Origin of the sequence: Streptomyces coffeae (assembly GCF_016741875.1) — a bacterium.
Taxonomy (GTDB): domain Bacteria; phylum Actinomycetota; class Actinomycetes; order Streptomycetales; family Streptomycetaceae; genus Streptomyces; species Streptomyces coffeae.
This window is the reverse complement of record NZ_JAERRF010000002.1, coordinates 1-461,373: the sequence shown is the minus strand read 5'-3', so window position 1 is coordinate 461,373 and position 461,373 is coordinate 1. Positions and strand designations below refer to the sequence as shown.

General features: G+C 71.0%; 374 protein-coding genes, 3 tRNA genes, 8 pseudogenes and 2 riboswitches (1 of these 387 only partly in view). Of the genes and pseudogenes, 218 read left to right on the top strand and 167 right to left on the bottom strand.

Annotation, left to right across the window (positions count from 1 at the left end; all coding sequences use genetic code 11):
* From mshB to JK363_RS04340, 3 genes are all read left to right on the top strand, one after another.
* Positions 1-106: the 3' portion of an N-acetyl-1-D-myo-inositol-2-amino-2-deoxy-alpha-D-glucopyranoside deacetylase gene (gene mshB, locus JK363_RS04350; RefSeq protein WP_201871531.1), read on the top strand. It extends 779 nt beyond the left edge of the window; 106 of the gene's 885 nt are visible here — the last part of the coding sequence; its start codon lies beyond the left edge, outside the window; its stop codon occupies positions 104-106.
* Positions 103-471, top strand: a complete 369-nt coding sequence (locus JK363_RS04345) for a DUF6113 family protein (protein WP_201871529.1) — start codon at positions 103-105, stop codon at positions 469-471. The genes mshB and JK363_RS04345 overlap by 4 nt, the downstream gene beginning before the upstream one ends.
* 197 nt (positions 472-668) lie before the next feature.
* Positions 669-2,891 carry a peptidoglycan binding domain-containing protein gene (locus JK363_RS04340; RefSeq protein WP_201871528.1) on the top strand — a complete coding sequence of 741 codons (2,223 nt, stop codon included), beginning with the start codon at positions 669-671 and terminating at the stop codon, positions 2,889-2,891.
* A gap of 102 nt (positions 2,892-2,993) precedes the next feature.
* On the opposite strand, the gene JK363_RS04335 is transcribed toward JK363_RS04340, so the two are convergent.
* The gene (locus tag JK363_RS04335; protein ID WP_201871526.1) at positions 2,994-3,833 is read right to left on the bottom strand and encodes a transglutaminase-like and tetratricopeptide repeat-containing protein; all 840 of its coding nucleotides are present in this window, start codon (positions 3,831-3,833) and stop codon (positions 2,994-2,996) included.
* A gap of 17 nt (positions 3,834-3,850) precedes the next feature.
* Positions 3,851-4,867, bottom strand: coding sequence for a GNAT family N-acetyltransferase (locus JK363_RS04330; protein WP_201871524.1), 1,017 nt, complete (start codon positions 4,865-4,867; stop codon positions 3,851-3,853).
* Positions 4,868-4,981: 114 nt separating this feature from the next.
* Here JK363_RS04330 and fdxA point away from each other — a divergent pair, with 114 nt between their 5' ends.
* A complete protein-coding gene (gene fdxA / locus JK363_RS04325) occupies positions 4,982-5,308 on the top strand; it encodes a ferredoxin (protein ID WP_014054705.1) in 327 nt (108 codons plus the stop codon).
* Positions 5,309-5,461: 153 nt separating this feature from the next.
* On the top strand, positions 5,462-6,583 hold the full coding sequence (gene dapC / locus JK363_RS04320; protein WP_201871523.1) for a succinyldiaminopimelate transaminase: 1,122 nt from the start codon (positions 5,462-5,464) through the stop codon (positions 6,581-6,583).
* A gap of 99 nt (positions 6,584-6,682) precedes the next feature.
* Here dapC and JK363_RS42115 read toward each other — a convergent pair whose 3' ends face one another.
* Positions 6,683-7,237: an ATP-binding protein gene (locus JK363_RS42115; RefSeq protein WP_236075535.1), complete on the bottom strand. Its 555-nt coding sequence runs from the start codon at positions 7,235-7,237 to the stop codon at positions 6,683-6,685.
* Between the two features lie 215 nt (positions 7,238-7,452).
* Positions 7,453-8,370 (bottom strand): VldE C-terminal domain-containing protein, encoded by a 918-nt coding sequence (locus JK363_RS04310; RefSeq protein ID WP_201871520.1) that lies wholly within the window; start codon positions 8,368-8,370, stop codon positions 7,453-7,455.
* A gap of 99 nt (positions 8,371-8,469) precedes the next feature.
* Here JK363_RS04310 and dapE point away from each other — a divergent pair, with 99 nt between their 5' ends.
* Complete coding sequence (gene dapE / locus JK363_RS04305; RefSeq protein WP_201871519.1) at positions 8,470-9,540, top strand: succinyl-diaminopimelate desuccinylase; 1,071 nt, start codon at positions 8,470-8,472, stop codon at positions 9,538-9,540.
* A gap of 168 nt (positions 9,541-9,708) precedes the next feature.
* Positions 9,709-10,458, top strand: a complete 750-nt coding sequence (locus JK363_RS04300) for an LOG family protein (protein WP_201871518.1) — start codon at positions 9,709-9,711, stop codon at positions 10,456-10,458.
* Between the two features lie 13 nt (positions 10,459-10,471).
* Here JK363_RS04300 and folP read toward each other — a convergent pair whose 3' ends face one another.
* The gene (folP, locus tag JK363_RS04295) at positions 10,472-11,332 is read right to left on the bottom strand and encodes a dihydropteroate synthase (protein WP_201871517.1); all 861 of its coding nucleotides are present in this window, start codon (positions 11,330-11,332) and stop codon (positions 10,472-10,474) included.
* A gap of 155 nt (positions 11,333-11,487) precedes the next feature.
* Here folP and JK363_RS04290 point away from each other — a divergent pair, with 155 nt between their 5' ends.
* Complete coding sequence (locus JK363_RS04290) at positions 11,488-11,964, top strand: DivIVA domain-containing protein (RefSeq protein ID WP_201871515.1); 477 nt, start codon at positions 11,488-11,490, stop codon at positions 11,962-11,964.
* Positions 11,961-12,551, top strand: a complete 591-nt coding sequence (locus JK363_RS04285) for a DNA-3-methyladenine glycosylase I (protein WP_201871513.1) — start codon at positions 11,961-11,963, stop codon at positions 12,549-12,551. The genes JK363_RS04290 and JK363_RS04285 overlap by 4 nt, the downstream gene beginning before the upstream one ends.
* A 45-nt stretch (positions 12,552-12,596) precedes the next feature.
* On the opposite strand, the gene chcB is transcribed toward JK363_RS04285, so the two are convergent.
* Complete coding sequence (chcB, locus tag JK363_RS04280; RefSeq protein WP_201871511.1) at positions 12,597-13,418, bottom strand: 2-cyclohexenylcarbonyl CoA isomerase; 822 nt, start codon at positions 13,416-13,418, stop codon at positions 12,597-12,599.
* 292 nt (positions 13,419-13,710) lie between these two features.
* Between chcB and JK363_RS04275 the strand changes: the two genes are divergently transcribed.
* On the top strand, positions 13,711-13,878 hold the full coding sequence (locus JK363_RS04275; protein ID WP_003966491.1) for a DUF3117 domain-containing protein: 168 nt from the start codon (positions 13,711-13,713) through the stop codon (positions 13,876-13,878).
* Between the two features lie 128 nt (positions 13,879-14,006).
* On the opposite strand, the gene JK363_RS04270 is transcribed toward JK363_RS04275, so the two are convergent.
* Complete coding sequence (locus tag JK363_RS04270; protein ID WP_201871509.1) at positions 14,007-14,672, bottom strand: O-methyltransferase; 666 nt, start codon at positions 14,670-14,672, stop codon at positions 14,007-14,009.
* Positions 14,673-14,833: 161 nt separating this feature from the next.
* Here JK363_RS04270 and sigE point away from each other — a divergent pair, with 161 nt between their 5' ends.
* The 5 genes from sigE to JK363_RS04245 all read left to right on the top strand — a co-directional run bounded on the left by sigE (position 14,834) and on the right by JK363_RS04245 (position 19,953).
* A complete protein-coding gene (sigE, locus tag JK363_RS04265; protein ID WP_236075534.1) occupies positions 14,834-15,619 on the top strand; it encodes an RNA polymerase sigma factor SigE in 786 nt (261 codons plus the stop codon).
* The gene (locus tag JK363_RS04260) at positions 15,616-16,542 is read left to right on the top strand and encodes an anti-sigma factor family protein (RefSeq protein ID WP_201871507.1); all 927 of its coding nucleotides are present in this window, start codon (positions 15,616-15,618) and stop codon (positions 16,540-16,542) included. The genes sigE and JK363_RS04260 overlap by 4 nt, the downstream gene beginning before the upstream one ends.
* Before the next feature lie 170 nt (positions 16,543-16,712).
* Positions 16,713-18,599 (top strand): S1C family serine protease, encoded by a 1,887-nt coding sequence (locus JK363_RS04255; RefSeq protein ID WP_201871505.1) that lies wholly within the window; start codon positions 16,713-16,715, stop codon positions 18,597-18,599.
* A 101-nt stretch (positions 18,600-18,700) separates the two neighbouring features.
* On the top strand, positions 18,701-19,171 hold the full coding sequence (locus tag JK363_RS04250; protein ID WP_201871503.1) for a sec-independent translocase: 471 nt from the start codon (positions 18,701-18,703) through the stop codon (positions 19,169-19,171).
* Between the two features lie 116 nt (positions 19,172-19,287).
* Positions 19,288-19,953, top strand: a complete 666-nt coding sequence (locus tag JK363_RS04245) for a hypothetical protein (RefSeq protein ID WP_201871501.1) — start codon at positions 19,288-19,290, stop codon at positions 19,951-19,953.
* 124 nt (positions 19,954-20,077) lie between these two features.
* Here JK363_RS04245 and JK363_RS04240 read toward each other — a convergent pair whose 3' ends face one another.
* The 3 genes from JK363_RS04240 to JK363_RS04230 are packed head-to-tail and all read right to left on the bottom strand — an operon-like array spanning position 20,078 to position 23,054.
* Complete coding sequence (locus tag JK363_RS04240) at positions 20,078-21,232, bottom strand: Mrp/NBP35 family ATP-binding protein (RefSeq protein WP_201871499.1); 1,155 nt, start codon at positions 21,230-21,232, stop codon at positions 20,078-20,080.
* 42 nt (positions 21,233-21,274) lie between these two features.
* On the bottom strand, positions 21,275-21,781 hold the full coding sequence (locus JK363_RS04235) for a DUF1003 domain-containing protein (RefSeq protein WP_201871497.1): 507 nt from the start codon (positions 21,779-21,781) through the stop codon (positions 21,275-21,277).
* The gene (locus JK363_RS04230; protein WP_201871495.1) at positions 21,771-23,054 is read right to left on the bottom strand and encodes a magnesium transporter MgtE N-terminal domain-containing protein; all 1,284 of its coding nucleotides are present in this window, start codon (positions 23,052-23,054) and stop codon (positions 21,771-21,773) included. Before JK363_RS04230 ends, JK363_RS04235 begins: the two co-directional genes overlap by 11 nt.
* Before the next feature lie 194 nt (positions 23,055-23,248).
* Between JK363_RS04230 and JK363_RS04225 the strand changes: the two genes are divergently transcribed.
* A complete protein-coding gene (locus JK363_RS04225; RefSeq protein ID WP_307821601.1) occupies positions 23,249-24,004 on the top strand; it encodes a hypothetical protein in 756 nt (251 codons plus the stop codon).
* Positions 24,005-24,175: 171 nt separating this feature from the next.
* On the opposite strand, the gene JK363_RS04220 is transcribed toward JK363_RS04225, so the two are convergent.
* Complete coding sequence (locus tag JK363_RS04220; RefSeq protein ID WP_201871494.1) at positions 24,176-24,703, bottom strand: hypothetical protein; 528 nt, start codon at positions 24,701-24,703, stop codon at positions 24,176-24,178.
* A 107-nt stretch (positions 24,704-24,810) separates the two neighbouring features.
* Between JK363_RS04220 and JK363_RS44580 the strand changes: the two are divergent.
* Positions 24,811-25,749, top strand: a pseudogene (locus JK363_RS44580) (DMT family transporter); the annotation flags it as partial.
* A gap of 9 nt (positions 25,750-25,758) precedes the next feature.
* On the opposite strand, the gene JK363_RS04210 reads toward JK363_RS44580, so the two are convergent.
* Positions 25,759-26,859 (bottom strand): magnesium and cobalt transport protein CorA, encoded by a 1,101-nt coding sequence (locus tag JK363_RS04210; RefSeq protein WP_201871491.1) that lies wholly within the window; start codon positions 26,857-26,859, stop codon positions 25,759-25,761.
* A 456-nt stretch (positions 26,860-27,315) separates the two neighbouring features.
* On the opposite strand from JK363_RS04210, the gene JK363_RS04205 reads away from it, so the two are divergent.
* The 4 genes from JK363_RS04205 (at position 27,316) to JK363_RS04190 (ending at position 30,390) form a co-directional block, all read left to right on the top strand.
* Positions 27,316-27,921 carry a suppressor of fused domain protein gene (locus tag JK363_RS04205; RefSeq protein WP_201871490.1) on the top strand — a complete coding sequence of 202 codons (606 nt, stop codon included), beginning with the start codon at positions 27,316-27,318 and terminating at the stop codon, positions 27,919-27,921.
* Between the two features lie 154 nt (positions 27,922-28,075).
* Positions 28,076-28,714 carry a DUF6758 family protein gene (locus tag JK363_RS04200; RefSeq protein WP_176180782.1) on the top strand — a complete coding sequence of 213 codons (639 nt, stop codon included), beginning with the start codon at positions 28,076-28,078 and terminating at the stop codon, positions 28,712-28,714.
* Between the two features lie 108 nt (positions 28,715-28,822).
* Positions 28,823-29,677: a PHP domain-containing protein gene (locus JK363_RS04195; protein ID WP_201871489.1), complete on the top strand. Its 855-nt coding sequence runs from the start codon at positions 28,823-28,825 to the stop codon at positions 29,675-29,677.
* Between the two features lie 107 nt (positions 29,678-29,784).
* The gene (locus JK363_RS04190; protein WP_201871488.1) at positions 29,785-30,390 is read left to right on the top strand and encodes a MarC family protein; all 606 of its coding nucleotides are present in this window, start codon (positions 29,785-29,787) and stop codon (positions 30,388-30,390) included.
* 91 nt (positions 30,391-30,481) lie between these two features.
* Here the strand turns inward: JK363_RS04190 and JK363_RS04185 are convergent, their stop codons facing one another.
* Positions 30,482-30,634, bottom strand: coding sequence for a DUF8834 family protein (locus JK363_RS04185; RefSeq protein WP_201871487.1), 153 nt, complete (start codon positions 30,632-30,634; stop codon positions 30,482-30,484).
* A 212-nt stretch (positions 30,635-30,846) separates the two neighbouring features.
* Here JK363_RS04185 and JK363_RS04180 point away from each other — a divergent pair, with 212 nt between their 5' ends.
* Positions 30,847-31,776 (top strand): NYN domain-containing protein, encoded by a 930-nt coding sequence (locus JK363_RS04180; RefSeq protein WP_201871485.1) that lies wholly within the window; start codon positions 30,847-30,849, stop codon positions 31,774-31,776.
* A gap of 39 nt (positions 31,777-31,815) precedes the next feature.
* Here the strand turns inward: JK363_RS04180 and JK363_RS04175 are convergent, their stop codons facing one another.
* Positions 31,816-32,682 (bottom strand): alpha/beta fold hydrolase, encoded by an 867-nt coding sequence (locus tag JK363_RS04175; RefSeq protein WP_201871483.1) that lies wholly within the window; start codon positions 32,680-32,682, stop codon positions 31,816-31,818.
* Positions 32,683-32,787: 105 nt separating this feature from the next.
* Positions 32,788-34,795 (bottom strand): annotated as a pseudogene (locus JK363_RS04170) (DEAD/DEAH box helicase).
* 304 nt (positions 34,796-35,099) lie between these two features.
* Here JK363_RS04170 and JK363_RS04165 point away from each other — a divergent pair.
* Complete coding sequence (locus tag JK363_RS04165) at positions 35,100-35,894, top strand: ferritin-like fold-containing protein (protein ID WP_215910478.1); 795 nt, start codon at positions 35,100-35,102, stop codon at positions 35,892-35,894.
* A gap of 130 nt (positions 35,895-36,024) precedes the next feature.
* Here JK363_RS04165 and JK363_RS04160 read toward each other — a convergent pair whose 3' ends face one another.
* The 4 genes from JK363_RS04160 to JK363_RS04145 all read right to left on the bottom strand — a co-directional run bounded on the left by JK363_RS04160 (position 36,025) and on the right by JK363_RS04145 (position 37,970).
* The gene (locus JK363_RS04160; RefSeq protein WP_201871481.1) at positions 36,025-36,300 is read right to left on the bottom strand and encodes a hypothetical protein; all 276 of its coding nucleotides are present in this window, start codon (positions 36,298-36,300) and stop codon (positions 36,025-36,027) included.
* A 275-nt stretch (positions 36,301-36,575) separates the two neighbouring features.
* Positions 36,576-36,803, bottom strand: a complete 228-nt coding sequence (locus JK363_RS42110) for a DUF3107 domain-containing protein (protein ID WP_201871479.1) — start codon at positions 36,801-36,803, stop codon at positions 36,576-36,578.
* A 166-nt stretch (positions 36,804-36,969) separates the two neighbouring features.
* Complete coding sequence (locus JK363_RS04150) at positions 36,970-37,614, bottom strand: TetR/AcrR family transcriptional regulator (RefSeq protein WP_201871477.1); 645 nt, start codon at positions 37,612-37,614, stop codon at positions 36,970-36,972.
* A gap of 137 nt (positions 37,615-37,751) precedes the next feature.
* Positions 37,752-37,970, bottom strand: coding sequence for an Rv3202a family protein (locus JK363_RS04145; protein ID WP_201871476.1), 219 nt, complete (start codon positions 37,968-37,970; stop codon positions 37,752-37,754).
* Between the two features lie 131 nt (positions 37,971-38,101).
* On the opposite strand from JK363_RS04145, the gene JK363_RS04140 reads away from it, so the two are divergent.
* The 7 genes from JK363_RS04140 (at position 38,102) to moeZ (ending at position 47,293) form a co-directional block, all read left to right on the top strand.
* Positions 38,102-39,136, top strand: coding sequence for an alpha/beta fold hydrolase (locus JK363_RS04140; RefSeq protein ID WP_201871475.1), 1,035 nt, complete (start codon positions 38,102-38,104; stop codon positions 39,134-39,136).
* Positions 39,137-39,212: 76 nt separating this feature from the next.
* Positions 39,213-40,559, top strand: a complete 1,347-nt coding sequence (locus tag JK363_RS04135; RefSeq protein WP_307821599.1) for a DUF3152 domain-containing protein — start codon at positions 39,213-39,215, stop codon at positions 40,557-40,559.
* A gap of 227 nt (positions 40,560-40,786) precedes the next feature.
* Entirely contained in the window at positions 40,787-42,625 is a 1,839-nt protein-coding gene (locus JK363_RS04130; RefSeq protein WP_201871473.1) for a DUF3492 domain-containing protein, read from the top strand.
* Entirely contained in the window at positions 42,622-44,133 is a 1,512-nt protein-coding gene (locus tag JK363_RS04125) for a hypothetical protein (protein WP_236075533.1), read from the top strand. The genes JK363_RS04130 and JK363_RS04125 overlap by 4 nt, the downstream gene beginning before the upstream one ends.
* A 106-nt stretch (positions 44,134-44,239) precedes the next feature.
* Positions 44,240-45,271 (top strand): SDR family oxidoreductase, encoded by a 1,032-nt coding sequence (locus JK363_RS04120; RefSeq protein WP_201871472.1) that lies wholly within the window; start codon positions 44,240-44,242, stop codon positions 45,269-45,271.
* Complete coding sequence (locus JK363_RS04115; RefSeq protein WP_201871471.1) at positions 45,259-46,026, top strand: spherulation-specific family 4 protein; 768 nt, start codon at positions 45,259-45,261, stop codon at positions 46,024-46,026. The genes JK363_RS04120 and JK363_RS04115 overlap by 13 nt, the downstream gene beginning before the upstream one ends.
* An 88-nt stretch (positions 46,027-46,114) precedes the next feature.
* The gene (gene moeZ / locus JK363_RS04110; RefSeq protein WP_201871470.1) at positions 46,115-47,293 is read left to right on the top strand and encodes an adenylyltransferase/sulfurtransferase MoeZ; all 1,179 of its coding nucleotides are present in this window, start codon (positions 46,115-46,117) and stop codon (positions 47,291-47,293) included.
* Between the two features lie 79 nt (positions 47,294-47,372).
* Here moeZ and JK363_RS04105 read toward each other — a convergent pair whose 3' ends face one another.
* The 3 genes from JK363_RS04105 to JK363_RS04095 form a co-directional block, all read right to left on the bottom strand.
* Entirely contained in the window at positions 47,373-48,974 is a 1,602-nt protein-coding gene (locus tag JK363_RS04105) for an alpha/beta hydrolase (RefSeq protein WP_201871468.1), read from the bottom strand.
* 94 nt (positions 48,975-49,068) lie between these two features.
* Entirely contained in the window at positions 49,069-50,595 is a 1,527-nt protein-coding gene (locus JK363_RS04100; RefSeq protein WP_201871464.1) for an alpha/beta hydrolase, read from the bottom strand.
* Between the two features lie 197 nt (positions 50,596-50,792).
* Positions 50,793-53,558: a flippase-like domain-containing protein gene (locus JK363_RS04095; protein ID WP_201871461.1), complete on the bottom strand. Its 2,766-nt coding sequence runs from the start codon at positions 53,556-53,558 to the stop codon at positions 50,793-50,795.
* A 203-nt stretch (positions 53,559-53,761) separates the two neighbouring features.
* Between JK363_RS04095 and JK363_RS04090 the strand changes: the two genes are divergently transcribed.
* The 5 genes from JK363_RS04090 (at position 53,762) to nudC (ending at position 64,387) form a co-directional block, all read left to right on the top strand.
* Positions 53,762-54,148 carry an MGMT family protein gene (locus JK363_RS04090; RefSeq protein ID WP_307821598.1) on the top strand — a complete coding sequence of 129 codons (387 nt, stop codon included), beginning with the start codon at positions 53,762-53,764 and terminating at the stop codon, positions 54,146-54,148.
* Positions 54,149-54,722: 574 nt separating this feature from the next.
* The gene (locus JK363_RS04085) at positions 54,723-58,076 is read left to right on the top strand and encodes an ATP-dependent helicase (RefSeq protein WP_201871453.1); all 3,354 of its coding nucleotides are present in this window, start codon (positions 54,723-54,725) and stop codon (positions 58,074-58,076) included.
* Positions 58,077-58,243: 167 nt separating this feature from the next.
* The gene (locus JK363_RS04080) at positions 58,244-61,933 is read left to right on the top strand and encodes an ATP-dependent helicase (protein WP_201871449.1); all 3,690 of its coding nucleotides are present in this window, start codon (positions 58,244-58,246) and stop codon (positions 61,931-61,933) included.
* Positions 61,934-61,987: 54 nt separating this feature from the next.
* On the top strand, positions 61,988-63,391 hold the full coding sequence (locus JK363_RS04075; RefSeq protein ID WP_201871447.1) for a dipeptidase: 1,404 nt from the start codon (positions 61,988-61,990) through the stop codon (positions 63,389-63,391).
* 51 nt (positions 63,392-63,442) lie between these two features.
* Positions 63,443-64,387, top strand: a complete 945-nt coding sequence (gene nudC, locus JK363_RS04070; protein WP_201871445.1) for an NAD(+) diphosphatase — start codon at positions 63,443-63,445, stop codon at positions 64,385-64,387.
* A 61-nt stretch (positions 64,388-64,448) separates the two neighbouring features.
* On the opposite strand, the gene JK363_RS04065 is transcribed toward nudC, so the two are convergent.
* Positions 64,449-64,691 carry a mycoredoxin gene (locus JK363_RS04065; RefSeq protein WP_176180757.1) on the bottom strand — a complete coding sequence of 81 codons (243 nt, stop codon included), beginning with the start codon at positions 64,689-64,691 and terminating at the stop codon, positions 64,449-64,451.
* Positions 64,692-64,901: 210 nt separating this feature from the next.
* Here JK363_RS04065 and JK363_RS04060 point away from each other — a divergent pair, with 210 nt between their 5' ends.
* The 5 genes from JK363_RS04060 to JK363_RS04040 all read left to right on the top strand — a co-directional run bounded on the left by JK363_RS04060 (position 64,902) and on the right by JK363_RS04040 (position 68,734).
* Entirely contained in the window at positions 64,902-67,169 is a 2,268-nt protein-coding gene (locus JK363_RS04060; RefSeq protein WP_307821596.1) for an ATP-dependent DNA helicase UvrD2, read from the top strand.
* 170 nt (positions 67,170-67,339) lie between these two features.
* A complete protein-coding gene (locus JK363_RS04055) occupies positions 67,340-67,621 on the top strand; it encodes a hypothetical protein (RefSeq protein ID WP_201871442.1) in 282 nt (93 codons plus the stop codon).
* Between the two features lie 115 nt (positions 67,622-67,736).
* Positions 67,737-68,099, top strand: coding sequence for a WhiB family transcriptional regulator (locus JK363_RS04050; protein WP_201871441.1), 363 nt, complete (start codon positions 67,737-67,739; stop codon positions 68,097-68,099).
* Positions 68,096-68,407 (top strand): putative WhiB-interacting protein, encoded by a 312-nt coding sequence (locus JK363_RS04045; protein WP_201871440.1) that lies wholly within the window; start codon positions 68,096-68,098, stop codon positions 68,405-68,407. Before JK363_RS04050 ends, JK363_RS04045 begins: the two co-directional genes overlap by 4 nt.
* Positions 68,408-68,536: 129 nt before the next feature.
* Positions 68,537-68,734 carry a hypothetical protein gene (locus tag JK363_RS04040; RefSeq protein WP_201871721.1) on the top strand — a complete coding sequence of 66 codons (198 nt, stop codon included), beginning with the start codon at positions 68,537-68,539 and terminating at the stop codon, positions 68,732-68,734.
* A gap of 18 nt (positions 68,735-68,752) precedes the next feature.
* On the opposite strand, the gene JK363_RS04035 is transcribed toward JK363_RS04040, so the two are convergent.
* Both JK363_RS04035 and JK363_RS04030 read right to left on the bottom strand, forming a co-directional pair.
* Positions 68,753-70,228, bottom strand: a complete 1,476-nt coding sequence (locus tag JK363_RS04035) for an ABC1 kinase family protein (protein ID WP_201871439.1) — start codon at positions 70,226-70,228, stop codon at positions 68,753-68,755.
* A 74-nt stretch (positions 70,229-70,302) separates the two neighbouring features.
* On the bottom strand, positions 70,303-71,433 hold the full coding sequence (locus JK363_RS04030; RefSeq protein WP_236075532.1) for a TOMM precursor leader peptide-binding protein: 1,131 nt from the start codon (positions 71,431-71,433) through the stop codon (positions 70,303-70,305).
* Between the two features lie 232 nt (positions 71,434-71,665).
* Here JK363_RS04030 and JK363_RS04025 point away from each other — a divergent pair, with 232 nt between their 5' ends.
* From JK363_RS04025 to JK363_RS04010, 4 genes are all read left to right on the top strand, one after another.
* Complete coding sequence (locus tag JK363_RS04025; RefSeq protein ID WP_201871432.1) at positions 71,666-72,295, top strand: M48 metallopeptidase family protein; 630 nt, start codon at positions 71,666-71,668, stop codon at positions 72,293-72,295.
* Positions 72,296-72,466: 171 nt separating this feature from the next.
* Positions 72,467-74,239 (top strand): TerD family protein, encoded by a 1,773-nt coding sequence (locus JK363_RS04020; protein ID WP_201871430.1) that lies wholly within the window; start codon positions 72,467-72,469, stop codon positions 74,237-74,239.
* Between the two features lie 11 nt (positions 74,240-74,250).
* On the top strand, positions 74,251-74,934 hold the full coding sequence (locus JK363_RS04015; protein WP_201871427.1) for an AIM24 family protein: 684 nt from the start codon (positions 74,251-74,253) through the stop codon (positions 74,932-74,934).
* A 16-nt stretch (positions 74,935-74,950) separates the two neighbouring features.
* Positions 74,951-75,706, top strand: coding sequence for an AIM24 family protein (locus tag JK363_RS04010; protein ID WP_201871426.1), 756 nt, complete (start codon positions 74,951-74,953; stop codon positions 75,704-75,706).
* 101 nt (positions 75,707-75,807) lie between these two features.
* Here the strand turns inward: JK363_RS04010 and JK363_RS04005 are convergent, their stop codons facing one another.
* Together JK363_RS04005 and JK363_RS04000 are read right to left on the bottom strand one after the other, a co-directional pair.
* Positions 75,808-76,335 (bottom strand): NUDIX hydrolase, encoded by a 528-nt coding sequence (locus JK363_RS04005; RefSeq protein WP_201871424.1) that lies wholly within the window; start codon positions 76,333-76,335, stop codon positions 75,808-75,810.
* Complete coding sequence (locus JK363_RS04000; RefSeq protein WP_201871419.1) at positions 76,332-77,780, bottom strand: zinc-dependent metalloprotease; 1,449 nt, start codon at positions 77,778-77,780, stop codon at positions 76,332-76,334. Before JK363_RS04000 ends, JK363_RS04005 begins: the two co-directional genes overlap by 4 nt.
* Before the next feature lie 191 nt (positions 77,781-77,971).
* Here JK363_RS04000 and JK363_RS03995 point away from each other — a divergent pair, with 191 nt between their 5' ends.
* The 4 genes from JK363_RS03995 to JK363_RS03985 all read left to right on the top strand — a co-directional run bounded on the left by JK363_RS03995 (position 77,972) and on the right by JK363_RS03985 (position 81,217).
* Positions 77,972-79,081 (top strand): SDR family oxidoreductase, encoded by a 1,110-nt coding sequence (locus JK363_RS03995; RefSeq protein ID WP_201871417.1) that lies wholly within the window; start codon positions 77,972-77,974, stop codon positions 79,079-79,081.
* Positions 79,082-79,205: 124 nt separating this feature from the next.
* Positions 79,206-79,667, top strand: a complete 462-nt coding sequence (locus JK363_RS03990; protein ID WP_201871415.1) for a molybdenum cofactor biosynthesis protein MoaE — start codon at positions 79,206-79,208, stop codon at positions 79,665-79,667.
* Positions 79,668-79,886: 219 nt separating this feature from the next.
* Complete coding sequence (locus JK363_RS42105) at positions 79,887-80,066, top strand: hypothetical protein (protein ID WP_307821594.1); 180 nt, start codon at positions 79,887-79,889, stop codon at positions 80,064-80,066.
* A gap of 62 nt (positions 80,067-80,128) precedes the next feature.
* Positions 80,129-81,217, top strand: a complete 1,089-nt coding sequence (locus JK363_RS03985) for a YlbL family protein (protein ID WP_201871414.1) — start codon at positions 80,129-80,131, stop codon at positions 81,215-81,217.
* A gap of 94 nt (positions 81,218-81,311) precedes the next feature.
* Here JK363_RS03985 and JK363_RS03980 read toward each other — a convergent pair whose 3' ends face one another.
* Complete coding sequence (locus JK363_RS03980) at positions 81,312-81,875, bottom strand: PPA1309 family protein (protein WP_201871413.1); 564 nt, start codon at positions 81,873-81,875, stop codon at positions 81,312-81,314.
* A gap of 137 nt (positions 81,876-82,012) precedes the next feature.
* Here JK363_RS03980 and JK363_RS03975 point away from each other — a divergent pair, with 137 nt between their 5' ends.
* The 4 genes from JK363_RS03975 to JK363_RS03960 all read left to right on the top strand — a co-directional run bounded on the left by JK363_RS03975 (position 82,013) and on the right by JK363_RS03960 (position 87,319).
* A complete protein-coding gene (locus JK363_RS03975) occupies positions 82,013-84,970 on the top strand; it encodes a UPF0182 family membrane protein (protein WP_201871689.1) in 2,958 nt (985 codons plus the stop codon).
* Positions 84,971-85,038: 68 nt separating this feature from the next.
* Positions 85,039-85,112 (top strand) — tRNA-Met (locus JK363_RS03970).
* 181 nt (positions 85,113-85,293) lie between these two features.
* Complete coding sequence (locus JK363_RS03965; protein WP_201871412.1) at positions 85,294-87,132, top strand: tetratricopeptide repeat protein; 1,839 nt, start codon at positions 85,294-85,296, stop codon at positions 87,130-87,132.
* Between the two features lie 113 nt (positions 87,133-87,245).
* Positions 87,246-87,319: transfer RNA gene (locus JK363_RS03960), tRNA-Met, on the top strand.
* Positions 87,320-87,415: 96 nt separating this feature from the next.
* On the opposite strand, the gene JK363_RS03955 is transcribed toward JK363_RS03960, so the two are convergent.
* Positions 87,416-87,832: a Fur family transcriptional regulator gene (locus JK363_RS03955; protein ID WP_201871408.1), complete on the bottom strand. Its 417-nt coding sequence runs from the start codon at positions 87,830-87,832 to the stop codon at positions 87,416-87,418.
* 161 nt (positions 87,833-87,993) lie between these two features.
* On the opposite strand from JK363_RS03955, the gene JK363_RS03950 reads away from it, so the two are divergent.
* Complete coding sequence (locus JK363_RS03950) at positions 87,994-89,460, top strand: catalase (RefSeq protein ID WP_201871407.1); 1,467 nt, start codon at positions 87,994-87,996, stop codon at positions 89,458-89,460.
* Positions 89,461-89,538: 78 nt separating this feature from the next.
* On the opposite strand, the gene JK363_RS03945 is transcribed toward JK363_RS03950, so the two are convergent.
* Complete coding sequence (locus tag JK363_RS03945) at positions 89,539-89,931, bottom strand: CBS domain-containing protein (RefSeq protein ID WP_201871688.1); 393 nt, start codon at positions 89,929-89,931, stop codon at positions 89,539-89,541.
* A gap of 191 nt (positions 89,932-90,122) precedes the next feature.
* Positions 90,123-90,917: a histidinol-phosphatase gene (gene hisN / locus JK363_RS03940; RefSeq protein WP_201871406.1), complete on the bottom strand. Its 795-nt coding sequence runs from the start codon at positions 90,915-90,917 to the stop codon at positions 90,123-90,125.
* A 136-nt stretch (positions 90,918-91,053) separates the two neighbouring features.
* On the opposite strand from hisN, the gene JK363_RS03935 reads away from it, so the two are divergent.
* On the top strand, positions 91,054-91,737 hold the full coding sequence (locus tag JK363_RS03935) for a TetR/AcrR family transcriptional regulator (RefSeq protein WP_201871403.1): 684 nt from the start codon (positions 91,054-91,056) through the stop codon (positions 91,735-91,737).
* Here the strand turns inward: JK363_RS03935 and JK363_RS03930 are convergent.
* The 4 genes from JK363_RS03930 to JK363_RS03915 all read right to left on the bottom strand — a co-directional run bounded on the left by JK363_RS03930 (position 91,682) and on the right by JK363_RS03915 (position 95,314).
* Positions 91,682-92,005 (bottom strand): DMT family transporter, encoded by a 324-nt coding sequence (locus JK363_RS03930; RefSeq protein WP_201871401.1) that lies wholly within the window; start codon positions 92,003-92,005, stop codon positions 91,682-91,684. The genes JK363_RS03935 and JK363_RS03930 overlap by 56 nt on opposite strands.
* A gap of 106 nt (positions 92,006-92,111) precedes the next feature.
* The gene (gene rsgA, locus JK363_RS03925) at positions 92,112-93,119 is read right to left on the bottom strand and encodes a ribosome small subunit-dependent GTPase A (RefSeq protein WP_201871399.1); all 1,008 of its coding nucleotides are present in this window, start codon (positions 93,117-93,119) and stop codon (positions 92,112-92,114) included.
* A gap of 12 nt (positions 93,120-93,131) precedes the next feature.
* Positions 93,132-94,484: a 3-phosphoshikimate 1-carboxyvinyltransferase gene (gene aroA / locus JK363_RS03920; protein WP_201871396.1), complete on the bottom strand. Its 1,353-nt coding sequence runs from the start codon at positions 94,482-94,484 to the stop codon at positions 93,132-93,134.
* A gap of 116 nt (positions 94,485-94,600) precedes the next feature.
* Complete coding sequence (locus JK363_RS03915; protein WP_201871395.1) at positions 94,601-95,314, bottom strand: M50 family metallopeptidase; 714 nt, start codon at positions 95,312-95,314, stop codon at positions 94,601-94,603.
* A gap of 110 nt (positions 95,315-95,424) precedes the next feature.
* Here JK363_RS03915 and JK363_RS03910 point away from each other — a divergent pair, with 110 nt between their 5' ends.
* From JK363_RS03910 to def, 8 genes are all read left to right on the top strand, one after another.
* Positions 95,425-96,255, top strand: a complete 831-nt coding sequence (locus JK363_RS03910; RefSeq protein ID WP_201871392.1) for an SOS response-associated peptidase — start codon at positions 95,425-95,427, stop codon at positions 96,253-96,255.
* Positions 96,256-96,330: 75 nt separating this feature from the next.
* Complete coding sequence (locus tag JK363_RS03905; protein ID WP_201871391.1) at positions 96,331-96,978, top strand: alpha/beta hydrolase family protein; 648 nt, start codon at positions 96,331-96,333, stop codon at positions 96,976-96,978.
* A 294-nt stretch (positions 96,979-97,272) separates the two neighbouring features.
* Complete coding sequence (locus JK363_RS03900) at positions 97,273-97,962, top strand: sigma-70 family RNA polymerase sigma factor (protein ID WP_372444707.1); 690 nt, start codon at positions 97,273-97,275, stop codon at positions 97,960-97,962.
* Positions 97,959-98,288, top strand: coding sequence for a mycothiol system anti-sigma-R factor (gene rsrA, locus JK363_RS03895; RefSeq protein WP_201871390.1), 330 nt, complete (start codon positions 97,959-97,961; stop codon positions 98,286-98,288). Before JK363_RS03900 ends, rsrA begins: the two co-directional genes overlap by 4 nt.
* 177 nt (positions 98,289-98,465) lie before the next feature.
* Entirely contained in the window at positions 98,466-99,863 is a 1,398-nt protein-coding gene (locus JK363_RS03890; RefSeq protein WP_201871388.1) for an HD-GYP domain-containing protein, read from the top strand.
* A gap of 335 nt (positions 99,864-100,198) precedes the next feature.
* Positions 100,199-101,512: an HD-GYP domain-containing protein gene (locus JK363_RS03885; protein WP_307821610.1), complete on the top strand. Its 1,314-nt coding sequence runs from the start codon at positions 100,199-100,201 to the stop codon at positions 101,510-101,512.
* Between the two features lie 218 nt (positions 101,513-101,730).
* Positions 101,731-102,717 carry a tetratricopeptide repeat protein gene (locus tag JK363_RS03880; protein WP_201871384.1) on the top strand — a complete coding sequence of 329 codons (987 nt, stop codon included), beginning with the start codon at positions 101,731-101,733 and terminating at the stop codon, positions 102,715-102,717.
* A 131-nt stretch (positions 102,718-102,848) separates the two neighbouring features.
* Entirely contained in the window at positions 102,849-103,478 is a 630-nt protein-coding gene (gene def / locus JK363_RS03875; RefSeq protein ID WP_201871383.1) for a peptide deformylase, read from the top strand.
* Between the two features lie 83 nt (positions 103,479-103,561).
* Here the strand turns inward: def and JK363_RS03870 are convergent, their stop codons facing one another.
* The 4 genes and pseudogenes from JK363_RS03870 to JK363_RS03860 form a co-directional block, all read right to left on the bottom strand.
* On the bottom strand, positions 103,562-104,590 hold the full coding sequence (locus JK363_RS03870) for a ribonucleotide-diphosphate reductase subunit beta (RefSeq protein WP_201871382.1): 1,029 nt from the start codon (positions 104,588-104,590) through the stop codon (positions 103,562-103,564).
* The gene (locus JK363_RS03865) at positions 104,587-106,986 is read right to left on the bottom strand and encodes a ribonucleoside-diphosphate reductase subunit alpha (RefSeq protein ID WP_201871380.1); all 2,400 of its coding nucleotides are present in this window, start codon (positions 106,984-106,986) and stop codon (positions 104,587-104,589) included. The genes JK363_RS03870 and JK363_RS03865 overlap by 4 nt, the downstream gene beginning before the upstream one ends.
* A 132-nt stretch (positions 106,987-107,118) precedes the next feature.
* A riboswitch (cobalamin riboswitch) is annotated at positions 107,119-107,254 on the bottom strand.
* A gap of 220 nt (positions 107,255-107,474) precedes the next feature.
* Positions 107,475-107,771: pseudogene (locus tag JK363_RS42100) on the bottom strand (carbohydrate kinase); the annotation flags it as partial.
* Positions 107,772-107,778: 7 nt separating this feature from the next.
* A pseudogene (locus JK363_RS03860) lies at positions 107,779-108,333 on the bottom strand (NAD(P)-dependent oxidoreductase); the annotation flags it as partial.
* 79 nt (positions 108,334-108,412) lie between these two features.
* Here JK363_RS03860 and JK363_RS03855 point away from each other — a divergent pair.
* Genes JK363_RS03855 through JK363_RS03845 form a run of 3 tightly spaced genes read left to right on the top strand, consistent with a single transcriptional unit; the run spans position 108,413 to position 111,351 of the window.
* A complete protein-coding gene (locus JK363_RS03855) occupies positions 108,413-109,057 on the top strand; it encodes a histidine phosphatase family protein (RefSeq protein ID WP_201871378.1) in 645 nt (214 codons plus the stop codon).
* Complete coding sequence (locus JK363_RS03850; protein WP_201871376.1) at positions 109,054-109,854, top strand: DeoR/GlpR family DNA-binding transcription regulator; 801 nt, start codon at positions 109,054-109,056, stop codon at positions 109,852-109,854. The genes JK363_RS03855 and JK363_RS03850 overlap by 4 nt, the downstream gene beginning before the upstream one ends.
* A 39-nt stretch (positions 109,855-109,893) precedes the next feature.
* Entirely contained in the window at positions 109,894-111,351 is a 1,458-nt protein-coding gene (locus tag JK363_RS03845) for an FGGY-family carbohydrate kinase (RefSeq protein WP_201871374.1), read from the top strand.
* A 9-nt stretch (positions 111,352-111,360) separates the two neighbouring features.
* Here the strand turns inward: JK363_RS03845 and JK363_RS03840 are convergent, their stop codons facing one another.
* Complete coding sequence (locus JK363_RS03840; protein WP_201871367.1) at positions 111,361-111,861, bottom strand: GNAT family N-acetyltransferase; 501 nt, start codon at positions 111,859-111,861, stop codon at positions 111,361-111,363.
* Positions 111,862-111,918: 57 nt separating this feature from the next.
* Positions 111,919-111,982, top strand: a riboswitch (guanidine-III (ykkC-III) riboswitch).
* A 31-nt stretch (positions 111,983-112,013) separates the two neighbouring features.
* Here JK363_RS03840 and JK363_RS03835 point away from each other — a divergent pair.
* On the top strand, positions 112,014-112,328 hold the full coding sequence (locus tag JK363_RS03835; protein ID WP_201871365.1) for a DMT family transporter: 315 nt from the start codon (positions 112,014-112,016) through the stop codon (positions 112,326-112,328).
* Positions 112,329-112,440: 112 nt separating this feature from the next.
* On the opposite strand, the gene mctP is transcribed toward JK363_RS03835, so the two are convergent.
* The 3 genes from mctP to JK363_RS03820 form a co-directional block, all read right to left on the bottom strand.
* A complete protein-coding gene (mctP, locus tag JK363_RS03830; protein WP_201871363.1) occupies positions 112,441-114,084 on the bottom strand; it encodes a monocarboxylate uptake permease MctP in 1,644 nt (547 codons plus the stop codon).
* On the bottom strand, positions 114,081-114,341 hold the full coding sequence (locus JK363_RS03825) for a DUF3311 domain-containing protein (RefSeq protein WP_201871362.1): 261 nt from the start codon (positions 114,339-114,341) through the stop codon (positions 114,081-114,083). Before JK363_RS03825 ends, mctP begins: the two co-directional genes overlap by 4 nt.
* Positions 114,342-114,590: 249 nt before the next feature.
* Entirely contained in the window at positions 114,591-115,379 is a 789-nt protein-coding gene (locus JK363_RS03820; RefSeq protein ID WP_201871682.1) for a GntR family transcriptional regulator, read from the bottom strand.
* A 239-nt stretch (positions 115,380-115,618) separates the two neighbouring features.
* On the opposite strand from JK363_RS03820, the gene JK363_RS03815 reads away from it, so the two are divergent.
* The 6 genes from JK363_RS03815 to JK363_RS03790 all read left to right on the top strand — a co-directional run bounded on the left by JK363_RS03815 (position 115,619) and on the right by JK363_RS03790 (position 123,202).
* Positions 115,619-116,887 carry an extracellular solute-binding protein gene (locus tag JK363_RS03815; RefSeq protein ID WP_201871361.1) on the top strand — a complete coding sequence of 423 codons (1,269 nt, stop codon included), beginning with the start codon at positions 115,619-115,621 and terminating at the stop codon, positions 116,885-116,887.
* Positions 116,888-116,891: 4 nt separating this feature from the next.
* Entirely contained in the window at positions 116,892-117,893 is a 1,002-nt protein-coding gene (locus JK363_RS03810; RefSeq protein WP_201871358.1) for a carbohydrate ABC transporter permease, read from the top strand.
* Positions 117,890-118,720, top strand: coding sequence for a carbohydrate ABC transporter permease (locus JK363_RS03805; protein ID WP_201871357.1), 831 nt, complete (start codon positions 117,890-117,892; stop codon positions 118,718-118,720). The genes JK363_RS03810 and JK363_RS03805 overlap by 4 nt, the downstream gene beginning before the upstream one ends.
* Before the next feature lie 9 nt (positions 118,721-118,729).
* Positions 118,730-120,277, top strand: coding sequence for a glycoside hydrolase family 3 protein (locus JK363_RS03800; protein WP_201871355.1), 1,548 nt, complete (start codon positions 118,730-118,732; stop codon positions 120,275-120,277).
* Positions 120,278-120,320: 43 nt separating this feature from the next.
* Positions 120,321-121,391: an SIS domain-containing protein gene (locus tag JK363_RS03795; protein ID WP_201871353.1), complete on the top strand. Its 1,071-nt coding sequence runs from the start codon at positions 120,321-120,323 to the stop codon at positions 121,389-121,391.
* Between the two features lie 341 nt (positions 121,392-121,732).
* Positions 121,733-123,202, top strand: a complete 1,470-nt coding sequence (locus JK363_RS03790) for a sensor histidine kinase (RefSeq protein ID WP_201871351.1) — start codon at positions 121,733-121,735, stop codon at positions 123,200-123,202.
* A 146-nt stretch (positions 123,203-123,348) separates the two neighbouring features.
* Here JK363_RS03790 and JK363_RS03785 read toward each other — a convergent pair whose 3' ends face one another.
* Positions 123,349-123,606: a WhiB family transcriptional regulator gene (locus JK363_RS03785; protein ID WP_201871350.1), complete on the bottom strand. Its 258-nt coding sequence runs from the start codon at positions 123,604-123,606 to the stop codon at positions 123,349-123,351.
* Between the two features lie 318 nt (positions 123,607-123,924).
* Positions 123,925-124,893, bottom strand: a complete 969-nt coding sequence (locus tag JK363_RS03780; RefSeq protein WP_201871349.1) for a diacylglycerol/lipid kinase family protein — start codon at positions 124,891-124,893, stop codon at positions 123,925-123,927.
* Positions 124,894-124,976: 83 nt separating this feature from the next.
* Here JK363_RS03780 and JK363_RS03775 point away from each other — a divergent pair, with 83 nt between their 5' ends.
* Entirely contained in the window at positions 124,977-125,501 is a 525-nt protein-coding gene (locus JK363_RS03775) for a hypothetical protein (protein WP_201871348.1), read from the top strand.
* 38 nt (positions 125,502-125,539) lie between these two features.
* Here JK363_RS03775 and JK363_RS03770 read toward each other — a convergent pair whose 3' ends face one another.
* From JK363_RS03770 to JK363_RS03755, 4 genes are all read right to left on the bottom strand, one after another.
* Positions 125,540-126,448, bottom strand: a complete 909-nt coding sequence (locus JK363_RS03770) for an RNA polymerase sigma factor SigF (protein ID WP_372444706.1) — start codon at positions 126,446-126,448, stop codon at positions 125,540-125,542.
* Positions 126,449-126,465: 17 nt separating this feature from the next.
* The gene (locus JK363_RS03765) at positions 126,466-126,879 is read right to left on the bottom strand and encodes an ATP-binding protein (RefSeq protein WP_201871347.1); all 414 of its coding nucleotides are present in this window, start codon (positions 126,877-126,879) and stop codon (positions 126,466-126,468) included.
* A gap of 245 nt (positions 126,880-127,124) precedes the next feature.
* Positions 127,125-127,664 (bottom strand): GNAT family N-acetyltransferase, encoded by a 540-nt coding sequence (locus tag JK363_RS03760; RefSeq protein ID WP_201871346.1) that lies wholly within the window; start codon positions 127,662-127,664, stop codon positions 127,125-127,127.
* Positions 127,665-127,711: 47 nt separating this feature from the next.
* Complete coding sequence (locus JK363_RS03755) at positions 127,712-127,972, bottom strand: UBP-type zinc finger domain-containing protein (protein WP_201871345.1); 261 nt, start codon at positions 127,970-127,972, stop codon at positions 127,712-127,714.
* Between the two features lie 44 nt (positions 127,973-128,016).
* On the opposite strand from JK363_RS03755, the gene JK363_RS03750 reads away from it, so the two are divergent.
* Positions 128,017-129,627: a Na+/H+ antiporter gene (locus JK363_RS03750; protein WP_201871344.1), complete on the top strand. Its 1,611-nt coding sequence runs from the start codon at positions 128,017-128,019 to the stop codon at positions 129,625-129,627.
* A 40-nt stretch (positions 129,628-129,667) separates the two neighbouring features.
* Here the strand turns inward: JK363_RS03750 and JK363_RS03745 are convergent, their stop codons facing one another.
* Positions 129,668-130,258: an N-acetylmuramoyl-L-alanine amidase gene (locus JK363_RS03745; RefSeq protein ID WP_201871343.1), complete on the bottom strand. Its 591-nt coding sequence runs from the start codon at positions 130,256-130,258 to the stop codon at positions 129,668-129,670.
* A gap of 165 nt (positions 130,259-130,423) precedes the next feature.
* On the opposite strand from JK363_RS03745, the gene JK363_RS03740 reads away from it, so the two are divergent.
* From JK363_RS03740 to JK363_RS03730, 3 genes are all read left to right on the top strand, one after another.
* Positions 130,424-131,335 (top strand): glutaminase, encoded by a 912-nt coding sequence (locus JK363_RS03740; protein ID WP_201871678.1) that lies wholly within the window; start codon positions 130,424-130,426, stop codon positions 131,333-131,335.
* A gap of 95 nt (positions 131,336-131,430) precedes the next feature.
* Positions 131,431-131,655 carry a hypothetical protein gene (locus JK363_RS03735; protein ID WP_201871342.1) on the top strand — a complete coding sequence of 75 codons (225 nt, stop codon included), beginning with the start codon at positions 131,431-131,433 and terminating at the stop codon, positions 131,653-131,655.
* Positions 131,652-132,407 (top strand): DUF6597 domain-containing transcriptional factor, encoded by a 756-nt coding sequence (locus JK363_RS03730; protein WP_201871340.1) that lies wholly within the window; start codon positions 131,652-131,654, stop codon positions 132,405-132,407. Before JK363_RS03735 ends, JK363_RS03730 begins: the two co-directional genes overlap by 4 nt.
* Before the next feature lie 54 nt (positions 132,408-132,461).
* Here the strand turns inward: JK363_RS03730 and JK363_RS03725 are convergent, their stop codons facing one another.
* Together JK363_RS03725 and JK363_RS03720 are read right to left on the bottom strand one after the other, a co-directional pair.
* Positions 132,462-132,857 (bottom strand): VOC family protein, encoded by a 396-nt coding sequence (locus tag JK363_RS03725; RefSeq protein WP_201871338.1) that lies wholly within the window; start codon positions 132,855-132,857, stop codon positions 132,462-132,464.
* A 62-nt stretch (positions 132,858-132,919) separates the two neighbouring features.
* The gene (locus JK363_RS03720) at positions 132,920-133,882 is read right to left on the bottom strand and encodes a beta-ketoacyl-ACP synthase III (protein ID WP_201871336.1); all 963 of its coding nucleotides are present in this window, start codon (positions 133,880-133,882) and stop codon (positions 132,920-132,922) included.
* A 286-nt stretch (positions 133,883-134,168) separates the two neighbouring features.
* Here JK363_RS03720 and JK363_RS03715 point away from each other — a divergent pair, with 286 nt between their 5' ends.
* Positions 134,169-135,389 carry a DUF2330 domain-containing protein gene (locus tag JK363_RS03715; protein WP_372444710.1) on the top strand — a complete coding sequence of 407 codons (1,221 nt, stop codon included), beginning with the start codon at positions 134,169-134,171 and terminating at the stop codon, positions 135,387-135,389.
* Here the strand turns inward: JK363_RS03715 and JK363_RS03710 are convergent.
* Both JK363_RS03710 and JK363_RS03705 read right to left on the bottom strand, forming a co-directional pair.
* Entirely contained in the window at positions 135,368-136,018 is a 651-nt protein-coding gene (locus JK363_RS03710) for an HAD family acid phosphatase (protein ID WP_201871334.1), read from the bottom strand. The two genes, JK363_RS03715 and JK363_RS03710, sit on opposite strands and share 22 nt — an antisense overlap.
* 79 nt (positions 136,019-136,097) lie before the next feature.
* Positions 136,098-137,090, bottom strand: a complete 993-nt coding sequence (locus JK363_RS03705; RefSeq protein ID WP_201871333.1) for a helix-turn-helix transcriptional regulator — start codon at positions 137,088-137,090, stop codon at positions 136,098-136,100.
* A 210-nt stretch (positions 137,091-137,300) separates the two neighbouring features.
* On the opposite strand from JK363_RS03705, the gene JK363_RS03700 reads away from it, so the two are divergent.
* Complete coding sequence (locus tag JK363_RS03700) at positions 137,301-137,678, top strand: STAS domain-containing protein (protein WP_201871332.1); 378 nt, start codon at positions 137,301-137,303, stop codon at positions 137,676-137,678.
* Between the two features lie 251 nt (positions 137,679-137,929).
* Entirely contained in the window at positions 137,930-138,484 is a 555-nt protein-coding gene (locus JK363_RS03695) for an STAS domain-containing protein (RefSeq protein ID WP_201871331.1), read from the top strand.
* On the opposite strand, the gene JK363_RS03690 is transcribed toward JK363_RS03695, so the two are convergent.
* Positions 138,456-138,674 carry a hypothetical protein gene (locus tag JK363_RS03690; RefSeq protein WP_201871330.1) on the bottom strand — a complete coding sequence of 73 codons (219 nt, stop codon included), beginning with the start codon at positions 138,672-138,674 and terminating at the stop codon, positions 138,456-138,458. The genes JK363_RS03695 and JK363_RS03690 overlap by 29 nt on opposite strands.
* Positions 138,675-138,950: 276 nt before the next feature.
* Entirely contained in the window at positions 138,951-139,613 is a 663-nt protein-coding gene (gene snpA / locus JK363_RS03685) for a snapalysin (protein WP_201871329.1), read from the bottom strand.
* Between the two features lie 291 nt (positions 139,614-139,904).
* On the opposite strand from snpA, the gene JK363_RS03680 reads away from it, so the two are divergent.
* The gene (locus tag JK363_RS03680; RefSeq protein ID WP_201871327.1) at positions 139,905-140,996 is read left to right on the top strand and encodes a LysR family transcriptional regulator; all 1,092 of its coding nucleotides are present in this window, start codon (positions 139,905-139,907) and stop codon (positions 140,994-140,996) included.
* A 19-nt stretch (positions 140,997-141,015) separates the two neighbouring features.
* On the opposite strand, the gene JK363_RS03675 is transcribed toward JK363_RS03680, so the two are convergent.
* Positions 141,016-142,224, bottom strand: a complete 1,209-nt coding sequence (locus tag JK363_RS03675; protein ID WP_201871325.1) for a serine hydrolase domain-containing protein — start codon at positions 142,222-142,224, stop codon at positions 141,016-141,018.
* A gap of 66 nt (positions 142,225-142,290) precedes the next feature.
* Here JK363_RS03675 and JK363_RS03670 point away from each other — a divergent pair, with 66 nt between their 5' ends.
* On the top strand, positions 142,291-142,827 hold the full coding sequence (locus JK363_RS03670) for a pyridoxamine 5'-phosphate oxidase family protein (RefSeq protein WP_372444705.1): 537 nt from the start codon (positions 142,291-142,293) through the stop codon (positions 142,825-142,827).
* 363 nt (positions 142,828-143,190) lie between these two features.
* Here JK363_RS03670 and JK363_RS03665 read toward each other — a convergent pair whose 3' ends face one another.
* A complete protein-coding gene (locus JK363_RS03665) occupies positions 143,191-144,138 on the bottom strand; it encodes a quinone oxidoreductase family protein (RefSeq protein ID WP_201871324.1) in 948 nt (315 codons plus the stop codon).
* A 106-nt stretch (positions 144,139-144,244) separates the two neighbouring features.
* Between JK363_RS03665 and JK363_RS03660 the strand changes: the two genes are divergently transcribed.
* Together JK363_RS03660 and JK363_RS03655 are read left to right on the top strand one after the other, a co-directional pair.
* A complete protein-coding gene (locus JK363_RS03660; protein WP_201871322.1) occupies positions 144,245-144,706 on the top strand; it encodes a MarR family winged helix-turn-helix transcriptional regulator in 462 nt (153 codons plus the stop codon).
* A 73-nt stretch (positions 144,707-144,779) separates the two neighbouring features.
* Positions 144,780-145,346 (top strand): helix-turn-helix domain-containing protein, encoded by a 567-nt coding sequence (locus JK363_RS03655; RefSeq protein ID WP_307821590.1) that lies wholly within the window; start codon positions 144,780-144,782, stop codon positions 145,344-145,346.
* 261 nt (positions 145,347-145,607) lie between these two features.
* On the opposite strand, the gene JK363_RS03650 is transcribed toward JK363_RS03655, so the two are convergent.
* From JK363_RS03650 to JK363_RS03640, 3 genes are read right to left on the bottom strand one after another with little or no spacing between them, the layout of a single operon-like run.
* Positions 145,608-145,976 carry an ASCH domain-containing protein gene (locus JK363_RS03650; protein WP_201871320.1) on the bottom strand — a complete coding sequence of 123 codons (369 nt, stop codon included), beginning with the start codon at positions 145,974-145,976 and terminating at the stop codon, positions 145,608-145,610.
* Complete coding sequence (locus JK363_RS03645; protein WP_201871318.1) at positions 145,973-147,097, bottom strand: hypothetical protein; 1,125 nt, start codon at positions 147,095-147,097, stop codon at positions 145,973-145,975. The genes JK363_RS03650 and JK363_RS03645 overlap by 4 nt, the downstream gene beginning before the upstream one ends.
* 28 nt (positions 147,098-147,125) lie before the next feature.
* Complete coding sequence (locus JK363_RS03640) at positions 147,126-147,533, bottom strand: ATP-binding protein (protein ID WP_236075530.1); 408 nt, start codon at positions 147,531-147,533, stop codon at positions 147,126-147,128.
* 153 nt (positions 147,534-147,686) lie between these two features.
* Between JK363_RS03640 and JK363_RS03635 the strand changes: the two genes are divergently transcribed.
* Positions 147,687-149,006 carry an NsdA family TPR-like regulatory protein gene (locus JK363_RS03635; protein WP_201871314.1) on the top strand — a complete coding sequence of 440 codons (1,320 nt, stop codon included), beginning with the start codon at positions 147,687-147,689 and terminating at the stop codon, positions 149,004-149,006.
* Complete coding sequence (locus tag JK363_RS03630; protein WP_201871312.1) at positions 149,003-149,821, top strand: class I SAM-dependent methyltransferase; 819 nt, start codon at positions 149,003-149,005, stop codon at positions 149,819-149,821. The genes JK363_RS03635 and JK363_RS03630 overlap by 4 nt, the downstream gene beginning before the upstream one ends.
* 84 nt (positions 149,822-149,905) lie before the next feature.
* Here the strand turns inward: JK363_RS03630 and sodN are convergent, their stop codons facing one another.
* Positions 149,906-150,301, bottom strand: coding sequence for a superoxide dismutase, Ni (sodN, locus tag JK363_RS03625; protein WP_201871310.1), 396 nt, complete (start codon positions 150,299-150,301; stop codon positions 149,906-149,908).
* 158 nt (positions 150,302-150,459) lie between these two features.
* Here sodN and sodX point away from each other — a divergent pair, with 158 nt between their 5' ends.
* Positions 150,460-150,969, top strand: coding sequence for a nickel-type superoxide dismutase maturation protease (sodX, locus tag JK363_RS42095; RefSeq protein WP_236075529.1), 510 nt, complete (start codon positions 150,460-150,462; stop codon positions 150,967-150,969).
* Positions 150,970-151,013: 44 nt separating this feature from the next.
* On the opposite strand, the pseudogene JK363_RS42090 reads toward sodX, so the two are convergent.
* Positions 151,014-151,502 (bottom strand): annotated as a pseudogene (locus JK363_RS42090) (CGNR zinc finger domain-containing protein); the annotation flags it as partial.
* Between the two features lie 93 nt (positions 151,503-151,595).
* Here JK363_RS42090 and JK363_RS03615 point away from each other — a divergent pair.
* Positions 151,596-152,372 (top strand): class I SAM-dependent methyltransferase, encoded by a 777-nt coding sequence (locus tag JK363_RS03615; RefSeq protein ID WP_201871306.1) that lies wholly within the window; start codon positions 151,596-151,598, stop codon positions 152,370-152,372.
* Between the two features lie 120 nt (positions 152,373-152,492).
* Here JK363_RS03615 and JK363_RS03610 read toward each other — a convergent pair whose 3' ends face one another.
* The 3 genes from JK363_RS03610 to JK363_RS03600 are packed head-to-tail and all read right to left on the bottom strand — an operon-like array spanning position 152,493 to position 155,188.
* The gene (locus JK363_RS03610; protein ID WP_201871674.1) at positions 152,493-153,245 is read right to left on the bottom strand and encodes an amino acid ABC transporter ATP-binding protein; all 753 of its coding nucleotides are present in this window, start codon (positions 153,243-153,245) and stop codon (positions 152,493-152,495) included.
* A gap of 5 nt (positions 153,246-153,250) precedes the next feature.
* The gene (locus tag JK363_RS03605) at positions 153,251-154,189 is read right to left on the bottom strand and encodes an amino acid ABC transporter permease (RefSeq protein ID WP_201871304.1); all 939 of its coding nucleotides are present in this window, start codon (positions 154,187-154,189) and stop codon (positions 153,251-153,253) included.
* 45 nt (positions 154,190-154,234) lie between these two features.
* Positions 154,235-155,188 (bottom strand): ABC transporter substrate-binding protein, encoded by a 954-nt coding sequence (locus tag JK363_RS03600; protein ID WP_201871303.1) that lies wholly within the window; start codon positions 155,186-155,188, stop codon positions 154,235-154,237.
* Between the two features lie 517 nt (positions 155,189-155,705).
* Between JK363_RS03600 and JK363_RS03595 the strand changes: the two genes are divergently transcribed.
* The 3 genes from JK363_RS03595 (at position 155,706) to JK363_RS03585 (ending at position 161,018) form a co-directional block, all read left to right on the top strand.
* Complete coding sequence (locus JK363_RS03595; protein WP_201871301.1) at positions 155,706-156,932, top strand: NAD(P)-dependent malic enzyme; 1,227 nt, start codon at positions 155,706-155,708, stop codon at positions 156,930-156,932.
* A gap of 178 nt (positions 156,933-157,110) precedes the next feature.
* Positions 157,111-158,073 carry a zinc-binding dehydrogenase gene (locus JK363_RS03590; RefSeq protein ID WP_201871299.1) on the top strand — a complete coding sequence of 321 codons (963 nt, stop codon included), beginning with the start codon at positions 157,111-157,113 and terminating at the stop codon, positions 158,071-158,073.
* Positions 158,074-158,264: 191 nt separating this feature from the next.
* Entirely contained in the window at positions 158,265-161,018 is a 2,754-nt protein-coding gene (locus tag JK363_RS03585; RefSeq protein ID WP_236075528.1) for a type 1 periplasmic-binding domain-containing protein, read from the top strand.
* Here the strand turns inward: JK363_RS03585 and JK363_RS03580 are convergent, their stop codons facing one another.
* The 5 genes from JK363_RS03580 to JK363_RS03560 form a co-directional block, all read right to left on the bottom strand.
* A complete protein-coding gene (locus JK363_RS03580; RefSeq protein ID WP_201871294.1) occupies positions 161,019-161,477 on the bottom strand; it encodes a TIGR03668 family PPOX class F420-dependent oxidoreductase in 459 nt (152 codons plus the stop codon). It abuts the gene before it with no gap.
* A 9-nt stretch (positions 161,478-161,486) separates the two neighbouring features.
* Positions 161,487-162,236, bottom strand: coding sequence for an antibiotic biosynthesis monooxygenase (locus tag JK363_RS03575; protein ID WP_201871293.1), 750 nt, complete (start codon positions 162,234-162,236; stop codon positions 161,487-161,489).
* A 120-nt stretch (positions 162,237-162,356) separates the two neighbouring features.
* Complete coding sequence (locus tag JK363_RS03570) at positions 162,357-163,238, bottom strand: SCO6745 family protein (protein ID WP_307821587.1); 882 nt, start codon at positions 163,236-163,238, stop codon at positions 162,357-162,359.
* Between the two features lie 67 nt (positions 163,239-163,305).
* The gene (locus JK363_RS03565) at positions 163,306-164,379 is read right to left on the bottom strand and encodes a PadR family transcriptional regulator (protein WP_201871292.1); all 1,074 of its coding nucleotides are present in this window, start codon (positions 164,377-164,379) and stop codon (positions 163,306-163,308) included.
* Positions 164,379-165,233 carry a DUF4097 family beta strand repeat-containing protein gene (locus JK363_RS03560; RefSeq protein WP_201871291.1) on the bottom strand — a complete coding sequence of 285 codons (855 nt, stop codon included), beginning with the start codon at positions 165,231-165,233 and terminating at the stop codon, positions 164,379-164,381. The genes JK363_RS03565 and JK363_RS03560 overlap by 1 nt, the downstream gene beginning before the upstream one ends.
* Before the next feature lie 380 nt (positions 165,234-165,613).
* Here JK363_RS03560 and JK363_RS03555 point away from each other — a divergent pair, with 380 nt between their 5' ends.
* Entirely contained in the window at positions 165,614-166,270 is a 657-nt protein-coding gene (locus JK363_RS03555) for a TetR/AcrR family transcriptional regulator (protein WP_201871290.1), read from the top strand.
* A gap of 27 nt (positions 166,271-166,297) precedes the next feature.
* Here JK363_RS03555 and JK363_RS03550 read toward each other — a convergent pair whose 3' ends face one another.
* The gene (locus JK363_RS03550) at positions 166,298-167,293 is read right to left on the bottom strand and encodes a GlxA family transcriptional regulator (RefSeq protein ID WP_443726298.1); all 996 of its coding nucleotides are present in this window, start codon (positions 167,291-167,293) and stop codon (positions 166,298-166,300) included.
* A gap of 168 nt (positions 167,294-167,461) precedes the next feature.
* Between JK363_RS03550 and JK363_RS03545 the strand changes: the two genes are divergently transcribed.
* Positions 167,462-168,343 carry an NAD(P)-dependent oxidoreductase gene (locus tag JK363_RS03545; RefSeq protein WP_201871288.1) on the top strand — a complete coding sequence of 294 codons (882 nt, stop codon included), beginning with the start codon at positions 167,462-167,464 and terminating at the stop codon, positions 168,341-168,343.
* 40 nt (positions 168,344-168,383) lie between these two features.
* On the opposite strand, the gene JK363_RS03540 is transcribed toward JK363_RS03545, so the two are convergent.
* The 5 genes from JK363_RS03540 to JK363_RS03520 form a co-directional block, all read right to left on the bottom strand.
* Positions 168,384-168,566: a DUF6104 family protein gene (locus JK363_RS03540; RefSeq protein WP_201871287.1), complete on the bottom strand. Its 183-nt coding sequence runs from the start codon at positions 168,564-168,566 to the stop codon at positions 168,384-168,386.
* A 141-nt stretch (positions 168,567-168,707) separates the two neighbouring features.
* Positions 168,708-172,544, bottom strand: a complete 3,837-nt coding sequence (locus tag JK363_RS03535; RefSeq protein ID WP_201871286.1) for a multifunctional oxoglutarate decarboxylase/oxoglutarate dehydrogenase thiamine pyrophosphate-binding subunit/dihydrolipoyllysine-residue succinyltransferase subunit — start codon at positions 172,542-172,544, stop codon at positions 168,708-168,710.
* 239 nt (positions 172,545-172,783) lie between these two features.
* Positions 172,784-174,046 (bottom strand): HAMP domain-containing sensor histidine kinase, encoded by a 1,263-nt coding sequence (locus tag JK363_RS03530; protein WP_236075527.1) that lies wholly within the window; start codon positions 174,044-174,046, stop codon positions 172,784-172,786.
* Positions 174,043-174,783, bottom strand: coding sequence for a response regulator transcription factor (locus JK363_RS03525; RefSeq protein WP_201871285.1), 741 nt, complete (start codon positions 174,781-174,783; stop codon positions 174,043-174,045). The genes JK363_RS03530 and JK363_RS03525 overlap by 4 nt, the downstream gene beginning before the upstream one ends.
* 104 nt (positions 174,784-174,887) lie before the next feature.
* Positions 174,888-175,601 (bottom strand): spermidine synthase family protein, encoded by a 714-nt coding sequence (locus JK363_RS03520; protein ID WP_201871284.1) that lies wholly within the window; start codon positions 175,599-175,601, stop codon positions 174,888-174,890.
* Positions 175,602-175,828: 227 nt separating this feature from the next.
* Between JK363_RS03520 and JK363_RS03515 the strand changes: the two genes are divergently transcribed.
* The 3 genes from JK363_RS03515 to JK363_RS03505 all read left to right on the top strand — a co-directional run bounded on the left by JK363_RS03515 (position 175,829) and on the right by JK363_RS03505 (position 180,072).
* Positions 175,829-176,785 carry a rhomboid-like protein gene (locus JK363_RS03515; RefSeq protein WP_307821586.1) on the top strand — a complete coding sequence of 319 codons (957 nt, stop codon included), beginning with the start codon at positions 175,829-175,831 and terminating at the stop codon, positions 176,783-176,785.
* Between the two features lie 89 nt (positions 176,786-176,874).
* Positions 176,875-179,289 carry an endopeptidase La gene (lon, locus tag JK363_RS03510; RefSeq protein ID WP_201871283.1) on the top strand — a complete coding sequence of 805 codons (2,415 nt, stop codon included), beginning with the start codon at positions 176,875-176,877 and terminating at the stop codon, positions 179,287-179,289.
* 231 nt (positions 179,290-179,520) lie between these two features.
* A complete protein-coding gene (locus JK363_RS03505) occupies positions 179,521-180,072 on the top strand; it encodes an NAD(P)H-dependent oxidoreductase (protein WP_201871282.1) in 552 nt (183 codons plus the stop codon).
* Between the two features lie 67 nt (positions 180,073-180,139).
* Here the strand turns inward: JK363_RS03505 and JK363_RS03500 are convergent, their stop codons facing one another.
* Both JK363_RS03500 and JK363_RS03495 read right to left on the bottom strand, forming a co-directional pair.
* Positions 180,140-180,718 (bottom strand): TetR/AcrR family transcriptional regulator, encoded by a 579-nt coding sequence (locus JK363_RS03500; RefSeq protein WP_201871281.1) that lies wholly within the window; start codon positions 180,716-180,718, stop codon positions 180,140-180,142.
* A gap of 113 nt (positions 180,719-180,831) precedes the next feature.
* Positions 180,832-181,674, bottom strand: a complete 843-nt coding sequence (locus JK363_RS03495) for a lysozyme (protein WP_201871280.1) — start codon at positions 181,672-181,674, stop codon at positions 180,832-180,834.
* Between the two features lie 263 nt (positions 181,675-181,937).
* On the opposite strand from JK363_RS03495, the gene JK363_RS03490 reads away from it, so the two are divergent.
* Positions 181,938-182,420 carry a MarR family winged helix-turn-helix transcriptional regulator gene (locus JK363_RS03490; protein ID WP_201871279.1) on the top strand — a complete coding sequence of 161 codons (483 nt, stop codon included), beginning with the start codon at positions 181,938-181,940 and terminating at the stop codon, positions 182,418-182,420.
* 120 nt (positions 182,421-182,540) lie between these two features.
* Here JK363_RS03490 and JK363_RS03485 read toward each other — a convergent pair whose 3' ends face one another.
* Positions 182,541-183,311, bottom strand: coding sequence for a protein phosphatase 2C domain-containing protein (locus JK363_RS03485; RefSeq protein ID WP_201871278.1), 771 nt, complete (start codon positions 183,309-183,311; stop codon positions 182,541-182,543).
* Positions 183,312-183,690: 379 nt separating this feature from the next.
* Here JK363_RS03485 and JK363_RS03480 point away from each other — a divergent pair, with 379 nt between their 5' ends.
* The 5 genes from JK363_RS03480 (at position 183,691) to JK363_RS03460 (ending at position 189,292) form a co-directional block, all read left to right on the top strand.
* Positions 183,691-186,438: a sensor histidine kinase gene (locus JK363_RS03480; RefSeq protein WP_201871277.1), complete on the top strand. Its 2,748-nt coding sequence runs from the start codon at positions 183,691-183,693 to the stop codon at positions 186,436-186,438.
* Positions 186,435-186,926, top strand: coding sequence for a roadblock/LC7 domain-containing protein (locus JK363_RS03475; RefSeq protein ID WP_201871276.1), 492 nt, complete (start codon positions 186,435-186,437; stop codon positions 186,924-186,926). The genes JK363_RS03480 and JK363_RS03475 overlap by 4 nt, the downstream gene beginning before the upstream one ends.
* Positions 186,923-187,303 carry a DUF742 domain-containing protein gene (locus tag JK363_RS03470; protein ID WP_201871275.1) on the top strand — a complete coding sequence of 127 codons (381 nt, stop codon included), beginning with the start codon at positions 186,923-186,925 and terminating at the stop codon, positions 187,301-187,303. The genes JK363_RS03475 and JK363_RS03470 overlap by 4 nt, the downstream gene beginning before the upstream one ends.
* Positions 187,284-187,961, top strand: a complete 678-nt coding sequence (locus tag JK363_RS03465; protein ID WP_201871274.1) for a GTP-binding protein — start codon at positions 187,284-187,286, stop codon at positions 187,959-187,961. Before JK363_RS03470 ends, JK363_RS03465 begins: the two co-directional genes overlap by 20 nt.
* 77 nt (positions 187,962-188,038) lie before the next feature.
* Positions 188,039-189,292: a styrene monooxygenase/indole monooxygenase family protein gene (locus tag JK363_RS03460; protein WP_201871273.1), complete on the top strand. Its 1,254-nt coding sequence runs from the start codon at positions 188,039-188,041 to the stop codon at positions 189,290-189,292.
* On the opposite strand, the gene JK363_RS03455 is transcribed toward JK363_RS03460, so the two are convergent.
* The 4 genes from JK363_RS03455 to JK363_RS03440 form a co-directional block, all read right to left on the bottom strand.
* Positions 189,273-190,496 carry a C40 family peptidase gene (locus JK363_RS03455; RefSeq protein WP_201871272.1) on the bottom strand — a complete coding sequence of 408 codons (1,224 nt, stop codon included), beginning with the start codon at positions 190,494-190,496 and terminating at the stop codon, positions 189,273-189,275. The genes JK363_RS03460 and JK363_RS03455 overlap by 20 nt on opposite strands.
* A gap of 236 nt (positions 190,497-190,732) precedes the next feature.
* The gene (locus tag JK363_RS03450; RefSeq protein ID WP_201871271.1) at positions 190,733-190,999 is read right to left on the bottom strand and encodes a DUF8847 domain-containing protein; all 267 of its coding nucleotides are present in this window, start codon (positions 190,997-190,999) and stop codon (positions 190,733-190,735) included.
* A gap of 22 nt (positions 191,000-191,021) precedes the next feature.
* Entirely contained in the window at positions 191,022-191,807 is a 786-nt protein-coding gene (locus JK363_RS03445) for a TetR/AcrR family transcriptional regulator (protein ID WP_201871270.1), read from the bottom strand.
* A gap of 60 nt (positions 191,808-191,867) precedes the next feature.
* Entirely contained in the window at positions 191,868-192,797 is a 930-nt protein-coding gene (locus JK363_RS03440) for an AurF N-oxygenase family protein (RefSeq protein WP_201871269.1), read from the bottom strand.
* 216 nt (positions 192,798-193,013) lie between these two features.
* On the opposite strand from JK363_RS03440, the gene JK363_RS03435 reads away from it, so the two are divergent.
* A complete protein-coding gene (locus tag JK363_RS03435) occupies positions 193,014-194,099 on the top strand; it encodes a ferritin-like domain-containing protein (RefSeq protein ID WP_215910509.1) in 1,086 nt (361 codons plus the stop codon).
* Positions 194,100-194,378: 279 nt separating this feature from the next.
* Positions 194,379-194,924: a GNAT family N-acetyltransferase gene (locus JK363_RS03430; RefSeq protein ID WP_201871267.1), complete on the top strand. Its 546-nt coding sequence runs from the start codon at positions 194,379-194,381 to the stop codon at positions 194,922-194,924.
* Positions 194,925-195,150: 226 nt separating this feature from the next.
* Here the strand turns inward: JK363_RS03430 and JK363_RS03425 are convergent, their stop codons facing one another.
* Positions 195,151-195,924, bottom strand: a complete 774-nt coding sequence (locus JK363_RS03425) for a thioesterase II family protein (RefSeq protein WP_201871266.1) — start codon at positions 195,922-195,924, stop codon at positions 195,151-195,153.
* A 185-nt stretch (positions 195,925-196,109) separates the two neighbouring features.
* Between JK363_RS03425 and JK363_RS03420 the strand changes: the two genes are divergently transcribed.
* Positions 196,110-196,352, top strand: a complete 243-nt coding sequence (locus JK363_RS03420; protein WP_201871265.1) for a hypothetical protein — start codon at positions 196,110-196,112, stop codon at positions 196,350-196,352.
* An 83-nt stretch (positions 196,353-196,435) separates the two neighbouring features.
* Here JK363_RS03420 and JK363_RS03415 read toward each other — a convergent pair whose 3' ends face one another.
* Positions 196,436-198,793 (bottom strand): MFS transporter, encoded by a 2,358-nt coding sequence (locus tag JK363_RS03415; protein ID WP_201871264.1) that lies wholly within the window; start codon positions 198,791-198,793, stop codon positions 196,436-196,438.
* 112 nt (positions 198,794-198,905) lie between these two features.
* On the opposite strand from JK363_RS03415, the gene JK363_RS03410 reads away from it, so the two are divergent.
* From JK363_RS03410 to JK363_RS03400, 3 genes are all read left to right on the top strand, one after another.
* Complete coding sequence (locus tag JK363_RS03410; RefSeq protein ID WP_307821583.1) at positions 198,906-199,454, top strand: MarR family winged helix-turn-helix transcriptional regulator; 549 nt, start codon at positions 198,906-198,908, stop codon at positions 199,452-199,454.
* 155 nt (positions 199,455-199,609) lie between these two features.
* The gene (locus JK363_RS03405; protein ID WP_201871263.1) at positions 199,610-200,005 is read left to right on the top strand and encodes a DUF427 domain-containing protein; all 396 of its coding nucleotides are present in this window, start codon (positions 199,610-199,612) and stop codon (positions 200,003-200,005) included.
* A gap of 69 nt (positions 200,006-200,074) precedes the next feature.
* A complete protein-coding gene (locus JK363_RS03400; protein WP_201871262.1) occupies positions 200,075-200,566 on the top strand; it encodes a hypothetical protein in 492 nt (163 codons plus the stop codon).
* Here JK363_RS03400 and JK363_RS03395 read toward each other — a convergent pair.
* From JK363_RS03395 to JK363_RS03385, 3 genes are read right to left on the bottom strand one after another with little or no spacing between them, the layout of a single operon-like run.
* Positions 200,544-201,185, bottom strand: a complete 642-nt coding sequence (locus JK363_RS03395; protein WP_201871261.1) for a hypothetical protein — start codon at positions 201,183-201,185, stop codon at positions 200,544-200,546. The genes JK363_RS03400 and JK363_RS03395 overlap by 23 nt on opposite strands.
* A 25-nt stretch (positions 201,186-201,210) precedes the next feature.
* On the bottom strand, positions 201,211-203,487 hold the full coding sequence (locus tag JK363_RS03390) for a DUF6571 family protein (RefSeq protein ID WP_201871260.1): 2,277 nt from the start codon (positions 203,485-203,487) through the stop codon (positions 201,211-201,213).
* 15 nt (positions 203,488-203,502) lie between these two features.
* Positions 203,503-203,958: a hypothetical protein gene (locus JK363_RS03385; protein ID WP_201871259.1), complete on the bottom strand. Its 456-nt coding sequence runs from the start codon at positions 203,956-203,958 to the stop codon at positions 203,503-203,505.
* Between the two features lie 491 nt (positions 203,959-204,449).
* Between JK363_RS03385 and JK363_RS03380 the strand changes: the two genes are divergently transcribed.
* A complete protein-coding gene (locus tag JK363_RS03380) occupies positions 204,450-207,089 on the top strand; it encodes a tetratricopeptide repeat protein (protein WP_201871258.1) in 2,640 nt (879 codons plus the stop codon).
* Between the two features lie 94 nt (positions 207,090-207,183).
* A complete protein-coding gene (locus JK363_RS03375) occupies positions 207,184-208,146 on the top strand; it encodes a Gfo/Idh/MocA family protein (protein ID WP_201871257.1) in 963 nt (320 codons plus the stop codon).
* Between the two features lie 64 nt (positions 208,147-208,210).
* On the opposite strand, the gene JK363_RS03370 is transcribed toward JK363_RS03375, so the two are convergent.
* The 4 genes from JK363_RS03370 to JK363_RS03355 form a co-directional block, all read right to left on the bottom strand.
* Positions 208,211-209,170: a hypothetical protein gene (locus tag JK363_RS03370; RefSeq protein WP_307821582.1), complete on the bottom strand. Its 960-nt coding sequence runs from the start codon at positions 209,168-209,170 to the stop codon at positions 208,211-208,213.
* Positions 209,171-209,302: 132 nt separating this feature from the next.
* Positions 209,303-210,835, bottom strand: a complete 1,533-nt coding sequence (locus JK363_RS03365) for an APC family permease (protein ID WP_372444703.1) — start codon at positions 210,833-210,835, stop codon at positions 209,303-209,305.
* 291 nt (positions 210,836-211,126) lie between these two features.
* On the bottom strand, positions 211,127-213,757 hold the full coding sequence (locus JK363_RS03360; RefSeq protein WP_201871256.1) for a penicillin-binding transpeptidase domain-containing protein: 2,631 nt from the start codon (positions 213,755-213,757) through the stop codon (positions 211,127-211,129).
* Between the two features lie 71 nt (positions 213,758-213,828).
* Positions 213,829-214,374, bottom strand: a complete 546-nt coding sequence (locus JK363_RS03355; RefSeq protein WP_201871255.1) for a P-loop nucleotide/nucleoside kinase family protein — start codon at positions 214,372-214,374, stop codon at positions 213,829-213,831.
* 580 nt (positions 214,375-214,954) lie between these two features.
* Between JK363_RS03355 and JK363_RS03350 the strand changes: the two genes are divergently transcribed.
* Both JK363_RS03350 and JK363_RS03345 read left to right on the top strand, forming a co-directional pair.
* On the top strand, positions 214,955-216,631 hold the full coding sequence (locus tag JK363_RS03350) for an SWIM zinc finger family protein (protein ID WP_201871254.1): 1,677 nt from the start codon (positions 214,955-214,957) through the stop codon (positions 216,629-216,631).
* A gap of 318 nt (positions 216,632-216,949) precedes the next feature.
* Complete coding sequence (locus JK363_RS03345) at positions 216,950-219,502, top strand: GmrSD restriction endonuclease domain-containing protein (protein WP_201871253.1); 2,553 nt, start codon at positions 216,950-216,952, stop codon at positions 219,500-219,502.
* Between the two features lie 63 nt (positions 219,503-219,565).
* Here JK363_RS03345 and JK363_RS03340 read toward each other — a convergent pair whose 3' ends face one another.
* The 4 genes from JK363_RS03340 to JK363_RS03325 form a co-directional block, all read right to left on the bottom strand.
* A complete protein-coding gene (locus JK363_RS03340) occupies positions 219,566-221,842 on the bottom strand; it encodes a UvrD-helicase domain-containing protein (RefSeq protein WP_201871252.1) in 2,277 nt (758 codons plus the stop codon).
* Positions 221,839-228,783: a DEAD/DEAH box helicase gene (locus tag JK363_RS03335; RefSeq protein WP_201871251.1), complete on the bottom strand. Its 6,945-nt coding sequence runs from the start codon at positions 228,781-228,783 to the stop codon at positions 221,839-221,841. The genes JK363_RS03340 and JK363_RS03335 overlap by 4 nt, the downstream gene beginning before the upstream one ends.
* 95 nt (positions 228,784-228,878) lie before the next feature.
* Positions 228,879-229,394, bottom strand: a complete 516-nt coding sequence (locus JK363_RS03330; RefSeq protein WP_236075554.1) for a hypothetical protein — start codon at positions 229,392-229,394, stop codon at positions 228,879-228,881.
* A 128-nt stretch (positions 229,395-229,522) separates the two neighbouring features.
* On the bottom strand, positions 229,523-230,734 hold the full coding sequence (locus JK363_RS03325) for an AAA family ATPase (protein ID WP_201871249.1): 1,212 nt from the start codon (positions 230,732-230,734) through the stop codon (positions 229,523-229,525).
* Positions 230,735-231,005: 271 nt separating this feature from the next.
* Between JK363_RS03325 and JK363_RS03320 the strand changes: the two genes are divergently transcribed.
* Positions 231,006-232,064 carry a beta family protein gene (locus JK363_RS03320; RefSeq protein ID WP_201871248.1) on the top strand — a complete coding sequence of 353 codons (1,059 nt, stop codon included), beginning with the start codon at positions 231,006-231,008 and terminating at the stop codon, positions 232,062-232,064.
* 22 nt (positions 232,065-232,086) lie between these two features.
* Here the strand turns inward: JK363_RS03320 and JK363_RS03315 are convergent, their stop codons facing one another.
* The 3 genes from JK363_RS03315 to JK363_RS03305 form a co-directional block, all read right to left on the bottom strand.
* Positions 232,087-236,007 (bottom strand): caspase, EACC1-associated type, encoded by a 3,921-nt coding sequence (locus tag JK363_RS03315; protein ID WP_201871247.1) that lies wholly within the window; start codon positions 236,005-236,007, stop codon positions 232,087-232,089.
* A gap of 6 nt (positions 236,008-236,013) precedes the next feature.
* The gene (locus JK363_RS03310) at positions 236,014-236,424 is read right to left on the bottom strand and encodes a hypothetical protein (protein ID WP_201871656.1); all 411 of its coding nucleotides are present in this window, start codon (positions 236,422-236,424) and stop codon (positions 236,014-236,016) included.
* 171 nt (positions 236,425-236,595) lie between these two features.
* Positions 236,596-237,099 (bottom strand): ATP-binding protein, encoded by a 504-nt coding sequence (locus JK363_RS03305; RefSeq protein ID WP_201871246.1) that lies wholly within the window; start codon positions 237,097-237,099, stop codon positions 236,596-236,598.
* 147 nt (positions 237,100-237,246) lie between these two features.
* On the opposite strand from JK363_RS03305, the gene JK363_RS03300 reads away from it, so the two are divergent.
* Together JK363_RS03300 and JK363_RS03295 are read left to right on the top strand one after the other, a co-directional pair.
* The gene (locus JK363_RS03300; protein ID WP_201871655.1) at positions 237,247-238,128 is read left to right on the top strand and encodes a helix-turn-helix domain-containing protein; all 882 of its coding nucleotides are present in this window, start codon (positions 237,247-237,249) and stop codon (positions 238,126-238,128) included.
* Positions 238,125-238,388 carry a DUF397 domain-containing protein gene (locus JK363_RS03295; protein WP_201871245.1) on the top strand — a complete coding sequence of 88 codons (264 nt, stop codon included), beginning with the start codon at positions 238,125-238,127 and terminating at the stop codon, positions 238,386-238,388. The genes JK363_RS03300 and JK363_RS03295 overlap by 4 nt, the downstream gene beginning before the upstream one ends.
* A gap of 82 nt (positions 238,389-238,470) precedes the next feature.
* Here the strand turns inward: JK363_RS03295 and JK363_RS03290 are convergent, their stop codons facing one another.
* From JK363_RS03290 to JK363_RS42085, 6 genes and pseudogenes are all read right to left on the bottom strand, one after another.
* A complete protein-coding gene (locus tag JK363_RS03290) occupies positions 238,471-243,636 on the bottom strand; it encodes an Eco57I restriction-modification methylase domain-containing protein (protein WP_201871244.1) in 5,166 nt (1,721 codons plus the stop codon).
* 11 nt (positions 243,637-243,647) lie between these two features.
* Positions 243,648-246,671 (bottom strand): DEAD/DEAH box helicase, encoded by a 3,024-nt coding sequence (locus JK363_RS03285; protein ID WP_201871243.1) that lies wholly within the window; start codon positions 246,669-246,671, stop codon positions 243,648-243,650.
* Positions 246,672-246,758: 87 nt separating this feature from the next.
* Positions 246,759-247,922, bottom strand: coding sequence for a serine/threonine-protein kinase (locus tag JK363_RS03280; protein ID WP_201871242.1), 1,164 nt, complete (start codon positions 247,920-247,922; stop codon positions 246,759-246,761).
* Between the two features lie 166 nt (positions 247,923-248,088).
* Positions 248,089-248,721: a hypothetical protein gene (locus JK363_RS03275; protein WP_307821581.1), complete on the bottom strand. Its 633-nt coding sequence runs from the start codon at positions 248,719-248,721 to the stop codon at positions 248,089-248,091.
* A 98-nt stretch (positions 248,722-248,819) separates the two neighbouring features.
* Positions 248,820-250,250, bottom strand: a complete 1,431-nt coding sequence (locus JK363_RS03270) for a hypothetical protein (RefSeq protein WP_201871240.1) — start codon at positions 250,248-250,250, stop codon at positions 248,820-248,822.
* Between the two features lie 49 nt (positions 250,251-250,299).
* Positions 250,300-250,716: pseudogene (locus JK363_RS42085) on the bottom strand (DNA-binding protein).
* Between the two features lie 615 nt (positions 250,717-251,331).
* Here JK363_RS42085 and JK363_RS03265 point away from each other — a divergent pair.
* The 6 genes from JK363_RS03265 (at position 251,332) to JK363_RS03245 (ending at position 257,099) form a co-directional block, all read left to right on the top strand.
* Positions 251,332-252,765 (top strand): ATP-binding protein, encoded by a 1,434-nt coding sequence (locus tag JK363_RS03265; protein ID WP_201871239.1) that lies wholly within the window; start codon positions 251,332-251,334, stop codon positions 252,763-252,765.
* Between the two features lie 74 nt (positions 252,766-252,839).
* Positions 252,840-253,277: an SWIM zinc finger family protein gene (locus JK363_RS45005; protein WP_443726297.1), complete on the top strand. Its 438-nt coding sequence runs from the start codon at positions 252,840-252,842 to the stop codon at positions 253,275-253,277.
* The gene (locus JK363_RS45000) at positions 253,274-253,612 is read left to right on the top strand and encodes a hypothetical protein (RefSeq protein ID WP_443726296.1); all 339 of its coding nucleotides are present in this window, start codon (positions 253,274-253,276) and stop codon (positions 253,610-253,612) included. Before JK363_RS45005 ends, JK363_RS45000 begins: the two co-directional genes overlap by 4 nt.
* A 441-nt stretch (positions 253,613-254,053) precedes the next feature.
* The gene (locus JK363_RS03255) at positions 254,054-254,239 is read left to right on the top strand and encodes a hypothetical protein (RefSeq protein WP_201871238.1); all 186 of its coding nucleotides are present in this window, start codon (positions 254,054-254,056) and stop codon (positions 254,237-254,239) included.
* 119 nt (positions 254,240-254,358) lie between these two features.
* The gene (locus tag JK363_RS03250; RefSeq protein WP_236075525.1) at positions 254,359-255,741 is read left to right on the top strand and encodes an N-6 DNA methylase; all 1,383 of its coding nucleotides are present in this window, start codon (positions 254,359-254,361) and stop codon (positions 255,739-255,741) included.
* 59 nt (positions 255,742-255,800) lie between these two features.
* Complete coding sequence (locus JK363_RS03245) at positions 255,801-257,099, top strand: restriction endonuclease subunit S domain-containing protein (RefSeq protein WP_201871236.1); 1,299 nt, start codon at positions 255,801-255,803, stop codon at positions 257,097-257,099.
* A gap of 304 nt (positions 257,100-257,403) precedes the next feature.
* Here JK363_RS03245 and JK363_RS03240 read toward each other — a convergent pair whose 3' ends face one another.
* The 5 genes and pseudogenes from JK363_RS03240 to JK363_RS42080 all read right to left on the bottom strand — a co-directional run.
* Positions 257,404-258,651, bottom strand: a complete 1,248-nt coding sequence (locus tag JK363_RS03240; RefSeq protein WP_201871235.1) for a TIGR02679 family protein — start codon at positions 258,649-258,651, stop codon at positions 257,404-257,406.
* A 46-nt stretch (positions 258,652-258,697) separates the two neighbouring features.
* Entirely contained in the window at positions 258,698-262,843 is a 4,146-nt protein-coding gene (locus JK363_RS03235; protein ID WP_201871234.1) for a TIGR02680 family protein, read from the bottom strand.
* A complete protein-coding gene (locus JK363_RS03230) occupies positions 262,840-264,105 on the bottom strand; it encodes a TIGR02678 family protein (RefSeq protein ID WP_201871233.1) in 1,266 nt (421 codons plus the stop codon). Before JK363_RS03230 ends, JK363_RS03235 begins: the two co-directional genes overlap by 4 nt.
* 19 nt (positions 264,106-264,124) lie before the next feature.
* The gene (locus tag JK363_RS03225) at positions 264,125-265,705 is read right to left on the bottom strand and encodes a TIGR02677 family protein (RefSeq protein WP_201871232.1); all 1,581 of its coding nucleotides are present in this window, start codon (positions 265,703-265,705) and stop codon (positions 264,125-264,127) included.
* 303 nt (positions 265,706-266,008) lie between these two features.
* A pseudogene (locus JK363_RS42080) lies at positions 266,009-266,190 on the bottom strand (DNA-binding protein); the annotation flags it as partial.
* A gap of 471 nt (positions 266,191-266,661) precedes the next feature.
* Between JK363_RS42080 and JK363_RS03220 the strand changes: the two are divergent.
* The 3 genes from JK363_RS03220 (at position 266,662) to JK363_RS03210 (ending at position 269,981) form a co-directional block, all read left to right on the top strand.
* Positions 266,662-266,931, top strand: coding sequence for a hypothetical protein (locus JK363_RS03220; protein ID WP_069866880.1), 270 nt, complete (start codon positions 266,662-266,664; stop codon positions 266,929-266,931).
* Entirely contained in the window at positions 266,924-267,559 is a 636-nt protein-coding gene (locus tag JK363_RS03215; RefSeq protein ID WP_201871231.1) for a DUF6879 family protein, read from the top strand. The genes JK363_RS03220 and JK363_RS03215 overlap by 8 nt, the downstream gene beginning before the upstream one ends.
* A 502-nt stretch (positions 267,560-268,061) precedes the next feature.
* Complete coding sequence (locus tag JK363_RS03210) at positions 268,062-269,981, top strand: ATP-binding protein (RefSeq protein WP_201871654.1); 1,920 nt, start codon at positions 268,062-268,064, stop codon at positions 269,979-269,981.
* 39 nt (positions 269,982-270,020) lie between these two features.
* On the opposite strand, the gene JK363_RS03205 is transcribed toward JK363_RS03210, so the two are convergent.
* The gene (locus JK363_RS03205) at positions 270,021-270,494 is read right to left on the bottom strand and encodes an ATP-binding protein (RefSeq protein WP_201871230.1); all 474 of its coding nucleotides are present in this window, start codon (positions 270,492-270,494) and stop codon (positions 270,021-270,023) included.
* 226 nt (positions 270,495-270,720) lie between these two features.
* Here JK363_RS03205 and JK363_RS03200 point away from each other — a divergent pair, with 226 nt between their 5' ends.
* The 4 genes from JK363_RS03200 (at position 270,721) to JK363_RS03185 (ending at position 272,957) form a co-directional block, all read left to right on the top strand.
* Positions 270,721-271,512 (top strand): helix-turn-helix domain-containing protein, encoded by a 792-nt coding sequence (locus JK363_RS03200; protein ID WP_307821578.1) that lies wholly within the window; start codon positions 270,721-270,723, stop codon positions 271,510-271,512.
* Complete coding sequence (locus tag JK363_RS03195) at positions 271,509-271,703, top strand: DUF397 domain-containing protein (protein WP_201871228.1); 195 nt, start codon at positions 271,509-271,511, stop codon at positions 271,701-271,703. Before JK363_RS03200 ends, JK363_RS03195 begins: the two co-directional genes overlap by 4 nt.
* Positions 271,704-272,048: 345 nt before the next feature.
* Entirely contained in the window at positions 272,049-272,189 is a 141-nt protein-coding gene (locus JK363_RS44575) for a hypothetical protein (RefSeq protein ID WP_372444701.1), read from the top strand.
* Positions 272,190-272,456: 267 nt separating this feature from the next.
* Positions 272,457-272,957 carry a hypothetical protein gene (locus tag JK363_RS03185; RefSeq protein ID WP_201871653.1) on the top strand — a complete coding sequence of 167 codons (501 nt, stop codon included), beginning with the start codon at positions 272,457-272,459 and terminating at the stop codon, positions 272,955-272,957.
* Between the two features lie 408 nt (positions 272,958-273,365).
* On the opposite strand, the gene JK363_RS03180 is transcribed toward JK363_RS03185, so the two are convergent.
* From JK363_RS03180 to JK363_RS03145, 8 genes are all read right to left on the bottom strand, one after another.
* A complete protein-coding gene (locus JK363_RS03180) occupies positions 273,366-276,461 on the bottom strand; it encodes a restriction endonuclease (RefSeq protein ID WP_201871227.1) in 3,096 nt (1,031 codons plus the stop codon).
* Entirely contained in the window at positions 276,462-278,456 is a 1,995-nt protein-coding gene (locus JK363_RS03175) for a site-specific DNA-methyltransferase (protein WP_201871226.1), read from the bottom strand.
* Between the two features lie 45 nt (positions 278,457-278,501).
* The gene (locus JK363_RS03170) at positions 278,502-279,263 is read right to left on the bottom strand and encodes a DUF4391 domain-containing protein (RefSeq protein ID WP_201871225.1); all 762 of its coding nucleotides are present in this window, start codon (positions 279,261-279,263) and stop codon (positions 278,502-278,504) included.
* 5 nt (positions 279,264-279,268) lie between these two features.
* A complete protein-coding gene (locus JK363_RS03165; RefSeq protein WP_201871224.1) occupies positions 279,269-282,445 on the bottom strand; it encodes a helicase-related protein in 3,177 nt (1,058 codons plus the stop codon).
* Positions 282,446-282,722: 277 nt separating this feature from the next.
* Positions 282,723-284,087 carry an AAA family ATPase gene (locus JK363_RS03160; protein WP_201871223.1) on the bottom strand — a complete coding sequence of 455 codons (1,365 nt, stop codon included), beginning with the start codon at positions 284,085-284,087 and terminating at the stop codon, positions 282,723-282,725.
* Positions 284,084-285,595, bottom strand: a complete 1,512-nt coding sequence (locus JK363_RS03155) for a hypothetical protein (protein WP_201871222.1) — start codon at positions 285,593-285,595, stop codon at positions 284,084-284,086. The genes JK363_RS03160 and JK363_RS03155 overlap by 4 nt, the downstream gene beginning before the upstream one ends.
* Positions 285,592-286,710, bottom strand: coding sequence for a hypothetical protein (locus JK363_RS03150; protein ID WP_201871221.1), 1,119 nt, complete (start codon positions 286,708-286,710; stop codon positions 285,592-285,594). Before JK363_RS03150 ends, JK363_RS03155 begins: the two co-directional genes overlap by 4 nt.
* Positions 286,711-286,788: 78 nt before the next feature.
* Positions 286,789-287,664 (bottom strand): hypothetical protein, encoded by an 876-nt coding sequence (locus JK363_RS03145; RefSeq protein WP_201871220.1) that lies wholly within the window; start codon positions 287,662-287,664, stop codon positions 286,789-286,791.
* A 147-nt stretch (positions 287,665-287,811) separates the two neighbouring features.
* Here JK363_RS03145 and JK363_RS03140 point away from each other — a divergent pair, with 147 nt between their 5' ends.
* The 7 genes and pseudogenes from JK363_RS03140 to JK363_RS44570 all read left to right on the top strand — a co-directional run.
* Entirely contained in the window at positions 287,812-289,440 is a 1,629-nt protein-coding gene (locus JK363_RS03140; RefSeq protein WP_236075523.1) for a PD-(D/E)XK nuclease family protein, read from the top strand.
* Positions 289,437-290,612: a pPIWI_RE_Y domain-containing protein gene (locus JK363_RS03135; protein WP_201871218.1), complete on the top strand. Its 1,176-nt coding sequence runs from the start codon at positions 289,437-289,439 to the stop codon at positions 290,610-290,612. Before JK363_RS03140 ends, JK363_RS03135 begins: the two co-directional genes overlap by 4 nt.
* Positions 290,605-294,042, top strand: a complete 3,438-nt coding sequence (locus tag JK363_RS03130) for a pPIWI_RE_Z domain-containing protein (protein WP_201871217.1) — start codon at positions 290,605-290,607, stop codon at positions 294,040-294,042. The genes JK363_RS03135 and JK363_RS03130 overlap by 8 nt, the downstream gene beginning before the upstream one ends.
* A gap of 88 nt (positions 294,043-294,130) precedes the next feature.
* The gene (locus tag JK363_RS03125) at positions 294,131-297,001 is read left to right on the top strand and encodes a pPIWI_RE module domain-containing protein (RefSeq protein ID WP_201871216.1); all 2,871 of its coding nucleotides are present in this window, start codon (positions 294,131-294,133) and stop codon (positions 296,999-297,001) included.
* Between the two features lie 1,058 nt (positions 297,002-298,059).
* A complete protein-coding gene (locus JK363_RS03120) occupies positions 298,060-298,557 on the top strand; it encodes an ATP-binding protein (RefSeq protein WP_201871215.1) in 498 nt (165 codons plus the stop codon).
* Between the two features lie 946 nt (positions 298,558-299,503).
* Complete coding sequence (locus tag JK363_RS03115) at positions 299,504-299,764, top strand: hypothetical protein (protein ID WP_201871214.1); 261 nt, start codon at positions 299,504-299,506, stop codon at positions 299,762-299,764.
* Between the two features lie 35 nt (positions 299,765-299,799).
* Positions 299,800-300,798: pseudogene (locus JK363_RS44570) on the top strand (recombinase family protein); the annotation flags it as partial.
* Between the two features lie 69 nt (positions 300,799-300,867).
* Here JK363_RS44570 and JK363_RS03105 read toward each other — a convergent pair.
* Together JK363_RS03105 and JK363_RS03100 are read right to left on the bottom strand one after the other, a co-directional pair.
* Positions 300,868-301,449: a hypothetical protein gene (locus JK363_RS03105; protein ID WP_201871213.1), complete on the bottom strand. Its 582-nt coding sequence runs from the start codon at positions 301,447-301,449 to the stop codon at positions 300,868-300,870.
* Between the two features lie 272 nt (positions 301,450-301,721).
* Positions 301,722-301,793 (bottom strand) — tRNA-Arg (locus tag JK363_RS03100).
* A 225-nt stretch (positions 301,794-302,018) separates the two neighbouring features.
* Between JK363_RS03100 and JK363_RS03095 the strand changes: the two genes are divergently transcribed.
* The 25 genes from JK363_RS03095 to JK363_RS02975 all read left to right on the top strand — a co-directional run bounded on the left by JK363_RS03095 (position 302,019) and on the right by JK363_RS02975 (position 328,462).
* A complete protein-coding gene (locus tag JK363_RS03095; RefSeq protein ID WP_307821576.1) occupies positions 302,019-302,450 on the top strand; it encodes a response regulator in 432 nt (143 codons plus the stop codon).
* 305 nt (positions 302,451-302,755) lie between these two features.
* Positions 302,756-303,775: an ArgS-related anticodon-binding protein NrtL gene (gene nrtL, locus JK363_RS03090; protein ID WP_201871212.1), complete on the top strand. Its 1,020-nt coding sequence runs from the start codon at positions 302,756-302,758 to the stop codon at positions 303,773-303,775.
* A gap of 19 nt (positions 303,776-303,794) precedes the next feature.
* A complete protein-coding gene (gene lysA / locus JK363_RS03085; RefSeq protein ID WP_201871211.1) occupies positions 303,795-305,186 on the top strand; it encodes a diaminopimelate decarboxylase in 1,392 nt (463 codons plus the stop codon).
* A gap of 94 nt (positions 305,187-305,280) precedes the next feature.
* Positions 305,281-306,573 (top strand): homoserine dehydrogenase, encoded by a 1,293-nt coding sequence (locus JK363_RS03080; protein WP_201871210.1) that lies wholly within the window; start codon positions 305,281-305,283, stop codon positions 306,571-306,573.
* A gap of 104 nt (positions 306,574-306,677) precedes the next feature.
* Positions 306,678-307,766, top strand: a complete 1,089-nt coding sequence (gene thrC / locus JK363_RS03075; protein WP_201871651.1) for a threonine synthase — start codon at positions 306,678-306,680, stop codon at positions 307,764-307,766.
* A 359-nt stretch (positions 307,767-308,125) separates the two neighbouring features.
* Positions 308,126-309,040, top strand: a complete 915-nt coding sequence (gene thrB / locus JK363_RS03070; RefSeq protein ID WP_201871209.1) for a homoserine kinase — start codon at positions 308,126-308,128, stop codon at positions 309,038-309,040.
* Positions 309,041-309,443: 403 nt separating this feature from the next.
* Positions 309,444-311,600, top strand: coding sequence for a transcription termination factor Rho (gene rho, locus JK363_RS03065; RefSeq protein ID WP_201871208.1), 2,157 nt, complete (start codon positions 309,444-309,446; stop codon positions 311,598-311,600).
* 381 nt (positions 311,601-311,981) lie between these two features.
* Complete coding sequence (locus JK363_RS03060; RefSeq protein WP_201871207.1) at positions 311,982-313,097, top strand: LCP family protein; 1,116 nt, start codon at positions 311,982-311,984, stop codon at positions 313,095-313,097.
* A gap of 168 nt (positions 313,098-313,265) precedes the next feature.
* Entirely contained in the window at positions 313,266-313,490 is a 225-nt protein-coding gene (gene rpmE / locus JK363_RS03055; RefSeq protein ID WP_176180627.1) for a 50S ribosomal protein L31, read from the top strand.
* 123 nt (positions 313,491-313,613) lie between these two features.
* A complete protein-coding gene (gene prfA / locus JK363_RS03050; protein WP_201871206.1) occupies positions 313,614-314,684 on the top strand; it encodes a peptide chain release factor 1 in 1,071 nt (356 codons plus the stop codon).
* Positions 314,685-314,735: 51 nt separating this feature from the next.
* A complete protein-coding gene (prmC, locus tag JK363_RS03045) occupies positions 314,736-315,581 on the top strand; it encodes a peptide chain release factor N(5)-glutamine methyltransferase (protein WP_201871205.1) in 846 nt (281 codons plus the stop codon).
* Between the two features lie 46 nt (positions 315,582-315,627).
* Entirely contained in the window at positions 315,628-316,275 is a 648-nt protein-coding gene (locus JK363_RS03040) for an L-threonylcarbamoyladenylate synthase (protein WP_201871204.1), read from the top strand.
* Entirely contained in the window at positions 316,272-316,934 is a 663-nt protein-coding gene (locus JK363_RS03035) for an arsenate reductase/protein-tyrosine-phosphatase family protein (protein ID WP_215910466.1), read from the top strand. The genes JK363_RS03040 and JK363_RS03035 overlap by 4 nt, the downstream gene beginning before the upstream one ends.
* A 108-nt stretch (positions 316,935-317,042) precedes the next feature.
* On the top strand, positions 317,043-318,389 hold the full coding sequence (gene glyA, locus JK363_RS03030; protein ID WP_201871203.1) for a serine hydroxymethyltransferase: 1,347 nt from the start codon (positions 317,043-317,045) through the stop codon (positions 318,387-318,389).
* A 63-nt stretch (positions 318,390-318,452) separates the two neighbouring features.
* The gene (locus JK363_RS03025) at positions 318,453-319,808 is read left to right on the top strand and encodes an MraY family glycosyltransferase (protein WP_201871647.1); all 1,356 of its coding nucleotides are present in this window, start codon (positions 318,453-318,455) and stop codon (positions 319,806-319,808) included.
* A 298-nt stretch (positions 319,809-320,106) separates the two neighbouring features.
* Positions 320,107-320,562 (top strand): Cg1360 family ATP-synthase-associated protein, encoded by a 456-nt coding sequence (locus tag JK363_RS03020; protein WP_201871202.1) that lies wholly within the window; start codon positions 320,107-320,109, stop codon positions 320,560-320,562.
* A gap of 264 nt (positions 320,563-320,826) precedes the next feature.
* Positions 320,827-321,636 (top strand): F0F1 ATP synthase subunit A, encoded by an 810-nt coding sequence (atpB, locus tag JK363_RS03015; RefSeq protein ID WP_201871201.1) that lies wholly within the window; start codon positions 320,827-320,829, stop codon positions 321,634-321,636.
* 75 nt (positions 321,637-321,711) lie between these two features.
* Positions 321,712-321,954 carry an ATP synthase F0 subunit C gene (atpE, locus tag JK363_RS03010; protein ID WP_020868408.1) on the top strand — a complete coding sequence of 81 codons (243 nt, stop codon included), beginning with the start codon at positions 321,712-321,714 and terminating at the stop codon, positions 321,952-321,954.
* Between the two features lie 37 nt (positions 321,955-321,991).
* Positions 321,992-322,552 (top strand): F0F1 ATP synthase subunit B, encoded by a 561-nt coding sequence (locus JK363_RS03005; protein ID WP_201871200.1) that lies wholly within the window; start codon positions 321,992-321,994, stop codon positions 322,550-322,552.
* Entirely contained in the window at positions 322,549-323,364 is an 816-nt protein-coding gene (locus tag JK363_RS03000; protein ID WP_201871199.1) for a F0F1 ATP synthase subunit delta, read from the top strand. The genes JK363_RS03005 and JK363_RS03000 overlap by 4 nt, the downstream gene beginning before the upstream one ends.
* A gap of 89 nt (positions 323,365-323,453) precedes the next feature.
* On the top strand, positions 323,454-325,025 hold the full coding sequence (gene atpA / locus JK363_RS02995) for a F0F1 ATP synthase subunit alpha (protein ID WP_201871198.1): 1,572 nt from the start codon (positions 323,454-323,456) through the stop codon (positions 325,023-325,025).
* 2 nt (positions 325,026-325,027) lie between these two features.
* On the top strand, positions 325,028-325,942 hold the full coding sequence (locus tag JK363_RS02990; RefSeq protein WP_201871197.1) for a F0F1 ATP synthase subunit gamma: 915 nt from the start codon (positions 325,028-325,030) through the stop codon (positions 325,940-325,942).
* A 5-nt stretch (positions 325,943-325,947) separates the two neighbouring features.
* On the top strand, positions 325,948-327,402 hold the full coding sequence (gene atpD / locus JK363_RS02985) for a F0F1 ATP synthase subunit beta (RefSeq protein ID WP_201871196.1): 1,455 nt from the start codon (positions 325,948-325,950) through the stop codon (positions 327,400-327,402).
* Positions 327,403-327,510: 108 nt separating this feature from the next.
* Positions 327,511-327,888 carry a F0F1 ATP synthase subunit epsilon gene (locus tag JK363_RS02980; RefSeq protein WP_176180613.1) on the top strand — a complete coding sequence of 126 codons (378 nt, stop codon included), beginning with the start codon at positions 327,511-327,513 and terminating at the stop codon, positions 327,886-327,888.
* A 118-nt stretch (positions 327,889-328,006) separates the two neighbouring features.
* Positions 328,007-328,462: a DUF2550 domain-containing protein gene (locus JK363_RS02975; protein ID WP_201871195.1), complete on the top strand. Its 456-nt coding sequence runs from the start codon at positions 328,007-328,009 to the stop codon at positions 328,460-328,462.
* 18 nt (positions 328,463-328,480) lie between these two features.
* Here the strand turns inward: JK363_RS02975 and JK363_RS02970 are convergent, their stop codons facing one another.
* Both JK363_RS02970 and JK363_RS02965 read right to left on the bottom strand, forming a co-directional pair.
* Positions 328,481-329,170: a response regulator gene (locus JK363_RS02970; RefSeq protein WP_201871194.1), complete on the bottom strand. Its 690-nt coding sequence runs from the start codon at positions 329,168-329,170 to the stop codon at positions 328,481-328,483.
* Positions 329,167-330,429: a sensor histidine kinase gene (locus JK363_RS02965; protein WP_201871193.1), complete on the bottom strand. Its 1,263-nt coding sequence runs from the start codon at positions 330,427-330,429 to the stop codon at positions 329,167-329,169. The genes JK363_RS02970 and JK363_RS02965 overlap by 4 nt, the downstream gene beginning before the upstream one ends.
* Before the next feature lie 164 nt (positions 330,430-330,593).
* On the opposite strand from JK363_RS02965, the gene JK363_RS02960 reads away from it, so the two are divergent.
* A complete protein-coding gene (locus JK363_RS02960) occupies positions 330,594-331,154 on the top strand; it encodes a hypothetical protein (RefSeq protein ID WP_201871191.1) in 561 nt (186 codons plus the stop codon).
* 72 nt (positions 331,155-331,226) lie between these two features.
* Here the strand turns inward: JK363_RS02960 and JK363_RS02955 are convergent, their stop codons facing one another.
* The 3 genes from JK363_RS02955 to JK363_RS02945 are packed head-to-tail and all read right to left on the bottom strand — an operon-like array spanning position 331,227 to position 333,421.
* Positions 331,227-331,799 (bottom strand): cob(I)yrinic acid a,c-diamide adenosyltransferase, encoded by a 573-nt coding sequence (locus JK363_RS02955; protein WP_201871184.1) that lies wholly within the window; start codon positions 331,797-331,799, stop codon positions 331,227-331,229.
* 23 nt (positions 331,800-331,822) lie between these two features.
* Positions 331,823-332,578, bottom strand: coding sequence for an ABC transporter permease (locus JK363_RS02950; RefSeq protein ID WP_201871183.1), 756 nt, complete (start codon positions 332,576-332,578; stop codon positions 331,823-331,825).
* 60 nt (positions 332,579-332,638) lie between these two features.
* A complete protein-coding gene (locus JK363_RS02945) occupies positions 332,639-333,421 on the bottom strand; it encodes an ABC transporter ATP-binding protein (protein WP_201871181.1) in 783 nt (260 codons plus the stop codon).
* 81 nt (positions 333,422-333,502) lie between these two features.
* On the opposite strand from JK363_RS02945, the gene JK363_RS02940 reads away from it, so the two are divergent.
* From JK363_RS02940 to JK363_RS02925, 4 genes are all read left to right on the top strand, one after another.
* Positions 333,503-334,141: a TetR/AcrR family transcriptional regulator gene (locus tag JK363_RS02940; RefSeq protein WP_201871174.1), complete on the top strand. Its 639-nt coding sequence runs from the start codon at positions 333,503-333,505 to the stop codon at positions 334,139-334,141.
* Between the two features lie 80 nt (positions 334,142-334,221).
* The gene (locus JK363_RS02935) at positions 334,222-335,070 is read left to right on the top strand and encodes a 3-hydroxyacyl-CoA dehydrogenase family protein (protein ID WP_201871172.1); all 849 of its coding nucleotides are present in this window, start codon (positions 334,222-334,224) and stop codon (positions 335,068-335,070) included.
* A gap of 155 nt (positions 335,071-335,225) precedes the next feature.
* Positions 335,226-335,549, top strand: a complete 324-nt coding sequence (locus JK363_RS02930) for an STAS domain-containing protein (RefSeq protein WP_201871170.1) — start codon at positions 335,226-335,228, stop codon at positions 335,547-335,549.
* A gap of 230 nt (positions 335,550-335,779) precedes the next feature.
* Positions 335,780-338,392 (top strand): ATP-binding protein, encoded by a 2,613-nt coding sequence (locus JK363_RS02925; RefSeq protein ID WP_201871168.1) that lies wholly within the window; start codon positions 335,780-335,782, stop codon positions 338,390-338,392.
* Here the strand turns inward: JK363_RS02925 and JK363_RS02920 are convergent.
* The gene (locus tag JK363_RS02920) at positions 338,389-339,342 is read right to left on the bottom strand and encodes an IS481 family transposase (RefSeq protein WP_201871166.1); all 954 of its coding nucleotides are present in this window, start codon (positions 339,340-339,342) and stop codon (positions 338,389-338,391) included. The two genes, JK363_RS02925 and JK363_RS02920, sit on opposite strands and share 4 nt — an antisense overlap.
* Before the next feature lie 127 nt (positions 339,343-339,469).
* On the bottom strand, positions 339,470-340,525 hold the full coding sequence (locus JK363_RS02915) for a LacI family DNA-binding transcriptional regulator (RefSeq protein ID WP_201871164.1): 1,056 nt from the start codon (positions 340,523-340,525) through the stop codon (positions 339,470-339,472).
* Positions 340,526-340,714: 189 nt separating this feature from the next.
* Between JK363_RS02915 and JK363_RS02910 the strand changes: the two genes are divergently transcribed.
* From JK363_RS02910 to JK363_RS02880, 7 genes are all read left to right on the top strand, one after another.
* Positions 340,715-342,010 carry an ABC transporter substrate-binding protein gene (locus tag JK363_RS02910; RefSeq protein WP_201871162.1) on the top strand — a complete coding sequence of 432 codons (1,296 nt, stop codon included), beginning with the start codon at positions 340,715-340,717 and terminating at the stop codon, positions 342,008-342,010.
* 8 nt (positions 342,011-342,018) lie between these two features.
* The gene (locus JK363_RS02905; protein WP_201871161.1) at positions 342,019-342,918 is read left to right on the top strand and encodes a carbohydrate ABC transporter permease; all 900 of its coding nucleotides are present in this window, start codon (positions 342,019-342,021) and stop codon (positions 342,916-342,918) included.
* Positions 342,919-342,923: 5 nt separating this feature from the next.
* Positions 342,924-343,745, top strand: a complete 822-nt coding sequence (locus tag JK363_RS02900) for a carbohydrate ABC transporter permease (RefSeq protein WP_201871645.1) — start codon at positions 342,924-342,926, stop codon at positions 343,743-343,745.
* A gap of 15 nt (positions 343,746-343,760) precedes the next feature.
* Entirely contained in the window at positions 343,761-344,990 is a 1,230-nt protein-coding gene (locus tag JK363_RS02895; RefSeq protein ID WP_201871159.1) for a glycoside hydrolase 5 family protein, read from the top strand.
* 41 nt (positions 344,991-345,031) lie between these two features.
* Complete coding sequence (locus JK363_RS02890; RefSeq protein WP_372444700.1) at positions 345,032-347,146, top strand: endo-beta-N-acetylglucosaminidase; 2,115 nt, start codon at positions 345,032-345,034, stop codon at positions 347,144-347,146.
* Between the two features lie 39 nt (positions 347,147-347,185).
* Positions 347,186-350,185 carry an alpha-mannosidase gene (locus tag JK363_RS02885; RefSeq protein ID WP_201871155.1) on the top strand — a complete coding sequence of 1,000 codons (3,000 nt, stop codon included), beginning with the start codon at positions 347,186-347,188 and terminating at the stop codon, positions 350,183-350,185.
* Positions 350,186-350,343: 158 nt separating this feature from the next.
* Positions 350,344-351,564 carry a transglycosylase family protein gene (locus tag JK363_RS02880; protein ID WP_201871153.1) on the top strand — a complete coding sequence of 407 codons (1,221 nt, stop codon included), beginning with the start codon at positions 350,344-350,346 and terminating at the stop codon, positions 351,562-351,564.
* A 124-nt stretch (positions 351,565-351,688) separates the two neighbouring features.
* Here JK363_RS02880 and JK363_RS02875 read toward each other — a convergent pair whose 3' ends face one another.
* Both JK363_RS02875 and JK363_RS02870 read right to left on the bottom strand, forming a co-directional pair.
* Positions 351,689-352,603 (bottom strand): SDR family oxidoreductase, encoded by a 915-nt coding sequence (locus JK363_RS02875; RefSeq protein WP_201871151.1) that lies wholly within the window; start codon positions 352,601-352,603, stop codon positions 351,689-351,691.
* On the bottom strand, positions 352,600-353,433 hold the full coding sequence (locus JK363_RS02870) for an SDR family oxidoreductase (RefSeq protein WP_201871149.1): 834 nt from the start codon (positions 353,431-353,433) through the stop codon (positions 352,600-352,602). Before JK363_RS02870 ends, JK363_RS02875 begins: the two co-directional genes overlap by 4 nt.
* Positions 353,434-353,519: 86 nt before the next feature.
* Between JK363_RS02870 and JK363_RS02865 the strand changes: the two genes are divergently transcribed.
* The 6 genes from JK363_RS02865 (at position 353,520) to JK363_RS02840 (ending at position 359,715) form a co-directional block, all read left to right on the top strand.
* On the top strand, positions 353,520-354,275 hold the full coding sequence (locus JK363_RS02865; protein ID WP_201871147.1) for an enoyl-CoA hydratase family protein: 756 nt from the start codon (positions 353,520-353,522) through the stop codon (positions 354,273-354,275).
* An 8-nt stretch (positions 354,276-354,283) separates the two neighbouring features.
* A complete protein-coding gene (locus tag JK363_RS02860; RefSeq protein WP_236075521.1) occupies positions 354,284-355,144 on the top strand; it encodes a CoA transferase subunit A in 861 nt (286 codons plus the stop codon).
* A complete protein-coding gene (locus JK363_RS02855) occupies positions 355,141-355,881 on the top strand; it encodes a CoA-transferase subunit beta (protein WP_201871146.1) in 741 nt (246 codons plus the stop codon). The genes JK363_RS02860 and JK363_RS02855 overlap by 4 nt, the downstream gene beginning before the upstream one ends.
* A complete protein-coding gene (locus tag JK363_RS02850; protein ID WP_201871145.1) occupies positions 355,881-356,927 on the top strand; it encodes an NAD(P)H-dependent flavin oxidoreductase in 1,047 nt (348 codons plus the stop codon). The genes JK363_RS02855 and JK363_RS02850 overlap by 1 nt, the downstream gene beginning before the upstream one ends.
* A 196-nt stretch (positions 356,928-357,123) precedes the next feature.
* Complete coding sequence (locus tag JK363_RS02845; RefSeq protein WP_201871140.1) at positions 357,124-358,623, top strand: glutamate synthase subunit beta; 1,500 nt, start codon at positions 357,124-357,126, stop codon at positions 358,621-358,623.
* Positions 358,624-358,722: 99 nt separating this feature from the next.
* Positions 358,723-359,715, top strand: coding sequence for an MBL fold metallo-hydrolase (locus JK363_RS02840; RefSeq protein WP_201871138.1), 993 nt, complete (start codon positions 358,723-358,725; stop codon positions 359,713-359,715).
* Between the two features lie 39 nt (positions 359,716-359,754).
* Here the strand turns inward: JK363_RS02840 and JK363_RS02835 are convergent, their stop codons facing one another.
* Together JK363_RS02835 and JK363_RS02830 are read right to left on the bottom strand one after the other, a co-directional pair.
* Positions 359,755-360,063, bottom strand: coding sequence for a DUF7677 family protein (locus JK363_RS02835; protein WP_307821574.1), 309 nt, complete (start codon positions 360,061-360,063; stop codon positions 359,755-359,757).
* Between the two features lie 7 nt (positions 360,064-360,070).
* Complete coding sequence (locus JK363_RS02830; RefSeq protein WP_201871134.1) at positions 360,071-360,460, bottom strand: MerR family transcriptional regulator; 390 nt, start codon at positions 360,458-360,460, stop codon at positions 360,071-360,073.
* A 66-nt stretch (positions 360,461-360,526) separates the two neighbouring features.
* On the opposite strand from JK363_RS02830, the gene JK363_RS02825 reads away from it, so the two are divergent.
* From JK363_RS02825 to JK363_RS02805, 5 genes are all read left to right on the top strand, one after another.
* Positions 360,527-361,630, top strand: a complete 1,104-nt coding sequence (locus JK363_RS02825; protein ID WP_201871132.1) for an alkene reductase — start codon at positions 360,527-360,529, stop codon at positions 361,628-361,630.
* Positions 361,631-361,942: 312 nt separating this feature from the next.
* Positions 361,943-364,531 (top strand): hypothetical protein, encoded by a 2,589-nt coding sequence (locus tag JK363_RS02820; protein WP_201871130.1) that lies wholly within the window; start codon positions 361,943-361,945, stop codon positions 364,529-364,531.
* The gene (locus JK363_RS02815) at positions 364,528-365,988 is read left to right on the top strand and encodes a DUF2201 family putative metallopeptidase (RefSeq protein WP_201871128.1); all 1,461 of its coding nucleotides are present in this window, start codon (positions 364,528-364,530) and stop codon (positions 365,986-365,988) included. The genes JK363_RS02820 and JK363_RS02815 overlap by 4 nt, the downstream gene beginning before the upstream one ends.
* A gap of 356 nt (positions 365,989-366,344) precedes the next feature.
* Positions 366,345-368,102 (top strand): ATP-binding protein, encoded by a 1,758-nt coding sequence (locus JK363_RS02810; RefSeq protein WP_201871642.1) that lies wholly within the window; start codon positions 366,345-366,347, stop codon positions 368,100-368,102.
* A gap of 72 nt (positions 368,103-368,174) precedes the next feature.
* The gene (locus JK363_RS02805; RefSeq protein WP_201871126.1) at positions 368,175-370,556 is read left to right on the top strand and encodes a hypothetical protein; all 2,382 of its coding nucleotides are present in this window, start codon (positions 368,175-368,177) and stop codon (positions 370,554-370,556) included.
* A 121-nt stretch (positions 370,557-370,677) separates the two neighbouring features.
* Here JK363_RS02805 and lpdA read toward each other — a convergent pair whose 3' ends face one another.
* Positions 370,678-372,078, bottom strand: a complete 1,401-nt coding sequence (gene lpdA, locus JK363_RS02800; RefSeq protein WP_201871124.1) for a dihydrolipoyl dehydrogenase — start codon at positions 372,076-372,078, stop codon at positions 370,678-370,680.
* Between the two features lie 30 nt (positions 372,079-372,108).
* Between lpdA and JK363_RS02795 the strand changes: the two genes are divergently transcribed.
* Positions 372,109-372,483, top strand: a complete 375-nt coding sequence (locus JK363_RS02795) for an RNA-binding S4 domain-containing protein (protein ID WP_201871122.1) — start codon at positions 372,109-372,111, stop codon at positions 372,481-372,483.
* Positions 372,484-372,542: 59 nt separating this feature from the next.
* Here the strand turns inward: JK363_RS02795 and JK363_RS02790 are convergent, their stop codons facing one another.
* The 3 genes from JK363_RS02790 to JK363_RS02780 all read right to left on the bottom strand — a co-directional run bounded on the left by JK363_RS02790 (position 372,543) and on the right by JK363_RS02780 (position 376,820).
* Complete coding sequence (locus JK363_RS02790) at positions 372,543-373,820, bottom strand: NAD(P)/FAD-dependent oxidoreductase (RefSeq protein ID WP_201871120.1); 1,278 nt, start codon at positions 373,818-373,820, stop codon at positions 372,543-372,545.
* Positions 373,817-375,265 (bottom strand): NAD(P)/FAD-dependent oxidoreductase, encoded by a 1,449-nt coding sequence (locus JK363_RS02785; RefSeq protein ID WP_201871118.1) that lies wholly within the window; start codon positions 375,263-375,265, stop codon positions 373,817-373,819. Before JK363_RS02785 ends, JK363_RS02790 begins: the two co-directional genes overlap by 4 nt.
* Before the next feature lie 64 nt (positions 375,266-375,329).
* Complete coding sequence (locus JK363_RS02780) at positions 375,330-376,820, bottom strand: FGGY family carbohydrate kinase (protein WP_201871116.1); 1,491 nt, start codon at positions 376,818-376,820, stop codon at positions 375,330-375,332.
* A 350-nt stretch (positions 376,821-377,170) separates the two neighbouring features.
* On the opposite strand from JK363_RS02780, the gene JK363_RS02775 reads away from it, so the two are divergent.
* Positions 377,171-378,178 carry a hypothetical protein gene (locus tag JK363_RS02775; protein WP_201871115.1) on the top strand — a complete coding sequence of 336 codons (1,008 nt, stop codon included), beginning with the start codon at positions 377,171-377,173 and terminating at the stop codon, positions 378,176-378,178.
* Between the two features lie 84 nt (positions 378,179-378,262).
* On the top strand, positions 378,263-379,783 hold the full coding sequence (locus JK363_RS02770; protein ID WP_201871112.1) for an amino acid permease: 1,521 nt from the start codon (positions 378,263-378,265) through the stop codon (positions 379,781-379,783).
* A gap of 51 nt (positions 379,784-379,834) precedes the next feature.
* Here the strand turns inward: JK363_RS02770 and JK363_RS02765 are convergent, their stop codons facing one another.
* Positions 379,835-381,082 carry an FAD-dependent oxidoreductase gene (locus tag JK363_RS02765; RefSeq protein ID WP_201871110.1) on the bottom strand — a complete coding sequence of 416 codons (1,248 nt, stop codon included), beginning with the start codon at positions 381,080-381,082 and terminating at the stop codon, positions 379,835-379,837.
* Positions 381,083-381,289: 207 nt separating this feature from the next.
* Here JK363_RS02765 and JK363_RS42070 point away from each other — a divergent pair, with 207 nt between their 5' ends.
* The gene (locus tag JK363_RS42070; RefSeq protein WP_236075520.1) at positions 381,290-382,066 is read left to right on the top strand and encodes a peptidoglycan-binding domain-containing protein; all 777 of its coding nucleotides are present in this window, start codon (positions 381,290-381,292) and stop codon (positions 382,064-382,066) included.
* Positions 382,067-382,082: 16 nt separating this feature from the next.
* Here JK363_RS42070 and JK363_RS02755 read toward each other — a convergent pair whose 3' ends face one another.
* The 3 genes from JK363_RS02755 to JK363_RS02745 all read right to left on the bottom strand — a co-directional run bounded on the left by JK363_RS02755 (position 382,083) and on the right by JK363_RS02745 (position 386,448).
* Positions 382,083-383,396 (bottom strand): CAP domain-containing protein, encoded by a 1,314-nt coding sequence (locus tag JK363_RS02755; RefSeq protein WP_201871108.1) that lies wholly within the window; start codon positions 383,394-383,396, stop codon positions 382,083-382,085.
* 124 nt (positions 383,397-383,520) lie between these two features.
* Positions 383,521-384,993 carry an NAD-dependent succinate-semialdehyde dehydrogenase gene (locus tag JK363_RS02750; RefSeq protein WP_201871106.1) on the bottom strand — a complete coding sequence of 491 codons (1,473 nt, stop codon included), beginning with the start codon at positions 384,991-384,993 and terminating at the stop codon, positions 383,521-383,523.
* A 195-nt stretch (positions 384,994-385,188) separates the two neighbouring features.
* Complete coding sequence (locus JK363_RS02745; RefSeq protein ID WP_201871104.1) at positions 385,189-386,448, bottom strand: aspartate aminotransferase family protein; 1,260 nt, start codon at positions 386,446-386,448, stop codon at positions 385,189-385,191.
* A 190-nt stretch (positions 386,449-386,638) separates the two neighbouring features.
* Here JK363_RS02745 and JK363_RS02740 point away from each other — a divergent pair, with 190 nt between their 5' ends.
* Complete coding sequence (locus JK363_RS02740) at positions 386,639-388,288, top strand: PucR family transcriptional regulator (RefSeq protein WP_201871102.1); 1,650 nt, start codon at positions 386,639-386,641, stop codon at positions 388,286-388,288.
* 71 nt (positions 388,289-388,359) lie between these two features.
* Here JK363_RS02740 and JK363_RS02735 read toward each other — a convergent pair whose 3' ends face one another.
* From JK363_RS02735 to JK363_RS02710, 6 genes are all read right to left on the bottom strand, one after another.
* On the bottom strand, positions 388,360-389,037 hold the full coding sequence (locus JK363_RS02735) for a helix-turn-helix transcriptional regulator (protein ID WP_201871100.1): 678 nt from the start codon (positions 389,035-389,037) through the stop codon (positions 388,360-388,362).
* Positions 389,038-389,291: 254 nt separating this feature from the next.
* Positions 389,292-392,111: an ATP-binding protein gene (locus JK363_RS02730; RefSeq protein WP_201871094.1), complete on the bottom strand. Its 2,820-nt coding sequence runs from the start codon at positions 392,109-392,111 to the stop codon at positions 389,292-389,294.
* On the bottom strand, positions 392,101-394,857 hold the full coding sequence (locus tag JK363_RS02725; RefSeq protein WP_201871092.1) for an ATP-binding protein: 2,757 nt from the start codon (positions 394,855-394,857) through the stop codon (positions 392,101-392,103). Before JK363_RS02725 ends, JK363_RS02730 begins: the two co-directional genes overlap by 11 nt.
* Before the next feature lie 58 nt (positions 394,858-394,915).
* Positions 394,916-397,819 carry a helix-turn-helix transcriptional regulator gene (locus JK363_RS02720; protein ID WP_201871091.1) on the bottom strand — a complete coding sequence of 968 codons (2,904 nt, stop codon included), beginning with the start codon at positions 397,817-397,819 and terminating at the stop codon, positions 394,916-394,918.
* A 364-nt stretch (positions 397,820-398,183) separates the two neighbouring features.
* On the bottom strand, positions 398,184-398,672 hold the full coding sequence (locus JK363_RS02715; protein WP_201871089.1) for an ATP-binding protein: 489 nt from the start codon (positions 398,670-398,672) through the stop codon (positions 398,184-398,186).
* Positions 398,669-398,863 (bottom strand): DUF5999 family protein, encoded by a 195-nt coding sequence (locus JK363_RS02710; protein WP_201871087.1) that lies wholly within the window; start codon positions 398,861-398,863, stop codon positions 398,669-398,671. Before JK363_RS02710 ends, JK363_RS02715 begins: the two co-directional genes overlap by 4 nt.
* A 393-nt stretch (positions 398,864-399,256) precedes the next feature.
* Between JK363_RS02710 and JK363_RS02705 the strand changes: the two genes are divergently transcribed.
* A complete protein-coding gene (locus tag JK363_RS02705; RefSeq protein ID WP_307821572.1) occupies positions 399,257-401,560 on the top strand; it encodes an ATP-binding protein in 2,304 nt (767 codons plus the stop codon).
* Between the two features lie 235 nt (positions 401,561-401,795).
* On the top strand, positions 401,796-403,688 hold the full coding sequence (locus JK363_RS02700; protein ID WP_307821571.1) for an aminotransferase class I/II-fold pyridoxal phosphate-dependent enzyme: 1,893 nt from the start codon (positions 401,796-401,798) through the stop codon (positions 403,686-403,688).
* A 39-nt stretch (positions 403,689-403,727) separates the two neighbouring features.
* Here the strand turns inward: JK363_RS02700 and JK363_RS02695 are convergent, their stop codons facing one another.
* The gene (locus tag JK363_RS02695) at positions 403,728-404,192 is read right to left on the bottom strand and encodes a hypothetical protein (RefSeq protein ID WP_201871082.1); all 465 of its coding nucleotides are present in this window, start codon (positions 404,190-404,192) and stop codon (positions 403,728-403,730) included.
* A 248-nt stretch (positions 404,193-404,440) separates the two neighbouring features.
* Between JK363_RS02695 and JK363_RS02690 the strand changes: the two genes are divergently transcribed.
* Genes JK363_RS02690 through JK363_RS02680 form a run of 3 tightly spaced genes read left to right on the top strand, consistent with a single transcriptional unit; the run spans position 404,441 to position 406,412 of the window.
* Entirely contained in the window at positions 404,441-405,301 is an 861-nt protein-coding gene (locus JK363_RS02690) for a Sco1979 family transcriptional regulator (RefSeq protein ID WP_201871080.1), read from the top strand.
* Positions 405,302-405,306: 5 nt separating this feature from the next.
* Positions 405,307-405,543, top strand: a complete 237-nt coding sequence (locus JK363_RS02685; protein WP_201871079.1) for a DUF397 domain-containing protein — start codon at positions 405,307-405,309, stop codon at positions 405,541-405,543.
* 59 nt (positions 405,544-405,602) lie between these two features.
* Positions 405,603-406,412: an SAM-dependent methyltransferase gene (locus JK363_RS02680; protein ID WP_201871076.1), complete on the top strand. Its 810-nt coding sequence runs from the start codon at positions 405,603-405,605 to the stop codon at positions 406,410-406,412.
* 121 nt (positions 406,413-406,533) lie between these two features.
* Here JK363_RS02680 and JK363_RS02675 read toward each other — a convergent pair whose 3' ends face one another.
* Entirely contained in the window at positions 406,534-407,697 is a 1,164-nt protein-coding gene (locus JK363_RS02675; RefSeq protein WP_201871074.1) for a M20 family metallopeptidase, read from the bottom strand.
* A gap of 220 nt (positions 407,698-407,917) precedes the next feature.
* Positions 407,918-408,754 (bottom strand): MOSC domain-containing protein, encoded by an 837-nt coding sequence (locus tag JK363_RS02670; protein WP_201871072.1) that lies wholly within the window; start codon positions 408,752-408,754, stop codon positions 407,918-407,920.
* Between the two features lie 1,593 nt (positions 408,755-410,347).
* On the opposite strand from JK363_RS02670, the gene JK363_RS02665 reads away from it, so the two are divergent.
* Positions 410,348-411,583 carry a transglycosylase family protein gene (locus JK363_RS02665; protein ID WP_201871071.1) on the top strand — a complete coding sequence of 412 codons (1,236 nt, stop codon included), beginning with the start codon at positions 410,348-410,350 and terminating at the stop codon, positions 411,581-411,583.
* A gap of 118 nt (positions 411,584-411,701) precedes the next feature.
* Here JK363_RS02665 and JK363_RS02660 read toward each other — a convergent pair whose 3' ends face one another.
* A complete protein-coding gene (locus JK363_RS02660) occupies positions 411,702-412,436 on the bottom strand; it encodes a DUF429 domain-containing protein (RefSeq protein WP_201871069.1) in 735 nt (244 codons plus the stop codon).
* A gap of 114 nt (positions 412,437-412,550) precedes the next feature.
* On the opposite strand from JK363_RS02660, the gene JK363_RS02655 reads away from it, so the two are divergent.
* Positions 412,551-413,183 carry a DUF4291 domain-containing protein gene (locus JK363_RS02655; RefSeq protein WP_201871067.1) on the top strand — a complete coding sequence of 211 codons (633 nt, stop codon included), beginning with the start codon at positions 412,551-412,553 and terminating at the stop codon, positions 413,181-413,183.
* On the opposite strand, the gene JK363_RS02650 is transcribed toward JK363_RS02655, so the two are convergent.
* Complete coding sequence (locus JK363_RS02650; protein ID WP_201871065.1) at positions 413,180-414,160, bottom strand: ArsR/SmtB family transcription factor; 981 nt, start codon at positions 414,158-414,160, stop codon at positions 413,180-413,182. The genes JK363_RS02655 and JK363_RS02650 overlap by 4 nt on opposite strands.
* Before the next feature lie 152 nt (positions 414,161-414,312).
* On the opposite strand from JK363_RS02650, the gene JK363_RS02645 reads away from it, so the two are divergent.
* The 3 genes from JK363_RS02645 (at position 414,313) to JK363_RS02635 (ending at position 419,799) form a co-directional block, all read left to right on the top strand.
* Positions 414,313-415,578 carry an alpha/beta hydrolase family protein gene (locus JK363_RS02645; RefSeq protein WP_201871063.1) on the top strand — a complete coding sequence of 422 codons (1,266 nt, stop codon included), beginning with the start codon at positions 414,313-414,315 and terminating at the stop codon, positions 415,576-415,578.
* 110 nt (positions 415,579-415,688) lie between these two features.
* The gene (locus tag JK363_RS02640) at positions 415,689-416,114 is read left to right on the top strand and encodes a YchJ family protein (RefSeq protein WP_201871061.1); all 426 of its coding nucleotides are present in this window, start codon (positions 415,689-415,691) and stop codon (positions 416,112-416,114) included.
* 148 nt (positions 416,115-416,262) lie between these two features.
* On the top strand, positions 416,263-419,799 hold the full coding sequence (locus tag JK363_RS02635) for a phosphodiester glycosidase family protein (RefSeq protein ID WP_201871056.1): 3,537 nt from the start codon (positions 416,263-416,265) through the stop codon (positions 419,797-419,799).
* A gap of 54 nt (positions 419,800-419,853) precedes the next feature.
* On the opposite strand, the gene JK363_RS02630 is transcribed toward JK363_RS02635, so the two are convergent.
* A complete protein-coding gene (locus tag JK363_RS02630; RefSeq protein ID WP_201871050.1) occupies positions 419,854-420,393 on the bottom strand; it encodes a tyrosine-type recombinase/integrase in 540 nt (179 codons plus the stop codon).
* 105 nt (positions 420,394-420,498) lie between these two features.
* Between JK363_RS02630 and JK363_RS02625 the strand changes: the two genes are divergently transcribed.
* The 4 genes from JK363_RS02625 (at position 420,499) to gnd (ending at position 424,185) form a co-directional block, all read left to right on the top strand.
* Positions 420,499-421,005: a metallophosphoesterase family protein gene (locus JK363_RS02625; RefSeq protein ID WP_201871042.1), complete on the top strand. Its 507-nt coding sequence runs from the start codon at positions 420,499-420,501 to the stop codon at positions 421,003-421,005.
* Positions 421,006-421,388: 383 nt separating this feature from the next.
* Positions 421,389-421,958 carry a DoxX family protein gene (locus tag JK363_RS02620; protein ID WP_201871040.1) on the top strand — a complete coding sequence of 190 codons (570 nt, stop codon included), beginning with the start codon at positions 421,389-421,391 and terminating at the stop codon, positions 421,956-421,958.
* A 116-nt stretch (positions 421,959-422,074) separates the two neighbouring features.
* A complete protein-coding gene (locus tag JK363_RS02615; RefSeq protein WP_201871038.1) occupies positions 422,075-422,557 on the top strand; it encodes a hypothetical protein in 483 nt (160 codons plus the stop codon).
* 191 nt (positions 422,558-422,748) lie between these two features.
* Positions 422,749-424,185: an NADP-dependent phosphogluconate dehydrogenase gene (gnd, locus tag JK363_RS02610; protein ID WP_201871036.1), complete on the top strand. Its 1,437-nt coding sequence runs from the start codon at positions 422,749-422,751 to the stop codon at positions 424,183-424,185.
* A 94-nt stretch (positions 424,186-424,279) separates the two neighbouring features.
* On the opposite strand, the gene JK363_RS02605 is transcribed toward gnd, so the two are convergent.
* Both JK363_RS02605 and JK363_RS02600 read right to left on the bottom strand, forming a co-directional pair.
* Positions 424,280-425,644, bottom strand: coding sequence for an MFS transporter (locus JK363_RS02605; protein WP_201871034.1), 1,365 nt, complete (start codon positions 425,642-425,644; stop codon positions 424,280-424,282).
* 56 nt (positions 425,645-425,700) lie between these two features.
* A complete protein-coding gene (locus tag JK363_RS02600; RefSeq protein WP_201871032.1) occupies positions 425,701-426,852 on the bottom strand; it encodes an XdhC family protein in 1,152 nt (383 codons plus the stop codon).
* A 50-nt stretch (positions 426,853-426,902) separates the two neighbouring features.
* On the opposite strand from JK363_RS02600, the gene JK363_RS02595 reads away from it, so the two are divergent.
* The 5 genes from JK363_RS02595 to JK363_RS02575 all read left to right on the top strand — a co-directional run bounded on the left by JK363_RS02595 (position 426,903) and on the right by JK363_RS02575 (position 432,456).
* The gene (locus tag JK363_RS02595) at positions 426,903-427,496 is read left to right on the top strand and encodes a 2Fe-2S iron-sulfur cluster-binding protein (RefSeq protein ID WP_201871030.1); all 594 of its coding nucleotides are present in this window, start codon (positions 426,903-426,905) and stop codon (positions 427,494-427,496) included.
* Positions 427,493-428,494 carry an FAD binding domain-containing protein gene (locus tag JK363_RS02590; RefSeq protein ID WP_201871028.1) on the top strand — a complete coding sequence of 334 codons (1,002 nt, stop codon included), beginning with the start codon at positions 427,493-427,495 and terminating at the stop codon, positions 428,492-428,494. Before JK363_RS02595 ends, JK363_RS02590 begins: the two co-directional genes overlap by 4 nt.
* Entirely contained in the window at positions 428,491-430,656 is a 2,166-nt protein-coding gene (locus JK363_RS02585) for a xanthine dehydrogenase family protein molybdopterin-binding subunit (protein WP_201871026.1), read from the top strand. The genes JK363_RS02590 and JK363_RS02585 overlap by 4 nt, the downstream gene beginning before the upstream one ends.
* 10 nt (positions 430,657-430,666) lie before the next feature.
* Positions 430,667-431,314 (top strand): TetR/AcrR family transcriptional regulator, encoded by a 648-nt coding sequence (locus JK363_RS02580; RefSeq protein ID WP_201871024.1) that lies wholly within the window; start codon positions 430,667-430,669, stop codon positions 431,312-431,314.
* A 248-nt stretch (positions 431,315-431,562) separates the two neighbouring features.
* Complete coding sequence (locus tag JK363_RS02575; RefSeq protein ID WP_201871023.1) at positions 431,563-432,456, top strand: lysozyme; 894 nt, start codon at positions 431,563-431,565, stop codon at positions 432,454-432,456.
* 29 nt (positions 432,457-432,485) lie between these two features.
* On the opposite strand, the gene JK363_RS02570 is transcribed toward JK363_RS02575, so the two are convergent.
* The 3 genes from JK363_RS02570 to JK363_RS02560 form a co-directional block, all read right to left on the bottom strand.
* Positions 432,486-433,094 (bottom strand): extensin, encoded by a 609-nt coding sequence (locus JK363_RS02570; RefSeq protein ID WP_201871021.1) that lies wholly within the window; start codon positions 433,092-433,094, stop codon positions 432,486-432,488.
* Between the two features lie 227 nt (positions 433,095-433,321).
* Positions 433,322-434,566 carry an acyltransferase family protein gene (locus JK363_RS02565; protein ID WP_201871019.1) on the bottom strand — a complete coding sequence of 415 codons (1,245 nt, stop codon included), beginning with the start codon at positions 434,564-434,566 and terminating at the stop codon, positions 433,322-433,324.
* Positions 434,563-436,857 carry a glycosyltransferase gene (locus JK363_RS02560; RefSeq protein WP_307821567.1) on the bottom strand — a complete coding sequence of 765 codons (2,295 nt, stop codon included), beginning with the start codon at positions 436,855-436,857 and terminating at the stop codon, positions 434,563-434,565. Before JK363_RS02560 ends, JK363_RS02565 begins: the two co-directional genes overlap by 4 nt.
* A gap of 776 nt (positions 436,858-437,633) precedes the next feature.
* On the opposite strand from JK363_RS02560, the gene JK363_RS02555 reads away from it, so the two are divergent.
* Complete coding sequence (locus tag JK363_RS02555; protein WP_201871010.1) at positions 437,634-438,818, top strand: FAD-dependent monooxygenase; 1,185 nt, start codon at positions 437,634-437,636, stop codon at positions 438,816-438,818.
* Positions 438,819-438,896: 78 nt separating this feature from the next.
* Here the strand turns inward: JK363_RS02555 and JK363_RS02550 are convergent, their stop codons facing one another.
* Both JK363_RS02550 and JK363_RS02545 read right to left on the bottom strand, forming a co-directional pair.
* Positions 438,897-439,751 (bottom strand): ABC transporter permease, encoded by an 855-nt coding sequence (locus tag JK363_RS02550; RefSeq protein ID WP_201871009.1) that lies wholly within the window; start codon positions 439,749-439,751, stop codon positions 438,897-438,899.
* A complete protein-coding gene (locus JK363_RS02545) occupies positions 439,748-442,531 on the bottom strand; it encodes an alpha/beta fold hydrolase (RefSeq protein WP_201871008.1) in 2,784 nt (927 codons plus the stop codon). The genes JK363_RS02550 and JK363_RS02545 overlap by 4 nt, the downstream gene beginning before the upstream one ends.
* Before the next feature lie 175 nt (positions 442,532-442,706).
* Here JK363_RS02545 and JK363_RS02540 point away from each other — a divergent pair, with 175 nt between their 5' ends.
* Positions 442,707-443,975, top strand: coding sequence for a VWA domain-containing protein (locus tag JK363_RS02540; RefSeq protein WP_201871001.1), 1,269 nt, complete (start codon positions 442,707-442,709; stop codon positions 443,973-443,975).
* Entirely contained in the window at positions 443,975-444,859 is an 885-nt protein-coding gene (locus JK363_RS02535; RefSeq protein WP_201870999.1) for a hypothetical protein, read from the top strand. Before JK363_RS02540 ends, JK363_RS02535 begins: the two co-directional genes overlap by 1 nt.
* Positions 444,860-445,069: 210 nt before the next feature.
* Here JK363_RS02535 and JK363_RS02530 read toward each other — a convergent pair whose 3' ends face one another.
* Complete coding sequence (locus JK363_RS02530; protein ID WP_201871639.1) at positions 445,070-445,600, bottom strand: TerD family protein; 531 nt, start codon at positions 445,598-445,600, stop codon at positions 445,070-445,072.
* A 160-nt stretch (positions 445,601-445,760) separates the two neighbouring features.
* Between JK363_RS02530 and JK363_RS02525 the strand changes: the two genes are divergently transcribed.
* Positions 445,761-446,129 (top strand): BlaI/MecI/CopY family transcriptional regulator, encoded by a 369-nt coding sequence (locus tag JK363_RS02525; RefSeq protein ID WP_201870997.1) that lies wholly within the window; start codon positions 445,761-445,763, stop codon positions 446,127-446,129.
* A gap of 224 nt (positions 446,130-446,353) precedes the next feature.
* Positions 446,354-447,031 (top strand): M56 family metallopeptidase, encoded by a 678-nt coding sequence (locus JK363_RS02520; protein WP_307821564.1) that lies wholly within the window; start codon positions 446,354-446,356, stop codon positions 447,029-447,031.
* 68 nt (positions 447,032-447,099) lie between these two features.
* On the opposite strand, the gene JK363_RS02515 is transcribed toward JK363_RS02520, so the two are convergent.
* The 3 genes from JK363_RS02515 to JK363_RS02505 form a co-directional block, all read right to left on the bottom strand.
* On the bottom strand, positions 447,100-447,756 hold the full coding sequence (locus tag JK363_RS02515) for a DUF305 domain-containing protein (protein WP_201870993.1): 657 nt from the start codon (positions 447,754-447,756) through the stop codon (positions 447,100-447,102).
* A 69-nt stretch (positions 447,757-447,825) separates the two neighbouring features.
* A complete protein-coding gene (locus JK363_RS02510; protein ID WP_307821563.1) occupies positions 447,826-448,308 on the bottom strand; it encodes a hypothetical protein in 483 nt (160 codons plus the stop codon).
* Positions 448,309-448,411: 103 nt separating this feature from the next.
* Positions 448,412-448,891, bottom strand: coding sequence for a YflT domain-containing protein (locus JK363_RS02505; protein WP_201870990.1), 480 nt, complete (start codon positions 448,889-448,891; stop codon positions 448,412-448,414).
* Positions 448,892-449,268: 377 nt separating this feature from the next.
* On the opposite strand from JK363_RS02505, the gene murJ reads away from it, so the two are divergent.
* Complete coding sequence (murJ, locus tag JK363_RS02500; protein WP_236075541.1) at positions 449,269-450,837, top strand: murein biosynthesis integral membrane protein MurJ; 1,569 nt, start codon at positions 449,269-449,271, stop codon at positions 450,835-450,837.
* A gap of 62 nt (positions 450,838-450,899) precedes the next feature.
* Here murJ and JK363_RS02495 read toward each other — a convergent pair whose 3' ends face one another.
* Entirely contained in the window at positions 450,900-451,178 is a 279-nt protein-coding gene (locus JK363_RS02495) for a hypothetical protein (RefSeq protein WP_201870980.1), read from the bottom strand.
* Positions 451,179-451,297: 119 nt separating this feature from the next.
* Here JK363_RS02495 and JK363_RS02490 point away from each other — a divergent pair, with 119 nt between their 5' ends.
* On the top strand, positions 451,298-451,666 hold the full coding sequence (locus JK363_RS02490; RefSeq protein WP_201870978.1) for an arsenate reductase family protein: 369 nt from the start codon (positions 451,298-451,300) through the stop codon (positions 451,664-451,666).
* An 87-nt stretch (positions 451,667-451,753) separates the two neighbouring features.
* Here the strand turns inward: JK363_RS02490 and JK363_RS02485 are convergent, their stop codons facing one another.
* Positions 451,754-453,391, bottom strand: coding sequence for an AMP-binding protein (locus JK363_RS02485; RefSeq protein WP_201870977.1), 1,638 nt, complete (start codon positions 453,389-453,391; stop codon positions 451,754-451,756).
* A gap of 328 nt (positions 453,392-453,719) precedes the next feature.
* On the opposite strand from JK363_RS02485, the gene JK363_RS02480 reads away from it, so the two are divergent.
* Both JK363_RS02480 and JK363_RS02475 read left to right on the top strand, forming a co-directional pair.
* Positions 453,720-454,541 (top strand): hypothetical protein, encoded by an 822-nt coding sequence (locus tag JK363_RS02480; RefSeq protein WP_201870969.1) that lies wholly within the window; start codon positions 453,720-453,722, stop codon positions 454,539-454,541.
* Positions 454,542-454,683: 142 nt separating this feature from the next.
* Positions 454,684-456,729: a M6 family metalloprotease domain-containing protein gene (locus JK363_RS02475; RefSeq protein WP_201870967.1), complete on the top strand. Its 2,046-nt coding sequence runs from the start codon at positions 454,684-454,686 to the stop codon at positions 456,727-456,729.
* Between the two features lie 63 nt (positions 456,730-456,792).
* On the opposite strand, the gene JK363_RS02470 is transcribed toward JK363_RS02475, so the two are convergent.
* On the bottom strand, positions 456,793-458,253 hold the full coding sequence (locus tag JK363_RS02470) for a M28 family peptidase (protein WP_201870966.1): 1,461 nt from the start codon (positions 458,251-458,253) through the stop codon (positions 456,793-456,795).
* Positions 458,254-458,545: 292 nt separating this feature from the next.
* Between JK363_RS02470 and JK363_RS02465 the strand changes: the two genes are divergently transcribed.
* Positions 458,546-459,097 (top strand): hypothetical protein, encoded by a 552-nt coding sequence (locus tag JK363_RS02465; protein WP_307821561.1) that lies wholly within the window; start codon positions 458,546-458,548, stop codon positions 459,095-459,097.
* A gap of 198 nt (positions 459,098-459,295) precedes the next feature.
* Positions 459,296-461,373, top strand: a 2,078-nt coding sequence (locus JK363_RS02460; RefSeq protein WP_201870958.1) for a type I polyketide synthase, incomplete at its 3' end; no start/stop codon positions are given.

The following is a 461,373-nucleotide window of genomic DNA, read 5'->3' as shown; positions in this document are numbered from 1 at the left end:
CAACGACCTCGGCCAGCCGCTCTTCGTCCACGAGCACTACCGGCTCGTCCGGGGTGAGGCCGCCGCGGACCGCGAGGGCGACCTCTTCGCGGAGGTGACCGTATGAGTGCCGCACGTCTGGGGGCATACGCACTGCTCGCCGTGGTGGGGGTGCTGGTGGGCACCGCCGGCGCACTGATCCAAGCCGCCTGGTTCCCCGGCGGTTTGCTGCTGGCGCTGCTCGGCGTCGTGGCGCTGTGCTACGGCGGTGTCAAGGCCACCGGCACCCGGATGGGCGGCGGAGTGCCCGCGGGGGCCTGGACGGTCACCGTGCTGCTGCTCACCTCCACCCGCCCGGAGGGCGACTTCCTCTTCGGCGCGGGTCTGGGGTCGTATCTCTTCCTGCTGGGCGGGATGTTCGCGGGTGTGATCTGTGCCACGTTGCCGCTGGTCCCGCAACCGGCCGCGCGCTCCGCCCGACTTGGTAAGTGACGTGACGTTTCCGTCGCGTAAGTCCCCCTGGGTGCCGTGACGCATCCACGCCGCCGGACGCTGTCCCCAGCAGTGTGTGACGGCAGCGATATGGCGGCCGTCAAGTGCGCCACCGCGGCGCCCAGTAAGGTGGTGCGCGCCGCCGAGCCGCCCGCGCGAGGTCTGACGGGCGGCGGAGCTAACTGGGAGAACCTGCTTTGAGCCGTGAATCTGACAGTTCGTCCTCCGGGCCCCGGGGGGGAAGCGGTGGTGCCGCCTACCCGTCGGGAACCCCGCCGTACGGATCGCGCCAGTCCCCGTCGCTGAACCGCACGCAGGAGGCCCCGCAGGGCGCCTCCGGCGACGGCGACGCGCGTGCCGCGGCAAAGCCGGAGGAACCGAAGACCGAGACCACGCTGACCACCCGGATCCGGATCAACATCCCGGGTTCCCGGCCGATCCCGCCGGTGGTCATGCGCAAGCCCGTCGGGGAGGAGGGCGTTCCGGCCCCCCGCTCCGGCGAGGACGACAGCCCCAACGAGCGCACCGGCGCCACACCGCGGCCCGAGGCCGCCGCCGTGCCGGAAGCCGCTCCGGCCGAGACCGGTGCCGAGGGCCCGGATGGCAAGGGCGCGAAGGGTGACGGCGAGCGCACCAGCGACTGGTTCGCGCCCCGTAAGCCGAAGGGCAACGCGTCGACCGCGAACACCCCGCGGCCGCCCGCGCCCTCGTCGCCCGAGACCACTCAGGCGTTCCCCGCGCCTCCGGGGCCGGAGACCACGCAGGGTTTCCCCATGCCCATGGGGCCGGAGACCACGCAGGGTTTCCCCGCGCCTACGGGGCCGGAGACGACCCAGGGTTTCCCCGCGCCTACGGGGCCGGAGACGACCCAGGGTTTCCCCGCGCCCGCGATGGGCGGTGACCCCACCGCCGATCTGCCGTACTTCACCGACGCCCCAGCGGGCGGTGGCGGTCTCCCGGGCGACCCGGAGCCGAACGGCGTGACCACCGGCCCGGCCACCGGCGACATGCTGATGCCGCCCGGCCTCGGCGGCGGACCGCACGACGACGAGCTGCCGCCCCCGCCGGGCGCCCCCGTCCCGGGTCCGTTCGACACGCCCCCCGGCGGCGTGGGCCCGCTCGGCGCCGGTCCGGCCGCGCAGCCCCCGACCCCGCCGGGCGGCTCGCCGATGTCCGGCAGCCTGGGCGCCACCACCGGCACCGGCCCGCTGAGCGGGTTCGGCGGGGGGCCCGGAGCGGAGGCGGGCACCGACCGTCCGCTGTTCCGCGACCCCGACCCCACTCCGGGCGGCGGGGTGCCGCCCGAGCAGATCTCCAGCGACACGCTGGTCAGCGGGGTGCCCGTGGTGCCCCCGGCGGAGAATCTGCCGCCGTCCCCGCCCGCCGGAGGCGGCCCCGCCGTGCCCGCCGGGGACAACCTCCCGCCGAGCAACACGGCACCGTCCGCCCCGGCGGCCGGGAAGCCGAAGAAGAAGGGCCGCTCCAGGCTGGTCATGGTGGGCGCCCTGCTGGTCGTGGTCGTCGGCGGTGCCTACAGCGCGGGCCTGGTGATGAACCACGCCGATGTCCCCAACGGCACCACCGTGCTCGGTGTCGACATCGGCGGCACCTCCAAGGAGGCCGCCGTCGACAAGCTGGACTCCGAGCTCGGCAAGCGCACCACCGCCCCGCTGAAGGTGTCGGTGGACGGTGAGCAGAAGGAGATCAAGCCGTCCGTCGCGGGCCTGGCCGTGGACACCGAGACCACCGTCCGCAATGTCGCCGGCCGCGACTACAACCCGGTCACGGTCATCGGCTCGCTCTTCGGCGGTACCCACGAGGCCGACCCCGAGGTGACGGTCGACGAGGAGAAGCTCCGGGACGCCCTGGAGCGGCTCGCGGGCACCTCGGGCACCGCCCGCGAGGGCACCATCACCTTCACCTCCGGCCGGGCCGTCCCGGTGTACGGCAAGGCGGGCAAGGCGCTGGATGTCGACCAGGCGGTCACGGCCGTCTCCGACGCCTACCGGGAGCGCGCCGAGACCGGCAAGGAAAAGGTCATCGAGCTGCCGGTCAGCGTCAAGCAGCCGACGGTGAGCAAGGCCGAGGTCGACAACAAGCTGAAGACCTTCGCCAAGCCCGCGATGTCCGACCTGGTGACGGTGCAGACCGACCCCCAGCACTCGCTGCCGCTCAGCCCCGCGAAGTCGCTGCCGAAGATCCTCTCGATGCGGGTGGTCAACGGCAAGCTGGTGGAGCACTACGACCTCGCCGTCCTCAAGCAGCTCTACGGCTCGACCTTCGACGGGGTGCTGATCGAGCGCGGCAACGGCAGCAAGAAGCCCGTCAGCCCGCAGGACGTGGTCGTGGCGCTCAGCAAGGCGCTGGCCGGCAAGACGGCCTCCGAGCGCGTCGGGGTCATCAACACCACCCCCAACTGAGCCCCTGCGGCAGGCTCCGCAACGGCCCCCGCCCGGCACCGGGCGGGGGCCGTGTCATGCTCCGTCCGCGTCGTTACCCGGCCGCGCCGGCCGGGGTCCGCGTCAGTTGAGCATCGCGCGGGCCGCGCGCGCCTGTCGCCGTACCGCCTCCGCCGCCTCGGCGTCCACCGCGGCCACCACCTCCGCGTATGTCTCCAGCTCCTTCGCCCCGGCGATGAACTCGCCGCGCTCCACCAGCAGTTGGGCCCGCTCATAACGCAGCCGCGCCGGGTGGCTGGGCAGCAGCAGCGACAACTCGATCGCCCACAGCTGGACATCGGTGCGCTCGGGGCGGGCGGCGGCCCAGGCGCGGATGTTGTTCAGGATCCGCAGCACGATCTCCAGCGGTGTGGAGGGGGTGAGCATCGACGGCGCCAGCGGGGTGCCCGTGGCGCCCGCCACCAGCATCGCCGCGTCCTCGTCCGACAGCGTCCGGCCCCCGTCGTACGGATCGACCAGCACATGCTGTCCGTACGGGTCGCCGAAGCCCACCACGAAGTGGCCCGGCAGCCCCACCCCGTACACCGGCGCCCCCGCCCGCCGCGCGACCTCGATCCACACCACCGACAGCAGGATCGGCAGCCCGCGGCGGCGCCGCAGCACCTCGTGCAGCAGGGAGGACTCCAGCCGCCGGTAGTCGGCCGCGGAGCCCCGGAAGTCATGTCCCTCGCCGAGCACCCGGGCCAGCGCGGCGGCCCAGCCCTCGGGTCCGCCGGGGGAGAAGGGCAGCAGCCCGGCCAGCCGGTCCAGCTCGATCTGCGCCCGGTCCACGCCGTCCTCGTCGAGTCCGGTGTCCGCCTCCATGCCCACCAGCAGGCACAGCAGCGCCAGGTCGGGGCGCTCCTCGCGGGCCGCCTCGGCGAATCTCCGGCGTCGGGAGGTGGTGTCGTTCCTACGCGGCATGGTGGTCTGGTACCCGCTCAGCGGGCGTCGCCGTGCGGGGCGCGCCAGTGGTGGTAGCTGTGGTGGACGGTGAAGCCCATGCCCTCGTACAGCGCGTGGGCACCGCCATTGTCCGTCTCGACCTGGAGGTACGCGGCCGAGGCGCCCTCGTCCAGCGCCGTGCGGGCCAGCGCGGTCATCACGGCCCCGGCCAGCCCCTGCCGCCGCCGTTCCGGGGCGACCTCCACCGCCGCGAACCCGGCCCAGCGGCCGTCCACCACCACCCGCCCGATCGCGGCCGGGGTCTCGTCCCCGGCCGCGCCGCCTATCGTCGCGAACCACACCGAGGGGCCGCCGGAGAGTACCGCCCGCACCTCGGGGGAGGGGGCGGCGGAGCGCTGGTAGCGGGCCAGCCAGGCGTCGTCGATCCGGCGGGAGAGTGCCACGGCCGAAATGTCGGCGTCCCGGTCGGCGACCGGGGCCAGGCCCGCGATCCGCACCTGTGCGGAGACCTCCTTGGTCCAGCCGCGCGCGGCCAGCTCCCCGGCCAGTAGCTCCTGGGTGTCCTCGGCGCCGGTGCTGAGCTGGAGGTACGCGGGCAGTCCGCGCTCGGCGTACCAGCCGGTCACCCGGTCCAGCGCGGCGTCCAGCGGCAGCCCCGGATCGCCCAGGGCCAGCACCGAGTTGGCTCGCCGGGTGAAGCCGCCGGACGCCCGCAGCTCCCACTCGCCCAGGGGTTCGCTCTCCACCGCGGGCCAGCCGCGCGCGGCGACCCGGTCCAGCTCCCGCGCGCTCGCGGCCGGGCCGCGGCGGCGGGCCGGTGCGGCGGGTACCACCTTGCCCGCCACCAGCGAGGACCGTGCGATCCGCACCGTCTCACCGGTGCGCCGAGTGACACACAGCACATCGCCGGTCCACGATGTGAGAACCCCGACCACGTCGGTGAATCTCATGTGCGGGTCGGGCTCCCCGGTCAAAAGCCGCACCGAAACGCGTTTGCCCACGTCAGCCGGGGTGATACGGACCTCGAGACGTCCGCCGGTGGTGAAATCCACAGCTGTGTCAGCCCCTCATGTGCGTCTGGTGCCCTGGAACGGCGATACTAGGTGCGGGCATCGACGACGCCGCGCTCCCGCGCGATAGCAGCCCTAACGAGGAGGAACGACAGCGTGACCTACGTCATCGCGCAGCCTTGTGTCGACCTGAAGGACAAGGCGTGCATCGAGGAGTGCCCCGTCGACTGTATCTACGAGGGCCAGCGGTCCTTGTACATCCACCCGGACGAATGCGTCGACTGCGGGGCCTGTGAGCCGGTCTGCCCGGTCGAGGCCATCTTCTACGAGGATGACACTCCGGAGGAGTGGAAGGATTACTACAAGGCGAATGTCGAGTTCTTCGACGAGCTGGGCTCGCCCGGTGGCGCGAGCAAGCTCGGTCTGATCGAGCGCGACCACCCCTTCATCGCCGCGCTGCCCCCGCAGGAGCACGACGAGTGACCCTGCGGCGCTAGGGTCCCCTCCGCGCGGGCCCTGGGCGCAGCCCTCGGTCCCGTACGGCCTGTGGCCTGCGGGACCGGTCTGTTTTCCCGGGCGGCCGCCGGGTTTCCCGGCCGGCCGGCCGGGCTGCTCCGATACGAAAGCGAGCCACCCGTGCCACCCGTCTCCGCCCGCCTCCCGGTCTTCCCCTGGGACCGGCTCGAACCGTACAAGGCGACCGCCGCGGCCCATCCCGACGGCATCGTCGACCTCTCGGTGGGTACGCCGGTCGATCCGGTCCCCGAGCCGATCCAGCGGGCGCTGGCCGGTGCCGCCGACAGCCCGGGCTATCCCACCGTGTGGGGCACCACCGCGCTGCGGGACGCGCTCACCGGCTGGGTGGAGCGGCGCCTGGGTGCCACCGGGGTCCGGCACACCGAGGTGCTGCCGCTGGTCGGTTCCAAGGAGCTGGTGGCCTCGCTCCCCACTCAGCTGGGGCTCGGTCCCGGGGACCGGGTCGCGTTCCCGCGGCTGGCGTACCCGACCTACGAGGTGGGCGTGCGGCTGGCGGGTGCCGAGCCGGTGCCGTACGACGTGGAGGTGTTCGTGCGCGGCGCCGAGGGTGTCGCGCTGGACCCGGCCGGGCTCAAGCTGCTGTGGCTGAACTCCCCGTCCAACCCCACCGGCCGGGTGCTTGACGCCGACGAACTGCGCACGGCCGTCGCCTGGGCCCGGGAGCACGATGTGCTGCTGGTCAGCGACGAGTGCTATCTCGAACTGGGCTGGGAGGCCGATCCGCGGTCCGTACTGCACCCGGAGATCTCCGGCGGCGGCTTCGAGGGGCTGGTCTCGGTCCACTCGCTGTCCAAGCGGTCCAATCTGGCGGGCTACCGCGCGGCGTTCCTCGCCGGGGACGAGACCGTGCTCGGCGAACTGCTGAAGATCCGCAAGCACGGCGGGATGATCGTGCCCGCGCCGGTGCAGGCCGCCACGATCGCGGCGCTCGCCGACGACAAGCACGTGGCCGAGCAGCGCGAGCGCTACGAGCGGCGCCGCACCGCGCTCCGCTCGGCGCTGGAGGGCTTCGGCTTCCGGATCGAGCACAGCGAGGCGTCGCTGTATCTGTGGGCCACCCGGGACGAGCCGTGCTGGGAGACCGTCGGCGCCCTCGCCGACCTGGGCATCCTGGTGGCGCCCGGCGACTTCTACGGCCCGGCGGGCGAGCGGAACGTCCGGGTCGCGTTCACCGCGACCGACGAGCGGGTGGCCGCCGCGGTCCGTCGTCTGAGGGACTAGGGTCCGTCGTCTGACGACGGACCCTAGCCGCACCGCGTACGGGACATGCGCAGGGGTCCGGGGAGTGGCGCTCCCCGGACCCCGAGCTGTGTGGTGCGGTCAGCCGCCGAGGACCGGCAGACCGCCGATCGGAAGGCCCTTGATCGGCAGGTCCTGACCCTGCGGGCCCGGCGCGGCCTGCTGCGGGGCCGTGGGGGCCGTGGGGGCCTGCGGGGTGGCCTTGCCGCCCTTGCCCTTGGCGTGCGCACCGCCCTTGCCCTTGGCGTGGGCGCCCTTGACCGCCTTGCCCTTGGCCGGGGTGGCCTTGGCGGCGGTGCCCTTGGCGGCGGTGCCCTTGGCGTGCGTGCCCTTGGCCTTGGCCGGGAGGGTCTTGGCCGGCTGGGCGGGCTTGGCCGGAGCCTTGCCCGGCAGCACCTCCGTGACGGTCCGTCCGGCCTTGCCGCTGACGTCACCCGCCGCGCTCCCGACCTGCTGCGAGGCGGCGTCCGCGACCTGGCCGACGGAGGCGGTGTCCAGGGCGCTCAGTCCGCCCAGCTTGGACTGCGGCAGGGCTTCCGCCGCACTCGCGGCGCCGGCGGTGGCGACCACGGGAGCGGCGCCGGCGGCGACCAGCAGCGCGGCCCGAGCGATCCGACGCGTGAGAGGGAGGGACATGATGCTCCTTTGACGGAGGGACAATTGGCGTGCAGCATCCGGTGATCGGACGTTGTGCATACCGATGTGGGCCGTGCGAAGGTTGCGGTGCCTCAAGGCAAAGAATTGGCAATGCGTCGCATAATCCGTTTCCCCGCGTGTTCCTGGTGCGCGCGGTGCCGCGGATCGGTCACAGGTGCCCGGCCGGCCGGAATGAGCTGCGGCGATCCGCCGCGCTAACGGGTGAGGACGAGGGTGACGTCCGGCCCGGAACTCTCCTCGGAGGTGCGCCAGCCGTTGTCGGAATTCCCGGCGCTCCAGACGCGCTTGCCATAAGAGACGCGTTCGATGCGCAACTCGTCCGAGTGGGCCACGGCCCAGTGCGCCAGTTCCCAGCCGCGCTCCGTCGTCCCGCCCCGGGCGGTCGCGGGCCGGACCGGCACCAGGACCCGGCGCGCGGAGGCGGCGTGCTTGCCGCCGCCCTGCCCGGCGGTGTCGAGCCGGGGCCGCACCTCCCGGCCGAACTCCCGCGCCAGCGCCGAGCGGACCCGCTCCGGATCGCCCACGGTGCCGTCGTCCGGCGGCCCGGGGCAGCTGAACGCGGCCTTCGCCCGGCCGGTGAGCGCGGCGGTCAGTACCACCGCTTCGGTCTCGTGCTTGGCGTACGCCTGGGGAAAACCGCTGAACTGCACCCGCTGCGCGGCCACCGTGAGGGGCAGCCGGGAGTAGCCGGGCACCTTCACCAGGTGGTCGTAGAACTTGCCCGCCGCGTAGACCGGATCCCGGATCTGCTCCGTGGTGCCCCAGCCCTGGGAGGGCCGCTGCTGGAACAGGCCGAGGGAATCCCGGTCGCCGTGGCGGATGTTGCGCAGCCCCGACTCCTGGAACGCGGTGGCCAGCGCGATGGTGACCGCGCGCTCCGGCAGCCCGCGGGAGGCGGCCACGGCCTCGACGGTGGCGGCGTTCACCGCCTGTTCCGGAACGATCAGTACCTCCTCGCCGCCCGCGCGCACGGTGCAGCGCGGCGGGCCGCCGCCACCGGTCAGCAGGTGTGCCGTCACATACCCGGCCAGGCCCAGCAGCACGGCACAGGCGACCGCGGCCCGGAGCAGACGGGCGCGGCTGGAGAAGACGGACAGGGGCACGCGGCACACGTTACTGGAGGGCCCCGGGCCCCTGCCGGGGAAGCGGCGAGGGGTGGGGAAGACCACGCGCGCTGGGGCCGGGAGGACCCGCGGGTTAGGGTCCCGGGTATGGACTACCCTGCACTCGACCTGTCCCTGGACGCGGCCCGGCTCACCGCCCGGCTCGTCGACTTCCCCTCGGTCAGCGGGGACGAGAAGGCCCTCGCCGACGCCGTCGAGCAGGTGCTGCGGGCCCTTCCGCACCTGACCGTCGACCGCGACGGGGACGCCGTCGTCGCCCGGACGAACCTGGGGCGCGCGGAGCGGGTCGTGCTGGCCGGGCATCTGGACACCGTGCCGATCGCCGACAACGTGCCCTCCCGGCTCGACGAGAACGGCGTGCTGTGGGGCTGCGGCACCTCCGACATGAAGTCCGGCGTCGCGGTCCAGCTGCGCGTCGCGGCGACCGTGCCGGAGCCCAATCGCGACCTGACCTTCGTCTTCTACGACCACGAGGAGGTCGCCGCCGAGCTCAACGGACTGGGGCGGCTGGTCAGGAACCACCCCGAGTGGCTGGCCGGTGACTTCGCCGTGCTGCTGGAGGGCACCGAGGGCCAGGTCGAGGCAGGCTGCCAGGGCACGCTGCGGGTCCGGGTGAGCACCCAGGGGCACCGCGCGCACTCCGCGCGTAGCTGGCTGGGCCGGAACGCCATCCACGAGGCCGCCCCGGTCCTCGAGCGGCTGGCCGCGTACACCGCGCGGCAGGTGGACATCGACGGGCTCGTCTACCGCGAGGGGCTCAACGCGGTGGGGATCGAGGGCGGTCACGCCACCAACGTCATCCCGGACTCCTGCGCGGTGACCGTGAACTACCGCTTCGCGCCCGACCGTTCCGAGGAGGAGGCACTCGCCCACGTCCGCGAGGTCTTCGACGGCTTCGCGGTCGAGGTCACCGACAGCGCGCCCGGCGCCCTCCCCGGGCTGAGCCACCCCTCGGCCGCCGCCTTCGTGGACACCCTCGGGGTGGCGGTGGCCCCCAAGTTCGGCTGGACCGATGTCGCCCGCTTCTCGGCGCTCGGCGTGCCCGCGGTGAACTACGGCCCCGGTGACCCGAAGCTGGCGCACACCCGCGAGGAGCATGTGTCGACCGCGGCCATCCTGCTGGCCGAGGAGCGGCTGCGGGCCTGGCTGACCCGCTGACGCCGCGCGCCTGCCGTTGACCGGACACCGCCCGGCCCCGGAGCGCGGTGATCAACGGCTGCTCAGCGGACCGCCGGGTGCGTGTGGCCCCGATGTCGGCTGTTCGCCGCCCCGGGGGCCTACGCTGAACGACAGATCTGTGGCAGATCTTGGCGAAGGGAGCACACAGTGGGCAACGCCGAGGAAGAGCGAGCGCTGCACGAGCAGCGTCTGGGCCCGGTCGTGCGCCGTCGCCACCAGATGCGACCCGGTACCACCGACCAGCGGCTGCTGGACACCCAGGGCGCCACGCACTGGGTGCACGAGGACCCGTTCCGTGTGCTGCGCATCCAGTCCGAGTTCGTCGAGGGCTTCGGCACCCTCGCGGAGCTCGGCAAGGCGGTCAGTGTCTTCGGATCCGCCCGGACCCCCGTGGGCACGCCGGAGTACGAGGCCGGGGTGCGGATCGGGCGGGCCCTCGCCGAAGCGGGGTTCGGAGTGATCACCGGCGGCGGTCCCGGTGCCATGGAGGCCGCCAACCGCGGCGCGAGCGAGGCGGGCGGCGTCTCCGTCGGCCTCGGGATCGAGCTGCCGTACGAGCAGGGGCTCAATCCGTACGTCGACATCGGGGTCAACTTCCGCTACTTCTTCGTCCGCAAGACGATGTTCGTGAAGTACGCGCAGGGCTTCGTGGTGCTCCCCGGCGGGCTCGGCACCCTCGACGAATGCTTCGAGGCGCTGACTCTGGTGCAGACCAAGAAGGTGACCCGCTTCCCGATCGTGCTCTTCGGCAGCTCCTACTGGCGGGGGCTGGTCGACTGGCTGGAGGGCACACTGATCGCCCAGGGCAAGGCGTCCGCGCAGGACCTGGAGCTGTTTCACCTCACCGACGACATCGACGAGGTGGTCGACCTGGTGACCAAGGAGTCCGGCAGCTGACCGCCCGCGGCCCTCAGGCCAGTCCCCGGCGGGCGACCGCCGGGGGCCGGTGGCCCGCGATGGACGACACCATGTCCAGCACCTGACGGGTCTCCGCCACCTCGTGCACCCGGTAGACCTGCGCGCCGAGCCAGGCCGACACCGCGGTGGTGGCCAGGGTGCCCAGCACCCGCTCCTTGACCGGGCGGTCCAGCGTCTCGCCCACGAAGTCCTTGTTGGACAGCGACACCAGCACCGGCCAGCCGGTCTCGGCCAGCTCACCGAGCCGCCGCGTCGCCTCCAGCGAGTGCCGGGTGTTCTTCCCGAAGTCATGGCCCGGGTCGATCAGGATCCCGTCCCGCCGCACCCCCAGCTCCGCGGCGCGGCCGGCCAGCCCCAGGGTGACCCGCAGGATGTCCGCCACCACGTCGTCGTAGGCGATCCGGTGCGGCCGGGTGCGCGGCTCGGCCCCGCCCGCGTGGGTGCACACCAGCCCGGCCCCGTACCGGGCGGCGACCTCGGCCAGCCGGGGATCGACCCCGCCCCACGCGTCGTTGAGCAGATCGGCGCCCGCCTCGCAGACCGCTTCGCCGACCTCGTGCCGCCAGGTGTCCACGCTGATCACCACATCCGGATGGCGCCTGCGGACCTCGGCCACGAAGCCGACGGTGCGCCGCGCCTCCTCCTCGGCGCTCACCTCGTCGCCGGGACCCGCCTTGACCCCGCCGATGTCGATGATGGCCGCGCCGTCGGCGACCGCCTGCTCGACGCGGGCGAGCGCGGGCTCGTCGTGGAAGGTCGCCCCCTGGTCGTAGAAGGAGTCGGGCGTCCGGTTCACGATCGCCATGATCACCCGCTCATCGGCGCCGAACTCACGTCGTCCCAGCCGCAGCATGCTTCTTCCTCGCGTTCTTCGCGTTCTCCGCGCTCTTCCGTCCGGGGGGCGCGCAGCGACGATAACTGTCGTGGGGTCATGGCACGATCGAGTCAGACAGATATCGAGGCCGTCGGGCACAGACTCAACCATGCATCCCCGGGGAGACGATCACCGTGTTCTTGTTCTTGCTGATCGCGCTGGTCGTAGTGGTCGGCGGGGTCACGCTCGCCGTCGTCGGGGGCGGTCAGGGCGGGACGCTGAGCGAGGCACCTCCGGACCGGCTGGACGACCGGCTGCCCGCCGACCGCCCCCTGGCGCGCGCGGATGTGGAGGCCCTGCGGCTTCCGATGACCCTGCGCGGCTACCGGATGGCCGACGTCGACGACGCTCTCGGCCGGCTCGGCGCCGAGCTCGCCGAGCGTGACGCCCGGATCGCCGAGCTGGAGGAGGCGCTCGCCGGGGCGCGGGGCGCCGGTCGCGGCGGGCCCGCACCGCTGGCCGGGCCGGCCCGGGAGGATCACCCCGCGCTGCCCGGTGGCTTCGGCGACCTGGAGTCCGACGAGGACGAGCGTGACCACGACATGTTCCGGCCCCCTCGGCGCCCCGGCGAGCACGGGGACCGCGGCGGCCGTGACGGGTTCGGCGCATGAGCGGCCAGGGCCCGGTCACGGGGCCGGACGGGCTGCCGCGCTGCCCCTGGGGGCTGGAGTCCGCCGACCGGGCGGACTACCGCGCCTACCACGACACCGAATGGGGCAGCCCGGTCCACGGCGACGACGCGCTCTACGAGCGGATCTGTCTGGAGGCGTTCCAGTCCGGGCTGTCCTGGCTGACGATCCTCCGCCGCCGTGAGGGCTTCCGCGCCGCCTTCGCCGACTTCCGGATCGCGAAGGTCGCGGCGTTCACCGAGGCCGACGAGCAGCGGCTGCTCGCCGACCCCGGCATCATCCGCAACCGGGCCAAGATCGAGGCCACGATCGCCAACGCCAGCGCCGCGGCGGAGCTGGACCCCGGCGAGCTGGACGAGCTGATCTGGTCCTACGCCCCCGACGGCCGTCCGGCGCCGCGGACCACCGCCGATGTCCCGGCGATCACCGAGGAGTCGACGGCGCTCAGCCGCGCCCTCAAAAAGCGCGGCTTCCGCTTCGTCGGGCCCACTACGGCCTATGCCCTGATGCAGGCGTGCGGCCTGGTCAACGACCATCTCGCGGGCTGCCATCTGCGCCGCGCGGGCTGAGGCACCCGGGCCGTGCGGGCTCGGGCACCGGGCGGCGCGGGCGGCTCAGCGGCCGGTGAACCGTGGCTGCTCCTTCTTCACGAAGGCGTCGACGGCGGCGAGATGGTCATCCGAGGCGCCCAGCCGCCGCTGCAACTCGTCCTCCTTGGCCAGCGCGTCGGTCAGGGTGTGCCCGGCCGCGTAGGCCAGTGACTCCTTCATCGCCGCATAGGCCGCGGTGGGGCCCTGGGCCAGCGCGCGGACGACCGCCGTCGCCTCGGCCGGCAACTCCGCGGCCGGTACCACCCGGTTGGCGATGCCCAGCTCCAGCGCCTCCTGGGCGCCGACGTTACGGGGGAAGAGCAGCAGATCGGCCGCGCGGCCGTGGCCGACCAGCCGCTGGAGGGTCCAGGAGATCCCGGAGTCGCCGGTGAGCGCCACCGCGGCGAACGAGGTGTTGAAGCTCGCGGTGTCGGCGACGATCCGGTAGTCGGCGGCCATGGCGAAGCCCGCCCCGGCACCGGCCGCGACCCCGTTGACCGCGGCGACCACCGGCTTGGGCATCCCGGCGATCGTGGTCACGATCGGGTTGTAGTGCAGCGCGACCGTGCTCATGGTCGAGCCCTCGGCGGCCGCCTCGCCCCGGGCGTGGGACTCGCGGTCCGCCGCCAGCAGTCCGATGTGCTCCTTGAGGTCCTGGCCGACACAGAAGGCGCGGCCGGAGCCGGTGAGCAGCACGGCCCGTACGGCCGGATCCTCGGCGGCCTGGAGCAGCGCGTCACGCAGCGCGACCTTGATGCCGAGGTTGAGCGCGTTCATGGCGTCGGGACGATTCAGGGTGATCGTCGCGAGCCCGTCGGTCAGCTCGTAGAGCACGGTGTCGGCCATGGGCGGTCCTCCGGGATGGGGCTGGTCGCGGCTGAGGGCGGTGCCGCGCGGCCGGGCCGCGGAACGGGGCCGCTGCGGCGGTCAGCGCTCAGCATGCCGGAGATCATGACCCGGCGACATGCCCCCTCCCCGAATTGAGTGGATTTGGGGGAGTGGCTCCCGCAGGGGTTGCCGACCGATGTTGGTCATCGGGTCGTGCCATGCGGGATAATGGCAGAGAAGCAACGTGTTCGATGCCGGTGACACCTGGGTTGTCGGCTGCGATGAGCTGGTTTCAGGAAGGGGAACGAGCATGGCGGCCATGAAGCCGCGGACGGGCGACGGCCCGCTCGAGGTGACCAAGGAGGGGCGGGGCATCGTCATGCGCGTTCCGCTCGAAGGCGGCGGTCGGCTCGTCGTCGAGCTGACACCCGACGAGGCCGACGCCCTCGGCGACGCCCTGAAGAAGGTTGTCGGCTGAAGGATCGGCCCCCACGATCACCCGAGTGCTGCCCCGGCGTCCGGTACACAGGTACCGGCCGCCGGGGCAGTGCTGTACCCGGGGCCGTGCCGGGGACGCGATCCGGCCGTGCCGGGGCCGCGCGGCGGTCAGCCGCGTTTGACGGCGCAGAGCAGCCCGTCGCCCACCGGCAGCAGGGAGGACTGGAGCACCGTGGACTCCCGTACGGTGCGCAGCAGCTCCCGCAGCCGCAGCACCTCCTGCGGCTGGGCGGCGGAGTCCACGGTCCGGCCGCCCGCGAAGACCCCCTCGAAGCAGACCAGGCCCCCCGGCCGCAGCAGCCGCATGGCCTCACCGAGGTAGTCCAGGCACTCCAGCCGGTCGCCGTCGCAGAAGACGAGATCGTATCCGCCGTCGGCGAGCCGGGGCAGGACGTCGAGGGCGTGGCCGGGGATGAAGCGCGCCCGGTTCCCCGCGAACCCGGCCGCCCGGAACGCCTGCCGGGCGAACTGCTGCATCTCCGGTTCGATGTCCACGGTGGTCAGCACCCCGTCCGGGCGCATCCCGTGCAGCAGATGGATACCGGAGACACCGGTCCCGGTGCCGATCTCGGCGACGGCCTTGGCGTCCGCGGCGGCGGCGAGCAGCCGCAGCGCCGCGCCGGTACCCGCCGACACCGAGCGCAGCCCTGCCTCCCGGGCCCGGTCACGGGCCCAGTGCAGGGCTTCGTCCTCGGCGACGAACGCGTCGGCGAACGCCCAGCTCGTCTGCCGGTTGCCGGTAATGGCCCTCTCCTGTCCCCGTAGTTCGCGCAACCGTGACTGTATCCGCTGCGCACGGGAACCCGCAGATGGGACCAGGCGTTGATCAGGAACCCGCAGATGGGACCAGGCGTTGATCAGGGAGGGGGGATCGTATGGATCACGACCAAATGCAGGTCAAAAATGCTTATCCGGAGCTAACGGGCGAGGTGGATATGGTAGGGGCTCTACTGGACACCACCAGAGCCGACAGGGGAGGTGCGGCTGCGGCCGGTGACCGGAGAGTGCTGAGGCGCTTTCGCAGGTCGGCGGGCGAGCCGAAATCCGTGACCAACACCGCTGACCGTTCCCGTTCCGCCGACTCCGCCATGACCGCGACCTTCGCCAGTGATGCGGACGCCTCGGCGTGGACGCCTCCCACCTGGGAGGAGATCGTCAGCACTCACAGTGCACGGGTCTACCGCCTTGCGTACCGGCTCACCGGCAATCAGCACGACGCCGAAGACCTCACCCAGGAGGTCTTCGTCCGGGTCTTCCGCTCGCTGTCGACGTACACCCCGGGCACTTTCGAGGGCTGGCTGCACCGCATCACCACCAATCTCTTCCTCGACATGGTCCGGCGTCGTCAGCGCATCCGCTTCGACGCCCTTGCCGAGGACGCGGCGGAGCGGCTGCCCAGCCGTGAGCCCTCCCCCCAGCAGCACTTCAACGACACCCACTTCGACGCCGATGTGCAGCAGGCGCTCGACACCCTCGCGCCGGAGTTCCGTGCGGCGGTGGTGCTCTGTGACATCGAGGGGCTGTCGTACGAGGAGATCGCCGCGACGCTCGGTGTGAAGCTCGGCACGGTGCGCAGCCGCATTCACCGCGGCCGCTCGCATCTGCGCAAGGCGCTGCGCCACCGCGCCCCCGCGGCACGGGCCGAGCAGCAGCACGAGGTGACCGCCGTCGCCCCGCGCGTCGCCGGTCCCCGGGTGAGCGGGGAGGTAGGAATCGCGTGACCCGATCAGGCGGTCCGTCCCCCGCCGAGCAGCATCTCGGCGACCGCCTTGCGGCTCTCGTCGATGGCGAGCTCGGGCATGACGCCCGGGAGCGCGTTCTCGCGCATCTCGCCACGTGCTGCAAGTGCAAGGCGGAGGCCGACGCGCAGCGTCGGCTCAAACGTGTGTTCGCCCAGACGGCGCCCCCGGCCCCGTCCGAGGGCTTTTTGGCGCGTCTCCAGGGGCTGCCCGGCAGTTCCGGTGACGACAGCGGCGGTTCCCCCTTCGGCGGTTCCGACGTCTTCGGCATGCGGGGCATGCCCGGCGGCGCCCGGGACGCTCGGGAGGTGCCGGACCCGCGGGAAAGACGCGAGCGGGCGTTCGCGTTGCTGCCCCCGGTGGCACCGGGCACCGCGATCGCCCCGGCGGCCTCCGCCGCGGCCTCCCGGGAGCGCGGTTTCCGTATCCATGAGGTCGAGCGGTCCGCGCCGCGCCGCCGGTTCGCCTTCGCGGCCGCGGGCGCGGTGTCGCTGGCGGCCTTCGCGCTCGGCGCCGCCCTTCCGCTGGACGCCGCGGTCGACCCCCCGAGCCGGATGGCCGAGGGGCCGGACACGACCGTCACCCCGGCCCGCGCCGACAGCGCCGATGCCACGGTCGCGGGGGTGCGTGAGCGCACCCGCCGTGAGGTGGGTCTGCGGTCCGCCGGGGACTCCCGCGCGGAGGTCCCGTTCCCGGCCGCCACACCCCATCCGCAGGCCCTGCGCCAGGCCGCCGGAGTGGCGGCGCTGAACCCGCTGATACAGCCGCTGCTGTCGGCCACCGAGCTGCTGCGTGCCCGGTCCTCCGCCGCCCCGCCGGCCCCCGCGCCGACGCTGATGGAGGGCCCGACCCAGCCCGCGACGCACACCTCCCCCTCGCTCGGGGTCAGCGCGTCGCCGGACTAGGCCGGACCACCGGGAGCCGGGTGCGCGCACCTGACACCGTCCATCCGTCCGCGCTGCGCCGGCATCGGCGGACCTGATTGAATCGCCTCCGGGCAGTGCGCCCCGGCGGCGGTGATGTTTGCCCTCGCGGCGACGCTGTTCGTGCCGTGTCGCGGGAACTTGGGGAGATCATGGACGAGCGGAAGGCCCCCGGGCCCAAGCCGAAACCGAAGTGGTGGAGCCGTCCGGCCGCACGACCCGGAGACGACCGGTCGACGGCCGGGGCGGAGGAGACTCCGGCCGCGGCCGAGGAGACCACCGGAGCGGCGGACGAGGCCGCCGGGCAGGACAACGCGCGGCGGGACGGCCGTCCGGCCGCGGAGCGGGCCTCCGGGACCGCTGAGACCGCCGGAGCCGCCGGACCGGGTGGTGAGCCCGAGGACGCCGCGCCGTCCGCGGAGCCGACCCCCCGCCCGCTGCACGAGCCCGACCCGTACAGCACCCCGCCCTACGGCGGCCCGGGGCCCTGGGCCCCCGCACCACCGGTCCAGCACCCCGTGGCCACCCCGGCCCATGGCACCCCGGTCCCGCCGGGGGCGACCCCGGGTCATGGCACCTCCGTTCCGCCGGGAGCCACGCCAGGTCATGGCACCCCGGTCCCGCCGGGAGCTACGCCAGGTCATGGCACCCCGGTCCCGCCGGGAGCTACGCCAGGTCATGGCACCCCGGTCCCGCCGGGAGCCACGCCAGGCCATGGCACCCCGCTGCCGCCGGGCGCCGCGGCCGTACCGCCGCAGGCGGCGCCCGCGCCCCTGGCGCACCCCGGGATGACCCCGCCCCACGGCACTCAGCTTCCGCCGTCCCCCGCCGAGGCCATGGCCCCGCCTTCCCCCGGCGGCCCCGTGGCGGCCCAGTGGCGGCAGTACGACCCCTGGGGCGCGCCCCGGCCGCCCGCCGGGCCCCGGATGGTCACCCGCCGCCGCGCCTGGATCGCGGTGCTGCTGATCGCGCTGATCGCCGGATGCCTCGGCGGCGCCATAGGCGGCTATCTGGCGCACGACAGCGCCAACGGCGGCGGCGACGTCAAGCTGCCGCAGGCGCCGGTGGACACCGGGTCGCGGGCCCCGGGCTCCATCGCGGGCATCGCCGCCCGCGCGCTGCCGGGCGTGGTGACCATCCATGTCCGCGGCGGTTCGGCCGAGGGCACCGGCACCGGCTTTGTGCTCGACGAGCGCGGCCACATCCTCACCAACAACCACGTCGTGGAGCCCGCGGGCGAGGGCGGCGACATAACGGTGACGTTCAACGGCGGCCAGACCGCCGACGCCGAGGTGATCGGCCGGGACGCCGGTTACGACCTTGCCGTGATCAAGGTCGAGGGGGTCAGCGGGCTCCGCCCGCTGCCGCTGGGCAACTCCGACTCGGTGCGGGTCGGTGACCCCGTCGTGGCCATCGGTGCCCCGTTCGACCTCGAGGGCACCGTCACCTCCGGCATCATCAGCGCCAAGGAGCGCCCCATCACCGCGGGCGGGGAGAAGGGCGACGGCAGCGACATCAGCTATGTCGACGCGCTCCAGACCGACGCCCCGATCAACCCGGGCAACTCCGGCGGTCCGCTGATGGACGGCAAGGCCCGCGTCATCGGCATCAACAGCGCGATCCGCGCCGCCGACGACGGTTCCGAGCTCGGCGGCCAGGGCGGCAGCATCGGCCTGGGCTTCGCGATCCCGATCAACCAGGGCAAGCGGGTGGCCGAGGAGCTGATCAACACCGGCAAGGCCACCCACCCCGTGATCGGCGTCACGCTGGACATGGAGTACCGGGGTGACGGCGCACGGGTGAACACCAAGGGTGTCGGCGGCCCGCCGGTGAAGCCGGGTGGACCGGGCGACGAGGCCGGGATCGAGGCCGGTGATGTGATCACCGCGGTGGACGGGGTGCGGGTGCACAGCGCCCAGGAGCTGATCGTCAAGATCCGCAGCCACCGCCCCGGTGACCGGCTGAAGCTCACCGTGGAGCGGGACGGCGACAAGCGCTCGGTGGAGCTGTCCCTGGGCTCGGCGAGCAGCGAGGGCTGACCCCGGATGTTGGCTCTGCCGTCTCCCACGCCGCTCCCGCCGACAGGTACCGTGTGGAGTGGCCTGGACCGTGGCCACGGGACACCTCTAGGAGCTGCACGGTGTTGGACATAGGACCTCTCGAGTTCGTCGCGCTCGTTGTCCTTGCGGTGCTCGTCTTCGGCCCGGACAAGCTGCCGAAGGTGGTCCGGGATGTGTCGCAGTTCATCCGTAAGATCCGGGAGTTCTCCGACAGCGCCAAGGAGGACATCCGCACCGAGCTGGGGCCGGAGTTCAAGGACTTCGAGTTCGAGGACCTCAATCCCAAGACGTTCGTCCGCAAGCATGTGATGGACTCGGACGAGCTGGGCCTGAAGGAGATCCGTAACGGATTCGACCTGCGCAAGGAGATGGCGGAGGTCGCCGATGCGGTGCACGGCCGGGAGAGTGAGCCCGCCCAGGGCTCTTCAGGCGCTTCCGGCTCCTCCTCGCAGTCGGCTCCTTCGTCTGGTTCCGGCACCCCTGACCTGCTGCGCAAGCGGGAAGAGCCGCGTCGTGAGGACCGTCCGCCTTTCGACTCCGACGCCACTTGAACCCACCTATGCCCGGCGTGGTTGACCCGTATGGCTATCCTCCCTTTGTCCGGGGTGAGGTCGCCTGAGGGGGGCGGGCCGCCCACGACGCAGGGCAACAAGGAGGCCGCGCGCACATGGAGACGACGAGTCGGCTAGGGGTGCAGGGAGTGGGCGCAGCCGCGCAGGGAATGCCCGCCGACGCCCGGCGGAGCGTCGATGGCTATCTGATGGCCGCTTTCCCCTGGTACGGACTTGACGAGGCGTTCAGCGGCCCCCGCTGGCTGATGCAGGTGGGTGCGGCGGCGGACGGCACCGTCGAATACGGCTCCACCGGCCATGGCGAGGAGCCGTCGCTGCGGGTCGAGACCGATATGGATCAGCAGCGCTTCACCGTGGTGGTCACCATCGCCAGCCGCCCGGTGCGGGACAGCGCGGACGGCACGGGCGTCCTGGAGGCCACCTCGGTCTCCTCGGCCGCCTGGCTGGCGGGCTCGGGCCTGCTGTCGTGCACCTGGCCGACCCGGATGGAGCGGGCGCTGCGCCAGGACTGGCTGGACCAGCAGACCGCGATCGCCTGGGAGCTGGCGGACGACCTCGAGGGCGAGAGCTGGACCGCGCTGTCGCTCCCGGTGGACGGGGTGCCGACCGACTTCCACTACCGCGAGTCCGAGTACGGCTGGGTGCTGGCCGGATCGGCCCGCGACGGGGTGCACATCGGGGCGTACGGACGCGGGATGAGCGCCTATGGGCTCGGCTTCTCGGTGATCAAGGACATCACCGCGTACGACACCGACGGGTGAGCGGCCCGGCCGCTGAGGCCGGCAGACGCGAGCGGCGGGGGCGGCCGGTCTTCTCGGGAAGACCGGCCGCCCCCGCCGCGTGACGTGGTGGCGAGCTCGCCCACGGAAACCGCGGGCCCAGGGCTCAGAACTTGTTGCGCGGCGTCACACCCAGCGACATGCCCGCGAGCCCGCGCTGCCGGCCACCGATCTTGCCCGCGATCGCCTTGAGCGCGGCGCCCGCCGGGGAGTCGGGGTCGGTCAGCACGACCGGCTTGCCCTCGTCGCCGCCCTCGCGCAGCCGGACGTCGATCGGGATGGCGCCGAGGACCGGCACCGTGGTGCCGGTGGTCCGGCTGAGCCCGTCCGCGACCACCTGGCCGCCGCCGGTGCCGAAGACGTCGACCATCTCGTCGCAGTGCGGACAGGGCAGCCCGGACATGTTCTCCACCACGCCGACGATCTTCTGATGGGTCTGCACGGCGATCGCCCCGGCCCGCTCGGCGACCTCGGCGGCGGCCTGCTGCGGCGTGGTCACCACCAGGATCTCGGCGTTGGGCACCAGCTGGGCCACGGAGATGGCGATATCGCCGGTGCCCGGGGGGAGGTCCAGCAGCAGGACGTCGAGGTCGCCCCAGTAGACATCGGCCAGGAACTGCTGGAGCGCGCGGTGCAGCATCGGACCGCGCCACACCACCGGGGCGTTGCCCGGCGTGAACATCCCGATCGAGATCACCTTCACACCGTTCGCGGACGGCGGCATGATCATGTTCTCGACCTGGGTGGGCCGTCCGTCGGCGCCCAGCATGCGCGGCACGGAGTGGCCGTAGATGTCGGCGTCCACCACGCCGACCTTCAGACCGTCGGCGGCCATCGCCGCGGCCAGGTTCACCGTGACCGACGACTTGCCGACGCCGCCCTTGCCGGAGGCCACCGCGTAGACCCGGGTGAGCGAACCGGGCTGGGCGAAGGGCACCTCGCGCTCGGCCTGCCCGCCGCGCAGCGAGGCGGCCAGCTCACGGCGCTGCTCATCGCTCATCACCTCGAGTTCGACCGTGACCGAGGTCACACCGTCGACCCGGGCGACCGCGTCCCGCACATTGGTGGTGATCGTCTCCCGCATCGGACAGCCGGAGACCGTGAGGTAGACCACCACCGCGACGGCGCCGTCGGCGGCGATGTCCACGGATTTGACCATGCCGAGGTCGGTGATCGGCTTGTGGATCTCCGGGTCGTTGACCGTGGCGAGCGCGGTGCGGACCGCGTCCTCGCTCGGCGATGGGGGAGTGTCGGTAGCCATATGGAGATGGTACGGCGCCATGGGCGAGCCACGGAAAGGCCGTCAGCGGTCGCGTTCCTCACTCCGGGCGGGGGTGGCCCGCCCCTCGTCCAGCTCTCTGATCAGGTCCTCGAACTCCGAGCGGATCCAGTCCCGGGTGGCGACCTCGCCCAGACCCGCGCGCAGCGCCGCGATCTCCCGGGTCAGGAACTCGGTGTCGGCGATGGACCGTTCGTTCTGCTTGCGGTCCCGTTCGAGGTTGACGCGGTCGCGGTCGGCCTGCCGGTACTGGGAGAGCAGGATCAGCGGCGCCGAGTACGACGCCTGGAGCGACAGCATCAGCGTCAGCAAGATGAACGGGAACGGGTCGAACCGCAGACGGTCCGGGGCCAGGGTGTTCCAGGCCACCCAGAGGACGACGAAGCCCGTCATCCAGGCGATGAAGCGGCCGGTGCCCAGGAAGCGCGCGATCCGCTCCGACGCCTTCCCGAACGCCTCGGGGTCCCAGGCCGGCAGCGGACTGCGGCGGCGCGGCTTGGGCCGGTCCAGCCGGCTTCCCTCACCGTCCATCGGCGACCTCCGGCATGGTCACCCCGGTGTGCAGCTCCCGCTCCCGCCAGTCGGACGGCAGCAGATGGTCCAGTACGTCGTCGACGGTCACCGCGCCGAGCAGCGATCCGCTCTCGTCCACCACCGGCGCCGCCAGCAGGTTGTAGACCGCCAGATGACTGGCGACCACGGGCAGCTGGGTGTCCGGCGGCAGCGGCGGCAGATCGGTGTCGACGATCGAGGCGACGAGGGTGAACGGCGGGTCGCGCAGCAGCCGTTGGAAGTGGATGGTGCCCAGATACCGCCCGGTGGGGGTCTCGTCCGGCGGGCGGCACACATAGACCTGGGCGGCCAGCGCCGGGGTCAGGTCCTGGTTGCGCACCCGGGACAGCGCGTCCGCCACCGTGGCGTCCGGCCGCAGCACGATCGGCTCGGTGGTCATCAGACCGCCGGCCGAGCCCTCCTCGTACGACATCAGCCGCCGCATGTCGGCGGCGTCGCGCGGGCGCATCAGGGCCAGCAGCCGTTCCTTGTCCTCCTCGGGCAGCTCGGAGAGCAGATCGGCGGCGTCGTCGGGGTCCATGGCCTCCAGGACATCGGCCGCGCGCTCCTCCTTGAGCTTGCCGAGGATCTCCACCTGGTCGTCATCGGGCAGTTCCTCCAGGACGTCCGCGAGCCGGTCGTCGTCCAGCGCCGCCGCCACCTCGCCGCGCCGCTTGGCGGAGAGGTGGTGCAGCACATTGGCGAGGTCGGCGGGGCGCAGTTGCTCGAAGGTGGCGAGCAGGTTCTCCGCGCCCTGGCCGTGCTCCTCCAGCGAGAAGCCGGTGACGGCCGACCACTCGACGGTCAGCGTCTCGCCGCGGCGGCGCAGCGCACCGGCCTTGCCGCGCCGGACATGGACCTTGTCGATCTCCCAGTCGCGGCGGGCGGGCAGCTGGGTCATCGCCACGTCCAGGACCGTGACCTCTTCGCCCGTCTCCACCACCCGCACCCGGCGGTCGAGCAGCTCACCGAGGACGAGGGTCTCGGTGGGGCGCTGTTCGAAGCGCCGCATGTTGATCACGCCGGTGGTGATGACCTGGCCGGACTCGACCCCGGTCACCCGGGTCATGGGCAGGAAGATCCGGCGGCGGCCGACCACCTCGACCACCAGACCGAGCACCCGCGGCGGCCGTCCGGCCAGTCGCAGCATCGCCACCAGATCGCGGAACCGCCCCACCTGGTCGCCGTTCGGATCGAAGACGGCGACGCCCGCGAGGTGCGAGACAAAGACCCTGGGGGAGCCTGCCGGCATGTCATGCCTCTCCTCGTCCGTGGCCCTTCCCGGGCTTACTGCTTTTGTCACCTTTCATGCTGGTTCGCCTGGTTCAGGCTAACGTGCCCTGACTCGCCGTGCGCAGGACGAGGGGCCGTCCGGCACCCTGCGGACACCCGTGGACGGCACCGGTACGCTGCCCTACTGCACCGGCATCAGGAGGCAGAGCGGACGTGCGCACCCGGAAGAGCGCTCTCGTCGTAGCGATGTGCGCGGGGTTGGCCGCGACGCTCACGGCGTGCGGCGGCGAGGGGGGCAAGGACCCCGACGCGGGCACCAACGGTGTGGGCAAACTGCCCGCGGCCAAGATCGAGAGCAAGGCCCGTACGGTCGCCGGGAGCGCGGCAGCGGTACGGCTGTCCGGCAAGCTCGTCACCAAGGGGCGCACCTACACCCTGGACATGCGGCTCAAGGAGGACGGCGGCACCGGCCAGGTCTCCACCCAGGGCAGCACCTTCGAGCTGCTGCGCGTCGGCAAGGACCTCTACCTCAAGGCGGACGCGGGCTTCTGGGCGCACGAGGGCAACGAGGCCGGCAAGGGGAGCCAGGGCGCCTCCGGGGGCGCCGCGCACAAGCTGGACGACAAATATGTGAAGGTCCCCTCCGGCGACCCCTCCTACCGGCGGCTCACCGGCTTCACCGACAAGAAGGTGCTGCTCGACGGGTTGCTCGGACTGCACGGCGAGATCGCCGCCGGGGACCGCGGCGAGGTGGGCGGCGTGCGCACCATCCGTGTCCTCGGCGGCAAGGGCGGCGAGGGCGGCTCACTGGACGTCTCCCTGGAGGGCCGTCCGTACCCCCTGCGGTTGCAGCGCGCCGGACGCGCCGGGGTGATCCGGCTCGCCGACTGGAACAAGGACTTCACGCTGACCGCGCCGGACAAGGACCACGTCCTCGACTACGGCCGGCAGATCCCCGAGGGGCCCTGACGCTCCGCGTCCTGCCCCGGGCCCTGGCGCGCCCCGGGCGGCCTCGCTGAAGTCCGGTGCGGTTCGATTGCGCCCCGAAGGGGTGCGGGGCTGTGTCGATGTGCGGCTCCGCCGCGTGGGCGCGGCCGGCCACGACGCAGCCGCAGACGCATGACGGCACCTGCGGCGCGCTCAGCGCCTCCGGGCCCGCCGGCCGCGCGCCAGCAGCTTGGGCAGTGCCTCGGGCATCGGGCGGCGGGTGACCGCCGAGGCCGGCAGCGGGGCCGCCGCCAGCGAGCCGGTGGGCTGTTCGGCGAGCGCCCCGGGCGCGGGCTCCAGCCGCAGCACCCGGCTGCCGCTCGCCCACCGCTCGGCGATCCGCTCGGCGTCCACCGCGTTCAGCCGCTTGCCCTTGAGCTCGTCGACCGCCGCGGTCCACGCCTCGCTGCCCGGGGCCAGCTCCACCACCCGCGCGGGAAAGCCGACCAGCCGCCCGCCCTTGTCCTTGCTGCGCACGGTCACCGTGGCGGTGCCGCCGTGGTCGAGGCCGAGCCCGGTGAGAGGCTGTTCGTCGGGGCCGTCCCCGACCAGGCAGACGGCGCCCTCGTGCCAGATGTGCCACAGGGGGCGGGCGGGGCCCTCGCTGCCCTGCACCCAGATGAGGGCGGACTTCTTGGCCGCCTCCTCGACAAGGGCACGGTCCATCGGCGTCTGCGTCATAGGCACAGCCTAGGACGTGTGCGCGGCACCGCCGCCGGGCGGCCGGGGCCGTCCCAGCCCTCGGGACGACAGGTGTCTGACCCGCCCAAGCGCCTTACGCTGAGGGGGTGGTCACTGCCCGCCCAGCCCGTAGCTCCGCCGCCACCGGCACGCCGGCCGGGACCGGCGGTGACGGCTCCCGTACCCCGCTGCCGCTGGACGCCGTGCTGCTCACGGTGGCCGTGACCGGGGTCTCGTTCTCCGCGCCGCTCGCCGCCGTCACGGCCGCGCCCGCCCTCGCCATCGCCTTCTGGCGGAACGCCATGGGGGTCGGCGCGCTGGCCCCGTTCGCGCTCTGGCGCCACCGGAGTGAGCTGCGCGGGATGGGACGCCGGGCAGTGCTGCTGTCGGCCGCGTCCGGGGCGCTGCTCGCGGTGCACTTCGGCACCTGGCTGCCGAGTCTGCGGATGACCTCCGTCGCCTCGTCCACCGCGCTGGTCACCACCACCCCGATCTGGACCGCGCTGCTGCTGCGGCTGCGCGGCCACCGCCAGTCCGCCCGGGTCTGGCTGGGCATGGCCCTGGCCCTGCTCGGTGTGGTGATCCTCACCGGTGTCGATCTGTCGGCCTCGCCCCGCGCACTGCTGGGCGACGCGCTGGCGCTGGTGGGCGGGGTGGCCGGGGCCGGGTACGTGGTGCTCGGGGCGGAGGTGCGCCGTTCGGTGAGCACCACCGCGTACACCCTCGTCTGCTACGCCACCACCAGCGCGCTGCTGCTGGCCGTCTGTCTGGGCTCGGGCGCCGCGCTCGGCGGCTACCAGGGCGTCACCTGGCTCCAGCTGGCGGCGCTGACGGTCACCGCCCAGCTGCTGGGGCACACCCTGATCAACCGGGTGGTGCGGGGCCTCGGCCCGTCCGTCACCTCCACCGCGGTGCTGCTGGAGACGCCGGGGGCGGCCCTGATCGCGGCGCTCTGGCTCGGCCAGACCCCGCCGGTGGCCGCCTACCCGGCGCTCGCGGTGATCCTCGGCGGGCTCACCCTGGTGATCCTGGCGGACCGCCGGAAGGCCGACGGGCTACAGCCAGCCGTTGCGCTTGAAGCCGCGGTGGATGGCGAAGCAGATCCCGACGGTGACCAGCAGCACGGTCGGGTAGCCGAACTTCCACCGCAGCTCCGGCATGTAGTCGAAGTTCATGCCGTAGATCCCCGCGATCATCGTGGGGACGGCGAAGATCGCCGCCCATGATGTGATCTTGCGCATGTCCTCGTTCTGCGCGACGGTCGCCTGCGCCAGATTGGCCTGGAGGATCGAGTTCAGCAGGTCGTCGAAGGACAGCACCTGCTCATTGACCCGCGCCAGGTGGTCGGCGACATCCCGGAAGTACTTCTGGATGTCCGGGTCCACCAGCCGCATCGGACGCTCGCTCAGCAGCTGCATCGGCCGCAGCAGCGGCGAGACCGCCCGCTTGAACTCCAGTACCTCACGCTTGAGCTGGTAGATCCGGCCCGCGTCACCGCCGCGCCGGGAGGTCACCGCCGAGAAGACGTCGATCTCCACCTCGTCGATGTCGTCCTGGACGGCGTCGGCAACCGCGAGATAGCCGTCCACCACCTGGTCGGCGATGGCGTGCAGCACCGCCGAGGGGCCCTTGGCCAGCAGCTCCGGGTCCTGCTGGAGACGGTGGCGCAGCGCGCGCAGCGAGCCCTGGCCGCCGTGCCGGACGGTCACGATGAAGTTGCGGCCGGTGAAGCACATCACCTCGCCGGTCTCCACCACCTCGCTGGTCGCGGTGAGTTGGGCGTGCTCGACGTAGTGGATGGTCTTGAAGACGGTGAAGAGGGTGTCGTCGTACCGCTCCAGCTTGGGCCGCTGATGGGCCTGGACCGCGTCCTCGACGGCCAGCGGGTGCAGCCCGAACTCCCGCGCGATACCGGCGAACTCGCGCTCGTTCGGCTCGTGCAGACCGATCCAGGCGAACCCTCCCTCGGCGCGCACCCGCTCCATCGCCTCCACCGGGCTGACATGGTCACTGACCCGGTGTCCGTCCCGGTAGACCGCGCAGTCGACCACGGCGCTGGTGGCCGACGGGTCACGCGTGGCGTCGTAGTTGTGGGCGGCGCGGGTCCGGCGCAGAGCGGGGCGGACGGCTGCGCGCAGGTCACGGATCATCGACATGACGGGCTCCTTCACGGGCCGGCCGTCAGCGGCGGGCGCGGGGCGCAGCGCGGCACCCGGAAGGTGGACGTACGGCGGGGTGGGCCCCGGATACGTCCGCAAAGCGGGCGGCGCTCCGTGCGATGGCGCTGACGGAAGTTCGCGTAAGAAAACTGAACAAAGCGGGACGAAGGCGCTCTGCCGTCACATGCCCTGGATGCGAACCGACTTCACGTGTTTCACCGCGGTGCGGTGGGGTACGGAAGGCGTCAGATCATGCGTGCGCATTCCCAAGGGAATCGACGGGAGAACTGTCGGTACTGCACGGTCGACTCGGATCCACCGCAGCCCCACCTCCTCCGGCCGGTCCCCCGTGGGGGACGATGTGTAACTCCCTGGGCAGAGATAAAGGCTATCAGTCAGCAGAAGCGTTACGTCGCCGCTTTGCCTGTTCGATACGCGATCTATGCTCACCGCATGTCAGACGTTCTTCAGCTGGTCGAGGCCCGGTTGATCACCACGCTGGGTGAGCCCGACGGCCGCGCGGCCGTCACCTTCGTCGGCACGAACCGCATCGAGGTGCTGCGGTTCCGGGGGGAGGAGGACGTCGTCCGCTACGCCACCCTCGGCATGTCGGAGACCCCGATGACCGATCCCACCGCCCCCGTCGCCGACTCCCTGCGCGGTCCGCGCGCCGAGCTGGTGCTCACCGTGCGCAGCGGCGGTGCGGGACCCGGTATCGGCGTTCTGGACGAGGTGCTGCGCCCGCTCGCTGTGCTGGCCGCCTCACCCCAGGTCGAGGGCCTGGTGGTGGCGCCGGGCGCCTCGCTGGACATCGGTGCGCCGCTGTGGACCGGCGCGCCCTTCACCTCGGTGCTGGTCGCCGAACCGGGCGGACTGGTGGAGGACTTGGAGCTCCTGGAGCCGATGGAACCGGTGCGCTTCCTTCCGCTGCTGCCGATGACGGGGAACGAGGCGGCGTGGAAGCGGGTCCACGGCGCGGGCGCGCTCCAGGACCGCTGGCTGCGGCACGGCACGGATCTGCGCGACCCGATGCGCGCCGCGGTTCCGTTGGACGGCTGACCGCACAGCCGCCCCCGGCGGTCGGCCCGGTGCGTGCAACGCCGGATCACGGCGTACCGCACATGCCGTACGGGCGGAAACTCTTCGACCGTACGACCTCCGGACGGGTGATCGTCCTTGACGCGAGGACGGCCGGGGAGGACCGTGGGGCCCTATGAGGGGCGAACCCAGTTGCCCGAAGTGCGGTGGCCGGGTGCGAGCGCCCGGTCTCTTCGCCGACACGTGGCAGTGCGGCATGCACGGCACCGTGCATCCGCTCCAGCCTGTCGTCCCGCCGAGCGTCGAAGCACTCGTGGTGGTCACCAACCGCGCCCGGGTCCCGGTCTGGATGCCGTGGCCGCTGCCCGTGGGCTGGCTGTTCACCGGTGTGGCGTGCGCGGGCGACGACCGCAGCGGCGGCCGCGCCACCGCCGTGGCCTGCTCCGGGCCGGGCCCGCTGGGTGGCCCCGGTGAGCTGCTGCTGGTGGCCGAGGAGCTCGGCGTCGGTCTCGGCGCGCGCTACGCGGGCATTCCGGGGCCCGACCCCGGTCCGGGGATGCGGGTGGACAAACCGCCGCATGTGAAGGTGCTGGCCGCCGGGCGGCCGACCCCGCTGTGGCATGTCGAGGGCACCCCCGACGACCGGGCGGTCTTCGCGGGCGAGGCATGCGGACTCTGGCTGTGGGCGATCGTCTGGCCCGAGCAGACCGGGCTGCTGATGTACGACGAGATGGTGCTCACCGATCTGCGGGACGCCGGGGCCGAGGTGGACCTGGTGCCCTGCGGCGCGCTCTCGCCGCGGATCCTGTCCTGACGCCGCGCTCCCGCCGCTGGATCGTTGCCCCTGACCCGGGCATGCCCGGGGCGCCGGTTATCCTGAAGCGTCCCCTCCGTTCCTTCCCTCGCAGCTTGGAGCCGTGTCGTGCGCATCGACCTGCACACCCACTCCACTGCCTCGGACGGTACGGACACCCCCGCCGAGCTGGTGCGGAACGCCGCCGCGGCCGGGCTGGACGTCGTCGCGCTGACCGACCACGACACCGTCGGCGGCCACCAGGAGGCGATACGGGCGCTACCGGAGGGCCTCACCCTGGTCACCGGCGCCGAACTGTCCTGCCGGCTGAACGGTGTGAGCCTGCACATGCTGGCGTACCTCTTCGACCCGGCCGAGCCGGCGTTCGCGCGCGAACGCGAGCTGGTGCGCGACGACCGGGTACCCCGTGCTCAGGGGATGGTCGCCAAGCTGCGGGAGCTGGGGGTGCCGGTCACCTGGGAGCGGGTGGCGGAGATCGCCGGGGACGGGGCCGTCGGGCGGCCTCATGTGGCCACCGCCCTCGTCGAGCTGGGCGTCGTGGACAGCGTCTCGGACGCCTTCACCCCCGCATGGCTGGCCAATGGCGGCCGTGCCTACGTCGAGAAGCACGAGCTGGACCCCTTCGAGGCGATCCGGCTGGTCAAGGCGGCGGGCGGGGTCACCGTCTTCGCGCATCCCCTGGCCCTCAAGCGCGGCCAGTGCGTACCGGAGAGCGCGATCGGCGAGCTGGCCGCCGCGGGCCTGGACGGTATCGAGGTCGACCACATGGACCACGACGGGCCCACCCGCGCCCGGCTGCGCGGCCTCGCCGCCGAGCACGGTCTGCTCACCACCGGCTCCAGCGACTACCACGGCAGCCGTAAGAGCTGCAGTCTGGGCGAGTACACCACCGACCCCGAGATCTACGGCGAGATCGTGCGCCGGGCCGCCGGTGCGTTCCCGGTGCCGGGCGCGGGCGGCTGAGCCCACCCCGCCCCGCCGTTCCTTCACACCTCACCTCACCTCACCTCCTCCCTCCCCGTCCCCTTCGCGAGCCGTCGCTCGCCCACGTCTGCGCAAGGCCCTTCACCGTGTTCGACACCGCTGTCTTCGGATCCCTTTTTCTCACCCTCTTCGTGATCATGGACCCTCCGGGGATCACGCCGATCTTCCTGGCGCTGACCTCCGGCCGCCCCGTCAAGGTCCAGCGCCGGATGGCGGGCCAGGCCGCCACCGTCGCCTTTGGAGTCATCGCCGTCTTCGGCGTCGCGGGTCAGCAGATCCTCGACTATCTGCATGTCTCGGTCCCCGCGCTGATGATCGCGGGCGGGTTGCTTCTGCTGCTGATCGCGCTCGCTCTGCTCACCGGCAAGAACGACGAGCCGACCCAGACCAAGGACGTCAATGTGGCGCTGGTCCCGCTCGGGATGCCGCTGCTGGCCGGGCCGGGGGCGATCGTCTCGGTGATCCTCGCGGTGCAGCACGCGAAGGGCGTCGCTGACCAGATCTCGGTGTGGGCCGCCATCGTGGCCATGCATATCGTGCTGTGGCTCACGATGCGCTACTCGCTGCTGATCATCCGTGTGATCAAGGAAGGCGGAGTGGTACTGGTCACCCGACTGGCCGGAATGATGCTCTCCGCCCTGGCGGTGCAGCAGATCATCAACGGTGTCATCCAGGTGATCCACAACGCCTGACGCTCCTGAACGCGAAGGCGCCCCCGTACATCCGTGTACGGGGGCGCCTTCGCGTTCGGCGTCAGTCGTGCGTCAGGAGCTCCTTACGGCGCTACCGGGCAACGGTTTCAGCTGGGCGGATGTAGATGCGCTGGCCGATCGCGGCGGCCTGCTGCACGATCCGGTTGACGGAGGCGGCGTCCACGACAGTGCTGTCCACGGCGTTGCCGTCGATGTCGTCAAGGCGCATGATCTCGAAGCGCAAGGCTTCTCCCTTCGTCTGATCCTCCTGAGGAGAACTGATGTGTACGGAGGCGGCGCGGCCTCGCTGCCGCACGCTCCTGTACGTGTCAACGAGAGTGTGCCCTGAAAACATTCCCTACGCTAATGAAATTTTTCGCCAGACTAAGTATCTGCTGGTAGCGGGGGAGGGTCCGGTTGTGATCCCCGAGCGCCCGCCCGGAGAATGAACCGCGTATGAGTGACCTGCCGCCTCCGGGCCAACCAGACCTCGCCTCGATCGTCGCGGGCATCGAGCGCACCAATGAGCTGCTGCAACGCGTACTCGCCGAGGTCGCCACCACCCCGTCCACCCACGCGATCTTCGTGGACGCGGGGTATGTGTACGCGGCCGCGGGACGGCTGGTCGCGGGCACGGAGGACCGCAGGGCCTTCGAGCTGGATGCCGAGGGGCTGATCGAGGCGTTCATCGACAAGGCCCGCACGATCTTCCCGGACAGCAGGCTGCTGCGGGTCTACTGGTTCGACGGCGCCCGGCGCCGGATCCACACCCCCGAGCAGCAGAGCATCGCGGAGCTGCCCGACGTCAAGGTCCGGCTGGGCAACCTCAACGCGAACAACCAGCAGAAGGGCGTCGACTCCCTCATCCGCTCCGACCTCGAGTCCCTCGCCCGGCACCGCGCCATCGGCGACGCCGTGCTGATCGGCGGCGACGAGGACCTGGTCTCCGCTGTCGAGGCGGCCCAGGGCTACGGGGCACGGGTCCACCTGTGGGGCATCGAGGCCGTGGACGGGCGCAATCAGGCCGAACCGCTGCTGTGGGAGGTCGACAGTCAGCGCACCTTCGACCTCGACTTCTGCAAGCCGTACGTCACCCGCCGGGCCACCGGCTATGAGCTGAACGGCGAGATGGCGCTGTCCGGGCCCGCCCCGAGCCGGGACGAGGTGCGCTTCGTCGGAGCGCAGATCGCCGCCCAGTGGCTGTCCTCACGCGGCCGGGAGACACTTGCCGAGCTGCTGCCGGGCCACCCCTATCTCCCCGGCTCGGTCGACCAGGAGCTGCTGATCGACGCGGAGGGGCTGCTGCGGCTGTCGCTGCGCGCCCACGCGGATCTGCGGCGGGCCCTGCGGGACGGCTTCTGGGAGCACCTCCAGGCCCAGTACTGAGCGCCCCTGAGGCGCCCGAGCGCCCGTAGGCGGCGTGGCTCAGCCCAGGCTCCGCCAGAACGCGACCAGTGCCTCGACCGTGGCCCGCGGCCGCTCGGCGTTGGGGGAGTGCTCGGCGCCCTCGATCACGGTCCGGCGCGCCGACAGCCGCTCGGCCATCTCATCCATCAGCGGCACCGGCCAGGCGTAGTCGAACTCGCCGGACAGCACATGCGTGGGCACCCCGGACGCCGCCAGTTCGCCGACCCGGTCCGGCTCGGTGTTCAGCTGCCGCCCGGTCGCGATCAGCTGCTCCGGCACGGTGTCCAGCCAGCGCCGGTGGAGGAACTCCCGTACGCCGGGCGGGGTCGCCGCGTCGGCCGCCTCGGGCGGATCCAGTTCGCGCATCGCCTGCCAGACGGACTCCATATCCATCACGGTCAGCGCGTCGATGAGCAGCTTGGTGCGGGCCTGCTGCGCGGCCGAGATGGCCGCGGGACCGGAACTCATGATCGTCAACGAGCTGAACGCGCCCGGGTCCCGCAGCACGGCGGCGCGCGCGATCAGCCCGCCCAGTGAATGCCCGAGCAGATGGACGGGGTCCTCGGTGGCGGCGCTGACCGCCGTGGCCTGCGCGAGGACGTCGAGCACCAACTCGGCCTGGGTGTACGCGTCCTGGTCCCGGGGCCCGGGGCTCTCGTACTGGCCGCGGCCGTCGACCGCGACGGCCCGGAAGCCCGCCGCGGCCAGCGGCTCCAGCAGTGCGATGAAGTCTTCTTTGCTGCCCGTGAATCCCGGCACCAGCAGCACCGTGCCGCGTGCGGCCGAGCCGGGCCGCGCGTCGTGCACGGCGAACTCCCCGCGTGCGGTCCCCAGTCGGTATGCGCGGACGCCCGCGGGCAGGGTGAGAAACGGCGGCCTGCTCATGGGGATGAGGCTATACAGGGCATGGGAAACGGACCATGAACACCGGGCCCCGTTCCGCGGTGTCGCGAAACGGGGCCCAGTGGTGCTCGGTTGTGCCGGGTGCCATCAGCTCTCGGCCACGGCCTCGGGCTGGGCCGCCGCACGGGTGCGGCGACGGCGGCGGACCGGCTTGGCTTCACCGTCGGCGGTCTGCTCCGCGGTCGCATCGACTTCCACGGCCTCGGCGGCCTTGGTGCGGGTGCGGCGGCGGGTGGGCTTGGCGTCCGCGGTGTCGGTGCCCTCGGCGGTCGCGACGGCCGTCTCGGCGGGGGCGTCGGCCTTGGCGCGGGTGCGACGGCGGCGCGGCTTGGCCTCGGCCTCCTCGCTCTCGGCGGTCTGCTCCGCGGTCGCACCGGTTTCCACGGCCTCGGCGGCCTTGGCGCGGGTGCGACGGCGGCGCGGCTTGGCCTCGGCCTCCTCGGCCGGAGCCTCAGCCGCCGCCGGGGCGGCCTCGGCGGTCTCCGGCGCGTCGACCGCCGCGGTGGCCGCCTCGCCCGTGCTCGCCGCACCACCGCGCGTACGGCGGCGGCGACGGGGCTGACGCGGCTCGGTGGCGCCCTCGGCGGTGTCGGCGGCGGCCTCGGCAGCTGGAGTCCCCTCCGCCGCGCTCGAGCCCTCCATGGACACACCGCCGCGGGTGCGGCGCCGGACCCGCGGGTTGCGGGTGCGCGCCGGGCGCTCCTCCGGGGCACCGGCGGACCGGCGGCCACGGCCGCCCCGGCCGCCGGTCTCACCGAGGTCCTCGATCTCCTCGGCGGCCAGTCCGGCCCGGGTGCGCTCGGCACGCGGCAGGACACCGGTGGTGCCCTCCGGGATACTCAGCAGCTCGTAGAGGTGCCCGGAGGTGGAGTAGGTCTCCTCCGGGTCGTTGAACGGCAGGTCCAGCGCCTTGTTGATCAGCTGCCAGCGCGGGATGTCGTCCCAGTCGACGAGAGTGACAGCGGTACCCGACGCACCCGCCCGGCCGGTGCGGCCGATGCGGTGCAGATAGGTCTTCTCGTCCTCCGGCGACTGGTAATTGATCACATGGGTGACGCCCTCGACATCGATACCGCGCGCGGCGACATCGGTGCAGACCAGTACATCGACCTTGCCGTTGCGGAAGGCGCGCAGCGCCTGCTCGCGCGCCCCCTGGCCGAGGTCGCCGTGGACCGCGCCGGAGGCGAAACCGCGCCGGGCGAGCTGGTCGGCGATGTCGGCGGCGGTCCGCTTGGTGCGGCAGAAGATCATCGCGAGACCGCGGCCCTCGGCCTGGAGCACCCGCGCCACGACCTCCGGCTTGTCCAGCGAGTGAGCGCGGAAGACATGCTGGGTGATGTTGGCCACGGTCGCGCCCTCGTCATCCGGCGCGGTGGCGCGGATGTGGGTGGGCTGCGACATGTAGCGCCGGGCCAGGGAGATGACCTGCCCCGGCATGGTCGCCGAGAACAGCATGGTCTGGCGCTTGGCGGGCAGCAGCTGGATGATCTTCTCGACATCGGGCAGGAAGCCCAGGTCGAGCATCTCGTCGGCCTCGTCGAGGACGAGCACCTTGACGGCGGAGAGCCGCAGCTTCTTCTGGCCCGCCAGGTCCAGCAGCCGGCCGGGGGTGCCGACGACCACGTCGACGCCCTTCTTCAACGCCTCGACCTGTGGTTCGTAGGCGCGGCCGCCGTAGATCGACACAACGCGGACGTCGCGGACCTTGCCGGCGGTGAGCAGATCGTTGGTGACCTGCTGGCAGAGCTCGCGGGTGGGGACGACCACAAGCGCCTGCGGGGCTTCGGTGAGCTGCTCGGGCTTGGCCCGGCCGGCCTCGACGTCCACGGGGACGACGACGCGCTCCAGCAGCGGGAGGCCGAAGCCCAGCGTCTTGCCGGTGCCGGTCTTGGCCTGGCCGATGACGTCGGTGCCGGAGAGGGCGACCGGAAGCGTCATTTCCTGGATGGGGAACGGGGACGTGATGCCGACGGCTTCCAGGGCCTCGGCTGTCTCGGGGAGGATCCCGAGTTCTCGGAAGGTGGTCAGGATGTTTGCCTCTTCTGTGAGACGCGGCGGGAGGCGGCGAAGGGGATCGCACGGCGCCCGGGTGCACCGGCCTTGGGGCGGCCGGTTCGGCGCGGGACCACTGCCCTCGCTCGAGCGCTCTCGCCGCGAGCGGGTCCCTCCTGCCGTGCGCATGAACGCTGCGCGCCGCGCGGAGGGCGGTCGGTTTGGAGCCGATCGGGCCACCGACCGGGCATCCGCATTCGTGGAACGACCCGCCGGTATGCGACGGGTGCAAATACCACTGTACCCCGGAAGCGCGCATCTGTGACCGGGGAACCGGACGCGCGGGGCCGCAGGTCATGGCTGACCAGGGCCTTCCCCATGGCGCTGAGCGGGCTATTGTGCGCTCCATGGAGACGCCTGACACGCCTGAGAACGCCGCAGCCACCGCCGAGGACCGCGCCGGGGAGAGCGCGGCGGACCATCCCGAGGAGCCCGGCGCCGAAGCCACCGGGATCGCCGCCCAGGACTGGGACACGGCCGCCGCCGATCCGCAGTACCGGGCCGCGGTGGTGGATCTGCTCGGCGCCCTCGCCTATGGCGAGCTGGCCGCCTTCGAGCGGCTGGCCGAGGACGCCAAGCTGGCGCCCACGCTGGAGGACAAGGCCGAGCTGGCGAAGATGGCGTCCGCCGAGTTCCACCACTTCGAGCGGCTGCGGGACCGGCTGGCGGCGGTCGGTGAGCGGCCGACGGAGGCGATGGAGCCGTTCGCCGCCGCACTGGACGGCTTCCACCGCCAGACCGCGCCGTCGGACTGGCTGGAGGGCCTGGTCAAGGCGTATGTGGGCGATTCGATCGCCAGCGACTTCTACCGCGAGGTTGCCATCCGGCTCGACGCGGACACCCGCCAACTGGTGCTCCAGGTGCTCGACGACACCGGCCACGCCAGCTTCGCGGTGGAGAAGGTGCGCGCCGCCATCGAGGCCGATCCGCGGGTCGGCGGACGGCTGGCGCTGTGGGCGCGGCGGCTGATGGGCGAGGCGCTGTCGCAGGCGCAGCGAGTGGTCGCGGACCGCGACGCGCTCTCCACGATGCTGGTGGGCGGCATGGCCGACGGCTTCGACCTGGCGGAGGTGGGCCGGATGTTCTCCCGGATCACCGAGGCGCACACCAAGCGGATGGCGGCGCTGGGCCTGGCGGCCTAGCGAAGAGCGGCCTCGCGCGGCTTTCGGCCTCGCGCGGCTTGGCGAAGAGCCGCCTTGCGGAGAACGGCCTCGCGGAGAGCGGCCGGGCCCGGTCCGGGGTCCGGCCGCCCCGGGCCGGTCGTGGGCGGCCTCAGGCCGTGACCGAGCGCCTGCGGCGGGTACGGCCCGCGGGGCGGATGAGCAGCGACAGCAGCGCCGCCGTGAACCCGAGCGCGACGATCAGCACCGCCGCGGACTGGCCCGAGCCCAGCACCGTATGGGCGAGCAGGGCGCCGAAGAGCGCGGCGCCGGGGCCGGTGGACAGCACCAGGGGGCGTGCGGGCAGCCTTCGGGGGCGCCAGCGGCTCGCCCCGTACGCGACGGCGAAACCGATCAGTACCGAGCCGAGCGCTTCCCAGAGGATCATGGCGCGTCCTTCCCGTGAGCGGACCGGGACCGACACGCGATCGCGCGTCGGTCGTGCCCGTCCTACCCCTGCCGGAGAGCGGGCAACCCTGTGACCCGGCAGTGCCGGAAGGAGACGGTGGAGTGCGCGGCGGGCGGGCGCACACGGCACGCGGGGGAGACACGGGGGAGGACAGGCCCAGGGGCGCGCACCACGGGGCGCAGCAGCGCGTACAACGGCGGCGGGGCCCGGTGGATGGATCTCCACCGGGCCCCGCCGCCGTTGCTTGCGACCGCTCAGAGCGCGCCGAATCCGACCTTGCGGGCGGTCGGCTCACCGATCTCGACATACGCGAGCCGGTCGGCCGGGACCAGGATCTTGCGGCCGTGCTCGTCCACCAGGGTCAGCACCTGAGCCTTGCCACCGAGCGCGTCGGCCACCGCGCGCTCGACCTCCTCGGCAGACTGCCCGCTCTCCAAGGTGATCTCGCGGGGCGCGTGCTGCACGCCGATCTTGACCTCCACGGCTTTGTCCCTCCGACGGTCAGTTTGGGGTGCGCGGCCATCCGCGCCGTACGCAGCACACATTAGCCGGGGAGGGCGACCTGCCGGGCGGCCCGGGCACATGCCCGCAGCGAACACGCCCGCCCACGCGAACGCGCGGTCGCGCGGCCGGAGATGGCGGAGCGGCTCAGTGCTGCCCGCCGTCGGCCCCGTGCAGCGGGAACCCCGCGATGCCCCGCCAGGCGAGCGAGGTGAGCAACTGCACCGCGGTATCCCGCGGCACCGCGCTTCCGCTGGAGAGCCAGTAGCGCGCGACGACCTGCGAGACCCCGCCGAGGCCGACGGCCAGGAGCATCGACTCGTCCTTGGACAGGCCGGTGTCCTCGGCGATCACCTCACTGATCGCCTCGGCGCACTGGAGCGAGACCCGGTCCACACGCTCGCGCACGGCCGGCTCGTTGGTCAGGTCGGACTCGAAGACGAGACGGAAGGCGCCGCCCTCCTCCTCGACGTACGCGAAGTACGCGTCCATGGTCGCGGCGACGCGCTGCTTGTTCTCGGTCGTCGAGGCGAGCGCGGTGCGCACCGCCTGGAGCAGTGCCTCGCAGTGCTGGTCGAGCAGGGCGAGATAGAGCTCCAGCTTGCCCGGGAAGTGCTGGTAGAGCACGGGCTTGCTGACCCCCGCGCGCTCGGCGATGTCATCCATCGCCGCCGCGTGGTAGCCCTGTGCGACGAAGACCTCCTGGGCAGCCCCCAGGAGCTGATTGCGTCGGGCTCGGCGCGGCAGGCGCGTACCTCGCGGGCGCGCCTCGGTCTGCTCGATGGCTGTCACGCCGCCTCCCAATTTGAATGTTCTGTGCACGATGTCCACCGCGCCCGCCATCGTACTTTTGGGTAACAGGGCAGCGCGCGGTTCGTGCGGAGAATTTCACGGACCGGACACTATGAAAAGCCCACCATCGGCGCTGGTCACCGGTAGTCCTCCTCACTCACCTCGACGACACGGGCCTGCTCCGCCCGGTCGGCCTCGTTCGCTTCGAGGAGCTCACCGGAGGACGGCTGGTCGTCGCGGTGGGGGACCAGGTCATGGTGTTGTTCGGCGGCGTCCGCCTCGGGGGCCTCGACGTCGAACTCCACGGAGTTGTTGTTGTTCTCGAAGGTCTCGGGGTCGCTCGGGTCGATGGACATGTACTCCCCATTCCCGGAGGCAGCGGAGCACCTCCGTAGTAACGAGCCTAGGAGAGGTCACTTTCGGACGCTACGTCGCCTGTGAGTGCGAACACACGGCCAGCGGCGTGATCGTCTCGTAACATTGCCGCATGTCTGCGACCGAGCCGCCGGAAGCCCGCATTATCGCGGCCGTCCCACCCGCGCGGCCCGCGCGCGTCGGCGCCGGGGAGGAACTGCGCACCGCCCGGCTGCCCGGACTCACCCTGACCGTGCGCTCCCGCCCCCCGGTCGCCTCCGGTCTGCCGCCCGCGCTCTTCGTCCACGGCCTCGGCGGCTCCTCGCTGAACTGGTCCGCGCTGATGGAGGGGCTCGCCGACCGGGTGGACGGTGAGGCGATCGACCTCCCCGGCTTCGGGGACTCCCCGCCGCCGGACGACGGCGACTACTCGATCACCGGCCACGCCCGCGCCGTGATCCGCCATCTCGACGCCGGTGACCGCGGCCCGGTCCATCTGGTGGGCAACTCGATGGGCGGCGCGATCACCACCCGCGTCGCCGCGCTGCGGCCCGATCTGGTGCGCACCCTCACCCTCGTCTCGCCCGCCCTGCCCGAGCTGCGGCCGCCGCGCACCGCGCTGCCCACCGGACTGCTCGCGATACCCGGGGTGACCCGGCTGTTCACTCGGCTGACCCGGGACTGGGACGCCGAGCGGCGCACCCGCGAGGTGATGATGCTCACCTACGGCGATCCGGGGCGGGTCGGCCCGGAGGACTTCGCGCTGGCGGTGGAGGAGTTCCAGCGCCGCCTCGACCTCCCGTATTTCTGGGACGCGCTCGCGCGTTCGGCGCGCGGTGTCGTCGACTCGTACACGCTGGGCGGCCAGCACTCCCTGTGGCGGCAGGCCGAGCGGGTGCTCGCGCCCACGCTCCTCGTCTACGGTATGCGCGACCAACTGGTGTCCATCCGGATGGCACGGCGGGCGAACGCCACCTTCCGTGACTCCCGTCTGTTGACACTGTTGGACGCCGGACACGTCGCGATGATGGAGTATCCGGAAGCAGTGGCTCACGCCATGCGCGAGCTGCTCGATGACGTTGACGGACAAGAATGCCGGGAGAGCCGGGCGGTACGGGGCGCCGTACCGGCACCCGGCGCGGACGGGAGCGGTGCGGCGCGTGGGTAAACACAGCGCACGTGGCAGCCAGGAGGGACGGGGTCACCGGCCCTCCGGCGCGGGTTCCGGTTCCGGCCCCGGGTTCGTGGAGCACAATGCCCCCGGCGCGGCCGGTGCGCCCTCGGGGGCGCCGGGCACCGGGCGCCGCAGGCGCGCCGCACCGGGCGCGGCCGACCCGGCGATGACACCCCCGCAGGGCGTACCGCGGGCGGCGTACGGACCGCAGCCTCCGCCGCCGCGCGCCCGGGGCGGCCATCCGGAGCACCATGAGCCCGGCGGCGGCTGGGGCGCCCTCGGCGGCCCTCGCGCCTCCGCGGGCGCCACGACGATGAACCCGCCGTCGCGCCCCACGGTCTCCGGTGCGGGCGGACTGATGCCCGGCCCGCGCAAGGAGTACCTCGACGCGTTCGGCGCACCGGGCGCGATGGACGACGGCGAGGACGTCTTCGCCGCCGGAGCGCCGGGAGCGGTCCCGACGCCGCGCCGTGCGCGGGAGGCGGCCGGTGCCGGTGCGGACGGCGGAAGCAGTGATGAGTACTTCCCCGGCAACGACGCAGACCACGACGCCGACGGCCCCGGGGACGACGACCCCGAGGACGGCGCGCGGGGCGGCACCAAGGGCGGCAGGGGCCGGACCTTCACCGGTGTCGCCGCGGCTGCCGTGACCACCGTTCTGGCGGTCGTGGTGGCCGGGCAGGTGGCCGGTGGGTCACTGGAGGACAAGAAGCAGCCGCGCGCCCAGGGCGGCGCGGAGCGCGGCCGCTCCGACAACGTCTCGCGCGGTGACGACCGGCCCGCGCCGGCCCAGTCCGCCGGTGCGAGGGCCCACCTGTCGTACAGCGAGAAGATGGCGGCCGTCTTTCCGCTCGACCCGAAGCTGCGCGGCCCCGGTGCGTTCACGACCGTCGGCGGGCACGACAAGGCGCCCGGCCGGGGCGAGGTGCTGCGTTACCGGGTGGACGTGGAGAAGGGGCTGCCCCTCGACGGCGAGCTGTTCGCCGAAGCCGTCCACAAGACGCTCAATGACGACCGGAGTTGGGGCCACGGCGGCAGGTATGCCTTCGAGCGGGTCTCCTCCGGGCCCGCCAAGTTCGTGATCACCCTCGCGAGCCCCGGGACCACCGCGGCCTGGTGCGCCAAGTCCGGACTCGACGTCGCTGAGCTCAACGTCTCCTGTGACTCGGCGCAGACCTCGCGCGTCATGATCAATGCCTATCGGTGGGCGCGGGGCGCCGAGACCTTCGGCGACGACAAGATGCACAGCTACCGGCAGATGCTCATCAACCACGAGGTCGGCCACCGGCTCGGGCACAACCACGAGGTGTGCGGGCGGGACGGCGCGCTCGCCCCGGTGATGATGCAGCAGACGAAGTTCCTGTCGACCGACGGCGCCACCTGCCGCCCCAACGCCTGGCCGTTCCCCAAGCGATAGCCCAACCGTTCCTGCGCGGGCGGCACTCCGCCGGTGGCCCGGAAACGAGCCTTCCGGCCGCTATAGCGCCCAACAACGCCTGAGCGCAGGGAAGGTCACGGGCGTTCACCCCTTTTGGTGGTGCGACGGACAACCGTCCGTCGCGCTGCCGTCATGCGCGCATAACGTGCTCACGCCGCACGACGGCGGCATCACGGCTTGCCCACAGGAAGATCGGGGGTGCGCTCATGCGCGTGGCATTGCTTACGGAGGGTGGCTATCCGTATGCGAACGGTGAGGCGCGGGTGTGGTGCGACCGGCTCGTCCGGGGCCTGGACCAGCATGAGTTCGAGGTCTACGCGCTGAGCCGCAGCGCCCGCCAGGACGCCGAGGGCTGGGCCGAACTCCCCGCCCAGGTGCGGCGGGTGCGCACCGCCCCGCTGTGGGGCGCCCCGCCCGTGCGGCGCGGGGGCCGCAGGCAGCGGCGGCGGTTCGCCGAGCACTTCGGTGAACTGGCCGCAGCGATCGCCTCGCCAGGCGGCCCGGAGCCGGGCACCGGACATCAGGCGGACCGTTTCGCCAACGGTCTCCACGGGCTCGCCGAACTCGCCCTCGAGCACGGCGGACTCCCCGCCGCGCTCCGCTCCGAGGACGCCGTCCGCCTGCTGGAGCGCGCCTGTCACCTCCCCGGTGCCGCGCGCGGCGCCCAGCAGGCGCGGGTCGCCGATCTGCTGACGGTCACCGCGGCGCTGGAGCGCGCGCTGCGGCCCCTGTCGCTGGACTGGTACGGCCCCGGCGGCCTGGCCGGGGCCGATCTGTGTCATGCCACCTCCGGCGGCGCGGCCGCCCTTCCGGGGCTGGTGGCCAAGCGTTTCTTCGGTACCCCGCTGCTGGTCACCGAGTACGGCGTACGGGTGCGCGAGCACTACCTCGAGGGCTGTCCGGTCGGTCCGGCGGACGCGGTGCGGCCCGCCGCCGTCCGCTCCGCGCCCGTCCGTACCCTGCTCTCCGCGTTCCAGGGCCGCCTGGCCGCGGAGGTGTATGCCCGGGCCGCGCTGATCACCCCCGGCAACACCCACGCCCGCCGCTGGCAGGAGCGGTGCGGTGCCGCCCCGGAGCGGTTGCGCACCGTCTACCCCGGTATGGACGCCGCCCGCTTCGCGGAGGTCGGCGAAGGCGGTCAGGGCGTCTCCGGCGGCGACGGCGGTGCGGTCTCCGGTGGCGACGACCGGACGCTGGTGTGGGTGGGCCGTATCGAGCCGCCCAAGGACGTCGTCGCCCTGCTGCACGCGTTCGCGGAGGTGCGGCGCCGGAGGCCGGACGCGCGGCTGCGCATCATCGAGACCCGGCGCGCGGACGCTTCCACGGAACCGGCGGGGAGTGCGCCGGGGGAGGACTACGTCGCCCACTGCCGCGCCCTCGCCGCGCATCTCTTCCCCGACGAGGCCGCGGACGCCCACACCGTCGGCGACAACCCGGTCTCCTTCGAACGGCTCGGCGAGCCCGGTGTGCCCACCCTCCCTCAGGCGTACGCGGCAGGCGGGGTCGTGGTGCTCTCCAGCGTGGTCGAGGGTTTTCCGGTGGGGCTGGTCGAGGCGATGTTCTGCGGGCGGGCCACGGTGTCGACGGATGTGGGCGCGGTATGCGAGGCCATCGGCGGCACCGGGTTGGTGGTGCCCCCGCGCAACCCCCGGGCGCTCGCGGACGCCTGTCTCGCGCTGCTGGGCGACCCCGCCCGCCGCGCGCGCCTGGGCGCCGCGGCACGCGCCCGTGCGCTGGAGCTGTTCACCATCGAGCAGAACGTGGCGGCGTTCCGCGGTATCTACCTGGAGCTGATGTCGCACTGCCCGGTGCGGCGCGAGGAGGTCGGCGAGGGCGGTGCGCCGCTGCCGTTCGCCCTCCCGGCGGAGGCCCATATCCCGGGCCGCTGGACCGCGGGCCGGGACGGCGACCGCTTCGGCCACTGGCTCGCGGCACCCGGCGCGTCCCGCGGCCCGCAGGACCACACCCCCACCTGGGCCGCCCCGCCGCCCCGTGAGCCCCTGAGCGTGGGCCCGCAGGGCAGCGCGACCGAGGAGGGCGCATGACCACGCCCCACGACCCCACCCCGGACGCCCCCACCACCCCTACCTCCCCCGGCGGCTGGAACCGCCCCTCCCGCGCCCTGATCGCCTCCGAGAGGGCTGCACCGGGGGCCGCGGCCCGGACGCCGTACGCGGCGGCGGGGGAGTCCGGCAGGGGCGGCGAACCGCTGTGGCCGGACGCCGCCGCGGGCCGTACGGGCGCGGGGCGGCCGGATACGGCGCGTGACCCGGGAGCCCACGCCCCCTCGGGGGATCCGGCCGGGCCCGAGGCCGGGGCTGCGCCCGGGGACGACAGCGGGGCGCGGCCGACCGGCGCGCCGGGGCGGCGGGGTCCCGCTGATCCGGTGCGCGAGCTGATGCACCGGCATCACGATCTCTGCGCTCGCGCCGTCGATCCGCTGGAGATCGCCGCCGGTCTTGAGGCCCACGGGGTGACGGACCGTACCGCCGCCCGCTTCCGGCATCGTGATGTCTTCGCCCTCGCCGAGGAGCTGTACGCCCGGGTACCCCGCGCCGAGGACCGGGCCGAGGAGCCCGCCGACGCCCCCGCCCCGCGCCCCGAGCGCGGCTCCTGGGCGCTGTGGCCGCTGCCCGGGGCGCTCTGCGCGGTGACCGCCTGGGCGGTCCTCCGGCCCGACATCGCGCCGCCCGCCGTCCGGGCCGCCCTCGGCGTGGCCGGCGCCGTCCTGGTGGGTGTCGCGCTGTGGCTCTGCCTGAGCAGGGGCCCGCTGCGGATCGCCGGACGCGGGCGCGCCGGGCGGCTCGCGGACCTCGCGGGACCGCTCTGCCTCGGCTGGCTCCTGGGCTACGCCGCCTGCGGGGACTGGCTGCTGACCGGGCTGGTGACCGGGGAGCGCGGCGCGTACGACACGGCGCGCGCCGCGGAGACCGCCGTGGTCCTCGCGCTGGCCACGGCGCCCGCGGCCGGGTGCGCCCGCTGGTTCGCGGTACGGGCGCGCCGGAGGCTGACCGGCAGCCGCGGGCTCGAGGAGTTCGCGGCCGGAGTCCGGCCGCTGTTCGTGCTCACCGCCCTCGGCTTCCTGGCCGCGCTGGCGCCCTTGGTGCTCGCGGCCCGGCTCGTCCTCCGCCTGTCGCCGTCCGGCACCGGCTCCGTCACCGCCGCCGAGGCGGCCGCCGCCGCGCTGGCCGCGCTGCTGTTCGCGGCCCGGCTGCTCGCCGTCCACGGCTTCCGCGCGGCGGCGATCAGCGGGCTGGCCGCGGCCGGTGCGGCCGAGGCGGCGGTGGAGGTCACCGCGCTGGCCGCCCGGCTGCCCGGTGGCGCGCCGCTCGGTGCACCCGTGGCGCGGCTGATCGCCGCCCATGGCGCGGCCGTCGTGCCCGCGGCCGCCTGCGCCGCCGCCGCGCTCGGGCTGCTCGGGTACGCCCGCGCCGTCCTGTCCCGCGCCTCGGCCCACAACGCCACCCCGGGCGCCCCCGACGGCCACACCCCCCGCCGCGGCCCGCACCGCGGCGACAGCACCCACCCCGCGCGCTGCGAGGCGCCCCAGTGAACCCGCCACCCCCCGCACGACCGCACCACCCTGCCACCCTTACGAGGAGCGACCACATGAGCGACGACCTGTCCCGTCCACGCGCCCGCGCGGGGAGGCGTGACCGATGAGAGTCCTGCTGCTCGGCTCCGGCGGATACCTCGGCCGCTATGTCGCGGAGCATCTGCTCGCCGACCCGGCCGTCCAGCTCACCGCGCTCGGCCGCGGCGACGACGCCGATGTGCGCTTCGACCTCTCCAGCGGCAGCCCTGGCGCGCTCACCCGCTTCCTCAACGCCGTCCACCCCGGTGTGGTGATCAACTGCGCGGGGGCCACCCGCGGCGGGGCCCGGGAGCTCACCCGGCACAACACGGTGGCCGTGGCGACGGTCTGCGAATCGCTGCGGCGCAGCGGCTGCGGCGCCCGGCTGGTGCAGATCGGCTGCTCCTCGGAGTACGGGCCCTCGCAGCCCGGTTCGTCGACCGCCGAGGACGCCGTGCCGCGCCCCGGCGGCCCGTACGGCGTGAGCAAGCTGGCCGCCACCGAGCTGGTGCTCGGCTCGGGTCTGGACGCGGTGGTGCTGCGGGTGTTCTCCCCGGTCGGGCCCGGCACCCCGGCCGGTTCGCCGCTGGGCAGGCTCGCCGAGGCGATGCGCCGGGCGATGCAGTCGGGGGAGAGCGAGTTGAAGCTGAGCGGGCTCGGCGTCCAGCGGGACTTCGTGGACGTCCGGGATGTGGCGCGCGCGGTGCACGCCGCCTCGCTGTCGGCCGCGCAGGGGGTGGTCAACATCGGCACCGGGCGCGCGGTGCGGCTGCGCGAGGCGGCCGCCGTGCTGGCCCGGGTGGCGGGCTTCGGCGGCTCCCTGCACGAGATCGACGCCCCGTCGGGGCGCGGGCTGGTGCACCACGGGCCCGGCGGCGGGGCCCATGTCCCGGCGCCCGGCCACGGCCCGGGGCACGGCCTCGGCCATCACCCCCACCCGGTGGCGGAGGCGCATTCCACCGGTGGCGGCGCGGCCGCCTTCCCCTACCCGGACGGCTGCGGCAGCTGGCAGCAGGCGGATGTGCGCACCGCCCGCGACCGGCTCGGCTGGCGCTCCAGGATCCCTCTGGAGGAGTCGCTCGCCGACATCTGGATGGAGGCGGCATGTCGCATCTGACCTCCCCGGGTCCGCTGCGCGACATCCCCGCCGCCGATCATGCGCTCGGCCTGGGCGTCCCGGGATATGCGCATCCGCTGGTGGCGCCCACCGAGTGGGCGGAGCTCGCCCGGCCGGGCACCCCGGTGGACTGGGCGGTGCTGTCGGTGGGGCGCGGCCCCGGCTCGCGCCGGGATCCGCACTGGCTCACCGCGGTGGCCCGGCTGCGTGCCGCGGGCGTGCGGGTGCTGGGGCATCTGGACGCCCGCTGCGGCACCCGCCCGTTCGGGGAGCTGGTCTCCGACGCCGACCACTTCCTGGACTGGTACCGGGTCGACGGCTTCCTCCTGGACCGCTGCCCCGCCGACCGCCCCGGCCTCGCGGAGGTCCGCCGTACGGTCACCATGCTGCGCGCGCTGCTCGGCGGGGGACATGTGGTGCTCGGCCAGGGCACCCATCCGTACCCGGAGTACATGGAGATCGCCGAGCAACTGGTGACCTTCCGCGGCGCCTGGCCGGACTACCGTTGGTCCCAGGTCGCGGAGTGGACGGCGGGATATCCGCCCGAACGCTTCTGCCATCTGGTGCACGGCGTCCCCCGGCCGCATCTGGAGGAGGCGCTGCGGATCGCCCGTTGGCAGGGCGCGGGGACGATCTATTTCACCGACCGTACGCACCATCCGGGGCAGCGGATCTCCGCCACCGCCCCCTGGGAAGCCCTGCCCGGCTACTGGGACGACATCGTCTCGCGCATCGGACCGCGTGTCATGGAATGAGATGGGGCGTGGCAGTGTTACGAGAAGAAAACCTCCCCGCTCACGCGGGGGTGCATGTCCGTCTGCTCCCTCCCCTTACGGAGTCCCCGTGTCGCTGCCACCCCTGGTCGAGCCGGCTGCCGAGCTCACCGTCGACGAGGTCCGCAGGTACTCGCGCCATCTGATCATCCCCGATGTCGGGATGGACGGGCAGAAGCGGCTGAAGAACGCCAAGGTCCTCTGTGTGGGCGCGGGCGGCCTCGGCTCCCCGGCCCTGATGTACCTCGCGGCGGCCGGTGTCGGCACCCTCGGCATCGTGGAGTTCGACGAGGTCGACGAGTCCAACCTGCAGCGCCAGATCATCCACAGCCAGTCGGACATCGGTCGCTCCAAGGCCGCGTCGGCGCGTGACTCGGTGCTGGGCATCAACCCGTATGTGAACGTTGTTCTCCATGAGGAGCGCCTCGAGGCGGACAACGTCATGGAGATGTTCTCCCAGTACGACCTGATCGTGGACGGCACGGACAACTTCGCCACCCGCTATCTGGTCAACGACGCGTGCGTGCTGCTGAACAAGCCGTACGTCTGGGGTTCGATCTACCGCTTCGACGGCCAGGCGTCGGTCTTCTGGTCCGAGCACGGCCCCTGCTACCGCTGCCTGTACCCGGAGCCCCCGCCGCCCGGCATGGTGCCGTCCTGCGCCGAGGGCGGTGTGCTGGGCGTGCTGTGCGCCTCCATCGGCTCGATCCAGGTCACCGAGGCGATCAAGGTCCTCACCGGCACCGGCGACCCGCTGGTCGGCCGGCTGATGATCTACGACGCCCTGGAGATGACCTACCGCCAGGTCAAGGTCCGCAAGGACCCGGACTGCGCGGTCTGCGGTCCGAACGCGACGGTCACCGAGCTGATCGACTACGAGGCGTTCTGCGGTGTGGTCTCGGAGGAGGCCCAGGAGGCCGCCGCCGGGTCCACCATCACGCCCAAGCAGCTCAAGGAGTGGATCGACGACGGCGAGAACATCGACATCATCGATGTCCGCGAGCCGAACGAGTACGAGATCGTCTCGATCCCCGGCGCCCGGCTGATCCCGAAGAACGAGTTCCTGATGGGCGGCGCCCTCCAGGAGCTTCCGCAGGACAAGAAGATCGTCTTGCATTGCAAGACGGGTGTCCGCTCCGCGGAGGTCCTGGCCGTGCTGAAGTCCGCGGGCTTCGCGGACGCCGTGCACGTGGGTGGCGGTGTGATCGGCTGGGTCAACCAGATCGAGCCCGAGAAGCCCGTCTACTGAGGCGCGCGCCCGCTGTCGGGACACCGAACGCCCGCGGGGCCCGGACCGGTGACGGTCCGGGCCCCGCGGGCATATCCGGCTAGGAACAGGTGGTGCCGCTTGAGGGCACCTTCCCGTTCAGCAGATAGGCGTTCACCGTCTTGGTCATACAGGCGTTGCCGCTGTTGTACGCGCCGTGGCCCTGGCCCTTGTAGGTGACCTCGACCCCCACGCCCGGGCCGAGTTCCCCGACCATCCTGCGCGCCCCGGCGTACGGGGTGGCCGGGTCACCGGTGTTGCCGACCACGAGGATCGGCGCCGAGCCCTTGGCGCTCACCTCCGGGCCGTCCGCCGTGCCGTCCACGGGCCAGTTGGTGCAGCCGAGCATGCCCCAGGCCAGATACTCACCGAAGACCGGCGCGGCCTTGCGGAACCGGGGCAGCTGGGTCTTCACATCGTCGACCGTGTAGCGCTGCTTGTCGTCCACGCAGTTGATGGCCGTATTGGCGGCGTTGATATTGCTGTAGCGGCCGTTTTCATCACGCCCGGCCAGGGAATCCGACATCGCCAGCAGCATGTTGCCCTTGCCGAAGTGCATCGCTTCCTGAAGGGCGGTCGTCAGGATGTTCCAGCTTTCCCGGTCGTACAGCGCGGCGGCGATTCCGCCCAGCGCGCCGTCCTGGGTGAGCTTGCGGCCGCTCGCGGTGGCCAGCGGCTTTTTGTCCAGCTTTTTCAGAAACGCGGCGATCTTGGCGTCACCCGCTTCGGCATCGCCACCGGTCGGGCAGGCAACGCCCTTCTTGGCACAGTCCTTCAGATAGTTGTCGAGGGCCAGTTGAAATCCCTTGGCCTGGCCGTAGGCACTCTCTTCGGGGTCCTCGGTCGGGTCGACGACGGCGTCGAGCACCGCACGTCCCACATGCCGGGGGAAGAGATGGGCGTAGACGCCGCCGAGTTCGGTGCCGTACGAGATACCGAAGTACGAGAGTTTCTTGTCGCCGAGCACCTGGCGCATGAGATCCATGTCCCGGGCGGCGCTGACGGTGTCCACATGGGGCAGCACCCGGCCGGACTTCTTCTTGCACGCGGCGCCGAATTTCCGGGAGTCCGCCAGCGCGGCCTTGAGCTCGTCCTCGTCGTCCGGTGTGCCGTCGATGGCGTCGGCCGCGTCCATCTCCTTGTCGCTCAGACAGGTCACACCCGCGCTCTCGCCGACTCCACGCGGATCAAAGCTCACCAGGTCATAGCGGGTGCGCAGCTCCGCGTAGTCGTCGGCGAAGCTGGGCAGCGAGGAGACACCGGAACCGCCGGGGCCGCCGAAATTGAACACCAGGGAGCCGATCCGCCGGTCCTTGTCGGTGGCCTTGGCCCGGATCATGGCGAGATCGATCGTTTCGCCGTCCGGCTTTCCGTAATCGAGCGGAGCCTTGAGCGTGGCGCATTCCCACTCGCTCCCCGGAGCCGCACCGGTGCCCTGGATCGGCGACGGCGGAGGGCAGGATTCCCACTTCGGCTTCTGGCCGGTGAGCGAATCCGGCAGGGAGCTGTCCGATGCGGGCGGAGCCTGGGCGGACGGAGTGGACTGCCCGTTGCCCTGGTCGTTTCCGCCGTCGCCATTGCAGCCGGCGACAGCGGCGAGAGCGACCACGACGGCCGCGGAGACCAGTGCCCTGGTCCGTATGGTGCGTAGGGAACTCGACATAACCGGTGATCCTAGGAGGTGGTGGAAGCGTGCGTGTTCGCGCCTCTTCTCAATACCGTCACGGTGGGTGCCGTGGTCGGTGCCACCGCATTTCCTACGTACAGACCTTGCCCTTTTCAGGCACTTTGCCCTGGAGGAGATAGGCGTTGGCGATCCGGCGGACACAGCCGCTGCCGCTGTCGTACGCCCCGTGGCCCTGTCCCTTGTAGGTGAGTTCGACGCCGACGCCGGGACCGAGTTCCTGTGCCATCTTCCGCGTCCCGGAGTAGGGCGTGGCCGGGTCGCCGGTGTTTCCGACGACCAGGATGGGCGCGGCGCCGGGGGCGCTGACGTCCGGTGTGGTCCAGGTGCCGGGCACCGGCCAACCGGTGCACTGGGTGAGGCTCCAGGCCAGGAAGTCGCCGAAGACCGGGGACGCCTTGCGGAAGGCGGGCAGTTTCCGCTCGATGTCGCCGACCGTGTAGCGCTGTTTGTAGTCGGCGCAGGTGATGGCGGTCAGGGATGCCTGGAGGGTGCTGTAGTCGCCGTCCTGGTCCCGTCCGTTCATGGCGTCGCCCAGGGCGAGCAGGATCCTGCCGTCGCCCTGCCGGGCGGCGGCGAGCCCCTGGGTGAGGTACTGCCAGAACTGCTCCGAGTACAGGGACTGCGCGATACCGCCCGAGGCCAGCGACTCGGTCAGCTTCCGGCCCTGGCCGGTGGGCAGCGGACGGGTGTCAAGCCGCTTCAGGAAGGCGCGGATCTGCGCCGCGGTGGGGCAGCTCGTGGCGCCGCCCATCCCGCCGCTCCGGTCGCAGTCCTTCACGTAGTTGTTCAGCGCGAGCTGGAACCCCTTGGCCTGACCGAGCGCCCCCTGCTCCGGTGTCTGCGCGGGGTCCACGACCCCGTCGAAGAGCGCGCGGCCCACCGTGCGCGGGTACAGGTGGGCGTAGACACCGCCGAGTTCGGTGCCGTACGAGATGCCGAAGTAGTGCAGCTTGCGGTCGCCGAGGACACGGCGCATCAGGTCCATGTCGCGGGCGGCGTTGGTGGTGCCGACATGGGGCAGCACCTTTCCGGAGTTCTTCTCGCACGCGGCCGCGTACCCCTTGACCCGCCGGACCAGGCCCTTCACCTCGGTGGGGGTGTCCGGGGTGGCATCGGCGGCGTAGTAGGCGTCGAGCTGTTCACCGTCGAGACAGCGCACCCCGCTGCTGCGGCCGACGCCGCGCGGGTCGAAGCTCACCAGGTCGTAGCGGGTGCGCAGTTGGCGGTAGCTGTCGGCCAGGGCCGGGAGGGTGGCGACGCCGGAGCCGCCGGGGCCGCCGAAGTTGAAGATGAGCGAACCGATCCGGTGGCGGCGGTCGGTGGCCTTGGCGCGGATCATGGCGATGCCGATGGTGTCGCCGTCCGGCTTCCGGTAGTCCAGCGGCACATGGAGCGTCGCGCACTCCCACTCCTTGCCCGGGGCTTCGGTGGCGCTGCCGTCCTGGCTGTCCGAGGGGGCCGGGCAGGGCGCCCAGTCCAGCTTCTGCCCCGCGGAGGTGTCCGGCCGCTCCCCGCCGCCACCGCCGCATCCGGCCGTGAGGGCGGTCAGCAGCAGGACGGCGGCGGACAGCGCACCGGTGCGCAGGGGTCGGGACACGGCGGCTCTCCCAGGGGTGGGCGGCGTACCGCCATCCTCGGGCGCCCGCAGCCGGGCCGCGCGCACAGCTCGGACGCACGGGTGAGGAGGGCCCGCCGGAGGGGCCGTACGGCGGCGTCCCGGGGCGCGGACCCCGGGCGGCAGTGGTACGGGCCGGAACGGCCTCCGGAAGGCGCCCTGTCGTGGCCGCTGCGCCCCTACAGCGCCTCTTTGCGGGTGAGGTGGGTGAAGGCCAGCCAGCCGGGCAGCACCGGCAGCCAGAAGACCATCAGCCGGAAGAGCAGCACCGCGGGCGCGGCGGTCTCGTACGGCAGCCCGGCGAAGGTCAGACCGGCGATCAGCGCGGCCTCGACCGCCCCGACACCGCCCGGGGTGGGGGCCGCCGACCCCAGGGCGTTGCCCGCGAGGAAGACGACCGCGATGCTCGCGTAGCTCAGCTCACCGCCGAACGCCCGGATCGAGGCGTCGAGGCACAGCACGTTCGCGAGGGTCAGCAGCAGCATCCCGCCGATGCCCGCGACCAGCTTCCTGGGCCGCTGGAGGACGTCCAGCATGCGCGGGACGACACCCGCGAACAGGGAACGCACCCGGGTGGAGACGAACTTCCGCAGGACGGGAATCGCGGTCACCACCAGGACCAGCACCGCGGCCGTCAGCAGCCCGGCGATCACGGTCCGGGACGGTGAGAGGGTCGGGGTGCGCTCGGTCCCGGTGATGTAGCCGAAGGTCAGCAGCAGCACGATATGGCTGGCGAGACCGAACAGCTGGGAGGCCCCGACACTGGCCACCGCGAGCCCCGGCCGCACCCCCGCGCGCTGGAGGAAGCGGGTGTTGAGGGCGACGCCGCCGACTGCCGCGGGCGCCACCAGCTTCACGAACGAGGCGGCCACCTGCGCCAGCACCGTCCGCCCGAAGGGCACCTTCTCGGGGACGAAGCCCAGCAGGCTCATGGCCGCGGCCACATACGTCAGCGCGGAGAACAGGAGCGCGAAGACCACCCAGATCCAGTTGGCCTCGCCGACCAGTGCGCCCAGCTTGATGTGGGTGAACTGGGAGAGCAGGAAGTACGCGGCGAAGGCGCCCGCGCAGAAGCTGACCAGGGTGCGCGGTTTGATGCGCTCCAGCCGGACCGGCTCTATGGGCGCCTGCGGCCGCACCAGCAGTACCTGCTGACGGATCTGGGCGAGCAGATCTTCTTCGCGCGCGCCCTCCAGGGCCTCCTCGATCGCCCGCTTCTCCGCCTGCTTCTCGGCCTTCTGGGCCTTGCGGTCGCTGGTGGGCGTCTCGTCCTCGCGGGCCTCCCGCGTCTCCTTGGCCTCCTTGGCCGCGCGCGACGCCTCCAGCACCGCTTCGCGCTGTCGCTGGGCCCGCTCCCGCGCCAGCTGGCGCAGGGTCGCGCGGGTGCCGCGGCCCAGCGCCAGCGGCTGGAGCAGCGGGAGGCTGTCGGCGACCGCGTCCGGGCCGAGGACCTCGACCGCCGCCGCCACCGAGCGCTCGGCGCCGACCCGCAGCCCGAGGGTGGCGAGCAGCTGGGCGATGTCCATCCGCAGCACCACATCACCGGCCGCGATCTCGCCGCCCCGCAGATCGGTGAGGACCACCCGGCCGTCGCGGTCGACCATCAGTGCGTCGCTGTCCAGCCGCCGGTGGGCGATCCGCCGCGACTGGAGCGCCTGCACCTGATGCCAGGCCCCGGCCAGCAGCTCATCGGTGAGCTCCTCGTCCGGCAGGGCGTGCAGTGGACGGCCGCCGATGTGCTCGTAGACCAGCATCACCGCGTCCGGGCCCAGCTCGGAGGTGGCGATCAGCTTGGGCGCGTTGGCCCCCGCGGCGATGGCCGCGTACGCGAGCAGCGCCTCCTGCTCCAGGGCCTGGCGCAGCGACTGGAGGCTGCGGGGCGGGGTGATGGTGCGCAGGGTCAGCCGCTGCCAGACGCTGTAGAAGAACCCCTGGGCCTGCTGTTCGCGGTCGACGACGGTGACGTCCAAGGGCGGGCCGTCCTCCAGGGTGACCAGATAGCGGCGGCCCCGGTCCCCGTGGTTGGCCTGGTCGCCCTCCGCGGGCTCCTCGGCGCGCATCGCGCTGACCGGGTGGAAGCCCACCCGGCGCAGCCCGGCGAGCAGGTTCTGCCCGGTGGGCCGGACGTTGGGGGAGCCGACGGCGTAGAGCGTGCCGTAGGCGACGGTCCAGCCGATCAGCACGGTGATGATGATCGAGAACGGGGTGGTGTAGCCGCCCACGAGCACCGCGAAGGCGTCGAGCAGCAGCACGCACCACATGGCGACCCGCCAGCGCGGGCGGCGGGCCATGCCGACGGCCGTCATATAGGCGATGACGGGGGCGAGATAGCCGTGGACGGGGTCGCTGAAGGTGCCGCCGGGGGCGGGCTGGGTGAGCGCCTCGCGGATCGACTGCGGGGCGCCGTCCGCGACCCACAGGTCCGTGGTGAGCGACACCCCGTGGGCGAGCACCGCCGCCAGGACGCCGTCGGCGATCCGCAGTCCGTCCCGTTTGATCAGCCGCTCGATGGCGAAGGCCACCGGGAGGACGAGGACGGCGACGCTGGCCGTCAGCCCGGCGAAGTCGATCAGCAGCGGGGGCGCCTGTTTGGTGCCGTGGCCGATGTCCTTCTCCAGGCCCGCCGTGGTGCCGTGCGCGAAGGCCGCGATGGCGAGCACGATGGCCATGCCCAGCACGCCGAGCAGCAGCCGCATGAGATCGGAGGGGCGGTGGACCCGGGCGGGCAGCAGCGGCTCGTCCCCGGAGACCCGGTCGACATGCGGCTCGGGGCAGTCGTCGCCCTGGGGGCCGTCGGGGTCCGGGTCGGGGTCGGGGTGGCGGCCGTCGTGGCTCTCGGGGACGCCGGGCCGGGGGTCGGGACGCGACAACGCCTCAGAGGTGCGGGCCTCCTCCTCAGGAGGCTGCGCACCCTGCTTCGCCGTCTCTTCTTGATCTCGTATCACCAGTCACCGCCCGGAAGATGGTGGCATGCCCGGGAGGCGGATGAGGGCATCAGGGTGCATTTCGGGGGCGTGAACCTCGGATCGTACGCCGTGTAAAAGATTCCCGCACACTGAGTGATCACACCGCGACGGGGGAGGTTCGGCCTGAAATGGGGGTGCGCGCGCCCCGGGGGCTGTCGGTGGTGTGCGGCAGGATGGGCCCGATGAGCCGGGAGAACGAGGGGCCGGGGGCCGACGAGCTGCCCGAGTACGCGGAGCGGGTGCTGGAGGTCGCCGAGCTGATCCCGCCGGGCCGCGTGATGACCTACGGGGATATCGCCGAGTGGCTCGGGGAGGGCGGGCCCCGCCAGGTCGGCCGGGTGATGGCGCTCTACGGGGGCGCCGTGCCGTGGTGGCGGGTGGTCCGCGCGGACGGTGCGCTGCTGCCCGGCCACGAGCTGCGCGCGCTCGCCCACTACCGCGAGGAGGGCACCCCGCTGCGCCAGGCCCCGCGGTCGGCCGAGGGCCATCTGCCCCGGCTCGACATGACCAGGGCCCGCTGGGACGGCGATCACCCCGGGAGCGGAAGCGGGCCGCCGCGCCCGGCGTAGCGCGGGTGCGGTGAACGCGGTGCCCGGGAACCGGGCCCGGCCGGGCATGGGCCGTACGGCCGCGGTGCGCGAGGTTCCGAACGGCGCGGGGCGCCCCGGCGCGGCTTCGGGGCGCGCGCGTTCGCCCGCCGTGCCCCGCGCCGGAGCGGGCCAGGGGCGCGCGGGCCGCGTTCGGGGCGGCGCGGGGTGGCCCGGCACGACCCCGGTCGGTCCCTGGCCGGGCCGTGCGCCTTCCGGTGACGCGGGCCGGCTCACCGCGCGGCCCTCGGCCGCGAGCCCGGCCGGCGCGGGCCGGAGCTGTGCGCTCCGCGGGTGACCGGACCGTCCAGGTCCGGTACGCGGGGTTCCGGGCAGCACGGGCCGGTCCACCGCGCGCCCGGACCGTACGCACCTCCGCGCCGCGCGCCCGGGTCCCACGAACTCCCGCGCACACCTCCTCGCACCCCCCCCGCACAGGGGCCGCCGCCGGTGTCGCGGTGGGGCCGTGGAGATATCCACAGCCCTCCCGGTGACGTTCCGCGTCACATGAGAGGCTGTCCCGCACCCAGCCAACCCACCAGGACCGGCGATCCACGTGAGCTCCTCCTCCTCGTCCCTTCCGCGGCAGCGGCAGGGACGGCGGCCTTCCTCGCGGCCGCCGTCCGCGGGCAGGTACCGCCTGGTCCGTCACCGGCCGGATCCCGTTGCCCCGCCTGTCCTGGACGCACGGCAGCGCGCTGTGGTTCAGCATCCCGGCGGCCCTTTGCTCGTGCTCGCCGGACCGGGCACCGGCAAGACCACGACGCTCGTGGAGGCTGTCGCCCGCCGGACGCGGGACGGCGCGGACCCGGAGCGGATCCTCGTCCTCACTTTCAGCCGTAAGGCCGCCGTCGAGCTGCGCGACCGGATGGCCGCGCGCATGGGCGGTGCCACCGCTCCGCAGGCCACCACCTTCCACTCCTTCTGCTACGCCCTGGTCCGCGCCCATCAGGACGCCGATCTGTTCGCCGATCCGCTGCGGCTGCTCTCCGGACCCGAACAGGACGTCGCCGTCAGGGAGCTGCTCGCGGGCCAGGCCGAGCTGGCGCGCGAAGGGCGGGCGTTCGCCCGCTGGCCCGACGAGCTGCGCGCCTGCCTGACCACCCGGGGCTTCGCCGACGAGGTGCGCGCCGTGCTCGCCCGCAGCCGGGAGCTGGGTCTGGGGCCGCGCGCCCTGGGGGACTTCGCGGAGCGCACCGGTCGCCCCGACTGGGGCGCCGCGGCGGACTTCCTCGCCGAGTACCTGGACGTCCTGGACGCCCAGGGGGTGCTGGACTACGCGGAGCTGGTGCACCGCGCGGTGCTGCTGGCCGAACGGCCGGGCGTCGCGGCCGGGCTGGCCGCGCGCTACGACGCGGTGTTCGTCGACGAGTACCAGGACACCGACGCCGCCCAGGGGCGGCTGCTGCGCGCGCTCGCGGGCGTCCACGGAGGCGGGCGCACCGCGGCGTCCCGGGGCGGGCGCCGGATGGCGGTGGGGCGCACCCTGGTCGCCTTCGGCGACCCCGACCAGTCCATCTACGCGTTCCGGGGCGCCGATGTGGGCGGCATCCTCGGCTTCCCGGACGCCTTCCGGCGTTCCGACGGCAGACCCGCGGACGTGGCGGTGCTCACCACCTCCCGCCGCTCCGGCGCCGCGCTCCTCGAAGCCACCCGGCTGATCACCCGCCGGATGCCGCTCACCCGGCTGCCCGCCGAGGCGGTGCGCGCCCACCGCGAGCTGACCGCTACCCGCGACGGCGGCCGGGTCGAGGCGTTCACGTATCCCACCGCGGGCGCCGAGCTCGACAACGTGGCCGACATCCTGCGCCGCGCCCATCTCGAGGACGGTGTGCCCTGGAGCAAGATGGCCGTCCTGGTGCGCGCCGGGGGGCGCTCGATCCCCGGGGTGCGCCGCGCGCTCACCTCCGCCGGGGTCCCGGTCGAGGTGGACGGCGACGACATCCCGTTGCGCCACGAACCCGCGGTGGCCCCGCTGCTGACGGCGCTGCGGGCCGCCGCCACGGCCGCGCTGCCGGACGCGGGCGGACTCACCGCGGCCCTCGACGTGGAGACCGCCCTCACCCTGCTGGCCTCGCCGCTCGGCGGGATGGACGCGGCGGACCTCCGCCGTCTGGGCCGGGCGCTGCGCGAGGAGGAGCGGGCGGCGGGCAAGGCCGTACCGCGCCCCTCGGACATCCTGCTGGCCGAGGCGCTCGCCGAGCCCGAGCGGCTGGCCGTCCACGACCCGGCGTACGCCCGCGGCGCCCAGCAGCTCGGGCGGCTGCTGCACACCGCGCGGGAGACGCTGGCCCGGGGCGGCACCGCCGAGGAGGCACTGTGGCGGTTGTGGGACGGCACCTCCTGGCCCGGACGGCTCGAGCGCGCCGCCCAGCGCGGCGGGGCCGCCGGGCGGAACGCTGACCGCGATCTGGACGCGGTGTGCGCGCTGTTCGAGACCGCCGCGCGTGCGGAGGAGCGCACCGGCGGCCGTGGCGCGCTCAACTTCCTGGAAGAGATCGACGCCCAGGACATCGCCGCCGACACCCTTTCGCGTCGGATGGCCCGCCCCGACGCCGTACGGCTGATGACCGCCCATCGCTCCAAGGGCCTGGAATGGCGGCTGGTGGTCGTGGCGGGCGTGCAGGAGGGGCTGTGGCCCGATCTGCGGCGCCGCGGCTCGCTCCTGGAGGCGGACCGGATCGGCCGCGACGGGCTGGCCGAGCCGCTGCCGCCCGGCGCGCTGCTGGCCGAGGAGCGGCGGCTGTTCTACGTGGCGGCCACCCGTGCCCGGGACCGGCTGGTGGTCACCGCCGTCAAGGCCGCCTCCGACGACGGCGACCAGCCCTCCCGCTTCCTGGCCGAGCTGGGCGTCACCCCCGTGGACATCACCCAGCGCCCGCGCCGTCCGCTGGCGGTGGCCGCGCTCGTCGCCGAGCTGCGCGCCGTCACCGTCGACCCGGACGCCTCCGAGGCGCTGCGGGACGCCGCCGCGCGGCGGCTGGCCCGGCTGGCGGCGATGCGCGACGAGGAGGGCCAGCCGCTGGTCCCGGCGGCCCACCCCTACGGCTGGTGGGGGCTGTACGAGCCGACCCACAGCGAGGCCCCGCTGCGCGACCGCGACCGTCCCGTGGCACTGTCCGGCAGCGCGCTGGACCAACTCGTCAACACCTGCTCGCTCCAGTGGTTCCTGGGGCGCGAGGTCAAGGCGGACGCCCCCTCGACCGCCGCCCAGGGCTTCGGCAATGTCGTCCATGTCCTGGCCGATGAGGTGGCCTCCGGCCGCACCCCGGCCGATCTCGCCGTCCTGATGGAGCGGCTGGACTCGGTCTGGGACGCGCTGTCCTTCGACGCCCCCTGGAAGTCACGGCAGGAGAAGGAGAACGCGCGGGCCGCCCTGGAGCGCTTCCTGCGCTGGCATGTGATGGAGCGCGGCGGCCGGGCGCCGGTCGCCTCGGAGCACAGGTTCGACGTGACCCTGGAGGCGGACGCCTACCAGGTGCGCATCCGCGGCAGCATGGACCGCGTCGAGGCGGACACCGAGGGCCGGGCGTACGTCGTCGACTTCAAAACCGGCAAACAGGCCGTGACGCGCGGCGCGGTCGAACGCCACCCCCAGCTGGCGGTCTATCAGCTGGCGGTGCGCGAGGGCGCCGTCGACGGCCTGTTCGGCGGCGACCGTCCGGAGCCGGGCGGCGCGGAGCTGGTGCAGCTCCGTCAGGGCGCGGCGAAGAAGGACGGCGGTGAGAGCGTCCCCAAGGTCCAGGGGCAGGAGCCGCCGGACGGGGAGTGGGTGGGCGATCTGCTCGCCACGGCGGCCGGGCGGGTCCTGGACGAGCGGTTCGCCCCGAGTGCGGGGGACCACTGCACCCGCTGTGCCTTCCGCGCCTCGTGCAGCGCCCGCGCGGAGGGCCGTCACGTGGTGGACTGAGCGCCCTCCCCGGCCCCCGGGCGCGCGCTGTCCGCGGTGTCGGTGCTTGGACCCTTCCGTGACGGACACTCCACTCCCGTACCGTCATGTCCGTTTCCGTCCCGGCTTGTTCAGGGCCGTCCCGGGTTGGCGTCCGGCTGTCGGAGGGGACCGATAGCCTCACTGGAGTGTCAGCCCGCATCACCGATCCCGAGGAGCTCAAGGAGCTGCTCGGGATCCCGTTCACCCCGGAGCAGACGGCCTGCATCACCGCGCCGCCCGCCCCGCAGGTGATCGTTGCCGGAGCGGGCTCCGGCAAGACCACGGTGATGGCCGCGCGGGTGGTCTGGCTGGTGGGCACCGGACAGGTCGCGCCGGAGCGGGTGCTCGGCCTCACCTTCACCAACAAGGCCGCGGGCGAGCTGGCGGAGCGCGTGCGCACCGCGCTCGTCAAGGCGGGCGTGGTCGACCTCGACCCGGACCCGGCCGCCGTCGACGAGGCCGCGGGCGAGCCCGCCATCTCCACGTACCACGCCTTCGCCGGACAGCTCCTCAAGGAGCACGGGCTGCGCATCGGGCTGGAGCCGACCGCCCGGCTGCTCGCCGACGCCACCCGCTTCCAGCTCGCCGCGCGGGTGCTGCGTTCCGCCCCCGGTCCGTACCCGGCGCTCACCCGCCCGTTCGCCGACCTGGTCACCGATCTGCTCGCGCTCGACGCCGAGCTGGCCGAACACCTCGTCCCCGCCGAGCGGCTGCGCGCCCACGACACCGAGTTGCTGCGGACCCTGGACGGGGTGCGGCTGACCAACGAGGCCCTGCGCAAGGTGCCCGAAACCGCGCGCGCCCGGCTGGAGCTGCTGGGCCTGGTCGAGGCGTACCGCGCGGAGAAGGGCCGCCGCGATCTGCTGGACTTCGGCGACCAGATCGCCCACTCGGCCACCCTCGCCCGCACCCGTGCGGAGGTCGGCCGGATCCTGCGCGAGAGTTACGCGGTGGTGCTGCTCGACGAGTACCAGGACACCTCGGTCGCCCAGCGGCTGCTGCTCTCCGGGCTCTTCGGCGGCGGCACCGGCCATCCGGTCACCGCCGTCGGCGACCCCTGTCAGGCCATCTACGGCTGGCGCGGTGCCTCGGTGGCCAACCTCGACGACTTCCCCCGGCACTTCCCGCACGCCGACGGCCGCCCGGCCCGCCGGTTCGCGCTCAGCGAGAACCGGCGCAGCGGCGGCCGGCTGCTGGACCTCGCCAATGGGCTCGCGGCGCCCCTGCGGGCGATGCACGAGGGCGTGGAGGCGCTGCGCCCCGCCCCCGGGGCCGAGCGGGACGGCGTGGTGCGCTGCGCCCTGCTGCCCACCCACGCCGAGGAGCTGCGCTGGCTCGCCGACTCGCTTGCCCATCTGGTGCGCACCGGTACCCCGCCCGGTGAGATCGCGGTGCTCTGCCGTACGGCGGGGGACTTCGCCGAGATCCAGGGCGCGTTGGTGGAGCGGGACATCCCGGTGGAGGTCGTGGGGCTGTCCGGGCTGCTGCATCTGCCGGAGATCGCCGATCTGGTGGCCGTCTGCGAGGTCCTCCAGGACCCGGGCGCCAACGCGGCCCTGGTCCGGCTGCTCACCGGTCCGCGCTGGCGGATCGGCCCCCGCGATCTGGCGCTGCTGGGGCGGCGGGCCCGTGCGCTGGTCGCCTCCGGCGTCCGGGGCGGCGCGGAGGACGACCCGGATCGCAGGCTCGCCGAGGCCGTCGAAGGCGTCGACCCCGCCGAGGTGATCTCGCTCGCCGACGCCCTCGACACCTTCCTGGAGCCCGGCTTCCCGGAATCCGGCGGCGAAGGGGAAGGACCGGACGGCGGACTGCCCTTCTCGGCCGAGGCCCGGGTCCGCTTCGCCCGCCTGGCCGCCGAACTCCGCGATCTGCGCCGCTCGCTGGGCGATCCGCTGATGGACGTCCTCCACCGGGTGCTGACGGCCACCGGACTGGAGGTCGAGCTGTCCGCCTCGCCGCACGCCCTGGCCGCCCGCCGCCGCGAGACGCTGGGCAACTTCCTGGACATCGCCGCCTCCTTCGCCGGGCGCCAGGGCGAGACCCCGGTGGAGGGCGAGGCCACCCTCCAGGGCTTCCTGGCCTTCCTGCGGACGGCCGCGCAGTACGAGAAGGGGCTCGACAACTCCCTCCCCGGTGGCGAGAACACCGTCAAGGTGCTCACCGCGCACAAGTCCAAGGGGCTGGAGTGGGACGTGGTGGCCGTGCCGGGCCTGGTCACCAAGCACTTCCCGAGCGAGCAGGCGCGCGAGTCCTGGACCTCCGCCGCGAAGGTCCTGCCGCATGAGCTGCGCGGCGACGCGGCCACCCTGCCGGACGTCATGGACTGGGACAGCAAGGGGCTGGCCGCCTTCAAGGAGGCCATGAGGGAGCATCAGCGGACCGAGGAGTTGCGGCTCGGCTATGTGACCTTCACGCGGCCCCGCTCCCTGCTGCTCGGCTCGGGGCACTGGTGGGGCCCGAGCCAGAAGCGGCCGCGCGGTCCGTCCGCCTTCCTGGAGGCGCTGCGCGAGCACTGCGAATCCGGCCACGGCGAGGTGGAGGCGTGGGCCACGGAGCCGGAGGAGGGCGCGGAGAACCCGGCCCTGAAGGAGGCCACGGCCGACCGCGCGTGGCCGCTTCCGCTCGACCCCGGCGCCCTGGACCGCCGCCGCCGCGCGGCGGACATCGTCCTCGGCCACCTGACGCGGATGGAGGCGGCGGCGGAGGAGCCGGATCCCGGGGAGGGCGCGGAGGACCCGGCCGAGGACCCCGGGTTCTGGCCCGAGCCGCCGCCGGAGGACGCGTACGAGGAGGAGGCGTACGGCGACCCGTACGAGGACGCCGGGGACGCCTCGGGTCCGTACGCCGAGGCGCCCGAGGACGTCGTGGAGGCCGGTGCGTACGACGAGGCCGGTGCGTACGCCGAGGCGCCCGGTGAGCCGTACGACCACGACACGTCCCCGGATCCGTACGCCGGTCCGTACGCCGAGGCGAGCCCGCCCCCCGCGCCCGCCCCGGAGCCGGAGGGCCAGGCCCTGCCGCCCGAGGAGGCACGGCTGATCGCCTCCTGGGACCGCGATCTCGACGCGCTCGCCGGGGAGCTGCGCCGGGCCCGTACGACCGTGCGCGAGGTGGCCGTACCGCTGTCGCTGAGCGCCTCCCAGCTGCTGCGGCTGGCCGCGGACCCGGACGGCTTCGCGCGGGAGCTGGCCCGCCCCATGCCGCGGCCGCCCCAGCCCGCCGCGCGCCGCGGCACCCGCTTCCACGCGTGGGTCGAGTCCCGCTTCGAGGAGCTGCCGCTGCCCTTCCTCGGCCCGGACGAGCTGCCGGGATCCGACGACGACCTGACCGAGGCGCAGGACGGGTCCGGGATCGTGGACGAACGGGACCTGGCCGAGCTCAAGGAGGCGTTCGCGCGCACGCCGTACGCCCGGCGCACCCCGCACCGCGTCGAGGTGCCGTTCCAGCTGACCCTGGCGGGCCGGACCGTCCGCGGCCGGATCGACGCGGTGTACCGCGAGCCCGCGCGGGGCGGCGGATACGAGATCGTCGACTGGAAGACCGGCCGTTCCCGCGACGCCGATCCGCTCCAGCTCGCGATCTACCGGCTGGCCTGGGCCGAGCAGCACGGGCTTCCGCTGTCGGCGGTCTCGGCGGCGTTCCTGTACGTGCGTAGTGGCGAGGTGGTGCGCCCGGCCGCCCTGCCCGGGCGGGCGGAGCTGGAACGGATCCTGCTGGGCGAGACCGACGACCCGGCCGGGGCCGACGACCCCGGCGGGCGCGGTGGCCCGGCCGAGGGCGTGATCGAAAACGACAGCGTCGGCGCCCGTTCCGTGACGGAGAGCGAGCACACGTGAGCGGCCCGGAGGCCGCGCGGTTTTCGTCCCGATGGGGCCGATAGGCTCATGGCCATGAGCGACACTCCGGACACGGACAACGCGGTCCGCGCCTTTGTGGATGGTCATGGCCCAGCCTTCCTCGACGATCTCTCCGAGTGGCTGCGCATACCGTCCGTCTCGGCCGACCCCGCCCACGCCGATGACGTCCGCCGCAGCGCCCAGTGGCTCGTGGCGCACCTGACCGCGACGGGCTTTCCGGTGGCCGAGATCTGGGAGACCCCCGGCGCCCCCGCGGTGTTCGCCCAGTGGCCGTCCGGCGATCCCGACGCACCCACCGTGCTCGTCTACGGTCATCACGACGTCCAGCCCGCGGCCCGTGCGGATGGCTGGCGTACCGACCCCTTCGACCCCGTCATCGCGGACGGCAGGCTGCACGCCCGGGGCGCCGCCGATGACAAGGGGCAGGTGCTGTTCCACACCCTGGGGGTCCGCGCCCATCTGGCGGCGACCGACCGCGGCGCACCCGCCGTCAACCTCAAGCTGCTGATCGAGGGCGAGGAGGAGTCCGGCTCCCCGCACTTCCCCGAGCTGATCCAGGACCGTGCCGACCGGCTCGCCTGCGACACCGTGATCGTCTCCGACACCGGGATGTGGTCCGAGGACACCCCGACCGTCTGCACCGGTATGCGGGGGCTCACCGACTGCCAGATCGATCTCCACGGCCCCGACCAGGACATCCACTCCGGCTCCTTCGGCGGCGCGGTGCCCAACCCGGCCACCGAGGCCGCCCGGCTGGCCGCCGCCCTGCACGACGCGGACCGCCGGGTGGCGATCCCCGGCTTCTACGACGGTGTCGTGGAGCTGACCGACCGCGAGCGCGAACTCTTCGCCGAGCTGCCCTTCGACGAGGCCGCCTGGCTGCGCACCGCGCATTCGCACGGCGCGCTGGGCGAGGCCGGATACTCCACCCTGGAGCGGATCTGGGCCCGTCCGACCGCCGAGGTCAACGGAATCGCCGGGGGCTACCAGGGCCCTGGCGGCAAGACCATCGTGCCGTCCACCGCGCAACTGAAGCTGTCGTTCCGGCTGGTGGCCGGGCAGGACGGGGAGAAGGTCCAGGCGGCCGTGCGGGACTGGGTCGCGGCCCGGCTCCCGGCCGGGATCCGCCATGAGATCACCTTCTGGGGAGCCACCCGCCCCTGTCTGACCCCGCTGGACCACCCCGCACTCCAGTCGGTCGTCCGCGCCATGGGGCGGGCCTTCGGGCAGAAGGTCCGCTTCACCCGCGAGGGCGGCTCCGGGCCCGCCGCCGACCTCCAGGACGTCCTGAGGGCGCCGGTGCTCTTCCTGGGCATCTCGGTGCCGTCCGATGGCTGGCACGCGCCGAACGAGAAGGTCGAGCTGGACCTGTTGATGAAGGGCGCCGAGACCGCCGCGTACCTCTGGGGCGATCTCGCGGAGAATGGACGGGCATAGCTCGCCGATGTTTGGAAACCACCCGTTGCGCAGGGGGAGTTGGAAGCAGCCGTGACCACCTGGACCGACCGTACCGCCATCCGGCCGATCGCGCTCAGCGCCGCGAGCGGGATCGACCGCGCGGCGCATCACCGCCTGGACGAGGCGTGGCTGGCCGCGGCGTGGAGTCACCCGACGACGCGGGTCTTCGTGGTCTCCGGTGGCCAGGCGCTGGTCGACGACACCCCGGACGGCCGCACCGAGCTGGTCATGACGCCGGCCTTCGAGGCCCCGCCGACCGAGACGCACCGCTACTTCCTGGGTGTCGACGAGGACGGGGTGCGCTACTTCGCGCTCCAGAAGGACTCGCTGCCGGGGCGTATGGACCAGTCGGCACGGCCCGCGGGGCTGCGCGAGGCGGGCGCGCTGCTGTCCGAGCGGGACGCGGGACTGCTGGTGCACGCCGTGGCGCTGGAGAACTGGCAGCGGCTGCACCGCTTCTGCTCACGCTGCGGTGAGCGCACGGTGATCGCGGCGGCGGGCCATATCCGCCGCTGCCCGGCGTGCGGCGCCGAGCACTATCCGCGCACCGACCCGGCCGTGATCATGCTGGTGACGGACGAGCTGGACCGGGCGCTGTTGGGCCGCCAGGTGCACTGGCCCGAGGGGCGCTTCTCGACGCTGGCCGGGTTCGTGGAGCCGGGCGAGTCGATCGAGCAGGCGGTGGTCCGCGAGGTGGCGGAGGAGGTGGGGGTCCGGGTCGGCGACGTGGAGTACCTGGCCAGCCAGCCGTGGCCGTTCCCCTCCAGCCTGATGCTGGGCTTCATGGCGCGGGCGACGTCCTCCCGGATCCGGGTGGACGGAGAGGAGATCCACGAGGCGCGCTGGTTCTCCCGGGACGATCTGCGGACCGCGATCGAGAGCGGAGAGGTGCTGCCCCCGTCCGGGATCTCGATCGCGGCCCGGCTGATCGAGCTCTGGTACGGCGAGCCGCTGCCGCGGGGCCCGCGGGGCTGACCCCGGCGTCCCCGGGCCTATCCGGCCCGGGGCACGGGGATGGGCTCGTCGAGGTCCGGGATCAGGCCCCGACCTTCGCCTTGACCTGGGCGAGCGAGGGGTTGGTGAGTGTCGAGCCGTCCGGGAAGAGGACGGTGGGCACGGTCTGGTTGCCGCCGTTCGCCTTCTCGACGAAGGCCGCCGACTCCGGGTCCTGCTCGATGTTGATCTCGGTGTACGTGATGCCCTCGCGGTCCATCTGGCCCTTCAGGCGGCGGCAGTAGCCGCACCAGGTGGTGCTGTACATCGTCACAGTGCCGGACATCGGTTTCGCTCTCCTCGACGGTCGGTGGGGTGGGCATGGAGAGAACGTTCGACATCCTCGGGTCATTCCCGTGGACTCCTGGGATTCCTGGGGCCCCCGGGGATTCCCCCGGGATAAGCCCCGGGGTAAGGGCTGGGATAAGTACGACCGCGGCCCCACAGCTGTGGACAACCGGCACGGGGGCCTCAGGGGAACTGGCAGCATGGCGGGGTGACAGCAGCAACGTCCTCCACTCTCTTCCCGCAGGGCCCCACGCCGAGCGCCTACGCGGCCACACCGCGTGATGCCGACGCGGTGCTCGAGGGGCTCGACCCCGAGCAGCGCGAGGTGGCGACGGCCCTGCACGGCGCGGTGTGCGTGCTGGCCGGGGCCGGCACCGGCAAGACCCGGGCGATCACCCACCGGATCGCCTATGGCGTCCGGGCGGGCATCCTCCAGCCCGCCAGTGTGCTCGCCGTCACCTTCACCAACCGGGCGGCGGGGGAGATGCGCGGCCGGCTGCGCCAGCTCGGCGCGGGTGGGGTGCAGGCGCGCACCTTCCACTCCGCGGCCCTGCGCCAGCTCCAGTACTTCTGGCCCAAGGCGGTGGGCGGTGAGGTGCCGCGGCTGCTCGAGCGCAAGGTGCAGTTGGTCGCCGAGGCCGCCGCGCGCTGCCGGGTCCGGCTGGACCGCAATGAGCTGCGGGATGTGACCGGCGAGATCGAATGGTCCAAGGTCACCCAGACGGTGCCCGAGGACTATCCGGCCACGGCCGCCAAGTCCGGCCGGGAGGCCCCGCGCGATCCCGCCGAGATCGCCCGGATCTACGCCGCCTATGAGCAGTTGAAGCGCGACCGCAGTGTGATCGACTTCGAGGATGTGCTGCTGCTCACGGTCGGGGTGCTCCAGGAGCGGTCGGACATCGCCGATCAGGTGCGCCGTCAGTACCAGCACTTCGTGGTCGACGAGTACCAGGACGTCAGCCCCTTGCAGCAGCGGCTGCTCGAGCTGTGGCTCGGCGACCGCCAGAGCCTGTGCGTGGTCGGCGACGCCAGCCAGACCATCTACTCCTTCACCGGCGCCTCCCCGGACCATCTGCTGAACTTCCGCACCCGCCACCCCGGTGCCACCGTGGTCAAGCTGGTCCGTGACTACCGCTCCACCCCGCAGGTGGTCCACCTGGCCAATGGGCTGCTCACCCAGGCCCGCGGGCGGGCGGCCGAGCACCGGCTGGAGCTGGTCTCCCAGCGCGACCCCGGCCCCGAGCCGGTCTATGCCGCCCATGCGGACGAGCCCGCCGAGGCCGAGGCCACCGCCCGCCGGATCCGTGAGCTGATGAAGCCGGTGGCGGAGGGTGGCGGTGGGGTCCCGGCGAGCGAGATCGCGGTGCTCTACCGGGTCAACGCCCAGTCCGAGCTGTATGAGCAGGCGCTGGCCGATGCCCAGGTGCCCTACCAGATGCGCGGCGCCGAGCGGTTCTTCGAGCGGCCCGAGGTGCGCGAGGCCGGGCTGCTGCTGCGCGGCGCCGCCCGGGCCGGAAGCGCCGACCCGGCGCTCACCGACGAGGATGTGCCGTCCCAGGTGCGCGCGGTGCTGGGCACTCGAGGCTGGAGCCCGGAGCCCCCGGCGGGCTCCGGCGCGGTGCGCGACCGCTGGGAGTCGCTGGCCGCCCTGGTCCGGCTCGCCGAGGACTTCGTCCGGGCCAGGCCCGGGGCCACACTGGCCGATCTGGTGGCGGAGCTGGACGAGCGGGCCGCCGCCCAGCACGCGCCCACGGTCGAGGGTGTGACTCTCGCCTCACTTCATGCCGCCAAGGGCCTGGAGTGGGACGCCGTGTTCCTGGTCGGTCTCACCGAAGGCATGATGCCGATCACCTACGCCAAGACCGATGAGCAGATCGAGGAGGAGCGCCGGCTCCTCTATGTGGGCGTCACCCGGGCCCGCCGCCATCTGAGCCTGTCCTGGGCGCTCTCCCGCACTCCGGGAGGCCGCGCCTCCCGCCGCCCCACCCGCTTCCTGAACGGACTGCGGCCGGGCTCCGGAGCCGCCTCCGGGCGGCTGCCGGGTGGAGGCGGCGGAGTCGAGCGCGGCGCGGGCAGCGCGGCCGTCGGCGGTGCGGCGCGCCGCCGTCGTGGCCCGGTGCACTGCCGGGTCTGCGGCCGCACCCTCACCGACGCGGGCGAGATGAAGCTGATGCGCTGCGAGGGCTGCCCCTGTGAGCTGGACGAGGCGCTCTACGAGCGGCTGCGCGACTGGCGGGCCGAGCAGGCCGGGCTGCTGGGGCAGCCGGCCTATTGCGTCTTCACCGACAAGACACTGCTCGCGATTGCCGAGGCGGTTCCGGGAACCGAATCGGAGCTCTCCGGCATCTCTGGTGTCGGAAGACGGAAGCTCGACAGGTTCGGCGCCGATGTTCTCGCGCTGTGCGCGGGCCAGGAACTCCCCTTGGCACGCGACGGCGAGGGGGATGACGGGGCCGTGGGGAACCCAACCGGGTGACCCACCGCGGAACTCGACGGAAAAATAGTTTGCGCGCGCGGAGCAGGTACCCATAGCCTTCCGAGCACGGAGACAACGGCCCTTCCGGGAACCGAGGAATCCGTGTTGTACTGAACAAGCCCGGACTGGTCCAGACCGGTCCCTGAGACGCCGAGAGGAGGCGGAGACCAATGATCAGCTTCATGAACACCATCAAAATGACCGATCGCTCGGTCGTCGCCACCTGCCTGCTCGGCTCCGCCCTGCCTGGCACCGGTCTGTCCGGAGCCAAGGCCGCGCGTCTCAGTGAGCGACCGATCGAGGCACCTGCGGTAGCGGCAGCGGCAGCGGCGAATGCCTATGCCATTGCGGCCGAAGCAGCCAATGGTGCCGGATCCCGGACGAAGCAGCAGCACCAGCAGCACAAGAAGTGGGCCCTCCGCAGGCTCGAACCCTGGAGTTATCCAGCCTGATCCAGGATCAGGTCGGCACCTTCCAGGGCCGCGGAACCCACACCGGGATCCGCGGCCCTTTTGATTTGCCAGAGCCCGGCCACCAGCCGGACGAAGAGACGAGGAACACACCACCGTGCAACTCAACGCGCACGCCCCGTCCGCAGCCACCGACCTGAACCGCCCGCCTGACTCTCCGGAGGACTCCTTGACCCCGCTCAGCGCCCTCACCGAACTCGATGAGGCCATCGAGAACCTGGGTGTCGCCGTACCGTGCCGCTCCTACGACCCGGAGGTCTTCTTCGCCGAGTCCCCGGCCGACGTCGAGTACGCGAAGTCCCTGTGCCAGACCTGTCCGCTGCGTGAGGCCTGCCTCGCCGGGGCGAAAGACCGCCGTGAGCCCTGGGGCGTCTGGGGCGGCGAGCTCTTCGTCCAGGGCGTAGTGGTAGCCCGCAAGCGGCCGCGTGGCCGTCCGCGTAAGAACCCGGTCACAGCATGAGCACCATCGGCACCATCGATCGCCCAGCGACGCACGACCCCAAGAATCAGGTCCCGACGATGACCCCACCGGTCTCCGAAACCCCCGCACCCCGTACTTCGGGCGCGCCTGAGTCGCGCCAGACAAGGAACCGAGAGATGCAACTCATCCCAGAAGCCCTGGCTCGTGCGCATATGCACGAGCGGCTGCACGAGGCCGAGTCCGAACGCAGGGCCCTCCGCCTCGTCGCCGCCCGCCGGATGCAGCGCAAGGCCGAGCGTGCCTCGCTCCGTGCCCGCCGTGCTCTGGCCATGGCGGTCATGCACTGAGGAACGCAACGCAGTGAAACACCAGGGGCCGGTCCGATCGGACCGGCCCCTCGGCTTTTCCCCCCCCCGGACGGGGGTGAGAGGGCGCGCTTGCCCGCCGCGCCGGGGCGGCGGAGTTATCGTCACCGGGTGGACCAGAAGACATCGGAACCGGTGCGATCGGACACCATGACTCTCGTCTGCGCCCACTGCGGCGCTCATGCCGACGGTACGCCGCCGACCTGGACCTGCTCCGTCGAGAACGGCGCCCGCCGCTACTTCTGCGACGACTGTGCCCGCGCCAATCTCAGAGCGATCGAAGGACGGCTCGACTCCCCCTGGTGGTGACGGCGCGGGCCCGGAGTCTCAGGCCGAGGTCTCCGCGGCCTCGGTCTCCGCCGCCGTCTCGCTCTCGGCTTCGGCCTCCACCGCGTCCTCGGCCGCACCTTCGGCCACCTCCTCGGCCGTCCCCTCAGCCACGTCCTCGGCCGCGTCGTCCTCCGGGTCGGTGGCGAAGCCGGGTACCCATGCCTCCAGTTCATCCCGCATCCGCACGGTGGCGCCCAGCTGGCAGAGCACCCCGATCGTGCTCAGCGTGACCCGGTGGATGAGCAGATAGGACGGCGGCAGATTGAGCTGATTGCCCAGCTCGTAGACGGGCGAACGGCGGTCGGCCACCCGCGCCGCCTGGCCGCGTATCCACTTCCGGTCGAAGAGGAAGCTGTCGGCCTGCGCCGGTTCGAGCATCGGCAGCAGGAACTCCAGCAGATCGTCCGGGTCGACATCGATGGTGGGCTTGAAGAACCCCTCCTCGCGCATCAGCGCATAGACGGCCTTGGCGTCACCCTCCAGCGCCATGCGCAGGGCGACACCGATGGGAGTGGGCAGCCCCTCCGGCAGCCGGTTCACCGAGCCGAAGTCCAGCACCCCCAGCTTCCACTGCTCCGGCGGCCCATCCGGGGTGTCACCGGGCAGTAGCCGGAAGTTGCCCGGATGCGGATCGGCGTGCAGCAGCCCGGTACGGGACGCCCCCGAGAACAGGAAGCGCGCCAGCAACTGCCCGGCGCGGTCCCGCTGCTCGGGCTCGCCCTCGGATATCACCTCGGAGAGCGGTATCCCCTCCATCCACTCGGTGATCAGCACCTGGTTGCACTGGTGCACCACCTCGGGCACCACGATCTCCGAGTCCTCCGTGTACTCGGCGGCATGGGCCCGCTGGGACTCGGCCTCCAGCTCGTAGTCCAGCTCCTCGGCCACCCGGTCCCGCAACTCCGCGATCAGCGGCTTGAGGTCGAGCCCCGGCACCAGAGGCCCCAGCACCCGGGCGAACCGGCTCAGTTGGTTGAGGTCCGACAGCAGCGCCTCGCCCGCCCCCGGGTACTGCACCTTGACCGCCACCGCACGCCCGTCGTGCCAGACCGCGCGGTGCACCTGGCCGATCGAGGCCGCCGCCGAGGGCTTGTCCTCGAACTCCTGGAACAGCTCCCGCCAGTCCGCCCCCAGCCGCTCCGACAGCTGGGCGTGGATGGTGTGTGTGGGCATGGGCGGCGCCGCGTCCTGGAGCTTGGTCAGGGCCGCCCGGTACGGCCTGGCGATCTCCTCGGGAAGCGCCGATTCGAAGACCGACATCGCCTGCCCCAGCTTCATGGCTCCGCCCTTGAGCTCGCCGAGCACCTTGAACATCTGCTCGGCGGTTCGCTGCTGGACCTCACGCGCGACCCGCTCCGCCGGTCGCCCCCCTATTCGCTTCCCGAGCCCCCATGTGGCGCGCCCCGCGAATCCCAAAGGCAGCGCCGCGAGTTTGGCGGTTCGGGTGATCGCCTTACGCGGCAGATCGGACATGCGCCCCTCCAACTACAGCTGAGCCATTCCGGGGGAGGCCCCCCGGACCCCCGTCGCCCACTCGTGGACGTCGGTCACCCGGACATTGTCGCGTGCGGTGCCTCTGTGGCCGAGACATATTCCGCATCCTGCCGTGCGGCCGCTCCGCACGCGCACCCGGGTTGCGCTTCGACCGCCCGCAGCTCCCCGGTGAGCGAGGGCAGCGCCAACTCCCAGCGGGCGCCCGCGACCGGGGAGGCCCGCCCGTCGAGGAACGCCAGCGCCTGCGCCGCCGCGACCCCGGCGACCATCACGGCCAGCGCCGTGTCACAGGCAGGCGCGGACCGGCGGCGGCCGGACCGCCACTGCGCGAGCATCCGGGGCCAGGCGGGCTCCCGCTCCGCGCGGCCCACCGCGAGACATCCCGCACATGAGGTGGAACCCGGCACCACGAGCGGCCCCACCACCCCCGTGGCCTCGAGCACCCCGGCATACAGATGCGGGATGCCCGCCGCCGACAGCGGCTCGGCGGGTGCCGGGTCCGGGGCGTAGGCGGCGAGGCCGTCCCGCGGGGCGATCACCACCAGCGCCAGCCCCGGTTCACTCGACGGGACCGGGGCCCCCGCCGGACGCCGCGGCCTGGGCCCCGGCGCACAGCGCCGCACCAGACGCCGGGCGGCCACCTCCCGCCGCTCTCCGATCTGCTCGGCCGACAGTCCGCCGGGTGCCACGTCCCACGGCTCGACACAGCCGTCGTCCACCACGTCGACCAGCCCGACGCCCGAGGCGGACAGCCCGGCCGCGACCGCCGCACCCACCCGCCCCGCACCCCTCACCTGCACCCGGGTGGCACGCCGCGCCGCGAGCAGCCGAGCCGCCGCCCCCGGCTGCCGGTGCAGCACCGACAGCGCTGCCGCGTCCGGCCGCAGCCGGTCCAGGGTCGCGGCCGGCTCCCCGCCGTCCCTCGGCTCGTCCAGCAGACCGGCCGCCGTCAGCCGCTCCACCAGTGCGTCGGCCCGCCCTTCCGGCAGCCCGAGGATCTGGGCCTCCTGCCGCAACAGGGGCAACCCCCGGGTGCCGTCGAGCAGATCAAGAAAACTGCCCGTCGCGGTGTCCAGCGGGCCCAGCACCACCGCATGGGCCCGCGCCACCCCGAACTGCACCGTGTCCCGGCTCCGCCAGCCGCGCCGCAGCGCGGGCTTGAGCATCGGATGTGCGCAACGCATGGTCGTCCCCCCGTCGGTCCGTCGTTCCCCGCCGAGGGCCGTGCGTGCCGGTGCGCGGCCCTCGGACTGCCCCCAGCATGCGACCGGTGCCACCCTCCACGCCCAGCGTTGTCCACAGGCGGCGGCAATAGTCGTACAAGCCGTGCACACGCTGGAGTGGTTCGTTCCGCCACCGGGTGAGGACCGGGTGAGGGGTGGGACTTCCCCGCACGCCAGCGGGTAACGTCGGGGCGTGCCCGCCGACCCTTCCCCTCGCTTCGCTGGGGAGCCCCCCGCGTACAGCGCCGCCGGAGCCCCGCGCACCGCCCCGAGCCCGCAGGACCGCGGCTCGGGCGCGAGCGCGGTCGAGGTCCGCCGGAGCACCCGGCGGCGCAGGACGGTCTCCGCGTACCGCGAGGGTGACCGCACCGTAGTCCTCATCCCCGCCCGGATGTCGGAGGCGGAGGAGCGGCGCTGGGTGACGGTGATGCTCGACAAGCTGGCGGCGCAGGAGAGCAAGAGGATGCTGGGCGACGCCGAGCTGGCAGCCCGCGCCGAGTGGCTGTCCGAGCAGTACCTCGACGGCCGGGCCCGGCCCGCCACCGTCCGCTGGGTCACCAACCAGAACACCCGGTGGGGTTCGTGCACTCCGGCCGAGGGCAGCATCCGGCTCTCCCACCGGCTCCAGGGCATGCCCGAGTACGTCGTGGACTACGTCCTCCTCCACGAACTGGCCCATCTTCTGGTGCCCGGTCACGGTCCGCGCTTCTGGCGGCTGCTGGAGTCCTATCCGCGGACCGAGCGGGCGCGCGGCTATCTCGAGGGCGTGGTGGCCGCCGGACGGCTGCCGCATCTGTCCGGATCGGGCAACGAACGCACCTGAATCCGGCAACAGTCCGCGCCGGAGACCGGCAGCGAGCCGGACCCGAAACCGGGAATGATCAGCACAAAGGAACCGGACCTCGCCTCCCCGGCGTGGCTCATAGTCGGCGGCAGCGGCTAGCCTGGCGCGCAATGCACTCACCGGTTTCGGGATGGGGGACGGTCGTTACGTATGGCCAGGGAATTCCAGCGCGGCCACAAGGCCAAGATCAGTGATCTGACGGCCGGGAGGGATCTGTACATCGGTGTGCAGGTCGCCGGGCCCGGCCTGACGTTCGACATCAGCTGCTTCGGCCTCGACGCGGACGAGCGGCTGTCGGACGACCGCTACTTCATCTTCTTCAACCAGCCCAAATCTCCTGAAGAAGCGATACAGCAACTCGGTGCCCAGGCTGGTGACACCGAGTCGTTCCGCGTCACCCTCGACTCCATCCCGTCCTCCATCCACAAGCTCTCCTTCACCGCGACCCTCGACGGCGCGGGCCAGATGTCGCAGATCGGATCCGGCTACATCCGGATCGTGGCGGGCGGCGAGGAGGTGGCCCGGTACGCCTTCTCCGGCGCCGAGTTCAGCACCGAGCGGGCGGTGATGCTGGGCGACTTCTACCTGAAGGACGTCTGGCGGTTCGCCGCCGTCGGCCAGGGCTTCGACGGCGGACTCGAGGCGCTGCTCAAGAACTTCGGCGGGCAGGTCGCCGAAGAGGAGCCCGCACCCGCGCCCGCCCAGGGCGGCGCGCCCGGTTTCGCGCCTCCCGGCCAGGCGGCCGCGGCCCCGGGCTTTTCGCCCCCGGCCGGTGGCCCGTCCGCCGCGCAGCAGCCGCAGCCCGCCCCCGCGTTCGGCGCACCCCAGGGAACGCCCTCCCAGGGAACGCCACCCCAGGCGACGCCCCCGCAGCCGGCGTCCCAGGCGCCGCCGCAGCACACTTCTCCGCAGCCCGCGCCCGCGGCACAGCACACCCCGCCGCAGCCCGCGCCCGGTTCGCCGCAGATGCACGGGGCGCCCACCATCGCCGCGCCGATCGCGCCCCCCGGCCAGGTGCCGCCGCCCGGCCAGACACCGCCTCCGGGCCAGGTGCCCCCGCCGGGTCCGCCGGGACAGTTCCCCGGCCAGCAGCCGCAGTTCGGCGGCCAGCCGCCCGGCCAGGCACCGCCCGCGCCCGCCCCGTACGGCCAGCCTCCCGCGCAGCCGTACCCCGGCCAGCCGGGCCCGGGCCAGCCCGCCCCGTACGGCCAGCCGCAGGGCGCTCCCCAGGGCGTTCCACAGGGCCAGGGCCAGGGCGGCGCTCCGGGTGTACAGGCTGCGCTCGCCCAGTACCGCGAGGCGCCCACCGGGCAGCGCTGGACCCCGCAGAACCCGCGGCTGATGCGGGTCGACCTCGGCGTCGGCGGTCAGCCGGTGCTGGCCCGTCAGGGCACCATGGTGCTCTACCAGGGCAAGGTCGACTTCAGCTACAAGGGCGCCGGGTTCCGCGGCCGGATCGTCGGCAACGCGACCGGCCAGGAGATGCAGCTGATGCGCTGCACCGGCCAGGGGCAGGTCTTCCTCGCCGAGAACGCGGCCGAGCTCCACCCGATCGAGCTTCAGGGCGACGCGATCTGTGTCTCCGCCGAGAGCGTGCTCGCCTTCGACGAGTCGCTCCAGCACGAGGTCCGCCGGATCGAGGGCCACGGCATTCCCGGTGGTGCGTTGTTCACCATGCAGTTCCAGGGCACCGGCACCGTCATCGTGAAGACCGAGGGCACCCCGGTCGTCCTCCCGGTCACCCCGACGACGTTCGCCGACAGCAACGCCATCGTGGCGTGGTCCGCGGGTTCGCAGGTGATCATCTCCAGCCAGGTGCGGCTGCGTCGGGCCGCCTACCCCGGCCACAGCGGGGAGACCGTGAACCTCCAATTCCGCGGTGCGCCCGGGAACTTCATCGTCGTCCAGCCCTACGAGGTCTGAAGGCAACCGTCATGGACCAGCAACTGATCACGGGCTACGCCCCCGCGCCGGTCGCCGCCCGTATGGAGAACCACGGCGCCAGCATGCTCAAGGTCGCCATGCAGAGCGGCCAGGACCTCTTCGCCCGCACCGGCTCGATGGTGGCCTACGAGGGCTTCGTCCAGTACGAGCCGAACCCGCCCGCCGTGCGCCAGATGGCCTCCCAGTGGCTGACCGGCGAGGGCGCCCCGCTCATGCGGTGCAGCGGTGACGGACTGCTCTACCTCGCCGACTACGGGGCCAATGTCGTCTGCATCAACCTCAACGGCGACTCGCTCTCGGTCAACGGCACCAATCTGCTCGCCTTCGACGCCCATCTCCAGTGGGGTGTCGAACGGGTCAAGGGCATCGCCAAGTTCGCCGGGCAGGGCCTGTTCAACGTGGGCGTCTCCGGCACCGGCTGGGTCGCCCTGACCTCCCGCGGCACACCCATCGTTGTCGACTGCGGACGCGGCGAGGACGAGACCTATGTGGACCCGGACGCGCTCGTCGCCTGGTCGACCGGTCTCAAGGTCAAGGGGAAGCGCAGCTTCAAGGCGTCCTCCCTGATCGGCCGGGGCAGCGGCGAGGCATACCAGCTCGGCTTCTCCGGACAGGGCTTCGTCGTCGTCCAGCCCAGTGAGGACAGCACCGACCGGCTCCGGGCACGGGGCTGAGGGGGAGAGAGACACTATGCAGAGCCCGCTCTTCGCCTTCACCGAGGCCCAGACCCAGGACCGCTACGCGCTCCAGAACCCGCAGCTGCTGCGGGTCGCCCTGAGTGGCCATGAGGATGTGCTCGCCCGTAAGGGCAGCATGGTCGCCTACCAGGGGCTGATCGAGTTCGACGGCGAGTACCAGACGCCGGGACAGCGGCGTTCCCGCGCCGTCGGTGAGGGCCTGGACCTGATGCGCTGCTCCGGGCAGGGCACGGTCTACCTCGCCAACCTCGCCCAGTACGTCCATGTGGTGGACGTGGAGGGCGAGGGGCTGACCGTCGACAGCGCCTATGTCCTCGCGCTGGACTCCACCCTGCACTGGGAGACGATCGCGGTCGACAGCCAGTACGGGATCTCCGGCTCCGGCAAGTACAACCTCAACATCTCCGGACGGGGCAAGGTCGCGCTGATGACCTCCGGCCAGCCGCTGATGCTCCAGGTCACGCCGGACAAGTACGTCAACGTCGATGCGGACGCCATCGTCGCCTGGTCCAGTTCGCTGCGCGTCCAGATGCAGGCGCAGACGCACTCTTCGGGTGTGTGGCGGCGGCGCGGCAACACGGGGGAGGGCTGGGAGCTCAGCTTCCTCGGCCAGGGTTACGCCCTCGTCCAGCCCAGCGAGCTGCTGCCGCCGCAGAACGCGGTGGTCGGCGGCGGTGTGGCCGCCCAGTTCGGGATGGGCCAGCAGGGCGCCCGGGGACAGAACCAGGGCAACATCTTCGGCAACTGACGGCGGTCACCGACCACACGCGGCCGCGGACCTCCCGGGTCCGCGGCCGCTTTGTCGCGTCGCCGCCTTTGTCTCGTAGGCCGTCGTCGTACGCCTGGTGGTCAGACCAGCACGCGGGCGCGGTCCACCAGCCGGCGCACCGACTCGTCGGCCACGTCCGCCACCTCGTCGTAGCCGAACCAGCGCAGATCCAGCGACTCATCGCTGATCGCCGCCGTGGCGCCCGGCGGGGCCAGTGCCGCGTACTGCACGTCCAGATGCCAGGCGCACGGGGTGTGATGCCGGTCCAGCCGCACCGGCCCGCCCGGCAGCAGTGTCAGCCCGGCGATCCCGGACTCCTCCGTGGCCTCGCGCAGCGCCGCGTCCGCCAGGGTGGCGTCCCGCGGTTCGCAATGGCCGCCCATTTGCAGCCACATCCGCAACTTCCGGTGCAGGGTGAGGAGTACGCGCTCGCGGGGCGGGTCGATCACCAGGGTGCTCGCGGTGATGTGCCCGTCCCGGCACGCCTTCCACATACCGTCCGGATGGGCGGCCAGATGATCGCCGTAGGCCAGCCGCAGCCGCTCCTGGGCGGCGTCCGGCGCGGACCACGCTTCGAGGACCCGCGCCGCGTCCTTGTGGAGATTCAACGGCCGCTGTCGTCCCGTCGCTCGTCCGGGCCCTCCTGAGGGCCCTCGTCCGGACCACGGTCACCGCTCGCGCCGCCGGGCCGCTCGCCGCCGCCCGCCGCCTCGCCGAGCATCTTGTCCAGCTCGGAGAAGTCCAGCTGCTCGCGGTGGACGAAGCCGTCGGGGTCGTCGAGGTCCTGGGCGGTCGGCAGCATGTCGGGGTGCTCCCACAGCCCGTCGCGCCCCTCCATACCGCGGGCGTCGGTGAGCGAGGCCCACAGTCGGGAGGCGTCCCGCAGCCGGCGCGGGCGCAGCTCCAGACCGATCAGGGTGGCGAAGGTCTGCTCGGCCGGCCCGCCGCTCGCCCGGCGCCGCCGCAGCGTCTCGCGCAGCGCGTCGGCCGACGGCAGATGGGGTGCGGCGGCGGCGTGCACCACCGCGTCCACCCAGCCCTCCACGAGCGCCAGAGCCGTCTCCAGACGGGCCAGGGCGGCCTTCTGCTCGGGGGTGTCCTCCGGCTGGAACATGCCCTGCTGGAGCGCTTCCTGGAGCTGCTCGGGGTGGGTCGGGTCGAGCTGGCCGACCGCGTCCTCCAGCTTGGCGGTGTCGACCTTGATGCCGCGGGCGTAGCCCTCGACGGCACCGAACAGATGCGAGCGCAGCCACGGCACATGCGAGAACAGCCGCTGATGGGCGGCCTCGCGCAGGGCCAGGTAGAGCCGCACCTCCTCCTTGGGGACGCCGAGGCCGGAGCCGAGCGCCGCGATGTTCACCGGGAGGAGCGCGGCCTTGCCCGCCGGGCCCAGCGGCAGCCCGACATCGGTCGAGCCGACCACCTCACCGGCCAGCACACCCAGCGCCTGGCCGATCTGGGTGCCGAACATGGCGCCGCCCATGGAGCGCATCATCCCCAGCAGCGGGCCGGCCATGGCCTGCATCTCCTCGGGGAGCACATCGCCCATGGCGGCGCCGACCCGCTCGGCGACCGGATCGACGAGATCGCGCCAAACTGGAAGGGTCGCCTCGACCCACTCCGCGCGGCTCCACGCCACGGCGGTGCCGGAGCCCGAGGGCAGCGAGGTGACGCCGTCCAGCCACAGGTCGGCCAGCCGCACCGCCTCCTGCACCGCCTCGCGGTCGGCCGGGCCCACGCTCTCGTCCTTGGTGCCGTCGGCGGTGCCGCGGGCGACGGTCTGCCGCGCGATGTCCTTGGCCATGTCCCAGTTCACCGGGCCGCCCTCGTAGGAGAGCATCTGCCCGAGCTGCTGGAAGGCGGCGCCCAGGTCATTGGGGTTCAGCGAGCCGAACATCGCGGCGAACGGATTCTCCGCGCCGCCCGTGCCGCCGCCGAACCCGAAGGGATTCGCGGGGCCCTGATCGCCGCCCTGGCCGCCCTTCTTCTTGCCGTCGTCGCCGTCCTCCGGCTCCTCCGGCGGAAGGCCGAATCCGAATGGGGTGTCACTCACGGGTTTCCTCGGCTCGTTGGGCCACCGGCCCCGGGCCGGCGGCGGATGCCCGACATCACCACCCAGCCTAGACACCTCGCCGGTTTACGGGCTCGGTGCTTCGCTGATCGCCGCCCTGCGGCAGGATGGACGTCACCTGGTACGTACGCGTGACCGCGCTGCGTACTGAAGACAACCGCTGGAGACGCCCGGTGAGTTCCCCAGACCGAGAAGTTCGCGCTGCGCGAAACGATACGGCCCGTACCGCACGACGCCCCGTCGTGGCGGTCACCGGAGCCGCGTCGGGACCCGGCGCCCTGCTCACGCAGCGGCTCACGGAGTCCGACGAGATCAAGCAGGTGCTCGCCATCGACGAGCGCCGCGGAGAGGTGAGCGAGGCGCACTGGCATGTGCTGGACGTCCGTGATCCGGCCATCGCCGACAAGCTGCGCGGCGCGGATGTCGTGGTCCACCTCGCGGTCGATCTCGATCTGGGCACCGACCCCGCCGCCCGCACCGCGTACAACGTGCGGGGCACCCAGACCGTGCTGACGGCCGCCGCGGCCGCCGGGGTGCACCGGGTGGTGCTGTGCACCTCCGCGATGGTCTACGGGGCCCTGGCCGACAACGACGTACCGCTGGCCGAGGACGCGGAACTGCGCGCCACCGCCGAGGCCACCGGCGTCGGCGACCTGCTGGAGATCGAACGGCTCGGGGAGCGCGCGCCCCGGGCGCACCCGGGGTTGAACGTCACGGTGGTGCGCCCCGCGATCCTGGTCGGCGGCACGGACACGGCGCTCACCCGCTACTTCGAGTCGCCACGGCTGCTGGTGGTCGCCGGATCCCGTCCGACCTGGCAGTTCTGCCATGTGGAGGACCTGGTCAGCGCGCTGGAGTACGCCGCCCTGGAGAAGGTCGAGGGCGAGCTCGCGGTCGGCTGCGACGGCTGGCTGGAGCAGGAGGAGGTCGAGGAGCTGTCCGGCATCCGGCGCATGGAGCTGCCGTCGGCGGTCGCCCTGGGCGCCGCCTCCCGGCTGCACCGGCTGGGCCTGACCCCGTCCCCGGCCGGTGATCTCGCGTACACCATGCACCCCTGGGCGGTCAGCGGCAGCAGGCTGCACGCGGCGGGCTGGCGGCCGCGGTGGACCAACGAGGAGGTCCTCGCCGAGCTGCTGGAGGAGGTCGCCGGACGCCATACGGTCGCCGGGCGGCGGCTGGGCCGCAAGGACGCCACGACGCTCGGCGCCGCGGGCGCGACGGTGGCCCTGGTGGGTACCGCCGCGATCGTGCGCCGCGCCCGCAAGGCGCGCCGCCGGGCCTGACCGGAAGCCCATCGGCGAGCCCGGCGAGCCCGGCGAGCCCGACGAGCCCAGAGGGTGTCTTCGGAAATCGCTTTCCGCCATCCGGTATTCCGCGACGACGGGACGGTGCGGCACGATGGACGGCATGGCACCTACGTACGATCACCCCGGCGCATGCGCGGCCGCCGACCCCATCCGCCTGCTCGCCGTCCGTGACACCCCGCTGTCGGTGGACGAGGTGTTCGGAGCCGTCGGCGACGCCGCGGCGGGCGGCACGGCCCTCTTCGTGGGCACCGTGCGCAATCACGACGGAGGTGCGGAGGTCGGTGCCCTGGGCTACTCCGCCCATCCGACCGCCGAGGCCGAGCTGCGCCGCGTGGCCGAGAAGGTCGTGGCCGACTTCCCGGTGCGCGCGCTGGCCGCCGTGCACCGGGTCGGCGATCTCGTGATCGGTGATCTGGCCGTGGTCGTGGCCGTCTCCTGCCCCCATCGCGCGGAGGCGTTCGCCGCCTGCCGCCGTCTGATCGACGACCTCAAGAGCGAGGTCCCGATCTGGAAGCACCAGACCTTCGCGGATGGCACCGAGGAGTGGGTCGGGGCCGAGTGACCCCACGGACCCGGACGCGGTGACGCGGGGGTGTCCCGGCGGGGCATGAGGGGCGCATGAGCGGGCACACGCGCTTCTGATGCGCGATGGACACGGAAGGGTGTACTCCACTTGCGTAACCCCCACCCTGCCCTGAGCGTTGACGGAGCGGAGGATTAATCTGCTCATCTGTCAGTCGCGGTTCCGGTCGCGGGTCTTACGAGGGGACGGGAGGCCGCTGTGGGCGTACTGCTCTGGCTGCTCATTCCGGTACTCGCGGCGATAGTCGCGGCGATATACGCCGGCATAGCCGCTCGCGCCGCGAAGCGGACAAGCGGGGGAGACGTCGAAGAACTGGCCGGGTACGCGAGATTCCGCGAAGCCATGGAGCGGCAGCATTCCCCTTCGGACGCCGCCTGAAGCCGCACTCGTACGGACGGCCCCAGGGGTGGACTGACACACGCGTCCCGTACTGTCGTTCCATGCCACGCCGCACCGCGACGATGCTCGCCTCCCTCCTGATGCTGATCGCGCTGATGTGCACCGGTCTGCTGCTCCCGGTGCCCTACGCGGAGATGTCACCGGGACCCACGTACAACACCCTGGGGGAGCACAAAGGCGAGTGCGTGTTGCAGATCTCCGGCCACAAGGGCTGTGAGACCACCGGCGGTCACCTCAATATGACCACCGTCCGCGTGACCGGCTCCGAGTACAAGATGAACCTCGTGGAGGCGGTGTACGGCTGGCTGGCCCACGACGACGTGGTGGTCCCGCACGACACCCTCTACCCGGACGACAAGACGCCGGACGAGGTGAACCAGCAGAACGCCGAGGAGTTCACCGAGTCCCAGGAGGCCGCCAAGGTCGCCGCCCTCAGGGCACTGAAGAAGCCCGTCTCCTCGCAGGTGATCGTCGGTACTGTCGGCAAGGGCAGCCCCTCCCAGGGCAGGCTGCACGCGGGCGATGTGATCAAGTCGGTGGACGGCACCGCGGTGCGCGGCCCCGAGGACATCGCCAAGCTGGTCACCAAGCACAAGCCCGGTCAGAAGGTCGTCTTCTCGGTGATCCCGGCCAAGGCGGCCGCCGCGGCGGAGAAGCGCGGCGAGAAGCCCTCCGGTGAGAAGCGCGTCACCGTGACCACCACGAAGGCCAAGGGCGGCCGGGCCATCGTGGGCATCACGGCCGGGAACGACTACACCTTCCCGTTCCGGATCGACATCAAGCTGGCCGACGTGGGCGGGCCGAGCGCGGGTCTGATGTTCGCGCTGGGCATCGTGGACCGGCTCTCGTCCGGCGATCTGACCGGCGGCAAGTTCATCGCGGGCACCGGCACCATCACCGAGAAGGGCGTGGTCGGCCCCATCGGCGGGATCCAGATGAAGACCATCGGCGCCCGCGAGGCCGGAGCGCGCTACTTCCTCACGCCCAAGGAGAACTGCGCGACCGCGGCCAAGGACGTCCCCAGCGGTCTGCGGCTGGTGAAGGTGCACACCATCGATGACGCGCAGAAGGCCCTCAAGAAGATCCGCCAGGGCGACACCGACGGTCTGCCGGCGTGCACGACGAGCTGAACGGCGGCGGACCGGGCCGGAGCGCGCCGGGAGCGAGCTGAGACGGCGCTCCGAGGGCGCCGCCCGGCGCGCTGTCCCGGCGCCGGGGGTCCCGTCAGTCGGTGGCGAAGGTGGCGCTCAGCGCCTCCGCGAGTCCTGGCACCAGACCGGCGCCGGTCAGCACCTCGGTGGGGGAGTCCTTCTCGCGCAGCCGTACGGCCGACTCGCGCTCCCCGTCCCGCAGCACCGCGACCGTCATCCGGACCTCCTGGCGGCCCGGGTGACCGGCGACCCACGAGGCCAGCTGGGCCTCGTCCATGCCCTCCGGCACGGCGTTCTCGGCGGACGGCGGCAGCATCAGCCGCTCCACGGTCATGGCGCAGCCGATCACCGCGTCGGGCCAGGCGATGGTGGCGAGGAACTCGTCGAGCGGGGTCTGCGCGGGCAGTTCGTCCTGCTCGATGGGGGTGAGCGAGGTGGTCTCGCCGCTCTGCTCGTCAAGGCCGAGCTGGGTGGCCAGACCGGGCTCCTGGGCGCGCAGCCGGGCGGTGTCGACGAGGGCGAAAAGCCGGGCGGGCTGGTTCCAGCCGAGCCCGGAGGCGTACTCGTCGATCTCGAGGACGGCTCGGGTCAGCGGATTGGCGGCCATCGGGGCGCTTCCGGGGGTTGCGTTGGACATGGTGCATATCGTGCCCTGATCGGACCCGGAAACGGGAACTGAGTAAAGCCTGAGTAAGTTGCATCAGGTGGGCCCTCCTGTATCCGGGCCCGTACACACCGACAGCGAACTTCGAGGTGCGCACCTTGGCTTTCCAGATGCCGGACCGCGGCGGGGGCCCGACGGGACCGCGGATCAGAGTCGGCCGACCGTCCCGGCGGGTCCGGACCCTGCTCATGACCCTGGGCGTGCTGGCCGTGCTTGCCATGCTCTTTGTCATGTTTGCCGGGTTTTGGACGGATTGGCTCTGGTATCGCTCACTTCATTACTCCTCCGTCTTCAGCACCACACTGAAGACCAAGATCGGGCTGTTCGCCGTCTTCGGCGCGCTGATGGCCGTGGCCGTGGGGCTCAACATCTGGCTGGCGCACCGGCTGCGGCCGCCGCTCAGCGCGATGTCCCTGGAGCAGCAGAGCCTCGACCGCTACCGGATGGGCATCGCCCCGTTCAAGAAGTGGGTGCTGCTGGCGGTCACCGCGCTGGTCGGTCTGATCGCGGGCGCCTCGGCGGCCGGTCAGTGGCGGATCTGGCTGCTGTGGGTCAACGGGGTGCCGTTCGGCCAGAAGGACCCGCAGTTCCACAAGGACGTCGCGTTCTACGCCTTCGATCTGCCCTGGTACCGCTTTCTGCTGAGCTTCGGCTTCGCGGCCACGGTGCTCTCCCTGATCGCCGCCGCCGTGGTGCACTACCTCTACGGGGGTCTGCGGATCACCAGCCCGGGCGCCCGCGCGACGGGTGCGGCCACCGGCCATCTGTCGGTGCTGATGGGGGTGTTCGTCGCCCTCAAGGCCGTCGCGTACTGGCTGGACCGGTACGCCCTGGCGGTGAAGTCCAGCGACTTCAAGGCGACGGACAACTGGACCGGGCTGCGCTATGTCGACGCCCAGGCGTATTTGCCCGCCAAGACCATCCTGTTCTGCATCGCGGCCATCTGCGCGGTGCTTTTCTTCGCCACCCTGTGGCGGCGCACCTGGCAGCTGCCGGTGATCGGCTTCGGGCTGATGGTGCTCTCGGCGGTCCTGATCGGCGGGCTCTACCCGGCGATCGTGCAGAAGTTCCAGGTCCAGCCGAACGAGCAGGCCAAAGAAGCGCCGTACATCAAGAAGAACATCGACGCCACGCGCAAGGCGTACGGCATCGGTGACTCCGAGGTGGCGGACTACTCGGGGAGGACCGACGACAAGGGCGGCGCGAAGGGCGCCAAGCTGCGGCAGGTCGCGGACTCCACCGCCAGCTACCGGCTGATCGACCCGAGCGTCGTCTCGCCGACGTTCCAGCAGCTGGAACAGAAGCGCAAGTACTACCAGTTCCCCTCCACCTTGGACGTCGACCGCTACAAGGGTCCCGACGGCAAGGACCAGGACACCGTCGTCGGTGTGCGCGAGCTCAACCTCGACGGCGTCCCCAAGCGGAACTGGATCAACGACCACTTCACCTACACCCATGGCTACGGTGTGGTGGCGGCCAAGGGGACCAACCCCGACCCCCAGGCGGACCAGGAGGGCGCCCCGGCGTTCACCGAGGCCGGACTGCCGACCAAGGGCCGGCTCCCCACCTATCGCCAGCAGGTCTACTACGGCGAGAAGACCGACCAGTACTCGATCGTCGGCGGGCCCCAGAAGGAGCTCGACTACGAGGACGACGGCGAGAAGACCACCAGCTACCGCGGCAAGAGCGGGGTCAGTCTCTCCAACCCGGTCAACCGCGCGGCCTACGCGTTGGCGTTCGGCGAGCCGCAGATCCTGTACTCGGGAGCCATCGGCGAGGGCTCGCGGATCCTGTACAACCGCACGCCCAAGGAGCGCGTCGAGAAGGTCGCGCCCTGGCTCACCATCGACGGTGACGCCTATCCGGCGGTGGTCGACGGCCGGATCAAGTGGATAGTGGACGCCTACACCACGACCAACGGCTATCCGTACGCCTCGCGCACGACCCTGGGCGACAGCACGGCCGACTCGCTGAGCGACGGCGACCGTTCGGTGGTCGCCCAGCAGAACAAGGTCAACTACATCCGGAACTCGGTGAAGGCGACCGTCGACGCCTACGACGGTTCGGTCGACCTGTACGAGTGGGACCGCAAGGACCCGGTGCTCAAGACCTGGGAGAAGGCGTTCCCGGGCACGGTCAAGCCGAAGAGCGAGATCAGCGGCGAGCTGATGGAGCATCTGCGGTATCCGCAGGACCTGTTCAAGGTTCAGCGCGAGCTGCTGACCCGCTATCACGTCACCGACCCCAAGCAGTTCTACAGCGGCAGTGACGCCTGGCAGGTCCCGGACGACCCGACCCAGCGCGAGGAGGGCAACGCGGTCCCGCCGTACTACCTGAGCATGAAGATGCCCGGTCAGCAGGACCAGACGTTCTCGCTGACCACCACCTTCACGCCCAGCGGCCGGCCCAACCTCGGTGCCTTCATGTCGGTCGACGCCGATGCCAACAGCAAGGACTACGGCACGATAAGACTGCTGAAGGTCACCAGCGATGTGCCGGGGCCGCAACAGGTGCAGAGCAAGCTCAACGGCAATGCGGAAGTGGCCGAGTTCGTCCGCAACCTGCGGGGCACCGACTCCGACATCGAGTACGGCAATCTGCTCACGGTCCCGCTCAACGGCGGCTTCCTGTACATCGAGCCGGTGTACGCCCGGGGCGGCAGCGCCAACTACCCGCTGCTGAAGAAGGTGGGTGTCTCGTACAACGGCAAGGAGCCCGTCTTCAAGGACACTCTGGGCGAGGCGCTGGACGCGGTGTTCGGTGCGTCGTCCGGCGACGGCGGGGAGAAACCGCCTTCCGGCGACGACGGCGAGGAGAAGCCGCCGTCGAGCTCCAACCCGACGCTCCAGCAGGCCCTGAAGGACGCCGACAAGGCGTGGGAAGCCGGTCAGAAGGCGCTCCAGGAGTCGCCGCAGGACTGGGAGGCCTACGGCCGGGCCCAGGACGATCTGAAGGACGCGCTGGACCGGGCCGCCAAGGCCCAGGAGAAGGCAGGGAAGAACCAGCAGCCGGACGATGGGAAGCAGAACGAGCCGAAGAGTCAGAGCGCCGGGAGCAAGGGCGGCTGACCCGCGCCGACCTGGGAGAACGGATGAGCGGCCGACCCCCGCGCCGTGGTACGGTAGCCGCACAACGGCGCGGGGTGGAGCAGCTCGGTAGCTCGCTGGGCTCATAACCCAGAGGTCGCAGGTTCAAATCCTGTCCCCGCTACTGACACACGAGGCCCGGATCCGCAAGGATCCGGGCCTCGTTGTGTGTTCGGTGAGTGTCCACTCGGGGAACACGGATACAAGCGTTTGGGTTGTCTCTCTGTGGGCAAGTCGACAAAACGCTGAAGTGACCTCCTCGGCTGCGGTATACCAGGTGTACGCCGGATACGAGTGATGTCACGATGGGATATATGGGGGACAGGGTCAGTCTGTTGGAGACAGGGCGTTTTGCGCACACGCATGACGATGCCGAGGAAGAGACCCGGCACCGCCGTGCCGCCGAAGCGGGCGACCCCGCCGCGATGAGCGCACTGGGTGCGCTGCTGCTGCGCCGGGGCGATCTCGATGGCGCCGAGCCGTATCTGCGGGGTGCCACCGCCGAGGGCGACCGCGCGGCTGCCAACAATCTCGGCGTCCTCCTCCACCAGCGCGGCTACGCCGACGAGGCGGCCGGCTGGTGGCGGATCGCCGCCGTCGCCGGGTCGGCGGCGGCCGCCCACGCCCTGGGCCGCCACCACCGCGAGCGGGGCGATGAGCCCGCCGCCGAGTACTGGCTGCGCCAGTCCGCCGAGTCCGGCCACACGCTGGGCGCGTACGCCCTCGCCGATCTGCTCGAGCACCGCAGCGACATCGGCGCCGAGCGCTGGTTCCGTACGGCCGCCGAGCGCGGCCACCGCGAGGCCGCCTACCGGCTCGCCCGCATCCTCGACCACCACCAGGACGAGGCGGCGGCCGAGGGCGAGCCGCGCCGGGGCGGCGCCGAGGCCGAACCGGAGGAGGCCGAGCAGTGGTACCGGCAGGCCGCCGCGCGCGGCCACCGGCGCGCCGCCCTGCACCTGGGCACGCTGCTGGAGAAGCGCGGTGAGGCCCAGGAGGCCGGGCGCTGGTATCTGACGGCGGCCAAGGACGGCGAGGCCCGTGCCGCCTGTGCGCTGGGCTTCCTGCTGCGGGACGCGGGTGACACCGACAGCGCCGCCGTCTGGTGGCACCGTGCCGCCCAGGACGGCGACGGCAACGCGGCGAACGCCCTCGGCGCGCTGCACGCCGACCGCGGGGAGACCCAGACCGCCGAGCGCTGGTACCGCGCCGCCCTCGACGCGGGCGACATCAACGGCGCGTACAACCTCGGTCTGCTCTGCGCGGAGCAGGGCCGCACCGCCCAGGCCGAGCAGTGGTACCGCCGCGCGGCCTACGCCGGGCACCGCGAGGCCGCCAACGCGGTCGCCGTCCTGCTGCTGCAACGGGGCGACGCGGCGGGCGCCGAGCCGTGGTTCTCCAAGGCGGCCGAGGCGGGCAGCGTGGACGCCGCGTTCAACCTGGGGATCCTCCACACGGGCCGGGACGAGGAGCACGCGGCCCGGCAGTGGTACGAGCGGGCCGCCGCGGCCGGGCACACCGAGGCGGCGCTCCAGGTCGGCATCGCGCAGCTGCGGGACGGCGACGGCCAGGCCGCCGAGCGCCATCTGCGCTGCGCCGCGGGCGGCGGCAGCGCCGAGGCCGCATTCCAGCTGGCCGCGCTGCTCGACCGCTCGGCGGTCGGCGGTGACCCCACGGCCACCGGCACCGCTCTGGGCACCTCGTCCGGGACGCGGTTCCCCGCCCCGGCGGCCGACGACGGCACCGTCCCCGAGTACGAGGAGTGGTACGAGCGCGCGGCGCGCCAGGGCCACCGCCGCGCCCAGGTGCGGGTGGGCATGCTCGCCGCCGCCCGGGGCGATGTGGTCGAGGCCGCGCGCTGGTACCGGATGGCCGCCGAGGCGGGCAGCAGCAACGGCGCGTTCAACCTCGGGCTGCTGCTGGCCCGCGAGGGCAGCGAGCCGGAGGCCGCCCTGTGGTGGACGCGCGCGGCCGGGGCCGGACACGGCCGCGCCGCGCTGCGGCTCGCGCTGCTGGCGGCCCGCCGCGGTGCGCTGACCGAGGGACAGCGGTGGTGTGCGCGGGCGGTCGAGCTGGGGCCCGCGGAGGTCACCGAGCGGGCTGCCCGGCTGCGGGAAGCGCTGCAACAGGAGCTCACGGCGTAGCCGTCCGGCTACGCCGTAGGGCAGGTCCGGGGCCGTCCCGTTGCGCGCGGGTGGCGCGGGGGTAACCGGTTTGCTCCGAGAGTCGGCCGCGGGTTAAGGTTGGTCCACACCGACGCGGGGTGGAGCAGCTCGGTAGCTCGCTGGGCTCATAACCCAGAGGTCGCAGGTTCAAATCCTGTCCCCGCTACGAGAGCGAAGGGCCCGGATCCTCAGGATCCGGGCCCTTCGTCATGCTCGGGGACGGCTCGGGGATGTCCGCGACGCACGGGGCACCCCCAGGGCGTCAGGCGGCCACGCAGTCGGGGCAGAGCCCGCGGTAGGTCACCTCGACCTCGGAGACCGCGAAGCCGAAGCGCTCCCGCGCGGGCAGGTCGGCCAGTGGGTCGCCGGTGGGGTGGACATCACGGATCGTGCCGCACCGCGCGCACACCAGGTGCTGGTGGGCGTGGTGGGCGTTCGGGTCGTAGCGCTTGGCCCGTCCGTCGGTGCTGACCTCGATCACCTCGCCGAGCGAGACGAGCTCACCGAGCGTGTTGTACACCGTGGCGCGCGAGATTTCGGGCAGGCGGCCGGCCGCCAGTGCATGAACCTCGTCGGCGGTGTAGTGCACATGGTCCCCGTCGAGGACCTCGGCGACGACACGTCGCTGCGCGGTCAGTCGCCAGCCGCGTCCCCGGAGCCGTTCCAGCAGGTCACTCATGCCATTCACCTATCAGTCAGATAAGGACAAGGGTAGCAGCGGGTGAGTCCATGGCCGGATCCGGTATCAGTCTCCATGCGTTCTTGACTTAGACAAAGTCCAATGTAGGGTGGTGCTCACTCCAGACCGAGGGTCACCACACGAGTACGCGGGAGGCGCACGTGACGGTCCAGGGCAACATCGGCGGTCCACTGACCACGGAGTCCGGCGCTCCGGTGGCGGACAACCAGAACAGCGAGACGGCGGGTAGCGGCGGTCCGGGTCTGATCCAGGACCAGCACCTGATCGAGAAGCTGGCCCACTTCAACCGCGAGCGCATCCCGGAGCGGATCGTCCACGCGCGCGGGGCCGGTGCGTACGGCACCTTCACGGTGACCGCGGATGTGACGCGTTACACCCGCGCGACGTTCCTCTCCGAGGTCGGCAAGCAGACCGAGACGTTCCTGCGCTTCTCCACGGTGGCGGGCAGTCTCGGCTCGGCGGACGCGGTGCGCGACCCGCGCGGTTTCGCGCTGAAGTTCTACACCGAGGAGGGCAACTACGACCTCGTCGGGAACAACACCCCGGTGTTCTTCATCAAGGACGCCATCAAGTTCCCCGACTTCATCCACACCCAGAAGCGCGATCCGTACACCGGCTCCCAGGAGGCGGACAACGTCTGGGACTTCTGGGGACTGTCGCCCGAGTCCACCCACCAGGTGACCTGGCTGTTCGGCGACCGCGGTATCCCCGCCTCGTACCGCCACATGAACGGCTACGGCTCGCACACCTTCCAGTGGAACAACGACGCCGGTGAGGTCTTCTGGGTCAAGTACCACTTCAAGACCGACCAGGGCATCAAGAACCTCACCTCGGAAGAGGCCGAGGTGATCGCGGGCAAGGACCCCGACAGCCACCAGCGCGATCTGCGCGAGGCCATCGAGCGCGGGGACTTCCCGAGCTGGACCGTCCAGGTGCAGATCATGCCCGCGGCGGACGCGGCGGACTACCGCTTCAACCCCTTCGACCTGACCAAGGTCTGGCCGCACGAGGACTACCCGCCGATCGAGATCGGCAAGCTCGAACTCAACCGCAACCCGCGGAACATCTTCGCCGAAGTCGAGCAGTCGATCTTCTCGCCGGCCCATCTGGTGCCGGGCATCGGCCCGTCCCCGGACAAGATGCTCCAGGGCCGGCTGTTCGCCTACGGCGACGCCCACCGCTACCGCGTCGGCATCAACGCCGACCACCTGCCGGTGAACCGTCCGCACGCCACCGAGGCGCGTACCCACGGCCGGGACGGCTTCCTCTACGACGGCCGTCACGCGGGCGCCAAGAACTACGAGCCGAACAGCTTCGGCGGTCCGGCGCAGCTGGGCAGGCCGCTGTGGCAGCCGGTCGCGGTCTCCGGCCACACCGGTGACCATGCGGCTCCCACGCACGCCGAGGACGACGACTTCGTCCAGGCGGGCACCCTCTACCGGCTGATGTCGGACGAGGAGAAGGAGCGTCTGATCGCCAACCTGGCGGGTTTCATCGCGCAGGTGTCGCGCGACGACATCGCGCTGCGGGCGATCGAGAACTTCCGCAGGGCGGATGCCGACTACGGCAAGCGGCTGGAGGCCGCGGTCCAGGCCCTGCGCGGCTGAGGGGCGCTTGCCGTACCGAACCGGAGAGGCCGGACGCCAGTGGGCTCCGGCCTCTCCGCGTGCCTCGGGCCGGGTGCCTCAGGCCATCGCGGGCTGCTGGACCGGAGCCCAGCAGCGGATGATGTCGCGCACCGAGACCACCCCGACGGGGTCGCCCGCCTCGAGCACGATGAGATGGCGGAAGCCGCCGTGGGTCATCGTGCGGGCGGCCTCGTCCAGCGTCCACCCGGGGGCGGCGAAGACGACGTCGGCGGTGGTGTGGGAGTGCGCGGTCTCGAGGTCCGGATCCTGGCCCTCGCCCAGGGAGTTGAGGATGTCGCGCTCGGTGAGAATGCCGAGTCCGCTGGTGTCGGGGTCGAGCACGACGGCCGATCCGACCCGGCGGGCCGACATCAGCCGGGCGGCCTGGCGGAGCGTATGTGCGGGGCCGATGGTGAGGACCACCGAGCTCATGGCGTCACGGACGTACATGGGCATGGATGGAGCCACCTCCTTGGTGAATCCATGAGTGTGAATGGATTCACAAATTCACAAGGTCCTGGATTCTCATGTTCACATGCCGTGGCGGACTCAACAAGGGCGCGCGGAAGTGGAACTGCCACTTCCTGGCTCCTGCGCGCCGGTTGAGGGTCTGAGCGGGCCCCGAAGCGCCCCCGGGGACGTCAGGACCGGAGGTGATCCAGCAGCGGGCCGTGGAGCAGTCCGTTGGACGCCGCCGCGTCACCGCTGTTCGGCCCCGGCACCCCGTCCAGCCCGGTGAAGCGGCCGCCCGCCTCCTGGACGATCACCGCGTTCGCCGCCATGTCCCACAGCGACAGCTCCGGCTCGGCGCAGATGTCCACCGAACCCTCGGCGACCATCATGTACGGCCAGAAGTCGCCGTAGCCGCGGGTGCGCCAGCAGGCGCGGGTCAACTCCAGGAAGCCGTCCAGCTTCCCGCGCTCCTCCCAGCCGCTGAGCGAGGAGTACGCGAACGAGGCGTCGGCGAGCCGGGTCACCTGGGAGACCCGCAGCCGGCTGGCGGACGACAGACTCCGTCCGGTGTACGCCCCGAGCCCCTCGGCGGCCCACCAGCGGCGGCTCAGCGCCGGAGCCGAGACCACCCCGACCACCGGTCGGTCGCCGCCCTCGCCGCGCTCCATCAGCGCGATCAGGGTGGCCCAGACCGGGACTCCGCGGACGTAGTTCTTGGTGCCGTCGATCGGGTCGATCACCCAGCGGCGGGGTCCGCTGCCCTCGCTGCCGAACTCCTCGCCGAGCACCGCGTCACGTGGCCGGGCACGTTGCAGCTGGCTGCGGATCAGCTCCTCGGCCGCCTTGTCGGCCTCGCTCACCGGGGTCATGTCGGGTTTGGTCTCGACCTGGAGGTCGAGGGCCTTGAACCGCTCCATGGTCGTGGCATCGGCGGCGTCGGCCAGGACATGGGCGAGACGCAGGTCATCGTGGTAGTCGGGCATGGCCGAACAGTATCGACAGGGAATGAGCCGAATCCACAGGGGCGCGGGCGCGTCCCGGTGCGTCGGAGCGCACGGGATCCCTTGACTATGTGTGTCGATCCGTCAATTCTGTCCGCACCCGGCCGGGGAGGTGGCGGTGCCCGCAGCGCGCGAATCCTTGTTGGACGCGGCCTACACCGCGCTCGCGGGAGGCTCGTGGGCGGCGGTCCGGATGGTCGATGTGGCGACCGCGGCCGGGGTCTCGCGGCAGACCCTCTACAACGAGTTCGGCGGCAAGGACGGACTGGCCCGCGCCCTGGTACGGCGCGAGGCGGACGCGTATCTGAGCGGGGTGGAACAGGCGCTCACCCAGCCGCCCGGCCCCGCGGACCCGGGGGAGCGGCTGGCCGCCGCGGCCGTCTGGACGGTCCGTGCCGCGACCGAGAATCCGCTGGTCCGGGCGGTGCTCACGGGCTGCTGGGAAGACCGGCTGCCCGCGCCCTTACGGCTCGACCCGGCGCCCCCGCGGCCGTCGCGCTCCCTGCGGCCCCGGGCCGCGGAGCGGGCGGAGACCATGGCGCCGCTGCCCTCGCCGGTCGAGCTGCTGGGCCAGGTGCGGGAGCGGTCGGTGCGGTTGCTGGCAAGCCAGTGGCCGTGGGGCGGGCCGGGGGAGCTGGTCCGCGCCTGCGACACGGCCGCGCGGCTGGCACTGGCCTATGTGGTCGCCCCCGCCCCGGCGGCGGACGTGGCGACGGTGGTGCGCGGCGCGCTGGCCTCGGCGGCGCTCAGTGCCCCGAGCCGGAGAGCTGGAGCCCTATTACCCCGACGATCACCAGAGTGATGGAGACGATCTTGAGGGTGGAGACCAGATCGCCGAGGAAGACCATGCCGTAGATCGCGGTGCCGGCCGCCCCGATCCCCGTCCACACCGCGTACGCCGGGCCCACGTCCAGCTTTTTCAGCGACAGTGTCAGCAGCCCGAAGCTGCCGAGGGCGAACACGCAGAAGGCGATCGTGGGCCAGATGCGGGTGAAGCCGTGCGAGAGCTTGAGACAGACGGCGAACCCGGTCTCGAGGAGCCCGGCGACCACGACCAGCAGCCACGCCATACAGACTCCTCCCGTACCGCTGACGGCCGCCATCGCCGGAGTGCGCCTTGATGCGATTATCCATTTACCTCCCGTGGTGGGTGGCAAACGTGGCCGGGGGCCCGGGTCAGTCCCCCTCGCGCCGCTCCCGGGTGGCGAGCAGCCGCCGCAGCGAGTACAGCCGGGCGGGGCCGGCGTGGCCGTCGGCCACCCACTGGTCCAGCGCGCAGTCCGGCTCGTCATGGCTGCATGCGCGCGGACAGTCCGCCGTGCCCGGCTCGAGGTCGGGGAAGGCGTGGATGACCCGCGCCGGATCCACATGGTGCAGTCCGAAGGAGCGCACCCCCGGGGTGTCGATCACCCATCCCTTGTCGTCCGGCAGGGGGAGGGCGAGCGCCGAGGTAGTGGTGTGGCGGCCGCGGCCGGTGACCGCGTTCACCCGGCCGGTGGCCCGTTTACGGTCCGGTACCAGTGCGTTGACCAGGGTCGTCTTGCCCACGCCGGAGTGGCCGACGAAGACCGTGATCCGGTCCGCGAGCCGCTCCCGCACCCGGTCGGCGGCCTGGCCGTCGGTCAGTTCCTCCCGGTTGGTGACGACATAGGGCACGCCGAGCGCCTCGTACGTCCCGAGCAGGGTGTCGGCCGGGGCCAGATCGGACTTGGTGAGGACGAGCAGCGGCTCCAGACCCGCGTCGAAGGCGGCCACCAGACAGCGGTCGATCAGCCGCGGCCGGGGTTCGGGGTCGGCGAGCGCGGTGACGATGGCCAGCTGCTCGGCGTTGGCGACCACCACCCGCTCGTACGGGTCGTCGTCATCGGCGGTCCGGCGCAGCACCGAGGACCGCTCCTCGACCCGGACGATCCGGGCCAGGGTGTCCTTGTCGCCGGACAGATCGCCGACGATCGCGACCCGGTCGCCCACCACCACACCCTTGCGGCCCAGTTCACGGGCCTTCATGGCGATGATGGTGCGGTCCTCGACCAGGACGGTGAGCCGTCCGCGGTCGATCGTCAGCACAAAGCCCTCGGCGGCGTCCTCGTGCTTGGGGCGGATGTTGGTGCGCGGACGGTTGCCCTTGCGGTTGGGGCGGACCCGTACGTCGTCCTCGTCGGTGTGCTTGCCGTAGCGGCGCATGGCGGCAGGCTCTCAGGCTCTCCGCGCCGAGGGTGTCGTCGCGTCGAGCATGCCGGTCCACAGGCCGGGGAAGTCGGGCAGGGTCTTGGCGGTGGTCGCCACGTTCTCGATCTGGACACCCTCGACGGCCAGGCCGATGACGGCGGCGGCGGTGGCCAGCCGGTGGTCCTCATAGGTGTGGAAGATCCCGCCGCGCAGCGGCGCCGGCACGATGCGCAGGCTGTCCTCGGTCTCGGTGACATCGCCGCCCAGACCGTTGATCTCCTTGGCGAGGGCGGCGAGCCGGTCGGTCTCGTGCAGCCGCAGATGGCCGATGCCGCGCAGCACCGACTCGGAGTCGGCGAGCGCCGCGACCGCGGCGATCACCGGGGTGAGCTCGCCCACCTCGTGCAGATCGGCGTCGATACCGGTGATCCGGCCGGTGCCGGTGAAGGTCAGACCGGTCTCGGTCAGCTCGCAGGAGCCGCCCATCTCGGTGAAGATCCGGCGCAGCTCGTCCCCGGGCTGGGTGGTGTGCTCGGGCCAGTCGGGGATGGTCACCCGGCCCCCGGTGACCAGGGCGGCCGCCAGGAACGGAGCCGCGTTGGACAGATCCGGCTCGACGACCAGGTCGCGGCCGAGCAGCGCGCTCGGCGCCACCCGCCAGACGCCCCGCTCACCGCCCGCCTCGGCGGTGTCCACCCGGGCGCCCGCGGCGCGCAGCATGTCGACGGTCATCCGGATGTGCGGCAGGGAGGGGAGCGCGGCGCCGACATGGCGCACCTCGACCCCCTGGTTGAAGCGCGGCGCGGACAGCAGCAGCGCGCTGACGAACTGGGACGAGGACGAGGCGTCGATCCGCACCGGGCCGCCGTCCAGCGCTCCGCCGCCGTGGACGGTCATCGGCAGCGCGCCGCGGCCGTCGTCGTCGATCCGGGCACCGAGCGCGCGCAGCGCGTCGATCACCCCGTGCAGCGGCCGCTCGTGGGAGCGCGGGTCGCCGTCGAACCGGACCGGGCCGTCGGCCAGGGCGGCGACCGGCGGCAGGAAGCGCATCACGGTGCCCGCGTTGCCGACGTCGACGGTGGCCGGGCCGTGCAGACCGGCCGGGATGACCCGCCACACCTCGCCGCCGCCGTCGGGACCCACGCCCTCCTCGATGCCCACGCCCATCGCCCGCAGCGCCTCGGCCATCAGCAGGGTGTCGCGGGAGCGGAGCGGGCGGCGCAGCCAGCCGGGTTCGGCGGCGAGCGCGGCGAGGATCAGACCGCGGTTGGTAACCGACTTCGATCCGGGCACGGTGACGGTCGCGTCAACCGCTCCGTCGGCGGTCGGAGCGGGCCAGAGGGCGGGGTGCGTACCCGGGGAGGTCTCAATGCCGGTCATGGGTCTCACTTTAGTGGTTCGCTGAGAGTGCGATTCTTGATCAAAAGTGGCGAAACCCAGTCGAAACACAGCTCTGCGCCAGCTGGCGCACGGGGTGCGCCGGGGGCTTGTGCGGCTCACATCCCCATCAGCCAGCGGCCGCCCGCGAGCAGCGAGCACAGCGAGACGGTGTGGAACATCAGCAGCCAGGCACCGGCCGGAATGCCGGTCAGCCGGGCCAGTTGGTCGGGATCGGAGTCATAGGCGCCCCCGCCGCGGCGCTTGCTCTGGAGCTCGAAGGGCGGGCGGACGCCGCCCAGCAGCAGGAACCACACCACCGCGTAGGCGAAGGCCGCCTGCACCTCCGGTCCGGTCAGCCAGGAGACGAGGAGGAAGGCGCCCCCGGTGACCACGACGGTGAGCACCCCGTAGGCGTTGCGGATCATCACCAGCATCACGACGAGCAGCGCCGTGGCCCCCCACAGCAGAGCGGTGATGTGGTTCGAGGCCAGCAGCCAGGCACCGGCCACGCCGAGCAGCGAGGGGGCGGTGTATCCGGCGGCGGCGGTGAGGATCATGCCGAGGCCCGTGGGCTTGCCGCGGGAGACGGTCAGCCCCGAGGTGTCCGAGTGCAGACGTATGCCGTCCAGCCGCCGCCCGCTGAGCAGCGCGACCAGCCCGTGGCCGCCCTCGTGGGCGATGGTGATGGCGTTGCGTGAGATCCGCCAGGTGGTCCGGAAGACCACCACCGCCAGTGCGATGAGCCCGGTGGAGGCGACCAGCCAGCTGGTGGGGTCCGGCTGGGTCCCGACGACGCGGTCCCACAGCTCGGCGGCGTTCGTGGCGTCCATGGGCGGGCGGCTCCTCGCGGCAGGCGTTGCGGTCGGCCGTCCGGCGGCCGTCGGGCTCTCTTCCCGGCTCGGTGGTCACCGGGCGCGGGCGTCGTGGCAGTGTGGCACCTATGTGCGGTCGATACGCAGCGAGCCGGAGGCCGGAGGATCTCGCCGGCCTCTTCGGAGTGGAGAAGTGGGAGCCGGCGGAGACCCTGGCGCCCGACTGGAACGTCGCGCCCACCAAGGACGTGTACGCGGTACTCGAACGCCCCCTGAAGGACGCCGCGGAGCCGCGTGCGGTGCGCCAGCTCAGGGCGCTGAAGTGGGGACTGGTGCCGTCCTGGGCGAAGTCGCCCGAGGGCGGGGTGAAGATGATCAATGCCCGGGCGGAGACGGTGCACGAGAAGCCCTCGTACCGGCGGCCGTTCGCCTCGCGCCGGTGCATCCTGCCCGCCGACGGCTATTTCGAGTGGGTGACCGGGTCCGCGGAGCGGCAGCTGGAGGAGAAGGGGAAGCGGAAGCGACCGCGCAAGCAGCCGTACTTCGTGACCCCGGTGGACGGCGCGGTGATGGCGATGGCCGGGCTGTACGAGTTCTGGCGGGACCGGACGCTGCCGGACGAGCATCCGCGGGCGTGGTGGGTGACCTGCACGGTGATCACCACGGAGGCGGAGCAGGAGCCGTTCGCCGAGGTGCGCGGCGGGGCGGGCGAGGGCGCCGGACCGCGCTCACTGGCCGATATCCATCCCCGGATGCCGCTGGTGCTGACCGAGGACCGCTGGGCGGAGTGGCTGGATCCCGTCCGTACCGATCCGGACGATCTGCGTCCGCTGCTGGCTCCGCCGCCCGCGGGTCTGCTGCGCGCCTATCCGGTCGGGACCGGGGTCAGTGATGTTCGCAACAACGGGCCGGAGCTGGTGACGGAGCTGGAGGCGCCGGAGGAGGCCACCCTCTTCTGACCGCGGTGGCCGGGAAGAAGGCCGCGCCCGGGTCGCTCCCCGCCGTCCGGCCCCGTCGCAGGGCAGGATGGCCGGGTGAGTACGAAGACGACCGAAACCGTGCCGACCCCGGTCGGTGACGCCCGCATCACCTGGCATCGCGCCCCCGGCGCCCACGCGGTGCTCGCCGTGAGCCATGGCGCGGGCGGCGGGATCGAGGCGCGGGACCTGCGCGCCCTGGCCGCCGCGCTGCCCGGGCACGGGGTGAGCGTCGCCCTGGTCGAGCAGCCGTGGCGGGTGGCCGGGAAGAAGGTCGCGCCCGCGCCCAAGACCCTCGACACCGGCTGGCGCGCCCTGTGGCCCGCCGTGGCGAAGGCCGGGCTGCCGATCGTCGCGGGCGGCCGCAGCGCGGGTGCCCGGGTGGCCTGCCGGACCGCCCGTGAGCTGGGCGCCGCCGCCGTACTGGCGCTGTCCTTTCCGCTGCACCCGCCGGGCAAGCCGGAGAAGTCGCGGGCCGAGGAGCTGCTGGGGGCGGGGGTGCCGACACTGGTCGTCCAGGGTGGCCGGGATCCGTTCGGACGCCCTGAGGAGTTCCCGGAGCTGCCCGCCGGTACCGAACTGGTCGAGGTGCCCCACGGTGACCACGGTTTCGCGGTGCCGAAGTCGGCCGGGGTGGACGAACCGGAGACGCTCGCGCTGATCACCGGGGCCGTCAGCGGATGGCTGCCCCGGGCCCTGGGCTGAGCCCGCCGGGTCCCGGACCGCGCCGCCGGGCCCGGAACGCCGCGGGAATGCCATGGCCGGGTCCGGTGTTGTAGCGGTCATCGGTATTCACCGCGCGATGGCACCGCACGAGGAAAGGGAGTTCCCCGCATGGGTTCGCTTGCTTGCCCGGCCCGTCCGCACGCCGCTGACCTGGAGTGGACGGAAGCGGAAGCGGCGCAGACCGCAAAAATTGAAGCGGCGGGCGGACCGGATCGTCGTCTATCCTCCGATTCGAGCGGGTCCGCATCCGGCCCCGCCCCGAAGCTGGAGGAGGTGGGTCAGGTCACTGGGCCCGACGCAGAGACCGACGGCGTCAACGAGGGAGTGCCGGCCGAGCGGCCGCAGGAGACGGCTGCCGAGCGCAATGCGCGCTTCGAGCGGGACGCCCTCACCTTCCTCGACCAGATGTACTCCGCCGCGCTGCGCATGACGCGCAATCCGGCCGATGCCGAGGACCTCGTGCAGGAGACCTACGCCAAGGCGTACGGCTCCTTCCACCAGTTCCGTGAGGGCACCAACCTCAAGGCGTGGTTGTACCGCATCCTCACCAACACCTTCATCAACTCGTACCGCAAGAAGCAGCGCGAACCGCAGCGCAGCGCGGCCGAGGAGATCGAGGACTGGCAGCTTGCGCGCGCCGAGTCGCATATGTCGACCGGGCTGCGCTCCGCCGAGTCACAGGCCCTCGACCACCTGCCGGATTCGGATGTCAAGGAGGCCCTTCAGGCCATTCCCGAGGAGTTCCGCATCGCGGTGTACCTCGCGGATGTCGAGGGGTTTGCCTACAAGGAGATCGCGGACATCATGGGTACACCCATCGGTACGGTGATGTCCCGTCTGCACCGGGGGCGCCGTCAGCTGCGTGGACTGCTGGAGGACTACGCGCGTGGGCGCGGGCTGGTCCCGGCGGGCGCGACCGCCGCGGCGGACGAGTCGCACGATCGGAAAGGCGCGGACTCATGAGCTGCGGAGAGCCGCACGAGACGGATTGCTCCGAGGTCCTCGACCACCTCTACGAGTTCCTCGACCACGAGATGCCGGACGGCGACTGCGCCAAGTTCGAGGTGCACTTCGACGAGTGCTCCCCGTGCCTGGAGAAGTACGGCCTGGAGAAGGCCGTGAAGAAGCTGGTCAAGCGGTGCTGCGGCCATGACGACGTGCCCAGCGACCTCCGGTCGAAGGTCATGGGCCGGATCGAGCTGATCCGGGCCGGAGAGGTGGTCCCCGAGCGGGAGATCACCGTGGAGACCCTGGCTCCGGAGAGCACCCCCAGCACCGCCCAGGAGTGACCCGCGGCGGAGTGTGATCGCCGCGCGGCGTGCCCCAGCGGTCCGATCATCACCCGAAGGTGTGCAATAGGGCGGCTCGCCCGGTCGTCCCCGCCGTTCGCGGCTCTATTCTCCCGAGTCTGACCCGCCCCGCCCGTCAGGGGCGCCAGGGCGGATATGGACCGGGAGGAGGGCGCCGTGCGGGCACTTCCTCTCGGGGCGCGCGTCTATGTTCTGTGCGCCGTGCTCGCCGCCGCGCTGTGTGCCGCCCCGCTGCTCCGGTGCCAGGCCGCCGTCCCCTGGGCCACCGTTGTCCTCCTCTCCGCGGTCTACGCGGCGGGGGCCCGTGGGACCCGGGCCCCCTGGCCGGAGTGGTACAGCCCCGTGCTTCTGGCCGGGGCTTTTCTGCTGCCGCCCGCCGCCGCGTCGCTGGTCGCCGTGCCCGGCGCGCTGCTCGCGCCCGTCGAACGGCGCCCGGCCGGGGTACGCCGGATCTGGCACGCGGGGCAGCTCGCCGTGGCCGTCTGGGCCGCCGGACAGACCTTCGCCGCGCTCGGCGGGCGGGCGGCGCTCGACTCCGTCCGGGCCCCCGGCGCACCCGGCTTCCCGTCCGCCCTGGCCGCCGCGACGGCCACCGCGCTCGTGCTCTGCCTGGCCGTGATCGCCCTGGAGTGCGGGGTGCTGGTCACCGCCGAGCGCCACTCCCCGCGCGCCGCCTGGCACGGCCGGGTCCTCGGCTCACTCGCCCCGCATCTGGTGCACGGGCCCGCGGGGCTGGCCATGGCGGTGCTCTGGCACAGCCCCTACGGACCGGCGGCGGCTCTACTGGTGCTGCTGCCGATCTACGTCTCCGCGTGCGTCTTCGCGCTGTACCACCGGGAGCGCACCGCCCACCAGGCCACCATCCGTGCCCTGGTCCAGGCCGTCGACATCAAGGACCGCTACACCCGGGGCCACAGCGAACGGGTCGGCCGTGCCTCGGCGATGATCGCCCGCGAGCTGGGGGTGAGCGGCGACCGGCTCGAGGCGCTGCGGATCGCGGGCATCCTCCACGACGTGGGCAAGCTGGGCGTCCCCACCCGGATCCTGCGCAAGAACGGGCCGCTGACCCCCGACGAGCGCCGGATCATCGAACTGCACCCCGAGTACGGCCACGAGATGGTGCGCGGCATCGGCTTCCTGGGCGAGGCGCGCGCGGCCATCCTGCACCACCACGAGCGGCTGGACGGCACCGGCTATCCGTACGGGCTCGCCGGGACGCAGATCCCGGAGTTCGCCCGGGTGGTCGCGGTCGCCGACGCCTTCGACGCGATGACCTCGACGCGTACGTACCGGCGGGCGCGGCCGGTGCCCACGGCGGTCGAGGAGCTCAAGCGGTGCGCGGGCTCGCATTTCGACCCCCGGATGGTGCGGGCTCTGGCCCGCGCCCTGGACCGCCACGGCTGGCACGCGGCCGTCACCTCGGACGCCGCCGGTGAGGAGCGAGGAAACGCTCCGGCAGACGCGCCGCGGGCCCTCCCCGAACCCGTCGCCGCGACGGCCCCCGGCCCGTCCGCCCCGGCGGCGCGCCCGGACACGGCGGACGGTGCGCCATGACGGGCGACCGCGACCCCGCCGACGAGTGCCGCGCGCGGGACGAGAGTGCCGCCGAACGCATCGCGCGCGGGCGGCCGGGCCGCGCGGACGACCCGGAGGGCCAGGCGGACCGGCGGGGCGCCCCCGGTGGCGTGCCCGCGTCGCCGGACCCGGCGGGACGGGCGGGACGGGCGGACGAACGGCCCGGCCCGTCCGGACCGTCCGGAGCGGCACCCTGGCTCACCGACCCCCTCGACCGGCTCGCCGGGCGGCACGGCCGGGCGGTGAGCCGGGTGCGGCGGGGCCGGGTACGAGGTGCGGCGGATCGGCGGACGGGGTCGCTCACCGTGGCCGGGGTGTACGGCGCCGCCGGGGCGCTCGCCGTTGTCGCGCTCGGCTGGACCGAGTGGCACGGGGTGCGCGAGCCGGAGGCGGCGCTGGCCTTCGGGGTGCTCATCGCCGTCGGGGAGGCCATCCGGTGCGCCGATGTTCCGCCCGCGCTCCCGCGTGCGAGCGGCGCGAGCGGGGCGCACGAACAGCGAGGTGAGCCCGCGCCCGTGGCCGCCGCGGGCGCCCTCGGCTACGCCCTGCTGGGGAACCTCGGCGGGGAGCCGACCACACACGGCGTCCTCCAAGTGGTCACCGTCGTCGTGGCCGCTTCCCTGGCGGGCATGGTGCCGCGGCTGGCGTTCGGCTGCCCGGCCGACCCCGAGCACACCGCCCGCCGGGTGCTCACCGTCGCGTTCGCCGCCACCTGCTTCCAACCGCTGCACCACACCGGCCGGTTGTCCTCCTGGTTCGGCCAGGGGCCGCAGGTGGTCGGCTACTTGCTCGCGCTGCCGGCCCTGACCGCGCTGTGCGACGCCGTGCTGGCGGCTGCCCTGGCCCGGGCCCGTACCGGCTGGCCGTACGTCCCGCTGCTGCGCGACGAACTGCGGGCGCTGCCCGGGGTGGGGTCGGCGATCTGCGCGACCGGGGTGGTGATGGCGCTCGCGGTCGCCGTCGCCGGACTGTGGGCGCTTCCGGTGCTGTCGGTGCCGCTGCTGCTGATCCAGTACGCGTTCCGCCGTTACGCGGGCATACGGGCCACCTACCGCCAGACCATCGCCTCACTGGCCCGCTCGACCGAGATAGCCGGGTACACCCCCGCGGGCCACGCCCGCCGGGTCGCCGAACTCAGCCGGGCCGTCGGCCGTGAGCTGGGACTTTCCGAACCGGCGCTGACCGTGCTGGAGTACGCGGCGCTGATGCACGACATCGGGCAGCTCTCGCTGCTTGACCCGGTGCCCGCGGGGGCCACCGAACCGCTGCCCGGGGCGGAACAGCGCAGAATCGCGCTGCTGGGAGGTGCTGTGGTACGCCAGACCGGGGTACCCGCGGAGGTGGCGGTGATCGTGGAGCGCCAGGCCGACCCGTACCGGGACCAGCCGCTCACCGCGCGTATCGTGCGCGCGGTGAACGCGTACACCGAGCTGGCGGCCGGACCGGCGGCCGGGCCGGCGGCAGGGGCAGCGGGCCCGGCGGGCACCGCGGGAGCGGCCCCGCTGCACGCCCTGGAGCGGCTGCGGCTGGCCACGGCCCGTGACTTCGACCCGGCGGTGGTCGAGGCGCTCGCCACGGTGCTGTCCCGCCCGGTGTACGGCCGGTCCCCGTTGAGAACTCATGGGTAATGAGCGGGTCTCCCAAGAGGCATGGTTGGATGCGAGGAGAGGGGTGTCGGGCCGATGGCCGGTGGCAAGGAGGTGTGGTGGGCGTCGTGTCCCGGCCGAAGCGAGAGGGGCCGGGCTGAGATGTCCGCGAATGTGTGGCAGGTTGTCCTCCAGGGAGGGCGACGCCGTCCGCGAAGGCATCTGGTGCGGGACTACTTCGATACCGGCAGGCGGGAATCGTGAAGATCTTCGGCAAGGTACGGCACCGGCCGTCCGCCTCATGGCGGCAGGCCACGGACCGTGCGTTCACGCTCATCGGCGACGGCCGGTACGAGGACGCGGGCGCGCTGCTGACCCGCGCCGCCGACCTGGAGCCGTGGCTGTCGGAGTCCTGGTTCAACCTGGCCCTGCTGCACAAGTTCCGGCACGACTGGGAGCAGGCCCGCGCCGCCGGGCTGCGCGCGGTCGCCCTGCTGGACCGTGAGACCGGCGCCCCCGACTGGTGGAACGTGGGCATCGCCGCCACCGCCCTCCAGGACTGGCCGCTGGCCCGCCGCGCCTGGCAGGCGTACGGACTGAAGGTGCCCGGTGAGGCATCCGCGTCCGGTGAGCCGCTGGGCATGGAGCTGGGCAGCGCGGCGGTGCGGCTGTCGCCGGAGGGCGAGGCCGAGGTGGTCTGGGGCCGCAGGCTGGACCCGGCCCGGATCGAGGTGCTGTCCATCCCGCTGCCGTCCTCCGGGCGGCGCTGGGGCGAGGTGGTGCTGCACGACGGCGTTCCGCACGGTGAGCGGGTGACCTCCGCGGGCCCGGCCTACCCCGTCTTCGACGAGATCGAGCTGTGGGCGCCGTCCCCGGTGCCGACCTGGGTGGTGCTGCTGGAGGCCGCCACCGAGGCCGACCGGGACGCCCTGGAGCGGCTCGCGGCGGACGCGGGCTTCGCCGCGGAGGACTGGTCGTCCTCGGTGCGGCTGCTGTGCCGCTCCTGCTCGGAGAGCCGGATGCCCAGTGACGAGGGCGAGGGCGAGCACCTGGATCCGCACGACCACAGTGAGCCGGGCCACCCCGGGCCGCTGGGGCACCGTACGGCGGGCTCGGGCTCGCTGTGGGTCGCCGAGCGCGAATGCGGGATCGCCGCCCCGAGCGGGCTGGTGCGGGGGCTGCTGGACGGCTGGGTCGCCGACAGCCCGGACACCCGTGAGTGGCGGGATCTGGAAGAGGTCTGCTGACCCCGGGCGGCCCGAGGGCCGGTATGCCCCGCCGATGGCCGGTATGGGCTCTGCTGACGTCCATGTCACTCCGGGCGGGCCGTACTCTGTAGGGCGACGCATCAGGGTTCACGGAAGGCGTACGGCGGACGATGTCGCAGCAAGGCACTGAACAGCAGGTGGACGGCGAGTTCGTCGTGGACACGGAGAACTGCGAGGAGCGCGAGCGGGCCCACCGCGAGCGCGGCACCGCCCGCCCGATCACCGTCGTCGGCAATCCGGTACTGCACCGCGAGTGCAAGGATGTGACCGAGTTCGGCGACGACCTGGCGCGGCTCGTCGACGACATGTTCGCCAGCCAGCGGGCGGCGGAGGGCGTGGGCCTGGCCGCCAACCAGATCGGCGTCGACCTGAAGGTCTTCGTCTACGACTGCATGGATGACGAGGGCGTCCGGCACGTGGGCGTGGTCTGCAACCCGGTGCTGGACGAGCTGCCCGCCGAGAGCCGGGTGCTGGACGACTCCAACGAGGGCTGTCTGTCCGTCCCCGCCGCCTACGCCGAGCTGCCCCGCCCGGACGTCGCCGTGGTGCGCGGCCAGGACGCCGAGGGCAAGCCGGTCGCGGTGCGCGGCACCGGCTACTTCGCACGCTGCCTCCAGCACGAGACCGACCATCTCTACGGCCGCCTCTACATCGACCGGCTCTCCAAGCGCGACCGCAAGGACGTGCTGCGGCAGATGGCCGAGGGCACCCCGCGCTACGAGACGGTGCCCAACGACTGAGCGCCCCTTCACCCGACGCCGCGGGCCGGACCCCTCAAGGGAGTCCGGCCCGCGGTGTGTTGCGCCGGTGAACGGCCGGGCGATCAGAAGTCGTCGTCGAAGGAGACCGAGCCCTCGACGGCGACCTGGTACGCCGAGGCGCGCCGCTCGAAGAAGTTGGTCAGCTCCTGGACGTTCTGGAGCTCCATGAAGGAGAACGGGTTCTCCGAGCCGAAGACGGTGGGGAAGCCGAGGCGCATCAGGCGCTGGTCGGCCACGCACTGGAGGTACTCCTGCATCGAGGCGGTGTTCATGCCCGGCAGCCCGTCACCGCACAGATCGCGGGCGAACTGGAGCTCCGCCTCGACGGCCTCCTTCAGCATCTCGGTGACCTGGTCCTCGAGCTCGTCGTCGAAGAGGTCGGGCTCCTCCTGGCGGACGGTGTCCACCACCGAGAACGCGAACTCCATGTGCATCGACTCGTCGCGGAACACCCAGTTGGTGCCGGTCGCCAGGCCGTGCAGCAGCCCGCGGGAGCGGAACCAGTAGACATAGGCGAAGGCGCCGTAGAAGAACAGCCCCTCGATGCACGCCGCGAAGCAGATCAGGTTGAGCAGGAAGCGGCGCCGGTCGGCCTTGGTCTCCAACTGGTCCAGCTTCTCCACCGAGTCCATCCAGCGGAAGCAGAATTCCGCCTTCTCCCGGATGGAGGGGATGTTCTCCACGGCCGCGAACGCCGCCGCGCGGTCGTCCGGATCGGGGAGATAGGTGTCCAGCAGCGTCAGATAGAACTGGACGTGCACGGCCTCCTCGAAGAGCTGCCGCGACAGGTACAGCCGCGCCTCGGGGGAGTTGATGTGCTTGTAGAGCGTCAGCACCAGGTTGTTGGCCACGATCGAGTCGCCGGTCGCGAAGAAGGCGACCAGACGGCCGATCAGATGCTGCTCGCCCGGGGAGAGCTTGGCGAGGTCGGCCACGTCCGAGTGGAGATCGACCTCCTCCACGGTCCAGGTGTTCTTGATCGCGTCGCGGTAGCGGTCGTAGAACTCCGGGTACCGCATCGGCCGCAGGGTGAGCTCGAAGCCGGGGTCGAGCAGGTTCTTCACACGGTCGGGCGACGGGCGGGATGTCACTGGCAGGCCTCGCAGGACTCGGGGTTTTCCAGGGAGCAGGCGATGGCGTCCTCGTCGGCGGGCGCCTGCTGGACGGGGATGGTGGCGGCGGCAGCGCCACCGCCGCGCGCCGACTGAGCGATCCGGGTCGCCGGGCGCGAACGCAGGTAGTACGTCGTCTTGATGCCCTGCTTCCAGGCGTACGCGTACATCGAGCTGAGCTTGCCGATGGTCGGCGAGGCCATGAACAGGTTCAGCGACTGGCTCTGGTCGAGGTACGGCGTGCGGGCCGCGGCCATGTCGATCAGGGCGCGCTGCGGAACCTCCCACGCGGTGCGGTACAGCGCCCGGACGTCCGCGGGCACCCAGGAGAAGTCCTGGACCGAGCCGTTGGACTCGCGCAGCGCCTCGCGGGTCTGGGTGTCCCAGACGCCGAGCTTCTTCAGGTCGTCCACCAGGTAGGAGTTGACCTGGAGGAACTCACCGCTGAGCGTCTCGCGCTTGAAGAGGTTGGAGACCTGCGGCTCGATGCACTCGTAGACACCGGCGATCGAGGCGATGGTCGCGGTGGGCGCGATCGCCAGCAGCAGCGAGTTCCGCATCCCGGACTTCGCCATCCGCTGCCGCAGCGCCTCCCAGCGCTCCGGCCAGCCGGCCACCGCGTCCGTGTAGTGGTCCGGGTGCAGCACACCGCGTGCGGTGCGGGTCGCGGACCAGGCCGGATGCGGGCCGTGGCGCTCGGCGAGATCACAGGACGCCTCGTACGCGGCCAGCATGATGCGCTCGGAGATCCGGGTGGAGAGCTCCTTCGCCTCGGGGGAGTCGAAGGGCAGCCGCAACCGGAAGAAGACGTCCTGGAGGCCCATCAGCCCCAGACCCACCGGCCGCCAGCGGGAGTTGGAGGCACCGGCCTCTTCCGTGGGGTAGAAGTTGATGTCCACCACGCGGTCGAGGAACGTCACGGCGGTACGGACGGTCGCGTCCAGGCGCTCCCAGTCCATCTGACCGTTCTCGCCCAGGTGCGCGGCGAGGTTGACCGACCCCAGATTGCACACGGCGGTCTCGCCGTCGTCGGTGACCTCCAGGATCTCGGTGCAGAGGTTGGAGGAGTGGACGACCTTGCCGGGCTCGGCGGTCTGGTTGGCGGTGCGGTTGGCGGCGTCCTTGAACGTCATCCAGCCGTTGCCGGTCTGCGCCAGGGTGCGCATCATCCGGGCGTAGAGCTGGCGTGCCGGGACCTGCTTGACCGCGCGGCCCTCGGCCTCGGCCTTGCGGTAGGCGGCGTCGAACTCCTCGCCCCACAGGTCCACCAGCTGGGGCGCGTCGGCCGGGGAGAACAGCGACCAGGAGGCATCCGCCTCGACCCGGCGCATGAACTCGTCCGGGATCCAGTGGGCGATGTTGAGGTTGTGGGTGCGGCGGGCTTCCTCACCGGTGTTGTCCCGCAGCTCCAGGAACTCCTCGATGTCCGCGTGCCAGGTCTCCAGGTAGACACAGGCCGCGCCCTTGCGCCGGCCGCCCTGGTTGACGGCGGCCACCGAGGCGTCCAGCGTGCGCAGGAACGGCACGATGCCGTTGGAGTGCCCGTTGGTGCCCCGGATCAGCGAACCGCGGGCGCGGATGCGGGAGTACGAGAGCCCGATGCCGCCCGCGTGCTTCGACAGCCGCGCGACCTGGTGGTAGCGGTTGTAGATGGAGTCCAGCTCGTCCAGCGGGGAGTCCAGCAGATAGCACGAGGACATCTGCGGATGGCGGGTGCCGGAGTTGAACAGCGTGGGGGAGCTGGGCAGGTACGACAGGGTGCTGGTGAGCCGGTACAACTCGGCGACCTCGTCCACGGCCCGCTCGCTGAGGTCCTCGGCCAGTCCGCAGGCGACCCGGAGCAGGAAGTGCTGCGGGGTCTCGATCACCTGACGGGTGGTCGGGTGGCGCAGCAGATAGCGGCTGTGCAGGGTGCGCAGTCCGAAGTAGCCGAAGCGGTTGTCGGCGCCGTCCGCGAGCGCCCGCTCCACCAGTGCGTCCAGCCGCGCGGCGTGGGCGGTGACGAACTCCAGGGTGGAGTCGGCGATCAGGCCCTCGCGGTGGCCCACCGCGACCGAGGCCGAGAAGGAGACCGCGCCCTGCCCGGCCGCCTCCTCGGTGATCGCCAGGGCCAGCAGCCGCGCGGCCAGCCGGGAGTACTCCGGCTCCTCCGCGATCAGCCCGGCCGCCGCCTCGGTCGCCAGGGTGCGCAACTCCGCCTCGTCCGAGCCGGGATGGCGGCCGCGCAGGGCGGCGGCCGCAACCTTGCCGGGATCGGTGGCGGGCAGATCGGCGGTGAGCCCGGTGAGGGTCCGCAGCAGCGCGGTCCCGGGCGCGTCGGCCTCTGCCCGGGAAGCCGCTGCCTCTGAAACCGGGTCGGCGGGCGCGATGGTCACTGAAGTGTTCTCCCTCGCTCGGCTGGGGGCCAGGAGGGAGGGGCGATGGCCGCGTACGGGCATGACGAATCCGCACTACCGTACGAACGCACACCGCACAGCGTCCAACGGCCCAACCCGCGAGGCCCGGACGTGTTCAGACGGCCGTCGGCAGGTCATCGGACTCGCGGGTACGCATATGCGCACACGTACACCGTTGCGGGACAGTTCCGGATTCCCACCGGATTCCCCTGCGTCGACAGCGAGGACGAGCATACATCTTGTGTTGACCGACGCACGCGCCCCCACATCTTGTGTCGCCCGCGGGGGAGTTTCCCACGTATGTGCTATTGCGGGGCGGCCTCAGGCCCGCTGTTCCGGGGCCTTCTCCCGCGATTCGGTACGGGCCCGGGCGAGCCGGGAACGGTAGTCGGCGTAGCCGCGTTCGAAGGTCTCACGGCGGTCCGGATCCGGTACGACGGTCCGCGCGTCGGCCTGCCGGCGCTCCGCATCCCGGCCGGTTCGGCGGCCGGATCGATCCGCGCGTCGTCGGTGAGCACCTGACAGGCCAGGGTGGTGCCGACGATCAGCAGACCGTCGCCCCGCTCCCGCGCCCCGCTGCCGATGGCGCAGGCGGGGAGGTCGTACGGGCCCGCGCTGACCGGCGGTCCGGCCGGCAGCCCGAGCGGCCGGGCGCCCTCCTCGTGCAGCGGGGCGACCGCGCCGGGCGCCGCGGGCTCCGGCAACAGTCGTGCGTACGCGGCGATTCCGCACATCTCCAGCGCGTCCGGCACATAGCGGCGGGTGGTGACGGCCGGGTTTCATCCGCGCGATCCGCGCGGTGTCCAGCAGATGGCGGGTCTCGGGGGTCGGCCGGGCGTGCAGGCTCACCACCTCGCTGCGGTCGAGGAGTTCGTCCAGGCCGACCGGTTCGACGCCGTCCGCGCGGGCGGTCTCCGGGTCCGTGTAGGGGTCCGCGACCAGCACCCGGGCGCCGAAGGCGCGCAGCACCCGGGCGACGATCCGGCCGATGGCACCGTAGCCCACCAGCCCGACGGTCGCGCCGTCCAGCTCGGTCCCGGCCGCCTCGTACGCGTAGAAGTCACCGCGCCAGTGCCCGGCCCGCAACTCGGCGTCGGCCGTGGGGATCCGGCGCATCGCGGCGAGCATCATCCCGATCGCGAACTCGGCGGCGGCAGCGGCGTTGCGGCCCAGGGCGAAGCTGACGGCGACCCCCGCGCGGGTGGCGGCGGCCAGGTCGACATTGACCGGGCCGCCGCGGGAGACGGCGACCAGACGCAGTCCGGGGCGGGCGGCGAAGACCTTCCCGGTGAAGGGCGCCATCTGCGTCACACAGACCTCGGCGCCGCGCTACATCACATGAACGATGCTAGATTTAACATCCCAGGCTTGAACAGGCAATGGCCGATGCGTGGGAGGCGCCCGGATGACCACCCGACTGCTGCTGGTACGCCACGGGGAGACCGTCTGGCACGCGGAGAACCGCTATGCCGGAATCTCGGACGTGGCCCTGACGGGGCGGGGCCACCGCCAGGCCGAGGCACTCGCCCGCTGGGCCGCGGAGCGCGGGGTGGACGCGGTGGCCTGCTCCCCGCTGAGCCGCGCCCGGCTCACCGCGGCCCCCGCGGCGCAGGCGCTGGGCCTGGTGCCCGAGGTCGTCGAGGAGCTGCGCGAGGTCGACTTCGGCTGGGGCGAGGGCCGCACCATCGCCGAGATGGAGGCCGAAGACCCGGCCGCGGTACGGGCGTTCCGGCAGGACGGCGAGAGCGGCGCCTTCCCCGGCTCGGAACCGCCCGGCGCGGCAGGGCGGCGCGCCGCCGCCGCGCTGCGCGCCCTCGCCGCCGCGCACCCGGGGCGCACGGTGCTCGTCGTCGCCCACAACACCCTGCTGCGCACCGCGCTGTGCGCACTGCTCGGCATCCGCCCCGGCCGCTACCGCGAGGTCTTCCCCCGGCTGGACAACGCGGCGGTCACCGAGATCGAGCTGACCGGGGGCCGTACGGCGATGCGCTCCCTGAACGTCCCCACCGGGCACGGCCCCGCGGGCGGTACGGAAGGATCTCCGGCATGACCTCCACCGGCAACCCCGGCGGCTCCGCCCGCTCCCAGGACGCCCGCAGACAGACCATCACCGAGTACGTGCTCGAACGCTCCACCGCCACCGCCGCGGAGCTGGCCGAGCTGACGGGCGTCAGTCTGATGACGGTCCACCGGGACCTCGACGAACTGGCCCGGCTCGGGGTGGTGCGGAAGTTCCGGGGCGGGGTCTCGGCGCTGCCCTCGTCGGTCTTCGAGTCCAGCCTGGACTACCGGATGGGCGTCAACCGGGCCGAGAAGGAGGCGGTCGCGGCCGCCGCCGCGGAGCTGGTCGAGCCCGGGATGTCGGTGATGCTGGACGACTCCACCACCGCCCTCGCGCTGGCCCGGCTGCTGGTGGCGTCCGCCCCGCTGACCGTGGTGACCAACGCGCGGCGGGTGGTGGAGGTCTTCGCCGGGGTGCCGCAGACGCGGCTGATCGGGCTGGGCGGGGAGTACTCGCACACCCATGACTCCTTCCTCGGGGTGCCGTGCGCGGAGGCCATCGAGGCGCTGTCGGTGGACATGGTGCTGGTGTCCACCTCGGCCATGGACGCGGCCACCACCTACCACCAGGAGCAGGACGTGGTGATGGTCAAGCGGGCGATGCTGGCCGCCGGGCACCGCAAGGTGCTGCTGATGGATGCCTCCAAGACCAAGCGGACCGCGCTCCACCGGCTGTGCCCGGTGGACGACTTCGACCATCTGGTGGTGGACGACGCGGTGGAACCGTCGCTGCTCACGGAGTTGCGGGAGCGCACCGACGTCCGGGTGGCGGGAACGGGCGCCTGACCCAGGCCGAGATCACATCCAGCATGTTAATTTAACGGCATGCGTGATGTTCAGGGTCAGGTCGTTGCCGGGATCGATATCGCCACGGCGGCGGTACGGGTGCTGTGCGTCGACGCGGACGGCCGGGTGCGGGCCGAGGGCCGCACCGACCTGCCGCGACCGCACCGCGGCCCCGGCGGCCACAGCGAACAGCCGGCCGGGTCCTGGTGGCCCGCGGTCGCCGCGGCCCTGCGGCAGGCCACCGGAGCGCTCCCCGCGGGCGGCCGGGAAGTGGTGGCGGTCGCCACCTCCGCCACCTCCGGCACGATCGTCCCCGTGGACGGCGCGGGGGAGCCGACCGGTCCGGCCCTGATGTACGACGACCGCCGCGGGGCCGCGTTCAACGCCCGCGCCCAGGAGCTCGGCGCCGCCCGTTGGCGGGCCCTCGGCCTCTCCGTCGGCCCGACCGCCGCGCTCGGCCGGATCGCCTGGCTGACCGGTGACTCCGGCCCGGGAACCGGCCGTGCGCGAGGGGTCCTTCACACCCCCGACCTCATCGGCCACCGGCTGACCGGCGCGCCCGTGGCCACCGACTGGAGCCATGCGCTCAAAAGCGGTTACGACCCGCGCGAGGAGGCGTGGCCGGAGGAGGTTCTGGCCGCCCTCGGCATCCCCGAAGGCCGGCTGCCACCGGTCCAGGCACCCGCCACCGCCGTCGGCACCGTGTGCCCCGAGGCCGCGGCGGAGACCGGACTGCCCACCGGATGCGCGGTCCGCCTCGGCATGACCGACGGCTGCGCCGGCCAGCTCGCCACCGGCGCGGTGCGGCCGGGCCAGTTCGCCGGGATCCTGGGCACCACCTACGTCCTCAAGGGCGTCACCCGCGAACTGGTCACCGACCCGTCCGGAGCGCTCTACAGCCACCGCCACCCCGACGGCTGGTGGCTGCCCGGCGGCGCCTCCAACACGGGCGGCGAGGCGCTCGCCGCCATCCCGGCCGACCGGCTGCCCGCGCTCGACCGGGCCGCCGCCGACCGCGGACCGGCCTCGGTGATCGCCTATCCGCTGCGCCGCGAGGGGGAGCGCTTCCCGTTCATCAGCGGCGCGGCCCGCGGGTTCACCGACGGCACCCCGGACGACGATGCCGACCGCCACCGCGCCGCGCTGGAGGGCGTCGCCTTCCTGGAGCGCCTGGCGCTGGACCGGGTGCGGGAGCTGGGCGTGGTGGTCGAGGGGCCGCTGTGGGCGGCGGGCGGCGGCAGCCGCAGCCCGCTGTGGACCCGGATCCGGGCCACCGTCCTCGGCCGCCCGCTGCGGGTGGCCGACCACGCCGAGACCGCCTTCGGCGCCGCCCTGCTGGCCGCCTCCGGCACCCTCCACCCCGACCTCACGACGGCCGCCGCCGCGATGGTCCGCACCGGGCGGGACATCGAGCCGGACGAGACGGAGCGCGCGGCGCTGGAGGACTCCTACGCCGCCTTCACCGCCGCCCTGCGCGACCGCGGCTGGCTGGGCTGACCCACGGGCCTACAGCGCCACCGTGAACGCCCAGATCGCCACCCCCGGCACCGGCTCCCAGTCCCGCTCCGGGGCGCGGACGAAGCCCAGCCGTCCGTAGAGCCGGTGGGCGGTGGTCATCCTGGGGTGGCTGGAGATCACGATCCCCCGGAGACCCAGCTCCCGCGCCTTGTCCATACAGGCCCGCACCAGCGCCTCCGCCACCCCGCGCCGCCGGGCCTCGTGCCGCACCGCGAGCATCCGGAACTCGCCCTCACCGGGCCGGGCCCGCTGGGCGTACGGAGCGCCGTACGCGGCGAAGGCCAGCGTCCCCAGCACCGTGCCGCCGCGGGAGTCCGTTGCGACCAGCACCTCGGACTCCGCGCTCCGCCGCCGGGCGTCCCGCAGATCGTTCAGATAGGGGTCCTCGGCCCCGAAGTCGAGCAGGTCGTCGTCGAGATACACCGCCGCGGTCATCTCCCCGACCTCGTCCAGCTCTTCGTCCCGGGCCCGCCGCACCGTGATGTCCATGTCCGCAGTGTGCCCGACCTCACCGCCGCCCGGCTCCCCGGTCGTGTTCAATGGACGGCGGATGCCCTTGCGGGCGCCCCGGACGAGCGCGTCGTACCCGGTGAGGACAAGACGGCGCAGTCAGCGAAGTCTGCTACTGCGTGAGGTCTGTCATGGCATGGGTCGTTCTGGTGCTGTCCGGTCTTCTGGAGACGGTCTGGGCGGCGGCGCTCGCCGCGTCGCACGGATTCAGCCGTGCGCGCCCCAGTGCGCTGTTCGCGGTCGCCGCCGTGCTGAGCATGGCCGGTCTGTCGTACGCGATGCGCTCGGTGCCCCTCGGCACCGGCTATGCGGTGTGGGTCGCGATCGGGGCGGTGGGGACGGCCGGTTACGGCATGGCCGCGCTGGGCGACCCGGTGAGCGCGGCTCGTATCGTCTGTCTGCTGCTGATCGTCGCCGGTGTGGTGGGTCTGAAGCTGCTCCACTGACCGGCCTTCCCGGCCCGTACCCCGCACCAGGGCCGCCCACGGCACACCACGGCAAAAGGACCGCCGCCTCCCGCGAAGGGGAGGCGGCGGCCCGTGGGGACGGGGGCGAGGGTCAGTGTCCGCCGGGGGTGCCCGCCGTCGCCGGGGGCAGTTCGGCCTGCACGCCCGGCTCGCCCGCGTCCGCGGTGTAGTCGGACGGGGAGGTCTCGTCCACGCCGTCCGGCGCCTTCACCGCCCGCAGGATCGCCGTCAGAGCCACGGTGACCACCACGTTGAGGACGAACGCGGTGAGACCGATGTAGCCGATCTCGCCGATGCCCGGGATCTCGTCCGCGGAGCCGCCGAAGTGCTTCTGGCTCGGGTTGGTGGGGCTGGGCACGCCGTACGCCACGGCCGTGCCGTAGATCATGCCGACCGCCCAGCCCGCCAGCAGCGCCCAGCGGTGGAACCAGCGGGTGAACAGACCGCCCACCAGGGCCGGGAAGGTCTGGAGGATCCAGATGCCGCCCAGCAGCTGGAAGTTGATCGCGACCGTCTTGTCCATGGCCAGGACGAAGATCAGCGCACCGACCTTCACCATCAGCGAGACCAGCTTGGAGACCTTGGTCTCCTGTGCGGGTGTGGCGTCCGGCTTGAGGAAGTCCTTGTAGATATTGCGGGTGAACAGGTTCGCCGCGGCGATCGACATGATGGCCGCCGGGACCAGCGCGCCGATGCCGATGGCGGCGAAGGCCACACCCGCGAACCAGTCGGGGAACATGTTCTCGAACAGCTGCGGAATGGCCAGCTGGCCGTTCTCCACCTTCACTCCGGCCGCGATGGCCATGAAGCCCAGCAGTGCCAGCAGGCCGAGCATCAGCGAGTACAGCGGCAGGATGGTGGTGTTGCGGCGGATCACCTCACGGCTGCGGCTGGAGAGCGTCGCGGTGATCGAGTGCGGATACATGAACAGCGCGAGGGCCGAGCCCAGCGCCAGCGTGGCGTACGCCCATTGCTGTTTCTCACCGCTGGCCAGCGCGCCGCGTGGCTGTCCGGTGGTCGGGTTCTTCTGCGAGAGGGCGTCGCCCGCCTTCGCGAAGATGTCGTCGAAACCGCCCAGTTTGATCGGGATGTAGATGATCGCCACCGCGATGACGATGTAGATCAGGGTGTCCTTGACGAAGGCGATCAGCGCGGGAGCGCGCAGTCCGGAGGAGTAGGTGTACGCCGCGAGCACACCGAAGGCGATCAGCAGCGGCAGGTCCTTGATGAACCAGTTGGTGTTCTCGCCGCCGCCGATGCCCATCACGTCCAGCACCGCCTGGATGCCGACGAGTTGAAGGGCGATGTACGGCATGGTGGCGAGGATGCCGGTGACCGCGACGGCCAGCGACAGCCCCTTGGAGCCGAACCGGCCGCGGACGAAGTCCGAGGTGGTGACGTAGCCGTGCTTGTGCGACACCGACCACAGCCGGGGCAGGAAGGTGAAGATCAGCGGGTAGACGAGGATGGTGTACGGCACCGCGAAGAACCCGGAGGCGCCGGCCGCGTAGATGGCCGCCGGGACGGCCACGAAGGTGTACGCGGTATAGAGGTCGCCGCCGAGCAGGAACCAGGTGATCCAGGTGCCGAAGCTGCGGCCGCCGAGACCCCATTCGTCGAGGTTGTCCGCGTTCTCCGCGGCCCGCCAGCGCGCGGCCAGGAACCCCATGACCGTGACGGCCACGAAGAAGAGCAGGAAGACGGCGAGGGCGACGCCGTTCACACCGTCTTTCATGCCGATCCGCCTTCCTTGCGCGCCCGCCGCTCACGCCGGACGAGCACATAGGCCACCGACGTCAGCGCGGTCGAGACCGGCACCCAGAGCATCTGGTACCAGTAGAAGAACGGGATGCCGATGAGCTTGGGATCGACCTTGGCGTACGAGCCGACCCAGAGCATGGCCACGAAGGGCACGATCAGGCAGAAGGCGATCACCACGCGGGCCGGCGTGACCACCGGTCTCCTGACGGGTGAAGCGGACGTGTCGGACATGGTGGCTGGCTCCCGTCCCTCGGCTCATCACCTGCGTCTACGACTGATCGCTCTCACGGCTGATCTTGTACGTGATGATCAGGAAATCTAAGCCCGCGGCCCGGTGGTCGTCACTACCCGGCCCCATATCGGTATGAGAAAGAAGTGGCCTCGTCCACGACTCGGCCGCCCGCCGGGGCGTCCGGGGCCGCCCGTACGGCGCCCGGAGGCCGCCCCGGACCGTGCCCGGGGCGCGGGGCGCGGGACGTCTCAGTCGTGGGGGCGCTGGAGCCGGGCCACGAACTTGTAGCGGTCCCCGCGGTAGACCGACCGCACCCACTCCACCGGTTCGCCGGAGGCGTCCAGGGAGTGTCGCGAGAGCATCAGCATCGGCAGCCCGACATCGGTGCCCAGCAGCCCGGCCTCCCGCGGGGTGGCGAGCGAGGTCTCGATGGTCTCCTCGGCCTCGGCCAGGTGGACGTCGTAGACCTCGGCCAGGGCCGTGTACAGCGAGGTGTACTTCACCAGGCTGCGGCGCAGCGCCGGGAAGCGCTTGGCCGACAGATGGGTGGTCTCGATCGCCATCGGCTCACCGCTGGCCAGCCGCAGCCGTTCGATGCGCAGCACCCGGCCGCCGGTGGCGATGTCCAGCAGCCCGGCGAGCCGGTCGTCGGCGGTGACATAGCCGATGTCCAGCAGTTGAGAGGTGGGCTCCAGGCCCTGGGCCTTCATGTCCTCGGTGTAGGAGGTCAGTTGCAGGGCCTGGGAGACCTTGGGCTTGGCCACGAAGGTGCCCTTGCCCTGGATCCGCTCCAGCCGCCCTTCGACCACCAGTTCCTGGAGCGCCTGGCGCACGGTGGTGCGGGAGGTGTCGAACTCGGCGGCCAGGGTCCGCTCCGGGGGGACCGGGGTGCCCGGTGGCAGCGTCTCGGTCATCTCCAGCAGATGCCGCTTGAGCCGGTAGTACTTCGGGACCCGCGCGGTGCGGGTCCCCCCGGAGTTGTTGCCGCTCTCGGCCGCGGGTGTGGTGGCCGTGGCCGTAACTCCCTCGGTCTCCATGGCGCGCCCTTCCGACTCCTGGTCTGCTGCCGTCACCGGCTCCTCCGAATTCAGCGGCTCACATCGTGGCACGGTCCCGCACGCGGGCGGCGGCTCGGGCCGGATGTCGACAGATGTCGGTCCGGTAACGGAGCCGTTGGCGACCTTATACACCCTTGACACCCCCAAAGGTCTAGGCCAAGCTGCGGGCGCTGGTCTAAACCATTAAACCTCTCATCCGGTCCTTTGAGGAGAGTGCTGTGAAGCGTGGGCTCATAGCGGCGGCGGGTGTCGCGGCAATGCTGGTGAGCGTCGCGGCCTGTGGGTCCGGCGACGACGACAAGGCCGGAGCGGACGGTTTCCAGGGCGAGACGCTGACCGTCTGGGCGATGGACGGATCCACCCCGGACGGCTGGACGAAGGATGTCAAGGCCGCTTTCGAGAAGAAGACCGGCGCCACGCTGAAGCTGGAGATCCAGCAGTGGAACGGCATCCAGCAGAAGGTGACCACCGCGCTGTCCGAGTCCGACCCGCCGGACGTCCTGGAGATCGGCAACACCCAGACCCCCTCCTACGCCCGCACCGGGGGCCTCGCCGAACTGGACGACCTCAAGAAGTCGATCGGCGCCGACTGGTCCCCGTCGCTCAACAAGTCCGCGGTGTACGACGGCAAGCAGTACGCCGCCCCCTGGTACGCGGCCAACCGCGTCGTCCTCTACAACAAGAAGATCTGGGCGCAGGCGGGGCTCAAGGGCACCCCGAAGACCCGCGCCGCATTCTTCCGGGACCTGGACACCATCCGTCGGAAGACCGATGCCGAACCGCTCTATCTCCCCGGCCAGAACTGGTACTTCTTCGACGGACTGACCATCGGCACCGGCGCCGACCTGGTGAAGAAGGAAGGCGGCCGCTGGGTCTCCAACCTCTCCGACGCCAAGGTCGCCAAGGCCATGGACATCTACCAGCAGTACCAGTCCTTCAGCAAGGCGCCCAAGAACAAGGACGAGGCCACCCCGCAGCAGGGCGAGGTGTTCGCCAAAGGCAGGACCGGCGCCTTCATCGGCATGGGCTGGGAGGCGGCCATCGCCATCAAGGCCAACCCGAAGATCGAGAAGGACATCGGCTACTTCACCATCCCCGGTGAGACCGCGGACAAGCCGGAGGGCGTCTTCCTCGGCGGCTCCAACCTGGCCGTCGCCGCGGGCAGCGAGAAGCAGGAACTCGCCAAAGAATTCCTGAAGATTGCGCTGAACGACACCTTCGAGGGACAGCTCGCCCAGGAGGGCGGGGTGATCCCCAACAAGGAGTCCCTCCAGGACCGGCTGAAGGGCAACGCCGCCGCCCAGGCCGCCGCCCCCGCCGTCGCGACCGGCGGTACCACCCCGCTGATCCCCGAATGGGCCGCGGTGGAGAACGCCCCCAACCCGGTCAAGTCCTATATGACCGCCGTACTCAAGGGGAAGGCCCCCGCGGAGGCCGCCGCGTCGGTCCAGGACGAGATGAACAAGCGCCTCAGCCAGGAGAGCTGAGCGGATGGCCGTCGCGACCGACCACAAGGGCCCCGGACCGGCCGCGGCCGGGGTCCCCCGGGGAGCGGCACCGCCGTTCCGGACCGCCCCTCCGGCGGGGCGGTCCGGACGCGGGCGGCTCACCGCCGTCGCGCCCTATCTGCTGCTCCTGCCCGCGCTGGCCGCCACCGCGGCGCTGCTGGGCTGGCCGCTGGTGAAGAACGGCATGCTGTCGTTCCAGAACCTGAACATGCGGCAGCTGATCCAGCACCTCACCGAGTGGAACGGCGTCGACAACTACCGCGAGGCGCTGGGCAGCGAGGACTTCTGGCGGGTCACCGGGCGGTCGGTGGCCTTCACCGGGGTCAACGTCGTACTGATCATGGTGCTGGGCACCCTGATCGGACTGCTGCTCGCCCGGCTCGGCACCCGGATGCGGCTGCTGCTCTCGGTCGGTCTGGTGCTCGCCTGGGCGATGCCGCCCATCGCCGGCACCACCGTCTTCCAGTGGCTCTTCGCGGCCCGCTTCGGAGTGGTCAACTGGGTGCTGGACCGGCTCGGTTGGCACTCCATGGCCGACTACAACTGGACCGGCGGCCAGTTCTCCACCTTCTTCGTCATCACCGTGCTGATCGTCTGGCAGTCGATCCCGTTCGTGGCGCTCAACCTCTACGCGGCCACCACCACGATCCCCAGGGAGCTCTACGAGGCGGCCGCGCTCGACGGCGCGGGGGCCTGGCGCGGCTTCACCTCGGTGACCCTGCCCTTCCTCAAGCCGTTCCTGCTCGCCACGGTCTTCCTCGAAGTCATCTGGGTCTTCAAGGCGTTTCCGCAGGTGTTCGCCATCAATGAGGGCGGTCCCGACCGGCTCACCGAAACCCTTCCCGTGTACGCCTTCATCGAGGGCGTCGGCAACCAGCACTACGGGATGGGCGCCGCGATCTCGCTGCTCACCATCCTGATCCTGCTGGTCCTGACCTCCTCCTACCTCCGCATCGCCCTCAGGAAGGAGGAGGACGAGCTGTGAAGCGCTCGCCACTGGCCCGGCTGTGGCCGAACGCGGCCGCCGTCGTGCTCTTCGCCGGCTTCGCGTTCCCCGTCTACTGGATGTTCTGCACGGCCCTCAAGCCGACCTCGGACATCGTCTCCGAGGACCCGGTGTGGTTCCCGGCCTCCGCCACCTTCGAGCACTTCGGCACGGCCGTCGGCGCCGAGCACTTCTGGACGCTGGTGGGGAACTCGCTCACCGTCACCGTCTCGGCGGTCGCGCTCTCCCTGGTGATCGCGCTGCTGGCGTCCTTCGCGCTGGCCCGGCTGCGGTTCCGGGGGCGGCGCGGCTTCCTGGTGACGTTCATGATCGCGCAGATGGCGCCCTGGGAAGTCATGGTGATCGCCATCTATATGCTCGTCCGCGACGGCGACATGCTGAACAGCCTGCTTCCCCTCACCCTGTTCTACATGGTGATGGTGCTGCCGTTCACGGTGCTCACGCTCCGCTCCTACATCGCCGCCGTACCCAGGGAGCTGGAGGAGTCGGCGATGGTCGACGGCTGCACCCGGCGCCAGGCGTTCAGCAAGGTGATCTTCCCGCTGCTGGCGCCCGGTCTGATGGCCACCTCGCTCTTCGGCTTCATCACCGCCTGGAACGAATTCCCGCTGGTGCTCATCCTCAACAAGGACGCCGAGGCCCAGACCCTGCCGCTGTGGCTGTCCAGCTTCCAGACCCAGTTCGGCGACGACTGGGGCGCCACCATGGCGGCCGCCTCGCTGTTCGCCGTTCCGGTTCTGCTGCTCTTCCTGTTCCTGCAACGCAAGGCGGTCGGTGGGCTCACTTCCGGCGCTGTGAAGGGATGATCCCCGGCCATGACCACCCTCGCGCACACCCCGGCCACCCTCACCCGTGACGCCCTGACCGTCCTCCAGCCCGGCTTCACCGGCACCACCGCCCCCGACTGGCTGCTCCGCAGACTCGGCGAGGGGCTCGCCTCCGTCGGGCTGTTCGGCCGGAACATCACCTCGCCCGAACAGCTCGCCGCGCTCACCGCCCAGCTGCGCTCCGAACGGGACGACGTGCTGGTGGCCATCGACGAGGAGGGCGGCGATGTCACCCGGCTGGAGGTGCGCGGCGGTTCCTCCTTCCCCGGCAATCTGGCCCTCGGTGCCGTCGACGACCCGGAACTGACCCGCGCGGTCGCCCGGGAGCTGGGCCGCCGGCTCGCCGCCTGCGGGGTCACCCTCAACTGGGCGCCCTCCGCCGACGTCAACTCCAACCCGGACAACCCGGTCATCGGCGTCCGCTCCTTCGGCGCCGACCCCCGGCTCGTCGCCCGCCACACCACCGCCTGGATCGAGGGCCTCCAGAGCGCCGGTGTCGCCGCCTGCACCAAGCACTTCCCCGGCCACGGCGACACCGCCGTCGACTCCCACCACGCGCTGCCGCGGATCGACGCCGGACTCGACACCCTGGCCGAGCGCGAACTGGTGCCCTTCCGTGCCGCCGTGGCCGCCGGGACCAAGGCCGTGATGAGCGCCCACATCCTGCTGCCCGCGCTCGACGCGGAGCACCCCGCCACCCTCAGCCCCGCCGCCCTCCACGGACTGCTGCGCGGCCCCGTCGCCGACGGCGGCCTCGGCTTCGACGGCCTGATCGTCACCGACGGCATGGAGATGCGGGCCATCTCCGCCGCCTACGGCATCGAGCGCGGCAGCGTGCTGGCCATCGCCGCGGGCGCCGACGCCATCTGTGTGGGCGGCGGCCTCGCCGACGAGGACACCGTGCTCCGGCTGCGTGACGCGCTGGTGGCCGCGGTACGCGAGGGGCGGCTGCCCGAAGCGCGGCTTGCCGAGGCGGCCGCGCGGGTACGGGCGCTGGGGGAGTGGACCCGGCGGCACGGCGGGCCGGGCGCGGCGGAGGGGATCGCGCCCGCCCCCGAGGTCGGGCTCTCCGCGGCCCGGCGGGCGCTGCGGGTCACCCCCGGCGGTGCGGGGTACGCACCGCTGACCCGCCCCGCGCATGTCGCCGCCCTCACCCCGATGGCCAACATCGCCGTCGGCGACGAGACGCCCTGGGGTGTGGCCGCCGAACTCACCCGGATGCTGCCCGGCACCACCACCGCCGCCTACGGACGCCAGGACGCCGAGACCGGCGGTGTCCCCGCCCTGCTCGAGAACCTGCTCGACCAGGCCGCGGACCGTACGATCGTCGCAGTGGTCCGCGATGTCCACCGCCACCCCTGGATGGCCGGCACCCTGGACGCCCTGCTCACCGCCCGGCCCGACACGGTCGTCGTCGAGATGGGGGTGCCCCAGGCGCCGCCCGGCGGGGGGCTGCACATCGCGACCTACGGCGCCGCCCGGGTCTGCGGACGGGCGGCCGCGGACATCATCACCGGCGGCGCGGCCGGGGTATGACATCAGCGAGTACCAGCGGCCCCGTCACCTGGAGGCACCCAGCATGTCCGCCACGACAACGGCCCAGCACAGCGAGCAGCCGGGCCGGATCATGTCCGGCGAGATGGCCGAGCAGCCCGCGGTCCTGCGCCGGATCCTGGACGAGGGCGCGCCGAGGATCCGGGAGACCGCCGCGCGGATCGCCGCCCGCAATCCGCGCTTTGTGCTCCTGACCGCGCGGGGCACCTCCGACAACGCCGCGCTGTACGCCAAGTACCTGCTGGAGGTACTGCTGGGGAAGCCCTGCGGTCTCACCTCCATGTCCACCACCACCGCGTACGGCGCCCGGCAGGACCTCACCGACGTCCTGGTGATCACGGTCAGCCAGTCGGGCGGCTCCCCGGACCTGGTCGCCTCCACCGAGGCCGCCCGCGCGGCCGGTGCCATCACCCTGGCGGTGACCAACAACGCCGACTCGGCCCTGGCCGCCGTCTCCGAGTTCCATATCGATGTTCTGGCCGGACCGGAGAAGGCGCTGCCCGCCACCAAGACCTACACCGCCGAACTGCTCGCGCTGTACCTGTTTGTCGAGGGGCTGCGCGGGGGTGACGGCTCGGCCGCCAAGGCGCTGCCCGACCTCGCCCGGCAGATCCTGGACCGGCAGGGTGAGATCAAGCAGCTGGCCGCCCGCTACCGGTTCGCCGAGCGTATGGTCCTCACCTCGCGCGGCTACGGCTATCCCACCGCCAAGGAAGCGGCGCTGAAGCTCATGGAGACCAGCTATATCCCGGCGCTCTCCTACTCCGGCGCCGATCTGCTGCACGGCCCGCTGGCCATGGTCGACAACATCTCGCCGGTGATCGCGATCGTCACCGAGGGGAAGGGCGGCGAGGCGCTCCAGCCGGTGCTGGAGCGGCTCCGCGGCCGGGGCGCGGACCTGGTGGTCATCGGCGCACAGACCGAGGTGGACCGCGCCTCCGCCGGATTCGCCCTGCCCACCGGCGGGGTGGCCGAGGAGGTCCAGCCGATCCTGGAGATCCTGCCGCTCCAGATGCTGGCGTACGAGGTGACCATCGCCCGGGGCCAGGACCCGGACGCCCCCCGGGCGCTGGCGAAGGTGACCGAGACCCGCTGAGCGGGGGCCGCGCACATACGGGGCCGCGGCACACCAAAAGGCTCCCGTCGCCGTGTGGTGAGGCGCGGGAGCCGTGATGTGCCACCCGCGGGCCGCGGCGCCAGAGCGGGACCCTCAACCCGCCCGGCACCGCAGCCCGGGTTGCGCCGGCCGAGCGGCCGGCCACGAGGCGCCCGGTGCGGTCAGGGCAGAGCGCGCCGGGTACCCGATCCGCCCTCCTGTGCGGGGAGTGCGGAAGATCGCAGTGCTCGATTATTCTGGACTAGACCACTAACGTCTGTCCATGCTTGTGCGCGGATAGGCTAATCCAACCAGGCGGGTAGGCTCACACCGTGCCCTCCATGAACGACCTCGTCCACCAGCACACCGCCCTCGGCGATGCCGATCTCGAATGGCTTCACCTGCTGGTATCGGAGTGGCAGCTGCTCTCCGACCTGTCCTTCGCGGATCTTGTGCTCTGGGTGCCGACCAGCGATGGCACGCGGTATGTCTCGGTGGCGCAGATGCGGCCCAACACCGGCCCCACCTCGTATCAGGACGACATGGTCGGCCATCTCGTACCCCGCGGCCGCCGTCCCATGCTCGACGCCGCCCTCGACGAGGGACGGATCGTCCGCGAGGGCGACCCCGAGTGGCGCGAGGAGGTTCCGGTCCGGGTGGAGTCCATCCCGGTCTGCCGGGAGGGCCGGGTGCTCGGCGTCATCGCCCGCAACACCAATCTGCTGACCGTGCGGACCCCCAGCCGGCTGGAGCTCACCTACCTCCAGAGCGCCTCCGACCTCGCCCAGATGATCTCCGTCGGGGCCTTCCCCTTCCCCGGCCAGCAGGTCGACATGGACGCCTCGCCGCGCGCGGGCGACGGGCTGATCCGGATGGACGCCGACGGGGTGGTCCAGTACGCCAGCCCCAACGCGCTGTCCGCCTACCACCGGCTCGGCCTGGCCGCCGATCTGGTCGGCCACCACTTGGGCCGGACCACCGCCGAACTCGCGCCGGTGCGCGGTCCGGTGGACGAGGCGCTGGTCAAACTGGCCAGCGGCTGGGCGCCCCGGGAGTTCGAAGTCGAGGGCGGCGACGGAGTGATCCAGCTCCGGGCCATTCCGCTCAAGCCCAAGGGACTGCACATCGGCTCGCTGGTGCTGCTGCGGGATGTCACCGAACTGCGGCGGCGTGAACGCGAGTTGATCACCAAGGACGCCACCATCCGGGAGATCCACCACCGGGTGAAGAACAATCTCCAGACGGTGGCCGCGCTGCTGCGGCTCCAGGCCCGCCGGATGGACTCCGCACAGGGCCGGGAGGCGCTGAACGAGGCGGTGCGCAGGGTCGGTTCGATCGCGATCGTCCATGAGACGCTGTCCCAGAACCTGGACGAGCGCGTCGAGTTCGACGACATAGCCGACCGGGTGCTGGCCATGGTGGCCGAGATCTCACCGGGCAAGGTGACCGGGCAGCGCGCCGGGCGCTTCGGCATTCTGGACGCGGAGGTCGCCACCCCGCTGTCCATGGTCCTCACCGAGGTGTTGCAGAACGCGCTGGAGCACGGCTTTGGACCGGGGGAGCACGGCACGGTCGAGGTCGCGGCGGTGCGCAGTGGCAGCGGAGAGGACAGCAGGCTGCGGGTCACCGTGCAGGACGACGGGCGCGGGCTGCCGGAGGGCTTCGATCCGCAGCGCGCCGGGAACCTCGGGCTCCAGATCGTCCGCACCCTGGTGGAGGGGGAGCTCGGCGGCACCTTCGACATGCTGCCCGCTCCGGAGCGCGGCACCCGGGTGGTCCTGGACTTCCCGGTGCCCGCCGAGAAGCGCTGACCCCGCTCTTCCTCCGACGCCGCTCTTCTGTTTCTTCCGGACAGCACTGAGCCCCCGGACCGGATGGTCCAGGGGCTCAAAGCTCACGTTGCTGTGCGCATCGGGGTTACTGCGCGCTGCGGCTCGGGGGCCACGGGGCGATCAGGTCAGGCGCTGGCGTGCCGCGCCCGGTTCCGAGCGGCACGGCGCTTCATCGCGCGGCGCTCGTCCTCGCTGAGTCCACCCCAGACGCCGGAGTCCTGGCCGGACTCAAGCGCCCACTGCAGGCACTGCTCCATGACGGGGCAGCGGCGGCAGACGGCCTTGGCTTCCTCGATCTGCAGCAGCGCAGGACCAGTGTTGCCGATGGGGAAGAACAGCTCGGGGTCTTCCTCGCGGCAAACGGCGTTATGACGCCAGTCCATGGCTGCTCCATCTCCTCGCGATTGCGGGTTCGTTGCTTGTGAATGTGAACGCTTTCACGAATCCCCCCACAAGGGTAGGGACGTCAACCAGTTGGGGCTGGTGCGGTCCCGTGGGATGAAGAGGGGGTTCGGGCTCTCAAGGGGGCCGTTTGTTGGCCGTCCCGATCGCCAAGAAGAGATTCGCAAACCTCGGCGGCGGATACAACCCCTTCCGGAAAGTTTTTTTTGATTCCTTGGTGTCGACTAGGTCACAGCCGTACTTCCGTTGGGTGGAGGCCAGGCTAAACGTTCGACTGGAAGGACTTTTGGGGGTCTCACTCACACAATCACACGCAGTGCACGGCGTACACCTGTGAACGTCACACTCGTACGCAGTCCCAGATGGTCACCGTCCATCTGGAACGGCAGTGGCGCCTGGGAATGCAAGGTGAAGTCGGTCTCGTCATGGAGCGAGATCGCGTGCTTGCCGTGGGGCCCCCGCTCGGGGGTCGACATCAGCAGCTGGGTGGCGTAGCGGGTCATCGCCGGGGCCGACAGCTTGGTGAGCCCCCACACGTCAAGGGCGGTATCGAAGGAGGCCCGGGGGGCCGCGTAGACCGGGCGGTTGCCCAGAAAGGTCCAGGGCGCGGTGTTGCAGACTATCGCCAGGGCCAGATCCTTGATCGTGTCCTGGTCGGGCCGCTCCAGGCCGATGGTGCCGTGGCGCCGGTGCGGTTCCCCGAGGAACTGCCGGAGCGCCTGCCGTATGTAGAGGGCGTGGGTCGACCGCTTGCCGCGTTCGCGCTGCTGTTCGACCCGGCCGAGCACGCTCGCGTCGAAACCGAAGCCGGCGCAGAAGGTGAACCAGCGGGCGGGTACCGCCTCGTCCGGGGTGCCCGGGGTGCCGCTCGCGAGCCCGAGGCCCACGGTCCGCTCGGTGCCGTCGCGCAGCGCGTCCAGCAGGGCGCCGGTGGCCTCGACGGCGTCATTGGGCAGTCCCAGGGCGCGGGCGAAGACATTGGTGGAGCCACCGGGGACCACGGCGAGCCGGGGCAGCTCCTCCGGGGCGGGGCCGTGCTCCAGCAGCCCGTTGACCACCTCGTTGACGGTGCCGTCCCCGCCCAGCGCGACCACCAGTTCATGGGTGCCGCCGTCAACCGCGCGGCGGGTCAGGTCGCGTGCGTGCCCCCGGTACTCCGTGGTCGCCACGTCCAGCTTCAGATCGCTGGCGAGCGCATGGATCAGTACGTCACGGGTGCGGGCACTGGTGGTGGTTGCTGCCGGATTGACCACAAGGAGTGCGCGCATGCGCAAAAGCCTACCCATCCGTGGTGAACGCCCGTACCCCCCGGGTGCCCCCCAACGGCCCGTGCGGCGGCTAGGCTGCTGGGGTGAGCAGTAAGAAGTCCGCCCCCGCCAAGAAGGCCCGCGCCGCCGGGACGGCGCCGCAGGGGAAGAAGGCGCCGCAGGGGAAGAAGGCACAGCGGGCCGCCGCGCCCGCCGCTGCCGACACCACCCCCGACGGACCGCGCCCGGCGCGGATCACCGCTGCCGCGGTGCTCGCCGCCGTCGAGGGTGTGGTGCTCGTGGGCTTCGGTGTCTATGTGCTGATCATGGGGCTGACCGGAGATCCCGAGAGCCCGCAGCAGGCGGAGATGCTCGGAGTCACCGTGCTGGCGCTGGCCGCGCTGCCGCTGGTGGCCGCCCGCGGGCTGTTGCTGCTCCGTCGCTGGAGCCGCGGCCCCGCGATGATCACCCAGCTGATGGCGCTGCCGGTGGCCTGGACCCTGGTGCAGAACGGCGGCGGGCTGATCGCCGCCGGAGCGGCGACCGGGGCCGCGGCCCTCGCCGTGCTCGCGCTGCTGATCAACCCCACCGCGACCGAGGCGCTGGGGATCGGGCCGCGCGACGCCTGACCGGTTGCGTCGCCCAGGCCCTTCCGCGCCGCCGCTCGCTACTCCTCCACCAACAGCCGGTCCCGCAGCTGGGCGAGGGTACGCGCCAGCAGCCGCGAGACATGCATCTGCGAGATGCCGACCTCCTGTGCGATCTGCGACTGGGTCATATTGCCGAAGAAGCGCAGCAGCAGGATCTTCTTCTCCCGCGGCGGCAGATCCTCCAGCAGAGGTTTGAGCGACTCGCGGTACTCCACGCCCTCCAGCGCCTCGTCCTCGGCGCCGAGGGTGTCGGCGACAGCCGGGGACTCGTCGTCGGTGTCCGGTACGTCCAGGGAGAGGGTGCTGTAGGCATTGGCCGACTCCAGCCCCTCCAGCACCTCTTCCTCGGAGATGGACAGATGCTGGGCCAGCTCGTGGACGGTCGGGGCGCGGCCGTGCCGCTGGGAGAGCTCCGCGGTGGCCGTGGTCAGCGACAGCCGCAGCTCCTGGAGACGGCGCGGCACCCGCACCGCCCAGCCCTTGTCCCGGAAGTGGCGCTTGATCTCGCCGACGACCGTGGGGGTCGCATAGGTCGAGAACTCCACCCCGCGATCCGGGTCGAACCGGTCCACGGATTTGATCAGCCCGATGGTGGCGACCTGGGTGAGGTCGTCCAGCGGCTCTCCGCGGTTGCGGAAGCGCCGGGCCAGGTGCTCCACCAGCGGGAGGTGCATACGCACGAGGTGGTTGCGCAGCTCGGCCCGCTCGGAGGAGCCCTCCGGGAGCTGACGCAGCTCGATGAACATCGCCCGCGCGCCGCTCCGGTCATGCGGATCGTGGTGATGCGTCTGCTCGTGGTCGTGCTGATCCATGTGGTCCGCCCGCTCTGGTCGGTCTCCCGCCGCCTCCGAGTCCGCGGGATGCGGCCGAGCCGGCGGGTGCGGGATGGCCGGGGTACCCACTCCCCGCGATGATGCAGTGTTCACGGAGCCCCCTCGTTCCGTCACGGCTGTCCGGGGCCGGCGCCGCGCTCCTTGTACAGGCTGATGGTGACCGTACGGTCCTCGGCCACGGTCGAGTCCACCTTGCCCGCCAGTGCGGAGAGCACCGTCCAGGCGAAGGTGTCGCGCTCGGGCGCGCGGCCATCGGTGGTGGGAGCCGAGACGGTCACCTGCAATGCGTCGTCGATCAAGCGGAAGACGCAGCTCAGCACACTGCCGGGGACGGCTTGCTGAAGCAGGATCGCGCAGGCCTCGTCAACGGCGATACGCAGATCCTCGATCTCGTCAAGGGTGAAGTCCAACCGGGCTGCGAGACCGGCCGTGGCCGTACGCAGCACCGACAGATACGCCCCCGCAGCGGGCAGCCGGACTTCGACGAAGTCCTGGGTCCCGGGCTCGCCTGCGATCTGGGACACCCTCACCTCCAAGGTGACACAAGCTGGTTGAGCTGAGCTGATTGGAGCGCCGCCCGTATGCCCTTATGGTGGAGGGAGGACAGTCGGCGCGATGTGTGGTTCGGCTGCGACGCTATCGCGATCTGCGGTTCGGTGTCGCCCGGACGAAGCACGGCCCCCGTCACGGGTGAACCCCCGACCCGAAGGTTCGCGATATCACTCATAGTAAGCACATGAGTACGCAGCGTGGCTAGGGGTCTGCGGTCTCAATTCGAAAGAGATATCGCCCCACCCAACGAATCGCTGGTCGAAGAGGTGCCCGGGGCCTGGGCGGCCAATGCGCGCAGCGGCTCCCCGGTCAGCCGGCGGACCGTCCACTCGTCCATCGGCTCGGCGCCCAGGGCGGCGTAGAAGTCGATCGCCGGAGCGTTCCAGTCGAGCACCGACCACTCGAAGCGGGAGTAGCCCCGCTCCACGCAGATCCGCGCGAGCTCGGCGAGCAGCGCCTTGCCGTGGCCGCCGCCGCGCGCCCGCGGAGTGACGTACAGATCCTCCAGGTACACCCCGTGGGTGCCGGTCCAGGTGGAGAAGTTGCGGAACCACAGGGCGAACCCCACCGTCTCCGCGCCCTCTCCGGTGATCTCCTCGGCGATCAGTGCGAAGACCGCCGGGTCCGGCCCGAAGAGCGCCTTGCGCAGCTGCTCCTCGGTGGCCTTCGCCTCCTGCGGCGCCTTCTCGTACGCCGCCAGTTCCCGGATCATCGCGAGGATGGCCGGGACGTCGGACGGCTTCGCTGGTCTGATCATGTGATGAAGGCTAACCGGAAGCACCGGTGCCGCGGCAGCCGTCCGCACTAGACGATCAGCAGATCCACATAGCACCAGCGCCACTCCTCGCCTGGTTCGAAGCTGCGCATCACCGGATGGCCGGTCTCCTCGAAGTGCCGGGTGGCATGGCGGTAGGGGGAGGAGTCGCAGCAGCCCACATGGCCACACTCCAGACACATCCGCAGCTGCACCGGATGGCATCCGGCGGCCAGGCACTCCGGGCAGGTGTCGGCCAGCGGCTGGGGGCCGGGGCGCGGCAGGTCGGGAACATGAGTGCACTCGCTCATGATTGCCAGGTTAGACGCCAACCGATGGGGACGGACCGGGGCCGATGGACGTATTGCCGTTGTTGATGCTGGTCGCGGGCAGCGCCGCGATCGCGGGAGCGGCCCGGCGCACACCCGTGCCCGCGCCGCTGCTGCTGGTGGCGGCCGGGCTGGTGCTCTCCTTCGTACCGGGGGTGCCGGACTACACCCTGGACCCGGACGTGGTGCTGCCGCTGGTGCTGCCGCCACTGCTGCACACCGCCGCGCTGGACAGCTCCTATCTGGATCTGCGGGCCAATCTGCGCCCGATCGGGCTGCTGTCGGTCGGATACGTGCTGTTCGCGACCGTCTCGGTCGGCTGGATCGCCTATCTGCTGGTGCCCGAACTGTCGCTGGCCGCCGCCCTGGTGCTGGGCGCGGTGATCGCACCGCCGGACGCGGTGGCGGCCACCGCCATTGCCCGGCGGCTCGGACTGCCGGCCCGGATGACCACGATCCTCCAGGGCGAGTCCCTGGTGAACGACGCCACGGCGATCACCGCCTACCGGGTGGCGGTCGCCGCCGTGGTGGGGGAGGGGGTCTCCCTCGTACACGGCGCGGGTGAGTTCCTGCTCGCGGCCGTCGGCGGGGTCGGCGTCGGTCTGGTGCTGATGGTGCCGCTGCACTGGCTGCGCCGACGGCTGCGCGATCCGCTGCTCCAGAACACCCTCTCGCTGCTCATCCCGTTCGTCGCCTACGCCGCCGCCGAGCAGGTCGAGGCGTCCGGGGTGCTGGCCGTGGTGGTCGTCGGCCTCTACCTCGGACACCACGCCTGGCAGGTCGACTTCGCCACCCGGCTCCAGGAGGCGGCGGTGTGGCGGATGATCGCCTTCATCCTGGAGTCGGCCGTGTTCGCCCTGATCGGGCTGCAACTGCGGGTGGTGCTCCAGGGCCTGGGGCCGTACGGCTCGGGTGAGGCCGCCGGGTATGCGCTCGTCGTCTTCCTGGCCGTGGTCCTCATGCGCTTCGCCTGGGTCTTCCCGGCGACTTTCCTCCCCCGGGCGCTCTCCCCCCGGATCCGCGAACGCGAACCGGGTGTCACCTGGAAGACCCCCCTCATCGTCGGCTGGGCCGGGATGCGCGGAGTGGTCTCGCTGGCCATCGCCTTCTCGATCCCGCCGACCATGCATGGCGGGGAGGACTTCCCGGCCCGCAATCTGATCCTCTTCCTGACCTTCACCACCGTGATCGGCACCCTGGTCGTCCAGGGGCTCACCCTGCCCGCCCTGATCCGGCGCCTGGGGGTGTCCGGCCGTGATCCCCAGACTGAGACGCTGATGGAGGCACAGGCGCAGGCCGAGGCGTCCCGGGCCGCCGAGGCCCGCCTGGAGGAGCTCCTCGCCGATGAGCGCAACGCGCTGCCACCGCCCCTGGTCGACCGGTTGCGCCATGTGCTGGAACGGCGGCGCAACGCGGTGTGGGAACGGCTCGGCGCGGTCAACGAGGTGACCGGGGAGTCGGTGGACGACACCTACCGCAGACTCACCCGCGAGATCATCGAGGCCGAGCGGAGCGTCTTCGTCGAACTGCGCAACCAGCGCCGGATCGACGACGAGATGCTGCGCCGGCTGCTGCGCCGACTGGATCTGGAGGAGGCCGCCGCCTTCCGTGAGGAGGCCGCGGAGGGCGGGCTCTGAGCCGACCGCCCCCGGGCCCCTCCACGGAAGGAACGCGTGGTCAGGCCAGCCGTTCGCGGATCCGCGCCCGCATCGCGTCCATGGTGAAACCGCGCGGATCCACCTTGCCCGGCTGCCATTCCAGGTGGCCTATCACCGAGCGCTGATTCCAGCCGTGATGGCGGCAGATCGCGGCCGAGGCCCGCTCGATCGCCTCCAACTGGGCCTCGGGCCACGGATCTTCGCCGTCCCCGAGGTTTTCGCATTCGAAGCCGTAGAAATGGCGATTGCCGTCCGTATTCGCCTCGTTGTCCGCGGGCAGCACCCGCTCGGCGATCACCGCCCGCAGCACATCGTCATCACCGAGACCGGCGTGGTTGGCCCGGCCGTAGCCGACCAGATGCACGGTGCCGTCCTTGGCGATCACGCCATGGCACAGCGGACCGGGCAGGGACTCATAGCCGTCCCGGCAGATCTCCACGGTCTGCGCGGTGCCGGAGGTGACGGTGTGGTGGATCATCACTCCATGCACGGGCCCCCAGGGGCCCTTGTGGTTTCGGTTGTGATGGCGCCAGTCCCCGACCTGCACCACGCGCAGGCCCTCGCGTTTCAACGCCGACAGGAAGTCCCCCGCGGACATGGGTGAGGCCATGACCGCCTCCGTTCTGCTCATGCGGCGGGCGCGCCGGCCGCGGCCCGCTCGTTCATCTGCTTGCTTACCCACTGCGTTCTCATAAACACATGGGGTGATTGGTTGGTGCGGGTGGCTATCGTGCGTTCTGATCCGCCCGACGACGCGCAGGAGAACCACGGCACCATGGACTACCAGGCAGTACTCGACGAGGTCGCGGCCCATGTGGAGCCACAGATCGGCCGGGGGCAGGTGGCCCAGTACATCCCCGCGCTCGCCGAAGTGGACGCCCATCGCTTCGGAATGGCCGTCGCCGACGTCGACGGCCGGGTCACCGGAGTTGGCGACTGGGAGATGCCGTTCTCCGTCCAGAGCATCTCCAAGGCGTTCGGACTCGCGCTCGTCCTCGCCCAGGACGGCGAGAAGATCTGGCGGCGGGTCGGCCGGGAGCCGTCGGGCAACCCCTTCAACTCCCTGGTGCAGCTGGAGTACGAGAACGGCATTCCGCGCAATCCGTTCATCAACGCCGGTGCCCTCGTCGTCACCGACCGGCTGCACAGTCTGACCGGCGACGCCAGCACCACCATGCTCGACTTCCTGCGCGCCGAGAGCGGCAACTCCGAGCTGGCCTTCGATCCGGCCGTGGCCGCCTCCGAGTCCGACCACGGCGACCGCAATGCCGCCCTCGCGCACTTCATGGCCGGCTACGGCAACCTCGACAACCCCGTCCCGACCGTCCTGGAGCACTACTTCTGGCAGTGCTCGATCGAGATGAGCTGCCGCGATCTGGCGCTCGCGGGCACCTTCCTGGCCCGCCACGGACTGCGCGCGGACGGCTCCCGGCTGCTGTCGCGGCGCGAGGCGAAGCGAGTCAACGCGGTCATGCTCACCTGCGGTACGTACGACGCGGCGGGCGACTTCGCCTACCGGGTCGGGCTGCCCGGCAAGAGCGGTGTCGGCGGCGGCATCATCGCGGTGATCCCGGGCCGCTGCACCCTGTGCGTCTGGAGCCCCGGCCTGGACGCGCGCGGCAATTCGGTCGCCGGGGTGGCCGCGCTGGACCACTTCACGACGCTGACCGGCTGGTCGGTGTTCTGAGCGGTATGCGGCGGACCGGGGGCCGCTCAGGGTGGCGTCCGGCCCGGCCGGGCGGGAGCATGGAAGCAGTGGTGGTGAGCAGGAGGTGTACCGCCATGCAGCACGAGATGCGCGCCGAGTACGAGGAGGGCAGCTCCGGACGGGTGGCCGGTGCGCCGGTCAAGATCTGGCACATGGTCCGGGCCAACGGCACCACCGCCATGTGCGGCCGTGAGCTGGCCGCGGACGCGGAGACCCAGGCGGCCGATCTGTGGGCCACAGGCGACAGCGGTCCGTTCTGCCACTCCTGCGGTGCGATGTATCTGCGCGAGGTGCCGTGAGCGCATACCGCGAGCGGGGGTCGCGGCTCGGCGGCGGCGCTGTGGTGTGGACCCGTACGACCGGAGACGGGCCGCAGCGGGTGCTGCCCGACGGCTGTACCGATCTGATCTGGACCGACGCGGGCGGTGACGCCCCGGACGGGGAACTCTTCGTGGCCGGGCCGGACACCCGGGCCCAGCTGGCCGCCGCCCCGCGGGGCACCCGCTATGTCGGTCTGCGGTTCGCGCCCGGCACGGGTCCGGCCGTGCTCGGCGTGCCCGCGCATGAACTGCGGGATCTGCGGGTGCCGTTGGCCGCGGTGTGGCCCGGGGCGCAGGTGCGGCGGCTGACCGGTCTGGTGGCCGGGCGGGCCGCGGCCGGGGGTACGGGACCCGAGGAGACGGCGGCCGTCGTGGGCCGTGCGCTGGAGGACGTCGCCCTCGGACGGCTGCGCGAGGCGCCGCCCCCCGATCCGGCCATGGTGGCCGTGGTCGCCGGGCTCGCGCGCGGGCGCAGCGTGGCCGAGGTGGCCCGGGGGACCGGGCTCGGGGAGCGGCGGCTCCACCGGCGCTCGCTGGCGGCCTTCGGCTATGGCCCCAAGACCCTCGGGCGGGTGCTGCGGCTGAACCGGGCGCTCGACCTGGCGCGTGGCGGTGTCCCGTTCGCGGAGGTCGCGGTGGTGGCCGGGTACGCCGACCAGGCCCATCTGGCCCGGGAGGTACGGGCGATGGCGGGCGTACCGCTGGGGCGGCTGCTGACGGAGTCCCGCTGAGCCGCCTTCCCGTGGGCGGCGCACGGCCTCCCCCGCCCGCGTAGCGCCGATGCGTCAGCCGGGCAGCGGTGCGAAGAGGTCCACGCCGTTGCCGTCCGGGTCCAGCACCACGGCGTAGCGCTGCCCCCAGAAGGCGTCCCAGGGTTCCTTGTGCCCCGGCACGCCCGACCGCACCAGCTCCGCGTAGACCGTGTCCACCTCGGCCGGGCTGTCGCAGAGGAAGGCCAGCGAGGAGCGGCCGGAACCGCTCGGCGCCGTCCAGTCCGGGTCGAAGGAGCGGACCGTCTCGACGGTGTCCCAGAGCAGCCGGGTGCCGCCGGGCAGGGTTGCCTCGGCGTGCGGCTGGGTGTCGGCCTCGGCGGGGATGTCCAGGCCGAGGCGGCGGTAGAAGGCGAGGGACGCCGCCATGTCCGCGACGACCATGCTGATCGCGTCGAATCGTGGTGTCATGCGGGCAGCGTAGGCAGCCCGTGGACGGCCGGTCTTGAACGAATCGGACGTGTTCCGCTCACTCAGGGGCAGCGGATGACCTGGCCCGCGTAGGACAGGTTGCCGCCGAAGCCGAAGAGCAGCACCGGATCGCCCGAGCCGACCTCGCCGCGTTCGACCAGCTTGGACAGGGCGAGCGGAATGCTGGCCGCCGAGGTGTTGCCGGACTCCACCACATCGCGGGCGATCACCGCGTTGACCGCGCCCAGCTTCCGGGCCACCGGCTCGATGATCCGCAGATTGGCCTGGTGCAGCACCACTCCGGCGAGGTCCTCGGGGCGGATCCCGGCCCGTTCGCACACCTCCCGCGCGATGGGCGGCAGCTGGGTGGTGGCCCAGCGGTAGACGGACTGGCCCTCCTGGGAGAAACGGATCGGGGTGCCCTCGATCCGGACCGCACCGCCCATCGTGGGCACCGAGCCCCACACCACCGGGCCGATCCCCGGGACCGTCTCCGGCCCGGCGCCCGGCTGGTCGTCGGGCACCACCACGGCCGCCCCCGCGCCGTCGCCGAGCAGCACACAGGTGGAGCGGTCGGTCCAGTCCGCGGCCTCGGTGAACTTGTCCGCGCCGATGACCAGCGCGGCGGTGGCCGCCCCGGCGCGCAGTGTGTGGTCGGCGGTGGCCAGGGTGTGGGTGAACCCGGCGCACACCACGTTCATGTCCATGGTGGCCGGGTGGTCGAGACCGAGCCGCTCGGCGACCCTGGCCGCCATGTTGGGGCTGCGGTCGATGGCGGTGGATGTGGCCACCAGGACCAGATCAATGTCGGAGGGCGACAGTCCGCTGTGCGCCAGGGCCTTGGCGGCCGCCGCCGCGGCCATCTCGTCCACCGTCTCGTCGGGGCGCGCGATGCGCCGGGTGCGGATGCCCACGCGGCTGCGGATCCACTCGTCGCTGGTGTCGACCATGGCCGCGAGATCGTCGTTGGTCAGGACCTTCGCGGGCTGATAGTGGCCGAGCGCCAGTATCCGTGATCCGGTCATCGGGCATCCCTTCGCGCGGGGGACGGGCGGTGAGGTATCCGTGTCCTTTGCGGGGGTGTGGACGCACCGTCCGCGTGTGTCCAGTCTTGGTGCCCACCGGGCGCGCGGGCGCGGCGGTACCCACCAATCTTGCGCGCCGAGATCTGGAGCTTCCGGCCTTTCCAGAAGTGGAACCAGAACCCCCGCCCGTTCCGTCTGAGGCCGTGTCCACGACAACAGCGGACGCGGAAACACGCACAAACAGAGCGAACAGCGCGAACAATGGGGAATCGGGGGAGCAGTGTACATCGGGGGATTCGGGGGGCGGCTGTCGCCGGGGCGGCGGCGGGCCCTGGTCGTGGTGCTGGCGCTGGTGCTGGTCCAGCTCGGATCGCTGGTACGGCCCGCGTGGGCGTGCGGCTGCGGGGGCATGGTGCCGGGGCGGAACACCACGATCGCGGTGCAGCGCGAGACCTCGGTGGTGCGCTGGGACGGCACCTCCGAGGAGATCGTCATGAGCCTCACGGTGGGCGGCAACGCGCCGGAGGCCGCGTGGATCATGCCGGTGCCGCACCGGGCCACGGTCACACTCGGCGATCAGGATCTCTTCGACGAGGTCAGCGAGGTGATCGCCCCGGTGGACAAGGACCGTCACTACTTCTGGCCGCGCGACGGCGACTGGCCCTTCGACGGTGGCGGCGGGGACGGTGCCGTGGGGGCCTCGCCCGGGGACAGTGCCAAGGGGGGCGCAGCGCCGGTGGGCGTCGTCGGCCGTGAGCGGCTGGGTCCGTTCGACGTCGCCCGGCTGACCGCGACCGACCCGGACGCGCTGCGCGACTGGCTGGAGCGCAACGGCTTCGAACTGCCCGACCGGCTGGCGGACGGACTGAAGCCCTATGTGCGGGCGAAGTGGGAGTACGTGGCCGTCCGGCTGGCGCCCGCCGAGGACGCCTCGGACGACACCGGTGGCACGGGCGGCGTCGGCGGCACCGGCGGCCGGTCGGTCCTGGGCGGAACCCTGGAACCGCTGCGGCTGCGCTTCGCCTCCGAGCGGCTGGTCTACCCGATGCGGCTGTCCCGGCTGGCCCCGACACCGCAGGGGCTGGATCTGTACGTCCTGGCCCCGCACCGGATGGAGCCGCGTGGTGACATCGGCGGCCGGCAGCCCGAGGTGGTGTACGCGGGGCCGGTCGATCCCGGGCGCGCGCCGCGGGGCGAGCTGGAGAAGCTGGCGGGGCGGCGGATGTTCCTCACCGCGTTCCGGCAGGAGTTCCCCCGGCCGGAACTGATCTCAGGCGACCACGAGTTGCGGCGCGCCGCCCATGACAGCGCGTACCAGCGGGTCGTCTACCACGACACCCTGCTGACCGTGGGCGGCGTTCCGGTGTGGCTGCTCACCGTGGGCGGCGGCCTGCTCATCACGGCCGGTGTGCTCGTGGCCGTGATCCGCGGGCGCCGCCGCCGGACGGTGCGCTGGGGGCCGGGCTCGGGCTACCCGGCCCCGGCTCAGGACAACTGGCCGTTGTAGTCCGGGAGCTTGAAGTGCCGCTCGGCGTGGCCACCGACCAGGTCGGTCGGGGTGTTGCCGATGTTCGCGATGATCGTGTAGCCCTTCTCCTCGATCTTCGCGCGCTGGGCGGCCTTGTACTCGCCCACATCCTTGAAGAGGTCCGGGAGGAAGCGGACGTACAGGTCCTTCACCGCGTAGCCGACGTGCTCCAGGTTGCACTTGGTGACGGGGTAGATGATCCCGGGCCGGGCGGTGACGAAGAAGATGTCCACGCCGCGCTGGTGGGCATACTGAGTGAGCTTCAGCACCGGATCGACGGCGTGCTGGGGGAGGGTGAAGCCGAGGTCCGTCTCCAGCGAGGTGTTGTCGATGTCGAGGACGATGGCCTGCTTCTGGCCGCCGGGGTTCGCGGTGCGCTCCTCGACGTAGGGCCGGGCCTGGTTGTCGATGATCTCCTTCACATCGCGCTGCCAGGTTTCGTAGTCGACCTTCTCGGCGCTCGCGGCGGTTGTGGCACTGGCGGCAGCCGGTGCGGCGGCCGGAGCCGCCGCGTTCGCCGTCGTGGCGGTTCCGCCGACGCCGAAGGCGATGGCCACCGCCACCGCCGTCGCGCCGAACCGTCGCGAACGCGTACGTGCTGCTGTCATCGGTCACATCCTCAGTCGTTGGGTCTGCCCCCTGGGTGGCATGTTCACGGCTTCTGGTGGACGGAAAGAGGCTATTGCATTACTGCTCAGTAACGGTCGGCCTTGCGCGCTCAGTTGGGGCATCGGCCGCCCGCAGCACCCGGGCGCCCAGGGTGCGCAGATACGCGATCAGCTCGGGCGGCTCATGGACCTCGAAGTCGGCGTCGAGCAGCACCAGCCGGAAGGCCAGCCACTCCAGGGACTCGGTGCCGGTGCGCACACGGCACGTGTGCTCGTCGAGGGGCTCCAGTTCGGCGCCCGGCATCAGCCGGGCCACGGCCTCGTGCGGCAGCCGCACGGTGGCCACCGCCCGGTGGCCGGGTGCGAGGCCCTGGAGGGAGCGGGTGACGAAGGCGGCCGCGTCCTCGGCGGGCAGCGCGCGCGGTGGGGTGCGTACCCCGGTGGGGCGGGGGTCGTGGACCCGGTCCACCCGGAAGGTGCGCCAGTCCTCACGGTCGTTGTCGTACGCCACCAGATACCAGCGGCGGCCCGCGGCCACCAGGCGGTGCGGCTCCGCCAGCCGCCGGGTCTCGGTGCCGTCACCCGCGCGGTAGGCGAAGCGCAGCCGCTCGTGCGCGGCCACCGCCGCGGCCAGCGCGGTCAGTTGGCCGGGGTCCACGGTGGGAACGGCCATGGCGGGCGGCAGCGGGACGGTGGCGGAGCCGAGGGCGCCGACCCGGTGGCGGAGCCGGGACGGCAGCACCTGTTCCAGTTTGGCCAGCGCTCGGACGGATGCCTCCTCGATGCCCTCGACGGTGTGGCCCGCGGCCGTGCGCAGCCCCACCGCGATGGCCACCGCCTCGTCGTCGTCCAGCAGCAGCGGGGGCATGGCGGTGCCCGCCACCAGGCGGTAGCCACCGGTGGCGCCTTTGCTCGCGGCCACCGGATAGCCCAGGTCGCGCAGCCGCTCGATATCGCGCCGGATGGTGCGGTGGCTGACGCCGAGCCGCTCGGCCAACTCACTGCCCGGCCACTCGCGTGGGGTCTGGAGGAGTGACAGCAGGGTCAGCAGCCGGGCGGGGGTGTCGGTCATGGCGTCAGCCTAAATAGGCCAACGTCACGTGCCGTGACGTGCGTTGACTGGTCAGCCGGTAGATGGGTATGTCATGTACTGAAGGGCCGGCCTGGGCCCCGGTGGTGACCGGCGCGGCGGTGTGTGGTGTCCGCGCACCCCTGATCGGACGGTGTGTCATCCCCGGGCGCTGCGGTGTCGCGCGCCTCCCACCATGCCGAGGAGGCTTGCATGTTCGATGATCGGCCCGCCTTCGGAGTCCGTGTACGTGTGCTCGGTGGCGTCACGGTGGCCGAAGTGGCGGGAGAGCTGGACATCTTCGCCGCGGGGCGGATCGCGGCACGGCTGGAGTCGCTCGCCCAGGTCAGGTGCCCGGATCTGGTGCTGGACCTCCGCCCGGTCACCTTCCTGGACTGCGCGGGGCTGTCCCTGATGTGCCGGCTGCGCAATCGTGCGCTGGAGCGCGAGGGCCGGCTGCGGCTGGTCATCGACGATCCGCGGTTTCTGCGGCTGCTGCGTATGGTCCGGCTCGACGACGCCTTCGAGGTGCTGGAGGATCTGACTCCGGCGGTCGCGGGGGCGGCGGCTCCGGCTTCTGAGCATGCCTGAGTGTCCGAAGGGTCTGACGGTCTGAATTCGATCTGACCAAGCGTCAATAGTAAGAGCGGAAATTCACCCGGAAGAACGCTTTTTGGTGGCGGAATATCGCGCCCCGCCCCCTGTAACCGGCGGTCACCCCTTTACGCTCGCCGCACGCCACCCAGGGACCGGCGGATCTGCACCAGCTGCCCGAGGTGCCCGCGCGCGGGACCCTGGCGGGGGTGAGAGGGGGCAGTATGCCGTTCCGAGGGGATATCGCGATGACGCAGCCAGGCGCTCCCCGCCGCGCGCCGGTGCCGTCGGACGCCGGGGTGCGCCCCGATCCCTTCCCCGATACCGCCGCCGGTGGCTTATGCCCCTTGCCGGAGCGCCCCGCGGCACCGGAGCCCGAGCCGTGGGCCGTGACCTACAGGGTCGGCCGGTGCACCGTGGTCGAGCTCCACGGCGAGATCGATATCGCCGGGCTGGCGAGTGTGGGTCCCCAGCTGGATGCCGCCACGGCCACGCCCGCCGTGGTGATCGATCTGACGCCCACCACCTTCTTCGACTGCTCCGGGCTGGGGCTGCTGTGCCGGGCCCGGCGCCGGGTCGTGGAGCGCGGTGGCCGGATGCGCCTGGTCTGTGCCCATCCGTTGATCCTCCGCACCCTGCGGGTGGGCGGTCTGTCCGAGGTGTTCCAGCCGGTGCCCACGCTGGAGGAGGCGCTCCGGGAGGAGGAGGCCGCGTCCGGCGGCGGTACGGGGCCTGCGTCCGGCGGTACGGGAGCCGCGCCCGGCGGTACGGGGTCTACGCCCGGCGGTCCCGCGGAGGGGTGACCCCGTGCTCGGGGTGTGTCCGTCCCCGGCCCGGACCGCGGTGGCGGTGGTGATGGCGGCGACCGCCGCGGATGTCGTCGTGACGCTCGGCGGAGATGTGGTAGCCCTGCTGGACATTGAGCCGGTGGATCAGCAGAACGCCGATGGCGATCAGCCCGAGGATCACGACCACGGTGACGACGGTCTGCATGGTACTCACTCCCTGGGGCCGGGCCCCAGCCCTGGAGGGAATCCGGCCGGTTTGTGCGACATGCTCGGTGTCTACACGGTACCTCCGGCCGGGAGTGGCGTCTCCCGCCGAACGCCCCCGTCGACCGCCCGCACCCGGCATCGGGTGACCGGGTGCGGGCGGCGGGGGCCCTGGTCCATGGGCCCTGAAACCATGGAGCGAGGGGATCGGCGTCACCGGTGGGGCCGACCGGGACCGCTGGGATCGCCGGCCGGGCCGGTCAGCCCCGGTGCCGGATCAGCGGGTCCCGGCGAGCTTCTTCTCGAGGGAGGCCAGGCCGTTCGCCCACAGCTCGTTGACCTTGGCGGTCTCGTTCTGGTCGGGCTGCGAGTTGGTGCAGGACGGGCCGGGGCCGCCGCCGGACATCAGCTCGCTGCACGGACCCTCGTAGTGGTCCGGCAGACCGAGCGCATGGCCGGTCTCGTGGGCGGTGACGCGGGTCGAGTCGTACTCCTCGTTCTGTGCGTAGTCCAGGAAGATGTAGCCCTTGCCGTGCCCGTCGGTGTCCGCGTACGAGCCCTGGGGGTCATTGCCCTCGCGGTAGCTGAGGTCGGCGTTGCCACCTTCCTTGAGCTGCACATTGCTCACCGAGGAGTTCCAGATCTCGGCGCTGCGGGCTATCTGGTCCTTGAACTTGGGGGCCGCGCTGGCGTCGTAGGTGACCGTGACGGCCGCCGACTTGTTGTGCGCCTTCGCCTTCTTGGCCAGCGCGGACTTCATGACCGCCTTGATGAAGGCGTCGGTGTCGCCGTGCTCCTCGCCGCTCGCGGTGTACGCGGCGGCCGCGGAGCTCCGCTGGGCCGGGCTGTGGTCGGTGGTGGCCGCGGACGCGGGCAGGGCCAGGGAGGCCGCCAGGCCGATCCCGAGGGTCGCGGTCAGCGCCAACTTGGGCAGAGTCATGTGGGGGGCTCCTCATCGTCCTCGGGCCCACGGCCGCCTGAAGTGGGGTGGCGGCCTTGAGCCGTGGGATGAACGCTTGGTGCCGCAGAGTCTTGAGGAGAATGGGCCTGCCGTAGAGATATCAATGGGTGATAGGGCCAACGCATCACCGCACTCCCGACCGGGAGGTGTGTCAGGGCCGGTTGACACCTGATCGATCGGCGTTTGGCTACCAATTGGCCAAACATGAGGCAAATTTGGTGGGGCGTTCGAGGCTGGTGTGACCCCCGAGAGCGCCGTTATGCTCCCGTTATGGAGCTCGAGGTGAGGCACCTCCGCGCACTATGCGCCATAGCCGACACCGGCAGCCTGCGGAAGGCGGCGCGTCAACTGGGCATGACCCAGCCCTCGTTGACGACCCAGCTCCGGCGGATCGAGGACACCATCGGCGGCCGGCTGTTCTCGCGGGAGGTCACCGGCAGCCGGCCGACCCCGCTGGGGCGGTCCGTGCTGTGCCGCGCCCGGCCGATCGTGGCCGAGATGAGCGCCCTGCTCACCGAGGTCCGGCTGGAGGCCGGGCAGGCCGCGGGCGCCCGGCTGCGTATCGGCAGCACCGGGAGCCGGGCCGTGGCCGGCTGGCTGCGCAGGCTCCGCGTCCGCTACCCCGACACGGACACCACGATCCACATCGATGTGTCCGCGAACGCCCTGTTACAGATGGTCGCGGCCAACCAGCTGGACGTCGCCTTCGTCCACGAGGTCGAGGGCGTCCCGCTGCGGGTCCCCGAAGAGGTCCGGCGCCGCGTCCTGGTGGCGCGCGAACCGCAGTTCGTCGCCCTGGCCGACACCCATCCGGCGGCCGCCCGGCACACGGTGCACCTGGCCGACCTCGCCACCGACCAGTGGATGGTCGACCCCAGCGTGGACGGCGAGGGCCCCGGGCTGCGGCGGGTGCTGGCCGCGGCCGGAGTGAGTCCCCGGGTGGTCTACGGCGACTACCTCACCGCCGCCGAGCTGGTGGCCTCCGGTGAAGTGGTCACCCCCTGCCAGCCCACCGCCCGCTCCCGCCAGGGCATGGCCGTCCGCCCCCTGAGCGGGGACCCGCTGACCGTCCGGCTGTTCCTGGCCTCGCGGGCGATGACGGCGGCGGGCGCGAGGAGTTCCGGGGCCGGTCCCTCCGAGGGATCCCTCGATGTCGACGCACTCTTCGGCGACCTCGCGGACGCCTACTTCGAGATCGCATGGGCCAGCGACGCGTACCGCAAGTGGCTGGTGCGCAACGAGAGCCCCCTGCTGCGCCTCCATGACGCCCGGCTGCCCGATCCGCTGACCGACCCGCTGCCGGACCCGCTGCCCGACCCGCTGCTCGGTGTCGGGCTCGCGGGTCCCGCCGACGGCTCGTAGCCCACCGCGCGACGGCCGCTCAGTCGTCGATCGCCCGGTAGACCAGCGTCCAGAAGTCGAGGTGGACGGGCGAGAACCGGGGGAACTGCGCCCGCTGCGTCATCAGCACGGCGACCAGGTCCTCGGCCGGGTCCGAGGCCCATGACGTCCCGAGCCCGCCGTCCCAGCCGAACCGTCCGGGCACCGCCTCGATCGCGTCCCGCCCGGTCACCACCTGGACGCCGAAGCCCCAGCCGCGGTGGTCCCAGGACCCGGGCGCCGCCCCGGAGGCGGCCTTCTGGGCGGGGGTGAGCTGATCGGTCGTCATCAGCTCGACCGCCGGACGGGACAGCAGCCGCTCACCGGCGCCGTACCGCCCCTTGGCGAGCAGCATCCGGCCGAAGGCGAGAAAGTCGTCGGCCGTGGAGACCAGGCCCGCGCCGCCGTCGGGGAACACTGGCGGGCGGCTCCACCGGCCGTCCTCGGCCGCGTCGTACAACTCGGGCCTCCCGGTGGTGACATCCGCCAGATAGGACGCGGCGAACCGGTCCCGTTCGGTGGGCGGCACATGGAAGCCGGTGTCCTTCATACCCAGCGGTTGGAAGATCCGGGTCCGCAGGAAGTCCTCCAGCGGACGCCCCGAGGCGCGGGCGATCAGCACCCCCAGCACCTGGGACCCGGTGTGGTACAACCATGCCTCGCCCGGCTGGCGCATCAGCGGCAGTGTGCCGAACCGCCGCAGCCACTCGTCGGGGCCGTGCGGGGTGGCGGGCTTCGGCGGCCCCATGGCCAGGCCCAGTTCCTCCGCGCGGGCCAGCGCCGGATGGCCGCCGGGCGAGCCGGGCACCAGGCCGAACCCCATCCGGAAGGTCAGCAGATCGCGTACGGTGATGGGTCGTTCGGCCGGAACGGTCTCCTCCAGCGGCCCGTCCGGGCGCCTCAGCACCCTGCGGTCGGCCAGTTCCGGCAGCAGCCCGTCCACCGGGTCGTCCAGCCGCAGCGCACACTCCTCCACCAGGATCATCGTGGCGACCGCGATCACCGGCTTGGTCATCGAGGAGATCCGGAAGATGGTGTCCCGGCGCATCGGCGCACCGTCGAACGCCTGCGCCCCGATCACCTCGGCATGGGTCTCACCGCGTCTGCTGACCAGCGTCACCAGGCCCGGCGCCGCTCCCTCCGCGATATGACGGGCCAGGACATCACGCATCCGGCCCAGCCGAGCGGTGGACCATCCTCCGGCACTCATCGCGTGTCCCTTTCGTCCGGTGCGGGGTGTTCCTTGAGACTCCTTCCGGAGCCGCGGCGGTGAGCGATGAATTCCGGTCCGCCGCGCGGTCCCAGACGACAGAGGCGACGGGAGCGCGCCGACCGGACCGCCCTGCCGCCACGGCATCGCAGTGAGGAGCGAGCACATGACGGAGAACGAGCCGCGGACCGCCCTGGACACCCGTTTCAGCAGCCCCGACGCCACCGCCACCCCCTGGTCCGAAGGACGGGAGCGGCTGGCGGCGGCCGAGCTGGCGCCCTCTACTTCTGCACCGGCCCCGGCGAACAGAAGGCCAAGAACCTCGCGCACAACCCCCACTGCACCCTCACCACCGGCGCCAACACCCTGCGCGAGGGCCTGGACCTGGTGGTCGAGGGCGAGGCTGCCGCGGTCCGCGACGACGCCGTGCTGCGGCGGGTGGCCGAGGCGTATGTGACGAAGTACGGCGAGGAGTGGACCTTCGAGGTGCGCGACGGCTCCTTCCACCACGAAGGCGGTCAGGCCCTGGTCTACGAGGTCGCCCCGGCCACGGCGTTCGGCTTCCGCAAGGGCGTCTACGGTCAGACGCGCTGGGGCTTCTGACCCACTTCTGACCCCGAAAACGGTGTGGCCCGGCCGCCACGTCGGCTGGCATCGTCGGCGCCCATGACCGAGCGAGGATTTCTGGCGGTGGCACCGGGCCGCAGCCCCACCCGCGACCTGCTCACGGCCGCCGCCCGGCGGCGCGGTATGGACGTGGTCGAACTTTCCACCCCGGCCCCCCACCTCGAACAGTCACCTCGGCACCTTAGTGGTCAACTCCGAAAGTCCTTCGGGGTGCCAAGGCCGCTGCCCAGCGCTGATGAGGGGTCACATGGGGTCGCTCCCGCGTCCAAGGTGATCCGTTGCCGTCCTGGCGGGGTTCATCGCGGGAGCCGCCTCGTGGCCGGCACTTTCTGCGTGTAGTCAGGCGACGCGGAGGATGCTCTTGCCATGGGTTGTGCCCTCGGCGAGGCGCTGCACGGCCATGGCCAGGTCCCCGAGGGCGTACTCGGTGGTGATATCCACGCGGACCTTGCCGTCGGCGACGAGGCCGAGTGCGCGGCGGGCGCTGTCGGCGAGCCGCTCGGGGTGGGTCTGGCTGAGCAGGTTGCTGTTGTAGGTCAGGAGTGACGTGCCGTGCATGAGGAGGTCGTTGGCGTCGGCGAGGACGGGTTCGTACGTGGCGAGGTTGCCGTATGCCACCAGTCGGCCGTGTACGGCGAGCTGCTCGAGGCCGGCAGTGCGGGTCGAGCCTCCGACCGGGTCGAGGATGACGTCGGGCTTCTCGTCGCCGAGCTTGGCCGGAAACTCCTCGCGGAGCAGGAGCTGGTCGTACCCGAACTGCGCGGCGTAGTCGGCCCTGTCGGCAGTGCCGACCACACCGACGATCCGGCCTGCTCCGGCCAGTCGGGCGAATTGGGCGGCGAGCGTGCCGACTGAGCCGGCGGCGGCGTGGATCAGCACGCTTTCGCCGGGCCGCACGTGCGCGGCGGTGTTGATCAGGTCGTAGGCGGTCGGTGCGCCCCACCCGAGACCTGCGGCTGTCCTCAGCGGCATGCTGCCGATGTCGAACGTGAGCGTGGCGGGTGCCAGGACCACCTCGGCGTAGGCGCCTGAGGTGGTCAGCGCGGTGACGGCCGCACCGACACGGCGTGCGTCGATGCCCGCGCCGACCGCGACGATGTGCCCGGATGCCTCGAACCCCGGGACGAAGGGACGAGGTACGGCGAAGTGGCCGTCCCTGACCATGGTGTCGCCCCACTGGATCCCGGCGTAGGCCACACGGATCGCCACTTGGCCGGGGCCGGGGGTGGGCTCATCGAGTTCGGTGACCCGGTAGTGGTCATCGGTGTCGAGAACGACAGCCTTCATGGTTACAGCCCCCTGTGTTGACTCAGTATCCTTACAGTCGAGAACGGTAGGTATATAAGGTTCCTGAGTCAACCCATGAACCTGTCAATGGAGTGGGGAGTACGCGGTGGAAGCCCCGATCGATAACGACCTCTGCACCCGGATCAGGCGGTCGGAGCAGGCGTTGATGGCGCACCACGAGGCAGTACTGCGTGCCTACGGGCTGACCATGACGCAGTACACCGTCCTGTTGATCCTCTCGCGCGAAGGCGGCATGTCCGGTGCCCAACTGGCCCGCTCCTGCGGGGTGACGCAGCAGAGCATGAGCAGCGTGCTGACCAACATGGAGACCAAGGAACTCATCCGCCGCGAGACGTCCCCGGTGCACGCCAAGGTGCAGATCGCCACCCTCACCGATGAGGGCCAGGTGCTGCTGGACCGCGCCTACCAGGAGGTGATCATCCTTGAGCGCGCGCTCACCGACGCGTTCACGCCCTCCGAACACGCCTCACTCTGCGAACTTCTGGAACGCGCCACCACCGTCCTGATCCAGCAGACGCGCCACGCTACAGCCCCGCCCGCCACCTGAGCCCGCGGCCGCCACACCCGCGGAACCCCATAACTGCGCACCCGCTCTGGAAGATTCGGTCACCCCGCCTGCGATGCCTGCCGGTACTGCCGTGCCCGTGGTGCTGACCGCCGCCGAGTGCCACCGTCTGAAGAAGATGGCCTACAGCCACAAGACCCCGCATCAGTCCCGGCAGCGGGCAACCATCGTCCTGCTGGCGGCCCGGGGGCGCTCCCATGCCCGGATAGCCGCGCAGACCCGAACGCACGTGGACACGGTGGGCACCTGGCGCGGCCGGTTCGCCGCCGGCGGCCTGCCCGCCCTGCCCGACCGCAAGCGCTCGGGCAGGCCGCCCCCGTTCACCCCGCTGCAGGTCGCCGAGGTCAAGACCCGGCCAAGGCCGCCCGTGTGCTGGACCTGTACGCCCGTGTCTTCGGCGGCGAACCCCTGGGCGAGGACGAGTACGTCATCTCCAGCGACGAGAAGACCTCCGTCCAGGCCCGCTGCCGCTGCCATCCGACCCTGGTGCCAGGGCAGGCCCGGGCGATGCGCGTCAACCACGACTACCAACGCGGCGGCGTGCTGCCTGGCCACGGCGTTTCCGAACGCGGTCATGGTCCACACCCCCAGCGCAGTATCCTCCGTAGCCCTGGCCGCTTGATCAACCCCCGAAGGACTTCCGGAGCCGACCACTTAGGCGCGTCGCGCCGCCCGAGTCCTGCCCGGACCGAAACGACCGCACCCGGACCACCAGAGGCGGTCCGGGTGCGGTCGGGCGATGCTGGTAAGAGGCTGGGTCAACCCTTCTTGGTCTCCCAGCGATGGGACAGGCCGTCTCCGAAGATTCCCACGGTGGCCCCAGCGTGTTGAGGGCAAGAGCCTGCGGTAGCTCCTCGAACCGGTGTTCCCCAAGGAGAGGCCCTTAGGCGAGGGCTTCGGGGTGTGAAAGTTGGATCTCAATGGCGAGTGCGCCCAGGGCTTCCTTCTCGGGCGGGTAGATGGCGCGGATGTTGGCGAGCTGCTGGTCCCGTGTAGCCGTTGGGTTGACATTGGCCGGACCCTCGCCGTCGAGCAGGGCCTCGAACTCGGGGTATTCGGTGACACGCTTGACCTTGACCTCGCAGCTGTCGTCGGTGCCCTTGATGCGGAAGCGGATGATGTCGCCTGCGGCGAGGTCTGCGAGGTGCGGGTATTTGACCCGCACCTCGATGGTCTTCTTGCCCGCAACCACGAGGCCGAAGTACTGGCGAAAGAGGTTGAGTTCGTGGACGCGGGCGGTGGGGTCGGTCATGGGGTGGGAATGCTCCTGGGCACTGGGGCGACGGTCATCATGCGGCCGATCTCGGTCGCCGAGTACGAGCGGAAGAAGTGACGGGGGTCGGACAGCAGGATCTCTGTCATGGCCAGTAATTGGTCGGTGTACTCGGTAACGGTGCCGGGCCATTGCCGAGTGTCGAGCATCCAGCCCGCCGCGACGTGCGGCAAGGGGGTGCAGCCTTCGCGGATCAGGGACTTGGACAGTTTGGCGCCGGTGTCGGTGACGATCTGGGGGCAAAACAGGCGCGCGGGGAGCTGAGCGCGAGTGAGGCCCACGGCCTGATGGGCTTCGTCGACCAGCAGAGACCCGAAGACCCAGTCGCCGCCCTTGACCATGATGTGCAGCTTTCCACCGCACGGCCGGTCGGTCAGGGAGATTTCCTTGACCAGATTGCGGTAAAGGGTGGCCAGGTCGAGGTAGGGGCCGCTGGTCGGGGTGATGCTGAGCTGGTAGGCGCCGTGGCGCAGACAGACCGCTGTCACCTGTGCCGTCTTGGGGTCGGTGAGGCGGACGCGGGTGCGTTCGGCGTGCTTCTCGGCCCAGCCGCAGTCGGAGTATGGGCAGGGTACGCGGAGGTGCGGGGTGCCAGTTGAGGGGGAGAGCCACCAGCGGGCGGCGTCGAGGCGGGGCAAGAGCCGGAGCCAAGTGAGGCGAAAGCGCTCGCCGGCCTGCTGTTCGGTGTAGGTCTCGACGCGGTGCGGGATGCCCAGACGACGGGATAGGGCGGTGAACAGGGGCTGATAGAGGGTTGCGACAAGGTCGGTCAGGGCTGGCTTGCCGAGGGCCTGAGCGTAGGCGCGTTGGTAGCGGTGGCCGGTTGCGGGGTCGGCGTCCAGCTCGTAGGGCGCGTTGTCAAGGGCGTTGAACAGGACCTCGGCCGGGAGGCCGAATCGGTCGCGCAGCCGGGCGGCCATGGCGAAGGCCAGAGACTGCACCAGCGACGTGCCGATATGCGGCGCCCCGTTGATCTGGGTGCCTACGACCAGCACGAGCCGCTCGGGTGCGGCGGCCAGGATGCGAGGGGTCAGGACGTCCTCCGCGTGGTGGAGAGCATTGGCGAGGACGTTGTTCGGCGATAAGGGGCGGGTCGTCATGAGGTTTCCCCTCGGGTTGGATCAGGACTCAGGTGATGCGGGTGCGGTCGAACGTGGCCCAGACGCACTTGCCGGACCCCTGCCGCGCTTCCACACCCCACTGGTCGGCGAGAGCGGAGACGAGTAACAGGCCGCGACCGTCGTCTGCGGTGTCCTCAGGACTGCGCTCGGCGGGAGTGCCGTCCCCGGCGTCGTGAACTTCAAGGCGCAATGTGGTGTCGTGCAGTTCGACGTGCACGAGAACGTGACCACCGTCGGAGGCTCCGTGCACCAGGGCGTTGGTGACGAGTTCGGAGGCGCACAGCCTGATGTCGTCGGCGCGTTCGGCCCGATCCCACCGGGCAAGGGTCTCGACCACGAAGCCCCGGGCAGCGCGCGCGGTGCGGTCGAGCGAGGCAAAGCACATCGCGCGGCACGCGACAGCACTGCTGCCCATCCGACCCGGGTCGGTTGGCTTGTGTTCGTCGGACGGTCTCCTCAACATGCCCTCCAGCCAACCGCCATCGCCCGTTCGGGTCGGGAGCCAGCGCGGGGGCCGTTCCGGGGGCCACTATGGGGGCCAGAGTTCGTGTGTTCCGGGGAGAGTGGGATGGGCGACACGGGGATCGGCGAGCTGCTTGTCCGGTTACGCACCGATCGAGGTTGGACCCAGCAGCGAGTGGCCGACGAGTACAACGCCCTTGAAGGGCGTTCCGCCAAGACCGGCAAGGAGATGGGCCGCTACGAGCGCGAGTCGCGTATCCCCGTTCCGTACACGCGGAGATACCTGGCGAAGGTGTTCGGCGTTGACGTTGCGGTGCTTGACCGGGCTGCCACGGTCAGCAAGAGACGCCGGGGCGGTGGCGAGACCTTGCCGGGGCATGAACGACCGCATGCAGGGCCCACGGCGAACACCGTGTCGGCTGACGCGGTGGCGTCCGCCGACTTCGCCCGGTTCATCGCGCAGAGCAACGCGGACGAGGCCGTTGTCGAGCAGATGGAGGCTGATGTCGCTCACCTCGCCCGCGCCTATGTGAGCCACCCACTGCTGGAGTTGTACGTCGAGATCAAGCGATTGCGGAACGGAGTGTTCGAGCTCCTGCGAGGACGTCAGCACCCTCGGCAGACCACCGATCTGTACGTTGCGGCCTCCCGCTTGTGCGGTCTGTCGGCACATGTATGCCTGGACCTGGGTGACTACAGCTCCGCCGCCACCCACGCCCGTACGGCCCGAGCGTGCGCGTCGGCGGCTGGGCACGAAGGGATGCTGGCCTGGGTGCGGGCCGTCGAGTCCCTGATCGCTTATTGGACCGGACGGTACGAGCAGGCGGCCGGGCTGGCCCGTGCAGCCCGTCGGCACCGGGCGAGCGGCAGCATCGCCGCGCGACTGGCGAGCCTGGAGGCGCGTTCCTTGGCCCTAGCGGGGGATGAGGCAGGTGCGGTGGCCGCTCTGGCCGACGCCGATCGTTCTCGTGAGGCGATGTCCTGCTCCGACGAGCCACCGGGCCTCTTCGCCTTCCCGGCAGCCAAGCAGTTCGCGTATGCCGGGACGACCTATCTGGCCATGGGCGGACGGATACACACCCGGCAAGCGATCTCGGCGGCGGGTACCGCGATCCGGCTCTACCGCGGTGCGGAAGAAGATGACCAGTCGGTCGGCGACCTCCTCGCCGCCCATGTCGACCTGGCCCGCGGCCACCTGCTTCTGGGCGAGCTCGACGGCACCGAGGCCATGCTCGGCTACGTCCTCGACTCCCCGCCGGAGCGCATGTCGGCGAGCATCGTGCGGCGGCTGGCTGCGCTGTGCCGTGAGCTGAGCGGTCCGCAGTACGGCGGAGCGGCGCAGGCCGCACACTTACGAGAACGACTCCAGTACACGGTTGTCCTCGCGGCATCGCCTGCCGCCCGTCCTCCGGAGCTGCCGACGTGAACGAGCTGTCCGCCGCCCACGATGCCGCCGTGACCGACCGGGAGCGCCTCACCAGGAGTGCGTACATCGGCGACCGGGACCTCGCTGCCCGGCAGTCCCTGTATCGATGGCAGACGCCCCGCTACGACCTTCCGGGCATGGTCGCGGAGCAGCTGAGCGACGTTCGCGGACGTGTGGTCGACGTCGGATGCGGCAATGGCACGTTCACACAGCGGCTCCGCCGGGACCGGCCCGACCTGGCTGTGCTGGGGCTGGACCTCGCGCCCGGCATTCTCGACGGGGTCTCGGGTCCGGTCGCCGTGGCGGATGCCACGCGGCTGCCGATGGCCACGGCGAGCTGTGATGCGGCGCTGGCGCTGCACATGCTCTACCACGTCACGGACATCGGCCGGGCGGTGAGCGAACTGTCCCGCGTTGTGAACCGGGACGGGTTGGTGATCGCGTCCACCAACAGTGACGGTGACAAAGCCGAGCTCGACGAACTGTGGCGGCGGGCCGCGGGGGATGTCCTCGGCTCGGGGAAGGGACCGGCCCGCATCTCGCTCAGTGCCCGCTTCTCCCTGGAGAAGGCCCCGGTCTTTCTCGGCGAGGAGTTCGGTCATGTGGAGACGATCGAACTGCCGGGCACCATCACGGTCCGCGACCCCGCGCCGGTCATCGCGCATATGGCTTCGTATCGCGCGTGGGCCGACCAGCACGACGTGCCGTTCGACGCGACCGTCGAGCGGGCCCGTGCCATCCTCGTCGACCGCATCGCCCGGCATGGAGCGTTCGAGATCCACTGCAAGGGCGGCATCCTCGTCTGCCGTCGCTGACACCCTGGGCGGCACCGAAACGACCGCACCCGGACCACCAGAGGCGGTCCGGGTGCGGTCGGGCGATGCTGGTGAGGGGCCGGGTCAGCCCTTCTTGGTCTCCCAGAAGATCTTGTCGATCTGGGCGATGTAGTCCAGCGCCTTCTGGCCCGTGGCGGGGTCGGTCGAGCCCTTGGCGGCACTCAGGGCCTTGAGGGTGTCGTTGACCAGCTGGTGCAGCTCCGGGTACTTCTCGAAGTGCGGGGGCTTGAAGTAGTCGCTCCACAGCACCGAGACATGGTGCTTGGCCAGCTCCGCGCGCTCCTCCTTGATGACGGTGGCGCGGGCGCGGAAGTGGGGGTCCTCATTGGCCTGGTACTTCTCCTGTACGGCCTTGACGGACTCCGCCTCGATACGGGCCTGGGCCGGGTCGTACACGCCGCACGGCAGGTCGCAGTGGGCGCTGACCTGAACCTTGGATGCGAACAGGCGGGAGAGCATAGAGCTGTCCTTCCATTCGTGATCGTCTTCTCAGGTGCGACATTACTCCGTGCGGGAAGGCTTTTCTCGGGCGCCCCGGGGGGCTTAGGTCAAAAGTCCGGTGTCAGTCTGGGATGCCTGCGATGGTGATGGGTGGCGTACGAACCGGAGGTGCCGTGATGCGGGAGCAGCTGCACGATCGCGGGCAGGAGCGCGATCGCGATCAGCACGGACTGCTGCGGATCGGGCTCGCCGAGGTCTACAACCCGTCGATGCAGCCGACGCTGTACCCCGGTGACCAGCTGGTGGTGCGGTACGGGGCGCCGGTGCGGCCGGGGGACGTGGTGGTGCTGCGGCATCCGTTCCGGCAGGATCTGCTGATCGTCAAGCGCGCGGTGGAGCGGCGCGAGGGCGGCTGGTGGGTGCGGGGCGACAATCCGTACGTGGAGAACGACAGCCGGGAGTTCGGTGTGGTGCCGGACGAGCTGGTGGTCGCGCGGGCGTGGGTGCGGCTGCGGCCGCGCCCGCGGCCCGGCGCGGGGCCCGGGGGTCAGCGCTCCATCGCGGGGCTGCTGTCGTGGGCGGCGTCCGCGGTGCGGCCGGTGCGGTCGCGGTCCTCGCGGGGGGCGCGCGGGCCGCGTTCGGCGGCGGCCGAGCGCTCGGCGTCGAGGCGCTTGCGGGCGCGGTAGGCGGCCACATTGGCGCGGGTGGCGCAGCGGTCGGAACAGTAGCGCCGGGATCGATTTGTCGATGTATCGAGATAGGCGTTGCGACAGGGCGACGCCTCGCAGATGCCGAGCCGGTCGGCGCCCAGTTCGGTGAGGTGGAAGGCGAGCCCCATCGAGGCGGTGGCGGCGAATCCGGCGCCCGCGTTGGCCGCGTAGTCCGCGATGTGCATATGCCAGTGGGGGCGGCCGTCCTCGTCCCGGGTCTCGTGCCCGGAGATCTGCGGGCTCACCGGGAACTCGATCAGCAGCGCGTTGAGCAGGTCCACGGCCCGTACCTCGTCCCCCTCCGCCGCCGCCTCGAAGACCGCGCGCAGCCGTGCCCGCACCGCCCTGAGTCGGGTCACATCGGCGTCGGTGGCGCGCCGGGCCGCCTGTTTGCTCTCGCCGAAGAGCGTGCGCACAGCTTCCACGGAGGTCAGGGCGTCGGTACCGCGGACGGGCTCCTCGCTGTTGACCAGGCGTACCGCGAGATCCGAGTAATAAGCCAGTTCCACTTGTGGTCCTTACGGGGGTGATTTAAGGTCGGGCGGTCGGTAATGGGCGCCTTGCGAACCAGGGTATTACGGACCGCGAGAGGGAGTGGCACGATGACAAAGACCGTCGCCGTGGCGGACTGGCAGGCGTGGCAGCGGAGCTGGGACCGGCAGCAGGAGTGGTACCTCCCTGAGCGTGAAGAGCGGTTCCGGGCGATGCTCGACGCGGTCGAGGCGCTCGTCGGCCCGGAGCCGAAGATCCTCGACCTCGCGTGCGGCACCGGCAGTATCTCGGACCGGGCGCTCCGCCGGTTCCCCAAAGCCACCAGCATCGGTGTGGATCTGGACCCGGCGCTGCTGACGATCGCCCGCGGCCACTTCACGGCGGAGAGCCGTGTGACGTTCGTGACCGCCGATCTGCGCGACCCGGAGTGGACGCGCCGGCTGCCGCACCGCGCGTACGATGCCGTGCTCAGCTCCACCGCGCTGCACTGGCTGCGCTCGGAGGAGCTGAGCGTGCTGTACAGCCAGGTCGCGGGGGTGCTGCGGGAGGGCGGTGCCTTCCTCAACGCCGACCATATGCCGGACCCGAGCACGCCCCGGATCAACGCCGCCGACCACGCGTTCCACAAGGAGCGGCAGGCGCGCGCCAGGGCGGCCGGAACCCAGGACTGGGTGGACTGGTGGCAGGCCGCCGCGCGGGACACGATGCTGGCCGGACCGGTCGCCGAGCGGTTCCGGATCTTCGGCAACCCGGCTGACGGCGACCACGCCGACGGTGAGGTGCAATCCGCCGCCTGGCATGCGCGGACGCTGCGCGACGCGGGCTTCGCGGAGGCGCGCCCGGTGTGGTGTTCGGTCTCGGACGCGATGGTGCTGGGGCTGAAGTAGCCCGGGGAGAGCACTGAGGAGACGCGAAAACAGACGCGAAAACAGACGCGTGGATAACGCACCAGGGCGGTACGGCCTGCCAACGGCCGTACCGCCCCGGTGTTGTCGCACGGGTTCCGGTCAGAGGACCTTCGACAGGAACGACTTGGTCCGCTCGTGCTGCGGGTTGGTCAGCACCTCGCGCGGATGTCCGGACTCCACGACGACCCCGTCATCCATGAAGACGACCGAGTCGCCGACCTCGCGGGCGAAGCCCATCTCATGGGTGACGACGATCATCGTCATCCCGTCCTCCGCCAGCCCGCGCATGACGTCGAGCACATCCCCGACCAGCTCCGGGTCGAGCGCCGAGGTGGGCTCGTCGAAGAGCATCAGCTTGGGCTCCATCGCCAGCGCGCGGGCGATGGCGACGCGCTGCTGCTGACCGCCGGAGAGCTGGGAGGGGTAGTTGCCCGCCTTGTCGGCCAGGCCCACCCGGTCCAGCAGCTTCAGCGCGCGCTCCCGCGCGACCGCCTTGGTCTCCTTCTTGACCTGGACCGGCGCCTCGATGACGTTCTCCAGCGCGGTCATATGCGGGAAGAGGTTGAAGCGCTGGAACACCATGCCGATGTCCCGCCGCTTCTCGGCGACCTCGCGGTCCCTGAGCTCGTAGAGCTTGTCGCCCTTCTGCCGGTAGCCGACCAGGTCGCCGTCGACGTACAGCCGCCCGGAGTTGATCTTCTCCAGGTGGTTGATGCAGCGCAGGAAGGTGGACTTCCCGGAGCCGGACGGGCCGATGAGGCAGAACACCTCGCGGGGGGCGACCTCGAGGTCGATGCCCTTGAGGACCTGGACCGCGCCGAAGGACTTGTGTACGCCCTCGGCCTTCACCATGGCGGTCATGCGCTCACGCCTCCCTGGCGGTTGGAGCCGGACAGAAGGTTGACCCGGATCCGCTGGAGCGGCGTCATCGGGAGGGAACGGCTCGACCCGCGGGCGTAGTACCGCTCCAGGTAGTACTGGCCCACGCTCAGCACCGAGGTGAGGATCAGATACCAGGCGGCGGCCAGGAAGAGCATCTCGGCCGTGGCGCCGGTGTTCTGGCCGACGTTGGTGGTGGCCTGCAACAGATCCCAGTACTGCACGGCGATCACCAGTGAGGTGGTCTTGAGCATATTGATGAACTCGTTGCCCGTCGGCGGCACGATCACCCGCATCGCCTGCGGCAGGACCACCCGGCGCAGCGTCTTGGCGTGGCTCATGCCCAGCGCCTGGGCGGCCTCGGTCTGACCCTCGTCGACCGCCTGGAGACCGGCGCGGCAGATCTCGGCCATGTACGCGGCCTCGTTCAGACCGAGGCCCAGCAGGGCGGCCAGGAACGGGGTCATGAAGTCCGACCACTCGTCCTTGTAGATCGGACCGAGGTTGATGTAGTTGAAGACCAGGCCGAGATTGAACCAGACCAGCAACTGGACGTAGACCGGGGTGCCGCGGAAGAACCAGATGTACCCCCAGGCGATGGAGGAGGTCACCGGGTTCTTCGACAGCCGCATCACCGCGAGGATGATGCCGAGGACCACACCGAGCGCCATCGACAGGATGGTGATCCAGACGGTGTTGCGGACACCGCGCAGCACCTCCTTGTCGAAGAAGTAGTCCGGGATGGCGCCCCAGTTGACATCGCCACGGGCGAAGGCCATGACGAGCGTCACAATGAGGGTGATGGCGACGACCGCGGTGATCCAGCGGCCGTAGTGCCGCACCGGGATGGCTTTGATGTTCTCCGGCGCGGGAGGCGGGGTGTCGACCGGGTCCGCCTTGTCGATCTTAGTTGTCACGGATTGTGCCTTTCAGCGCGAGCGCGCGAGGAAGGAGGGGCCGGGTCACTTGCCGCCGTTGATGATGGCCTTGGTGACGGCGCCGTCCTTGACGCCCCACTTCGCGATGATCTTGTCGTACTCGCCGTTGGCGATGATGAAGGCGAGTGCCTGCTTGAGGGCGTCACGCAGCTCGGTGTTGTCCTTGCTGACGGCGATGCCGTACGGCGCGGCCTCCTCCTGCTCACCGGTGATCTCGAAGTCGTTCCCGCCGCCGGAGGTCTTCACGGCGTAGGCCGCCACGGGGAAGTCACTGGAGGCAGCGTCGGCGCCACCACCGCGCAGCCGGGTCTGGGCCTCGGTGTCGTTGGCGAACGCCTCGATCTTGATCTTGCCGTCCTTGCCGCACTTCTTGGACTCGGCCTTGGCGAGGTCGTGCGAGACGGTGCCGCGCTGGAGGACGACCTTCTTCCCGCACAGATCCTTCCAGCTCTTGATCCCCTCGGTCTCGCCCTTCTTGGTGTACATCGAGACACCGGCGGTGAAGTAGTCGACGAAGTCGACGCCCTCGCCCGCCTTCTTGCCGGTGTCCGGGTCCACGCCCTCCTGGCGGCCCTTGTTGTCGGTCATGGCCGACATCGCGATGTCGTAGCGCTTGGAGCGCAGACCGGAGAGCAGGGTGTCGAACGTGGCGTTGTTGAACTCGAACTTCACACCGAGCGCCTTGCCGAGGGCATCGGCGATATCCGGGTCCAGGCCCATGACCTGGCCGTTCTTCTTGAACTCGACCGGCGGATAGTTGATGTCCGAGCCGACCTTGATCACGCCGGCGTCCTGGATCTTCTTCGGCAGCGCGCTGAAGAGCGGACCCTTGCCCGCGGCGCTGGAGGAGCCACTCGTGGCCTTGTCGGTCTGGTCGCCACAGCCCGTCAGGAGCAGGGCGCCCACGACCGCTACCGCGCCGGCTGTGGCCATCCGGGACTTCGTGGTGGCCCGACGGCGCGTGAAGCTGGCGGTCATGCTGGTTCCTCCCGCAGGATGAAGGGGATGTCCGAGGTGCTGGGAACACGTTTTTGAGTGCCGCGACCTCGTGTGATTGGGGCATCTTGCCATCTGGACCCGCTCGATCGGGCGGCTATCCATGTCAAAATCGGATAACGGGCGATCCCCGTGGTGCACGGATGGAACGCCGGGCCTGATGGCGATGGCCGGGGAAGTGGGACGGACTCATGATCACGCGGCGCTTGCTGAGCGACGGTGACATGTACATTCATGTCCGATTCGATCGTTTTCGATGGTAACGCGGACTTTCTGAACGCCACCGTGACAGAAGTCGCTCGTCTTCCGGAGCGCGCATCCGGTAGAACAGGTCGTTACACCCCTCACCCGGGGCTCAGGGCGTGTGTGCGACGCGCCCGGCGTCCGTATCGCCCCCCAGAGCACGGCTATCTGCTCCATGGGGGCCCGGACGCGGTGCCCGCCCGCTCCCAACCTGGGGCGGCTACCCTCAACAGAAAACGACAAAGGGGTCAAAAAAGTGGCAGCGGAGATTGCCCATCCTCGCAGCGACAGCAGCAACGGCGAAGGAGCCGAAGACGTGACCGACGGAGAGCCGTTCGATCCGGCCTTCGCACTCCACCGGGGCGGCAAGATGGCCGTCCAGGCGACCGTGCCCGTGCGCGACCGGGACGATCTGTCCCTCGCGTACACACCGGGTGTCGCCAAGGTGTGCAGCGCGATCGCCGAGCAGCCGGAGCTCGTCCATGACTACACCTGGAAGTCCCAGGTGGTCGCCGTGGTGACGGACGGCAGCGCGGTGCTCGGACTCGGGGACATCGGTCCGGAGGCGTCCTTGCCGGTGATGGAGGGGAAGGCGATCCTCTTCAAGCAGTTCGGCGGAGTCGACGCGGTGCCGATCGCCCTCGACTGCCGGGAGGTCGACGAGATCGTCGAGACCGTGGCCCGGCTCGCGCCCTCCTTCGGCGGCGTCAACCTGGAAGACATCTCGGCGCCCCGCTGCTTCGAGATCGAGCGCAAGCTCCAGGAGCGCGTCGACATCCCGATCTTCCATGACGACCAGCACGGCACGGCGGTCGTCACCCTCGCGGCGCTGCGCAACGCGGCCAAGCTGACCGACCGTTCCCTCGGATCGCTGCGCGCCGTCATCTCCGGGGCCGGTGCCGCCGGAGTGGCCATCGCCCGGATCCTGGTGGAAGCGGGTATCGGCGATGTGGCGGTCTGCGACCGCAAGGGCATCGTCTCCCAGGACCGCGAGGACCTCACCGACGTCAAGCGTGAGCTGGCCGGGTTCACCAACAAGGGCGGGCTGACCGGTTCGCTGGAGACGGCCATGGCCGGAGCGGACGTCTTCATCGGCGTCAGCGGCGGCACGGTGGCGCCGGAGGCGGTGGCCACCATGGCGCCCGGCGCTTTCATCTTCGCGATGGCCAACCCCAACCCGGAGATCCACCCGGACGTCGCGCACCAGCACGCGGCGGTGGTCGCCACCGGCCGCAGCGACTTCCCGAACCAGATCAACAACGTGCTCGCCTTCCCCGGCATCTTCGCCGGGGCTCTCCAGGTCCGGGCCTCCCGGATCACCGAGGGCATGAAGCTCGCCGCCGCCGAGGCGCTGGCCGCCGTGGTGGCCGACGAGCTGAGCGCGGACAAGGTCATCCCCTCGCCATTCGACGAGCGGGTCGCCCCGGCCGTGAGCGCGGCCGTCGCGGCCGCCGCACGCGCCGAGGGTGTGGCGCGCCGCTGAACGGACGCTGACGCGCCATCGGCTGCAGTGACGGGCCGGGCCGCTCCCTCCGCGAGGGGGAACGGCCCGGCCCGTGTCGCTGTCCGCGCCCGCCCGTGCCCCGGGACGGACGGGCGCGGTGCGTGTCACACCCCGGTGTGGTTCCGCCGCGTCCCCGCCGCGGCCTATGGTCAGGATCATGTTCGCTGCCTACGCCGCACGTATCGACCGTGACCAGCCGCTGAGCGGTCTTGAACTGGGTGAGCGCCCCGAGCCGGAGGTGCGGCCGGGCTGGAGCACCGTCCGCGTCAAGGCCGCCTCGCTCAACCACCACGACCTGTGGTCGCTGCGCGGCGTCGGGCTCGGCGAGGAGTCGCTTCCGATGATCCTCGGCTGTGACGCGGCCGGGATCGACGAGGACGGCAACGAGGTCGTGCTCCACTCGGTCATCGGCCAGAGCGGCCACGGCGTCGGCCCGAACGAGCCCCGCTCCATCCTCACCGAGCGCTACCAGGGCACCTTCGCGGAGAAGGTCACCGTCCCCCGTTGGAATCTGCTGCCCAAGCCGAAGGAGCTGTCCTTCGAGGAGGCGGCCTGTCTGCCGACGGCCTGGCTGACCGCGTACCGCATGCTCTTCACCAACGCGGGGGTGCGCCCCGGCGACAGCGTGCTGGTGCAGGGCGCGGGCGGCGGGGTGGCCACCGCCGCGATCGTGCTGGGCGCCGCGGCGGGGCTGCGGATCTTCGCGACCAGCCGGGACGAAGCCAAGCGCAAGCGCGCCGTGGAGCTGGGCGCCGAGGCGGTGTTCGAGCCGGGGGAGCGGCTGCCGCACCGGGTGGACGCGGTCATGGAGACGGTGGGCGCGGCGACCTGGTCGCATTCGGTCAAGTCGCTCAAACCGGGCGGCACTCTGGTCATCTCGGGCGCCACCAGCGGCCCCAACCCCAAGACCGCCGAACTCAACCGGATCTTCTTCCTGGAGCTGAAGGTCGTCGGCTCCACGATGGGCAGCAAGGACGAGCTGGAGGATCTGCTCAGCTTCTGCGCGGCGCACGGGGTGCGGCCGGTGATCGATTCGGTGCTGCCGCTGGACCGGGCCCGCGAGGGGTTCGAGAAGATGGCGGGCGGCGATCTGTTCGGCAAGGTCGTACTGACGGTCTGACATCGTGGCGCCCCGGCGGTCTGACGCCCCGGCGGTCACGCTCGGTTTCTCTCCGTCCCCCATGCGGCCAACACCGGAAAATGTCTGTCGCTCTGTGTGAGAGGTCTGGTGCTCTCCGGAGCGGGTGGGGATGATGGGCCGGGGGGATGTTTATGACTGCCGCGGTGCCATCGCTGCCCAAAATCGAATTATTGATCGAATCGCTCGAACGGCTCGTTCTGCTGTCGCCCGGACAACGGGGCCCGGCTCCGCAGATCCTGCTCACGCAGCTCACCGAGGCCGTCGGCACGGCCGATGGCCTCGACGCCACCGACACTGCTGACGCCACCGACGCCGCACATCCCGCCGGTACCACGAGGCGGACCGAAGCGGAGCGGATCGCCGACGGCCTGTGTGCCCGCTTCAGCGCGGGCGGCAGGGCCCGGCTTCCGTTCGCACAGGTGGCGGGGAAGACCATGGGCCCGCCACGGGAGCGGGTGGGGAAGACCTTCCAGAAGATCGAGGAAGAGCTGGTGCGCAACCGGCCGGGGGGCTTCGGCAAGCTGCGGCTTTCGCAGTTCCGGCTGATGTGCGCCGTCGTCGAGGCCGATCTCACCAGACCCCAGGCGGACGCGCAGCCCGAGGAGTTACGGAACCAGATCTACGAGGCGCGCTGTTCGAGCTCCGCCGTGCTGCGGACGCTGGAGACCCTGAGCGGTGGCGAGGAACCGCCGCCCGGAATCCCGGGCACCGCCTGGTACTGGCTGCGCCGACCGGTGTTCGGGATGCTGCCGCGCTGGTGGTACGGGCGCCGCCACCGCCGCCGGATGACCCGTCAGGGCGGCTGGTACGCCAAATGGGCCGAGCTGCCGGAGAAGGGCGCGGATTTCTACGCCGACGCCGTACGGCTGACCGCCGGGTCCGAGGCCGCCGCGGGCCCCGAGGGGCGCGCGCTGATCGTCGATGCGCTCTTGCGGGCCCTGCTCGCCGATGTGGAGCGGGCCTTCCGCCACCCGCGGCTCTCTCCCTGGGGCAGACGCCGCAGACATCGTGTCGTCCTTGTCCTGCCCCAGTTCCCGGGCGGTGGATCCGACGCCGGGCTGCTGGTGGAGCGGTTTCCCAGCGCGGTGGAGCACACCGGCTGCACGGGGGCGATGCTGGTGGCCGTGGTGCAGCCGGACGAGCAGCGCACCGAGAGCTTCGCCGAGGCCGCCATCACGCTCAAGTCCTGGATCGGGAGCACGGGGGCGGGCGGTGCCCGGGTGGTCCGGGTGGCCGTGGCGTCGCACCCTGATGACCCGGACGCCGCGCGATGGCTCGTCCGCTATCCGGAGACGCCCGTGGGGAAGGCCCGCTCCGATGCGGCACCGCGGGTCGAGGCGGTCTTGGCGGGGGTGGCGGGCCTCACCGCGCTGGCCCTGCTGGGCGCTTACGGGGCGGCCTGGGTGACGAAGGGGAGCGACACCGCATGTCTCGGCGAAGGCGGTGGGTCCGCGTCCGCCTCCCCGCCCGGGTCCGGCAGGTCGACGCCCCGGCTGCCGGACCGCAGCCCCCAGGAGGTCTATGACGACATCCGGGCCGGCATCGACAAGGAGAACGAGAAGGCGGACCGGGCCGCCCGCGAGGGCGCGGTCGTGCGGACGGTCGTCCATCTGGGCCTGCCGGTGACCGCCGACGACTGGGAAGAGGCCAAGTACAGCGGCGCCATTCCGGAGTTGCGCGGAATCGCGCTGGCCCAGAGGGAGATCAACCGTCAGGCGGCCCAGCAGGAGAAGAGCGAGGTGTGGCTGAAGGTCCGTCAGGTGGACGCCGGGCAGGGCTTCGCCAAGGCGCCCGCGGCCGCCGAGCTGCTGGTGCGGGAGGTCCGCCGCGCCGGGAGCGCGGCGGGCGGGGAGCGGATCCTGGGTGTCGTCGGCCTAGGCCAGAGCCGCAAGGACACCCTGCGGGCCCGGGACATCCTGGCCGACGGCGGGCTGCCGATGATCGGCACCTCCGCGACCGCGGAACAGATGCAGGGGTCGGCGATGTACCGGCAGATACCTCCCGACAACGGACGGGAGGCGCGCATCGCCGCGGAGTTCGCGCGGCACGGCAATATCGTGCGGACCGCACCCGGGGAGTGCGCTCCGGCGGAGAAGGCGGTGGTGATCGGGGACCCCCACGACATCTACAGCACCAATCTCAGCGAGCGGTTCGCCGAGGAGTTCAAGGGCGCCCGGCAGATCTGGTTTCCCCTCGGCGACGCGTCCGCCTCCCCGCCTTCCGGGCTGAACGACGGGGGGGACGAATGGGTTTCCAGTTCGACCCAGATGGCCACCAGCATCTGCCGGAGGCTGACGGAGGAACCGCGCACGGTCGTCTACTGGGCCGCCCGCGCCAATGAATTCGAGAGTTTCCTCAACGCCTTCGACGAGGGCACCATGTGCAAGGGCCGGGTGACCGTGCTCGGCGGCAACGACCTCACCAATGCGGTGGTCGAGGATCAGCGGCCCACCGAGCGGCACTCCGGGCTGCGGCTGTACTACGCGGCGCCGGCCCTGCCGAACGACGATCCGCCCAATGTGATCGGCATCGCCTTCCGTCGGCAGTACGCCGAGGCGTACGGGGACGACCTGTGGAGCAACGACGGACGAGCCCCGCTTGCCTGGGACGCCCTTCAGGTCCTCTCCGAGGGGATCAACGCGGCGTATCGCACCGCGGGCAGGGCACCGTTCGGCCGGACCGCGGTGCAGATCGCGCTGGAGCAGGGGGTGGGCGGCACGGACGGAGTGCGCGGGGCCACCGGATCACTGGTGTTCGCCGAGAACCGCAAGGTCCCGAGGAACAAGCGGCTGCTGATGCTGTACGACAGGGCGGAGGCGTCTCCGGCGATCGCGTTGGAGTGCGGCATACGGGACAGCGGAGAGGAGGCTACGACGTGGGGGCCCGGTCACCGCTTCTCCTGTCCGAGCGACCGTGACGACTGATCAGCCCTCGGAGGAGTCCGGTCCGCGGCCGGGATCACCGCTGTACGCCCAGCCCGTCCAGCGCACCACCGCGACCTCGGTCACCGGTCCGCGCGGCGCCCGCCCGGTGTACTGGGGATACTTCGCGACCAGCCGTTCCACTGCCGCCGTATGGCCGTCGGCGGACGCGTCGGGGAGGATCCGGGCGCGGCCGTCGGCCCGGACCCACCACAGCCGCCGCCAGTCCTCGTCGTAGTGGTCCACCAGCAGTGACACCGCCGGGTTGGCGCGGATGTTGCGCAGCCGCCGCAGGTCCTGGTGGCGCTTGGGCTTGTGGTCCACGGCCATCACCACGGTGTCCGCGTCCAGCGCGAAGGTGGCGGGGACCAGATGCGGCCGGCCGTCCCCGTCGGTGGTGGCCAGCCGCAGCACCCGGGCGCGGGCGAAGCGCCGTCGCGCCTCGGCGATCTCCAGTCGCATGCGGTGAGGCTACTGCCGCCCCACCGTCCCGGGGGTGAAGCCGCGGGCGAAGTGGTAGCGCCTGCTCTCCGATCCCGCGAAGCCGGGGAGGTTGCGCAGCCGGTCCGCGGCGGCGGGGCCGCCCGGCCGCCCGTCGTCGAGGATGGCCGCCTCGTACGCCTTCTCGTCGGTCCACTGCGCGTAGTTCAGCACCCGGGCGCGGTCGCTGCCCAGATGGGCCCGGCCGTCGACGTTCAGATGGAAGTCGGCCGAGATCAGACCGGGGAGGGGCACGGCGTGGAGGGTTTCGATGACCGTGTCGATCCAGTTCCGCCGCAGTGCGGGGTCGGGCGCGTCGAAGTCGACATCGATGACAACGATGAGCCCGGGAGCGGGTGTCGTCCCCTCGGGGATCCCCGAGAAGCCGCGGTAGCGGCGGAAGGTGCCGACGCCGAGCCGCTTGATGTCCGGGACGGCGCTGTCGATGTCCGCGACCCGTTCCGCGCGGTGCTCTTGGACGAAGGCGTGGTACGCCTCCTCACCGGTCCACTGGGAGTGGTGCATCAGGGTGTCGCCGTCGGTGCCCGTGTAGACGTTGTACGAGAGCAGATCCGGCGCCGGCCACGGCCGGGAGTCCCAGGTGGCGGCGATGGCCTCCACAGTGGCCCGCTGTCGTTCGGGCGTGCCCGCGCTCCAGGTGCTGAACAGCGCGGCGCCCACCTCGGGCCGCGCGAGATCGGGCAGCGGGCCGGCCGGGAGCGAGGGGGACGGACTGGTCATGGCGGTCACCTCGGGCTGGAGAAGGAATCGGTGAGCGGCGGGGCGCCGGTCGCCGCGCGCCCCGTCGCTCACGATCCTCAGACTTCAACCGCACATGAAGTCAAGGCCGTTCAGCGGGCGTCAGGGGTACGCCACCTGCACGGTGGCGATGCCGAGCGTGCTCTGCGCGGGCAGCATGCCCGACGCGAACACCCCGCCCAGCAGCGGACCCGTCAGCTCCGCGAGCCGCGCGGCACGTTCGGGGCCGAGCACTCGCCAGGGCTCGGCCGCCAGCTCGTCGGTCAGCCGCTCCACCGCGTCCCGGCCCTCCTGGCCACGGGCGGTGGCCTTGCCCTCCGCGTCGAGCCAGCCGCGTCCGGCCAGTCGGTCGCGGGCGGCCTCCCATTCCTCGTCGGTCCAGCCCCGGCTCGCGAAGTGGGACTTGGGCGCCGCGTCGATCGCCGCGAAGGAGACCAGGGCCTCGCACGGGTCGAGTCCGGCGGTGAGCAGCGCGGCCAGATGGCCGTCCCCGCGGTGCTCGCGCAGCACGGTGGTGGCCTGCCAGAGCGCGAGATGCGGTTCCTCGGACCAGCCGAGGTCGCGGTTGGCCGCGGCCAGCGGGCGGGCGGCGAGGGTCGCGTGCTCGGCCGCCTCGGTGGCCAGCGCCGCGGCCTCGGCGATGCCCTCGCCGCCGATCCGGTCACCAAGCAGCTCGCGGAACGTCCGGTCGACGGCCCGCAACCGGGCTGCCAGGACCTCGGCCGGGGTGGCCGTCGACCAGATCGCCGGGACGTACTCGGCGATCGTCGCGGGGCTGAAGCTGTAGTACGTGGCGCTGACGAGGGCCGGGCCGGCATGGCCCAGCGGGGCCGTCCGCCAGGCGAAATAGCTGGGCCAGCGGGACTGGGTGTCATAGCCGAGGGCCGCGGCTTCCTCGAACGCGCGCGGGGCGAAGTAGAGGCTCGCGTGGATCGGTTCCAACTGATGCCACATGCGGCGGGCAAGTGCCTGATGCTCCGTCACTGGACCACCTCTCGAGGTCAGGAACAGGGGAGTGGCGCATCGGGCGCCGAAGGGGGAGGCTCGGAGCCTACTCCTCCGTCCCGCCGCGCAGCAGTCCGGTGATCCGCGCCGCCGTGTCCGCCAGGCGGCGGTGCGCGTCGGCCAGTTGGTGCGATGTCACCCCGTGGTCACGGGCGGTGTCACGGATGTCGTCACGGAACCGGTCGAGCAGCCGGTCCAGGTCGCGGGCCGGGTCGCCGGAGGGGACGAAGTCCCGGGCCCACGCGGGCTGGTCCGCCTCGGCCGCGCCGGGCGCCGTGTCCGTGGCCGCGCCGGGCGTCGTGTCCGTTGTACGGCCGCCGTTCGCGGCGCCGCCGTCCGCCCGGTCCCTGCCATCCGGGACGCCCGTCTCCCGCGACGGCCGGTCCTGCCGGGAGAGACGGCTCATCCCGCGCGAGACCTCGGCCAGCCCCTCGCGTACCGCCCGCTGCCAGTCGCCGGTCCGGACGTACTCCTGGGTACGCTCCTGTACGCGCCGGGCCATCCGCTGGACCTCCTCGTGCGCGAACTCCTGGGCGTCCTGGGCCTGCTGACGGGCGCGCTGCGCGTCCTGCCGGGCCCGCTTGCTCTCCTCCTTCGCCCGGCGCGCCTGCTCCTTCCACTCCTCCTTGGCGCGCCGCATCTCCTCCTTCGCCTGCTGCCAGGCATCCTTGTCGCCCCAGGCGCCCTCCCACGAACCGGGTCCGGCCTTGGCGCCACCGGCACTGCCGGAGGTGCGGGTCCGCTTGGCCGCCTCCCGCATCTCACGCCGCAGATCGCTGGCCGAACCGCGGACGTCCTCCCGGATCTCGGCGGCCAGTTCGGCGACCGACTCCCGGATCTCCAGTTCCAGATCGGCCAGTTCACCGCCGCGGTCGGCCAGCTCGGCGCGTCCGGCCTCGGTGATGGAGTAGACCTTGCGCCCGCCCTCGCTGGTGTGGGTGACAAGACCCTCGGCCTCCAGCTTGGCCAGCCGCGGATAGACGGTTCCGGCGGAGGGCGCGTACAGCCCCTGGAACCGCTCTTCCAGCAGCCGGATGACCTCATAGCCGTGGCGCGGCGCCTCGTCGAGCAGCTTCAGCAGATACAGACGCAGCCTGCCGTGGGCGAATACGGGAGGCATCAGAGGACCTTTCCCTGGGATCCGTCGGTGGTGTCCTCGGTCCGCGGACGGCGCAGCAGCGCGATGGCACCGGAGAGGGTGGTGGCGCTGAGACGGCCGCTGCCGGTGCCGAGCGTGCCGTTGATCCGCTTGGCGCCCCACTGTCCGGTGACCCGCAGATCCTCGAAGGCGCAGGAGACGGCGCCGCTCGCGGTGCTGGCCTCGACCTCGGCGTCGGCCGGGTGTGGCAGTCGGATCGCGATTTCGCCGGAGACGGTGTTGAGACTGATGCGCGCGCTCTCGGTCGTGGGGGCGAGGTCGAGCACCACATTACCGCTGACCGACTCGGCCCGTACGCACGGTCCCGAGCCCTCGACGACGGTGAGGTCGCCGGAGACGGAGTTGAAGCGCAGGTTGCCGGTGACGGCCTGGGTCTCGACCCGCCCGGAGACGGTGTCGGCGCGCACCGGGCCGGTCAGCCCGACCAGGGTGAAGTCACCGGAGACCCCGCGCAGATCGGCGCGGCCGGCCAGCCCGGAGGCGACGGCGGCGGCGCCGATGACGCCGATCGAGACATCGGTGGCGGTGGGCACGGTGAGGGTGAGATGGACGCTGCGGTTCCAGCCCTTGCGGTCGAGCCATTTGAGCAGGCCCTTCCAGGGGAGGTCGTCATAGGCGACGGTCAGGGTGCCGTCCTCGAGGGTGACCGTCAGTGGCGGTCCGTCGAGGGCGGAGAGCTCCAGCCGGGCGGGGCCGCTGTCGGTGCCCACGACATTGACCGTGCCGCCCACGACCCGGACGTTGAGGGCGGAGACGGGTCCGTCGAAGGTGAGCTTCTCTGGTTCGCTGATCGACCACTCTGATCGGGCTGACATCCCCGGCCTCCCCTGCTGGTTCCACGACGCAACATATCGTGTCTTCACTAGACACGATATATCGTGGCCCGTGGGAGTCAAGCCCTCCCTTGATGTACGGCGCCGCCGTGGAGGGACAGGAGTTCGCGAGTCCGGGCGGAGAGCTGAGTCCGGGCCGCACGCACCCGTCCCCCACCCGGGTGCGGGCGGCCCGGAGGACCGTCCGAGGAGGCGCCACACCGGGGTGACGACCTCCGTGTTCGTCCGTCGCGACAGCCGCTCCCCGCCTCACGCGGTGCGGCATTTATTGGACTGGACGGACTAGTCCAGTGCGACGAAGAAAGGGTAGACTCACAGGTCCATCGGGAGCAAGGGCGTTGCCCAGCAAGGAGGTTGGGCCGTTGCGGACGGACAACGGTCCCCGGCGTACCGGCGCGGGCCGCCCGATGGGCCCTCAGCCCGCCAAGCGCCAGGCGATCCTGGAGGCGGCGGTGGCCGTCTTCCTGCGCGAGGGGTACACCCGGGCCGGTGTGGACGTCATCGCGGACGAGGCCGGGGTCTCCAAGCAGACCGTCTACAACCACTTCGGCGACAAGGAACGGCTGTTCATCGCCGCCGTGGAGGGGGAGCGGGAGCGGGTGGCCGCCGCGTTCGCCGACGGTGCGCCGTACGCCCCCGAGCAGTTCGACGGCGACGCCCGCGCCGTGCTCATCGCCTTCGGCCACCGGGTGCTCGAGGTCCTGCTCGACGAACGGGCCTCCGCGCTGCGCCGTCTGGTCATCGCCGAGGTCGCCCGCCATCCCTCGCTGCGGACCGCGTGCTCCGACGGCGAGCCCCAGCGACTGGTGGTCTGGCTCACCGGGATGCTGGACCGGCGCACCGTCAGCGGTGAGCTGAGCGTCCCCGATCCGGCCTCGGCCGCCCAGCAGTTCGTGGCCCTGCTGGTGCAACAGGGCCTCTATCAGTCCATGTACGGCACCCGCCCGCTCGCCGCCGAGATCGCCGCCTCCATCTGTGAGAAGGCCGCCGACCTGTTTGTCCGCGCGTACCGCACCTGAGGTGCGGCCAGCGCCCGAAGGCGGACCCTAGGCCGGGTCCGCGACGGCCCGGGGCGGGCGCGCGGGGAAGGCCCGGCGGTAGTCGCCCGGCGACACCCCGGTGTGCTTCAGGAAGTGGTGCCGGAGGTTGTTCGCCGTACCGAGGCCGCTGAGCCGCCCCACCGCCTCGATCGGCAGGTCCGTCGACTCCAGCAGGCTCTGCGCCCGCGCCAGACGCTGGGCGAGCAGCCAGCGCAGCGGGGTCGTCCCGGTGGCCGCCTGGAGCCGCCGGTAGAGGGTGCGCGGGCTCATCGCGGCCCGCCGCGCCAGGTCCTCGACCGTCAGCGGCTGGTCCAGATGCGCGCGGGCCCAGTCCAGTACGGGCGTCAGCCCGGCGTCGTCCCGGGCGGGCACCGACAGATCGATGAACTGGGCCTGGCCGCCGGGCCGGTGGGCGGGCACCACCATCCGGCGGGCGAGCTGGTTGGCGATATGCGCGCCCAGGTCGCGGCGCACCAGATGGAGACAGAGATCGAGTCCGGCGGTCAGCCCGGCGCTGGTCAGCACGTCCCCCTCGTCCACGTAGAGCACCGAGTCGTCCACGCGCACCTTCGGATAGCGCTCGGCGAGTTGGGCGGTGTGCATCCAGTGGGCGGTGGCCCGGCGCCCGTCGAGCAGTCCGGCCTCGGCGAGCGCGAAGGCACCGGTGCACAGGGAGACCATCCGGGCGCCGGCCGCGGCGGCCCGGCACAGGGCCGCGATCAGCTCCCGCGGCAGCGGCGCGCCCTCCTCGACACAGGCGTCGGGCACCGAGGGCACGATGACCGTGTCGGCGCCGGCGAGGTCGTCGAGCCCGTAGGGGGTCCGCAGCGACAGCCCGCCGCCGGTGGCGGAGCGGTCGCGGTCGGCCGTGCCCGTACCGCACAGCCTCAGGTCGTACCAGGGGTCGGCCAGATCGGTCTGCGGCTTGCCGAAGACCGTGCAGGGGATGCTCAGTTCGTACAGGTCCCAGGAGGGGACCCCGATCTCCTCGGTCACCACCACGGCGACGGAACCAGCGCGCATGTCCGCAGCGTAGGGCAGGAATCAGCGGGTGGCAGGAATTTGGTGCCCGCCGTCATCGGTGTCACTGTTTGCGGCCCTCATGCGCTGCGATCTTGGTCAGCATCCGGTCAACCCCCCGCCCCCGGCGGACGAATGAGGAGTTGTGACATGCAAGCTGACCACCCGGCCGTCAGTGTCATCGGACTGGGATCGATGGGCTCGGCGCTGGCCGCCGCGTTCCTCGACCGGGGCCATCCGACCACCGTGTGGAACCGCTCGGAGCACAAGGCCGCGCCGCTGGCCGAGCGGGGCGCCCACCGTGCCGCGACGCCCGGGGAGGCGGTCGGGGCGAGCCCGCTGATTGTCGCGTGTGTCCTGGACTACGCGGCGCTGCGCGGCGTTCTCGACCCCGTCGCCGCCTCCCTCGCGGGCCGGACCCTGGTCAACCTCACCTCCGGCTCCCCGGAGCAGGCCCGGGAGATGGCCGAGTGGGCCCGGTCGCACGGGGCCCACTATCTCGACGGGGCGATCATGACCACCCCGCCCGGCGTGGGCAGCCCCGAGATGATGTTCCTCTACAGCGGTCCGCGGGAGGTCTTCGACGCCCACCGTCCGGCACTGAGGTCCCTGGGCGACGCCCTGCACCTGGACACCGACCCGGGCCTGGCGTCCCTCTACGACGCCGCGCTGCTCGGCCTGATGTGGTCCACCATGACCGGCTGGCTGCACGGCACCGCGCTGGTCGGCGCGGAGAAGACGACGGCCACGGAGTTCACCCCGGTCGCGGTCCGCTGGCTGACGGCGGTGGCCGGTTTTCTGACCACCTACGCGCCCCAGGTGGACGCCGCCCGCTACCCGGGCGACGACGCCACCGTCGACATCCAGATCGCGGCGATCGACCACCTGATCCACGCCGCCGCGGCCCGCGGGATCGACAACTCCCTGCCCGAACTGCTGAAGCGGACCATGGAACGGACCAGCGCAGCGGGCCATGGCTCCGACAGCTACGCGAGTGTGATCGAGGCGCTGCGGGACCCGGCCGCCCGCTGAGGGATCAGACGGCGCCTGAGGATCAGCGGCCGTCCGGGGATCAGAGGTCGTCGTCCTCGTCGTCGAGCCGGGCCAGCCAGGTCGCCAGCCGCTCCACCGGCACCTCGAAGTCCGGGTTGAGATCGACGAAGGTCCGCAGCTGATCGGCCAGCCACTCGAAGGTGACCTCCTCCTCGCCGCGTCGCTGCGCCAGCTCCTCGATACCGCGGTCGGTGAAGTACAAGGGTCGCTCCGGAAGAGGGAAGAGGGGTTTGAGGGTTCCGCACCGCCCAGGATATGCCGCCGGTGCACACGACAAGGCCCGGCCTCCGCTCGCGCGGGGGCCGGGCCGTTGTGCCGACGGGCCGTGGGACGGGCCGCTGGATCAGATGTCGAAGACCTCGTTCACCAGCGCCTGCTGCTCCGCCTGGTGGCGCTTGTTCGACCCCACCGCGGGCGAGGACGAGTGCGGCCGGGAGACCCGGACCAGACGCTCGGAGGCGGGGACGTCCGCGCCGACCGACAGCTCCAGGTGGTCGATCAGGTTGAGGGCCATGAACGGCCATCCGCCCTGGTTCGCCGGCTCCTCCTGGGCCCACACGAACTTCTCGACGCCGGTGTACTTGGCGATCTCGGCCTGGACCTCGGCACCCGGCAGCGGGTACAGCCGCTCCAGCCGGATGATCGCCGTGTCCGTCGCACCGCGCTTGTCCCGCTCCGCGGCCAGGTCGTAGTAGACCTTGCCGGAGCAGAAGACCACCCTGCGGACCGCGGCCGGGTCGGCGGTCGCGTCACCGATGACCGGGCGGAAGGCGCCGGTGGTGAACTCTTCCGCCTTCGAGGCCGCCGCCTTCAGACGCAGCATCGACTTCGGGGTGAAGACGACCAGCGGCTTGTGGTGCGGGTTGTGGACCTGCCAGCGCAGCAGGTGGAAGTAGTTCGACGGCAGCGTCGGCGCGGCGACCGTCATGTTGTTCTGCGCGCACAGCTGGAGGAAGCGCTCGATCCGGGCCGAGGAGTGGTCCGGGCCCTGGCCCTCGTAGCCGTGCGGCAGCAGCAGCGTGACGCCGGAGGTCTGGCTCCACTTCTGCTCGGCCGAGGAGATGAACTCGTCCACGACGGTCTGCGCGCCGTTGACGAAGTCACCGAACTGCGCCTCCCACATGACCAGCGACTCCGGGCGGGCCAGCGAGTAGCCGTACTCGAAGCCCATCGCCGCGTACTCGCTGAGCAGCGAGTCGTAGACGTTGTAGCGGGCCTGGTCCTCGGAGAGGTAGAGCAGCGGGGTGTAGTCGTCGCCGGTCTCCCGGTCCACCAGCACCGCGTGGCGCTGGCCGAAGGTGCCGCGACGGGAGTCCTGGCCGGCGAGCCGGACCGGGGTGCCCTCCATCAGCAGCGAGCCGATGGCGAGGGTCTCGCCCATGCCCCAGTCGATCGTGTCGTCCTCGATCATCGCCGCGCGCCGCTGGAGCTGGGGCATCAGCCGCGGGTGGACGGTGATCCGGTCGGGGACGTTGACCTGGGACTCGGCGATCCGCTTGACGACCTCCTGGGAGACCGCCGTGTTCACCGCGACCGGGAACTCCGGCTGCGGCTCGGGCACCTCGGGCTGGGCCGGGGTGGAGACCGCGTCGCGGACCTCGGTGAAGACCTTCTCCAGCTGCCCCTGGAAGTCCTGGAGCGCCTGCTCGGCCTCCTCCAGCGTGATGTCGCCGCGCCCGATCAGCGACTCGGTGTACAGCTTGCGCACCGAGCGCTTCTTGTCGATCAGGTCGTACATCAGCGGCTGGGTGAAGCCGGGGTTGTCGGTCTCGTTGTGACCGCGGCGGCGGTAGCAGATCAGGTCGATGACCACGTCCTTGTTGAACGCCTGGCGGAACTCGAAGGCGAGCCGCGCGACGCGGACCACGGCCTCCGGGTCGTCGCCGTTGACGTGGAAGATCGGCGCCTCGATCATGCGCGCCACGTCGGTGGCGTACATCGAGGAGCGGGACGCGGCCGGGGCGGCGGTGAAGCCGACCTGGTTGTTGATCACGATGTGCACGGTGCCGCCGGTGCGGTAGCCGCGCAGCTGCGACATGTTCAGCGTCTCGGCGACCACGCCCTGGCCCGCGAAGGCCGCGTCGCCGTGCAGGGCGACGGGCAGCACGGTGAAGTCCGTACCGGCCTTGCCGATGATGTCCTGCTTGGCGCGGGCGACACCCTCCAGGACCGGGTCCACCGCCTCCAGGTGGGAGGGGTTGGCGGTCAGCGAGACCTGGATCTGCTCACCGTCCAGACCGGTGAAGGTGCCCTCGGCGCCCAGGTGGTACTTGACGTCGCCGGAGCCGTGCATCGACTTCGGGTCGAGGTTGCCCTCGAACTCCCGGAAGATCTGCGCGTAGGACTTGCCGACGATGTTGGCCAGCACATTGAGCCGGCCGCGGTGGGCCATCCCGATGACGACCTCGTCCAGGCGCGACTCGGCGGCCGCGTCCAGCACCGCGTCCAGCAGCGGGATGACGGACTCGCCGCCCTCCAGCGAGAACCGCTTCTGGCCGACGTACTTGGTCTGGAGGAAGGTCTCGAACGCCTCGGCCGCGTTGAGCCGGCGCAGGATGCGCAGCTGCTCCTCGCGCTCCGGCTTGTCGTGGCTGCGCTCGACGCGGTCCTGGATCCACTTGCGCTGCTTGGGGTCCTGGATGTGCATGAACTCGATGCCGGTGGTGCGGCAGTACGAGTCGCGCAGCACGCCCAGGATGTCGCGCAGCTTCATCATCGTCTTGCCCGCGAAGCCGCCGACCGCGAACTCGCGCTCCAGGTCCCACAGGGTGAGCCCGTGCTCGATGATGTCGAGGTCGGGGTGCTTGCGCTGGCGGTACTCCAGCGGGTCGGTGTCGGCCATGACATGGCCGCGGACCCGGTAGGCGTGGATCAGGTCGAAGACCCGGGCCGCCTTGGTGACGTCGTCGTCGTGGCTGACGTCGATGTCCTTGAGCCAGCGGACCGGCTCGTAGGGGATGCGCAGCGCCTTGAAGATCTCGTCGTAGAACTCGTTCTCGCCGAGCAGCAGCTGGTTCATGATCCGCAGGAACTCGCCGGAGGCGGCGCCCTGGATCACCCGGTGGTCATAGGTGCTGGTCAGCGTCATGACCTTGGAGACGCCCAGCTTGTTCAGGGTGTCCTGGGAGGTGCCCTGGAACTCGGCCGGGTACTCCATGGCGCCGACACCGACGATCAGGCCCTGGCCGGGCATCAGCCGCGGCACGGAGTGGACGGTGCCGATGCCGCCGGGGTTGGTGAGGGAGGCCGTGACTCCGGTGAAGTCCTCCATCGTCAGCTTGTTCGCGCGGGCGCGGCGGACGATGTCCTCGTACGCCTGCCAGAACTCGAAGAAGTTGAGCGTCTCGGCCTTCTTGATCGCCGCGACGACCAGCTGCCGGTCACCGTTGGGCTTGACCAGGTCGATGGCCAGGCCCAGGTTGATGTGCTCGGGCTTGACCAGGGTCGGCTTGCCGTCCTTCTCGGTGAACGAGTAGTTCATCGAGGGCATCGCCTTCAGCGCCTGCACCATGGCGTAGCCGATGAGGTGCGTGAAGGACACCTTGCCGCCGCGGGCGCGCTTGAGGTGGTTGTTGATCACGATGCGCTGGTCGAACAGCAGCTTCACCGGGACGGCACGCACCGAGGTGGCCGTCGGCAGCTCCAGCGACGCGTTCATGTTCTTCGCCACGGCGGCGGACGGGCCGCGCAGCGTGACCAGCTCCGGTCCGGCGGACGGCCCGGGCTTGGCGGCCTTGGCGGTGGGCGTCGGCTCGGCGGGCGTCGGCTTCACCGGAGCGGGCTTGGCCGGGGCGGGAGCCGCGGCGGCGGGCTTCGGGGCGGCCGGGACCGCGGCGGCGGGCTTGGCGTCGGCCGGCTTCGCGGCGGGCGCGGCGGCCTTCGGCTGCGCCGGGGCGGTGGCGGCGGGAGCGGCCTGCGCGGCGGCGGGCGCGCCCGGGGCGGCGCCCCCGGTCACGGCCTGTGGCGGCGCGGCCACGGCGGAGCCGGTGTCCTGGCCCGGCTTGTAGTCGGCGAAGAAGTCCCACCAGGCTCGGTCGACCGAGTTCGGGTCCTGGAGGTACTGCTGGTAGATCTCGTCGACGAGCCACTCATTGGGTCCGAAAGCAGCGGCAGGGTTGGTTCCCTGACCGTCCTGCTCGTCGGTAGAGACGCTCGAGGTATTGGGGGACTGTGGCGACACGGCGGCAACCGCCCTCTTCCGCTTCCTTAGGTGGTGGACAGCGGGAATAAAGGCTACGCCTCTTGGGCCCATACGTGCAGGCCGCACTGGTCATCGTCGCGCAAGTCACACTGATCGGCGGGTTTCGGCGCATGGTATGGCGGGAAACACACGGGGTTCCGCTGTGTTCCCGCAGATACGAGCGAACGCAAAAGAGCACCCACACCGCTCGGATGTGCGCGTCTTCGATCGACCTTACGTCACATGTGATCTCGGAGGCTGCCCGGAAGACTGACCTTGATGCGGCAGCCCCGCGGGGACTCCGCGACGCCTATCCGGCCGCCGTGCAGATCGACCGCCCAGCGGGCGATCGCCAGCCCCAGACCGGTGCCCCCGTCGCTGCCCTGCCCCGACGGGCGGCGGGGCGTGGGCCCCGAACCTCCCGGGGAGAGCCCGCCGCGGTTGAAGCGCTCGAAGACGCGGTACCGCTCCGCCTCCGGGATGCCCGGACCCTCGTCCAGCACCTCCAGCTCCAGGCTCTCCGGCTCCTCGCCGCGCCGGGCCCGCACCGTGACCCGGCCGTGCGCCGGGCTGTGCTTCATGGCGTTGTCGATGAGATTCGCCATCACCTGGTGGAGCCGCTCGGCGTCCGCGTGCGCGGTCAGCTCCGGCGGGGAGACGTCCAGGTGGAGGTGGACATCCTTGCGGGTGTGCGAGCCCGACCCGGCGTCCGCGCCCTTGGCCATGCTCGCCTCCTTGAGGATCTGGGCCAGATACGGCCAGACCTCGAAGCGCCGTGAGTAGAGCGGCACCACCCCGTTGTCCAGCCGCGACAGATCGAGCAGCTGCTCGACGAGGCGGCCCAGCCGCTGGGTCTGGCTCAGCGCGACCCGCATCGTCTCCGGATCGGCCTCGGAGACCCCGTCCACCACGTTCTCCAGCACCGCCCGCAGCGCCGCGATCGGGGTGCGCAGCTCATGGGAGACATTCGCCACCAGCTCCTTGCGGTGGGTGTCCACCGCCTCCAGGTCGGCGGCCATCCGGTTGAAGGCGTTCGCCAGATCGCCGAACTCGTCCCGGCGCTGGGCCGCCCTCACCCGGCGGGTGTAGTCACCGTGCGCCATCGCCCGGGTGACCTCGGTCATCTCGTCCAGCGGGGCGGTGAGGCCATGCGCCACGAACTGGGTGATCAGCAGTGAGGCGATGATCGAGAAGATGGTGATCACCCGCAGCTCGGTGTCCGAGTGCATCGCCGCGAACACCAGCAGCGTGGTGATGATCACCGACCCGATGACCAGCGCCCCGAGCGCGGCCTTGACCGAGCGGTACGGGTCGAACGGCCGCAGCGCCTCCCACACCCGGCTCCAGGTGGCCCGGCCCCGGGCGCCGCGGCGCCGCGCGGGGGCGCCGGGGGAGCCGGTCGGCCGGGCGGCCCGGTCGGCCCTGGGCGCGGTGAGTGTCCGCAGCGTCTTCAGGGCCCTGCGGACGGGAGAGACCCTGGGAGCCCCGGGGGCCGTCCTCATGCGGCCGGGGTCTCCAGGGCGTAGCCGACGCCATGCACCGTACGGATCCGTTCGGCACCGATCTTCCGGCGCAGCGCCTTGATGTGGCTGTCCACGGTCCGGGTGCCCGAGGCGTCCGCCCAGTCCCAGACCTCCGCCAGCAGCTGCTCGCGGGAGAGCACCGCGCGCGGGGTGTTGGCCAGGCAGACCAGCAGGTCGAACTCGGTCGGGGTCAGATGGACGTCGGAGCCGCGCACCCGCACCCGGCGCTGGGCGTGGTCGATCTCCAGCTCGCCCAGGCGGAGGATCCCGCTGCGCGGGGTGTGCGCGGCCAGCGCCGCCCGCTCCACCCGCCGCAGCAGCACATGGACCCGGGCGGCCAGCTCGCGCATCGAGAACGGCTTGGTCATGTAGTCGTCCGCGCCGACCCCGAGCCCCACCAGCATGTCGGTCTCGTCATCGCGCGCGGTGAGCATCAGCACCGGCACCGGCCGTCTGGCCTGCACCCGGCGGCACACCTCGAGCCCGTCGAAGCCCGGCAGCATCACATCGAGCACCAGCAGATCGGGTTGCCACGCCTCGGCGGTGTCGACGGCCGCCGGGCCGTCCCCGGCCGTCTGTACCTGGAAGCCCTCGGCCCGCAGCCGGGCCGCGATGGCGTCCACGATGGTCGGATCGTCCTCGACGACGAGCACCCGGCGCTGTGCACCGGGGGTGGTCGTGGCGGCCCCGCTGTGGCCGTTGAGATTCTGCTCCATACGCCCGCCCCATGCGTCGTCCCGAAAAACCGCGCTCCGCGCCTGGTCATTGCCGTGCGGCGTGGTCTAGGCAAGAAAGCGTAAGGGCAGCGTACGCGGCTCGGCTACGCGCCTCGAATCCCGATGTGCACCACGTCGGGTACTCCACGGGCAACAGCGATCTCTTCCGTACGGACCCTGGTGAATCCGGCATTGCGGAGAGATCCCTCGAACGCGGCCGACGGCCGTGCCGACCAGACCGCGAGCACGCCGCCCGGTGCGAGGCGGGCCGCACAGGCGGCAAGACCGGCGGGGGAGTAGAGGCCGGTGTTGTCCTCGGTGACGGTCCAGTCCGGTCCGTTGTCGATATCCAGGCACAGCGCGTCGTAGACCGGGCCGTCCGGCTCCTGGAGATGGGCGACGAGATCGGCGCGGACGATCGCGGTGCGCGGATCGGCCAGCGCCGTCGCGGAGACCGCCGCCAGCGGGCCGTCACGGTGCCAGTCGACGACCGCCGCCTCCCGCTCCACGACCGCGATCCGGCCCCAGCGCGGTTCACCGGCCGCCTCGGCGAGCGAGAAGCCGACGCCGAGACCGCCGATGAGCAGGGCGGGAGCGGAGCGGTCGGCGGGCAGGGCGTCGAGGGCGGCTCGTACGAGCCGCCGCTCGGAGCGGCCGTCGGAGGTGTCCATCAGGAAGCAGCCGTTCGCGATGATCTCGAAGACGGCGTCCGCGTCGTCCGCCGCCCCGCGCCGCCGCAGCACCACCTCGCCGTACGGGCCGTCGCGGCGGTCGAGGGTGACCGGCGGACCTGCTGCGGTGTCGTACGGGGGCTGCATCGTGTGACCTCCGGCTGGACGTGGCGGGCGGGCCCCTCCGGCGGGCCCGCCGCCATCCTCGCGCCGCCCCGGCGCGCGGGTCCAATGCGGGTGATGTCCGCTGTGGTGGCGTTCACACCGGGATGCGGTGACATCACTCACGGCCCGGAGGTTGTTCCTGTGTGCACCGCGGAAACGCGCGCGGAGGGACGAAACGGGTCGCACGGCCGACGGAGGGGAGCCAGGCGGTGACAGTCGTAGAGGCGGACGGTGCCGGGAACGGTGAGGACCGCGCGGGCCCGGACGCGCCCGCGGACCCGGCCGCCAGTGGCGGAGACCTCTCCGGCACCGCCCCCGTCCGCGGGCGCGATCCCGCCCGCGTCGGCTGGTGCTGGTCGGTGCCGGGGGCCTGTGTGGAGCCGTTGTTCCCGGCCCGCTTCCCGGCCCGCTTCCCGGCCCGCTTTCCGGCGCGGTCGAATGCCGTCGCCACCGGGGCGGCGACCCCGCGGATGCCGGGCCGGAGCCGGGAGGCGGGGGAGCTGTGGCGGCGGATGGTGCGGTCGGCGCCCACGCCCGCCTCCGCGCCGTTCACGCTCGCCTACGCCCTCGTCCTCCTCGGCACCGGCCTCTTCGTGCACCTCGGCGATCCGCGTACCGTCCACGATCTGCTGGCCGCTTCCAGTACCGATGTCTCCCATCTGTTCCAGCGCCCGCTGCTCACCCTGCTGGCCAGCGCGGTGTGGGTGGTCGGTGGCTTCGTCTCGCTCTATCTGCCCGCGCTGCTGCTGGTGCTCACGCCGCTGGAGCGGCGGATCGGCGGACTGCGGACGGCCGGGGTGTTCCTGCTGGGCCATGTGCTGGCGACGCTGCTGACCGAACTCCCGGTGGCCGCCTCCGTCGCGCTCGGCCATCTCCCGCACAGCTCGCTGCGGCGGCTGGACTACGGCGTGAGCTACGGGCTGATCGCCTGCGCCGGGGCGCTCGCCGTGCTGCTGCGCCCCCGTGCGCGCTGGGCACTGGTCGGCGGGACCGCGGTGCTGCTGACCGTCTCCAGCCTGACCGGCGTCGTCGATCCGCTCACCGGCTGGGGCCATGTGCTCGCCCTGCTGACCGGGCTGGGCTGCTGGCCGTACGTCCGCCGCGGCGCCCGGCGGCGCGCCACCGCGGCTCCGGCGGACGCCGCCGCCGACCGGGCGAACGGCTGATCGCTCACAGCGAACGGGCACCCGGGAACACCTGAAGCCTGGCGCGCATTGAGTCTGCATAGCTCAACTTGCCTGCCTAAGGGGAGATCATGGCTTCGCTGTCCGCACCGCTCACCCTGCCTGTGCTGCCTCTCGACGACGAGGTGGTGCTGCCCGGCATGGTGGTGCCGCTGGACCTGTCCGATACCGAGGTACGCGCCGCGGTGGAGGCCGCCCAGGCCGCCGCCCGCTCCCGGGGGAGCGGAGGGAAGCCGCAGCTGCTGCTGGTGCCGCGCGTCGACGGGACATACCCGGGGATCGGCACCCTCGGCACCGTCGAGCAGGTGGGCCGGCTCTCCGACGGCGACCCCGGCGCGCTGATCCGCGGGGTGCGGCGCGTCCGTATCGGCGCCGGGACCACCGGTCCCGGAGCGGCGCTGTGGGTGGAGGGGACCGCGGTCGAGGAGATCGTGCCCGACCCGCTGCCCGGTGCCATCACCGAGCTGATGAAGGAGTACAAGGCACTGGCCACCAGCTGGCTGCGCAAGCGTGGCGCCTGGCAGGTCGTGGACCGGGTGCAGCAGATCGACGATGTCGCGCAGCTCGCCGACAACGCGGGCTACTCGCCGTTCCTGACCACCGCCCAGCGTGTGGAGCTGCTGGAGACCGCCGACCCGGTGGCCCGGCTGCGGCTGGCGGTCAGCCGGCTGAGCGAGCACCTGGCCGAACAGGACGTCGCCGAGTCGATCGCCAAGGACGTCCAGGAGGGTGTGGACAAGCAGCAGCGTGAGTTCCTGCTGCGGCGTCAGCTGGAGGCCGTCCGCAAGGAGCTGGCCGAGCTCAACGGGGATCCGGAAGACGAGTCCGACGACTACCGGGCCCGGGTCGAGGCCGCCGATCTGCCGGAGAAGGTGCGCACCGCCGCGCTGAAGGAGGTCGACAAGCTGGAGCGGTCCTCCGACCAGAGCCCCGAGGGGAGCTGGATCCGCACCTGGCTGGACACCGTCCTGGAGCTGCCGTGGAACGAGCGCACCGAGGACGCGTACGACATCCAGGGCGCCAAGGCGGTGCTCGACGCCGACCACGCGGGCCTGGAGGACGTCAAGGAGCGGATCACCGAGTACCTGGCGGTGCGCAAGCGCCGCTCCGACCGGGGCCTGGGCGTCGTCGGCGGCCGCCGCGGCGGCGCGGTGCTGGCGCTGGTCGGCCCGCCCGGGGTCGGCAAGACCAGCCTGGGCGAGAGCGTCGCCCGCGCGATGGGGCGCACCTTCGTCCGGGTCGCGCTCGGCGGCGTCCGCGACGAGGCGGAGATCCGCGGCCACCGGCGCACCTATGTGGGCGCGCTGCCCGGCCGAATCGTCCGGGCGATCAAGGAGGCCGGTTCGATGAACCCGGTCGTCCTGCTCGACGAGATCGACAAGGTCGGCTCCGACTTCCGCGGCGACCCGGCCGCGGCGCTGCTGGAGGTCCTGGACCCGGCGCAGAACCACACCTTCCGGGACCACTACCTGGAGGTCGAACTCGACCTGAGCGACGTGGTCTTCCTGGCGACCGCCAACGTTCTGGAAGCCATTCCGGAAGCGCTGCTGGACCGGATGGAGCTGGTGCGTCTGGACGGCTACACCGAGGACGAGAAGGTCACCATCGCCCGCGACCACCTGCTGCCCCGGCAGCTGGAACGCGCCGGTCTGGAGCCGGGCGAGGTCGTGGTGGAGGACGCGGCACTGCGCAAGCTGGCGGGCGAGTACACCCGCGAGGCGGGGGTGCGGACCCTGGAGCGGTCCGTGGCCCGGCTGCTGCGCAAGATCGCGGCCCAGCACGAACTGGGCGAGCGGGAGCTGCCGTTCACCGTCGGGGTGGAGAGCTTGCGGCCGCTGATCGGACGGCCGCACCACACCCCCGAGTCCGCCCAGGACCCGGCCGAGCGGCGCACCGCCGTCCCCGGTGTGGCCACCGGGCTCGCGGTCACCGGCGCGGGCGGCGATGTGCTGTTCGTCGAGGCGTCGCTGGCCGACCCGGAGACGGGCGGCGCGGGGCTGACGCTGACCGGTCAGCTCGGTGCGGTGATGAAGGAGTCCGCCCAGATCGCGCTGTCCTTCCTGCGCTCCCACGGCGCGGAGCTGGAGCTGCCGGTGGGTGACCTCAAGGAGCGCGGCGTCCACCTCCACGTCCCGGCGGGCGCGGTGCCCAAGGACGGTCCCAGCGCGGGCATCACCATGACCACGGCGCTCGCCTCGCTGCTCTCCGGCCGCCAGGTGCGCCCGGATGTGGCGATGACGGGCGAGGTCTCGCTGACCGGGCGGGTGCTGCCCATCGGCGGCGTCAAGCAGAAGCTGCTGGCGGCGCACCGGGCCGGGGTGACCACCGTGGTCATCCCCAAGCGGAACGAACCTGATCTGGACGATGTCCCCGCCGAGGTGCTGGAGAAGCTGGACGTCCACCCGGTCTCCGATGTCCGGCAGGTCCTGGAGCTGGCGCTCCGGCCCGCCTCGTCGGTGACCCCGGAGGTTCCGGCGGCGGCGTGACGGACACCGCCGGGGCACAGCGGCCCGGAACCCCGTGTGGACGGGGTTCCGGGTCGCGGCCCGTCCGGGCCCCGACGACCGTGCGGTGGGCCGGGATGCCATGGCAGCTAGACAGGTCTGTCTGGTAGCGTGCACCGCAGAATAGACAGACCTGTCTGTCCGGGGAATGCCCGCGGCTCCCCGGCCCTTCCCCGCCGTCCATGGCTCTCACGGAAACCCTCGGAGGAACCGTTGCGCACCCTCGTTGTCCTGGCCCACCCCGACCTCGCCGCCTCCCGCGTCAACGCCGCGCTCGCCGAGGCTGCCCGGCCGGTGGACGGCGTCGCGGTCCACGACCTGTACGCCGCGTATCCCGATCTCACGCTCGACGTGGAGCGGGAGCAGCGGCTGCTGCTGGAGCACGATCGGATCGTGCTCCAGTTCCCCTTCTACTGGTACTCGGTGCCGCCGCTGCTCAAGAAGTGGATGGACGAGGTCTTCCTGCACGGCTGGGCCTACGGCACCGGTGGCACCGCGCTGCACGGCAAGTCGCTGCTGGTCGCCACGTCACTGGGGGGCGGGGAGGAGCACTACGGACCCGAGGGGGTCAACCGCTATACGGTCGCCGAACTGCTCAGGCCGCTGGAGGCCACGGCCCGGATGACCGGGCTGCGCTACGAGGAGCCGTATCTGCTCCACGGGGTGCCGGAGCTGGACGACGCGGGACTGGCCGGGCACCAGGAGCGCTATCGCGCGCTGCTGGCCTCCGGCGCGGTGCGGGAGCCCGAGTTCGCCGCCGTCTGACCGGTCCGTTCCGCGGCACAGGGCCTGACCGCGACCGCGGTCGGGCCCTTCGCCGCGTCCGTCGCGGTCAGCTCCGCGCCGGGCAGGCGAGCGCGACCAATTCCCGGGTCGCCGCCTTCGCCGCCATCGCGCTCTGCGGCCCGGGCTCCACCGCGGCCGCGGACATCACGCCGTCCAGCAGGACGGAGATCTGGAGCGCCAGCGCCGCGGGGTCGGTGGCCCCGGCGGTGGTGGCCAGCTCGGTCAGCCAGGCCCGCACCGCCCGCTTGTGCTCGGCCGTGGCCTCGTGGGCGTCGCTGTCCGGATCCGACTCCCCGGCGGTCCGCACGAAGGCGCAGCCGCGGAAGCCGTCCCGCACGGTGACGGTGCACACCGCGTCGAACAGACCGGTGAGCTGGTCGCGCGGATCCGGTCCGGCCGCCTCGGCCGCCTCCTTCAGCGCCTGCCGCCATGCGCTGTCCCACTGCCGGAGGTAGGCCACCACCAGGGCGTCCTTGCAGCCGAACTGGGCGTACAGCGTCGCCTTGGCCACCCCCGACTCGGCGATGATCCGGTCCACCCCGACCCCGCGCACCCCGTGGGCGTCGAACAGGGCGGTGGCTGTGGACAGGATCCGCTCGTGGGCGGAGGGGCGGGCGCTGCGCATGGTGATGCTCCTCGGGGCGGGGCCCAGGACGGACGGTGCCCTCCAGCGTACAGACAGACCTGTCCGTACGCCGGAGGGCGGGTGCGCCGGCCATGGGGGTGGGGGCCGCCGCGTCAGCCGTTCGCCAGGGCCTTCAGCCGGTCCGCGGCGCCGTTGAACTTGTTGTGGTCACCGACGGTCGCGCCGGAGGAGGTGTACTGCCAGATGGTGTGGAAGCCCCAGCCCGCCGGGAGTTCACCGACGGAGGAGCCGTAGCGCGGGATCCACAGCGGGTTGACGCTGCCGAAGGCGCTGGAGTTCCCGGTGCAGGTCTTCCACCAGCTGGTGGAGGTGTAGATCACCGGGTCACGTCCGGTGCGGGAGCGGTAGGTGCTGGTGAAGTCCTTGATCCAGCTGACCATCCCGCTCGCGCTCTTGCCGTAGCAGGTCGCGCCGTAGGGGTTGTACTCCATGTCGAGCGCGCCGGGCAGCGTCTTGCCGTCCTTGGACCAGCCACCGCCGTGGTCGATGAAGTAGTTGGCCTGTGCGGCGCCGGTGGAGTTGCCCGGCAGTGCGAAGTGGTACGCCCCGCGGATCATGCCGACGTTGTACGAGCCGTTGTACTGCTGGGTGAAGTACGGGTTGGTGTAGCTGGTGCCCTCGGTCGCCTTGACATAGGCGAACCGGACACCGCTGCTCCACAGTGTGGACCAGGCGACACTGCCCTGATGGCTGCTGACGTCGACACCTTCGACGGTGGCCAGCACGCTCGGCGGTTCCTCGCCGGTGGTGGTGCCGCCCTCGTGTTTGATTATCTGCGACCCCGCCCAGTCGTCCTCGGGATGGGGGATGTCGTCCGGGCGCGGCGCGGCGGAAGCCGGGGTGGAGAGCGCGAAGGTCGTGGTGGCGAGAGCGGCGAGAATGCCGGTCAGCGCACTCAGGGCGGGTCGGGTCGAACCAGGTCTGTGCACGGGCATGGCGTGCCTCCGAAGCCTCGGTGGGGGAGCGGGGGAGTGGGGGAGAGGGTGTTGGAATAGCCATGTCACAAGTGACGCTACGGGCGTAGATGGGGGCGGGGAAGGGGGAGGGGGTGGTGCCGTTGGTCTAATCCTGCGAAATACTGGCGGAGCTGCGGCAACAACCGCACCCGGCGGAAACTTTCACCCTGTGAAAATGCGGAGAGGGCTCTGACGTGCACAACAACGGGCCAACGCCCCCTGAGCGGGGTGAGGACGGCGCCATGGGCGGAATCGGCGTGGACCATGCATTCCTGGCCCTGGAGCGCGAATTGGCCGTCTTCCTCCGCCGGGCCCGTGCCGCGTCCGGGGAATTGGCCCGGAAGGTCCACCCCGATCTGGAATCCGCCGCGTACGGGCTGCTGATGCGGCTCGAGGACGCGGGACCGCAGCGCGCCACCGACCTCGCGGGCTACATCGGCGTCGGCAAGGCGACGATGAGCCGTCAGCTGCGCGCGCTCGAGGGACTCGGTCTGGTGATCCGCACCCCCGACCCGGCGGACGGCCGGGCGTCCCTGGTGGAGCTGACGGACGAGGGCCGGAGCCGTTTCAGCGCCGTCCGGGGCGCCCGCCGGGCCCGGTACGCCCGCCGCCTCGCCGCGTGGGAGCGCAGCGAGGTCGCCGAACTCGCCCGCCTGCTGCGCCGGTTGAACAGCGAGCAGGAGGCCGACGACGCCGGGCACACGGCCCGCGGGGGCGAGGAGTAGGGCACTCACATACGTCAGCATCGGCGAGCCGCGCGGATCCGGCGACGCGGATGTGGCAACGGCGTTACCCGGTGCGCCATCGGGGTGCGGCGGGGGCCGGCCCCGGTTCCGGGCGGGTGTTCAGAGTTCGGCGTAGATCACGGCGGCGTCGTCGTGCGCCTTGCCGCGCCGGAAGGCCGTCCGGTCCGGATCGGCGTACTCCGCCGCGCGCACCCGGTCGATCAGCGCCTGCGGGCCCTCCTTGCGCAGCAGCGCGAAGCAGGCGGTCCAGTCGCCCTCGCCGAACACCTCCACCCAGCGTGACGCCCCGTCGGTGAGCGCCGCCAGCGCCCGTACTCCGGTGCGCGGAAGGTCGCCGGTGACCGCCTTGGCGGAGACGGCGGGGTCGGCGGCGGCCGTGAAGAAGCCGCCCTCGGCGTTGCGCAGTCCGGCCAGCCGGTGGCCCGCGGCGCGCAGCCGGTCGATGCGGTCGTCGAGCACCGGTGTCACCTCGCCGTCCGTCCGCTCGATGAGCAACGCGGAGTCGGAGAGCACCAGATGCTCGACCCGTGCGTCGTCCCAGCGGGCGGCGACCACCGTGGCCTGCGGGGTCAGTGGGTGATTAAGGTCACAGGTTGAACGATGTGCTTCCGCGGTACGCCGGATCGCTTCGGATAGACATGCGGTCAGCGGTATGTCCCGTTGCGAACCGGACAGTTCGAGCAGTGCGCCACCCAGCCGTGCGGTGAACCAGGGCACTCCGTGGACGCATCCGTCGTCACCCTCGGGCGGGGTCACGCCGTCCAGTACCACCAGTGAGCCGCCCAGCCCCGACGCCGGCAGGGCCACGGAGGCCCAGTCCTCGTTGGGGCGCCGCTGATCGCCGGGGGCCGTCGCGAGTTCGATGCGCATTCCGTCAGTCTGCCGGACCCCTTTCGAACACCGCCTTCTCGGGGGTGATGAGAAAAACAATGGTTCGCACCAAACACATGTTTGTCGGATTGAGGCGGGAATGCGATGTCTGGGAAGGTGTGGGCGGGCATCTTGCCAGGATGGCCCTGCCTTTTCCAATCCCGGAAAAGGTGGCGGGAGGGTATGGCCCCTACGCAAAGTTGGTGGTCAACTACGCAATGCGGTTCACTCGTTCGGGTGGCCGGGTGGGTGATGCGTGCCCGCCCCTGAGCCGTCCTGAAAGGGTCGGAATCCCTACCAGAGGTGGGGAAACACAATTGTTGATCCGTCGTCACCTCTGGAACCACAGCGGTCGGGCGAGAAAAGATTGTGAGCACCGGTGCGGAAGAAGCGGCTTCGGGGCACCAAGCGCGAACCGGGCGGCGAGCCACGCCTTCAGGACCTTCGGGTCGGCACAGCACGGCGGCGTCCCGCGCGTGTCCGCAACCGCCTGGCCGCGTCCATCGCCCTGGTCGCCGTCGCGGTCCTCGGCGCGGGTGCCCCGGCCGTCCTCATGGCCCTCGACGACTCGACCGACGCCCAGCGGCTGGTCGGCCTCGCGCGGACCAACCGTGACGCGGTGGCCCTGGCCCACTCCCTCGCCGACGAGCGCGACGTCATGACCGCCTATGTCGCCGCCGGGCGCACCACCGCCTCCGGCGGCGGGGTCTCCGAGAGCCAGCGTGCCCGGGTGGACCAGCAGGTCCAGGAGGTGCGCCAGGAGGTCCCCGCCTCCGTCCGGAGGCTGCTGGGCAACCTCCCGCGCCTGCGTCAGCAGGCCCTGACCGGCCATGGCTCGGCCCTCGACGTCTTCACGTCGTACACCACGGCCGTCCAGGCGCTGAACAAGGTCTCCGCCACCCTCACCCGCAGGCTCCCGGCCGACACGGGATCCGGCGCCGCCGCGCTGGGCCCCCTGGGCCGCGCCACCGAGCAGGCGTCGGCCACCCGGGGACTGCTGGCGGCCGCGCTCGCCGGGGGCGGTGCCCAGCCCACGCTGACCTCCGCCGCCCAGCGGACCCAGGTACGCGAGCAGTCCGCGCTCGCCGACTTCCACCAGCTCGCCCCGGACCGGGCCCGCGAGTCCTACGACCGCACGGTCAACGGCACCGAAGTCACCGCCGCCGAGCGCTACACCACCCGCCTCACCGACCAGGGCAGGCTGTCCGCCGGTGACCTCCAGGTCGACGAGGACCGGGTCGAGGCCGCCCTGAGCGCCCGGATCACCAGGATGCGCGGGGTCGAATCCGCTCTGGCCTCGGCCGAGATCACCACGCTCGCTCGGCTGCGCGACGACGCGGTCACCGCCCTGGAGGTGCGGATCGCCCTCGTCGGCGGCGCCCTGCTGCTGGCCGTCGGCATCAGCGTCCAGACCGCCCGCTCGATGACCCGGCCGCTGGCCGCCCTGCGGCTCGGCACCCGCCGGGTCGCCGCCGACCCGACGTCCGAGGAGCCGGTCGGCTGGACCGGCCGCGACGACGAGTTCGCGGACGCCGTCCGCGCGGTCAACGAGCTCCACGCCTCAGCGGTGCGCGCCCAGGAGCGCGCCGTCGGGCTCGGCGCCGAGCGCACCCGGCTGGTCGGGGAGCGGCAGCGGCTGGCCGACCAGCGGGACGCGCTGCGCCGTGAGCGGGACGAGGTGGCGGCCCGGCTGGAGGGGCTGCGGGCCCGGGTGCACGGCAGCTTCGTCGGCCTCGCCCTGCGCACCCTCGGTCTGATCGAGCGGCAGCTCGCCGTCATCGAGGGCATGGAGGAGCAGGAGCAGGACCCCGACCGTCTCCAGACGCTCTTCCAACTGGACCACCTGGCCACCGGGATGCGCCGCTACAGCGAGAACCTCCTGGTCATCGCGGGCTCGGAGAACACCTCCGGCCATCCGGGCCCGGTGCCGCTGCTGGATGTGCTGCGCGCCTCGATCAGCGAGGTCGAGCGGTACGACCGGGTGCAGATCCAGTCGCTGCCGCCGCACGCCCAGGTCGCCGGGTACGCCGCCGACAGCATCAGCCACCTCGTCGCCGAACTCCTGGAGAACGCCACCTCGTTCTCCCCGCCCGACGCCCCGGTGCAGGTCTCCGGCTGGCTGCTGGAGAGCGGTGAGGTGATGCTCTCCATCCAGGACGAGGGCATCGGGATGACACCCGAGCGCAGGGCGGAGCTCAACGACCGGCTCGCCGATCCGGTGTCGGACCACTGCCAGGGGCCGCGGCCCGAGGACCCGTTGGGGCTGGGGCTGTATGTGGTGACCCGTCTCGCCGCGCGCCACGGTGTCCGGGTGCGGCTGCGGGAGCAGCAGCCGGGCGGGGTGGCGGCCGTCGTCGTCCTGCCCACGAAGATCCTCCCGGCCGGTCCGCCGGGCGCCGGGCTGCCGCCCGCGCCACCGGCCGGTGCGGGCGCCGTCCGGAGTGATGTGGGGTTGCCCGCCTTCCCGGGTTCGGAGGCCGAGGCCAACTCCAACGCCCTTCCCTCCCCTGCGCGTTCGGTGCCCGCTGCCGCGGTGGACCCGGCCCCGGCCCCGGCCCGGGGCGAGGAGCAGTACCCCATGGAGCCGACGCCGCCGCGCGGCCACCCGGCCCCGGAGACCGCCGAGGACCCGCCCGTACTGCCCCGGCGCACCCCGAAGTCCGCCACCGCGTCCGTGTCCGCAGCCGCCGCGCAGGACCCCTCCGAGCGGACGATCGAGTTCGCCGCGCCCCAGAACACCACGGGGGAACTGGTACGCGGCCACGGCATCCGCCCGGTGGGCGCGGACGCCTGGGGCCCCGCGGTCACGGATCCGTACGCCATCGGGCCCGATGAGCACACCCGGGCCGCCGAACACCCCCGCACCGACAAGGGACTTCCCAAGCGCACACCCAAGAGTGTGGAACACCATGAACCCGGTGTGCGGGAGCGGACCGGCGCGGTCGACGCGGAGGAACTGCGGCGCAGACTCGGTGGCTTCCAGCGCGGCGCGATGAAGGGCCGCCGGGACGCCGAGGCCGAGATCGCCGCGCGCGGTGAGGGCCGGGAGCACGGTCCGCGGGGCTCCGCCACAGAACATACGGGGGCGCACGACGAGGGTGACACGGTTGAGGAGGCACGCAGGTGAATGCGCCCAGCAGTACCTATGGGTTGAGTTCCGAGGCCCGAAATCTGCACTGGTTGCTGGCGAATCTCGTCGAGGAGGTGCCGGGCGTCCGATCGGTCGCGGTGGTCTCCTCGGACGGACTGCTGCTGCTCTCCTCCGACACGCGGCACATCGCCGCCGCGGGCTCCGTCGACCCCACGACACAGGACGGGCCCAAGGGTTCCAGCGCCGATCTCGCCACGATCGTCTCGGGTCTCGGCAGCCTCACCCTCGGCGCGGCAAAGCTGATGGACGGCGGGGGCGTCAAGCAGACGATGGTGGCGATGGACGAGGGCAGCCTGTTCGTCATGACGATCAGCGACGGTTCGCTGCTGGGCGTGCATGCCACCCCCGACTGCGACATGACCGTCGTCGCCTATCACATGGCCCTGTTCGTCGGCCGGGCCGGACATGTGCTCACCCCCGAACTCCGCAGTGAACTACGCAGGTCCCTGGAGTCGGCTCAGTGACGGCCGGGTCCGGCCGTCAACCCGGTCGTGTCCGTCCGTACTCGCTCACCGGCGGCCGGACCCGCTCGGGCCATGTGCTGCTGGTGGAGACCTTCGTGGCCTCGCTGGAGCCACCGGACGGACGGTTCGACCCGGCCCCCGGAGGGCCGGGCGCCCGGATGCTGCCGGAGATCCGGGCGATCATCGAACTGTGCCGCCGGATGCGCTCGGTCGCGGAGGTGTCCGCGATGCTCAAGATCCCCCTCGGGGTGGTGCGTGTCCTGCTCAGCGACTTAGCCGACCAGGGAAAGATCCGCGTCTACGGCACCGGGAGAGGCCCGGGACAGCCGGATCGCGCATTGCTCGAAAGGGTGCTCAGTGGACTCCGCAGGCTCTGACACGATTCCGACCACCACGGTGGTACCGCCGCCGCGGGTGTCCGGCATACCCGGTGCCGGGATACCCGGCGCCGAAGAGGTGCTCCAGAGCTGGCAGACGGACCGTTCGCGGGCACCGATCGCGATCAAGGTGGTGATAGCGGGCGGTTTCGGAGTGGGGAAGACCACCTTCGTCGGCGCGGTCTCGGAGATCACCCCGCTCCAGACCGAGGCGCTGATGACCCGGGCCAGTGAGGACATCGACGACCTCACCGCGACCCCGGACAAGCTGACCACCACGGTGGCGATGGACTTCGGGCGGATCACGCTCGAGAACGACCTGGTGCTGTATCTCTTCGGCACCCCCGGCCAGCACCGCTTCTGGTTCATGTGGGACGACCTGATGCGCGGGGCGATCGGCGCGGTGGTGATGGCCGACACCCGGCGGCTGGAAGACAGTTTCCCGGCGCTGGACTACTTCGAGAGCCTCGGACTGCCCTATGTGGTGGCGGTCAATCACTTCGAGGGCGCACCGCTCTACCGGCCCGAGGACATGCGGAACGCGCTCTCCGTGGCCGACGGGGTTCCCGTGGTGCACATGGACGCCCGTCGGCGGATCACGGTGGTGGACGCGCTGCTGGCGTTGGTACGGCACGCAGTTGACCTCGCGCCTGAGTGACGTAACCTCGGCTCCGCTCGCGGAATGGAGTCTTCCGTTCCTCTTTTTGATCCGAGCTCGAGGGAGCGTCGACAGTCATGCGCAAGATACTCATCGTCGGAGCCGGGCAGTCCGGGCTCCAACTGGCCCTCGGCCTCCAGTCCCAGGGGTACGAGATCACGCTGATGTCCAACCGGACGGCCGATGAGATCCGCGCCGGACGCGTGATGTCCACCCAAGTCATGTTCCACACCGCGCTCCAGCACGAGCGCGATCTGCGGCTGAACTTCTGGGAGGAACAGGCCCCGCGGATCGAGGGCCTGGGCGTGTCCATCGCCGGACCGCCGACCGCCGCGGGCCACGCCCGCGCCGTGGACTGGCTCGGACGGCTGGACGGCCCTGCCCAGTCCGTCGACCAGCGGCTGAAGATGGCGGGCTGGCTGGAGCTGTTCGAGCGGCGCGGCGGCCAGGTGGTCATCCACGGCGCCTCCGTCTCCGACCTCGATGTTTTCGCGAACACCTACGACCTGGTGCTGGTGGCCGCCGGCAAGGGTGAACTGGTCTCGCTCTTCGGCCGGGACGCCGCCCGCTCCCCGTACGACGCGCCGCAGCGCGCACTCGCCGTCGCCTATGTGCACGGCCTTGGGCCCCGCCCGGAACACCCGGAGCTGGATGCGGTGCGCTGCAATCTGGTGCCGGGCGTCGGCGAGCTGTTCGTCATGCCCACCCTCACCAGCTCCGGCCGCGCCGACATCCTCTTCTGGGAAGGCGTCCCGGGCGGTCCCGTCGACGCCTTCCAGGGCATCACCGATCCCTCCGAGCACCTGGCCCGGACCCTGGAGCTGATGGAGCGGTTCACTCCCTGGGAGTACGCGCGGGCCACCAAGGTCGAGCTGGCGGACGCGGGCGCCACCCTGGCCGGGCGGTACACCCCGACGGTGCGCCACCCGGTCGGGGAGCTGCCCGGCGGCGGACGGGTGCTCGGTGTCGCCGATGTGGTGGTCACCAACGACCCCATCACCGGCCAGGGCGCGAACTCGGCCGCCAAGTGCGCCGCCGGCTATCTGGAGAGCATCGTCGAGCACGGCGACCGGCCGTTCGACGCCGACTGGATGCGCCGGACCTTCGACCGCTACTGGGCGACCGCGCGCCATGTCACCAAGTGGACCAACGCGATGCTGGCCCCGCCGCCGGAGCACATCGTGCGGCTGCTCGGGGCGGCGGGTGAGCTGCCCGAGGCCGCCCGGCGGATCGCCAACGGCTTTGACGACCCCGCCGACTTCGAGCACTTCTTCTACGAGCCGGAGCGGACCGCGGCCTATCTGGACGAGCTCAGCGCTTCGTCCGCTTGAGCGGCCCCGGGCGTACCGCGCCCTGCACCGGATTGGTGGCGAGCGCGGAGAGCTTCACCACCTGGCCGGGCCGCGGCGCCTGCACCACCTGGCCGTTGCCCGCGTAGATCGCCACATGGCTGGCGCCCTTGTTGTAGATCACCAGATCGCCGGGGCGCAACCGCTGGAGGGAGACCCGGGGGAGCTGCCGCCACTGCTCCTGGCTGGTGCGCGGAATGGTCCGCCCCGCATGAGCCCACGCCTGGGAGGTCAGCCCCGAACAGTCGAAGGAGCTGGGCCCCTCCGCGCCCCATACATACGGTTTGCCGATCTGGTCGAGCGCGTAGTTCAGGGCCCGCTGCCCGGCGGTGGCGGATGTCGTGGGGGACCCTCCGGAGGACGGTGGTTTCTGGGTGGTGCCGCCACCGCCTGCCGCCGAGCCCCCCTGGCCCGTGCTGTTCTGGCCCGTGCTGTTCGGGTCCGGGGTGGTCCGACCGGGGGCGGACGGTCCGGCGGCGCCCGCGGGGTTGTTGCCTCCGGTGCCGAGGGCACCGGAGGAGACCAGCTTGCGCTGGGCCTCGTCGGTCTCCCGGCGCTCGCGCTCGGCCACCTCGGCGATCTGGCGGGCGGTCAGCGACGCCAGCTTCTTCTCGATGCTGGTGAGCCGCTTCTTCACCTTGTCGCGCTGCTTCTTCCGCTTCGACGCCAGGGACATCTGCTTGTCCAGGGCGGTACGGGCGCGGGTGGCGAGGTCATCGGCCTTCCGCTCACTCTTGGACAGGCGTTCGACCAGGGTGGCTTCACGGCCCGCGGCCCGGGTGAGCTCGCGGCCCTGGTCGGCGGCGTCGTCCGGGTGGGCGCTGAGCAGGGTGAGCAGAAAGCCGTAGGAGGAGAGCCGGCTGTGGCCCTGGTACTGCTCACGGGCCAGCCGACCCGCCTCGGCCTTGCTGTCGGCGAGCCGGGTGCGGGTGCGGGCGAGGTCGGCGTTCAGTTTCTTGGTCTTCGCCCGCTGCTTGCGCAGCTTCTCCTCGGTCGCGTTGTACGCCTCGGTCGCCTCCTCGGCCTTCTGATACATCGTCCTGAGCTGCGTCAGCAGCTCGGCGACGGACCCGTCGGCGGGTCGGGTCGGGGCGGCCTGCGCCGTGGCTCCCGCGACGGGCGGCACCAGTGCGGCGGCTGCGGTGATCGCCGCCGCGCAGACCGAGCCCACGATTCGTCCTGACACGTGCTCACCTCCGGCTTCTGAAAACCGTCTTTCGACTTCCAGATCAGCAGGATCGTGGCATGTTGGTCGTATCTTCAGGACAATTGTGGGCGGGTCGGGTCAACACGGTCACCCGTCCGGTGGTCCGGTCACCGCCGAACGGCCCTGGCCCGGTGGACACCCACGGACCCCGTTTCACCGCCGCGGTTTCCACTGGCGCATCGGGAACACTTTCGCAGGAGCGTCAGGTCGGGGTGTCAGCCCGGCTTGGACCACGGCCACTTCAGCCCGCCGCGTGCCTTGCCCTCCGGGTCGTACTCGTACCGCCAGCCCCGGATCACACCCAGCCGCTTGGACACTCCCGCCGGAACCCGGCGGTAGACATGCACCGTCGGCGGTCCGCCCGCCTCGTCCTCCACCGGGACCTCGTAGGTCTTCGGCGGCTGTCCGGTGGCGCCGACCATCACCTTCAGCACCCGGCCGTCCAGCGGCCCGCCCACGAAGGGCGTCTCCTCGCTTCTCACCGGACCAGTCTCACAGCGGCGCTCACAGCAGATGCGCCGCCTCACCCACCACGGGCAGCATCCGGCGCACCAGTACGCCGACCGGTCCCTGCGCGGGCTCCAGCGCGAGCGCGGCCCGTGTCACCGCCGCCGTCTGCGGATCGCAGGCGGCGGTCGCGCACAGCATGGACACGAAGTGGTCCACCAGCCAGTCGCGCAGCTCCTCCGTCGGCAGCTGCTTATGCTCGTCCAGCCAGACCAGCGAGGCCGCCTCGACCGCCGTGATCCAGGTGCGCACCATCATCCGCAGCCGTGGGCTGGGCTCCTCGACCGCCAGATGCAGCAGGATCTGCTCGGCCCCCGCCCGCCGTACCTCGTCGACGATGGCGTTGGTCTGCGAGGTCTCGGCCACGCTGCCGCTCTGCAGCAGTGCGCTGAACCCCGTGTCGTGCTCGTCGACAAAGGCGAGATAGCGGTCCAGCACATGGCGCAGCCGGGCGCTGAGCGGACCACTCTGCGGCTCTTCGAAGCACCGCTCCAGCTCATCGGCCGCGTTGCGCAGCACCGCCTCGTACAACTGCTGCTTGCCGCCCGGGAAGTAGCGGTAGACCAGCGGGCGGGAGGCGCCCGCGGCCGATGCGACATCGTCCAGCGACACATCCTCGGGCGCGCGACGGGCGAAGAGATCCAGGGCGGCGGCGATGAGTTCGGCCCGCCGCGCCTCGACGCTGAGCCTGCGGTAGGTCCCGCGGCGTGCGACGGCCGGACGGTCCGCTGCCGGGGGTGCTGCCTCCGGGCGCGCCGGGGCGGTGCCGCTGCCTGTCGTCATGTCTGGCAGCGTAACCGCCCCGGTCCGGGACGCGAGGGTGCGGGGTGCGGGCACGCTGGATTACGCCAGCAGCCCCGAGCTCCGCCACATCCGGCGGCCCGCTCCGCGCAGCACCCCGATGTCATCGAGGAAATCGGTCAGCCGCTTGGCGCCGGTCTGCATCACCTCGCGCCGATGGCCGCTCGCCCGCACCTGGGCCACCGCCTCCCGCCGGTCCAGGCCCACGTCCGTGTACACCCGGGGGTTGATGAACGCCCGCGCGAAGACCCGCGCGAACTCGCCCGCGCTGAGCCGGGTCAGCTCCTGCTCCCAGCGCGGAGCGGTCACCATCTGGCGGCGCAGCTCCTCGCGTGCGTACCGCACATGGCGGGCTTCCTCCACCACATGGATCCGGGTCACCCCGCGGACCAGTGTCTGCACCCGGTCATCGGGGAAGGTCAGCCGCTGCATCCAGTCGAGCACTTCCTCGCCGAGCAGCGTGGCGGTGAAGGAACCGGGTGTGGTGGAGACCGTCTTGAAGAACCGGGCCAGATTGTGGTGCAACCGGGACACCGGATAGTCCCCGACACCACCCTTGTTGATCAGCCGCGCGAACATCATCGAGTGGCGGCACTCGTCCGCGATTTCGGTGAGCGCGTAGCGCACATGGGCGCTGGTGGCGGGCTTGTCGTAGATATGCCGGGTGAGCAGCTGCATCAGGATGACCTCGAACCATATGCCCAGCGACAGCAGCGCGGCCCCCTCGTGCTTGGACAGCAGAACGCGCTGCTCCTCCGACATCCGCCGCCACATCGGGGTGTCGTACAGGGACACCAGCTCCGGCGGCCAGTACCACTTGTCCGGCTCGAACGGGGCGTCCCAGTCGAGCTCCTGGTCGGGGTCGAAGGAGTGCTTGGCGGAGGACTCGAGCAGCCGCTGCGCCACCCGCTCCCGATCCTTGATGAGCCCGAGCGCGTCCCGGAGCGCGGGCGGTTCGGTCGTGGTCGTCATCGCTGAGGGCACCTCGCTGATGGCTCGGACACGGCGCCGTGTCATCTCCTGACCGGCGAACTCCTCTTATGAGACTGCGTGTCAGCAAGCGCGTCAATCCCTTGCGGAGGTGTTGTTGACCGTTCGGTCAAGCGCGTGTGAGCCTGCCGAAAAAGCATCCGTTCACGGGGGAGCGAGGTGAAGGAGGCGTCGGTGTCGACGCATGAGCGCTACGCGATGGATCCCGGGAACCCGACGTGGCAGGTGCCGGCCACCGGTTCCGCGCGCTTCAGCTGGGAGTACGACGACCATCGTGCCCGGCTCCTCGCCCTCTACCAGAAGGGCAAGGACAAGCAGTGGGACGCCACCAAGCGGATCGACTGGGACCTGGAGGTGAACCCTGACGACCCGCTGGGCACCCCCGACGAGGCCCTCGCCCTGTACGGCACCCGGTACTGGGACCGGATGTCCGAGAAGGAGCGTGGGGAACTGCGGCGCCATGTCGCCGCCTGGCAGTTCAGCCAGTTCCTCCACGGGGAGCAGGGCGCGATGGTGTGCGCCGCCCGGATCGTCGAATCGGCACCCGACCTCGACGCCAAGTTCTACTCCGCCACCCAGACCATGGACGAGGCCCGCCACGCCGAGCTGTACGGACGCTTCCTCCACGAGAAGATCGGGATGCTTTACCCGATCAACGACAACCTCCAGGCCCTGCTGGGCGACACCCTCCGCGACTCCCGCTGGGACATGGCCTACCTGGGCATGCAGGTGCTCATCGAGGGCCTGGCGCTCGCCGCGTTCGGCGTCCTCCGGGACACCACCGACCAGCCGCTGCCGCGGCAGCTCCTGGCCTATGTGATGCAGGACGAGGCCCGCCATGTCGCCTTCGGCCGGATGGCGCTGCGCGACTACTACCGCCGGCTGACCGACGCGGAGCTGCGCGAGCGCGAGGAGTTCGTGATCGAGGGCTGCTATCTGATGCGCGACCGGCTGCGCGGGGTCGAGGTGCTGGAGAATCTCGGCATCCCGAAGGCCGAGGCCGAGGAGTTCAGCGAGCGCTCGCCCTATCTCCACATGTTCCGGAAGCTGCTGTTCAGCCGGATCGTGCCGTGTGTGAAGGACATCGGGCTGTGGGGCGAACGGCTTCAGCGGGCCTATGTCGACATGGGCGTGCTGGAGCTGGGCGACAGCGATCTGGACCTGCTGATGAGCCAGGACGAGGAACTCGCCGAACACCTCGACGCCGAGCGCTTCGCGGCGGAGGAGGCGGCCCGCGCCAGTGAGGTGGCGGAGGCGATCGCGCAGGGCGCGGAGGGCGACTGACGGCGGTGGGCGGCGGCCCGGGGGCGCCTGGGACCGGACGGGTGGGCACCGCATGGCGACACGCGGACGGGGGGCACCGCGTGGCGGGGACGTGACACCGTCAACACCACCCTGTGACACGGCCCTTGTTACCTTCGTGATCAGTGCCACCGGGAAATACCGAGGTCATTGGGGTGATGTCGGTCCGGTGGCATCTGTAGTGCAACGGAACGGCCAAAGGGTGCTCTCCACGGCGGTGGGGGGCACCCCTTTGCGGAACGGCCGGAGGATGATGGTGGTGTGCGGATTCGAACGAGCACCATCGAGGACCTTCCCGTCCTCCAGGAGATAGAGCGTGCGGCGGGGCTGTGCTTCCGGGACGTCGGCATGGACGAGGTCGCCGACGACGAGCCGCTGAGCCTGGCCGAGCTGGGGTGCTACCAGCGCGCGGGGCGGGCCTGGGTCGCGGTGGACGACACCGACCGGGCGATGGCCTATCTGATCACCGATCCCGTCGACGGCAATGTGCACATCGAACAGCTCTCGGTCCACCCGGACGCCGCCGGGCGCGGTGTGGGACGTGCGCTGATCGACCACATCGCGGCGCGGGCCGCGGCCGAGGGCGTACCGGCGCTCACCCTGACCACCTTCGTGGACGTGGTGTGGAACGCCCCGTACTACGCGGCGCGGTGCGGCTTCCGGGTGCTGACGGAGGGCGAACTCACCCCGGGGCTACGGGAGATCCGCCGCAGCGAGGCCGAACACGGTCTGGACCGATGGCCGCGGGTGTGTATGCGCAGAGAGGTGTCCCCGGGCCGCGCCGCGCCCGCCCCGCCCGGCGGCTGACCCGGACGGCGGGGCCGCGGTGACGCTCGCCCGGGGCGAGGGCGGGAGCCGGGTAGCACCGGGCCGGGCGTGACGCGGGCGCCCGGCCCCGGGCGTGACCGGGGCCGGGGGCGTTGGCCTATGGCCGCGGTGTCCTATGGCCGCGGTGTCCTGTGGCCGCGGTGTCCTGTGGCCGCGGCGTCCCCAAGGTCTGATGGCCGCTGCCTCAGGGTCTGATGGCCACGGGTCAGGCCCCGGACAGCGTCCGCAGCCGCTCGGCGATCGTCTTCACCACGGCGGGTGCCTGGTCGTTGAGGTAGAAGTGCCCGCCGGGAAACACCTGGTACTCGAAGCTTCCGGTGGTGTGCCGCTGCCACGCCCGCACCTCGTCGATGGTCGTCCTCGGGTCGGCATCCCCGGTCAGCGCGGTGACCGGGCAGCTCACCCGCTGCCCGGGGGCACAGCGGTAGGTCTCGATGGCGTGGTAGTCGCCCCGGATCGCGGGCATTGCCAGCCGCAGCAGCTCCTCGTTCCGGAACACCTCCCCGTCCGTCCCGTTCAGCCGCCGCAGTTCGCGCACCACCCCGTCGTCGTCTCGCTGGTGCACGGTCTCGGCGCGCACGGTGGACGGCGCGCGCCGCCCGGAGACGAACAGCACGGCGGGCGTCACCCCGGCCCGCGCCTCCAGGCGCAGCGCCACCTCGTACGCGAGCGTCGCGCCCATGCTGTGCCCGAAGAGCGCCAGCGGCCGGTCGAAGATCCCGGACCGCTCCTGGACGGCGGCGACGACGGCGTCGGCGAGCTCGTGGAGATCGTCCAGACACGGCTCCCGGTGGCGGTCCTGCCGCCCGGGGTACTGCACCGCCTGCACCTCGACCGACGGCGCCAGGGCCTTCGCCACCGGGAGGAAGTAGCTCGCCGACCCTCCGGCGTAGGGGAAGCAGAGCAGCCGTATCGCGCTGTCCGGGGCCTCCTCGTACCGCCTGAGCCAGGTGTCGGCGCCGCGGGCGATGCTCGTCATGGTGAACGGTTCCTTCCGCCGAGGGTTCGCGGGACCGGGATCCACCGGTCTTCCGTACCGACCACGGCCTTCGTATCAGGAACCCCCTAACGTGCGGCTTGAGCGGCGGGACAGGTCAGGCCAGGTGGACGGGGCGCGCAGGTGAGACCCTGAAACCAGGGGACTGGTCTTCGGGAGTGGGTCCGATGGCAGTGAGCATGCACGTGGTCTGGAGCAAGACCGAGCCGGGGCGCGTCATCTATGAGACGCACTCGATCGAAACGATCACCGACGGCGAGGGTGTACACGCGACGGTCGACAGCCACACGTACGAGATCTCCGTCCGCAGCCGCGCGCAGGCGGAGTCCATTGCGGACGAGGAGGGATACGAGCTGTTCCGCAAGGGCGAGGCATGGGAGAGCCTGCCCGAGGAGGAAGACGCGGAATGAGCACACGGTGCGGGGCCCGGGGGCGCCGCACCGTGTGCTGATTCGTGTGTTCCGGATGTTGGGGCCCCGGCTGCCGGGGTCGGCTAGCGGCCGTGGGTCAGCAGGAAGTCGACGTCCCGGGCCTCCGCGGGCTCCGCACCGCCGACCGTGACCGGCCGGGTCGACGGTGCGTAACCGCCCGCCACCACCGTGTAGTGCTCACCGGTGAGGCCCTCGAAGCCGAACGCCCCGTCCTCGCCGGTGATGAACTGCCCGACGACGTCCCCCGAGGAATCCAGCAGCGAGACCCGCGCGTCCTCCAGCGGCCGCCCGCCCCGTCCGCGTACGGTGCCGCGGACCCGGGCGGCGGGCCGCAGCTCCGCGTCCACCCGCACCGGCTCGCCACCGGTCAGCTCCACCTGGGTGGCATGCGGACGGTGTCCGTCGGCGGCCAGGGTCACGGTGTACGTCCCGGGGGCCAGCTCCGGCAGCGTGAACTCGCCCTTCTCGTCGGCCGTGGCCGCGCCCGCCACCGCTCCGTCGGGTCCGGTCGCGGTCACGGTCGCCCCGGCCAGCGGCTCCCCGCCGGTGGTCCGCGCCGCACCGGTGAGCCCGGTGCCGCCACCGGTCAGCCGCAGATCGCAGACCACCGGCTGGTCCGCCACCAGCAGGGTGGCGGCCTGCGGGCGGTGGCCGGGGGCGGAGCCGATGAGGACGACGTTCCCGGCGTCGGGGACGGCGACGCGGTAACGGCCGTCGTCGCCGCTGGCCGTACGTCCGAGCTGCTGACCGCCGGTGTCGATGAGGGTGATGGCGGCGTCGATGAGCGGAACGTCGCCGGGGCCGAGGACGCGGCCGTGGACGAGGCGGCCGGTGAGGGGCTCGGGCACGACGGGCCCGGCCTCCGTCTCCGCCTCTGCCTCCGCCTGGGTCTCGATACCGGCCTTTGTGTCGGCCTCGTCGGCATCGCTCACGTCCCGCGGCTCGGAGGCGGCCGCGGGGTTCCCCGGAGCGACGGCGGTCCGGTGCCGCGCGGGCAGGAGGAGGGCGATCAGCAGACCAGCGACCGCGGCGGCGCACGCCACGGCGAACGACGTCTTGAACCCGTCCGTGTTCGGCAGCGGAACACCGCCGAAGCTGGTGGTCCGGTGCGCCAGGATCACACCCACCACCGCGCTGGAGGTGGACATGCCGATGGACCGCATCAGGGTGTTGAGCCCATTGGCCGCCCCCGTCTCACCGGCCGGAACGGCACTGATGATCAGGGTCGGCATGGCCGAGTACGCGATCCCGACACCGACACCGAGCGCGGTGGACAGCACCACGATCTGCCAGACGTGGTCCATCATCACGGTGCCCGCGCCGTAGGTCGCGGCGATCACGACCAGCCCCAGCATCAGGGACACCTTGGGGCCGCTCGCGGCGTTGATCCGCGCGGACAGCGGGGAGACGACCATCATCGCCACGCCCATCGGCGCCACGTACAGCCCGGCCATGACCATCGACTGGCCGAGCCCGTAGCCGGTGGCCTCCGGCAGTTGCAGCAGCTGCGGGAGGATCAGCGACATCGCGTAGAAGGAGAAGCCGACCATGATCGAGGCGAGGTTGGTCAGCAGCACCTGACGGCGTGCGGTGGTGCGCAGATCGACCAGTGGGTTCGTGGTGCGCAGCTCGATCAGGCCCCACAGGACCAGGATCACCACGGAGGCCCCGAACAGCCCGAGGGTGGTGCCGCTCGCCCAGCCCCAGTCGGCGCCCTTGGTGATCGGCAGCAGCAGGCAGAGCAGTCCGGCGGACAGACCGATCGCGCCGATGAAGTCGAAGCGGCTGGGGGTGCGGACGCTGGACTCCGGGACGACGGCCAGCACCAGCGCGATCGCGACCGCGCCTATCCCCGCGGCCCCGTAGAACAGCACATGCCAGTTGGTGTGCTGGGCGACGAACGCGGCGGCCGGAAGCCCGAGCGCACCGCCGATCCCCAGCGACGAACTCATCAGGGCCATCGCGGAGCCCAGCTTCTGCGGCGGCAGCTCGTCCCGCATGATGCTGATGCCGAGCGGGATGGCGCCCATCGCCCCGCCCTGGATGGCACGTCCGACCACCATCACCACAAGGTCGGAGGTGACGGCGCAGGTCAGCGAGCCGATGACCAGCAGCGCCAGGGCGACCATCAGGATCCGGCGCTTGCCGAACATATCGCCGAGCCGCCCCATCACGGGGGTGGCGACGGCGCCCGCGAGCAGCGTGGCGGTGATCACCCAGGACGCGTTCGAGCTGGTGGTGTGCAGCAGCTGGGGCAGATCGGTCACCAGCGGGACGACCAGCGTCTGCATCACCGAGACGGCGATACCGCAGAACGCGAGGACGGCCACGAAGCCGCCGCCGACCTCGCGCGGAAGCGGCGAGCCCGGCGACGCGGCGCTCTGAGGCTCCTCGACGCGGGTGGGGGCTGACTGGGGCATGCGGGTGCCCGCCTCCAAACAAGTTCACGGGACAACGAATGATGTGCATCCTACACACGATGTGTACGATGCATATTGCCAAGGAGGAGTACGGGGGCGGTGAGGAGGAAGCGTGCTGGAGCGACTGGAACGCGAGCTGATGCTGGTCGCCCGATGCCATGTGTTCACGCCCCGGGAGCGCAAGGCCGCGGGGGCGGCCGGCGCCGACGGAGCCGGCGCCGGCGGAGCTGGTGGGACCGAGGCAGGGGTGGACCGGTGCGGCCCGGACCGCCTGGACCGCTCCGCGTATTTCCTCCTCTCCCGGCTGGACGCGGAGGGCGCGATGTCCATCGGCCAGCTCGCCGACGCGTTCCACCTGGACGTCTCGACCGTCAACCGCCAGACCGGAACCCTGGTCCGCAGCGGCCTCCTGGAGCGCATCCCGGACCCGGACGGCGGCCTCGCCCGCAAACTCCGCGCCACCACCCTGGGCGCCGACCGCTTCACCGCCGAACGCGACCGCCGCCGGGCCGCCCTGGCCGGGATCCTGGAGGGCTGGGCGGAGGAGGAGGTGGCCCGCTTCGAGGAGATGCTGACGCGGTTCAACCGCGAGGTGGAGACGCGCGAGGGCCGCGCCTGGCCACGTGAGGACGACAGGGCGGACGACACGGCGGGTGTGTAGGCGGGTGTGTAACGGGCTGGAATGCGCGCACTCGGCCGTACGTTCAGGTGAGTACGGAACGCACTGAGCGCGGAAAGCACCGTGTGCGGAACGCACTGAGTGCGGAACCATCCGAGGAGTCCGAGAAATCCGAGAAATCCGAGGAGGACGTGGTCATGTCGACCCACGCACCCCACCCCACGACCGGCAGTGGCAGCGGCGGGCACCGCGTGGATGTGGTCCGCGGCTCGCAGCGCGTCAAGGTCACGATCGACGGCCAGGCCGTCGCCGAGTCCAACCGCCCGCTGCTCGTTCATGAGACGGGTCTCCCGGTGCGCTACTACCTGCCACCGGAAGATGTGGACCTGACCCTCTTCGAGCCGACCGACACCACGACCACCTGCCCCTTCAAGGGCGAGGCGGCGTACTGGACGTTCATCGGCGCGAAGAGCGGAGGCGAACTGCGACCGGATGTGGTCTGGGCGTATCCGCAGCCGACCGACGCGGTGGCGGAGATCAAGAACCATCTGTCGTTCTACGACACGGTCGCGGAGATCACCGTGGAGGAGTGACGACGGTCGTCGGCCGTTGTCACCCCAACAGGGGCCTTTCGCGGGCTCGGCGCCGGGAACGGCTGTCGCGTGCACTTCCACGCGTACTTGTGGCTGGGCGAGAAGGAACTGTTCGACAGGGAGGCGCGCCGCCGCCTGCCGGACCGCCCCCGGCCGCCCGTCACAGCGGAGGACGAGGAGTACTACCGGTCGCTCGTCGAGACCTTCCGGCGCTCCGAGCTGCCCCCGATGGAAACGGCCCACTGGCTGCTCAAGTCACCCCGCGCGATCCGCGCGACCTTCGAGGAACCGAAGGACGCGGCGGCCTGGCTGGGCCGCGAACTCACCGAACACGCCCCCGGCTTCCTCTCCCAGCAAGAAGCCGACACCGCCCGGCTGGCCCGCCTGGTCACCACGGCCGCGGAGCGCCTGACCCACGGCGGGGACATCTCGTTCGGCTTCTACCTGGGCCGTTCGTCCTTCCTCTCCCTGGCCCTGGTCACCTGCTCCCCGAACCACACCGCCCCGGAGTTGCCGTGCCCGCGGGGCGGTTCGTCGGCTACCTCTCCCAGTGGATGGTGACGGGGCCGTCGGGGAGCCGGTCGGCGCCGGGGCATTTGAACCAGTCCTGAGCGAGGTCGCGCGCCGCCTGCGCGGTGAACGCGGACAGGGCGCGAAGCCCCTTGGTCGACTTGTTGGGTTCGCCGCTGGCCCTGACGTTGCTCTGCACCACGGAGGCGTAGGTACCGACGACGAGGCGGTCCTTATCACCTACTGGAGCTGATGACGCGCAGGAGATGGAGAGGGAGATCTCTCCCTCGTCGGACAGATATCCGTAGGCATCTCCGAGGGAGGCCGGAATCCCTTTGCTCTGGATGCGTTCGCGGGAAGACTTCTCCGTGCCGTGAGAATAGACGACAAGCGCATCTTGGTCACCGACCTTGAGTTGGCAACTGCCGCCGGGGCCCGTGATGGTGAACCCGACTTCTTCCTCCTCGATTTCATCACCTTTAGTGGGAAGCAGCGGTGCGATCTCCCTTCCGGAGATGCGGTCCTTGCAGACCCGTGTGGGGACTCTGATGGCATCCTCCGAGCGTGCGGAGGTGATGGCCCACCATGTCCCGGCACCTATGATCACCAGGGCCAGGGCGGCGGCTAATGCTCTTCCGTGACTATTCAATGAACTGAACGGCATATTCAAGAACGGCCCTCTTCCCTGGGATACTTCATTCGATGGTGGCGTCGTAGACATCGTCGGCGGCGCCCTCGACGCCAGGGCTGCAAGGGTCAAGTCCGGCCTTTTTTGCCGCACTCAAGAACGCTCGCTTGGCTGCCTGCGCCGTCCGTTCGCGCTCATCTTTCAGGTACGCCCCCCGGTTCTCCTCGACCTGCCGGGCTGCTTCTTCCGGATCCTTGAATTTATGCTCGAGGACTGACTCACGGATGTCCTCGGTGGCCCAGCCGACGATGTCTCCGGCAATTGGAACGTAGCCCGTGCCGAGGTCGAGGAACCGTCCGACCCACTTGTCGGTGTTGGTCAGTTTCTCGTTGTACTCCTCGGCCTTCTCGACACTGTCATCGGCGGCGGCGATGGCATCGGCCCGCCCCTCGGCGGCGATGTCGGCAATCCTGCCGCCGGGCTGCGAAGCTCTCGCGCCGACCTCTCCAAGGCTCTCGTCATCGGTGCGCTGTGCGATTGCCTCGCGCATAGCCTCGGTTGTCACTGCTTGTCGTGCGTGAGTGATGGTGGAGTACGCCTCAGGGTCCTGTGCGGCAGTCCCCAGGAAAGTGTCCAGTACGCGTGTCCCTTTGGCTCCCCCGAAGTCAGCGGGCGCCCCCGTGTCCTTGAAGTAGCCACTCTCATCCCCACCCGCATACACCCGCTGAATATCGTGCATGTACTCCGCCGACATATTGCCCAGACTCCCCGCGATCGGCGCGAGCTCCCCCTCCCCCTTGAAGAGGTCAGGGTTCGCCGCCACCTTCTTCGCCACGGTGCTGAACAACTCGGCCTGCTCCAGAGTGTGGTCCTTCGCGGGGCCGGCGCTGTCGTACGGCCGCCCGGATGTCGCGGACTCCAGCGCATGGCCCAGCGCTTCCTTGCCGTAGTCCGCGCCCTTGGCGCCCACGCCGAAGATGTCCGTCGCCTCGTCCGCGACCCACCAACGATGGTTCTTCCCCTCCTTGTCACCGAGGAAGTAGTCCAGATTGCGGAGCTTCTCGAGCCCGTCATCCTTCCCGCCACCCGTGGACCCGTGGAAGAACTCCGTCGACGCCTCGGGGCTGTGGCCGAGACCTTCGAGGAGTCCCGGAATGGGATCCCACCCGAGGCCGCCCTTCTTGTCGAGATTGAGGCGGTACTCCCGCTCCCCGCCGGGCCTCTCGGCCCACACCCACTCGTTCGGGTTCTTGCGGTCCAAGGTGACCATGTCCTGCGCAATGGGGACGAGGAAGTCCTTGTCGTACTTCCCGTGGCGCAGCAGGGTGGAGAGGACCTGATAGCCACGGACACCATCGACCCTTCCCCACGGATCGGACGGCAGATACCCCTTTCCTACCCTCTTCAACTCGCTCACCCATGACTTCCCGAGATAGTCCTTGTCCTCGCGAAAGGCGGTGTTGGGGTCGTCCCTTCCGCTCGGGTGTCGGGTCGCCGTCGCCAATGCCTCGCCCATGCTGACCTGAATGCTGTGGGCCAGTTTGAATCGCGCCTTGTCGCCATCCGCCGGGGCGCCGAGCGCGATCTGCTCCTGGAAGCTCAAGGCGTCCCTGGGGCCCAGTGACCGGTAGAAGTCGACGGCGAACTCACGGTCCTTGTAGTTACCCGCGAGCAGCTGCTTGAGCTCGGCCAACTCTGTCTTGTTGAGCTGGTCCTCCCACGCCTTGCCGGGTTTGAGGGCCTGCCTGGCCAGCTCAACGGCCCGCTTCGCCTGCGCGTCATCCAGCGAATCGTATGTCGTGTGGCCGAAGTTGTGGCTGTCACCGCCGTGGATCTTCTTCAGCGCACGGGTCACGGAATTGTCGATCTCGTCCGCCTGCGCGATGAGAGCGTTGATCTTGCTCTCCAGGGCCTCCCGCGCATCGGCCTGTTTCGGCGTCTCCTGGTTCGTGTCCCCTCGCTGTCCCACAACCACGCACGAAACCGTACCGTCGTCCAGTCCGGTCACTCGGATGTGCCATTTCTTGGCCTCGACGTCCACGGCTGTCTTCAGAACCGACTGGATCTTCACCAAGTCCGTATGCGCGTCCCGGAGCATGCTCCAGATGGCTTTCGCCTCGGCGTGCGCGTCCCGGAATTCCTTCCCGGTCTTGCGGACGAACGGCCGGGTGACATCGGCGGTCAGACCCGCCCAGCGCGCCGCTTCGGACTGCTTGACCAAGCCGTCCTTGGCATCCGTGGCCAGCGTGTCCAGTTGGTCCACCATCTCCTTCCAGTCGTCGGCCGCCGTGCCGAGACTCTTGAAGGAGACGTGATAAAGGTCGTCAAACGTCAAACGGGCCATGGTCGTCCGCCCCCTCTACCGGTAGTAGCGGGAGATCTCGGAAACCGACACGGCGCTTCCGTTCCGATGCGTCAGGGAAGCGCCGATCTCTTTGTCCGTATGGGATTGCGACTTCTTCGTGTAGTCGAGACCGTTGGAGATATGAGCGCACGCCTGGAGCAGCGTCTTCAGTTGGTCGTTCCACATCGTGGCCATGGTGGTGAGGGCATCACCCATGCTGAAGTGGTGCGCGCCGAGCGCACTCGCGGCCTTGGCCGTCGCGCCGTCGTCCTTCGCCCCACGGGTCATATCGCCCGCCTTCTTCAGGCGGGCGTGGAGTAAGAACGCCTCATGGCCGACCCGCCCCAGATCGTCCTGGCGCACCACCAGATCGCCCGAATCCTCGCCCGGTGAGCCTTTCCTCGCGCTGTTGATCCGCATCCGGGACGCCGCCTCGGCACGCAGCCCACTCCATTCCCCATCGAATGACACGCTCTCTCCCCAAGGTGCGTCATGAACATGAAGTGACGTACAGCTTAGGGGAGTTGACAGCGAGTACGGATGCATGAAGGTCGGTGTGTCACCGAGAAGCGGTAAGTGGCAGGCCGGCTCCTTGACGCTGCGGTTCAGGTGGTCAGCTGCCCGACCGCCTTGCCCGGTCACCCTGACCGCCGTATAGGGGACCGGGCGGTGAAGGAGCCGCGCAAGCTGCGGGCGAGCCAGGTGCGGCTGGGCCCGGCGAAGTCGGCGACGCCGGTGTGCGGCAGCCGGTAGCGGCCAGGCGGAGGTGGAAGTCCCGGCCCGGGACATGACCGCAGCGGACGGCGTTCGCCGTCACCCGGGCCGTTCTCCCGATGGGCGACGGGCAGCGCACGCGCTGTGTTCCGGGACCGACCGTGGCCACGCTACCGTCGTGCCTGTTGGGCGGGTGCTTGACGGGCGTCCGCCGACGTACCCGTGAAACTGCTGCCCGAGGAGACCAGATGGCACGAGTGAACTTACGTGCCGCCTTCATGAGCGGTATGGAGTCCACCGTCGCCGCCCAACAGGTGTTCACCAACCGGATTGACGAGGTGGCCGCGTTCGACCGGTCGCTCATCGGGCTTCACCAGGCCCTGGACGATGCAGACGTCTCACCTGTCGTCGACCGATTGCAGGGGCGTCACAACGTCCTGACGTTCTACGGGGTGGGTGGCATCGGGAAGACAACTCTCTCGCACGAGTTGGAGCGACGGCTCCTCTCGGACGCCCGAGCCGAGGGCAGGGAGGACGTCGTGTCCATACGGGTCGATGTCTCCGAGGACGGCGCCTCCGACATCGAGAGCCTGCTCCTGCGCCTGCGGGCAGGGCTGGGACAGCTGGGCAACCGCTGGCCGGCCTTCGACCTGGCCCTGGCCTCCTACTGGGCTCGCGCCCACCCGGGGGAGACGTTGCAGGAGTTCCTGGACGCCTCGCCCGCGATGCGGCGCGCGGCGCGCAGTGTCGGCCTGAGCGAGCAGATCGCGGGGAGCGTCGGGCAGGTCGTCCCCGCGGATGTGGGCGGTGTGGCGGGGCTCGCGCACCGCGCGGCGCTGGGCACCTACCGGGCCATCCGGGACCGGGTGCGGGAGGGGCGACTGCTGTCCGAGTGCGAGCTCTTCGCCGAACTGGTCGAGGCGGACGCCGACTACGAAACTCTGTCGTTCTTCCCGTATCTGCTGGCCTGGGATCTGGAAAGGCAGCCGGGCCGCCGGGGGCGCCCCGCCAGGCGGCCCACGGTGTGCGTATTCCTCGACACCTTCGAGGTGCTCGGCGGCCGGAGCGACCGCACGGCAGAGCGATTCATACAGCGATGCGTCTATCTGATGCCGAACGCCCTGTTCGTGAACACCGGCCGGAACCGCATCGACTGGGCGGACAACCGGGCGAGCGGTGAGCTGGACTTCACCGGACCGGAGCGCTGGCCGTACCTGCACTTCGGCAATGACACGGCCGAGCCGCGCCAGCACCTCGTGGGATACCTGTCGGACTCCGATGCCGACAGCTATCTCCGTGAGGCGCTCACCCGGGACGGCGAGCCGGCAATGCCGGCCGGAGTACGCGAGCGCATCATCTCCGGCGGCCAGGGGCTGCCGCTGTATCTGGATCTTTCGGTCTCGCACTTCGTCGAGCTGCTGGCGCGCGGTGGACAGCCGTCGGTGGACGACTTCGGGGGAACGTTCACCGCCGTCGCCACCCGGTCGATCAGGGACCTCCCTCAAGAGGAGCGCGATCTGGTCCGTACGGCGGCGCTCATCGACAGGGCCGATGCCGGAATGCTGCGGGCAGGTCAGCCCTCCCTTCCGGACGGTTGCGTGGGGCGTTTCCTGCGGCGTCCGTTTCTGACGCACGACGACGCATACGAGCTTCCGTACACCTTGCACGCGGCGCTGCGTCACGCCATCGGCGAGGCCGACCGGCAACTCCCGGACGGCTGGTCGGACCGCGATCGCAGCGAGGTCGCCGCCAGGCTGCTGCGCTGGCTGGGGGAGCGGCTGGGGTCCTCGGCCGGGCGTGCCGCGACCGCACAGGTCCTTGCATCCGGCCTCAAGTTGTCGGGCGGCTACGGAGTCTTCGACGACTGGATGGCGCGGGCCACTCAGCGGCTGGTCGAGGCGGGGCAGTGGACGGAGATCGGAGCGGGGCTTGCCACCGGTGCCGCGGGGATTCCGGAGTTCCGGGCGATCCGCGCCGCGATCCAGGGCGTCCAGCTGCGCCGGGCCGGGCGCGCCCAGGAGGCGATCGGGGTCCTGGACGGCGCTGACGCGGGCCTGGGCCCCGGCAGCCTGACGGCACATCTGGTACGCCTCCACCACGCTCACGCGCTGCGCAACCATGGCGACTACACGAGGGCCGCGGAGATCTACCAGGGCCTGCTGGGAGGAGAGTTCGAAGCTGCCGCGCGCTACTGGCTCTCCGACTACGACTATCTCAACGGGCGCTTCGGCACAGCCCTCGCCACCCTACGGGAGCAGCAAAGCCGCAACGCCGCGGACGAGGGTGAACGGCTCCGGCTGATCGGCCATATCTTGCGGGTCAACGCACGCTTCGGCGAAGCCACCGACGCCTATACCGAGGCGATCGCCCTGGCCCGCGAGGAGGGACTGGCCGCCGCCGAGGCGAAGGCCCTGGCCAACCTGGCCCAGACGGCTTGCTGGTCCGGGGACACGGACACGGTGTCCGACGCGGCGGACCAGGCTCGGGAGCTGCTCGACCTCGTGCCCAACCCCGTTGAACTCGTCAAGATCCGTTCCGCCGAGGCGGTCGCCCATGCGATGTCCGGGGACCCCGCGGCGGCCCGGGAAGCGGTTGGCGACACCCGTCGTCTGACGGACGGGATCGGCTACCGGGGTGGCCACAACCTGGCAGATGTGGCCGAGATCCTCCTCGACGTTCTCGCCCGTGACCACGACGGTGCCCGGCGTACGCGCTCCGCCCTCGACGAACGTACGCGCACCTCGGGCGGCAACACCTACTGGGTGCCCATCGTGACCTCCTGGACCGACGGTGCCGACATGGCGGCGGAGTGCGCTCCCGCTGTCGACTGGGTCGATGGCCCCGCCGCGTCGCTGGGCCGCTGGGCAGCGGTGGTGACCCCCCGATGACGCGGTCGGGCCGTGGCGCCGCCGGGCCGGCGGACAGGCCACGGCCGACCGAGCCCCGCGAAGAGACCGGAACAGCACGAGAGGGCAGGGCTTCATGAGTGACCTGGTACGGATCGGCCTGGTCGGGGTCGGGACCATCGCGGAGACACACCTCCAGGTCCTCGCCGAACAGCCGTGGGTCGCCCTGGAGTTCACCGTCGATCCGAAACACACGGAGTCACCCGTCTTCCGGGGAACGAAGCCCCCTCACTACGGCGATCTCGCCCACGCCCTCGAAGCGCATCAGCCCGACCTGATCGTGATCGCCACTCCCACGGGCACACACGCGGACCTGACCGTCCAAGCCCTCGCCCTGTCGTCGGCCCGGGTCCTGGTCGAGAAGCCCCTTGTCCATGATCTGGCCTCCCTCGCCCGGCTGCGTTCCCTGGACGGGTCGGCCGATGTGCGGGGCCGCGTGTTCACCGCGCACCATTTCGCCTTCTCACCCGAGGTGCGCTGGGCCTCGGATCAGCTCGCCGGACACTCCGAATGGGGGCCCATCACCGGTATCACCTCAGCGTTCTACGACCCGTACATCATCCAGGGCGAGCAGGCATTCGCTTCGTACATCTCCAGCTGGATGGACACCGGGGTGAACCAGCTCAGCATGCTCGCCCGCTTCGTCGACCTCACGGCGCTCACCTCTGCCCAGCAGACGGACGGCGGCGCCAGTGCCTGGTACACCTGCGAGTATCGCTCCCGCGACGCGGTGGGCACGGCCCGGCTGCGCAGCAGCTGGCTCACCGGCTCCAGCAGCAAGGAGACCACCCTCGTCTTCGGCCACTCCGGAGTGGAGGTCTGGATCGATCACACGGCCATGACCGGCTTCGCCGCCCAGGACGGCAGACTCCTTGCCGCGTACGGCAGTGACGGCCGGACCCCTCGGAAGGTCGCCCACTACCGGCCCCTCTACGAGAGCCTGTTGTCCGGTCGGCCCGACCCGGTCCTCAGCTTCGACACCGCCACGACCATCACCGAGCTGCATCTGGCGACGCCGCCGCCTCACGACGGCGTCTGACAGACAGAGCCATACGCCGCAGCGGTGGGGAACGAGGAAGCCGCCCGCCGAGGAAGCCTGGGCCTCACCGCCCCCCGAGCTGGTCCCGCCAGCGGACGAACTGGGCCGTGGGATCGCCGGTGTAGAGCCACGGGGCCATCGCGGCGCGGTTGTCGAGGAGGCGGAAGACCTGGGCGGCCTCGTCGTACATCGTCGTGAGGACGAGAGCGTGCGCCAGCAGGTTCAGGTCGGCGACCAGCGGGGCATGCGCGGGGGGCCGGATGTGGGCCAGCCACTGGTGGAGGGTGAAGCGCAGATCGTGATGAGCCACGTCGTTGTTCCAGTGGAAGGTGAGCCCGGGTGCGTCCTGCCCCTGGAGCCGGACGATATGGCGGAAGTGCTCCACCCGGGCGGCCTGGGTCAGTACGGGCAGCGGTGAGCCCGGGGGAGCGGTGGCGGCGCTGTCGCGGGCGAAGTTGTACATGTCGCCGTGCGATCCGTGCCAGCGGGCGGACAGATGGCGCAACGCCTGGTGGTGCGCCTCGCGGTTGCCCGGGTCGCGGTGCAGGACCTCCCGCCACCACCGCCACACCTCCGGGTGCCCGTCGCCGTACAGCCGGGCGAGGGTGAGCAGGGAGATCCAGGGCAGCGGATCGGCGGGTGCGGCCTCGGCCGCGTACCAGCACACCTGGCGCACCCGCTCCAGGGCCGTGCGGTCGATGCTGTCCTCGCACGGATCCCCGGCCCCGGCCGCGGCTGCCGCCGCGAACGCCCGGGCCACCTCGGTCTCGGCGCGCATCACCAGCGCGTCGGGGTTGTCGGGTTCGGCCGACTGCCAGCTCTCCACGGCCCGTCCGTCGCACGCCGTCTCCGCCAGCACCCGCGCCCGGAACGTCCGCAGCCCCCAGGCACCGTAACTGTCGCGCAGCAGATCGCGGGTGGACTGCCAGCGGCCGATCAGGAGGTCCTGGCGCGCCGTGGACAGGGTCATGTCGTGCGCGGCCGGATCGAAGCTGGGCGGTTGAGGGGCACGTTTGCGGGCCACGGTGGGTTCCTTCGGGACGACTCGGGGTCGGCGCGGTCGGGATCGGGCGTGCGGGCGGTTCACCCGCCGGGAGAGCCGCCGGGGGAGCTGACGGGAGAGCCGCCGGGAGAGCCGACGGGAGTGCCGTCGCCCTCAGAGGTCCGTGAGCATGCCCCCGCCACGAGGGCCCGTGTGCGCGGTCTCCAGACCCGTGCCGAACTTGTCGTCCATCTCCTGTGCCACCCGGGCGTCCAGCCGCGGCCCGCGCCGGTAGAAGGGCGTCCCGGACATCCAGTAGTACGCCATCGGCAGCAGACCGAGCCCCAGCGCGCCCAGCCCCACGGCCAGTGTGGTGGTGTCCAGGGTGGGGAGGGACTTCCAGAACACCCAGCTCATGAAGACGGCGCCCGCCAGCGGCCACACCCCGACGAAGAAGAAGGTGCCGAAGGACCGCAGCAGCAGCTTGCGGTAGGCGACGACCACGGCGAAGCCCGCGAGGGCGTAGTACACACAGATCTGGAGGCCCATCGCCTCCAGCGCCGACGACATGATCGTGCCAACGGAGCCGAGTGCGTTGGAGCCGATGAACAGCGCGAGCGCGACCACCACGACGGTCGCGGTGGCCACCCAGGGCGTCCGGCGGGTCGGATGCGAACGGCCGAGCGCCGCGGGGAGGGTGTTGTCGCGGCCCATGGCGAACAGCGACCGGGTCACCTGGATGAGCGTGGTCTCCAGGGTGGCGACGGTGGAGAGGATCACCGCAAGGATCATGGCCTTGCCGCCCCAGCCGGGCAGTACGGCATCGCCCAGCAGGGTCAGGATCTGGGTGTCTCCGTGGTCGATCTGGCGGGCGGTCAGCACAGTGTTGACCGCGATCGTGATCATCTCGAAGATCAGGAACGCCATGACCACACCGAGCAGCCCGCCCAGACCCGAGGTGCGCCGGCTGTTGCGGGTCTCCTCACTGAGGTTGGCGGTCACATCCCAGCCCCAGAAGTAGAACGCCGCCAGCAGCGCGGCGGCGGCGAAGCCCTGGGCGCCGTCGAAGTGCCCGAGCCCGAGCCACGACCAGTCGAAGGCCCGCCCCGCGCCCCCGCGGACGAGCGCGACGACGCCGACGAACAGCAGGATCGCCAATTCGACGCCTGTCATGATCCATTGTGCGTGCGCGGTGATCCTCGCCCCCATCACCACCAGCCCCGCCATCAGCAGGAACCAGCCCGCCCCGACGGCCGTGGCCAGCGGTGTGCTGTCGGCGAGGTCCGGGGCGAACAACGAGAGGGTGGCGGTTCCGGCGGGCAGCGATCCGGCCACCATGAACACGGTGGCCGACACCACCAGCGCCCACCCGCTGAGAAACCCCAGCGCGGGATGGAGCGTCCGGCCCACCCACGAGTAGCTGGCTCCGGCGTTCACATCCACCCGCCCCAGGTAGCTGAAGGCGAACGCGATCCCCAGCATCGGTATCGCACACCACAACAGCGCGGCGGGGCCGGCGGATCCGGCGGTCGCGATGAGGGCGGTGGTGGTCGCGGCGAGGGAGTAGGCGGGCGCGGTACCGGCCACCGCCATGACCAGGGCGTCGAACCGGCCGAGGACGTCCGAGGCGAGGCGGTGGTCGGGGACGGGACGGTGGTCGGGGACGGGACGGCTGTCGGAGGGGGTGGCTGCGGACTGAAAGCTCATGAGTGTGGACTTTCGGGGCGAATTCGGCCTTGCGGCCTCGCGAAGGGGAAAGGACCAACTTCGAGCGACAGGACACGGTGGTGCCGCGGAGCTCACCGGGGTCGAGGGATCAGAAGTGGCTGAATCCGAACCCTGGGCGGCCGAATGTTATCAACACGCATGACTTTTCGCAGTGTTGTATACATAGAAGGAAGTTACTGGAAGGTATGTCTGGTTCATTGGGGAATGGGGGTGGGGGGTGGTGGACAGAGCGTCACCCCCGGCCCGGGAGGGCCTCGCCGTGCCCACCGGTCAGCCGATCGCCGCCTGCATGATCCGCTTGGCGATCCCGGCCGCCTGACCGTCCCCGCCCTGACCGTCCCCGCCCTGACCGTCCCCGCTCTGGCCGTCCTCCACGACCACCGCGACCGCCACCCGCTTGCCGCCGCCCCCACCGCTCCGCGCGTACGAGGTGAACCAACGGGTCTGCGCCTCGGTCGTACCGCCGGCGGTACCGCCGTGGGCCGTGCCGGGCTGGCCGCCGAGGTCGGCGCCGCTGACACGAGCCGCTCGGCCCGCGCCCCGGGCGATGACGTCCGCCATCGCCGAGCGCAGCGCGCCCGCCGTCTTCGCGCTCACCACCTGGGTGGTGGCGGGGTCCGAGCCCTTGCGCAGGGTCTTGCCCTCGGCGTCCGTCACCCGCGAGACCAGGTGGGGCGCGACCAGCTTGCCGTCGTTCTCCAGCGCCGCCGACACCATCGCCAACTGGAGCGGGGTCGCCTTCACATCGGCCTGACCGAGGCCGGAGAGCGCGGTGTGGGCCCGGTCCGCGCCGCTCGGGTACGCGCTTTCGGCGGCCTTGACCGGCACCAGGAGTTCTTCGTCGTTGAACCCGAACTTCTCCGCCATGCGCCTCAGCTTCTTCTCCCCGAGGTCGGAAGCCAGCTTCGCGAAGACGGTGTTGCAGGACTCGCGCAGTGCGACCCGCAGGCTGACGTTCTTGCAGTGCCCCGTGCCGCCCTCGTTCCGTACCGCCGTGGCGGTGCTCGGGAGGGTGTACGGCTCGGGGCTCTCCGTGGCCTCGTCGATCGAGTCGTACAGACCGTTCTCCAGCGCCGCCGCCGTCACCACCAGCTCGAACGTCGCGCCCGGTGAGTAGGTGTTCCTCAACGCGCGGTTCAGCAGCGGGGTGTTCTTGTCGCTGTTGGCCTTTTTCCAGGCCCTCAGGTCGTCGCCGGTGCTCCCGGAGAACGTCGACGGGTCGTACGACGGCGTGCTCACCATCCCGAGGACCTCGCCGTTCGACGGATCGATGGCGACGGCCGCGCCCTTGGCGTCCCCCAGAGCCTCGTACGCCGCCTTCTGCACCGCCGGATCCACGGTCGTGACGACGTTGCCCGGAGCCTTCAGGCCGTCCTCCGTGCCGTTGAGAACGCCCTGGTACAGCTTTTCGATCCCGGCGGCGTCGAAGGACTGGGACGCGTAGCCGGTCACGGGGTAGTAGAGCGCGCCGTCGGTGTACGTGCGCTTGTACGGGAAGCGGTCGCTGTCGGTGTGCTGCGAACCGGTCACCGGCTTGCCGCCCACGATGATGTTGCCGAGGGGGCGGTCGTAACGGGGGGTCGCGCTCTTCTTCGCGCTCCCCTTCCCGCTCCCCGTGGAGCCGCCCTTGGCGCCGGTGCCCTTGTCCGTACCGTCGTCGCCCGTGAGCTTCGCGACGGTGAACACGGTCCCGCCGATCACCGCCAGGGCAGCCAGCACCGCCAGCGTGACGCGCGCCCGGGACCGCTGTGGCGTCCGGGCGGGAGGCACGGGAGGCACCGGAGGCACCGGAGGCACCGGAGCGTACGGCGCGTGGGAGGGAGGCGCGGGCGAGGCGCTGGGCCGGGCCACGGCGGGTGAGGAGTGCGGAACACGGGGGTCCGGAGAACGGTCCTCGGCGCCCCGGGGGCCGGGAGGCCGCACACCCGGTGTCCGGCTGTCCGGTGTCCGATCGCCCGGCAAGTGACTCTCTGGGGCCGGGGCCGGGGCCGGGGAGGCGGGGCCTGGCGCGTCCGGCCGCCGCCGCTCCTGCTGGGCCACATGCCCGGCCACCGCCTCGGGCAGCCACCCCCGGGAGTCGCGCTCCAGCAACCCTTCACCGGCCAGCTCCCGGCAGATCTCGATCACCTCGGCGGGCGTCGGGCGGTCTCCGGGATCCTTCGCCAGACAACGGTCCACCAGTCCGCGCAGCACATCCGGGCAGGCGGTGAGGTCCGGCTCCTCGGCCACGATCCGGTACAGCAGCGCGTGCGACGGGCCCTCCCCGAAGGGGTGCGCGGCGGTGGCGGCGAAATGGGCCAGCAGGCCGAGGGCGAAGACGTCCAATGCCGGGGTGACATCCCGTCCCGCGATCTGCTCCGGCGCCATGTACCCGGGCGTGCCCAGCCGTACGTCCGGCCCGGTCAGCGCCGTGGCGTCCATGGCACGCGCGATACCGAAGTCGATGACGCGCGGCCCGTCGGAGGCCAGCAGCACGTTGGACGGTTTCAGATCACGGTGGATCAGCCCGGCCCGGTGGATCGACTGAAGCGCCTCGGCCACCCCGGCCACCAACTGGAGCACGGTGGTCGGCGGCAGTGCCCCGTACTCGTTCACCGCCGTGCTCAGGGCGGGCCCGGCGACGTACGCGCTGGCGAGCCAGGGGCGCGCGCTGTCGGTGTCACTGTCCAGCACGGGCGCCGTGTACGGCCCCTGCACCCGCCGCGCCACGTCGACCTCACGCGCGAACCGTCGCCGGAACTCCTGGTCCTGGGCGTACTCGTCGCGGATCACCTTGAGCGCCACGGGCTGGCCGCCGCGGCTGTACGCGAGATACACGGCGCCCATCCCCCCGACGCCCAGCCTGCCCCGTACGCGATACCCGGCGATCTCTGTGGGCTCGCCCCCGCCCCATGCGTCCACTGGCCTTGTCCCCCTCGGCGGCAGCTCACGGCTCATGAACTGCCGTGACGGCGACTCATATTAGTGGCGTCTCAGTGGTGTCGGCCGTCGACCGACGCGGTCTCCGTGATCAGTCGGGCAACGTGAGCGGGGTCGCCCTGTGTGGTGTCGATGACGTTGCCTTCCCGGCTGAGCCAGGGCAGGGCTTCCTGGTAAGCGGCGAGGTGGTCAAGCCGCCACTGGCGAGCCCCGGGGAACTGACTATTCGTTTCGCTGTCCGTTTCGATCCGCTCAGTGAGGGTGTCGTGATCGGCATGGAGCACGAAGTGGTGGACCGGAATGCCGATCTTTTCCAGCCCGGCGCGGATCTCTCTCCAGTACTCCTCGATGAGGATCGACTGAGGGACCACGAGGATTCCGCCGACGTAATCGAGGAGCTGGGAAGCCGTCTCCACGACCAGGTGGCGCCATGGAGGCCAGTGCTGGAAGTTCCCCAGCTGCGGGAGATTTTCCACGTGCCGGAGCATGTAGCCGACCTGTTCGGCGTCGAAGATCCTCGCCTCGGGGAGGAGTTCGACCAACTCGCGGGATGTGGTCGTCTTTCCCGCGCCAAAGGTGCCGTTCAGCCAGATGATCACCTGGCGAGCCTAGTCGCATCACGAGCGAAGGGTCCGGTACATGGAGACGGGAGAGCACCTGGAAGGCGGAAGCCGAGCTGGCTATCGAGTCAGTCGTCCAGGTGAGTTGAGGCCCACCGAACCGCAGCGACCAGTCCTTACCCGGAGCAGAAGAAGGCAGACCGGTTGTGGTGCGAGATGATCTATGCGGCCCGCCACCACCTACCGCTCTATCGGCCCCTGCGCGCGGGCACGGGCGTGCCCGGCAGCAGCATGCCGAACTCGCCGTCGCCAGCGCGGATCTCACTGAATCCGGAGCGAGCAGGAACCTGGAAGCCGGGTGCTCGTCACCGCCGACATACTCCGCAGAAGGCCGCCGAACACATCCGGGAACTGCACTGCCGGGGACTCTCGGTCAGGTGCGAGCCGGTGCCGGTAGCCGTGGCCTGGCCTCGTGCACCGCGCGTCTGGAGGTGTTCACCGGCTGACCGCCTTGGGGATTTGCACGAGTTGGAGGTCAACCCGCCGAACTCGTCGGCAGACCCGCGGCCCCCTAGGCTGGCCGAGCGCCAAGTGCAAACCACAGCAGAGCGGAAGAATCATGCGTGGCCTCACTGAGGCGAACCTCAAGATGCTGGCCGGTCCCCGTTCCTACGAGCGCGGGCTCGGCTACCTGGAAGCGGTATCCGGGGTCGAGGTCGGTGACGGCTGGGTTACCGCGCGGGTCCACGGCACGGAGCGGTACGAGGTGGAGCTGACGCTGGACGGGCCCGGTGGGCTGTCCGGCGAGTGTGACTGCCCGTACGGTATGGAGGGCAACTTCTGCAAGCATCTGGTTGCCCTCGGTCTGACAGTGCTCGCCCAGCGGGAGAGTTTGCCGCGGCAGCGGAAGGCGGCCCGGGACCGTGCGCAGGACCTTGACGGGTGGCTGTCCGGCCTGTCCAAGGACGAGTTGCTGGCTCTGGTGCGGGAGCAAGTCCGCGAGGACCGGCAGTTGCGGCGCCGCCTGGAGCTTCGGGCCGCGAGTGCCTGCGGCGATCTCGCCGCGGTCCGCGTCGGTATCCGCGATCTGCTGGACATCTCACCGTTCGCGCAGTACGGGTACGTCGAGTACGCCGATGCTCGCGCCTACGCCGACCAGGCCGGGCAGGCGGTGTCCGCGATCGGCGCGCTCACCGGTGCGGGTCGGGCCGGCGACGCGATCACCCTGGCGCAGGAGGCGATGCGGCTGCTGACCGAGGCCGCGGAGAACGTCGACGACTCCGACGGCTGGTTCGGGCAGGTCGCTGCGGACCTCGTCGACGCTCACCTCGAAGCGTGCCGTGCGGCACGCCCCGACCCTGAGGAGCTCGCGCGCTGGCTGGTCAGCCATGCGCTCGGCGACCTGGACGATGGCCTCACGGACATCGATCCGCTCGACTACGAGGACGTCCTCGGCGGAGAGGGGATGGCCGTCCTGCGGAAGCTGGCGGTCGAGGCGTGGCAGAGCAACCGCCGCGGCTGGGCGGAGAAGTACCTGATGGAGCGTTTGGCCAAGGCGGGAGGCGACGTCGACGCGGTGATCGCCCTGCATGCGGCCGACCTCTCACCGAACGGCCACACGCACCTGGTCATCGCCCGCGAGCTGGACACCGCCCAGCGCCCGGACGAGGCCCTGGGCTGGGCGGAACGCGGCATCCAGAACGCCCGGGACCTCGCTGCCGTCGACACCGCCCTCGTCGACTACCTCTGCGACCGCTACGCGCAGGCGCACCGGCTCCCCGATGCCATCTCCCTGCGCCGCGACCACTTCGGGGCCCGCCGCACCCTGCTCGCGTACCAGCAACTGCGAGCCGCCGCCCGGGCCGCGGACTGCTGGCCGGCCGAGCGTGAGGGGGCGCTGGCCCTGCTGCGTGCTGATGCCGGGCGGCGGCAACAGGGCTGGTACGGCGGCTCCGTCCTGGTCGACGCTTTGCTCGACGACAAGGACGTCGACGCCGCCTGGGAGGCCGCCACCAACACCGGCGCCGACGATCGGCAGTGGCTCACGCTCGCCGACCAAGCCCGTGCCGCCCGCCCCGCCGACGCGCTCGGCGTCTACCTGCGCCTGACCGAACCGCTGACCAAGCAGACCGGCAACGCGGTCTACGAGGAGCTCGTCAGCCTGCTGCTGAGCATCCGCGACTGCCACCGCCGCCTGGGCACCCCGGATGAGTTCACCACGTACCTCACCGCCCTGCGCGCCGGCCAGAAGCGCAAACGCAATCTGATGCGACTCCTTGACCAGCACGGCCTGTGAAGCCCGGCCGGTCGAGCGAAAGCCGCGCTCGGCGGGGGACGCAGCACATGGGGACGCGTGGAGCCGTTGGCCGGGGCGGTGAGCTGTTGATTCAGACGGTTTTCCGGCTGGCTCGGTAGTTCCATCGGCGTGGCCGAATGTCCGGCGTCCGCGGACCGTACGTGCCCACCTGCCGGGCATATCACGGGTTTTGGCCAAGGTGGCGGAGTAACCCCGAAAATGCACAGGCAGCTCTGCTCCCGCGATGCATTCTCGTTAGGTTGTCAGCCTTGGGGACGCCAGGCGGAAGGTCCCGACGCAGGGGGAGGCGGAGGATCGGTGGAAGCACGGGAGACAACCTTCGAGCGGCTGATACAGGGGGACAACCAGTTTCAGGTTCCGCTGTATCAGCGCACCTACAGTTGGGATGTCGACGACCATCAACGGCTGTGGGACGACCTGGTGGAGCAAGCGACGGGCGGCTCAGACGCATCACAGGCACCCAGCGGCCATTTCCTCGGCTCGCTGGTGCTCGATCCTCGCCCGCCCATGCCCGACACCGTGCAACGCTGGGTCGTCATCGATGGTCAGCAGCGGTTGACCACGCTGATGCTGCTTGCCTGCGCCCTTCGTGATCACGTGCGGACGTTCGACAAGGTCAAGGCCGATCTCATTCACCGCCGGTACCTGATCAACGAAGAGGACTACGGTGGCCTCGACGCCTATCGCCTGCTCCCGACACAGGCCGATCGGCCTTCGTACCTCGCGTGTGTGGACAACGATCCCCAGGCGGGCGGGGACGACAGTATCGGCGTCGCCTACCGGTTCTTCCTGGCGGCGCTCGCCGAGTATGACCCTGCCGGGGAGTGGGACACCGTTCGTCACATCGACCAGGCGTTGCGACACCGGCTTACGCTGGTGACGATCACCGCCGGGCCACAGGACAACGCCTTTCGAATCTTCGAGTCCCTGAACAACACTGGCAAGCCGCTGAGCCAGGCCGACCTTCTGCGCAACTATGTGTTCATGCAGCTCCCGCGTTTGGGAGAGCACGTGTACGACAAGATATGGCTTCCCCTGCAGACGGAACTCGGGCCGGAGCAACTGACCACTCTGGCGTGGCTGGACCTCGTTCTGCAGGGACAGTCGCGGGTCACCATAAGCGAGGTCTACCAGGGGCAACAACGGCGGATGGGCAGGATCGTCGCTGCTTCCGATGAGGAAGGGCTACGGGACGATCTGGCTCGTCTCCGGCGCCTTGGCTACCTGCTCATGCGGGTCTTCGAGCCCGAGCGCGAGCCCGACGTCGAGTTGCGCGCGGTGCTGCAGCGTCTTGTCCAGTGGGGCGGGGAAGCCCACTTTCCTCCGGCACTCCATGTTCTGGACCGAGTGGATCGTGGGACGGTCGAGCCCAGGGAGGCCGTCGAAGCGCTCAGTTTTGTGGAGAGCTTCCTGGTCCGGCGCATGATCTGTCGGGAACCGTCGCACAGCGTTCGGCAGATTCTGGCCACGTTGCCTTCAGGTATTGAGCGGGACCGTTCGCTGCCGGAGGCGGTACGCCGCTACCTGTCCGGCCTGCGGCGGGGGTGGCCACGGGACGAGGACCTGCGTGAGGCGATCCGTACCCAGCCCTTCTACTGGCAGGGCAGCAGCCGCCACCGCGCCTACGTGCTCAGGCGGTTCGAGGAGGACTACATGGCTCCGGAGCCGGTCGACTTCTCGCAGGCCTGGGCGACCATCGAGCACGTACTTCCGCAGCGGGCCGGACAGGAATGGCTCGCCATGCTCGCCGAGGACACCGAGGAGGGGGAGCGGGCAGAGGAACTGCACGAGACGCTGGTTCACACTCTGGGCAATCTGACCCTCACTGGTGAGAACACACGCCTGTCCAACCATCCCTACGAGCGCAAGCAGCAGATCTTTGATCAGAGCGCCCTGCGGATGAACCGGGAGATCGCCGCCACCGAACGCTGGGGGAGGAAGGAGATTCTCAGCCGCGCCGACCGGCTCGCCGATCGCGCGGTGCGCATGTGGCCCGGGCCCGTTGCGGGTGACGACGGCCAGTCCGGTGAGCGCTCGGAGTGGCTGCGGCTGAGGAAGGTGCTGGCGGCCCTGCCCTCCGGCAAGTGGACCACATACAAGGACCTCGCCGCAGTGACCGGAGCCGGCTCTCCCCAGACTGTGGGAAATTATCTGGCCACCCGCACCGATGTCCCCAACGCCCATCGGGTGCTTCGGGCCAACGGCACGTCTTCGCCCGACTTCGCCTGGCTCGACGGCCGTAAGGAGACCCAGCGGGAGGCGCTCGAGCGTGAGGGCGTCCGCTTCAACGGCGCGGTGGCCGACCCTGAACAGAAGCTGACCACGGAAGAGCTGGCCGATCTAGCCGGTCTTGACAGGCCCCGTGAGGCGGAAGAGGAGGCCGCGGCAGCATCCGAGGCCGAGGGTACTATCACTGACCGTGCGGAGAACTTCGGCAGGTTGCTCAGCGCTCACCAACCCGACCTCGCCGATGGGCTGCTGACCCTGCTGCGTAAGTGGGAGGCGGATGGGGGGTGGCTTGGATACGGTGCCGCCGAGGAGACGAGCTGTGCGCCGATGCTCCGCGAGGGAAGCGGCTCGCAGGGTGCGATATGGCCCGTGAGCATCTATCCGCGATCGGGGGTCGTCGAAGTCGTCTTCGCGCACTTGGCGAGGCGGGAGCCTTTCACCAGGCCAGGGCTACTCGCGGAACTCCGTGACCGGATCTGGGCGATTCCTGGAGTGACGTTGACCGTCCCCGATGCGGAATTGCCCCGGCGACGGCCGAGCTTTGCGCTGGGCGTCCTGCGCGGCGGTGGGCTGGTGCGGTTTGCCGAGGCGCTGGAATGGTTCCGTCAACAGAGCCTGTGATGTATGGCGAGCATTCGGGGGCGGCAGCCTTATTCCTCCACTCGGCACTGGCCTCGTCGAAATTTATCGGCCGATTCTCTCCTGTGCGTCTGTCAGTGAGGAGCTCAGAAATGGGCTGGGTGATCCGTGCCAAAAGAGATCCACTGTGTCTCGTGCCCGGGTGGCCGCCACGAACAGCAGGGAACGGGCGCGCTGGATCTCGTGCCGATATCTCACGGGGTCCGTATTGCGCAACGCGTTGACGGCTTCACGGGGTACGAGACCATCCGTCACGCCAGCGATGATCATCCGCTGGTACTCCAGTCCCTTGAACCGGAACATGGTGCCGATGTGCACCCCGCTGGTGCCGTGCGGGCCGTCGGAGCGGATCTCGACCGAGTGGATGCCGTGCAACTTGAGCGTGTAGCCCACCTCTGCCGCCATCCGGTTGGTCGGAACACAAATCGCGATCTGCTCGTGCGGAGTGCTCGGCTCCATAGCCGCGCCCCACTCCTTGATGAGCGCGGCGATGCCCTCACGCTCGGAGGCCCAATCGGGGAACGGATGCCCGGACGGTCGGCCGCCGCTGAGCACCGACCGGTAGCCGGCCAGGTTCTCTTCGCTGCCGTCGAGGTCGTCGTACTTGGTTTCTCCTAGCACGCCTAGGGCGGAGTGCAGAATCTGCCGAGTCGTGCGGTAGCTGAGGCTCAGCTTCGAGGACCGGCCGCGGATATGGATGCCCAGACTGCCGAGCGTCACCTGGTTCTTGTAGATGCGTTGGTGGGTGTCGCCGACCAGGAACAGGTCGTCCGCCGCACGGGGAGTCATCGCGCGCAGCATCTTCCAGTGGGCGGGCCGCAGGTCCTGGGCTTCGTCCACGACGATGTGCCGGTACCGGTAGCGCAGCCAACCTCCCGAGCCGTCCGCCAGGTGGACGTTGTCGAGGCCGCCCGCCTCTTCCCGCTGCCGGGCGGTGCCGAGGATGCGCTGCTCACGGCCCATCTCCAGTCGGGCGGCGCGCTCGGCCACCTGGTCCCAGGTCTGCCGTCCGAGACGGTCGAGCCGTTGGGTGAAGCGTTCGGCGAGCTGCCAGATCTCGGCGCGCTCAGCGCGGCCGATGTTCCTGCCGCGACCGGCACGCCGGGCACGGAAGTAGTCGGTGCGGGTGCCGACCGCCTGCCCGAGGATGACCTGCGTCCACTCTTCGTGCAGGAACTCCGGATCCCAGGTGTTCTCCCCGAGCTCGTCGAGCAGCGCACGCCATTCCCGTACCGCCTGGCTGTCGTCGATGGTCTGCTTGCCGTTGCCGGGTTCGGCTTCCCGGACGATCCGCAGCGCCAGCTGGTCGACGTGGCTCACCTCGACCCGGGCCAGCAATTCCTCACCACCCAGTTCCAGCAGCCGGGAGCGCAGGTCGGCGGCGAGGTTCTTGTTGTAGGTCGTCAGCAGGACGGGTTTGTCGCGGCCGGGGGACAGCTCCCGCACGAGATGCCGTACCCGGTGCAGCGCGACGATGGTCTTGCCGGTACCGGGGCCGCCGCCCACCCGGGCGGGGCCTTTGTAGCGTCGTTCGACCAGCTTGGCCTGAGTGGGATGCAGGAAGACCTTCCAGCGGCCGAAGTCACCGCTTTCCAGGGCCTCCCGAAGGGCTTCGTCCGTCGTGGTGACGACCGTTGCCGGACGCTGTACGGCTGCCTCGAAGTCCTCCGGGTCGACCGGCTCGGCGGTGGCCACGGGCTTCGTCACCTGATCGAGGACGTCGTCGTACGACGCCCCGTCGAACAACGACAGCAGTACTTCGCCGGTGAGCTGCGGCGCGTACTCGACCAGACCGAGCAACTGGTCCTCGGTGGTGAGCGTGCGGATGACCGGAAGCAGAGGTTCGGCGACGCCCAGGTCCAGCAATTGTTCGTCGGTCCAGTCGGCGAACAGTGACCGTGCCGACTCGGGCGGGGCGGGCGCCTCGGCCGCATCGGGTGCGGGCTTGGAGGAGGGCGGAGTCGGCAGACGGCGCAGAACGCTGTCCTCCACCACCTCCAGGTCCACGTACTCGATACCGCCGGTGACCTGGTTGACGCCGTACGACAGCCGGTCGTAGACGTCCTTGCGGTGCTTGACGGAGACGATCAGCCAGTCGTCCTCGGCGAGCCGCAGCAGCAGTGCGCGGTACTCGTCGCTGACCCTCGCCGACCACAACCTGCTGTCGCCCTTGAGCTGCTGGAGTTTGAGCCCGGCGGTGTGCGGGTTGGTCTTGAACTTGTGCTGGAAGTCGAAGAACGCGCCCTTGACCGTACGGGGGAGCTTGAGGATCTCCTTGTCAGCCTTGTCGAGTAGGCGCAGAGTGACGCCCGAGGTGTTCATCGCTTCGACTCCCCGTCCCTGGTGACCGTGCTGTTCTGCTCCTGGCCGGTGAGGCGGGCGATCAGCCGCGCCCCGCCCCAAGCCGTGGCGGTGCGGACCTCCCAGCCCGCGGCCGCGAACGCCTTGTCCCGGTCCGCTGCCTCGTGGTCCGGCTCGTCGCGGTCCACGCGGGGTGCCAGGACCACTCCGATACGTGCGTCGGGCCAGGCCAGTTCGGCCTGCCACCCATGCCCGTCCAATTCGTAGCCGTCCCGGGGCGCGGGCACACCCGCGCCCGCCAGCGCGTGCGCGAGGCCGGCGAGCCCCGGCTCCTCCGGATCGAGGTATTCGATGACCCGGTCCCAGCCGGGGTCCCGCTTCGGACCGGTATCCGTGGTCGCTTCGCCCGCCTCGGACCGGGGCGGGACTTCCTCACCACGGGTGGGAGCGGGCACGGCCGGTGCGGCGACGATGGGGACGGCGGGCTCTTCCGCCTGTGCCGGTACCGGGATGCGCGTCGACGTCAGCCAGCCCACTCCGCCCGTCACGATGAGCGCTTCGGTGGCGAAACCATCGAGCATGCTCGTCGTCAGCTGGGCGCTGTCCCCGCCGCCGTGCTCCAGGAACTGCAGCACATTGCTCCAGTACAGCCAGGCCCGCCAGCGCCGTTTGTGCACCTGCTCGTCGGCCAGGGCCGCGTCGCCGTCGTCCAGGACGGTGAGCCCCGTCCACACCGGCGGTGTGCGCCTGCCGTCAGCGGCCAGCACGAGGCGGCAGCCCGATGTGTCCGGGCCGGACAGCAGCCGTACCGGCCCGGCGGCCCCGGAGGGAGCGCCGCCGCGCAGCGCTTCCCGGATGCCCTCGCCGACGCCGTCACCGACGAGGGCGGCGGCACGGACGCCGTCGGTCCCGCTCAGGCCCGCGGCCACCGCCTCCGCCCGCCGCTGCCAGCGCCCGGGTTCCGGGGCACGCAGATAGGCCAGGAGCAGCTGGGCCGGATTGACCCACATCGTTTCAGCCAGCTCGCCGGGCAGACCCCGGCCCACACGCTCGTAGTAGTCACGGGCGCGCTTCCGGCCGTTCGTGCCGTACGGCTCCCACACCGGATCGCTCGGCCCCACTGCCGCGTACCCGGTGTCCTTGACCCGCTGCTGCCATTCCTTGACGTCATGGAAGGTCAGCTGGAACACCCGCAGACCCTCGGCCCTGAGCCTGGTCCGCTTCATGGCGTCGTCGGCGAGCCGGTTGTGCTCGCGGGTGGCGTGGTAGGCGTAGCCGTCGAGATACAGGGCCACACGCGGGCCGGGGGCGTCGAGCCGTTCGAGGAGTAAATCGGGCCGGGTGCCGTCCAGCGCGCGCTGCTGGGAGACGCGCCAGCTCACCGTCGTGCCGTCCGCCGCCGTCAGCCGCAGATCGAGGGCGTACGTGCCCGCCGATGTGGTGTACGTGTCCGCGGCGGCCTTGGACTCGGCAAGCTTGGCCCAGTCCTGGAGCGTGTCGACGAACAGGACCTCTAGGTCGCTCTCGGCCTGCCGCTGCAACGGGATGTGCCGTGTCGTCGCGACCGGCGAGGTCTGCCAGCGCTCGCCGTCCGCGCCGAGCAGGTCGTCCAGCATCTGCCGGACCTCGTTGCGGCTCACCTTGTCGTAGTCGGCGGCCGGAACCCGCCGGAGCAGGCATTGGTGGCAGCCGTCGAGACCCTTCTCGCGGCAATCGCACTCCTCGATGACCTCGCGCGCTTTGAGAAGCACTTCCCGGAAGCCGTCGGCGGATGCCAGCCGGTGCAGGTATCCGGTGCCGCCGGGCAGCCGGTCGTAGACGACGAGGAAGCGCCTCGGCCAGTCCGCACCCATGCCGCCCGCGTGGTCGGGCATCGTCGCCTCGGCGATGTCGATGTGGTCGGGATCGCCGCCGTAGCGTGCCGCTATGCCCGCGAACAGCGCGGCGGTGAACGAGGCAAGTCGCTGCTTGACCCTGGCCATCGACGCGGGCAGCAGGATGCGCACTGCCTCCGTGGTCAGCTCGTGCGCGAGCAGCAGCGGCACGTCCTGCCCCCTGCCCTGCCTGTCCGCGCCGGTCGTGGATCCCCTGATACGGCGACGCGGGCACCACAGCAGATGGTGCCTCGCGGCCGGGGTGCTCGCCGCTCCCGACTCGGTCAGCGCGTGCTGCTCCACGTCCACCACGGGGCGCCCGTCGGCCGTCGCCCCGCCGCAACTGGTGCAGACGAAGAACGGGTTGATCCGCACGTCCTGTCCCGCCAGGGGCACCGTGCTGCTGCCGTCCTCGCGGTCCAGCCCCAGGTTGAGCGTCCGGATCTTCGCATGGCGGGTGAAGTCCACTCCGAAGACCGCGGAGTCGTGCCGCCAGGAACCGGGGGCGAGCCGGTCGGGATCGATGTCGACAGTGGTGAGGACCGCGTAGTGCTTGCGGTCCCGCTCGTCGCGGTCATCCCGCACCCGGGCGTCGTCCCGCTTGTCGCGGGAGAACACCCGCCTCGGCTGGAGTACGTATTGCACGCAGCCCGCGTCGGCGATCTCCCGCCCGCCGCAGCGCGGGCACGGGTCGGTGTTGCTCTCGGCGCCCTCGTGCTCGGTGCGCACATAGCCGCAAGCGGGACAAAGTCGCCACACCGACCAGGCCCTGCGATCGGGGCTGCCGATGTCGAGGGCGCGTACGACGTGGCGGTAGCCGTTGACGTAGAAGCTGTTACCGGGGGCCAGTTCGGTGAGTGCCAGTTTGCGGGACCGCTCGTAGTCCCGCGTCTCACTGCGGTAGATCTTGCGGGGAGGTCCCTTCTCGGTCTCCGCCTCCTGTGCGTCGTCCTCCTCGTCCGGAGCCTCGGACCAGTACAGCGTCGCTTCCAGCTGCGTGGTGGTGTCGGTCAGGCTGTAGTTGGGCAGTAGACCGAGCTCCACCAGAGTGGCGTGGGCGCTCGACTGGCTCAGCTCCCGGAGCAGGTCCCCGGCGCTGCGGCGCTCGGCCAGCAACTCGCGCCGCTCCCGGTTCTGCGTCTCGTCAGACCGCGCCAGATGTCCCGCGGCCTCGTCGATCGCGGCGATTCTGCGCCGCAGCTCCTCGCGCCGCCCCGTCCAGTCCTCCTCGGCCTCCTGGAGGGCGCGCACGATGCCGCCGGTCGCATACGCCCTCAGCTCCTCAGCTGCGTACGCCGAGACGCCCGCGCTGTCGGAGCTGTCGGGGTCCCGCCCGCCGCTGCCGTCGGGGAACAGGGCCAGGAACTCCTCGACGAGTTCGGCGCCGCGGGTCTGCGCGGCATCGGCCAGGTCCTGGCACCATCCGCTGGTCCCGAACAGGGCCGACGACAGCCGGGGGAGCGGCGCCAGCACCTCGCCGTCGGAGGTCCTCAGGTCGCCACGGGCCGCGAGGTCCAGCAGCCGGGCCGTGTACTGGCGGCGCAGGATCTCCACCGCGGACAGGTAGCAGCCCGGCGGCAGGATGGTCCCGGAGATCATCTCTGTCGGTTCGTCCAGGTAGTACAGGTCGCGAGCCTTGCGTCCACCGAAGGCGACCACCAGGGCGTTGCCCGTGTGCCGTCCGGCCCGTCCGGCGCGCTGTACGTAGTTGGCCGGCCCGGCAGGCAGGGAGCCGAGCAGTACGGCCGACAGATCGCCGATGTCGATGCCGAGTTCCAGTGTCGGCGTGCACGACAGCACATTGGGGTCGGTGTAGTGCGTCCCGGCCTTGAAGGTGCGCTCGACCCGCTCCCGCTCCGGGCGGCTGAGCATGCCCGTGTGCTCGGCGGTGACGACACGGAACGTGCCGCCCGTCAGATAGAGGCGGCGGTAGTAGTCGCCGGTGTAGTCCCGCTCCTGCACGGCGCCGCCCAGGTGGGGGAGTCCCGCTCCGTTGCGGGGCATGCCCGGCTGTGGCGCGGTCAGCCGCCCCCCGCAGCGGTACCTGGGGCAGGGATGCCCGTACCAGCGCGTGCGCCGCTCGGGCGCTACGACCTGCTGCCAGCCGCAGTCCTCGCAGCTGACGAAGGCCTTGTTGACGACCGCGTCGCCGAGCAGCCGCACCTGGATGTGCCCCGGTTGAAGCCCGTAGACCCGGGTCTGCCGATCCCGGGTGGTCCGCACCGCCAGGACACCTTCCTTGGCGAGGGCGGGCAGCAGCCTGCGCAGATACTCCGCGGCCCCCGCGGCGTCCAGCCCCAGGCACCTGCGGGTCCAGTCCTGGTACCAGCCCAGACGTCCCGTGATCGCGTCGAACTCGGACCGGTCCTTCTGCCCGTCCAGCAGGAAGCGCGGCGGCGCGACCCCCTCGGGGAAGGCCGGCATGCCGGGCGGCCTGAGCCCCCAGATGAGGTAGCGGTTGCTACCGCCTTCCTTGATCCAATCGTCCAGCCAGCGGTGCCGTACCGCGCCGCGCATCCGCAGCCGCTCCAGCAGCCCGCGCACATACGCCAGATACCGCTCGGGCGTGGGCAGGCCGCTTCCCACCAGCAGCTGGCCGGGCAGGGACAGATGCAGGTCGCGGGTGAGGTCGGTGACGCGGTCGGGCTCGGCCACGACGACCTCGGCGGCCGCGGTGCGGGTCAGCTCCAGGGTGCGCCCCATGCGGCTGCGCAGCCCGAACTCCATCACGGTCGCGAAGGCCAGCCGCTCCCCGATCAGCTTCCAGGTCCGTGCGTCGCCGGTGCCACGGCCGGACAGCAGACGGTCGACGCCCGGCTCGTCGTGCAGATCAGGGGGCACCACGGCGGCCAGCGCGTCCGGGTCGTCCACCGAGTCCAGGACATGGCCGATCAGCTCGTTCAGCGCTGTCGGCGCCCCCGAATCGTCCAGATTGTGGGCGAGGAGCGAACGCAGCGAGAACTTGTACGAGGCGTTGGCGACATACCCCGCGCGATGCGCCGCGTCCTGCGTGGAGTCATTGAACAGCAGCGTCTTGCGCTCTTCCGGCACGAGCGCGATGTCACCGCCGGTGAACAGCTGGGTCACGGCCGCCGAGGCCAGGGCCGCCTGCGCCGTGCCGAGGAAGCGGATGCTGTTGTCGGTGTGGCAGGCCGGGCAGCGGTCCTCCTTCGCCGCGCGGTCGGCGGTCTTCTTGTCGAGCAGGGCTCGTGCGAACCAGGCGTCGACGAGCTCGGCGTCGTCTCCGGCGGTGGGCAGCCGGTAGGTGCCCTGGCCGCCGTCCAGCACCACGACCGACAGCGGGTCGCCCTTGCCGTCCGTGGGCCGCGCCCCGGTCAGCGCGTCGAGCGCCTGCTGCCGCTCGCCCTGGGTGGCAGAGATGAAGTAGCGGATGCGCCGTTTGTCCCGCCCCACCGCGGCTCGCCAGATACGGTCCTGCGCTGTCACCAGCTGCTGGGGGTCGGCCTCGGGGGACAGCGCCGCCCACCCGGAGCGCCCGCAGTTGCGGCAGTACACGGCGGGCAGGTGCACCTGGGCGGGGCGCGGCGCCGTGTCGGCACCGGGCAGCGGCTGCGGCCTGCTCGCCGAGGACGATGGCCAGCCCCCGGACGAGGCGTCCGGGTCCTCGTCGCCGGGTGGCGCGGCACTCAGGGCGGCCCGCCGGGCGGCGGTCCGATCGTCCTCGTACCAGCGGAACTCCGGGGTGCGCCCCACCCCGCGCAGCACTCGCGTCACGGGTCGCACCCACAGATGCGCCTCGATGTGCAGCAGCGGCCGGGGCTTGCGCTCATCGGACTCCGGGTCGCGAGCCGCCGACAGCAGCGCCACGAACCGGCCCAGCGCCTGGAGCACCAGCCGCGGGTTCTCCCGCGCGGTGCGCCCCCAGGAGTAGCCGAACCGGGCCAGCCGGTCCCGCAGCGCCCACTCGTCCAGCGGCTCCCCGCTCAGCAGCGACAGCACGCCGTGGGTGAAGTCGTGCCGCTTCAGCAACCGCCCGATACGGAAGGCGTCCAGCCCGGAGCGGCCCAGCAGCCTCGTGGCGAGGGCGTCCAGGTCCAGCAGGTCGGGGCGGGCCTCCACGTCCGGCCCGCCGGACACCGCCACTACCTCCTGCGGGGAGGGCGGCTCGTCCAGCTCGTAGTCCACGGACCCGGTGAACTCATCGGCGGTCATCCGCTCCTCGCCGATGACCGCCTCCGCTGGGAACGGCATCCCGAACACCCGCGCCGCCACGTCGAGGACGCCCCCGGCCCCGTTGTCCGCCGCCCCCTCGCCGAGCGTGGCCGAGGTCGCCACCGGGCAGATCGACCCCAGCGGCCTGCCGGGCCGGGACGCGCCGGTGGCGGCGGCCAGCCGGCGCAACAGCATCGCGACATCGGTGCCCTGGGCTCCGTCGTACGTGTGGAACTCGTCCAGTACGACATGGGTGAGGTCGGCGCCTTCCCACAGGCTCCGGTCCTCCCCGCGCTGCAGCAGCAGGTCGAGCATCTTGTAGTTGGTGATCAGTACGTCGGGCGGGGACACCCGCATCTCCTCCCGGCGTGTCATCACCCGCCGGAAGTCGGTGTCGGGGCGGTCGCCGATGTAGAGGCCCGCGGTGACCTGCGCGAGCTCCGGCCGCGCCAGGTACTCCCCGATGCGCCCCGCCTGGTCGGTGGCGAGCGCGTTCATCGGATACAGCAGAACGGCCTTGACCCCGCCCCGTCCCTCGGCCTTCCGCCGCCGGCAGTGGTCCAGTACGGGGATGAGGAACGACTCGGTCTTGCCGGAGCCGGTGCCGGTCGTCACCAGCGTCGGCTGAGCGGGACCGCGCAGCGTGGACAGCCGTGCCCACGCCTTCGCCTGGTGCCGCCACGGCACGAACCCGGGGAATCCGGCAGCCCCCTCCACGTCCCGCTGCCAGCCGTCTTCGGCGAGGTGGAACGGTGTCCTGATCCGCAGGTAGGGCCCACGGAAGATGCCGGTCTCCGGGTGTCCGAGGAAGCGTTCGAGGGCGCTTCGGGTGTCCTCGTCCGCGAGGGCGTACGTCGTCGTGAGGTACTGCGTCAGACTGCCGCGCAGCTGCGCGGCGGCCATGGTGGGCTTCACGACGGTCCCCCTTGCGATGCCGTGCCCTGGTGATCCGTACCACGGTATACGGGGGCGCTGACAGCTCCTGTTTCCGGTGGCTCTGACCTGACCTGCTAGTTGATCTTCTTCCAGCCCGCCATCTCATTCGCGAAGTCGCGGTATGACCGGTTGTTGCCGATTGGCCGTGCGGTGACGTGACCGCCCTTGACCGCCTCCTCCATGACCTTGGGAGCGTGGGACTCACTGTATGGAGGTTTCCCGAGGTTTTTGACGAGGTGTTCTTTGGCCTTTACGAGCTGGGCGAGGTCACGACGACAATCGGCCTCTCGCAACCGCCAGCCTGGCTTGACCTTCGTGAACGCATCCGGGAAGAGCATCAGCCAGGCCTCGATCTCATAGGCGGCCAGGGCCAGTGCCGAGGGGTACTCCTTGAAGGTGGCGCGCATCTCCTCAGTGATGCGTCTGCGGACCTTGTCGTAGTTATCGTCAGCGACGGCGTCAAGATCCACATGTATGACGATGCCGACTACTTTCGCTGTGTCGGCATGGCCCTCAGCGAAATTCTTGATCTGCTGAAGACGAGGAGAGAGCTTGGCTTGGGCGCGGGCCAGACGGATAGGCTTCCTCATGGCAATCACGTCGGGGCATCTTCCCGGGTGCAGGGCGGGAACCAGGTGCTGAAGTACCCTGCGGTCGTAGTCACCCTCGCCGGCCACTACGACAACTGAGCGCTGACGGCTCCGAGAAGGCTTCGCATTCACAGCCCACCCCCAAGTGCGCCTGAGTACCAGAGATCACCCATCGGCTCGTACTCGGACTTCTCGATGACTCGCTGAATCTCCTCGGGGCGCCGAGCCGGGATGCGGGAGGCACCACTCGGGAGCCGCTCACACACGACGAACTCCTTGGGTTCCAACTCGTTGATGAGAACCGGCGAATGAGTGGTCACAAGGAACTGACCGCGGCTACTGGCCTCGCGGAGCCTGACCGCCAGAAGGTTCAGCACGTGCGGATGGAGACCATGGTCGATCTCCTCAATGCACGTCAGCAGCGGAGGATTCGGATCATGGATGATCGCGAGCATGCACAGGACGCGGACTGTGCCCCAGGATGCGTCCGAGAGTCGAGTGCGCCCACGCAGGCACTCTTCTTCCAGTTCCACTTCGGCCCTGCTGGAGCCCGCGATGAGTGGTACGTGGATATTACGGATCTGCGGAACCACGGTCCTGACGTCCTCCAAGAGGAGCTCCCAGGCATCACCGTGCTCCCGAAGGCCCAGCAGAAAATCCGCCAGGTTGGAGGCGTCCCCTTTCAGGTGTGGTTCCGATTCACTGACCGCGGAGGGCTTCCTGGCGGCTCGCACATCAGGGTCGAACACTCGGATCTCGGAGAGATGGCGTCGCACTTCACCCATGGCCTGGGCAGACGGGGTGCCGTCCGGCAAAGGCAGGACATGGCCCTGGTGAAGGACGGACGCCATTCTCTCGACGCTGTGCTGAGCCTTATGACGGCCGGTCTCCGACGGACTATTGACGACGACGGAACTGCTCCTCAGCTCAACCGACGTCTCTGCGTCCGTGTTCGGATGCTGGTCGAACCGCTCTACTCGGGAGAGAACCAGCTCACGATGCCGTGGCTCGGGGAGCCGACGCTGGGAGACGCTCAACTCGTAGCGGTCCGGCGCTTCCTCCGACGCGAAGTCGGACCAGATGCCCTCGATGCCAACGGCGATCCGCGACACCGGCTTCCGGCCGCCGCGGAAGGCCAGGACATCGAAACCGCCCCGCTCTTCGAGCGCCGGCTCGATCCCCTTCCGGGTCACATCACCCAGGAACTCCAGGGCGTGCAGGACGTTCGACTTGCCGGCCGCGTTGGGGCCGACCATGACGGTCAAGGGCCCGAGCGGCAGCTTCGTGTCCGTCAGCGTGCGGAAGTTGCGCACGGTCAGACCAAGAATGCGGTGGTTCAAGCCTCGCGCCAATCGTGGAAGCAGTTCGGCGCACGGCGGACGGAGGACAACAACGCACCTGGCTGAATGGCACTCAGTCCCCCACGTGCGCAGCGCACTTGAAGCGTCCGGCCACCGAGCATCACACACAGTACAACGTGCGTCACAGCGGTACCAGGTACATGTGCATTCCGGCCATCCGGACCGAAACGGCTCTCTTTCTCGGCGTCCTGCCGTCCGCCGACCCTGACAGGGAGGGAAAGCGCGCGGGCAGTGCTGAGGGGGAGCCGCGATGGCCGAACCGCTCTACATCCCTGTCCTACCCGTCCGGCAGCACGCCAGGATGGCCTACGAACGTGTCCGGCCGGACATCCAGGCCGCGATGGCCCCGCTGTGGAACCTTCCGCCGTGCCCTGGCGTGCTTCCGGCGGATCTGAACAAGGCTTCTTGGCGGAGAGAACTGAATAAGGTGAGAGGGGCACACCGCCGTCATCCCGGCTGGCTCGACGCCCCGTTCGCCGAAGAGGCCCAGATACCGGCACTCGCGGAAATCCTGTCCGAGTGCACCGGGCTCTCCCGCCTGCTCCGCCCGGTGACCGGGCCCGAGCGCGGCACGGCCCAGCAGTCCGCCGCCCTGGAGACAGCGCGCCGTTACGGCTGTGGTGTCGGCGTTCGCGTAGGCGTGCCGGGGGAGTGGGATGGCCGTACGACCGAAGCAGTCGGCCAACTGCTGGGCCAGGCCGGGCCTGACATACCCGTCGATCTGCTGCTGGATCTGGGCAGCGTTCTCCCCAGCCGCCCCGACGCGGGCAAGGAGGCGCTGCGTGCCCTGGACGCCCTGCATCCCCTGACGGCCTGGCGCACGACCGTCGTTCTCAGCGGAGGCTTCCCACGGGCCACGAACGACATGCTGGAACTGGGAGTGCTGTACGAAGAGCCCCGCGCCGACTGGCACATGTGGCACGAGATGAGAGCGAGCGGCCGTGACTACTCGTCACGGCTCGCCTATGGCGACTACTGCGTACAGCCCGTCACCGCTCTCTCCCAGGAGCAGGGCGGCGGGCCTCCGCCGTGGGGTCTCCTTCGCTACACCATCGACGACTGGTTCGTGCTGTGCAAGGTGCTGAACGGCGGCCCCGACCGTACGGCGAGCATCCGGGCGGCTGCCCGCCTGATCCGCGATCTACCCGAGTTCAGAGGAGCCTCCGCCGGTGCCGGGGAGACCTGGCTGCGCGACTGTGCCAACGGTCCCCTCACGGCCAGTAAAGACACGGGCCAGGCCCCGCACTGGCTGCGGGCCGGGAACATCCAGCACATGACGTACGTCGTCCGGTGCCTTCTCCAGGGATGACCCGGCCTTGGCGTGGGCGGGCTCAGTCGAACAGCGGCGCCAGCATGTCCTCCCCCGCCAGGATCCGCCACGCCGGAACCCGCACCGTCCGGGTCACCTCGCACACCTTCGCTCCCTGGCCGCCGGACGGCAGACCGGTCAGCAGATCACCCCGGGCGTGCGTGAGCCGCAGATGCCTCGCCGGGGCGTGGCCGGGCGGCGGGCCCGTGTCGAGCAGTACGGCGGTGTTCTCCCCGCCGGCGGTGAACAGCAGATCCACCGTGTGGCCGCCGACGACCGTCGCGCGTTCCAGATCAGCGACGCCATGCTCGCGGAGGTACTGCTGGAGCCGGTCGGCAAGCTCTTCGCGGAGGGCGGTACCCGTGCCGGCCGTCCCCCGCACATCACCGATGGCGTGCCCGGCGTCCGGGCCGTGTTCATCAGAGGCCCCCGCCCCCAACGGCAACGAGCGCCCGGCGAGCATCGCGGGAAGACCGCTCTGCCCCTGCCAGAAGGCATGGCTGCCCACCGTGATCAGCTGCGATTTGGCCCTCGTGATCGCCACGTTCCACAGGTTGACCTGGCTCGCCACCCAGTGCGTCGTCCTCGGTGGGGTGTTGAGCGTGGCCACCGGGCTCAGCACCATCACGTCGCGCTGCCCGCCCTGGAACGCGTGCACCGTCCCCACCCGCACCCGGTCGTCGTCGCGCCACACCCGCGCCAGCGCCTGCTTCTGCGCCCGGAACGGCGTCACCACGCCCACCGTCGCGTCCTGCGGCAGCCGCGCGAGCAGTTCGTCCACCACTCGCCGCACGGCCCCGGCCTCGGCGTCGTTGCGCCAGGACTGTCCGTCGCTGCCCCGCGCCGACTCGCCGCCCGGCACGTCCACCCAGCCGAGCACCGGCGCCGGATCGGTCGCCCCCACCGGGTCGAGCGCCGGAACCTGCCGCCGTACGTCGGTCAGCACCTGCAACTGGCCTGCGTAGCAGTAGCCGTTGACGACGTCGGCGATCCGCGGGTGGCACCGGTAGTGCTCGTCGAGCAGCAGCGCGGTGTCACCGTGCTGCGCGGCCGCGTGGTACGTCGAGTGCACGTGGTACGTGAGCCGGTGGTCCTCCAGCTGCGCGGCGCTCAGCCCCGACCGGACCCTCGCCTGCCGCTCCTGCTGCGGCGCGATGTTGGCGATATGGCCCAGCTGCATCGGGTCGCCGATGATCAGTGCCCGCCGGGCCCGGAAGAGCAGCGGCAGCACCGACGGTATCGAGCACTGGCTGGCCTCGTCGATGACGACGAGGTCGAACAGCTTCGGGGTGAGTTCGAGCTGCCGCACCGAGTGGGTGCTGATCGCCCACCCCTTGAGGTGCGCCATCAGGTTCTGCTGGCTCTTGCGGAATCCCCGACGGCTCCGCAGCGCCTGGAGCCGCTGCCCCATCAGCCCGCGCGCCCGCGTCAGCGCTTCCGCCGACACCGCCCGGGACAGTTCCGCGGACAGCTCCGACAGGACATCCGCCGTCTCCAGGCGCTCCTGCTTCAGCCCGTCTTCGTCCCAATCGGTGTGCCCGGGTACGAGCTCCCGCAGCCGGCGCTCCACGGCCACCGCGTCACCCAGGGCCTCCAGCAGCTCCGGCGGTACGGGCCGCTCGTTCGCCCAACCCGGCCACGCCGGGCTGTCACCCACCGAGGCACTGGCGGCGACCAGCGCGGCCAGTGCCCGCGCCCTGCGCCACCCGCCGAGCAGCCACCGGCGAGCCCCGGCCGCCTTCCTGGCCCTGCTCTCCCAGCGGCCCAGCGCGGCAGCACCGTTCCCGGCCGCCGCTGCTTTCCACACGGACTCCAGCAGCGTCAGCGGCAGCTCCAGCGCGGCGGCCCGTTCCTCCCGTTCCCGGAGCAGGTCCAGCAGCCGCCCCTCCTCACCGACACGGCGTTCCGCCTCCTCCCGCTGCCCGGCGGCCCGCGCACGGGTGTTGCGCAGCTCCCCGCCCACGGTCGCCGAACCCCGCCGCGGGGCCTCCATGGGCTCGCCGAGCAGCCGCTCCAGCTTCTCGGCCTCCTCCTTCAGCGCCTTCGAGTTGCCCGTCCGCATCATGAGCCCCGGCGCAATGGCGTCGCAGCGTTCGGCGACGACGTCCACCGCCTCGTTGTTCGTGGACGCGACCAGCACGGACTGTCCGGCGGCGACACAGGTGGTGACGGTGGCCGTGACCACCTCGCTTTTGCCCGTGCCGGGCGGCCCCGTGGCCACCGTCAGCGCCCGCGTCATCGCCGAGGAGACCACCAGCTCCTGACTTTCGTTGCACGGCCCCGGTGCCACCACGACGGCCGAGGGTCCCGCCCCCGCGTCCGCCTCACCGCCGCTGAGCAGCGCGTCCAGCGCGGTGCCGGGGATCTGGGCCGTCCGCGTCGACATCTGCAGCAGGTTGTCCACCAGACCCTGCGTCGCGTTCGCCTCCACACCGGACGGCACCAGCAGGACGGCCGCGTTGTGCGCGCCGGGCCGCAGCGCCTGCATCACCGTCCGCTCGCTCAGCTCGGACGGATCGAGCGGTTCCAGCTCCGGCAGCCCCAGTTCCTCCAGTAACTGCCGCACAGCCCGCAGCATTTGTGTGTCGTTGCCCTCCTGCCAGGTCGGCTGCCAGCCGGCGACGAGGTCGGCCGCGTCGTCGGCGTCCAGCAGTTCCGATACGACACCGGTGTGCAGGGCGGGAACCCCGGTCGGCCGGAGTACGTCCTGGCCGTTCTCGTCCGGCGTGAGTTCCATCTGCTGGACCAACAGCGGCGCGATGGTCACGGGCGTACGGCGTCCCCGGCCACCTCCCTCGCGTACGGGGAGCGTGACGGCCGGATAGCCGTACCAATACTCCTGCTGCGTTCCCGTATCGCCGTCGCTCCTGCCCGGCCGGGCCTGCGGCCTGGGCAGTTGCCCGGGTGCCCGAAAGGTCGAGCCCCGCCCCGACTGGATGATCTCCTCGCCCCTGCCCAGCAGGAAGTACCCCGAATCCCGCTCGCTGTCGCGGTCGGGCAGCATCCCGGCCGCCGCCTCGGCGGTGAGGCACCGTACGTAGTAGTGCAGCAGCCGCTGCCAGTCCAGGCCGTCCCGCGCGTCCAGCACTGCCAGTTCCCGGGCCTTCAGCAGGGCGGGGGACGGCTGTGCCGCCTCCGTCGCGTCACGCGGCAGGGTCGGGAGGTGGACGGGACGTGCCACCGACCGCGCGAAGGGCAGGCTTCGGGTGGCCCGGATCGTGGACTTGGTGGGGCGCTGCTCCTCGGGCACGCCGTTGCGCGCCATCTGTGCCGTCAGGTAGTCGAAGAGGTCGTCCGGCGTGATCCAGCCGCCGCCCTTGATCCGCCCGTTCCGCAGTCCTTCCACGATCTCTCCGGTAAACCGGGACGTGCCGAGCGTGGATCCGGACGGCGCCATGGCGGAGGCGGACTGAAGCGCGTCGGACGCGGTGATGAAGTACACGCCCGTCGGCCGCAGCAGGGTGCTGGGCGCGGGCCGCTCGTCGGCATCGCCCGGGGCGCCCTTGGCGGTCCAGCCCTGGACGACGGACCCGCTGGAGCAGCAGTCCAGCAGCACGAGTTTCGACGCGGCACGGCAGGACTGGAGCATCCGCTCCAGGAACTCGGCCGGTACGGCTGTGCCCGGCAGGTCGTCGGGGTCGGCGTCCCGGGTGAGGAAGTACAGCTGGTTGTCGTCCTCGCAGAACTCCCCGTGCCCGCTGAAGTACAGCAGAGCCGTCTCGCTCGGCTGCCGATCTTCCAGGAAAGTTTCTACGGCATGCAGCATCTCGGCGCGGGTCGGCTCGGCGACCACCGCGCAGTCGTTGTACATGCCGATCTCGGTGTTCTCCAGCACCGCCCGCATGTAGTGCAGGTCGGCGCGGACGGGCGGGAGATCGGGGTAGGCGTCGCTGTCGTAGGTGGAGACGCCGACGAGCATGGCGTACCGGTCGTTGTCGGTCATACGCGCTCAGCCCGCCGCCGTCGCGTCGCCGTCGTCGCCTTCACGGCCGTCGGCGGGCTGGTCACCGCCCGCGAGGAACCGCTCGATCCGCTCGTCGTCCTCGCGCGCCTCCTTGCCGGTGATCTGGAGGGTCGCGCCATCGGGCCGCCTGGCGACTATCGTCCGCTGCGGTACGCGGGACAGCCAGAGCTGTACCCCGGCCGTGACCAGTGAACCGGCGCTGATCAGCACCCCGATCGTGTCGACGGACAGCCCGCCTTTGTCCGTACCCTCGGATGTGCGCTGCCGGGGGATGTCCAGGACCGCGCCCGGATCGGCGTTGGCGATCTCGGCGAGGAGTTCGCGCGCCTCCTTACGGGCGCGGAGCGGGTCCTCGTCGACGATGGAGATCCGGTATCCGGACGGGGCGTTGGGCATGGTGGTCACGGTGCGTCCCCCTGGGCTTCCGTGGTGTGGCCGGGCCGCGTGGGCGCGTGCCCGCACGGAGCGCACGAGGTTAGTCCCCGGTACTGACAACGGGCGCGTCCATTACCGAAAACCGCTGGTCGTTGGCGCGAATCTGGTTGACCGACGGCGGTCGCTCGTCCATCACCGAAGGTGCAGCTCGGCCCATACGGTTTTCCCAGGTCCGTTTTCGCGCGGGCCGACCGCCCAACGGGTAGCCAACTGGGCGACGATGAGCAGGCCCCGGCCCGACTCGACGTCGCCCGGTGGCTCCTGGGCGGTCAGCGGCGGTACGCGTTCGGTGCGGGTGTCGGTGACCTCGACGCGGAGCGTGTCCCCGGCCTCGGTCAGACGGACACGGAAGTCCCGGCCGGGTACGTGCCCATGGCGGATGGCGTTCGCGGCCAACTCCGCGGTGATCAGCGTCAGCGTCTCGTTGGCGCGACCGTCGTACGGGTGGCCCCACGTGTCCAGCCGGTGGGAGACGAGGCGACGGGCGAGGCGAGCGCCGTGCCGCGAGGACGTGAACCGCATCGAGAACTCGCGGAGGAGGTGGGGGTGGCTGGTCTGGGCGGGGTGAGTCTCGGCGTGAGCGGGCCTGCGGGCCTGGCTGATGGCCCCCTGTACGGGGGAATTCTCGCTGTTCATGTGGTCCACGCTTCCGGCCTGGTCTTAGCGTGACCAGATACGACGCGCACACGGACTGTCGCTGTACGTGGCCTGTTTGCGTGTGTAGGCGGGGCGGAGCGTAACGAACGACGCGGGGTTGCGTTGGCCGGGGAGGCGGTTATGGAGATGAGCGAACCGACGGGCGTGGAGAACGAGGGGGCGGTCGGCCTGAGGGATGGGCAGCAGCCTGATCCGGGGCCGGAACCGGAGGTCAACTCGGGCATTGTGCGGGTGTTTGGGCGGCAGCTGAAGTGCTGTCGGCTGCGGGCGGGTCTGGAACGCCCGGAGTTCGCGTCGATGGTCGGATACTCGGTGTCCACCATCGCCGCCTACGAGCAGGGCCGGCGGATCCCGCCGCCCCGATTGATCGACCGGGCGGACGAGGTACTGGACGCGGGCGGTGTCCTCCTGGAGATGAAGGAGGAGATGGAGAAGGCGCAGTATCCGCCGTTCTTCCAGGATGCGGCGAGGCTGGAGGCGCAGGCGGTTGAGCTGCACGCTTACGACACGCATGTGGTCAAGGGGCTGTTGCAGACACCGGATTACGCGAGGGCGGTCTTTCGGGAGTGGCGTCCTCTGCTGGACGAGGAGACCATCGAACAACGGCTCGCTGCGCGCCTGGCGAGACAGGAGATCTTCACCCGTCGGCCACTCCCGCACATGAGCTTCGTCATCGAAGAGGCCGCGTTGCACAAGCGTCTCGGGGGTGACCAGGTCTGGAGAGGCCAGTTGGAGCAGATCATGTTGATCGGGCAGGCTCGCAACGTAGATGTACAGGTGATGCCTTTGAGGCGTAAGGAGCACGCTGGGTTGGCAGGCCCGTTCACCTTGATGGAAATGAAGGATGGGCGGAGGATCGCCTATACAGAGGTCCAGAGCGACAGTCGCTTGCATACAGAGCGAACCAGGGTGCGAGAGCTGGAAGCCACCTACGGGACTCTGCGAGCTCAGGCTCTTACCCCGCAGGAGTCGGTGGCCTTGATTGAGAAGCTACTGAGAGAGGAATGAGCGTGGAGCATGCCGTGCGCCGAAGCGACGTACTTGCTTGGTTCAAGAGCAGTCACAGCGCGGGAGATGGTGGAGACTGCGTTGAGGTCGCCATGGAGTGGTGCAAGTCCAGTCACAGCGCCGGAGACGGCGGACAGTGCGTAGAGATAGCAGTCTGCCCACATACCGTTCACGTACGGGACTCCAAGGACATAACCCGTCCGGGCCTTACGGTTGATGCTGCTGCCTGGACGGCGTTCGTCAACTTCGCGGGCCGATAAGAGCCGCCGCGAGAGACATCGAAGGGCTGCCCCTGACGCCACAGCGTCAGGGGCAGCCCTGTGCCGAGCCAAAGCCCTTCGACTACGCCTTCGCCTCTTCACGGACGGGCGGCGTCCAACGCCCGGCGGCGATCTCCGCGTCCAGCCGCGCCTGGAAGTGCGCGTGCGCGGCTCTCATCTCCGCTTCACGATCCGCCTTGTAGAAGGGGCCCCGGTAACCATCCGGGGGTGGGGTGCGCTCCGGGTCTTCCAGGTGGGCGAGGAGATCGAGGTAGTCCTGCTTGGTCTGGCCGTGCCCGTACGTGTTGAAGTCGGCGGCGATCTTACGGCCGTTGGCGTCGAAGTAGGTCGCCGATTCGTAAGCGTACAACTGCGGGTAGCGCGACTTGAAGATCGCGACGAGCTGGTCGGCGGTAATCCCGAGCCAGGCGGCGACGAGGGCGTCCAACTCTACGAGTGCGGCGCGGCGCTCATGCTCGGTTCGGAAGGGGGTGTTGTACTCCCAGGTTGGCTTGAGCCCGCTGGCGAGTGGTTTTACGGTAGGCCAGTTGGTGGCCCAATTCTCGTAGCCCGACCAGCGGGAGTCGTAAAGCTCCGTCCATAGGGGAGAGTAGTGGGTTGTTAGAGCGTTCAGGCGGATGGTGCGGAGAAGGAGTGCGGGGGCTAGGGGGTGATTGGGATGGGGGGCAGGCATACTGCGGGCTTCAGTGGTCTGAAGGTGGGGACGGCCCATGATCCGCAGCAGATAGTCCAGAGGGAGTGCCGCCCAGAAACCTGAATTGAGGACTGTAAGCGCATTATCTGCGAAGGCCAGGGACTGCACGGTGTGGACGTGGGCAGGGCCGGGAGGGATGAGGGCGGCGTACAGGCTGCGGCTGTTGGCGAAAGGGATCATGGCTCGCCAGGCCAGACGGAAGAACGCGGTAAAAGGCTTTCCTAGCCAGGAGTTCTGGGCCGCCCGGTAGGTTGCTTCATCGGAGGCCCGTACGTAGTTGGTCATGGGGACGCACGTCTCAGGCAGCTCTGTGGGTGAGAGCAGGTCCCAGTCCCTGTTATTGCGGCAGGGGATCCTCGGCTCCTTCGAAAAGGGGAGAGCCAATGCGAAGTGCGGTCCTTGAAGGATGACATCAGAGAGTTCGGGGGCGTTCTGAGTGTCCCAGCGAATTAGTCCGTCCTTCTTGGCGGCTCCTTCGTCAAACCCTGTTGTGATCAGGGGATCGAAATCAGCTAGACTGCTGGTATGGGCTGCGAGGGCCTCGACTGCGCCTTGCTCGCTGGCGAGAACTGGATACAGTAGAGGAGTTTCAGCTACTTCGCCTGTCGATCCCCGCAAAGCCTGCCAACTGGTCAGCAGTGCAGTGTTTACATGCACAACGCGCTCTCGGTGTGGCCGAACGTCCCACGAACCGTTGTGCTTGATAGCGGGTGCTGTGCCGTGTCCATCATGGGTCAGTGAATCGGGCAATACTTCGGCACCACGGAGTTCGCTGACATGCAGGAAGTCGGGCTCCCGGGAAGTGCCGTAAATGTGCATCCCGAATTCCCAGGATCGGTGCAGGTCTTCGAAGGCCCAGTTCGCCGAGTTCACAAAGTGTGCGTGAACGCGGAGATGTCGGTATGCGGCGGCGCGAATGGCGCCTTCGCGAACGCCGCCGAAATGTGTGTCCGGATGGATCAAGCCTGCGCTGCCGCGCGGTGCGATGTGCTGCCACACCTGAGTCATGAAGGCCCGATACAGATCACTCTTAGTCCCCACAAGCAGTGGGTAGGCGACCGGACTGCTAAGTGCGGCTGCGATCCCAGTGTTTGCGGCCAACTCACTGAGGAAGTATGTCTTGTTGTTGCTGGTAGCGCTCAGTACCTCCTCCTTGCGCAGGCGCCACTCCTCCACACTCGGCTTTTCAGCCAGCATGAACCACGGCTCCCGCTCCGCGAGTACTTGGTCCTCATGCCACTGCGGCCGCACCCAAGGAGGATTCCCCACCTGCAAGTCAAACCCACCCCGCGCAAACACCTGCGCGAACTCCAGCTCCCAGTGGAAGAAGCCCTGCGCCTTCGCGACATCCTTCGCGACCGCCGTCCACGGGAACCGGATCTCCAGCCATTGGAAGCGGTCCATGCCCATCCACTCGGGCAGCTCTTCCTCGTACACGTAGAGGTCATCCAGCGTCTCGAACGTCGAGACAAACGACTCGTCCGGCACGTCCTGCGTGCCCAACAGCGCTTCCGCGAAGTCGAGCCAGTCGTCCAGGTTCGTCAAGGGGATGACCGGGCGGCGTTGCCCCTTGACCTGCTCCACGCGGCGGCCCGTGCGGCGGCGGGAGACCGAGTCGCGGGTCAGCGCCATTTGCTTCGGTTCGGCGGCGAAACCGGGAAGGGCGTCTGCCTCCCACGCCATCAGGACCCCAGAGTCTTCCTCAGCAGCCGCAGCCGGACCAGACTCCGCCCCCGCCTCGAACTCCGCCGCCCGTTCCGCCAGTGCCTCCGCCCGCGCGTACTGCTCATGCGTACCGTTCAGCAGCGAAGCGCTCTGCACCGGCCAGAACCACAGCGCGGACCACGTGTCCATGAGCTTCTTGAGCCGCCAGTACGGGGTGTCCTCCGCGTGCAGGTCTGTCAGCACCTTCTCCCGCTGCACCGCGACCTCCGGCCTCCGCAGCCAGTCGTCCTCCGCGCCCCACACCCCGATCCGTCGCGAGATCTCCCGCTCGGACAGCTCCAGTCGCCGCACCACCAGTCCCCACAGGTACTCGGCCCGCCGGGCCAAACCCTGGAGACGGGTCGTCTGCTTCGCCGTCGGCGACTTCGTGATCGCTTTCCGCCACGCGCCCAGCGCCTTCGCCGCCTCCGGGGCGAGCGCCTTCGCCTCCTTCTCGGCCGCGACAGCGCCCCACTCCTTCGCCGGAAGCAGGAAGTGATGCACCGCCCCCTCCGGCAACGGCTCACCCCCCAACGCCTCCGCCAGCGGGAAGCGCTCCGGGGTAGCCCCCAGCCAGCCGCCCTTCTTCAACCGATCGGCCGCGTACACCTCGCGCCGCCCGCCGATCAGCGAGTTGCCGCGCCGCAGGTGCAGGCCGAACCAGGGGGCCTCCATGCCGGGATGCATGGTGTTGAGCCACAGGGAGACCTCGGCCAGCTCCACGGCCGTCTCGTTGAGGTCGACGCCGTACGAGTTGTGCAGGGCGATGTACGCCTTGACCTTCTGCAACTCGACGGCGTACTGGTCGGTGTCGATCGACCGCCCCAACTCGCCCTGCCGCCGCCGCAGATACTCGGTCGCGACCTGGTTGATCGCCTCGTTGAGGAACGCGCCGGAGCCGAGCGCCGGCTCGCAGATCCGCCAGTCCAGCAGCTCGCGCGCCTCCGTGTCCCTGCCGTCCTGGTCCAGCCGGTGCTGGAGGGCGAGCTGCACGGTGACCTTGGTCAGCGACTCGGGCGTGTAGAACGACGCCGAGGTCTGCCGGTCGCGGCCCGACAGCCGGTACACGAACGAGCCCGGCGCGTGCCGGGCCCGCAGCACCTCGCCCGTGTCCCGGTCGCGGCGGGTGACGAAGACCGGATCCGGGTACTCGTCGATCTTCGACTTGGGCACCAGCCAGGAGCCGTCCTTCGGGTCGCCGCCCTTGGCGACCTCGTACAGCTCCTCGCCCGCGATGAAGCCGCTGTACGACATCAGGCCCTCGTACACCGCGCCCAGCTGGTTGATGCCGAGCTGGGCGTAGGAGATGAAGCCGCCGCGCTCGCCCTTCTTCCCCTGCGTGATCATCAGGCGGTGCAGCACCTCGTACAGCGTGGCGTTGCGCAGCCGTGTGTCGAGGTAGCGGACGGACTCGCCCCGGGCGAGGGCCTCGTCGGAGTCGTGGCGCGGGTCGGGGAGGGTGTCGGCGCCGATCAGGCGGATCGACTCCGGCTCGAACAGCTTGCTGTGCAGCGGCTCGAAGCGCAGGCCGATGTCCTCGCTGGTCTTCGCGCCCACCGGATCCGCCTCCACGCCGTGGGTGCGGCGCGGGCGATAGCCGTCCTGCACCTTGCGGAAGAGCAGGTCCAGGGACTCGTACAGATAGACGCCCTTGCGGGCCTCCTCGCCGACCGGCTGCCGGTCGGCGATCAGCTCACCGAGCCGCCCCAGCCCGTATCCCTGCTGGTATTCCGGGTAGTCGGCGGGCAGGATGCCCAGCTCGGGGCGGGCCTCGGCGTACAGCAGGAACAGGATGCGGTAGAGGTAGCGCAGCGACTCGCGGGTCAACTGTCGGCCCAAATCAGCGAGTTCGCCGATGTCCTCGGGGCGAATGCCCTGGTCGCGCAGCCGGGCCAGTACCTCGTTGGCGATCAGCTCGACGCTCGTCCGCAGCCCGTCGCGCAGCTCGCTGGAGACGCCCACCGCGTGCCTCGTCGACTTGCCGAGGAGCTCGGCGAGAGGATTCTCGCCGCCCTCCTCCGGCGTACGCAGCGAGTCCGCGCCGAACAACCCCGCCACGGTGTCGAGTTCGCCGCCCACCCTGGTGTCGTTGCGCTGCAACGCCGTGTCCAGGGAGACCGCGAGATAGCGGCCCTCGCCCCACACCGCGCGGTCGGCGAGCACGATCACCCCGCCGCCGAGGAGCAGCACATACCGGGGCGGCTCCTCGCAGGCGAACAGGAACGAGGCCAGGTTCGAGCCCGTGGTGAGGGTGGTCGAGCCATCGAGCACGACCTCCTCCAGCAGCCGTCCGCGGCCCTCGGAGTCGAGGGCGGCGTCCGGTTCGGCGGCCCAGCCGCAGTCCAGGGCGACCAGGCCCTTCTCGGCGTGCGCGACCGGGACCTGGTACGTCTGCCGCGCGCGCTCCACCGTGAGGATTCGCGGCTTCGCGTCGTATCCGAGGGCGCGCAGCACCTCGGCGTTGAGGGCCCGCACCCGTTCCCGCCACCCCGGGGCGCCGTACGTCAGCGTGTCGTCGTCGGTGTCGCGTACGGCGACGATGCCGTCCTCGTCCTCGGGGAGGGCGAAGGAGGAGCGGGCCCTGAAGTATGCGCGGCGAAGTTCTCGCAGCCCGGCCCGGGGTGTCACGGGCAGTTCACCGCCGCCGGGAACCGCCGCCTCGGGCTGTCCGGGTTCGGGAGCGCCGCCGGTCCGCGCGGCGGGCTTCGCGGCCTCCTCGCGCTCCTTCCACGCTTGGAGCAGGCCCGACTTGAGGTCCTTGGGCAGCACCTCGGCCAGATAGTGGGCGGAGAAGTAGTCGCCGCGGTTGACCAGGGAGTCGTACGTCATGAGAGCTTCCCTCAGCGGGTCGCGGAGGCACGGGGCCACCAGGCGGCAGGCACGGACAGCGGCGGGGGACCGAGGATGACGGGCGGCGGCTCATCGGGGTCGCGCTTGCGGGCGGGGTCCGGCTTGCGATCGGGGTCCGGAAGGAGCACCGCGAGGATCCGCAGCAGCGGTCGGCCCGTCGTCAGCAGGGAGTCGGCGAGGTCGGCCAGGCGCTCCTTGGCGCGCTCCCCGGCGAGGGTCGGCTGGTGCCAGGTGGCGAGCCGGCGCTTGTACTCCGCGATGGGCTCGCGCAGCGGCTCGTCCCAGGCATCGCGGCGCTCGTCGAGGAACGCCTCCGCCGTGGTCAGGACGTCGGGTAGGGCCTCGCGCAGCGGCCTGGGCTCTCGGTAGTGGCGCTTGTTGGCCATGCTCGGGCCGACCCCGCAACGCCGCAGCAACGACACCATGTCGTCGTCGACCGCACCCCTGCGCGTCACGCCCATCCACTTGACGACGGTGGGCCTGCCGAGCTTGTTCGAGTACACGCCCTGGACGAGGTAGATCGGCTCCGCCACGTTCGCGGTGATCATGGGAGCCTCCTGACGGCCCAGGCGGACGAGGACCTTGTCGGTGAGCCAATCGACTACCGGATGAAGGTCCGTCAGCAGCGAGATCTCCGGCCAGCTGGAGGTGGACGACTCGCGGGCCCGCTGGAGGGAGTGCTCCGCGAGGCGGCGGTTGAAGGTGACGAGAAGCCGCTCGCGCAGCCGCTGCTCGCGGAGGTAGTCCATGGGCAGGGCCTTGAGACGGTGGATGAGGTCCGCGGGCGGCTGGAAGGAGAGCAGCCCCGACTGCGGGTCGCGGTCCAGCTCCAGCCGGTCGTGTGCGTCGGGGTACACCTCGCCCAGCGCCTCGTCCAGGAAGTGCGCGGTCGAGTCGAAGAGGCGGGGGAGGACAGGAGACCCGGTGGCGCGCCCGGACGCCGCTGAAGCCGCGTCCGGCCTGCTCGTACCCGCAGAATCCTCCGGGTTGGCCTGGTCCGTCGGTTCTTCGCCGACCGGTCCGAAGAAGTCGGCGAGGAAGTCGTCCGTGCCCGTGTCCTCCGCATCCGCGCCAGGGCGGCGGGAGTCCAGCGATTCATCCACGGTCTTCCCGCGTAGCAGGTCTTGGATGAGGGACTTCTCCTCGGCCTCCGCCCGGTACAGGCCGGTCACGGCCTCCGCCGTGCCCAGTGAGCGGTGGGCCTGGTCCTCACGGCCCAGCAGCCGCTCGGCGACGACCGTGTCGTCCTTGGCGCCCTCGACCTCACTGGTCAGGATCAGCGCGCGGAACTGCGGCGGCCGGGCCTGCCCGTACCGGTCGATACGGCCGTTGCGCTGCTCGATGCGGATCAGCGACCACGGTACGTCGTAATGCATCAGTTGGTGGCACTGTCGGTGCAGGTTGACGCCCTCGGAGGCCACATCGCCGGTCAGTAGCACCCGCACGGGTGTGTCGGCCAGGCCGAACTCCTCCACGCGGGCCATCTGCTGTTCGTCGGAGAGGCCGCCGTGCATGACGCGGACGCAGTCGCGGGCTGCCCGGCCCTTGAAGCCGAGCGCGGCCGGGAGCACTCCGGCCAGCCACTGGAGGGTCTGGACCCGTTCGGAGAAGACCACGACCCGCGCGTCGGAGGTGGGGCCGACACCGATCTCCTCCTTGAGCTGGTGCACCAGGGCGGAGAACTTCGCCGAATCGGCCTCGGTGAGATCGGCGGCCAGCTCCGACAGCCGTCCCAGGGCGGCCAGTTCGGCGGCCGTGGCCCGCGGATCGTCCTTCTTCTCCAGGGTTGTGATGCGGGCGGAGACAGTGGCCTTCAGCGCCGCGCAGGAGGACAGGAACGACTTCAGCAGCGTGTACGGGAAGAGGGGGACCGAGCTGACCGAGGGGCCGCCGTCGCGGGGCAGCCAGACGGCCGCCAGCTCCTCGAAGATCTTCTCCTCGGCGGGGGTCGCCGGGCAGGGCACCGACCGGGTGCGACCGCGGTCCGCCCACTGGCCCTTCATCTGCTCGCGGACCTCGGGACTGATCTTGGTGCGGCGAATGAACAGGTGCTTGATGTCGTCGGCGCGGTAGTTCTCCGGGTCGCGGATCGCCGCAGGGTCCAGCAGGCCGATCAGTTCGGCGAAGGACCTCGCGTCGCCGTTGTGCGGGGTGGCGGAGGCCAGGATCAGGGCGTCGGTGCGGGGAGCGAGGATCTGCGCCAGCTGGTTGCGCAGGGAGCCGCGGTTGATGAGGTTGTGCGACTCGTCGATGACGACGGCGTCCCAGCGGATCTGCTCCAGGTGGTGCCGGTACTGGTCGGTGTTCTTCAGGGTGTCGATGGAGACGATGACCCGCTTGAAGGAGGTGAAGGGGTTGCGGCCGGCCGGGATCTCCCGCTGGATCCGCTCGATGCCGACCGAGTCCAGCCGCACCAGGGGAATGGAGAACCGTGTCCACAACTCCTGCTGGAACTGCTCCAGCACATGCTGTGGGGTGACGACGAGGATGCGCTCCCCCCGGCCGCGGCGAATCAGCTCGGCGAGCGTCAAGCCGATCTCCAGGGTCTTGCCCAGGCCCACGACGTCGGCGATCAGCAGACGCGGGCGGAGGTTCGCGCCGGACAGGGCCAGCTCGGCGGGGCGCCGCTGGTAGGGCAGCGAGTCCAGCAGGAACGAGTCGGCCAGGGCGAGGCGGCGCTCGGACTGGGGCAGCGCAGTGCGGCGCAACACCGCCTCCAGGAACAGGCGGGAGCGCCGGTAATTCGGCGAGTCGTCCGGGACCAGCCGGGTGTCTCGCGGGTCCAGCAGCTCGATCCGGTCCAGACCCGAGAAGAACACGGCCTCCTGGTCGCGTACGAACTCCGACACCCCGACGACCTCCAGCCGGGTGCCGTCGTCCGTTGTCGGCGCGGAGCTCCTGACCAGCCACTCCTCGTCCCGTACGAGGACCTGGGCACCGGCCGGGTACTGCTCCTGCACCGTCCGGTCCGCTGTGGCGCCGCTGCGCTCCGCACTGGTCTGGACGGCGGTCACCCGTGGCCTCCTGAGGCGGTTCGGTGGTACGTGGGTCGGGCCCTTCAAAGGGCCCGACCAGTATCGCGGGTCAGACAGACGTATGGGTCAGAAGGGCGTACTGGCGGCGTATGCCTCGCGGAGCCGCTGCGCGGTGATGCGGGCCTGAGCGCTGCTCCGTAGTGATCGTCCTTTGGTGGCGCTATGCTCCTTGGACCGGGCGGGAGGCGGTGCCGCGGGGGTGTCGGCAGGCAAGCGCACGAGGCGAGCCGGGGTGGCGGGAGGCACCAAGGGCCGCTGAGGAGGATCGGCTGGGGCGTCGGTCGATTCCGTAAGCGTCTTCGAAGGCCTCCCGGCTCGGGGAACGGCCAATAGCTCGTCCAAGAGGTGCGCCGGAGCCGCTGTGTAGCTGGTGAGCCTGCGCCGCGCCTGGGCGACCTTCAGTCCCTGCGCCTCGATCAGCGCCCGGCATTGCCGTACCACGTCGTTGAGCGGGGGCCGGTCCTGTGCCTGGTGGGCCAGCATCGCCGTCAGCAGCGGCACCAGCTCCTCCGGCGCCTCGGACAGATCCGGAGCGGTCGTGGGATCGACGATCCGGTGGAACAGGACGTGGATGTTGTCGGCCCGGTAGGGGAGGTGGCCCGAGGCGGCGAACAGCAGCACGGCACCCAGCGCGTACACGTCGACCGGGGGAGTCAGCGGCCTCTCGCCGTTCGCCTGCTCGGGCGACATGCAGGATGGGGTGCCGACAACCGTGTTGGGGGAGGTCAGCGACACGCTCGACTCGGCGAACACCGCGAGCCCGAAGTCGATGATCTTCGGGCCGTTGGGGCCGAGGAGCACATTGGCGGGCTTGAGATCGCGGTGCAGCAGACCTTGCTTGTGCACGGTCGCCAGCGCCTCGGCGAGTGTCGCTCCCAGGGAAGCCGTGAGCAGGGCGGGCAGCGGGCCGTGGCTGTCCACGTGCCGGCTCAGATCCAGACCCTCGATGTACTCGGTGGCCAGCCACGGCGGGTCCGCCTCCGCGTCGGCGTCCAACAGGGCGGCGATCCGCGCTCCCCAGACCGTCTTGAGGATTTCCACTTCCTGAGCGAACCTCTGCCGCGCCCCGGAGTCCACGACAGACGGCTTGATCACCTTGACGGCAGCCGGTTCCCCGCCCGGCGACTCCCCTAGGTACACCTGGCCCATGCCGCCGTGCCCGATCCTCCCGAGCAGTTCGTACCCGCCGAGCTCGGCGGGATCCTCGGGACTGAGGGGCGCGATGTGCACGTAAGGGCCTCTCTCTCGGGACGGGGCGTGCAAAGGTCACTGCTCATCGTCACGCTAGACCACTCCCTCAGGATGTGGGTGGCGCAGGCTGTTTCGCCGCTGAGACTCCCCGTGACTCCACGTGCCTTTGCTCTGGATCACCGCACCTACGTGGAGTCACTGCCCCTCAAGGTGATCCGGCGACCTGGACCCGCTCTGCGGCGAGTTGATGCTCAAGGCTTCTCCGCGCGCTGTCGAGCACGGCGAGCATCTGAGTACGAGTCTGCTCGAAGTGGGGCTCGACCTCGACGCCGAGGTCATGTCGCAGGGTGACCCGTAGGAGGTACACGCCATCGGACATCGGGCCGCTGAACCATGCGTTCGCCCTCTCGTACGCCTCGTCGAGGTCGGGGCTGCTCGGCAGCTGCTTGACGACTGAGTACCCGGCTCCGAGTGCCCTGTTGAGCTTTGACGCTACTTCCAGGACATCCTTCGTCAGTGCCATCTGCGCCTGAGAGTACTGGTCGGCCCAGGCTTCCTTGGCGGCGTTGAGAACTGCCGGGTCGATGCTTTCACTGCGTCCGGCTGCTTGGACGGCGTCTCGGGCAGCGACACGGTAAGCGCGAGCCGTGGCGTTCAGATCGGCGTAAAGGTCACGCTTGGCTTGCAGCGCTTGCTCACCGCGCTCCTGCTCCCGCTCACGATCAGCACGCTCGCTTTGCTCCCGGCTGGCGCGCTGGCTGAGCACTGCCCCGCCCAGAGTTCCGCCCAGCGTTCCTCCCACGCTGATGAGTGCGACGGCAAGAGTGGTCACATCCACGAGACCCCCCAATTCGTCCATTCGTCTGCCATCGGGGGCGACTGAAGACGGCACCACAACCAATCAGTCATGCTAATGCTACCCATCCGCAGCGTGTCTCACTGACGGAGGCCGCCCGGCGGATTCTGTTTATAGGCGTGGTGAAGATAGGTCCTGCGCTTGGCACCCCGATTCCGGGTGCGCGCCTGCCGCGCGCGGACCGACTCCTCGCTGGATTCCGTAGCCACCACGACGCTGTGGCCGACGCTCACGCGCCGCTTGACCAATGCGTACAGCTGCTCCCTGGTGGTGCCTACTGTTCCAGCAAGACCGTGCTTGACGAGGTCGATGAACTGAGTGCTGGTGAGATGCCGTTCAACTTGATCGTAGCCGAGGATCCGTGCTGTGCTGTTCGCTTGTTTACCGCGCGTGCAGTCGTCTTCGAGTAGGAGCCGGACGTACGAGACAGGCAGATACATGCCTCGTGCAAGCTCATGGACCGGGCGATTTTCGGCATTCTGTGGCCAATATGCCAGCTTCAGGAAGCAGGGGTCGTTGCCGAGGCGCCACTCGCTCGGCTGCGTCGGAGGACTGCTCAACTTCGCCGTTTCTTCGAGCCGGTCAAGTTGGCGTCTCAGCCGTGTGTCCACATAGATCGAGCGAGTGTCAGGGTTGAGCCGCTTGTACTGGACGAAGACGAAGCTCCTGGTGGGCTCGTGGTAGTAGAGCATGTCTGTTCCCAAACGCGATTCGACCGGCGTGGCGTTGACGTTGACCACCTCAAGCCGCCTTCCTGACGCGTCGTGGAGTACGTGAATGTCGCAGCGAACTGCGGTGCCTTGCTGCCATTCGCTGAACATTCCGAATGCCTCGCCGGCGACGCGGACGTCGTAGTCGATGAGGCTGTGCTCCACGGGCTGTGGAATCAGCCCGGCAGTGTACGGGTCGTCTTCTGACGGCGGCTGTCGCCATGCGGCGAGTGCAGCGAGCGGGAAATCTGCGATGCGAAGCAGGCTTCCTGTTGCGTCGCGCTGCTCCTGCCAGGACTGGTCTGCCGCACTGCTTCCGAAGAGAGGCGGGTCGGCTTGGGCGATCAACCAGTCAAGCAGGGGGCCGAGTCCGGGGCGTGCGGCGCGAAGCGCACTCTCCAGCGATTGCCATACGGCGTTGCTGCAAGCTCCGACCGTGCCTGCCAGTGAAGCATTTTCGAACTCTTGGCGCAGAGGTGCTGGTAAGTCGTGCAGGATGCCGTCAGGGCCGTCGAGCGGAACGACTTCGACGCACTCCCGGAGCGGATCGACGGTGATGCTCTTGTCGACCGCTCCCACAGTGCCATGACGAGCGACGAGGCCTATCCATGCGAGCCACCGAGATCGGTCCCGTCCGTGCTGGGGCGGCCCCTCGCTGATCAAGAGCGCGATGGGTGGACCATCAAGTGCCGCGTTGATATCCAGACTCTTGGGGCGGGACTTGGTCAGCCGCTGCTCAATCCTGAACTTGCCAAGATTGGCGTCGAGTTCGTTCGCGGTCAAGGTCACGATGAAGGCCACACGATGAAGCTTATACAGATATCTGCCGCCTAGTTCTGGCTTGGAATGACTACTCTGGAGTTGGTGGCCCTTCAACGAGGAGCGAGCGCGTGCCGCACAGCGTGATGCGGTCCTCCGGATGGAGGTAAGAACGGAGGGGTCGGGGGCGGCGGGGGCGGTGGCGGTGAGCATGGCATCGATGGCGTACTTGTAGCCGCGCAGGCCGGCATCGGCGAGGAGGGCCGATGCGATGGACTCGGTGACTCGTTCGATGACGGTACGGGCCAGCGTCCATTCAAGGGCTGGGCCGCCTGATCCGTGGGTGAACCGCCTCGACAACGGTAGCCGCACTGGTAATCGCCTCATGTCGTCCGCCAGGGCGAGTGCCAGCCACCCAGTCACCTCACGATCGCCCAGCGGCGGGTTTGGCCAGCCCTTCGCAGTCGAGGACCAGGGCGCCGCCCGGAGTGGCGGAGGGGCGTGTCATACGGCGTCGGCCCGACCCCTCCAGGCCGCTGCTCCTCGCGGGCAAGTTGCAACTGTTCCCGCTCGGCTTGGACGTCTTCCTCGGTAATCGGCCCATGCTTGGCCTCCGAGACTGCTGCCTGGTGCCGCAGCAGCCCCCTGTCCCCTCAAAGAGTGGGGTAGCTGAGCGGGTGGGGACGGGCAGAGGTCGCCAATCACGGATCGACGCCAGTACGAAGACCCCGCTCTCAGCGTCTGGGCTGATGGCGGGGTCTGCTGGCACCTACTTCGAGGTGCCCCCGGCAGGGGACGCAGCACATGGGGACAAACCGAGCCATTGATGGGCGGTGAGCTGGGGATCGAGACGACCGTCCCGGTGAATCGAGCGGGAACGTAGGCGATCGGCGCTTCGGCCGCTGCGGCTGGGGCACCCCCTCGCGACTCCTGCCGCGCCCCGGCAACGTGCTGATGGTCGGCATTCGGGGTGTCTGCCCATGGCCCGTGAGCAGGCCTGAGTCGATGTGCCGACCTTTCCAGTGATCGCCTGCGTTGCCCTCAAAAGGGAGCTACCATCTAAGTAAGATCCAATCTACGTAAGATCGAAACTATGTTTGATGCCCGAGGGGGTGGAGCAGGGATGGAATTCAAGGGCAGGATTGCTGACCTCGACCTGCTGACCAGGCAACTGGGTCTCGTGACCGGGGGCGCGGGATCCACCCGAGGCCAGGCTGTGATCATGACGGGGCGGCGTCGGGTGGGGAAGTCTCGTCTGGTCCAGGAGTTCTGTGACCGGTCCGGCGTTCCGTACGTGGTCTTCCAGGCGACCCGGGGCCGTAACGCCGTCGCTGAGCGGGCAGACTTCTCCGCAGCCCTTGCGCAGTCCCCGCTGCCCGGGGCGGAACTGGTGGCGGGACTGCACGCCGCGGACTGGAACCAGGCGCTGCGGTCCCTGGCGGTCGCGGTGCCGGATGACGTCCCGAGCGTAGCGGTGATCGACGAGGTGCCGTGGCTGGTGGAACAGGACCGAGAGTTCGAAGGGGCGTTGCAGACGGTCTGGGACCGCCACCTGTCCGCCAAGCCGGTTCTGCTGATCCTGGTGGGCAGCGACATGTCGGTGATGGAGGCTCTGCAGTCCTATGGCCGTCCGTTCTTCGGTCGGGCCGCGAAGATGACCGTACGTCCACTGCACCTGGCCGATGTGCAGGCCATGACCTCTCTGGACGCGGCGGAGGCGGTGGACGCGCTGCTGATCACCGGGGGCTTCCCCGAGATCGTCCAGTCGTGGCGGCCCGGGATGGGGCGCGCTGATTTCCTGCGTGAGGCAGTGGCCAACCCCCTCTCACCGCTGCTGGTGGCGGGTGAGCTGTCGCTGCTGGGGGAGTTCCCTGAGGCGTCACACTCGCGGGCGGTACTGGAGGCGGTCGGCAGTGGGGAGCGGACCTTCTCCACCATCGCCGCGCAGGCTGGCGGCGCAGGCGCCCTGCCCTCCGGGACCCTGTCGCCACTGCTGCACACCTTGCAGACCAAGCGCATCCTGGCCACTGACCTCCCGCTTTCCACGAAGCCCGACACCAAGAACAAGCGCTACCGGATCGCCGACCCGTATCTCCGGTTCTGGCTGGCCTTCCTGCAGCGGGGAATCCCGCTCATCGAACGCGGCCGCGGGGATCTCGCCTTGGAGCGCATCGAGCGGTCGTGGACCACCTGGCGAGGGCGTGCGGTCGAGCCGGTCATCCGCGAGTCGCTGCTGCGCCTGCTCCCCGATGACAGGTGGCCTCGGACGGAGGCGATCGGCGGCTGGTGGAACCGGCAGAACAACCCCGAGATCGATCTGATCGGCGCCGACCGCGAACCGGTCGCGGGCGCGGTGCACTTCATTGGGTCCATCAAGTGGCTGGAGTCCCAGCCATTTGGGCGACGCGAGTACGACACCCTGGCCCGGGACATGCTCGCGGTGCCCGGCGCCGAACCGGACTCCCCGCTCGTGGCCATCTCCCGTTGCGGCATCGAGGACGACCTGCCGCTCGCGGCGTACTGGGGACCGGAGGATTTGGTCCGCGCATGGCAGTAACCGGGGGACCGGCGGGCAAGCGACCCGGAGGGCGGATGCCGGGGTCAGCAGGTGGCACGAGAGCGGAGGAGGCCATGGAAGGGTTCACCGAGTCGGCTCTGCGGGCGTTGGCCGGCTCGCGCTCCTTCGAACGGGGGCTCGGCTACCTGGACGCGGTGTCCGGGGTCGAGGTCGATGCCAGCTGGGTCACCGCGAGTGTCCATGGCACGGAGCGGTACGAGGTGGAGCTGACGCTGGACGGGCCAGGTGGGCTGTCCGGAGAGTGTGACTGCCCGTACGGCATGGAGGGCAACTTCTGCAAGCACCTGGTCGCCCTCGGTCTGACCGTGCTCGCCCAGCGAGAGAGCTTGCCGCGGCAGCGGAAGGCGGCCCAGGACCGTGCGCAGGACCTTGACGGGTGGCTGTCCAACCTGTCCAAGGACGAGTTGCTCGCTTTGATGCGGGAACAAGTCGGCGAAGACCGGCAGTTGCGGCGCCGCCTGGAGCTTCGGGCTACGGCGGCCCCGTCTTGATCGACGCCCTGCTCGATGACAAGGACCTTGACGCCGCCTGGCAGGCCGCCACCGACATCGGCGCTGACGACCAACAGTGGCGCACCCTTGCCGACCAGGTCCGCCCCATCCGCCCCGCCGACGCGCTCGGCGTCTACCACCGCCTGGCCGAACCCCTCACGAAGGAGACGGGCAACGCGATCTACGAGCAGCTGGCCAGCCTGCTGCTGAGCATCCGAGACTGCCACCATCGCCTGGACACCCGGGAAGAGTTCACCACCTACCTCACCGCCCTGCGCGCCGGCCAGAAGCGCAAACGCAACCTCATGCGACTCCTCGACCAGCACGGCCTGTGAAGCGCGCCGAAACCCACGCCCGACGATCGGAGCCGGAACTGGTGGGGGGCCGCCATCGCATGGCGCGGACCGCTTGGTGTGTTCTCCGCTCCTGGGGCAGAAGTGGCGACGACGGAGCTTCGATCAGCGGAAGTGACGCCCGGATCGGCAGAAGAACTGGTCGCGTTCTTCCGCCAAGTCGGCGCCGACAGTGGCTCCGCTGTTCGTCACGACCACCCGGGCCCGCGACGCTCCTCTTCCGGTAAACCCAAACCCTGTGCTTCTCAAGCTAGCCCCTGATAGCCTCCTCAGAGCCCTTAAGAAAACCCAAACTGCGTGCTCTGAGCGGTGCTTGCCGTGCGACCTCTACGGTTCCTATGAGTCGGCGAGAAAAAGCGAGCCGAACGCGCTCCGTGGGCACGCCCCATGGGGCGCGGCACATCGCGAGGGTGGGAGTCGGAGATGGAACGGAAGCTGTTGTTCGTGACCGTGGCGGTCTTATTCGCGGTGGTGGTCGCACTGCTGGCCGGGATGCTGGAGAGAACGGGAGGGGCGCGGCTTACGGTGGCCATCCGGACAGGAGCCGCGGCCTTCGCTGCCACCCTGCCGCTTGTCATCCTGATCATGTCCACTGTGGGGGTTGTATGAATGTGAGTGACCGTCAGCCCGTGCGACAGAGGGCGCGAACGCCCGGAGGAAAGAGGGAAGCAGGACAGGACGCGGTGCCGGTTCAGGTCCGGCGGCTGACGCGGAGCATCAGCGGCAGGATGAACGCACAGGACGCCTGCCGCGTTGTCGTCGGCTTGATCTACCTGCGGTGGGCGGCGCGGGACCATCATGCGGCGGCGTTGAGGAGACCGTCGTGGACGTGGCTCGTCGCCCAGACCACCGACCGTTCCTCACCGGTGGGACCTCGCGTTCGAAGCTGCCTGATGCAATGGCTGCCGCACGGTCTCGACCTGGACGATGCCGATGAGGACCCGGGCCTGGCGCCCCGCCTTCCAGCGACTGTCGAGGACCAGCTCCGCCAACTGATCGTGGCCATCGACCGAGCTGAGAGGCCGGCGGAGCTACTTGATCAATGTCTGGCGGATCTGTCCGCCGCTCAGGCTCAGGGCGGGCACTACTTCACGCCCGGGGACATCGTGCGACTGATGGTGGCAGCGGTGGCGCCTCAGGACGGGAACCGAGTCCTCGACCCGGTGTGCGGCTCGGCGGGACTGCTGATCGAGGCCGTACGTCAGGTTCGTGAACAGATCGGCTTTCTCGATGCCAAGTTGTCACTGACAGGGCAGGACCTTCATGCCGGCACCCTGCAGATCGCGCAGATGAACCTCGCCGCGCACGGTGTCACGGCAACGCTTGAACCGCCGATGGACAGCTTGGAGCGACCCGCGCACGCGTCATATGACATCGTGCTCGCCAATCCGCCGTTCAACCTGTCCGCTTGGGGGCCCGACCCCCTGCCCAGGAACGACCCGCGGTGGCCGGATGAAGCTGCTCCACCGCGCGATAGAGCGAATTTTGCCTGGCTGCTGCATATCGCACATGCCCTCGCTCCTCAGGGCAGGGCCGCCGTCCTCATGGCCGACGGTGCTGCCACCGGCATGCGACCGGTCGAGCGAAGAATCCGCGAACATCTTGTTGACTCCGACCTCGTCGAGTGCATCGTGGCGTTGCCACCTGGACTGTTCACCCACACCAAGATCTCCTGCTGCGTCTGGCTGCTGAATCGGGACAAGAGCCCGCACAGGGGCTGGGGGCGGAGGGACCGTCGTGGTCAGGTCCTCTTCATCCATGCCCGAGAGGCGTACGAACTTGTGGGTAAATCCCGGCGGCGGCTACTGGCTCCTGACGGGGTGGAGAAGATCTTGCGCACTCTTGCCGCCTGGAGAGGGACAGCGGCCGATCCCGGAGGGCCGGAAGCCAACTACCAGGATGAACCCGGCTGGTGCCGTTCCAGCTCAGCCCAGGAGATTGCCGACCGTGAGCACGATCTGTTGCCCACGTCATACGCGGGAGTCGAAGCGGTTGAGGAAGGCACCGCGGCGCGACAGCGGGTCGAGCGGCTCACCCGGGAGTTGTACGCGAAGTTCGATGAAGCACACGTACTGGAGCATGACCTGCGACGAGCCTTGGACAGCCTGTGATGCACGACCTCACAACCGTCGTCGCCTCCCTTCCGAGGCGCTCTGGCACCTGGGAGAAGGTGACGGTAGAAGACGCCGCCGACCTGAAGCTCACGTACGGCATCCTCGAAAACGGCCTGCCGGATGACCAAGGGGTCGTCCGCGCAGGTGACATCGGCGGTGGGCGGATCACCACTGAGCAGCCCGGTTGTACCGGCGGAGCCGACCCGAGGAAGACGCGGGCGGCATTGCAGGAGGGCGATCTCGTGGTCGTCCTGGTCCGCCGGGTCGGCGATGCGGCCCTGGTGACCGCGGAGCACCACGGCTGGATCGCGACGCGCTCCGTGGGGATCATCAGATGCAAGGACCCCGGCGTCACCGAGTGGCTGCGCATCTGGCTCAGGACTCCCACCTCCCGGTCCTGGATCGAGCAGCATGTCACCGCACATGTCGAGCCCACCCTGAGTCTCGACGCCCTACGCAAGATGCCGGTGGCCGTGCCACCGCGCGAACAGATGGGCGCGATCCGAGAACTGATCAGTCTGATTGAACGGAAGACCGAGCTCAATCAACAAATCGTCGCCGACGCGGTCGCCCTGGCCGACGCCCATTACGCCATCTTGGCCTCCGAGCGCCTCTGTCGGACCCCGACTACATTCCAAAACGTTGCCCGTGCGAGGACTGGGAAGGCCGCCTCCGCGCCCCTCCCGGACAGCGGAGGCGTGATGGCCCCCCGGGTCGCTCCCGCCCAGCTCTTCAACGCCTCCCCGCCCTACATCGAGGACACCGCTCCCCACGAGCCGGCCGACCCACGCGTCGTGTGCCCCCCGGGGACGCTCCTGATTGCGCCCCGCCCGGACGGCGCTCGCACCGCGGTCACCCTCCTGCCCGCCGTGCCATCCCGAGGGATCCTCGCAGTCACTCCTGCCGAGTCCACGGACCTGTGGTGGCTTCTGCACGAACTCCGATCCCGAAGCACAGATCTGTCGGCTGCGGCTCACGGCAGACATGCCCGTGAGCTCACCAAACGGCGCTTCTCGGCCCTTGATGTCGCCTGGCCGGGCCCCGAGACGCGTCGTCGATTCCACGCGAGGGCGGAGCCCCTGCACCGCAGGGCGCGGGCGGCGCTCGACGAGAACCACACCCTGAAGGTGCTCCTCGACACACTGCTGCGCACCATCCCGTTGCCGGTCCACGAGGAGCCTCCGACCCTCGGCCGAGACTCACCTGCCGTCCGGTCGCCGTCCAGTTCCCCGGCGATTCGGAGCAACATTGCCGACGGCAGCCGAATCAGGACTCGGTACAGAGACTGCGCTCAGACCGGGGCTGACGTGCGCAGCGAGCCTTCCGGCGGCATCCTGGGTCCGCACCGAACGTGAACCGGTCGCGGGTGCGGTGCACTTCATCGGTTCGGTCAAGTGGCTGGAGTCCCAGTCCTTCGGCCGACGCGAGTACGACCCTCTGGCCCGGGACATGCTCGCGGCGCCCGGCGCGGAACCGGACACTCCGCTCGTGGCCGTCTCCCGTTGCGGCATCGAGGGCGGCCTGCCGCCCGCGGCGCACCGGGGACCGGAGGGCAGGTCCGCGCTTGGCTGCAGTCGGGGTGGAGGCGGGCCAACGCTGAGGAACCGTGCCCGGCGTGGCTGACGGCTGCCGGCGGTGTCGCGGGCGCGGTGGAGGTTGTCAGGGTGCGAGGTCGGTCAGGAGATCGTCGAGGACGGTTTCCTCCTCGACGCGTACGCCGAGTTCGTCGAGGGCGGCCCGCAGGTCCGGGTCCCAGGGAGCGGTGGCAGGTGTGCCCGTCAGGGATGGTGCCATGGGGCTTCTGCCGGCGGCGGCGCGGTAGTCGACGGTGGTGTAGCGCCAGGGGCGCCAGGGCACGCGCTGCAGCAAGGCGGCGGCGATGCGTATGCCGCCCCAGTCGAAGTCGCCGTGGTAGAGCAGCTTTGCCCGGTGGGAGTGCAGGTGGCGCAGGAGGGCGAGGGCGGCGGCCGAGGGCTGGCCCTGGAGACAGATCAGGGGCGGGCAGGCAGGGCCGTAGGTATCGGCCGCGGTGGCGAGCACGGTCGGGTTCTCGCAGACGTGGACCACGGGGGGCGTTGTGCGGGGAGGGTTGCGGGTGAGCTGGCGCAGGGTGAGCACGGCGGGTTCCCCGGTGTCGGTGGCCCAGTCGAGCACGGGTGTGCCCCGTAGGCCCAGGGTCAGGACAGTGGAGGACAGGGCGTCCTTGAGGAGGCCCACGGAGGCCCATGCTTCGCGGCGCCACTCGGCTCCGGTGCCGTCGGGGAAGCCGGTCAGGGCGCGGATGCCGGAGTGGACGAGGGTGGCGAGCGGGGTGCCGTCGTCGAGGGCGTGGGCATCGCCGAGGGTGCGGGCGGCGAAGGCCGGGAGGGAGACGGCCGGGTCCGTGGGCAGGCTCCGCAGCGCCGTCGCGGTGGAGGTGAGCAGCGCCCGGGCGGTCTCCGGGCCGCGTGCGAGGCGGCGGACGAAGCCGCTCACGCGTATGCGCTCGCTCCAGTCGGTCAATTCGGGCCGCTCGGAGCACAAACCGGTGAGCGGGGTGTACGCGTCGTGCCAGGCGTCCGCCTCCCGTCGGCGTGCGTCGCTGAGGAGGGTGACGGGTCCGGTGAGGGCGATGACGGCGGCGGCGAGGCCGTCGGGGCTGACGCCGGAGCGGCACAGGACGGTGTCGACGGCGTCGAGCCGGATGCTCAGCGAGCGCCCGCCGCTGGGGGCTCGGCCCAGCAGGCGCTCGGCGGCGGCCCGCTCGCCGTCGGTGGGCGCGGCCAGGGTGACCGGGCCGGTGAGTGGCTCCGCGCGTTCCATACGGCGGCGTATCCGGTCAAGCAGCCAGGCACAGCCCGGGTCGCCGAGGAGGCGGGTGAGGCGGCCGTGGTCGACGCGCCCGGCGGGGGCGTCGGGTGCGCTCATATGAGGGTCTTCCCTTTCCTCTCCACGGGCGGTCCTGTGTCACTTCTCAGGCCCACAGGGCGTCCTGGCCGGGTGCGGGGTTCTCGGTAGAGGTGGGTTCGGGCGCTCCGGGAGAGTGCGCCGGTGCGGGGACCGTCGCCATGCGGAGGTCGGGTTCGGGGGCCCGTGCCCGCTCGGCGCCGTCCCACTGCCAGCGGGTCACCAGGACCGCGGCGATGTCGTCGACACGGGAGAGCTGGGCGATGGCGATGCCGGGTACTTGCGGGTAGCAGGCCCATTCACGCTCGCTGGTCATCACCACGTCCAGGTCGAAGGCGTGGAGCAGGCCCAGACACTTGGCGCGGGAGTCGTCGTCGACGCCGGCGAAGGCTTCGTCCAGGGTGACCAGGCGCGGGGCGTGTGGAGCGGCGGTGGCGTAGTGAGCGGAGGCGGCGGCGAACAGGGGCACGGAGACGGCCAGCACGCGTTCGCCGCCGGAGGCGGGCCCGGTGGCGGGCACCCAGGCGCCGTGCTGGTGGCGTTCGATGCCGAATTCGTGCCAGGCGCGGTAGTCGAGCGCGGTGGTGAGCACTTCCAGCCAGCTGCCTGTGGTGTTTTCGGCCTGTGCGCGGGCGATCTGGGTTTGCAGGAACTCGCCGACCGCCGCCCGGTCCTCGGCCGCCCAGGCGTCGGCGGACTGGCGCAGCCGTGCCCGCGCCTGCGCCAGTCCGGCTGGTGCCTTGCGGGAGGGCCGCCAGATCAGGCGCAGCTTCATGCCGGTGGAGGTGGGCCGCTGCTCAAGTTCGGTGTTCATGGCGTGTACCTGGCGCTCAGCGGTGCCGATCAGCTCCTGCAGGGTGCCGGCGACCTCGGTCAGCAGGTGGGTTTCCAGGATTTCGCGTTCGTGCGCCGACAGTATGCGGGTCAGCTCCTGGACCTCGGTGGCCAGGGCCCCGGCCAGTTCGGGCACGGCCCGCTCGCGGCCCTGGTAGACGAGGTCGACGATCATCCCGTCCTCGGTCATGCGCGCTGTGGCGCTGTGGCCGCCTCGGGAGAGGACGTCCTGGAGCTTCTTGTACTCCTCGCTGAGCCGCTTCTGTACGCGTTCCCAGGCGCCGTCGGAGTCGTCCGTGCCGGACAGTGCCGCCTCGATCGCCCGGGCGAGCGCGATCGCCGGGGTGGCGGCCCAGGAGCCGCCGTCCAGCGGCGGCACGGGAGCCTCGGGCAGGGCGACGGTCAGCAGGCCGTTGGCCGCGTACCGCTGGAGCGCGGCAATGGCCTCGGTGCGCGTGGCCGCCGCTTCATGGACGTCCTTGTCCAACTGCTCGATACGGCCCTCGGCACGACCGGCCCGGCGGTCCGCGGCGGAGTACTCGTGACGGGCCTGCTTCTGGCCCCGCTCGCACATGGCGAGGGCATCCGCGGTTTCGGCCAGACGGCGCTCCAGCTCCGCGACGGCCGTACCGACGGTCGAGCGGAGAGTGGTGTGGTGTTCGTCCGCGGCGGCGGCGAGCCGGGCCGCCTCGGCCGTACGCTGGTCCAGTTCGGCCACCCGTTCCCCGGTCCGGCCGGCTTCCGCCTGCTCGTCGGCGACAGCGCGACGCGCCTCGGCCCGGTCGCGCAGGGCCGGCCACAGGCCGGCGAGGGCGGCCGTGTGGTCGGCCAGGGCTTGGCGGACGGCCGTGAGGGTCGGCCGGTCGGCGGGCAGGTTCACGGCGTCGGCCGTCTCGGTCAGTGCGGTGGCCGCTTCGGCCTCGCGGCGGGCTGCCTCGGTGAGTTCGGCCGCGCGTTCCTTCTGGCGGGTGCGAGCCCGGTGGGCGGCGTCCGCCGCCGCGGCGGCCACCGCGTGGGCGTGGTGCAGGGGGGCGTCGTCGGGGACGGTGGCCAGTTCGGTGTCCAGGGTGCGCCGGCGCGCGGCCACCGTGGCGCTTTCGGCTTCACGGCGTGCCGTGCTGTCGGCCAGGGCGTCCAGTTCGCCGCGCAGGGTGGCGATCCGGGCGCGGCGTGCCTCCTCGCGGGCGCCTTCGCCCACGTACACGGCCGCTTCCTTCGACCAGCTGCCGGTCAGCGCGCCGATGCGGAAGCGACCGTCCGCCGCCACCCACGTGCCGGGTGCACCGGTGTCCCCGAGGCCGATGGCCGCCAGGAGGGCGGACACGGCCGCTTCACCGACCTGCGTGGCCCGGGGATCGCCGTGGTCGACGGCGGGCCGCAACGCGTCGGCGAGCACGGACCCTGCCCACGACGCATGCGAAGGCAGCGGGGACAGCAGCACGTCGTGCCCGCTCGCCTCCAGGATGGTGCCGTCCGGGCACACCCACGCGTCCAGGAGCCCGGACGCCTCCAACGCGGCCTCCAGCCCTGCCCGTTCGTCCGGAGTGACATGGTCGTGGAAGTCGACCAGCCTCCACAGAGGCGCTCCGGGGGTCCGGTCGCGCAGGCCCGGGGTGCGGGTGTGGGGTGCCTCCGGTCCGTGCTGGCCACCGGCCTCCAGCTCCGACAGCTCCCTTTCGGCCGCGGTGCGCCGCTCGGCCAGTTCGGCCAGCCGCTGGCTGAGTGCGGCGGCCTGGTCGGCCAGGTCCGCGGCCTGCTCGCGGTGGGCTGCCGCGGTCTGCTCCCGGGCGGGGCTGGGGCCGTGCAGGTGCGTGCCCCAGTCGTGCAGAGCGTCCAGGAGCCCCGTCGGGTCGGGAAGGTCCAGTTCCGTGCACCGGTCGAGGTGTTCGCGTACGGCACCCACCAGGTTTTGGCCTGCCTGTGCGGCGGACGCCTCAGCCTGGGCCTGGCGTTCGGCGGTGTGGGCGGCCTCGGTCTGGGCCTCGTCCAGGCGGCGGGCGGCGGCCCGCCGTTCGCCGGCGGCCTGTTCGGCTTGCGCGGCCAGCTCCTCGACGTGGTCGAGGGTGCGCCTCCTGCGTTCCACCGACTCCTTGGCCGCGTGGCGCAGTTCCGCCTCCGGGACCGCGTCGTGGGGCCCCAGCACGTCGTCGAGCCGGGCCGCTCGGGCCGTCTCCCGTGCCTGGCGCAGCGTGTTCCCGATCTGCTGCTCGGCCGCTGCCAGTCGCCCTTCGGCGCTCGTCAGGCGGCCGAGGGCGCGGGAGTTCGCCTGGGCGGCCTGGTCCCGGTCCGCCTCCGCACGGGCCCGCTCGTCGGCGGTGCGCCGCGCATCGGCCGCCGCCTGCTCCAGCTCCCGGGCGCTGCGCATCTCCGGACCCGCGCGCAGCGCGGCGTCCTGGGCCGTCAGCCGCACGGCCGTCTCCTCCAGCCGGGCGATCCGCTCCGCGGCCTCCGCCCGTTGCCGCTCGGCCTCCTCCCGCTCGGTCCGCGCCTGGGACAGGTCACGGTGCAGCTGTTCGTAGCGGGCGTGTTCACTGCGCGGCAGCCGGGCCCGTCGGCGGGTGGCCACGCGGGCGTAGCGGCGGTAGTGGTCGAGGAAGGCGGAGGCGGCTCGTTCGGCCTCACTGGCCGCTCGCAGTTCCTCCTTTTCCTCGTCCAGGGAGCGGAACGCCTCGGCCACATCGGCGATCACGGCCTGGTCCATGGGCGGCAGCGCCTCGGTCAGCGCGCGGGACAGCGCCGTCTCATTGGGGCGCTTGGACAGCTGGGGCTGGCGCAGCTGGATGAGCAGGTCGACCAGGGCGGCGTAGCGCCGCTCGCCAAGCCCGAACAGCGCCTCGTCGACCGCCCTGCGGTACGCCTTCGCCTGGTCGTGGACCATGCCGCGTCCGGCGACGGCCTCGGCCAGGCGATCCCGCGACAGCGCGGTGCCGGTGGCGTCGAGCAGGGTCAGCTCCTCGCCCACGCGCTGGTCGGTGACCGCGTACCAGTGGCGGGCGATACCGCGGCCCGTTACCGCTTTCAGCCCGCACAGCAGCGTGCGGAAGTGCGCCCGGTCCGAGTCCTTGTCACGGCGGCCGAATTCGATCCAGGTGTAGCCGAGCCGCTCCGGGTGCGGGTGCCGGCCGCCGAGCAGCAGGTTCCACTCCATGCGCTTGCCCGGGTCCGCGTCGGGTTCCACCCGGCGGGCGGACAGGTCGCCGTCCAGGAGGAAGGGCAGGGTCAGGGCGAGCACCTTGGACTTGCCGGTGCCGTTGTTGCCGCGCAGCAGCAGGCGGCCGTCGTGGAACCAGAACTCCTCTGTGTCGTAGTAGAAGAGGTCGACCAGGCCGAGGCGCAGCGGCTGCCACCGGCCGGGTGTCGGGTCGGGCAGGGCGGTCACGACTGCGGTGCCTTTCGCTTGGGGGCGCGGGGTGTGCAAGGAGCACGGGGTGTGCGGGAGGATGCTTGTCCCGGTTCCGTCACGACGGTCTCGCCGACCGCGTACCGCGCGAGCGCAGGCAGCGGGACGATGCCCTTCGGGGTGGAGGCGACCAGGCCGAGCGCGGTGAGCCTCTCCAGCGCCTGGCCGACCAGCTCCGCCTCCGCGCCGGGCTGCTTGGCGCTCTTCGACCAGAACGCACCGTGTTCTGCGGCCATCTCCTGAACCCTGCGTTCGAGGTCGCCGCTGCTCGCCTCGCCACCCATGGCCGCCAGGTGTTCGGCGAGCAACAGGGTGACGTGCCCGTGCGTGCCCTGCTCCGGCATCCGTACGTCGGTCAGGTCGTCGTGCGGATCGACCATGGCGATACCCTCGGCCCGCACTTCGGGAACCAGGCCGGTCAGTTCGGTGATGCGGGCGGTGAGGAAGGCGCGCTGGCGGGTCAGGTAGGCGAGTTCCTCGTCGGTCAGCTCCTCGTAGTACAGCACCGGGTCGTCCAGCAGCCTCCGGGTCAGCCGCTGGCGGATCGCGCGGAAGCGGAGCTCGTCGCTGTCCAGCGCGCTCTCGGCGGTCAGCTCGGCCAGCCGGTCCTCGAAGTCCTCGGTGATGATCGTCGAGGGGCCCCGGCGGGCGGCCAGCAGCCCGGCCAGGACGCGCCGCTGCACGTCGTAGAGCACGTCGCCGCTACCGCTGACGTATGCCTCCTCCTCGCCGGCCACCCGCCGCAGCACCCCGTAGCGCAGCAGCAGCCGCACCACTGCCGCCAGGTCCAGGCGTTCGTCACGGCGCTCCATGGTGAACTCCACCCCGGCGGCGGCCAGGTGGGGATCGGCGGCGTCCAGCACCACCTGCTCGGCGAGGCGGCCCAGGGCAATCTGCGCCTCACCCCGCTCCAGCGCGGCCAGCGCCAGACACAGCAGCACATACCGGCGGCGCGTGAACGCGGCGCGGCCACGGGACGCCTCGCGCGCCGGATGGGTGGGATCGGCCAAAGTGCCGGGCGTCCGGGCCAGCCGGGCGGCCTCCGCGTCCACCCGCAGCGACCAGCCGGTGTTGCGGTCGAACCAGTCGCGTAGCTCCGAGGCGTGCTGCCGCACCAGCCGGAACTCATCCGCGTGCGGGCCCTGCGCCAGCAACAGCGGCTCCTTCAACAACGTCCGCGCCGCTTTGTGCACCTCGGCCGATCGCCGGCCGTCCAGTACCTCGCCCAGGGGCGTGGTCATAGCTCCCCCCTCAATCGTCTCAGCCGGTGCGTGGCGCTCCCGCGCGGCCGGGCCGGGTGAGGTCAGTGATCTCGACCAGGTGGTCGGGGCCGCGGAAGGTCCCGCCCGGCGTACGGATTTCGGCCGTCGTCCCGTCGGCGAGCGTTGTCAGCCGGATCTCCATCGAGCCGTCGTTGCTGGTCGCCACCGTGCTCGTCATGCCGGGCCGCCACGTGGCCAGGGCATCGCCGAGCAGCTGCAAGAAAAGCCCGAAGGCCACCGGGTCCAGTTCTCCCAGCGCGGACAACCGCGTGGTGTCGTCGGTCGCGAGCCGGGCACGGGCGGCGGCGGTCTCCTCCGCCTGCCTGGCGGCAATCTCGGCGAGCCGGTGTCGTTGCTCGGAGCGGTCCTGCACCCGGCGGGCCCGCCCGCGGCGTTCGTAGCTGCCGGTACGGCGCAGTTGCAGGCTGATCCGCAACGGCTCGGCCTCGGCCCACGACGTGGACGCGGGCACCGGACGGGCCGTGCGCTCGGCCAGCGTATCGGCGTCCACGGTCAGATGACGCGCGGAGTACAGACCGAAGGCGGCGCGCCACAGCCGGTGCCGCGCCTCGTCGTCCGGAGCCTCGGCGAACCAGCGGGCCAGGGTACGGAAGTCCGCGGACCGGTCCGAACGCCCGGCCCGCCGCTCGTTCAACTGCCTGACAACCGCCAGGAGCTGCGGGATCGCACCGAGGGCCCGCCCGCGCAGCAGCCGGGCCTGCGACTCACGGCCGTCCGCGGAGACGAACCAGGCGGTGAGCCCCGACCACTTCGCCGCCCACCGCTCATACGCCTGTTCCTCGGCGCTCTCGGCGTCCTCGGGCGCGGCGTCGGCCGCCTCACGGGCCGCCGCCAGCCGCAGCAGCACACCGGCCCGCCCGTCCTGCTCCAACTCGCCGATGAGCATCGCGATCCGCCCGCCCAGCGTGATCAGGTCCTGGATGAACCGCTCCAGGTACTGGATCAGCCGGTCCTTGTAGGCGAGGAACACCTCGACCTCCACACCGTGCAGATCCATGGTGCGCTGCAGCGACCCCATGAACGCCCGCGCGTTCTCCGCCAGCGCCTCGAACCGGCCCGACAGCGCCGACAGCGCCAGATGCGCCTTCGCCGCGTCCGGCCCGCCCTCCTCCCGGTCAGCCGCGATCACCATAAGGGCCCGCAGCTGCGTGACGATGTCGTGCAGCGCCACCGCCTGCAGTGCACCACGCCGCCCCAGCGCCTCGTCATACACCGACAACGCCTGCTCGGCGGCTTCCCCGGCCTGCGTGAGCTGGTAGATGAACCGCTTGCGGTAGAAGTCCTCGACCGCGGTGACCCGGGAGGTGTCCGGATCCGCCCGCAGATTGCCCCACTCCACGAGGCTGTCCAGAGCCTTCACCACCGCGTCCAGATCCAACGGCCGGTGCTCCGGCGGCAGCGCGGCGTGCACGTCCTCGGGCCGCAGATGCACCGCGAACCGCTCCTTCGCCGCGAGGAACGCATGCATTACCTGACGGTACAAAGCCGCGTTCGGCACGGTCAGATGGATGAACGGCGCGTGCTCGACGCCGCGCGGACCGGAAGGCTGTGACGTCATCGTCCCGGCATTCTCCCCGACGCGTACACCGCAGCGGAAATCCCCGCCGCGGGGATTGACAGGATGCTCTGCCGCATACGCGTCACACTCCTCATAGGCAGAGCGACCGATCGCTTGCAGACCACACTGACCTCCCACCGAGAGCAATGACGCGCCGCTTCGGCAGCCGGCTCCGCCGCCAGAAACATCGCTGGCCACGAAGAAGACCGTACGGCGCACCACTGACAGATCCGCCGGACGCAGCACCATTGCCGATTGCCGCCACGTGTAGGCGGTGAGGGCGCGGCTCGCCCACGTCCGAGGTCAGATCCTGATAAGGGTGACCCGGCTGCCGCACAGCGCGGCAAGGTCTTCGGGATCGGAGGTGAGGATGGTGACGGGCCCAGAGAGGCAAGGGCGGCGGCGCCGAGACATGGCGTCGATGCGTGCTCAGGCCCATGCAGGCCGGCGGCGAGAAGAGCGGCGGCGTGACGGGCGAGGGGCTTGCAGCGGAGAACGATGAAGAACGGGACCCAGTTGCATTGGGCGTCTGAGCTGGGCAGTCGCTGATCACGCGGGTTGAGGTGAGGGTGCCTTGGTGCAGGCCCCGGCTCAAGGGGACGCATGAAGGTAGAGGCCAACTCTTGTGCGCTCGTGATTCGGTTGGTTGTCCGGCTATCGGTAGATTGTTGGCAGACTGCCGTAGGTTCGAGTCTCCGGCGAGGGACCCAATAAATGGGGACAAACCGATCCATTGGTGGGCGGTGAGCTGGTGATCCAGACGGCCTTCCCGGTGCCGGTGACTCGAGCGGGCACGTAACCGACCGGCGCTCCGACCGCACGGGGAGCCGCCCCTGACGGCTTCCGTGCCACCAGCCCGGCGGCTCGACCGTGGGGCCAACCCTCTCACCTATGGGTGCGGCCCTGGATACAGTGGGTAGCCACAGCGTGCTTGAGCACCTCGACCGGAGGCAGACATGGCCCGTGCCTGGGAGGCTGACCCGTCCGCGTTATTCGAGCGTCGGCTGGGCAAGTCGGCCGAAGAGCTCGGGAACTCCGACGGCAATGACGAGTGTCCGGACATCTGGCAGCTCGACAACGGTGATGTGGCTGTGATCGGCCGGGATCTAACGGCCGTCTACGGCCCCCGCCTGCCGCAGGGCGTGAACCTCGCTCCGGATGAGCGGCTGGTCGTCATCCCGGGGAACATGCTCAGCGCGGCAAAGAAGGACATCCCCGATGCTTGACCTCCTCGCCCCCGATCTCGATCCCGAGCAGGGCGATCGGCTCACCCGCACCGCCTACAAGCAGGACTTCCGGCAACGGGAGGACGCGGTCAGTGACGGGAGTTCCTGGAAGCTGGAGCGCCGGCAGCACTTCGAGGAGCAGGGCAGTCCGAGCCGGGACGCCCTGCGTCGGGGTGACTGGGAGGAGGCGCTTCGGCTCCTCGCCGACCGGCGTGACACCTTGGCCGCGACCGCTGAAGAGGACGAGCGCAGGGGGTATGCCTTTCACCGTGTGCGGGTGGTCGAGAGCCCACTGACGCCGTATGTGCAGTGGGAACTCCACTCCCAGCGGCAGCGTGCGGAGTACGGGCAGCGGATCAGGGTCGTTCCCGCCGAACAGGTGGCCGCCTCGGAGGACACCGGCCTGCTTCCGGAAGTGGTTGTGCTGGGCGGCCGCACCCTCTTCCAAGTCCTGTACACCGAAGCAGGAGTTGCGAACGGCGCGATCCGCTACACCGACCGTGATCTTGTCGAGCGCTGGGAGAAGTACATCAAGGCGCTCTACGCGGTGGGTGAAGAGGTGATCTCCTACTTCGACCGTGAGGTGGCGCACCTTGATCCGCCGACGCTGAGCGCAGGAAGGGAGTAGGCCGATCGCAGCGCCAGGCGGAGGGGGCGAGCAGTCCGGCAGCACCCATTCCGAGCTGTCGGGATCCTCACGTGACGTCGTCCAGGCGAGGAATGTCCACGGAGGCATCCACTTTCACGCGCAGGACAAGCCGGACCCGGGAAGTTCCGCCAGCCCCACCCCACGCCAGTTACCGGCTGACGTACGCGGATTCGTCAACCGCACCGATGAGCTCGGCGAGCTGAACGCCGTTCTCACCAGCGAGGACGGCGGTCCGCTCGTCGTCTCGGTATACGTGATAGCCGGCACCGCTGGCGCTGGAAAGACATCGCTGGCACTGCGCTGGGCACACCAGGTCCGGGAACGATTCCCGGATGGTCAGCTGTACGCCAATCTGCGCGGCTACGACCCCGGAGAGCCGGTCGCGGCACGCGAGGCCCTGCACCGCTTGCTGACCTCGCTTGGCGTCCCGGCCGAAGCCGTACCGCAGGATCTCGACGCGGCCGCCGCGTTATACCGCTCGTTGCTGGCCGACCGCCGGGTACTGGTTGTCCTGGACAACGCGGCCACCGTCGGCCAGGTCAGGCCGTTGCTGCCGGGGAGCGCGCACAGCCTGGTGCTGGTCACCAGCCGTAGCCGTCTGTCCGGCCTCGCCATCCGGGACGGGGCCCGCCGGCTCACGCTTGGCGTGCTGCCGGAGCCGGAGGCGGTTGCCCTTCTGCGCGTCGTCACCGCGGGATACCGGCCGGTCGATGACGAACGGCAGCTCGCCGAATTGGCCCGGCTGTGCGCACGACTTCCGCTCGCTCTTCGTATAGCCGCGGAACGCGCCGCCACTCACCCCCACTTACGGCTGGACGACCTGATCGCCGACCTACGCGACGAATCGGCCCTCTGGGACGCCCTGAGCACTGGCGACGACGAGGAAGCCGAAGCCGTCCGCACCGTCTTCGCGTGGTCCTACCGCGCCCTGTCCGAGCAAGCCGCCCGTCTGTTCCGCCTGCTGGGCCTACACCCCGGCCCCGAATTCGGGCTACGGGCCGCCGCGGCCCTGGCAGGGTCGGCCAGCGCCAGTCGATCCCGGCAGCTGCTGGACTCTCTGGTCGGTGCTCATCTGCTGGAGCAGACCGCCCAGGACCGTTACCGGTTCCACGACCTTCTACGTGCCTACGCCATCGACCAAGCCCAGCACGAAGAGCTGTCGGCCGAGCGGGAGGCAGCTCTGCGCCGCGTGCTGGAGTGGTACCTGCACACTGCCGATGCCGCGCAGAGCTGGATCAACCCCGCCGAGGATCGCGTGACCCTCGCGCCTGCCCCGGATGACGTCAGCCCGCTGACGTTCTCCGAGTACGACGCTGCCGTGGACTGGGCCGAGCGGGAGCACGACAACCTCCTCCAGGCCGTACGTATGGCTGCCGATGCGGGGCATGATCGACTGGCGTGGCAGTTGGCCACAGTCCTGTGGAACGCGCAGTTCCCTTCCGTCTCAGGCACAAGCTGGCCGGCCGTGGGCCGCATCGGGCTGGAGGCAGCCGAACGGTTGGGGGAACGCGCCGCACAAGGCGCACTCCACACCTACCTCGGAATGGCCTACACCCGCCTCAACCGCCAGACCGAGAGCCTCGAATCCCACGAGAACGCGCTGATGATCCGGCGCGACCTGGGCGACCGCCTGGGCGAAGCACGCTCACTCAACCTGATCGGGCTGAACCACCTCCGCGGCAGACGACTCGACACCGCTGCCCGCTACTTCGAGCAGGCCATCTCCGCCTTCCAGGATCAGGACGCCGCCCATTGGGCCGCCACGGCGATGTCCAACCTCGCGACTACCCACTACCGCGCCGGGCGGCTTTCGGAGGCGGCGACCGTCATCGACCAAGCCCTGACAGCGCACCGGACTCTCGGCGATCAGCGTGGTGAGGGCAATATCCTGCGCGTGCTGAGCGACGTCCAACGCGAGCGGGGCGATGTCGAGGCATCCCTGGTCTCGGCCCAGGCCGCCCTCGATATCGCCCTCAGTCTCCGTAACCTGCGTCTGGAAGGCTTCTGGCTGCTGACCCTGGGCGATGCTCAGCAGGCGAAGGGCCAGTACGCCGAGGCTCTGACCTCCTACCAGCGGTCCGCCACACTCCACCGACGCCTCGCCGACCTCAGCCGAGAGGCGCTGGCCTGGCATGGCGTGGGCGAGGTCTACCGCCGCCTTGGACGTCAGGCGGAGGCGGCCGACTTCCACCGCCAGGCTGCCTCGGCGCACCGCGATCTCGGCGATGAGTGGCACCACGCGCTGGCCTTGGATGGTCTGGGCTCGGCCGTACTCGGCGAAGGCCCGGAGGAAGCCCACCGGCACTGGACACAGGCGCTGAGGTTGCTTGCCGACTTCGACGATCCTCGCGCAGCGGCGGTGCGTGAGGACATCGAACGTCGGCTGGCAGAAACAAGCTGAGTCAGGGGCTGACTTGGGCATGGGAGACGCCGGTACGGTTCAGGACGGGGAATCGGCGCTGAGCTGGATCTCGGCCCACACGGTCTTGCCCGACGGACGACGGGGCTCAACGCCCCACCGTGTTGCCAGTGACTCCACGATGAGCAGTCCTCGTCCGTGTTCTTCCCAGACGCCCGGGGGTGCCGCGGGGGCAGGGCCGGGAAGCCGCTCGCCCCGGCAGTCGGCGACCTCGATGCGCAAGGTGACTGGCCCGGTCATGGACTGCGTCAGGAAGAGAGCCAGGAGGAAGTCCCGCCCGGGTAGGCGACCGTGCTGCACGGCGTTGGCGGCAAGTTCGGCGACGAGCAGGGCGGCGGTATGCACCGATTCGTCATCGTGGTCCCAGCCACAGTCGGCGAGTTGTTGAACGGTGAGGCGGCGGGCGAGGCGTGCACCGCGCCGGGTGGCGCTGAGGCGCTGGCTGAATCGACGGGACTCTTGGACGAAGTGGGGAGGGTGAACTTCCTGCGTCATGTCACTGAGCGTGGCCGGACGCTCCTACGCTGACCAGGAAGACGGCCAGTACACAGCGTGCTGGTACCGGCACGGACGGCTGATCGTCAGGGGTGGCGGGCGTGACCGTACGGGCGTACGACATGGGGTGGTGACTCTGGTGAGGGATACGGCTTTCGGCCCGGACGGGGAACGGCGGCCCGAACCGCACGATGACACGGAAAGCGCGGCGGATCTCAATCGGGCCGTGGGCAAGCAGGTCAAACTGCTCCGGGAGCGGTCGGGTTGGACTCAGAAAGAGCTCGGCAACCGGCTCGGCTACAGCGAGGATCTGATCGCATCGCTGGAGCGCGGGCGTCGGACGCCGCAACCGGAGTTCCTGGATGCCGCGGATGACCTCCTCGGTGCGGATGGCTTGTTGAGCGCGACGAAGGAGGACATCGCGCAGGCGAAGGCCAAGGCGCGGGTGCGGCACCCGGCATGGTTCAGAGACTATGCGCGCTTGGAGGGAGAGGCTGTTGAGATCAACTTCTACAACAACCATGACATCCCGGGTCTGTTCCAGACCGAACGACGAGCATGGGCTCTGTACGAGATGCGCAAGCCGTTGCTGGACGAGGAGACGATCGAGCAACGCGTGACCTCCCGTATCGACCGCCAGAAGATCCTGACTCGCTGGCCGCCGCCCATGGTGACCGCGGTGGTGGAGGAGGCCGTGCTGCGGAGGCCGCTCGGTGGCTGGGAGGTACACAAGGAGCAGTTGGAACAGTTGCTTCTGCTGGGGCGGCTGCGCAACGTCGAACTTCAGGTGATGCCGACGGAGCGCACCGAGCACGCCGGCATGGGAGGACCCTTTACCCTGCTGACGCCCAAGGGGAAACCGCAGGTCGGATACATGGAGAGCCAGAACCATGCGCGACTGGCGACGGATGCCGAAGAGGTCCGTATCCTGGCCGCACGTTACGGCACCATCAGAGCCCAGGCGCTCACGCCACGTGAGTCCCTGGAACTGATCGAGAGGACGCAGACATCACGATGAGCACTGAGGATTCCGCACGACTCGCTTGGTTCAAGAGCAGCTACAGCGGCAACGAGGGTGGCGAATGTGTGGAGGTCGCCACGACTCCCGACGCCGTTCATGTGCGGGACTCCAAGGAGCCAATGAGGCCCCAACTCGTATTCACCCAGCAGAGCTGGGCAACGTTCGTAGCCTTCGCGACACGCCCCTGACGTACGAGGCGGGGATACGGCCAAGCGCCCCGTATCCCCGTGCCTGCCCACGGGGCAGCCCAGCACCGTCGCGATGGCGAGAGCGATCCGCTTGATCCTTCCGATCGCGTCCGTGACATCAGCATAGGAGATCTCACGTCGGCGCTTGAGGTGCCGTCCAACGGGTCCGCGTCGTGGCGATGGGGGCGTGGGACCTGCGCGGCCTGAGAAAGGGTTCCTGCCCGACGCCTCTGCACACGGCTCCGGAGGGCATGGGTCTGACGAATTTGCAGGTCTCTGAGTCACTGCGTCAGCAGATTCGAATCCGGCGATGTCGGCGAAGCGCTGCCGTCGGAGGCTACCCTTATGCACTTCCACAGGGTTTCTCGCAATACCGTCCGTCGTGCCCTCAAGGTGCTGAAGCCGATGGAGTCGTTGAGCCGGCTCCAGGTATCGGATGGCAGGTTGTCCGCAGCGGTGACCGACGCTCCCTCGCAGAGCGGATGATCGACTTGATCGCTCACGGACAGGTCCAGGCCGCGGGACCCACCCGTGAGGTGGAGCCGGAGACCATGCAACACGCGGACAGGGGCGGCGGCGTTCGCGTGGGAGGTCCTGGCCGCGGTGGCCTTTCGCGCCGCCGGAGCGGGCGCTCCGGGCAGCCGGGGCGCCGATCCCGTGTACGCCATCAACCAGGGAGACCGCGCGTCGCGCGGAAGATGTGGAAGTGGAGTCACAGGTGCGCTGGGCGGCCACCCCGGTATCGTGATCGGCATGCCGTCCACACACCTGCTGATCATCGGGGACCGCGCCGCACTGAGCTGGGTGGTGACTGCGCAGCGGATGGCCTTCCCCGCTGGGCGTTCCAAGGCGGCCCGAGCTCTGGAGGACGGCGACGAGATCTTTCTCTACACCACGCGGGGCTGCTTCAGGAACCCTACGCGAGACCTCGGCCGTGTCATCGGCCGGGCCCGGGTCGCTAGCCCGGTGAGAGTCCTGGAGGATCCGGTCGCCTTCGGCGAGCGCACCTTTACCGAGGGCTGCCGCCTGGAGGTGTCCGGCCTGGCGCGGTTCCGCGAGGGGGTGGTTCTGCGTGACCTTGTGCCGAGGCTTTCCGTGTTCCCTGATCCAGCCACGTGGAGCGTCCGCATGCGGAGGGCATCGCTGACCCTGCCGCCGGGCGACGCCGACCTGGTGCGTACAGAACTGGAACCGCTGTTGGTTTCCTACAGCCAGGCAGCTGAGGGCTACTGTTGGGAGCCGGCGTTGGCCTGATCCGACGGACCGGAGTGTCGCGGTCCGACTTCCGACTCTGCACAGGGTCGTGTCGCCGCGCTCGGCGGCACGCTCGAGATCGTCGCGCATTTCGGTGGCACCAGCGTCGTCATCGCCTGATAACCGTGCCCGAGGCCTGAATCTCGGGGACAACTCGACGCGATTCAGGACTCGTCGAGCATGGGGACGTACATCTGCGGGATGCCCCGGCGCTGGATCCATGTAATGATCCAGACATCGTTGGCCGTACGGGACTCCAAGGACGTGACGGGCCCGCACTTCGCTGTCGGCCGCGAGGAGTCCGGTTCGTGGGGCTCGCGACGGAGGCGTGAGGGGCGTAGGTGCTGACGGGCACCGAGCGGTGTACTGCGGGAGTGGTGCTGCCTGATCCCGCAGTACACCGTGACCTCAAGCGTCCCGTTCCATCACGGCGGTCGCCGCCTCGATGCCGTTGACGACTTCGTACTCGAGATCGTCTATCCCGGCGTCCCGCGTCACCGCGGCGAAGTGTCTGCGGGCGGAAACGATCTTTTTTTGTTCTTTGGGGCGCAGCAGTGCCAGCTCGTTGACGTCCTTGGTCTCGAAGACGATGTAGCGGCTGCCGTCGGTCCGTTCCACGGTCAGGGCCCAGTCGGGGTTGTAGTTCCCCAGAGGGGTCGGGATTTCAAACGAGGGTGGGAGCTTGACGAAGGTCTTGACCTCGGGGCGCTGCAGGAGTGCGAGCGCGAATTCCCTCTCCGGAGTCGAGTCGATGACCAGGTAGCGGTACACGGACTTCTCCTCGAACGAGACCGCGTTGCCGTCCGCGTCCGTGATGATGTTCCCTCCGGGGCCGGTGTAGCCGGCGAGGTCGGCCTGGTGGAACAGGCTGAGCGGGTACCGGCGGTCCGTTTCTGGGCGGGAGGCGTCCACCAGCTCGTAGCGCACCCCTTCGACCAGGAAGTGCTCCTTGGTGATGTTGAGTAGGCGGCCCACCTGGTCGATGTACGCCTGCGGATTGTTCCGGAACTGTGCGAGGGTGCCCGACTCGGTGAGGACATGGGCGAGCGTGGCACGGGTCAACTGGGTGCGGTCCGCGAGGACGGACAGGATGTCGGGCAGGTCTTCACTGTCCGCGTAGGTGACGTCCGTACGGCGCGTGGCCGCCGCTTCGGCGGTCAGGCCGCTCTGGTCTATGCGCTGAACGCGGTGCGTGAGCCACTCGCCGCGACGCTTGGGCACGGGGAGCATGGTGCGCAGCGCATTGACCATCGCGGCGCGCAGGTCGGTTTCGTCGACCTCGACGCGGTACTCCGTGCGGTGCCGGATGCGGTTCCACAGCTCCTGGAACTCGGGGCTGTCCAGCCGTTCCTGGACGACCGGCACCGCGATGCGTTCGCCAGCCTTCTTGATGTCGATCGGCTTGGCCAGGCGCTTGATGTGCCCGAGTACCGCCTTGGTCGCGGCCTCCGAATCCACGGCGTCGCCGACGATCTTCGTGAGTTTCGCGTCGCCGGTCTGCACGGCCTCGCGCAGGCTGTCCTGTGCCTTCCCCTTCGCGTCGACGTACCCTTCGAAGAACAGGGCCTGGTACAGCTGGTGCGCGGCGGCCGCGCCCACGGGGATGACGCTCCCGTCCTCGGCCTTGAAGGTCAGCCGTGCGAAGCCGTCCACGGTGACGACGCCGAACTGGATCCCCAGGTCGTCGGCCATCTCGCGCTGGAGGCGCTCGGCGAACTCCTCGTAGGACTCGTTCGCGATCACGGTAAGGCGGTTGGTGTCGAAGCCGTGCACGCGATTGCCGGACCCGTCCACGCACAGGCGCAGACCGCGCCCGATGGACTGGCGTCGCCACCGCTCGGTGCCCATGTTTCTCAGGACGCAGATCTGGAAGACGTTGGGGTTGTCCCAGCCCTCCTGCAGTGCGGAGTGGCTGAAGACGAACCGGATGGGGGTGCCGGGAGTGGTCAAGCCGACCTTGTCCCGCATGATCTGCTCATAGGCCAGACCGGCCTGCTGGCGCCCCTTGTCGGTGGTCTCCTTGGTGTCCACCAGCACCTCGGCGCCGCCCTTGCGGCGGTCCACGGAGAAGTACCCCTGGTGAGCTTCCTTTGCGACTTGGTCGGAGGGGGAGTCGCCCAGCAGGGTGTTGAACTCCGGCGCGGAGGCGATGCGCGTGTACTCCTCCTCGAAGATCCGCGCATACTCGCCTGGAAGAGCCTCCCCGTCGGGACCGTACTCACGGTACTTGGCCACGGAGTCGACGAAGATCAGGCTGAGTACCTTTATGTCGCGTCCGTGGACTGCGAACTCCTGCTCCTTGCGGAGGTGTTGTCGGATGGTCTGGGCGATCATCTGGCGGGCCCGCTCATCGATGCTGACCTCGGCACCGATGCTGTCGCCAACACCCAGCGGCTGCGCGACGGTGTCGAAGGAGATGCTCTGCTGCCCTTCGGCCGCGTTGATGGCGACCACCGTGAGATCCTTGTACAGGTCACGTCCGGTCACATCCGCGAGGTTGCTGCGTGACGCGGTGTCGATGGTGACGGCCTTGCGCTTGAGCTCGTTACCCTCCTCGACGTCCGCCTCGATGCGGGCCGTGATGGCTCCGGCCTTGCCGCGCTTCGCCCCCAGGAACTTGACGTACGGGGTCGTCCCGCTGGCCGAGGTGACCAGGGAGTCGACTTCAATCTGCTTGACCAGCTGCTTCTCGTAGGCGGCGATGGCGTCGAGACGGTAGATCAGGTTGGCTTTGTCGTCCTTCGGGTGGGTGGCCGAATAGCGCAGCGTGGCCAGGGCGTTGAAGTCCTCCAGCGCGCTGCGCCCCGCCCCCTTCTTCCTGCCGTTGCCGGTGTCCCCGTACACGCTCTGCGGCTCGTCGACGATGATGATCGGGTTCGTGGCCCGGATCAGATCGGCGGGCACCTCGAAGTCGAGGTCCTCGGCTGGCTGGTAGATCTTGTTGGCCTTCTTGTTGATCGCCGCGACGGTGACGATCATGATCTCGATGCTCGGCGAGGTGGCGAACGAGCGCACCCGGGACGGGTTGCCGCCGTCGAACTGGAAGAAGTTCATCGGCGGATTGCCGTACAGGGTCGCGAAGTGCTCACACAGCATCCCTATGGACGTCTCGACGCCCTCCTTGATGGCCACCGACGGCACCACAACCATGAACTTGGTGAATCCGTAACCCTGGTTGAGCTCGTAGATGGTCCGCAGGTAGGCGTACGTCTTGCCGGTGCCGGTCTCCATCTCGATGGTGAAGTTCATCGAGTCAAGCGTCGGCTCCGGGGCGAGACCGGTACGGTTCTGCACCTCGTGCAGGTTGGCGAGGATCGTCTCCCGGTCCAGGTGCAGCATGTTGCCGTACCCCAGGTCGGACAGCCCCTCGAAGCCGGCGTGCGCGGACGGATGCGCGTGCACGGTGAACTGGGAGGTCATGGCCTCTTGCCCCTTGAACAGGCCCGTGACCGCGTCGATGGCCTGACGCTGGTAGTCGAGGTCCGCGTCGAAGGAGAACTTCATTCAGATGCTCCGCAGCGTGGTGAAGCCGGCCTGCCTGAGCGCGGCGGCGAAGTTGAGTTTCGTGGCGGAGTCGACGAAGCCGGTGTCGCGGACGACGACCGTGGTGTCGGCGTCGCCCGGCTCCTCGTCGCGCCAGGCCTCCAGAGCCTTGGCGACCTCGTTCGCCCGGTCGATCGTGATGTCGGAACCGAAGTACGCAAACAGCGTGCCCGCCAGGTTGTACAGCGGGCTGTCGGCGACCTCGCGCATCTCCAGCGGCGTGGTCAGCTCCACGCCCATGCGGAGCATCATCTCGACCAGCAGATCGTCCGCGGTACGCCCGCCCACGAGGTTGTCCACTGCTTCGAGCAGGTCCAGCTGGTCGGGTGTCCCGTCCCAGGGCTTCAGATTGCTGGAGGCCAGGCTGTACGACCGGAAGCCGGTGTCGATGGGTGTGGCGTCGGGGCTCTGCTGGGACACGATCTGCTTGCCCGCACGGCGGAGGCGTTCGCGGGTGACGTCCGCGATCGTGTCGTGGCCGTCCTTGCCTTCGATCCGCTCATCGAGCTGGACGAGGATATAGCGACGGTTGCCACCGTCGGCGGCGTTGAGGTCCATGACGGCGTGGCCGGTGGAGCCTGATCCTGCAAAGAAGTCAAGGAAAACTGCATTAGGATTTCGGATTGAGGCAATGTCAAGCCATCTGGCCACGACGTTGACATCCTTGGGGAACGGGAAAACGTCCTCACCTAGGAGCTTCACCAAGGCCTTCCCCGCCGCAGTTCGCTCTTGACTGAAGACTGATTCCGCCACTTGGTCGGACATCTCATCCAGGAAGATCTTTCCGCGGGGGATCTTTGTTTCGTCATCACCGAAAGAGATACGCCCCTCGCTGATCATCTGACGAGCGGATTCTTCCGTCATAGCCCACCCGCGCTGAGGTCGAGTGACAGCCTTGCCGGTAACGGGGTGGTGGATGTCGTAAATTCCGCTCGCGCGAAGATTCGGAGAAGAAAGGTCGCGATCAGCGTTGTACGGACGTCCGGTCGATTCATCAAGATTTGCGAATCTTAGAACGCCTGCCGTCGCCCCCATCTTCTCCATGCTCTTGAGGAATTTCCTATAGGCTTCATTGGCGGCCTTCTTGTCCCCGTGGGACGACCAAATTTTGGCAGCGCGTGCCAGAATTTCATCAACGCCGGGCTTCTTTTCTCGCCATCGAACATCCCCTTGACGTAGAGCCCCCTCGTTCTTTGCATAAATGAGCATGTAGTCATGCCCCACAGAAACGTACCGCGAGTCGTTCTTTCGGCCGCCCTGCCAAATGATGCTGGCGATGAAGTTTTCCGCTCCAAAGATCCGGTCCATGAGAAGCTTGAGGCGTGCGTGCTCGGTGTCGTCAATGGCGACGATGATGGCGCCAGTTTCCTTAAGCAGATGGTGGGCTACGAGAAGGCGCGGGTACATCATCGAGAGCCACTTTGTATGCAACGAGGCGCCGACCTTGCGGTCCTGGATCCGGTCAGATCCCATGCCTGTCTGGAGCACTCCATCGTCGTCGCGCTGACCCGCTGCTGTCTCGTGCTCGACCCGGGAGGTGGTGTGCTTGTCCTCGTAGACGAAGTCGTTGCCCGTGTTGTAGGGCGGGTCGATGTAGATCACGTCGACCGTGTTGGTGTACCCGCGTCGCAGCAGCCGCAACACCTCGAGGTTGTCGCCCTCGATCACGATGTTGCGGGTGTTGTCCCAGTCCACGGACTTCTCGGGCTTCGGCAGGAGCGTGCCTGTCGCCGGGAGGGTGGACAGGCGCCGAGCCTCGGCCATGCCCGGCCAGCGCAGGCCGAACGCCTCGGCGGTCGTGGGGGCGGCACTCTCGCCCAGCAAGTCCCGGAGGGCCTCGACGTCGACGGCACCGTCGACGACGGCGTCGGGGAAAAGGCGGGCCAGTACATCGAGGTTCGACTTGGCCTCGCCGGGGCCGGTCAGGTCGTCAACCGGTTCGAAGTCCAGGCTCACGGGTGATGTCCCTCTTATGTGGGTAGGTAATGATTTTCGGGCTGCTCAGACGGTGTCGTGTTCGCCGTCGGCACTGTATAGGGTGCCTCTGACATGTCTGATCTGTGCACGTAGCGTCCGCGCCGCCGTGTTCAGATCGATGCGCTGCTGCTGGTTCTTCGCACGTTTCGCGTCCTTTATGACCGTAACCAGTTCGCTCTCCAGGTCGGTCAGCCGTCGGCGCAGCGCGATGGCGTCCGCCGCCTGCAGGGCGGTTCCGGCCGGGCGGCCATCAGCGGCGGCGGTGCGCACGAGGTCGCGGTACAGCGCCCACATGTCCGTGCGGTCGAGCCGGTCCAGATGCAGGGCGCCCGGTTTGATGTCCTCGGCCGTCACCATGACGTGCTCGTCTATCACGGAGGTCGACCGGGTGGGGTCCGTGCGGCTGACGTGGCTGAGCGCCAGCGAGAGTGCCATGGTGCCGTCGGGCATGTTCGCGAACAGCACCACCGGCTTGGCCATGCTCCGGTGGACGAGTTCGGCCACGCGGGTCCTGTCGGATGCCGAGGTCTTGTCGGCAAGGAAGGCCTCGAGCACAGGGACATCGACGACGGCACGCTCGCCGTCCTGGTACCTGGGCACCTGGATGGTCTCCGGACGCAGGATGCCGACCAGTTGAGCCGAGGCTACCGCCATGATGATCAGACGGGCGTCGGCGGGGGCCTGGTCCTCGAACTGGGCGGCGAGCAGCTTCTTCGTGACGCGATGCTGCTGTCGTGCTTTGTCGGGCAGAGCCAGCAGGTCGGCACCGGCGTACTCGTGGGGCATGTCACTCACGGCAGCACCGCCAGCCATGCGATCAAGTCCACGGCCTCCAGACCGGGCGCAGCGGTCTCTGTCCCCAGCTGTGAGGGACCCGCCGAGAACAGGGAGGCCACCATGCTCTCCTCGGCTTTGCCAGAAGCTGCTCGGACCGCCCCGTCCAGAAGGCCGCGGTAGTGCTGCATGGACCTGCCCGACCTGGTCACCCGGTCGAACTCCGCGAGGACGGGGGCGTCGGGTTCGGTGTTGCCCAGGCAGTGGTGGCGCAGGACGTCGAGGGCCAGTTTGGGTTCCTCGATCTCGTGGGCGAGGCTGCCGTCGTCGGTCACATAGGCGAGCACGTACGGTGCCAGCGGGTACGCCTCGGAGAAGGCGAACGCGTCGTCCCGCACGCGCAGGAGGAAGACCGCTCCGGGAGCGAGCCCGTCGTCGGCGAGAGTCTTGTCGAAGCGAGTGACGCCGAAGAGGGCCAGTGGCCATCCGGTGATCTCCTGAAGCTCTCCCCGCGCACGGGCGGCGGCGTCCATCCGGAAGTCGGAGAGGGTCAGGTCGGTGATGCTCAGACCACCGGCGAGGTCCTCCATGGTGGGAGCGGCCTGCTGCATCTGCTGCAGTTGCTTTCGCCGGTAGTCGAGGTCGTTCATGTCACCGGACGTGACGTCCAGAACGTTCTCCTCACCGGTTGCGGAGACGTCTAGCAGGGTCATGCGGCTGGACACACGCGCCTCGAGGTTGATGTAGGCGTCCAGGTCCATGTTCGGCCAGAAATTGACGAGTTGGACACTCGTGTTGGTGGTGCCCAGGCGGTCGACGCGGCCGAAACGCTGGACGATGCGCACCGGGTTCCAGTGGATGTCGTAGTTGATCACCGTGTCGCAGTCCTGGAGGTTCTGGCCCTCCGAGATGGTGTCCGTGGCGATCACGATGTCGATCTGCGGGTCGTCCGGGTCGCCGTCCTTGGAACGCGGTGAGAACGCGGTAAGGACGTCGACCATGTGGACACGTCTCATCGGGAGGGTGGTCCGGGTGCTCTGACCGGTGATCAGGGCCACGTGCACGCCCAGTTCGTCGCGCGCCCAAGGGGCCACATACTCGTACAGGTACTCGGCGGTGTCGCTGAACGCAGTGAACACCAACGCCTTGCGGTTGCCGTTGTTGGTGGGCCGCTCGACTTTGTCGCGCAGGAACCGCCGGAGTTCGGCCAGTTTGGCGTCACGGTCGGCATCGACCGCCGTCACCTCGGCGAGCAGGGCGGCCACAGTGTCCCGGTCCTGTTCGAGTTCCTGCCGCCATCGCACGCGGTCGATGTCGGCGAGGAAGACCTTCACGCTGCCGCCGACGGTGTCCTCGAACTGGGGGTCGTCCAGGTCGATCTTCTCCAGGTCGGTGAAACTGTCGATGGACGTTCCCTCAGTCCCGGTCGCCTCGTAGGCGTCGATGCTGGCGATCGCCCCCTCCATGGTTGCGAGGATCTTGCCGAGCGTCTTGCCTAGGGAGTTGACCGACGATTCCAAGCGCTTGAGTAGACCTACTCGCAGCAGATGGACCACGTTGTTCTCACGGTCTGTCTGCCGCCACACGCGCTGGCCGCCCGTGCGTACCTTCTGGTCGTACAGGACCGCGTACTTGCTCTCGTGCCTCGCGCTGACGTACGAGGTGGGCTTGTAGGCCGCCAGGTTCAGGCGCAGGATCGACCGGTTGATCTCCTCCAGCGGGATCATCCTGTCTGCCGTGTCGATGGGCGGGGTCAGGTTGACCGGAGCCAGGCGGGTGGGGAACTTCCCGACGTCCTTGGTGCCGTAGTACTTCTCAATGTGCTTGCGGGAGCGGGCGATCGTGACCAGGTCCAGCAGTCGGATGTAATCCATGCCGAGCGTACCGACCAGGGACTTCGTGCTCCGGGTGGCTGCGGGAAGGCGCTGCCACTCTCTGAAGTGCCTCTGCGCCTTGTTCAGTGTGGTCTCGATACTTCTGATCCCGTCTGGGGCCAGTGCCCGGTCGTCTCCCTCGGTGGCGAACAGGACCTGGTTCTTCAGGTCGGCCAGGCGCGTGCTCACGGGCGTCGCGCTGAGCATGAGGACCTTGGTCCTGACACCGGACCTGAAGACCTCGTCCATGAGGCGCTCGTACCGGGTCGTCCGTCCCTTTACCTGCGGGTTGTTGCGGAAGTTGTGGGACTCGTCGATCACGACGAGGTCGTAGTTGCCCCAGTTGACGTTCGCCAGGTCGATGTCCCCCGACAGTCCGGAGGTCCGGCTGAGGTCGGTGTGGTTGAGGACGTCGTAGTGGAAGCGGTCCGCTGCCAGCGGGTTGCGCCTGTCGTTGCCGCGATAGATGGTCCAGTTCTCCCGCAGCCGCTTGGGCGCGAGGACGAGGACACGGTCGTTGCGCAGCTCGTAGTACTTGATGACGGCGAGTGCCTCGAAGGTCTTTCCCAGGCCCACACTGTCGGCGATGATGCAGCCGTTATGGCGCTCGAGTTTCTCGATCGCGCCCAGCACGCCGTCACGCTGGAACTTGTAGAGTTTGTTCCACACGACGGAGTCGTAGAAGCCCGTTCTTCCGCGCTCGGCGGTTTCCTCGCCGGCCTCCTCGACGAAGTCCTTGAACAGGGACGTAAGGATGCGCAGGTAGACGGACTCGGGAGCCCTGTCCTCGAAGAGGGCCCAGGCGGCGTTGAGGAACTTCTCTTGGAGGGCTCTGCTGGTCGCGTCGTCGTGCCACATACGCTCGAAGCGGACCACGGTCTGCGCCACCTTGTCCGCGTCCGTGGTCTCCAGGGGGAAGTACAGGTCCTGGGACGCCACCAGGCCGAGGCTCTCGGCCTCAAGGCCCGCGCCGTCGACGACATAAGGGAACGGCCCATCGACGCTCGTCCAGGTCCCGCGGGTGCGCCGCTTGAGCGCTCGCGTTTCGAGACGCTCTTCGGCCCAGGTCACGAACGCGCGGGCGATGCGGTGCTGGTCAAGCCGGGCGCGTTGGAGATTTTCCTCCTCGAGGCCGTTCAGGGCGAAGTCATCGAGACTGTGGCCGTGCAGGAGCAGGCGCAGGCCGACATCGGATAACTCCTCCTGGAGCGCCTCGTAGACGAACACGGAGAATGACTCCGACAGCGAGTCCAGACGCGTGGCGCCGGTCAGATGCTTGCGCAACCGGTCGATCGTGCGGCCCGCTTCGCTGGGGACCATGAAAACGGAACCTCCGGGGTGGACGTGGATTTACTGTCGTAGGTCACACCGGGTGACCGGTGATCGACATGAGGTCTCGCTTGGTCGGCGCCTCTGGAAGCCGTTTCCCCGTCGGCTGCCCCCGCTCGTCCAGTTCCCAGTGCCAAGTTGGCTCCGTGTACGGCGAATTGATGATCGGGTTCTGATCACTGCTGCCATGCTCTAGATATCCCCCTCACACCCCATCTGCGTGGACCGTACATCCTGCCACTGACATTGAGACCCATTCGTCAGCTGGTCATGTCGCCCGCACCCTATGCTCCCCCCGCTCCAGATGCCCCATGACCACCTGATGCGCCCGCCACCCGTCCGGGAATTTCGGCGGTACGTCCAGGTACACGGGGCTACTGCGCGGATGCCGGTCCAGCAGGTCGCGGATGCCGGCGCGGGCCACCACGATGCAGGCGAAGCGGTGCCGGGAGAGCAGGACGCACAGGCGGCCCGTTTCCAGGTGGAAGGCGGAGGCGTCCTGGCGGCCGGACAGCGGGTGCCAGACCAGGGTGACGTCGAACTCGCGGCCCTGGAGGCGGTTGGCGGTGTCCACGGTGATGCCGGTCAGGCCGCGGGCGGTGAGGCGGGAGCGGACCGCGTCCGCCTGCACGGTGCGTGCCGTGCCGATCGCGATGCGGTCCGCGGTCAGAGGCTCGCCGTTGACCAGCGCACCGCGCTCCAGTAGCCGGGCCGCCGTCGCCGCGAGGGCATCCGCCACCTCCGGGTCCTGGTCGAGGGTGTGGCGGGCGGGGAGTTCCAGGTGGCCCCAGCCGGAGTCGGTGGCCCGGGCGAGGACGTCGTCCAGCGGGCCGGAGCCGTGGGACAGGCTGGCGTACGACAGCACGCGCTCCGGTGCCGTCGTGCCGGGGACGAACCGGTAGAAGGGGTAGAAGGCCTGCTCGACCAGGGGTGCCGCCGTCTCCGGAAGCCGCCAGGAGACGGGAAGCTGGTGGCGGACGAGATCGGGGTTGTGGGCGAGGGTGACGTCGACCGCGTTGCGCAGGGGGTCCCAGGTCAGGCCGTGCCAGCGGTCGGTCTCCACGGTGGCGAAGGGGTCGAGCTGGCCGGGGTCGCCGACAAAGAGGACTTGCGAGTCGTCCTGGGCGAACAGCGGGGCCGTCGCCAGGAGCCCGTCCGAGCGCATCTGGTACGCCTCGTCGACGATGGCCCACCGCCAGGGCGCGCACTTGTCCGGGGTGACGAACGACCACTTCTTCGCGGTGGACACCACGACGGGCAGGTCGCGCAGGTCCGTCACCTGGCTGCTTCCGGTGACGTTGGGGTGCCGGGTGACGCGGGGCGGGAGGATGTGGCCGCCGGCGTGGAGGCGGCCGAGCGCCAGGCCGGGGTGTTCCCGCGCGATGCGGTCCACGAGGTCGTCGACCTGCTCGTTGGTCTGCGCGACGATCACGAGCTGGTGGCCCGCGGAAGTCAGGTGCCCGGTGGCCTTCACCACCAGCGTGGACTTCCCGGCTCCGGGAGGCGAGTCCACCACGACGCCCCGGCCGGGCGCGGTGTCGAGGCTGGTCAGGATCCCCGTGACCGCCCGGTCCGCGCGTTCGCCGGGGGTGAGGGCTTCGGGCTCCTCGGTGCCGGGAAGGAGGGCGGTCACTCCCAGGTCTCCTCTGCGTCCTCGTCGGTGGGTTCGTACGGCTGAGGCGGACCGCCGTGGGTCCAGGGGGTGTTCTCCTCGTCGGGCAGGGCGGACGGCATGGCCGTGGGGTTGAGCGTGGTGTACGTCAGTTCCTCGCCGGTCTCCGCGAGGGTGCCGGCCGGTGCCGGAGGCTTGCGCTTGTTCGCGAAGCCGCCCTTGAGCTGGAGCACCACGGTGTGGCCGCCGTCGTCTTCCTGTCGTACTTCGTGGATCCGGGCTCCTTGGCTGGGCCGGGCGGGGGACTTCACCTCTGTGCCGACCGAGAGACCGACGCGGGTGTCGGTGCGGAGGGTGATTGTCGGACGCCACACCTGAGAGCCGGGACGGTCGCCGGGGACGAAGCGGTCCTCGTCCCTGGCCGTCACCGTGCCTGTGAACGCCTCGCCGGTCAGCTCGTACTCCGCCAGCACCAGCGGATCGTCGTACGCGCGCTCCGCCTCGTAGCGGGCGACCGCGTCCTCCAGCCGGGCCAGGCGGCGGGCGGCTCTGACGGCCTGGTCGCGTCGGGCCTGCGGGCGGCCGTCGGCGTCCAGGTACTCGGCGTACTCGGAGAACCAGCGCCGATCTCGGGACCAGCGGTCGGGGACGTGGGCACCCTCTGGCAAATCGCGGAGCAGCTCCACGCCGCGCCACATCAGCCGCCAGGTGGGCAGCATCTGGCCGCTCAAATCACGGTCGATCTGGCGGCCGACCGCCTCGCGTCCGCGGTCGTCGGACGCCTTGTCGTAGCGCGTCATCAGTTCGTGGAGCGTCCGGTCGAAGATTGGATCCGTGGACGGACCGGCCAGCGGCCACACGGCCCGGTCCTCCGCCTCGCGCGCCGCCCGCGCGCCGTCGCTGTCCTCCGGCGGATCGATCCAGGCGAGCAGGGACGCGAGGTGGGAGTCCTCGGAAGGGCTCTGGCCCGTGGCCCAGTGCGCGGCGAGCAGCCGGGTCATCGAGAGCAGCACACCGGAGTCCGGAAACTCGGCCAGCTCCGCGCACCAGGTCAGCCACTTGCCGAGGGCCGGCACGGACGGGTCGACCGCGTACGGCCCCTCGGTGGCGCGCAGTCTCGTCAGACGGCCGAGCAGGCGCACGTACGCGATGCCCTGGCCGTTCGGCACGAGGAGCTGCGGGGCCCGCTGGAAGCGCAGACGTTCCTCCTTTTCCTTGCCGCGGCCGACGGTGTAGGGCTCCGTCTCCGTCCGGCACCCGTCGATGTACGCGAGGAGGAGTGCGGCGAGGCGCTCGGCGAACCGGAAGCGTTCGGCGCGATTGCGCGGCTGACGGACGGTGAGGAGGGTCGGGTGCTCGGGGTCCGTACCCGCGAGCGCGGCCAGGGGCGCGCACGCCTCGCCGGCCAGGGTGAGCGGCACCAGGACGAACGGCTTCGCGTCCAGGTGCTGGTGGCGGACGGTCGTCAGCCGCTCGGCACGGCCGGAGCGGGACGCCGTGAGCGTCGCGACGGTGGACAGGACGCTCATGCGGCCCCCCGGCGGAGTCGGCGCAGCCGGGCGGCGGCGCGCACAAGGTCGGCGGCTTCCTCCTCGGCCTCTCCCGGGGCGGCGACGCCGTCCAGGTAGTCGAGTGCGGTGCGGGTGGAGTCGATGCCCGGCAGGTCGTTGCGCACGCCGTTGCCCAGGCGGGCCGGCGAGGCGCATCCGTCGGCCTCGTCGCGGCAGTAGCGTGCCATTTCGCAGAAGGACAGGCAGGAGGGCGTGTACGACGCGTCCAACGCCTCTATGGAGGGGGAGAGTTCGTCCGCGCTTTGGGTCGTGTCCAGGGTCGCCGTCTCGGGGAGCCGGACTGCGAGGTCCTCGGCGCGCCGCAGCCGCGAGAGCTGGAACTGGAGGGCGTCGAGTTCCTGCCGGAGGTCGATCAGGCGGCCGTAGGGGCGGTTGGAGAAGTCCTTGGGGCAGACGAGCAGGAACTTGTGGGAGATCTGCTCGGTGGGCAGCCCGGCGGTGTCGAAGGCGCGACGGAGGGCGAGGACGTACACCGCGGCCTGCTTGGCCGCCTCGGCGACGGCGGTCGGGTTGGCCTGGCCGTCGATCGCCGCGAACGAGCGGATCAGGACGACGTGGAACTTTCCCTCGATGCGGTGGGTGAGCGCGTCCGGCTCCAAGTACGCCGTCTGACCGGCGACTTCGAGGGTGAGCACGGGGCGGTCGAGGATGAGCCGGACGTCCTGGCCGGAGGCCACGTGCGCGATGAGGCGGCGGGTCTCCCGCTCGCGCACGTGCAGGGCCGTGTTGCCCCCCACCTCGTTGAGGTCGGTGACATGGGCCTCTGCCACGGGGACGGAGAGCTGCTCGCGCAGCAGCCGGATGAGCTCGGCGTAGCCACCCCACTTCACGAGGCCGTGGAACGCCTGTTCGCGGGCGAGGGCGAAGGGTGACTGGCCGAAGCGCGGCTCGTATCCGACCTGCTGGGCGAGCAGTGCCTTGTCCACCCCGGCGGCGTCGAGGACGGCGCGGCGGGCGCAGGCGGGATTGGCGGTCAGGGCGGTGATCTTGCGGGCGGTGTACGGCTGAGGGGGCTGCGGCCCGCGCAGACGCGCGAGTCGGTTGTCGGGAGGTTCGGACTGCTGCGTGGGCATCGTCTCTACTTCGGGAACGTCTTCGGGAGCTCACCGGCGTGCGAGGCGTCTGACGTCATCGCCGTCGGGGAGGGGTCGTCAGGAAAGGGTCCCACTCGCGTCGCGCAGGGCGTCACGCATCGGCGCCGCACCGAACAGTTGCTGTACGTCCGCGAGTTGGGTACGGACGCGTTGCGCGGCCGCTTGCCGCTGGTGATCGTCCTCCTGCTGGTGGACGGCCGCTTCGGTGTGGGCGGCCGCGATCACGCGGGCGGGGTCGGGTTCCCGGGCCGCAGCGTCGTAGGCGCCCGGGATCGCGAGGGCGAAACGGCGCAGCAGCCGCCAGGCCGCGTCGGGGGCCGGATGCCCCGCGGTGGTGAGTCGCTGGATCTGCTCGGCGGTTCCCATCGCGTGGGTGAGGAAGTCGGCGCGCGGGCTGAGCGGGCCGATGATCCGTCGTTCCACGGGCCAGGTGGACAGGGCCAGGAGTCCGCGTGCGGGGACGAGGCGGTCGTGGGTCAGCGCCGCGCAGATGTAGTACGGGCGGGCATAGCCCTGCGCCGTGAAGGAGCGCTCCTCGTCGCGGCGGAGGGACGCGAGTTTGGTGGCGACCAGCGACTCGGTGAAGAACGCCTCGTACGTGGACGAGATGAGTTTCGGGGAGGCGGGGGCGCCCAGCAGGGTGAGCGCCTGGTGGACCTGTTCGCGGATCGGGATAGAGCCGTGCGTCGGGCGCTCCTTGAGGCGTGGTGCGCCTGTGGCTGCCGACGCCTGCGGGGCCGTGGGCTCGGTCAGGAGTGCCTCGTCGTCCGGTCCCGCCTCGGACTCGAGGGCATCCTCCCACGCGGCCTCGGCCTCGCGCAGCGCGCGCCGGATGCGCGCGGTTTCGGCCTTGTCCCGTGCGCGCACAGCACCGCGCAACTCGCTGCGCAGGTGGGACAGGCGCTGCTCGAGCTCCTCCAGTGATGCCGCCATGCGGGGCAGCTTAGCGCAGGAACCAACCTATGCCAATAACTTCCAATGAGTTCCAAGGTTTCTGCTACGGTCGAATGCGGAGGCGCACCCGGCCGGTCCGAAGGGTGCCGTCTGTTCCGAGACAAGGGGGAGGCAATGAGTCACGACATGACGGCATGGCACAAGCCGCACTGGCTGACCGGGAACGACGGCCTCGTTCGCGTGGGGCCCGGTACAGGCGGGAGCGAGGAGCACACCTGCCCCTCGCACGCCGCCGCCAAGGCCCGGCCCGGTCTCTGGCCGGCCCGGCGTCTCCGGTTGCCGCAGCCGGAGCTCGAAACGTTCACCCTCGGACCGGTCATGGATGCCGTCGACCGGGTCGAGTTCCATGGTGAGACACCCGACCAGGCCCTGGCGGCGCTGCGCTGCCGCACTCCCGCCCTCCATCCCGGTCACCTGACGTATGCCGAGCACGCCCTCCGTACGTACGTGGCAGCGTGCGCCGACGACGGTGAGCAACGGCTCCAGCCGGTCCGTCCGTACTGGGTGGCCCAGCGGGAGAACGGCAAGTTCTGGGAGATGTACGCCTGGTGGCGCAGGTACGAGTCGGCCGGCGGACGACTGCGCGAGTACTGGCGGCTGCGGCATGGCGAGGCCAAGGACTCCGAGCCCGGTGAGATCGCCATCGCCGGGTACGTGGCTGTTCACGGGCGCCAGGCGGCCTGGCCCCGGAAGTGGACGCGCGCGTTCCAGCCGTACGGACCCGCCGCCCGGCCCGAGCGGGTGCGTGTCGTCGAAGTCGGGCTCGCCGACGGACGGTCGCGCGTGCAGTTCGACGGGACGGCCGAGGAGGCCGAGGCGTACTACGCCGAGTACGGGCACGCGCACGTGACCCGTGTCGTGGCGGGCGGCAGGCCGGTACCCGGCTCGTCCTGCGTGGACTGCAAGCAGTTCACCGGCTGCGAGGCCGTCCCGCGCAGGCCCGGCGTCCTCGGACTCCCCTCGCGGGTGGCACCGCTGAGGAAGGTGTCGGTCAGCGATCTGCGCTATCACGCGGCCTGCCCCGCACAGGGATTCCTCCGTGCCCTGCACCTGCCGAAGTCCGACGAGTACGGCAGCACGGCCAGGCTCGGCCAGGCGGTGCACGGCTGGATCGAGAAGCTGCACCGACGCCCGGGACGGCCGCCGTGCGCGGCCGGCGACATGCCCCCGGAGTGCGAGAACTGGACAGAGGGACGCTGGCGGGTCTCCGACGAGGACGCTGCGACCGGTCGGGACATGCTGCTCCACCACGTCGACGCCTGTCCGTTCCAGGACGCCGCCCTCATCCAGCGGGTCGAGCCCGAAGCCCTCCGAGTCGTCCACGACACCGCGGCGCAGGCCGTCGTCATCGCCAAACCCGACCTGCTCTACCAAGAGGACGGCTCGTGGGTGTGGCGGGAGCTCAAGACGACACGGAAGCGGCGCCGTCACCACGAGGACCCTCTGGACACCTACCCCCAACTCGCCCTGGCGGTGACGCTCCTGGCGCAGGGAGCACTGGGCGGCGATCCGGACGGCTCGCGCGTCGAGGTGGAGATCCTCCGGCCGGACGGTTCCGAGCCGCACGTGATCGACCCGACGGACCCCTGCCAGCAGCGGAAGGCGCTGTCGGTTCTGCGGCGGTACGCCGGCCCGTGGCGGGAGGACGAGACATGGGACGCCCGCCCCGGACCGCATTGCCGGTCCTGCCCGGTCTCCCGATGGTGTCCGAGCGCCGCGCCCGACGGCACCGTCGTGGGAGAGGTGGAGGCGTGACCACGACGGACATGAGGGACGCACGGTCCGAGGACGCCGTCGGCACGGACGAGGGGCTGCTTCGCCAGATCGCCAGCGCCCTGGCGTGCCTGTCCCGGCAGAGGACAGTACCCAACCCCGTCTACCCGGCGAAGGTGCAGAACGCGTACAACCGACTCGTCCTGCACTGCCTGCGCCAGGGCGAGGAACCGCCGGGCAGTGTGCCGCAGATGGCCCGCTGGGCTTGCGAACGGTCCCTGACCGAATGGCCGTTGGAGCTGCCACCCGATAACCTCCCCGGAGCGGCCCTGCTCGTCGACCCGGAGACCCGGCTGCCTCACCAGCTGTGCCTGGAGTGGGAGGTGAGCGCGGCCGACCCGGCCGCCGAGCTCTTCGAGAACGAATGCATCCGGGAAGCACTCGCCGTGTGCCGCGCCGCCAAGGCCCCGCAGGCGTACACCGCGTTCCGGGCCCTGCTCACCTCCAGGCCCGTGCTGACCGGTGCCGAGCTGGCGCTGCTCGGCGGCGATCCGAACTGCGGGATGCTGCTGCACGACGTGATCAAGCGCTGCTACGAGCCCGTGCCCGCCTCTTACCTGCGGCGCGGCACGTACCGGCAGTGCGCTCGCTGCCGCTGCCTGATGGTGCCGCTGCTGCACGGCGGCCACCGGTGCGAACTGGACCGGTGCCGCCGCGACGGCACCTCGGACGAAGGCACGCCGCTCCGTGCCGACAAAGGCGGGGTCTTCCAGCTCAGCCGCCCCCTGCGGATGTTCATCACCAGCCCCGGGCTCGCGGAGACCGATCTGCAAGCCGCCCTGGAGAAGAAGTTCGGAATCACCGCCGAGATGTGGCCCAACTACGACGCGTACGACCTGCGCGTCCCCCTGCCGGGGCGACGGCACTGGGCGGTGGACGTCAAGGACCGGGTGAACCCCGTTCTCCTGGCGTGCTCCCTCACTCCGTTCAGAAACGAGCCGCCGTACGACCGGGCGTTCCTCGTCGTGCCCCGCTACCGCTTCCGCGACAACGAGGCGTATGGGCGGCAGTTCCGCCGCAACCTGCCGGAGGACCTGGCCGACCGGGTCACCCTCCTGGACGACCAGGCCTTCCTGCGGCTGGTCGCCGATGAGATCCCGGCCCCGCGCGACAAGGCGGGGAACCCGCGTACCGAAGGAGGACGCCGTGCGTGACCGTAGGGAATGGCACCGGCGCTGCTCACCGCAGCAGCTCACCGAGGTGTGGCCGGCGAACCTCGGCAGCTTCCGCCCCGGCGACCTTCTCGACGTCGAACTGGGCCTGTACCTCCTGCAGGACGTGACGCCCACCCGCACGGCTGCCGATGTCTGGCCGCTGCTGGGTGGTTACCCGTACAGCGAGGTGTTCGGAGACGTCCGCACCGACGAACAGCGGCTGCGCGTTCTGCGCGCCCGCCACTACCTGTGGGACATGCGGCGACGTCACGCCTGGTCGGAGGCGCTGGCCGACTACCTGAAGGTCCCCCAGCACCTGCGTGGATACGACGTCGACGGACCCGGCTCCGTGCCGCGCCGTCGCGAGACGTCGCGCGCTGCAAGCCGTTTCGAGATCTTCGAAGAACTGCTCAGCGCCCCTCCGCGGTTCGCGACGCGGTCCATTCCGTTCGCCGAGGAGGGAGAGCACACCTTCCGGGTGCAGGACCGTACTCACTCCGTGGTGTTCGACGAGGAACTGCTGACGGACACCCTGCCGCGCGCCCACGCGCTCGGCGCGCCACCGGCCGGGCATGGAGAGCCCGTCGACGTCACCTGGGAAGAGCTTGAAAAGGCCGCCGACGAGATGGACGCCGTAGAGGCGACGGCGCCGGAGGGACCGCGCAACGGCTGGGCCGGGCGGCTTCGGCGGGTGAAACTGCTCGTGCGCAACGCGGAACTCGGCCGCTTCACCGAACAGGGACGGCTGAGGATCGACCGGCTGCTGCACCTCGTGGGGATGGTGGGGGCTGGCAAGTCCACCCTCCGGGACATCCTGACGTACCACCTCGTGACCCGGACACCTCGCCGGGTCACCATCGTCGTCGGGGACGTGGCCGAGACGCTCGCCGTGGTGGAGCAGTTCGACCGGCTCGGTGTGCGGGCGGCACCGATCCTCGGACACTCCACCAGGGAGCGCAACATCAACCGGCTGCACCGTCGCACCGCCACAGCCGGCGCCGCCACCATGCTCGCGCACGACCACGCGGGCTTCGCCTACCTCAGCAGCGCCTGCCCCGTCGACGTGCTGCGCGGCCTGGAAGCCCGCCGCCCGCTCGGCGTCCGTGAAGCACCGTGCATCACGCTGTACACCGTCCCCGAGCAGGAGGCCACGGACGGCGATCCCCTCCTCGACGAGGAGAGCAGCACGCAGCGTGACGCACAAGGCTCGAAGCCGCAGCGGAGACTGTGCCCGTTGTGGAACCGCTGTCCGCGCCACCGCGGGGCTCGTGATCTGGTCGACGCACAGGTGTGGGTCGCCACCCCGGCCGGTCTGGTGCACAGCTCCGTCCCGCTGCACCAGCACGAGGAACAGCTCAGGTACCTCGAACTCGCGTGCCGGCTCAGCGACCTGATCATCGTCGACGAGGCGGACCGGGTCCAGATGCAGCTCGACACGGCCTTCGCCCCGGCCAGCACTCTGGTGGGCAAGGCCCCGAACTCCTGGTTCGACGAGGTGGCAGTCCACAAGTTCCAGCAGATGGCCCGGGACGGACGGCTCCAATTGTCCGCCCGTGACGTCGACGACTGGACCAACGCCGTCAACACGGTCAGCGCCGCCACCGACCGCCTCTTCGCCCTGCTCGTCAAGGACGACAAGCTCAGGCGGTGGATCAGCGTCGACTACTTCAGCGCCTTCACCCTCCACAGTCTGCTGCTGGACAGCTGGTTCCCGGGGCGGAAGGAGGGCGAAGGCCCGCCTGCGGCGGCCCGGACGCTGGACGGTGCGCTCGGTCGGTTCCGCGACGACCCGCTGCACGAGCAGCAGAGCACGGGTGACGACGACGAAGTGACACCCTTGGTGAACACCTTCGTCCACCTCACCCTGGAGCTCCTGCACGCGCCCCGGGGAGCACGGACGCGTGAGAGGCTGCGCGACACGCTCACCGACATCGTCGGAGACGACAGCACGGTACTCGCGGAAGCCGACCTCCAGGCCCGGCGCTTCGAGTTCACCCTGCTCCTTTCCGCTCTGCACAGCCGTCTCGACTTCATGACCACGCTGTGGCCGCGCGTCGAGGCCGCCCTCAATCTCGAGAGCGCCTCGAACGTGCTCTCCCGCAGGCCCCCCAAGGACTACGAGGCGGTCATCCCCGAGTCGCCCATGGGTAACGTGCTCGGCTTCCAGTTCCGTCACGACGACCGTGAGCGCGATGGTGACCGTAGCGGTGAACTCCGCTTCTTCCACTGCAACGGCGTGGGCCGCGAACTGCTCATGCGACTGGGCGACCTGTGTGCCGTGGACGGCCGTCCGGGCCCGCACGTCCTGCTCATGTCCGCGACGAGCTGGGCGGGCACCTCGAGCAGGTACCACGTGCACGCCGAGGTCGGTGCCGTACTGCGTCCTCACGACGAGGAAGTCGAAGCCGTCCTGGGCAGCGAGTTCCGCAAGGAGTTCCTGTACTGGCCCGGAAACGACCGGCCCAAGCCGCTGCGCCTGTCCGGCTGCGACCCCGAAGAACGCCCGCAGGCCCTCCTCCACGTGTTGCACCAGCTCGCGGTGCCTGACCGGAGCCTGCCGGACGCCGAGAGCATGCTGGACGCCGAGCTGAAGGAGATCGACGATCCGGACCGCCGCCGCATCCTGTTGCTCGTCGGCAGCTACGACGAGGCACGTCGGGCTGCCGAGTACCTCAACCAGATCCCCGAGTGGAACGGCCGCGTCACCCGGCTCGTGTCCGACGACGCGGACTCCGACACCGCCTGGACCCGGCTGCCGGAGGATGCCGCCGCACGGACCCTGCCGCGCGGTGACGTGAAGGCATTCCCCTCGGTCGGCGGCGACATTCTCGTCGCGCCGCTGCTCGCCGTGGAGCGAGGACACAACATCGTCTTGCGCGGTGGCAAGGCGGCCATCGGCACGGTCTACTTCCTGGCACGCCCCCACCCTCGGCCCGACGACATCTCACTCGCCATCCAGTCCATCAACGACTGGGCCGTGCGCCAACTCCGGGATGGTGACGGATCCTTCCGGCAGAACGCGCTCGCCGCCGCCACACCTGACCAGGCGGCCGTGGCGTTCCGCAGCCGCGCACGCCGTCAGTGGAACCGCTTCCTCACCCGCAGGCTGGCCTGGTCCAGCCTGCGGGACGAGGAGAAGGTGTCGTTCACCTGGGACCAGCTCGTCGTCATGTGGCAGGTCATCGGTCGTCTGGTGCGCGGCGGCGTGCCGGCCCGGGTGGTCTTCGTCGACGCGGCTTTCTCCCCCCGAGAAGCCGGATTCCAGGACGCGGACACCCCCGACACCAGCCTGCTGGCGAGCATGCGTGAGGTGCTCGCCCCCTACTTCGAGGACGGGAACACGGCGGAGCGGCACCCAGCCCCGATCGACAAATCCCTCGTCCGTGAGCTGTACGAACCGCTCTACTGCGCCCTGGTGGACATGGGCTGACGGCATCCGCCACCACACCGCACCGCATGCGCGACGTGTCCGCGTCGCGTCCGCACACTTCACGCCTTGCCCTGAGGAGAACGGCACCATGGCCTACCAATACAACCGCCCGGCGGCGTACCTGCCCGACCCGGCACAGGGACCCTTCGTCGTCCCGATGCACACGCTCTCCCTGCCCGCTCGCTGGGAGGAACCACTCCTGCACCTCTACCACGGCGGAATGACCGAGGGGCAGGCCGAGCGACGGCGTCGCGTACCCACAGCGGCGGTCAACCAGCTGATGCGCGCCACCGCGCCGGACATCGTCACGGTCGACTCCACGGCACAGTTCGGCTCGGAGAACCCCTGGCTGTACTGCCAGGACGCGTACCCGATGGCGGTGACGAACCTCTACATCGCCACCTGGCTCAAGAGCCTCCCGCGCGATGCCGACGATCCCGAGACCACGGCCCTGCTGATGAGCTGCTTCTGTGACCTCGACACCGTGGCTCTCAGCTGGCGGCCCGGCAGGGTCGACCTCCTCGAGCAGAAGGTGTCGCCCGGAGGAACCGCTCTGCCCGCGCCCCACGTGTACCGGTTGCTTCCCGACGTCCTCGCCTCACGGATCGCTCGCCAGGGACCGTACGAACACCACGGGCAGCAGCTGGCCTTCCGGCAGGTCGCCGGCCGCACGGGGGCCAGGGGGCAGGGAAGCGGGGGCGCCGAGCTGATGTCGAACGTGATCGAGTACGTACCCAGGCGGCGCGGTGGCAGCGACGGCAGGTCGGCCTACTACGCGGCGACCCTCCGCATCACCGTCCGCACCGTTCCCTTCTCCCCCGTCCCGCGCGTCCACGTGGCCGCCGGCGTGCGTCGGTTCGTCACCGGCAAGGTCTACATGCCGTACGGCAAGGGTGTGTCCGCGTACCTGCTCCCGGACGACTCCCTCGTCCACGACGGCCCGCAGCCGCAACGCTTTTCGGTCGCCATGCTGGAGTGGAAGAACGGCACCACGGACTGGCGTCAGGGCGGAGCAGAAGGAATGCTCGCCCGGATCAGCGCACTCGACGCACTGCCTTCCCCGGACCGCCTGGTGAAGGAGGCCGACCACTGGATCCACGGCCGGGACGGCATCCGGATCGCGATCGGGCATCAGGCGGCCATGGGCAGGCACACCATCGGCACCGGACTGATGCCCAGTGAACGCCGGCGGTTGATCGAGTGGGCGGAGCAGGCGATCGCTCCCGAGTTTGTTCCCGTTCCGAAGCTCGAGCGCAGTGCGTACGCGCGGCCGCCGAAGAAGCAGCTCAAGACGCTGCCGCCCATTCCCAAGAACAAGGAAGAGAAGGATCCCGGAGACCTCGCGGTCATCCTGGATAAGCGTGAGCTGAACGCGGCCCACAACGCTCAGGTTCTGCGGGCACGCCTGGCCGAAGCCCTCGAAGGGGAAGACCTCACCGCGGTCGTGCTCCACCAGAACGACGCCATCCGCGATCAGATGATCGCCGCGGCGGAGACGGGGTTGGGGCTGGCCGGGCACCGGCGTGTGCAGGGCCCCGATACCTGGGTGTGGGAGGCGGAAGAGCTGACCGTCCGGCTGCACACGCGGCCCCTGGGGAGTCTCGGTGCACCGCTGGGAGGCGATAGTGTGCCGCGCCGGGGGCAGGAACACGACAAGGCCATCGAGGAGCGCCGCACCGGTGTCGCGCGCTCCATGGCCGCACTGCGGGAAGCCGTCCCCGGGGTGCGGCTGGCCTTCGTGGAGCTCGACGGGCAGGACGCCTTCCGCCATGCCAAGCGACGGAGCGACCCCAAGCATGCGATCCGCCTGGGCTGCGCGGACGCAGGCCTGGTGACCCAGTTCATCCGTCCACCGGACCCGGATGTGGAGACGAACGAGGCTCTCGCCGATGCAGGGCTGCGTGCAGCCGCAGCCTGGTCGGACGGCCTGCGCCAGACCGGTATGCGGCTGGTGCCTCAGCATACGCTCGGCGACACGCTCATCCCCGCGAAGCTGAACCAGGTGGCCTTCCACCTTGTGGAACGCCGCCTCGATGGTCCCACGGGCAAGCAGCAGTTCACGCCGATCGCGGTGCTCATCCGGCCGGGCGCGAAGTGCGTGCTGGGCAAGTCGGCCGAGATGCACGCATGGGTACCGTACCCCGAACTTCTCAAGTCGTTGACGGGACGGGTCGAGGACAGGAAGAGCAGCGCGGAGCAGTCGGCACTCACGGCGGCCTTCGTCAAGAAGACCCTCGCACAACTGCGCAGCACTCCGACGCTCGTCCTGGCCCACGCTCAGGACGTCCGGAAGCGCTGGCCGTGGCTGAGGAACGACGGTCTGGAACGGGACAGGCTCGGCCTCGACGGAGGTCCCGTTCAGCGGATCGGTCTGTATGGCAAGCAGCTTCGTGTCGTCCGTATCGCCGACGGCAGCCGGGACGAGACGGCACAGTGCTGGGCCGAAGCGGAGGAACTCTCTCCCGCGTTGGAGGGCAAGCAGCGTGGGGGCATCGCGATGGGGCTGTGGCGGCCCGGGGTGCGGGGAGACTCGGACCGCGTCTTCTACAGCACGATCGGCAAGTCGGGCACGCAGACGAAGCTCACCAACGACGACGCCAAACTGACTCCGCACACTAATGCCTCGGGCAACAACGCCTACCGGCCGACGGTGAACGCCTGGAACCCGGACCTCCTCGAAGTGACCGTTGCGTGCCTCCAGCCCGGTGACGACGCGGAGGCATGGGCCGCATTCGTCCACCAGCAGCGTTTCAGCGAGGACTACCGTGCTGGTCGCGAGGGGTTGGCTCTGCCTTTGATCCTCCATCTTGCGCGACTCGCGGACGATTACGCTCTGCCTCACGAGATCGAGGAGGCCCTGGACCCGACGGAGCCCCAGGCTGAGGCCGCGCCGGACGATGCTCTGTCGGGCCAGCTGGCCTTCGACTTCGACCTCGACGACGTTGATGACGACATGTGACCTACATGTTCACGGCGCACCTCACCCCCCAAGCCGGTTGCCTGGTCTGCCGGAAGCCCTCGCCGGCGCGAGGCGTGAGCGGGATATGCGGCGCCCACACAAGGAGGTAGCCATACCGTGATCACCGGCTCTTTGGTCCTGCGTCGTATGAATATCCCGGAAGGCGGCGTAGTTGAACTGCTCACGCTTGGTACAACGGCTGCCGATGACTGTGAGATTTCCCGGGCCACAGATACCCTTGGTGATCACGCGGATTCAGACGCGGATGAGCTGCCGCGGATGTCGAAGGATTTCCTTCTCTCCCTAAACTCCATACTTATCGCCCGACGAAAACCGCGGAGGCGGCCTGGATGCGCTGTGGGCATTGCTGCCCGAGCGTGAATGTGGTCTACATATGTCCACGAACTCGCCAACCGGGCTGGAGGTTCTAAAGCTCTGGGAGCACAAAGATCGCGTAGTTGGCCTTGCCTTGCCGTCGTGATCGGTCCGGCCTCCGATAGCCCCTTTCCGATCCCTAATGCGGACTCCGAGCTTATTTCGGCGGTGAGTGCACTTGGTTCCCTCTTCAGGAAATGACGTGCCTGATCGGTCCACTTCCGTTGAGCGCCGGTCTCAGGGTGCTGGCCTAGCGCTGGTAGGCGTGGTTATTCCTTCCTCTTGAGATAGCTGCAACTCGGTTATTTTTAGATGCCTTTCGCATTCTCAAGCGGCCGGGGCCTCGTGGTGAAGCCCGGAGGTTGAGTTGGCCGGGCGAGAGGATCGCGGACCATTGGGGCATCCCTTAGGGGTGAGAATGCATTGCGCTGCGTATGAAAGTCCTGACAGAAGGACGGTTCCGCTCTTCGTGAGGTCGACGGTGTGGTGGTCGCAATCTGGTTGCGATCACCCCTGGAGGCCGTTGTGGCGGTGCCGGTTCTGGTCACATTTGCTTTGCTCGCTTCCTGTCTTATGGTCGGCGGGCCGCTCGTGCTGCCCGGGATGTGGGCTGTCGTGGGACCTGGTAGGGGCCGACATCGCCATGTCCGGCGTGGACGCCACAGGGTTCGGAGCGGGCAGCGATGAATTCGCCGAGCATGTCGGACGGCGCACCGGTCGTGTTGTGGCGTTGGCGTGGTGGGGAGCCGGGGGCTCTTGCTCGTGCCCGAACCGTCTTGGCCCATGCCCTGAGCGGCCTCGGCTATGACGGTGAGGCGGTGAGCGATGCCGTGTTGGCCGTATCAGAGTTGGTGGCGAATGCCGTCGAACACGCGGTGGGGCCATATGAGCTGAGGCTGCACCGCACAGCATCGGATGTCATCTGCGAAGTGGTGGATCACGATCCGAGGATTCCTGAGATCCCGCCCTTTGGAGTGGGTGCTTTGCTTCTTCCGGTGGAGGAAGGGCAGAGTGGCGGTCCGGGAGCGTTGTGCGCGCTGTTGTCGGAGCGCGGGCGGGGCCTGCCTATCGTGCATGAACTGGCCAGGGGAGCCTGGGGGTTGCGCCGGTCGCGGGTCTCGAAGGCAGCCTGGATCGCCTTGCCCCTGCCTGTCGACGGTGAGGGGCGTTCTGGGGAATGACGTGCGCAGCTGAGACGTCCGTGCGTGAGTTGAGCGCAAGTGGCTCGCTGGCGATCCCCCCGTCGTTTCCGTGTTCGTTACGGGGGCCGTTTCCCCGCTCGTCCTTGGAGACGACACCCTGTCCATCCGGACGACCGCAGGTCACGGGGTGTACGAGCCGCCAAGCCAGTGAGGGCGACTGTATATCGATAGAGCAAAGCATCTCGATCTACCCGGTCATGGCGCCCGGGCGCGGCCTGGTCCGTACGTGTGTTGCTGCGCGCTCTCGGCTACCGAACTGCGGCGATGCTCTCCCCGCGGGATGTACGTGGAGCGCGGGTTCTGCTGGGCTCCGTGATGGTCTGGTGGGGAGCGGTTTCGGGACAAGCTGCACCTGGGGGAGCGGTGTGCTCGTGAGGGACGGTGTCCGGGGTGCGGAGCGGGTGCGCACGCTTCGCGTTCCTGGGTGCTGTGCGCCTGGGGCGGGTGCGGTGGTCGCAGGGGCCGGGTGCGGGCATCCTGGGCGGCCTGGCAACCGACGCCGCCGGGGTTGGGTGGCGCGGGAGCGGTCGGGAGGGGTGCTCCCGGGGTGCACCCGGCGCGTCGTGATGGTCGCGGCCGTGCACCCGGTGCGGGGGATCGCGCCCGTTCGCATGTTTGTCCGCGTGGGCATGGTGGACCGCTACTGGCTCGCTGATGGCTCGGGTGAGGAACCGCCGGGGTCCCCGGTGCGGGTGCATGAGGTGCAGCCGGGGAGTGGACCCGGTCTGGTCGGTGGCAAAGACCTACCCCTGGAATCTCTATTGATCACGAGATGGCCGGACGCCCTTACCGGGCGCCCGTAGCCGATCCCTCACCACCGTCGAAATCGCCACAGCACCGGGGATTCCACATGGAGAACGTCCGCGACACCCGAGACTCCGCTCATTCAACGGCACCCACGGCAACCCGGCGTCGGAGAGCGGCCGTGAACCACCCCGCGTGCCCGTCCACAGACCCACAAGATCGCGGCCTTGACGACGTCGCCGAGATGGAGCGTCCATGGACGACGACCGTTCGCGACAACGCTGAAACGCACAGCTCAGAGGGTTTGCGAGTGGTCGTGGAGTACGTCGTCGTCGATGGTGGCGAGGCTCACGCGCTGGCCCAGCGCCAAGGGGCTGCGATTCGTGAGGTGCTGGAGTGGCTGTACGCCGGTCACGGTGCCCCGAAGGCCGGCCACGCCTGAGCCTCCCCACCCGGACCCTTGGAGAGGGACAACATATGCGCGGCACCCCGCCCAGCACTCGGCCCTGGGCGCATCCTGTACCCAACCGCCCCTGGTCCACGGCCGGTATTCCGGACGCCGCGGCGCTTCCGGTGACCGTCCCGGTGGCGTGGCTCGGCCGGACCTCTACGGAGGACGCCCAGGACCCCACTCTCTCGCTGCCCCGGCAGTTGCGTAACGCGAGAGCCGCGCTTCCGCCCGGCTGGGTGATTGTCGCGCATTTCTACGATGTGGAATCCGGGCGTAAAGAGTTGCGCGAGCGGGGCAATTCCCTTGCGCACCAGCAATTCCAGATCCCCATTCCCCGTGACGGCAGTGTCGCTGATCTCCTCGACGAGGCTCAGCGGCCCGACCGCCGCTTCGCCGCGGTCATCTGTGAGTCCATTGAACGCGTCGCGCGCCGGACCTACTTCGGCACGAAGATCGAGTACGAGCTGGAGCAGGCTGGGGTGGCCCTGTGCGCCGCCGATGAGCCGATCGTCACCGGTCCGCGAGCCAAACGCGCCACGCCCACGCTCACGCGGCGCGTTAAGCAGGCGGTCTCCGAGTGGTACGTGCTGCAGATGCTGGAGCTGTCGTGGGACGGCTTCATCGAGCATGTCTCCCAGGGCTGGAATGTGGGCAAGCCGCCCTACGGCTACCTGGCGGAGAAGGTCCCGCATCCCGTACCGGCCCGCCGGGCCGAAGGCCGTACCAAGCACCGGCTCGTCCCGGACGCGTCCAGGGCCCCGGCCGTCACCTACATCTTCCAGCTCCGCGGGCTGGACAAGCTCGGATACGATGCCATCGCCGACCGCCTGAACCTTGATCCCGTCGCGTACCCGCCCCCGGAGCCCACTCGCCCCGATATGGCCCTCCACCGCTGGAGCGGGTCGGCCGTGCGAGAGATCCTGCGCAATCCCAAGTACACCGGCTACCAGGTCTGGAACCGCCGTGCGACGACGAAAGGCGGTTGCTACAACGACCCCAAGGACTGGGTGTGGTCCCCGCAGCCCACTCACGAGCCGCTCGTCTCCAAAGAGTTGTTCGACGTGGCATCCACCGTGGCGCGCAAGCGCCAGGGATCACGGACGACCCACGGGCCCAACTCCCACCCGGCCACGCGGCGTTCCTATGTCCTGCGGTCGTACGTCGTCTGCGAGATCTGCGACCGCCGCATGTTCGGCAAGAACCGCCACCGGATCTCGTACTACGCCTGCCAGGTCGACCCGAATGAACACCGGGACAAGCCCTGGTTCCGTGACCATCCCAAGAGCTTGTGGGTTCGGGAAGAGGTCCTGATCACACCCGTCTCCCGCTTCTTCGCCACCCACGTCTTCGGACCCGACCGGCGTACCCACCTCAAAGCCGCACTCGAAGCCGCCCGGCTCGCGGACGAGCCCCGCGACCGCACCGCGAAGGAACGCGCCGCGCTGGAGCAGGCCATCAAGGCCATCGGGGAGCGCCAGGCCCGGCTCATCCGTACTCTCGCGGACGGCGGGCCTGACCAGGAGCAGGAGAAGGAGTTCCGCGACGCGATCCGTCGAGAGCACGCCGCCCTGGGCAAGCAGCGCACAGAGCTCGCCGAGCGGCTGGCCCATCTGGAAGCCCCGAAGCAGGCGGTACATCCCGCCGACAGCGCGGCTCTGCTGGATGCGCTCCCTCACCTCAACATCGACCTCGCCCTGGTCCCGGAGGAGATCCAGCGGCGGCTCTACAACGCCTTCGGACTGGAGGTCCGCTACAGCCGACCCCGCGAAGAAGTGACCCTACGGGTGACGATCCCAGGGCATCTGCTGGATGGACTGGTGGCCGTCACCCGTGAGCTGGACACATGGAACAAAAAATCGGGCGCCCGCACCAAAGTGCTGGCACCCGATCATGACACCCGGGACGGACAAACGCGGCAAAACCATCGCGTTCATTCCCATCCCCTGGGTGCCCCCGGCAGGATTCGAACCTGCGCACACGGCTCCGGAGGCCGTTGCTCTATCCCCTGAGCTACGGGGGCGTTGCCGCTGGTGTTTCGCGGCGACGGGTAGAACCCTACCAGCTCACTCGGGGTGTTCATGAACGCTTATCGGGAGAGGGGATGGAGGAGGCGGCCGGGGGAGCGGAGGGGGGTATACCGCATGTGGAGGCGGGGGCGCAGGAGTCCGGGTCAAAGGTCCCTCGCACGTGGCGGAAGTGGGCAAAACCCGGACGTGGCTGGGGCCGCGCGCCTACTCTTCAGATTGTGCCTGGGTTGTCCGGCCGGGTCCTTGTCGTTGACGACAACAAGGTCATCCGGCAGCTGATCAGGGTCAACCTCGAGCTGGAGGGCTTCGAGGTCGTGACCGCGGCCGATGGTGCCGAGTGCCTGGAGATCGTTCACCAGGTGCGGCCCGATGTGATCACTCTCGATGTCGTGATGCCCAGACTGGATGGGCTGCATACGGCATCACGGTTGCGTGCGGATGCGCGGACATGTCATGTGCCCGTCGCGATCATCAGCGCGTGTACGCAGTACGAGATGGACAGTGGGAAGGTGCTCGGAGTCGACGCCTTCCTGGCGAAACCCTTCGAGCCGGCCGAGCTGGTGAAGCTCGTGGGGCGGCTGATGAGGCGAGGGGGTGCCGGCGCCGCGGCGCCCGGTGATGCCGCGCCGGTTGTGGGGCCCACCGGCTAGCGGTGGGCTCCGGTGACTGGTGGTGCAGCCGGGTGTGCGGGTAGTCGGTGTCCTGCGGGCGGTCGGTGTGCGGGCGCCGGGCTGCTGCGGGCAGCCGGGGCGCTGCGGGTGGTGGGTTGTCTGCCGTGTGCGGTCAGTCATCCGTGTGAGGTCAGTCCGTGTGCGGGCCGTCGGGCTCCCGGCCATCGGGTCTCCCGGCCATCGGCCTCCCGACCCTTGGCCTCCGGGCCGTTCTTCACCGTCCCGGCGTCCGAAGGACGAAACCGGTTCGCGGGGGCACCCCCCTCCTCCCATACGCTTGTCCCGTGACTCCCGCCCAGCTCTCCCGCACTGTGCTGCACACCGTGCGTCGTGCCGTCGAGGACGACGAGCTGTGTGTCACCGTGCCGGAGCGGGTGAAGGTGCGGACTCCGCCGCGGCCCGGCTGCGGCGATTACGCCACCAACGTCGCGCTTCAGCTCGCCGGGGATCGGAACGACCCCAGCGGCGATCCGCTGCGGATCGCCGAGATACTGCGGCGGCGGCTGGTCCGTACGCCGGGGATCGCGCGCGTCGACATCGCCCACCCCGGGTTTCTGAACATCACCCTCGACGCCACCTCCCACGGGCACCTCGTGGACACCGTTCTCGCCCAGGGGCGCGCGTACGGGCATGGGGACGGCATGGCCGGGGAGCGGGTCCGGTTCGCCGCGGGGACGGCCGACGGGGACATCCGCACCGCCCTCGTCGCCAATGTCGTCCGCGGGCTCGTCACCGTCTGCGGGGGGCGGACGGCGGACGACGGCCCTGGGGGCGAGGTCCTTACCGTCCGGGCCGCCGGTGTTCCGGTCGACGAGCTGCTCATCCGGCTCGGCCCCGACGCCGCCCGCTGGGCCCTGCTGCGGCCCGCCGCCCATGATCTGCCCGACCTCGACCCGGGACGGCTGCTCTCCCAGCGCGAGGCCAACCCGCTGTTCCGCGTCCGGTACGCCCACGCGCGGGCCCGTGCCGTGCTGCGGAACGCCCATGACCTCGAGGTCGAGGCGCAGCCGGACGGGGCCGTCTACGACCATCCCGCCGAGACCGCCCTCCTCGCACTCCTCGGGGACTTCCCCCGTACCATCGAGGCCGCCGCCCGGCATCGAGCGCCCGACCGGTTGGCGCGTCATCTCGTCGCCACCGCCGACGCCTTCTTCCGCTTCCACGACACGTGTCCGCCCCTCCCGCGCGGCGAGCAGAAACCCTTGGCCGTGCACCGCTCGCGGACGGCCCTCGCCGAGGCCGCCGGCACGGTGCTCGCCAACGGCCTCCACCTGCTCGGCATCAGCGCTCCAGAACATCTGTGACACCTGCGAGAGAGACACCATGAGCCGTTCCGCCCACCCCGCCGGGCCCCGCTACGCCGATGTCCTGCCCGAGGGGCACTACAGCGCGCCGCCCACCGATCTCAATCAGCTCGACCCGCGCGTCTGGTCCCGTACCGTCGCCCGGAACGCCGACGGTGTCGCCACCGTGGGCGGGATCGACGTCACGCGGCTGGCCGAGGAGTTCGGGACGCCGGGCTACTTCCTGGACGAGGAGGACTTCCGGGCCCGCTGCCGTGCCTGGCGGGAGGCGTTCGGGGACGAGGCCGACGTGTTCTACGCGGGGAAGGCGTTCCTCTCCCGGGCCGTGGTGCGCTGGCTGCACGAGGAGGGGCTCAACCTCGATGTGTGCTCCGAGGGGGAGCTGGCCACGGCGCTGGCCGCCGGGATGCCCGCGGAGCGGATCGCGCTGCACGGGAACAACAAGTCGACGCGGGAGATCACACGGGCGGTCGAGGCCGGGGTCGGGCGGATCGTGCTCGACTCCTTCCAGGAGATCGTGCGGGTGGCGCATATCGCGCAGCGGCTCGGCAGGCGGCAGCGGGTGCAGATCCGGGTCACCGTGGGCGTGGAGGCGCACACCCACGAGTTCATCGCGACCGCGCACGAGGACCAGAAGTTCGGGATCCCGCTGGCGGGCGGGCTGGCCGCCGAGGCGGTGCGGCGGGCGCTGAAGCTGGACGGGGTGGAACTGATCGGTATCCACTCGCACATCGGCTCGCAGATCTTCGACACCTCCGGGTTCGAGGTGGCCGCCCACCGGGTGGTCGGGCTGCTGGCGGAGGTCCGTGACGAGCACGGGGTGGAGCTGCCCGAGATCGACCTCGGCGGCGGCCTCGGTATCGCGTACACCGTGGACGACGACCCCAGCGAACCGCATGAGATCGCCGCGGCGCTGCGCGAGATCGTGCTCCGCGAGTGCCGGGGGGCAGGTCTCGCGGTGCCGCGGCTGTCGGTCGAGCCGGGGCGGGCGATCGTCGGGCCGACCGCGTTCACGCTGTACGAGGTGGGGACGGTCAAGGAGCTGCCGGGCTTGCGGACGTATGTGAGCGTCGACGGCGGGATGTCCGACAACATCCGTACCGCGCTCTACGACGCCGAGTACTCGGTGGCGCTGGTCTCCCGTACCTCCACCGCCGAGCCGATGCTCTCCCGCGTCGTGGGCAAGCACTGCGAATCCGGTGACATCGTGGTGCGGGACGCCTTTCTGCCCGCCGATCTGGCGCCCGGCGATCTGATCGCCGTCCCCGCCACCGGCGCCTACTGCCGCTCGATGGCGAGCAACTACAACCACGCGCTGCGTCCGCCGGTCGTCGCCGTGCGCGACGGACAGGCGCGGGAAATCGTCCGGCGCGAGACCGAGGAAGATCTCCTGCGGCTCGATGTCGGCTAGCGAGAAATAAATCTCGGATACTGGACCCGGGATAGGAAATTCCGTCCAGTGCCTGAGACTGGTGCACTCAACGATGGATGAGAAACGAGGTCGGATGATGCGTACGCGTCCGCTGAAGGTGGCGCTGCTGGGCTGTGGAGTAGTGGGCTCAGAGGTGGCGCGCATCATGACGACGCACGCGGACGACCTCACGGCGCGTATCGGGGCTCCGGTGGAGCTGGCCGGGGTGGCCGTACGGCGCCCCAACCGGGTCCGCGAGGGGGTGCCCGAGCACCTGGTGACCACCGACGCCACCGCCCTGGTCAAACGCGGGGACATCGATGTGGTGGTCGAGGTGATCGGCGGGATCGAGCCCGCGCGGTCCCTCATCACCACCGCGTTCGAGCACGGCGCGAGCGTGGTCTCCGCCAACAAGGCGCTGGTCTCCCAGGACGGCGCTGCCCTGCACGCCGCCGCCCAGGAGCGCGGCGCGGACCTGTACTACGAGGCGGCGGTCGCGGGTGCGATCCCGCTGGTGCGGCCGTTGCGCGAATCGCTGGCCGGCGACAAGGTCAACCGCGTCCTCGGCATCGTCAACGGCACCACCAACTTCATCCTCGACCGGATGGACGGCAGCGGCGCGGGCTACAGCGAGGCGCTGGACGAGGCCACCGCGCTGGGCTACGCCGAGGCCGACCCCACCGCCGACGTCGAGGGGTTCGACGCCGCGGCCAAGGCCGCGATCCTCGCCGGGATCGCCTTCCACACCCGGGTCACCCTCGACGATGTGCACCGCGAGGGCATCACCGAGGTGACCGCGGCCGACATCGCCTCCGCCAAGCGGATGGGCTGCACCGTCAAGCTGCTCGCGATCTGTGAGCGCGCCGCCGACGGCCGGTCGGTCACCGCGCGGGTGCATCCGGCGATGATTCCGCTGGCCCATCCGCTGGCCTCGGTCCGCGAGGCGTACAACGCGGTGTTCGTGGAGGCCGAGGCCGCCGGTCAGCTGATGTTCTACGGGCCGGGGGCCGGTGGCTCGCCGACTGCCTCGGCGGTGCTGGGCGACCTGGTCGCCGCCTGCCGCAACAAGCTGGCGGGCGCTGCCGGACCGGGGGAGTCCGCCTACAGCAGGCTTCCGGTGAGCCCCATGGGCGATGTGGTCACGCGATACCACATCAGCCTTGATGTCGCCGACAAGCCGGGAGTTCTCGCTCAGGTCGCGACAGTCTTCGCCGAGCACGGAGTGTCGATCGATACGGTCCGCCAGCAGGGGAAGGATGGCGAGGCGTCCCTCGTCGTCGTGACCCACCGCGCGAGCGACGCCGCGCTGTCGGCGACCGTGGAGACACTGCGCCGCCTCGACACGGTCCGCGACGTCGCCAGCATCATGCGGGTCGAGGGCGAGTAGAGAGCGGGTGGAGCGTGGGACGCGGGCGTACCGCACAGCAGCGGGGCCGGGAGTAGCAGGGGAGTAAGGAAGAAATGAACGCAATCGCCGACGCCGGGGCGCGCATGTCCGGCACCCGCCGGTGGCACGGCTGGCGGGGCATCATCGAGGAGTACCGCGACCGTCTCCCGGTCAGCGGGACGACGCCCGTCGTCACCCTCCGCGAGGGCGGCACCCCGCTCGTGCCCGCGCAGGTGCTCTCCGAGCGCACCGGCTGTGACGTCCATCTCAAAGTCGAGGGCGCCAACCCCACCGGGTCCTTCAAGGACCGCGGGATGACAATGGCCATCAGCGCGGCCAAGGAGGCCGGTGCCAAGGCCGTCATCTGCGCGTCCACCGGCAACACCTCGGCCTCGGCCGCGGCCTACGCGGTGCGGGCCGGGATGGTCTGCGCGGTGCTGGTCCCGCAGGGGAAGATCGCGCTGGGCAAGATGGGCCAGGCCCTGGTGCACGGCGCGAAGATCCTCCAGGTCGACGGGAACTTCGACGACTGTCTGACGCTGGCGCGCGGACTGTCCGAGAAGTACCCGGTGGCGCTGGTCAATTCGGTCAACCCGGCCCGTATCGAGGGGCAGAAGACCGCGGCCTTCGAAATCGTGGACATGCTCGGCGACGCGCCCGACATCCATGTGCTCCCGGTGGGCAACGCGGGCAACATCACGGCCTACTGGAAGGGCTACAAGGAGTACGCGGCGCCGTTCGGGGGCCAGGAGCCCCGGTCCACCCGCACCCCCCGGATGTGGGGCTTCCAGGCGTCCGGCGCGGCGCCGATCGTGCGCGGTGAGCCGGTCCGCGAGCCCAGCACCATCGCCACCGCGATCCGTATCGGCAACCCCGCCTCCTGGAGCTTCGCCGAGCAGGCGCGGGACGAGTCGGGCGGCCTCATCGACGAGGTGACCGACCGTCAGATCCTCGCCGCCTACCGGCTGCTCGCTTCCCAGGAGGGCGTCTTCGTGGAGCCGGCCTCCGCGGCCAGCGTGGCGGGGCTGCTGAAGGCGGCCGAGCAGGGTCTGGTCGACCCGGGCCAGCGCATCGTGTGCACGGTGACGGGCAACGGGCTCAAGGACCCGGACTGGGCGGTCGCGGGCGCGCCCCAGCCGGTTGTGGTCCCGGTGGACGCGGACGCGGCGGCCGTTCGGCTCGGACTGGTCTGACGCCGCGGGCCGGGATCCACCGGATCCCGGCCCGTTCCGGTCCTGCCGCCCGCCCCGCTCCGACCGGCGGTTTTCTCAAGATCCACTCAAGGAGTGGAGGAGATGCACGGGAGCGAAGAGGGCGCGCGGAACGCTCCAGTAGAGTGGTCCCGGACGATGGCAGGGGGCGCGACACGCATCGTGCGCCTCCCGTGCGCCCTATGTCGCCACAGAACCTTCCTTCGATAGGCTGTACTGAATCCGCCCCGACGCAGAGCACTCACCTCTGCGCGGCGTCGCCGTACTTCGCGTGACAACCCCCGCGGTTTTCCGTACCTCTTCGAGCAATCTCACGCAATCACAAGGAGAGTCATCGAGCGATGGCCGGTCCAGCGTTCCGCGCCGCCGCCGTCCGAGTGCGCGTCCCCGCCTCGAGTGCCAATCTCGGCCCCGGCTTCGACGCCCTCGGTCTGGCCCTGGGGCTCTACGACGACGTGGTGGTCCGGGTGGCCGACTCCGGTCTGCACGTCGACATCGCGGGCGAAGGCGCACAGACCCTGCCGCGCGACGAGAGTCATCTGCTCGTACGGTCCCTGCGCACCGCGTTCGACCTGCTGGGCGGGCAGCCGCGGGGTCTTGAGGTGGTGTGTGCCAACCGGATTCCGCACGGCCGGGGTCTGGGGTCCTCCTCCGCCGCCATCTGCGCCGGGATCGTCGCCGCGCGGGCGGTGACGATAGGCGGCGCCGAAAAGCTCGACGACGCGGCGCTGCTGGAACTGGCCACCGAGATCGAGGGCCACCCCGACAATGTCGCCGCGTGTCTGCTCGGCGGCTTCACCCTCGCCTGGACGGACGCGGGAGCCGCGCGGGCGATCAGGATGGACCCAGCCGATTCCATCGTTCCGGTGGTCTTCGTCCCGGGCAGCCCGGTGCTCACGGAGACCGCCCGCGGACTGCTGCCGCGCACCGTTCCGCATGTGGACGCGGCGGTCAACGCGGGGCGGGCGGCCCTGCTCGTGGAGGCCCTGACCAGGCGTCCCGAGCTGCTGCTCGCGGCCACGGAGGACCGGCTGCACCAGGAATACCGCACTCCGGCGATGCCCGAGAGCGTGGGCCTGGTGAACCGACTGCGCGCGGACGGCGTCCCTGCGGTTATCTCCGGTGCGGGCCCCACGGTGCTCGCGCTGGTCGAGGACGGTGCGGCCGACAAGGTCGCACGACTGGCGGGTGAGGGATGGGCGGCCAACCGGCTGGCTCTCGACGCCGGGGGGGCGAGCGTTCTGCCGCTCAGCTGACTCCACGCCCGGAACGGCCCGGGCGCTGGGAAAACTCGATTGCCGGTCTTGGAGAGGGGGAATATTTGTTGGATCCGGTAGTGTTAACCTCAAGTCTGCACTGGATGCCTCTTGGATGTACTCGGAGGCGAGGTGCTCAGTGTCCCCATCCGGGACCACCCTTCTTCCGGGAGCCTCCCAGCACTGCCTGAGCAGCCTGCCTGAGCAGTATCGAGCACGCTCCGGAATCGGCGTGATGGAGCCGAGGAAAGTCTTCCGTCTCGCCGGAACCATGAATTGATCTCTCCGCCGTACCCGGCGGACCACCGCCCCGGCCCGGTCCGTAACGGAAGGACCACAGCCGGACAGCACAACCGGTCGCCGAGCCAGACAGGCCGACGCCCGCTCCAGGGAAGGACCCTTCGTGAGCGACACCACCGATCTGATGGGCGTGAACGCCTCAGGCACCTCCGACAGCAGTGTCGGCAATGCCGCCGCGCCCGCTACGGACGCTCCCGCCGCGCCTGCCACCGGTGCTGCCACTGGCACTGCCCCGCGGCGACGCCGCTCGGGCACCGGCCTTGACGCCATGGTCCTGGCCGAGCTCCAGCAGCTCGCCTCGAGCCTCGGCATCAAGGGCACCGCGCGGATGCGCAAGAGCCAGCTGATCGAGGTCATCAAGGAGAAGCAGGCCGCGGGCTCCGGCGGAGCCCAGGGCTCCGAGACCGCCTCCGGCGAGGGGGTGACCAAGGCCAAGCGCCGTACCACCTCCCGGGTCCGTACCGGCGATGACAGCGCCGACGAGGGCAAGCAGGAGAAGACCGCGAAGGCGGCCAAGGCCGAGAAGGCGGAAAAGGCGGACAAGGCCGCCAAGGCGGAGAAGAGCGACAGCGACAAGGCCGAGAAGGCCGTGGCGCAGCAGCAGATCGAGATCCCCGGCCAGCCGGGCGAGCCCGCAGCCGACGAGCAGCCCGCCGGTGAGCGCCGCCGTCGTCGCGCGACCGCGCCCGCCGCGAGCCCCGAGCAGGGGGCCACGGCCACCGCCGTCGAGACCAAGGCGGAGACCCGGACCGACACCGCGGCCGGCGCCCGGACCGAGACCAAGGCGGACGCGAAGGCCGAGGCCGCCGTGGACACCGCCGAGGGCAAGGGCGGCAAGGCCGCTGCGGACCGTCAGGACCGCCAGGAGCGCGGCCAGAAGGGCGACCGCCGGGAGCGCGGCGGCCAGCGTGACCGCCGCGGCGGCAAGGGCGACGACGGCCAGCAGGGCGGCGGCCGCCAGCAGCGCGACGGACGTGGCCAGGGCCAGCAGCGCGCCGCCGCCGATGACGCCGACGACGACTTCGACGGCGGGCGCCGCGGGCGCCGCGGCCGTTACCGCGACCGCCGTGGCCGCCGTGGCCGCGACGACTTCGGCAACGAGCCGCAGGTGTCCGAGGACGATGTGCTGATCCCGGTCGCGGGCATCCTCGACATCCTCGACAACTACGCGTTCATCCGGACCTCCGGTTACCTCCCGGGCCCGAACGACGTGTACGTCTCGCTCGCCCAGGTGCGCAAGAACGGTCTGCGCAAGGGCGATCACGTCACCGGTGCGGTCCGTCAGCCGCGCGAGGGCGAGCGCCGCGAGAAGTTCAACGCGCTGGTCCGGCTGGACTCGGTCAACGGCATGGCGCCCGAAACCGGGCGCGGGCGGCCGGAGTTCGGCAAGCTGACGCCGCTTTACCCGCAGGACCGGCTGCGGCTGGAGACCGAGGCCAGCGGGCTGACGACCCGGATCATCGACCTGGTCGCGCCGATCGGCAAGGGCCAGCGCGGTCTGATCGTGGCCCCGCCGAAGACCGGCAAGACCATGATCATGCAGGCGATCGCCAACGCGATCACCCGCAACAGCCCCGAGTGCCATCTGATGGTCGTCCTCGTCGACGAGCGGCCGGAAGAGGTCACCGACATGCAGCGGTCGGTCAAGGGCGAGGTCATCTCCTCGACCTTCGACCGCCCGGCCGAGGACCACACCACCGTCGCCGAGCTGGCGATCGAGCGGGCCAAGCGCCTGGTCGAGCTGGGTCATGACGTGGTGGTGCTGCTGGACTCGATCACGCGTCTGGGCCGTGCGTACAACCTGGCGGCGCCCGCCTCCGGCCGCATCCTCTCCGGTGGTGTCGACTCCACCGCGCTCTACCCGCCGAAGAAGTTCTTCGGCGCCGCGCGCAACATCGAGGACGGCGGCTCGCTGACCATCCTGGCCACCGCGCTGGTCGAGACCGGCTCGCGGATGGACGAGGTGATCTTCGAGGAGTTCAAGGGCACCGGCAACATGGAGCTCAAGCTCGACCGGAAGCTCGCCGACAAGCGCATCTTCCCGGCGGTGGACGTCGACCCGTCCAGCACCCGCAAGGAAGAGATCCTGCTGGCGCCGGAGGAGCTGAACATCGTCTGGAAGCTCCGCCGGGTGCTGCACGCGCTGGACTCGCAGCAGGCCATCGAGCTGCTGCTGGACAAGATGAAGCAGACCAAGTCCAACGCCGAGTTCCTGATGCAGATCGCCAAGACCACGCCCACCCCGGGCAACGGCGACTGATCCGGCACGCTCCCAGAAGGGGCCTTCCCGCCACGGCGGGGAGGCCCCTTCGCCGTCGGGAGGGTGATCGAGAAGGCCGCGGAGATCGCCGCCGCGATCGTTGCCGAGGTTGTCGTTGAGATCTGAACCACAGTGGCCGAGATCCTCACGGACCGGCCGCGATGGCGCGATGGAGAGTAAAAGCGCAGGTCAGGTCGGCAATAGGGACGAAGCGGACGAACGGCTCCGGGTGCTGGCCGAGCGAAAACACAGAAAACAACATGTGCAACCCTGACCCTCGGCCTGTCGTCTGTCTGGTCGACACACGCATCCGACGACACCGTGACGCCAGGCCTGACCGTGACGGCAGGGGGTAGCCGGGGGACGAGGACTGAGGAGCACATGGCTGACGACAGCAGCGGAAAGCCGGTGAACCCGGGCCGTCCCCGCACGAGTGGATCCGGTAGCCGCCGCAAACCGCCCAGCACCCGCCGCCGCGCGGTGCACTACACGATATGGACCCTGGCCGCCGTGCTGGTCCTCGGAGGTGCCGGACTCGGGTACCTCTACTACCGGCTCAACGGCAATCTCACCAGCGTCGACATCAACAACGCCCTGGGCTCCGACCGCCCCAAGAACGTCGACAACGGCTCGATGGACATCCTCGTCCTCGGCTCCGACTCCCGGGCCGGGAAGAACGCCAAGTACGGCAAGGACGAGGGCACCTCGCGCTCCGACACCGCGATGATCGTTCACGTCTACCAGGGCCGCCAGAAGGCCAGCGTGGTCAGCATCCCGCGGGACACCATGGTCAAGCGCCCCTCCTGCGTGAAGGACGGCAAGGAGACGCCCCAGGCGCGGCAGGCCATGTTCAACAGCGCCTACGAGGTCGGCGGCCCGGCCTGTGCCGTGAAGACCGTTGAGTCCCTGACCCACATACGCATGGATCACTACCTCGAAGTCGACTTCTCCGGGTTCAAGCAGCTGATCAACGACCTCGGCGGGGTCGACATCACCACCACCACGCCGATCCACGACAAGCAGAGCCACCTCGACCTCGAGCCCGGCCCGCACAACCTCGACGGAGAGCAGTCCCTCGGCCTGGTGCGGACCCGGCACGGTGTCGGCGACGGCAGCGACCTCGGCCGGATCAAGCTCCAGCAGGCGTTCGTCAAGGCGCTGCTGGACCAGGTCAAGCAGGTCGACCTGTACGGCAACCCGAAGAAGCTCTACGACCTGGCGGACACCTCCACCAAGGCCCTCACCACCGACTCCGAGCTCGCCTCGGTCAACAAGCTGATGGGCTTCGCCAAGAGCCTCAAGGGCATCGGTTCGGGCGACATGAAGATGACCACGCTGCCCGTCCAGTACGACCCCGCGAACCCCGACCGGGTGCTGCCCATGGAGCGCAAGTCCGGGCTGATGTGGCGGGCCCTCCGGCAGGACCGGCCGATCCCCGCGTCCGCCACCAAGGGTTCGGCCGGCGACGCCACCAGCGCGGGCAAGGTCGTCAAGTAACGCGGGTCCACGCCGCCCCGCGCGGCGCGGTGGGGGCCCGGGAATATCCGGGCCCCACCCCCGGTTTTGGGGGATACGGCCAGTGCTGGCAGACTGGACCGTCGGTCCCGGTTCACGACGGGCAACCCGCCCGTCGACCCGGCACCCTCCCGAACCTAGGAGAATCCCTTGAAGCGCGACATCCACCCGGAGTACGTCGAGACGCAGGTCAGCTGCACCTGTGGCGCGTCCTTCACCACCCGTAGCACCGTGAGCGGCGGCACCATCCGCGCCGACATCTGCTCCGAGTGCCACCCGTTCTACACGGGCAAGCAGAAGATCCTCGACACCGGTGGCCGTGTGGCGCGGTTCGAGGCCCGCTTCGGCAAGAACGCCGGGTCCGCCAAGAAGTAGCGACCCGTACGGCGCCGGTCTTCGGTCGCCCCTCTCCTGGGGCGACCGGACCGGCGTTTTGTCGTCACACGGCCTTCCCGGCTCTTTCCCGCAAGCCCACGCAGACCACCCAGGGAGCCCCCGATGTTCGAGGCGGTCGAGGAACTCATCGGCGAACACGCCGACCTCGAGAAGCGGCTCGCCGACCCCGCGGTCCACGCCGACCAGCGAGAGGCGATGCGGCTCAACAAGCGCTACGCCGAGCTGACCCCGATCCTCGCCGTCTACCGCGACTGGAAGCGGGCGGGCGACGACATCGGCACGGCCCAGGAGCTCGCCCAGGACGACCCGGACTTCGCCGACGAGGTGAAGGAACTGGAGCTGCGGCGCGAGGAGCTCACCGAGCGGCTCCGGCTGCTGCTGGTGCCCCGCGACCCCAGCGACGACAAGGACGTCATCCTGGAGGTCAAGGCGGGCGAGGGCGGCGAGGAGTCCGCCCTGTTCGCGGGCGATCTGCTGCGGATGTATCTGCGCTACGCCGAGCGCGTGGGCTGGAAGACCGAGATCCTCGAGGCCAATGAGTCCGACCTCGGCGGCTACAAGGACGTCCAGGTCGCGGTCAAGGCCAAGGGCACGACCGAGCCCGGCCAGGGCGTATGGGCCCGGCTGAAGTACGAGGGCGGGGTGCACCGCGTGCAGCGGGTGCCCGCCACCGAGTCGCAGGGCCGTATCCACACCTCCGCCGCCGGAGTGCTGGTCACCCCGGAGGCCGAGGAGGTCGAGGTCGAGATCGGCCCCAACGATCTGCGGATCGACGTCTACCGCTCCTCCGGCCCCGGCGGCCAGTCGGTCAACACCACCGACTCCGCGGTGCGCATCACCCACCTGCCCACCGGCATCGTCGTCTCCTGCCAGAACGAGAAGAGCCAGCTCCAGAACAAGGAGCAGGCGCTGCGCATCCTGCGCTCGCGGCTGCTGGCCGCGGCCCAGGAGGAGGCCGAGAAGGAGGCGTCCGACGCCCGCCGCAGCCAGGTCCGCACCGTCGACCGCTCCGAGCGCATCCGTACGTACAACTTCCCGGAAAACCGGATCTCGGACCACCGGGTCGGCTTCAAGGCGTACAACTTGGACCAGGTGCTCGACGGCGAACTCGACCCGGTGATCCAGGCGTGCGTGGACGCCGACGCGGCCGCCAAGCTGGCCGCGGCGAGCTGAGCACCCACCGGGAACCCCTGTGCCCTTGTCCGGACCGGCTGGAGGAATTGAGTGAACGTGCTGCTCGCCGAGGTGGCCCAGGCCACCCAGCGGCTGGCCGACGCGGGCGTGCCCTCCCCGCGCTTCGATGCCGAGGAGCTCGCCGCCTTTGTGCACGGCGTCAAGCGGGGTGAGCTGCACAGCGTCGCCGACGCCGACTTCGACGCCCGCTACTGGGAGGCGGTCGCCCGCCGCGAGGCCCGCGAGCCCCTCCAGCACATCACCGGCCGGGCCTTCTTCCGCTATCTGGAGCTCCAGGTCGGGCCGGGCGTGTTCGTGCCCCGCCCGGAGACCGAGTCGGTGGTCGGCTGGGCCATAGACGCGGTCCGGGCCATGGACGTCGTCGAACCGCTGATCGTGGACCTGTGCACCGGCTCCGGGGCCATCGCCCTCGCCCTCGCCCAGGAGGTGCCGCGTTCCCGGGTGCACGCCGTGGAGCTGGACGAGGGCGCCCTCCAGTGGGCCCGCAAGAACGTCGAGGGGTCCCGCGTCGTTCTCCAGCACGGAGACGCGTTGACGGCCCTGCCCGAGCTCGACGGGCAGGTGGACCTCGTCATCAGCAATCCGCCGTACATCCCGCTGACCGAGTGGGAGTACGTCGCACCGGAGGCCCGCGACCACGACCCCCAGCTCGCGCTGTTCTCCGGCGAGGACGGCCTCGATGTGATCCGCGGCCTGGAGCGTACGGCCCACCGGCTGCTGCGTCCGGGAGGGGTTGTGGTCATCGAGCACGCAGACACCCAGGGCGGCCAGGTGCCATGGATCTTCACGGAGGAGCGTGGCTGGGCGGACGCCGCCGACCACCCCGACCTGAACAACCGGCCCCGGTTCGCCACCGCGCGGAAGGCCATGCCGTGACGGCGGCACCGCACCCCACCCTGGCCCGTTACGAGGAGGTCCGTTAATGGCACGGCGCTACGACTGCGGGGACGCCACCGATCGCAAGACCGGCCTGCGCGAGGCCGCGTCCGCGGTCCGCCGCGGCGAACTGGTCGTGCTGCCCACCGACACCGTCTACGGGATCGGTGCGGACGCCTTCAGCGCCGAGGCGGTCGGCGATCTGCTGGAAGCCAAGGGCCGGGGCCGCAATATGCCCACCCCCGTCCTCGTCGGCTCCCCGAACACCCTGCACGGCCTGGTCACCGACTTCTCCGAGCAGGCGTGGGAGCTGGTCGACGCCTTCTGGCCCGGCGCGCTCACCCTGGTCGCCCGGCACCAGCCGTCGCTCACCTGGGACCTGGGGGAGACCCGTGGCACCGTCGCGATCCGGATGCCGCTGCACCCGGTCGCCATCGAGCTGCTCAACGACTTCGGTCCGATGGCGGTCTCCAGCGCCAACCTCACCGGACATCCGTCCCCGCAGGACTGCGACGCCGCCCAGGAGATGCTCGGCGACTCCGTCTCGGTCTACCTCGACGGCGGGCCCACCCCCGCCGCCGTCCCGTCCTCCATCGTCGACGTCACCGGCAAGGTGCCGGTGCTGCTCCGCGCGGGCGCGCTCACCGCGGAGCAGCTCCGCGAGGTCGTCCCCGACCTCGAGGTGGCCAATTGACAGCCCCTGAGACGGGGCGTGGCATAGCGGAACACCGGGCGAAGCACGCCGAGACCGCCTTCCGCATCCTCCACGTCAGCACCGGCAACGTCTGCCGCTCGCCGATCACCGAGCGGCTGACCCGGCATGCCCTCTCCCACCGCCTCGGCAGCGCCCGCACCAGCGGACTGATCGTGGAGAGCGCGGGCACCTGGGGGCACGAGGGCGCGCCCATGGAGGCGCACGCCGCGACCGTCCTGACCGACTTCGGCGCCGACCCGGCGGGCTTCCTCGGCCGCGAACTGCTCGACGAGCACGTCATCCGGGCCGATCTGGTGCTCACCGCGACCCGTGACCACCGCGCCCAGGTCATCTCGATGGGGCACTCGGCGGGTCTGCGCACCTTCACCCTCAAGGAGTTCACCCGGCTGGTACGGGCCATAGACCCCGCCACCCTCCCCGACCCGGAGGAGGCGGGCGGGGTGGTCGAGCGCGCCCGCGCGCTGGTGCAGGCGGCGGCGGCGCTGCGCGGCTGGCTGCTGGCCCCCAGCGAGGAGGCGGACGAGGTGTACGACCCCTACGGCGCGCCCATCACCTTCTTCCGTTCCATCGGCGACGAGATCCACCAGGCGCTGGACCCGGTCGTCACGGCCCTCACGGGGGTCCCCGCCCCGGCCTGAGGACCGCCGGGGCCGCGGTGGCCGCGGCGGCGGTACGCCGCGCACCAACGGCCCGCCCGGCCTACATTTGGGGGTGACGCCCGAACCCTCCCAAGGCTGTGAGCAGCGATGGCCGTCACCCCCGCCGGGCCCCGGGGCGGCACCTCCGCCGATCCCCCCGCTGCCCTGGGCCGTACCCCCTGGGGACCCGACTTCGCGGCGCTCGCCCGCCAGGACCCCGAGCTGGCGGGGATCATCGTGAGCGAGATGGACCGCGTCTCCAGCGGGCTCCAGCTGATCGCCGCGGAGAACTTCACCTCGCCCGCCGTCCTCGCCGCCCTGGCCTCGCCGCTGGCCAACAAGTACGCCGAGGGCTACCCCGGAGCCCGCCACCACGGCGGCTGTGAACTGGTGGACATCGCCGAGCGGGTCGCCCAGGACCGCGCGAAGGCCCTGTTCGGCGCCGAGCACGCCAATGTGCAGCCGCATTCGGGCTCCTCGGCGGTGCTGGCCGCGTATGCCGCGCTGCTGCGGCCCGGCGACACCGTGCTGGCGATGGCGCTGACGCACGGCGGCCATCTCACCCACGGTTCCCCGGCGAACTTCTCCGGCCGCTGGTTCGACTTCATCGGCTACGGCGTGGACCCGGCCACCGGGCTCATCGACTACGACCAGCTCCGCGGGCTGGCCCGGGCCCACCGGCCGAAGGCCATCGTGTGCGGCTCGATCACCTATCCCCGCCACCCCGACTACGCCGCCTTCCGGGCCGTGGCGGACGACGTGGGGGCGTATCTCATCGCCGACGCCGCACACCCCATCGGGCTGGTCGCGGGCAAGGCGGCGCCCAGTCCGGTGCCGTACGCCGACGTGGTGTGCGCAACGACACACAAGGTGCTGCGCGGACCGCGCGGCGGGATGCTGCTGTGCGGGGCGGACCTGGCCGAGCGCATCGACCGGGCGGTGTTCCCGTTCACCCAGGGCGGTGCCCAGATGAACACCGTGGCGGCCAAGGCGGTGGCGTTCGGTGAGGCCGCGGCGCCCGCCTTCACCGCCTATGCGCAGCGGGTGGTGGCCAACGCCCGGATGCTGGCCGACGCGCTGGTCGCGGAGGGTCTCGCGGTCACCACCGGCGGTACCGACACCCACATGATCACCGCGGATCCGGCCCCGCTGGGCCTGGAGGGACGCGCCGCACGGACCCGCTGCGCCGCCTCCGGGATCGTGCTGGACACCTGTGCGCTGGCGTCCGCGACGGAGCCCGGAGGGTGCGTCAAGGGGCTGCGGCTGGGCACCGCGGCGGTGACCACGCAGGGGATGGGAACACCCGAGATGGAACGCATAGCCGCGCTGATCGGAACCGCGCTGCGGGACGAGGGCGTGATACGGGAGAAGGTGGCGGAACTGGCCGGCAGATTTCCGCCCTATCCGGACGTGGGCCGACTCGTGCAACCATCCGAAGGTGTAGGACGTCTGTAAGTACGTTCACCGGCAGTGGTCCGACACGCATAGGGTGTGTGGCTGTGATGGCCAGCGATACCTCTGGGGCAGCCTGTGCGTGAATACCTGCTGACTCTGTGCATCACGGCCGCGGTCACCTATCTGCTGACCGGGCCGGTGCGGAAGTTCGCCATCGCGGCTGGCGCGATGCCGGAGATCCGTGCCCGTGATGTGCACCGCGAGCCCACGCCGCGGCTCGGTGGCATTGCCATGTTCGGCGGGCTGTGCGCGGGGCTGCTGGTCGCCGCTCACCTCACCAACCTCAAGGACGTCTTCGAAACGTCGAACGAGCCGCGCGCGCTGCTCTCGGGCGCCGGGCTGATCTGGCTGCTCGGTGTGCTGGACGACAAGTGGGGCGTGGACGCGCTGATCAAGCTGGGCGGCCAGATGATCGCCGCGGGGGTGATGGTGCTCCAGGGTCTGACCATCCTGTGGCTGCCGGTGCCCGGTGTGGGACCGGTCTCGCTGACGCCCTGGCAGGGCACACTGCTGACGGTGGCGCTGGTCGTCATCACCATCAACGCGGTCAACTTCGTTGACGGGCTGGACGGTTTGGCCTCCGGCATGGTGTGCATCGCCGCCGCCGCGTTCTTCATGTACGCCTACCGCATCTGGTACGGCTACGGCCTGGAGGCCGCCGCCCCCGCGACGCTGTTCGCGGCCATCCTCATGGGCATGTGCGTGGGCTTCCTGCCGCACAACATCCACCCCGCGCGGATCTTCATGGGCGACTCCGGCTCGATGCTGATCGGCCTGGTGCTGGCGGCGGGTGCCATCTCCATCACCGGCCAGGTGGACCCGGACGCGATGAAGCTGTTCGCCGGGTCCGAGAAGGCCGCGGTGCACGCCACCGTGCCGGTCTACATTCCGCTGCTGCTGCCGCTGACCGTCATCGCGGTGCCCTTCGCCGACCTGGTGCTGGCCATCGTGCGGCGCACCTGGCGGGGCCAGTCGCCGTTCGCGGCCGACCGCGGCCATCTGCACCACCGGCTGCTGGAGATCGGCCACTCGCACAGCCGGGCCGTGTTGATCATGTACTTCTGGTCGGCGCTGATCGCCTTCGGTGCGGTGGCGTACTCGGTGAACAGCGTCGGTATGTGGTTCGTGCTGGCGATCGTGGCGCTGAGCGGGGTAGGGCTGGTGCTGTTGCTGCTGCCGCGGTTCACCCCGCGGGTGCCGAGCTGGGCCGAGGGTTTCGTACCGCCGCGCTACCGCCGTGGCCACCGGGGCGCGCGGGCGGAGGCCGTGGCCGATACCGAGGCCGGCGACGCCGGAACCACGGATCCGGTGGCGGAGGAGTCCGCGCCGCGGCCGATGCCGGCCGGGATCAACGGCGCCACCGCGATCGGCGACCGTTCCCGGTTCACCCACCGCAGGAAGATCGGCACTCCGCGGTGAGCGCCCTGGTGAACTCCCCAGTGATCTCTGGGTGATCTCCGTTCCGGAGTGCTGATCTCCGCAATGCGGAACGTCATGGCGTCAGCGCGATGTGGAGTCCATAACTCCTGTGTGTGACGGGCAGCACACTTGGCAGGTAAAGACCTCATCAAATAGTTTGTGATACCGTTCACTAAACCCGGTGCCAGAGCCGAGGGGCCGTAGTGCGACGGTCCTTCGTCGCGAGGTCTCCCTCATCCCCCGGGATACGCTCGTTCACGACGAAACGCTGCTTCCGACTCTTGCCGGAGAACCCTTCATGCAGTCCAACGACGCCCGAACGCTTCTGAGTTGCGCCGCGCCCACGGCCGTTGCCGGGGTGGTCGCCGTCGCTGTCAGTGCTGTGGTCGCCGGTGGAAAGGGCGCGCTCGGAGCCTCCTTCGGGGCGCTTCTGGGTGCCGCGGTGATGGCCACCGGCCTCATCGTGCTGGAGCGCACCGCCAAGTACCTTCCGCAGTTGTTCCAGATGATGGGGCTGGTTCTCTACATGACCCAGTTCCTGCTGGTCGCGGTGTTGCTCGCGGTGTTCAGGGACACCACCCTGTTCTCCACCAAGGCATTCGGCCTCGCGCTGCTCGCCGCGGTTCTGGTGTGGATTGCCGCACAGGCCCGCGCCCATATGAAGGCCAAGATCCTTTACGTGCAGCCCGAAGCCGAGGACGAACGCAAGCCCGAGGGGGCGAAGAAGTCCGCTCCCGCCGGGTCCACATCGTGATCGGTAGGGCCGGTATAAAGGCACGTCCGCTCACCTGCTATCGTCCGGTGCCATCTGAGGCACAGCGGGCGCAGGTAGCCGAACCCCCGTATTCCGCGGGGTGGAATCGGCGGCCCATGCAGCTGATGCCCGACACAGCCTTCGGCCCCCCGCCGATCAGCCGCCCCCACATCCGTAAGACCAGTCCAGTGCCGTTCCGTGGCCGTGTGCCGCGCCGACACAACGAGGTTGCCGTACCCATGCGCCACGCTGAAGGAGCTCGCGGTGAGTTCTGACCAGACGCTCGCCTTCGAGACGAACTGCCACATCTTCGATGGGTGCGGCTTCCCGGCACCCGGACTCCATTCGTTCAAGTTCGAGCCGCTCTTCACGGTGGGCGGTTTCGAGTTCAATAAGCCGATGCTGCTGGCCCTGCTGGGCACCGGCGTTGTCATCTGGTTCTTCTGGGCGGCCTTCGGCCGCGCCAAGGTGGTCCCGGGCAAGCTCCAGATGGTCGGCGAGGCGGGCTACGACTTCGTGCGCCGCGGGCTCGTCTACGAGGCCCTGGGGAAGAAGGAGGGCGAGAAGTACGTCCCCTTCATGGTCTCCCTGTTCTTCTTCGTCTGGATCATGAACCTCTGGTCGATCATTCCGGTCGCCCAGTTCCCGGTGACGTCGATCATCGCCTTCCCGGCCGGTCTCGCCGCGATCGTCTACATCATGTGGATGTACCTGACGTTCAAGAAGCACGGGTTCGTCGGCGGCTGGAAGAACATCACCGGCTACGACAAGTCGCTGGGCGGGATCCTGCCCATGATCGTCGTGATCGAGTTCTTCTCGAACGTGATCATCCGGCCCTTCACTCACGCGGTCCGGCTCTTCGCCAACATGTTCGCGGGCCATCTCCTGCTGCTGATGTTCACCATCGGCAGCTGGTACCTGCTGAACGGCATCGGGATCGCCTACGCGGGCGCGTCGTTCATCATGACGATCCTGCTGACCGCGTTCGAGCTCTTCATCCAGGCCGTCCAGGCGTACGTCTTCGTGCTCTTGGCCTGCAACTACGTTCAGGGCGCGCTCGCCGAGCACCACTGAGCTGCCCGCCTCCCTGTCAAAGAGACGTCCGGTGGCCAACCCCCACCGGTCCATGAAAGAGAAGGAAGAACCGGCATGTCCGCTCTCCAGACCCTCGCCGCCGACGGCGTCACCGGCAACCTCGGTTCGATCGGTTACGGTCTCGCCGCCATCGGCCCCGGCGTCGGCGTCGGCATCATCTTCGGTAACGGCACCCAGGCCCTGGCCCGTCAGCCCGAGGCGGCCGGCCTGATCCGCGCCAACCAGATCATGGGCTTCGCGTTCTGTGAGGCGCTCGCGCTGATCGGTATCGTCATGGGCTTCCTCTTCAAGTCCTGACGCACCGCGTTGACCACCACAGACGGAAGGCACTGAGATGAACGCCCTGGTACAGGTGGCGGCTGAGGAGGAGAACCCCCTCATCCCGCCGATCCCGGAGCTGGTCATCGGCCTGATCGCCTTCGCCATCGTCTTCGTGTTCCTCGCGAAGAAGCTTCTCCCGAACATCAACCGTGTTCTGGATGAGCGTCGCGAGGCCATCGAGGGCGGGATGGAGAAGGCCGAGGCCCTTCAGGCCGAGGCCCAGCAGGTCCTCGAGGACTACCGCGCCCAGCTCGCGGACGCCCGTCACGAGGCCGCGCGCCTGCGCCAGGAGGCGCAGGAGCAGGGCGCCGCGCTCATCGCCGAGATGCGCGCGGAGGGCCAGCGGCAGCGTGAGGAGCTCATCGCCGCCGGTCACGCCCAGATCGAGGCCGACCGCAAGCAGGCCGCCCAGGCACTGCGCCAGGACGTGGGCAAGCTCGCCACCGACCTGGCCGGCAAGATCGTCGGCGAGTCCGTCGAGGACGTCGCCCGGCAGAGCCGCACCATCGACCGGTTCCTCGACGAGCTCGAGGCCAAGGCCGCGGACGGCTCGAAGGCCGAGGCCGGCCGATGAACGGAGCGAGCAGGGAGGCACTGGCAGCCGCGCGCGAGCGCTTCGACGCCCTGACGGACAACACCTCCGTCGACGCCACGAAGCTCGCCGATGAGCTGGCCGCCGTCACCGCGCTGCTCGACCGCGAGGTCTCACTGCGTCGGGTCCTCACCGACCCGGCGCAGCCCGGCGAGGCCAAGGCCGAGCTGGCCGGACGCCTGCTGAGCGGGCAGGTCGGCGGCGAGACCGTCGACCTGGTGTCCGGGATGGTCCGCTCCCGCTGGTCGCGTTCGCGTGATCTGGCGGACGCGATCGAGGAGCTGGCGTCCGCCGCCGACCTCGTGGCGGCCCAGCGGGCCGGCACCCTCGACAACGTCGAGGACGAGCTGTTCCGGTTCAGCCGGATCGTCTCCTCCTCGCCGGAGCTGCGCAGCGCGCTGTCCGACCGGAACGCGAGCACCACGGCCAAGGCCGACCTGGTGCGCCGGCTGCTCGACGGCCGGGCGGACCGGGTGACCGAGCGCCTTGTGGTGCGTCTGGTCACCCAGCCGCGCGGACGTAGCCTGGAAGCGGGTCTCGACGAGCTGACCAAGCTGGCCGCGGCACGCCGCGACCGTACGGTTGCTGTCGTGACCTCGGCGGTACCGCTCAGCGATCAGCAGAAGCAGCGCCTCGGCGCGGCTCTGGCCCAGCTGTACGGCCGCCAGGTCCACCTCAACCTCGATGTGGACCCGGAGGCCCTCGGCGGGATCGCGGTGCGGATCGGCGACGAGGTCATCAACGGGACCATCGCGGAACGTCTCGACGAGGCGGCCCGCCGGATGGCCGGCTGACACAGCCACCAACTCAACAAGCATGTAAGCGGCCCGAGTTGGGCCGTAGTCAGATACTTCGGGCCCAACAAGGAGAGCAGGGAACCCAGATGGCGGAGCTCACGATCCGGCCGGAGGAGATCCGGGACGCGCTGGAGAACTTTGTCCAGGCGTACAAGCCGGACGCGGCCTCGCGCGAGGAGGTCGGTACGGTCAGCGTTGCCGGCGACGGCATCGCGAAGGTCGAGGGACTTCCCTCGGCCATGGCGAACGAACTGCTGAAGTTCGAGGACGGCACCCTCGGCCTCGCCCTCAACCTCGAGGAGCGCGAGATCGGTGCGGTTGTCCTCGGTGAGTTCAGCGGGATCGAGGAGGGCCAGCAGGTGCAGCGCACCGGCGAGGTCCTTTCGGTCGCCGTCGGCGAGGGCTACCTCGGCCGCGTCGTCGACCCGCTGGGTGCCCCGATCGACGGCCTCGGCGAGATCGAGACCGAGGGCCGCCGCGCCCTCGAGCTGCAGGCCCCCACGGTCATGGACCGCAAGTCGGTGCATGAGCCGATGGAGACCGGCTACAAGGCCGTCGACGCGATGACCCCGATCGGCCGTGGCCAGCGTCAGCTGATCATCGGCGACCGCCAGACCGGCAAGACCGCGCTGTGCGTCGACACGATCATCAACCAGCGCGACAACTGGCGCTCGGGCGACCCGAAGAAGCAGGTCCGCTGCATCTACGTCGCCATCGGCCAGAAGGGCTCCACCATCGCGGGCGTGCGCGCCGCGCTGGAGGAGGCGGGCGCGCTGGAGTACACCACCATCGTCGCCGCCCCGGCGTCCGACCCGGCGGGCTTCAAGTACCTGGCCCCCTACACCGGCTCGGCCATCGGTCAGCACTGGATGTACCAGGGCAAGCACGTCCTGATCGTCTTCGACGACCTGTCCAAGCAGGCCGACGCCTACCGCGCCGTCTCCCTGCTGCTGCGCCGTCCGCCGGGCCGTGAGGCGTACCCGGGTGACGTCTTCTACCTGCACTCCCGGCTGCTGGAGCGCTGCGCCAAGCTCTCCGACGAGATGGGCTCCGGTTCGATGACCGGTCTGCCGATCGTCGAGACCAAGGCCAACGACGTGTCGGCGTTCATTCCGACCAACGTCATCTCCATCACCGACGGCCAGTGCTTCCTGGAGTCGGACCTGTTCAACGCCAACCAGCGCCCCGCGCTGAACGTCGGTATCTCGGTCTCCCGAGTCGGTGGCTCCGCGCAGCACAAGGCGATGCGCCAGGTCTCCGGCCGACTGCGGGTGGACCTCGCCCAGTACCGCGAGCTCGAGGCGTTCGCCGCCTTCGGCTCCGACCTGGACGCGGCCTCCAAGGCGTCGCTGGAGCGCGGTGCGCGCATGGTCGAGCTGCTGAAGCAGACGCAGTACGCCCCGTACGCCACCGAGGACCAGGTCGTCTCCATCTGGGCCGGTACCAACGGCAAGATGGACGACGTTCCGGTCGAGGACGTCCGCCGCTTCGAGCGTGAGCTGCTGGACTACCTGCACCGTGAGCACAAGGGCCTGCTGACCTCCATCGTCGAGGGCGGCAAGATGTCCGACGACACCATCGCCTCGCTCGCTGAGTCGGTGGACACCTTCAAGCGGCAGTTCGAGACCTCGGACGGCAAGCTGCTGGGCGAGGGCTGAGCATGGGTGCCCAGCTCCGGGTCTACAAGAGGCGGATCAAGTCCGTCTCCGCGACCAAGAAGATCACCAAGGCGATGGAGATGATCGCCGCCTCGCGCGTCGTCAAGGCGCAGCGCCGGGTGGCGGCCTCGACTCCGTACGCCACCGAGCTCACCCGGGCGGTGACCGCGGTCGCCACCGGCTCCAACACCCAGCACCCGCTGACGACGGAGACCGACAACCCGGCGCGGGCCGCCGTGCTGCTCGTCACGAGCGACCGGGGTCTGGCCGGCGGTTACTCCTCCAACGTCATCAAGGCGGCCGAGCAGCTCACCGAGCGGCTCACCGCGCAGGGCAAGGAGGTCGACACCTACATCGTCGGCCGCAAGGGCGTGGCCTACTACGGCTTCCGTGAGCGCAAGATCACGGAGTCGTGGACCGGCTTCACCGACAACCCGACCTACGCGGACGCCAAGAAGATCGCGGGTCCGCTGATCGAGGCCGTGCTCCAGCCGACGGCCGAGGGCGGGGTGGACGAGCTCCACATCGTGTACACCGAGTTCGTGTCGATGCTGACGCAGTCGCCGGTCGACAGCCGGCTGCTGCCGCTCAGCCTCGAGGACACGGCGGAGGAGCAGGCCAAGAAGGGCGAGATCCTCCCGCTGTTCGACTTCGAGCCGTCGGCGGAGGACGTCCTCGACGCCCTGCTGCCGCGGTACGTCGAGTCGCGTATCTACAATGCCCTCCTCCAGGCCGCCGCCTCCAAGCACGCGGCCACCCGGCGGGCGATGAAGTCGGCGACCGACAATGCCGAAGAACTGATCAAGTCGCTCACGCGGCTTGCCAACGCGGCCCGCCAGGCCGACATCACCCAGGAAATCAGCGAGATCGTCGGTGGCGCGAGCGCTCTGGCCGACGCCTCTGCGGGGAGTGACTGACAACTATGACCACCACTGTTGAGACGGCCCCCGTGACTGGCGGGGCCACCGGCCGCGTCGCGCGGGTCATCGGCCCGGTCGTCGACGTGGAGTTCCCCGTCGACGCGATGCCGGACATCTACAACGCACTGACCGTCGAGGTCGCCGACCCCTCCGCCGAGGGTGCGATCAAGACCCTGACCCTCGAGGTTGCCCAGCACCTCGGTGAGGGCGTGGTCCGCGCGATCTCCATGGAGCCCACCGACGGTCTGGTCCGCCAGGCCGCGGTGACCAACACCGGCGACGGCATCACGGTGCCGGTCGGCGATGTCACCAAGGGCCGGGTGTTCAACACCCTCGGCAAGATCCTCAACGAGCCCGAGGCCGAGTCCGAGGTCACCGAGCGCTGGTCCATCCACCGCAAGGCCCCGGCCTTCGACCAGCTCGAGTCCAAGACCGAGATGTTCGAGACCGGTCTGAAGGTCGTCGACCTGCTGACCCCGTACGTCAAGGGCGGCAAGATCGGTCTGTTCGGCGGCGCGGGCGTCGGCAAGACCGTCCTCATCCAGGAAATGATCATGCGTGTGGCCAAGCTGCACGAGGGCGTTTCCGTGTTCGCCGGTGTCGGTGAGCGCACCCGTGAGGGCAACGACCTGATCGAGGAGATGGCCGAGTCCGGCGTTCTCCCGCAGACCGCGCTGGTCTTCGGCCAGATGGACGAGCCCCCGGGCACCCGTCTGCGGGTCGCCCTGGCCGGTCTGACCATGGCGGAGTACTTCCGCGATGTGCAGAAGCAGGACGTGCTGTTCTTCATCGACAACATCTTCCGCTTCACCCAGGCCGGTTCCGAGGTCTCGACCCTGCTCGGCCGGATGCCCTCCGCGGTGGGCTATCAGCCGAACCTGGCCGACGAGATGGGTATCCTCCAGGAGCGCATCACCTCGACCCGTGGTCACTCGATCACCTCGATGCAGGCGATCTACGTCCCCGCGGACGACCTGACCGACCCGGCTCCGGCGACCACCTTCGCGCACCTCGACGCGACGACGGTGCTCTCCCGGCCGATCTCGGAGAAGGGCATCTACCCGGCGGTGGACCCGCTGGACTCGACGTCCCGGATCCTGGACCCGCGCTACATCTCGCAGGACCACTACGACTGCGCCTCGCGCGTGAAGTCGATCCTCCAGAAGTACAAGGACCTCCAGGACATCATCAACATCCTGGGTATCGACGAGCTCGGCGAGGAGGACAAGCTCACCGTCTTCCGCGCCCGCCGTATCGAGCGCTTCCTGTCGCAGAACACCCACGCGGCGAAGCAGTTCACCGGCCTCGACGGATCGGACGTCCCGCTGGACGAGTCCATCGCGGCGTTCAACTCGATCGCCGACGGTGAGTTCGACCACTTCCCGGAGCAGGCGTTCTTCATGTGCGGTGGCCTGGACGACCTCAAGGCGAAGGCCAAGGAGCTGGGCGTCTCCTGAGCCCAGTGCTCATGGGAGAGGGGTGGGCCCGGTCCCGCCCCTCTCCGAACGCCCGTTATTCTGTGACGAAGCCCTGTCGTACCCGGCAGGTAGACCCGAGGAGCCACGTTGGCTGCTGAGCTGCATGTCGAGCTGGTCGCGGCGGACCGGAGTGTCTGGTCCGGCACGGCCTCCTTGGTCATCGCGCGCACCACATCGGGTGACATCGGCGTGATGCCCGGCCACCAGCCGCTGCTCGGTGTCCTGGAGTCCGGCCCGGTGACCATCCGTACGAGCGATGGCGGAACGGTCGTCGCCGCGGTGCACGGCGGGTTCATCTCGTTCGCTGACGACAAGCTCTCGCTGCTGGCCGAGGTTGCGGAGCTGTCCGACGAGATTGATGTCAAGCGCGCGGAGCGGGCGTTGGAGCGTGCCAAGTCGGAGGCGGACGCCGCCGCCGAACGGCGCGCCGACGTCCGACTGCGCGCGGTGGCAGGAGTGCACTGAGCCTGTCACGTACGGTCGAGAACCTCAGCCGCGGACCTCGCTGGAATACTCCTTCAGCGGTCCGCGGCTGTGGTAATGCAGGTGCGGTTTTCCGGATGACGCGAGGAGGTCGGTGAAGATGTCCCTCGCTCTGCTTGTGAGCGGCGTGGTCGTCGCGCTCGTGGTGGTGGGACTCTTCGTCTTCGGTCTGCGGCGACGGCTGATCCAGCGCTCCGGCGGAACCTTCGACTGCTCACTGCGCTGGAGCGCCGACGGAGGCGACGGCCGGTCCGAGCCCAGCGGCAAGGGGTGGGTGTACGGGGTCGCCCGCTACAACGGCGACCGTGTCGAGTGGTTCCGGGTCTTCTCCTACGCCTTCCGGCCCCGCCGGGTGCTGGAGCGCGACGCCATCGAGGTGCTGGAGCGGCGTACGCCCAAGGGCGAGGAGGAGCTCGCCCTGCTCTCCGACGCCCTGGTGCTCGCCTGTCTGCACCACGGCACCCGGCTGGAGCTGGCGATGAGCGAGGACGCCCTGACCGGCTTTCTGGCCTGGCTGGAGGCGGCCCCGCCCGGCCGGCGGGTCAACGTGGCCTGAGGCCCCTGCCCAGGGCGCCTAAGGCCCCTCCACGCCCAGCTCCTGGGCCAGTACCGCGGCCTGTACCCGGCTGCGCAGGTCCAGTTTGGCCAGCACCCTGCTGACATGGGTCTTCACCGTGGCCTCCGCCATGGTCAGCCGTACCGCGATCTGTGCGTTCGACAGCCCCTGCCCCATACAGCCCAGCACCTCCCGCTCGCGCGGGGTGAGCGCGGTGAGCACCGACGGATCGGCGCCACCGGACGACGTGGCCGCCGCGGCCCCGGTCCGGCCGAATTCGGCGATCAGACGGCGGGTCACCGCCGGGGCGATCAGGCCCTCACCGCGGGCCACCGTACGGACCGCCTCGATCAGCGTCGCCGCGTCACTGTCCTTGAGCAGAAAACCGGCGGCGCCCGCGCGCAACGCCCCGAAGACATACGCGTCGAGGTCGAAGGTGGTCAGCACCAGGACGTCGGCGAGCTGTCCGGAGACCACCTCCCGGGTGGCGGACACCCCGTCCAGACGCGGCATCTGCACATCCATCAGCACCAGATCGGGGCGGAGCGCACGGGCCATGTCCACCGCCTGGCGGCCGTCGGTGGCCTCGCCGACCACCTCGATCTCGGGCGCCGACCGCAGGATGAGGACAAGCCCGGAGCGCACCGCGGCCTGGTCCTCGGCGACAAGCACACGGATCGTCCGCGGCGGGGTGGCTGGCTGGGTCACTGCGGCTCCCGGTCGATGGGGGGATGGGGGGTGTTCCCGGTGGGGTCGGTGTTCTCGGGCTTAAGCGGCAGGGTGGCCCGGACCCGCCAGACCGTGCCCGGGGGGCCGTCGGCCGGTCCGGCCTCCAGCGTGCCGCCGAGCAGGGAGACCCGCTCCCGCATCCCGATCAGCCCGCTGCCGGAGCCCGGTGCCCGGGGCGCCGGGCGGTCCTCGCCGCAGGGACTGGTGACGCCGACCTCCAGCGGCCCGTCCGGGAGACGGGCCAGGGTCACATCCACCCGGCCGGGCCCGGCGTGCTTGAGCGCGTTGGTCAGGGACTCCTGGACGATGCGGTACGCGGCCAGCTCGACCGGCGCGGGCAGCGGGGCGGCGCCCTCGGGGCGCTCGTCGCGCAGGAGGAACTCCTGGCCGCCGGAGCCCGCCGCGGCGGTGGTACGGGCCTGCTCCAGCAGGGCGTCCAGGGCGTCGAGGGTGGGCGCGGGGCCCGGTGCGGCCTCGTCCCCGGCGTCGCGCAGCAAGCCGATCAGCCGCCGCATCTCGGCGAGGCCGCGCACGCTGTTCTCCCGGATGACGCCGAGGGCCTGTTCGGTGGCCGCGGTGTCCTTGAGGGAGAGCGCGGCGGTGGAGTGGATGGCGATGGCCGACAGGTGGTTGGCCACCATGTCGTGGAGTTCCCGGGCCATCCGGGCGCGTTCGGCGGTGACCGCCTCCCGGCGGTCCAGCTCGGCCAGGAGCGCGGTCTGTTCGGCGCGCAGCCGTTCGGCGGCGGCGGCTTCCCGGTGCTCGCGGATGCCCCAGCCGGTCCAGGCGGGGGTCAGGAGCACCAGCCCGACGGCGATCCCGATGAGCAGGGACACGGACGTGCGGTAGACCGCGATCGGCACGACCGTGGCCACGACGGTGAGACAGACCGTGCCCAGCGGGATCTTGCGAGCCATCGCGGGGGTTCCGTACACCACGGCCGCGTAGAGCACATCGGTGAACATCGCGAGGGTGGCGATCAGTGAGCCCAGCAGCTGGTCACCGACGAGGGCGGGAACCGCCACGCACAGGGCGACCGCGGGCGCGGTTCTGCGCAGCAGTTCGGCCGCGGCCATCACCACCAGCGGGAGGAGTGTCAGGGCCTCCGGATCCCGGGGGAATTTCTCTCCGCCGACCAGCCCGAGGGACCACATGATCACTCCGCCGACCAGACCGGAGAGGCTGATCAGCACATCGTCGCGGTGCGGACGCTGAAGCAGACGCGGACGGGACGGCATGCGCCCCATCCCATCACGCGGTGCGGGGGCTGTTCCTCCGCTCGAGGGCGGGCTCGGGAGGACCTCGGGTACATCGAAGGATGCAGTCGGCTTTCATCGCCTCCGACGACGCGACGGCCCGGATCGCACGGGACCGTTGAGGCGGAGAGCGAGAGGAGCCATCCGTGATTGTCGCGCTGATCATCGCCTGTGAGGTCGGTTTCTGGGTACTGCTGGCCGTCGGGCTCGGCCTGCGGTACCTGGCGAAGATGCCGAAGGCGAGCGTCGCGGTGCTGTTGTGCGAGCCGCTGCTGGAGCTGGTGCTGTTCGTGACCACGGCGATCGATCTCAAGAACGGTGCCGAACCGGACTGGAAGCACGGGCTCGCCGCCGTCTACATCGGCTTCTCGGTGGCGCTGGGCCATCAGACGATCACGTGGGTGGACGCCCGGGTGGCACATCGCTTCTTCGGCGGTCCGCCGCCGGTCAAGCCGCCGAAGTACGGGATGGCGCGGGCGGCGCACGAGTGGCGGACCGCGCTGCGCTGGATGCTGGCGGCGCTGATCGCGATCGTGCTGTTGCAGGGGGCGATCTGGTACGTCGGGGACGACGGGGAGATCGGTTCGCTGCGGCAGTGGCAGACGAAGATGCTGTTCGCCATCGGCATCAATGTGGTCATCGCCCTGACCTACACGCTGTGGCCGAAGCAGGAGCCCGAGCGGGCCCGGTCCTCGCTGCCGCGGTGAGGACATTCGCGTAACGGGGCCGGGGCCGGGGGACACCCGGCCCCGTACGCACGCGAGCTACGGGGGCGGGTGTCAGCGGTTCTCGCCGGGCACCCACAGCACGTCGCCGAGCTCCTTGTTGGCCGTACGGGCCAGGATGAACAGCAGGTCCGACAGCCGGTTGAGATAGGTGGCGGTGAGCGGGTTCATGGAGTCCGCATGGGTCTCCAGCGCCGCCCAGGTGGAGCGTTCGGCGCGCCGGACGACCGTGCACGCCTGGTGCAGCAGGGCGGCACCGGGGGTGCCACCGGGGAGGATGAAGCTGCGCAGCTTCTCCAGCCCCTCCAGGAAGCGGTCGCAGTCCGCCTCCAGCTTGTCGATGTAGCTCTGCTCGACGCGCAGCGGCGGATGTTCCGGGTTCTCCACCACCGGGGTGCACAGGTCCGCGCCCACGTCGAACAGGTCGTTCTGGACGCGGACCAGCACGTCGATGATCTCGGCGGGCAGCCCGCCCAGCGCGATGGCCACCCCGATCGCGGCGTTCGCCTCGTTCGCGTCGGCGTAGGCGGAGATCCGCAGATCGGTCTTGGCGGTGCGGCTCATATCGCCGAGGGCGGTGGTGCCCGAGTCCCCGGTGCGCGTATAGATGCGGGTGAGATTGACCATGGGTCCGAGCCTACGCGCCGTGGCTACGCCCCGGCCTGCCGGAAGAGCCGGGCGCCGAGCGTCACCGCCACCACCGCGAGACCGGTGGCGACCAGCGAGGCCAGGGCGATCTTGCCGTCCCCGTACTCACCGGCGAAGGCGGCCCGTACCCCGTCCACCAGATAGCGGAACGGCACGCAGTGCGAGACCACATCGAGCCAGCGGGGGCCGAGCGTCATCGGCAGCAGCACACCGGACAGCAGCATCGCGGGCATGGTGACGGCGTTGATGACGGGGGCGAACTCCTGCGGGGTGGCGACCCGCATGGCCAGCGCGTACGACAGCGAGGCGAGCGAGACGGTGAGCACACCGACGAAGACGAAGCCGATCGCCACCCCGGCCACCGGGGCGCGCAGCCCCATCACCACGGCGACGGCGACCAGCACCAGCGACTGCACCAGCAGTTGGACGACATCCTTGAGCACCCGGCCCATGAGCAGCGCCAGTCGGCTGACCGGGGTCACCCGCATCCGCTCGATGATGCCGAGGCGCTTCTCCAGCACCAGGCCGATACCCGCGAACGAGGCGCTGAACAAGCCGAGTTGGATAAGGATGCCGGGGACGATGATCTGCCAGGAGTCGCCGTCGCCGCCCAGCGGCAGGTCGTTGAGCAGTGGCCCGAAGAAGACCAGGAAGAGCAGCGGCTGGATCAGTCCGAAGACCAGGGCGGGGGTGGAGCGCAGGGTCTGACGGGCGTAGCGGCCGAAGACGAGGGCGGTGTCGGAGAGGACGTGGGGCACGGATTTCCCTTCGGGGAGGGCGGGTTGGCCGGTTCCGGCGGCCGGATGGGACGGGAGGGCTCAGACGGCGAGCGGGGCGGTGTCGCGCGACGGGGTGCCGCGCCCGGTGATGGCGATGAAGGTGTCCTGGAGGGTCGCCTCCGGTGAGCCCCCGTATGCGGCCTTGAGCCGTGCCGAGGTGCCCTCGGCGGCGATCCGTCCGTGGTCGACGATGACCAGCCGGTCGGCGAGCGCGTCGGCCTCGTCGAGGTAGTGGGTGGTCAGGAACACCGTCATCCGGTGCTCATCGCGCAGCCGGCGGATCAGGTCCCACAGATCGGAGCGGCTGGCGGGGTCGAGGCCGGTGGTCGGTTCGTCGAGGAAGAGGATCCGGGGCCGGTGGACCAGGCCCAGGGCGATGTCCAGCCGCCGCCGCTGTCCGCCGGAGAGCGCACCGCAGGGGCGGTCCAGCAGCTCGGTGAGGCCCAGGTCCTCGGCCAGCTCCGCGGCGCGGGCGGCGGCCTGCTGGGCGGTCAGCCGGTACAGCCTGCCCTGGGTGACCAGTTCCTCCCGTACGGAGACGGTCGGGTCGACGCCGCCGGACTGGGCGACATAGCCGATCCTGCGGCGCACCCCGGCGGGGTCGCGGGCCAGGTCGTGCCCGGCGACGGTGGCGGTGCCGCCGGTGGGCGGGAGCAGGGTGGTGAGCATGCGCAGCGTGGTGGTCTTGCCCGCGCCGTTGGGTCCCAGGAAGCCGAGGATCTCGCCCTCCTCGACGGTCAGATCGATGCCCCGTACGGCCTCGACGGGGCCGTGCTTGGTCCGGAAGGTGCGGGCGAGCCCGCTGGTGATGAGGACTGCCATGCCCGACAGAAAACCAGGGTCGCACCAAATTTGCAATGGCCCCAAAAATTCATCGGCCCCAGCGAAGCTAGAATGGCGGGCATGGCGGAAGGGCTCAGGGAGCGGAAGAAGCGGCAGACCAGGCAGTACATCTCGGATGTGGCGACCGGGCTGTTCCTGGAGCGCGGATTCGAGGCGGTCACCATCGCCGAGATCGCGGAGGCGGCCGATGTCTCCGTGAACACGGTCTACAACTACTTCCCGGCCAAGGAGGACCTCTTCTTCGACCGGGAGGAGGAGATGGTGGACCGGCTGCCGCGCTGGATCGCCGAGCGCGCGGTGGGGGAGTCCGCCGCCGTCGCCGTTCTGCGCGAGCTGCGCACCGCCATCGAGGGGGGCGACTACGACCCGCTCAATCCGGGCTTCACACGTTTCATGGCCGTCATCCAGGAGTCGCACGCGCTGACCCTGCGGCTGATGGCGATGCACGAGCGGACCTGCCACGCCATCGGCGCCACCCTGCGCGAGGAGACCGGCGCGGACCCCGAGGACCCCGAGCCGATGCTGGTCGCCAGCCAGCTCGCCTGGGTGAACAGCGTGATCTTCAACAGCGTCCAGCGGCTGATCGCCGCCGGGGGCGACTCGGCCGATATCACGCGGAAGGTGCTGAAGCGGCTGGAGTTGGTCACCTCGCTCCTCGGGGAGCGCACGCTCACCTATGCGGTGAAGAACACACCGTGACGCGCCTTACTAAGGGCTGCCACGGGGGGTGAACGGGCGTTAAGGTCCGGCACATCAACGTCGATCGAAGGGTGTGTGTCGTGGCCAAGAAGCTCGCGGTCATCGGAGCCGGACTCATGGGGTCCGGTATCGCGCAGGTCTCGGCTCAGGCGGGCTGGGACGTCGTGCTGCGCGACGTGACCGACGAGGCGCTGCGGCGCGGCACGGACGGCATCCGGGCCTCGTACGAGAAGTTCGTCTCCAAGGGCAAGATGGAGGCCGAGGCGGCCGAGCAGGCCCTCGCCCGCATCTCCACCACCACCGCCCTCGACGCCGCCGCCGACGCGGATGTGGTGGTCGAGGCCGTCTTCGAGCGGATCGATGTCAAGCGGGAGATCTTCCGGACCCTCGACGGGCTGGTCAAGGACAGCACCATCCTCGCCTCCAACACCTCCGCGATCCCGATCACCAAGATCGCGGCGGCCACCGAGCGCCCGGAGCGGGTCGTCGGCACCCACTTCTTCTCGCCGGTGCCGATGATGCAGCTGTGCGAGCTGGTGCGCGGCTACAAGACCAGCGACGAAACCCTCGCCGCCGCACGGGAGTTCGCCGAGGGCGTCGGCAAGACCTGTATCGTCGTCAACCGGGATGTCGCGGGCTTCGTCACCACACGTCTGATCTCCGCCCTCGTCGTCGAGGCGGCCAAGCTGTACGAATCCGGGGTCGCCACGGCCGAGGACATCGACATCGCCTGCAAGCTGGGCTTCGGCCATGCGATGGGACCCCTCGCCACGGCCGACCTCACCGGCGTGGACATCCTCCTGCACGCCACCGAGAACATCTACACCGAGTCGCAGGACGAGAAATTCGCGCCGCCGGAGATCATGCGCCGCATGGTCGACGCGGGGGACATCGGCCGCAAGAGCGGCGAGGGCTTCTACCGCTACTGAGGGTCCGGGTGCCGCGCCAGGCCCAGGAACTCACCCTCACGGGTGAATTCGGTATCGGTTCGCTTACAGGCGGCAACTTCGTCGCATGAGGGGCAGTCAGTTCTGTAGACAGAATGGCTCATTGACGACACGACGCACCGTAGTGGGGAGCGCATATGCACATCAGGGGCGACCACGCCGAGCTGGTCGTCGGGGGCCGACTGGATGTCCGAAGCGCGGCGGACGCCCGCACGGCCCTGCATAGCGCCGTCGACTCCGGCGGCGGGGATCTGGTGCTGGACCTCACCGAGCTGGACTCCTGGGACGCCACCGGGCTCGGTGTGATCATGGGCGCCCACCGGCGAGCCGGCCGGGCGGGCCGCAGGCTCGTGCTGCGCGGAGTGCCGCCCCAGATGCAGCGGCTGCTGGTGGCCACCCGGCTGCACCGCATCCTGGCGATCGAGGGCGGTCTCGAGGCCGAGTCGCTGCCGCGCGTCTGAACCTGTGGACGCCCGGGCCCCGGGGCCCGGGCGTCCACGGGTCCATTGGCGCCGGGGGCCATCGGTGCCGGGGCGGCGTGCCCTCCCTCCCGGGGAGTGGATACTGTGAGAAGGTCTAGGGCTCGGTACCGCCGGGACCCTTTCCCTTTCCTTCCCTACGGCGGCACCGGACCAGAAGCGACGGCGGGCCGGGGAGCCACACAGCACGCCACGCACTGGGGGGCCATGACATGGAGCCGATGAACCGCGGACCGGAAGAGCACGGCCACGACGACGCCGGTTCCCGCCCCGCCGAGCGCTCGCACCCGGCAGCCGACGGGACGTCGTCCCGGCCCGGTGAAACGTCTCGGCCCGACGGCTCACCGGACATTCCCACCCCGCCGCTGGGCGATCCGCTCCTGCCCCATCTGGACAGCGACCAGCCCGCGCCCGCCCGTACCGCCCGGATCGTCTCCGGCGACCATCTGCTGACCGTCAACCCCGTCGACGGCAGCGAGATAGAACCCTGTCCGCCCGGCGAGCGGCCCGCCCGGCCCGAGCGGCGCGGCGCCGAGGAGCGCGCCGAGCTGCGCCGGGCCGCCGCGGCGCCGCGCCCCTCCGGCACCCTGGTGCCCGAACTGCCCATGCTGGAGCGCGACGAGGAGCGGGAACGGCTGCGCCGGCTGCTGGCCCGCGGCCGCTCGGTGCGGGTCACCGGCCCCTCCGGCGCCGGACGCAGCGTCCTGCTGGAGGCCGTCGCCGCCGACTGCGAGGGGCTCGCCCCGGACGGTGTGGTGCGTCTGTCCGGCTACCGCCGCACCCCCACCGACCTCCTCCACGACCTCTACGCCGCCGTCTACCGCGCCCCGCTGTACCGCCCCGACCGCGCGGAGCTGCTGGCGGCGATCCAGGAGATCGGCGCCGTCGTCGTCCTCGACGACATCGACTTCGGCGGTGCCGCGCTGGACGAGTTCCTCGACGCGACCCCCGAGTGCGCCTTCCTGATCTCCGCCACCCCCGACATCGCGGCCCCCTCCGCCGACTCGCACCTCGAAGAGGTCTTCCTCTCCGGCCTCAGCCGCACCGCCGGACTGGAGCTGCTGGAGCGCGCCGTACGCCGTCCCCTGACGGAGGACGAGGCGAGCTGGGCCGCGGACCTGTGGTTCGAGTCCGAGGGGCTGCCGCTGCGTTTCGTCCAGGCGGGCGCGCTGCTGCGGCGGCGGGAGGCGCGGGGCGGCGGCGCGCTGCCCAGCCGCGCCGAGGCCGCGGCCCCCGCCGCGCTGCTCGCCGGGGAGCTCGGCGAAGCGGCCCGGGACACCCTGCGGTTCGCGGTCGCGCTCGGCGGCGAACTGCCGCACCAGGCTCATCTGCCCGCGCTCACCGAGGACGACCACGCGGACGCGGCCCCCGGCGAACTGCTCGGCTGCGGTCTGGCCACCAGCGCCGGATCGCAACTCCGGCTGGCCGCCGGAGTGGCCGCCCAGCTCACCGGCGAGGGGTTCGCCGGGGACGCCGTCGAGTCCGCCGGGCGGGCGCAGACCGTCGCCCGGCACTACGCCTGGTGGGCCGCGCACCCCTCGGTCGCCCCCGAGCGGGTGGCCGCCGAGGCGGACGCCATCCTCGGCGCCATGACCACCCTGGTCGCCGGGCGTGAGGCGGGCCAGGCCGACGCCGCCGTCCTGCTGGCCCGCGCCGCCGCCCCCGCCTTCGCCGCGGCGCTGCACTGGGGCGCCTGGGAGCGGGCCGTCCGCCACGGCCAGGAGGCGGCCCGGCTGGCCGGACAGGTCTCCGACGAGGCGTACTTCCACCACGAGCTGGGCGTCCTGGCGCTGTGCACCGGCAATCTGGACCGGGCCCGCGCGGAGCTGGAGGCGTCCATCGGGCTGCGCGGCGTGCTCGCCGACAAGCGCGGCACGGTCGCGGGACGGCGCGCCCTGGCCCTGGTCACCGACCGCACGGCCGGATCGTCGATGGCCGGTGCGTTCGGCACCGCCGGTGGCGGTGGCCGTACGGCGGCGGGCGAGGAGGTCCCGGCCGCCCGTCATGAGGAGTCGGCGTCCGCGCCGGGCGGGCCGGACCCCAACACCGAGATCACCGTGGTCACGCCGAAGGTGACGGCGACCAGTCCGCTCACCTCCGTCGGCACGGCCGCGGCCGCCGCGGCGGCCGAGACGAGCGTCCTGGCCGCGGTGGGGCCGACGGGCTCGCCGGGCTCGACGGGGAAGGCGCCGTCCTCGGCCCCGGCGGCTCCGGCGGCGACGGCGTCCTCCTCGGGCTCGGCCGGCCGTCCGCGCGGACTGCGCCGTCTGGCGGTGGCGGTGACCGGCGCCCGGCGCAATGTGATCGCCGCGGGTGCCGGTGCGCTCCTGGTGGCCGTCCTCGGCACCGTGGTGACCCTGGGCGTCTCGTCCGACGACAACGACCCGCCCGCCGACCGCGTCAAGCCGGAGCGGACCGCCTCCCAGCAGGACGACGACAAGGACCGGACCGCCGACGATCCGAGCAGCGGCACCGACGAGAACCCCCAGCCGGGGCCGACCGGGGTGCCGCAGTCCTCCACCTCGCCCACCGCGCCCAGCAGCGGTACGCCCAGCGGTTCGGCGTCCACGGGCGGTCCGTCGAGCAGCGGTACGCCCTCGGAGACCAGCACGCCGTCGTCGCCGGACCCCACGACGCACCGTCCCACCCACCGTCCGACCCGGACGCCGAGCACCACGCCGACCACACCGGACGACCCCACGGACAAGCCGACCCCGTCGACCACACCGCCCACCACGGCGCCCACGCCCTCGGGTCAGACCTCCACCACGGCCAGCGCGCCGACCACGCCCACCACCGCCTCGTCCTCGTCGGTCTCGGCCTAGGTGTGTTGTCCGGAGAGGTTGGTGACGCGGCTGGCTGGGGTTTGGCCGCTGATTCCGGTGTGGGGTCGGTGGTAGTTGTACCAGTCCAGCCAGCCGGGAAACGCTGCCTGGCGTTCGCTTTCTGAGGTGTAGGGCCGCTGGTAGGCCCATTCGTCGAGCAGAGTGCGGTGGAAGCGTTCGACCTTGCCGTTGGTCTGGGGCCGCCAGGGGCGGGTCCAGCGCGGGCTGATCCCCAGGTCCTGGCAGGTCTGGCGCCAGGTGTTCTTGCTGTAGGCCCAGGCGTTGTCGGTCAGCACCCGTTGAACGGTGACGCCTCGTGCGGCGAACCAGGCGGTGGCGCGGGTGAGGAAGGCTGCGCAGGTTGGGGCGGTCTCGTCGGGCAGGTTCTCGGTGTAGGCCAGGCGTGTGTGGTCGTCCAGGGCGGTGTGCAGGTAGGCGTAGCCGGTGCCGGTGCGGTTCTTGCGGCCGGCTGCCCGGCCGAGTTTCTTGTGGCCGCCGCCGTCGGGAATGCGGCCGAGTTTCTTTACGTCGATGTGGACCAGCTCGCCCGGTCGTGAGTGTTCGTAGCGGCGGACGGGTTCGCCGGTGGCCCGGTCGCAGGCGGCCAGAGGGGGCATGTGGTGGCGTTGGAGGATGCGGTGGGCGGTGGAGGCGGCGATGCCGGTGCGGGCCGCCAGTCGCAGTGGGCCGATGCGGTGTTCACGGCGCCTGCGCAGGACCTGTGCCTCCAGCGCGGTCGGCGTCCGGCGCGGTGAGCGATGCGGACGACTGGAGCGGTCGTGCAGGCCCGCTGTTCCGTGGTGGCGGTAGCGGTGGGCCCAGCGGGCTGCGGTGGTGTGGCTGACCTGGAACCGTTCAGCTGCCCGCCGCAGTGGCCATCCGTCCTCGACGACGCACTGGGCCAGACGCAGCCTGCCGGTCGGGGTCAGCGGGGCGTTACGGTGGATCAACGAGGGCCTCCTGGCGTCGGCAGTAGATCTCGCAATCCACACCGAAACCAGAAGGCCCTCGCCCTGTTCAAGCACCACTCACGGCGAGTCGCCTGTCACCAACGTCCCCGGACAGCACACCTAGGCCCTAGCCGGGCGGGGCGGCGGTGCTGCCGCGGGGGGCCAGCCTCGGGACGTCGTCCTGGACCCGGACCGCCTGCTCACCGTCGAGCAGCGCGATCAGCCGCTCCGCGGCATGCCGCCCGAACGCCGCGGTGTCACGCACCAGGGCGGTCAGGGAGGGGTGGGTGCTGCGGCACAGTACGGAGTCGTCCCAGGCCACGATGGACAGATCGGCCGGGACGGACAGACCGCGCTCGGCAGCGGCGGCGAGTCCGGCGACCGCCATCACATCATTGTCGTAGACCAGGGCCGTGGGCGGCCGGTCCCGGGCGAGCACCCGGCGGGTGGCCTCGGCCCCCTGGGCATCGGAGTAGTCGGTGGTCACCGAGTCCACCTCGGTGAGCCCGCGGCGCTCGGCCTCCGCGCGCAGCGAGCGCATCCGGCGCCGGGTGTGGGCCAGCTCGGGCAGTCCGGCGATATGCACGATCCGGCGGTGGCCGAGGTCATGGAGATGGCCGACGATCGAGGCCATCGCGGCGGCGTCGTCCGCCCAGAGGTTGGAGATGCCCGGGTGGGCGGTGGGTTCGGCGGCCGGGTCGTCGGTCATGGAGCCGATCACCACGGCGGGCAGACCCAGTTCGTCGAGCAGTTCCGGCCGGGGGTCGTCGCGGCACGGGTCGACCACGAGCACCCCGTCCACCCGGTGCTCGGCCCACCAGCGACGGTAGGTGGCGCATTCCGCGTCCAGGTCCTCCACCACCTGGAACAGCAGACCGAGGCGGCGCGGGGAGAGCGCTTCCTGCACCCCTGAGACCACTTGCAGGAAGAAGGATTCGACGCCGAGGGTGCTGGCGGGCCGGGCAAGCACCAGGCCGACGGTGGCCGAGCCCTCGCCGGACAGGGCGCGGGCGGCCGTGCTGGGCTGCCAGCCGAGCTGTTCGGCGACGCGGCGTACGCGGTCGCGGGTGGCGGCCGAGACACCGGGACGGTCGTTGAGTGCGAAGGAGACCGCGCTCTCGGAGACCCCGGCGCGGCGGGCTATGTCCTTCATGGTGGGGCGTCGGGCCGGTGTCCGGCGCATGGGCTTTCCTCCCACTCCCCGGACGGTGTTGTCCTGGGAGATCACTAAAGCGCTTGAGCTGGATTCAGACTAAAGCGCATTAGTTCGCGACGGAAGTCTTGACGCAACTCCCGCTCCGGGTGCAGTTTTTGGTCCGCCCCTCCCGCTCCCACCGGCCTAGCGCCGGCTCATCGAAGGAGCTCGTCGGCCATGCCCATATCCCGTAGAGCGACCGCCGCCATCCTCCCCCTTCTGCTCTCCTCCATGGCTCTGACCAGCTGCAATGGGGACGATGGTGGGGGCGGTTCACGCCCGGACGGCGCGATCGAGGGTGAGATCCGCTTCCAGACCTGGAATCTCCGGGCCAACTTCAAGGACTACTTCAACGGTCTGGTCGACGCTTTCGAGGAGAAGTACCCGGACGTCAAGGTCACATGGCTGGATCAGCCCGCCGAGAACTACGCGGAAAAGCTCAGTGCGGACGCCGGATCCGGCAATCTCCCCGATGTGGTCAATGTGTCCCCGGACCTCGCCCATCCGCTGGCCAAGGCCGGGGTGCTCATGAATCTGGACCAGGAGAAGGCCAGCTCCCGCTTCCGCTCCGAGTACACCCCCGAGGCATGGAAGGGCAATGCCCTCCCCGGCCTTGACGGGACCTACGCCTTCCCCTGGTACCTCAACACCGGCCCGATGTTCTACAACAAGGCACTCTTCCGTAAGGCGGGGCTCGATCCGGCCAAGCCGCCGCACACCTACGACGCGTTGTTCTCCGCCGCCGACACCATGGCCTCGACGTCCGGCGGCACGGTGGCCACCCTCGCGGGCACCCCGTCCATCGAGGACTTCGGCCGCTACGGCGTGACGCTGATGAACGACGACGCCACCGCGTTCACCTACAACGAGTCCCAGGGTGTGGAGCTGCTGACCCGGTACAAGAAGCTCTACGACAAGGGCGGTCTGGACGGGCAGGCGCTCACCAACACCCCCGAGAAGGCGGGGCAGAAGTTCCTGGAGCAGAAGGTCGCGATGAACCCGGGCAGCGCCCACGACCTGGAGACCTTCAAACGGGACGCGCCCAGCCTCTACAAGAACCTCGGCATCACAGAGGCGCCCAACAACACCGGCAAGCCGAACATGTATGTGATGGGTCTGGCGGTGAAGGAGAACAGCGAGCACAAGGCCGCGGCCATCGCGTTCGCGCACTTCATCACCAACCGGAAGAACCAGGAGTCCTTCGCCCACAAGGTGGCCATCTTCCCCAGCACCAAGGGGTCGCTGGACAAGCCCTATTGGACGAAGGACGACGGCACCGACGAGGGCCGGGTGCGGGTCGCCTCCGCGAAGCTGCTCAAGGGCGCGGTGAACTACACCCCCGTGGTGATGAGCGACGAGATGAAGACCGTGCTCCAGAACGAGGTGGCCAAGGCTCTCCAGGGCAAGAAGTCGCCCAAGAAGGCGCTGGACGACGCCGTGGCGCAGAGCAACCAACTGCTCCAGCAGGGATAGGGGCACCGATGAGCCGCCGCCCCGCCGCTCCCTCGTCACGGACACACCGGGCCGCGAGCCCCTGGCTCTTTCTGCTCCCCGGGCTCGGAGTGGTCTCCGCGTTCACCCTCTATCCGTTTCTGACCACCGTCTACCAGGCGTTCACCGACACCCGAACGTTGACCGGCGGCTCCTGGGTGGGGCTGGAGAACTTCCGGACCATGCTGGACGACGAGCAGTTCACGGTGGGGCTGCGCAACAGCCTGCTGTACGTGGTGATGGTGGTGCCGTGCACCGTGGTGCTGCCGCTGCTGCTCGCCCTGCTCGTCCGTAAGCAGATCCCCGGTGTCACCTTCTTCCGGGCCGCCTTCTACACCCCGGTGGTGGCCTCGGTGGTCGTGGTCTCCCTGATCTGGGGGTGGATGCTGGACGACCGCGGCCTGATCAACGGCATCCTCACCTTCCTCGGTGCCAGTCCGGTGGGATTCCTCGGCGACCAGTGGCTGCTGCTGTTCAGCGCCATGGCGCTGACGGTGTGGAAGGGACTCGGCTACTACATGATCATTTACCTTGCCGCACTGGCGAACGTGGAGCCCGAACTCCACGAGGCCGCCGCCGTGGACGGCGCGGGTGCGGTCCGCCGCTTCCTCAGCGTCACCGTCCCGGCGGTCCGCTCCACCATGGTGCTGGTCGGCGCCCTCTCCTCGGTGGCCGCGTTCAAGGTGTTCTCCGAGGTCTATCTGCTGGCCGGGCCCACCGGCGGCCCGGCCGGACAGGACACCACGCTGGTGATGCTGGTGCAGCGGGTGGGCACCGGGCTGAACGGGCGGGTGGGCTACGCCTCCGCGCTCTCGCTCGTCGTCTTCGCCATCACCCTCGTGCTGATGCTGCTGGTGCTGCGCGCCGACCGGCGGGAGGAGCTCGGGTGACGCGCATGTCCGGCTGGGAGAAGGCGCTGCGCTATCTGCTGCTGCTCGCCGTGCTGGCGCTGACCGTGGGCCCCTTCCTGTGGCAGCTGTCCACCTCGCTCAAGAGCACCACCGAGGACATCTACACCTCACCGCCCGCCTTCCTGCCCGCACACCCCACCCTCGACAACTACTCGGGGGTCGCGGACATCGTCCCGGTGTGGGACTACGCGCTGAACTCGCTGAAGGTGGCGGTGGCCAATGTGCTCACCAACTGCGTGGGGGCGGCGATGGCGGGATACGCGCTGGCGCGGCTGCGGTTCCGGGGCCGGAAGGCGGCCGGGCTGGCGTTTGTGATGGCGCTGCTGGTGCCGCTGGAGTCCATCATCATCGCCCAGTTCACCACCATGCGGGATCTGGAGCTGAACAACACCCTCATCGCCGTGGTGCTGCCGGGAGCGGTCAGTGCGCTGAATGTCCTCCTGATGCGGAACGCGTTCGCCCAACTCCCGTACGAGATCGAGGAGGCCGCGGTCATCGACGGGGCCAATGTGTGGCAGCGGTTCGTACGGATCGGGCTGCCCGCCGTGAAGGGCACCCTCGCCGTGGTCGCCATCTTCGCCTTCATGGGCGCCTGGGACGACTTCCTGTGGCCGCTGATCGTGCTCTCCGACTCCGACAAGTTCACTCTGACTGTCGGCCTCAACTATCTGCACGGCACCTTCGCCAACAATCCACGGCTGGTCGCGGCGGGCACCATCATCGCGGTCGCCCCGCTGATCGTGATGTTCGCCTGTCTCCAGCGGTACTTCTTCCGTGGCGTCGGCGAGGGCGCCATCAAGGGCTGAAGGGATCGATCTTCCGTGCGCTTCGGCGTCAACTACACCCCCACCCGCGGCTGGTTCCACCACTGGCTGGACTTCGACCTCGACGAGGTCCGCGCCGATCTGGACTCCATCGCGGCCCTGTGCCTGGACCATATCCGGGTCTTCCCGCTGTGGCCGGTCTTCCACCCCAACCGCTCCCTGATCCGCCCGCGCGCGGTCGAGCAGCTGGTCCAGCTCGTCGACGCGGCGGCCGAACGCGGTCTCGAGGTGAACGTGGACGGCTTGCAGGGCCATCTGTCCAGCTTCGACTTCATCCCGTCCTGGACCACCACCTGGCACCGCCGCAACCTCTTCACCGACCCCGATGTGGTGGAGGCCCAGGCGGAGTATCTGCGCACGCTGGCCGCCGCCCTCGCCGACCGTCCCGCGTTCCTCGGCATGACCGTCGGCAACGAGATCAACCAGTTCTCCGCCGCGCCCCACCCCGACCCCGACCGCATCAGCTCCGCACAGGCCGGGACATGGCTGCGTGCCATGCTCGACGCGTGTGAGCAGGGGGCGCCGGGACGGACGCATCTGCACGCCTCCTACGACGCCGCCTGGTACCACGACGACCACCCGTTCACCCCCGCCCACTCGGCCCGGCTCGGCGCCGCCACCGCCGTCCATTCCTGGGTGTTCAACGGCACGGCGCAGCGCCACGGATCCACCGGCTCCGCCACCGGACTGCACGCCGCCTACCTCATCGAGCTGTCGAAGGCGTGGGCGACGGATCCGCATCGCCCGGTCTGGTTGCAGGAGGTCGGCGCGCCCGCGCCGCACATCCCGCCCGAGCGGGCCGCCGCCTTCACCGGGACCACGGTCGGCCACGCGCTGGACTGCCCGGATGTGTGGGGCGTGACCTGGTGGTGTTCGCACGATGTGGACCGCGGCCTCGCCGACTTCCCCGAGCTGGAGTACGGGCTCGGGCTGCTCACCAACGACCGCCGGGTCAAACCCGCCGGACGGGCCCTCGCCCGGATGGCCCGGGAGTGGCGGGAGCGGCTTCCCGCCCGGCGCACCACCGCGCTGGTGGCAGAAGCCGGTGAGGAGTCCGCCCGGGGGCGTTCGATGTGCGCACCGGGTGGGCGGTTCTTCGAGGCGTGGATGCGCGCCGCCGCCCAAGGCATGCGACCGGCTGTGGTGCTGGCCGAACGTGCCTCGGACGCCGCGCACTTGGCCGCTCGCGGCATCACAGAGGTGCTGACCGTCGACGCCCTCGGATGAGCCGTCCACCCTCACCTGACCTCCCAGCGAAGGAGTCCAGCGTGTACGACAGATCCGCAACGCCCGGTACGGACACCGCTCGTCCCGGCCGCCGCCGGGTACTGGCGGCGGGCGCGGCCACTGCGGCGGCCGCCGCCCTGCCGATGGGCACCGCGACCGCCGTGGGCCGGATAGGCCCGGCCGCCGCTGCCGCCGACGACCTGCGGCCGTACGCCTCGTACTGGTTCCCCGACAGCCTGCCCTCCGGCAGCCCGGGGGACGGTGTCGTGTGGCGCAGCCTGAGGTCGTGGACCCCGGAGTCCGATCCGGATCTCGCCTTCAACACCGCGACCGTCCCGCTCGCGTCCCGCTTCGCGCCGGTGGCACCCAACACCACCGCGCGGTCCGGTCAGGCGCGGGTGTCCGCCCTGGCCGCCTTCGCGCCCACCGCCGGCAACCCCTCCCAGGGGTCCGCGACGGCCGACTGCTATGCGCTGACCCACTGGGCCTATCTCGACGAGCTGGTGTTCTGGGGCGGTTCCTCCGGCGAGGGGCTGATCCTGGCGCCCAACGCGCCCGTCGTGGACGCCGCGCACCGCAACGGTGTCCCCGTGCTCGGCACCGTCTTCCTGCCACCCGTGGCGTACGGCGGGCAGTTGCGCTGGACGCGGGATCTGGTCCAGCGCGGCAGTGGCGGCGGGTTCCCGATCGCGGACAAGCTGATCCAGGTGGCGAAGGTGTACGGCTTCGACGGCTGGTTCATCAACGCCGAGACCGACGGCGGAGACACCCGACTGGCCACCGATATGCGGGACTTCCTGCGTCATCTGCGCGACCACGGCGAGGGATTGCGGATCACCTGGTACGACGCGATGGTCGACAGCGGAGCCGTGCGCTGGCAGAACGCGCTCAACGACCGCAACTCCGCCTTCTTCCGCGCCTCAAGCACCATGTTCCTGAACTTCGACTGGAGCCGGTCGGGGCTGGTCTCCTCGGGGCGGCTGGCGCAGGATCTGGGACGCGGCCGCTACGAGCTGTGGGCCGGGATCGACGTCGAGTCCCGCGGCTATGACACCCCGGTGAACTGGGACGCCGTGGTGCCCGCCGAGGCCGCGCACACGGCGGCTTACGGCTTCTACCGTCCCGAGTGGACCTGGACCAGCCTGCCATCGGGGCAGCGGACACCGGCGGCCTTCCACACCCGCGACGACCGCTTCTGGACCGGTGCCTCCCTCGATCCGTCCGCGCCGGACAGCGGCGCCGGAGGGTGGCGGGCGCCCGCCGTCTCCGTAGCCGACCGCGCCACGGTCACCTCGCTGCCCTTCGCCACCTCCTTCAACACCGGCCACGGACTGCGCTGGTACGAGGAGGGCGAAGCGGTGTCGGACACGGCCTGGAACCATCTCGGACTCCAGGACCGGCTGCCGGGGCGCCGCTGGGTGGTGCGGACGGCCGGTGCCCGCCCCACCGTCACCTTCGACTTCGCCGACGCCTGGCGCGGCGGCAGCAGTCTGCTGGTGGACGGCGCGCTGGGCGCGCCCACAACGGTTGAGCTGCACTCGGTGCGGCTGCCCCTGTCGGCCGCCACCGTGGTGGAGCTGGCCCATCGCGCCGACGCCGGTTCGGCGGCGGTCCGGGTGGAACTGGCGGTGGCCGTACGGGAGCCGGACACCCCGGGCGGTGCGTATGACTTCGCCTACCTCCCGGCGGGCACACTGCGCGCGGGCGGTGGCTGGACCACCGCCACCCTGCGGATCGGACGGCGGCTGCGCGGGCTCCGGGCGGAGTCGGTGCGCGCCCTCGGGGTGCGGCTGACCGCGCGCGGCGGTGGCACCGTGCGCTGGCGGCTGGGCGCGCTCGCCGTACACGATGCCGCGCCCGAGGCACCGGACGCGCCCGGAGCGCTGACGGTGACCGCGTCCCGGCCCGGCGGCGCGACCGGGACGGCCGCGCTGCGGCTGTCCTGGGGGCGCTCGTCCGGTGCGATACGCCGCTACGAACTGCACCAGGTGCTGCCGGGCGGTGGCCGCCGCTTCCTCGGCGGCACCTGCGGCACCGCCTTCTACGTCCCCGCGCTGCGGCGGGCCGACGGTGAGCGGGCGTCCCGGCTCGATGTGCGGGCCGTGGACGAGCTGTTCACCTCCTCCCCGCCCTCGTCCACCACGTTCACCTGGTAGCACCCCCACCCGCCTCCGGCAGTCAAGGAGTCCTGCCCCATGCACAGCGACCGTGCCGTCACCGAAGCCCGGCTCAAGCGCGTCCTGGAGGAGCGCATCCGCCCGGCGGTCCACCCCGAGTCCGTACCGCTCGAGACCGGGATCTGGAACGCCCCGGGCGAACCGGTGCCCGTGGCCGAGGGGCTGGCCGCGCCCCGTACCCCCATCGCGGTCGGCGCGGCTTGGGGCCCGCCGTGGGGCACCAGCTGGTTCACGGTGCGCGGCACGGTCCCGGAGGCGTGGGCGGGCCGGACCGTGGAGGCGGTGCTGGATCTGGGCTTCGACGAGAACATGCCGGGCTTCCAGTGCGAGGGCCTGGTCTACCGGCCGGACGGCTCCCCGGTGAAGGGGCTCAATCCGCGCAATCAGTGGGTGCGGGTGGGGTCCCCGGTGGTGGGCGGCGAGGCGGTGGTGCTGCATATCGAGGCCGCCTCCAACCCGGTGCTGCTGGACTATCACCCCTTCCAGCCGACCGAGCTGGGCGATCCGGAGACGGCGGGCAGCGAACCGCAGTACCGGCTGGCCCGGATGGACCTCGCGGTGTTCGACGAGACGGTGTGGGAGCTGGTGCAGGACCTGGAGGTGCTGGGCGAGCTGATGGCGGAGCTGTCCCCCGACACCCCGCGCCGCTGGGAGATCCTGCGCGCGGTCGAACGGGCCCTGGACGCCGTGGACTTGCAGGATGTGGGCGGTACGGCGGCACGCGCCCGGGAGCTGCTGGCGGGGGTGCTGGCGGCCCCCGCCCACGCCTCGGCGCACCGGATCAGCGCGGTGGGGCACGCCCATATCGACTCGGCGTGGCTCTGGCCTTTGCGCGAGACGGTGCGCAAGGTGGCCCGCACCACCGCGAACATGACGGCGCTGCTGGAGGACGAGCCGGACTTCGTCTACGCGATGTCGCAGGCGCAGCAGTTCGCCTGGATCAAGGAGCACCGGCCGGAGGTGTACGCCCGGGTCAAGAAGGCCGTGGCGGAGGGCCGGTTTGTCCCCGTGGGCGGAATGTGGGTGGAGTCGGACACCAATATGCCGGGGTCGGAGGCGCTGGCCCGGCAGTTTGTGCACGGCAAGCGGTTCTTCCTGGAGGAGTTCGGGATCGAGACCGAGGAGGTGTGGCTGCCGGACACCTTCGGCTACTCCGCCGCCCTGCCGCAGTTGGTCAAGCAGGCGGGGGCGAAGTGGTTCCTCACCCAGAAGATCTCCTGGAGCCAGACCAACACCTTCCCCCATCACACCTTCTGGTGGGAGGGGCTGGACGGTACCCGGGTGTTCAGCCACTTCCCGCCGATCGACACCTACAACGCGCAGCTGTCGGGGAAGGAGGTCGCGCACGCGGTCCGCAACTTCCGGGAGAAGGGTTCCGCGGGGCGTTCGCTGGCGCCCACCGGCTGGGGCGACGGCGGCGGGGGCACCACCCGCGAGATGGTGGCGCGGGCCAGGCGGCTGGCGGACCTGGAGGGTTCGGCGAAGGTCGTCTTCGAGCGCCCGTCGGCGTTCTTCGAGAAGGCGCGGGCGGAGTACGCACACGCCCCGGTGTGGGTGGGCGAACTCTATCTGGAGCTGCACCGGGCCACGCTGACCAGCCAGGCCAGGACCAAGCAGGGCAACCGGCGCAGTGAGCATCTGCTGCGTGAGGCGGAGCTGTGGGCGGCGACGGCCGCGGTGCGCACCGGGTTCCGCTATCCGTACGAGGAGCTGGACCGGCTGTGGAAGACGGTGCTGCTGCATCAGTTCCACGACATCCTGCCGGGGTCGTCGATCGCCTGGGTGCACCGGGAGGCGGAGCGGACCTACGCCCGGGTTGCCCGGGAACTGGAGGTGATCGTCACCGAGGCGCTGGCCACGCTCTCGGACGGCGTCAGCGGTGCCGAGCTGGTGTTCAACGCGGCGCCGCATGAGCGGGGCGGGGTTCCGGCGGGCGGTGCCGCGCCCGCGCGGCCGGGCGCGGGAGCGCCGGTGACCGCCGAACCGCGCGAGGGCGGTGGCTTTGTGCTCGACAACGGGCTGCTGCGGATCGGTATCGACGGCCGCGGTCTGGTGGTGTCGGTATACGACCTCACCGCGGACCGCGAGACGGTGACCCCCGGGCAGGCGGCCAACCTCCTCCAACTGCACCCGGACTTCCCGAACATGTGGGACGCCTGGGATGTCGACCACTTCTACCGGAACACCGTCACCGATCTCACGGATGTGCGGGAGCTGGTGTGGGCGGACGGTGCGGTGCGGGTGGTGCGGGCCTTCGGATCCTCTCGGGTCGAGCAGCGGCTGACGCTTCCGGAAGGCGCGCGGCGGCTGGAGATCGACACGGAGGTGGACTGGCACGAGACGGAGAAGTTCCTCAAGGCCGCGTTCCCACTGGATGTACGCAGTGACCGGATCGCCGCCGAGACCCAGTTCGGCCATCTGTACCGGCCCACCCACACCAACACCAGCTGGGACGCCGCGAAGTTCGAGGCGTGCCAGCACCGCTTCGTCCACATCGAGGAGCCGGGGTGGGGTGCCGCGCTGGTCAATGACTCGACCTACGGCTACGACGTCACGCGTACGGCGCACACCACCACCGTCCGGCTGTCGCTGCTCCGCGCCCCTCGCTTCCCGGATCCGCGCACCGACCAGGGGACGCACCGCTTCCGTTACGCGCTGGTGCCGGGGGCGGCGATCGGGGACGCGGTGCGGGAGGGGTACCGGATCAATCTGCCCGAGCGGCGGGTGCCGGGCGGTGCGGCCGTGGCGCCACTGGTGTCGGTCGAGGACGACGCCGTGGTCGTGACCGCGATCAAGCTGGCCGACGACGGCAGCGGCGATGTGGTGGTGCGGCTGCACGAGTCGCGCGGCGGCCGGGTGCGCACCCGGCTGACCGCCGGATTCCCCGTGTCCGGCGCCGTGTTCTGCGATCTGCTGGAGCGGCCGACCGGACCGGCCGAGCTCCAGGGCCCGCACTGCCCGCTTGCGCTCCGCCCGTTCGAGATCGTCACCCTGCGTCTCTCTCGCACCACCGAATGAAATAATGTGACACACATCACATGACCCGGGGAGGGTCGCAGCACAGCGCGGTGCGGCTCTCTTTCCGGGTCAACTCCCTCTTGTTGTGGCCGAATCGGGCCCTTATGTTTGGCGCGCCCGGCAGCTCGCCGCACTGGCAGCAGGAGAAGGAGCCGTCCATGCCCTTACGGGGACGCCACCGCCGTCCGAAGCCCCGCCGCATCTCCCGTGCCTCGCTGAGCGTCACGGCGGGCGGCGCCGGTATCGCCGCCCTGCCACTGGTCGGCGCCACGGGCGCGCACGCGGCCTCGGAGGGGACCTGGGACAAGGTCGCCCGGTGCGAGTCCACCAACACCTGGGACATCAACACCGGCAACGGCTTCTACGGCGGACTCCAGTTCACCCAGAGCACCTGGAAGGCGTACGGCGGAACCGCCTATGCGGCACGGGCCGATCTGGCCACCAGGAACCAGCAGATCGCCGTCGCGGAGAAGGTGCTCGACGCCCAGGGCCCCGGGGCCTGGCCGGTCTGTTCCGGCACGGCCGGGCTGACCCGGGAGGCCGCCGCGCCCCGGAGCGCTCCCGAGGCTCTCACGGCGTCCGCGCAGAAGACCAAGCAGAGCAAGCCCACGCCCACCCGGCTGCCCGGCCAGGCACCGTCCGGGTCCGGCCGCTATGTGGTCGTCAGCGGCGACTCGCTCTCGCGGATCGCCAACGACCAGAATGTGCAGGGCGGTTGGCGGACGCTGTACGAGACCAACCGGGAGACCATCGGCGGCGATCCGGATCTGATCTATCCCGGTCAGAAACTGGCCTTGAGCGGCAGTGGCCAGACCGCGCCGAAGAAGACCGCGCCAAAGGCGGACACCACACCGAAGGCCAAGCCGAAGCCGAAGCCCGAGACCCACCACAAGGCCAAGCCCAAGCCACGGCCGCATCCCCAGAAGCAGCACTCCAGCCACCACCGGTCCGCCGCCAAGCCCGCCACCGGCTCGGGGTTCACCGCGCCGGTCAGCGGCGTCAGCCCGACCACCTCCTACCGGGCATCCGGTTCCAGCTGGTCCAGCGGCCATCACACGGGTGTGGACTTCCCCGTGGGCGTGGGCACCTCGGTGAAGGCTGTCACCACCGGCCGGGTGGTCTCGGCGGGCTGGGCCGACGCGTACGGCTACGAGGTGGTGATCCGCCACCCGGACGGCAGATACAGCCAGTACGCCCATCTCTCCCAGCTATCGGTGCGGGCCGGACAGAGCGTCAACGGCGGTCAGCAGATCGGCCGTTCCGGTTCGACGGGCAACACCACCGGTCCGCATCTCCACTTCGAGATCCGCACCGGCCCCGGCTACGGCTCCGACATCAACCCGCTCTCCTATCTGCGCGCCCACGGCGTCAGCGTCTGAAGACACCTCCCGCCTTATTCGCACAGGCCGCTCACGCTGCTGGGCCGGACGCAGCATCTTCCCGCCGAACAGCGCCCGGTGGAAGCGGGCCAGAATTACGAGGGCCCTTGGCTGAAACAGGACGTCAGAAGGCCCCGTACACCGGCTCCGGCGGCTCGGCGGCGGCGAGCAGGTCTCCCGCGGCCTCGCCCGCCTCGGCGGGGGTCCAGCGGGCGCCCTTGTCGGCGGTCGGCCCCCGGCGCCAGCCGTCCATGACGGTGATGCGCCCGCCGTCGGCCTCGAAGACCCGGCCGGTGACCCCGGCACAGGCGGCGGAGCCGAGCCAGACGACGAGCGGTGAGACGTTCGCGGGGGCCATGGCGTCGAAGGCGCCGGGCTCGCCGGGGGCGGCCATGGTGTCGGCGAAGGTGGTCTCCGTCATCCGGGTGCGGGCTGCCGGGGCCACGGCGTTGACCTGGATGCCGTAGCGGTCCAGTTCGGCCGCGGCGACGAGGGTGAGACCGAGGATTCCGGCCTTGGCCGCCGCGTAGTTGCCCTGGCCGACGCTGCCCATGAGCCCCGCCCCGGAGCTGGTGTGGACGACGCGGGCGGCCGGTGTGCGCCCGGCCTTGGTCTCGGCGCGCCAGTGCGCGGCGGCGTACCGCAGCGGCAGAAAGTGGCCCCTGAGGTGGACGCGGATCACCGCGTCCCAGTCGTCCTCGCCGAGGTTGACAAGCATCCGGTCGCGGAGGAAACCGGCGTTGCTGACGAGGGTGTCGAGCCGACCGTAGGTGTCGAGGGCGGCGGCGACCAGGGAGGCGGCCCCGTCGGCGGTGGCGATGTCCGCGGTGTGGGTGATGGCCTCGCCGCCCGCGGCCCGGATCTCCGCCACGACCTCCCGGGCCGGGTCCGCCGACCGGCCGGCGCCGTCCGGGCCCGCGCCGAGGTCGTTGACGACGACCTTCGCGCCCTCGGCGGCGAAGGCGAGGGCGTGGGCGCGGCCGAGGCCGCGACCCGCTCCGGTGACGACAGCGACGCGTCCGCCGCACAGTCCGCTCATCTCACTCCTCCTGGATGGTCGGGTCCTGGGTGCTCGTTCAAGGTGGTGGGGTCGTCCGCGTTCGCCGTGGCGGCGTCGAGGAAGGCCGGGCGCTCCCCGCCGCCGTGCACGGCGAGGCTCGCGCCGGTGATGTAGCGGGCGAGGGAGGAGGCGAGGAAGACACAGGCGTCACCGGCCTCGGCGGGTTCGGCCAGCCGTCCGAGGGGCACGGTGCGGCCGACGGCGGCGACGCCGTCCGCGTCCCCGTAGTGCAGATGCGACAGTTCGGTGCGGACCATGCCGAGGACGAGGGTGTTGACCCGCACCGTCGGGGCCCATTCCACGGCCAGGGTGCGGGCGAGGTTCTCCAGGCCCGCCTTGGCCGCCCCGTAGGCGGCGGTGCCCGGGGAAGGCCGGGTTCCGCTGACACTGCCGACCATCACGATGGAACCGCCGGCGCGCTGTTGGCGCATCATCCCGTGGGCGGCGAGGGCGACGGTCATGGGCGCGGTCAGGTTCAGTTCCAGGACACGGGCGGCGCGGCGCGCACCGGTGGCGGCGATCAGCCCGTAGGGACTGCCCCCGGCGTTGTTGACCAGGAGGTCGAGATGTCCGTACGTGTCACGCAGCCCGTTGAAGAAGCCGTCGACGGCATCGGCGTCACGGACGTCGAGCGGCCGGAAACGCGCGGTGCGCCCGGCGGCCCGGACCGGGGAGCCGGGGGCGCGGCGGGCGCACACCACCACCTCGGCCCCGGCGGTGAGCAGGGACCGCGCAATGCCCGCCCCGACACCGCGCGTTCCTCCGGTGACCACGGCGACCTGCCCGGCGAGGTCGATGGTGACGGCCACACGACACCTCCCGCTCTGCGGTGAGCACTGCTACCTTCTACCTGCTCGCCTAACAAATGTTTGGTGGAAAGGTAGCGGATCTGCTCATGGGTGTCTCCACCACCGCCCCGGAAGCGGGCGTCGCCGTTGTCACCGTGGACTTCCCACCCGTCAACGCCCTTCCCGTGCACGGCTGGTACGCGCTGGCCGCGGCCGTGCGCACCGCGGGCACCGACCCTGAAGTGCGCTGTGTGGTCCTCACCGCCGAGGGCCGGGGGTTCAACGCGGGCGTGGACATCAAGGAGATGCAGCGCACCGAGGGATACGGGGCGCTCCTCGGCGCCAACCGCGGCTGCGCCGAGGCGTTCGCCGCCGTCTACGACTGCCCGGTGCCGGTCGTCGCGGCCGTACAGGGCTTCTGTCTCGGCGGCGGCATCGGCCTGGTGGGCAACGCGGACGCGATCGTGGCGAGCGAGGACGCGGCCTTCGGCCTGCCGGAGCTGGACCGCGGCGCGCTGGGGGCGGCCACCCACCTGGCCCGGCTGGTACCGCAGCATCTGATGCGGGCGCTGTACTACACCGCGCGCACCGCCACCGCCGAGGAACTGCACCGGCACGGCTCGGTGTGGCGGGTGGTGCCGCGCACCGGACTGCGCGCCGCGGCGCTGGAGCTGGCCCGGGAGATCGCCGCCAAGGACGGCGCACTGCTGCGGCTGGCCAAGACCGCGATCAACGGTATCGACCCGGTCGATGTGCACCGCAGTTACCGCTTCGAGCAGGGATTCACCTTCGAGGCGAACCTCGGCGGGCTCTCCGACCGGCACCGGGACGCCTTCCTCGCAGGGGGCGGTGAGCGGCGGTGAGGCCGGGCATGGACAAGCGGATGGGCGCGGCGGAGGCGGTCAGCCGGATCGAGAGCGGCATGACGGTCGGTATCGGCGGCTGGGGTTCCCGGCGCAAGCCGATGGCACTGGTGCGGGCCCTGCTGCGCACGGATGTCACCGATCTGACGGTGGTCTCCTTCGGCGGTCCGGACGTGGGGCTGCTGGCCGCCGCCGGGAAGATCCGCAAGCTGGTCACCGCGTTCGCGACCCTGGACTCGATCCCCCTGGAGCCGCACTTCCGGGCGGCGCGCGAGCGCGGCACCCTCGAACTGGTCGAGCTGGACGAGGCAATGGTCATGTGGGGGCTGACCGCCGCGGTGCACCGGCTGCCGTTCCTGCCCGTCCGCGCGGGCCTCGGCTCGGACGTGATGACGGTCAACCCCGCGCTGCGGACGGTCCGTTCGCCGTACGAGGACGGCGAGGAGCTGGTGGCGGTACCGGCGCTGCGGCTGGACGTGGCGCTGGTGCACCTCAACCGCGCGGACGCCGCGGGCAACGGCCAGTACCTGGGCCCCGATCCGTACTTCGACGACCTGTTCTGCGAGGCGGCGGAGCGGGCGTATGTCTCCTGTGAACGCGTCGTCGGGACGGCGGAGTTCGGGGCGGCGGGCGGCCCGCAGACACTGCTGGTCGCCCGGCACAGTGTGACCGGTGTGATCGAGGCTCCGCACGGCGCCCACTTCACCTCCTGCGCCCCCGACTACGGGCGCGACGAGGCGTTCCAGAGCGCGTACGCCAAGGCCGCCGCCGACCCCGGGGCATGGCGGGAGTTCAGCGCGCGGTTCCTGTCCGGGGACGAGGACGCGTACCGGGCCGCGGTGGCGGACTTCGGGAGGGAGGGCCGATGACCGGGGGTGTGAGCCGCGCCGAGACGTGTGTGGTGGCGTGCGCGGAGGCGTGGCGGGGCGACGGCGAGATCCTGGCCGCGCCGATGGGCGTGGTGCCCCGGATCGGCGCACGGCTGGCCAGGCTCACCTTCGCACCCGGTCTGCTGCTGACCGACGGCGAGGCGATGCTCATCGGCGACGACCCGGAGGTGGTGGAGGGCTGGCTGCCGTACCGCCGCCATCTGGCGCTGGTCAGCGGTGGCAAACGCCATGTGATGATGGGCGCGAGCCAGCTCGACCGCCACGGCAACCAGAACATCTCGTGTGTCGGCGACTGGAAGCGGCCCCGGCGACAGTTGCTGGGCGTGCGCGGAGCCCCCGTCAACACCCTGAACAACCCAACGAGTTACTGGGTTCCCCGACACTCCCGACGGGTGTTCGTGTCACGCGTGGACATGGTCTGCGGTGTCGGCTACGACCGGGCGGAGGCCGCCGGGCCGTCGGCGAGCCGCTTCCACGACCTGCGGCGCGTGGTGACCGATCTCGCCATCCTGGACTTCGCCACCCCCGACCGCACCCTGCGGGTGTGCTCCCTGCACCCGGGGGTGACCGCGGATCAGGTACGGGAGGCCACCGGCTTCCCGCTGACCATCGCCGACGACGTCCCCCGCACCCGTGAGCCGAGTGAGACCGAGCTGCGGCTGATCCGGGAGGTCATCGATCCCGAGGGGCTGCGCGAGCGGGAGGTGCCGTCCTGATGGACACCGCGCTCACCGCGCTCACCGGCGTCCGCCATCCGATCGTCCAGACCGGTATGGGGTGGGTGGCCGGGCCCCGGCTGGTGTCCGCCGTGGCCGACGCCGGGGCGCTGGGCATCCTCGCCTCCGCCACCATGTCCCCGGACCGGCTGCGGGCCGCGGTACGGGAGGTCGCCTCGCGCACCGACGCGCCGTTCGGCGTCAATCTGCGGGCCGACGCGGGCGACGCCGCGGAGCGGGTGCGGATCATCATCGAGGAGGGCGTACGGGTGGCGTCCTTCGCACTGGCCCCCACCCGCGAGCTGATCGCCCGGCTGAAGGACGCGGGCGTGGTTGTCATCCCGTCGGTCGGCGCGCGGCGGCACGCGGAGAAGGTGGCGGCCTGGGGCGCGGACGCGGTGGTGGTGCAGGGCGGCGAGGGCGGCGGACACACCGGTGAGGTGGCCACCAGTGTGCTGCTCCCCCAGGTCGTGGACGCGGTGGACATCCCGGTAGTAGCCGCGGGCGGCTTCCACGACGGACGGGGTCTGGTGGCCGCGCTCGCCTACGGGGCGGCCGGGATCGCGATGGGCACCCGCTTCCTGCTGACCTCCGACAGCACGGTGCCGGACGCGGTGAAGGCCCGCTATCTGGCCGCCGCGGTCACCGATGTCACCGTCACCACGGCAGTGGACGGACTGCCGCACCGGATGCTCCGCAGCGAGCTCGTCGACGCCCTGGAGCGCTCCGGGCGCGCGGCCGCCCTCGTCCGCGCCGTGCGCCACGCCGCCGCCTTCCGGCGGCTGTCCGGGATGGGCTGGGCGCGGATGGCGCGCGACGGGCTGGCCATGCGCCGCGGCCGGGAGCTCACCTGGAGCCAGGTGCTGCTGGCCGCCACCACCCCGATGCTGCTGAAGGCGTCGATGGTGGACGGGCGGACCGACACCGGGGTGATGGCCTCGGGCCAGGTGGCGGGGGTGATCGACGATCTGCCGTCCTGCGCGGAGCTGGTGGACCGGGTGATGGCACAGGCGGAGGCGGTACGCGCCCGACTGCCGGTCGGGTAGCGGTCCGCCCTGCCCGGTCATGGCGGCGGTCCGGAACACCCTGGTCAGCCCGTGGACGGCGGTCCGGCCCTGTTGTGCGGCACCGGTCGTACAGTGGGGAGAAGCGCGTGACGGCGCCGTGCGTCGCCGCCACGCCGGGAGCCCGGTGGACCGGGCCCTCCCTGGCCAGACCATGACAGGGGTAACGGAGGCCGTCATGGCCGACCCGAAGGGTTTTCTCACCACACCGCGCCGCCTTCCGCCGCGCCGCCCCGTGCCCGAGCGGGTGCGGGACTGGGACGAGGTCTACGAGCCCGGCGGACTGCTGCCGATCATCAGCGCCCAGGCGGATCGCTGTATGGACTGCGGTGTCCCGTTCTGCCACCAGGGCTGTCCGCTGGGCAATCTCATACCCGAGTGGAACGACCTGGTCTCGCGGGGCGACTGGCTGCGGGCGATCGAGCGGCTGCACGCCACCAACAACTTCCCGGAGTTCACCGGGCGGCTGTGCCCGGCCCCGTGCGAGAGCGCGTGTGTGCTCGCCATCAACCAGCCCGCGGTCACCATCAAGAACGTCGAGGTCGCCATCGCCGACCGGGCGTGGGAGAGCGGCCGCGTCCCGCACCGGCCCCCGGAGCGGCTGACCGGCCGGACCGTCGCCGTGATCGGCTCGGGCCCCGCGGGACTTGCCGCGGCCCAGCAGCTGACGCGGGCGGGCCACACCGTGGCGGTGTACGAGCGGGATGACCGGGCGGGCGGTCTGCTGCGCTACGGCATCCCCGCGTTCAAGATGGAGAAGCACCACCTGGACCGGCGGCTGGCGCAGATGTGCGCCGAGGGCACCAAGTTCCGTACCGGGGTGGGCGTGGGTACCGATGTGGACGCCGCCGAACTCAGGTCCCGTTACGACGCGCTGGTGATCGCGGTGGGCGCGCGGGCCTGGCGGGAGCTGCCGGTGCCCGGTCGGGAGCTGGCCGGGATTCATCAGGCGATGGAGTTCCTGCCGATGGCCAATCGGGTCCAGGAGGGCGACTACCTCCGGCCGCCGATCACCGCCGAGGGCAAGCATGTCGTGATCGTCGGCGGCGGGGACACCGGCGCCGACTGTCTGGGCACCGTACTGCGGCAGGGCGCCGCCTCGGTGACCCAGCTGGACATCCACCCCCGGCCGGGCGAGGAGCGGGACGAGGGCGAGCCCTGGCCCACCTACCCCAAGATCTACCGGTTGTCCGCGGCGCATGAGGAGGCGGAAGAGCTGGCGGCCGCCCCGGAGGCGGACGTGGACGCCCGGGTGTTCTCGGCCACCACCGTCCGCTTCGAGGGCACCGCGCCGAACGCGGCGCGGCCGCACGGCAGCGTCCGGGCGCTACGGCTGGTCGGGGCGGAGTGCGAGGGGCGGCCGGAGCCGGGTGGCGAGCGGGTGCTCCGCGCCGATCTGGTGCTGCTCGCGCTGGGGTTCCGCGGTCCGGAGCGGGACGGCCTCTTCGATCAGCTCGGGCTGGAGGTCGACGCCCGGGGGAACATCGCCCGCGATGCGGACTTCGGTGCCGGGGCGGACGGGGTCTTCGTGGCCGGGGACGCGGGCCGTGGCCAGTCGCTGGTCGTCTGGGCGATCGCCGAGGGCCGGTCGGCCGCGGCGGCCGTGGACCGCTATCTGACGGGGTCCACGACCCTCCCGGCGCCGGTCGAACCGGCCGACCGGCCCCTCACGGCATGACGGCCGCGACGGCATGACCATCCCGATGGAGCGATGACGCGATGGCGGGATGGCGCGATGTGTCCGTCGTCCGGCGCGGCACCCGGAATACTGGCGTCCATGCTCTCGCAGTCGCCGCTCATCGCCCTCGCCGACGGAGTCCACCTGTGGTCCCCCACACCGAGCACCGGATGGGGGCTGGCCAACTGCGGTCTGATCGTCTCCCCCGACGGCACCGCCGCCTGGGTGGACACCCCCTACGACCGCCGGATGGCCCTGGACTTCCTGGAGCTCAGCCGGACCCTGCTGCCCGACGGCGGCCGTATCGACCGGGTGATCGTCACCCATGCCAACGGTGACCACCTGTGGGGCGCGGAGGTGCTGCCGGATCCGGAGGTCGTGGCCACCCGTGAGGCGCTCGGCCATATCGCCTGGGAGCCGGAGCCACGGCAGTTGCACGCCCTGGTGCACGGCAGCGATCCGGCGACACCGCTCGGCTGGTACCTCCAGCGCCACTTCGGACGGTTCGACTGGTCCGCCACCGATGTGGTCGAGCCCACGCTGACGTTCACCGGTGAACTCGATCTGCGTATCGGGCAGGTGCCGGTCCAGCTGTACGCACTGCCCTCCGCCCACACCACCGGCGATCTGATCGCCTATCTGCCACAGCAGCGCGTGGCGTTCACCGGCGATGTCATCTTCGCCTCCGGTCCGGATGACCCCGGCGACCACGCGGTGCACTGGGCCGGCCCGCTCAGCCAGGTGATCGCCGCCTGTGAACGGGTGCTGGCCACCGGGGCGGAGATCATCGTCCCCGGCCACGGTCCGGTGCTCGACCCGGAGGGCGTCCGCGGCCATATCCGCTATCTCGAGCACCTCCGTGATCGCGCCCATCAGCTGCATACGGCCGGAGTCCCCGCCCTGGACGCGGCCCGCACACTCATCGCCGAGAACACCTTTCCGCGGCTGGGGCTGCCCGAACGGATGGTCATCACGGTGGCCACCGAATACCGCCACCTCGACGGTGCGGCGGACAGTCCGGACATCCTCTCCGTCATGGCCGATCTCGCCCAGGTCGCCTGGGAGCGGCGGGAGGTGACGGTGGCGGACTGAAGCGTATTGCCGAAGGCTGCGACCCGGCCCGTGACGCCGTCAGGGGCCGTGGAGTTCGGTCTCCCACGGCTGAAACGGCGGCTCGACCCGGTAGCCCGGGTCGCAGTGGGCGCGGATCCACTGGGCGGCACGGTACTGCGCCTCTCCGTCGTTCAGCACCTGCCCGTTCTCGTCGAGCCGCAGTACGTTGCCGTAGATCGCGAACACCTGCTCCAGAGCGGAACCGTACTGGAAGAGGGCCGACCGGTAGTCGATACCGTCGAGCAGGTCGACGTCGACGGTGCCGTTCGCGAGGTAGAAGGCGAAGAACCGGAGCGAGGCGCGCACGTCCACGGGAAGGTGTTCCACCGTCCCATCATGCATGTCCTCCGCGGTCCGCCGGACCCGGGGAGTCCGACGCCGTGGCGATCACCTCGTCCAGGACATCGCGTGACCGGATGAGATCGCCGATCGTGCGGTCGATGCGGTCCCGTTCCCCGATGAGTTCGGTGACCAGCCGCTGGGTGGCGATCTCGGACGGGCCGCCGTCCCCGTCCCGCATACAGGGCAGCAGCTGGGCGATCTTCGCGCTGTTCAGCCCCGCGGCCAGCAGCTCCTGGATACGGATGACCCGGTCGACGGCCCAGTCGCCGTATGCGCGGTGGCCGCCTGGGGTGCGCTCCGCCCGCAGCAGTCCCTGTTGTTCGTAGTAGCGCAGCGAACGTTCGCTCACCCCGCTCCGCCGGGCCAGTTCACCGATGCGCATCGTCCCACCTCGCACGCCGACTCACGACTTGAATCTGACACTGATGTCAACTTCTACCGTACCGGCATGACGAACGCCTCAGTGGAGTCCCCGCTTTTCGCCCCCTCCCGCCTCGGCCCCCTGCGTCTGCCCAACCGCCTGGTGATGGCACCACTGACCCGTAACCGGGCAGGAGCCGACGGGGTACCGCAGCCCATGATGACGACGTACTACGCACAGCGCGCCTCGGCGGGGCTGATCATCGCCGAGGCCGCCACGCCGAACGCCGTGGGGCAGACCTATCCCCATATCCCCGGGATCCACACCGGCGCGCAGGTGGCCGGATGGCGGCAGGTGACCGATGCGGTCCGTGCCGCCGGTGGCCGGATGTTCTTGCAGTTGCAGCACGGAGGACGGGTCGGCCACCCCGACACCCACGGCCTGACGCCCGTCGCTCCGTCACCCGTCCCGCTCCCGGAGACCATCCACACCCCGCAAGGACGCCAACCCGCCGTTCTGCCACGGGAGATGACCGCCACCGACATCCGGTCCACCGTGGCCGACTTCGCCTCCGCGGCCACCAATGCCATCGACGCCGGGTTCGAGGGTGTCGAGGTGCACTCGGCCAACGGCCATCTTCTGCACCAGTTCCTGGCCAAGAACACCAACCACCGCACCGACGGCTACGGCGGTCCGGTGTCCGGCCGTATCCGCTTCACCGTCGAGGTGGCCCGGGCCGTCGCCGACGCGATCGGCCCCGAACGGACCGGAGTGCGCATCTCCCCCGGAAACACCGTCAACGGCATCGAGGAGGGCGACACCGACGCGATCTATCCGGCGCTGGTCCGGGCGCTGGCCGGCACCGGCCTGGCCTATCTGCACATCGTGTTCGCCGATCCCGGCCAGCCGCTCTACCGGGACATCCGGCGTGACTGGCCGGGCGCTCTGATCGCCAACCCGGCGCTGGGGCGGGGCCCGCTGCCCGCCGACGGCGGCCGTCACGCGGGCGAACGGCTGCTGGCCGCCGGAGCGGATCTCATCGCGCTCGGCCGCGCGTTCATGGCCAATCCCGACCTGGTCGAACGGCTGCGCATCGACGCACCCCTCAATCCGGTGCGGGACCGGTATGCGATGTACACGGGAGGGGAGACCGGCTACCTCGACTACCCGACCCTGGCGGCCACCTCATGAGAACGCACGCATCGCAGTGCGCAACCCCCTGAGAGAACCTTCTGCTCCTGGCCAAGCGCGCCAACGACCGCGGCGGGAGGAGAAACCGTACGGGGACCGCTCACCCGCGTCAAAGCACACGATTGACCGCAATCCCCGTCGCGCGCACGGGTGTTCCGGAGGGGGACCTCACGGTGTCGTACCCCGCCGATAACGTGTGTGGTGTTGCGGGGGACGACAGGCCACCTGCCGAGGGAGCGTCATGCTCCCCGGCCGGTCGGCCCTGTCCTGGTTCCCCGCGCCCTGTGAGCGCCCACGAGAGGACCAGGCCAGATGACCGGATTGCCGCCCCGACCCGCGTTCGGGCCGCTGCTCGACCGCGGCCGTCCGGAGGATCTGCGGGAGTTGCTCGAGCGGACGCCCGATCTGCTGAAGCCGGTGGTGCGGACGGCCGAGTGGATCCCATCGGCGCTGGTGGACGCGGTGCTGGCGGAGGCCGGACCGTGGCTGGAGCGGCTGGCCGGGAACAAGCAGGCGACGGCGGCCGATGCGGCGCTGCGCGCGCGGCTCGCGGCGTCCGGCCATCCGCTGGTGGCGGCCAAGGCGTTCCACGACGGCTCGTGGACCCTCGCCGAGCTGCGTACCGTCCTGGCGGCGGCGGATCCCGCCGACCGCCTCTGGTTCGACAAACCGGGCCCGGCGGCCGGGCTGCTGACGGTATGGGGCTCCTCGGCCGAGCACCGGCGGCTGGCCCTGCGGGCCGCGGTGGTCTCCCCGTTCCCCGATGTGGTGGCGCACGCCCTGGACGCCCTGTGGCAGGCCGGTGAGCTGACCCGTGGCGAGCGGCTGCGGGGCATGCTCTCCCTCGTCGTCCACGCTGGTTCGGACCGGCTCACAGAGCTGCTGGACGCCGTGGGCGCGCCCGACGGCGGACACGACGAGGAGGACATCGCGCTGGGCCGGGCGGCCGTGGCCGGTCCGGAGGGAGTTGAAGCCCTTCGGACCGCGGTGGAAGCGGCCGAGGGACCGGCAGGGCTGCTGGACGAGGTGTGCGGCCCGCCGCAGGGCGTGCCCGAAGCACTGGGACTGCGCGCCGAGCTGGACTGGTCGGGTCTGGTGCGCGCACATCGCACACGGCCGCTGGCACCGGGAGTGGTGGCCGCGCTGGTCGCCAGAACCGACTGTCCCGCCGAGGCGCTGCCGATGCTGTGCGAGGGGCATCCCGACGCCGCGACGCTGCTGACGGAGCTCGGGCGGCCGGTGCCGCTCGCCGCGCTGGACGCGCTGCCCGCCAAGGAGGCCCGGAAGCTGCTCCCTTCGCTGGTGCGGGAGGGGCTCGGGCGGACCGTGTCCGCCGATGAGTTGCTGGCACTGCGCCCGGCGATGGCGGCGCTGACCTCGGTCCAGCCCATGACGGCCACCCATGAAGGCCGCGAGCGGGCCGCCCAGTTCACCGGGAAGCTGACCGCTCTGGTGGCGGAGAAGCTGGGCGACGACGTGGCCGCCTGGCGCGTGGCACGGGCGCGGCTGGCCCGGTTCCGCGGCACGGTGGCCGAGCTGCTGGACGACGCCGTGGCCAGGGCGGCGCGCGGAGAGGGCGCCGACGGAGCGTGGCCGGAGGCGGCCGAACGACCGGCCTTCACCGAGGCGGTGGTCCCCAAGGGCGCCCGCGCGGCGTTCCTGGTGCTGCTCGACACCGCCGATACCGCGACCCAGTGGCGACTGCTGCCGCATCTGGACGACCGCACCGCGTACGACCTGCTGGTGCTCTGCCGGTTGCGGACCGGATGGCCGGCACGGGCCCTGGCCGCCCCGGGACACCGGGAGCGGGTGCTGCTCTCCCGCCGCCGCGATCTGTCGGCGGAGGCGGTGACGGCGCTGGCGGCCCTGGACGATCCGGCGGTCAACGCGGGTCTGGTCTATCAGCGTGCGGTGACCTGGGAGCAGCGATTGGCGCTGGTCACCGGTAAACCGTTCACACCGGGACGGACCGGTCGGCTGCCGGTCGACGAGGCGTTCCGCGCGGACCTGGAGCGGAGCACCCGCCGGGACCAGAAGGTGTGGTTCGCGCCCTGGACCGCCAGTGGCGACCCGTGGATGACCGGGCACGTCCTGGGCAAGGTCGCGCTGAACTCGCAGCATCTCCAGTGGCGGTTCGCGCTCGGACTGTGGGAGCGCCAGGGGCCGGAGCAGCTCGGGGAGCAGCTTCCGAACTGGTTCCAGCCCACCGTGCGCACCACGGTCGCGGAGCTGCTGGCGGACCCCGACCGGGACGGTGCGCGGGAGCGGCTGCGGGAGCTGGCGCGGAAGGCCGGGTCGGCCAAACAGCTGGCCGGACGGCTGCGCCACCCGACCATCGACCGCACGCTGGACTGGCTGCTGGCCGAGGGGTTCGACTGGGACTGGGACACCCTGCTCACGGAGCATCTGCGCTCCCCGCTGCCCCGCTACTACCTCTCGGAACTGGCCGAACTCGACGGCTGCCCGGAGCTGTTGCGGCTGGCGGTCGGACGGATGTCCCGCTCGGAGCAGACCGCCTACCGGAAGCTGGTGGAGGGCGAGGACCCCTCCCGGGTGCTGGCGAAGGCCACCCTCTCCACACCTGACGACGGGGTGTCCTGGGTGGAGATGGCGATCCGGCGGAAACTGCTCACCCGTGCCGAGGTGGTGGACACCGCCAAGCCCGCCCACTGTGTGCTGGCCCTCGTAGGGGAGGCGGAGAAGCGGGGCGAGGAGGACGGCGGCGGGGAGCACCTCGAGGCTCTGATCCGTCAGCATCTGGACGGCAGCGCGGAGGCGTGGACGCTGGGCTTGCGTCTGCTCCCGGAGTTCACCGGCACCGTACCGGAGTTGCTGCGGACCGCGGGGCTGGCTGCCCTGGCCCCCGTCGGTGCCGGAGCGGGGCGGGAGGACGAGGCGTGACGCAGGTGGCGGGACGGAGTCGGCACGCCCCGGTGCGCCCGGTCGTGGACCTGGCCGACCGGCGGGCCCTGCTGGCCTGTCAGGTGGACGATCCGGAGGTGGCCGAAGAGGGGCGCAGGCTCAAGGAGGCGGCGCTGCTGGACTTCGGGGTCAAGGACAGCGTGGTGTCCTCATGGCTGTTCGCCAAGTGCCACTACCAGATCCCGACGGCCGCGGTGGACACCGCGGCGGTGGTGGCCACCGGCGACGGAAGCTGTCTGCTGCTGTACAACCCCGAGTTCTTCGTGGCCATCGGGGCGAGCGGGGTGCGGTTCGTGCTGTTCCACGAGGCGCGTCATCTGATCCACCGCCATCTGTATGTGGAGGAGGAGCTGCGTGCCGATCCCGTCTTCGATCTGGCGGCGGAAGTGGCCATCAACCATGTGGCACTCATCCGGCTGGGGCGCACGGAGCTGCCGACCCGCGCGGTGCCGGACGGCGAGGGGGGCACCCGGCGGGAGCCGGTGGGTGTCGATCCGCGCGAGGTGCACCGGATGTACCAGACCGATCTGCGGGAGCAGAATCTTCAGCCGCTGTCCTACGAGGACTTCACCGTGACGGATCTGACGATCTACGGGGAGCTGAAGCGGATGCGCAACCCCCCGGTGCCACCGGTGCTGTGCGTCCACATGGGCGCGGGCGGGGACGGGGACGGCCAGAACGGGGTGCCGATGGACCCGGAGACGGTGTCCTCGGTGGTGGACCGGACACTGGCCGAGCTGATGCGCCGGGCGCTGCGCGGTGAAGAGCTCGCCCGCGAGGAGCTGTTGACCCTTGCGGACCGCAGCGCGGACGGCGGTAAGCGGCTGGAGCGGATGTGGGGCCGGATGGGGCTCGGCGCACTGCGCGGCGAGACCCAGCGGACCCGCCGGGTGGAGTGGTGGCGGCGCTGGCTCCACGATGTGCTGGCCTCCAAGCTGCGGGAGGGCGAGCGGCTGATCTATCCGAAGAAGCAGGGGGCGGTGCTGCTGGCGCTCGGCCATGACCCGATGCTGTCCCGGCGCGGTGCCGAGCGCACCAAGGTGGTGGTCGTGGCCCTGGACACCTCGGGGTCGATGCCCCAGGAGGTGGTCGACTGGATCACCTCGCTGGTGGGCCGGACCGAAGGGGTGGAGAGCCACTGGCTGAGCTTCGACGGGACGGTGATGCCCTTCGCTCCCGGGGAGCGGGTGCACGGCGGAGGCGGCACCAGCTTCCAGGCGGTCGTGGACTACGTCGAGGGTCGGCTCGCGGTCAACGGACGGCGGTTCGAGGAAAGCGCCGATGCGGTGATCATGGTCACCGACGGCTACGCCCCCGCGGTCACCCCGGAGCGGCCCGACCGATGGATCTGGCTGATCACCGATGGTGGTGACGACTGGCCGGAGCGGCATGACCCGCCGATGGCATGCCATCGCGTGGTCACCGGCGACAGCTGAACCGAGAGATCTCCCCGCGGCCGTACGCACGGGGACGCAGACAGAACAACCGGAACGGGATGAGGGAACAGGCCACCGTGAGCAGTGTGGACACAACGGCACCCGCGGGGGACGCGGAGGCGGAACAGCGGCAGCCGGCGGCGAAGCGGACCGCCCGCACGAGGGCGAAGACCACCGCGGCGAAGACCACCGGCACGACGACCGCACGTGCCGGAAAGACCAAGGCCGTTGGCCGCGGATCGGCACGGCGCGACAGCGCCGGGGACGGCTGGCGGGCCACCGCCACCTACCCCGAACCGCCCCGGCGGACCGGCGCCGCCAAGGGCGGGCCGCGTCTCGAGCGGTTCATCAGCGCCATGATCGCCATGGGGCAGACCGGACAGGTCTTCGGTGAGCACGGCATCGGGAAGACATCGACGTTCCTGTCGTACATACCGCGGGCGCATCCGGGGACCGATGTCATCCTCGTCCCGGCGGCCAATCTGACCCCGGACGATCTGCTGGTGAACGCGCCGGTCAGGGACGACCGCACCGGGGAGCTGGTTCTCACCCAGCTGATCATGCGTCAACTCGACCCGGGCAAACCCTTTGTGCTGCTGATCGACGACTCCTTGCAGGCCGGGGAGACCATCCAGTCGCAGTTGATGCAGATCGCCTGCAACTGGACGCTGGGCGAGCACGATCTGCGCAAGCTGGGCTGCGTCGGCGTCTTCCTCGCGGACAACGAGTCGCTGACCGAGACCAGCGCCCGCCGCAGCGATCTGGCGGTGCTGGACCGGATGGTCACCCTGCGGATCACGGCCAATGACACCGCCTGGCGGGAGAAACTTGCCGAGCGCTACGAGGACTGGGATCTGACCGAGGTGTTCCGCGTCTGGGCCGGGCTGACCCCGTATCTGCGGTCGTTGCTGTCCCCCCGCACCCTCCAGCACATCCTGGACTGCGCCCGCGCCGAGTTCCCGCTCGTCTGGGGCCTGCCTCTGGTGGGCGGCACCCGGCTGCGGCTGCGGGACCGCAAGGCTGATGGCACACCGGGAGCGGACCGCACCACCGAGCTGCTCGACGCCATCGCCGGGGCCCTGGGCCGCCCCAACCCCGCCTCCATCCCCGACCCGGTGCGCCGGATCCTGCGCACCGCGGTCCGGGAGAACTGGGCCGTACTGCTCCAGGGGCCGCCCGGCTGCGGCAAGACGGAGATCACCAAGACGGTGGTCCGCGAGGAGAGCGGCACCGACCCGGTGTACTTCTCGCTGCCGGTCACCAATGTCGAGGACCTGTGCGTACCGGTCCCCACCCCCGACGGCACCTTGGACACCCTGCTGAGCCGCTCACTGACCGGCCCCGACCCCAAGGTGATCGTCTGGGACGAGTACAACCGGCCCAAGGACAAGGCCACCTTCGCCAAACTGATGGAGATCACCCAGGAGTGGTCCCTGGCCGGGCGGCCGATCCCGGGGCTGCGCGCCCAGGTGGCGCTTCAGAACCCTCCGTACCACCTGGGCCGCAAGCTGCTGGTGAGCAGCAACAACGTGGCACAGGCCAGCCGTTTCACGGTCAGTTACGAGGTGCGGCCGGAGGACATCCCCGCCAATGAGTGGCTGATCTCCACCTACGGCGAGGTGGCCGAGACGGTGCTCGACTGGTGGAAGAACGACATCGACGACGAGGGCCGGGACTGGATCACCAAGCGCACACTCGAACGGCTGATCAAGCTGCATCTGGCCGAACAGCCGCTGGAGACGGGGCTGATCTATCTCGGCGAGGGCGAGTACGCGCCGGTGCCGCTGTCCCGGCTGGAGGCGCGGCTCGCCGAGAGCGCCGAGCAGCGGGTCATCGGGCTGCGGGAGATCGCGCGGGAGGTGGACCGCTGGGAAGCCCGGCTGGCCGCCGCGTCCGAGACCTCGGCCGAGGGCACCAATGACACCGATCTGGTGCACCAGGCGTTCGCCAACGCCGAGGTGTCCCAGCTGAAGCGGCACGCCGAGGCGGTCGCGCGGCTGCTGCGCCATCTGCCGCCGAAGCTGCGCGCCACCCATCTGGTGGGCCAGACCCCGGAGCGGCAGCGCTTCTGGGTCGGCGCGCTGGCCCGGATGGCCGAGCTGGGCACCGAGTGACCCCACCCGCCCCACCGTCCATTCCCCCTTCCCGCCACAGCGGCGGGACCTGACGATCGGAGACTTGCCGGCGTGGCGCCTCTCCCCCCTGCCCTGCTGTCCACTCTCCTCGGGCTCGCCGGACGGTCCCGCACCCCGGACCTCATGGCGCGGCTGCGCGAGGAGACCCTCGCCATGCTCCAGTCCTCAGCACCCCTGCCCGGCCATGTGGTGAACCACGTGATCGCGTCCGCGGACCGAGAACTGCTGACGGCTCTGGCCAAGGGGACGCCTCCACGCCGGCTGCCCGTCCTGCTGCGGCTGGCCGCGTTGGGCGACCCCCGCCTGGCCCGTACGCTCTACGGACGGCGGCTGCGCCAGGACCTGGAGACGCGACTGCGCCGCGCGGTGCTCGCCGGAGCCGCGAAGAACCTGGAGGACCCCGGATGGCGCGCTCCGGGCGGTCTGGTGAGCTTTCTGCTGTCCACCCGCGCGTCCGACGATCTCGTCCCGGCGCTCAGCGCACCGTTCCCCGAGGTGGTACGGCATGCGGCCGCCGTACTGGAGGCGGCCGTACTGGAGGCGGGCCTTCGGCCTGAGAACGCTCCGGCACCCGACGACGGGGACCTGGTGAACCGGCTGCGTACGACCGTGGGCAGGTATCAGGTGTTCTCTCTGGAGGACATCGACGTCGACTGGGAAGCGATCCTGGCCGAGCACCGCACCAAGCCCTTCCCGGCCGGGGCGCTGGCCACTCTGGCGTCCCGCCCGGACTGCCCGGACGAACTGGTGCTGGCGGCCTACCGCGCGTGCCAGGGGACGAACGAACAACCCATCCTCCCCTGGGCGCTGTTGCGCGGGACCGACCGGGGCGACGACTCGCCGTACGGACTCCGCCTGTTGTTCGCGCGCGGCATCGCCAGAGGCCGCTATCCGGCCCACGGGGTGCTGGCCGAGGTCCGGCCCGCCCGCCAGGTGCTGGCCGCGCTTCCCTTCCGGGAGGAGACGGTCCGTCAGGCGACGGCCGAGCTGGTCCGCCCGCTCGGGGCGGACTTCGCCACCTGGCGCGCGCTCTACGCGCTGCTCCCCCGGTTCGCCGGAACGGCCACCGAGCTGGTGGCCGGGGCCGTGGAGCAGTCGGTCAGGCACCGGGGCAAGGACTGGCCCCGGCCGCTCGGTCCCGAGTTCCCCGCCAAGCACCCCGAGGGCGGCCGCGCGGCGTTCCTCCGGCTGTTCCACCATGCCTCCGATGACGTCCAGTCGGCGGTCGTGAGGCATCTGGACCTCCGGTCCGTACAGCATCTGCTGCTCTTCCACCCGCCCTCGCCCGTCGTGCGCGACCGCGTGGTCGCACTCCACGGCCGGTCGGTGCTCGCCCTCGTGGCATCGCGCTGGGATCTGCCCGCGGAGCGGATCCAGGAGCTGATCGTCCATGACGACCCCGAGATCAACACCTGTCTGTACGTCCACACGGATCTGACGGACGAGCAACGCAGAGGCATCCTCGTGGGCAGGCGGTTCGGGACGGGCGGGGGTACCGAGCCCCTGCCGGTCACCGGGGAGCTGGTCCAGGAGCTCGAGTGCAGCGGACGCCGCCACTGGCTGCTGCCGATCCGCGACTCCGGCGATCCCCGGCTGGTGCGGATCCTGCTGGGCAAGGTCAAACTGCAAACGCCGGCCGGGCAGTTGCTGCCGCTGGTGCGGATGTGGGAGCGGTACGGCGCGTCGGACGTGGCGGCGCTGCTGGACGAGACCGAGTTCGGCGGCCGAGAGCGGCGCAAACATCCACTGACCCCCGAAACGCACACCCTGGTACGGAAGGCGCTGGAGGCGCCGGACGGTCTGGCCGTGCTGCGTGAGGAGTTGGCGACGGCGCAGGCGCCCGCCGCCCAGGCGGCGATCCTCCGTGGCCTGGGACGTCAGGCCCCCGGGGAGATCGACACGATGCTGGACCGGCTGTCCGAGGAGACCGGTCTCTCCTGGGAGGGACTGGCCGAGGAGCACGACCGGGATCCGCTGCCGGACAGCGTCATCGTCCGGATCGCGCGGCGGGAGGACTGCCCGGAGGACTTGCGCCGGCACAGCGCCCCGGCCGACCTGCGGCTGAGGCATGACGCCCATCCTCATGACCTCACCGGCCCCCGCCCCGGTGCCCGTGATCTGCTGCGCCGCCATCGGCTGCCCCGCACCAGGCCGGACGAGTGGCTCAGCCTGGCGCTCAAGCACGGGCAACTGACCCTGCTGGACGTGGTGCGCGAGGCACGTCCGGCCCGGCCCACCGTGCTCTTTCTGGCCCATCGGCCGCTGGATGCTCGAGAGCGGGCGGACGTTCCGGCATACCGGGAGCTGCGGACGCTGGTCGCCACCCATCTGGGCGATGACCCGGAGGCGTGGGCGGTGGCGCTGCGGCTGCTGTCCGACTTCCCCGGCACCCTCCCGGAGCTCCTGACCACCACCGCGGCCGTCGTCAGCTGACACGCAGCCGGGGCGGGCTCCCTGCCCGTCTCCGCTGCGCTCACCCAGCGCAGAACACGGTTTCACATGAAACTGTCTCGCATATTCTCATACATCACATCTCGTGGTCGCCGGTGGCGGGTCACATGTTGACCATGTGTCCCGCCAGCCCGTGGACCGCTTCCTTGACGGCCTCGCTGAGCGTGGGATGGGCGTGGACGTTGCGGGCCACCTCGTGCACGGTCAGATCCCACTGCTGCGCGAGGGTGAGCTCCGGGAGCAGCTCGGTGACCTCGGGCCCGATGAGATGGCCGCCGAGCAGCTCGCCGTGGCGGCCATCGCTGATGAGCTTCACAAAGCCGACGGGGTCGCCCAGACCGTGGGCCTTGCCGTTGGCGCTGAACGGGAACTTGGCCACCCGGACGTCGAAGCCGCGCTCCCGGGCCTGGGCCTCGGTCCAGCCGAAGCTGGCGATCTGCGGCTGGCAGAAGGTGGCACGCGGGATCATGACGTAGTCCAAGGCCAGGGTCTCCGCGTCGGCGATCGTCTCGGCCGCGACGATGCCCATGGCCTCGGCCGCGTGGGCGAGCATCAGCTTGGCGGTGACGTCCCCGACCGCGAAAATGTGCGGCACGCTGGTGCGGCAGCGGCCGTCGACGTCGATGGCGCCGCGCTCGGTGAGCCGGACGCCGGTGTTCTCCAGGCCGTAGCCCTCGACCCGGGGCCGGAATCCGATCGCCTGGAGCACCCGCCCGGCCTGGAGGGTCTGCCGCTGGCCGCCGGTGGTGACCATGACCTTGACGGCGGAGCCCGCGTCGTTGATCGCCTCGACCCGGGTGGAGGTCAGGACGTGGATGCCCAGCTTGCGGAAGCGGCGGGCCAGCTCGGCGGAGACCTCCTCGTCCTCCAGGGGCACGATCCGGTCCAGGAACTCCACCAGTGTCACCTGCACCCCGTAGCTGTGCATGATGTAGGCGAACTCGACGCCGATGGCGCCCGCGCCCGCGATCAGCACACTGCCGGGCAGCTCCGGTGAGAGGATCTGCTCCTCGTAGGTCACCACACGGTCGCTGAGCGAGGTGCCGGGCAGCAGATTGGTGGTCGCGCCCGCCGCGATCACACAGTGGTCGAAGGTCAGGTTCTCGGTGCGACCGTCGGTGAGGGTGACCCGCAGGCCGTGGGGGCCGGTGAAGCTGCCCCGTCCGTCGTACTGGGTGATCTTGTTCTTCTTCATCAGGTAGTGGATGCCGCGGACCCGGCCGTCCGCCACCTTCCGGCTGCGTTCGAACGCCGCCCGGTAGTCCAGGGTCACATCGCCGGTCACCCGGAATCCGAAAGCCGCCGCCTCATGGGTGAACAGATGGGCCAGCTCCGCATTGCGCAGCAGCGCCTTGGAGGGAATGCAGCCCACGTTCAGACAGACGCCGCCCCAGAAGCGTTCCTCCACGATGGCCGTGGTCAGACCGAGCTGAGCGGCGCGGATCGCCGCGACATAGCCGCCCGATCCCGCCCCCAGAACCACGACGTCGAAATGTGCGCTCATGCGTCGCACCTTAGACATTAGAGTCGGAGTATGGCTTCTGATGAGGGGTCCGTACGGGTGGACAGCTGGATCTGGTCCGTGCGGCTCACCAAGACGCGTTCGATGGCCGCCTCGGCCTGCCGCGCCGGTCACGTCCGTGTCAACGGCGAGCGGGTCAAGCCTGCCCACGCGGTGCGCGCCGGGGACGAGGTGCGGCTGCGCCACGGCGGGCGGGACCGGGTCGTGGTGGTGTCGCGGGTGGTGCGCAAGCGGGTCGGAGCGCCCGTCGCGATCGAGTGCTATGTGGACAACAGTCCCCCACCACCGCCGCGCGAGCACACGGTGCCGATCGGAGTACGCGACCGTGGCACCGGGCGGCCGACCAAGCGGGACCGGCGGGAGATGGACCGGCTGCGCGGTCTGTGAGCGTGTGGAAGGGTCCGTTCCCTATCGCGGGCAGAGTTCCCGATCGGGGACCGAGGCGGTCAGTCCACCGTGACCAGCACCGGCCCGCCGCGCGGATCCACCGCGCCGATCCAGTCGGCGCCGAGGTGGAGCGGCCGGGTGGGGGCCACCGTGCGCGGCCCCCGCCGTCGGTACAGCGTCCGGCCGTCCTGACGGACGGTGAGCACCGGCCGGGTCAGGAACGCGGCGGTGCGCAGGGTGAACCGGTCCAGTGGCGGACGGGGGCCGCCGGGGTCGATGCGGTTGGGTGCGATCCAGCGCAGCGGCGCGCCGACGCGCACCGGCAGCGGATCCGCGGGCCATCGCCCGTCGGTCAGATGGCGCAGCACCGGTCCGGCCGCCAACCGGCCGTCCAGAGCGGCCACTTCGGCCGTTTCGACGGGGTGCAGCAGATTGCCCACGGCGAACACCCCGGGCTCTCCGGTGCGGAACTCGGTGTCGATCGCGGGGCCCCGGGTGCCGTGGTCGAGGGCGATTCCGGCGCTCCGGGCCAGTTCGTGGTCGGGGATCCAGTCGCCGGTGAACACCACGGTGTCGCAAGGGATGGTCGCGGTTCTGCCGTCGCGGTGGCGTACCCGCACACCGTTCAGCCGTCCCCGTCCGGTCAGCCCGGTCACGGTGGTGTCGGTGAGCAGCGGGAAGGGGTGGCGCAGCCGGGTGCCGAGGTCGAACGCGGACACGGTCCGGTGGCGCGGGAGGTCGGTGACCATGGCGGCCACGTCGGCCCCGGCGTGGCGCAGGGTGAGGACGGCGGAGTAGCTGATGTGTTCGGCACCGACCACCACCGCCCGGCGGCCGACGGTCTGATGGTGCACATGGACGGCCTGCTGGAGCTGTCCGGTGGTGAACACACCCTCCGGGCGGTCGCCGGGGACCAGCCGTGCGGCGCGCGGGCGTTCACGGGCACCGGTGGCGAGGACCACGGCCCGGGCGGTGATCCGTTCCAGACCACCGGGGCCGGTGGTGTCCAGGGTGCGCGGGTCCGCCCATCCGGTGGCGATGACACCGGTGCGCAACTCCGCGCCCGCGCGCAGGGCGGTGGCGATGTGGTGGCGGGCGTAGTCCGGCCCGCTCATCATCCGCCGCAGATCGCGCAGTCCGAATCCGGTGTGGTGGCAGTGGCGGGGTACGCCGCCCGCGTGGCGCTCGCGGTCCAGCACCTCCACCCGGTCCACCCCGGCGGCGGCCAGCCGGGCGGCGAGGGCGAGTCCGGCCGGTCCGGCGCCGACGATCAGTACATCGACGGCGCGCCGGCGGCGGCCGGGCGCGGCGGTGGCGGGATCGGTCGGGGCGGTCATCGGCGGGCCTCCGTCGGTGCCATGCCGGGGGCGCGGTGAGGTGCGCCGGGTCCGCCGTGCCCGTCGAACTGGGCGCGTACGGCGGCTCCGCAGGAGAACCCCTGGCAGCGGCCGCCGAGCGCGCGGGTGCGGCGCTGGAGGCCGCCGAGGGAGCCCGGCGGCACGGTGCTGGTGAGGGCGTCGCGGATCTCGCCGCGGGTGACGCGTTCGCAGTGGCAGACGACGGTGCCGTAGGCGGGGTCGGCGGCGATGAGGTCGGCCCGCTGGTAGGGGCGCGGGAACGCCTCGCCGATGTTGGGCATCCGTACCGGCTCGAGCTTCCGCGCGGGGCCGGGGTCCAGTCCGCATCCGGTGAGGAGTTCGGCCACATGGGCGGCGAGGGCCAGGGAGGCGGTCAGCCCGGTGGAACGGATGCCGCCGACGGACACATAGCGCTGGGCGGGGTGGGCGCGGATCTGGTAGTCGCTGTGTTCGGTGGCGGCGCGCAGTCCGGCGTAGACCGCGGTGACCTCCTCGTCCAGCAGCTCCGGCATGATCCGTGCGCCCTTCTCGCGGAGGAAGGTGAGCCCGTCGGCCGACGATCCGGTGGCGCGTTTGTCGTCGAGGTCCTCGGCGGTGGGGCCGAGCATCACATTGCCGTAGACGGTCGGCGTGACCAGCACCCCCTTGCCGAGCTTGGTGGGTACCGGCAGCAGGATGTGGTTCACCAGGCCGCGGGCGAACGTGTCGAAGACGATGAGCTGGCCGCGGCGCGGGGTCACGCTGAACTCGGTGTGGCCCAGCAGCCGGTCGATCTCGTCCGCGTACAGGCCCGCGGCGTTGACCAGATGGCGGGCGCGCAGCACACCGCGGGTGGTGTCCACCTGGTGGTGTTCGCCGGGGGTGACGGCCCGTACCGTGCAGTGGAGATGGAGGTGGACACCGGCACGCACCGCCTGGGTCGCGTAGGCGAGCGTGGTCGTCCAGGGGCAGATGATGCTCTCGCCAGGGACGTCGAGAGCGCCGAGGGCACCCGGCCCCAGATGCGGTTCCCGGGCGTAGACCGCGTCGGCGTCGAGGATCCGGGTCTCGTGGTAGCCGTTGCGCGCCGCCTTGTCGGCGAGTGCCGGGAGCGCGGCGAGCTGGTCGGTGTCCCACGCCACCAGGAGCGCGCCGAGCGGCTCCACCGGGATGCCCGCCTCGGCGGCGTACGCATTCAGCCTCCGGTAGCCGTCACGCACCAGCCGGGCTTCCAGCGTGTCCGGGGTGGCGTCGAAACCGGTGTGCAGAATCGCCGTGTTGGCCTTCGAGGTGCCGTTGCCCACGTCGTCGGACGCCTCGAGCAAGGCGATCCGCAGCCGGTGTCCGGCCAGTTCACGGGCGATGGCGGTGCCGACCACCCCGGCACCGACGATGGCCACGTCGTAGACCTCGTCCGGGAGGTCGCCCGTGGTCGTGACGGTCATGCTGGTTCCCTGCTCGCTTGTTCGCTGCGGCTTGTGTGCGGTGGCGGGTCGTTCGGTGGCGGTGTCACCCGGCACCTGGTGGCGCGGGGTCCGGCAGCGCGGCCACGGCCGAACGGAAGCGCGCCAGCCGCTCGGCGGCCTGGGCCGCGCCGATCCGCGGCTCGTAGACCGCGGACGGTTCCCAGGCCGGGACCGCCCGTTCGGTATCGAGGCCGGGGTCGAGTCCCAGCCGGGCGGCGGCGGCCACACCCAGCGCGGTGACATCGGGCAGCGCGGACACCTCGACGGGCCGTTGCAGCAGATCGGCCTGGGTCTGCATGAGGAGGGCCGAGCGGGTCAGTCCGCCGTCGACGCGAAGGCTGGTGAGCGGGGCGCCCAGGTCGGCGGAGGCAGCGGTGGCGATCTCGGCGACCTGGGCGGCGATGCCCTCGCACAGCGCGCGCACCAGATGGCCCGCGGTGGTGTCCAGGCCGAGGCCGGTCAGCGAGCCCCGCGCGTCGCCGCGCCACCACGGTGCGGCGAGACCGGCGAGCGCCGGTACGAAGGTGACTCCTCCGGTGTCCGGCACGCTTCCGCCGACCGGGTCGAGGTCCTCGGGCCCGCCGATCACCTTGAGGTCGGTGAGCCAGCGCACCGCGGAGGCGGCGGTGTACACCTGCCCGTCCAGGCAGTAGCTGGTGCGCCCGCGGAGCCGCCAGGCCACACAGCTGACCAGGCCGTTGGTGCCGCGGCGGGGCCGGGGGCCGGTCTGCGCGAGGAGGAAAGCACCGGTGCCGTAGGTGCACTTGGCGGCGCCCGCCCGGGTCACCCGCTGGGCCAGCAGGGCAGCCTGTTGGTCGACGAGCAGCCCGGTGAGCGGGATCTCGGCGCCGAAGGCGGTGGTGGTGCCGACCGCGGTGTCGGCGTCGACGACCCGCGGCAGCCGCTCGGCGCTCAGCCCGAAGAGGTCCAGGGCCCTCGGGGACCACTCCACCCGGTCCAGGTCGAGCAGTTGGGTGCGGCCCGCAGTGGCGGTGTCGGTGACAAACGCTCCGGTGAGCCGGTGGACCAGCCAGACGTCGCTGGTGGTGACCACACCTTCGCGGGTGAGGTGGCGGCGGATCCATGCCATCTTGGGCGCCGCGAAGTACGGGTCGAGCGGCAGTCCGGTCAGTTCGCGCAGGGTGTCCGCGTGGGGGGCCAGGTCGGCGCACACCGTCTCGGCCCGCCGGTCCTGCCAGACCAGCGCGTCGGTCAGCGGGGTGCCGGTGGCGGGGTCCCAGGCGAGCACGGTCTCGCCCTGGTTGGCCAGACCGACCGCCACGACCGGTTCGCCCGCCTCGCTCAGCGCCTGGCGTCCGGCGTCGACCACCGAGGTGAGCAACGCGACGGGGTCGACCTCGACCAGTCCGCCGGGCAGGAAACGGGGGCGCACGGTGGCCGCACCGGTGCCGATCACACCGCGCTCGGGACAGACGACCAGCGCCTTGGTGCCCGAGGTGCCCTGGTCGACGGCGAGCACCGGGCCGCTCGAAGGGTCGGCCGGGGTGGGTGCGCGGTGCTCTGCTGGCAACATGTCCCGTTCTCCGCGAGGGAGTCGGCCGACCGCGTGGGAGCGATCGGGGCTCGGTCGATCGTGCGGTTATCGATGATCGCGCACAGCAGCCTGGTGGCAGGATCGGGGCGGCGTCAAGAGCCGCTCTGGACCGGTGCCATTTCTCCACACCACCGGCCGAGCGCGGCCGGACGCGGGATACGCGGTCATGTACCGGACACAGCGATGCCCTAAGATCCCCCACATCCAACGATCTGCCGAGCACACCCGGAAGCGGAATCTCCAGTGTGCCCGCGTATATGACGCTCCATCAGCAACATCCCCGCTCCACATCAGGTACGTCTACGTCAGCTCCGCACGAAAGTCACCCGATGGCCGAGGAAGAGTTCCGCCCCGTCTACCACCCGGCGGGCTACGACGACGGGCTGCGCATCGCCTTGCAGGACCTGCGGACCGGCCGCTGGATCTCGATGCGCAACCTGCTGGCGGAGACCCCGACCTGGACGCTGTGGACCCAGCGCACCCAGGTACTGGCCGCGGTGGCCGCCGGATCCAATGTGGTGGACGCGTGGCGGGCCGAGGAGCCGGACAGCGTGGCGGCGCTGGTGATGCACACCCGGGTTGTGGTGGAACGGGCGGTCCGCGCCCATCGGGAGGGACATCAGCGCACCCAGGAGCTGTGGCAGGAGGCGTGGGAGTGCTGCCGGATGGCCGCGCACAACTCCGCGGCGGACCCGGTGCCCTGGGTGTGTCTGCTGGCCCTGGCACAGCTCGACACCGATCAGCGGATGGCGGAGCACCGGATGGAGCCGCCGGGGCCGCTGCTGTTCCCCGGCCCCTGGGGGCTGCTGGCGGAGGCCGACCGGCGCGATCCGTACAACCGCGAGGCGTACCACCGGATGCTCCAGTTCGTGTACATGCGACGGGCCGGCGGATCTCTGGCCGAGGCGGTCAACTTCGTGCAGTGGGTGGTCTCGGGCGCGCCCGAGGCGTCACCGCTGCATGTGCTGCCGCTGTACGTCCATGTCGAGCGGTACCGGGAGGAACGCGGTTTCGAGAAGGCGCTGGATCTCCACTGGGCCACCCAGGACGCGGCCCGGGACGCCAACCGCGCGCTGCGCGGCTGGTTCGACCACGCGGACCGGACCACGAGCTCCCTGCTGGACCTCAACCATCTGGCCCACGCGCTGTGGGGGGCGCTGCAATTCCCGGACGCGGCCCGGGTGTTCGAGGCATTGGGGCCGTATTTCACCCCGCTCCCCTGGGCCTATCGCACCCCCGATCCGTCGGACCGCGCACTGGCCGAGGACACCTTCCTGCGCGCCCGGACCCGCTGTCTGGCGGGCGCCCGCGGGCCCAGACCCGGGCCCAGCGGCTGAGCGCCACCGCTCGGCTCCCCCTCGCCTTCCGTTGAACCACCTTCCGTTGAACGTTCCCCGCTTTCCCCTTACGGAGGTACCCTCTTGTCCACCGCATGGTCGCAGTCGGGGCCCGCCCCGCAGCAGGACGACGAACAGCGGCTGCGGGAACTCGGCTATCAGCCGGTCCTGGCCCGCCGGATGGGCGGCTTCGGCAACTTCGCCATCAGTTTCTCGGTGCTCTCGATCCTGTCCGGCTGTATGACGCTGTACGGCTTCGGGATGGGCACCGGCGGCCCGGCGGTGATGCTGTGGGGCTGGGCCGGGGTCGGTCTGTTCGTCCTGTTCGTCGGGCTGGCGCTGGCGGAGGTGACCAGCGCGTATCCCACCTCCGGTGCGCTGTACTACATGGCCGACCGGCTCGGCGGCCGGGCCTGGGGCTGGTACACCGGCTGGCTCAATCTGCTGGGGCTGCTGGGGGCGATCGCCGGAATCGACTACGGCGCCGCGCTGTTCACCGGCGCGCTGTTCCAGCTCCAGTGGGGTTTCGACCCCACCCCGGAATCGACCATGGTCATCTTCGTCTGCATCCTGCTGCTGCACGCGGTGCTGAACCTGTTCGGGGTGCGGCTGGTCAGTCTGCTCAACTCGATCAGTGTGTGGTGGCATCTGGGGGGTGTCGCCGTGATCGTCGGGGCGCTGACGATCGTGCCGTCCCACCATCAGTCGCCGGAGTTCGTGTTCACCGAGTTCGTCAATGACACCGGCTGGTCGAATCCCCTGTATGTGGCGGCGATCGGGCTGCTGCTCGCGCAGTACACCTTCTCCGGGTACGACGCCTCCGCGCATCTGTCCGAGGAGACCTCCAACGCCTCGGTGTCCGCCGCGCGCGGGATCGTCCGGGCCATCTGGGTGTCCTGGGCCGCCGGTTTCGCTCTGCTGGCCGGGCTGACGTTCGCCATCCAGGACTACGCCGGGGCCCAGAACAGTGAGACCGGGGTGCCCCCGGCGCAGATCCTCATCGACGCCCTCGGCACCGGCGGCGCCACCGCCATGCTGCTCATCGTCATCGTGGCGCAGCTGTTCTGCGGCAACGCGGAGGTGGCGGCGGCCAGCCGGATGGTGTTCGCGTTCAGCCGGGACGGCGCGCTGCCCGGGTCCCGGATGTGGCAGCGGGTCAGCTCCCGTACCCAGACCCCGGTGCATGCGGTGTGGCTGTCGGTGGCGGTCGCGTGTGTGCTGGCGCTTCCGTCGCTGTATTCGGCGACCGCCTACGGCGCGGTGACGGCCATCAACGTCATCGGGATCACGCCCGCCTACGCCATCCCGATCTTCCTGCGGCTGCGCGCCGGGGACCGGTTCCGTCCGGGGCCGTGGCATCTGGGCCGCTGGAGCAAGCCGGTGGGCTGGGTGGCGGTGGTGTGGGTCGCCTGTGTGACGGTGCTGTTCTGTCTGCCGCAGTCCAGCCCGGTGACGGTCGACTCGATGAACTACGCCTCCATCGCGCTGGCCGTGGCGCTGTTCCTGGCCACCATCTGGTGGTTCGTCGCCCGCCGCTCGTACCAGACCCCCACCGGCTACGGGACCGCCCGTGAGCAGGCGGAGATCGCGGAGGGCATCGTCTGAACGGTCCGGGCCCCACGGCCCGAACCGTCCGGCTCCGTGCGCCCGCCCGGTTCAGTCCGGGCGGCGCAGCGACACGGCGGGCGGGCGCTCGCGCATCGCGCCGTAGGCGAGGAAGTACGCGGGCGCCCGCTTCAGCCACGGCGCCCTGGTGACCAGATCGGCCAGCCGCAGGGCGCGTACATCCTTGCCGACCGGTGAACGCCCGCTGAGCAGCGGTTCGATGACCCGAGCATGGGCGATCCGCTGGAGTGCCTGGGTCGCGGCCGTGGTCGGCCACCGGCGGCGCTGGACCGCGCGGACGTCATGCAGCCCGACGGTGCCCTCGCGCAGCGGCCCCACGAGATGGCGCGCGGCGGCGACGGCGTCCTCGACGGCGAGGTTGATCCCGATCCCGAAGACGGGCGACATGGCGTGCGCGGCGTCGCCGATGCACAGCAGGCCGGGGCGGTGCCAGCGGCGGAGCCGTTCGAGCCGTACGTCCAGCAGCTTCACCTCGTCCCAGGACGTCAGCCCCGGTTCGCGGTCGGCGATCCACGGGGTCGCCTGTGCGAACTCGGCCAGGAACCGGTCGAGTCCGGCGGCACGGCGTTCTTCGTCCGTGCCCTTGCGGATGAGGACGGCGCACTGCCAGTAGTCACCGCGGTCGATCATGGCCGTCACAAAGCGGTCCCCCGCGTTGCCCACCACGCCCCGCGGATCGGACTCCCGCCGCGGCAGCCGGAACCACCAGGCGTCCATCGGACAGGGGAAGGCCCGCAGCCCCAGTTCGGGCAGGGCCCTGGCCAGGGAGCCCCGGCCGTCACAGGCCACTGTGAGGGTGGCGCGCAGTTCACCGGTGGCGCCGTCCGGGGTGCGCTCGCGATAGCGCACCCCGGTGATGCGTCCGCCCTCCCGGAGGAAGGAGGTGGCCTCGGTGTTCATCCGCAGACGGAACGAGGGCTCCCGCGCGGCCTCGTCCGCCAGCAGGTTCAGCAGATCCCACTGCGGCACCATGGCGACGTAGTTGTACGGGCCCGAGAGCGCGCCGATGTCGCCCACGGTGACCAGGTCGCCGCCCGGCCCGATGGGCAGCCGGACGGTCTGCACATGCCGTTGGGGCAGCGCGGCGAACAGCTCGGACAGGCCCAGGTCCTCCAGGAGGGCCAGGGTGCTGGGATGCACCGTGTCACCGCGGAAGTCGCGCAGGAAGTCCCCGTGCTTCTCCAGGACGGTCACCTCGACGCCCGCTCTGGCCAGCAGCAGACCGAGGACCATCCCGGCGGGGCCGCCGCCCACCACACAACACGTGGTCCGTTCCATCAGATGCGCTCCCTTCGGTGTGTCAGGACACAGGGCAACACTTCAGGATCCGTACCCCGGGGAGCCACGCCCTACCGATCTCCGGTGCCGGGGGCGGAGAGACCAGTGGGATCACTGATGCGCGACCTAGGTGGGCAGTCCGCTTGAGACGTCCCGGACTTCCGTCCGTATGTCCGCTTGACGGTGTGGGGCGCAGAAGGAGGTTGTATGGCAGCCGAACACGATCCCGGCCGGCGGACCGGGGGTCGGATGATCCAGCCGATCGGCAGCACCTTCCGTCCGGTCCCCGCGCCCGGCCCGGTCCCGGAACCCCGCGCGGCGCGGGAACCGGGCGCGGCGCAGGGCCCTCCGGTCGCGGAGTGGATGGAGGATCTGCAACTGTTCCGCCCGCCCGGTGCCCCGCTGCCGCGGGACGCCCACCGGATGGCCGAGGCCGATACCCAGGAGATGGAGCCGGGGCCGGGAGTGCCGGGGTCCTGGGACGCGGTGCCCACCGCGTCCGCGTACGCGCCCGACACCGTTCCCTTGCCCGAGCCCGGCCCGGTGATGCGGCGCCGCTCTCGGGCGGCGGCACTGCTCGTGGGCGGGCTCGGCGTGGGTGTCGCGTTGACGCTCGTCCTGGTACTGCCCCGGGACGCGGCGACGGGGGCGGCGCCTCCGGTGACGGGCGGGGTGAGTTCACCGCCCGTCACCGGAGGCGCCACTCCACCGTCACAGCCCCCGGCGCGGACACCCGACGAGCAGTGGCAGCAGCAGGCGCATCCGGGCATCCTGACGCTCGGGGACAGCGGTCCGCAGGTCACCGAACTCCAGACCCGGCTGCTGCGGATCCCGGACGTCTATCAGGGCGGGCAGGTCAACGGCCGGTACGACCAGGCCCTCGCGGAGGCCGTGTCCCGCTTCCAGGTCTGGTACGGGATCCGCGGTGACGCCAACGGGGTGTACGGGGACGCCACCCGGCTCGATCTGGAGTCGCGCACCTGACGGCCCGCTCCGCTCCTCAGGCGGCGCCGAAGACCTGCGTCCAGTAGGTACCGGCCCGGCTGCCGGTGGCGTAGCCGACGCCGATATGGGTGAAGTCGGGCTTGAGGATGTTGGCGCGGTGGCCCGGACTGTCCATCCAGCCGCGGACGACCTCCGCCGCGGAGCGCTGACCGCAGGCGATGTTCTCCCCGATGCCCCGGTGGCGGGCTCCGGCGGCCCGGGCCCGGTCCCAGGGCTGCTGCCCCTCGGGTCCGGTGTGGGAGTAGAAGTCACGCGCGACCATGTCGTCGCTGTGCCGCTGCGCGGCCGTCGTCAGCCGGGGCTCGGGGTTAAGCGGGGCGAGCCGGGCGGCGGCCCGCTCGGCGTTGGTGAGCGCGATGACCTCGGAGGTGAGCCGGGCCAGCCCGTCCGGGGTGAACGGCCGGGCCCACACCGCGGTCCAGTAGACGTCCCCGCCGGGGCCGACCGCTCGGCCGAGCCCGAGGTGGACCACGGCCGGGTCACCGAACGGACCGCGGCGCTCCGCGCCGGAGAGGCAGTAGTCCACGAACTCCTCGGCGGTGCGCGGCCCGGAGACCAGATGCTCATCGACCGTCAGACAGCGGTAGCCCGCGGTGGCGATCCGGTGGAACAGCGAGATGCCGTCCGAGCCCTCCGGATCCAGCCGCCCCGCGGCGGCCATGGCCCCGGCGTGTGACTCGGCCGCGGCGGTCAGCCGTGGGTCGGTGGTCAGCGGTGGCGCTCCGGCCCGTGCCCGCGCCGCGTTCACCACGCCCAGCGGCCCTCCCGGCGCGCTGTGGTGCCCCCGCGGCGGTGGCGTGGAGGGTACCGGGGCGGCGGGCGGGGGCGATTCATCGGCGACCTCCACCCCGAAGTCCCGGGCCACCCCGGCCAGTCCGTCGGCGTATCCCTGGCCGAGCGCCCGCACCTTCCACCGGCCGCCGCGCCGGTAGACCTCGGCGAGCAGCAGCACCGTCTCCTGGGCGGGGCGCGGCGGTGTGAACCGCGCGACCGGCGCGCCGCCGTCCGCCAGGACGGTCAGCGCGGGCACCGGCAGCCGCCCGAGCGGGGTGGCGGGGTCGGCGGGGCTGACGACGACGGTGATCCGCTCGGCGTCCGGGCGCAGCCGCCGGGGGTGGAGGGTGAGGGTGTCGCCGTGCAGCTGTGCGCCGGGCGCCGAGGGCTGGTTGAAGAAGACGAAGTCGGCGTCGCCCGCGACCTTTCCGTCCGCACCGGTGATCAGCGCGGACAGATCGAAGGGGCCGGGCACCCTGATCGTCAGCGCGCCGTCGGGCAGCGTCAGATTGCCGCCGGGGACCAACTCGCCCATCTCCGCTCCTCACCACCGTGTTCATGGGGGCAACGCCCCGGCCGGGCGGGTGGTTCCGGAACGGGGCCGCGCCCGCCCCGGGCCGTGGGGCCGGGGCGGGCGCGGGAGGAGCCGGGGGCCGCGGTCAGACCGGGACCGCGACGTACTTGTACTCCAGGAACTCGTCGATGCCGACCCGGCCGCCCTCGCGGCCGAGCCCGGACTGCTTGACCCCGCCGAAGGGAGCCGCCGGGTTGGAGACCAGTCCGGTGTTGAGACCGACCATGCCGACCTCGAGCCGTTCGCTCATCCGCAGCGCGCGGTTGAGCTCCTGGGTGAACAGATAGCCCACCAGCCCCCATTCGGTGGCGTTGGCGGTGGCCACGACCTCGTCCTCGTCGTCGAAGGTGAGGATGGCCGCGACCGGTCCGAAGATCTCGGTCTCCATCAGCCGGCTCGCGGGGTTCACGCCGGTGAGCACCGTGGGCGGGTAGAAGCAGCCGGGTCCCTCCGGGGTGCTGCCGCCGACCAGTACCTCGGCGCCGCGGGCCACCGCGTCGGCGACCAGGTCCTCGACCTTCTCCCGGCCCGCCCGGTCGATGAGGGGGCCCACGTCGACACCGGGGCGGCTGCCAGGGCCCACCTCGAGCGCGCCCATCCGGCGGGCGAGCCGGTCGGCGAACTCGGCGGCGACGGACCGGTGCACAAAGAACCGGTTGGCCGCGGTGCAGGCCTCCCCCATGTTGCGCATCTTGGCGGTCATGGCGCCCTCGACCGCGACATCGAGGTCGGCGTCGTCGAAGACGACGAAGGGGGCGTTGCCGCCGAGTTCCATGGAGGTGCGGACGACGGCGGGCGCGCACTGGGCCAGCAGGGTGCGCCCGACCTGGGTGGAGCCGGTGAAGGAGAGCTTGCGGATGTGCCCGCCGGTCAGCAGCGGCTCCACCACCTCTCCCGCCCGTGAGGTGGTCACCACATTCAGGACGCCCGCCGGAAGACCGGCCTCCGCCAGGATCCCGGCGAGGGCGAGGCTCGACAGCGGGGTCTGGGGTGCGGGCTTGAGCACCATGGTGCAGCCCGCCGCGATCGCCGGGCCGATCTTGCGGGTGCCCATGGCGAGTGGGAAGTTCCACGGGGTGATCAGCAGACAGGGACCCACGGGGCGGCGCATGAGCAGCATGCGGTTCTTGCCGTCCGGCATCGTGGCGAAGCCGCCGTCGATACGGACGGCCTCCTCGGAGAACCAGCGGAAGAACTCGGCGGCGTAGGCGGCCTCACCGCGCGCCTCGGCCAGCGGTTTGCCCATCTCGGCCGTCATCAGGGCGGCGAGCGCGTCGGCCCGCTCCAGGATCAGCTCATAGGCGCGGCGGAGGATCTCGCTGCGGGCCCGGGGCGCGGTGGCGGCCCACTTCTCCTGGGCATCCTCGGCTGCAGCAAGGGCGCGTTGCCCGTCGGCGGGGCCGGCGTCGGCGACCTCGCACAGTGCCTCACCGGTGGCCGGGTCGTCGACCGGCATGGTCAGGCCACCGGCCGCGTCGGACCACGATCCGGCGATGAAGAGCTTCTTGGGCACCGTGGCGAGCACATCGGCCGCGGCGGGGAACGAGGGGGTGGACATGGCGGCAGTCTCCTTTAGGTCCTGTCCTGTCGATCTTCGTGGATCAGGCTGCGGCGTCTGGTGCCGTGGATCGCAAGGCGGAGGGTCGTCCTTGTACTGGGCGTACTCGGACGATCCCGACAACGCGGCGAGGCGCGGTGCCAGGCGTCGCGGGCCCGCGAAGATCGGCAGGACAGGGCCTGGGTCCGGGGCGCGTCAGGAGCCCGCTGTTCCGGCGCTCACGGCGGCGGACCAGGCGCGCAGACCCTCGTCGATCGCCGCTTCGTCGACGACCAGGGCGGGGATCATCCGGACCACATGGTTCCAGGCGCCGCACAGCAGCAGCAACAGCCCTTCGTCCACGGCGGCCTTCTGCACCCGGGCGGCGGTCGCCGGGTCCGGCTCGCCGTCCTCGGTGACGAACTCGCTGGCCTGCATCAGACCGAGGCCGCGGACATCACCGATGGCCGGGGTCTTCGCGGCCACGTCCTCGAGCCCGCTGCGCAGCCGCGCGCCCATGGCCGCGGCGTTGGCGACGAGGTTCTCCTCGCGCACCACGTCGAGGGTGGCGGCCGCGGCGGCGCACGCCACCGCGTTGGCGCCGTAGGTGCCGCCCTGGGAGCCGGGCCATGCCTTGCTCATCAGCTCCTCGGAGGCCGCGATGCCCGACAGCGGGAAACCGCTGGCCAGGCCCTTGGCGGTGACCAGGATGTCGGGGCGGACCCCGAAGTGGTCATGTCCCCAGAACCGGCCGGTGCGGCCGACGCCGGTCTGCACCTCGTCCAGGATGAGCAGGAAGCCATGCCGGTCGGCCCGCTCGCGCAGCCCCTGGAGGAAGCCCTCGGTGGCGGGTACGTAGCCGCCCTCGCCGAGCACCGGTTCGACGATGACCGCCGCGGTGTCGTCGGGGTGGGAGATGCTCTGGAGGACGTAGTCCAGCTCGCGCAGGGCGAACGTCGTCGCGGTCTCCTCGTCCCAGCCGTACCGGTAGGCGGTGGGGAACGGGGTCACCACCACACCGCTCATCAGGGGCGAGAAGCCGGAGCGGAAGCGGGTCCCGGAGGTGGTCATGGCCGCGGTGGCGACGGTACGGCCGTGGAAGCCGCCATGGCAGACCAGGACGTTCGGCCGTCCGGTGGCCTGCCGGGCGAGCCGCAGAGCCGACTCGACCGCCTCGCTGCCCGAGTTGGCGAAGAACAGACTGTCGAGCTCCGGGGGCAGCACCTCGCCCAGCTTCTCGACCAGCCTGCGCAGCGGCGGGTGCATCACGGTCGTGTACTGGCCGTGGATGAGGGTGCCCACCTGCTCCTGCGCCGCGGCGACGACCCGCGGGTGGCAGTGTCCGGTGCTCGTGACACCGATGCCCGCGGTGAAGTCGAGATAGCGCCGGCCGTCCTCGCCGTGGACATGGACGCCCTCTCCACGGACGGCGACGACGGGAGTGGCCTGGCGAAGCTGCGGCGACAGATTGGTCATGTTCTCTCCCACACCCAACAGGTCGGCGTTGCACGGACTCTTCGAGCGTGCGGGAGCGGGCCGGGCGAAGACAATGATCATTGTGTCGCTCTGTGGTGATCGGTATGGACGATCTGTCAACGGCTCCGCACGGGCACCGTGTCAAGAGGGCCCGTTGCGCACGGGACGCGAGCTTGTCAGAGTGATCCGCATGGACGGCTCCGGCGGTATCCCGTATGAGGCCGGCGCGCCGCTCACGCTCGACGCCGCGCTGCGGCTGCCGGTGCTGGCCGCGGGGCTGCCGGAGGTGGTGTCCGGGCAGGGGCAGCTGTCCCGTCCGGTGCGCTGGGTGCACATCACCGAGCTGCTCGACCCGGCCTCGTTCCTCAAGGGCGGGGAGCTGGTGCTCACCACCGGGATGCCGCTGCCGGAGGAGGACCCTTCGCAGGTCAGGCGCTATGTGGAGGAGCTGGCGGACATCGGCGCGGCAGGGCTGGTGATAGAGCTGGTCCGGCGCTACCACCGGCCGCCGAAGGAGCTGGTGCGCGCCTGTCTGGACCGGGACTTCCCGCTGGTGCTGCTCTCCCGGAGCGTGAATTTCGTGGAGGTCACCCAGATCGTCCACTCCATGATCATCGGCAGTCAGATCGAGAGTCTGCGCCGGGCCCATGATGTGCATGACACCTTCACCGCGCTGACCCTGCGCGGCGCCGAGCCCGATGAGGTGGTGGGCATGGCGGCCGAGATGAGCGGGCATCCCGTGGTGCTGGAGAACCTGGTGCACCAGGCCGTGATCTGCGGTCCTCCGGGCCCGGGGGTGGAGGCGGCGCTGACCGGCTGGGAGCGGCGGTCCCGCGCCACCCCCTCTCCCGACCGCACCGAGCTGAGCGGTCCGGAGAACTGGCTGGTGACGGCGGTGGAGTACCGGGGTGAGCGCTGGGGCCGGCTGCTGATGCTCCCGGACGCCTCCGGCACCCCGGCCACCGGCCCCGAGCACGCGATGGTCCTGGAGCGTACGGCCACCGCCCTGACCATCGCCCGGCTGACCCAGCACATCCGCTGGGAGCGGCGGGCGCAGCGCACCCTGCTGCTGGACCTGGTCGAGCAGCGCTGCCGATCCACCGGGGAGGCCAGGGCGCGGGCCGAGGCGCTGGGCACACCGGTGCGGGGCCGCCGGTTCATCGTCGCCCTGGTCACCCTCGCCCGGGGCCCGGGGCCCGAGGAATCGGCGGAGCTGGAGGACCGGCTGACCGCCGAGCTGGCGATGGGCGGGACATCCGTGCTGGCCGGAGCGGTGCCCGGGGATCACATCGGAGTGCTGCTCGGCTTTCCCCCGGCCACGTCCTGGCGGCCGCTGGCGGAGCGGCTGAGCCGTGCGGTGCGGGAGTCCCGCCCGGACGCGGTGGTCAGTGTGGGCTCCGAGGTGGCGGATCTGTCCCAGCTCGCGCGCTCCTTCCAGCAGGCGGCCCGGGTCGCGGAGGCCGCCGTCCCCGGCACCCCGGACAAGCCCTTCCACGAGCTGTGCGATATCGGACTGCGGCAGCTGCTGTACGCGCTGCGCGGTGATGTACGGGTGCAGGAGTACGTGGAACGGCAGCTGGGACGGCTGGTCGACTACGACGAGCGGCATGGCACCGATCTGCTGTCGACGCTGCACGCCTATCTGGACGCGGCGGGCAACAAGACCGTGGCCGCCAAGCGCGCGAACCTGTCACGTCAGGCGTTCTACCAGCGGCTGCGTTCGATCGAGCGGCTGCTCGGCTGTGATCTGGAGTCGGGCGGCCGGCGCACCGAACTCCATGTCGCACTCACCGCCTTCCATGTGCTGCGGCTGTCCCACGGCCCCTCTGCCGCGTCCTGAGCCGCGGCGCGGCCACAGCCGGTCGGCAAGAGACCTGCTGTGGCCGCGTATCGCCCACCCCTCGGACAGGATCACTTGAGGTAGTCCTCGACGACCTTCGGAGGCCAGGAGCCCACATTGAGGACACCCATGGAGTAGGCGCGGGAGACCAGGGCCGCGCGGTTGGGCACCCGCAGCTTACGGAGCAGCCGGGTCACGTGGTACTCGACGCCCTGCCGGCTGAGGTAGAGCCGCGCCGCCAGGGGGACCGTCGACACACCGGCGGCGATCCCCTCCAGGATGCGTGCCTCGATCTCGGTGAACTGCTTCGTGCGTTCGGGGACCATGTCCGACTCGCCGCCCGCGATGGGGCGCAACAGCACGAGGATGGAGGCGACATGGGAACGGCCCTCGCGTACGGCCACGGCCGTGAGCACACTGTTGAAAGCCGAACCCTGGGGTCCGACGAGCATCGTGTGCGCGGCGAAGCGATGACGGGAGCCGTCGAGGAGCCCGGTGAACTGGCGTCGCAGGGTCTGCCGGACGCTGGGGAGCACCAGATCGCAGAAGCGGCGGCCGCAGACACCGGCCGAAGCGTCGTCGAATTGGCGGAAGAACTCCCTATTGGCCTGCTGAACCGTCAGGGACGGGTCGAGACATACGACGCACACCCCCGGCTGGTCGAATTGGCGCAGGAGATCGGCGTACTCGGCCTGTTCGCATCCGAGCTCGTGGGGGGTTGGCCGAGCCGAATCTGCCAGTACGGACATTACCAAGGGACTGCCATCCCTTCCTGAATTCTTAATCTATCGGGGTAATTACGCGCGCAATTTTTTCGAATGTGATTTCAGAATGGAGACTAGGGAGGAGTGGCTGATCCAGTCAACGTCAACTGCGGCGTTGTCGCCCAATCCCGTGGAGGGCGGGGGCCGGGGGTTCGGTCCGCACCCCGGGGTTCGGTGGGTCGGTTCGGTGGTTCACCGGGGGGCGCGGATGTCCGCGGATCGTCACTTAATTACCGCCGTTAACTGCCGTTTTCCAGTTGAAGGCGGGGCAGCAGACGGATGAGTTCGCGGCGGCCGGAGACGCCCAGCTTGCGGTAGGCGTTGGTGAGGTGCTTCTCGACGGCGCGGGAGGTCACACCGAGTTCAGCGGCGATCTCCTGATTGGTGAGCCCGCGGCCGACGAGGGAGATCACGGTTCGTTCGGTGCGGGTGAGGCCGGCCTCCGGCCGCGCGGCGGGCGCGGCACGGCCGTTCCGGGTGCGGGCCCGTTCGGCCAGCCAGGGCGCGCCGCAGGCGGCCGCGAGGGAGGCCGCCTCCTGAAGTACGGCCTCCGCCTCGGTGCCGCCGCGCAGCCGTCTGCCCAACGTCAGGAGCGCGCGGGCGAGTTCAAGCTCATTGGCGGAGGCGCGCAGCACATCCACGGACTCCCGCAGGAAGTTGATCCCCCGGTTTCCGCCGTGCAGCCGCCCCTTGAGCCGCAGGGCGCGGCCGACCGCCACGGGCGCTCCCCACTCCTCGGCCCGCAGATGCTCCTCCTCGGCGAGCGCGAACGCCGCGGGGGTGTCACCGACGCGTACCTGGAGGGCGGCGGCGCACGGGCGCCACGGGAAGAGCACGGGGTTGCGCCAGCCCGACGCCTCCAGCTGCCGTCCGCAGGCGAGCAGGGTCTCCAGCGCACCGTTCCAGCGGCCCTGACCGGTGTCCTGCGCCGCCTTGAGGAGCTGGAGCGCGGCGGTCAGCGCCAGCCCGGCGGAGCGGCGCCGTCCGAGCCGGTCCAGGATCCGTTCGGTCAGCGCGGGGTCGCGCAGCTCCAGGGCGACCCCGGTGAGGGCGATGGTGGACATGACACCGAGCTCCTGCCAGTGCGCCTCGGCCAGCAGCGCCGCGCGCTCGGCGTGGTCGAGCGCTTTGGCCGCCCGTCCACGGGCGGTGAGCATCATCGCCTGCTCGAGGTGGACGAAGGCGTCCACGACGGTGGCGTCCTGCCGCGCGGTGTGACGCTCGGCGGACAGCCAGGAGCTGATACCGCGCACCGAGTCGGAGGCGGCCAGGGCGATGACCACGAGCGGCAGCGCCGAGTGGACCCGCGCGGAGGTGGCCGGTTCGCGCTCCAGGATGCGGTGGGCGAGCCCGGTGATCCGGTCGGCGGGCAGCCGGGCGGTGAGCGTCGCCGCGGCGAGCAGCACCGCGGTCAGCTCGCGTTCGGCGGCCGAGCCGAGCGATGGCTCCTCCCCCATCCCGCCCAACCGAGCCACGGCAACGGCCAGTTCGGCCGGGTCCTCGTGCCCGGCGTGCCGCAGCCGCGCCTCCAGCCGCAGGGACAGATCGCGCGCGGCGCCCTCCAGCGAGCCCGCCGGGCCCAGGTCCTCGGCGACCTGGTGCAGCAGATCGAGGACGGACGGCGGTGTCAGCCCGACGATGGTCGGGGAGATCCGCAGGGCGGCGGCGGCCCGCTGCCGGGCGGAGGGCAACAGGGGTATCGCCTGGGAGATATGGCGTTCGCAGGCGGCCGGGTCGAAACCGCGCTCCGCGGTGGCCAGATCGATCAGCAGCCGCGCCCGGCCCTCGCCCGACAGGGAGCCGTCCAGCAGGGCGCGGCGCAGATAGCGGGCGGCGATGTCCGGTGCGCCGCGGCCCAGCGCGGTGTCCGCGGCGGACCGGAGCACCTCCACCGACCAGGGGTGCCGTGAGGCGGTGACGGCCATCAGCTGGGCCGCGACCAGCTCCGCGGGGCATCCGCCGCGGTACAGCAGTGCGGCGGCCGCGTCGTGCAGCCGCTCACGCTCGGCCACGGTCATGGAGGACTCGATCGCGTCCTGTACCACGCGGTGGGCGAAGCGCGGTTCCTGTTCGGCGGCGAGCAGCCCCAGTTCGTGGAGGGCGCGCAGCGCGGCGGTACAGCCGATCGCGTCCAGCCCGGCGAGCGGGGCCATCAGATGGGGTACGCCCTGGTCGCCGAGGACCGCGATGGCCGCGGCCAGGTCCCGTACCGCCCGCGGCTGGGTGCGCATACAGCCCGCCAGCCGCTCGAGCAGCTGGGTGGGGCGCAGTTCGCGAGCGGCGTCGGCGTGGCCCGCGGTGGGCCGGTGGCCGCCCACGGCGAGGCCGACCAGCACCGACCGCAGGAACAGCGGGTTTCCCCCCGAGATCTCGTGGCAGGCGCGGACGAACTCCTCGTCGCCCGGTTCGCCGAACTGCTCCTGGATCATCCTCTGGGTGCCCTCGGCGGTGAGGGGCGCGGGTCTCAGCACCCGCGCGGCCGCGTCGGTGACCTCGCTGAGCAGCGGGTGCCCGGCGCGCGGATCACCGTCGCGCAGGGTGCACACCACAGCGGCGCGCAGCCCGTGCAACCGCTTGACCAGGTAGGCGAGCCAGCGCAGCGAGGGGGTGTCCACCCACTGGAGGTCGTCGACGAGGATCAGCAGCGGGCCGTCGGCGCAGACGTCGGCCAGCAGGGAGCGCAGACCGTGCAGAACGGCCTCACCGGCGGCGGACTCCCGGCCCTCCCCCGCCGGGACGGCGTCGTCGGCGAAGACCATGCGCGCGAAGCACCCGTGCTTCCGCAGCCGGCGTTCGCGGCACTCCTCCGGGGCGCCGGTCAGCAGACTGTCGAAGAGCTGGCGCACCACGCCGAAGGCGAATTCCTGCTCCATCGGCGCGGCGTTGGCACGCAGCACCCGTACATCGGTGTCCTGTGTGTGGGCGGCCAGGTGGTGCAGCAGCGCGGTGCGGCCGATACCGAGCGGGCCGGTGAACAGCAGCAGTGACGAGTCTCCCGCGCGCGCGGCTTTCAGAGCCTCCGCGACCTGTGCCGTCTCGGCCTCGCGCTCAAGCAACATCCGTTCCGTACCCCTCTGTTGCCCGGATCAGCGTGCGCAGTTCCGCCCGCCCGCGGATCCGCAGCTTTCGGTACGCGCCGGTGAGCCGCAGCTCGACGGTGCGGATGGTCACCGACAGCAGTTCGGCGATCTCGCGGTTGCCGCGGCCGTGTCCGGCCAGGGTCGCGGTGCGCCGTTCGGCCTCGGTCAGCGTGGCCCACGCCGGATGTGGGACGGCGCCGGACGCGGCGGGCCGGCCCACCTTCCCGGTGAGTGTGCGCACCCGCTCGGCCAGTCTGCTGGAGGGGCGGTGGATGGTGGTGAGGGTGGCCAGTTCGGTGACAAGGGCGGAGGCCGCGCAGCGGTCCCCGGCGTCGAGTTCGGCTCTGGCCAGCTCGGTGAGCGCGCCGGCGAAGGCCAGCAGGGCGGGGGTGCCGCGGAGGGTGCGCACGGCATCGCGGAGCCGGTCGGCGCGCTGTTCGCGGGCCACCCGTCCGGCGCCGAGCTGGGCCCAGCCGAGAGCGCTCGGCGCGCCCCACCGCCGGGCCAGCGCGAGCTCCTCCCGGGTCAGCCGCCCGGCCTCCTCGTAGTCCCCGGCCGCGTGGCAGGCCTGAGCCGCCATCGAACGCCAGGGCATCAGCGCGGGGTTGAGATGGCCGCGGCGCAGCAGCCGTCGTCCGGCGGAGAGAAAGCGCTCTCTCGCGTCGCTGACGCGACCGTCCGACAGGTCCACCATCCCCTGGGCAAAGAGCAGATACGCCCATGCCGTGCCCTGCCGCTCCCCGGTGGGCGGGGCGGTGGCGGCGAGCGCCCGGGCCCGGTCGCTCCGGCCGCTCTCCAGGGAGACGACGATCTGCACGGCGGACAGATAGGGGACGGTGTCCGGATGCCAGCGGGCGTGGGGCAGGGCGCGTTCGGCGGCCGCGACGTCCCGCTCGGCCATGTCCAGCAGGCCACGCCGCAGATGGAGTTCGCCGCGGATGGCGAGGGCGAGCGCGGAGGCGGCGCGGGCGTGGCGGCGGCGCAGTTCGGTGTGGAGGACATCCAGCCGGGTCTCGGCCTCCTCCACGTCGTCAGTCAGGAACAGGGCGCGGGCCGCGGCGAGCCGGGGCAGGATGAGCGCGCCATCGCCTTCCTGGCCGGTGAGCGCGTGACGGGCCAGCTCCCGGGTCAGCGGCAGGTTCTCGGCACGCCGGCCGAGCTGCCAGGCGCGCGCGCCGGCCTGTGCCGGGCACGGGGGGCGGTCGGGCATCGGGGGCACGTCCGCCAGCGTCAGCCCGGTGTCGTCCTCGCGCACCTCCTCGGAGAGCCAGAAGAGGGCGGTCAGTTCGTCCCGCTCCGCATCGCGGGCCGCGGGGAGCGCGCTCAGCACCGCGCGGCGCAGCCCCTCGGCCCCGCCGCGGGTCAGCCCCAGATCGGCGGCGCGGGTACGAGCCCGGGCGAAGTGGTCGCCCTCGGTGCGGATGATCTCCTCCAGACGGCGGTTCGCGGCCTCGGGCGCGGTCAGCACCTCGATGGCGGCCAGTTCGAGGCCCAGCCGGGCCCGCGATCCGGGCTCCATGGGCTCTTCCAGCGCTCTGGTCAGACAGGCGATGGCCTCGGCGGACCGTCCGGCGCGCAGGGCGGCGGCGCAGGTGCGGCGCAGGGTGTGGACCGCCCAGGGCTCTCCGGCCGGGCGTGCGGACAGCAGCAGACGGGTGATGTCCTCGTCGGGTACGGCGGCCCGGTGGGCCAGTTCGGCGGCGCGGGTGAAGAGATCGGCGCGCTCGGCGGCGCTCATCTCCTCCAGGACGCGGGCCCGTACGTCGGCATTGCGCAGCCGCAGACCGGTGCCGGAGGCGACGGTGAGCCCGGTGGCCTCCAGGGTGGCGCGCAGCCCCGGTTCCCGTGCCGCCCGGGGCCCGGCGAGGGTGTACAGCAGGGGCAGGTCCAGCAGTTCACCGCAGACCGCGAGCGCGCGCAGCACGGCCACGGCCGATTCCGGCAGTCCGCTCAGCACCCGGGTGGTGTGCTCGCCGGTGACGGAGGCGATGAGCGCGCGGAGTTCGGGCACCCGCGCCGCCAGCGGCCGGTGGCCGCGCTCGGCGAAGCGGCGCAACGCCTCGTGCACCACCGCGGAGTCGCCCGCCGTGGCCTCCGCGGCGGCCGCGATGAACGTCTCCTCGCCGGGCTCGCCGCAGATCAGCGCCACGACGGTGGCGATGTCCCGGTCGGTCAGGGCGGACAGGGTGAGCTGGGTGACGGGTACCGGGCCGAGGGCGGAGGTGATGTGGCTCCAGCCCGGGTGGGGGCCGCCGGTGCTGCTGGCCAGGACCGCGAGGGGAATGCCGGGCAGTCTGCGTATCAGGGCTCCGCACCAGCGCAGTGAGGCCGGGTCCAGCCGGCCCACGTCGGCCACGGTCACCAGGGTGGGCCGGTCGCGGGCGGTGCGCAGCAGTTCGGCCAGTCCCGGTAGCCGGCCGTCCGGGCCCGGTCCGGCCAGGGCCCGCCGGATGCCGTGGCCGGATTCGTCCAGGGGGGCCAGCAGTTGGTCGACGGCGCCGTAGCGCAGTCCGCTCTCGCCGAGGGTGGCTTCGGCACGCAGGACGCGCAGTCCGCGGTCGGCGGCGAGCCGGGCCGCCCATCCGAGCAGTGCGCACTGCCCGAAGCCGGGTCGCCCGGCGATCGTCACCACCGCGGGCAGCCCCTTGCCGAGGTCGGTGACGACCTCCGCCAGCGCCGCCTGCTCTCGTTCATGTCCGGGGAACGGGAGCGCGTTGAACTGCATGGTGCGACTATAAGTCTGGTGCATCCCCCAGAAGCTGAGCCGAGCCGTCGCGTCGCGCTCAGTACCGCCCACGCGCGGCGGAGACCCAGTCCGGGGCCCGTGGATCGGGAACGCTCGGGGTGTGCAGCACCGAGGCCAGCTCGGTGCGCTGGCTCACCCCCAACTTGCGGTAGACGCTGGTGAGATGGGTTTCGACGGTGCGCACCGTGACGAACAGCGACTCGGCGATCTCCCGGTTGCCCGCGCCCCGCGCGGCGAGCCCGGCGACCGTGCGCTCGGTGCCGGTGAGCAGATCCACCGGCGAGGCGGTGATCTCGCGCATCCGGCCGCCCGCGGCGACCAGCCGCCGACGGGCGTCCCGGGCGAGTGCGAGGGCACCGCAGCTCTGAGCCAGGTCGGCGGCGTTGCGCAGATGCTCCCGCGCACCGCGCGGATCGCCGGTTCCCAGCAGGGCACCGCCGAGGAGCAGTTCGGCCCGGGCGTACTCGGCCCGCCCGGGTGAGACGGACAGCCGGCCGACGGCCTCGGTGAGCAGTTCGACACCGGGCGCGCCGGGGGTGATCACTCCGCGGGCGAGCGCGGCGAGTCCGAGCGCGCGGGGGGTGTTCCAGCGCCGGGCCAGTTCGGTGCCGTGGTCGACGGCGTCCCGCACCCGGTCGGGGCGTTTCTCCGCGGCGCAGATAAGGGCCGCCTCGGCCCACCAGGCGACGAACACCGGGTTGGTGAGCCCGGCTTCGGCCAGCGAGGCACCGCAGTCGAACAGCAGACGCAGGGCGGTGTCGCCGTCGCCCAGTGCCCACCGGGCTCGAGCGCGGGCCATGAGGTACGAGTGGTACTCCAAGGCGAACAACTCGAAGTTCGGCCGGGCGATCCGCGCCAGCAGCTCGTCGGCGCGCTCGGGCTCGCCGCGGTCGATCAGCACGGTGGCCAACGCGATCTGCGGCAGGGTCACATGGGAGCTCCACCGCTCCTCGCCGATGATCTCGAGGGAGGTCTGAGCGTCGGCGAGCGCGTCGGCCATCGCCCCGAGTCCGTGCAGCACCAGGGCGCGGCTGGACAGGGCGACCACATACGACCACACCGCCGCGTTCTCCTGGCTGAGCCGCAGCGAGCGGTTCAGCGCCTCCAGCGCGCCGTCGCCATCGTCGGCCAGGCTCAGGCCGACCGAGGACAACAGCAGCGACCAGTTGTCGACCTCCACCCCCGAGGAGCTGAGGGTGCGCCGGGCCAGGCGCGCCGTCTGCTCGGCGGAATGGCCGCCCAGCGCGCGGTGCAGTGTCATCACGGCCAGGATCTGACGCTGCGCGGGGGTGTCCCCCGGTGGCTCGGGCATCCGCGCGAAGCGCTCCCGGACCGCGTCGATGGTCGCCTTCTCGTCGGAACCGGTGATCAGCAGGGCGGAGCGGACGAGGGTGAGCAACTCCGCGTCGGCCGGGTCGGGTTCGGGCCCCGTGGCGGCCTCCAGCGCGTCCAGGATCTCGGTGAGCACCCGGACGGCGCTCCGCGAGTGCTGCACGGGCAGGCAGGCCATGCCGTACTGCACGGCGATGGGCGCCTTGGCGCGGATGTCGGAGGTCAGTGACAGCGCATGCTCGAGCAGCCGGATCGCTTCCAGCGGGTTGATCTCCGCCAGCGCCCTGGCGAGTTGGATCCGGACCGGGACGCTGTCCGGCTCGGCCTCCAGGACGCGGTACAGATAGCGGGCGGTGGCCTCGGGAGCTCCCCGGTGCTCGGCCTGCGAGGCGGCCTCGCGCAGCACCACACGCATCCACGGCTCGGGGGTGCCGGGGACCAGCAGCACCTGGTTGGCGATCTCTTCGGCGGGCCGCCCGATATCGCTCAGCAGCAGGGCGGCCTTGGCGCGCAGCGCGGCCAGGGCCGGAGCACCGGCGGTCCCGAGCACCGCCGAGCGCACCACGTCATGGGCCAGGTCCGGGCGGTCCGGCGCCATCAGCTCGGCACCGCGCAGCAGCGTCACGGCCTCCTCGACCCGGGCGGCGGGGACCCCGGCGAGCGCGCCGATGTGTTGCGCGTCCTCGTCGCCGAGGACCGCGATCGCGGTGGCCACGTCCCGGACCCAGCCGGGCCGGTGGTCGAACAGGGCGCGCACGGACAGGGCGACCACGCCACGGCCGACCTCGTCGATCTCCCGGATACCGAGCTCGTCCGGCGGTACGCCCCTGGCGCGCAGCTCGCGCAGCAGCCGGGCGACGGTGAGCGGGTTGCCGCCGCAGACGGTCGCCGCGCGCTCGGCGAAGGTCGGCGCGACGGGGGTGGGGAAGACCAGGCGCGCCATCTCCCCCACCTCCCCTTCGGTCAGCGGGTCGAGGCGGAGCACCGAGGTGCGGGGCTGGGCGACGATATCGGCCACGGCGGCGGGTGCGGTGGGCTCGGCCTCGGTGCGCTGGGCGAGCACCACGAGCAGCGGGAGGTGGTCGGCGCGCCGCAGCAGGAAGTCGATCCAGCGCAGTGACCGCTCGTCGCACCAGTGCGCATCGTCCAGTACGAGCGCCAGCGGACCCTGGCTCATCAGATTGGCGGCGAGCCAGTACAGCCCGTGCAGCACCGGATAGGCGGTCGCCGCGCACGGCTCGTCAGGACCGGGGTCGGGGGTGAGCGCGGGGAGGGCGCGGGCGGCGGCGCCGCGCAGCAGCGGGGAGTCCCCGGCGTTCTCGTGGGTGAGTTCCAGGGCGGCGAAGAGGGCGCGGACACCGCCGTAGCCCGTGCCGGAGGCGACCTCACGGCAGCTGCCGTGCAGCACGGTCATCTTCCGGCAGGCATCGCCGCCGAGAAAGGCGCGGAGCAGGCTGGTCTTCCCGATCCCGGCCGGTCCGGTCAGCAGCACCAGTGCGGATCGTCCGGCGATGGCGGACTCGGCATGGCCGGTGAGGGTCGCGAGTTCCCCGGTGCGGCCGACCAGTGTGCCGGAGGGGCCGGAGGCCGTGGTCCGCTCATCCGCCACGGCAGCCCCCTCAGCCCCATACGCCGCATAAACTATGAAAAATACGAAAACTACGCTACTCGGTGCGATCGTCAGGCTACATGAACCGTATGACGACGATCAATTACCAAACAATGACGTGCACAGAGGCTCCCGTAGTGGACAAAGGCCCCGGCTTGCGGCACTCAGCGGCCCGGGGCAGGTCGGTGTGGTGAGGGCATACACCTTCCGCTTCCCCGGGCCGTGCGGTTTCACCGTGTGGGTACGAGGCGTGGAGTTCTCTATGGCGTCTCCTTTCGTCGAGTCACGGTTCTTATCGGGTCACGTTTCTTATCTCGAGTCATATGTGATCGCTTCATAGGTGATCGCTCGCGCGGCCGACGGTTCACGATCGGGTCATACCGCTCAGGGCGGTCACGGGGTGCAGTTCGAACCAGACGACCTTGCCCACCGCCGTGCTGGCACTGCCCCAACGGCGGGAGAGCAGCTCCAGCAGGTGGATCCCGCGCCCTCCTTCGTCGTCCTCGCCCGCCCGGCACAGCCGGGGCCTGCCGCAGTCCTCGTCCGCGACCTCGCACCGGAAGGCACGGTCGGTCGCGCACAGCGAGAAGGTCAGCCGGACCGGTCCGCAGGCGTGCCGCACCGCGTTGGTCACCAGCTCGCTCACCAGCAGCTCGGCGTCGTCGATGCGCTCATCGAGCGCCCACGCCGACAGCTGCGCGACCGTGAGGCGGCGGGCCTGGGACACCGAGGCGGGTTCGGAGGGCAGCAGCCACGACGTCCCGCCGCTGGTGGCCGGGGCATGCCGGACCGGCCGGCGGGCCGCGCTCATGGGCGCCGGCGGGGCGATGGTGGTGAGCGTCGAGGCGTTCATTTCGACTGGTCGGGGCTGAGCCGGGGGGCGGGGACAACACGTCCGTCGGGGAGCAGTTCGCCCGTGTCCGCGAAGATCACCACTCCGTTGCAGAGCAGGCTCCAGCCCTGCTCGGGATGGCAGGCCACCAGACGCGCGGAGTCATGGTCGGGCGCGTCCGCGGAGGGACAGGGGGGCTGATGGAGGCACATGGCTGAACCTTCGCTCTTCCGCCGACGGTCGGCGGAACTCTTTCGAGACACCAAGCATGGGCCGCCGCGGCGGAGCACGGCGAGGGGAGATATCCCCGCTTGGGTACCCGATCCCACCCCCGGCCCCCGGGGAGGTCACATCCGGCCACCACCGCTCACGGTCGGTGCCGAAATCGCACACCATGCGTATGGAGCCGGTCATTATGTGTCATTCCCTGGGGCAGAAGGGTCGTGCGGCGGCCCGGCAGAGGCATAGCCTGGGGGTATCGGCTCGGTCCGCGCGGGTGGAGTCCGCCCGCCCGAGGCTGGTTCGAGGCATCGATGGGTGCGGTGGCAACGGACACCTCGACCGGACGGCAGACCGGCAGGCTGCCGTCGGAGGTGACAAGTTTCGTGGGGCGTCGGCACGAGGCGGCCGAGGTCAAACGGATGCTGTCCGCATCGCGTCTGGTGACGCTCACCGGGGTCGGCGGCGTCGGGAAGACCCGGCTGGCCCTGCGGGTCGCCGACGACGCGCGCCGGGCCTTCCCCGACGGCGTCTGGCTCGCCGAACTCGCCGAGCTGGACAACCCCGCACTGCTCGCCCAGAGCGTCACCGAGGCCCTGGAGATCCGGGACCACTCCGCGCGCCCGCCGATGGACGTCCTCATCGATCATCTGCGGGACCGGCAGACCCTGCTCGTGCTGGACAACTGTGAGCATCTGCTGCACGCCTGCGCGCTGCTCACCGACCGGCTGCTGCGCGAGGCCCCCCAGCTGCGGGTGCTGGCCACCAGCCGCCATGTGCTGGGCATCGGCAGCGAACAGACACTCGCCGTCCCCACCCTGACGCTGCCCGACGCCTCCGGGCCACGGCTGCCCACCGGTGCGTTCGCCCAGTGCGACGCGGTACGGCTGTTCACCGAGCGGGCCCGGGCGGCACTGCCCGGCTTCACCGTCACCGATGCCAACCGGGACGCCGTGGAGGGGATCTGCCGGCGGCTGGACGGCATTCCGCTCGGCATCGAGCTGGCCGCCGTACGGCTGCGCGCCCTGTCCGTCCAGCAGTTGCTGGGCCGGCTCGACGACCGCTTCCGGCTGCTGACCACCGGCTCCCGGGCGGTGCTCCCCCGCCACCAGACGCTGCGGGCGCTGATCGACTGGAGCTACGACCTGTGCACCGAGCGCGAGCAGCTGCTCTGGGCCCGGGTCTCGGTCTTCGCCGGAAGTCTGGACCTGGAGGCGGCCGAGGCGGTCTGCTCGGGCGACGGCCTGCCCCGCGAGGAGATCCTCGACCTGGTGACCGAGCTGGTGGACAAGTCGGTGCTGCTCCGCGAGGAGCACGGCGCGACGGTGCGCTACCGGATGCTGGACACTCTGCGCGCGTACGGCCGGGAGCGGCTGGAGGCGGCCGGTGAGGAAGCCGTCCGGCTGCGCTGCCACCGCGACTACTACCGGCAGCTGGCGGCGGACGCGCGCGCCGCGCTCTTCGGACCGGCCCAGGTCCAGTGGTTCACCCGGCTCCAGCTCGAGCACGCCAATCTGCGCACCGCGCTGGAGTTCTGCTACGACGACCCGGCGGAGTGCGCCTACGGTCTGGGGATCGCGGCCGATCTGCTCTACCACTGGATCACCAGCTACTACCTCAGCGAGGGGCGCCGCTGGCTGGACGACGGGCTCGCCGTCTGCCCCGAGCCGACCGGCGCCCGGGCGCGAGCGCTGTGGACCAACAGCTGGCTGGCCATCATCCAGTCCGACACCGACGCCGCCTCGGCCATGCTCGAGGAGAGCCGGGCCATCGGGGAGCGGCTGGATCTGGAGCCCGTACTCGGCTACAGCGCGCTCTACTCCGGCATGGTCGCGATGTACCGGGGCGACGCCGAGGCGGCGATCACGCTCTACGAGGAGGCCGTCAGCCGCCACCGCGCCACCGGCGATCCGGTGGGGCTGGCCCTGGCCCTCATCCGGCTCTCGCTGGCCCACTCGTTCATCGGTGACTCCCAGCGCGCCATCGCGCTGGGCGAGGAGTCGCTGGCGGTGTGCGACGCCTACGGCGAGGGCTGGCACCGGGCCTACACGATGATGGCGCTGGGGGTGGAGGTGTGGCGGCAGGGTGACACCGAGCGCGCGGCCGCTCTGGAGCGGGAGAGCCTTGAGTTCAACCGTTCGCTCGACGACCCGCTGGGCGTCGGGGTCAACCTCGAGGTGCTGGCCTGGATCGCCGCCACCGAGCGGGACTTCCCGCGCGCGGCCCGGCTGCTGGGTGTGGTCCGGACGGTCTGGCGGGCGGTGGGTGCCCCGCTGTCCGGCTACGGCCATCTGGTCCACTACCACGAGGAGTGCGAGGCCGCGGTGAGCCGGGCGCTGGGGAAAACGGCCTTCAACGCCGCGGTCAAGGAGGGCTCCCGGCTCTCCTACGACGAGGGGCTGGTCTACGCCCTGGAGAACGTACTCCCCGCAGCGGAACCGGCGGTGGGCGAGCGGCCGTCTCCCCTGACGCGCCGGGAGTCCGAGATCGCCCAACTGGTCGCCCAGGGGCTGAGCAACAAGGAGATCGCCGCGTCCCTGGTGATCGCCCAGCGCACCGCCGAGGGCCATCTTGAGCACATTCTGAGCAAACTCGGTTTCACCTCGCGTGCACAGGTGGCGGTGTGGGTAGCGGAACAGAGCCGGACCGCACTCGCCGATGGAAAAACCCGGTCCGACACCGCGCCCTGAGCGGACGGAGACCGCATTCCCGGTGAAACTGCCCGGTGAAGTTCACCGGGGAAAGGCTCCGGAAGGGAAGCGAGGGGCGGAATTCTATTCGATCCAGGCCCAGTTGTCCTCAATTTCTTCACAGACGACAAACCAATCGTTACCTGCCCCGCGTTCGAGGGATCATGCGTCAGGCTCGAGGGACGAGCCGCAACGGTCGTATCAGCACGACCGACGCGACCGAGGAGGTCCCGCCGTGACTGTTGCCGCAGTCGGCCATACCGGTGATGCCGCGGAGCTCTTCCGTGGCACCGCCCACAGCCCGTCGTACTTCGCGCTCAACCGCGCCGGGGTCACGGGCGGCGGACAGGAGCTCGTGGACTTCTGCATCCCCTGCAACCCGTACTTCCCCACCCCCGCGATGTTCGCCGTGATGGCGGTCAGGCTGCGCGACATCCTCACGTACTACCCCAGCTCCGCGGAGACCATCACCGCCGAACTGGCCGATGTGCTCGGGCTCCAGCCGCAGACCATGGCGATGGGCAACGGCTCGACCGAGCTCATCACCTGGATCGACCATCTGCTGGTCAAGGAGAGCCTGGCGGTGCCGATCCCCACCTTCGGCCGGTGGACCGATCAGCCGATGGAGACCGGCAAGCGGGTGGACATGTTCCAGCTCCCGGAGATGAGCGGATTCGCCCTCGACCCGTCCGCGTTCGTCTCCTTCGTACGCTCCCGGGGCTCACGGGTGGCCGTCATCTGCAACCCCAACAACCCCGACGGCGGGCTGCTGTCCCGGCAGGCCGTCATCGGCATGATGGACGCCCTCGCCGATCTCGACCTGGTCGTGATCGACGAGTCCTTCCTGGAGTTCGCGGACTCCGAGGCGTATCCGAGCGTCGTGGACGAGGCCGTCCTGCGCTCCAATGTCATCGTGCTGCGCAGCCTCGGCAAGAACTTCGGGCTGCACGGCGTCCGGTTCGGCTATCTGGTGGCCAACCCGGCGCTGGCGGTGCAGATCCGCTCCCGGCTGCCGAAGTGGAACCTCAACTCCTTCGCCGAGGTCATCGTCTTCATGCTGAAGCGGTACCGGCAGGAGTACATGGAGAGTCTGCGCATGATCAGCCTGGACCGGCAGCAGATGACCACCCAGCTGGCCGGGCTGCCCGGGATGACGGTCTTCCCCTCCCAGGGCAACTTCGTCTTCGTCAAACTCCCGGCGGGCCTGGACGGTACCTGGGTCCGGGACCAACTGCTCTCCCAGCACGGCGTCCTGGTCCGCGAATGCGGCAACAAACTGGGCAGCAACAGTCAGTTCATGCGGCTGGTGGTGCGCTCGCAGCCGGATGTGCAGCGGCTGCTGACCGGGCTGAGCACCGTGATGTACGGGACGTCGTTCTACGCGCCCCAGGTCAGCTGGGAGCAGCAGACACCGCTGAACTCCGTGCCGCAAGCGCAGTTCGACCCTCTGTACCAGCAGACACCGCAACTGTCCGCCGCGCCGGTCGCGCCCGAGCAGTTCTACACCGCGGCCGCCCTGCCCATGGCAGGCGGCACGGCGCCCGCCTACCCACAGGCGTCGTCGTACGGTACGGACTCGGCGGGCTTCGCGGCACAGCAGTCCATGGCGGAGCTCGCCCCCGCCTATGTCGCCACTCCCCCGGTGCAGATGGCCCCGTACCCGGCGGCGCAGGCGCAGATACCCCCGATGCAGTCGGCGCGCAGCCGACTCGACCAGCTCCAGGCGCAGTTGCAGGCCGAGCAGCAGGCGCAGGTCGCGCAGATGCGGACGGCCCCGGCGCCCCAGCCGCCGGGCACCCAGCTCCAGACCGGGCAGATGGTGAGCGCACAGGCCCAGACCTCGGAGATCCCGGCGGTCCGGACCGGGACACCGAGCACGGCCTATGCTGCGCGGACCTCCCCGGAGGACACCACCATCGACCAGATCCCCGTCTACGATCAGCAGCGGGACACCTCCGCGCCGGAGGTGTCCTCGGTGGAGCGGACCCAGGCCATCTCCTACGACCCCGCGGAACTCCGGGCCACCGCCCGGCCCGTGGTGGACGACGACCCCGACGGCCTCACCCCGGCCCTCCAGCGCTATCCGCGCCCCGCCGCCTACCTCCGGAGCGATGACACCCTGACCTGAGCCGACACCCTGACCGTGAGCTGACACCCGGACCGTGAGCTACGGACGCCGTTCCTCGCGCGGCCAGGCCGGGGCCACACCGGCCACCGCGCAGACGGCGATATGCAGCAGCAGCGGATGGGTGTACGGCTCGCGGTCGTCCGGCGCGTGCACCAGCCGGGGCTCCTCGTCCGCGCCACCGGCCCGCCCCTCGGACCCACCGGACACCATGCCGCCGACCGCGTACAGCGCGATCGGCGGCCACTCGACCCCGACATCCGACTGCGGGGGCACGATCCACCACCAGCGGCCCCCGTGGGCGAGCACACATCCCGCCCGGGGCAGCAGCTCCATCACCCGGCGCCCGTCGCGCTCGGCCAACCCGACCGCGTCGTAGTCGCGGCCCGTCCGCAGCGGGGACGGCAGTGCCAGTCGGCGGCGGCCACCCGGTTCCGGGCGGGAGCCCCGCTGCCGGAGCCGGCCGCGGGCGAGGCCGGGCAGCGCACCGGCGAAGGCGTGAGTCATCTACGGGCACATCGCAAAGGTCGGGCCGCTTACGCCTGCGCGGAGTGCGGCGGCGTCACGGCCGCGGTCCGGGACGGGTCCCGGCCACGGCTGCGCTAACGGGATCATGACGCCACTATGCGCACCGCCCCTCACACTTGGCAAGGGGCACTCTGAAATGTGCAGAGTCGTAAGTGCAATGTGTCTGCGCCGTACTGGGCATGGCACACTGCGAACATCAGCTAGGGGGAGGTCAGGGGAGGTATCTGGTGAGCGAACCGCGCTCGGCCCCGACCGTGGGCCACGTCGTCCTCGGCAGGCGGTTGCAGGACCTGCGGGAGAAGGCGGGGCTCAAGCGTGAGCAGGCGGCCAGGGTGCTGCATGTCGCACCCGCCACGGTCCGCCGGATGGAGACCGCCGAGGTCGCACTGAAGGTTCCCTACGTTCAACTCCTGCTGGACGCATACGGAATCGGCGGCGCGGAGCTCGATGCCTTCATCACCCTGACCGAGGAGGCCAACCGGCCCGGCTGGTGGCAGCGGTTCCACGACATCCTCCCGGACTGGTTCAGCGTGCATGTGAGCCTGGAGGGTGCGGCCGAGATGATCCGGGCGTACGAGCCCCACTTCGTCCCCGGCCTGCTCCAGACCGAGGAGTACGCCCACGCCGTGATGGAGACCGGCGCCGTCGGCCGGGCCGCAACCGGGGACGCCGAGCGCCATGTGGCGCTGCGGATGGAGCGTCAGCGGCTGCTCACCCGCCCGGACGCGCCACGGCTGTGGGTGGTGATGGACGAGACGGTGCTGCGCAGACCGGTCGGCTCCGCGGCGGTCATGCGCCGCCAGGTCGACCGGCTGCTGGAGTCCACCGAGCATCCGCACATCACGCTCCAGATCACGGAGTTCGCTTCCGGACACCACCCGGGCACCTACGGGCCCTTCGTCCTCTTCCGCTTCGCTGTCCCCGAACTGCCGGACATGGTGTACGTCGAGTACCTGACCGGCGCCGTCTACCTCGATGAACGCATCGAGGTGGCCGCCCATCTGGAGGCCATGGACCGCATGGCCGCACAGGCGGCAACCGCACGACGCACAAAGGAAATCCTGAAGGATTTCCGCAAGGAGCTCTGATCTGGATGAATCGCATTCACAACGGCATGCGCGCGTCCGACCTCGGCAGCGAGGGCTGGCACAAACCCTGGAGCGGTGGCAACGGCGGAAACTGCGTCGAAGCCCTGAAACTGGACGACGGGCGGGTGGCGCTGCGCCAGTCCACCGATCCGGACGGCCCCGCGCTGATCTACACCCACAGCGAAATCGTCGCCTTCATCCAGGGCGCCAAGGCCGGCGAGGCCGACTTCCTCGTCTCCTGACCGCGCCCTCGTCAACCCGCACATCTCCGCAACTCGCGCCGACCCCCATGGAGCGCAGCATGCCGGAACTGGAGCCAGGGCTCAGCCGGATCGACACCAGCAGACCACATCCCGCCCGCGTCTACGACTACATCCTGGGCGGTAAGAACAACTATCCCGTGGACGAGGAACTGGCGAAGCGGATGCTCGCCATCGACCCCACGGTCACGACTTCCGCGCGGACGAACCGCGCGTTCATGCGGCGCGCCACCGAGTGGCTCGCCGAGGCGGGCACCCGTCAGTACCTCGACATCGGCACGGGTATACCGACCGAGCCGAATCTGCACCAGATCGCCCAGGCCGTCGCCCCCGACGCCCGGATCGTCTACACGGACAACGACCCCATCGTGCTGTGCCACGCCGAGGCGCTGCTGCGCAGCACACCGCAGGGGGTCACGCACTATCTCCAGGCGGATGTGCGCGAACCGGAGCGGATCGTGCAACAGGCCGGGGAAGTACTGGACTTCGACGAGCCCATCGCCCTCTCCCTCATCTCGCTGATGCACTTCATCGACGACGAGGACGGCGCCTACGACCTGGTGCGCCGTCTGGTGGACGCGCTCGCGCCCGGCAGTCATCTGGTGCTCTCGCACGCCACGGCGGATGTCGAGCCGAAGGCGGCCGAGGAGGTGGTCGAGCTCTACCGGAAGTCCGGTGTGACCCTGCGGCCACGTTCCCACGCCGAGGTGGCACGGTTCTTCGAAGGGCTCGAGCCGGTGGGCTCGGGGCTGGTCCGGGTCTCGGACTGGCGGTCGGACACCGCTGGGGGCACCCTGCTGCCCGCGGGCGAGCAGGTTTCCGTGTACGCGGGGCTCGCGCGCAAGCCGTAACCGGGCGCGGGTCTCCGGTCCGGGCCGATGGGGGCCTCGGCCGTCACCGGCCCGGACCACCGCGGCCGCCGTCGTCCGGAACGGCGGCGGCCGCACCCCGGACCGGACGGGCCCGCCGGGCTCACGCGGTCTCCGGATCCGCCACCGCCAGGGCCCGCATGAGGCCGACGGTGAGCGCGGTACGGGCCGGGACCGGAGCCAGCACGGTGTGCTCGTGGCGGGCGTGGGCGCCGGAGCCGAGGGCGCCGAGGCCGTCGAGGACCGGCCGCCCGAGCCCGGCCACGAAGTTGCCGTCGCTCGCCCCGCCGACCGCCGTTTCCTCCAGTGCCCAGCCCTGCTCGGCGGCGACGGCGCGGGCCTGCTTGTACAGCCGCCGGGACGCGTCGTCGGGCACCATCGGCGGCCGGTTCCACTCGCCGGTGACGGTCAGCCGCACCCGCGGATCGGAGGGGGTGAGGGCCCGCAGCGCGGCGTCGATCCGCGCCATCTCGGCGGGTTCGGCGACCCGGACGTCGATACCGCAACTCGCCCGCGCGGCCACCACATTGCGGCCGGTGCCGCCGCTGATCAGTCCCACGTTCACGGTGGTCCCCCGCTCCGCCGAGCCGAGCGCCGTGATATGCGGGATGACCTCGGCGAGGGCGTGGATCGCGCTGGCTCCGGCGAACGGGTCGAGCCCCGCGTGCGACTCGACACCGTGGGCGGTCACATCGAACAGACCGACACCCTTGCGCGAGGTCTTGACCGCCCCGTCCAGCGACGCCTCGAAGACCAGGGTGGCCAGTACGTCCTCACTCAGCCGCTCGATATGGCGCCGGGAGACCGGGCTGCCGATCTCCTCGTCGCCGGTGAGCAGCAGGCGCGCCGAGGGGTGCGGAAGACCCAGCTCACGCAGCAGCCGCACGGTCCACACCGCCTGGACGATCCCCGTCTTCATGTCGAACACACCCGGTCCGCAGGCCCGGCCGTCCACCACCTCGAAGGGCCACTCGCCGAGCGTCCCGGCGGGCCAGACCGTGTCGTAGTGGCACAGCAGCAGCACGGTCCCCGGCGCGGTGCCGCGATAGGTCACCGCGAGCACATCGCCGTACTCCCCGCAGTCGTGCCGCTCGGTCGTGTCCGGTGCACCGAGCCGCTCGTCGATCCAGTCGCTGATGGCGGCGAGCCCGGCGTCGAGCAGCCGCTTGTCGTTGCTCGGCGTCTCCAGCTCCACCAGGGTCCGGAGGTCTTCGATCATCTCGGGGAGCGCCCGCTCAGTGGCGGCGGCGAGCTCGGTGGGCGTCATCGAGGAGATCCTTCCCGAAGGGGGCGGCGGCGGTGGTCCATGGGAGAGATCATGACGGAACGGGGCGATCATCGGGGGGTGAGGCCCGGTGCCGCATCAGGATGTCGGGACGGAACAGCAGAACGACCGATGAGTTCTGCCCGCTGCCCGGGTCTGACCCGGTGACGACATGCTTCCGCGCACCGAGGAGACCCCTATGGGCGCGGACGTCTGACCGGTCTCACTCCGCCGGGGGCGGCCCGTCCCAGCTGCCGACGGCCACCTCGTCCCCCACCGCCATGGTGCCGGTACGGGTCACGGAGAACTTGGCGCCGAAGAGGGTGCCACCGCCCTCGGGGGACCTGCGGTAGCGGGCCAGGGTGCGCAGCGGCTCCGGGCCCGCCTTGGCCCCCTTGTCCTGGTCGACCATGGTGACCACACACCGGACGGCCGTCTTGGCGAAGCCCAGCTCGGTGTCGCCGATGGTGATCTGCCGGGCCCGGTCCTCCGTATGCGGCTCGGTCCATCCGTCGACCACCACATTGGGCCGGAAGCGGGCCATCGGCAGCGGCTCGCCACCGTCGCCGGTGATCCTCCGGTTGAGCTCGTCCAGGCTGGCCCGGGAGATGATGTGCACCGCGTTGCTGTCGGCGTAGCCCGAGGTGCCCGGGGTGAGCCCGTCCGCCACCCGGTCGTGCTCCGGCGGCACCCGCACCAGCCTGCATGCCACGCCCAGCACCTCCGACAGCCATCCGGCCACCGCGTCGCCCTGGTCGATGCCCTGGTACGGCGAACCGAAGAGCACGACCTCGCGCCGCGCGGACACCGTGTCGACACCGATGCTCAGCTCCTCGGCGCCGGGCGCCGACAGGGTGAGCCGCTCACCGTCGGGGGCGACGTGGGGGCGGATGAGCGCGAGCCCGGGATGCCGCCGCTGGGTGCGGAAGACTCCGTCCTCGTCGGTGACCATGAAACCGCGGTCGTGCGGCAGGCCGGCCTCCGCCAGCGACGCCTCGGTCAGAGACACTCCGGCGCATCCCTTGATGGGATACGTGATCAGCTCAACAACTCTCGCCACATGGGCACTTTACCCGCCGCGCCGACCGGGCCGTCGTGGTATGGATCACGGCCGCCCGCGCCATGGACGGTCCGCACGGTCCCCGCCCGGGGTTCGACAGGCGTGTCATGGCATGCTCCGGGACCCCTGTGCGCCCCCCTCGATCGTGTCCACCCATCGGACGTAGCGCCGGGTACGACCATTGGCAGAGCGCGGTGGATCCCTGACGACCGGCATACGGCGTAGCCGCGCTGCGCATCCCCGGGGCCGTGATCCCCCGGCGCACCGTTTCCCCGAGCGGTGCACGGGGCCGTACGGAAATCACGGCACCGGTGTCGCTCGGCTCCCGATCGCGCGGGGCGAGGGGGTGAAATGCTCGGGGCCGCGCCAGCGGGCGGTCCCCGGGATGAGGTGGAGAAGTGGAGGTGAGGCAATGATATGACCGGCGACGTGGTTCCCGCTATACACGGACCATGTGATTCTCCGCCAGTTCCCCGGCACCTTGCCGACCCGCTGATTTCCGGAGAACCACCGCACGTACACGAGCGGTACGGGAGACGATGCGCGGCCGGACATGTGGCAAACGGGAAGTCAAATCGCTATCCCCACCAGGGGGTTGACCACGGCCAGGCGCCCGGTACGCCTTCTCCCCCGGCCTTGGCCGGGGTTCGGCGGCTCCGGACCGCCCGCCGGTTCCGCGGCCGGGGCCCGCATTCCACCCCGCCCACCGCGGGAACCCCGCCCGGGATCCGCGCGGGGCGGTACCCGGTGTCCGGTACGGATCCCCGGGGCGCTCATCGGCCGGCCTCGGTCACCTGCTCGGCCGTGAACGCTTCCCACGTCCGCGCGCCCGCGGCGCCATCGGCCCCGGCCCGCCTTTGCCTTCCCGGGGCCCGGATACCTCCCCGTACCGCGCGGCCGTCCCATTTCCCGGCGCTTCCCCTCTTCTCCGCTCTCTCCTTCTCGGCCTTCTCGCCCTCCGGCCTCTTCTCCGCCCTCTCCCGGCCCCGCCCGCTTTCAGCAGCCCGGAGCGAAGCGAGGAACGGCCTGTTCCGACGCGGAACCGCGCGGTTACGCGCGACCGGCCGGGCCCCGTCCGCCAACAGGCCGATCTTGGGCCGGTAGCCGCCGCAATAGCGCTCCCGAAGATCCGGTCCCCCGCGAACGCCCCATACCCGGCCCAGCATTGGCCAGCCGCGTGCCGAGCCGAGACCCAACCACTGGCCCCGCGCGCGCAATTCGCCCGGCCGACCGCCGGGCATCCACGACGGATCGCCCAGAAACCAATCCGGCGGAATAGCGTCCCCCGCCACCCACGGCCCGAAAATCATTTCCAGCAGCCCCCGGACCGCCCGCTTCCCGGGGCCACCGACCCGGCCCCACGACCCATCCCCCTCCCCGCCGGCCGTGTCCGTGCGCCCCCGCCCCTCCACGCGCCCGCCCATGCGCAACTGAGGGAGCATCAGCCCCACAGGGGGTGGAACCCGACGGCGCACGGCGGCCCATGAGGCTCCCTGCGCCTTGTGACCGCCCAAGCCCGGCTGCCGTACTCGTAACGCCCGCCGGGGCCTCCGGAGGGCGCGTCGAGAGCCGTTGTGGAGAGGAACCAGCCCCATGGCCGTACGAGGAAGTCACCGTCGCCCCGCCGCGCCCAGCCGGGTCTCCCCGCTGCGCGCCGCCCTGACCGCGGGCAGCGTCGGCATCGTCCTGCCGATCCTCGGCACCGGTGTCGCCGCGGCGGCTCCGGTCGACACCTGGGACCGGGTGGCCAAGTGCGAGAGCGGAGGCAACTGGCGCATCAATACGGGCAACGGCTACTACGGAGGGTTGCAGTTCACCCAGCACACCTGGGCCGCGTACGGCGGCACCGCCTACGCCCCGCGGGCCGATCTGGCCACCAAGGGCCAGCAGATCACCGTGGCCGAGGCGGTCCTCTCCGCGCAGGGGCCGGGCGCCTGGCCGGTCTGCTCGGTACGCGGCCGGCTGACGCGGTCCGGCCCGCCCGCCGCGGTGGCGAACCGCGGCGGGTCCCGGAGCGCCGAACCGCCGTCCGGACACCAGCCCGAGCGCCCGGCCGCACCCCATCACCCTCCGTCCGCGGCGGCCTCCGGAAAGGGCTCCGCGACCTCGTCCGGGAAGCCCCCCGGCAAGGGCTCCGGGAAACCTCGCGCCGAGCGTCCCGCCAAGCGGCCCGCGACCTCCGGGTCGTACGCGGTGGTGCGCGGCGACACGTTATCCGGCATCGCGCGGCGGTCCTCCGTCAGCGGCGGCTGGCGGGCCCTCTACCAGGCCAACCGCGCGACCATCGGCGCGAATCCGGATCTCATCCGCCCGGGGCAGCGGCTGGCCCTCCCCTCGGCACCGCGCCGCGCGCACCACACGGCGGCGCCACGGCGCGCCGCCTCGGCCGCCTCGCGCCACACGGCCGTACGGAAGTCCGCCACCAACCGCCATGTGGCCCCGGTCAGCGCACCGGTCAGCGCGGCGTACGGAACCCGCGGCGGACGCTGGGCGAGCGGCCGTCACACGGGGGTGGACTTCGCGGTCCCGGTCGGCACCGCGGTGCACGCGGCGGCCGGGGGCAAGGTGGTGGCCGCCGGGTGGGGCGGCGCCTTCGGCTACCAGGTGGTCATCCGGCACACCGCGGGCCTGTACACCCACTACGCGCATCTGTCGGCGGTGAACGTGCGCGCGGGGCAGACCGTCGAGGCGGGCCGGCGGATCGCCCGCTCGGGGAGCACCGGCAACACCACCGGACCGCATCTGCACTTCGAGGTGCGCACCGGTCCGGGCTACGGATCGGATGTCGACCCGCTCGCCTACCTGCGCGCACACGGCATCCACCGCTGACCCCCGCGGCGCCGTGGAGACCACGGCACTGAGGACCACATCCGGGGGTGGGGGAAAAGGGAGGCCGCCCGAGGCACGGCTCGGGCGGCCTCCCGCCTCCGTCGGGCCGGGCCGGGCGTCAGTACCAGATGGCGACGGGCAGTTCGGTGGCCGTCAGCTCGGGCGGATCGGGCAGGCTCCGGGCGGTGCCCCGCGCGATGCGGTGGGCGCTCCAGGCCGCCGCGGCGGCGTCCAGGAGGTCGTCGGTCGGCACCCGTCCGGCCAGGCCGAGCTCATCGGGCAGCGCGATGCCCTCACCGACCAGCAGCCCGCGGCGCACCGCCTGGCCGTTCCAGCTCTTCTTGCTCCAGGCCACCGGCTGGGAGTCGTTCATGGCGGCGAAGGAGACCTCGGGATGTACTTCGTGCAGCCGGTAGTCACCGGCGTCGCGGTGGGCGTTGGCCTCGCGCAGCTTGGCCGCGAGCCCCCAGGTCTGACGGCTGATTCCACGTCCGGTGAGCCGTCGGCAGCACTGGTTGGCCGCGGCGTAGTCCTCCTCCCTCCACACCTCGCTCGGCGGCACCGGGAAGACCCGGGACCGGTGCGGAGCCATGATCGAAACGGCCAGTGTGTCCGCCTGTCGCAGACCGGTCTCCAGCAGCCCCAGCGGCATGTCGACGGCCACCACCTGGGCGTCCGGCACCCGGGGGAGCAGTTCGGCCAGTCCACCGGCGGTCTCGGCACCGGCGAACGCGCCCGCGCGGAGGATCACGGCGACCCATCCGGTGGGACAGGCATCCACCCCCACGACGGTCGGGGCGGCGGCTCCGCCGGGGGCGGGGGCGGTGTGCGGAACATCGCGTCGGGAACCCATGAGCCGTATCCGACCACGCACAAGGGGCGAGCGGGCGGCAGCACGGCACGGAGGACCGGTCCGCGTCGAAAACCAGTGGCCAGAGGGTGCCGGACCCGGCCACCCTGGGTGCCCATGGAAGAACCGCACCACCACGGGCCGGAAGAACCACGGCACGACCGGCCCCGTCATGAGATCCGCGCGCTGCACACCGCCACCACGGTCACCGTGTACCAGGCGTACGGCCCGCACATCGGCCGTCCCGCGGCCCGCGACGGCCGGTTCCCGGCCGCCTGGAAGCGCGACCGGATGACCTGGATCAAACCCTCGTTCCTGTGGATGATGTACCGCTGCGGCTGGGGTGAGAAGGAGGGGCAGGAGACCGTCCTCGCCATCGAGATCACCCGCGAGGGCTTCGCATGGGCGCTGCGCAACGCCTGCCTGTCGCACTACGCCAGCGGTCTGCACCCCGATCAGGCGTCCTGGAAGCGGCAGTTGCGGCGGGCGCCCTGCCGCGTCCAGTGGGACCCGGAGCGCGATCTGCGGCTGTCTCCGCTGCCCTACCGCTCCCTTCAGCTCGGGCTCTCGGAAGAGGCGGCCCGCCGGTACGCCGACGAGTGGACGGTGGCCATCAGCGATGTCACCCCGCTCGCCCAGGAGATCCACGCGCTGGTGCGCCAGGACGAGCTGGACGCGGCGGCCGCGCTGCTGCCCGAGGAGCGCCCCTTCCCGGCGGGCGACGACCTCCTGGCCCATCTGCGCGCTTAGGGTCCGTCCCGTGAACCATCGCGGCGCGTCAACAGGGCGCCCAGCGCGGTGCGTTGGTGCAGCACGGCACGACCGGCGCGGACCGTGGTGATCAGGCCCGCCCCGCGCAGCGCGGCGGCGTGGGCGGAGACGGTGGCGTTGCTGACTCGCAGCCGCCGGGCCAGGCCACTGGTGGTGTGCTCCTGCGCGAGCAGGAGCAGCATCTCGACGCGGGTACGGCCGAGCACCGCGGCCAGCGCGTCGCCGTCCGCCCCGTCCGCAGGTGGCACCAGCGGAACACCCGGCCCGGCCGGGTAGGTCAGGGTCACCGGGCTGCCGGGCAGATCGGAGAGGAGCGGGCCCCCGGTCCAGTGGAAGGTGGGCAGCAGCACCAGGCCACGGCCCGCCAGGGTGATGTCCCGTTCCACGGGCGCGCCGATCTCCCAGCCGCTCCCACACCAGCGGGCACCGGGGACAAGGGCCGCCAGCGCGGTGCCGACCCCGTGTTCGGCCACGGTCAGGGCATGACGGCTGAACTCCGCCCGGTGCAGATCCTGCACCTGCGACCACACCGGGCGCACCAGGGTCTCGAACGCCGAATGCTGGGCGCGGCGCAGCAGATGCCAGGCCCCGGTCTCGCCCCGGTGCAGATCGTGGAGCCACTGCGGTGCCGGGCGCGGATGAGAGGCGTAGACCCGCTCGAGCTCGGTGCGGACCAGCTCGCGCGGTGTGGCCCGGACGGTCTCCAGACCTTCGTCGAGATTGTCGCTGAACACATCGAGGAAGCTGGGCGCGACCGCCGCCGGGACCAGGTCGCCCAGCGGCCCGACGGCCGCCGGGAGGGAGCGCAGCGCCCGCCGCCTCCAGCGGCCGAAGAGCAGTTCCCCGTCCCCGCGGCACATCATGCTCAGGGCCGCGTTCAGCTCCTGCAACGGGGCGGGCCGGGGCGCGAACCGCACCCGGGCGACATCGGCGGCCGTGCCATGGATCCGGATCACTACTCCCCCTGACGGCGCCGCACCAGCCTTGAGGCCAGGGCCTCAACGATCGCCCGTCCCTCCCCTCCACGGACAGGATTCAGCTCACCGCCGGGCGGCACAAGGACCGGCATCACACCGGGTCAGCCGGATGGGATACAGAGGGAGCGAGCATGTCGTTCAAGGATGTCATCGACGGGGAGAGCGGCGGACTGAGCCGGCGGACCGTCACCACCTCGGCCGTACTGGCCACCGCCGCGCTGCTCAGCGGAGCCGGGGCCGGGGGCGCGGCCCAGGCCCGGCCGACCGGCCGCGGCGACGTGATGACCGTAGAGCTGCCCGCGCCCACGGGTCCGCACCGGATCGGGGTCACCACGCTGCATCTGGTCGACCGCACCCGCCGTGACCCGTGGAAGGCCGGGATTCCGGTCCGCGAGGTGATGGTGACGGTGTGGTACCCGGCCCGTGGCGGCCGCGCCCGTCCGGTGGCGCACCAGATGACCGCGCGCGCCGCCCGCTCGTTCGGGCAGACCGCGCCCCGGATGCGTCCGGGGCTGCCGCCGAAGGGTGTGGACTGGGCCGCCACCCTGACCCATGCGCACATCGGCGCGCCCGCGCAGCGCGCACCGCGCCCGGCGCTGCTGTACAGCCCCGGTGGCGGTGACCCTCGCACCCTGGGCACGGGGCTCGCGGAGGAACTGGCGAGCCACGGCTTCGTGGTAGTGAGCATCGACCATCCCGGCGACGCGAGCGAGGTCGTCTTCCCGCGCCCGGCCGCGTACCGCGGACGGCTGCGCCAGACCGTCTTCCGAGGAGACCCCCGGATGGATCCCCGCCAGTTCCACACCGCGATCGCCACCCGGATCGCCGACACCCGGTTCGTCCTGGACCGGCTGGAGGCTCTGGCGGCGGGGCACAACCCCGACGCGGAGCGCCGCCCGCTGCCGGAGGGTCTGCCCGAGTTGCTGGACCTGGAGCGGGTAGGTGTCTACGGCCATTCGGCCGGTGGCACCACGGCGGCCCAGACCCTGTACGAGGACCGGCGCCTCGCCGCCGCGGTCAATCTCGAAGGCTTTCTGGACGAGGCGCCGTCCGGGCCGGACCGGCCGGGGGACCTGCTGCCGGTCGCCCGCCACGGCACGGACCGGCCACTGCTTCTGCTGAACACCGACGGTTTCACCGAGCGGGCGGCGCTGGAGCGCTCCTGGTCCTCCCTGATGACCCATTCGCACGGACGCGCCTCCCGGGCGCGCCTGGACGACGCGGCGCACTGGGTGTTCACCGACTACGCGGCCGTCCTCCCCCAACTGTGTGCCGCCGGGCTGATGTCAGCCGAGGCACGGGTCCGGCTGATCGGCGCGGTGGATCCGGCCTGTTCGGTACCGGCCGTGCGCGGGCGGGTGCGCGCCTTCTTCGCCCGTCATCTGCCGACCCACTGACCGGCCCGCCGAGCGGCCCCGGCCCCGGCCGCTGACTGTCCAGTCCCCGTCGTCCCAGGTGACACCCCACCCGGGACGACCCCACCGGTCCCACCCGTCACAATGAACCCATGTCCCGACGCAAGCGACCGCCACGGCCGCCTCGCCGCACCACCCCCACGGCCTGCCCCTGCGGGCTGTCCGCCCCGTACGACGACTGCTGCGGGCGGCTGCACCGCGGAGCGGCCCAGGCGGCCACCGCGGAGCAGCTGATGCGCTCGCGCTACAGCGCCTTCGCCGTCGGGGACGAGGCGTATCTGCTGCGCAGTTGGCACCCCACCACCCGGCCGCCGCGGGTGGTCCTGGACGCCGGGACGCGCTGGACGGGGCTGGAGATCCTGGGCACCACGGACGGTACGGCGTTCCACTCCACCGGCACCGTGGAGTTCCGCGCGCACTACGCCGAAGGCGGCCGTGCGGGTGAGTTGCGGGAAAACAGCCGGTTCACCCGTCATGAGGGTGCCTGGGTCTATCTCGACGCCCTGACCAGCGGCTGACGCCTCTCCCACGGCAGCCGTCCGGGGCAGCCCGGACAGATGTTCCCCAGGACGTCGCCGACGCCTTCTGGTGCGCGGTCAACTCCACCGCGATGCTGGGGCGCTGTGCGTGTGAACCACGCGAGTCCCATGGCCTCAGGGAGTTGCCATGCGTCCTGTCGCGTTCACCAGACCCCTGGCGGTTCTGGCCGCGGTCGCCGCCCTCGTCGCGGGCGCCGCGGGACCGGCCACCGCCGATAACACCCCCGCCCCGGCCCCCGAACCCCTGGCCCGCGACGCGGCCGAGATGCTGCGCCCGATCGCGCCGCCACCCGCCGCCGCCGCGGAGGGCGAGAAGGGCGCCGCGGACACCGCGTCCGTGGCCGACGGGGACGGCTTGCAGACCGCCCACACCTCACGTCCCGTCGCCCCCGGGGTCAAGCTGACCTCCTACGACCGGCTGGAGTCCGACAAGTGGCTGCGGGTGGACTCGTTGTCGGTGGACCTCACCGCCGGTTCACAGGTCGACTATCTGCACCCGGACAAGGTCGCCAAGCGCGCGGCCGTCTCCGAACTGGCCGCCGGGCACAACGCCGGGCCGGGCCGCCGTACGGTGGCCGCGATCAACGGTGATTTCTTCGACATCAACCAGACCGGAGCGCCCGAGGGCACGGGCATCGGTGACGGTCAGCTGGTCAACTCCGCGTCCGCCGCGGGTCCGGGCAAAGCCGTCGGCATCGGCCCGCAGGCTGCGGGCCGTCTCCTCCAGCTCTACTTCGACGGCACCCTCACCCTCCCGGACGGCGACCATCCGCTCGCCGCACTCAACGCCGCCAACGTGCCGTCCAACGGCATCGGCGCCTACAACGCCCAGTGGGGCGAGGCGAACCGGGCCCAGACCGTGGACGGGGCACGGCGCACCGCCGAGGTGGCCGTCGTGGACGGCAAGGTCGGCCGGGCGGCATCGGCCCCCGGCAAGGGCGCCATCCCGGCCGATACCACCCTGCTGGTCGGCCGGGACGAGGGCGCCGACGCCCTCTCCGCACTGGCCGTCGGCGACAGCGTGGACATGGCGTACCGGCCCCGCGCGGCCGACGGGGACCTCCCCCGCACCGCCGTCAGCGGCCGCGAACTGCTCGTCGTCGACGGCAAGCCCATCGGCCACGAGGGCGAGGGCAACAACACCGCCGCCCCCCGCACGGCCGTCGGCTTCTCCCGGGACGGCCGCCATATGCAGGTCATCACCGTCGACGGACGGCAGGCCGACAGCGGCGGGGTCACCCTCACCGAACTGGGCCTGATGATGAAGGAGGCGGGCTCCTACGGCGCGCTCAACCTCGACGGCGGCGGTTCGTCCACCCTGGTCGCCCGCGAACCCGGCAGCGACCGGGCCCGGGTGGAGAACAGCCCCTCCGACGGCAGCGAACGCACCGTACCCAACGGGCTGGCCTTCACCGCCCCCGACGGCAGCGGACGGCTCAAGGGCTTCTGGGTGGAGACGGCGGCCGACCCCGTCGACGCGCCCACGGTGGACCCGGTCCGCGGCGGCCACCCCGAACGTGTCTTCCCCGGGCTGACCCGCCGTCTCACCGCCGCCGGTTACGACGAGACCTACGGTCCCGCGGAGGGGGCACCGCACTGGCGGACGGCCGATCCGCGCGTCGGACGGGTCGCCGCCGACGGCACCTTCACCGCCCGCCACGGCGGCACGACCACGGTCACCGCCCGGCGCGGCACGGCCCACGGCGCACGGGAACTCACCGTGCTGGACCGCCTCGACCGGATCCGGCCCACCGACCGGCTGCTCGGCCTTGCCGACGCGCGAGCCACCGGCCGCTTCGGGATCGTCGGCCTGGACGCGCACGGCGCCAGTGCCCCCGTCGAGCCGTCCGATGTCCATCTCGACTACGACCACTCGCTGTTCACCATCGCGCCGGACCCGGCGACCGGCACCTTCACCGTCACCGCGCGCGGCGAGGAGGTCGCGGGCCGGGTCACGGTCCGCGTCGGGGACACCAGCACCGTGCTCGCCGTCACCGTCGGTCTGCGCGAGCGACAGGAGGCCGCCTTCGACGACGCGGGTGAGTGGCGCTTCAGCCAGGCGCGCGCCTCCGGTTCGGCCGAGGCCACCCCCGACGGGCACACCGGCACCGGGCTGAGCCTGACGTACGACTTCACCCAGTCGACCGCCACCCGCGCCGCCTATGTCACCCCGCCACGGCCGATCGATGTCGAGGGCCAGCCGCAGTCGTTCGGCCTGTGGATCAAGGGGGACGGCAAGGGCGCATGGCCGACCTTGCATCTGAAGGACGCGGCGGGCTCGGACCAGTTGCTGCGCGGCCCGTATGTGACCTGGACCGGATGGCGACATGTCGACTTCACCGTACCGGCCGGGGTCGCCTATCCGCTGACGGTCAACCGCTTCTATCTCGCCGAGACCGGCCCGGCCCGGCAGTACACCGGCGGCATCGTCATCGACGACCTCACCGCCCGGGTGCCGCCCGCCGTCGAACTGCCCGCGGAGAAGACCGACCCCGATCCGCTGATCGACAGCGCGGCGCGGACCGGAAGACGCGACTGGCGGTTCGCGGTGATGTCGGACGCGCAGTTCGTGGCGCGCGAGCCGAACAGCCCGATCGTCGCCCAGGCCCGGCGCACCCTGCGGGAGATCAAGGCGGCCCGGCCCGACTTCCTCGTCGTCAACGGGGACCTGGTGGACGAGGGCTCGCCCCAGGACCTCTCCTTCGCCCGTACGGTACTGACGCAGGAACTTGGTGATGCCGTGCCCTGGACCTACGTACCGGGCAACCACGAGGTCATGGGCGGACGGATCGACAACTTCACAGCCGAGTTCGGGCCCGCGCACCGCACCTTCGACCACCGGGGTACCCGTTTCATCACCCTGGACACCTCCAGTCTCGGGCTGCGCGGCGGGGGCTTCGACCAGATCAAGGAGCTGCGCGCCCAGTTGGAGGCGGCCGCCCGCGATCGGAGCGTCGGTTCGGTCATGGTGATCACGCACGTTCCGCCGCGCGACCCCACCCCACAGCAGGGCAGCCGGCTGAGCGACCGCAAGGAGGCCGCGTTGCTGGAGAACTGGCTCGCCGATTTCCGCCGGACCACCGGCAAGGGCGCGGCGTTCATCGGCAGCCATGTCGGCACCTTCCACGCCTCACGGGTGGACGGCGTCCCGTATCTGATCAACGGCAACTCGGGCAAGTACCCGGCCGCTCCGGCCGACCGGGGCGGTTTCACCGGCTGGTCGATGGTCGGGGTGAACCATGTGCCGTCGAAGGTGCAGGCGGAGAACCGCCGCGCGCCGTGGAAGGGCGGGCCCGACTGGGTGTCGGTCCAGACCCGGCCGCATACGGACGGGCTGACCGTGACCGCCCCGGCCGAACTGCGCACCGGGCAGGACGCCACGGTCACGGCCGACGTCATCCAGGGCGAGGGGCCCAGCGCCCGGAGGGTGCCGGTCCGGTTCCCCGTCAGCAGCGACTGGAGTGGATCGCCCAACGTGTACATCGGCGATGCGTCCCAGGCCGGGCGCCGTCATGTGGCGGCGTACAACCCGGTGAGCGGCACGCTCACCGGCCTGCGCCCGGGTACGGCCACGCTCACGGTGAAGGTCAACGGCGCGACGGCACAGGCGCGCTTCAGCGTGACCGCTCGCGCGGTGGCGGCGGCGTCGAGCAGGGCCGCGTAACCGACGGCGGGGGCGGGGCCGCGCGGGCGGCCCCGCCCCTCGGGCGTCCCGTGCTCAGGTGTCCCACGCGCGGCGTACCTGTTCGAAGCGGGTGGGCAGCGGCGGTCGCCGGGCCGCGTACCGGGCGTTGGTGCGATGGGCGAACCGGCGCCAGGAGAGCACCAGTCCCTGCCGGGTGATGGGCAGCCCGGCCGCCACGGTCACTCCGTGGTCATGGGTGTGGTGCACCGTCAGCAGCAGCGCGTTCGGCACCGAGCCCTCCAACTCGGCGCAGAGCTCCTGACGCACCAGCAGCCAGCGGCGCAGGACCAGGACCGTGCCGCGGTCCAGGCCGTGGCGGCGCGGCACACGGTGCTTGCCGTGTTCGAGCGTCACCCATCCGGCGTCCAGGTCGAGCGCCCCGACCGTGCAGCGCAACAGGCCCCCGTAGCGGGCGCCACCGGCCCGGGCGAGCCCCACCACCACCGCGAGCCGCACCGTCTCCGGTGTGGCGCCCTCCTCCAGCGCCTGGACGGACAGCAGCCGCCACACCCACTCGGCCTCGGCCGCCGAGACCGGCGGCCGGGGATACCGGTCCCCCGTGGTGTCCGCCATGGCCGCCTCCCCGTGCGTCGATGTCCGCTTGGCACACTATTTCATCTCGGTCGGACACCCACCGGAAAGCACCGGGAGCGGTGATCCGCGCGCTACGGTCGCTCTGTGCGTCTCCTCCTCATGTCCGACACCCATCTGCCCCGGCGAGCCAAGGCACTTCCTCAGGAGCTGCTGGAGCAACTCCCGCACGCCGATGTGGTCTTCCACGCGGGTGACTGGGTCGACACCGCCACCCTCGATCTGCTGGAAGCGGGGTCGACCCGGCTGTTCGGCGTGTACGGCAACAACGACGGGCCCGAGCTGCGGGCGCGGCTGCCCGAGGTGGCCCGGGTGGAACTGGACGGGCTGCGGTTCGGTGTGGTGCATGAGACCGGGGCGGCGCAGGGGCGGGAGCGGCGCTGTGCCGAGCGGTTCCCCGATGTGGATGTGCTGGTGTTCGGCCACAGCCATATCCCGTGGGACTCCACCACGGACGACGGGCGGCTGCGGCTGCTCAATCCCGGCTCCCCCACGGACCGGCGCACACAGCCGTACTGCACGTTCATGACAGCCGAGATCGAGGCCGGACGGCTGACCGCCGTGGAGCTGCACAAGTTGCCGCCCCGCCGCTGACCGATCGCCGTTCTCCCCACCGGCCCACCGGCCCTCTTCACACCGGTGAGGTCCGGTCGCCGGGCCGAGCGGCGCCCCGGTGTCGGCCCCGACCCTGAGCGACGCCCTGACGCACGCCGCGTTCTGCCGTCCGGCCGGTGCCCGGCTGCTCGGGCTCGGGCTACGGCCCTGGCGGCGGCGCATGCGGACCGGTGGCTGAGGCGTGGTCGGGGGCCCATCACCGCACGGGACGACATCGCTCGGCCGGGCCGGGTTCCGTTCTTCTCATGGGGGACACCGGGGGACGGATTGAAGCCACCCGCCCGGTGGAATAAAAAGTACTTAAGGTGCATAGCGCACATCCGGCTCGGCGAGCCCGCCGGGCCCGACCAGACGAGGGCGCCATGTCTTCTTCTCACGGAAACGCCGCCTCATCGGAACCGGCCGCGGGCCCCGCCCACGCGCACGCCTCCCGGTCCACCGCGGCCGTACTCACCGCCCATGACGTCGGTCTGCTGGTGGTGCGGCTCGGCGTCGGGCTGATCGTCGCCGCGCGCGGCGCACAGCATCTGTTCGGCTGGTGGGAGGGTCCGGGGATCGACAGGACCGCCGTGGCCTTCGGGCACCTCGGCTATCCGGCGCCGAAGGCGATGGCGGTCATCTGCGGGCTGATCGAGACCTTCGGCGGTCTCGGCATTGCGGTGGGATTGATCACCCCGCTCGCCGGTGCCGCCGTCGCGGGCACGATGGCCAACGCCGTGGCCGCGTCCTGGGAGCTCGGTCTGTTCGGCGGCTTTGAATTTCCGCTGCTCATCGGCGTCGGCGCGGCCGGGCTCGCACTCAGCGGCGCGGGCCGGATCTCCATCGACGCACTGATCCCCGGTCTGCGCTCGCAGCGACTGGTCTACGGGGTGGCGGCGCTGGTGCTGGCGGCCATCCTGGCGACCATCACGATCCTGCTCAGCAAGACCTGACCCGTCTCCGGCTCGGGTGAACGGGACGAGCCGGTTCTCCGTATGCCTGGATAGGCGCGTCCCGACCGTGGGGCGCGCCGCGCCGCGCAGGACGATCCGAGACCGGAGGACCGTACATGAACGACCGGTTCAACCCTCCCATCCAAGCCCTTCCCGACGGAGAGGCAGAAGTCCGGCTGGAACTCCATCTGCCCTGGGAGGTTGTCGCCGCGCTCGGTCAGGAAGCGGGCCGGCTGGCCGCCCAGCTGGGGCGTCCGGTGAGTCTGGACGAGTCGGTGAGCCATCGGCTGCGCACCCAGTTCGGCGGCGGCCACGCCAAGCACGCTCAGGAGCGCAGCCAGCCCGCCGCCGCGGCAGGCCAGACACCGCCGCCGCTCGCCGCGCGCTCCCCCGGTGAGCAGGCCCGGCAGGCGATAGAGAAGATCAACGGCTCGAGCTCCTCTCCCAACGGCGGCGGGACGCCGGCCGCGGAGACCCCGGCCGGTCCCCAGCCGGTCCCGGTGCGCGAGTCGGCGCCCGCCGATGCCCGGGGCATCCTGGAGCGTCCCACCCGGGCCACCGGAACCGTCAACGGCACCTCGTCCGAGATGCCGAGATAGCGGATTCCATCCGCCCACGGATACGAGGCCGCCGTCCGCGGGGGACGGTGGCCCTCGTATCCGCAGGTCGCGGCCGTGCCGTCCCGGCGTCGTGAGTGGCGGCCGGGCGGGGTACCCGGGACGCTGTGCGCACGGCGCGTGTCCGACGTGTCAGGGATGACGACAACTGAGACAGGCAGGAGTGGCCGACCATGGCGGAGCAGGCTCACATCGGGGTGACCGGACTGGCGGTGATGGGCAGCAATCTGGCCCGCAACTTCGCCCGGCACGGCCACACCGTGGCCGTGCACAACCGGACGCCCGCGAGAACGAGGGCCCTGGTGGAGGAGTTCGGCGGTGAGGGCCACTTCATGCCCGCCGAGACGGCCGAGCGGTTCGTGGCCTCGCTGGAGCGCCCGCGGCGGCTGGTGATGATGGTCAAGGCGGGGGCGCCGACCGATGCGGTGATCGAGGAGTTCGCCCCGCTGCTGGAGCCGGGCGACATGATCGTCGACGGCGGCAACGCACACTTCGAGGACACCCGGCGCCGTGAGGCGGCGCTGCGCGAGCGCGGACTGCACTTCGTGGGCACCGGTATCTCCGGCGGCGAGGAGGGCGCGCTGCACGGCCCGAGCATCATGCCGGGCGGTTCGAAGGAGTCGTACGAGGCACTGGGCCCCCTGCTGGAGGACATCTCCGCCACGGTGGACGGCACCCCCTGTTGCACCCATATCGGCCCGGACGGGGCCGGACACTTCGTGAAGATGGTGCACAACGGCATCGAGTACGCCGATATGCAGCTCATCGCCGAGTCCTACGACCTGCTGCGGCGCGCTCTGGGCATGGCCCCGGGCGAGATCGCGGAGGTGTTCCGCACCTGGAACCGGGGGCGCCTGGAGTCGTATCTGATCGAGATCACCGCCGAGGTGCTGGCGCACACCGACGCGGCGACCGGCAAGCCGTTCGTCGACGTGGTGCTCGACCAGGCCGAGCAGAAGGGCACCGGCCGCTGGACCGTGCAGACCGCGCTGGACCTGGGCGTTCCGGTGAGCGGGATCGCCGAGGCGGTGTTCGCGCGCTCGCTGTCCGGCCACGCGGAGCTGCGGGACGCGGCGCAGGGGCTGCCGGGACCATCGGCGAAGGGGCTCACCGGCGCGGCGGCGGAGCGGTTCGCCGACGAGGTCGAGCAGGCGCTGTACGCGTCGAAGATCGTGGCGTACGCGCAGGGCGTCCACCAGATCCAGGCGGGCAGCCAGGAGTACGGCTGGGACATCGACCCGGGCGCGGTGGCGCGGATCTGGCGCGGCGGCTGCATCATCCGGGCACGGTTCCTGAACCGGATCACCGAGGCGTACGCGCGGGAGCGGACCCCGGTGACCCTGCTGACCGCCGACTACTTCACCGAGGCGCTGGGCGCGGCCCAGGACGCCTGGCGGCGGGTGGTGACCACCTCGGCCGAGCTGGGCGTACCGGCTCCCGGGTTCTCGGCGGCGCTGGCGTACTACGACGCGCTGCGCTCCGAGCGGCTTCCGGCGGCGCTGGTCCAGGGGCAGCGGGACTTCTTCGGCGCGCACACCTACCGGCGCACCGACCGCGACGGCTCGTTCCACACACTCTGGGGCGCGGACCGCGGCGAGCGCCCGGCCTGAGCGGTGCCGGTCGTGCACACCTCCGCGATGCGGGTGTGTGCACGGCCGGGACCGGTCGGGCGGGATGGCGGCCGGGCCCGGATCGGCGGGTGGATCAGGCGGTGTACCGCCGGAATGCGGGCACCGCGGCGGCCAGGCCCAGGGTGCTGACGGCGACGAGCAGCCCGCCCGCGGTGACCGCGGCGCGCGGGCCGATCAGGGAGCCGACGGTGCCGTGCAGCAGATCGGCGAGGCGCGGACCGCCCGCCACCACCACCGTGAACACGCCCTGCATCCGGCCGCGCATGTCGTCGGTGGCCGCGGACTGGAGGATCGCTCCGCGGAACACCATGGACACCATGTCGGCCACACCCGCCAGCGCCAGGAACGCCACCGCCCACCACAGGTTGGCGCTGAGCCCGAATCCGGTGATGGCCACGCCCCAGGCCACCACGGCCACCGTCACCATGAGGCCGTGGCGGCGGGCGCGGGAGAAGGTGCCCGACATCAGTCCGCCCGTCACCGCGCCGAGGGGGATGGCCGCGAAAAGCAGTCCGAGCGCGAACCCCTCGCCCCAGGGTGCGTAGGTGTGCGCGGCGAGCTGCGGGAACAGCGCCCGGGGCATTCCGAAGACCATGGCGATGATGTCGGCGAGGAAGGACAGCAGCAGGATCCGGTGGGTGGCGATGTAGCGGAATCCGTCGGCCACGTCCCGCCATCCGGCCCGCCGCCTCGACCCGTCGGCCCCCTCCCCCGCGGGCTCGATGAGCGGTGGCAGGGCGGGCAGCAGCCAGACGGCCCACAGGGCGACGCAGAGCGCGATGGCGTCGATCAGATAGAGCACCGGGAGGCCGAGCACGGGAATCAGGGCACCCGCGAGCAGCGGGCCCACGATCATGCCGGTCTGGGCCACCGTGGACTGGAGGGCACCGGCCGCGGGCAGCTCATGGGCGGGGACGAGACGGGCGATCGACGCCTGCCGGGCCGGGGAGTTCATCCCGAAGAAGCCCTGCTGGGCAGCGAGCAGCACCATGAGCAGCGCTACCGAGTCCAGCCCGGCGAAGGACTGCGCCCAGAAGAGCACCGAGGTGACGGCGATCCCCGCGTTGGTGAGCAGCATCAGGGTGCGCCGGTCCATCCGGTCGGCGATGACCCCGCCCCACAGCGCGAAGACCACCAGCGGCAGCAGACCCGCGAAACTGGCGTAGCCGACCCAGGCCGAGGAGCCGGTGATGTCGTAGATCTGCTTGGGCACGGCCACGGCGGTCAGCTGACTGCCGACGGCGGTGACCGTCGTGGAGCTCCACAGCCGCCGGAAGGGGCGGTGGCGCAACGGCCGGGTGTCCATCACCCAGCGGCGCCAGCCGGTCTTCGGCGGGGCGGTGGTGTCCTCGGGGGTGGCGGTGTTGGCGGTGTTGGCGGTGTTGTCGTCGGTATTGCGCGCGGTCTCCACAGCGGTGGTGTGTCCTCCTGCGTCCATGTGCCCATCGGTCGGGGACCATTGTGACCACCGCGCCGCGCGGCGGTGACACCGTCTCAGCCGCCGGCTGCCGAGGACATCGGATGGTCGCCGTGGATCCGGCCGCCGAGGGAGGTGAGACGGGTCCCGCTACCGCCCCAGCGGTCGGCGATGATCTCGGCGGCGATGCTGACCGCGGTCTCCTCCGGGGTCCGGGCACCCAGGTCCAGGCCGATCGGTGAGGCGAGCCGGGCCAGTCGGTCCTCGCCGAGCCCGGCGGCGCGCAGCCGCCGGAGCCGGTCGTCGTGGGTGCGGCGGGAGCCCATGGCGCCGACGTACGCCAGCGGGAGCCGCAGCGCCTCCTCCAGCAGCGGTACGTCGAACTTGGGGTCGTGGGTGAGGACGCAGACCACGGTGCGCTCGTCCACCCGGCCCGCCTCCGCCTCGGCGCGCAGATAGCGGTGCGGCCAGTCGGTGACCACCTCGTGGGCCTCGGGGAAGCGGCGCTCGGTGGCGAACACCGGCCGGGCGTCGCAGACGGTGACGTGATAGCCGAGGTAGACGCCCATCCGGGCCATGGCGGCCGCGAAGTCCACGGCGCCGAAGACCAGCATCCGCGGCGGCGCGGCGTGCACCGACACGAACAGGGTCAGCTCCTCGTCGGTGCGGGTGCCGTCGTAGCCGTAGGCCAGGGTGTCGGTGCGGCCGCTCGCCAGCAGTCCACGGGTGTCCTCGGCGACGGCCGCGTCCAGCCGCGCCGAGCCCAGTGAGCCGGAGGTGCCGTCGGGCCGGACCACCAGCCGCCGCCCCAGCCGCCCGTCCGGGTCGGGGCCGGTGACGGCCACACAGATCACCTCGGCCACCGGCTCCCCGGCGGCCACCGCCTCGGCCACTCCCCCGAACTCGGGGAAGCCGTCGGGGTCGACGCGCTCCACGAAGACATCCATGATGCCGCCGCAGGTCAGCCCGACCGCGAAGGCGTCGTCATCGCTGACCCCGTAGCGCTGGAGCACCGGGGTGCCCGCGGCGGTCACCTCCTGGGCCAGTTCGTAGACGGCCGCCTCGACACAGCCGCCGGAGACGCTGCCCACCGCGGAGCCGTCGGGTCCGACCAGCATGCTCGTACCGGGCGGCAGCGGCGAGGAGCGCCAGGTCGCGACCACCGTGGCACGGGCGAAGGGCTCACCCTCGCGCCACCACCGGTGCATCTGAGCTACGACGTCTCGCATGGATTCCCATTCTCCTCGCACCCGATGTAAGAGGTTGATACATTCAATGTATGAGCCTCTCACATCAATCACCGAGCAGCGACATCACCTTGCGGATCAATGGCACGGACCACCCTCTGACCATCGACAACCGGACGACCCTGCTCGATGTGCTGCGCGAGCGGCTCGGCCTGACGGGCACCAAGAAGGGCTGCGACCACGGCCAGTGCGGTGCCTGCACCGTGCTGATCGACGGCGAGCGGGTGAACAGCTGCCTGATGTTCGCGGTGACCGCCGAGGGGCGGGAGATCGTGTCGATCGAGGGCGTGGCCGAGCTGGACGGCGGCGCCGGACTCCACCCGGTGCAGCGGGCGTTCCTCGACCACGACGGGCTCCAGTGCGGCTACTGCACCCCGGGCCAGATCTGCTCGGCCATCGGCGCCCTGGGCGAGGCCCGGCGCGGCTGGCCGAGCCATGTCACCGAGAACACCGCGGCGGGCGTGGCCGACGCGGCGGAGCTGGACGCGCAGGAGGTGCGGGAGCGCATGAGCGGCAACCTGTGCCGCTGCGGCGCGTACAACGGCATCGTGGAAGCCGTCCTGGAGGCCGCGGGCGCGTCCGCCGACGGCACCGCCACCGCGAGCACGTCCGGGGGCGCGCGATGAAGGAGTTCGCCTACGCCCGCGCGGGCGACGCCCAGGAGGCGGCCGAGCTGATCGCCCAGCGCCCCGACGCCACCTATCTCGGCGGTGGCACCAATCTGGTGGACCTGATGAAGCTGGGGGTCACCGACCCGGGTCTGCTGGTGGACGTGTCCCGGCTGCCGTACGACCGGATCGAGCACCGCGACGACGGCTCGGTGCTGATCGGCGCCACCGTGCGCAACGGCGAGCTGGCGGGCGACCCGGGGATCCGGGACCGCTTCCCGATGCTGTCCCAGGCGCTGCTGTCGGGCGCCTCCGGGCAGTTGCGCACCGTCGCCACGGTGGGCGGCAATCTGCTCCAGCGCACCCGCTGTGTGTACTTCCAGGACGTGGCCAAGCCGTGCAACAAGCGCGAGCCGGGCACGGGGTGCCCCGCGATCCAGGGCGCCCACCGCGATCTGGCCGTGCTGGGCACCTCCGACCACTGTGTGGCCTCCCATCCGTCCGACATGGCGGTGGCGCTCGTGGCGCTGGACGCGGTGGCCCATCTGCGGTCGGTGGACGGTGCCACCCGCACCGTGCCGGTGGCCGAGCTGTATCTGCTGCCCGGGGACACCCCGCAGCGGGAGACCGTCCTCGAGCACGGCGATCTGATCACCGGCGTCGAGCTGCCCGCGCCGCCACCGGGCGCGGCGATGCGCTATCGCAAGGTCCGGGACCGCTGGTCGTACGCCTTCGCCCTGGTCAGTGTGGCCACTTCGGTGTCGGTGGCCGACGACGGCTCACTCACGGACGTCCGGATCGCGCTCGGCGGAGTGGCGCCGCGGCCGTGGCGGGCGAGCGTCGCCGAGGAGCGGCTGCGGGGGCGGCGGCCGGACGAGGAGACGCTGCGCGAGGCGGCGCGGGCCGAACTGGCCGCCGCGCGCCCGCTCCCCGACAACGCCTTCAAGGTCGATCTGACCGTGGATCTCATCGTCGCGGGCATCCGCGACCTCATCGCGAGGAAGGACCGCGCATGACCACCATCGAGCGGACGGTCGGCGCCCCGATGACCCGGGTCGACGGCCTGGACAAGGTGACCGGGGCCGCGCGCTACGCCTATGAGTTCCCGATCGGGGACGTGAGCTATGTGTGGCCGGTGCAGGCCACCATCGCACGTGGCCGGGTGACCGGGGTGGACGCCGCTGCGGCGCTGTCCCGGCCGGGTGTGGTGGCGGTGCTGGACTCCGGCAACGCCCCGCGGCTGAACGCGGAGGCCGAGGTGAGCGCGGATCTGTTCGTGCTCCAGTCCCCCGAGGTGGCGTACCACGGCCAGATCGTGGCCGCGGTGGTGGCCACCTCGCTGGAGGCGGCGTGCGAGGGCGCGGCGGCGGTGCGGGTGAGCTATGAGCAAGAGCCGCACGATGTGGTGCTGCGCGCCGACGACGAGGCCGCCGAGATCCCCGAGACGGTGACCGACGGCACCCCGGGCTTCGTGGAGCGCGGGGACACCGACGCCGCGTGGGCCGCCGCCCCGGTCCGCGTCGACCACGTCTACACCACACCGGTGGAGCATGTGAGCCCGATGGAGCCGCACTCCACGATCGCGACGTGGGACGAGGACCGGCTGACCCTGTACAACTCCGACCAGGGCCCGTTCATGAGCGCCCAGTTGCTGACCGGGCTCTTCGGGCTCGAGGACGGCGCGGTGGAGGTCGTGGCCGAGCACATCGGCGGCGGCTTCGGATCGAAGGGGATTCCCCGCTCCCCCGCGGTCCTGGCCGCGCTGGCGGCGCGGGCCGCGGGACGGCCGGTGAAGATCGCGCTGACCCGGCAGCAGATGTTCGCGCTCATCCCCTACCGGGCGCCCACGATCCAGCGGGTGCGTCTCGGTGCCGAGCGGGACGGCCGGCTGACGGTGATCGAGCACGAATCGGTGCAGCAGCGTGCGCGGCTGGTGCCGTTCGCCGACCAGACGGTGAGCTCGTCGCGGATGATGTACGCCGCGCCCAGCGCCCGGACGACGGTGAAGACGGCGCCGCTGGATGTGATGACACCGGCCTGGTTCCGCGCCCCCGGCCATACACCGGGCATGTTCGCGCTGGAGTCGGCCATGGACGAACTGGCCGAAGAGCTGGGCATGGACCCGATCGAGCTGCGGATCCGCAATGAGCCGGAGGTCGACCCGGGCACCGGCAAGCCGTTCAGCAGCCGCAGCCTGGTGGCGTGTCTGCGCCAGGGAGCCGCCCGGTTCGGCTGGGAGCGGCGCGATCCGGCGCCGGGGATCCGGCGTGAGGGCAGCTGGCTGGTGGGCACCGGGGTGGCCGCCTCGCACCACCCCGACTACACCTTCCCCTCCTCGGCGCTCGCGCGTGCCGAGGAGGACGGGACGTTCCTGGTCCGGATCGGCGCGGCCGACCTCGGCACCGGTGCCCGTACGGCGATGACGCAGGTGGCGGCGGACGCGCTGGGCATTCCGCTGTCGCGGCTGCGGCTGGAGATCGGCCGTGCGTCGCTGGGCATGGCCCCGTTCGCCGGTGGCTCGCTGGGCACCGCGTCCTGGGGCTGGGCGGTGGACAAGGCGTGCCGGGCGCTGGTGAAGGAGCTGGACGCCTACGGCGGTGTTGTCCCGGACGGGGGTCTGGAGGTGCGGGCGGACACCACCGAGGACCTGGGCAACCGTCCGGAGATGTCCCGGCACACCTTCGGTGCCCAGTTCGCCCAGGTACGGGTGGACCGTGACACCGGTGAGATCCGGGTGGACCGGATGCTGGGGATGTTCGCGGCCGGGCGCATCATCAATCCGCACACGGCGCGCTCGCAGTTCCTGGGCGCCATGACGATGGGTCTGTCGATGGCCCTGCTGGAGATCGGGGAGGTCGATCCGGTCTTCGGCGACTTCGCCAACCATGACTTCGCGGGCTATCACATCGCCGCCCACGCCGATGTGCCCAAGCTGGACGTGGCGTGGCTGGAGGAGCGGGACAACAGCCCCAATCCCATCGGCGCCAAGGGCATCGGCGAGCTGGGCATCGTGGGCGCGGCGGCGGCGATCGCCAACGCCTTCCACCATGCGACGGGGCACCGGGTGCGCGATCTGCCGATCCGTCTGGAGCGCTCGCGCGAGGCCCTGCGAGCGGCCCGGGCCGAGGACGATATGCGCAGGCCGGCGGGGGGTGAGCAGCGGGGCCGGGTCGGATAGGGTCGCCCGGATGGCAGCCACCGGGAAGGGACGCGACACCTACCACCACGGCGATCTGGCCGTGGCGCTGGTGCAGGCCACCTTGGAGATCGTGGAGGAGGTCGGGGTGCGTGGCTTCTCCGTCGCGGAGGCCGCGCGCCGCACCCGGGTGAGCCCGGGGGCGCCGTACCGTCATTTCGCGGACCGTGACGCCCTGCTGGCAGCCGCCGCCCTGGAGGTCTCGCGGCGGCTGCGGGCGATCCACGAGGAGGCCATCGCCACCGTCGAGACCCCTCAGGAGCGACTGGCCACGGTGGCGGGCAGCTATGTGCGCGCGGCTGCCCGCTACCGGAGCGGGTTCGACATCCTCAACGCCCCAGGACTGCGCGCCTCCCGACCCGAACTGCGGGACGCCACCAGGGAGTTCATCGATCTGCTGCTGCCGAGCGCCTTCGAGGTGCTGCCGCCCGGCCGGGGGGCGGAGACGGCGGTGGCGCTGCTGGACGCGCTGCACGCGCTGGCCCGGGGCTATGTGGCGCTGCTGCTCGACGGCAAGTTCGGCGATCCCGGCGAGGTGGCGGAGGCCATCGCCGCCCGTGCGATCGGGGCGGCGCGGGCGCTGGTGGCGGGGTACTGCGCACCGGACGCCCCACCGGCGGGCGATGCCCCGGTGTGCTGATGGATTCCACCTCGGCCACGGATGGCGGAACATTCCGCGAAATTCTTGGACGTTGACGTGAATTCACGGTTTCCCAGCGCATAGCGGGTTGCGCTGCCCCTCGGTTGCCGTGGGGCACTGCCGCAACCTCTCGTTCGGCTCCCCTGCCGCGGATCTCCACGTACCTTCGAATGCGGAACGGAGGCACCGGTTTTCTCGGTGCCTTCGCACCTGCTCTCCCCCACGGAGCACCCATTCCGGAGGCATACATGTCCTTGAAATCCGGTAAGGGCGCGCACCGGGCCCCATCCCCGCTGCGCTCCCCCTACGCCCTCGTCGGACTGGGGGCCGCGGTCACCGCCGCCGTCCTCGCCACCCTGGGACCCGCGCTGGCCTCGACGCCGCCCCCCGGCGCCGGTCCCGCCGCCGGATCCCCGTCGCCCTCGCCCCTCGCACATCCTGAGCAGGACTGGATGGGCTCGACCATCGCCGACCACGAGGCCACCGACCCCGATGCCACCCCCAAAGCCACCCTCACGACCGGTGTGGAGGGGGTGGACGTCAGCAACCATCAAGGAGAGGTCGACTGGGCCGCCCTCTGGAACTCGGATGTCCGGTTCGCCTACGTCAAGGCCACCGAGAGCACCGGCTACAAGAACCCCTCGTTCTCCGCCCAGTACGACGGAGCCGCGGAATACGGCATGATCCGCGGCGCGTATCACTTCGCCCTGCCCGACCGGTCCAGTGGCGCGGACCAGGCGGACTACTTCGTGAGCAACGGCGGCGACTGGACGGACGACGGCACCACACTGCCACCCGTACTGGACATCGAGTACAACCCGTACGGAACATCCTGTTACGGGCTGACCCAGGCCCAGATGATCGACTGGATCAAGGACTTCAGCGGGACGGTGGCGGAGCACACCGGGCGTACTCCGGTGATCTACACCACCACCAGCTGGTGGACGACCTGCACCGGCAACAGCCCGGATCTGGCGGAGAATCCGCTGTGGCTGGCACGTTACGCCGCCACCCCCGGGCCGCTGCCGGCCGGATGGTCGTCCCACGCTCTGTGGCAGTACACCTCGACCGGGCCGGTGGTGGGCGACCACGACCGTTTCCACGGTGATCTGGACGCCTTGAGGGATCTGGCGAAGGGGTAGGCGTGCAGCCGCCGAGCGCACCCCGGGCGTCAGCCGCCGAGCGCACCGCCGATGCCGCCGATCACACCGTCGAGGGTGTCGCCCACGCCGTCCACCACACCGTCCACCGCACCCTTGCCCTTGGGCTGCGGCGACGGCGACTGCTCACTCGGCTCGTCCGAGGGGCCGGTCGGATCGGCGCTGGGAGTCCGGCTCAGTTCGGTGTGCCCGGTGGACACCTGGTCGGCACGCTGGGCCGGAGGTGTGGTGGTGTCCGACGGAGTGTCCTTCGTGGCGCCCTCGGACGGGGTGCCGGGCGTGGCATGCCGTCCTGAGCCGCCGTCGGTGTGCGTACCGCGGCCGGACGACGAGGCGTCCGGAGTCTTCTGACCGTCCTGGGTGTTCGACACGGGCTTGGGCTCGGCGGAAGCGGACGGGGTGACATGGCTGCCGGTGGACGTGTTGTCCTCCGCAGGAGCGGCGTCCGGCGACTGCTTCTGCGCCGAGTTCACATCGGAGCGCGCCTCGACGGACCGGTCACCGCCGATGGACGAGTGAAGGCCGAAGGCGATGGTGCCCGCCACACCGAGGGCGGCGGCCGCCTTGAGCGTGTTGGCGCGCGCCTGCTGCGCTGGTGTCGGTCGGCTGTGTCGCCCCATTGTGTCGCTGTCTCCCCGTTGTGCGTGGCTTGTGCACGGTGGTGCCCGGCTGGTTGCGGCGCACCAGTAAAGCCTGATCACAGCGGTGAAGGACAGCCCGATGCGCAGTTGTTACACACTCAACAACGTGGCGGATAGTATCCCGTGACCCTGCCGCGCCGCAGCGGGCGGGGCGTACATGATGTGCGGTCCCCGGTGTGCGATGCCACACACCGGGGACCGTGGATTCACGGCCGGGCGGCCGCTTCCGGATAGAACTCCCGCGGACGGCCGCGGGAATCCTTCAGCCGCGCCAGCAGACTCGCCGGGTATTCGATGGCCCAGTAGCTCAGCAGCGCCACCGGGACGGCCACCGCGAGCACCACCACCACGGCGAGGGGGAAGCCCTCCTGGCCCGACGGAGGCAGCAGCCCGCCCCGGTAGAGCGCGAGCATGATCGGCTCATGCCAGACGAAGAGGCTGTAACTGGCCATACCCACCAGGGTGATCCAGCGGGTCGTCAGCCACGCGCTCCACCGTCCGTGGCGCCGTACGTGGACGGTGCTGAACAGCAGCAGGGTCCACAGCAGGGCGGACAGCGGGTGGTAGAAGACGGTGGCGGGGTCCTGCGCCTTCTCACCGGTCAGCGACAGGGTGTACAGACCCGCCGCCGCGGCCAGCCGCAGGACGATCGCCGAACGCGGGCCGAGCCTCCCGCGGTCGCCGAGGGCGACCGCCGCCACCGCAAGGCCCATACCGGCCGCGAACGCGCCGAAACGGGCCTGCGGCCCGAAGTACACCGGCCATTCGGTGTGCGGCACATGGAATCCGTAGCGAGCCACTGCGATCCAGAGGAACGGACCGATGTACAGCAGCGCGCACCCCGCGGCGCACACCGCCACCCGCGCGGACCTCCGCTTCAGCGGCCGGGTGGCGCGGACGGCCAGGGGGCCGAGCGCCACCAGCGCGAAGTAGAACATGATCTCCAGTGACAGCGACCAGGTGGGGCCGATGGTGTAGAAGATCTGCTCCTTGTCGAACACCTGGGTGAAGGTGAGGTGGCGGACCAGATCCGTCCATTCACCGGGCAGGGTCGGGTTCCGCGTCGCCCAGACGAACGCGACCGCCAGGAAGTACAGCGGCACGATCCGCACCGCCCGCCGGAACAGGAAGGTGCGGGCCGGCCGTGTGGAGGCCCCGTCGATCGCCGCCTTCGCGTAGGACAGCGTCAGCAGGTACGCCGACAGCACGAAGAAGAAATCGATCACCTCCAGCGAGACCAGCGCGTTCGCGTACCGGTTGGCCACCGGCGGGTGCGAGCCGTCCCGGTCGTAGGTGAAGTACTGCTGCCAGACGTGGAAGACGACCGTGGAGAGCGCGGCCAGTCCGCGGAACCCCTGGATCTCTCCGTTGCGGGCACGGGCGGGCTGCTCCGGCCGCTTCGGCGCGGCGGGCGGGGCGGGACGGACCGGTGCCGTGGACACGGTGCTCATGAGCGGGCCACCGCCTTGCCGTCGCCGGGCCGCGGGGTGACCCGCCACTGACGGTCCCGCAGCACCTCCTTCAGCAGCGCCTGCCGGGCCACGAAGTTCTTGAAGTGGCTGTAGAAGAAGGTGGACACCAGCAGATAGCGCCAGAACCACCCCTTACGGCGGCGCAGTTCGGGAACGGCCAGCCGCCATGCGAACAGCGCCTGCACCACTCCGGCGGACAGCGTCAGCAGGGTGGCCAGCAGACAGATCGGCACCGCCCAGTCGAGCTGGTCCACACCGCCCGCGCGCCACGCCGAGTACAGCAGCACGGGCAGAATCTGGAGGGTCAGCCACGGCTGGATCTCACGCCATCCCAGCAGCACCAGCAGCCCGGCCTTCTGCCGGGCGGTGAACGCCTTGGAGCGCAACGCCCCGCGCAGATACTTCAGCGACACCTGGAGCCAGCCCTGCGCCCAGCGGGAGCGCTGGTTCCACAGCGCCGTGAGGGTGGTGGGCGCCAGCTCACGCGAGACCAGGGTGCGGTCGGTGGCGAACCGGGCGCCCTCGTGCAGGGCGCGCATAGTGGAGTCGATGTCCTCGGTGAGCATCGTGCTGTGCATCCGGGTACGGGCGAGCAGATCGGTGCGCCAGAAACCATTGGAGCCGCCGAACACACCGAAGGTGTAGAGCCGGGTGCGCCCGGGGTGGCTGACGGCGTAGATCGCCTCGAACTCCACACTCACCAGCTTCGACACCCATGAGCTGTCACCGTTGCGGACCACACAGTGGCCCTGGACGACGTCATAGCCGTTCGAGAGCCAGTGCCAGGCGTGCTGGAAGGCGTCGGGGGCCGGGTGGTGGTCGGCGTCGAAGATGCCGACCACCTCACCGCGCACCCGTGTGACCGCGGCGTTGATGTTCTGGGCCTTCGAGGTGCTGCCCGCCACCGGCAGCAGCACCAGCCGGGGGTCGCGGCGGGCCATCTCCCGCAGGGTGTCCTCGACGGGCATGGGGTGCGGCGTGTTGTACGCCAGCACGATCTCCAGCTCGTTGGGGTACTCCAGGCGCAGGAACGACTCGACGGTGTCCACGATGGTGGCCGCCTCGTTCGGCAGATACGCGGCGATGACCGCGCTGGCCGGTGGATACGGCTGTGAGGGGCGCTCGGGACGGGGGGTGGCGTCGAGCGAGAAGAGGCACTCCAGCACGATCAGCCCGGCGGAGAGCACCAGGCCGGACACCACCACCCAGTACGCCGCCGAGCCGACATCCCAGCCCAGCTTGTACATCTGCTGGTAGAACACGAACGGAATGCCCACGCCGAGCACCAGCACCAGTAACGGCGACAGCGCGGAGAGCAGTCCGCGGACGGCCTCGGCGAGGACGCGGCGGCCACGGGGCGCGCCGCGCATCCATGCCGCGTACTTGACCGGCCGCAGATCGCGGTGGCGGATCGACTCGGCCACCGCGTCCCGGGCTCGCTCCACCGCCTGAAGACGGTCGGGGCAGTCGGCCAGCGGAACCCATCCGATCGCGGGGGTCAACCGGACGTTCTCGTCGGCCACCACAAAGCGGGTGCCGGCCACCGCGTTGGCGAACTTCTGAAGATTGCCGCGGGCGGTGTCCTCGTCGACACCCGGCATCAGCATCAGCAGCCGGCCGTCCTCGTCCCAGCCGAGCCGGTCGCAGAAGTCGCCCAGTTTCTCGGCCACTCCGGCCAGCCGCTCCGCCACCTCACGGCGTACGCGTGAGCCCAGCCGGGCTTCCAGGGCGGGCATCTCGGCCACGGCCACCATGGCCACCACACCACCGGTGCGGCTGGTCTCCACCCGCCGCAGCTCCCGGTCGAGTTCGCCGAGGAAGTGGCGCTGGGAGTACAGACCGGTGCGCGGATCGAGCAGCAGGTTCTCGACCGGAACCGGAACGCGGCGCAGCTTGGCCTCGATCCGGGCGGACAGTTCCACGGGGTCGGAGGTATCGGGTACGCAGTCGTCTGCGCCACCGCGCAGCAGGTCCGCGACATCGTCGGGGCCGGGGGCGGTGGTCACCATCACCAGAGGCAGGGCCCGGCCGGCGGGGGCGGCGCGGACCTCCCGTATCACCTCCAGACCGCGCTGGGTGTCATCGAGCGCGACGATGGCGTCCGGTGGCGACTGCCGCACCTGGCGGTCGATGTCGCCGGGCACCGCGTGGCTCACCTCGTGCCCGGTCGACCGCAGGGTGTGGGTGAGTTGGTCGAGCCGCGGTCCGGGCGAACCGACCGCCAGCACATGCCCGCTCTGGCCCGGTGTGCCGTTTCGGGGGGCGGGCACGGCTCGTGGGGACGTTTCGCGTGATCGTGGCTGGTGCGAAGTGAGCACCTGATCCGTTCCTTTCTCACAGATGTGCATCACCGAACGGCCATGGGCGCGCCGGACCGCCGGCCGGGCGGGAGAAGACCGCCGGGCCCGTCGTGGCTGCGGACGGGCAGGGCCGGTAGTAAGGAGGCGTCGCCGAGGAGCCGGCGCGCCGGGGTGGGTGCGGCGGGCACATCGAGGTGCCGCCGCGGTCCCGGACCGGGCCGGTCTCGCGGTGGATCTGCCGTTCGGCAGGGACTTCGGCGGCTACGCCGTGGCCATGACCGATCCGCGCGGGGAGAGGTGAGGTCTCCGGCGGGGTCTGGGACAGGCGCGCGCTGCGGCGTCAGGCCCTCGGGACACGCGAACGTGCTCCAGTGAAATCTTCATGTGGTCCCATCCTGTTCGGATCGTGGGGGGCGGACCGAACATCACCAGTGCGACCGTACCGGCGTTTTTGGTCTCGCTGGTCGGAAACACCAGTCTCATCGATCACAGTGGAACCTCACAACACATCGACGTAACACTCTCGTTAATGGCTCACTTCCCCACGATGTCGGCACACCCGACGGTGTGCCTTTGCAACTGCGTTGTGCGGAAGGTGTGTTGAGCGTGGGGAAGGCGTGTCGATGGGGCGTCGGCGCGACGTCGGTGTGCCGTCGGTGGGCATCGGTCCGCTGTCGGTGGCCTGTCGGTGTGTTCCAGAACTCTTCGGATATCAGTGAAAACCCCAGGCCGAAACGGAGAACACCATGCGCGGGACGAGGGTTCTGATTTCCGGCGCCAGTATCGGCGGACCAGCACTCGCCTACTGGCTGGACCGCTATGGATTCCAGGTCACGGTGGTGGAACGGGCCGCGGGGCTGCGCCCGGGCGGGCAGGCGATCGATGTGCGGGGACCGGCACTCGAAGTGTGCGAACGCATGGGTGTACTGGCCGGGATTCGCCGCCGGAGCACAGGACTGCGCGGCATGTCGGTGGTCGACGACGACGGCAAGGAACTCTTCAGCACCACCGAACGGACGGCCTCCGGCGGGGAGCTCGCAAGCCCCGATGTGGAGATCCTGCGGGACGATCTGGCCTCGATCCTCTTCACCGCCGGCGGCAGCGGGATCGAGTACCTCTTCGACGACTCGATCGCCGCGCTCGCCCAGGGCGGTGACGAAGTGGCCGTCACCTTCCGGCGTGGCGCCAAGCGCGCCTTCGACATCGTGGTGGCCGCGGACGGGGTGCACTCCAGCACCCGGGCGATGGTCTTCGGACCGGAGGAGAACTTCCTGCGCCACCTCGGTGTCTATCTGGGGGTGTGGACGGTGCCGAACTACCTCGAGCTGGACCACTGGCAGGTGATCTACCGCACCCAGGGCCATGCCTGGGGCGGGATGGTGATGAGTGTCCGCGACAACACCGAGGCCCGTGTGTTCGTCGGCTACACCTCGGACGATCCGCCCACCCGGGTGCTCGACGGCTCGACGGTGTCGGACCGGAAGCGGCTGGTGGCACAGGCATATGCGGACGTCGGCTGGGAGATGCCACGGATGCTGGAGTACATGTGGGGCGCGCCCGACTTCCACTTCGACTCGGTGTCCCAGATCCGGATCGACTCCTGGTCACGCGGTCGGGTGGCGCTGCTGGGCGACGCCGGCTACTGCGGCTCACCGCTGTCGGGCCAGGGCACCAGCATGGCCCTGATCGGTGCCTATGTCCTGGCGGGTGAGCTGAAGGCCGCGAACGGCGATCACACCACGGCCTTCGCGGCCTACGAGCGGGAACTGCGTGACTACATGACGACCCATCAGGACTTTGCGCTGTCCAACAAGAAGCGGATGGACGCCGCCATGTCACAGGATCCGGCCACGGTGAGCCCGGAGACGATGGTGGACGGGCTGGCCGACGCTCAGGAGATGATCAACTCGCTCACCCTGAAGGACTACTGACCCGCGCCTCCCGTCGCGGCCGGAATCACCGGTCACGACGGGAGGTCCGCGCTCATGGCACCGTGTGCCAAGCCCTGCTCACGACACCACGTCCTTGCGGCCGAAGCCACGGAAGGCGAGGGCGAGGAGCACCAGCGCATAGGCGACGGACACCGCCGCCCCCTTCACCATGCCGCCCCACTCCAGATGCGGCTGCAGGGCGTCCACCCAGGCGAACTGCCAGTGCGCCGGGAGGAATTCACGCCAGGACCCGAGGGCCGTGACGGCGTCCAGCACACTGCCCACGATGGTCAGCCCGACCGCTCCGCCCACCGCGCCCAGCGGTGCGTCGGTGATGGTGGAGAGCCAGAACGCGAGGGCGGCGGTGACGAGTTGGGAGGTGAAGAGATAGGCCACCGCCAGCCCCAGCCTGGCCAGGCTGTCCTCCGTGGCCAGTTCACCACCGGTGGGGATCCGCAGCGGTCCCCATCCGTAGGCCACCGTGCCGACCACCAGCGCGACCAGCGGGAGCAGCACCATGGCGGCCGCGCTGAACACCAGCCCGATGGTCAGTTTGCTCGCCAGCAGCCGCGCCCGGGGCACCGGGGCAGCCAACAGATAGCGCAGGGATGACCACCCGGCCTCGGAGGCGACCGTGTCACCACAGAACAGTGCCACCGGCAGCACCAGCAGAAAGGCGGCGGAGACGAACAGCGCGGTGGCGGCGAGATTGGCGCCGGAGGCGGTCGCGGTGGTCATCAGGGTGATCCGGTCGTCCTGCCCCTCGGGGGCGCCACCGATGGCGAAGGCGGCCACGAGGACGAACGGCAGCGCGGTCAGCACCACGGCCATCACCAGGGTCCGGCGGCGCCGCAGCTGCCGTACCGCCTCGACCCGCAGCGGCAGGGTACGGCGGGCCCGGTAGCCGGGGGCCGCATCCGTCACGGAGCTCATGCGGAGCCTCCTTCGATCAGTGTCAGGAACGCGTCCTCCAGGCGCCGGTGGGGCCCGAAACTGGACACCGGGATCTCCAGCCGCACCAGTTCGGCCAGCAGCCGTGCCGGGGCGGCCCCGTCCAGCAGCACCAGCAACCCGCCGTCGGTCCGTCGTGCGGATCCGATGCCCGGCAGCGCGGCCACCTTGTCCACGACGGCATCGCTCAGCTCCCCCTCATGGCCCACCAGCACACTGCCACCGGTACCGGTGATCTCGACGACGGGTCCCGCCTGGACCAGACGGCCGCTGTCCATGACCACCAGATGGGTGCAGGTCTGCTCGACCTCCGCCAGGAGATGGCTGGAGACGATCACGGTACGGCCGTCGGCCGCGTACCGGATCATCACCTCGCGCATCTCCCGGATCTGCGGCGGGTCCAGGCCGTTGGTGGGTTCATCGAGGATCAGCAGATCCGGCAGGCCGAGCATGGCCTGTGCGATGGCGAGCCGCTGACGCATGCCCTGGGAGTAGGTCCGTACGGCACGCTCCAGGGCGCTGCCGAGACCGGCGATCTCCAGCGCCTCCTCGAAGTGTGCGTCCTCCGCCGGGCGTCCGGTGGCCCGCCAGTACAGCTCGAGATTGGCCCTGCCGGTCAGATGGGGAAGGAAGCCCGCTCCCTCGACAAACGCGCCGACGCGGGAGAGGACGGGGGCGCCGGGCCGGACGGCCTGTCCGAAGACCCGGATCTCACCGTCGTCGGGGGCGATCAGCCCCATCAGCATCCGCAGAGTGGTGGTCTTGCCCGCGCCGTTCGGTCCGAGCAGTCCGAGCACCTGCCCCTTCTCGACCCGGAAGGACAGATCCCGCACCGCGTAGCGGTCGGCGGACCCGGCATAGCGCTTGCTCACACCGGTGATCTCCAGGGGCACATCGGCCCGTTCGGGGTCGGGAGGAGGAGCGGCCGTCCGCCGCCTGCCGGTCAGCAGCAGGCCCAGCGCCACCACGGCTCCGCCGAGCGGCAGCCCCCACACCCACCAGGGCAGCGGTGCGGGCTGGGTGTGCACCCCGGGCGCGGTGGGCACCGTGATCCCGCGGTCGGCGAGTGCCACGGTGTAGGTGGCGGGCTCGGTCGGCGAGGCGTAGCCAAGATCGGTGGAGGAGAGCACCAGCCGCAGCCGGTGGCCCGCGATGACCTCGTGGTCGATCGCGGGAAGCCGGAGGGTGACGGTACGGCCCTCCCTCGCGTCGCGGACCCGCACGGGGGTGACGAGTTGCGCGGGCAGCACCTGGTTTCCGTCCGGCCCGACGTCGTACACCTTGGCGAACAGCACGGCGTCGTCCGCGTCCGCCGTCACCCGCACGGTGACCTCCGGCGATCCGGTGATGCGCAGGGGCCGGTCCAGCGGTGCGGAGTCGAAACGGGCGAACTGGCCGGGGATATCGCTGGAGAGGCCGACACCGAACGAGGCCGCCTGCGACAGCCCGCCCACACCGGGCACCGTGGACACCGACGGCGGCCCCGCGCCGGGCGGATTGGCGAACGACTGCTCACGTCCGCGCAACCGTACGGTCCGTGGGCCGTCCGCCAGTCCCGGGTAGTGGTCACCGGTGGCGCCGCGCATCTGGACGGCGCCGTTGGTGGAGTCCACACCGCCGGTCCGGGTCACCCGGAAGGCGGGTCCGGTGTCCACGCCCCGGTCGTTCTTGAGGTGGCGGTCGAACCAGGCGCGGACCCGTCCCGCAACCCGTGAGGTCTCGGGCTCACCGCCGTCGTGTCCCCCGGCGATCCAGTCGACGGCGACCGGTGCGCCCTGAGCCTTGATGGCCTTCGCCATCGCGTCGGCCTGGCCGAGGGGAAAGAGCGAGTCGGACTGCCCCTGGAGGATCAGCGTGGGGACCTTGATGCGGTCGGCCACGGCGGACGGGCTGCGCTCCTCGAGCAGCTTCCGGGCCGCGGCGTCCGGCTTTCCGGCGACGGCGACCCGCTCGTACATCGCGCACAGCCGCTTCTCGAACCGTCCGCAGCCCCCGTCCCCGCCGCCCGCCGGGCCCGGTGGGCCCTGCCCGCCGGGTGCCGCAGGACCCTCCTCCCCGGTCCCCTGTCCGCCCCGCTCCTGCGACTCCCCCTCCGGCTCCTCCTGGCGCCCGGAGAGGTCGGCCGAACCGGTGGTGAAGAAGAGCCCGGCCCACAGCTTTTTGAACACCCCGTTGGGGAAGAGCGCATCGGCCAGGTTCCAGTAGGTGATGGCGGGCGCGATGGCGTCGACCCTCCGGTCGTATCCGGCGGCGAGCAGTGAAACCGCCCCGCCGTAGGAGGCACCGGCGACACCCACCCGCGGATCCCCCCGGTGGTCGAGCCGCACCTCCGGCCGCTTGGCCAGCCAGTCGACCATGCGCCGCACATCGGCCACTTCACGGTCCGGGTCATTGAGCCCGATCTTCCCTGTGGAGCGGCCGAAGCCACGCGCGGACCAGGTCAGTACGGCATAGCCGTCGCGGGCCAGCTCCTCGGCCTGGCCACGGACGTCGTCCTTGGACCCGCCGAAGCCGTGGGCGAGCAGCACCGCGGGCCTGCGGCCACCACCCGTGGTGAAGTACGAGGTGTCCAGGCGCGCGCCCGGCATGTCCAGCACACGGTCCTCGCGGTGCACGGACGGCCGGCCGCCGGAGGCGGCGACCGCGAAGGTGCCCGCCCCCGCGAGGACGGTGACGGCCGCCGCCGAGGCGAGCAGCCGCCGGCCCCGCGGACGGGCCGGCCGGCCCCAGAGCCACCGCAACCGGGTCTTTCGGAGTTCCATGTCTGCACCCTAGGCATGCCGGACCGACGGCGGAGCTGACAACAGACGGATTCTCATCCCCTCCCCGGGGAGTATCCGGACACGCGCCGTACACCCGGCGCGGTACGGGCGTGCTCGCCACCACGCCGCGTTACGGCTTTTGGAGCAGTCACATGATGCTCCATAGGATGCCGCGGTGATCATAAAGAAACGTCTGGTGACAGGCGCTGCCGGGCTGCTCGCGGCCCTCGCCTGCGGCCTGATACTCCCACCCACCGCCACCGCCGACGAACCGTCGCGCCCCTCCCCCAAGGTCGAACTGGTCCTGGACGTCAGCGGGTCCATGCGGGCCCGCGACGTCGACGGCGCCTCCCGGATGTCGGCGGCGAAGCAGGCGTTCAACGAGGTGCTGGACGCCACGCCCGAGGAGGTCCGGCTCGGTATCCGCACCCTCGGCGCCACGTACCCCGGCAAGGACCGCAAGGTCGGCTGCCAGGACAGCAAGCAGCTGTATCCGGTGGGCCACGTGGACCGCACCGAGGCCAAGGCCGCCGTGGCCACCCTGCGCCCCACCGGCTGGACACCGATCGGCCTGGCACTGCGCGGGGCCTCCAAGGACCTCGCGGGCGACGACGCCACCCGCCGGATCGTGCTGATCACCGACGGCGAGGACTCCTGCGGCCGGCCCGACCCGTGTGATGTCGCACGTGAACTGGCCGCCGACGGCACCCACCTGGTCGTGGACACCCTCGGGCTGACCCCGGACCGCAAGGTCCGTGAACAGCTGAGCTGTATCGCCGAGGCCACCGGCGGCACCTACACGGCTGTCCAGCACACCGATGAACTCTCCTCGCGGATCAAGCAGCTGGTGCGGCGCACCGCCGAGACGCCCGTGCAGACCCCCACCGGGGTGCAGGGCGCGGCGCAGTGTGCCAAGGCCCCCGAGCTGGGCACCGGCCTGTACAACGACCGTGAGCGCTTCGGCGAACACCGCTGGTACCGGATGAAGGTGGCTCCCGGCAAGGAGCTGCGGGCCTCGGTGAGCGTGGCGGCGGACCGTGCCGTCGACCCCGACTACGGCGTCCTGCTGCGCGCGGTGACACCGGGCGGCCGGGAGCTGGTGCGTGGCAGCGAGGCGGGCAGCGGCCGTACGGACGTCATCTCCACCGGGCTGCGCTACCCGGTGGCCGACGCGGACGACGACGAGGACACCACGCCACGGACGGTGTGTCTGGAGCTGAGCCAGTCGTTCTCGGCCCCCGCGGGCGTCAAGCGCACTCCGGGCCTGCCGGTCGAGCTGGCCGTGGACGTGGTCGACAACGACGAGCCTCCGGCGGACGTGGCCGCCTTCGGTCTGGGGCGCGGCTGGGTGCTGCTGGGTGTGCTCGCCGTGACCGGCCTGGTCGCGGGATTGGTGTGGGGCTGGGTGGCCCGCTGGCGTATCACCGTCTGGAGGTCCAACTGATGCGAGCCCTTCGGAAGGCGGGCGCCGCGCTCGCCCTGTGCGCAGCGGCGCTGTTCACCGCCGCTGCCCCGGCCGTCGCGGACGGCAACGACGGCAAGGACGCCCAGAACGGCAAGGACGGTCTGACGGAGGCGGGTACGAACTTCCGTACCGCCACCGCGCTCGAGCAGGGCGAGAAGGCCACGGCCACCGCGTCCACCGGTGATTATCTGTACTGGGCCGTCCCGGTGGCCGCCGGGCAGGTCCCCACGGTCGAGGCGAAGGTCAAGCTGCCGGACGCGTCCGCCCGCCACGGCGGCGCCACCTGGCAACTCGATGTGTACGACGGGCTGCGCCGCCACCAGCCGTGTGCGTCGGGCAGCCCGACGCACCACGCGGACCAGCAGGACACGTCAGTGAGCCTGAGCTGCACGGTGCGTCAGGTGCGGTCGTGGTCCGAGCGCTGGGCCAACGATCCGCTGCCGGGCGCCTATTACCTGCGGCTGACCGTGGTGGATCTGCCCGAGCAGGACCTCGGTCTGCCGATCGACGCGGAGGTCACGACGACCGCGCGGGACGCGGGCGGCAAGCACGCGGACGGCGGGGAGCTGGCCGAGCCGCTCAATCCGTCGCTGCGGGCGGGGACCATCGCCGAACCGGACTCCGAACCGCCGAGTGACGCCGACTCCGGCTCCGGCTCCGACTCCGGCGATGCCGATGAGGACTCGCCGCGGGCGGTCGCCGAACCGGAGGACGGCTGGGGTTCCGGCTGGTGGTCGGACCGCTGGGTGTGGACCGCGGGCGGCGGGGCCCTGGGGGCGCTCGCCGCGGTGGGCGGCTACACCCTGACCCGGGGGCCGCGCTCGTCGGGCACGGGCTCGGGCCGCCCACCGGCCGATGGCTGACAGCAGCCCGTAGACGCCGCTGTTCCGTCCCTGCCGGGCGGAACAGCGGCGCCGTCCCCTTCCCCTTCCCGTGGCGGACACCGGACCGGTCCGCGTACGCCTGCACCGGGCAGCCCACTCGGCGCGCTCAACCGAAATACGCGGCACCGCTGTTCTGCGCGTCAATGATTCATGGAGAACCATGAGAGCGGTCGTGAGACGACAACTCCCTCAGGAATAATCCTTGCCCATCAGTCGCGTGAATTCACCCGGGTCCACATCGAAGCCGCGAATGGCACTCTGAATTCTCCATTCCCCCGAGTCGTCACGGGTGAATACGGCAACGGTGGCGGCGGTGGCCGCGGAGACACCGGAGAGGTCGCTCTTTATCAGCTCGGTGTACCCCTCGGCGATCCGGACGCTGGTGCCCTCGACCTCGTCGAAGGTCTTCCGTCCGGCACCCTGCTGGATGGCCACGCCCACGACGACCCGGGCGTACTCGGGCGACAGCCGATCGAGCTCCACGGTCATGGCCTCGTCGACACCAAAGCCCTGACCGGTACGGCTGTCCCTGTTGAGGGTGATGGTGCCGTCGGGAGAGCGGCTGTCGAAGTGCACAAGATACGCGGGCTCGCCGAACGGATCGGCGGCTTGGTAGGTCGCGGCGACGATGTCGAGATCATTGGGCGGCTCACCTGTGGGGCTGGGATCCCACTTGAGTGCCACCTCGATTTTCCGGAGACCCTTGCTGAGACCAGTCACACAGACTTCCCTTCTTCGGATCGTTCTCCGATGTCGCGTACGGATGCCGTCAATCCTATCGCGCGGCAAGGGGAGTTGAGGATTTCCCGGAGGTGCCCGCAGCGCGTCCATGAGGGGTCTCTACTATGGAGCTGCGTACAAACGGAGGAAGGAAGCGTCCATGCGACGGTTGGGGGAGCTCGAGGCGGAGATCATGGACCGCCTCTGGGCGTGGCAGCGTCCCACGACGGTGCGGGACATCGTGGACGACATCAATGAGCACCGTCCCGTCGCCTATACCACGGTGATGACGGTGGCCGGCATCCTCTACAACAAGGGCTGGTTGCTGCGCGCCAAGGAGGGCCGCGCCTGGGTGTACTCGCCGGTGCGCAGCCGTGAGGAGTACACCGCCGCGCTGATGGAGGACGCGCTCGGCACCAGTGAGGACCGGACGGCCGCCCTCGCCCACTTCGTGCGGCAGATGGGCCCGGAGGAGGTCAACGCCCTGCGCAAGGCGCTGCGGACGGCCGGACGGCGACCCCCGGCGTGACCGACGCGCTCGCGCTGGTCTGCTATGCGGCCGTGGTCGGTGTTCTGGTTCCGAGGGCGCTGTCCCGCGGCACCTGGTCGTATCGCTTCCCCGCCCTGGCTGTTGCGATGTGGCAGGGTCTGGCCGTGTCATTCACGATCGCGGTGGCATTGGCCAGTTACCACCTCATCACCCCAACTGGGCATCTTCATAATGGAATGTCCGGCTTGCTCCGGTTCTGTGGGTTGACACTCCACACATATCTCCCCGGTCTCATGGGCGTTCCGGCCGTAGCCGTACCGGTCGGTGTGACACTTCTCCCATTGATGTGCTTCGGCCACCACCTCCTACGGGCCCGACGCGCCCGCGCCCGCCACCGGAGCGTGCTGGACCTGGTGGGTCGCCGCTCGACGCGGCTGCGTGCCACGGTGCTCGACCACGAGACACCGGTGGCGTACGCCCTGCCGGGCCGCCGGCCCCGGATCGTCGTCAGCTCCGGCGCGTTGCGGGTGCTGTCGCCCGCCCAGCTCGACACCGTGCTGGAGCACGAGCGCGCTCATATCGCGGGCCGCCACCATCTGGCGCTGGCCGCGGCCGAGGCGTTCGCCACGGCGTTCCGGCGGCTGCCGCTGGCGCGTGCCTTCAGGGAGCAGACGACGCTGCTGCTGGAAATGGCGGCGGACGACCGTGCGCTGCGCCGCCATCCGCGCGAGGTGCTTGCCTCGGCCCTTTACGCCATGGCGGCGCAACAGGCGCCGCAGGGCGCGTTCCCGGCCGGCGGCGCGGACGCCGTGGTCCGGCTGCGGCGGATGCTGGCTCCGTCCAGGACCGCGCATCCGGCGCTGCGGGGCGTGGTGGCGGCCGGGGCCGCAGCCGTACCGCTGCTTCCGCTCGTAGTCGGCTGTCTGCCCGGCCTGACCTGACCCGCGGGGCTGTGTCACGGCCCCTGTCGCTCCGGCCCCGGCGGGCCGGAGCGACAGGGGTGCCCGCGTCAGAGCCGGTCGAGGATGGTGTGCAGCGTGGTCACTTCCGCGGACTGACCGGTGATGATGTCACCGGCGAGCTTCTTGGCCGCGGCGTTCCGCCCGTCCTTCTGTTCGTCCTTCGCCATCGCGATCGCACCTTTGTGGTGCTCGATCATCAGACGCGCGAAGTCACGGTCGAAGGTGACGCCCTTGGCGGCCTTGAGCCGGTCCATCTCCTTCTGCGACATCATGCCGTCCATGTCGTGCCCGTCACCCGAGCCGTGGTCCATGCCCGGCATACCGTCCGCAGGGGTCGGCTGCGGCTTGCCCCAGGACTTCAGCCAGGAGCTCATGGTCCTGATCTCCGGGTCCTGCGCCTTCTCGATCCGCGCGGCGAGTTGCTTGACCTGCGCGTCCGACGCCCGGCCGGGCGCCAGCCGGGCCATCTCCAGCGCCTGCTGGTGATGGGGAATCATCATCTGCGCGAAATGGACATCCGCGCCATTGAAGGCGCCGTTCGTGGAGCGCGTGGTAGCCGAGGAGTGTGCGCTCCCGTGTTCCGCGCCCTCCTTGCCGTCCTGGCCGCCGCAGGCGGCGAGCAGCAGCCCTGCCGCGACGGCGGCGCTCACCACCGCGAGCCGGCGACGGAGCGGCCCCCGCGGGGCATGGGTGATTGCGGTCATGTCGATGTACCTCGTTTGCCGGTGATGGTCGGTTCTGTGGTCGTTCCTGCGCAGTGGCGCGGGTTCGGCCTATATCCGCAGAACCGACAGGGCGACGAGGTCGGGCCCGGGTGTGGGAGGACGCGGCCGCGCGGCGGCGGAGAGCGGGGTGGAAGGCCCCGGGGGCGGTACACGACGACAGGTGAGGGCCGCACACAGCAGCCCCGTGAGCACCCAGACACCGAGCACCGCCACACACAGCGAGGCCATGTCCATCGCGGCCATGGGCTCGCGCGGCTCGGCCATGGGTGCGGATTCCCGCTCTCCCGCCATCGGCTCCGCCTGATGGTGTCCGTCCTGGACGGACAGGGTGCGGACGTGGCCGCCGTGAGTCGAGTGATCGGGCGCGGAGTGCGAGGCAACGGACACATGGTGCGCCGAGCCGCCCCCACCCGAGCCGGAGTCACCGTCGGGATGACCCATGGTGTGCATCACGAGGACGCCCATGGCCAGCACGACCACCAGCAGAAGCCGGGGGAGCACGCCCCCGCGCACACATCCGCCGATGTTCACCACTGCCCCTCCGCATGCCGGCATGAACCGCCTCGGAGACCCACCCTACTGCTAAGGGGGTTAGTACGTGCGAAGAGGGTGGCACGAGGGCGCCCTGAGCCGGTCAGCCCTCTCGCCAGCCGAGTTTGATCAGCATGTTCTTCGCCTCTTCGGCCACCTCGGCATCGGCGACCACGTCGTACCGGGCAGCCACGATCTGGCTGCGTGAGGCGAAATCGCGCCGTCCGCCGCTGAGGGCGTGCCCCACAAAGCCGAAGATCGCGCCGAACACCGCGCCGTAGACGATACCGCTGATGATCAGCACGATCACGTTGTGGCCACCAGCCGCGAACACCGACAGCAGCAACCCGATCAACAGACCGAACCAGGCACCGGTACCGACACCGGCCAGCGCCGCACGGCCACGGGTGAGCCGCCCGAGCACCGTTTCCACCATGCGCAGATCCGAGCCGATGATCGCCGTGTGTTCCACCGGGAACTTGTTGTCGGACAGGAAGTCGACGGCACGCTGGGCTCCGGCGTAGGTCGCGTACGAGCCGACGACCGGACGGTCGACCACCGACGGCGGCGGTTGCTGGGTCATCGCAGGACTCCCTCCGTCAAGGAGAGCCTGCGTCCGCGCCGCTTCCCTCGCAACGGGAAGCGACATAGCGGGATACATCCTCTAAAATGCGCACCTGCTGTTGAGGCCCAGGCGCCGACGCTCGCCCCTCTGACGGTGTCAGTGGAATTCCCGCGGCATTCCCCTACCCGCCGTCTCCGCATTTCCCCCGGCGGAAAACGGACCCCCACCGGTCCACCCGCGGAATGGCATCCCGCACGCCCCGGTAGATTGCCCCCATGATCGAGAAGACAGGGGCGGAGACGGATTCGCGGTCACGGGGGAAGCGCAAACGGGCACGGCACACCACCCGAAGGCGGGACGGCGCCCCGGGCGGGCTGATGCGATCCTCCGTACTGATGGCGCTCGGCACGATGGTGTCCAGAGCCACGGGGCTGATCCGGCAGGTGCTCCAGGCCGCAGCGCTCGGCACCGGCCTGCTGGCCAGTACGTACAACACCGCCAACACCGTGCCGATGAGCCTGTACACGCTGCTGATCGGCGGCGCCCTCAACTCCGTGCTGGTGCCCCAGCTGGTGCGTGCCCGCGCCGAACAGCCCGACGGCGGGCGGGCGTACGAACAGCGTCTGGTCACCCTGGTGCTCTGTGTGCTCGGTGTGGGCACACTGCTCTCCGTATGGGCGGCCCCGGAAATCGTCAGCATCTACCGGGACGACTCGCCGCACACCCATGCCGCCTTCGAGCTGACGGTGGTCTTCGCGCGCTTCCTGCTGCCGCAGATCTTCTTCTACGGCGTGTACTTCATCATGGGCCAAATCCTCAACGCCCGGGGCAAGTTCGGGGCAATGATGTGGACCCCGGTGCTCAACAACGTCATCCTCATCGCCATGTTCGGGTGGTACGTCGGACTGCTGACCGCACCCGAGCGGGTGGAGGACATCACAGCGGCGCAGGTGCGGCTGCTGGGGATCGGCACCACCATCGGTATCGCGCTCCAGGCCCTCGCGCTCGTGCCCTACGTCCGTGCCGCGGGCTTCCGCTTCCGGCCGCGCTTCGACTGGCGCGGCACGGGGCTGCGCAAGAGCCTCGTGGCGGCCCGGTGGACACTGATGCTCGTGGTGGCCAATCTGGTGGCGCTCGCGGTGGTGACCAACTTCGCCAACGCGGCCGACCAGCAACTGCCCACCTCCGGAGTGGGCTACTCCGCGTACTCCTACGCCCAGACCATCTGGCTGCTGCCGCAGTCGATCGTCACGGTCTCACTGGTCACGGCGCTACTGCCGCGGATGAGCCTGGCCGTGGCCGAACACCGGCTGGACGATCTGCGCCATGACCTCTCCCGCGCGCTGCGGACCAGTGGTGTGGTGATCGTGCCCGCCGCCTTCTTCTTCCTGGCCTTCGGTCCGCAGATCGCCCAACTGCTGTTCGCGCACGGCTCCTCGGACGCCACCACCGCACTGCCGCTGGGCCAGATGCTCCAGGCGTTCGGCCTCGGTCTGATTCCGTATTCCGCGCAGTATCTGCTGCTGCGCGGCTTCTACGCCTTCGAGGACACCCGCACCCCGTTCTGGATGGCGGTGTGGATCAGCGGGGTGAACATCGCCCTGGCCGTGGCCTGCCATCTGCTGCTCCCGGCGCGCTGGTCGGTGACCGGTATGGCCGCGGGCTACGCCGTGTCGTACGCGGTGGGGCTGCTGTTCACCGCGCTGCGGCTGCGGCGCCGGCTGGAAGGGCGGCTGGACGGCAAGCGGCTGTGCCGCACCTACGGCAAGCTGACCGCGGCGGCGGTGGCGGCCGCCGGGCTCGGCTGGCTGGTGGCCCGAGGCTGCTCCAGCGCCGTGGCTTCCTCGGCCTGGGCTCCCGTACTGGGTCTGGCCGGAGGGTGCGTCACCATGGCGCTGCTGTTCGTCGTGCTCGCCCGGGTGCTGCGGATCGGCGAACTGCGGAGCCTGCCGGGGCTCGGCTGACCCGGCGCGCTACGGAGCTGCCCGCCGCGCCCGACAACGGGCGCGGCGGGCGGCCGGGGCGGTCAGCGGCTGTCGTGGCGGATCAGGGAGCGCACCATACGGCAGGTGGTGTCGGAGGGCGGATGCACTCCGATCCGGGCCGCGGTGGTGCGTATCCTGCGGTTGGGTGCCTGCTCGGCGCGGTACACACCGGAGTTGAGCAGGGCGATGGCCAGGCGCATGGCCTTCAGCCGGCGGTTGTGGGACTCGTACCACTCGCGCGGACGGCCCGCGGGCATCCGCTTCTTCGGCAGGGTCGGAAAGCTCGGCAGGTCCGGAAGAGGTGTTGCGGCAGTGGCCATCGGCATCCTCCTGAGACGGTCGGGATCCTTCCCTTTCACTGCCTCCATTCTACGGCTGGGCACTGACAAAGCCCCCTGGTCAGACCCGGTCTGAGTGGTCTCGGGGTACGGTGTTCGGCATGGAGATCTGGATCAATCCGGCGTGCTCGAAGTGCCGCAGCGCGCTCACTCTGCTCGACGCGGAGGGCGCGGGGTACACCGTCCGCCGCTATCTCGACGAGGTACCGAGCCAGGACGAGATCCGGGCGGTGCTGACGCGGCTCGGGCTCGAGCCGTGGGACATCACCCGGACCCAGGAGGCGGCGGCGAAGGAGCTGGGGCTCAAGGACTGGCCGCGTGAGGAGAGCGCGCGGGACCGGTGGATCGCGGCGCTCGCGGAGCACCCCAAGCTGATCCAGCGGCCGATCATCACGGCGGACGACGGCTCGGCGGTGGTGGGGCGCACGGAGGAGGCGGTGCGGGAGGCGCTTTCGCGCTCCCGGACCTGATCATGTGCCCGACCGTGTGAACGGCCCCGGCTCGCGTGCGGCGCACGGAAGCCGGGGCGGCGGTCGGGCGATGGCGGAAGCCGGGGTTCAGCGGCCCCGGCCGGAGCTCGCTTGCGGACGCAGCAGGAAGCGCTGTGTCTTGCCGCTGGAGGTTTTGGGGAGTTCCGCCACGAAGTGGATGCTCCGCGGGTAGGCATGCGTGGCGAACCGCTCCCGCACCAGCTGCTGGAGTTCGGCGGCGAGCGCGTCGCCGGGCTCCGCGTCACCGGGGCGCAGCACCACGAACGCCTCCACCATCTCGCCGTACTCCTCGTGGGGCACACCGACCGCGGCCGCCTCCACCACGGCCGGGTGCTCCAGCAGCACGCTCTCCACCTCGAACGGGCCGATGCGGTAGCCCGCCATGAGGATGACGTCGTCGCCGCGCCCGGAGAAGAACAGATCGCCTTCCTCGTCCCGGGCCGCGGTGTCACCGGTGTAGAACCAGCGTCCATCGGGGCTGAACTTCTCGGCCGTCTGCTCGGGGGCGTCCCGGTAGCCCTGGAACCACATCAGCGGGCTGGCAGGGATGTCGATCACAACGCGGCCGGGGATGTCCGTCTTGGCCACGGCGGAGTTGGTGTCCTCGCGGAGTACCTTGACCGCCCAGCCGGGCATCGGACGGCCCATGGAGCCGGGCTTGATATCGGTGCGCAGGGCCGGATGCCAGGCGTGGCAGATGGCCATGCCCAGTTCGGTGGAGCCGTAGTGGTCGCGCACCGGCACACCGAGCGTCTCCCGCGCCCAGTCCACGACGTCCGGGGGCAGCGGCTCACCGGCCGCGGAGCAGCAGCGCAGCCGCAGGTCGTCGGGGGCGGGCAGCTCCGAGGCGCGCAGCTTCCGGTAGACGGTGGGTCCGGCGGTGAAGTTGGTGACGCCGTAGCGGGAGAGCACCGCCCAGGTGGACTCGGCGGAGAACAGACTGTTGAACAGCAGGCTGCGCTGCCCGATGGCGAGGGGCCCGATGATGGCGTAGTAGAGGCCGTAGGCCCATCCCGGGTCGGCGGCGTTCCAGTACACGTCCTCGGGACGCTGGTCCAGGCCGAATTCCTGGTACATGACGAAGCCCGCGACCGCCCGCAGCGGGATCGGGACGGCCTTCGGAGTGCCCGCGGTGCCGGAGGTGAACAGCTCCACGATCGTCGCGTCGCCGCCCAGGGCCACCGGCTCGGCCTGTGGTGTATGTCCGGCCTCCAGCGCGGCGAAGCCCAGGTCGTCCCCCTCGACCGGACCGGTGGTGACGATCCGCCAGGGCCGCTCGGAGGGGAAGCCGGACTCCAGGTCCAGCTTCGGGCGCTGATCGGCATCGGTGATCACAACCTTGGTGCCGTTGCCCGTGGTCCGCAGCGCGATGGCCGGCGGTGCGAACGCGGTGAACAGCGGGACCTGGACGGCCCCCAGGCGCCAGATCGCGAGGGTCGCGACCAGCAGCTCGGCGGACTTGCCCATCAAGGTGGCGACACGGTCGCCGACTCCCACCCCCAGGTCGGCCAGCGCTCCGGCCATGCGCGCCGAGCGGTCGCGCAGTTCACCGAACGTCATGTCATGGCCGGTCAGGTCCTTGCCCACCAACGTGAACGCCACGGCGTCGGCCGGGTGCCTGTCGCACAGCAGGTGCGCCGTGCTCGCCGCTGGCTCACCGAAGGTCTTGAGCAGGTCAGCCATGCGCTGTTCCGGGCTGGTCAAGAGGGCTCCTAGTGCTGGTATCCACGAGTCGCGCCAGACGGGAAGCCGCTCGGTGAAGCCGCCCAGCCTGGAGGAGCGCGGGTGCACCTCGCCTTCCGGGTGTGCTGATCCCGGGTGTGATGGGCCACGTTCCCGGGCCGTACCGCAGCCTCCCGTTGGCTTGTACACGCTATCGCGCTTTGTCGCCCGCCCGGCAGCCGTCTACGGGTACGGAACGCCGCAGCGGCCGATCCGCGTCCGCTTCGCCCCCAACGCCCGCATGGCCCGCCCCCCATCGCTGTGCCTCCCGGTGCGCCGGCCCCACCGCCGTATGGGTAGCGTGGCCCGCATGTGTATCTCGATGGCCCCGGCCAGGTTCTCCGGCACCACGGTGTACGCGGGGCGCCGTCACCACCCGGAGCACGGTCTGATCCATGTGCTGGGCTATCAGAACACCGCGGTCAATCTGGCCACCGGGCCCAACGCGATGCTGCTGCATCTGCCCGCCCTCCCCATGACCCGGCAGAACTTCCTGTCCGCGGGGAGCTCCGACGACATCTTGAAGCGCATGGTGGACGCGGTGCGTCCCCTCCCGGTGGCCGCCCCTTCGGAGATGATCTGGATGAGCCGGAGCCGCGCGCCCGTGGTGGAGGTGTTCGACCACGACGTCTACACGGTACTGCTCGCCCGCGATGCCATCGCCATCACCGAGGCGCTGTACCAGGTGGCGCCCCGCAAGCGGCCCCGGATCGATCCGCGGCTGCTGGAGTTCTACGCGGAGCGGTACCCGTGCCACACCATCGCGGTGTGCTGCTTCGACAACGCCGACGCACAGCGCGCCAAGCCCCTGCTGATGTGGTACGAGCCGCTGGAGCCGGACCAGTTGACACTGCCCGCGCTGGACTGCCACACCGGCGGGCCGCCCGACCTGGACGCCGAGGTGTCGGTGGACCACTGGGTGCTGTTCGGCACCGACGAGGCTCCGGAGAGCTGGGGCGAACCCGTCGACTATCCCGCGGGGATGCGGCATGAGCTGCGCGGCTTCCTCCCCGACACGGTGATGGGCGCCTATTACGGCCAGGACGCCCTGCCCAACGGGGACTTCGCCCTGGCACACGACGATCTGCTCGCCGGGGACCTGGACCGCATCCGGCGGCTGCGGCCGGTGTGATCCCGGGGCGGGCATCCGGGGCAGACGTCACAGCGGCACTCTGGCGCCGCCCCCTCCACCGGCTTACCTTGGGCAGCGGTAGGCATACCGTTCGCACGGCTTGTCATGTCTGAGCCCCAAGACGCCCGACAAGAGGTGAGCCTTGTTCCTCCGCCGAAGACGAGTCCGCCGCTTAACGCTCGTCACCACCGTCCTCGCCACCCTGGCGGCCGTCGCCGCCGGACCCGCCCGCGCCACCGCGGACGGCACATCGTCGGCTCGGCCCACCGGACCACCGCTGGTCCAGCCGATCGACCCCCAGCACTGGCGCAACCCGGACGATATGACCTGGGCCGACTACCGCGCGGTCCCCGGCACCGACTGGGCCGATCCGTCGGTCGAACCCACCCAGCGCACCTTCAAGGGCGCCCTGGTCCTCCTGGACTACCCCGACGAGGAGTTCACGGTCAGCAGACCGGCCGGATCGAACCGGTTCGGCAATCCGCAGCCCACCGCCGCCGGGATCCCCCGTCATCGCCTCCCCAGCTTCTACCGGGACTTCCTCAACAAGCCGGGTCCGCTGAACCACGGTCACACCATCAACGAGTACTGGATGGAGGACTCCGGTGGACGCATCGGTGTCGATCTGACCGCCTTCGGTGTGTACCGCATGCCCTGGAAGTCGTACCAGTACGGCGTCGAGGACTCGATGAACCCGGGCGCCTGCCCTGCCGGGGACAGCTGTGGCAAGGACATCCGCGCCGACGCCAAGGCGGCGTGGACCGGCGACATCGGCTCCGACGAAGCGGCGAAGTTCGACTTCGTCTTCTATCTCACCGCCGGGGAGGACGAGTCCTCCACCTGGCAGGAGTTCGGCCAGATGAAGTTCGCGAGCGCGGGCGACGTGCCCGCGGTGTGGGGCCCGCCGATCCCCACCGGGAACAACGCGGCCAGGACCCGCTATGTCCCCTGGACCTCCTGGCAGGCCGCCGCCCGTATCTGGCCGAACGCCGCGGACGGTTCGTCCCTCCAGGCCGAGAGCTCCGGAATGGCCGTCTACGCCCATGAGTTGAGCCATATCCTGGGCATCGGCGACAACTACAACAACCCGTACGGCACCCCGCTCAGCCGCGCCTACACCGGTATCTGGGGCATGCTCTCCCGGGGCTCGTTCAACGGCCCCGGAGGCCCGCACACCCGCTGGCGGATCCCCGCCACCGCGGGCGCTTCGATGGGCGCCCAGCATGTGCTGCGCGACAAGCTGAAGCTGGGCATCGTGGACGAGCGCAATGTCCTGCGGCTGGACCGCGCCGCTCTCCAGGACTCCGGGCTCGTCACCGCCCGGGTCACCGCGCGCTCCGCCCCACCGGGGAAGAAGGGGCTGTCCGGTGTCACCATCGCCATGGACAAGGACCTCTCCCCGCCCTGCGACCGCGACACCGATCCGCTGTGCGACGGCGGCGGCTACGACCACTACACGCTCGAGGTCGTGGACCGGATGGGCATGGACTCCTTCACCCCGGACCACGGAGTGCTGCTCAGCAAGACCAAGGAACAGGACCGGGCACCGTTCGCCTGGGTCATCGACGCACATCCCGAGGACATCGACCTGGTGGACTTCGAGCGCCCCGACGGCACCCCACAGAAGATCACCATGGGGGACTACCGCCAGCTCAGCGACGCGCTCTTCCACGCCGGGGCCGACTCCGGCAGCCAGTACGAGTACGTCGACAAGGCCAACCGGCTGCGCTTCTACGTCCTCGATCTGCACCGGAACCGGTCCGGGGTGCTCTCGTACACCGTGGCCGTCCGCTCCCTCGACGGCGACGGGACACAGCGGCGCGGGCTGGCCGTCGGCCGTGGCCAGGCGACGGGCAAGCCGTCCGAGGGCCGGGCCCGGTGCACCTTCGCCCTCGCCAACACCGGCGACGCAACGGCCGAAAAGGGTGACCGGCCCGGGAACACCAGTGCCTCCACCACCTCCGATGTGTACCGGCTGTCGGCCACGGCCGCCGGGCGGGGCTGGTCGGCCTGGCTGCCCAACCGGCTCACCACCGCCGAGGCCGGAACCTCGGTGGACGTAAACGTGGCCGTGACCGCGAAGAAGGGCGCCGACCGGCACGGCAAGGTGCTCCTCACCGCCCGTTCCGAAAGCGACCCCCGCAAGACCGCCACGGCCCGCTGCGCACTGACGGCGTCGGGCCGCTAGACACCTCCGATCGGAGGACGGCCCGCCGGATCCCGGCGGGCCGTCCTCACACCCTGCCCGGCGCTACTCCGTCGTGTCCTTGGTGTCCGACGTGTCCGTCGTGGCCTGTGCGTTCTCGATCGGCACCCGGAGGGTGTCCGGTTCACAGCCGACGGTCCCGGCGATGATCCGTGCCGCCCCCATGGTGAGGGGCACCAGGCTCTGCTGATCGACCTTGTCCGGGGTGTCCCGCGGATCGAAGATGTACATCGGCGTGGTGATCAACTGCACCAGTGGCACACCGGTGTAGTAGAAATACGCGCCATCGGTCGCGGGGTTGGGCGCGAAGGCGGTCGGCGACAGGATCCATGAACGCCGCAGATCCTCCGCCGCGATGGACTCGGCCACCAGCCGCTCCAGCTGCGGCGCCTGGGTGGTGAACCACCAGCGCACCTCGGGATCGTCGGTGGGCACGACCTCCCCGTCGACCACCACCGCCTCCCGGGCGGCGTGCTCCAGATGCATCTCCAGGACGACCTCGGGGAACAGCTCCGGATGCGCCGCGATAAAGGCCTGGGTGCCCGCGGCACCCGCCATGTGGCCGGAGGTCAGCACGAACAGCATGTTGTGCGGCCGCAGTTCCCGCGGCACCGACGCCCAGAACGTGGCCTGCGCCAGGACGAGGGCGACACCGGAGGCGTCCTCGACCGCGGAGGCCCACGGACCGTCGTGATGGGAGCCGACGATGACCCAGTGGTCCGAGGCGCCGGGAAGTGTTCCCACCACATTGTGGGTGGTCTCCTCGGTGATCGTGGCGTCGGAGACGATCCGCCCCTCGCACTCCCCGGACGCCATCAGCTCACGGACCTTCCCCCCGTCCTTCCCGCTCAGCCAGATACCGGGGATCGACCGCCGCTCCGCGTCGTAGGGCCAGTAGAAGTCACTGGTCTCCCAGGGCAGTCCGGTGAGCAGTCCGACATAGGCGGTCGCGCCGTCCTTGATGGCGATGTCGAAGTCCAGCACATGCGGAAGGTCGAACGGGACGGTCTGGACGAGATCGGGGAACACACCCTCGGGGTCGTAACAGTCGGTGGCCCGGGCCTGCACCTCCGTCTGCGGAAGCCGGGTGAAGCCGATCTCCTGTACGGCGATTCGGCCGCGCACCTCCCCCTCCTCCATGCGGACGAGGTGTCCCTCGGTCCCCTCGGTGGGGGTGGTGTACGGCAGGGCGAGCCCGGAGAAGCGGGTGATGTCATCGGGACGGTCCGCCGACCAGATCTCGAAGGTGGCGGACCGCGGTCGCCAGATCGGTGTGTCCAACGGCTCCAGACGGACGTCCTCGAGCCCCGTCTCCCGGAACTGGTCGGCGGCCCACTCCTCGGTCCAGCTGTCGGCCGGATATCCCGCCCGGCGAATACCCTGGCTGACGATCGATTCGATCCAGGTCATCATCTCCTTCGAGCTGGGTGCCCGGTCGATGTACTTTTCCAGGGCCGGCCAGCCGTGTGTGACCGAGGACTCACCCAGTCCGCCAGAGTCGCCCATCGCCATCCTCCTTATCGCGAACGTCCGGTTCATGGTCGGCGATATCACTAAAGCTGGACTAAGGCGAAGGACCTAGCGGCGCGTTAGATCACCTTTAGTGCGGACGCAAATGATGGTCGCCGTATCGGCGCCCGATGATCCGCCGGGCGCTGGACCGAAGGCCAGGCCCCGATGACCGGTGGAGTTGAGTGTGCGTACCCACGGAACAGAAGGACAGGATCCGCTTCCCCCGGCGCGCGGGGCGAGGTGGGTCGGGCGACGCGTCCCTGTCGGTGTGGTCGGCCTGGCTGCCGTGAGCGTGGTCGCGCTCACCATGAGCCCGGTGAACGCCGAACCCGACACCCAGGGCAAAAAGCCGCCGCGGTCCACCAATCCGCTGCCCGCACCGCCCCAGATGCGCGATCTGGACTTCCTGCTCGGCACCTACACCTGTGACTACACACCGCCGCCGGGCGGAAAGCCGGCGGTGCTGGGCATGACCACGAAGAAGGCCATGGGCGGCCATTACTACTACACCGACGCCACCCTGGAACCCGGAAAAGTCGTCGGGCGTTCCTCCTTCGGCTGGAATCCCGTCGACAATACCTTCATCAACCAGTACCACGACAACTGGGGCTCGTCCGGAAATTACTCCTCACCGGGCTGGAAGAACGGGCATCTCATGTTCAAGGGCCCGCTCAACCAGGTGGTGACTCCGGACGCCGGCGGCAGCACCGAGGGAATCAAACTGGGCCTGGTCGACGATTACCAGATCCTCGGTCCTGGACATTTCAGGGACAACACGAGTTTCACCTTTCCCGATGGAACCGTGCTGCGGGGAAGCTACGACTGCCACCGTCGGTAGCGCACCGGACGGTCCGGGCGTCCGGCCCTGACCGGGCACGTTCCGTCCCGCCGCGCACCCGCTGGTTCACCGCTCAGCTCCCGAAACAGCTCGTCCGCTCGTTCCGCCCTTTCAGCCCGTTCACCCTTCAGCTCGTTCGGCCCGTCCAACGAGGCATGAGGTCGCCGGTTCTCGTCGAGGGAAGTGGGTACGCCGCCAATGGCGAACAACGAAGAGAGGCTTCTCGACTACCTGAAGCGCGTCACGGCGGACCTGCGTCAGACTCAGCGCCGTCTGAAGGACGCCGAGTCGGCCGGACATGAGCCGGTCGCCATTGTCGGGATGGCCTGTCGATTCCCCGGGGGCGTACGGTCCCCCGAGGAACTGTGGGAGCTGGTTGCCGCTGAGCGGGACGCCATCACCGAGCTGCCGACGAACCGCAATTGGGACCTGGACAACCTCTTCCACCACGACCCGGAACACCCGGGCACCAGCTATTGCCGCGAAGGCGGCTTCATCGACGACCCCGCCGGATTCGACGCCGCTTTCTTCGGCATCAGCCCGCGCGAGGCACTCGGGATGGCACCGCAGCAGCGGCTGGCTCTGGAAGCATCGTGGGAGGCCATCGAGTACGCCGGTATCGATCCGGAATCGCTACGGGGCAGCCGCACCGGCACCTTCATCGGCTGTGACCACCTCGACTACTGCTCGGACGTCTCACAGGTACCCGAGGGCTCCGCCGGATACTTCACGATCGGCAACTCGGCCAGTGTGGTGTCCGGCCGGGTGGCGTACACCCTGGGTCTCGAGGGAGCCGCGGTGACGGTGGACACCGCGTGTTCCTCGTCGCTGGTGGCCATGCATCTGGCGTGCCAGGCGATCCGCCAGGGCGAATGCGAACTCGCCCTGGCTGGCGGGGTCGCCGTGATGTCCTCGACGGCGCCGTTCATCGGCTTCAGCGAGCTGCGCGGCCTCGCCCCGGACGGCCGGTCCAAGGCGTTCTCGGCCGACGGCGACGGAATGACGCTGTCCGAGGGTGTCGGCGTGCTGCTGCTGGAGCGGCTGTCCGACGCACGGCGCAACGGCCACCGGGTACTGGCGGTGATCCGGGGCACGGCCGTCAACCAGGACGGTGCGAGCAACGGCCTGACGGCACCCAACGGCCCGTCGCAGCAGCGGGTGATCCGGCAGGCACTCGAGAACGCCCGGCTGTCGCCGTCGGAGGTGGACGCGGTCGAGGCGCACGGCACCGGGACCACACTGGGCGACCCGATCGAAGCCCAGGCGCTGCTGGCCACCTACGGGCAGGAACGCGACGACGGACAGCCGCTGTTGCTGGGATCCATCAAGTCGAACATCGGCCACGCACAGATGGCCGCGGGCGCGGCGGGCGTGATCAAGATGGTGATGGCAATGCGGCATGAGCTGCTGCCCGCCTCACTGCACATCGATCAGCCGACCCCGCATGTGGACTGGAGCGCCGGGGACATCCGGCTGCTCACCGAGGCCGCACCGTGGACGCGGACCGACCATCCACGCCGGGCGGGGGTGTCCTCTTTCGGTATCTCCGGCACCAACGCCCATCTGATCCTGGAGCAGGCTGCCGAGCTGTCCGACGCGGACGAGACGGGGCCGGTGAGCGCGGGACCGCCGGCCGGGCCGATGCCATGGGTGGTGTCGGCGCGGAGTGCGGAAGCGTTGCGGGACCAGGCGGCGGCGCTGGCCAGGCGGGTGGAGGACGGCGATGCCGATGTGGGCCCGGCAGAGGTGGGCTGGTCGCTGCTGACCTCGCGGACCCTGTTCGAGCACCGGGCCGTGGTGGTGGGGGCGGAGCGCGAAGAGCTGCTGGCGGGTCTGGAGGCACTGGCCACCGGTGAACCGCACCCGGGTGTTGTGGGGTCGGGCGAGGCTGTGGCCGGGGCGGGCCGGACGGTGTTCCTGTTCAGCGGGCAGGGCAGCCAGCGGCCGGGCATGGGCGCCGGGCTGTACGACCGTTTCCCCGTCTTCGCCGAAGCCTTCGACGACGTGTGTACGCTCCTCGATCCGCATCTGGAGCATGCACTGCGCGATGTGGTCTTCAGCGATGGCACGGAGCATGCGGATCTGCTGGATCACACGACGTATGCGCAGGCGGGGCTGTTCGCCCTGCATATCGCATTGGCGAGACTGCTCGCCTGGGTGGGCGTCCACCCGGACGCGGTGATCGGCCACTCCATCGGCGAGATCGCCGCGGCACACATCGCCGGGGTCTTCGACCTCCCCGACGCCTGCCGACTCGTCGCCGCACGCGCCACCCT

Coding starts and splice junctions, on each gene's coding strand:
- JK363_RS02810 (WP_201871642.1), top strand. CDS start 366,345: ATGATCGCCATGGGGCAGACCGGACAGGTCTTCGGTGAGCACGGCATC.
- JK363_RS02900 (WP_201871645.1), top strand. CDS start 342,924: ATGTCCGGCTGGGAGAAGGCGCTGCGCTATCTGCTGCTGCTCGCCGTG.
- JK363_RS02545 (WP_201871008.1), bottom strand. CDS start 442,531: ATGGAACTCCGAAAGACCCGGTTGCGGTGGCTCTGGGGCCGGCCGGCC.
- JK363_RS02525 (WP_201870997.1), top strand. CDS start 445,761: ATGCGACGGTTGGGGGAGCTCGAGGCGGAGATCATGGACCGCCTCTGG.
- JK363_RS02990 (WP_201871197.1), top strand. CDS start 325,028: ATGGGTGCCCAGCTCCGGGTCTACAAGAGGCGGATCAAGTCCGTCTCC.
- JK363_RS03490 (WP_201871279.1), top strand. CDS start 181,938: ATGGGCGGAATCGGCGTGGACCATGCATTCCTGGCCCTGGAGCGCGAA.
- JK363_RS03170 (WP_201871225.1), bottom strand. CDS start 279,263: ATGCCCCACGAGTACGCCGGTGCCGACCTGCTGGCTCTGCCCGACAAA.
- JK363_RS04115 (WP_201871471.1), top strand. CDS start 45,259: ATGTCGCATCTGACCTCCCCGGGTCCGCTGCGCGACATCCCCGCCGCC.
- JK363_RS03575 (WP_201871293.1), bottom strand. CDS start 162,236: ATGACCAGTCCGTCCCCCTCGCTCCCGGCCGGCCCGCTGCCCGATCTC.
- JK363_RS03005 (WP_201871200.1), top strand. CDS start 321,992: ATGAACGCCCTGGTACAGGTGGCGGCTGAGGAGGAGAACCCCCTCATC.
- JK363_RS03205 (WP_201871230.1), bottom strand. CDS start 270,494: ATGACGCAGGAAGTTCACCCTCCCCACTTCGTCCAAGAGTCCCGTCGA.
- JK363_RS03680 (WP_201871327.1), top strand. CDS start 139,905: ATGGAGCTCGAGGTGAGGCACCTCCGCGCACTATGCGCCATAGCCGAC.
- gnd (WP_201871036.1), top strand. CDS start 422,749: ATGGCGGAGCAGGCTCACATCGGGGTGACCGGACTGGCGGTGATGGGC.
- JK363_RS03655 (WP_307821590.1), top strand. CDS start 144,780: ATGCCTGCCGGTACTGCCGTGCCCGTGGTGCTGACCGCCGCCGAGTGC.
- JK363_RS04245 (WP_201871501.1), top strand. CDS start 19,288: ATGGAGACGACGAGTCGGCTAGGGGTGCAGGGAGTGGGCGCAGCCGCG.
- JK363_RS03725 (WP_201871338.1), bottom strand. CDS start 132,857: ATGACACCACGATTCGACGCGATCAGCATGGTCGTCGCGGACATGGCG.
- JK363_RS02565 (WP_201871019.1), bottom strand. CDS start 434,566: ATGAGCACCGTGTCCACGGCACCGGTCCGTCCCGCCCCGCCCGCCGCG.
- JK363_RS03955 (WP_201871408.1), bottom strand. CDS start 87,832: ATGAGTGACCTGCTGGAACGGCTCCGGGGACGCGGCTGGCGACTGACC.
- JK363_RS04335 (WP_201871526.1), bottom strand. CDS start 3,833: ATGCCGCGTAGGAACGACACCACCTCCCGACGCCGGAGATTCGCCGAG.
- JK363_RS02905 (WP_201871161.1), top strand. CDS start 342,019: ATGAGCCGCCGCCCCGCCGCTCCCTCGTCACGGACACACCGGGCCGCG.
- JK363_RS04345 (WP_201871529.1), top strand. CDS start 103: ATGAGTGCCGCACGTCTGGGGGCATACGCACTGCTCGCCGTGGTGGGG.
- JK363_RS04230 (WP_201871495.1), bottom strand. CDS start 23,054: ATGCCGGCAGGCTCCCCCAGGGTCTTTGTCTCGCACCTCGCGGGCGTC.
- JK363_RS02615 (WP_201871038.1), top strand. CDS start 422,075: ATGAACGACCGGTTCAACCCTCCCATCCAAGCCCTTCCCGACGGAGAG.
- JK363_RS04125 (WP_236075533.1), top strand. CDS start 42,622: ATGACCACGCCCCACGACCCCACCCCGGACGCCCCCACCACCCCTACC.
- JK363_RS42070 (WP_236075520.1), top strand. CDS start 381,290: ATGGCAGCCGAACACGATCCCGGCCGGCGGACCGGGGGTCGGATGATC.
- JK363_RS02680 (WP_201871076.1), top strand. CDS start 405,603: ATGCCGGAACTGGAGCCAGGGCTCAGCCGGATCGACACCAGCAGACCA.
- JK363_RS02585 (WP_201871026.1), top strand. CDS start 428,491: ATGACCACCATCGAGCGGACGGTCGGCGCCCCGATGACCCGGGTCGAC.
- JK363_RS03310 (WP_201871656.1), bottom strand. CDS start 236,424: ATGCCCAACGCCCCGTCCGGATACCGGATCTCCATCGTCGACGAGGAC.
- prfA (WP_201871206.1), top strand. CDS start 313,614: ATGTTCGAGGCGGTCGAGGAACTCATCGGCGAACACGCCGACCTCGAG.
- JK363_RS04205 (WP_201871490.1), top strand. CDS start 27,316: ATGTCAGACGTTCTTCAGCTGGTCGAGGCCCGGTTGATCACCACGCTG.
- JK363_RS02550 (WP_201871009.1), bottom strand. CDS start 439,751: ATGAGCTCCGTGACGGATGCGGCCCCCGGCTACCGGGCCCGCCGTACC.
- JK363_RS02860 (WP_236075521.1), top strand. CDS start 354,284: ATGGACAAGCGGATGGGCGCGGCGGAGGCGGTCAGCCGGATCGAGAGC.
- JK363_RS04035 (WP_201871439.1), bottom strand. CDS start 70,228: ATGTCCGATCTGCCGCGTAAGGCGATCACCCGAACCGCCAAACTCGCG.
- JK363_RS03460 (WP_201871273.1), top strand. CDS start 188,039: ATGCGCAAGATACTCATCGTCGGAGCCGGGCAGTCCGGGCTCCAACTG.
- JK363_RS03230 (WP_201871233.1), bottom strand. CDS start 264,105: ATGACCACGCCCCTGGGCGAGGTACTGGACGGCCGGCGATCGGCCGAG.
- JK363_RS03265 (WP_201871239.1), top strand. CDS start 251,332: ATGGAATTCAAGGGCAGGATTGCTGACCTCGACCTGCTGACCAGGCAA.
- JK363_RS02730 (WP_201871094.1), bottom strand. CDS start 392,111: ATGTTGCTTGAGCGCGAGGCCGAGACGGCACAGGTCGCGGAGGCTCTG.
- rsgA (WP_201871399.1), bottom strand. CDS start 93,119: ATGCGCCGCTACGGCAAGCACACCGACGAGGACGACGTACGGGTCCGC.
- JK363_RS03910 (WP_201871392.1), top strand. CDS start 95,425: ATGTGCGGTCGATACGCAGCGAGCCGGAGGCCGGAGGATCTCGCCGGC.
- lpdA (WP_201871124.1), bottom strand. CDS start 372,078: ATGAGCGCACATTTCGACGTCGTGGTTCTGGGGGCGGGATCGGGCGGC.
- JK363_RS02685 (WP_201871079.1), top strand. CDS start 405,307: ATGAATCGCATTCACAACGGCATGCGCGCGTCCGACCTCGGCAGCGAG.
- JK363_RS02855 (WP_201871146.1), top strand. CDS start 355,141: ATGACCGGGGGTGTGAGCCGCGCCGAGACGTGTGTGGTGGCGTGCGCG.
- JK363_RS04120 (WP_201871472.1), top strand. CDS start 44,240: ATGAGAGTCCTGCTGCTCGGCTCCGGCGGATACCTCGGCCGCTATGTC.
- JK363_RS02470 (WP_201870966.1), bottom strand. CDS start 458,253: ATGGGCGACTCTGGCGGACTGGGTGAGTCCTCGGTCACACACGGCTGG.
- JK363_RS03755 (WP_201871345.1), bottom strand. CDS start 127,972: ATGAGCGAGTGCACTCATGTTCCCGACCTGCCGCGCCCCGGCCCCCAG.
- JK363_RS04090 (WP_307821598.1), top strand. CDS start 53,762: ATGAGCCGGGAGAACGAGGGGCCGGGGGCCGACGAGCTGCCCGAGTAC.
- JK363_RS42115 (WP_236075535.1), bottom strand. CDS start 7,237: ATGTCCCTCCCTCTCACGCGTCGGATCGCTCGGGCCGCGCTGCTGGTC.
- JK363_RS03665 (WP_201871324.1), bottom strand. CDS start 144,138: ATGAAGGCTGTCGTTCTCGACACCGATGACCACTACCGGGTCACCGAA.
- JK363_RS02555 (WP_201871010.1), top strand. CDS start 437,634: ATGCGCGGGACGAGGGTTCTGATTTCCGGCGCCAGTATCGGCGGACCA.
- JK363_RS03380 (WP_201871258.1), top strand. CDS start 204,450: ATGGCACGAGTGAACTTACGTGCCGCCTTCATGAGCGGTATGGAGTCC.
- JK363_RS03795 (WP_201871353.1), top strand. CDS start 120,321: ATGTCCGCCACGACAACGGCCCAGCACAGCGAGCAGCCGGGCCGGATC.
- JK363_RS03745 (WP_201871343.1), bottom strand. CDS start 130,258: ATGGCCTCACCCATGTCCGCGGGGGACTTCCTGTCGGCGTTGAAACGC.
- mctP (WP_201871363.1), bottom strand. CDS start 114,084: ATGAAAGACGGTGTGAACGGCGTCGCCCTCGCCGTCTTCCTGCTCTTC.
- JK363_RS02660 (WP_201871069.1), bottom strand. CDS start 412,436: ATGGGTTCCCGACGCGATGTTCCGCACACCGCCCCCGCCCCCGGCGGA.
- sodX (WP_236075529.1), top strand. CDS start 150,460: ATGCGGGAGCAGCTGCACGATCGCGGGCAGGAGCGCGATCGCGATCAG.
- JK363_RS02655 (WP_201871067.1), top strand. CDS start 412,551: ATGGAAGAACCGCACCACCACGGGCCGGAAGAACCACGGCACGACCGG.
- JK363_RS02745 (WP_201871104.1), bottom strand. CDS start 386,448: ATGACCAATCTGTCGCCGCAGCTTCGCCAGGCCACTCCCGTCGTCGCC.
- JK363_RS02780 (WP_201871116.1), bottom strand. CDS start 376,820: ATGTTGCCAGCAGAGCACCGCGCACCCACCCCGGCCGACCCTTCGAGC.
- JK363_RS03295 (WP_201871245.1), top strand. CDS start 238,125: ATGAGCGTGGAGCATGCCGTGCGCCGAAGCGACGTACTTGCTTGGTTC.
- JK363_RS02630 (WP_201871050.1), bottom strand. CDS start 420,393: ATGGCGGACACCACGGGGGACCGGTATCCCCGGCCGCCGGTCTCGGCG.
- JK363_RS03810 (WP_201871358.1), top strand. CDS start 116,892: ATGGCCGTCGCGACCGACCACAAGGGCCCCGGACCGGCCGCGGCCGGG.
- JK363_RS02620 (WP_201871040.1), top strand. CDS start 421,389: ATGTCTTCTTCTCACGGAAACGCCGCCTCATCGGAACCGGCCGCGGGC.
- JK363_RS03670 (WP_372444705.1), top strand. CDS start 142,291: ATGAATTCCGGTCCGCCGCGCGGTCCCAGACGACAGAGGCGACGGGAG.
- JK363_RS04105 (WP_201871468.1), bottom strand. CDS start 48,974: ATGTCGAGTTCCCTACGCACCATACGGACCAGGGCACTGGTCTCCGCG.
- JK363_RS03760 (WP_201871346.1), bottom strand. CDS start 127,664: ATGATCAGACCAGCGAAGCCGTCCGACGTCCCGGCCATCCTCGCGATG.
- JK363_RS02875 (WP_201871151.1), bottom strand. CDS start 352,603: ATGAGCGGACTGTGCGGCGGACGCGTCGCTGTCGTCACCGGAGCGGGT.
- JK363_RS03590 (WP_201871299.1), top strand. CDS start 157,111: ATGTTCGCTGCCTACGCCGCACGTATCGACCGTGACCAGCCGCTGAGC.
- JK363_RS04255 (WP_201871505.1), top strand. CDS start 16,713: ATGGACGAGCGGAAGGCCCCCGGGCCCAAGCCGAAACCGAAGTGGTGG.
- JK363_RS02790 (WP_201871120.1), bottom strand. CDS start 373,820: ATGACCGCCCCGACCGATCCCGCCACCGCCGCGCCCGGCCGCCGCCGG.
- JK363_RS03820 (WP_201871682.1), bottom strand. CDS start 115,379: ATGGAGACCGAGGGAGTTACGGCCACGGCCACCACACCCGCGGCCGAG.
- JK363_RS02850 (WP_201871145.1), top strand. CDS start 355,881: ATGGACACCGCGCTCACCGCGCTCACCGGCGTCCGCCATCCGATCGTC.
- thrB (WP_201871209.1), top strand. CDS start 308,126: ATGGCCGGTCCAGCGTTCCGCGCCGCCGCCGTCCGAGTGCGCGTCCCC.
- JK363_RS02575 (WP_201871023.1), top strand. CDS start 431,563: ATGTCCTTGAAATCCGGTAAGGGCGCGCACCGGGCCCCATCCCCGCTG.
- JK363_RS02490 (WP_201870978.1), top strand. CDS start 451,298: ATGGAGATCTGGATCAATCCGGCGTGCTCGAAGTGCCGCAGCGCGCTC.
- JK363_RS02955 (WP_201871184.1), bottom strand. CDS start 331,799: ATGGTCAATCTCACCCGCATCTATACGCGCACCGGGGACTCGGGCACC.
- JK363_RS03080 (WP_201871210.1), top strand. CDS start 305,281: ATGATGCGTACGCGTCCGCTGAAGGTGGCGCTGCTGGGCTGTGGAGTA.
- JK363_RS02925 (WP_201871168.1), top strand. CDS start 335,780: ATGGAGCCGATGAACCGCGGACCGGAAGAGCACGGCCACGACGACGCC.
- JK363_RS03790 (WP_201871351.1), top strand. CDS start 121,733: ATGAACGACCTCGTCCACCAGCACACCGCCCTCGGCGATGCCGATCTC.
- JK363_RS03255 (WP_201871238.1), top strand. CDS start 254,054: ATGGAACGGAAGCTGTTGTTCGTGACCGTGGCGGTCTTATTCGCGGTG.
- JK363_RS03710 (WP_201871334.1), bottom strand. CDS start 136,018: ATGACAGCAGCACGTACGCGTTCGCGACGGTTCGGCGCGACGGCGGTG.
- JK363_RS02635 (WP_201871056.1), top strand. CDS start 416,263: ATGCGTCCTGTCGCGTTCACCAGACCCCTGGCGGTTCTGGCCGCGGTC.
- JK363_RS03420 (WP_201871265.1), top strand. CDS start 196,110: ATGGCAGTGAGCATGCACGTGGTCTGGAGCAAGACCGAGCCGGGGCGC.
- JK363_RS04175 (WP_201871483.1), bottom strand. CDS start 32,682: ATGAGCAGGCCGCCGTTTCTCACCCTGCCCGCGGGCGTCCGCGCATAC.
- JK363_RS03180 (WP_201871227.1), bottom strand. CDS start 276,461: ATGAAGTTCTCCTTCGACGCGGACCTCGACTACCAGCGTCAGGCCATC.
- JK363_RS04180 (WP_201871485.1), top strand. CDS start 30,847: ATGAGTGACCTGCCGCCTCCGGGCCAACCAGACCTCGCCTCGATCGTC.
- JK363_RS03545 (WP_201871288.1), top strand. CDS start 167,462: ATGCAAGCTGACCACCCGGCCGTCAGTGTCATCGGACTGGGATCGATG.
- JK363_RS02710 (WP_201871087.1), bottom strand. CDS start 398,863: ATGTGCCTCCATCAGCCCCCCTGTCCCTCCGCGGACGCGCCCGACCAT.
- JK363_RS03240 (WP_201871235.1), bottom strand. CDS start 258,651: ATGAGCGCACCCGACGCCCCCGCCGGGCGCGTCGACCACGGCCGCCTC.
- JK363_RS03645 (WP_201871318.1), bottom strand. CDS start 147,097: ATGACGACCCGCCCCTTATCGCCGAACAACGTCCTCGCCAATGCTCTC.
- JK363_RS03225 (WP_201871232.1), bottom strand. CDS start 265,705: ATGACGTCACAGCCTTCCGGTCCGCGCGGCGTCGAGCACGCGCCGTTC.
- thrC (WP_201871651.1), top strand. CDS start 306,678: ATGTCCGGCACCCGCCGGTGGCACGGCTGGCGGGGCATCATCGAGGAG.
- JK363_RS03000 (WP_201871199.1), top strand. CDS start 322,549: ATGAACGGAGCGAGCAGGGAGGCACTGGCAGCCGCGCGCGAGCGCTTC.
- rsrA (WP_201871390.1), top strand. CDS start 97,959: ATGAGCTGCGGAGAGCCGCACGAGACGGATTGCTCCGAGGTCCTCGAC.
- JK363_RS03615 (WP_201871306.1), top strand. CDS start 151,596: ATGACAAAGACCGTCGCCGTGGCGGACTGGCAGGCGTGGCAGCGGAGC.
- JK363_RS04220 (WP_201871494.1), bottom strand. CDS start 24,703: ATGACGCAGACGCCGATGGACCGTGCCCTTGTCGAGGAGGCGGCCAAG.
- JK363_RS02675 (WP_201871074.1), bottom strand. CDS start 407,697: ATGACGCCCACCGAGCTCGCCGCCGCCACTGAGCGGGCGCTCCCCGAG.
- JK363_RS03850 (WP_201871376.1), top strand. CDS start 109,054: ATGACCTCCACCGGCAACCCCGGCGGCTCCGCCCGCTCCCAGGACGCC.
- JK363_RS03740 (WP_201871678.1), top strand. CDS start 130,424: ATGGACTACCAGGCAGTACTCGACGAGGTCGCGGCCCATGTGGAGCCA.
- chcB (WP_201871511.1), bottom strand. CDS start 13,418: ATGGCCGACACCGTGCTCTACGAGCTGACCGACGGGCTCGCGACGATC.
- JK363_RS02945 (WP_201871181.1), bottom strand. CDS start 333,421: ATGGCAGTCCTCATCACCAGCGGGCTCGCCCGCACCTTCCGGACCAAG.
- JK363_RS03330 (WP_236075554.1), bottom strand. CDS start 229,394: ATGAGGAAGCCTATCCGTCTGGCCCGCGCCCAAGCCAAGCTCTCTCCT.
- JK363_RS44575 (WP_372444701.1), top strand. CDS start 272,049: ATGCACTTCCACAGGGTTTCTCGCAATACCGTCCGTCGTGCCCTCAAG.
- JK363_RS04055 (WP_201871442.1), top strand. CDS start 67,340: ATGATCAGCTTCATGAACACCATCAAAATGACCGATCGCTCGGTCGTC.
- JK363_RS03695 (WP_201871331.1), top strand. CDS start 137,930: ATGACGCAGCCAGGCGCTCCCCGCCGCGCGCCGGTGCCGTCGGACGCC.
- JK363_RS03145 (WP_201871220.1), bottom strand. CDS start 287,664: ATGGCGGCATCACTGGAGGAGCTCGAGCAGCGCCTGTCCCACCTGCGC.
- JK363_RS04160 (WP_201871481.1), bottom strand. CDS start 36,300: ATGATCCTCTGGGAAGCGCTCGGCTCGGTACTGATCGGTTTCGCCGTC.
- JK363_RS02740 (WP_201871102.1), top strand. CDS start 386,639: ATGGACGGCTCCGGCGGTATCCCGTATGAGGCCGGCGCGCCGCTCACG.
- JK363_RS02505 (WP_201870990.1), bottom strand. CDS start 448,891: ATGACCCAGCAACCGCCGCCGTCGGTGGTCGACCGTCCGGTCGTCGGC.
- JK363_RS04145 (WP_201871476.1), bottom strand. CDS start 37,970: ATGTCCATCGACCCGAGCGACCCCGAGACCTTCGAGAACAACAACAAC.
- JK363_RS02495 (WP_201870980.1), bottom strand. CDS start 451,178: ATGGCCACTGCCGCAACACCTCTTCCGGACCTGCCGAGCTTTCCGACC.
- JK363_RS03915 (WP_201871395.1), bottom strand. CDS start 95,314: ATGGACGCCACGAACGCCGCCGAGCTGTGGGACCGCGTCGTCGGGACC.
- JK363_RS03780 (WP_201871349.1), bottom strand. CDS start 124,893: ATGCGCGCACTCCTTGTGGTCAATCCGGCAGCAACCACCACCAGTGCC.
- JK363_RS02535 (WP_201870999.1), top strand. CDS start 443,975: ATGCGAGCCCTTCGGAAGGCGGGCGCCGCGCTCGCCCTGTGCGCAGCG.
- JK363_RS03305 (WP_201871246.1), bottom strand. CDS start 237,099: ATGAACAGCGAGAATTCCCCCGTACAGGGGGCCATCAGCCAGGCCCGC.
- JK363_RS02715 (WP_201871089.1), bottom strand. CDS start 398,672: ATGAACGCCTCGACGCTCACCACCATCGCCCCGCCGGCGCCCATGAGC.
- JK363_RS04020 (WP_201871430.1), top strand. CDS start 72,467: ATGGCCAGGGAATTCCAGCGCGGCCACAAGGCCAAGATCAGTGATCTG.
- JK363_RS04045 (WP_201871440.1), top strand. CDS start 68,096: ATGAGCACCATCGGCACCATCGATCGCCCAGCGACGCACGACCCCAAG.
- JK363_RS04010 (WP_201871426.1), top strand. CDS start 74,951: ATGCAGAGCCCGCTCTTCGCCTTCACCGAGGCCCAGACCCAGGACCGC.
- JK363_RS03215 (WP_201871231.1), top strand. CDS start 266,924: ATGCTTGACCTCCTCGCCCCCGATCTCGATCCCGAGCAGGGCGATCGG.
- JK363_RS03150 (WP_201871221.1), bottom strand. CDS start 286,710: ATGCCCACGCAGCAGTCCGAACCTCCCGACAACCGACTCGCGCGTCTG.
- JK363_RS03650 (WP_201871320.1), bottom strand. CDS start 145,976: ATGACCGACCCCACCGCCCGCGTCCACGAACTCAACCTCTTTCGCCAG.
- JK363_RS03350 (WP_201871254.1), top strand. CDS start 214,955: ATGCGTGGCCTCACTGAGGCGAACCTCAAGATGCTGGCCGGTCCCCGT.
- JK363_RS02695 (WP_201871082.1), bottom strand. CDS start 404,192: ATGACTCACGCCTTCGCCGGTGCGCTGCCCGGCCTCGCCCGCGGCCGG.
- JK363_RS03675 (WP_201871325.1), bottom strand. CDS start 142,224: ATGAGTGCCGGAGGATGGTCCACCGCTCGGCTGGGCCGGATGCGTGAT.
- JK363_RS04240 (WP_201871499.1), bottom strand. CDS start 21,232: ATGGCTACCGACACTCCCCCATCGCCGAGCGAGGACGCGGTCCGCACC.
- JK363_RS02885 (WP_201871155.1), top strand. CDS start 347,186: ATGCACAGCGACCGTGCCGTCACCGAAGCCCGGCTCAAGCGCGTCCTG.
- def (WP_201871383.1), top strand. CDS start 102,849: ATGTCGCAGCAAGGCACTGAACAGCAGGTGGACGGCGAGTTCGTCGTG.
- snpA (WP_201871329.1), bottom strand. CDS start 139,613: ATGACTCTGCCCAAGTTGGCGCTGACCGCGACCCTCGGGATCGGCCTG.
- JK363_RS03600 (WP_201871303.1), bottom strand. CDS start 155,188: ATGACCGCCAGCTTCACGCGCCGTCGGGCCACCACGAAGTCCCGGATG.
- JK363_RS02665 (WP_201871071.1), top strand. CDS start 410,348: ATGGCCGTACGAGGAAGTCACCGTCGCCCCGCCGCGCCCAGCCGGGTC.
- JK363_RS03705 (WP_201871333.1), bottom strand. CDS start 137,090: ATGACCGACACCCCCGCCCGGCTGCTGACCCTGCTGTCACTCCTCCAG.
- JK363_RS03290 (WP_201871244.1), bottom strand. CDS start 243,636: ATGACGTACGACTCCCTGGTCAACCGCGGCGACTACTTCTCCGCCCAC.
- JK363_RS02580 (WP_201871024.1), top strand. CDS start 430,667: ATGGCAGCCACCGGGAAGGGACGCGACACCTACCACCACGGCGATCTG.
- JK363_RS02975 (WP_201871195.1), top strand. CDS start 328,007: ATGTCCCTCGCTCTGCTTGTGAGCGGCGTGGTCGTCGCGCTCGTGGTG.
- JK363_RS03980 (WP_201871413.1), bottom strand. CDS start 81,875: ATGTCCAACGCAACCCCCGGAAGCGCCCCGATGGCCGCCAATCCGCTG.
- JK363_RS04075 (WP_201871447.1), top strand. CDS start 61,988: ATGAGCGACACTCCGGACACGGACAACGCGGTCCGCGCCTTTGTGGAT.
- JK363_RS03640 (WP_236075530.1), bottom strand. CDS start 147,533: ATGGGCAGCAGTGCTGTCGCGTGCCGCGCGATGTGCTTTGCCTCGCTC.
- folP (WP_201871517.1), bottom strand. CDS start 11,332: ATGCTGCGGCTGGGACGACGTGAGTTCGGCGCCGATGAGCGGGTGATC.
- JK363_RS03530 (WP_236075527.1), bottom strand. CDS start 174,046: ATGAGGACGGCCCCCGGGGCTCCCAGGGTCTCTCCCGTCCGCAGGGCC.
- JK363_RS02765 (WP_201871110.1), bottom strand. CDS start 381,082: ATGGAACGGACCACGTGTTGTGTGGTGGGCGGCGGCCCCGCCGGGATG.
- JK363_RS03990 (WP_201871415.1), top strand. CDS start 79,206: ATGGCACCTACGTACGATCACCCCGGCGCATGCGCGGCCGCCGACCCC.
- JK363_RS03125 (WP_201871216.1), top strand. CDS start 294,131: ATGGCCTACCAATACAACCGCCCGGCGGCGTACCTGCCCGACCCGGCA.
- lysA (WP_201871211.1), top strand. CDS start 303,795: ATGAGCCGTTCCGCCCACCCCGCCGGGCCCCGCTACGCCGATGTCCTG.
- JK363_RS04200 (WP_176180782.1), top strand. CDS start 28,076: ATGAGGGGCGAACCCAGTTGCCCGAAGTGCGGTGGCCGGGTGCGAGCG.
- JK363_RS03840 (WP_201871367.1), bottom strand. CDS start 111,861: ATGGACATCACGGTGCGGCGGGCCCGGGACGAAGAGCTGGACGAGGTC.
- JK363_RS03610 (WP_201871674.1), bottom strand. CDS start 153,245: ATGGTGAAGGCCGAGGGCGTACACAAGTCCTTCGGCGCGGTCCAGGTC.
- JK363_RS03945 (WP_201871688.1), bottom strand. CDS start 89,931: ATGTACGTCCGTGACGCCATGAGCTCGGTGGTCCTCACCATCGGCCCC.
- JK363_RS02795 (WP_201871122.1), top strand. CDS start 372,109: ATGGCTTCTGATGAGGGGTCCGTACGGGTGGACAGCTGGATCTGGTCC.
- JK363_RS03220 (WP_069866880.1), top strand. CDS start 266,662: ATGGCCCGTGCCTGGGAGGCTGACCCGTCCGCGTTATTCGAGCGTCGG.
- JK363_RS02775 (WP_201871115.1), top strand. CDS start 377,171: ATGGCCGAGGAAGAGTTCCGCCCCGTCTACCACCCGGCGGGCTACGAC.
- JK363_RS04030 (WP_236075532.1), bottom strand. CDS start 71,433: ATGCGTTGCGCACATCCGATGCTCAAGCCCGCGCTGCGGCGCGGCTGG.
- JK363_RS03845 (WP_201871374.1), top strand. CDS start 109,894: ATGCGTGATGTTCAGGGTCAGGTCGTTGCCGGGATCGATATCGCCACG.
- JK363_RS03855 (WP_201871378.1), top strand. CDS start 108,413: ATGACCACCCGACTGCTGCTGGTACGCCACGGGGAGACCGTCTGGCAC.
- JK363_RS02845 (WP_201871140.1), top strand. CDS start 357,124: ATGGCCGACCCGAAGGGTTTTCTCACCACACCGCGCCGCCTTCCGCCG.
- JK363_RS03440 (WP_201871269.1), bottom strand. CDS start 192,797: ATGACGACCACGACCGAACCGCCCGCGCTCCGGGACGCGCTCGGGCTC.
- aroA (WP_201871396.1), bottom strand. CDS start 94,484: ATGACCGGCATTGAGACCTCCCCGGGTACGCACCCCGCCCTCTGGCCC.
- JK363_RS03735 (WP_201871342.1), top strand. CDS start 131,431: ATGCAGCACGAGATGCGCGCCGAGTACGAGGAGGGCAGCTCCGGACGG.
- JK363_RS02965 (WP_201871193.1), bottom strand. CDS start 330,429: ATGCCGTCCCGTCCGCGTCTGCTTCAGCGTCCGCACCGCGACGATGTG.
- JK363_RS03825 (WP_201871362.1), bottom strand. CDS start 114,341: ATGTCCGACACGTCCGCTTCACCCGTCAGGAGACCGGTGGTCACGCCG.
- JK363_RS02735 (WP_201871100.1), bottom strand. CDS start 389,037: ATGTCCGTACTGGCAGATTCGGCTCGGCCAACCCCCCACGAGCTCGGA.
- JK363_RS02515 (WP_201870993.1), bottom strand. CDS start 447,756: ATGACCGCAATCACCCATGCCCCGCGGGGGCCGCTCCGTCGCCGGCTC.
- JK363_RS03445 (WP_201871270.1), bottom strand. CDS start 191,807: ATGACGACAGGCAGCGGCACCGCCCCGGCGCGCCCGGAGGCAGCACCC.
- atpA (WP_201871198.1), top strand. CDS start 323,454: ATGGCGGAGCTCACGATCCGGCCGGAGGAGATCCGGGACGCGCTGGAG.
- JK363_RS02595 (WP_201871030.1), top strand. CDS start 426,903: ATGAGCCTCTCACATCAATCACCGAGCAGCGACATCACCTTGCGGATC.
- JK363_RS03040 (WP_201871204.1), top strand. CDS start 315,628: ATGGCACGGCGCTACGACTGCGGGGACGCCACCGATCGCAAGACCGGC.
- JK363_RS03415 (WP_201871264.1), bottom strand. CDS start 198,793: ATGCCCCAGTCAGCCCCCACCCGCGTCGAGGAGCCTCAGAGCGCCGCG.
- sodN (WP_201871310.1), bottom strand. CDS start 150,301: ATGCTCTCCCGCCTGTTCGCATCCAAGGTTCAGGTCAGCGCCCACTGC.
- JK363_RS02880 (WP_201871153.1), top strand. CDS start 350,344: ATGCCCTTACGGGGACGCCACCGCCGTCCGAAGCCCCGCCGCATCTCC.
- JK363_RS02840 (WP_201871138.1), top strand. CDS start 358,723: ATGCTCTCGCAGTCGCCGCTCATCGCCCTCGCCGACGGAGTCCACCTG.
- JK363_RS03165 (WP_201871224.1), bottom strand. CDS start 282,445: ATGGTCCCCAGCGAAGCGGGCCGCACGATCGACCGGTTGCGCAAGCAT.
- JK363_RS04275 (WP_003966491.1), top strand. CDS start 13,711: ATGGCGGCCATGAAGCCGCGGACGGGCGACGGCCCGCTCGAGGTGACC.
- JK363_RS03060 (WP_201871207.1), top strand. CDS start 311,982: ATGGCTGACGACAGCAGCGGAAAGCCGGTGAACCCGGGCCGTCCCCGC.
- JK363_RS03565 (WP_201871292.1), bottom strand. CDS start 164,379: ATGCCTCCCGTATTCGCCCACGGCAGGCTGCGTCTGTATCTGCTGAAG.
- atpE (WP_020868408.1), top strand. CDS start 321,712: ATGTCCGCTCTCCAGACCCTCGCCGCCGACGGCGTCACCGGCAACCTC.
- JK363_RS02725 (WP_201871092.1), bottom strand. CDS start 394,857: ATGCAGTTCAACGCGCTCCCGTTCCCCGGACATGAACGAGAGCAGGCG.
- JK363_RS02915 (WP_201871164.1), bottom strand. CDS start 340,525: ATGCGCCGGACACCGGCCCGACGCCCCACCATGAAGGACATAGCCCGC.
- JK363_RS02865 (WP_201871147.1), top strand. CDS start 353,520: ATGGGTGTCTCCACCACCGCCCCGGAAGCGGGCGTCGCCGTTGTCACC.
- JK363_RS03930 (WP_201871401.1), bottom strand. CDS start 92,005: ATGGCGTGGCTGCTGGTCGTGGTCGCCGGGCTCCTCGAGACCGGGTTC.
- JK363_RS02590 (WP_201871028.1), top strand. CDS start 427,493: ATGAAGGAGTTCGCCTACGCCCGCGCGGGCGACGCCCAGGAGGCGGCC.
- JK363_RS02910 (WP_201871162.1), top strand. CDS start 340,715: ATGCCCATATCCCGTAGAGCGACCGCCGCCATCCTCCCCCTTCTGCTC.
- JK363_RS03580 (WP_201871294.1), bottom strand. CDS start 161,477: ATGCGACTGGAGATCGCCGAGGCGCGACGGCGCTTCGCCCGCGCCCGG.
- JK363_RS03155 (WP_201871222.1), bottom strand. CDS start 285,595: ATGAGCGTCCTGTCCACCGTCGCGACGCTCACGGCGTCCCGCTCCGGC.
- JK363_RS03320 (WP_201871248.1), top strand. CDS start 231,006: ATGGCCGAACCGCTCTACATCCCTGTCCTACCCGTCCGGCAGCACGCC.
- atpD (WP_201871196.1), top strand. CDS start 325,948: ATGACCACCACTGTTGAGACGGCCCCCGTGACTGGCGGGGCCACCGGC.
- JK363_RS03690 (WP_201871330.1), bottom strand. CDS start 138,674: ATGCAGACCGTCGTCACCGTGGTCGTGATCCTCGGGCTGATCGCCATC.
- JK363_RS03425 (WP_201871266.1), bottom strand. CDS start 195,924: ATGACGAGCATCGCCCGCGGCGCCGACACCTGGCTCAGGCGGTACGAG.
- JK363_RS03485 (WP_201871278.1), bottom strand. CDS start 183,311: ATGCGCATCGAACTCGCGACGGCCCCCGGCGATCAGCGGCGCCCCAAC.
- JK363_RS03300 (WP_201871655.1), top strand. CDS start 237,247: ATGAGCGAACCGACGGGCGTGGAGAACGAGGGGGCGGTCGGCCTGAGG.
- JK363_RS03185 (WP_201871653.1), top strand. CDS start 272,457: ATGCCGTCCACACACCTGCTGATCATCGGGGACCGCGCCGCACTGAGC.
- JK363_RS02785 (WP_201871118.1), bottom strand. CDS start 375,265: ATGACCGTCACGACCACGGGCGACCTCCCGGACGAGGTCTACGACGTG.
- JK363_RS03120 (WP_201871215.1), top strand. CDS start 298,060: ATGAATTCGCCGAGCATGTCGGACGGCGCACCGGTCGTGTTGTGGCGT.
- JK363_RS03635 (WP_201871314.1), top strand. CDS start 147,687: ATGGGCGACACGGGGATCGGCGAGCTGCTTGTCCGGTTACGCACCGAT.
- JK363_RS03315 (WP_201871247.1), bottom strand. CDS start 236,007: ATGACCGACAACGACCGGTACGCCATGCTCGTCGGCGTCTCCACCTAC.
- JK363_RS02570 (WP_201871021.1), bottom strand. CDS start 433,094: ATGGGGCGACACAGCCGACCGACACCAGCGCAGCAGGCGCGCGCCAAC.
- JK363_RS04235 (WP_201871497.1), bottom strand. CDS start 21,781: ATGGACGGTGAGGGAAGCCGGCTGGACCGGCCCAAGCCGCGCCGCCGC.
- JK363_RS03195 (WP_201871228.1), top strand. CDS start 271,509: ATGAGCACTGAGGATTCCGCACGACTCGCTTGGTTCAAGAGCAGCTAC.
- JK363_RS02940 (WP_201871174.1), top strand. CDS start 333,503: ATGGCGGAAGGGCTCAGGGAGCGGAAGAAGCGGCAGACCAGGCAGTAC.
- JK363_RS02755 (WP_201871108.1), bottom strand. CDS start 383,396: ATGGGCGAGTTGGTCCCCGGCGGCAATCTGACGCTGCCCGACGGCGCG.
- JK363_RS02605 (WP_201871034.1), bottom strand. CDS start 425,644: ATGGACGCAGGAGGACACACCACCGCTGTGGAGACCGCGCGCAATACC.
- JK363_RS04065 (WP_176180757.1), bottom strand. CDS start 64,691: ATGTCCGGCACTGTGACGATGTACAGCACCACCTGGTGCGGCTACTGC.
- JK363_RS03405 (WP_201871263.1), top strand. CDS start 199,610: ATGTCGACCCACGCACCCCACCCCACGACCGGCAGTGGCAGCGGCGGG.
- JK363_RS03965 (WP_201871412.1), top strand. CDS start 85,294: ATGGGATATATGGGGGACAGGGTCAGTCTGTTGGAGACAGGGCGTTTT.
- JK363_RS04210 (WP_201871491.1), bottom strand. CDS start 26,859: ATGTCGATGATCCGTGACCTGCGCGCAGCCGTCCGCCCCGCTCTGCGC.
- JK363_RS45005 (WP_443726297.1), top strand. CDS start 252,840: ATGGAAGGGTTCACCGAGTCGGCTCTGCGGGCGTTGGCCGGCTCGCGC.
- JK363_RS04165 (WP_215910478.1), top strand. CDS start 35,100: ATGGAGACGCCTGACACGCCTGAGAACGCCGCAGCCACCGCCGAGGAC.
- JK363_RS03435 (WP_215910509.1), top strand. CDS start 193,014: ATGGATCCCGGGAACCCGACGTGGCAGGTGCCGGCCACCGGTTCCGCG.
- lon (WP_201871283.1), top strand. CDS start 176,875: ATGGCTTCGCTGTCCGCACCGCTCACCCTGCCTGTGCTGCCTCTCGAC.
- JK363_RS03785 (WP_201871350.1), bottom strand. CDS start 123,606: ATGGACTGGCGTCATAACGCCGTTTGCCGCGAGGAAGACCCCGAGCTG.
- JK363_RS03800 (WP_201871355.1), top strand. CDS start 118,730: ATGACCACCCTCGCGCACACCCCGGCCACCCTCACCCGTGACGCCCTG.
- glyA (WP_201871203.1), top strand. CDS start 317,043: ATGGCCGTCACCCCCGCCGGGCCCCGGGGCGGCACCTCCGCCGATCCC.
- JK363_RS03520 (WP_201871284.1), bottom strand. CDS start 175,601: ATGCAGCCCCCGTACGACACCGCAGCAGGTCCGCCGGTCACCCTCGAC.
- JK363_RS02750 (WP_201871106.1), bottom strand. CDS start 384,993: ATGTCCACCCCCTCGTTCCCCGCCGCGGCCGATGTGCTCGCCACGGTG.
- JK363_RS03020 (WP_201871202.1), top strand. CDS start 320,107: ATGCAGTCCAACGACGCCCGAACGCTTCTGAGTTGCGCCGCGCCCACG.
- JK363_RS04015 (WP_201871427.1), top strand. CDS start 74,251: ATGGACCAGCAACTGATCACGGGCTACGCCCCCGCGCCGGTCGCCGCC.
- JK363_RS04130 (WP_201871473.1), top strand. CDS start 40,787: ATGCGCGTGGCATTGCTTACGGAGGGTGGCTATCCGTATGCGAACGGT.
- murJ (WP_236075541.1), top strand. CDS start 449,269: ATGGCGCTCGGCACGATGGTGTCCAGAGCCACGGGGCTGATCCGGCAG.
- JK363_RS03340 (WP_201871252.1), bottom strand. CDS start 221,842: ATGAACACCTCGGGCGTCACTCTGCGCCTACTCGACAAGGCTGACAAG.
- hisN (WP_201871406.1), bottom strand. CDS start 90,917: ATGCCCGACTACCACGATGACCTGCGTCTCGCCCATGTCCTGGCCGAC.
- JK363_RS03390 (WP_201871260.1), bottom strand. CDS start 203,487: ATGGCCCGTTTGACGTTTGACGACCTTTATCACGTCTCCTTCAAGAGT.
- JK363_RS03500 (WP_201871281.1), bottom strand. CDS start 180,718: ATGCGCAGCGCCCGCCCCTCCGCCCACGAGCGGATCCTGTCCACAGCC.
- JK363_RS03365 (WP_372444703.1), bottom strand. CDS start 210,835: ATGAGCTTTCAGTCCGCAGCCACCCCCTCCGACAGCCGTCCCGTCCCC.
- JK363_RS03975 (WP_201871689.1), top strand. CDS start 82,013: ATGCCGGACCGCGGCGGGGGCCCGACGGGACCGCGGATCAGAGTCGGC.
- JK363_RS03495 (WP_201871280.1), bottom strand. CDS start 181,674: ATGCCCGTGCACAGACCTGGTTCGACCCGACCCGCCCTGAGTGCGCTG.
- JK363_RS04140 (WP_201871475.1), top strand. CDS start 38,102: ATGTCTGCGACCGAGCCGCCGGAAGCCCGCATTATCGCGGCCGTCCCA.
- dapE (WP_201871519.1), top strand. CDS start 8,470: ATGGACTACCCTGCACTCGACCTGTCCCTGGACGCGGCCCGGCTCACC.
- JK363_RS02645 (WP_201871063.1), top strand. CDS start 414,313: ATGTCGTTCAAGGATGTCATCGACGGGGAGAGCGGCGGACTGAGCCGG.
- sigE (WP_236075534.1), top strand. CDS start 14,834: ATGGTAGGGGCTCTACTGGACACCACCAGAGCCGACAGGGGAGGTGCG.
- JK363_RS03750 (WP_201871344.1), top strand. CDS start 128,017: ATGGACGTATTGCCGTTGTTGATGCTGGTCGCGGGCAGCGCCGCGATC.
- JK363_RS02820 (WP_201871130.1), top strand. CDS start 361,943: ATGACCGGATTGCCGCCCCGACCCGCGTTCGGGCCGCTGCTCGACCGC.
- JK363_RS03250 (WP_236075525.1), top strand. CDS start 254,359: ATGAACGCACAGGACGCCTGCCGCGTTGTCGTCGGCTTGATCTACCTG.
- JK363_RS02480 (WP_201870969.1), top strand. CDS start 453,720: ATGTGTATCTCGATGGCCCCGGCCAGGTTCTCCGGCACCACGGTGTAC.
- JK363_RS03835 (WP_201871365.1), top strand. CDS start 112,014: ATGGCATGGGTCGTTCTGGTGCTGTCCGGTCTTCTGGAGACGGTCTGG.
- JK363_RS04285 (WP_201871513.1), top strand. CDS start 11,961: ATGAGCGGCCAGGGCCCGGTCACGGGGCCGGACGGGCTGCCGCGCTGC.
- JK363_RS03525 (WP_201871285.1), bottom strand. CDS start 174,783: ATGGAGCAGAATCTCAACGGCCACAGCGGGGCCGCCACGACCACCCCC.
- JK363_RS03985 (WP_201871414.1), top strand. CDS start 80,129: ATGCCACGCCGCACCGCGACGATGCTCGCCTCCCTCCTGATGCTGATC.
- JK363_RS03375 (WP_201871257.1), top strand. CDS start 207,184: ATGAGTGACCTGGTACGGATCGGCCTGGTCGGGGTCGGGACCATCGCG.
- JK363_RS03720 (WP_201871336.1), bottom strand. CDS start 133,882: ATGACCGGATCACGGATACTGGCGCTCGGCCACTATCAGCCCGCGAAG.
- JK363_RS03140 (WP_236075523.1), top strand. CDS start 287,812: ATGACGGCATGGCACAAGCCGCACTGGCTGACCGGGAACGACGGCCTC.
- JK363_RS03560 (WP_201871291.1), bottom strand. CDS start 165,233: ATGTCAGCCCGATCAGAGTGGTCGATCAGCGAACCAGAGAAGCTCACC.
- JK363_RS02930 (WP_201871170.1), top strand. CDS start 335,226: ATGCACATCAGGGGCGACCACGCCGAGCTGGTCGTCGGGGGCCGACTG.
- JK363_RS02600 (WP_201871032.1), bottom strand. CDS start 426,852: ATGCGAGACGTCGTAGCTCAGATGCACCGGTGGTGGCGCGAGGGTGAG.
- JK363_RS02830 (WP_201871134.1), bottom strand. CDS start 360,460: ATGCGCATCGGTGAACTGGCCCGGCGGAGCGGGGTGAGCGAACGTTCG.
- JK363_RS02640 (WP_201871061.1), top strand. CDS start 415,689: ATGTCCCGACGCAAGCGACCGCCACGGCCGCCTCGCCGCACCACCCCC.
- JK363_RS03700 (WP_201871332.1), top strand. CDS start 137,301: ATGTTCGATGATCGGCCCGCCTTCGGAGTCCGTGTACGTGTGCTCGGT.
- JK363_RS02825 (WP_201871132.1), top strand. CDS start 360,527: ATGACGAACGCCTCAGTGGAGTCCCCGCTTTTCGCCCCCTCCCGCCTC.